This is a genomic window from Photobacterium sp. GSS17 (assembly GCF_028621875.1).
GTDB lineage: Bacteria > Pseudomonadota > Gammaproteobacteria > Enterobacterales > Vibrionaceae > Photobacterium > Photobacterium ganghwense.
The window spans coordinates 57,672-519,044 of record NZ_CP117517.1 but is presented as its reverse complement, the minus strand read 5'-3'; the positions used below and the strand labels follow the sequence as shown (position 1 = coordinate 519,044).

Below are 461,373 nucleotides of genomic sequence, written 5' to 3'. Positions count from 1 at the left end.
GGGGAGCGCATCCTCAACGGCCGATTTCGCGATCCGGCGTTATTCAGGGCGTTGGCCAATGCCGATGCGATCATCTTTGGTACCCCGACGTTCATGGGCGGACCGGCGGCTCAATTTAAAGCATTCGCCGATGCCAGCAGTGAAAATTGGGAGCAGCAACACTGGCGCGATAAGCTGGCCGCAGGTTTTACCGTCGGCGGTAGCTTCAATGGCGAGCAAGGGAGTACCCTGCAGTCTCTGATCACTCTGGCGTGCCAACATGGCATGTTATGGGTGGGAATGGATATGCCCTTCAGCTATACCGACAAATCAATCAACCGCCTTGGTGTCCAATACGGCAGTTCAGCCCATGCACCGGAAGGGACGGTTCATGCTCAGGATTTAGCCACAGTTCGCCATCTGGGCAGCCGTGTCGCGAGACTGGCAGCACAGCAAGTCATTGCCCGACAGTGTGCCCAAGCGACAGACAGCCAATTGGCCCCAGAACCTGTCTTATCGCAGTTGATGTAGCTGAAGCTGAAGCTGAAGCCATTTCCGGCTTTTGCATTTATCCGGAGGCATAAACAAACAAAGGCGCCTGAGGCGCCTTTGTGGTGTGTCACGGGTATAAATCGGAATTATTTTACGGTAACACGGGCAAATTTACGCTTGCCGACCTGGTATACGTTCGTACCAGCCGCTGGAACCAGCTTGGTATCATCCAGCTTTTCACCGTCGATCTTCACCGCGCCCTGACGAATCATACGCAGTGCGTCAGACGTTGAATTCACCAGATCAGCGTCTTTCAGCAGGTTAGAAATGGCAATTCCGGCTTCAAACTCGAATTCCGGCATTTCATCTGGCATTGCACCTTTCTGGAAGCGGTTGATGAACTCCTGCTCTGCCGCGTCAGCATCCGCTTCAGAGTGGAAACGAGCGATGATTTCTTTCGCCAGCAGAATTTTCACATCACGAGGGTTCTTACCTGCTGCGATGTCTGCTTTGAACTGCTCGATTTCTTCCAGCGGACGGAAAGACAGCAGCTCGTAGTAGTTCCACATCAGGTCATCAGAAATCGACATGATCTTACCGAACATTTCACTTGGCGCATCAGCCACACCGATGTAGTTGTTAGCCGACTTAGACATTTTCTTCACGCCGTCCAGACCGACCAGCAGTGGTAGCGTCAGTACAACCTGTGGTTTCTGACCGTTGGCTTTTTGCAGCTCACGGCCCATCAGCAGGTTGAATTTCTGGTCGGTACCGCCCAGCTCAACGTCAGTGTGCATCGCCACCGAGTCATAGCCCTGCAGCAGCGGGTACATGAATTCGTGAATAGCGATTGGACGGCCTTCCGTGTAACGTTTTTTGAAGTCGTCACGCTCTAGCATGCGAGCAACCGTCTGGTTAGCCGCCAGACGAATCATGCCTTCTGCGCCCAGCTCGGACAGCCAGGTCGAGTTGAACTCAATCTTGGTTTTCGCCGGATCCAGGATTTTGAACACCTGCTCTTTGTAAGTTTCGGCATTACGCAGTACGTCTTCGCGTGTCAGCGGCGGACGCGTGGTGTTTTTGCCGGTTGGATCACCGACCATCCCGGTGAAGTCACCGATTAGAAACGTCACATCATGGCCCAGTTCCTGGAACGTACGTAGCTTGTTCAGAATAACAGTGTGGCCCAGGTGAATATCCGGTGCTGTCGGATCGGCACCCAGCTTGATGCGCAGTGGACGGTTTTCTTTCAGCTTGGCAATCAGCTCTTCTTCCGGAATCAGCTCATCAACACCACGCTTAATTTCAGCTAATGCTTGTTCAATACTGGCCATTCTTGTTCGCTCCCACAGAATTGGCAAAAAAGTAATAATCGTCAATATTACTTGAATAGCGATGTTTTTTGAAACCAGTTAGACTACAGGTTGATTTATTTTTTCCTAATACACAAAAAAATCACTAATGCTATTAACGATACTGCGCCGGCTGCCAAGGATGCACCAAGTCTCAATCACAGTGATTACCCTGTTTATGGGGTTGTTGCTGTTGTGGCCGGGCACCGAGGATAGCGCCCATCCGGAGCGAAAATTCGAACCCGGCAAACATTACCCGCTGGCTCTGGATCTGAACATCACCCAGCTTCGACCGATGGCCGGGGAAGAAAAACCGGCAATTCCGGCTTTGCGCTGGAAAGAGTATAAGGTTAAGCCGGGTGAAAGCCTGGCCGTGGTGTTTGATAAAGTCGGCCTCTCTCCTCTTGATCTCTACCAACTCGTCAACGCTGATGAAGGCACCAAAGAACTCGCCAACCTACGTCCCGGTGAAACCCTTCGCTTCGGGTTTGATGAAAAAAACCAGTTAGTTCAACTTGTTCAGCCACAAAGCGCGACAGAACGCCTGATCGTCACGCGCACGGCTGACAGCTTCTACTCCGCCAAAGAAAGCAAACAAGTCGACATCCAGCTTAATTACGCCCAGGCTATTATCACTTCCAGCTTCTGGAACGCCGCCGACAAAGCCGGACTGACCGCCAACCAGATCATGGAACTGGCTGGCATTTTTGGCTGGGATATCGACTTTGCCCTCGACATTCGGGCCGGAGACAGTTTTTCCGTCCTGTTTGAAGAAAAGCTGGTGGAAGGCGAGCCTATTGGCCGCGGCGATATTCTGGCAGCCACCTTCACCAACCTAGGCCAGACTTTTACCGCCGTGCGTAGTGAAGACGGCAAATACTATGATGCAGAAGGACGCGCCATGCGTAAGGCCTTCCTGCGCTCGCCGATAAACTTCCGCTACGTCAGCTCCAACTTCAACCCGCGTCGCCTTCACCCGGTCACCGGACAAGTGAAAGCACACCGTGGAACTGACTATGTCGCGCCGGTCGGCACCCCAATCTGGGCCGCCGGTGACGGAGTGGTCATGAAATCCGGCTATAACCAGTTTAACGGCAACTATGTCTTTATCCGCCACAGTTCCACCTACATCACCAAATACCTGCACATGACCAAGCGCAAGGTCAAAACCGGCGATCGGGTCAAACAGGGAGAAGTCGTCGGGACTCTCGGCGGCACCGGTCGGGTTACCGGCCCACACCTGCATTATGAGTTCCTGGTCAACGGCGTGCACAAAAATCCGCGCACGGTGGATCTGCCGCAGGCCCGCTCGCTGAGCGGCAAAGAGAAAACCCGCTTCAAGGCGCACGCCCGCGAGCGAATGGCGCAACTGAACCAGTTCAGCCAGTTCATTGCAGATAACAGCCCGCTACTGACAAACCGCAGTTAAGCGGTCCAAACCAGCGCGACCCAAACACAGCCCCTAGACCAGGGCATTCCCATATATGCAGCCCGGCGCCACAGGGCGCTTTCCGGACATAAAAAAACCGCAACATCAGGTTGCGGTTTTTTTGTCTCGCGCAGGGCGCACAGCCAGCTTACACGCTGAATGATGCCCCACAACCACAAGTCGTGGTCGCATTCGGGTTGTTCACAAAGAAGCGTGAACCTTCCAAACCTTCGGTATAGTCAACAATGCCGCCGATCAGGTACTGCAGACTCATAGGGTCAACGACCAAGGTTACGCCACTGTTTTCGATGGTGAAATCACCTTCATTCACTTTTTCGTCAAAGGTGAACCCGTACTGGAAACCGCTACAACCACCACCAGTGATGTAAACACGCAGTTTCAGATTCGGGTTTTCTTCTTCGGCGATCAGCGATTTGACTTTATTCGCTGCAACATCGGAAAAACTCAGCGGCAAATTAGCATCGCTCATTCAAAACCTCTCAAATACACTCGGTCATTGCGTTGATTATCTAATACCTGACTATCTCGTTCAAGTATTGACCACCTCTGAGGACGACTGCTGGGCCATTTTTTCTTTCGCAATGGTACGATGCAGCAGTTGCGAGTAAATAGGCTGTCCACCCAGAACCTGCGCCAGCATGGTCGCGCCCAGGGTCGTAATAATCAGCGGCAGGATCAGATGATAGTTGTTCGTCATCTCAATCACCAGCAATATACCGGTAATCGGTGCCCGCACCGTCGCGGCGAACAGCGCTCCCATTCCGGCAATCGCAAACATTCCGGCGTCCAGCCCCATATCCGGAAAAAGGTGTTGCGCCACGGCACCGAAGAACGTGCCGAATAAGGTCCCCAGAGCCAACATCGGGGCAAAAATGCCGCCGGGCGCGCCAGAGCCAAAACACAACAGGGTTGTCGCTACCCGCGCCACAAAAAGCAGAAACAGCAGCCCGACCCCGTACTCGCCCTGGGTCGCACTCGGAATCAGGCCGATCCCACCGCCGGTCAGTTCCGGCAAATAGAGCAGCAACAAGCCAAAACAGCCGCCTAACAAGGTACCTGTCAGCAGGTAACGGCGCCGTTCGTTACGGTGAACCCTGACGAACAAATCCTGCGCCAGCGTGATCAAGCGGTTAAAAATTACGCCGAAAATACCAAACAGCATCCCGAGGATCAGAAACAGCCACAGCGAATGCAAGTGCGGCGCGGCATATTGCGGCATGGTGATCACTGCGTTCTGGCCGGCGATACTGCGAAAGACGATATTGGCCACAACCGCTGAAATCATCACGCATTTTATCGAGATCAGGCTGTAACGAAACTGCGGCCGCATCTCCTCAACCACAAACATGATACCGGCCAGCGGAGCATTGAACGCTGCGGCCAGCCCGCCAGCAGCCCCGGACGCCAGCAACGCGTGACGGCCTTCTTTGTCTTTCAGGCGGAACAGGTCGGAGACCATGCGCCCGATATTGCCGCCCATCTGCACCGAGGGGCCTTCCCGCCCCAGAACCATACCGGAGCCCAGCGCCCCCAACCCGCCGATAAATTTGACCGGCAGCACCCGCCACCAGCGTACCGGACGGATATCATCCATCGCCCCTTCAATTTCCGGGATCCCGGAGCCTGCCGCCTCGGGCGCAAATCGGCTGACCAGGTAATAACCGACCAGCGCCAGCCCGGCACTGATCAGAAACGCCGACAACCACAGCGGCAACACATTGCTGATTTCATTGCGCAGCCATTCGGTGCGCTGCTCCGAGACCCAATGCACCGAGATTTCAAACAGCGTTGACAGCAACCCGGCTCCCAGTCCGACCAGCGCCGACAGAAACAGAACTGAAATCGGGGTTTTATCGCGGGAAAGAAAGCGCCGTACCAGCCCGCTGGGCTGCAGTCGTTCAGGCGCAGGAGTGCCTTGGTTTGTATCCGTCATTGAACTCGCCGTATGTCGATGATATCCCGTGGAACCGGGGCAAAAAGAAAGGGACGCGAAGCGTCTTACCAAGGATAGTCGACCCGCTCTGGTTTTTACATCGGCATTCTTGAAAACTAGCTTTTCATTGCTGCACGCAATTTTCCGCGCTAAGAGGTTGAGCTGACGCAGAGTTCCCCCGCCGGGAAATTGAAAGCCCCCCACCGCCTAGGTACAATGCCGGGCAGTTCACATCGGACAATTATTCAAACAGGACAACCCTATGAGCAAATCAGCTGATTTATTTGCCAAAGCGCAACAAACAATCCCAGGTGGGGTTAACTCTCCGGTACGTGCTTTCACCGGCGTCGGCGGTACTCCGCTCTTTATCGAACGAGCAGATGGCGCGTATATCTTTGATGCAGACGGCAAAGCCTACATTGATTACGTGGGCTCATGGGGTCCGATGATTCTGGGCCACAACCACGTGGCAATCCGCGATGCCGTTATTGAAGCGGCTCAGCGCGGCCTGAGCTTCGGTGCGCCGACAGAAATGGAAATCACCATGGCTGAGCTGGTGTCGAAGCTGGTGCCGTCAATGGAAATGGTTCGTATGGTCAGCTCTGGTACCGAAGCCACCATGAGCGCCATTCGTCTGGCTCGTGGCTACACCAACCGCGACAAAATCATCAAGTTTGAAGGCTGCTACCACGGCCACGCCGACTGCCTGCTGGTGAAAGCCGGTTCTGGCGCCCTGACGCTGGGCCAGCCAAGCTCACCAGGTGTACCGGCAGATTTTGCCAAGCACACTCTGACCTGTACCTTCAACGATCTGGACTCAGTTCGTGAAGCCTTTGTTGAGCACCCAGAGCAGATCGCCTGTATCATCGTTGAGCCAGTAGCCGGCAACATGAACTGCATCCCACCGGTTCCGGGCTTCCTGGAAGGCCTGCGTGAGATCTGTGACGAATTTGGCGCTCTGCTGATTCTGGATGAAGTGATGACCGGTTTCCGTGTTTCACACGGCGGGGCACAGGGTTATTACAACATCAAACCTGACCTGACAACGCTGGGTAAAGTGATCGGCGGCGGGATGCCGGTAGGTGCCTTCGGTGGCCGTCGTGATGTGATGGAATACATTGCGCCAACCGGTCCGGTATACCAGGCGGGTACCCTGTCCGGTAACCCAGTAGCCATGGCTGCCGGCCACGCCTGTCTGAGCGTTCTGACTCAGCCTGGCAATGAGCAGCGTCTGGCTCACACCACTCAGCGTCTGGCGGAAGGCTTCCAGGCTCTGGCTGACAAATACGGCATCCCACTGAAAACCCATCAGGTCGGCGCTATGTTCGGTTTCTTCTTCACTGACCAAGAAACGGTTAACTGCTACGGCGATGTGGCGAAGTGTGATATCGAACGCTTCAAGCGCTTCTTCAACCTGATGCTGGAGAAGGGCGTTTACCTGGCTCCGTCCGCCTACGAAGCCTGCTTTACCTCTCTGGCGCACGGTGACAAAGAGATTGAAGCCACGCTGGATGCGGCAGAATTCGCGTTTGCCAAACTGGCAGAAGAAGCGGCGTAATTCGCATCGTCCAACCCTACAATGCCGCTCAACGAGCGGCATTGTACTATCTGCAAGTCGCCGTTTTCAGCCCGAAAGCGTGCTAGGGTTGCCAGGCTGAGTTTTATATCTGGATATGGAGAACAACCTATTGCCAGAACAGCACAGTCAGAACCGCTATCCCCAAAACCACCCACAGTGCCAGTGGCGCCCGGCGCTTTTTCTTTTCATCGCATCCGCAATCACAGCACCCCATCGCAAACTCCTTAATATTTCCTGAACAGGCTACATTGATAATTGCCACACCTGACCGGTGATGCAATCATAAGTACCACAAAACAGTATCATACAACACTGACCTTAATAAGGATTTGACCGTGCCGTCTTCCGTCAAAATCGAGTCCCGCCATTGGGTACTCATTGCGGCGCTTGCGCTTGCCGCCTACGCCAGTTACCAGCTGATTGCGCCTTATCTCGGCCCCATCGTCATGGCCTTTATCATCTCGCTGCTGTTTTACCCGATCCACTGCCGGATCAGCCACCGACTGCCGACATTACCCAATCTCTCAGCCGTGCTGTCCTGCACCCTGCTGACCTTTATGATCGTGATCCCGCTGCTGGTGGTCTTCAGCTCTATCATTCATCAGGGCTCAACGTTTTCCCGCGACAGCTACAACTGGCTGACAACCGGGGGCGTCAAGGAGGTGCTGGGGCACCCGTATGTGGTCAAACTGATGGCACTGTTCGATAAATATCTGCCCTTTGAACCGCTGGATGCCCAGGAAATTGTCCGCAAAATCGCGGCAACAGCCTCTAAATTTGGCGCCCAACTGCTGAACACCAGCGCCAAGCTGCTCGGGGATGCCACTAACTTTCTGATCAACTTCATGCTGATGCTGTTTGTGCTGTTCTTCCTGCTGCGGGATCATGACCGCATCGTCGCCACGATCCGCCATGTATTGCCGCTCTCCCGCAGCCAGGAAGACGCCGTACTGAACGAAGTCGAGCAAGTGGCCAAATCGGCAGTTCTGGGCTCTTTCCTGACGGCGCTGGCACAAGGCGCAGCAGGTGGCTTTGCCATGTGGCTGGCTGGATTCCCAGGGCTGTTCTGGGGCTCAATGATGGCATTTGCCTCGCTGATCCCAGTGGTCGGCACCGCGCTGATCTGGATCCCGGCGACCCTGTATCTTCTGCTCGTCGGTCAATGGGAATGGGCTCTGTTCCTGGCCATCTGGTGTGCCGTCGTGGTGGGCTCCATCGATAACTTCCTGCGGCCAATGCTGATGCAAGGCAGCTCAGGCATGAGCACTTTGCTGATCTTTTTCTCAATCATCGGCGGGTTGAACGTCTTCGGACTGATCGGCCTGATTTACGGGCCAATTATTTTTGCCATCACTCTGGTGCTATTCAAACTGTATGAAGTGGAATTCAAAGATTTCCTCCGTCATCAGGATGAGCACTGAGTCAGGCGCCTCAGTTTTACCGCCGTCCCCGCACGGCTTATGCCCGGGGACACGGCACCTTGCCTAACATCAGCCGGACGGCCCCGCCCTCCGGCTTTTCTTATCCCTGAATTTATGGAACAATTCGCGCCCCATATTCCTGTCACCGTTTCTGAGGCCGATATGTCCTATAGTGCTGCAAGCCAAGTCGCTCTCCGCCAGATTGAGTTTTTTGAAAACCGCAATGTCCTGATTGCCGGTGAGCTGGCGGATACGTTTCCGATTGAGCTGGCGCAAACCGCCGCCTCGGTCACAGTCTTTACCACCAACTACGGGTTCTACCGCTCTCTGGCTGCGCGCCCTCAGGTAACTGCCCATTTTGGTGCCGAATTTGACGGTGACGCCGCATCCATCGATATGATCCTGCTTTACTGGCCGAAAGCCAAAGCGGAAGCGGAATACCTAATGGCCATGCTATTGGCGAAAGTGGCGCCGGGCACCGAGATTTGTGTGGTAGGAGAGAACCGCAGCGGCGTGCGCAGCGCCGAAAAAATGTTTGGCCCATTTGGTCCACTGACCAAATACGACTCGGCCCGACGCTGCAGTTTTTACTGGGGTCGCTGTGACCACAGTGCACCAGCGTTTGTCCTGCAGGACTGGTTCCGCAGCTACCCGCTGGAGCTGGGCGGACAAAGCCTGACGATCCGTTCGCTGCCAGGCGTTTTCAGCCACGGGGAGTTTGATAAAGGATCCGAACTTCTGTTGAACACTCTGCCGGCACTGCACGGCAAGGTACTGGACTTCGGTTGTGGTGCCGGTGTTATTGGTGCATTCATGAAAGCCAACCACCCGGACATTGACCTGGAACTGTGTGACATCAGCGCGCTAGCCATCGCCTCAGCACAGGAAACCTTCCGTGTTAATCAGCTGGAAGCCCGTTTTACCGCAACGGATGTGTACAGCGACATTCAGGGTCACTACGATTTTCTGATCAGCAACCCGCCGTTTCACGCCGGCCTGAAAACCTTCTACGCCGCCACAGAAACCTTGATTGCTGAAGCCCCCCAGCACCTGACCACTGGTGGCGAGTTGATCATTGTCGCCAACAGCTTCCTGCGTTACCCGCCGCTGATCGAAGCCAGCCTGGGCCACTGTGAGCAGCCTGCCGGCAACAATAAATTCAACATTTACGCCGCGAAAAAATAGCGTAATGTCCTTTCGTTACCCGGTGAGTTTCACCGTCTCACCGGGTAAAAATACCGACAAATCCCGTCAATATGGGCAAAAAACAGCCCCTCCCAACCGTTAACTCCGTCAATTCTGTGTGTCGCCACACGCTTCCCCGCCTGCTTTCTTGATAATGCAAAAAAACCACGTATAAGGTGACAGAAGATCCCATTTTTCGTGTTATGACGTAAATTTCGTCAAAATAAGAGCATTTTATCACTGTCACGCCAGTCAGCTTCCGCCAAAGAAGCCGGCTGCATTTAGAGTATTACAGGTAAATTTCAGGCACCGGAATGCAGAAGACTACCCGTTTCAAGCGACTGCAGCATACCCTAATGCTGGCATTTCTCGTTCTCAGTATCACTCCCCTGCTCCTCTCAGCATTATTTTTCCTTCGCTCCCACACCACTGATTTAGCAGAGCAAAGTACCAATCACCTGGCGTCATTGCTCGACAACAAACGCAAGCAGTTGGAGAGCTTCATTACGGCCCGGGAATCGGAAGTGCAGAGCTTTGCCCGCTCTGAGCTGGCCAATGCCAGTGGCGGACGGTTCTACGGCTTGGTCGGTGCTTATAACCAACTGGGTGACATCAGCGGGCAATTGCAGGAACTCGGTCGCAGCACATATTTTACGGAGCGGCTGACCATGAGGGCGCCGGCTGAGAACGGAGCCACGAATTACGCCAGCCATGAACGATACCGGCTGATGTACAAACGCTATAACTGGGCTTTCGACGAATACCTTAAGCGGTCACATTTCAGCGACATTCTGCTGGTCGACTTACAGGGCAATATTGTCTATTCCGCCAACAGTCCCGAGACATTCAGCGTCAACCTGCAGCAAACCACCCACACGTTTCAGGCACTGAGCACTACTTTTACCGCGATTTCGACCCTCACCCGGCAATCCGGCCACAGCTCGGATCAGGTTCCGGTCGTATTCACGGATTTCAGTGCTGAGCCAGATCACCCGGATCTCGCCGCCTGGTTTGCCGCCCCCATCATTCAGCAAGGCTATCTGCACAGTTATGTCTTTTTTAAGCTAAGTAACCGCTCCATCCGGGACATTCTCAGCGACACCGTGGCCACAACCAATCATCAGGTGCAGACCCTGTTGGTAGGCCAGGATCACCGCTCATTGCTGCCGCAAAGTACTCAGGCCCCCGCGACCTATTCCAGCCCGAGCATCGATCAGGCACTGGCCGGCAACAGCGGCGTGGGCAGCTTTGCCAACTTCAGCGGGGTGCCGGTACTGAGCGCCTTCGCCCCCATCAGCCTCAAGGGCAGTGAGTGGGCGCTGGTCGTCGAGCTGCCGGAAAAAGAAGCCTTTGCCCGCATTCGCCAGCTGGAAAAAATCTTCTTTGCGGCTATGCTGACGGCCGTGGTGCTGGTGATCATCGCTTCGCACTGGCTCTCCAACTCCATCACCGCGCCTTTGTTGCGCCTGACCTGGGCCGCTGAGCGGGTATCCGCCGGGGATCTGGATCAGAAGATAGGAAGCACCGAGCGCAGCGACGAAATCGGCCGCCTGGCCACCAGCTTTGCCCGCATGCAGTCTTCCATTCGGGATAAAATCACCCTGATCCGCGAACAAAACACGGAGCTGGAGCAAAACCTGCTGGTGATACGGCAGAAGAACAACGAGCTGCAGACCGCTGATAAACTGAAAGATGAGTTTCTGGCCACCACATCCCATGAACTGCGGACCCCGCTGCACGGGATGGTCGGCATCGCCGAATCGCTGCTGGCCGGTGCCAACGGCCCGTTACAACATTCGCAACGACGCCAGCTGGAGATCATCATCAATAGCGGCCAGCGCCTGACCAACCTGGTCGATGATCTGCTGGATTATCATAAGATGCGTTATGGCGATCTTGATATACAGCGCCATGCGGTAGATCTGGCCTCGGCCGTGCGTCTGGTACTGGAGCTGTCCAGCCACCTACTGGGCAACAAGCCGATCCGCATCATCAACCAGATCCCTGATGACCTGCCGCTGGTGCTGGGCGATGAGCAGCGTATCGAGCAGGTACTGTACAACCTGGTCGGTAACGCCATCAAATACACCTCTGAAGGTAAGATCATCCTTTCAGCCACGATTTTGCAAAAGCAGCTTCGGATTCAGGTCGTAGATACCGGCCAGGGGATCCCTGCCGAGCAGCTGGAGCATATCTTTGAGCCGCTGACCCAGGCCAATACGCAATCCGCCCATTACCGCCAGGGCTCCGGACTGGGGCTGTCCATTAGCCGCCAGCTGGTGGATTTAATGGGGGGACGCCTGTACGTCAGCAGCCAACCGATGATAGGCACTACGTTCAGCTTCACCCTGAACCTGGCCAGCGAGCATGACATTGCTAACAGTCAGTTGGCCAACCGCAACCTTCACTTTCAGGCTCCGATCAGCGACCCAACGGTGTGTGAGCTGGAAGATTTACCGGATAATCCGGATGGCGACCTGTTGCTGGTCGTGGATGATGAACCGGTCAACCTGCAAGTTCTGCATAACTTCCTGCGACTGGAAGGGTATCGGGTGATCACTGCAGAAAGTGGCCAGCAGGCGCTTCAGCTGGTTGATGAACAACAGCCCGCACTGGTGTTGCTGGATATTATGATGCCGGAGATGTCCGGCTATGAAGTCTGTGAGCAACTGCGGAAAACCTACAGCATGCTGGATTTACCCATCATCATGCTTTCTGCCCTGGGACAGGTTCAGGATCGGGTACGCGGCTTTGAATCCGGTGCCAACGATTACCTGACCAAGCCATTCAATAAAGAAGAGCTGACCGCCCGGATCGGGGCACACCTGAAAGCTGGACAAACTGAACGCCAGCGCCTGGAAAATCAGATCTTGGCCGAAGAAGTGGCACGGCGAAAAGAAACGGAAGCGGGCCTGCTGGAAACCCAGAGCCGCCTGCTTGGGCTGCTCGAATCCACCAATGAAGCGATACTCTGTGTCCGTAACGACGGCCTTATACGCTATGCCAACAGCGCCGCCGGTAAACTGTTTGAACGCACTCCTGAGCAACTGGAGCGCCACAACCTTTACGATATTCTGGCCACTCATCTGCCAGAAGACATCGCCAGCCGCCACCATTTCCACGGCAAGCTGATGTTCCGCATCGGGGATGGCCTCAGTTCCCTGAGCACTGACGTGATTAACCTGCCGGAAGCCTCCGGGTTACAGCGGATGTTTATTTTTGACAACCACGGTCCGACTGAAGAGCACCGTATCAAAGTGCTGGAAAATGCCGTCGACGTTTTATCCGGCTTTGCCTTCAACCGTGACCGGCACAGCCTGGACCAACTCCGTCATCTGGGCGAGGAATTCAGCGAACTGGCGGATCGCCTGGATGACAAAGGCGGCAGCAAGCACGATACCCTGCGCGAACTGCTGGTCGATACCATGAAGACCACCCTTGGCGTCTGGGAACGCTATACCAGGAAAACCAAATTTGAACTGGCCGAAGAAAGCGGGCTCTGGCGGGTCTACCTCGACCGCAGTACCCTGCAAACCCGGACACTGGATAAATACCTGCACCTTGAAACTCTGCCCAAAACACCGCGCTGGCGCACGGTACTCAGCACCGTGGATTTTGTGCTGGAACGCTGTCAGGTGCCCGCCGATGAAAGAGAACAACTGCAACTGATGAGGCAGCAACTGCAACACCTTATCAGCTGATCTCTGCCGGGATGCCTCCTTGCTTCGGTATAAACCGCGCCTTTTTCAAGCCCGCCTGGCGGGCTTTTTTTCGCCTCAAATTATGCGTTGTAAAAACCGAAAAAACGCCTTCTCCAGTCGGATTTATACTGGTCAATTTCCCATCAAAAGCTGTTTTTTCAGCCTCGTTCCGTCTTGGAAACGGGGTTAATACGTATTCTGAGAGCATAATCACAACAAATGCAGGGGATAAATTTTCCGCAAGGAAATATCCTCCCAACTCCTCTCCCGTTACATCACTCACTCCAAAGTCAGCCACTAAACATCAATAAAATAAAAGTAAAAATCGATAGTAAACGCTCACATTGAAAATGTAATCGATAAAATTATCTGTGAGATACCGCACAGAGGATTTCCGCCGCTGAGGCAGATCACACTCAGATATTTACGGTTTTAACGGTACCACCGGGTATTTTGACGGTTTTAACGGGAAGCCAGATTGACCTATTTGTTATTCCGGAGTTTCCTTAAGGTCACTGAGAGCCTACAAGGCCATTTGTTTGGGCCGCGTTACTCAGCTCAGATGAAGTAGGTTTGAGGGTCCCGTTCAACGGGTATTTTCATAAGTGAAACAAAAGCAAAGAGTAAGGAACAGCTATGCTTGCCAATATCAAAAAAACTCAGTTAGCACTCGCCGTTGTCGCCGCCGCGTCAACCCTGGTAACCGCGCCGGTGGCTTCTGCTGCTGAACGCAGTGAGCTGACTATCGTACCTCAGTTTTATCCTACAATGGTCCGTAACTTTAACCCGTTCCTGGATACCGATCTGGACACCACCACCGAGTTCATCTACGAGCCACTGGTGATTTTTAACCAGATGCACGGTAACGAGCCGGTTATGCGTATCGCGAAAAACTACTACATGTCTGACGACCTGATGCAGGTAACGTTTGAACTTCGCGATGGGGTTAAGTGGTCTGACGGCAAACCTTTCACCGCCAAAGACGTGGTTTACACACTGGAACTGCTGAAGAAAAAGCCTGAGCTGGACCGTACCGGTATCAATAACTGGGTCACGGCAGTGAAGCAGCAGGGCAACAACAAAGTGATCTTCAGCCTAACAGAAGCCACTTCTAACGCGCCGTTTGAAATTGCCAAAGTGCCAATCGTGCCAGAACACATCTGGAGCAAGATTAAGAACCCAGAGTCGTTCACCAATGACAATCCGGTCGGCTCCGGTGCTTTCACCGAGATCGACACCTTCACTCCACAGCTGTATGTTCAGTGCCGTAACCCACACTACTGGGATAACGACAATCTGGACGTAGATTGTCTGCGCGTTCCGCAGATTGCCGGTAACGACCAGTTGCTGGCGAAAATCATCAACTCGGAGCTGGACTGGACCTCATCGTTCATTCCTGACATCGACAGCACGTATGCAGCAGCAAACCCTAACCACAAATACTGGTATCCTGCGGCCGGTACACAATCCTTCCTGCTGAACTACAAGTCGCCGAAAGAAGGCAACCACGAAGCAATCAATGATGTCGAGTTCCGCCGTGCTTTCTCTATGGCACTGGATCGCCAGACCATCATCGATATCGCGTTCTACGGCAACGGCAAACCTAACAACTACGCCTCGGGCCTCGGCGAAGCCTTTGCTTCCTGGTCTGACAATACCATCTACAACAAGTACAAAGGCTTCAACACCTACAACACCGCAAATTCCAAAGCGCTGCTGAAGAAAGCCGGCTACAAAGATATTGATGGTGACGGCTTTGTTGAAACCCCAACCGGTAAGAAGATTGAGCTGGAAGTTCAGTCGCCGAATGGCTGGACTGACTTCAACAACACCGTTCAGCTAGCTGTTGAGCAACTGCAGGAAGTCGGCATCAACGCCAAAGCCCGTACTCCGGACTTCGCGGTTTACAACAAAGCGATGCAGGACGGTACCTACGATGTGGCCTACACCAACTTCTTCCACGGTGCAGATCCTCACACTTACTGGAATGATGGCTACAACTCCGCACTGCAGGAAGGTGAAGGTAAGCCTCGTTTTGCCATGCACCACTACAAGAGCGCGGAGCTGGATAAACTGCTGAACAGTTTCTATAAGACCGCTGATAAAGATGAGCAGCTGAAAATTGCCCACAGCATTCAGAAGATCATCGCTGAAAACCAGATCACTGTGCCTGTCATGTCCGGCGCATTTAACTTCCAGTACAACACGACCCGCTTTGACGGTTGGTGGAATGAAAACAATCCGAAAGGCCGTCCGATGATTTGGGCCGGTGTTCAGGAACGTGTCCTTCAGGTACTGGATCTGAAACCTAAGTCGTAAGTTCTGCTTCATTTGCGGTGCGCCCCTTGTGCACCGCCTCTTCCCCCTCACTTGTGCAATGTATGGCGCCAGTCGTCAGGGGGTTTTTCGTCCTGAATCCAGCCGCTAGTGAAGGGTTGGTTTGGAAAGGTGTGAGTTATGGGATTCTTTCTACGACGTTTGTCATTCTACTTTATCGCGTTCCTTGTGGCCGCTACGCTGAACTTTATCATACCGCGCGCCATGCCCGGCGACCCGGTGACCATGATGTTTGCTAACGCGACCGTACAGGTCACGCCAGAACGTATTGCCGCCATGTCAAAACTGCTCGGGTTTGTCGACGGGCCACTGTACGAACAGTATTTTACCTACCTTAAAAGCATTCTGAGCTGGAACCTGGGGATCTCTATCCAGACCTACCCTCAAACGGTCAACGACATGCTGGGTAACGCCGTAGGCTGGTCACTGTTCCTGGCCGGGACAGCAGTTATTCTTTCGTTCTGCATCGGCTCCATTCTGGGCATTTTTGCTGCCTGGAAACGCGGCAGTAAATACGATGCCTTCATCTCTCCGGCCATGCTGGTTGTGCAAGCTGTTCCTGCGGTGGTCACCGCCATGATCGCGCTGTACACCTTTTCCATCAGCATGCGCTGGTTTCCGACCGGTTATGCCTATACCCCCGGGGTAATTGCAGACTGGACCAGTCTTGAGTTTTACAAAAATGTGGCTTACCACGCCGTCCTGCCACTGGTTTGTGCCACCATCATCCAGATTGGTGGCTTCCTGATCAGCATGCGTAACAACATGATCAACCTGCTCAACGAAGATTACATCACCATGGCCAAAGGCAAGGGCCTGAGCGAAAACCGGGTCGTGTTCAACTACGCAGCCCGAAACGCCATGCTACCGAGTGTTACCGCTCTGTCGATGGCCCTAGGGATGGCTATCGGCGGCCAGTTGATTATCGAGATCATCTTCAACTATCCGGGTCTGGGTACCGTGCTGCTGAACGCCATTAACGGCCGGGATTACCAGGTTCTGCAAGGTCAACTACTGATCATGACCCTGTTCATGCTGTTCTTTAACTTCCTGGCCGACCTGCTTATCGTCGCGCTGGATCCTCGCCTACGCAAGGGAGGGAAATAATCATGAATGCACTAATTAAACTACTGAGTAACAACGGTAAGGCACTGCTGGGCCTGAGCATTATCTGCACCTTTATTCTGGCGGCCATTTTTGCCCCACTGATCACCAAGCATGCGCCGGATCGTAAAACCGGTAACCCACACGAGTACCCGGCATTTATCGTCAAAGCCGCCCAAAACAACCCGGATGGCTGGGTGGCAACCAACCTGGCAGACAACCGCCGTACCCTGCTGATGTCAAAAGAGGCCGATCACATGATGGGAACGTCCCGCATGGGCCGCGATATCTGGTCTCAGGTGGTTTACGGCACCCGTACCTCACTGGCTGTCGGCTTCGGTGCCGGTCTGGTGGTTTGTTTTCTGGCCACCGTTATCGGGGTATCAGCCGGATACTTTGGCGGCCGGGTGGATGACATCCTCACTGCCGCGATGAATATCATGCTGGTTATTCCGCAGTTCCCGCTGCTGTTTGTGATTGCCGCTTTCATTGGCCAGGCCGGGCCGGTCACCATTGCGATCGTCATCGGGATGACCTCCTGGGCGTGGGGAGCAAGGGTCGTCCGCGCTCAGACCCTCTCACTGCGGGAGAAAGAGTTCGTCAAAGCGGCAGAGGTTCTGGGGGAATCGTCATGGCGCATTATTTTCGTCGAAATTCTGCCTAACCTAGTCTCGATTGTCGGCGCAAGCTTCATTGGCTCCGTCATGTTGGCCATCATGACCGAAGCCACCCTTTCCTTCCTCGGACTGGGCGACCCGAATTCCATCAGCTGGGGCGTCATGCTTAACAACGTCCGCACCTCTTCGTCGATGCTGGTCGGCGCCTGGTGGGAACTGTTTGCACCGTGTCTGGCCCTGATCTTCATCGCCATCGGCCTGGCGCTGCTCAACTTTGCCGTCGATGAAATTGCCAACCCGCAACTGCGCTCTCACAAGGGAATGCGCCGCTGGAAGAACATGGCCAAGCAACAAAACACTGAAACAGAAGCTGAAATTAACGCTAAGCCTGCGCTGGAAGGGGGCGAAAAATAATGACCAATCCGCAAATTTCCATTCGAAACCTGTGCGTCGATTACATCACTGACGCTGGTGATGTCCGTGCCGTCAACAATGTCAGCTTTGACATCGGCAAGGGTGAAATCTTTGGTCTGGCGGGTGAGTCAGGCTGCGGTAAATCAACCGTTGCCTTCTCGCTGATGCGCCTGCATAAGCCACCCGCATTCATTACCGGCGGTGAAGTCATTTTCGACGGTCACGGCGATATCCTTAAACTCAGCGACTCGCAAATGAGTGCGTTTCGGTGGAGCGAAATCTCAATGGTGTTCCAGAGTGCGATGAACGCCCTGAACCCGGTGCTGCGTCTGGAAGAGCAGTTCTGCGATGTGATTATGCGCCATACCAACCTCAGCCGTGAGCAGGCCGTACGCCGGGCCGAAGGGCTGCTGGAAATTGTCGATATCCACCCGAGCCGACTGCAGGATTATCCGCACCAGTTTTCCGGCGGGATGCGTCAGCGTCTGGTGATCGCGATTGCTCTGGCTCTCAATCCGAAGATGATCATCATGGATGAGCCCACCACCGCACTGGATGTGGTGGTACAGCGTGAGATCCTGCAAAAGATCTACGCCCTGAAAGAAGAGTTCGGGTTTTCTATCCTGTTTATTACGCACGATCTGTCCCTGATGGTCGAGTTCTCCGATCGCATCGGGATCATGTACTCCGGTGAACTGGTGGAAGTGGCGCCTTCCAAACAAATCCTGGAACGCCCGTACCACCCCTACACCGAGGGACTGGGTAACTCGTTCCCGCCGCTGACCGGCCCAAAAACCCGGCTGACCGGGATTCCGGGGAACCCGCTTAACCTGCTGGAAATTCCTCAGGGTTGCCGTTTCCAGGCTCGCTGTAGCAAAGCCCATGACGCCTGTTTTCGTCAGGCAACTCAGCTGCGTCAGCTTGAACCCGGCCGTTTCAGCAACTGCCACCTATTCAACCAAAGCCGTTCATCCCAATAAGAATATGGAGGCATGATGAGCAAGCCAACCGGACAACCAATTATCGAAGGGAAGAACCTGATCAAAGACTTCCCGGTTAGCAGCAACTCGCTGAAAAAGTCCATGATGCGGGCAATCAATGACGTGTCATTCAAGATGTACAAGAGCCGTGGCTTGTCCGTTGTCGGGGAATCCGGCTCGGGCAAATCCACCACCGCGAAAATGATCGCCAAAATGTATGCGCCGACACACGGCCATATCGAATACTTTGGCCGTGACATCCGTACTATTGAAAAACGCGATGACCTGATGAAATACCGCCAGGGCGTCCAAATGGTCTGGCAGGATCCGTTTGGCTCCCTAAACCCGACCCATACCATTTTTCACCATATTGCCCGCCCGTTGCTGATTCATAACAAAGTCAGCAAAGGCAATAAAAAAGAGCTGGAAGACACCGTCTACAGCCTGCTGGAGCAAGTGGGCCTGATCCCGCCGAAGGCAACCGCCGAGAAATATCCGCACCAGCTGTCCGGGGGCCAGCGTCAGCGGGTCAACCTGGCGCGCAACATTGCGGTTGGGGCCGAAGTCGTGCTGGCCGATGAGCCCACTTCGATGCTGGATGTATCGATTCGCGCCGGAGTGCTCAACCTGATGGAAGAAATGAAATTCGAACGTGAAATGGCGCTGCTGTATATCACCCATGATATCGCAACGGCCCGTTATATCGCTGAAGATCTGGCTGTGATGTACGTCGGCCACATGGTTGAGTGGGGAGACACGGAAGAGATCATCCACGATCCGCAACACCCTTATACCCAGTTACTGGTTTCTGCCGTGCCGGATCCGAAAAAATCGATCCATGAGAAGCTGAAGGGGAACAAAGGGGAAATTCCACTGTGGACACCAGAGAGCCTCGGCTGCCCGTTTGCAGGTCGCTGCACCCACGCAACCGACAAATGCCGGACGCAACTACCAGGCATTACCCAGTTATCTGACAACCACTTTGTTCGTTGCTATCTGTATGAAAACTGATGGAGGCATCATGCAGCTGCTAACCAATCACCTGGGCTATGAGCGTTTCGGTACCAAGCAGGCCGTCATCCAGACACCAATGCCACTGACAATCACAACGGCACAGATTGTTTGCGACACCAGCCAGCAACCTCTGCTGACACTGCCGGTGCAAACACATGGCGAGGTGGGTCAATGGCATACCGGACTGACTTATCTGGTCGACTTTTCCGCGCTGCAGCAGTGCGGCTGGTTCCGGCTGCAGGTGGGTGAGCAGCTGTCTGCACGTTTTCAAATCGCCGACGGGTTGCTGATGAAGCAGACCTTCAGCGATGTTCTGCACTATTTCAAATCGCAGCGCTGCGGCGGCAAATTTGATCAGGCGGATCATCAGGTGCGTCTGTTTGACTCCAGTCAGACCGTGGATGCGCATGGTGGCTGGTACGACGCCTCCGGGGATGTCAGTAAATACCTGAGCCACCTGTCGTACAGCAATTATTTCAACCCGCAGCAGACACCGTTGGTGGTCTGGAGCATGCTCACCACGTTCAGCCAGCTGAGTGACCAGCCGGAGGTGGCGCCGTTCACCCGTGTCCGCCTGCTTGAAGAGGCCCTCCACGGTGCTGATTTCCTGTGCCGGATGCAGTCACCGCAGGGTTACTTTTACATGACGGTATTCGATACCTGGAGCAAAGACACCGCCCAGCGCGAAATCTGCGCATACGCGACCCAGAACGGCCATAAATCTGCCCAGTATCAGGCAGGCTTTCGTCAGGGCGGAGGGATGGCGATCGCCGCCCTGGCCGCTGCGGCCAGGATTCTGGGTTCGCACGGCACATCACTGGGATTCGATACCGCCTCCCGGGCGCAATACCTGACGGCCGCGCAGCAGGGCTATTGGCATCTGGTAGAAATGAACACCCGGTATGTAGATGACGGGGTTGAAAACATCATTGACGAATACTGTGCACTGCTGGCTGCCGTGGAACTATACCGGGCAACGGACGACAGGCGCTTTCTGACCGGGGCGCGCCGCTGGGCAGGCCGCTTGGCCCAACGGCAGATGAGCGATGACCAGTACCGGTATTTCTGGTCCGCCAATCATGACGGCAGTCGGCCGTATTTCCATGCCTCTGACGCCGGACTGCCGGTACTCAGCCTGCTGCATTACCTCGATATTGAGCCGGACCACCAGCAACAACAGACCGTAACGACCGTCATCCTGCAAGCGCTACAGTTTGAACTGGCGATCACGGCGGAAGTGACTAACCCGTTCGGCTATCCGCGCCAGTATGTCAAAGCGGTTGAGGGTGACAAGCACAGCAGTTTTTTTATTCCGCATCACAATGAAACCGGTTACTGGTGGCAAGGGGAGAACGCCCGGCTGGCTTCTCTGGCCTGCATGGCGTATCAGGCAGCCGCCCTGCCCGCTTTCCGCGATCTGAAACTCCCGTTGGAAATCTATGGTCAGCGACTGCTGAACTGGATACTGGGGCTCAATCCTTTTGATATGTCCATGCTGGATGGGCATGGTCGCAATAACCCGGATTATCTGCCAGACCTGGGGTTCAGCAATGCCAAAGGCGGCGTCTGCAACGGGATTACGGCCGGTTTTACCAACGAGCGGGACATCGCCTTCAACCCGCAGCCACAGGCAAACGACATGCTGCAAAACTGGCGCTGGGGAGAGCAATGGATCCCCCATGCCGGCTGGTACCTGCTGGCCGTGACCCTGCAATACAAGGAGAGACAAGATGTCTGATTCCGTTCAATTTTATGTCGGTGTCGACGGCGGCGGAACCTCATGCCGAGCCCGGATTACCGAGCTAAACGGCCAGGTGCTTGGTGAAGCCAAAACCGGCAGCGCAAATATTTTGCTGGGAAGCGAAGTCGCGATGGCATCCATTCAGGATGCTATCGCAACCGCAGCCGCGCAGGCTCATCTCGGGCCGGAGCACTACGCCCATATGCGGGTCGGCCTGGCTTTGGCCGGGGCCGAGCAAAAAAGCGCCTGGTATGACTTTATGGCCCAGCCCCATCCGTATGCTGCCGTCACTCTCAATACCGATGCCTACGGTGCCTGTCTCGGCGCATGGGCTGGGAAGGACGGCGCCATCCTGATTGCCGGCACCGGCTCATGCGGGATTTACCTGAGTGAGGGGACACAACATGTGGTTGGCGGCCGTGAATTTCCTATTTCCGATCAGGGCGGTGGCGCGGTCATGGGGCTGCGCCTGATCCAGCAGGTCCTGCTCGCCCAGGATGGTCTCAGGCCGGTGACCCCGTTGGTCAGCCATGTCATGGCCCATTTCCGACACGACATTGATGCCATTGTCAGCTGGTCTAAATCCGCAAGGCCTTGCGACTACGGTCAGTTTTCGCCAGCCATTTTTGACTATGCCTATCAGGGAGATGCGCTGGGTATCGACTTGCTCAACCAGACCGCGGCCGATATTGAAATGTGGATGAAAGCCCTGATTCAGCGCGGGGCCAGCCGTATCTGCCTGATGGGCAGCATAGCGGAACGCATTATTCCCTGGCTGATTCCTCCAATGCAGCAACGTGTCGCCGTCCCTCAGGGCGACGCCATGGATGGTGCTCTGGCCATGGCCCGAGGGCATCACAACCTTTACCCACTATGAGTCAACCTATGAGCTATCGCCTAGATTTAACCGTCATAGAGCAGCAGGAGAACCTGTCCCGCTTTGCGCTCACATTGCATAACCTGGCTGACCAGCCGCTGGAAAACTGGTCCCTGCATTTTGTGATCGGACGTTGGATCAATCAGGATTCGCTGAGCAACGGTCGCCTGCACCAGATAGGCAGCTACTGCACCCTGACGCCTACCACATCCGAACCGCTGGTCTCTAACGGGCATTTTTATACCGAATTCACGGCCCACACCAAGCCGTTCACCTTATTTGATGACGGCATTCCGGAAGCCTTTATCCACTCGACAGCGCACAATCCCAGCGGGGATGACATCGCAACTAAGATGCAAACGCTGATCCACCCCCAACCAGTCGAAGTCACCACGATCAATCTGGCCTCGCCAAGCCAGGAGCGTTTCACGACGCCCCTGCCGGCAGCCAAATCCATCAACCTGATCCCAGCCCCCCATGCGCTGAAAGTTCTGGGGGGGAGCTTTTCGCTGCACCGCCACAGTGCGATCAGTGCCGAGCATGAAGCTGCGCAAGGCAGCAGCCGCTGGCTGCAAGCCACTCTGACCGGGTACTTGCATGACGAACTGCCGCTTCAGCCAAACGGCAACATCATCTATCAGTACAATCCGAAGCTGCCGGAAGGGGCATACAAACTCTTGGTCGAATGGGATCACATCTGGCTACAAGCAGGCTCCGAAGCCGGTTTCTGTCATGCGACGGCAAGTCTGATCCAGCTGTTACCCAATGCAGCCAGCCACTCCGCGCACGCGGCATGTCTGCTCCCTATGGTCGAAATTGAGGACGCCCCGCATTATGGCTATCGGGGAATGATGCTGGACTGTGCCCGCCACTTCCACCCGGTGCCGCGCCTGAAGTTTTTGATTGACCAACTGGCACGCTACAAATTCAATACGTTCCACTGGCATCTGACCGATGATGAAGGCTGGCGGCTGGAAATTGATGCCTACCCGGCACTGACCGACATGGGTGCATGGCGTGGTCCGAACGAAACCCTTGCCCCGCAGTTCACCACGATCAGCCAGCGTTATGGCGGTTACTACACCAAAGATCAGGTCAGGGAGCTGATTACCTATGCAGCTGATCGCGGCATCACCATTATCCCTGAGATCGACATGCCAGGGCATTGCCGCGCCGCCATTCGTGCGCTCCCAGAGTTGCTGGTGGATCGCAACGACCACTCCCAGTACCGCAGTATCCAGGGCTACCCGGATAACATTCTGACCCCAGCCCTTCCGGGAACCTATGCCTTCATCCAAACCGTTCTGGCTGAAGTGTGTGAGCTGTTCCCCGCCCCATACGTACACATTGGTGGTGATGAGGTGCCCCATGGCGTCTGGACCGACAGCCCGGGCTGTCAGGCTCTGATGGCAGAACATGGTTACCGCGATCCGAAAGAGCTGCAGGGCCATCTGCTGCGCTATGCCGAAGAGTGTCTGGCAGCGCACGGCAAGCGCATGATGGGCTGGGAAGAAGCAACCCACGGCGACAAAATCAGCACCAATACCGTGATATTTTCCTGGCAGAACGAAGAGGCCGGCGAGCAGGCGGCGAAGGCAGGCTTTGACGTCATTATGCAGCCGGCGCAGCACACCTACCTCGATCTGGCACAGGGCTTCTCGGCGGATGAGCCCGGCGTTGACTGGGCCGGGAAACTCCCGCTGGACAAAGTCTATCAATATCACCCGCTGGCTAACCTGCCAGCCAGCGATCCGGCGCACCAGCGCATTCTGGGAATTCAGTGTGGCCTGTGGTGTGAACTGGTTAACAGCCAAAGCCGCCTCGAATACATGCTTTTTCCACGCCTCCTGGCGATTGCCGAACTGGGCTGGACCTCACCAGATCAACGCAGCTGGCCAGATTTCAAAGCGCGTCTAAACGGACAATTAGATTACCTGGACAAAGCAGGCATTAACTACCGTCGCTGCGAATAACGCTGCAGCTGACTGATTAAACAAGGATTGAAAACCATGAATTACGGCTATTTTGACAATACCAACCGAGAGTACGTCATTACTCGCCCTGATGTGCCTGCACCCTGGACCAACTACCTGGGTACAGAAAAGTTCTGTACTGTCATTTCTCACAACGCCGGGGGCTACTCGTTCTACAACAGCCCGGAGTACAACCGTGTAACCAAGTTCCGTCCAAACGGCACCTTCGATCGCCCGGGCCACTATGTCTACCTGCGCGACGACGAAACCGGTGATTACTGGTCAATCTCCTGGCAGCCGGTGGCAAAAAGCCTGGAAGAAGCCACGTACGAAGTGCGTCACGGCCTGTCTTACTCCAAATTCAAATGTGAATACAACGGCATCACAGCGCAGAAAACCCTGTTCGTACCAAAAGGCGAAGACGCACAAATCTGGGATGTAAAAATCAGGAACGATGGCGACCAGCCACGCACCATCAGTGCATTCTCGTTCGTGGAATTCTCGTTCAGCCACATCCAGTCTGACAATCAGAACCACCAGATGAGCCTCTACTCAGCCGGAACGGCGTACAACGAAGGCGTAATTGAGTACGACCTGTACTACAACACCAACGATTATGAAGGCTTCTACTACCTTGCTTCCAGCTTCGATCCAGACAGCTATGACGGTCAGCGTGACAGCTTTATCGGTATGTATCGTGACGAAGCGAATCCCATCGCGGTCGAAACCGGTCGTTGTTCTAACCATGTACAAACCTGTTACAACCACTGTGGCTCACTGCACAAGCAATTCGTGATTCAGCCGGGCGAAGAAGTTCGTTTCGTCCTGATTCTGGGGATCGGCAAAGGTGAAGGCCAGCGCCTGCGAACTAAATACCAGGACGTTACAAATGTTGACGCTGCGTTTGCTGACATCCGCGCGCACTGGGATACCCGCTGTGCCAAGTTCCAGGTGAAATCACCGAACGAGGGGCTGGACACTATGATCAACGCATGGACCTTGTACCAGGCGGAAACCTGCGTGGTGTGGTCACGCTTTGCCTCTTTCATCGAAGTCGGCGGCCGTACGGGTCTTGGTTACCGTGATACCGCGCAGGACGCGATCTCCGTGCCTCACGCAAACCCACGCATGACCCGCAAACGCCTGGTGGATCTGCTGCGCGGTCAGGTGAAAGAAGGCTACGGCCTGCACCTGTTCGATCCAGACTGGTTCGATCCAGAGAAAGCCGATGTTAAACCATCTAAATCACCAACCGTGGTACCAACCCCAAGCGACGAAGACAAGATCCACGGCATCGAAGACACTTGCTCTGACGACCACCTGTGGCTGGTGCCAACCATCTGCCGTTACGTACAAGAAACCGGTGAAGAGAGCTTCCTGGATGAAACCATTCCTTACGCCAACGGCGGCGACGCGTCTGTTTATGAACACATGAAAGCGGCGCTGGACTTCTCTGCTGAATACGTGGGGCAAACCGGTATCTGTAAAGGTCTGCGTGCAGACTGGAACGACTGCCTGAACTTGGGTGGCGGAGAGTCAGCAATGACGTCCTTCCTGCATTTCTGGGCACTGCAGGAATTCATCAAACTGGCGAAATACAAAGGTTTGGATGCGGACGTACAGAAGTACACCGAAATGGCAGCCAATGTGCGCGAAGCGTGTGAACAGCATCTGTGGGACGAAGAAGGCGGCTGGTACATCCGTGGCCTGACCAAAAACGGCGACAAGATCGGCACCGCGCAACAAGCTGAAGGCCGCGTGCACCTGGAATCTAACACCCTGGCTGTTTTGTCTGGCCTGGCGTCGCAGGAGCGTGGCGAAAAAGCGATGAACGCCGTTGATGACAACCTGTTCTCTGAATACGGCCTGCACCTGAACTCGCCATCATTCGCAACGCCCAACGACGACATCGGTTTTGTTACCCGCGTCTACCAAGGCGTGAAAGAAAACGGCGCGATCTTCTCGCATCCAAACCCATGGGCTTGGGTAGCCGAAGCGAAACTGGGACGTGGTGATCGTGCCATGAAGTTCTACGATGCACTGAACCCATACAACCAAAACGACATCATCGAGAAGCGAGTTGCCGAGCCGTATTCATACGTGCAATTTATCATGGGCCGCGACCACGAAAACCATGGCCGTGCCAACCACCCATGGCTGACCGGTACGTCTGGCTGGGCATACTTCGCAGTCACCAACTTCATCCTGGGTGTCCAGACCGGTTTCGACGGCCTGACCGTGAATCCATGTATCCCGACCAGCTGGCCTGGCTTTGAGGTGACCCGCGAATGGCGCGGCGCGACTTACCACATCAAGGTACAAAACCCGAACGGCGTCAGCAAAGGCGTCACGGCCATCACCTTGAATGACACTCCTGTTGAAGGAGCAATCCCGGCTCAACCGGCCGGCAGTATCAACACTGTCAACGTGATCATGGGCTAATTGAATTGGGGCGCCCGATTGCGCCCCGTATACCGACGAGAGAAATAGGAGTTCCATCATGATCCAATTCGGAACCGGTGGCTGGCGCGCCTTAATTGGCGAAACCTTCACCAAGGATAATGTCCGGTTAGTCGCTCAAGCGCTAGCCAATATTATGGTCGCCGAGCAGGTGACCCAGAACGGCTTTGTCATTGGCTACGACCGGCGTTTCTTATCTGATAAAGCCGCAGCCTGGTTTGCTGAAGTCCTGGCGGCCAATGACATTAAAGTAAGCTTTATCAACAAGTTTGTGCCAACGCCGATTGTTATGTTTAAAGCCAAGCATATCGGTGCCACCTATTCGGCCTGTATCACCGCTTCGCATAATCCCGCGGACTACAACGGGATAAAAGTGTTCATCGAAGGGGGACGAGACGCTGACGAGATCATCACAGCTAAGATTGAACAGCAAATTTCCCAGTTAACTTACGATGATATTCAATCCGTGGATTTCGATGACGCCATCGCATCACAACAAATTACACTGATCAATCCAATGAATGAATTTGTGGATTCCATTGTCGATTTCATCGATATCGAAGCCATTAAACGCGCGAATCTGCGTGTGCTGATTGATCCTATGTTTGGGGTGGCTAAAAATGCCTTACAAACTGTGTTGATCAGCGGCCGCTGTGATGTCGATGTAATTCACGACGGGCACAACCCATCATTTGGCGGTCTGATGCCTTCACCCAGTGCAGCAACGTTATACCGCCTGAAACACTTAGTGGCTCATGAAGGTTACGACATCGGTATCGGCACCGATGGCGATGCCGATCGCCTGGGGATCATTGACGAAAAAGGAAACTTCGTTCACCCCAATGAAGTCCTGATGCTGCTCTATTACTACTTACTGGAATACAAAGGCTGGAAAGGGTCAGTCGTACGTAACATTGCAACCACCCACCTTCTCGACAGAATTGCCACCGCACATGGTGAGAAGTGTTTTGAAGTACCAGTAGGTTTCAAACATATCAGCGCCCAGATGGAGGCCGATGATTCATTGATTGGCGGTGAAAGCTCCGGTGGCCTAACCATCCGAGGACATATCAAAGGAAAAGACGGTGTCTTCGCTTCCAGCCTGCTAGTGGAAATGATCAGCGTAACAGGTAAGAAGCTCTCCGAACTGCTTAGTGAAATTTATGGCAAGTACGGCTTCGCCTACACTGCAGAAGGTGACTGTACTTTCCGCGCGGCCGATCGCCAGCGGCTTTACGACAAGATTTACGTGGAAAAATCCCTTCCTGAATTTGAATGGGAAATCGAGCAGGTCAGCTACGCGGATGGCGTAAAAGTCTACTTCAAAAATGGCGGATGGGCCCTGGCACGCTTTTCCGGCACTGAGCCACTGCTACGTCTCTTCTGTGAGATGGCATGTCAGGAAGAAGCCGAAAAAGTTGTCCTCCAGATGAAAAGCTTTCTTAACCTCTGAGTACACCGACGCCCGCTCAACACTGCCTGACGGGCGTATTGGCTGCATAGCGGTACGTTGCGCAGGCTGCTCACCAGCCTTAGCGCCAAGGGTAGATTCTCAGCTACCCTTTTCTTTTTTACTTTCCCAGAAACACATTTTGCTTAACTCAGCATACAGATTTTATGCTGCCCTTCATCTCTCACCCATAGGTTCTCTCTGCGAGTTTATCATCGTCTAAATACACGTGCTTTTAACTATCATGTCAGACCATACTCAAGGGCCAATTGTGAAAGAAAGCCATCATCGGACGAGGTTCCATCGACTAGCTCTACGCTATTGAGTCAATGTCAGCCTCGCTAGTTTCAGCCATGTAGTTAAAACAATCTCACCCCAAACGAAATGCAAAAAGACAGTACCTCACATTTTGTCTGAACATACGAATGCAAAAAGCACGAATCTTTCGACTCAGGCTTCGTATTAGTGGCAGAAAGGCCGGGCTGTCGATCTTGCGGGACTCATTCGACCGAATGGCGAACATTATCTTTAAACGTAAAAAAGCCCAAGCATTTCTGCTTGGGCTTCGTATAAGTGGCGGAGCGGACGGGACTCGAACCCGCGACCCCCGGCGTGACAGGCCGGTATTCTAACCAACTGAACTACCGCTCCACTCAGGATTAACGTTTGTTCAGAACGCTAACCTAAATTGGGTGCCTGGCGATGTCCTACTCTCACATGGGGAGACCCCACACTACCATCGGCGCTGCTGCGTTTCACGTCTGAGTTCGGCATGGGATCAGGTGGGTCCACAGCGCTATGGTCGCCAGGCAAATTCTTTGATTCACTGCCCGCAGGCCGCAAATCACAATCTTGGAAAAAACTGACTAAAGTTCAAGCACATCATTCAAGTGCTCGTGGAGTCCGTAAAACCCCTTGGGTGTTGTATGGTTAAGCCGCACGGGCAATTAGTACAGGTTAGCTCAACGCCTCACAGCGCTTACACACCCTGCCTATCAACGTTCTAGTCTCGAACAACCCTTCAGAGAGCTTGAAGCTCTGGGGATGACTCATCTTGAGGCTCGCTTCCCGCTTAGATGCTTTCAGCGGTTATCGATTCCGAACTTAGCTACCGGGCAATGCGTCTGGCGACACAACCCGAACACCAGAGGTTCGTCCACTCCGGTCCTCTCGTACTAGGAGCAGCCCCTCTCAATCATCCAACGCCCACGGCAGATAGGGACCGAACTGTCTCACGACGTTCTAAACCCAGCTCGCGTACCACTTTAAATGGCGAACAGCCATACCCTTGGGACCGACTTCAGCCCCAGGATGTGATGAGCCGACATCGAGGTGCCAAACACCGCCGTCGATATGAACTCTTGGGCGGTATCAGCCTGTTATCCCCGGAGTACCTTTTATCCGTTGAGCGATGGCCCTTCCATTCAGAACCACCGGATCACTATGACCTGCTTTCGCACCTGCTCGAACCGTCATTCTCGCAGTCAAGCGGGCTTATGCCATTGCACTAACCTCACGATGTCCGACCGTGATTAGCCCACCTTCGTGCTCCTCCGTTACGCTTTGGGAGGAGACCGCCCCAGTCAAACTACCCACCAGGCACTGTCCGCACCCCCGATAAGGGGGCGACGTTAGAACATCAACACTACAAGGGTGGTATTTCAAGGACGGCTCCACAGATACTGGCGTACCTGCTTCGAAGCCTCCCACCTATCCTACACATGTAGGGTCAATGTTCAGTGCCAAGCTGTAGTAAAGGTTCACGGGGTCTTTCCGTCTAGCCGCGGGTACGCAGCATCTTCACTGCGATTTCAATTTCACTGAGTCTCGGGTGGAGACAGCGTGGCCATCATTACGCCATTCGTGCAGGTCGGAACTTACCCGACAAGGAATTTCGCTACCTTAGGACCGTTATAGTTACGGCCGCCGTTTACCGGGGCTTCGATCAAGAGCTTCTCCCTAAGGATAACCCCATCAATTAACCTTCCGGCACCGGGCAGGCGTCACACCGTATACGTCATCTTTCGATTTTGCACAGTGCTGTGTTTTTAATAAACAGTTGCAGCCACCTGGTATCTGCGACTGCCAGCAGCTCCAAGAGCAAGTCTCTTCACCGCCGGCAGCGTACCTTCTCCCGAAGTTACGGTACCATTTTGCCTAGTTCCTTCACCCGAGTTCTCTCAAGCGCCTTGGTATTCTCTACCCGACCACCTGTGTCGGTTTGGGGTACGATTTCTTGCTATCTGAAGCTTAGAGGCTTTTCCCGGAAGCATGGCATCAATGACTTCAGCACCGTAGTGCCTCGACATCGGGTCTCAGCCTTAAGATGGTCCGGATTTGCCTAAACCATCAGCCTACACCCTTGAACCTGGACAACCGTCGCCAGGCCCACCTAGCCTTCTCCGTCCCCCCATCGCAATAGCAAGAAGTACGGGAATATTAACCCGTTTCCCATCGACTACGCCTTTCGGCCTCGCCTTAGGGGTCGACTCACCCTGCCCCGATTAACGTTGGACAGGAACCCTTGGTCTTCCGGCGAGGAGGTTTTTCACCCCCTTTATCGTTACTCATGTCAGCATTCGCACTTCTGATACCTCCAGCGCCCCTTACAGGACACCTTCAGCGGCTTACAGAACGCTCCCCTACCCAATACGCTAATGCGCATTGCCGCAGCTTCGGTGTATCGCTTAGCCCCGTTAAATCTTCCGCGCAGGCCGACTCGACCAGTGAGCTATTACGCTTTCTTTAAATGATGGCTGCTTCTAAGCCAACATCCTGGCTGTCTGAGCCTTCCCACATCGTTTCCCACTTAGCGATAACTTTGGGACCTTAGCTGGCGGTCTGGGTTGTTTCCCTCTCCACGACGGACGTTAGCACCCGCCGTGTGTCTCCCGGATAGTACTTACTGGTATTCGGAGTTTGCAAAGGGTTGGTAAGTCGGGATGACCCCCTAGCCTTAACAGTGCTCTACCCCCAGTAGTATTCGTCCGAGGCGCTACCTAAATAGCTTTCGGGGAGAACCAGCTATCTCCGAGTTTGATTGGCCTTTCACCCCTAGCCACAAGTCATCCGCTAATTTTTCAACATTAGTCGGTTCGGTCCTCCAGTGCGTGTTACCGCACCTTCAACCTGCCCATGGCTAGATCACTCGGTTTCGGGTCTAATCCCAGCAACTGCACGCCCAGTTAAGACTCGGTTTCCCTACGGCTCCCCTATACGGTTAACCTTGCTACTGAAATTAAGTCGCTGACCCATTATACAAAAGGTACGCAGTCACAGGACAAAGCCTGCTCCTACTGCTTGTACGTACACGGTTTCAGGTTCTATTTCACTCCCCTCACAGGGGTTCTTTTCGCCTTTCCCTCACGGTACTGGTTCACTATCGGTCAGTCAGGAGTATTTAGCCTTGGAGGATGGTCCCCCCATCTTCAGACAAGATAACACGTGTCCCGTCCTACTCGTTTTCACGCCAAATGTGTTGTCGGCTACGGGGCTGTCACCCTGTATCGCTGAGCTTTCCAGCTCATTCGCCTGACACCTAAAGCGCTTAAGGGCTAATCCGGTTTCGCTCGCCGCTACTGCCGGAATCTCGGTTGATTTCTCTTCCTCGGGGTACTTAGATGTTTCAGTTCCCCCGGTTCGCCTCATCAAGCTATGTATTCACTTGATGATAACTGCTTATGCAGCTGGGTTTCCCCATTCGGAAATCGTAGACTCAAGTGGCTCTTACTGCCTCATCTACGCTTATCGCAAGTTAGTACGTCCTTCATCGCCTCTGACTGCCCAGGCATCCACCGTGTACGCTTAGTCACTTAACCATACAACCCCAAGAGGTTTCGTATGTTCAAACAACCAAGGTTTTTCCATCTGAGTTAAGATGGTTAGTTTGTTTTGCCGGACTCTTCTTACACAAGACACTTGAATGTGTATTGCTTGAGAACTCGTTTCTCTTTCGAGAAACAATAATTTCGATTCGTATGAATCGAATTACTAGTCAGCTTTCCAGATTGTTAAAGAGCATGTGTCGTTATCTCCAACGAGATAACACCACTGTTTAAAGATTCTCAGGGAAAACCCTTAAAGAGTGGTGGAGCTAAGCAGGATCGAACTGCTGACCTCCTGCGTGCAAGGCAGGCGCTCTCCCAGCTGAGCTATAGCCCCAACGTTTCCGATGCCTCACCAGCTTCCTTTGGGCAGGAAGTGGTGGGTCTGAGTGGACTTGAACCACCGACCTCACCCTTATCAGGGGTGCGCTCTAACCACCTGAGCTACAGACCCAGCATCGTTTCGCTCTTCACATTTTAACCAAGCAATCTGTGTGGACACTACGCAAAGCGCAGTCTTTAGGTAAGGAGGTGATCCAGCCCCAGGTTCCCCTAGGGCTACCTTGTTACGACTTCACCCCAGTCATGAACCACACCGTGGTAAACGCCCTCCCGAAGGTTAAGCTATCTACTTCTGGTGCAGCCCACTCCCATGGTGTGACGGGCGGTGTGTACAAGGCCCGGGAACGTATTCACCGTGGCATTCTGATCCACGATTACTAGCGATTCCGACTTCATGGAGTCGAGTTGCAGACTCCAATCCGGACTACGACATACTTTGTGGGATTCGCTCCACCTCGCGGTCTTGCTGCCCTCTGTATATGCCATTGTAGCACGTGTGTAGCCCTACTCGTAAGGGCCATGATGACTTGACGTCGTCCCCACCTTCCTCCGGTTTATCACCGGCAGTCTCCCTGGAGTTCCCACCCGAAGTGCTGGCAAACAAGGATAAGGGTTGCGCTCGTTGCGGGACTTAACCCAACATTTCACAACACGAGCTGACGACAGCCATGCAGCACCTGTCTCAGAGTTCCCGAAGGCACCAAAGCATCTCTGCTAAGTTCTCTGGATGTCAAGAGTAGGTAAGGTTCTTCGCGTTGCATCGAATTAAACCACATGCTCCACCGCTTGTGCGGGCCCCCGTCAATTCATTTGAGTTTTAATCTTGCGACCGTACTCCCCAGGCGGTCTACTTAACGCGTTAGCTCCGAAAGCCAGTGTTCAAGACACCAACCTCCAAGTAGACATCGTTTACGGCGTGGACTACCAGGGTATCTAATCCTGTTTGCTCCCCACGCTTTCGCATCTGAGCGTCAGTCTTTGTCCAGGGGGCCGCCTTCGCCACCGGTATTCCTTCAGATCTCTACGCATTTCACCGCTACACCTGAAATTCTACCCCCCTCTACAAGACTCTAGCCTGCCAGTTCCAAATGCGATTCCGAGGTTGAGCCCCGGGCTTTCACATCTGGCTTAACAAGCCGCCTGCATGCGCTTTACGCCCAGTAATTCCGATTAACGCTCGCACCCTCCGTATTACCGCGGCTGCTGGCACGGAGTTAGCCGGTGCTTCTTCTGCAGCTAACGTCAAACAATACCGCTATTAACGATACCGCCTTCCTCACTGCTGAAAGTGCTTTACAACCCGAAGGCCTTCTTCACACACGCGGCATGGCTGCATCAGGGTTTCCCCCATTGTGCAATATTCCCCACTGCTGCCTCCCGTAGGAGTCTGGACCGTGTCTCAGTTCCAGTGTGGCTGATCATCCTCTCAGACCAGCTAGGGATCGTCGCCTAGGTGAGCCGTTACCCCACCTACTAGCTAATCCCACCTGGGCCAATCTTAGCGCGAGAGGCCCGAAGGTCCCCCTCTTTGCTCCGTAGAGATTATGCGGTATTAGCCATCGTTTCCAATGGTTATCCCCCACACTAAGGCATGTTCCCAGGCATTACTCACCCGTCCGCCGCTCGCCGCCCAACAAATCCCCCGAAGGGTCAATGTTGTCGCTGCCGCTCGACTTGCATGTGTTAGGCCTGCCGCCAGCGTTCAATCTGAGCCATGATCAAACTCTTCAATTAAAGTTTTGGCTCGATGAATACTGAATTAAATTGACTGTGCCAAAATAACCGAAGCTATTTTGAATTGGTCACTCAGTTCATCGATAAATCTTTTTGACTATCAGTTCACGAGTGCCCACACAGATTGCATGGTCAAATTGTTAAAGAACGTTGACTTTCAATGCGTTAGCGCGAAGCGCTTCAGCAAGTCAGGACGCGTATACTACGCGTTCCAGTTTTTAAGTCAAGATAAAACTTTCACCTTTTTTGCCAACCGGCGAGAAAGTAAAAACCTTATGTTGACCCCGCTCACATCACCATCGGTGAGAGCGAAAGAAAAGCCCGTTGTGACCCAACGGGCTTTCTGGAATAGGTGCCTGGCGATGTCCTACTCTCACATGGGGAGGCCCCACACTACCATCGGCGCTGCTGCGTTTCACGTCTGAGTTCGGCATGGGATCAGGTGGGTCCACAGCGCTATGGTCGCCAGGCAAATTCTTTGATTCACCGCCCGCAGGCCGTAAATCACAATCTTGGAAAAACTGACTAAAGTTCAAGCACACCATTCAAGTGCTCGTGGAGTCCGTAAAACCCCTTGGGTGTTGTATGGTTAAGCCGCACGGGCAATTAGTACAGGTTAGCTCAACGCCTCACAGCGCTTACACACCCTGCCTATCAACGTTCTAGTCTCGAACAACCCTTCAGAGAGCTTAAAGCTCTGGGGATGACTCATCTTGAGGCTCGCTTCCCGCTTAGATGCTTTCAGCGGTTATCGATTCCGAACTTAGCTACCGGGCAATGCGTCTGGCGACACAACCCGAACACCAGAGGTTCGTCCACTCCGGTCCTCTCGTACTAGGAGCAGCCCCTCTCAATCATCCAACGCCCACGGCAGATAGGGACCGAACTGTCTCACGACGTTCTAAACCCAGCTCGCGTACCACTTTAAATGGCGAACAGCCATACCCTTGGGACCGACTTCAGCCCCAGGATGTGATGAGCCGACATCGAGGTGCCAAACACCGCCGTCGATATGAACTCTTGGGCGGTATCAGCCTGTTATCCCCGGAGTACCTTTTATCCGTTGAGCGATGGCCCTTCCATTCAGAACCACCGGATCACTATGACCTGCTTTCGCACCTGCTCGAACCGTCATTCTCGCAGTCAAGCGGGCTTATGCCATTGCACTAACCTCACGATGTCCGACCGTGATTAGCCCACCTTCGTGCTCCTCCGTTACGCTTTGGGAGGAGACCGCCCCAGTCAAACTACCCACCAGGCACTGTCCGCACCCCCGATAAGGGGGCGACGTTAGAACATCAACACTACAAGGGTGGTATTTCAAGGACGGCTCCACAGATACTGGCGTACCTGCTTCGAAGCCTCCCACCTATCCTACACATGTAGGGTCAATGTTCAGTGCCAAGCTGTAGTAAAGGTTCACGGGGTCTTTCCGTCTAGCCGCGGGTACGCAGCATCTTCACTGCGATTTCAATTTCACTGAGTCTCGGGTGGAGACAGCGTGGCCATCATTACGCCATTCGTGCAGGTCGGAACTTACCCGACAAGGAATTTCGCTACCTTAGGACCGTTATAGTTACGGCCGCCGTTTACCGGGGCTTCGATCAAGAGCTTCTCCCTAAGGATAACCCCATCAATTAACCTTCCGGCACCGGGCAGGCGTCACACCGTATACGTCATCTTTCGATTTTGCACAGTGCTGTGTTTTTAATAAACAGTTGCAGCCACCTGGTATCTGCGACTGCCAGCAGCTCCAAGAGCAAGTCTCTTCACCGCCGGCAGCGTACCTTCTCCCGAAGTTACGGTACCATTTTGCCTAGTTCCTTCACCCGAGTTCTCTCAAGCGCCTTGGTATTCTCTACCCGACCACCTGTGTCGGTTTGGGGTACGATTTCTTGCTATCTGAAGCTTAGAGGCTTTTCCCGGAAGCATGGCATCAATGACTTCAGCACCGTAGTGCCTCGACATCGGGTCTCAGCCTTAAGATGGTCCGGATTTGCCTAAACCATCAGCCTACACCCTTGAACCTGGACAACCGTCGCCAGGCCCACCTAGCCTTCTCCGTCCCCCCATCGCAATAGCAAGAAGTACGGGAATATTAACCCGTTTCCCATCGACTACGCCTTTCGGCCTCGCCTTAGGGGTCGACTCACCCTGCCCCGATTAACGTTGGACAGGAACCCTTGGTCTTCCGGCGAGGAGGTTTTTCACCCCCTTTATCGTTACTCATGTCAGCATTCGCACTTCTGATACCTCCAGCGCCCCTTACAGGACACCTTCAGCGGCTTACAGAACGCTCCCCTACCCAATACGCTAATGCGCATTGCCGCAGCTTCGGTGTATCGCTTAGCCCCGTTAAATCTTCCGCGCAGGCCGACTCGACCAGTGAGCTATTACGCTTTCTTTAAATGATGGCTGCTTCTAAGCCAACATCCTGGCTGTCTGAGCCTTCCCACATCGTTTCCCACTTAGCGATAACTTTGGGACCTTAGCTGGCGGTCTGGGTTGTTTCCCTCTCCACGACGGACGTTAGCACCCGCCGTGTGTCTCCCGGATAGTACTTACTGGTATTCGGAGTTTGCAAAGGGTTGGTAAGTCGGGATGACCCCCTAGCCTTAACAGTGCTCTACCCCCAGTAGTATTCGTCCGAGGCGCTACCTAAATAGCTTTCGGGGAGAACCAGCTATCTCCGAGTTTGATTGGCCTTTCACCCCTAGCCACAAGTCATCCGCTAATTTTTCAACATTAGTCGGTTCGGTCCTCCAGTGCGTGTTACCGCACCTTCAACCTGCCCATGGCTAGATCACTCGGTTTCGGGTCTAATCCCAGCAACTGCACGCCCAGTTAAGACTCGGTTTCCCTACGGCTCCCCTATACGGTTAACCTTGCTACTGAAATTAAGTCGCTGACCCATTATACAAAAGGTACGCAGTCACAGGACAAAGCCTGCTCCTACTGCTTGTACGTACACGGTTTCAGGTTCTATTTCACTCCCCTCACAGGGGTTCTTTTCGCCTTTCCCTCACGGTACTGGTTCACTATCGGTCAGTCAGGAGTATTTAGCCTTGGAGGATGGTCCCCCCATCTTCAGACAAGATAACACGTGTCCCGTCCTACTCGTTTTCACGCCAAATGTGTTGTCGGCTACGGGGCTGTCACCCTGTATCGCTGAGCTTTCCAGCTCATTCGCCTGACACCTAAAGCGCTTAAGGGCTAATCCGGTTTCGCTCGCCGCTACTGCCGGAATCTCGGTTGATTTCTCTTCCTCGGGGTACTTAGATGTTTCAGTTCCCCCGGTTCGCCTCATCAAGCTATGTATTCACTTGATGATAACTGCTTATGCAGCTGGGTTTCCCCATTCGGAAATCGTAGACTCAAGTGGCTCTTACTGCCTCATCTACGCTTATCGCAAGTTAGTACGTCCTTCATCGCCTCTGACTGCCCAGGCATCCACCGTGTACGCTTAGTCACTTAACCATACAACCCCAAGAGGTTTCGTATGTTCAAACAACCAAGGTTTTTCCATCTGAGTTAAGATGGTTAGTTTGTTTTGCCGGACTCTTCTTACACAAGACACTTGAATGTGTATTGCTTGAGAACTCGTTTCTCTTTCGAGAAACAATAATTTCGATTCGTATGAATCGAATTACTAGTCAGCTTTCCAGATTGTTAAAGAGCATGTGTTTGCCTTGCGGCAGCCACTGTCTAAAGACTTTCAGCGTCACGAAACTGACCCAACAACATTACTGCTATTGAATCTGCGGCTCCGTGCAGAAAAGTATTTAGAGAGTGGTGGGCGATACCGGGCTCGAACCAGTGACCCCCTCCTTGTAAGGGAGGTGCTCTCCCAACTGAGCTAATCGCCCTCCGATGTTTTACATCTTCCGAGGAGAAGATGGTGGGTCGTGCAGGATTCGAACCTGCGACCAATTGATTAAAAGTCAACTGCTCTACCAACTGAGCTAACGACCCGTGGCGTCCCATAGGGGAGTCGAACCCCTGTTACCGCCGTGAAAGGGCGGTGTCCTAGGCCTCTAGACGAATGGGACCTTTTGTTTCGGGTTTGGGTACCCGAACACATGTTCTCTACATTTTAACCAAGCAATCTGTGTGGACACTACGCAAAGCGCAGTCTTTAGGTAAGGAGGTGATCCAGCCCCAGGTTCCCCTAGGGCTACCTTGTTACGACTTCACCCCAGTCATGAACCACACCGTGGTAAACGCCCTCCCGAAGGTTAAGCTATCTACTTCTGGTGCAGCCCACTCCCATGGTGTGACGGGCGGTGTGTACAAGGCCCGGGAACGTATTCACCGTGGCATTCTGATCCACGATTACTAGCGATTCCGACTTCATGGAGTCGAGTTGCAGACTCCAATCCGGACTACGACATACTTTGTGGGATTCGCTCCACCTCGCGGTCTTGCTGCCCTCTGTATATGCCATTGTAGCACGTGTGTAGCCCTACTCGTAAGGGCCATGATGACTTGACGTCGTCCCCACCTTCCTCCGGTTTATCACCGGCAGTCTCCCTGGAGTTCCCACCCGAAGTGCTGGCAAACAAGGATAAGGGTTGCGCTCGTTGCGGGACTTAACCCAACATTTCACAACACGAGCTGACGACAGCCATGCAGCACCTGTCTCAGAGTTCCCGAAGGCACCAAAGCATCTCTGCTAAGTTCTCTGGATGTCAAGAGTAGGTAAGGTTCTTCGCGTTGCATCGAATTAAACCACATGCTCCACCGCTTGTGCGGGCCCCCGTCAATTCATTTGAGTTTTAATCTTGCGACCGTACTCCCCAGGCGGTCTACTTAACGCGTTAGCTCCGAAAGCCAGTGTTCAAGACACCAACCTCCAAGTAGACATCGTTTACGGCGTGGACTACCAGGGTATCTAATCCTGTTTGCTCCCCACGCTTTCGCATCTGAGCGTCAGTCTTTGTCCAGGGGGCCGCCTTCGCCACCGGTATTCCTTCAGATCTCTACGCATTTCACCGCTACACCTGAAATTCTACCCCCCTCTACAAGACTCTAGCCTGCCAGTTCCAAATGCGATTCCGAGGTTGAGCCCCGGGCTTTCACATCTGGCTTAACAAGCCGCCTGCATGCGCTTTACGCCCAGTAATTCCGATTAACGCTCGCACCCTCCGTATTACCGCGGCTGCTGGCACGGAGTTAGCCGGTGCTTCTTCTGCAGCTAACGTCAAACAATACCGCTATTAACGATACCGCCTTCCTCACTGCTGAAAGTGCTTTACAACCCGAAGGCCTTCTTCACACACGCGGCATGGCTGCATCAGGGTTTCCCCCATTGTGCAATATTCCCCACTGCTGCCTCCCGTAGGAGTCTGGACCGTGTCTCAGTTCCAGTGTGGCTGATCATCCTCTCAGACCAGCTAGGGATCGTCGCCTAGGTGAGCCGTTACCCCACCTACTAGCTAATCCCACCTGGGCCAATCTTAGCGCGAGAGGCCCGAAGGTCCCCCTCTTTGCTCCGTAGAGATTATGCGGTATTAGCCATCGTTTCCAATGGTTATCCCCCACACTAAGGCATGTTCCCAGGCATTACTCACCCGTCCGCCGCTCGCCGCCCAACAAATCCCCCGAAGGGTCAATGTTGTCGCTGCCGCTCGACTTGCATGTGTTAGGCCTGCCGCCAGCGTTCAATCTGAGCCATGATCAAACTCTTCAATTAAAGTTTTGGCTCGATGAATACTGAATTAAATTGACTGTGCCAAAATAACCGAAGCTATTTTGAATTGGTCACTCAGTTCATCGATAAATCTTTTTGACTATCAGTTCACGAGTGCCCACACAGATTGCATGGTCAAATTGTTAAAGAACTTTTCTTTCACGTCGCTGGCTTATTTCGCCGCGCTCCGTGTCAGTGAGGCGGCATTATAGAGAGATTAGTTTTCTGCGCAACCCCAATTATCAAAAAAAATGCCCCACACGAACCAACCGAACAAAAAACAATCACACCTGCCTTTTTATGCTTATTTTCATCTCATCAGGGCATTCACTTTCGTCAAAAACAGCTTTATGAGCATTTATCATTAGCTAACGCAAACTTCACCGCGAATACCCCAATGCCGAATAACAGAAATGGAATCGCGGCAGCCAAATACTCAACCCACAACTTGTCAGCCAGGCTTTTTGCCAGAATGAGATGCCCAATGACCAGCAGTGCCGCACAAATTAATGAAACCGCAATGAGTTTTACTTCCGACCGTTCGTTTGTTTTTAACATATAGCCATGTCCCTTCTCTTATTAATGAAGGCGCAATTGCAACATGGCACAACACAATGAAGGTAGTACAGAGCAAAGGGTTAACCACTAGAACAGTGAGGTCTTAATTTGAACTGGCTTATTGTTCCAGGCACTGCTGGCGCAAAAACTCAGCCAGAACCAATAAGGCTTGTTCTGTTTTTTCACTCCAAGCGTAAGATCCGTTTATTCGCAGACAGTGACGATATCTGGCATCTGATGAAAATAACGTACCGGGTGCAATACTAATTTGATGCATCTGCAATACAATCGATAAAACCTGTGAGGTATCTACTCGTTGGTTCGGTAACTCGACCCATAAAAAATAGCCACCGCTGGGTTGAGTCACTTGAGTTCCATCGGGAAATACCGCAACAATGGCCTGACGCATTTGTTTCAGTCGCTGCTTCAGTGTACGGCGTAATTGTCTAAGGTGGTTGTCGTACCCGCCATGCTGAACATACTGAGCTAACGCATATTGATTGGGCACCCCGACCGAAAGCGTTGACATAAATTGCAGCTCTTCAATTTGCTTAGCATACCGCCCTGCCGCCACCCACCCGACGCGAAACCCCGGCGCCAAGCATTTAGAAAATGATGAACAATGTAAGATCAGCCCTCTGTCATCCAGTGATTTGATAGGAGCTGGTTTTTCTTCCCCAAAATACAGCTCGGCATAAACATCATCTTCTATTAAAGGAACATCATTCTTGGCCAGCAGCTCATAGACAGCTTTTTTCTTTGTTAAAGACAGGCTGGCACCAAGAGGATTCTGAAACTTGCTCATCAGCCAGCAGGCTTTGACTGACTTATCAGAAAGCGCTGCTTCTAGCTCCTTGATCGAAACTCCCGAATAAGGATCTGTCGGCAGTTCAATCGCTGTTAAGCGAAGCCGCTCAATCGTTTGTAACGCGCCGTAAAAAACCGGTGATTCAATCAGCACTGTGTCACCCGGCTGAGTGACGGCCGCCAGACTTAACCCCAGTGACTCCATTGCACCAGAAGTGATGACGATATCATCCAGACTTACCGGCACTCCTTCGCGCAAATAACGTTGCGCCAACACCCGTCGTAGCTCTAGGCTGCCAGGCGGTAAGTCCACCAACCCACTGTTAGCAGGTAACCCCTTACAGGACTGACTGAATATTCGGCCCAGTTGTTGAAGCGGAAATAGATTGGGATCAGGGAAGGCGGAACCAAAGGGCATGACATCCGGCTGCTTGCAGGCACGTAAGACATCAAAAACATGTTTATTAATGTTAATGGAGCGGTTTACCCGCTGCGGAATGCTCACATCCGGTGAGGGCAAGCGATTAAAATGAGGTGACACAAAATAGCCAGTCTTGGCTTTGGCATGAATCCAGCCTTCACTTTCGAGATACTCATACGCTTTGAGGACCGTCATTACACTGACCCCGTGCGCTTTACTCATTTCCCGGACAGAAGGAACCCGTTCGCCCGGTCGCCAAATCTTTTGCTGAATTTCAGATTTCACCCGTTCGACAATGCTGCCGTAGCGGCTGTTAGCTAATCGCGAAGACAACGTCCCTGCTCTCTTAAATAATTAAAAAGAAAGATGTATTTTAGCGGGATATTGGTCCGATTCAGAGCTGAAGTAGAATGATCACAGGTTAATTGTGATAAAGAACAAAAATGGGGAAGAAAATGAGACATGGCAGAAACAACAAAGCCCCGACTTTCGTCGAGGCTTTGTTGTTTGAAATTGGTGCCCGGGGCCGGACTTGAACCGGCACAGTTATTCACCGGCGGATTTTGAATCCGCTGCGTCTACCAATTTCGCCACCCGGGCAGATGGCGCTCATTATACGTATACGGATTTGATATACAATTATTTTTCTCGCATTTCACGCTGCTGCACGTTCAATCGCTGAAATTTTCCGCAACGGGCAATAAAACTCAGCGTAGTCTAAGTTGAGGGGCAAAGTGTTGGGGGCCCCAGAAGCTGGTATCATTGATTTTGCTAATCAATAATTTAACTGCTGATTGGGCCATTTCGCTGAGAGGAAAATACACTTCTGACACTGGAGGATAAAGCCCCTGACACAAATCCACACTGTCAAAGCTAATCAGGGCGACCTGACGAGGGATATCAATCGCGTGCTCATGGAAATACAACACCGCTCCCAGCATCATTTCTTCATTACAGGAAAACAGAGCCGAAAACGTCATCCCGGTCTGATACAACTCCCGAACCGCCTGATATCCGCTTTCCCGTTTGTAATCACCAAACACAGTCAGCCCTGGGTTAACCGGTAACCCGGCTTCCTGCATAGCCAGTAGGTAGCCCTGGTAACGCTGTTGGCTGCTGATTCTGTCCGTCGGGCCGGAAATACAGGCGATATTCCGATGCCCCTGCTGAATCAGATGCTGTACCGCCATTTTCGCGGCCAACGTATGATCAAACGTGATACAACGATCCTCTAACCCTTCGACCAGGCGATCCAGCAATACAAAGGGTGTGGACTCGGCAGCCAGCTCTCTCAGCTCGTCATCACTTAAATAACGGCTGTTAAGCACGTACCCCTCACAGCGCAAAGCGTGGAAGCGATCAATCGCCTCTCTTTCTCCATCAGCACTGTGGTGTCCCTGCGCTGTAATCAAAAACTTTTTGTGCAGATCCAGTTCATTCTGTACCTGCTCCATCATCTCACCAAAAAAGCCACCGGTGTAATAGGTCACCAACAAACCCGTCATGTTCGAAGATGCGGTCGCAAGAGAGCGGGCTATCGCACTGGGGCGATAATTTAGCGTCGCCATAGCCTGCTCAACCTTGCGTCTGGTATCAGAACGAAACTTTCCTTCGCCATTAATAATGCGCGACACTGTTGAACGATGCACACCGGCCAGACTGGCCACATCCTGAATACTTGCCATTCTTTACATTTAGCTCCCTGAGACCGCTTGCCACTTATTGCTATGATAGATACCTGTGACAAAGGGCACTGTTTATTCCCTGACGATGGTATTCAAAACCACACCCGTCCAGCCAAACTTCAGCACTTTACAAAACACGCTCGGCAAAATCGACCCGCCTGCCGTAAAGAACCGCAAAGCCCCCCAAGAAAGGGTAAGCCGCCGGTAACCTGTGCCTGCAAAAGGGGGAAAGGCCGGTACCGGCAGCTTACTTAACCTGACATCATGTCACCAGCTCGACAGCGCCCGATTCAACGGTGATTGTAACGTCAACGCTGATAGTGCCTGTGATCTTGGCGACCATGTTCACGAATAGCTCACAATTTTGCCGCGCTTCTGTTCAGGGCGCTTGCAGAAAATTTGCCGTAGCTTGCCACGCCTTACCGTACAAAGGTATCCGCTCCACCCCATTCAGACATCTCTGAGCATCATCGGGGGGGATCAGAATAATGACGAATAATCCGCAACGGTTATTCCCCGCTGCTTCAACAATTGAGGCAAACGAGGATCCGTCAGGACCGCCAGTTCACGGGTACGGGCGATGTTGTACGAGCTCAGCTCGAGCAACGACTGATCGACCAGAGCCGGGTGGGTCATGACTTCCAGCACATCACACCGCCCCTGATGGCCATCAAGCAGTGCCGTCAATCGGGACAAGGTCAGCTCTTCGCCATAAAAACCAGACTCAAAGACATAGCGACACGTACTTCCGGCTAACCCACTTCCCCTGAGCGGTACCCGATACCCCTGCACCACTTCCTCAATAACCGGCAGCAACTCAGGATGCGTATGCGCATGATGATGGCTGTCAACATGGCTCAACGCTAACCCCTGCGCCAAAAAGTGCTCAATTTGCGCCGTGGTTTCGTCAGCGATTTGCTGCTGGGACATTCCCTGATGCGCCCAAAACGCCGAGTAAGGTAAGAACTTTCCCTGCTCGTTCACCAGGCTGGATGCCGCCGTGAGTGGCGAGCCTGCGGTAAAACGCAGATGCACCCCGACTTTTAATGCCGGTGTGTTGCCCGCCAGCTGCACAGCCTGCTGCTCCGCGGGCATCCCAACCATTAGGGTGGTTGAGCGTACGACCCCGGCAACACATGACTCCACAATGCCTAAGTTCACTCCTAGGGTAAGCCCAAAATCATCGGCATTAAATATGACGTGCATCTTTCCTTTACTCCTTGTGATGGATGGCACCTTGATAGATAGGGTCTTGTGACCCATGGCAACCGCGACACCTTTGCAACACCTTTGCGACACTTAGCTATACCTGGCTACAGGGGCATTACATCAGGGCCTTGTTGAACCTAAAACACTAAGCCACGGCCTTGCTCAGCCAGCATGAAACTGAGGTAAATAGTCGTGGTTTTCTCTGAGGATGTCGTCCAGGATTGCTTTGGCACGATGGATATCCGGAACCAGCGGGTTATTCGCCAGTGCCATCAGTCCCTGGTTATAGTTACCATGGACAGCCGCCTCAACCGTTAACTGTTCATAGGCTTTCACCTGACTGATCAAGCCCAATACTGCCGGGCTCAGGCTGCCCACCGTGATTGGTTTGGCTCCCCAGCTCCCGACCACCGCACTGCACTCAATCACGGCATCATCTGGCAGCGCAGAGATAGTGCCGTGATTACGGACATTCACCACATGTACGGTTTTACGATCGTTGTAAATCGCATCCACCAAGTTCAGGGAAGCATCCGAATAGTACGCACCTCCCCGGTTTTCCAGCTGAGCTGGTTTTTCGGCCAACGTTTCATCCCGATAGAGGTCAAACAACTCCTGCTCGGTTTTCATCACCTGCTCGGCTCGGGTACCTTCAGTCTGCGCCGTCGCTTTTTCTTCCGCTAACATGGCATCCGGCTGATAAAAATAGCGATGATAAGGGCACGGGATCGCGCCTAATGCATTCAGGAAATCCGGATCCCATGGCTCTTCTGCAATATTCTTCATGGTATAGCCGGCACCATCACCGACTTTTTGCAGCACTTCCGCCGTTACGTCCTTACCGTTCAACCAGGCGCGATGAGCCCACACCAGGTGGTTAAGCCCCGCACATTCCAAAGATAATTCATCAGGCTCACAATCCATCATTGCCGCGATCATCATCTTCATAGATACCGGCACGTTACACAAACCAATCGCTTTCACCTTGGTGTATTTCAGAACCGCTTCTGTCACCAGACCGGCCGGGTTTGTGAAGTTCAGCATCCAGGCATCAGGAGACAACTCCTCAATGTCCTTACAAATATCCAGGATCACGGGGATCGTCCGCAATGCCTTGGCAAAACCGCCCGGCCCCGTGGTTTCCTGACCAATAACGTCATACTTCAGCGGGATCCGCTCATCACGGGCTCTGGCTTGTAAGCCGCCCACCCGAAATTGGGTCATCACAAAATCGGCTCCGGCGATGGCTGCCCGGCGATCTAACGATGCCGTTACAGTGATGTCCGCCCCGGCTTTGGCAATCATCCGTCGGGTCAGCGCGGCAATGATCTCCAGCTTTTCCAACCCGGCTTCGACATCCACAAAATGGATTTCACTGACCGGTAACTGCTCCCGTCGTGTCAGCACTCCTTCCACCAACTCCGGGGTATAACTGCTGCCGCCCCCGATAATCGCAAGTTTGATAGGTAACTTTGCCATGCGTCTATCCTCTGTCTGCAGCCATGTTTTCGTACATTGTCACCATTTCCGCTACCAGTTCATGGGCCAGAATGGTGGTCATCAGGTGATCCTGAGCATGTACCATCACCAGGGTCATTTTGACTTTCCCCTCTCCCTGATCCGCTTCAATCAACTGGGTCTGGGTCAAGTGTGCCCGGTTAAGACAAGCTTTGGCCTGCTGCAAGTGCTCCCGGGCAAGCGGGTAATGCTGCTGGCGAGCAGCTGCCAGCGCTTCATAACACAGGCTTCTGGCTTCACCTGCGTTAACAATAATATCCATCACGACTGCTTCCTGATCCATGTCTTGCACCATACTGTTTCTCCTTTAATACAATGCTTAAATGCGATGTCGGCTGCAGCCATCCCGCAGCCGACAAATGTTACAAATGTTATGCCGTTACCCCAGTTCCGGCTGTGGTTTTGGTCTTCGCCGGTGGTTCCGACACCGCGCGCTCTTGTTCCAACAGCTGTTTTTCAAACATGCGGAAAAACGGCAGGTAAATCAGCAGGTCAATGATGAGCAGACCGATCACCAACAGCACCGGGGTCAATGTCCATCCGGCTCCCCAGGAAGCACCAATAATGGCCGGCGTTGTCCACGGAGTGGTTGCGACTCCCATCCCGACAAACCCGACCTGAACGGCAAAATACGCAATTACAGCATTCACTATCGGGGCAAAGACGAACGGGACAAACAGCAGCGGGTTCAACACAATCGGGGCCCCAAAAATAACGGGCTCATTAATCTGGAAAAATCCCGGCACAGCACTCATACGTCCGAGGCTGCGCAAATGAACCGAGCGGCTGAACACCATCAGAATCGCCAGCGCCAATGTAGCCCCGGAGCCGCCAATGAAGATGTAGAAATCCCAGAACGGCTGGGTGAAAATATTCGGAATCGGCTCACCAGCAACAAAGGCATCAATATTGGCACCGATATTGGTGAGGAAAATCGGCGACAACAGTCCCACCACAATGGCCGCCCCGTGAATACCGGCAAACCACAGCAACTGGGACACAAGTAATGCCCCAATGATTGCCGGCAGTGTATTCGATGCGCTAATCAGCGGGCGGAACATCTCCATCACGGCATCCGGGATCAGCATGTCGTGCTGAGACTGGATATACAGACTCAGGGGATAAAGGGTCATGAACACCACCAAAACCGGGATCAACATTTCAAACGAGCGGGCAATCGCGGGCGGAACCTGCTCAGGCATCCGGATAGTGATGTTGTGCTTTTTCAAAAAGCGGATCAGTTCGACCGAGAAAAAGGCACAGATCACTGCGGTAAAGATCCCCGTTCCGGCCAGATGACCAGTGGGCAGCCCCCCGTCTTTGACTGGCGAAGCCACCAGAAGAAAGCTCATCAGCGCCAAGGCAGCGCTGGTGATCCCATCCATCTGGTAGGATCGGGCCAGGCTGTACGCAACGCCGAGCGAGACAAAAATGGTCATGATCCCCATCGTCATATTGAACGGCATCATGATGGTATCGAAATGGGTGGTCGCAAATGACAGCCAGGCTTTACCAAATCCATTCTGGGTGTCTTCAGCAAAAGGAGGAAAAGCGAAAATAAGAATAAAGCTGCCCACAATAATAAATGGCATCGCGGTAATAAAACCATCACGCATTGCACGAACATGTTTTTGCGAACCCACTTTCGCCGCCATTGGGGCAATATAATGCTCCACAACATGCATGACTCTTTCGTAAATCTTCATAGGTAAATCCTTTTATTTGGCAATAAGGAGCCTTACCCTATTTATGAAAATAAATAGAGAGATGATTTATTTCTTAAAAATGAAAAAACCAACAAATATTCATTTGTTGGTTTCGGAATTATTCGGTCATTAGTGATAGCGCCTGATCAAGCACTTCATCCCCTTTCATCATGCCGTACGCCATTGGGGGAATCGCTTCAACGGGCTTGCCGTAAATTCCTGCAGTTTTACGCAGTTCTTCCAGTTGAAACCGGACTTGGGGCCCCAGCAGGCAGACATCATACTGCTGGATTGTCTCTTCAAATGTACTGACCGGATGCGCGTCTATCTGACAGGCAAGGCCGCGTTCTTGCGCCGCTTTTTGCATTTTCTGAACCAACATACTGGTTGACATTCCGGCACTGCAACATAAAAGAATCTTTTTCATTTTGCTCTCCATTTCTCACATCCATAGACTTTTTACATGACAAAAAAATTCTATATGAACATGGTGGAAACAGAAAGCGCAACCGGTTGCATTAATCGTGAAGAATATCTCAGTTTAAAAAGTAAACAGCGAAAGTTTGATTTAAATTCGGTATTTGTATTTTTCGGAGTAACGTTATTTCATGAAATAATGTCAGCCATAAAATCAAGAGTGAGATCTCACTCGAAAACCACAGTAAATAAAAAAGCCCCAGCTTTTGCTGGGGCCAGGTACTTAAAATTTAATACTTAGTGCTTGATGTCAGGTGCTTAATGTCAAGTGCTTAAGGTTCCCCCGACAATTTAAGTCACAGCATTCGTGCTTTCTTCCTGCTCCTGCTTTTCCTTTTCAACTTCCAGATCCCGCATTTTGAACTTCTGCAGCTTACCGGTCACGGTCATCGGGAAGTTATCCACAAAACGGATCACTTTCGGGATCTTAAAGTGGGTCAATTGCCCCTGACAGAAGGTTTTCAGCTCATCTTCGGTCATCTCTTCTCCCGGATGCAATTGCACCCAAGCCACCACTTCTTCCCCATAAAAGGCATCCGGTACCCCAAACACCGCAACCTGCTGAATTTTTTCATTGGAGTACAGGAATTCTTCAATTTCGCGCGGGTAGATGTTCTCACCACCACGAATGATCATTTCTTTGATCCGACCGGTAATGCGGACATAACCTTCTTCGTCCATGACCCCAATATCGCCGGAGTGCAGCCAGCCCTGCGGATCAATCGCCTCACGGGTGGCCTCTTCATTCCCGTAATAGCCTCGCATCAGGTTATAGCCGCGGAAACAGACTTCACCCGGTTGCCCTAACGGTACCGTGGCCCCGTTTTCCACATTGATCACTTTGACCTCCTGATGCGGCAGGTTCCTGCCCACCGTTTCTGTCCGGCGCTCCAGGGAATCATCAATTTCCGTCAAATGGCTCAGTGGCGCGGCTTCGGTCTGCCCGTAGCCGATCAGGATTTCACGACAGTTGAGTTCCCCCATCACTCGCATCATTAAGGCTGGCGGACAAGTCGCCCCGGCCATGATCCCGGTGCGCAGTGAACTGACGTCATACTGTTTAAACTCAGGATGATCCAGCTCCGCGATAAACATGGTGGGTACCCCATGCAAGGCGGTACATTTTTCCTGATCCACGGCTTTCAGCACCGACAGCGGGTTGAAATGCTCAGCCGGTATCACGATACAAGCCCCAACCGACAGGCACAGCAGGTTTGCCAGCACCATGCCGAAGCAGTGATAGAAAGGAACCGGCACGCACAGACGGTCATTCTCGGTAAAGTGCATCGCCAGCGCAGAGAAATAGGCATCGTTTAGAATATTAAGATGGCTGAGTACAACAGCTTTCGGAAATCCGGTGGTGCCCGAGGTGTACTGAATATTGATGGGATCATCGCAGTCCAGACTATCCGTCACGGCCTCTAGCTGCGCATCGGAAATGGCGCGACCGGCTTCGATAATGTCAGACCAGACCGCAAACCCCTGCGCCGGGCGGGCGGTCTGCATCGGTTGCTGCGGGTCGTACACCACCACATTTCGCAGGAAAGGGAAATCCGGGTTGCCCAGCGGTGAGGCCAGATCACACGGTCGGCTTTTCAGTTCAGGCAGTAATTCCGTCAACATCCCGATGTAGTTGCTGTCGCGGAAAGAAGGAATAATAAAAATGCCCTGCACTTCTGAACATTGCAGGGCATAAGCCAGCTCGCGGGTACGGTAGGCCGGGTTGATGTTAACCAGGACAATGCCAACGCGCGCGGTGGCCATTTGCATCAGGATCCACTCCAGGTTGTTGGTCGACCAGACCCCCACCCGATCACCTTTGCTGAATCCGGCGGCCACTAATCCCTTGGCCAGAAGGTCAATTTCATCAGCCAGCTCGCGATAGGTTACCCGACGCTGCTGGGGAATCGAAACCACCGCTTCGTGATCCGGAAATGCAGCGGCAACTTCCGAAAACTGCTGCGAGATTGTTTTTCCGAGTAACGGCTGGTTTCCGCCACGATGAAAGTAACTTTTAGCTACCATATTATCTCCCTTATTGTGGTAGGCACGTTGTCAGACTTTTGCAGTGCGAATACAGCAAAGCCCCGGCTTCTCTCGCACTCGGGTACATAAGCGGTACGGCTGGTCGAACAGCTTCCATGGGCAAGCCTCCTGCTTTGAGTGAGTTTGCTTCTGTTCTGGCAGGCACGCAGACAAGCGGCAGGCATTCGGCAACCGTGTATAGAAAACATAGCCAGCTTCTAACGGGCTGGGAGGTCGGCTCTGGCAGGGAATGTCGAAAATATGAGCCTGATGGCAAACCCGTTATTTTCACAGGAAAAATAAAAAAAACAGGCTACGTTGCCTGCATTGGTCGACAAGATAACTTTGAAAAACAAGACAGTTTGATAGATAAGGCAGGATTGATAAACAAGCTCGCCTTGGCCATGGCCAACAAGAAAGCTTGAACAAAAACGACAAAAGCCAGAGTGAACACGGCAACGTGATCCGGTTCAGTAGCGAAGGCAAGCAACGCTGAGAAGATGCAGATACAACAAAGCCCCGACTTTCGTCGAGGCTTTGTTGTTTGAAATTGGTGCCCGGGGCCGGACTTGAACCGGCACAGTTATTCACCGGCGGATTTTGAATCCGCTGCGTCTACCAATTTCGCCACCCGGGCAGTTCGGCCAATTATACGTATCCGCAGAAGCAGCGCAATAGCTGTGCGTGAGCTTTCGATAAAAAGTATCATTGTTGATTTATATTTAACCAACAATGGCTTATTTTTCGCTTTCACGGCCATGCCCCACCTCAAGCAACGCAGGCAGCCTCTCATTTCCGGCCCACCGGCCATTTCCCGCCTACCTGGAAGTTGTTACACTGCGCCCAGTCTTTTGTGATTAACTATTGGACGCACTTGTGAAAACGAAAAAACAACAGGACGTTTCTTCTGCCAAACAGTATCCCAGCCTGTTTCGCCGTATTGCCGCCTGGTTGTACGACAGCCTGGTCGTTGCCGCGGTTCTCATGCTGGCCGGAGGCCTGGCAATGGGGATAATGGCGATTCTGCTGTCAACCGGCTTGGTGGACATTACCGGTTACGAGGATGTCAGTGACTACATGACTCGCCATCCGGTGGTGGGGGTGATTTACCCGACCTACCTGGCAACCGCAGTGATTAGCTTCTACACCTACTTCTGGTGCGTGGGCGGGCAGACACTGGGAATGCGCGCTTGGAAACTGCGGATTCAGAACAAAGACGGTTCAAACATTCGTCCGACTCAGGCTCTGATCCGAATGGCCACATCGGCCTTTGGCCTGGGCAACCTGATTGCGCCATTCAGCAAAGAGAAACAGTCGTTCCAGGACATCATGGCCGAGTGCGAGATGGTGGTCATACCCAAAGTGAAATGACGGCAACACTTCCGCCTGCCATCGTTACGATGCATCTTCTCAGCCTGATACACCAACAAAAAAGGAGCCCGAGGCTCCTTTTTTGTTTCTCTTGTGCAGCGTTCAGACCGACCGCTTTACCGCTTCAGCGACAACTTACAAATCACTTCAGCGACAAACTACAACTTGCGCCGCAGCAGATAAAGGGTGATAAACAGGAACACCAAACTCGGCCCGAGAGCACCGACAATCGGGTGCAGCCGGTAAACAATACTGAGTGGCCCGAACACCTCATTCGAAATGTAGAAACCAAAGCCGAAGATCACCCCGGACAAGACTCGCGCCCCCATCGTAACCGAACGCAGCGGCCCGAAAACGAAGGACAAGGCCAGCAACATCATCACGGCAATTGAGACCGGCTGCAGCGCTTTGCGCCAGAAAGCCAGTTCGTAGCGCGAGGCATCCTGCTTCGAGGCTTTCAGGTAAGATACGTAATCATAAACACCTGATAGCGCCAGCTCTTCCGGCTTCACCGTCACCACCGCCAGCTTATCGGGCGTCAGCGTGGTCTGCCACGGCAATTGCTTGAACGTCTCATTACTTTGCTGAGTGGTACTCAGCGTGGTGACCGTGACATCTTCCAGTACCCAGTTCTGGTTCTCATCGAACTTCGCGGTTTCCGCAAAGGTCGAGGTTTTCAAATTGTCCTGCTCATCAAATTCCCAGATGTTGACGCCAAACAGCTCCTTCTGCTCATGCACCCGGCCGATGTAGATAAAGTCGTTGCCATCTTTCGCCCAGACCCCACGCTGTACCGACAGCATGTTCCCCCCGGAGGTCCACAAGGCCCGCAGTTCACGCGCGGCTTTCTGGGCTTCTGGTGCGCCCCACTGGCCCAACAGGGTAACCACAATCATCAGCGGCACCGCGGTTTTGAGCACCGACAGACCAATATCAAGCTTAGAGAAACCCGCCGCCTGCATCACAACCAGCTCAGAGCTGGAAGCCAGCATCCCCAGGCCAATCAGCGCGCCCAACAGTACCGCCATCGGAAAGAACATCTCGATGTCACGCGGCATGCTCAGCAGCACATACACCAGCGCTTTCCACAAATCGTAGGTGCCGTCACCGACTTTACGCAGCTGCTCCACATATTTGATGATAGCCGACAGACCAACCAGCGTGGAGAGTGTCAGGGCCGAAGTCGCGATGATCGTTCGGCCAATGTATAAATCCAGAATCTTAAACATCAGCCGCGTCTCCGAAATTTTTCTCTCAGTTGCCGAACCGGCAGCGTATCCCAGCTGTTGAGCACAATCGCCACCAGCAGCATCGCTGCGTTGATCGACCACAGGCCGATGTACGACGGCAGGCCGCCGTCTTCCACTGCGGATTTCGCGGCGCTGATGGCCAGGAAGTACGCCAGATAAATCAAGACCGCCGGAACCAGTTTGGCAAAGCGTCCCTGACGCGGGTTAACCGACGACAGCGGTACCACCACCATGGTCAGCAACGGAATACAGATCACCAGCGACATCCGCCACTGGAACTCTGCCTTGGCCGCCAGTTCAGGACGCTGCATCAGCTCCAGAGTCGGCAGTGCGTCCCAGTCACGATCTTTTTCACGTACCGCACGCTGGCCAATCAAAGCCTGATAACCATCAAACTCGGTGATCGAATAATCCAGTCGCGTCGGCAGCCCTTCGTACCGGGTCCCTTCTTTCAACTCCAGGATCTGACGACCATCAGGCAGCTCACTGACATAGCCGCGATCGGCCACCAGCACGCTCGGGCGCAGTGCATCCTGCGCGGATAGCTGAGCGACAAACACTTTATGCAAACGGCTGCCGCTGTCAGTGATGTCATTGACGAACACCACCCCTTTGCCATCCGGGGCCGCCTGAAACTGACCTTTCACCAGCAGCTCCAGGCCGGAATCCGCTTCAACCTGCTCCATCACCCGGGTCTCCTGCTCAGCACTCCAGGGAGACAGCCACAACGCGTTAAACGCCGCAATGGAGCCGGTAATGATCGCCAGCCACAATGCGGCCTGGATCAGGAATTTGTTCCCGATCCCGGTCGCGTTCATCACTGTAATTTCACTTTCCGCATACAGACGGCCGAAGGTCAGCAAAATACCGATGTAAAGACTTAAAGGCAGCATCAATAATGCCATTGACGGCATGTACAGCCCCATCAGGGTCAAAATCAGATCGCTGGGGATAGAGCCTTCGGTCGCAGAGGCTAGTATGCGAATAAATTTTTGACTGATAAAGACAAGAAAAAGAACAAAAAGCACCGCAAATTGGCTTTTTAATGTCTCACGTGTCAAATACCGAACAATAATCACGCTTTATTTACCCATAGAAAACTTGTTTTTTTACCGGAATCACTATAATTTTTCGGTTAATTATGTATTTTTTAATCTTTCGGCTATTTGTTAACCCGTACTTTAAATCCTATACCGAATCTGCGGTCCAGCAAGTAAGTGCGGCATTATCTAACATTTAGCTTTAATTGTCTTTATTAGGATGTAGGAGTACGCATGGAGTTCAGTGTTAAAAGTGGTAGCCCCGAGAAACAGCGAAGTGCCTGTATTGTCGTGGGCGTTTTTGAACCACGTCGCCTTTCTCCCATTGCCGAACAGCTAGACAAAATCAGCGAAGGCTATATCAGCTCTTTGCTTCGTCGTGGCGATCTGGAAGGTAAACCTGGCCAAATGCTGCTGCTTCACCATGTACCAAACGTATTATCTGAGCGTGTATTACTGGTTGGTTGTGGTAAAGAGCGCGAACTGGATGAACGCCAGTACAAACAAATCATTAAAAAAACCATCAGTACCCTGAACGAAACCGGTTCAATGGAAGCCGTCTGCTTCCTGACTGAGCTGCACGTTAAGGGCCGCGATACCTACTGGAAAGTGCGTCAGGCAGTGGAAACCACCAAAGACAGCCTGTACACCTTCAACCAGTTTAAGAGTAACAAACCTGAAACCCGTCGCCCACTTCGCAAGCTGGTATTTAATGTACCGACCCGTCGCGAACTGTCACTGGGTGAGCGTGCGATTGCTCACGGTCTGGCTGTCGCCTCTGGCGTCAAAGCCGGTAAAGATTTGGGGAACATGCCGCCAAACGTGGCAAACCCGGCTTACCTGGCATCACAAGCTCGCCGTCTGGCGGATGACTTTGAATCTGTGACCACCAAAATCATTGGTGAGCAGGAAATGAAAGAGCTGGGCATGACGTCGTACCTCGCCGTTGGTCAAGGCTCCAAGAACGAAGCCATGATGTCAGTGATCGAGTACAAGGGGCATCCTGATCCGCAGGCGAAACCTATCGTACTGATCGGTAAAGGACTGACCTTCGATTCGGGCGGTATCTCTATCAAGCCATCGGCCAACATGGACGAAATGAAGTACGACATGTGCGGCGCGGCGACCGTGTTCGGTGCCATGAAAGCGCTGGCCAAACTGAACCTGCCGCTGAACGTGGTTGGTGTTCTGGCAGGCTGTGAAAACATGCCGGGTGGCGGTGCTTACCGTCCGGGTGACATCCTGACAACGATGTCGGGTCAGACAGTAGAAGTGCTGAACACTGATGCGGAAGGTCGTCTGGTACTGTGTGATGCCCTGACTTACGTCGAACGCTTCGAGCCTGAAGCGGTGGTTGACGTGGCAACACTGACCGGTGCTTGTGTCGTGGCACTGGGTAACCACATCAGCGGCCTGATTTCGAACCACAACCCGCTGGCACACGAGCTGATCAATGCATCTGAGCAAGCCGGTGACCGTGCATGGCGTCTGCCAATGAGCGACGAGTACCAGGACCAGCTGGCGAGCCCGTTTGCTGACATGGCGAACCTGGGTACGCCGGGTGCCGGTACGATCACGGCAGGTTGCTTCCTGTCGCGCTTTGCCAAGAAATATAACTGGGCGCACCTGGATATCGCCGGGACGGCCTGGGTCGGTGGCAAAGACAAAAGTGCCACCGGTCGTCCGGTTCCATTGCTGGTCCAGTTCCTGCTAAACCGCGCTGGTCAGGACGCCGTCGAATAACAACGACACAAGGGGGCCAGACGGCCCCCTTGCTTTATAGAGTAAACACCATGACTCATGCTACTTTTTATATAATCGATGAGACGCACCTTGCCGCCGATAGTGATTATCAGTGGCATTTTGCCTGCTCACAAGCAGCACTGAGTTATCGCCAGGGCCACAAAGTCTATCTGCTGGCTGACAGTAAAGCGCAGGCAGAACAGATAGATGAGTACCTCTGGCAACAGGACCCGGACAATTTTGTGCCTCACAACCTGATTGGCGAAGGCCCCCGCGGCGGCTCACCGGTTGAAATCGGCTGGCCGGGACGGCGGCACAGCGGCCGACGCGGCGTACTGATCAATTTGGCTCAGGAAGCACCAAATTTTGCCGTTACCTTCTCACAAGTGGTAGACTTCGTCCCTTGCGATGAAAAACTCAAGCAGTTGGCGCGGGAACGCTATAAGCAGTACCGGCAAGCTGGCATCCAGCTGAAAACCGCCGCTGCCCCTGAGACGCCCTAATTCCACATAGATCCTTCTAAGAGCGCTATGGAAAAGACATACAACCCACAATCAATTGAAAAAGCGCTATATCAGCGCTGGGAAGAGGCCGGTTATTTCAAGCCTCACGGTGACACATCAAAAGATGCTTACAGCATCATGATCCCACCGCCAAACGTCACGGGTAGCCTGCACATGGGCCACGCGTTTCAGGATACCATTATGGATACCCTGATCCGCTGTGAGCGTATGAAAGGCAAAAACACGCTGTGGCAAGTCGGTACTGACCACGCGGGTATCGCTACCCAAATGGTTGTGGAGCGTAAGATTGCAGCGGAAGAAGGCAAAACCAAACACGACTACGGCCGTGATGCTTTCATCGATAAAATCTGGGAATGGAAAGGCGAGTCTGGTGGCACCATCACCAAGCAGCTGCGTCGTCTGGGCGCGTCAGTAGACTGGGATCGCGAACGTTTCACCATGGATGACGGCCTGTCGAATGCCGTGAAAGAAGTTTTCGTGCGCCTGTACGAAGATGACCTGATTTACCGTGGTAAGCGCCTGGTTAACTGGGATCCGAAACTGCACACTGCGATTTCCGATCTGGAAGTTGAGAACAAAGACAAGAAAGGCCACATGTGGCACTTCCGCTACCCGCTGGCGGACGGTGTGAAAACGGCTGACGGCAAAGACTACATCGTTGTAGCCACAACCCGTCCGGAAACTATGCTGGGTGATACCGGCGTAGCCGTGAACCCGGAAGATCCACGTTACAAAGATCTGATCGGCAAAGAAATCATCCTGCCAATCGTGGATCGTCGCATCCCAATCGTGGGTGACGAACACGCTGACATGGAAAAAGGCACCGGCTGTGTGAAAATCACACCGGCGCACGACTTCAACGACTACGAAGTTGGTAAGCGCCACAGCCTGCCAATGATCAACATCCTGACGTTCGATGCCGCTATCCGCAGCAGCGCCGAAGTGTTCACCACCAACGGTGAACCTAGCGACGCATACAGCACCGAAATGCCAGCGAAGTACCAAGGTATGGATCGTTTCGATGCGCGTAAAGCCATCGTGGCAGAATTCGACGAGCTGGGCCTGCTGGACGAAATTAAAGATCACGACCTGACCGTGCCTTACGGCGACCGCGGCGGCGTAGTGATCGAGCCAATGCTGACTGACCAATGGTACGTACGCACTGCTCCTCTGGCAGAAGAAGCCGTGCGTGCCGTTGAAGACGGCGACATCAAGTTTGTCCCTAAGCAGTACGAAAACATGTACTTCTCCTGGATGCGTGATATTCAGGACTGGTGTATTTCCCGTCAGCTATGGTGGGGCCACCGTATTCCGGCATGGTACGACAACAACGGCAATGTATACGTAGGTCGCACCGAAGAAGAAATCCGCGAAAAACACAACCTGGCACCGGTTGTGGTTCTGCGTCAGGACGATGACGTACTGGATACCTGGTTCTCATCTGCACTGTGGACCTTCGGTACTCAGGGCTGGCCTGAGCAAACAGATGACCTGAAGACCTTCCACCCGTCTGATGTACTGGTCACCGGTTTCGACATCATCTTCTTCTGGGTTGCGCGCATGATCATGATGACCATGCACTTCTGTAAAGATGAAAACGGCAAGTCTCAGGTTCCATTCAAAACGGTATACGTCACCGGTCTGATCCGTGATGAGAACGGCGACAAGATGTCGAAATCCAAGGGTAACGTTCTTGACCCAATCGACATGATCGACGGTATCGATCTGGAATCTCTGGTAGAAAAACGTACCGGTAACATGATGCAGCCTCAGCTGGCTGCGAAGATCGAGAAGAACACCCGTAAGACATTTGAAGACGGTATCGAACCATACGGTACTGACGCCCTGCGTTTCACGCTGGCGGCAATGGCTTCAACCGGCCGTGACATCAACTGGGACATGAAGCGCCTGGAAGGTTACCGTAACTTCTGTAACAAGCTGTGGAACGCCAGCCGCTACGTGCTGATGAACACCGAAGAGCAGGACTGCGGCTTTGCGGCAGGGGCGGAATTGGAATACTCCCTGGCCGACAAATGGATCGAGTCTCAGTTCGAGCTGGCAGCGAAAGAGTTCAATGCGCACATTGAAAACTTCCGTCTGGATATGGCGGCGAACACCATCTATGAGTTCATCTGGAACCAGTTCTGTGACTGGTACCTGGAGCTGACTAAACCGGTTCTGTGGAAAGGCAGCGAAGCGCAGCAACGCGCCACTCGCCGTACCCTGATCACCGTACTGGAAAAGACACTGCGTCTGGCTCACCCGGTTATTCCTTACATCACTGAAACGATCTGGCAGAGCGTGAAGCCTCTGGTAGACGGTGTCGAAGGCGATACCATCATGCTGCAGGCACTGCCTCAGTACGACGAAGCCAACTTCAATGCCGACGCACTGGCTGACATTGAGTGGGTGAAGAACTTCATCACCAGCATCCGTAACCTACGAGCCGAGTACGACATCGCGCCGAGCAAGCCGCTGGATGTGATGCTAAAAGCCGCTGACGAGAAAGACGCAGCGCGTCTGGAAGCCAACAAAGCAGTACTGGTGTCTCTGGCGAAACTGGAAGACATCCGCGTGCTGGCTGCTGGTGAAGAAACACCTGCGTGTGCTACCGCCCTGGTCGGTAAGTCTGAGCTGATGATCCCAATGGCTGGTCTGATTGACAAAGACGCTGAGCTTGACCGCCTGGCGAAAGAAATCCAGAAGACCGAAGGCGAGATCAAACGCATCGAAGGCAAACTGGGTAACCAAGGTTTCGTTGCAAAAGCGCCAGAAGCCGTTGTTGCCAAAGAGCGTGAGAAGCTGGACGGCTACAAAGAAACCCTGACCAAGCTGGCTGAACAGCAAGCGACGATTGCAGCGCTGTAAGCTGTCGTTCGGCAGGTAACTCTGCATTCCTCTCCAGGGCCGGCGTTTATCGCCGGCCTTTTTCTTTTGGCCACTGTGCTGTCTTCGCCATACCCACCACCATTCAATAGCTATTACCTATTGATATGATAACAACAATCGATTTAAGTTATTGATAATTATTCGCAATACTATAGGTATCCAAGTGAGGAGCCTGTTATGAAAAAGACTATCAGTTTTGCTGCCATTCATTTTACCGTTGCGTTTAGTGTCGCTTACCTGCTGACCGGCGATATCCTCATCGGTAGCCTGATGGCGATGATTGAACCTATGGTCAACACAGTGGCTTTCTACTTTCACGAAAAAGCATGGCAGACTGCGCCGCTGAAACGTTCCCAGTTCAACCAACCGGGGCGCAAAACCGCGAGCTTCGCCGTGGTACATTTCAGTGTGGCGTTCACGGTTGCTTACCTGCTGACCGGTGACATTCTGATCGGCAGTATTATGGCCATGATTGAACCTGCCATTAACACGCTGGCCTATTACTTTCATGAGCGTGTCTGGCAGCGCCGTGAGCAAACGCACTCAGCATTAAGTATGATGGCTTGCCACCATCACTGAGCGACAGATTCAGATACAGATACAGGCACAAAGCATCCATATCAGCCCGGACGTCAATCACACCCGGGCTGAAACCGTTTTGCTGCCCTGCCTTTTCCGCAGATCCACTTCGACTTTCTGGCACAGCGCAGTCCTGCCTCTCGCGAGTAACACACCTTCTTGCTTTATTCAGTTATCCATATAACGAGTGTGCATCACCTTGACATGGTTGCGAGTTACAAATACATTAAGTTGCGACACACAACAAAATTATTAAGACAACCGCCGACACAAGGATGCTTCCATGGACGCCCATTCACTTCGCCATCTCTCCCGCCAGCTGGTTCGCCAGCTTGGCATGTTGCACAACCAGTGCGGTGCCATGGCCCTGACACCGGTTCAGGCACACTGCCTGATCGAGCTGGAGCAAGAAAACGCAACGGTCAATGAGATGGCGGTAAGGCTGCGGGTGGATAAGTCCAACGCCAGTCGTACGCTGGCCTGCCTGCAAAATCAGGGGCTGGTTGGCGCTACGCCACACCCTGATGATAAACGCAGTCAGATTTTCCAGCTCACCGCTGATGGCAGAACCAAGCTTGAGGCTCTCCACCAGCAGCTCAATGCCGAGGTCAGTGAGTGGCTCAAACAGCTCGACACTGACGAAATCTGTCAGCTGGAAACCAGCCTGACTCGCTACAGCAAGGCCATTGAGGCCGCTGCCAATCAGAGCAACTATGAAATCCGGCCCCTGACGCCGCTGGACAATGCAGCTATTGCCGCGGTCATTCGCCGGGTGTCCGCAGAATACGGTTTGACGGCCGATAAAGGATACGGGGTGGCCGACCCGACGCTGGATAGCATGAGCGAGGTGTATCAGTCTGCTGGCAGCGCGTACTGGGTGATCGAACATCAACACCGGATTCTGGGCGGCGGAGGCATTGCGCCGCTGGCCGGAGAAGAGGGCGTCTGTGAGTTGCAGAAAATGTACTTCCTGCCGGAACTGAGAGGACGGGGACTGGCCCGCAGGCTGGCCGTTCAGGCCCTGAAGGAAGCCCGCCAACTGGGCTATTGCGCCTGCTATCTGGAAACCACCGCCAACCTGACGGAAGCTATCGGACTATACCGTTCGCTGGGCTTTGTCCAGATTTCGCACGCGATGGGCAATACCGGGCACGATGCGTGTGAAATCCGAATGTTGAAGACTTTCTGAACCCCTATTTCCTGACGATCAACATACCGACCAGCAGGGAATCTGACCGGAAAAATGAGCACAAAAAAAGCTGGCCTGAGCCAGCTTTTTTGCAACTAAGAACGGTTTCGCAAGAAGGGATGATCTCACGAGACAGTAATCATGACACCAGCATTGGGGCCGGATCGTTATTGATTACTCTTCGTCGTCTTCGAAGTCATCTTCGTCGTCTTCACCAGACTCGAAGTACGTACCCCAACCGTCGTAATCAATGTTGTATTTTTCAGCCAGCTTGATCAGCTTTTCTGCTTGCTCATCAATCACGTCGGCGTTCAGGGCTGATTCCATTACAGCATCAAAGCAGACAACCATGCCGCCACCGTCTTCCGGTGCCAGTTCCAGCTCTTCAGCATCCAGCACTTCAAAGCCCATCTTAAACGCTTCTGCTGCCGCCGCTTCCAGCTCTTCAAATGTATCCGCTGAGAAGTGGTGCTCAATGCTGTAAAGGGCATCAGGATCGCTGCCATCTTCCAATAGCGCAGCAATAATATCGCGTGTTTCTTCCTTCTGCTCTTCAATCAGTTCTGCATAAGACATGGGGTAACTCCACCTATGGAATAAATTCGAAGGCAAATATCGCACGGATTCAGGCAAAATGCCATGTGAAATATTACCCCCGGAGAAAGGGGCAACGCATATGGCTGAAAAGGGAAATTGATATTTATCAAACTAATGTCAGTTTCCTGCTGATACGGGCCAACACGCCAAATTGCATAATATTCCCGGTTATGCGCTTTCATCGAATACTTCTAAAGCGGTAGAAAGCATATTCACCCATTATTTCCAGAGAATTACCCTGCCACGAAAAATTCGGGCTCATCGCTGCCCAATGCAGTCCCGGAAAAGTGTGAACAACCCCAAAGTTAAACCGCTGCGGGCAGCATAAAATCCACCTGCAACAAACAAAAAGAGCCGCAGCAATGACTGCAGGACACATAAGCATTAGAGAGATACGATCATGAGTAACTTCTACCAAGGCCTTGAGCCAGGGCGACGGCGCCGCAGTTCGTTGCGTCGTCCCCGTAGAGCACTCACCAACCTGACATCGGCCCTGAGCCACCCGGAATCGGGCGCGGCATCAGTCGGTTATGTGTCGGGCAGTGAGTGTACGGCTATGACACCTCACCCCGCGTTGGCTCCCTTATCCCCCACGCAGGGATAACGCCACCCTACCCCAGCCACTTGCCCGGCAATCGCCTGGCCTGACAAACAACCGGAGTTAATGCCGGCGGGCCGTGTCATGCCAATTTCCGGGTCTGGTAGATGAACCCTCTGCCCTGAGCGCAGAGGCAAGGAGAAAAATTATGACAACCGAATCCATCAAACAGGAAGAAAAAGGTGGCTTCTTCGCCAACTTTAAATTCCCATCCGCCTATACCATTTTATTCACCCTTATCGCTTTGGTGGCATTGATGACCTGGATCGTTCCGGCCGGTCAGTATGACCGCGTCATGAACGAAGAACTGGGTAAAGAAGTGCCGGTAACCGGGACCTACCATGCTGTTGAAAGTAACCCTCAGGGTGTGGTCGATGTCCTGCTGGCGCCAATTGACGGTTTCTACGACCACAACAGCTACGAAGCCGCTGCGATTGACGTTTCCCTGTTTATTCTGGTGATCGGTGGTTTCCTGGGCCTGGTAACCAAAACCGGGGCCATTGACGCCGGTATTGAACGGGTAACAGCCCGCTTGCAGGGACGGGAAGAACTGATGATCCCAATCCTGATGGCGCTGTTTGCCGCTGGCGGGACCATTTACGGGATGGCGGAAGAATCGCTGCCGTTCTACACCTTGTTAGTACCTGTCATGATGGCAGCCCGCTTTGACCCTGTGGTAGCAGCTGCGACTGTTCTGCTGGGTGCCGGTATCGGTACTCTGGGCTCCACCATCAACCCGTTTGCGACAGTGATTGCCGCCAACGCCGCCGGTATCCCATTTACTGACGGTATCATGCTGCGCGTTGCCATGCTGGTGATCGGCTGGGTGATCTGCGTGGGCTATGTGATGCGCTATGCCAAAATGGTACGTGCTGACAAAACTAAGTCTATCGTTTACGACAAGTACGAAGAAAACAAAGCCCACTTCCTGGGCAACCAGACTGGCGAAATGCTGGAGTTCACCACCACTCGTAAAATCATTCTGGGTATCTTTGCCGCGTCATTCGGTATCATGATTTACGGTGTGGCGGTAGTCGGTTGGTGGATGGCTGAAATCTCTGCCATGTTCCTGGCTTCAACCATCATCATCGGCCTGATTGCCCGCATGAGCGAAGAAGAGTTTACGTCCAGCTTCATTGACGGTGCCCGTGACTTGCTGGGTGTAGCCCTGATCATCGGTATTGCCCGCGGTATCGTGGTCATTATGGACCGCGGTATGATCACCGACACCATCCTGAACTCGGCCGAACATGCAGTCACCGGTCTGTCTTCTATCGTGTTCATCAACGTGATGTACTGGCTGGAAATCCTGCTGTCATTCCTGGTGCCTTCATCATCCGGTCTGGCAGTACTGACAATGCCAATCATGGCACCTCTGGCTGACTTCGCCGGTGTGGGTCGTGACCTGGTTGTAACCGCTTACCAGTCTGCCTCCGGTATTGTCAACCTGATGACACCAACCTCGGCGGTGGTAATGGGTGGTCTGGCTATTGCCCGCGTCCCTTACGTCCGCTGGGTAAAATGGGTGGCACCACTACTGGGTATTCTGACTGTACTTATCATGGTGATGCTGAGTGTCGGCGCCATCATGGCCTGAGTACCTCACGCTTCCCTTGCATTATCTTCCTAACGAACAAGGCCGCCTGACGCGGCCTTGATTTTTTTACTCGGTAAAGCGCCCGCCACACACCTCACAGATTCGTCCCGTCCCACTCTTCGTTTCAGCCTGCATCACTTCAGATTTCCAGCCAATGCCCCACCGATTCACTCCCGCTGCCACGAAGAACCATTATGCGTATGTTCTGTGGTCTCGAACAGCTCCTATCTTCAGGCGAACCGGCATGCTCAGGGAGCGAAATACTGAGAAAATTAAACACTCAGAACTTGGAAACCCGAATAACCAGCAAGAGGAAATCGAGTAAGCAGTGAGGATCGGGCCTCGGATCCCAAGCCCCAACCTAGCTCTATAGCAGATAAATCTCTCCAGCATATAAAATGCACTAGCCTCAGGAACGCTCTACCTTCTGCGACCTCTTTCCACCCTTTCCACCAGCTGCCGTGGCACCACGCGACTCACCGGCCTGGGGACATCTCGCCCCCGCAAGTACTCTTGGCATCCGTGCTTCACGATTTGGATGAGAGCCGTGTTGACACAACTGGCTTTTAGCGTTTTCTGCTCGTCGATCTTCTCATCGATCGGCTCGCGATAAGGAAAAACACCTATCCCCAGTCAGACGAGTTGGCATGAAAAAATACGCCCCTCGTTATTTTAAAAATTAAGATCCATATAATTTTCACTGAGATAAAAAGCCAAGAGAAAATTATATCTCCACGTTATTTCGCCAAGCCATAAGAACCATAAAAATTAAATCCACATGACATATAAAATAGAATTTTGACTCTAAAAACTGAAATCAGACAATAAATTAATTGAGTGAAATCGTTGTTCCTAAATTACAAAAAACAATTAAACAAAAAATAAAAGGAAAAATATTTGTTACCAATAAGATAATATTAAGCCAGAATTCATATAGACAAACACATTAAGTGCATAAGATTAGTTTTTTCACATCAAATCAACAAAAATAAATCTGCATAAACTTCCATGAGAAAAACAAAAATCAATACTAAACAGTGACTTAAAATGAATGAAAACCATCCCCACCCAACTAAAGCACATAAAATCCCATTCATGAAAACTAATAACAGCTGAATTAAAAATGTTAATAAATTTAATTAGATAGGTTATAGGAACAATATAAAAAGTGTGATGAAACTCTAAGACTCTGGGGCTTTAAAGCGTAGAATAAAACTCAGAAACCAAAGCGAAGAAATAAATAATAGCTTCGCAAAAAAAATAAATAAGTCAGGAATCTGACTTCAAATAATAGAGAGATACGATCATGAGTAAGTTCTATGTAGGTTCAGAAATAGGTCAATTACGTCGCGTACTTCTACACCGTCCAGAGCGCGCGCTCACTCACCTGACTCCTTCAAACTGCCATGACTTGCTGTTTGACGATGTACTTGACGTTGAACGTGCAGGCAAAGAGCATGACGTATTTGCCAACACACTGCGTGAGCAGGGCGTTGAAGTTATGCTGCTGAAAGATCTGCTGGCTGAAACTCTGGATGTTCCAGAAGCCAAAGAATGGTTGCTGAACACTCAGCTGTCTGACCACCGTTTCGGTCCGACTTTCGCTAACGATGTACGCTGCTTCCTGAGCGACCTGCCTCACGCTGAGCTGGCATCTATCCTGCTTGGTGGCCTGGCCTACTCTGAGTTCCCTGTACAGTCTTCTTCTATGATGCAAGGCTTCAATGCACCAAACGACTTCATCATTGAACCACTGCCAAACCACCTGTTTACCCGTGACACGTCTTGCTGGGTTTACGGCGGCGTATCAATCAACCCAATGGCGAAAGAAGCCCGTCAACGTGAAACCAACCACGTACGCGCTATCTACAAATGGCACCCAACCTTCGCCCAAGGTGACTTCCACACTTATTACGGTGCGGACAGCAACATCAACTACGACAACGCGACCATTGAAGGCGGTGACGTTCTGGTTATCGGCCGTGGCTCAGTGCTGATTGGTATGTCTGAGCGTACAACTCCACAAGGTGTTGAGCAGCTGGCTTCTAACCTGTTCAAAACTGGCCAGGCAAAACAAGTTATCGCGATGGAGCTGCCAAAACACCGCTCTTGCATGCACCTTGACACAGTAATGACGCACATGCGTGAAGACACCTTCTCTGTATACCCAGAAGTGATTCGCAAAGATGTGAAATGCTGGAGCCTGACTGGCGATGAGTCCGGCACAGTGAAAGCCACCGAAGAAAGCTACTTCGTGAATGCCATCGAAAAAGCCCTGGGTGTGGGTCAGCTAAACCTGATCACAACAGGTGGCGACAGCTTCGAAGCTGAACGTGAGCAGTGGAACGATGCTAACAACGTACTGACTGTGAAACCTGGCGTGGTTGTTGGTTACTCTCGCAACACTTACACCAACGAGAAATACGACAAAGCCGGTATCACTGTTCTGCCAATCCCTGGTGATGAACTTGGTCGCGGCCGTGGTGGTGCTCGCTGCATGAGCTGCCCAATCGAGCGTGACGATATCTAACGGGTTACCCACCCGTACTGACGGCCGGTGCTCGGCACCGGCCACACAACAGAAAACCCTCTCAGAATTTACAGGCCAAAGAGCCACTACAAACACAATAACACTGAGAGTTGACCAAGAGAGACGATCACATGACTAAGCAAACTGTCGTAGTAGCACTTGGCGGAAACGCCCTGCTTCGCCGCGGTGAACCGCTGGAAGCAGATACTCAACGCAAAAACATTGCTAAAGCCGCACAGACGATTGCTGAAATCGCCAAAGAATTCAATGTAGTACTGGTTCACGGCAACGGCCCACAAGTTGGTCTGCTGGCGCTGCAAGGACTGGAATACAAAAAAGTTGCACCCTACCCGCTGGACGTACTGGGTTCAGAAACTCAGGGCATGATCGGCTACATGCTGATGCAAGAGTTGAAAAACCTACTGCCGGAACGCGACGTATCCTGCATGCTGACTCAGATGACAGTGGATCCAAACGACCCAGCCTTCGCTGACCCAACCAAGCCAATCGGTCCGGTATACGAAGAAGCCGAAGCCCGTGAAATGGCAGAAAAATACAACTGGACCGTTAAACCGGATGGTCAGTACTTCCGCCGCGTCGTCCCTAGCCCACTGCCAACCGGGATTGTCGAAAGCGATGCCATCACCACCCTGATCAAACAGGAGCACCTGGTGATCTGTACCGGCGGTGGCGGTATCCCGGTTAAGAAAGAAAACGGCAAGTTGACCGGTGTGGAAGCGGTTATCGATAAAGACATGTCGGCCGCTTACCTGGCGCAGCAACTGCATGCTGATGCCCTGCTTATCCTGACCGATGCCGATGCTGTTTACCTCGACTGGGGCAAACCAACCCAGAAAGCACTGCGCAGCACCACACCACGTGAACTGGCACAGTACGCATTCGACGCCGGCTCCATGGGACCGAAAATTGATGCATCCTGCGAGTTCATCAACAAAGGCGGCAAGCTGGTTGGTATTGGCTCCCTGGAAGATGGCCTGGCCATTCTGAAAGGTGAAGCCGGAACAAATATTATTGCAGAATAGCGGAATAGTTATTCACAAACGATTCATAATACGTTAAACAATATAAAAACCCTCCGGCTGCGGTGAGATGCCTAAAACAGAAGCTTCTCCCCGGTCGGGCAGAGAGATACAGATTCAGAGAGGATAACATCATGGCTTTTAATCTTCGCAACCGTAACTTCCTAAAACTACTTGACTTCACTCCACGTGAAATTCAACACCTGCTGGAGCTGTCTGCTGAGCTGAAAAAAGCGAAGTACAACGGTTACGAGCAACCACGCCTGACTGGCAAAAACATTGCCCTGATCTTTGAAAAAACCTCAACACGTACTCGCTGTGCGTTTGAAGTCGCGGCATTCGACCAAGGCGCACAAGTGTCTTACCTTGGCCCATCTGGTTCTCAAATTGGTCACAAAGAGTCAATGAAAGATACCGCTCGCGTACTGGGTCGTATGTACGACGGTATCGAGTACCGTGGCTTTGGCCAGGAAATCGTGGAAGAGCTGGGCAAATATGCAGGCGTGCCAGTATGGAACGGTCTGACTGACGAATTCCACCCAACTCAAATCCTGGCTGACTTCCTGACAATGCAAGAGCACGGTCGTGGCAAACAACTGCATGAAATGAAGTTCGCTTACCTGGGTGATGCCCGCAACAACATGGGTAACTCTCTGATGGTTGGCGCAGCGAAAATGGGTATGGACATCCGCCTGGTCGCACCAAAAGCTTACTGGCCGGAAGAAACCCTGGTTGCACAATGCCGTGCTATCGCAGAAGAAACCGGCGCGAAAATTACGCTGACTGAAGACGTTCAGGAAGGCGTGAAAGATTGTGACTACCTGTACACTGACGTGTGGGTATCTATGGGTGAAGCGAAAGAAGCATGGGCTGAGCGTATCAACCTGATGCTGCCTTACCAAGTCAACATGGACATGCTGAAAGCAACAGGCAACCCACATGTGAAATTCATGCACTGCCTGCCAGCGTTCCACGGTGAAGACACCACAGTAGGTAAAGAACTGGCTCAAGAGTACCCAGTACTGAAAGACGGCGTAGAAGTTACCAACGAAGTGATCGAGTCTGAACACTCTATCGTCTTCGACGAAGCAGAAAACCGTATGCACACCATCAAAGCTGTTATGGTGGCAACCCTGGGTCACTAATGACTCTCTTGGATTCAGGGGCAAGCACTCCGATAGTCCCTGTCTCTCACTTCATACCGGCCTGCGGGCCGGTATTTTTATGCCTGTCTTTCCTCCTTTTTTAGCCTGTCCCAGCCCACGACAAAGTCAGCGAAATCACGCAGTTAAAGCCACTAAAAACCTTCTGAAAGTAGCCCGGACTTTACCCCGAAAAATGCATAAACTTCCGGGAAATGAATACTTTAGGCAAACGCTTGCGTTAGCGAAAAATGGGGGTATAATCCTTCGCAATTTGTCCAGAGAGAGATAAAAAATGCGCCGTTTCGTTCAGTCAAACCTGATGAAAATCCGCCGATTTACGGCGAGCGTGCCGTTTTTTGTTTTTCCTGTTTGTATTCAAAAGAGCCTCCTTTTTTAAGGGGGCTTTTTTTTGTCTGCTACTCACAGCAGCAGGCAAGCGTCGTTCATCATAGTGATTTAAGAGGGAAGAGAAGCCATGGCGAATTCGCTGTTCAAAAAGCACATTATTTCCATCCCGGAACTGAGCCGTAATGAGCTTGAGCTGGTTGTTGAAACAGCCGGTAAACTGAAGGCCGAGCCAAATCCGGAGCTGCTGAAAAACAAGGTGGTTGCAAGCTGCTTCTTCGAGCCATCAACCCGTACCCGCCTGTCATTTGAAACCGCTGTTCAGCGCCTGGGTGGCACAGTGATCGGTTTCGACAACGGCGGTAACACATCACTGGCGAAGAAAGGGGAAACGCTGGCGGACTCCGTTCAGGTGATTTCTTCTTACGTTGACGCCTTTGTCATGCGCCACCCTCAGGAAGGTGCAGCGCGTCTGGCTTCTGAGTTCTCGCATGGTGTACCGGTTATCAACGGCGGTGACGGTGCCAACCAGCACCCGACCCAAACCCTGCTTGACCTGTTCTCTATCTACGAAACTCAGGGCCGCCTGGATAACCTGAATGTGGCCTTCGTCGGCGACCTGAAATACGGCCGTACCGTGCACTCCCTGACTCAGGCTCTGTCGAAGTTCAACAATGTGAAGTTCTTCTTCATAGCACCTGAAGCGCTGGCGATGCCGGATTACATCTGTGAGGATCTGGACGAAGCCGGTATCAGCTACAGCCTGCACACCAACATGGAAGAAGTGATTCCTGAGTTGGATATCCTGTACATGACCCGCGTCCAGAAAGAGCGTTTCGACGAGTCGGAATACGCCCACATGAAAGCGGCGTACATTCTGACAGCGACCATGCTGGAAGAAGCGCGTCCGAATCTGAAAGTGCTGCACCCGCTGCCACGTGTGGATGAAATCACGGTCGACGTTGATAAAACCCCATACGCTTACTATTTCCAGCAGGCTGAAAACGGCGTGTACGCCCGTGAAGCCCTACTGGCACTGGTACTGAACGAAACAATCTAAGCAGGAGACGCGATATCATGACTAAAGAAACTCAACTACAGGTCGAAGCGATTAAAAACGGTACGGTAATCGACCACATTCCTGCGAACGTTGGCTTCAAGGTACTGAAACTGTTCAACATGCACCAGACGAACCAACGCGTCACCGTTGGCCTGAACCTGCCGTCATCGGCACTGGGTGCAAAAGACCTGATCAAGATTGAGAATATCTTTATCAACGAAGAGCAGGCAAACCAGCTGGCCCTGTACGCACCAAAAGCGACCGTCAACCAGATTGAAAACTACGAAGTGGTGAAAAAACTGACGTTGTCTCTGCCTGAGCAAATCAACGCGATTTTCAAATGTCCGAACAGCAACTGTATCTCCCACGGTGAGCCGGTCGACAGCAGCTTCAAAGTCATCATCAAGCACGACGACGTGCAACTGAAGTGTAAGTACTGTGAAAAAGTGTTCTCGCGCGAAATCGTGACTGAACACAACTAAAAACGGGCTTTTGCCTGTCTCATTCGGGGAAAACCCTGCCCCGAACCTAAGAAAGCCGGCTCACACCTGAGCGGGCTTTTTTTTTCTCACTTCTAGAGCGGGAAACCGCTTTTTCCCTCACTACCTTTGAATCTATGTTTCGGTATTCGGTACCGGACATACCGGAAACAAGCCCGTCGACTGAGTGTTTGGCTGCGGGTTTCGACGTCTGCGAATTCATCAAAGGTCAGTAGCATGATGTACATTTTTAATTGGTATGCTAACTGTGTCCGTTTTCTTGTCTCCCGACACCCGCGAAGGAACGGGGTGATACTCTGCGCCGCACTGCTGGCCGGGTGTGTCACCAGTAACGGCACCATCAACAACAGCCAGCCAAACAGCGCCAACCAGATGGTGATGATTGGTGTCCCGTTATTGCTCGGCGGGTTTGGCTCCGCAGTGCCGGTCAGTCATGAATACATGCTGACGGCCAAACATGTCGCCCAGCTGTCCTGGGATCTGGATGTTATCTATCACCCCTATTGCGATCTCGCCCTTATCCGGCGCCCCAGTCAGCAAGTCCCGACCTGGGGACTGATCTATCCCGACCAGCCGGTCACGCATCAGGGGCATTCTTTACTTGGAACCAGCATCAGCGGCAACGGCAAATACCTGCAGGATGTTATCGACACCAACACCGACTGCCTGTATTCACTGAGCGATGCCCCGGTGATGTCCGGCATGAGCGGTGGCCCGGTGTTTAATGCCCGGGGAGAAATCGCCGGGATCACCGTCGCGATCGTCCAGAATCCGGAAGACCTGCGTAACCTGCGCCCGGCAGAACGCTACAGCCAGTTTGTTCCGTCGACTTTAATTTTTGACTGGCTACATGCGCTCGGCATCCGCGCCGAGTCGGCCAGCCAAGATCTGGCAGCCATTCAGGTAGCAGAATACGTAACCGCGCTGAATCGACATCAAAGGCCTACCCAACAGCCACGGCGGCAATCCACCCAGACGACTCCAACGTCTGCTCCATCCTCTTCCGGACAGAGTACCCTTGCCGCCAACCGCCCGGCTCCCGGGCTCGACAACACCCGTGCCAGCTCACCGCTTGGCCGCTATCGCACCCCGGTCAAAGCGGCTTATCCCGCGGCAGGGGCTCCCGGCAACAGCCGCGGCGGCGATGAAAACGGGTTGACGCCCGATGACGACGAAGGGGCGCTGACAGCACAAAAACGGGACTGGTTAAAACCTCGAACCCTGCTGGATCAATCGGGATTTAATTCGTCATATTAAGCCCCTACTTGGCGTATTGTTTTGGTGATTGGGGTCAATAAATTACGTTGTTTTTGTTGTTATGATGCTCCTGCAAGATTATGCAACAGAAGTATTATCTCTTGCGATCTTCGCCGGCTCATCGCACCCCGTTACCAGGCAATAACCTATTCAATAAACCAGCCTTACGGAGCTGCCTGAGTCGGTATTTGGATACGATCACCTATACCGAATAGAACTACAAGGAGTTGCCCGTGAGTGGATTCAGTATGCACGGCGCGATTGATGCTGTCTGCCATGAAGAAAGCATTACTACGGCCTGTAAGCGGCTGTTGCAACAGCAAAGTTTTTCAACGCAGGACGACATTCGCCATCGTCTGATTGAAATGGGCTTTAATGATGTCAGCCAGTCAACGGTGTCCCGCCTGCTGTCACGCCTGGGCGTGGCGAAGGTGCCGAACGCCTACGGCAAGAAAGTCTACTGCCTGACGGTCGAAAACGAGCCGGTTCAAGTAAGCTCGTCCATTGCCTCCCAAATTGAATACATCACCCATAATCAGCTGGTTGTCGTCGTGAAAACCCACCCGGGTGGCGCCCAACTGGTCGCCCGTCTGATTGATATCCAGCCTCATGCCGAGATCCTGGGCACTGTCGGCGGTAACGACACCGTGATGGTCGCGCCGCGCGATATCACTCGCATCGAAGAGTGCGAGAAAGTCGTCAAAGCCCGGCTGGGTATCGCCGTTTAGCAGGACTGAACCAGCCGCAACGATTACTCTGAGTAATGCGTGGAATGTCATGAATGTGGCATTCCGCAACCTTTTGGCCCGACAAAGCGGAAACTCTTTGACCTAAATCAACTTGGGCTGCAAACTAACTGCTCTGACTTTTCTAGCCCAATCAGTAAGGATTAGTAATGACTCAAGTACTTCACACAGATCAAGCACCTGCAGCTATCGGCCCATATGTACAAGGCGTAGACCTGGGCAATATGGTACTGACTTCAGGTCAGATCCCGGTGAACCCACAAACCGGTGAAGTGGCAGAAGATATCGCAGAGCAAGCGCGTCAGTCTCTGGAAAACGTGAAAGCTGTTGTTGAAGCGTCTGGCCTGAAAGTGGCTGACATTGTGAAAATGACTGTTTTCGTGAAAGATCTGAACGACTTCGGTACTGTTAACGAAGTGTACGGTAAATTTTTCGACGAGCACAACGCACCTTACCCTGCGCGCTCTTGCGTAGAAGTTGCCCGTCTGCCAAAAGATGTGAAGATCGAAATCGAAGCCATCGCGGTTCGTAAATAATTCGACCTGACAAAATGACCACTGTGGTGGTCATCAGAAACAAGAAGAGCTGCCCCTGGCAGCTCTTTTTTGTGGGGCAAACCCTGGCGGTAAGCCTCAACCAATATGCTGAACAGCATGCGCGAGCACTTGCGGCAACCAGGCTGTAAATTGCGTTGGCTGCTGCGCCACAGCCTGCTCCAGCTCCGCTTCCGGCCACCAGCGATAAGCCATCACTTCATCCGGGTTGGGATGAATTTCCAGCTCAGGGACAGCGGCCACCAGCACATGATCCAGTTCGTGCTCCACCAGCTGGTTATCCAGCTCGGCCCGATACACGAAATGCGCAATATCCTGCAACGCCGCAACACCGGTGATCCCCATCTCTTCGGCCAGACGGCGAATACCCGCCTGTTCCAGAGTTTCGCCCTGACGCGGATGCGAACAACAGGTATTCGTCCACAAGCCGCCGCTGTGATACTTGTCCGTCGCTCGCTGCTGCATCAGGTACTCACGCCCGGCGCTGCCGTCACGGTACAGCAGTACCGAGAACGCTAAATGGAGGGCCCCCTCGCGGTGCGCCTGCATTTTTTCCTTCACGCCAAGCGCTCTGCCCTGCGAATCGACTAAAATCACCTGTTCTTCAATCATGGCTTTTCTACTGCTCAAATAAAAAGGACACGCCACAGCATGTCCTTATTGTCGGTTCCGGCCAGCGTCCGTTATTTCGCAGAGCGACGCGCTGCCTCTTCGTTCAGGGCATTAAGCTTACTTTCCATGATGTCGCGGCAACGTTGCGACAACTCTCGTACATCTTCCTTGGTCAGCCCTTCGGTCGATACCGGCGGCATGATTTCCACAATCACGACCCCGTTATCCCAGCGGTTAAGTCTAACATGTTCCGTGCTGCTGCACACGATCGGCACCACCGGCACTTTGGCACTGATGGCCGCGTGAAATGCGCCGGTTTTGAACGGCAGCAGGCCACGACCGCGGGAACGGGTGCCTTCCGGGAACATCCAGACTGACACGTTACGTTCTTTGATCTTTTCTACCACCTGGCCAATCGTTCCGACCGCCTTGCTGCGGTTAGCGCGGTCAATCAGGATATTACCACTCAGCCAGTACAGCTGGCCAAACAGCGGCATCCACGCCAGGCTTTTCTTACCCACGGTCACGGTACGTGGCATCACCGCCCCGGAAATAGTGAACAAATCGTAGTTATTCTGGTGGTTTGCCACATACACACTCGGGCCGACCTCTTCCGCGCCTTCCGGAATACGGATCTCCAGCTTGATCCCGAACACGCGGGACATCTTGCTGAACAGGCGACCGAACGTACAAACGTGTTTCGGGTTACGCGGGCTCAGCAGACAGTAAGCGCACCCAAATACAAACATGACAACGGCAAAAATTGCCACGGCAATCATGCGCAATACAAAAATCATTTACTTCTCCTCAGCGTACAGGCGTGCGCTAGTATACTCAGGATGCCGGAAAAAACATCCCTTATGTGCAGAAATTAGACCACTGAACCTGTGGGTTTCTCGCTACACAGATAAAGAAAAGCCCTCCAAAATGGAGGGCTTGCTGCAGATTATTCTTCTTCTGCCGAGGTTGGCGAGTCAATCTCCAGGCGGGTAACCCGTTGCAGCCCGCGCGGCAGCATACTGCCACGACGACCACGCTCACCCCGGAAGTTTTCCAGATCCGACGGCTTGAGCCCCAGCTTGCGCTTACCGGCATGCAGCGTAATGTGGCTGCCCGGCGGCAAGACCGCCAGGTAGGACAGGAACTCTTCCCGGGCTTTGGCTCGCGCCGCCGGGATATTGATGATCTTGTTACCCTTACCTTTGCCCAGTTGCGGCAGGTCTTTGACCGGGAACAGCAGCATCCGGCCTTCGTTGGTAATGGCCAGAATTTCATCCTGATCCAGATCCTGCACTGGTTGTGGCGCAATCACTTCGGCATTTTCCGGCACCGTCAGCAGCGCTTTACCATTCTTGTTCTTCGACACCATGTCGCTGGCTTTGCAGACAAAGCCGTAGCCGGCATCCGAGCCCAGCAGCCACAGCTGATTGTCTTCAGCCATGATCACCTGGCGCATATGGCTGCCCGGTGTCAGGTTCAGGCGGCCGGTGATCGGCTCGCCCTGGCTGCGCGCTGACGGCAGGGTATGGGATTCCAGCGCATAGCTGCGCCCATCAGAGCCAAGGAAAATTGCTGGCTGACTGCTCTTACCGCGCGCGTGGGCGAGGTAGCTGTCACCGGACTTGTAGCTCAGTGATGACGGATCCACATCATGGCCTTTGGCATGACGGATCCAACCTTTGTCAGACAGCACCACAGTGATAGGTTCAGACGGGATAAGCTCACGCTCAGTCAGGGCTTTCGCCTCTTCCCGCTCGACCAGCGGAGAACGACGGTCATCGCCGTATTTTTCCGCATCGCTCTGAATTTCTTTTTTGATCAGGGTGTTCAGGCGACGCTCCGAGCCCAGCAGTTTTTCCAGCTGTTCACGCTCTTTGGACAACTCGTCCTGCTCACCACGGATCTTAATCTCTTCCAGCTTGGCCAGCTGGCGGAGTTTGATTTCCAGAATCGCATCAGCCTGAATCGCGCTCAGGTCAAAGCGAGCCATCAGCACCGCTTTCGGATCATCTTCAGTACGGATGATCTCAATCACCTCATCGATGTTGAGGTACGCTGCCAGCAAGCCTTCCAGAATGTGCAGCCGGGCGATGACTTTATCCAGTCGGTATTGCAGACGGCGACGCACGGTTTCGCGACGGAAAGTCAGCCATTCAGACAGAATTTCCACCAGCCCCTTGACCTGCGGGCGGCCGTCTAGCCCCAGCATGTTCAGGTTCACCCGGTAGCTGCGCTCCAGGTCGGTTGAAGCGAACAGGTGGTTCATCAGCTGCTCACAGTCAATCCGGTTCGAACGCGGCACTACCACGATACGGGTCGGGTTTTCATGATCCGACTCGTCACGCAGATCTTCCACCATCGGCAGTTTCTTAGCCCGCATCTGCGCTGCGATCTGCTCCAGCAGTTTGGAGCCCGAGACCTGATGCGGCAGCGCGGTGATCACGATATCACCGTTCTCTTTGTGCCAGACTGCCCGCATTTTGATCGAACCACGCCCGCTGCGGTAGACCTTTTTCATGTCCGCTTTTGAGGTGATGATTTCCGCTTCAGTCGGGTAATCCGGCCCCTGCACAAACGTCATCACCTCATCCAGATCCGCTTTCGGGTTGTCGATCAGATGCACCGCCGCGTTTGCCACTTCGCGGGCATTGTGCGGCGGAATGTCCGTCGCCATCCCCACCGCGATACCGGTTACCCCGTTTAGCAGGATATGCGGCAGGCGGGCAGGCAGCATTTTTGGCTCTTTCATGGTGCCGTCAAAGTTCGGCCCCCAGTCCACGGTGCCCTGGCCCAGTTCGTTCAGCAACACTTCCGAAAAACGCGACAGGCGGGATTCGGTATAACGCATGGCCGCGAACGATTTCGGGTCATCCGGCGCACCCCAGTTACCCTGGCCGTCAATCAGCGGGTAGCGGTAAGAGAACGGCTGCGCCATCAGAACCATGGCTTCGTAACAGGCAGAGTCGCCGTGCGGGTGGTATTTACCCAGCACGTCACCCACGGTACGGGCAGACTTTTTGTATTTCGCCGTGGCTGACAGGCCCAGCTCAGACATCGCGTAAATAATACGGCGCTGCACCGGCTTTAAGCCGTCGCCGATAAACGGCAGGGCACGGTCCATGATTACATACATGGAATAATTCAGATAAGCGTCTTCGGTAAACTTCCGTAGCGGAAGCTGCTCTACGCCATCCATTGAGACATCAGTCATCGTCGGGTATTCCGTTCTATCTTGTGCGGTACAGGCCGGCACTATACTGCCCGCCTGCCCATTGTGTCTTTCTTGTTCAGCAGACGCTTACACGTCCGCTTTATCGCCTTTGCTCTGCAGCCAGTGACGACGGTCTTCCGCGCGCTTCTTACCCAGCAGCATGTCCATCATCTGGGTCGTCTGCTCATCGTCATCAATGGTCAGCTGTACCAGACGGCGGGTATTCGGATCCATGGTGGTTTCACGCAGCTGCATCGGGTTCATCTCACCCAGACCTTTAAAGCGCTGTACATTCACTTTACCGCGCTTGCTGCTGAGGCGCTCCAGAATGCCTTCTTTCTCGGCGTCATCCAGGGCGTAGTAGACTTCTTTACCCAAGTCGATACGGTACAGTGGCGGCATCGCGATATACACGTGACCGGCACGCACCAAGGCTTCAAAGTGCTTTACGAACAGGGCGCACAACAGCGTGGCAATGTGCAGACCATCGGAGTCCGCATCGGCAAGCACACAGATCTTACCGTAGCGTAGGCCACTCAGATCGTCGCTGTCCGGATCAATCCCCAGCGCCACCGAAATATCGTGTACTTCCTGAGAGGCCAGTACCTGATCGGCAGAAACTTCCCACGTATTCAGGATCTTACCACGCAATGGCATGATGGCCTGGAACAGACGATCACGCGCCTGCTTAGCTGAGCCACCCGCCGAATCCCCTTCCACCAGAAACAGTTCGGTGCGGTTCAGGTCTTGCTGTGAACAGTCAGCCAGTTTACCCGGCAGCGCCGGACCAGAGGCAATCTTCTTACGCACCACTTTCTTGCTGGCACGCATCCGGCGATGGGCGTTGGCAATACAGACTTCCGCCAGTTGCTCGGCCAATTGCGGACGCTCGTTCAGCCACAGGCTGAAGGCATCTTTCACCACGCCGGAGACAAACGCCGCACACTGACGCGACGACAGACGCTCTTTGGTTTGCCCGGCAAACTGCGGATCCTGCATTTTCACTGACAGCACGTAGGCACAGCGTTCCCAGATATCATCAGCGGTCAGCTTCACGCCGCGTGGCAGTAAGTTACGAAATTCGCAGAACTCACGCATCGCATCCAGCAGGCCCTGACGCAGGCCGTTGACATGGGTACCGCCTTGGGCAGTCGGGATCAGGTTAACGTAACTTTCCCCGACCAAATCACCGCCTTCAGGCAGCCACAACAATGCCCAATCCGCCGCTTCCGTCTGGCCACTGAACGAACCAGTAAACGGCTCTTCCGGTAGCAGGGTGAAACCTTTTACGCCTTCGGCCAGGTAATCTTTCAGACCGTCTTCGTAACACCAGGTCAGGGTTTCATTGTTCACCTTGTCAGTGAAAACAATTTCCAGCCCCGGACACAGCACAGCTTTGGCTTTCAGGTTGCTCTTGAGGCGAGAAACCGAGAATTTCGGGCTGTCAAAGTACTTGGCATCCGGCCAGAAATGGACGCGGGTCCCGCGGTTACGACGACCACAGGTACCGATCACTTCCAACTCAGAGACTTTGTCGCCATGTTCAAACGCAATCTGGTAGATCTGCCCATCGCGTTTTACCGTGACTTCCACTCGGTTCGACAAGGCGTTAACGACCGAGATCCCCACCCCGTGCAGACCACCGGAGAACTGGTAGTTCTTGCCTGAGAATTTACCCCCAGCGTGCAGTTTGCAAAGGATCAGTTCGACCCCAGAGACCCCTTCTTCAGGGTGAATATCTACCGGCATCCCCCGGCCATCATCAATGACTTCCAGGGACTGATCCGCATGGAGGATTACCTCCACCTTACGAGCATGGCCAGCCAGGGCTTCATCGACACTGTTGTCGATCACTTCCTGGCCGAGGTGGTTTGGCCGAACCGTATCGGTATACATCCCCGGACGACGGCGGACGGGCTCGAGGCCATTCAGAACCTCAATGGCTCCGGCGTTATAGCTTTGATCTGTCATAATTACGGAAAGTTACGGAAAATTTTTGCCACAATAGTCAGAAACCCCGGCTCGGTTGTCAAGCCAGGGCGATATTTGTGCCCCACATTTTACGTAGGGGATGAATCCAATTGGAGCTTACAGCTCAAGAAATCGGATGATTTGGGCAGGATAGCGGTCAAATCCGACAAAACTATGATCCCCCAGCGGTTCTACCGTCTGACGGCAGGCCGCGTACTTGTCCACGGCCTGGCGGTAATCCAGCACTTCGTCACCTTCCTGCTGCAACAGCCAGAACTGTTCCGGCCGGGCTAGCTGAGCCACATCCAGCTGGCGAAGTTCCGCCATGTGCTTCGGCTCCAGCAGGTAACGCTGGCCGGTATACGGGTTTTCCTGCTCGCCAAGATAATCCTGCAGCAGCTCATACGGTTTAACGGCCGGGTTCACCAGCACCGCCGGCAACTGGTGCCGGGCATTCACCCAGGTCGCCAGATATCCACCTAGAGAGCTGCCGACTAGCCCAATGCGATACTCATGTTTAAGCGACTGGATCAGCGTCTCAATAAAATCTGCGGCATCCGCCGGGTAACACGGCAGCTGCGGAATTTCGACCCGGATATCCGGGCGCGCCTGACGGCAGTAATCCGCCATCAGCGTGGCTTTGAGTGATTGAGGTGAACTGTTGAATCCGTGAAGATAAAGTAACAGCGGCTGCATTTAATACCCTGCTGCATCAAACTGGGGCGTGAACTGACGCCCGGTCAGACGATAAACCTGTGTGTCAATCTGCCCGTCCGCCAGCAACTCAAGGATACGCCACCCTGGGTTATTGTTATCCAGGGCAAAATCGTGCGAATCCGGCTGGAACTGAATGCAAGTTGAAGGCGTGGCCATCACACGTACCCCTTGGTACAAACAATCCAGCTCCTGATGAATGTGGCCGCACAGCACCGCTTTAACCTGCGGATGACGCGCCAGCACCGCCCAGAATGCATCGGCATTATGGAGCTGATGCTGATCAAGCCAGGTGCTGCCCGCAGGCAACGGATGGTGGTGCAATAATACCAGCGCGTGACGCTGAGGGTGCGCGGCCAACGCCTGCTCCAGAATGGCGAGCTGACTGTCACTCAGCTCGCCGTGCGGCACGCCTTTGACCTGGCTGTCGAGCAGGATAACCTGCCAGTGCTCACCGGCCAGCACCTGATGACACGACTTAATTTGCGGTGACGGCAGCACAGACTGCATGCTCGGCTGGTAATCATGGTTTCCCGGCAGCCAGAAACACGGCTGCGGCCAGCGGGCAATGCCGTCGCAAAAACGCTGATAGGAGGCTTCCGTGTGATCCTGAGAAATGTCCCCGGTTGCGACAATAGCTTCAAACGGGCGCGCAGCTACCTCTACCGCATCCAGCACGGCATGAAAACTGTCTTTCGTCGCGACGCCCAGCAAGCTTCCGCCATCATCGGCAAATAAGTGGGTGTCGGTAATTTGAAGAAGAACCACGCGATCCGGATCCTTCTGTGGCAGATCAAACTTCTGCAAAACGTCAAAAACCTTGATATCTGTTATTGTTAACAAACCGACTGTCTGCTGATTCCATTCTTCAGGCAATGAGCCAACCAGTCTCCCAGAAAGCGGTTTACCTGATGTTTTTCGTCTTTCTGGTACATCCGCAAATTGGGGTAATCATAGCGTGGCTTCCAGCGGGAAGTCTGTTGAGCGGCACACACTTCTGCCACCCTGGCGTCATGGTAAAGCCGGATGGTCATGCGTGGGATCAGGTATTCCGGCATGGCGTTCTCAGCCAGCAGGCGTAACTCAACCACCGTGGTATAACGGGTGGATTCGGTGATGGTCAGGCAGTATTCCTGCTCTGATACGGCGTATACACACTGGTCACCGACCTGATCGCTTTTTGGCAACAATGGAAGCAACTTCGCATAGTTGGTCTCGTAAAGCCGCATAATGTCTGCCAAATCAACAGTGTATCTTTTATTCAATCGGTATCCTTAGCGCCGGTGCATGGATGATGTTCGGGGTTACAGGCGTTTATGGTTAAGTTGCAACCATTGTAGCGCAATGATAGAGGCCGCATTTTCAATTTTACCAGATTCTACCCACTGGTAGGCCTCTTCCCTGGACACCACCCGTACCCGGATATCTTCACCCTCATCTGCCAGACCGTGAATGCCACCAGCCTGCGTGCTGTCCACCAGCCCGACAAAGATATCCAGGGTTTCCGAGCAGCCGCCTGAACTGGACAGATAGCGGGTGATCTTATGCAGCTTCCCCACCTCCAGTCCGGCTTCTTCCACGGCTTCGCGACGAACGACCTCGTCCGCCGATTCACCCGGCTCAATAATGCCGGCCACGATTTCCAACTGCCACGGGGTACACTCGGCGGCCAGGGCGCCAATTCGGAACTGCTCGACCATCACCACACTGTCGGTGGCCGGGTCATACGGCAGCAGTGCCGCCGCATGGCCACGCTCAAACATCTCGCGATCCATCGGTGCGCTCCAGCCACCGGCGAACAGACGATGGCGAAAACGGTACTTCACCATCCGGAAAAATCCCTGGTAGAGCGTGTCCTTGGCCAGCACCTCTACATCCTGAGCCGAAAATACGACCGGCTCATTGCCTTTGGTGTGTGACTTTGTCATGCAATTTTTTATCCCTGAATCCGTCCACAAAATAGGACAATGGCTGACAAAACATGTCATGTGCCTATTTTTCCATCTTCTTCAAGGCACAACAATGACGTGATTCAACAATTATGACAATTATTGTTAATTAATTTAAGTCAAAATTTAAATCTGTTTAGATTACAATCACACATACAACAGTAAACATCGTAAAATAAGGTAAAACTGTTGAATGATCAGTTTCACGCAAGGAAACATACGTTAAACTGGAGCCTTGCTCATATTTTTGTCAGGACCAGGAAAGGCATACATGAAAAAATTGCTTCCGCTTATTATTAGCGTTGCGCTTGGCGGCCTCAGCCAGTCAGCAATGGCCGATGACCTCGCCGAGATCTACGAACAAGCCAAACAGAATGACCCGCAGCTGCTGCGTGCCGCTGCTGATAAAGATGCTGCTTTTGAAGCAATCAACTCAAGCCGAAGCGCGTTACTGCCTCAAATTAACCTCACCGCCGGCTACAATGTCCTGCGCTTGGACGGCGATACTGAGGGCTTCAATGGTGGTGTCACCCTGGATCAATCCATCTACAACCGCTCAAGCTGGGTAAGCCTGGACATCAGTGAGAAGCAGGCGCGCCAGAGCGATGCGGCCTATGCATCGACTCAGCAGAACCTGATCCTGCGCGTCTCTACAGCTTACTTCGATGTACTGCGTGCTATCGATAACCTGGAATTTGTCCGCGCCGAGAAAGCCGCCGTGGGCCGCCAGCTGGAGCAAACCAAGCAGCGTTTTGAAGTCGGTCTGTCCGCAATTACCGACGTACACGATGCTCAGGCACAGTACGACAGCGTACTGGCTGATGAGATTCTGGCGCAGAACACCCTGACAAACAGCTACGAAGGTCTGCGCGAGATCACTGGCCAAGAGCACACTAACCTCAACATTCTGGATACCAAACGTTTCTCAGCCAGTGCGCCACAAGCCCGTGTGCTGGATCTGATCCAGGATGCCGAAAATGAAAACCTGAGCCTGCTGACGTCTCGCATTACCCAGGATATCTCCCGCGATCAAATCGCCCTGGCGGAATCCGGTCACCTGCCGACGCTGTCGTTCAACGCCGGTTACGAATATGACGATAAACAATCCTTCACTGACGAAGGTACACTGAACGCCGGTATCAACCTGAAACTGCCGGTTTACACCGGTGGCCGTACGACCTCGGAAGTGAAACAGGCTCAGTTCGCGTATGTTTCCGCAAGCGAAGGGCTGGAAGCCAGCTACCGCGGCGTGGTACGTGACGTACGTGCGTTCTACAACAACATCAACTCTTCAATCGGTGCCATCCGTGCATACCAGCAGGCCGTAGTCTCTGCCCGCTCAGCACTGGAAGCGACCGAAGCCGGTTTCGATGTGGGTACCCGTACTATCGTTGACGTGCTGGATGCGACCCGTCGTCTGTACGATGCTAACCGTCAGCTGTCGAATGCCCGTTACGATTACATCATCAGCCAGCTTCAGCTGAAACAGGCTGTTGGTTCGCTGAACGAGCAGGATGTACTAGATATCAACGCCGGTCTGGTTAAGGCTCGCTGATTCAGGCCTGACCGCAAGCCAATAAAAAAGCGCCATCCTTAATGGCGCTTTTTGTTTATCCGCAGGCTGAGTAATTAACCGTCACCGTGTAAGTCCCGTCGATGACGATCTCGGACAACTTACCCTCGTCCGCCGCGGATCGCTTCGATGATTTCCGTGGTTGAACAGCCATCTTCAAAGTTCAGCACCCGAACTTCCCCGCCCGCGGCAATCACTTCCTGTCCACCGGCGATCTGCTCAGGTTTGTAGTCACCACCTTTGACCAGCAGCGACGGCAGAATCTCGCTGATCAGGCGCTGCGGCGTTTCTTCACTGAATGACACCACCCAATCAACGGCGCCCAGCCCGGCCAGCACAGCCATCCGGCGATCTTCCGGGTTCACCGGACGCCCCGGCCCCTTCAGCGCGCGAACCGAGCTGTCAGAATTCACCGCCACAATCAGGCGATCGCCCAGCTTGGCCGCCTCATTGAGGTAAGCCACATGGCCGGCATGCAGAATATCAAAACAGCCGTTGGTCATGACCACTTTCTCCCCGCGGGCACGAGCAGCCTGTACCGCCAGCTTCAGCTGCGCTTCGCTGATCACCCCAAAACCACTGTCCTGGCTGCCGTGAATCGCTTCGGTCAGCTCAATGGTCGACAAGGTCGAAGTGCCCAACTTACCAACCACTACACCAGCCGCGGCATTCGCCAGTTTACAGGAATCCGACAGGGACTTACCGGCTGCCAGCGAGGCTGCCAGTACCGAAATCACCGTATCACCAGCACCGGTCACGTCATACACTTCTTTGGCCTGGGTTGGCATGTGCAGTGGTGCCTGGCCTTTTTGCAGCAGGGTCATCCCGTGCTCACTACGCGTCACCAACAGGGCTTCAAGCTCAAACTGCTCAATCAGCGCCATGCCTTTGGTTTCCAGCTCTTCATCGGTGCGCGCACGGCCAACCACCGTCTCAAACTCTGACAGGTTCGGGGTCAACAGCGTGGCACCGCGGTAACGTTCAAAATCAGCCCCTTTCGGGTCAACCATCACCGGCAGACCGGCATCACGCGCCGCTCGGATCATCACCTGAACGTGTTCCAGCGCCCCTTTGGCGTAATCAGACAATACCACCACTTTGGCAGAGGGCAGTGCCTGCGCCATGCGTGGCAGAATCATGTCCACCGGGACATCGTGGAAACCTTCCTCGAAGTCCAGACGAATCATTTGCTGACCACGGCTCATGACCCGCAGTTTAGTGATGGTCGGGTACTCCGCCAGAGTCACAAAATCACAGCGGACATCCAGTGACGTCAGTTTTTCGGTCAGCGCTTTGGCTGGCTCATCAATCCCGGTCAAGCCAATCAGGCGGGCATGGCCCCCTAGCGCCGCGATGTTCATCGCCACGTTTGCCGCGCCGCCCGGGCGCTCTTCGACCTGATCAACCTTCACGACTGGCACTGGCGCCTCTGGCGATATACGCCCGGTTGGGCCATACCAGTAGCGATCCAGCATGACATCGCCTACAACCAGCACGCCTGCTTGATCATAATCAGGAAGGGTCAGTTTCATTTTTTTCTCCGGGATTGTGATAACCCCCAAATCTTAACACAAAGCCAATTTCTCGTGCATCTGACCTGGGGGCTCAGTTCTGGTATTCCGTGGTTCCGGTTTAATAGGGAACTCAATTTCAAGGGCTAAGGGGCTAAGGGGCTAAGGGGCTAAGGGGCTAAGGGGCTATGACTCAGCCGCTGTAACCAAGCAGCTATAACTAAACCGCTATGGCTTAACCTCAGGCTCCAGCCATTGTTGCCACAAAGCTTCCACCGCCTGACGTTCGGCATGACAGGCTTGCTCATCAACATAAGCAGGCAGCCCCAGCAAGCTGAGACGGTGGATTTCATCACGCAGGGTACAATAGGCCTGCTTGAGCAGCATCGCCTCTTGTGGCGAAAGAATGTCGTAATCCGCCATGGTTTCAAAAATCCGGACATTGTCCGACCAGCGGGTCAGCGCCGGCTCTTCGGCTGAGTGACGCAGCACCAGATACTGGGCCAGAAATTCTATGTCGGTGATCCCGCCTTTGTCCTGCTTGAGGCCAAACAGACCGGGTTTCTTGCTCCCGAGGTGCTGACGCATTTTATGGCGCATGGCGACCACTTCCTCACGCAGCGTGTGCTCGTCGCGGGGACGGGTCAGGATCTGATGCCGCACCTGGGCAAATGCCTGTTGTAACTGGCTGTCACCGTAAATCATCCGGGCACGCACCAGCGCCTGGTGTTCCCAGGTCCAGGCTTCCTTCTCCTGGTATTCCGCGAAAGCCGCAATGGGGCTGACCAGTAGGCCGGATGCACCGGACGGACGCAGCCGGACGTCAACCTCGTAAAGCACCCCGGTTGCGGTGCGGGTAGAAAACAGGTGGACAATACGCTGCACCAGCCGCAGATAGAACTGGCGCCCGTCAATCTCTTTCGGGCCGTTGGTGTAGACATTGTCCGGACAGTCATGAAGGAAGACCAGGTCGAGATCAGAGCCATAGCCCAGCTCCCAGCCTCCGACTTTGCCGTACCCCAGAATCCCGAAGCCACGGCCGCCCCGCTCCGCCAGATGAGTCGGCTCGCCGTATTTTTCGACCATTTGCAACCAGGCCTGATTGACCACCGCAGCGACTATCGCTTCAGCCAGATAGGTCAAGTGGTCGCTGACCTTCATCAGCGGCAGGGCACCGGCAATGTCCGCGGCGGCGATACGCAGCAACTGGGTCTGTTTGAACTGACGAATGGCTTCCATCTGCTGCTCCATGTCCTCTTCTGGGATACGGGCAAGGTACTCACGCAGCTCGTCAGCGTAGTTCTCCAGTGGCGTCGGGTTATACAGGTGTTGCGGGTCAATCAGTTCATCAAGCAAGATCGGGTACTGTGCCAGCTGTCCCGCGACCATCGGGCTGGCGGCACACAGCCGGATCAACTGCTCCAGTGCCGCCGGGTGTTCGCCCAGCAGCTCCAGATACGTGGTACGGGTGGCAATGCGCACGATCAGTTTACTGATCCGCTCCATCACCGCGACCGCATCATCCCGGGTCACCACCAAGGCCAGCACCGCCGGCATCAGTCTGCTCAGCACTTCCCGGCCACGCGGACCGAGGGTACGTTTGGACAGTTCAGACTTCATGTTTTCCAGTACGCCCGCCAGCGCCGACACATCCGGTGTGGCCAGTTCGGTCAGAATATCGCGCAGCACCTCCGGCTCTTTGAGCATCTCCCACAATTCCTGGTACTGCACCGGTACATCATTGTGCGGCTCATCCTCTTCCGAGCCGACGATAGTGGCAAACACCGCATGGACGGCGCTCATCTGCTCATGCACCGCCTGTGACAAAGCTGGCCAGTCCGCATAACCCATTGCCAGTGCCAGACGACACTGATCCAGCGGCTTGTCCGGCAAGGTCTGGGTCTGTTTGTCATCAATTGCCTGCAGCAGATTCTCCAGCCGCCGCAGGAAACCATAACCCTGTTCCAGCACAGCGACCTGATCCGGCGGCAATAAGCCATGTTCGCGAATTGCCGCCAGGGTTTCCCGCAGACCGCGACAACGCAGATCCGGAGTTCGCCCGCCCCGAATCAGCTGGAAGGACTGGGCGATAAACTCGACCTCGCGGATCCCGCCCGGCCCCAACTTGATGTTATTGTTCAGTCCGCGACGACGCACTTCGGTGCTGATCATCGATTTCATCCGCCGCAGCGACTGAATGGCGCTGAAATCAATATAGCGGCGGAACACGAACGGACGCAGCATCTGACGCAGCTCATGGTACTGGGCATAGCTCTCCCGCCCCATGACCCGCGCTTTGATCATCGCGTACCGTTCCCAATCACGTCCCTGCTCCTGATAGTAATCTTCCAATGCCGCAAAGCTCATCACCAGCGGGCCGCTGTCGCCAAACGGCCGCAGTCGCATGTCCACCCGATAGCAGAAGCCATCGAAGGTCTGTTGATCCAGCGCCTTGATCAGCCGCTGACCTAACCGGGTAAAAAACTGGGCATTGGCCAGACTCCGGCGACCGCCCTGGGTCTCGCCGTTTTCCGGATAGGTGAAAATCAGATCGATGTCGGAGGAGAAATTAAGTTCGCCGCCACCCAGCTTGCCCATTCCCAAGATCAGCATCGGCTGTGGGTCGCCGTCCGCATTACAGGGGGTTCCCCACTCTTCGCAACAGCGGGCATACAACCAGTTATAGGTTTCCACTATCATGGCTTCGGCCAACAGAGAAAGGTGAGACAGACTCTGGTCGAGCGTCGCCGCGCCGGTAAAATCACGCCAGGCAATCCACACCATTTCCCGGCAGCGGAAATGACGCAGCACCCGCATCAGCCCGTTATCGTCGATCACGCCGGCCAGCAGCTCCGCCAAGGCCGGGCGATAACTGTCGCTCCGCGTCTCCTGCTCAAGGTGCTCGGCCAGCCACGGCAGCAGGGTGGCATCCCGGACAATCGAGGCGGTGATAAAGTCGCTGTAACCCAGCACTTGCTTCAGCGCGGCAGCCAGCGGAGCTGGCCATTGCGCCAGCGCATCCGGATGCGCCTGTGCGACCTTCTCCCAGGCCAGTTCCGAAGCGGCGTTGATGTGATCTTGCGGAGTCATAATATGTCCTTGTCTGTCTCTGCTGCGGTGACGATGAAAAATCACCTTACGATAGCACAACGCCCGCAAATGCGGGCGTTGAAATCAAGTGAAAGTTATTGTCGGATCACACCGTAAATGCCTGGATTTTTTTCTCCAAATCAGTGGCATGGTTCTGCATCACATCGGCGGTTTCCGTCAGCTCCGTCACCACGTTCACGGATGCCTGAACCAGCTCCCGGACATTGGTCAGGTTCTGGTTCATTTCATCCGCAACGGCACTCTGCTGCTCCGCCGCCGACGCAATCTGGAAGTTCATGTCATTGATCAGACGCACCTGCTCGACAATCTTATCCAGCTCGCCGCCAGCACTGGTGACCTGCTCGACCCCTTCTGCCGCTTCCACCACACTTTGCTCCATCAGCTGCACCGCCTGCTGCGCACTTCCCTGCAGCTGGCTGATCATTTCCTGAATCTCAATGGTCGCGGTCTGGGTACGCTGCGCCAGGTTGCGCACTTCATCCGCCACAACCGCAAAGCCACGTCCCGCCTCACCGGCCCGCGCCGCTTCAATGGCCGCATTCAGTGCCAGCAGGTTAGTTTGCTCTGAAATTCCCTGGATGGTCACAATCACGCTGCCGATCTGCTCGACCCGCTCTTCTACCTGATTAACCGCATGGGCGGACTGGGTGATGTCCTGCGACAGCAAGTTGATGATGTTAATCGTCTGGGACACAAACTGCTGGCCCTGCTCCGCCTGAGCCGAGCTGCCTTCCGTTGCCGCCGACGCTTCACGGGCATGCTCTGCCACCGTTTGCACTGTGGAGCTCATTTCACTCATGGCTGAAGCCAGCTGATCAATTTCGTTGAACTCTTCCTGCGCCGATGCCTTGGTTTCCATCATGCTGACTGACATCACTTCCGCCAGCTCAGACAGCTCACTTGCCGCCTCGCGCTGATTGCAAATAACCTCACGCAGCTGGCGCCGGGTCTTCTCCAGTTCACGGGCCAGATCGCCGTACTCATCCCGGCATTCCATCTGGATCGGCTGTGACATGTCACGTGCCGCCAGGCGCTGAATGTTGTCCGCCAGGTAACGGGTCTGGCGCAGCATTACACTGGAGCCCCCCAGCAGAATAACCATAAAAGAGACAATCATCAGTCCGGTCTGCCAGGCCACCTGCATCAGATACTGCTGGTAATACGTTTCAGCTTCCGAAGCCGGCTGAGACGCCACCACCACCCAGTTCAGCGCCGGCAGCTCAACAGCGTATTCAAACCGTGACTGGTCAGCCAGAATCAGACTGGCCGCACCGCGGTGCTGCTGCAGTTGCTGACTAAGGCTGGTACCGTTTTCCACCTGCGCGGTCAGATCCGTCAGACGACGCGCCTGAGGGTGACCCAGCACCTTCTTGGCGTCGCGCTCGACCAGATACACATAGGCACCCGCATTCATCGCCTTGGCCTGAGCCGTTACCAGTTGCTCGACCAGCAGACTGTCACGGGTATTATCACTGAGGATACTCCGAATCCCGGCCGCAGTAGCTTCGGCTTGTTCTTTGGCCCGATCCTGCTGGATCTCCACCACGGAGTGATAAAACGTATTGGCGTCCCAGAGCTGCTTGCATACCAGCAAGACGGTACTGAATACCATCAACAGCACCAGCTTGGGGACCAGCTTAATATTGGTTAACCCTTGTTCCCATGGCTTGAAAACCATTTTGGTCATGTGGAATCTCCATATATAGTTCTACCTTCCTTCGACTCGGCATCTGAGCCTTCAGGAGAGCGTTTTTTTATTCTTGCCGCGCTTTAGATGAGTTATTTTTTGCACTAAAACAATATGAGTCATTGTATCTATCGACTGGGGACCATAAAAATTTAATGAAGAAAAAGCACGAAGCCATCAAATATGAACTCAACCCCATGAGCCTGATGGCGCTGGTACTGTCCTTCGCGTCACTGACGATTGTGACCACCATGATTTTTGTGCCACGCCAGAGCAACAGTTACCACCTGCTGCTGGCCATCGATACCATGATTTGCCTGGTGTTCTGGCTCCAGCTGCTGACAGATCTGGTTCGTTCTGATAATAAACGCGCCTACCTGAAGGCCCACTGGCTGGACTTTCTCGCCAGCATCCCGGTGATCGAACCTTTCCGCTTTGGCCGGCTGCTCCAAATTTTCCGCGTCATACGCCTGATCCGCTCCAGCCGCCACGTTATAAACCAAATCCGCAGTCACCGACGGGAAGCCACCCTGGCCAGTATTTTCCTGCTGCTTACCGTGTTGATCTCGGTCGGTTCTGCGATGATGCTGATCATTGAGGGGAACGTGCCGGAGTCAAACATCAAAGATGCCTTCGATGCCCTGTGGTGGGTTATTGTGACTATCTCAACGGTCGGCTATGGCGACCATTACCCGGTGACTCTGATGGGCAAAATGCTGGCAACGGTGATGATCATTTGTGGGGTGGGTCTGTTTGGTATGGTCGCCGGCCTGGTGACATCCTTTATTTCTGATCCAGAGCACAACCAGCAACGGAATGCCGAACGCCATGAAAAAGAGTGGCAGCAAATGCTCAGACATCAGGAAATGCTGCTGAACCGGCTGGAAGCACTGGAACAGCGCCTGAGCCAGCGAGAACAGCAGGATAAGCAGGATAAGCAGGATAAGCAGGATAAGCAGGATAAGCAGGATAAGCAGGATAAGCAGGATAAGCAGGACAATTAAAAATGCCCGGCTATATGCCGGGCATTTTTTACGCATTAAATCTTACGTATTAAAGCGGTGCGTCACACCGCGTATTAAGGCCAGTAAGGCGTCAAGTCTATGCCAATCTGGCGAGTCTGATCCATGGCATGGATCAGCGAGTCTTCCTGACGGGACAGCCATTTTTCAACCTGACGACGATCTTCTTCATCGTCCTGCAGGGCAGCCAGTTCACGTACTGGCTCCAGCTGACGCAGGTCTTCAATCCCTTGCAGCAAATCAAGCCAAGGCATCCGGAACATCCGGCGTTTTTCCTCGTCATATAACGCCGCAAAGCTCAGGCCGCTCAGCAAATTGCGGGCCAGGCGCGGCTGCTGATCGAGGTAGTCAACCCGGTTGAGCTGACGCTCGGCCGGAAACACATCCAGCAATTCCTGCCAGGAGCGGGACAGGGTTAGATCGGCAAAGCCTTTCAGCGGGCTACTCAGCCGGGCGCGGGCTTTGTCGTCCAGAAACGGCTGCCAACCCCGACTCAGAATCCAGCGGCTCAGGTCAAGCAACAGGCCACAATAACGTGACGACTGGATCAGCTGCAGCATCTCCCATTCATCCGGCAGATCGGCCTGACGGGCTTCTAACTGCTTCATCAGCGCTTTACGGGCATTGAGTTTTTTCAGGGCGTAACCTTTTTCGGCCAGCAGGTAATCAATGCCGGAAGCCTCGGTCAGCCACTCCAGCTCACCTTCCAGCCATTGCACTTCCTGGCGCACCAATGCACTGGCACGACGCGGGATCATCCCGCCAAACACCACCAGCGACTGCCGCAGCAGTCCCAAAGCCTGCTGAATCTGGATCAGTGCCGCGCGTTCCTGACGCTCGGCGTAAATCTGCTCATGGTAATGCCAGTGTCCCAACGCGTGTTCAAGGGTTTTGACAAACGCGCTTTCCACATTGTCTTCATCTGTGACCGGCACGTGGTCGAGCGGTTTGACGTCATCCCCCTGGTAACCGGCGGCAAGACGGTAGCCACGGGCCGCCTTGCTCAGGTTACCCAGGCGCATCCCACCTAAGGCACACAGCTCTCGGGCCAGAATAAACAGGGCATCGGTCTGACCGGATTTCAGCTCCAGCTCGACTTCGCAAATCGGATCGGTATTGCCGTTCGCTTTGACTTCGCCTTGGTCGAAAGCCAGCTCAATCTGGCTGCCGTCCGGCATCGCGATCAGCCATTGCTGGCGGACAAAATCCGTTGAGAATATGGGGGTCAGTTGCTGCTGTACCTGGCTGACGTTCAGCGTCTCCGGCCAGGCATCCACAGGATGCAGGGAAAGATCAGGATCGGTACCATTGGTTTCAGCATTGTATTCCGGGCGCTGGTGCAGTCCTGCGACCACGCGACCTGCTGTCTTCAATGTCTGAACAAAAACATCATCAAAACGACGAACCCGAAGGCCGATGTCGTGCTGGCGAAGAATTTGGTCTGGCGTGTCGAAGTAGATGTTGCCTAACTCACGACGACTTTGCTGCAGAATTTTCGCTTCGGCGATTTTAGCCAGTAATTGGTTCGAAAATTCTGGTGAGACGAAAAACTTCAGTTCTATCTCGGTTTCCATAGTCCTACCTATAAACAGTGGCAAACCAAGGATATTGGCAATTTCCTTTAGGGGCAAGCACGAAATATAAACAAAACCTTGATCAAAATTAGTTCCCCTATACTTACTTATGCGTTACCATGCGCGCCTTAATGACCATCGAACAAGAATTCGCCAATATCGGCTCTTTCTAGGTTATTCGGCTATGCCAGTAAATACGATTATGGGGCTCTTTGCTAAATCCCCGATTAAACCGCTGCAACGTCACGTTACTCGTGTAAATGAATGTTGCGATCTACTTGTCCCGTTCTTTGAGGCTTGTAAAGCCGGAGATTGGGAGCAGGCTACGGTCGTGCGCGAGCAAATTTCCCAGCTTGAAAAAGATGCGGATGTGCTCAAACGCGAAATTCGCCTGAAACTTCCTCGTGGTCTGTTTATGCCAGTCGACCGGACTGACATGCTCGACCTCCTCACTCAGCAGGACAAACTTGCCAACCTGGCCAAAGATATCGCAGGCCGTGTGTTGGGACGCCAGCTGCAAATTCCTACCGAAATGTATCCTGACTTCCTCGCTTATGTTCAGCGTTGTCTCGATTCCGCCAGTCAGGCGAACCGCGTGATCAACGAACTGGACGAGCTGCTGGAAACCGGCTTTAAAGGCCGTGAAGTCACCCTTGTGGCCGAAATGATCAACCAGCTTGACGTTATCGAAGACGATACCGACAGCATGCAGATCAGACTACGGCAACAGCTCATGTCCATCGAAGACCAGCACAGTCCGGTGGATGTCATGTTCCTATACAAAATCCTCGAGTGGATTGGCGCAATTGCTGACCAAGCACAACGCGTCGGCTCGCGCCTGGAAATCATGCTATCGCGTTCTTAAGCGAAGGTAACAAAAACAAGGTTTTACAATGGAAATCCTGGCTAACTACGGCACCATGATCATCTTGGTGGCGGCTTTCTTTGGTTTTTTAATGGCTATCGGTATTGGTGCGAACGACGTTGCCAACGCCATGGGTACCTCTGTAGGTTCGAAAGCGCTGACCGTTAAGCAAGCAATCATCATTGCGATGATTTTCGAATTTGCCGGTGCTTACCTGGCGGGTGGTGAGGTAACAGACACTATCCGTAAAGGGGTCATCGAAACTTCCCATTATGCCGCCAATCCGGAAATCCTGGTGTACGGTATGATGTCAGCTCTGCTGGCGGCTGGTACTTGGCTGCTGGTTGCTTCTTACATGGGCTGGCCGGTTTCAACCACTCACTCAATCATTGGTGCCATCATTGGTTTTGCCTGTGTGTCAGTGGGTACTGAAGCCGTTGACTGGAGTTCGGTACAAGGCATCGTCGGCAGCTGGATCATTACTCCGCTGATCTCCGGCTTCTTTGCCTACGCCATTTTCATCAGTGCCCAGCGCCTGATCTTCGATACCGATAACCCACTGATCAACGCCAAGCGTTTCGTCCCGGTTTACATGTTCATCACCTCGATGGTGATTGCACTGGTAACCATTAAGAAAGGTCTGAAGCACGTTGGTCTTCACCTGTCTAACGGCGAAGCCTGGCTAGCAGCAATAGCGGTTTCAGCTGTCGTCATGATCTTCGGCTACATCTACATCAGCCGTAAGTACACTGACGATGGTTCTTCTATCGACAGTAACGGTTACGCGGGTGTTGAGCGAGTATTCAGCCTGCTGATGGTTGTGACAGCCTGTGCGATGGCTTTTGCACACGGTTCGAATGACGTAGCTAACGCCATTGGTCCTCTGTCTGCCGTTGTGTCAACAGTTGATCACCTGGGCCAAATTGCAGAGAAAAGTGAAATTGCCTGGTGGATCCTGCCTCTGGGTGGCATTGGTATCGTTGTCGGTCTGGCAACCATGGGCCACAAAGTAATGGCAACTGTCGGTACCGGTATCACTGAACTGACCCCAAGCCGCGGCTTTGCTGCTCAGCTGGCTACTGCGTCTACCGTAGTACTGGCTTCAGGTACGGGTCTGCCGATTTCGACCACGCAAACTCTAGTAGGTGCAGTATTGGGTGTGGGCTTTGCCCGCGGTATTGCCGCCCTGAACTTGGGTGTAGTACGTAACATCGTGGCTTCTTGGGTCGTTACCCTGCCAGCCGGTGCTCTGCTATCCGTCATATTCTTCTATGTGATGCAAGCCCTGTTCAGTTAAAACCTGTCAAACCGGAGTCTGGTTCACAAAAGAGGGAGGCTATGCCTCCCTCTTTTCTTGCACCGGGAAGCCAAAGTTTTTAGTATTTGTGCTCCCAAGAAAACAGGCTCCCGCAAGGAATCAAATTGTGAAGCAACTAATCAGCTTACTTGTACTGGCTTTTGCGGTAATTACGCTGCCAGCCAAAGCCGAACAGACTCGCTATATCTCGGATGATCTGTTCACATACATGCACACGGGCCCTAGTACCCAATACCGTATTATGGGCAGTGTGAACGCAGGCACGAAAGTGGACCTGCTAGAAGTAAACCGCGAAACCGGCTACAGTAAAGTCCGCGATGACCGAGGCCGCACCGGCTGGGTGAGCAACGACTTCATTTCCAAGCAGGTGGGTCTGAAAGAGCGTGTTCCTGCGCTGGAAAAAGAGCTGACTCAAGTGAAAGCCTCACTAGCAGATGCATTGCAGTCAACGGATGAGAAAACCGCAGGCATGCAAAAAACTCTGCAACTGCGCGCCAAGCAGGTAACCGATCTGGAAACCCAGAACAGTCAGCTCAATGAGCAACTGATGGCGTCACAAACGGAAATCCGCGAACTGCGTGCCAAGCTGGATACTCAGAAAGATGACCTGCTGATGAAGTGGTTCACATACGGCGGCATGGTGGCCGGCGGTGGTCTGCTGTTTGGTCTGATCCTACCGCACCTGATCCCACGTCGTCGTAAACGTAACAACGGCTGGGCTTAATTGTCGCGCGAGCCATCAGCGCTGGCGGAGTACTAAAGCATTGTCCCCCGTCAGAACAACACGATAAAAAAGCAGCCTGTTGGCTGCTTTTTTATTTGGGCGCTGGGCCGACTTACCAGTCGGCTCGATTATCATTTACTGGCGTGACGTCGTGCTCGACAAAACAAATTTGCAAACCAGCAAACCAACTACCATTCCGACAGCGCTGGCATAGCCACCAGGTAGGCGTCAAAATCGAACACCACCTGACGCGGTTCGATCCGGCGCAGTACCACTCCCGGCGCAATCTCATCCCCTTCATAGGCTTCACGACCATTCACTTTGACCCAACGGCTGTTCGCCGTGGAGGCGTAGATATGGGTCTGGAAATTCAATGTCGGGATCCGTTTTTGTACCGAAGCCGGTAAATCGCCAATTGCGATCGGCTCAGGCTCAGTTTTTACCGGGGCCGGTGCCACCTCATCAACCACCATTTTCTGTGCATACCCAGCGGATGTTTCATCGCCACGAGTCGCAGCAATCGCCGATCGCAGATGGGCAGCCAGCTCAGGAGAGACATCGGAATAATCCAGGCCATCCAGATCCCAGCTGTCCGCGGCTGGCTCCGCCTGGGACAGGGTGTCATCGGCAGGCAGCGCTTCCGCATACGGATCAACATACGGGCTGTCAGCATCAGCCTGGGACGAGGCGCTTGGCGCATACCGATACGATTCGTCAGCAGCCAGGCTCAGGCGAGGCAGCGGCTCCGTATAAAACTCCGGGTAAGGTAAGCGTTCAATGCCTGCGGGATACGTTCGGCTCCCTGCCCCTTCCAACATTGACCCGGCGACGGTGTCATCCGGGGCAGACAATGCTGGCGCTGGCTCCGTTGCTTGCGTCATTGGCGAAGACACATCAGCGGCAAGCTGAGGCACACCGCCAGCCAGCCAGCCCTGCGTATACCCGGTATAAACCAGCATCCCCGCTACGGGGAGCAGAAAGCTCAGCAGCGGCAGACCCCAGCGTCGTACCGGCGGTTCAGTGACGACCGAACCGCTCGTTCGGGCCCGGCTGAGTGACGGTGAACGCGGCTGGCGCTGGGCTTCGGACTGGGCAATGGCAGATAATAACTTGGACATTAACTTCTCTCCGGTTGCAGCGTCGGGCCCGGTAAATTCAGAGCGGCATCAATCACCATCAGCGTCCGGGGACCGGCGATGCCGTCGGCAGACAAATCCTGTGCGCGCTGGAACCGGCGCAGTTTATCCAGCAACCTCTGCTCGAAGGTATCCTGCCCGCTCTGCGCCTCACCCAGAATACTGCTCAGCTGACGATCCAGCCAGCGGACTCTCGGCCCCTGTTGGCCATAGCGGATCGCACTCTTATCCCCCAGCGGCGGCCGCCATAACAGGGTGTACTCCCCGTTCCAACGAGCATTCAGCCAGTTCGGGCTGACCGCAATGCGCTCCCCCGCCAGCAACAACTCAACCTGATCACGCCCGATAGCGTATAAGGTGGCGTAATACGCGGGGCCAGCTGGATCGCTGAGCGACAAAATGGCCGGGCGGTTGGTAATCCCCAACTGCTCCAAATCACCTTTGCCGCGGAAACAGCTCATGGCAATCAGGCTGCCGGATTCACAGTTCGCCTGATTCAGGTTGGTCTCATAGCCCCACAGGCGAAACAGCTCCTGCATCGCCTGACGCTCTGAATCAGCCAGACGGATCAGGTGCTGCCAGCGGGCGTCAGCGGTGGCTGTCTGAATCGCAAGCGACGTTGACGACGTCTGCTGTGCGGTCACAGGTATTGCCGTTTCTGTCACGGCTCCTGTCGATATCACTGGCTGCCCGGCAGACACAGACGTTGCCGGTTTGGCCATGGATGCGGATAGCAGCTGCGGAAACGGCGCACTGACGCTCGGAATAGCGCCGAGCAGATACGCGCCGCCCAGCGCCACAGCCAAGCCAGCGGCCAACGCCAAGCTGGCCGGACGACCTGTGGATTTGGCCGCGCCTGACGTCGCTTCTGCCGGTTGCGAGGGCAATTGCCAGCTCAATACTTCATCGCACGCTTTCGCAACCACGTCGCGACTGAGCTGGTGCATACTGTGCTGGTGTCCCAGCTGCATCGCTTTGTCACACACCAGGTTAATCAAGCGCGGGATGCCACCGGTCGCCTTGGCAATTTGCTGGGCCTGCGCTGGCGCAAACACCTGATGTAAACAATCCACCGCCCGCAGGCGGTAATTAATGTATTCGCACACTTCCTCACCGGTCAGCGGCAACAGGTGGTAACGGGTGGTGATCCGTTGTGCCAGCTGACGCAATCTTTCCTGCTGGAGCAACTGTTGCAGTTCCGGCTGGCCGACCAGCACCACCTTAAGCAATTTGGTACTGTCCGTTTCCAGGTTAGTAAGCAACCGCAGTTGTTCCAGCACATCTGGCATCAGATGCTGCGCTTCATCAATCAACAGCAGGGTCTGCCGACCGTTGCGGTGGTTTTCCAACAGATGCTGATAAATAGCATCAGTCAGCTGCTTGAGATTGGCATCAGCCGGATAGCTGATAGCCAGCTCATCGCACAGGCTGGCCAGCAGATCACGGGTCGACAGCGAAGGGTTCAGTACGACAGCCACCTGAGTTTCCTGCGGCAGCCGAGCCACCAGAGAACGCAGCACCGTGGTTTTGCCGGTACCAACCTCACCGGTTAGCAGGCCAAAACCGCCGCCTCCGTTCAGGCTGGCCAGCATATGCGTCAGTGCTTCACGGTGGCGCTCGCTCAGATACAGAAAGCGTGCGCTCGGCACAATTGAAAACGGCGATTCCGATATGCCGTAGAATTCCTGGTACATGCCATCAGCTCTCATCAATGGGCGTAAGGGGAAATAGGGTTACGTTACCTGTACCCTGCCTGAATGTATAGCCCCGGCCCCCTGTGAACGCCGTCATTTCATAACGGATCACAATCAGTTAAGCCATTCGTGTTCAGTGCCCGGTTTGATATACTTGAAAATAAAAAGTTCAGCGCAATTCGCGTTACAGTCCGCGAAACAAGAGGAAAAGACATTGCAGACATATTTGGTTGGCGGGGCCGTTCGAGATGCCTTACTCGGATTGGCAGTGAAAGACAAAGACTGGGTGGTGGTCGGTGCCACTCCGGCACAAATGCTGGAGCGGGGCTATACCCAGGTCGGCAGCGACTTTCCGGTATTCCTGCACCCGAAAACCAAAGAGGAGCACGCCCTGGCCCGCACCGAGCGAAAATCCGGCAAAGGCTATACCGGTTTTGTCTGCTACTCCTCCCCCGATGTGACCCTTGAACAGGATCTAATGCGGCGCGATCTGACCATCAATGCCATTGCGCAGGCCCAGGACGGCAGCCTGATTGACCCTTACCACGGCCAGCAGGATCTGGCGCAACGGCTTCTGCGCCATGTTTCCCCGGCCTTTGTTGAAGACCCGCTGCGCGTGCTGCGGGTGGCCCGCTTTGCTGCCCGGTTTGCGCATCTGGGCTTCAGCGTTGCCCCGGATACCATGGCACTGATGCAGGAAATGGTGGTGGCCGGCGAGCTGGAAGCGCTGACCCCGGAGCGGGTCTGGATGGAATGGGAAAAGTCACTACAGACTCCGAACCCGGAAGTTTTCCTCAAAGTCCTGCGCCAGTGCGGGGCTCTGGCGGTGATCATGCCGGAGATTCACAACCTGTTTGGCGTTCCGCAGCCGGAAAAATGGCACCCGGAAATTGACTGTGGGATCCATACCATAATGGTGGCCGAGCAGGCCGCGCTCCTCAGCGAGTCGCTGCAGGTGCGTTTTGCCGCTCAGGTACACGATCTGGGTAAGGCACTGACTCCGCCGGCGGAGTGGCCAAGCCATAAGATGCACTGCCAGACTGGACTGGGCGCAATCAAGCAACTGTGCCAGCGCCTCCGGGTTCCGAACGAATATCGGGACACCGCCCTGTTTGTCTGTGCCCAACACACGAAAGTGCACCACGCCAACGAACTGCGTCCGGCCACCTTCGTCACTTTGTTTGATCAGATCGATGCCTGGCGCAAACCGGAGCGGGTCGAGCAACTGGCGCAATGCTGCCGCGCAGATATCCGTGGCCGCACCGGGTTCGAGCAGGATCCGTACCCGCAGGCTGACTGGCTGCTGGCCGCTTTTTCGGCGGCACAGGCGGTCGAGGTCAAACCGATTGTAGAAGCAGGTTTTCAGGGTAAGGCGATCAAAGAGCAACTGGCACTGCGCCGGGCCGAAGCGATAAAAGCCGTTCTGGCCCCGCTCCGGGGATAACTCCAGACAGGCAGTTCATCGCCAAACTGTCCGCCGCACCCGCAAAAACAAAAAGCCCGGCAAGATGCCGGGCTTTTGCAATGTTGTGATCTGTCGTTTGTAACTTGTCTTGGTACGTTGTGACGACGCGATAGCGTGCCTAATCAAGCCTCAGTTACTCATCAGGAAGGCCAGCAGGCCCACACCCAGCAACAGGCGGTAAATCACAAACGGGAACATCCCTAAACGCGTCACCAGCTTCAAGAACACGTGAATACACGCGTAAGCACTGACAAACGACACAACGAAGCCAATCCCCAGCGCGCCGACCTGAATAGGCGCACCGCTGGTCACCAGTTTTGTACCCAGGTAGCTGCCCGCCAGCAGAATGATCGGAATCGACATCAGGAACGAAAAGCGCGCTGCCGCTTCACGGGTAAAGCCCAGGTACAGCGCCGCAGTCATGGTCGCCCCAGAACGCGAAGTGCCCGGGATCATCGCTGCGGCCTGTGCCAGGCCAATAAACAGTGAACGTTTCCAGTCAGCCGCGTACTCGTCAACCTGCTGGCTGGCACGCTTATCCACCCACCACAACAGCAGACCAAATACGATGGTGGTGATCGCAATCACCCAGGCCGAGCGCAGGTAGAGTTCAATAAAGTCTTTCATCATCAGGCCGAAAATACAGGCCGGAATCGTCGCCAGCACAATCATCCATGCCAGCTGAGATTCCGCCGTATGCTTGCGGCGGAAGATCGAACCCACCCAGGCACTGAGCAGGGTCACCACTTCCTTACGGAAATAACCGATCACCGCCGCCAGCGTCCCGACATGCACAGCCACATCAAAAGCCAGTCCCTGATCTTCCCAGCCCAGTACGGCCGACGGCAAAATCAGGTGAGCAGAACTTGAGATCGGCAAAAATTCCGTCAACCCCTGGATCAGGGCCAACACAAAGGCTTCAAAATGACTCATTAACTGTCCTTAAAATACAAAATCTTCCACAGGCCACAACGCCTGCTCAAACGTGCTTGCCTGCCACAGCTGAGCAATGGTCCGACCATCACCGGGGATTGTCAGCTCAGGGCTCAGCTCTGCCAGCGGCTGTAAGACAAACGCAAACCGAAAAATATCCGTACGCGGTAAAATTGGTTGGCTTTGTTGAATGGTGTCGCCGTACATCAGCAGATCCAAATCCAGCGTCCGGCTCTGGTATTTGGCCGCCTCCGGTGAGCGGCCATACTTAATTTCCAGTTGCTTGAGCGTCTGGTGCAGCTTATCCAACGATAACGACGTTTTCATGGCAACCACACAATTGTAAAAGTTCGGTCCAGAAAAACCGACCGGCTCAGCCTCAAACACAGTCGAAACCTGAAAATCCGCACCGAGTTTTTGCAATTCCGCGATCGCAGCCTGAATATGGTATTCCCGCTCGATATTCGAGCCCAGGCTGATATACACAGTGGTCACTTAGTGCCTCGTTCAATCACCACACCGACACCACGGGCATTAGCAACCGCGCCAGGTTTGGTCACTCGTACCCGAAGCCAGGGCACGGAAAATTGGGTCATGATCAAGCCGGCAATTTCCTCTGCCACTCGCTCCACCAGCAAGAAACGGCCATTCTGAATATGGTCGGTAACCGCCTGGCTAACCGCCGCATAATCCAGGGCATAGGCCACATCGTCACTGTCTGCTGCCGGACGGTTATCGTGAGCCATCTCCAGATCTAGCACCAGCTTCTGTTTGATTTCCTGCTCCCAGTCATACACTCCAATAGTGGCAATGACTTCAAGATGTTCGATAAATACTGAATCCATGTTCAATCGCTAATTTTGTTAGAGGTCGGATACCTAATTTGAGCTAAAACGCGTATTATCGGGTCGAAATCGTCGATATAATACGTTGTTGATTTCAAGCTCACCCAGTTGCCTATGTGAGGCGGGCTAGCACTATACCATAGGCCGGCCAATGAGTGAGTAAGGATTTAATCAGCGCGGCGCGCTGGCAAACGGAGCCCTGCATGACCCCACTTGTTCTCTTGATCATTATCGGCGCCTATCTGCTTGGCTCAATATCCAGTGCGGTATTGATCTGCCGACTGTACGGCCTGCCCGATCCGCGAGAATCAGGCTCCGGCAACCCCGGTGCAACCAATGTGTTACGGCTGGGCGGGCGCGGTGCGGCGGCAATGGTGCTGCTGTGCGATATCCTCAAAGGTATGCTTCCGGTCTGGCTGAGTTACCTCATCGGGGTGAATCCGTTTCTGCTGGGTTTCATCGGTATCGCTGCCTGTCTGGGCCACATCTACCCTATCTTTTTTCATTTTCGCGGCGGGAAAGGGGTGGCGACGGCGTTTGGTGCCCTCGCGCCAATCGGCTGGGATCTGAGCGGGATGCTGGCCGGCACCTGGCTGCTGACGGTACTGGTCACCGGTTATTCATCCATGGGGTCAATGGTCACTGCACTGGCGGCGCCGCTGTTTACCTGGTGGGTCAAACCGGAATACACCATGCCGGTAGCAATGCTGTCGTGCCTGATTGTATTTCGTCATCACGACAATGTCCGGCGCTTGCTGGATGGCAAAGAATCGAAGATCTGGAAAAAATTCAGCCGCACCGGTAAAACCACGCCCCCTCAGGAATAACCGCTTCCCGGACAGCGCCGCTTACTCAGTACGGCCGTTTGGTCACTGCCGCGGCAGGTACACGCGACAGCGCAACTCAGTTGTCGATAGGCTTTAGCTGATCAATCGGCCAACGCGGATGAGCTTTCACGCTCAGATCAGAGCTTTCCTGATTTTTCAGACGCTGCATCCCCGCATACGCAATCATCGCACCGTTGTCGGTACAAAACTCAGTCCGCGGGTAGAACACTTCCCCGTTCATTTTGGTCATCATGGCTTCCAGCTGCTCACGCAGGTGCTTATTCGCACTGACCCCACCGGCAATCACCAGACGCTTAAAGCCAGTCTGCTTCAGAGCACGCTTGCATTTGATTGCCAGAGTATCCACCACGGCTTCCTGGAACGCGTAAGCGATGTCAGCACGTGTCTGCTCATCGTCACCGTTGGCACGGATGGTGTTGGCAGCAAATGTTTTCAGGCCAGAAAAGCTAAAGTCCAGCCCCGGACGGTCGGTCATCGGACGCGGGAAGGTGAAACGCCCCGGCGTGCCTTTCTCTGCCAGACGAGACAGCAGCGGGCCCCCCGGATAATCCAGTCCCATCAGCTTCGCCGTCTTATCGAACGCTTCACCGGCCGCATCATCAATTGATTCACCCAGAATCTGATACTCACCGATAGCACGTACTTCCACCATCATGGTGTGTCCGCCGGAAACCAGCAGTGCCACAAACGGAAAAGCTGGCGGATTGTCTTCCAGCATCGGGGCCAACAGGTGACCTTCCATATGGTGAACCGCAACCGCAGGCAGGTTCCACGCATACGCCAGGCTGCGCCCGATGGTTGCGCCAACCAGCAGTGCACCGACCAGGCCCGGCCCCGCGGTGTACGCCACACCATCCAGATCAGCCGGTGTCAGGCCAGCGTTTTTCAGCGCTTCTTTGATCAACGGAATGGTCTTTTTGACATGGTCACGCGAAGCCAGCTCAGGCACCACACCACCGTAGTCAGCATGCAGTTTTACCTGGCTGTACAGCTCGTGGGCCAACAGGCCTTTTTCATCATCGAAAATCGCTACACCTGTTTCGTCACAGGAGGTTTCGATGCCCAGTATACGCATAACAACCTCTATACTTATGGTAATTGGAGGCCATACTACCGCTGTTGACAGAAATTAACCAGTTCAGGGTTGTAGAATGCTTTACAAACGCCCCCAGATCAGATTAGAATTTCGCACCATTTTTAATCAGCTGACACTTTATTGAACGTCAGCGTTAACCGAATCACTCTGAGGTGAGTATTACATGCCAGTAATCAAAGTACGTGAAAACGAACCGTTTGACGTAGCACTACGTCGTTTCAAGCGCTCTTGCGAAAAAGCAGGTATCCTTTCTGAAGTTCGTCGTCGTGAGCACTTCGAAAAGCCTACTACAGTACGTAAGCGCGCTAAAGCAGCGGCTGTTAAGCGTCACCTGAAGAAATTGGCTCGCGAAAACGCGCGTCGCGTTCGTCTGTACTAATCCCTGAGATTAACAGAAGGAACGTGTTATGACCCTGATTGAGCGTCTTAAAGACGAACAAAAGGCGGCAATGAAGGCGAAAGACAAACCTCGCCTTGGTGCCATCCGTCTTGCTATGGCTGCCATTAAGCAGCGTGAAGTTGACGAGAAGATCACTCTTTCCGATGACGACGTGCTGGCAGTGCTGACTAAGATGGTCAAGCAACGCCGTGACTCTGCAGCTCAATATGAAGCTGCCGAGCGCCAAGATCTTGCTGATGCCGAGCTTGCTGAAATTAAAGTACTGGAAGAATTCATGCCTCAACCACTGAGCGAAGACGAAGTCGTTGCTCTGCTGGATGCGGCAATTGCTGAAACCGGTGCTGCCAGCATGCAGGACATGGGCAAACTGATGGCTGTGCTGAAGCCTCAGATTCAGGGTCGTGCCGATATGGGTAAAGTTAGCCAACTGGTGAAAGCCAAGCTCGGTTAATCCCTCTACCCAGTTTCTGCAGCAAGCCGTGCTATCCGGTTTTTCGGAATGCGCGGCTTGTTTGTATATTTCAGTCAGGCTTTTCCCTGACATCAATTCAAAGCGCTGTTGCCCCCTCTCCACGCTGGTGCGAACGTTTTGACTTGATTCTGTTCCATTGAATCTCAGGTAACACGCACTCTATGGCAGGAAAAATCCCACGTACATTTATCGATGATCTCATCGCCAGACATGACATCGTAGATATTGTGGATGCCAGGGTGAAGCTGAAGAAACAAGGCAAAAACTTCGGTGCCTGTTGCCCTTTCCACAACGAGAAAACCCCTTCATTTTCAGTCAGCCAGGAAAAGCAGTTTTATCACTGTTTCGGCTGTGGCGCGCACGGTAATGTCCTTGATTTCGTTATGGCGTTTGACCGCCTGGAGTTTGTCGAGGCCATTGAAGAACTCGCGTCCCAGGTCGGGCTAGAAGTACCTCGCGAACAGGGCAGCGGCGGTGGCCGTCCCAGTGCACGCAGCCAAGAAAAGCTCAGCCTGTACGAGATGATGGGGCAAATCAGCCAGTTTTATCAAACCCAACTGCGCGGCAGCGAAGGCAAAGTTGCCATCGACTACCTGAAAAACCGCGGGCTGTCCGGCGATATCGTGCAGAAGTACGGGATTGGTTTTGTACCGGATCAGTGGGACCAGGTTCGTAACCGTTTTGGCCGTGACATGGAAAGCCAGCAGGCGCTGGTCACAGCCGGAATGCTCATTGAGAACGACAACGGACGCCGCTACGACCGCTTCCGCGGCCGGGTTATGTTCCCAATCCGCGACCGCCGTGGCCGGGTGATCGGCTTTGGTGGTCGGGTACTGGGTGATGGCACCCCGAAATACCTGAACTCACCGGAAACCCCGATTTTCCATAAAGGGCGCGAGCTGTACGGCCTTTACGAAGTGCTTCAAGCACATCGCGAGCCGGAAAAACTGCTGGTCGTAGAAGGTTATATGGATGTGGTGGCGCTGGCACAGTTCGGCGTCGACTACGCTGTGGCTTCACTGGGTACCTCTACCACGGGTGACCATATCCAGACCCTGTTCCGCCAGACCGGCACCGTGGTGTGCTGTTATGACGGTGACCGGGCCGGGCGCGAGGCCGCTTGGCGGGCAATGGAGCAGGCGCTGCCGTACCTCAACGATGGCCGTCAGCTGAAATTTATGTTCCTGCCGGATGGCGAGGACCCAGATACCTATATCCGCCAGTACGGCAAAGACGGGTTTGAGCAGCAGATTCAGCAAGCCATGACCCTGTCCGAGTTCATGTTCAGTACCCTACTGCTGCAAGTTGATACCAGCAGCCGGGAAGGACAGGCTAAACTCAGTACGTTGGCCGTGCCGCTGATCGACAAAGTGCCGGGCGGTACCCTGCGGCTGTACCTGCGTGAAGTCCTGGGACAGAAGCTGGGTCTGCCGGATGAGGCGCAGCTGCAACAGCTCATCTCCCGTCAGGGAAATGAGTCTCAGAAGAAGCTCGGCCAGCCAGAGATTAAGCGTACCCCTATGCGGGAAGTGATCGCCCTGCTGATCCAGAATCCAAACTTTGTGGACAGCTTGGAATTTGATGCTGCTGCATTTGAAGGGATTGACATCCCTGGGCTAAATTTATTATTGGCCATAGTTGAAAAATGTCGAACTAATCCCAATATCAGAACAGGCCAGCTCCTCGAAAGCTGGCGTGGAAGCAAGAGCGAAGCCATGCTGGCCCGTCTGGCCGCCTGGGAGCTTCCCCTCACTCCAGATGAGGACAACACCCTGGACGTATTTCTCGACGCAATGGACAAAGTGATTGACCAGTGCGTCAAACAACAAATCGAAAAGTTGCAGGCTAAGTCAAGAAGCGTCGGCTTATCAGTCGAAGAGAAGCGGGATTTGCAGTTGTTGTTGCTCAACCGTCCCGGCTAATAAGTAGTCATCAATTAAGAAATTTGTTATAATCGCTGGTTTGCATCTCTGCATACTATATTCTCAATCAGACCCTAAGTTGGATATCGTCTATGGAGCAAAATCCGCAGTCACAGCTGAAGTTACTTGTTGCTAAGGGCAAGGAACAAGGCTATCTGACCTACGCCGAAGTAAATGACCACCTTCCGGAAGACATTGTCGATTCTGATCAGGTGGAAGACATCATTCAGATGATTAATGACATGGGTATTAAGGTAGTTGAAACTGCCCCTGATGCCGATGATCTGATGATGACAGAAGACAATGCGGACGAAGATGCGATTGAAGCCGCGGCTCAGGCCCTTTCCAGCGTGGAAAGCGAAATTGGCCGTACAACCGACCCTGTGCGTATGTACATGCGCGAAATGGGTACTGTTGAGCTGCTGACGCGCGAAGGCGAAATCGACATCGCAAAACGTATTGAAGAGGGTATCAACCAGGTACAGTGCTCCGTAGCCGAATACCCGACCGCAATTGCTCACCTGCTTGAGCAGTTTGATAAAGTCGAAGCCGACGAACTACGCCTGACTGATATTATCTCAGGCTTCGTTGATCCTAACGAAGAAGAAACAACCGCTCCAACAGCAACGCACATCGGTTCTGAACTGAGTGAAGCAGATCTTGAAGACGAAGACAAAGATCTTGAAGACGATGACGACGACGATGACAGCTCTGATACTGAGGAAGACTCAGGTATCGACCCTGAAGTAGCGCGTGAGAAGTTTAATGAGCTGCGTCTTGCTTATGAAAAAATGGCGGTTGCCATTGATTCTAAAGGCCGTAACGACGCGGAAACTGTTCAGGCTATCGACGAACTGTCTGAAATCTTCAAGCAGTTCCGTCTGATCCCGAAACAATTCGACAAGCTGGTCAGCTCGCTGCGTGATGCCATGGATCGAGTGCGCACTAACGAGCGCCTGATCATGCGTATGTGTGTCGACAACAGTAAGATGCCGAAGAAAACTTTCGTAAACCTGTTTGCCGGCAACGAAGCGTCAACCGCGTGGATCGACGAAGCGCTGAATTCAGGCAAGCCTTACGCGGAACGTCTGAAGAACTACGAAGAAGAACTGCGTCGTTGTGCGACCAAACTGCGCATGCTGGAAGAAGAAACCGGCCTGAGCGTTGAGCGTATCAAAGACATCAGCCGTCGTATGTCCATCGGTGAAGCGAAAGCGCGCCGTGCGAAGAAAGAAATGGTTGAAGCCAACCTGCGTCTGGTTATCTCGATCGCGAAAAAGTACACCAACCGTGGTCTGCAATTCCTGGATCTGATTCAGGAAGGTAACATCGGTCTGATGAAAGCGGTTGATAAGTTTGAATACCGTCGTGGTTACAAGTTCTCGACTTACGCAACATGGTGGATCCGTCAGGCAATCACCCGCTCTATCGCCGACCAGGCACGTACGATCCGTATTCCGGTTCACATGATTGAAACCATCAACAAACTGAACCGTATCTCACGTCAGATGCTTCAGGAGATGGGTCGTGAGCCACTGCCGGAAGAGCTGGCAGAGCGCATGCAGATGCCGGAAGACAAGATCCGTAAAGTGCTGAAGATCGCGAAAGAGCCGATCTCGATGGAAACCCCAATCGGTGATGATGAAGATTCACATCTGGGTGATTTCATTGAAGATACCACGCTGCAGCTACCAATGGATGCAGCAACCGCGACCAACCTGCGCGCTGCAACTAACGAAGTGCTGGCTGGTCTGACGCCGCGTGAAGCGAAAGTGCTGCGTATGCGTTTTGGTATCGACATGAACACCGATCACACCCTGGAAGAGGTCGGTAAGCAGTTTGACGTTACCCGTGAGCGTATCCGTCAGATTGAAGCCAAAGCTCTGCGTAAGCTGCGCCACCCAAGCCGTTCAGACGTGCTGCGCAGCTTCCTGGACGAGTAATCGTCAGGTACAGATGCGATAGATGAAAACGGGCCTATGGCCCGTTTTTTATTCACTTTTTTCTGCTACACCCTACCAGCCTTTTAACCAATTGCGTATTTTGCAACGCCAGCCAAAAACCCGCCTTAACTGTCTAAAAAGCAAACAAAACCACCACTTTAATCGCTAGACAAGATCCCCCCCTTCCCATATAATTTCCCGCACTTGGCCCCTTAGCTCAGTGGTTAGAGCAGGCGACTCATAATCGCTTGGTCGACAGTTCAAGTCTGTCAGGGGCCACCAACATTCCAGAAGGCTTGTGGAGAAATCCACGAGCCTTTTTTTGTTTTAGCTGGTCGGGATATCAGTGCAAAACGCTATCTCTCAGTGTATTGCGCGGCAATGCACAACAAAGTACTGAACGTATCAGTGCGCAAAATGAAAGAGTTCTCCTCCACCGCTCATCACAACCTCAGCCGGTATCACTCACCTCGCCACAGACGTTTTAGCCATCGGGACGTTCCGTGGAATTTGATACCGGTGGAATGACAACCCCCTCCTTTCTTTGCACAGCCGGAGTAAAGTATCGTCCGACGCCTGTGACAACCCACCGTCCAAGATCCCGATTCAGGACGTCCTGAATCGTGTTTCAGGTCGTTCAAAGCCCATTAATTCGGATAATGACCTCACATTCATCAACTCTGAGGTCACCCATGCAACAACTCCGGTTCGCCCTGATCGCTCTCCTGCTGATCAGCGGTTCTGCTGCGGCGTCAAATGAAGCGCGCGTAGCAAATCACGCCCAAACATCCGAGCTACACGCAGCCCCAGAAAACGACATCGGCTTCCAGCAAATCCGCCTGCACGATAACCAGCGGCCACTGACCGTCAGCCTCTGGTACCCGGCCCAGCGCCATTCCGGCACGCCCACCCGGCTGGGTGACAACCCAGTGTTCCACGGTGTTCCGGTTCTGAAGGAAGCCCGGCTCTCAGCCTCCAAACCGCTGCCGCTGATCGTGATGTCGCACGGTTACCGGGGTAACTGGCGTAACCTAAACTGGCTGGCGGCCACCATTGCCCGACAAGGCTATTTGGTTGCAGCCCCCGATCACCCAGGCACCACAACGTTCGACACTGACCCGGAACAAGCCGCCCAGTGGTGGCAACGCCCGAGGGATCTCTCGCGCACCCTTGACTGGCTGCTCGCCAGCCCGGCATACGGCAGCCATATAGATCCGCGCCGCATCGGTGCCATTGGCCACTCTCAGGGCGGCTGGACGGTGGTCAGTCTCGCCGGTGGTCAAGTCAGCAGTTCCCATCTGGCCCACCAGTGCCGGGAGCCTAGACTGAGTAATGGTTGCGGCTTAATCACGGAATTGGGGCTGTCGCAGGATAGCGACTTACAAGGGCGAAGCCGGAATCTCGGGCTGCACGACCCGCGGATCACCGCCATCATCAGTTTAGATTTGGGCCTTGCCAACAGCTTCACGCCGCAGAGCCTGGCAGCCATCACGGTGCCGACCCTGCTCCTGGCCGCCGGAGTCAATAACCACAACCTGCCGCAGGCGCTAGAGTCCGGCTATCTGGCCAGGCATTTAGATCCGCGCCTCACCGATTACCAGGTGCTGGCCAACGCGACCCACTTAACTTTTATGGGCCGCTGCAAGCCCGGCGGCAAAGCCATTCTCGAGGAAGAAGCGCCTGGTGAGGGCAAAGTGTGTGATTCCGTACCGGGTACCACCCGCGCGCGCGAACATCAGGCCATTGCACGGCATGTGACGGATTTTCTCGCCCGGCACCTGTAAGGCTCTCAATCTGCCGAGCGGCGATAAGCGCTCGGCGTCATCGTCGTGATACGGGAAAATTCACGATTAAAGTTAGATTTGGTGTTAAACCCAGCCATGCCGTAAATCTCGGTAATGCTGAAATCCGTCTCTTTCAGCAATTGCCGGGCTTTTTCAATGCGGTACTGATTAATCAGCTGCGAGACATTGAGCCCGGTTTGCCGGTTCACTGCGGCAGACAACTGCCGGTTCGGGACCCCGGTTTTTCGGGCCAGCACAGCCAGCGTCAGATTCGGGTCCAGATAGAGAGCCTGCTCCTGTAGCAATGTCGTCAGAGCCTGCATAACCCGGGCGTCTTGCGCCTCAGCTTGCACCTCTACTTGAGCCTCCAAATGGCGAGCAGCATCATCTAGCGAGTCTTCAACTCCTTCATCAGGCGCAGAAACAGACGCAGCCGCGTGCACCTCCGGGACTAAGATTGGATTAGAAAATGGAAGTGTCCCTATCGTCGAGTCCTGAGTCTGCGTCACGGGCAGCTCAGCCCCGCCGCTGATCCGGCTGACAACTACCACAGCATAACTCAGCCCGGTGACAACCAGGCATTGCGATATCGTCAGGATCCAGATGAGCGACTGACCCTGTCCCAGCCAAGCATCCAGAGCGATCGCAAGGTCGGTCAGCACCGAAAACAACAAAAACAGCCCAGCCCCGAGACACAACCGCGGCACAGTATGGGACTGGCTGAACGTCACCTGAGAATACTCATCGCTCGAGCGGTGGGAAAGCCGGAACAGCAGTGCGGCATGACCGAGATAGCTGAGGCTAATCAACACATCCAGTCCCCGTCGCCAATCGACCGGCCCGAACAACAGCACCGGCACCAGCCCCACCGGCAGCCAGCTGAGCAGCCGCCAAGGTGCCGCATAGCCAATGGTTCGGGTAAAACAGAGCCACAGCAGCGAGGGCAGCGTCACGGCCAACATGGGTTGAATCATCGCCATCGCGGACCACTGATAATGCCAGCGCAGCCCGACGCAGGAGACCACTAAGGCACAGAAACTCAAAAAGACGACGGCTAGCTTAGCCGACTTTCCCCGCTCACGGGGTAACTGCGCGGCCAGGAGGATTAGGAGCAGCGCTATCACAAAAGGCAGCGGGATCGCAGGCATCACGTTCTCATCATTCCCTTGATATCAATCAGGTTGCAATCATAAGCAATCGGATCGCGACCGCCAAGGTGATTGCGCTACCGCAGTACCGTCGAGTGAGATGAAAAACGGGCACCAAAGTACGGACCGGATCCAAAATTGCGCCACCTGGTGTAAACACTGAATTTACAGGAAGAAACAAAGAGCTAACCTTTCTTTGTTTTCCGGCCAGAAATAAACCAACTATTGATACACAACAAGAAAAATCTGTGAAAGATGTAGATAATTTCAACCTCTGGCTTATTGGCAGAGGAAAAAGTTGCTCGTTATCACAAGGTGATTAAAGAGTTGGACTATGCTAGTATACAGCGCTTGTATGTCAGGGTGATTTATGCCTAGTCACCATGAAAACGTCATGCAACTGCCTTACACTTCGTAATACCTGAAACGGTACTGAAACCGCATAAGCAAGGTGTTGCCTTACAAAAGCAAGCAGATGCTTTTGTAAGGCAAAATTTTTGACATTTATTTGTATTACCACCGTAACCTGTGGGATGAAAGTTACAAATGTTTGACCAAGGCCTCATTTTGCAGGCTTTTTTCAACATTATTGGAGCATCATTTTCGGGTATAACACTGTGATTAAAATTTCCCTTGGGTAAAAGTTCGTCCGGAGACCATCCTCAATGAAAAAGACCAAGATCGTATGTACGATTGGACCGAAAACTGAATCAAAAGAAATGCTGACCAAACTGGCTAACGCTGGTATGAACGTGATGCGTCTGAACTTCTCGCACGGTGACTTCGCTGAGCACGGTCAGCGTATCCAGAACCTGCGTGACGTGATGGCAGAAACAGGTAAGCAACTGGCGATTCTGCTGGACACCAAAGGTCCTGAAATTCGTACAACCAAACTGGAAAACGGTCAAGACGTGTCTCTGGTCGCTGGCCAGGAGTTCACATTCACGACTGATACGTCAGTTGTAGGTAACCACGAGCGTGTTGCAGTGACTTACCCTGGTTTCGCGAAAGACCTGAACAAAGGCAATACCGTTCTGGTTGACGACGGCCTGATCGAAATGGAAGTGTTGGAAACCACAGACACTGAAGTGAAGTGTAAAGTCCTGAACAATGGTGACCTGGGTGAAAACAAAGGTGTTAACCTGCCAGGCGTTTCTGTAAAACTGCCAGCACTGGCTGAAAAAGACAAAGCTGACCTGAAATTCGGTTGTGAGCAAGGCGTAGACTTCGTTGCGGCTTCTTTCATCCGTAAAGCAGAAGATGTAAAAGAAATCCGTGAGCTGCTGAATGCAAACGGCGGCGAGAAAATCCAGATCATCTCGAAAATCGAGAATCAGGAAGGCGTAGACAACTTCGACGCTATTCTGGAAGCTTCTGACGGTATCATGGTTGCTCGTGGTGACCTGGGTGTAGAAATCCCGGTTGAAGAAGTTATCTTCGCGCAGAAGATGATGATTGAGAAATGTAACCGTGCCCGTAAAGTCGTTATTACTGCGACTCAGATGCTGGATTCTATGATCAAGAACCCTCGTCCGACACGTGCGGAAGCGGGTGACGTGGCTAACGCCATCATGGACGGTACTGACGCTGTTATGCTGTCTGGTGAGTCAGCAAAAGGTAAATACCCTATCGAAGCTGTGACTATCATGGCGCAAATCTGTGAGCGTACCGATGGTGCCCTGAAAGCCGAGCTGGGTTCTCGTCTGGACAGCTCACGTCTGCGTATCACCGAAGCGGTATGTAAAGGTGCAGTAGACACGTCTGAGAAACTGGGTGCACCACTGATCGTTGTTGCCACTGAAGCTGGTAAATCTGCCCGTTCAGTTCGCAAATACTTCCCAACAGCTAACATTCTGGCTGTGACCACCAATCCAAAGACAGCGGCTCAGCTGACTCTGACGAAAGGTGTTACGCCGGTTATCATTGATGAAATCGAAAGCACTGACGCTTTCTACGCACGCGGTAAAGAGCTGGCGCTGGAAACGGGTCTGGGCGCGAAAGGCGATATCGTAGTGATGGTATCTGGTGCACTGGTTCCATCGGGTACCACTAACACCGCATCAGTACACGTACTGTAATCTGCGATTACCACATATCGTTTCAAACGGGAGCCTCTGGGTTCCCGTTTTTTTATCCGCTTAATTATCGCTCCTGTGACTTGGGCTTGTCCCGTCATACGCGGTTGGTCAGGGAGCACTCTTCCCGCCACCCTTTTCCCCAGCCAAGCCAATACCTACTCAAAAAGGCAAGGGATTCATCTCTCTAGCCACAGAGAAAGCGTGGTAATGACTCACACTTCTGACATCGAACAATCGCGGTAAACTTTCACTCTCAGTATACTCAACGCGCAATTCATCCCCTTTAAGAATATTAAAAGACACTGCCGTAACTGAGTGAGGAGTACCGTGCCCAGCCCAACCCTTTCCGATAAAGTCATGACGCTTATCCGTCAGGATATTTTGACCGGCGATCTGCCTCCCGGCCATAAGCTGGTTGTGGCTGACCTGAAAGCCCGTTATAACGTTGGTGCCTCTCCAATTCGTGAAGCCCTGGTGCAGTTGTCCTGGCATAAATACGTGCATTTCGCGCCGCAGAAAGGTTGCTGGGTGGCACCGGTCTCAGCCAGTGAACTGGAGGATCTGTTTGATACCAGTCTGGAGCTGTCCAGAATTTTGCTTCAGCGAGCCATCAAATATGGTGATGAGGCTTGGGAGTTGAACGTGCTGACCAGCTACCACAAACTCAAACGCCTCAACCCGGCGGATCCGAAATCCGACTTTACCGAATGGGAACAGCGTCACGGCGAATTTCATCAGGCATTGCTGGCTGGCAGCCGCTCACCCAGTTTGCTGGCGCTTCACCGTCAGGTGTATGAGCAGGTGGAACGCTATCGCCACATCTGGGTCAACCGCCACCGTCAATACGAAGAGCGCTACCATGAAAATGGGGAACATGAGGCCATCATGAATGCCGTGCTGGGGCGTAACAGCCAGCAGGCCCTGAGCTTGCTAAATACCCATTCTCAACGGGCGATCGACATGATTAAGCGCTACCTGTAGCCGACTGGCTACCAGAATATTTCTTTGTGGTGGGTATTGAGCAACAGGACTGCCAGCAGAAAATAAATGGCATTGATATTAAAGCCGAGCAATAGCAGGCTAAGCACGGTTAACCGTGGCAGAAACTTTGCGTTCATTGTCTGTCCCCCACATCTTTCCTACGGGCGAGTTCGACCATCTATTAGACTTTAGTCTAATACCGGAAAAATGCCGTTCGGCAGCAAGACAAAAACGGGACAAAAAAACCGGCGCATGAAGCGCCGGTTGATGTTCTGAACTGTATTTTCAACTGCATTAGTGCATTAGAATGACTTCAGGCTTTCAGGGCTCTTTCACCACGAGCCATGCCGACTACCCCGCTACGTGCCACTTCGACAATGTCCGTCGCCTCACCTACTGCAGCAATAAAGGCGTCCAGCTTCTCACTGGTACCGGCCAGCTGAATGGTATAGATCTGGCTGGTAACATCGACGATCTGACCGCGGAAAATATCCGCCGTGCGCTTAACTTCCGCGCGGGCAAAGCCGGAGGCTTTCACCTTCACTAACATCAGTTCACGTTCAACATGATCACTTTCAGTCACATTGCTGACCTTGAGGATATCAATCAGCTTGTGCAGTTGCTTTTCAATCTGCTCGAGCGCGGCTTCATCCTCAACATTGGTGGTGATATTGAGGCGAGACAGGGTCGCATCATCGGTCGGTGCCACGGTCAGTGACTCAATGTTGTAACCACGCTGAGAAAACAGGCCAACTACCCGGGATAATGCGCCTGGTTCATTTTCTAGAAGTACTGATACAATCCTGCGCATTAGGTTCTCTCCGTTTTGCTTAGCCACATTTCACTCATTGAACCACCCCGGATCAGCATCGGGTACACGTGCTCAGTTTCATCCACACTGATATCAATAAACACCAGACGATCTTTCATCGCCAGCGCACGCTCCAGTTCACTGTCCAGCTTCGCCGGATCCGAAATTCGGATCCCGACGTGGCCATACGCTTCCGCAATGGCAGCAAAGTCCGGTACCGAATCCATGTAGGAGTGGGAGTGGCGGCCCTGGTAAATCATGTCCTGCCACTGCTTCACCATCCCCAGGAAACGGTTGTTGAGGTTGATAATCTTAACCGGGATGTCATATTGCAGCGCAGTGGACAGCTCTTGGATATTCATCTGGATACTGCCGTCACCAGTCACACATACCACTTCGGCATCCGGCAGGGCAAACTTGACGCCCATCGCGGCTGGCAGGCCAAAGCCCATGGTGCCCAGGCCTCCGGAGTTAATCCAGCGACGCGGCTTGTTGAACGGGTAATACAATGCTGCAAACATTTGGTGCTGGCCGACATCAGAGGCAACATACGCGTCGCCATCGGTCAGGCGGTACAGCGACTCAATTACCTGCTGTGGCTTGATGCGCTCGTTATCCGAGGCATAGCTCAGGCATTTGCGGGCACGCCAGGATTCAATTTCACTCCACCAGCTGTCCAGCGCATCGGCATCATTGTGGCCGTCCTGATCATCCAGCATTTTCAGCATGGTATTCAGTACCGTTTCAGCCGAGCCAACAATCGGGATGTCCGCGGCTATCGTCTTGGAGATTGAAGACGGATCGATATCGATATGCAGTACCGTCGCATCCGGGCAGTACTTGGCTACGTTGTTGGTGGTGCGATCATCAAACCGGACACCGACCGCAAAGATCAGATCCGAGTTATGCATGGTCATGTTGGCTTCATAGGTGCCGTGCATGCCCAGCATCCCCAGACTGTGGTGGTGATCGCCCGGGAAAGCGCCCAGCCCCATCAGGGTGCTGACGACCGGCAGCTTCAGCCGCTCCGCCAGGTTCAGCAACTGCTCGTGGCAGGCAGACATAATGGCACCGCCCCCCACATACAACACCGGCTTTTTCGCCGTCAGCAGCGCTTTCAGGCCACGCTTGATCTGCCCTTTATGACCATTCGTTGTCGGGTTATACGAACGCATAGCGATCGCTTCCGGATACTGGTAGGCGTACTTTTCAGCCGGGTTCAGCATGTCTTTCGGAATGTCGATCACCACCGGCCCGGGACGACCACTGGATGCGATGTAAAAGGCTTTTTTGATGATTTCAGGGATCTGCTCCGGCTTGGTCACCAGAAAACTGTGTTTAACCACCGGGCGGGAGATGCCGACCATGTCGCATTCCTGGAATGCATCATTGCCAATCAGGTTACTCATGACCTGGCCAGAGAGGATGACGAGCGGAATGGAGTCCATGTAAGCGGTCGCTATGCCGGTAATCGCATTGGTTGCTCCCGGACCCGAGGTCACCAAGACAACACCTACATCACCGGTGGCACGGGCATAACCATCTGCCATGTGCACAGCTGCTTGTTCGTGACGGACGAGGACGTGTTCGATATCGCTTTTCTCATGCAGCGCATCGTAAATATCCAGTACCGAACCGCCAGGGTATCCGAAGATATGTTTTACGCCTTGATCGATCATCGAGCGGACGATCATCTCAGCGCCGGACAACATTTCCATATTTCTGCCTCCAGGTCTTGTATACCATCCCGTATAGCTAATTCAACGTAACTGCGGTGACTGTGGCCTGAGGTATTGCCAATCTGACTGGAGGGCAGACGGGCAACACACGCAGCATGGGTAGTACAGTCACTGAGCCAAGTAGACGGCAGACCTTATTACAGGCTTCTGCCTCAATTAGCTATACAGGCTGATATCACATAGTTAGGGCTTATTTTTAGCCTAAGAATGAATCCAATCATGTGTGTTCACGCTATGTTGCCTGTAGCGGGTCATAACCCGTTACAGTAAGCGTTAATCAATGTAACGTTTTTTTATCAATCAAGTCTATCGCCCGGCGGCAGTTAACAAGATTCCTCTAAAATGGATAAAAAACCACCACAATCATGATTTCATCCTCTCTGCGTATAACATCTTCCACCATGAAGATTCCAATTTGCAGAGCATCTCACTTTACCTTTGCAACAGTGTGCGTGACTTACATAGCAAAAAGGGAAGCTTGCGCTTCCCTTTTGTTTTCCGTTTTCAGGCTGTCTCACCGCCCTGCCCGAATCACTTGCGGGAGCGGGCGGCCTTATGGCTTTCTTCATACATGCGCTCAATTTCCTCATGGTAACGGTCGAGGATAACCTTGCGACGCAGTTTCTGAGTCGGGGTCAGCTCACCGTGATCCATCGAGAACGCACGCGGCAGCAGGGTGAACTTCTTCACCTGCTCGAAACGCGCCAGATCCTTTTGCAGTTCGCCCAGGCGCTTCTCAATCAGTTCCACGATCTGGGTGTGCTTGATCAGCTCAAGACGGTCTTTGTACTTGATGTTCAGCTCGCGCGCATGTTCTTCCAGGGTTTCAAAACACGGGACGATCAGCGCGGAGACAAACTTGCGGGTATCGGCAATCACCGCAATCTGCTCAATAAAATGATCTTTGCCGATGGCACCTTCAATCACCTGCGGCGCGATGTATTTCCCGCCGGAGGTTTTCATTAACTCTTTGATGCGATCGGTAATAAACAGGTTGCCATCTTGATCAATATGGCCGGCATCCCCGGTTTTCAGGAACCCATCATTGGTGAAGTTGGCTGCCGTTTCTTCTGGCATGTTGTAGTAGCCCCGCATGACCATCGGCCCGCGTACCAGAATCTCGTTATTGGCACCGATTTTTACTTCCGCGCCCGGCATCGGCATCCCGATGGAGTCAGGATTGAAGCACTTATCATCCCAGCAGGAAACGGTCGCGGTTGTTTCCGTCATGCCATAGCCCAGCTTGACGTTGATCCCGATAGCGTGGAAAAACCGGCCAATACTTTCATCCAGTTTGGCTCCACCGCACGGCATGAACTTGATGTTACCGCCTAACAAGGCACGCAGCTTGGACAACACCAGCTTGTCGGCCAGCGCATGACTGCGCTTGAGCAGCCAGGACGGCTCACGACACTCCTGTCGCGCCAGTGCCATGCGGGCACCCATGTTCACCGCCCAGGTAAACATCACTTTGCGGTGCACGGGCGCACGCGCCACCTTGTCGTGCACCCCGGAATAAATTTTTTCGTACACCCGCGGCACCGCAGACATCACATTCGGCTTCACTTCCGCCAGCGCGTCTTTCAGCAGATTGGTATCCGACAAGTAGCAGTTCACACCGCCACGGTGCAGGACATAGAAGGTCCATGCCCGCTCGAACACGTGGGAAAGCGGCAGGAAACACAGGGATACATCGCCTTCTGCCAGCGCCAGCTTCTGATCGTGCCCTTCGATCTGTGAGGCAATGTTGGCATAATCCAGCATTACCCCTTTGGGCGTACCTGTGGTCCCGGAGGTGTAAATCAGGGTCAGCAGGTCATCCATGGTGGTTTCATCCAGACGACGGGTCAGTTCGGCCTTCGCATCCCCTTCGGACTCTGTACTGACCCCGCTCAACGCGACAAACGCGTCATAGCTGATCACTTTCGGGTGATCCGGCAAAGTTGCCGCTGGTGACATCACGATGATGTGTTCCAGCCCCGGGCATTCTTCCGCCAGCTCCAGGGCTGCGTCCAGCTGCGCCTGCTCGCCGACAAACAACATCCGGATACCGGCATCATTGACGATATAGGCAGCCTGCTGCGGGGTATTGGTCGGGTAGATAGGCACGGTCACAGCGCGGTTGTACAAGGTGGCAAAATCCGCCACGCTCCAGCGAGGTATGTTATTGGAGAAGATGCCGACTTTATCCTGCACGTTCAGACCGCGCGTCAGCATCGCCAACGCTAACTGATGAATTTGCTCACCGAACTCCGTCCAGCTGACAGACAGCCACTGGCCATCGACCCGGTGGCGCAATGCCGTCCGCTCCCCCAGACGGGAAATCTGGGAACGAATGCGGTTGACGATGTGATACTCTCGTTTTGCCATAACTACTCTACCGTTAAGCTTACACCTGTAAGCTATCGTGCAGGGGAGTCTACCTGCGACACTGAAAAAGGCAACTCTGCGAAATCACAAAACCATCATTATTCTGGTATGACCAGAATAACTTTGCTCACATCATGTACGGATTATTCAGGATATCACAGGGTTGCGTCAGCAATGTGGCAGACCGCCACGGGCGGCAACAGACGTAAAAAAGCCAGCACAAAAGCTGGCTTAACCTTGAATCACAGAGTGCGCGCCGACTCAGTACTCACCGGAGCCACAGATTGCCAGCAGCTGATCCCGCATCCAGAGATGGCCTTTGTCTTTTTGCGAAGATTCGTGCCAGCTCAGGTAACCGCTAACCGCGCCGGATTCAAACGGCAGCGGCAGGATTTTCAGGGATTGCTGCAGGGCCGCAGCCTTTGCCAGCCAGCGAGGCACCACGGCAATCAGCTCAGACTGACTGGTCACATACAACACGTTACTCAGACTGGTTCCCTGATAGGCAGGCGCGTAGTGACTTTTCTCGTGATAAACCGTTTCGGCAAAAGGTTTCACGCCCGGTACGGTCTTCAGCACTGCATGTTTTTCCGCTTCAAATTCTGCAGTAGAAAGGGTATCCCCCAGACGCGGATGATTACCGGCGGCGACAACCACCAGCTCATCATGAAACAGTGCCGTGCTGCACATACCCGGTTCATCGAAGCGCGCATAATCAATCACAAAATCGATATTCTGGTACTGCATCTTCTCTGCCATCGCCGCATCAGATTCGGTTTCTATCTGTACCCGGACATTTGGAGCCTGCTCAGCCAAGATGCGCAAGATCGCCGGAACAAAGCGAATATCCGACGGGCTGCTGATCGCCAGCTTAAAAGTGCGGTTGGAGGTTTGCGGACAGAACACGGAAGCAGGCAACTCATTTTTCACCAGCTGCAGTGCCTGGCGCAGCGGGCCGAACAGCTGCTTGGCACGCTGAGTGGGCTGGATCCCCCGACCATGACGGATAAACAGCTCATCATTGAACATGACTTTCAGGCGCGCCACGGCATTACTGACCGCGGGTTGAGACATCCCCAGGTTGTGTGCCGCCCGGGTGATGTTCTGCTCTTGCATCACAGCGTCGAACACTGTCAGCAGATTCAGATCAACACTGCGTAAGTTGGTCTCCATGGTGTAACCATCAACAGAGTGAATTGTTGCGCTCTTGCGTGCCATTTTTGCCTCTAGTGAATACCTGTTCCGGGAGCTAACAGGCGCGCTGACAGCACGATACTTGTTGTATCACGCCAGAACCCCGCCTGCTGTACGGCAAGTATCATGCAAATGAATATATGAAATAAATAGAGGATGCCGTGCAAATCGGTCAGCACATCCAAACTGCCGCCAAAAATCACAACAAATTCATATATATCATAAAGATACAAGAACCTAAAACATTCTAAAAAGATTGTAAATAACATAAAGCCACAATGGGTTGATACCATTGTGGCTTAACAGGCAGGGAGGTTGGGTCAGCATGAGGTCAGGAAAAGCCATGACTTAACGCCATGACTTAACGCCATGACTTAACGCCATGACTTAACGCCATGACCTAAAGCAATGACTTAACAACCGTGACTCACAAACGTCTTTGTACGAGGACTTTCACACATCACGCTCGAGCCATCACGGCCAAGACGTACTCCGGGCAACCATCACCCGGAAAAAACTAGCAGGTTGGGCTGATTGACAGCTTACGCCGGCTCGGCACCTTTGGGGAATAGAGTTCCACCAGCGCTTCCTCAACCACCTCGGGAAACTCAACTTGCTCCCACAGCCGGTGCCAGAGTGCTTCGCCTTTGTGCCAATCCCCTTCCGCTATCCAGCCGGCAATCAGCATGGCCACGTCCGGCAGGTGCACCCGACCGGCACCCTCGCTATCAAGCCAGCCGCGCAAGGCAGACGGGTCCAGATAACTCATCGACTGCGCCAGCCCCATGATCTCTAAAGTCATCACATTGCTCTGCTGCTCATACTGGCCATGCAGCGGCTTAAGCAGCAGCTTTTTGCCAAGGCTGATCGCTTCAGACGGCAGCTCAAAACCGCCATTGGCAATCACACCGTGACAGCAATGCATCTGATGATGAAAAGCCGCGCGGTTGAGTTTTCGGAGACTGACGTTTTCGTATTCGTGGTCCTGTTCGACCTCGGGATGAAAACAGAAAAAATGTACCTGTGTAAAACGGGTCAACAGATCAAGCACCGCGCTGAGGTTCTCAAATGGCAAGTAGACCAACACGGAGCCATCGTTGGTGATCGGCTGGATCGAGGGCGGCACGATCGGCGGCAGAATAAACTGGTTAAAGTGGTACCAGTGAAGACCCACTTGCTGCGCCGTCGGGGCAAAAAACCGGGTGATCAGCTTATCCAGACTACTTTGCCCCTGTTTTGGAATATCCTGCAGGAACGCGTTCTGGTGACTCAGGCCAATGCTGTGGACGTTTTGCCGGCGCGCGGCCCAGGCCGAGACCGGCTCAAAGTCATTGAGCACTAGGTCATAGCGGGTTAAATCCAGCGCGTTCACATCGCGCAGGAAAGTACGCGGCTGATTATGGGTCAGGGTTTTCCACTGATTCAGCTGACCGTTTTCCGTCACAAACGTCAGCCCGGCCCGGGTCTGGTAATCACCGAACTCAGCCATGTCGAAATACTGCGTCTGCTCGCGGCCGGTAAACAGGTAGTCCACCTCAACCTCCAGCAGAGAAAATGCCCGAGCCATCTCTCTGGCGCGGGAAATGTGCCCGTTTCCGGTCCCCTGTACTCCATAAAGGATCTTCATTCACAGCCCTCTACACATTCACCAGCTGGAAGCACAGGAGACCCAGCGCCGCACCAGCTGCAATATCAGTAATATAGTGTACGCCCAGCAATACCCTCGACAGCCCGATCGCCATCGCCCAGGGCCAGATAAACCAAGCGGTATCCGGGTAATACGTGGTGATCAGCGAAGCCATCACAAACGCGGCCGCAGTATGGCCGGACGGCAGACTGTATTTGTCTGACGGCTTGATAAAACTTGGCAGGGAAACTGGGCGTGCCCGTTTGAAACTGTTTTTCAGAAGAAGGTAAACGGGCAACTCCAACGCAAAAGCCTGCAAGCCGATCAGCACCACTTCCGCGCCTTTGACGGTGTCCAGCAGCCAGACCAGCAAGGCAAACAGAAGATATAAGTGGCCATCCCCGGTGTGTGATACCGCCCGGCTGACCTGTGCGACCTGAACATTAAAGCGGTGGCACAGGCAGCGTGATGAAACGGCATAATCGAGGCGCTGTAAGGGTGTCAGTATGGTCATCCTCGCATCCTTATCTGATTAAATCGCCACCAGAGTAAGAAAGGGATATGACAGCGCAGTGACGCTTTGACGGAAGCTCAATGACAATCTTCACGCCCGCGTTGCCCGTTGTTTTCACTTGGCACCCGGAGATGGGTTTATGCTGGTTTGACCGGATCCGTGTCAGCAAAAACCAGTGAACTCCACTGGTTTTTGTAAACCAAACAGAACTATTCACTGAATCGAACTGAACATAAAATAAACATGAAATTAGTAGTTGACGCTCAGCCTGTCTGTTTGGTATTCATTTGTTAACCAATTACTCGGATAATATTGCAAACATGAAAATGCGTTTCTCATCAATTCTCCTAAGCCTCCTCCTTATCGTGACCAGTTCGCGCGGGTAGCTTATGGGTGAGAAACAACACCACTAAGAATTCACAAAACCCGCGCAATATGCGCGGGTTTTTCGTATATGAGGCCGGCGCAAGCGGACGCAGACCAAGCCATTACAGGCAGGCCAATAAAAGGAAGCAGCTATGAACAATCAGGTCATCATTTTCGATACCACTTTGCGTGACGGCGAACAGGCGTTGTCCGCCAGTCTGACGGTCAGGGAAAAACTGCAAATCGCTTACGCACTGGAGCGCTTGGGGGTCGATGTTATTGAGGCCGGGTTCCCCGTTTCCTCGCCGGGTGATTTTGAATCGGTGCAGACCATTGCCAAGCACATCAAAAACAGCCGGGTCTGCGCCTTGTCCCGCGCCGTCGCCAACGACATTGATGTGGCCGCCGAATCCCTGAAAGTGGCCGAAGCCTTCCGAATTCATACCTTTATTTCTACGTCAACCATCCACGTCCAAGACAAACTGCGCCGCAGCTACGATGACGTCATCGAGATGGGCGTCGCAGCAGTGAAGCGTGCCCGCAAGTACACTGATGATGTCGAGTTTTCCTGTGAAGATGCTGGCCGTACACCTATCGATAACCTGTGCCGGATGGTGGAAGCGGCCATCAATGCCGGGGCCACGACAGTGAACATCCCGGACACCGTCGGCTATACCCTACCTAACGAATTTGGCGGCATCATCACTCAGCTGTTCAACCGCGTGCCGAATATCGATAAAGCCGTGATTTCCGTGCACTGTCACGACGATCTGGGCATGTCAGTAGCCAACTCCATGGCTGCGGTGCAGGCAGGTGCCCGCCAGGTTGAAGGGACCATTAACGGTATTGGTGAACGGGCCGGTAACTGTGCGCTGGAAGAGATTGCGATGATCATCAAGACCCGCGCCGAGTTCCTGGGGGTCGATACCGGTATCAAACATGACGAGATCTCACGGACCAGCAAGCTGGTCAGCCAGCTGTGCAACATGCCGATTCAGGCCAACAAAGCGATTGTCGGTGCCAATGCCTTCAGCCACTCGTCCGGTATCCATCAGGACGGCATGCTGAAGAACAAGAACACTTACGAAATCATGACGCCGGAATCCATCGGCCTGAAAAACCAGGCGCTGAACCTGACATCCCGCTCCGGCCGTGCCGCCGTAAAAAGCCACATGGACACCATGGGCTACAACGAGAACGAATACGATCTGGATACCCTGTACGCCGACTTCCTGAAGCTGGCAGACCGCAAGGGTCAGGTGTTCGACTACGATCTGGAAGCGTTGATGTATTTTGCCAACCTGCGTGAAGAAGACGATTTCTACAAGCTGAACTACCTGAGCGTTCAGTCCGGCAGCGTGATGGCGACCACCAGTATCAAACTGCAGTGCGGGGATGAAGAAAAATGTGAGGCCGCGGTCGGTAACGGCCCGGTCGACGCCCTGTACCAATGTATTTACCGCCTGACCGGCTACGAGATCGTGCTGGATAAATTCGACCTGACCGCCAAAGGTGAAGGGGAAGATGGCCTGGGCCAGGCCGATATTATTGCCAACTACAAAGGCCGTAAGTACCACGGTACCGGCCTGGCTACCGACATTGTCGAGGCCTCAGGTCAGGCATTGCTGCATGTGATCAACAGCATCCACCGCGCAGAGCAAATCGAACAAATCAAACAAAAATCCCATATGGAGACAGTATAACCATGGCAGGTACTTACAATATCGCCGTTTTACCGGGTGACGGCATTGGCCCGGAAGTCATGCAGCAAGCCCACAAAGTGTTGGATGCCGCGCAGGAAAAATTCGGCTTTACCCTGAATTGCAAAGAATACGATGTCGGTGGCATTGCCATCGACAACCACGGCTGTCCGTTACCAGAAGCGACCCTGAAAGGCTGTGAAGCGGCAGACGCGATCTTGTTTGGCTCAGTCGGCGGCCCGAAATGGGAACACCTGCCACCCAATGATCAGCCGGAGCGCGGCGCGTTGCTGCCACTGCGCAAGCATTTCCAGCTGTTTTGCAACCTGCGTCCGGCGCAAATCCATACGGGTCTAGAGCGTTTTTCCCCGCTGCGAGCTGACATTTCCGAGCGTGGTTTTGACATCGTGGTGGTGCGCGAGCTGACCGGCGGCATTTACTTCGGCCAGCCAAAAGGGCGCGAAGGGTCAGGGCCGGAAGAAAAAGCCTTTGATACTGAGATCTACCACCGCTACGAGATTGAGCGCATTGCCCGGATCGCGTTTGAATCAGCCAAGCTGCGCGGCAAAAAAGTATGCTCGATTGATAAAGCGAACGTGCTGCAAAGCTCAATTCTGTGGCGTGAAGTGGTGGAAGAGATTGCCAAAGACTACCCGGACGTGAGCCTGAGCCACATGTACATCGACAACGCGACCATGCAGCTGATCAAAGATCCGGCGCAATTTGACGTCATGCTGTGCTCCAACATTTTCGGTGACATCATTTCCGATGAATGCGCCATGATCACCGGCTCAATGGGGATGCTGCCTTCTGCCAGCCTGAACCAGGACAAGTTCGGCATGTACGAGCCAGCAGGCGGCTCAGCACCGGATATTGCCGGTAAAAACATCGCCAACCCGGTGGCACAAATTCTGTCGGCAGCACTGATGCTGCGTTACAGCCTGGGCGAAGAGCAGGCAGCTCGCGCGATTGAACAGGCCGTTTCACAGGCGCTGGAAGCTGGCGAGCTGACCGCCGATCTAGCCGGTAACAGCCCGGCGCTGAGCACCAGCGAAATGGGTGACCGCATCGCCCACTATATTCGCCAGGCCTAAATCGCCCGGACATTATAAAAACAGGGAGCAAACCACAATGTCGACAACTAACGCGCCAGAGACACAAGCGCCAAGGACGCTTTACCAGAAAGTTTACGATGCCCATGTCGCCGTCGCGGCCGAAGGCGAAACCCCGATCCTGTATATCGACCGTCACCTAGTGCATGAAGTCACCTCACCGCAGGCCTTTGACGGCCTGCGCGAAAAAGGCCGTCCGGTACGCCAGGTCGGCAAAACCTTTGCCACCATGGATCATAACGTCTCAACCCAGACCAAAGACATCAAAGCCTCCGGCGAGATGGCCCGGATCCAGATGGAAACGCTGGCCAAGAACTGTGAAGAGTTCGGGGTCACTCTGTACGACCTGAACCACAAATATCAGGGTATCGTGCACGTGATGGGGCCGGAGTTGGGGATTACCCTGCCGGGGATGACCATCGTGTGTGGCGATTCCCACACCGCCACTCACGGCGCCTTCGGCTCGCTGGCTTTCGGCATCGGCACCTCCGAAGTTGAGCACGTCTTGGCGACCCAGACCCTCAAGCAGTCTCGCGCCAAGACCATGAAAATCGAGGTCAAAGGCAAAGTGGCACCGGGTATCACCGCGAAAGATATCGTGCTGGCGATCATCGGCAAAACCACCGCCGCGGGCGGAACCGGTTATGTGGTCGAATTCTGTGGCGAGGCGATCACCGACCTGTCGATGGAAGGCCGGATGACAGTATGTAACATGGCGATTGAGCTGGGCGCCAAAGCCGGCCTGATCGCGCCAGACCAGACCACGTTCGACTACGTCAAGGGCCGACACTTTGCCCCGACCGGCGCTGACTGGGATGCTGCAATCACCTACTGGCAGACCCTGAAAACCGATGCCGGAGCCGCATACGACGCCGTGGTCACTCTGAATGCCAAAGACATCAAACCGCAGATCACCTGGGGAACCAACCCGGGCCAGGTAATTGCCGTGGACGAGCCAATTCCGTCTCCGGCAGACTTCAGCGACCCGGTTGAAAAAGCCTCCGCGGAAAAAGCACTGGCCTACATGGGGCTGGAAGCCGGCAAAAAGCTGTCTGATTTTTCAATCGACAAAGTCTTTATCGGTTCATGCACCAACTCACGCATTGAAGACATGCGCGCTGCCGCGGCCATTGCTAAAGGCCGTAAAGTCGCCCCGAACGTTCAGGCCCTGGTGGTACCGGGTTCAGAGCAGGTGAAAGCGCAGGCCGAGCAAGAAGGGCTGGATAAGATCTTTATTGAAGCCGGTTTTGAATGGCGTCTGCCGGGCTGCTCGATGTGTCTGGCGATGAACAACGACCGTCTGGGCCCGGGAGAGCGCTGCGCATCCACCAGCAACCGTAACTTCGAAGGCCGTCAGGGCCGTGATGGCCGCACGCACCTGGTCAGCCCGGCCATGGCTGCCGCCGCGGCGTGTGCTGGCCACTTTGTCGATATCCGCGAGCTGGAACCAGAAGCTGCGACAGCATAATCAGAAGGAACGAAAGTAATGACAGGATTTAAACAACATACCGGCCTGGTAGTTCCTCTGGATGCTGCCAACGTGGATACCGATGCCATTATCCCGAAGCAGTTTTTGCAGAAAGTCACCCGTACCGGTTTCGGCAAGCACCTGTTTCATGACTGGCGTTTTCTGGATGATGCCGGTGAACAGCCTAACCCGGGCTTTGTCATGAACGCGCCGCGCTATCAGGGTGCCAGCATTCTGCTGGCGCGGGAAAACTTCGGGTGCGGTTCATCCCGTGAGCACGCCCCGTGGGCGCTGGCCGATTACGGCATCAAAGTGATGATTGCACCGAGCTTTGCTGACATTTTCTACGGTAACTCGATCAACAACCAGATGGTACCGGTTCGCCTGAGCGAAGCAGAAGTCGACGAACTGTTCCAGTTTGTGGCTGCGACCGAAGGGGCAGAAATCATAGTGGATCTGGAAACCATGACCGTCAGCGCGAACGGCAAACAATATCACTTTGAGATTGACGAGTTCCGCCGTCATTGCCTGCTGAACGGCCTGGATAATATCGGCCTGACGCTGCAGCACGAAGACAAGATCGCCGAGTATGAAAGCCGAATTCCGGCCTTCCTGGCGTAACCTTCAGGAACATCACACAACGCCAGTTTCATCAGCCCCGAGCTTGCTCGGGGCTGTTTCGTTCCGGCCCCTGTTCGCGGTGTCAGCCGGTATCACCAGAGGGCGGACATGCCACAACGTTCGAGCCCTGAACAGCCATACGCAAACAGAGCGTACGAACAGACAACACAAACAAGAACAAGAACAGGAACAGGAACAGTGGAAAAACGTCGGGAACGTGGAAAGATATCAGCGATTCGCCGGTCATCTACACTTGATCACGTCACATCTGTATACAAGGACATCCCATGCGTTTGCTCATTGCCTTAGCCCTGCTCCTGCTGTCGAACGGCAGTATGGCCGCCCCCAAAGCCGACCTCTGGCCGTACTGGCAGGCCAGCCAACCCACCAGCAGCACCACCATCGATCACAGCCGCTGGCAGCAACTGCTGGATAAGTATCTGGTGGTTTCCCCCCAACAAACCCTGTTCCGCTACCGTCAGGTCAACGATACCGATCGCTATGAACTGGGCCACTACCTGCGTGATTTGGCAGGGCAAGATCCCCGTTGGCTGAACCGGAATGAGCAGTTCGCCTACTGGGTTAACCTCTATAACGCCCTGACCGTGAAGCTGATTCTGGATAACTACCCGGTCTCTTCCATCACCAAGCTGGGCGGCTTGTTCAGCTTCGGACCGTGGGACGAGACGCTGATTACCATTGCCGGTCAAAAGCTGACCCTCAATGACATTGAGCACCGGATCCTGCGCCCTATCTGGCGCGATCCACGCATTCATTACGTGGTCAACTGCGCCAGTCTGGGCTGCCCGGATCTCCAGCCGCAAGCCTTCACCGCCGCCAACCATGACGCGCTGCTGGAACAATCCGCCAAGCGTTTTATCAACAGTCGCAAGGGCGTGGCAGTTGAACAGGATAAGGTGCGCCTGTCCTCAATTTATGACTGGTACGCCAGCGATTTCGGCAATCTTAGCCAGCTGCAGGCACACCTCAATCAATACCGCCAACAACCGGTGCAACTCAATCACGTTCGCTATGACTACAACTGGGCGCTGAACGAAGCCCGCTGAGGCCCTCTTATGCCCCTCGCGGCAACCGCGGCGAGTGAGCGGAGGCTCCCAGCAGTATCAGGGGTAGCAACCGGGCGCAGCGCAGATTACAATAGCGCCTTGTTCTCATGGGGTGTCTGGCACCGTTCCGGACTGAGATTGCGGCAGCAAAACCCACAGAACCTGATCCAGTTAGCACTGGCGTAGGAATTGAGACCCCGATAGTTTGCCTTATCACGGCAGCATGAGGCTGCCAGCTCTCAACCCTGTGCCCCTAATTTCCCCTCTCTTGCCGGATGCAAGCGTATCAGGAGCGTACAGTGAATAAGCTACTACCTATTTTGACCCTTTCTCTCGCCGCGGGCACCGCCTGGGCCGATGACAACACCCTGACAGTATACACCTACAGCTCCTTTGCTTCGGAGTGGGGACCGGGACCGGCTGTGGAAAAAGCCTTTGAAGCCGAATGCGGCTGTAACCTGGAATTCGTGGCCCTGGATGACGGAGTATCAATTCTGAACCGGGTGCGTCTGGAAGGAAAAAACACCAAGGCCGATATTCTGCTGGGTCTGGATAACAACCTGATCAGCGAAGCCAAAAAAACCGGCCTGCTGGCCGAGCATCACCTGACCATGCCAGCACTGGCGCTGCCAACTGGCTGGCAAGACAGCACATTCGTGCCTTTTGATTATGGGTATTTTGCCTTTATCTACGACAGCAGCAAGCTGAAGAATCCGCCGAAAAGCCTTGATGAACTGGTTAAGCGTGACGATCTGAAGATCATCTATCAGGATCCACGCACCTCCACGCCGGGCCAGGGTCTGATGCTGTGGGTGAAATCAGTCTACGGTGACAAAGCCGGTGAAGCCTGGCAGCAGCTTGCCAAGAAAACCGTCACGGTCACCAAAGGCTGGTCGGAAGCCTACAGCATGTTCCTGAAAGGGGAATCTGATATGGTGCTGTCCTACACCACCTCGCCGGCTTATCACCTGATCGCGGAAAACGACGCCAAATACAAGGCCGCGGATTTCAGCGAAGGCCATTACATGCAAGTTGAAGTTGCCGCCAAGCTGAAGGGTAGCGATAACCAGAAGCTGGCCGATCAGTTCCTGGCCTTCATGCTGAGCGACACCTTCCAGCAGGTGATCCCAACCGGTAACTGGATGTACCCGGTCACCCAGCAAGCCCTGCCAGCAGGTTTTGAGCAGCTGACGCTGCCCGCTAAAGCGCTGGAATTCACGGCCGATGAGATCGCGACCCAGCGCCGCAACTGGATCCGTGAATGGCAACACGCTCTGACTCAGTAAACAGGCACGTAATCTTGACACATCGCACCACCCCAATGCCCGGCCTGATCACGGCCGGGTTGATCAGCCTGTTAGTACTGGGCGCGCTGGGCGCCCTGATCAGCCAGGCCAGCGACCTGCAATTCATCAGCCTGTGGCAGGATCCGTATCTGCGCCATGTCACCCGCTTCTCCTTTTGGCAGGCGTTCCTGTCGACCCTGTTCAGCGTGCTGCCGGCCATTCCGGTCGCCTACGCCCTGTCCCGCCGCCGTTTTCCCGGCAAGGCTATGCTGCTCAGGCTATTTGCCATGACGCTGGTGTTGCCGGTATTGGTGGCGGTCTTTGGCCTGCTGGCGATTTACGGCAACAACGGCCTGCTCACCCAGTGGCTGGTGTCGCTGACCGGTGACAAGCCGTTCTCCATTTATGGTTTGCAGGGCATCCTGCTGGCCCACGTCTTCCTCAATCTGCCGCTGGCCACCCGCCTGCTGCACCAGTGTCTGGAAGGCATTCCCTATGAACAGCATCAGCTGGCCAGCCACCTTGGCCTGTCGAGCTGGCAGACTTTCCGTTTTGTTGCCTGGCCGCGTTTGCGCCAGCAGCTTCCCCATGCTGCCGGGCTGGTCTTTATGCTGTGCTTTACCAGTTTTGCGGTCATCATGGCACTGGGTGGCGGCCCCAAGGCCACAACCATTGAGCTGGCGATCTATCAGGCGCTGCGTTATGACTTCGATCTCGCTGGCGGAGCCCTGCTGGCACTGTGGCAAATGCTGCTGTGCTGCAGCCTGGTGCTGCTAACCCAGCGTCTGGCCAAGCCGCTGGCGACCTCCAGCCAGTCCACCGGAAAACCGCGTCCAGATCAGTTCGACAGCCTGGCCAGCAAGGTCTGGGACTGGTTCTGGCTCAGCCTGGTGTTGCTGCTGGTACTGCCACCGCTGCTGGCGGTGATCAGTGCCGGGCTGAACCCGCAAACCCTGACGCTGCTTCAGGATCCCTCTCTGTGGCAGGCGATCAGCCACTCGCTGCAAATCGCCCTTGGCTCTTGCCTGCTGGCCCTGCTTGGCGGGATAGCCATTCTGCTGACCAGCCGCCAATGGCGATTGCATCGCGCCCGATGGCGGGCGGATGGCCTGGAGCTGATCGGCACCGTGATCTTGGTTACCCCGGGGCTGGTGATCAGCACCGGCCTGTTCCTGCTGCTGCGCCAGTTTACCGATGCCTTCGGGGCGGCATTCTGGGTGGTGGTTGCGGTCAACGCCCTGATGGCGCTACCGTATGTGCTGAAAACCCTGAGCCAGCCGATGCTTCATGTCGCCCAGCAGTATGATCCGCTGTGCCACAGCCTAGGCATGCACGGCCTGCGCCGTCTGCAATTGGTCGAATGGCGCGCGCTGAAAAAACCGTTGTCGCAGGCAATGGCAATCGGCTTTGTCCTGTCGCTCGGGGATCTGAGCGCCATCGCCCTGTTCGGCAGTCAGGATTTCCAGACCCTGCCTCTCTATTTGCTACACCTACTGGGCAGCTACCAGATGGATGCTGCTGCGGTAGCAGCCCTGATCCTGTTACTCCTGAGCCTCGGGCTCTTTACGCTGGTTGAAAAACTGCTGATTCGGACACCTTCATGCTGACCCTGACCCAACTGAGCCACGCTTACACTGACCCGATGCACCGCGATCGCACGACCCAACTGTGCTTTGACTTGCAGGCTGAAAAGGGGGATATCGTCGCCCTGCTCGGTCCGAGCGGGGCTGGCAAAAGTACCCTGCTGGCGATGGTTGCCGGTTTTCTTGAACCGGACAGCGGCAGCCTGACCATCGACGGCCAACCGGTTATCGCCGTCCCTCCAGCCCGGCGTCCGTTGTCGATCCTGTTTCAGGAGCACAACCTGTTCCCGCATCTGACTGTCTTTGAAAACATCGGTCTTGGCCTGCATCCCGGCCTTCGGCTCAGCCGAGAGGAAAAAGAGCAGGTCGTGATCGCGGCGGCCCGGGTCGGGTTACAGAGCTATCTCGATCGCCTGCCGGAACAGCTGTCCGGTGGCCAGCGCCAGCGGGTTGCGCTGGCACGCTGCCTGATCCGCCAACGGCCGCTGCTGCTGTTGGATGAGCCTTTCTCCGCCCTCGACCCGGCACTGCGCAACGACATGCTCCAGCTGGTCCAGAAACTGGCACGCGAGCAGCTCACCACCGTAGTGATGGTCACGCACAGTCCGGAGGACGCGCTGAAAATCGCGGATAAATGTGCCTTTATCGAACAGGGGGAAGTGCGAGTGTTTGGGCCTGCCCAACAAGTGCTGGGCAGGCCGGAAGATAAAAAACTGAAGCAGTATCTGGGCGTTTAACCCATGCTGTGATGCTGGTTGCGGCCGGTAAGATCCGGCTGACAGGAGAACCGGTTTTCTCTGTGATATTCGCTCATAACCGGTTCATCCTTCGCTGTCAGGCAGCCAGCCCCTGCCACCGGCTCAGAGGTTTTCCTCAGCAAATTCAGCCAGGCGGCTACGGACAACGCCATTCAGATAAATGTTGGCACTGCCCTCAAAATTCTTGAATCGTTCAACGATATACGTCAGCCCAGATGTCACGGGCGACAGGTAACTGGAGTCAATCTGTGCCAGGTTGCCCGAGCACACCAACTTGGTTCCTTCCCCACAACGGGTAATGATGGTCTTGATTTGTGACGCGGAAAGGTTCTGGCACTCATCCAACAGCACAAATGCATTCTGGATAGAGCGTCCCCGCATGAAGTTAATCGATTTAAACTGGATGTTGGCTTTGTCGTAGATGTATTTCATCGACCCATCGGTACAGACGTCGTTTTTATGCAGCGCTTCCATGGTATCGGTGACCGCCGCCAGCCAAGGCAGCATTTTTTCTTCTTCGGTACCCGGCAGATAACCGATCGATTCGGCGATCTCCGGCGTGTTGCGGGTGACGATGATTTTGTCATACATCCCTTTTTCAATGACCTGCTCCAGCGCAGAAGCTAGCGCCAGAATGGTTTTCCCGCAGCCCGCCGGGCCAGTCAGGATCACCAGATCAATACTCGGATCCATCAGTGCATCGAGCGCCATGCCCTGGTAGATGTTTTTCGGATGGATCCCCCACGCCTGACGGTGCATCAAGCGCTCACGGCCAATGTCTTTGAGGGTCACGCTGCCGTCTTCAATTTCCTGTACCCGTCCCGCAAAGTCGCTGTCCTTGTCCAGCAGATACTGATTGATAAATGGCGCTTCAAACAACTCGGCAGGTAAGGTATGCAGCGTCGAGCGGCCGCTTTTTTCCGAGTAGCACTCGCCCACTCGCTCCCAGAAGCTGCCGGGGAACTCATAGAACCCTTTGGTTAGCATCCGCACATCATCAATCAGTTGGTCTGAGCGGTAGTCGTCGACGAAATAAACCCCGGCGCCTTTGGCCCGCAGCCGCATGTTGATGTCTTTGGTGATCAGTACCACTTCCCGTGGCGCGTAGTGGGATTGCAGGAACAGCACCCCGTTGAGAATCCGGTTGTCACCGGCCTTGTCGGCAAAGGCATGCACCGTTTCCGTGACTTCATAGTCGGCGAAGATAGCGATTTTGCCCAGCGACTCGCCATGGCGGCTGATCGGGATCCCCTCGGCGATTTGTTCGGGGGTGGCATCGTGGAAAATGTCTTCCAGCGCCCGGATGGCGACTCGGGCGTCACGGGACACATCACGTTTGGTATCTTTGATCCGATCCAGTTCTTCCAGCACTGTCATCGGAATGACGACATCGTGTTCTTTGAATGAATAGATGGCGAGGGGTTCATGAAGCAGAATATTGGTATCAAGTACAAAGACTTTCCTTTCAACTTCATCCATAAGTACCTCCTTGGTAACAAATCGGCGGCAGCGATGCCGCATTGCGTCAGTCTCAGCCAAACAGCCTCTGACACTATTAAAGACCGGAGATAATGAAATAAATGTGACAGCCTCCTTATCCTCTTTTCTTCGAACTTTGACCGTGACCTTGCTCACGGCTTGCAGTAACATTACTCGCCTTTTTTACCGGTGCAGATTCTGGCTACACTTATATACCGATTGGCCGCGTTCGACAGCCGGCGTGTCACTTCATGGTTATTATATCTTTGAGTGTAGTCTATAAATGCTGAGGCATCGGCTTCGCATTCTCCTTAATTTCAAATAATTAGAAGGTTTTAACCACTATGCCATTTGCTTTGGGTCAACGTTGGATCAGTGATACTGAAAGTGATTTGGGTTTGGGAACCGTTGTTGCCCTGGATGCAAGAACGGTCACCCTGATGTTCTCGGCCAGCGAAGAGAACCGCCTCTACGCCCGCAGTGACGCCCCAGTGACCCGCGTAATGTTCAATGTCGGTGATGTGGTAGAAAGCCATGAGGGCTGGTCCCTTAATGTAACGCAGGTAGAGGAAGACCAGGGAGTCTTCACCTACGTGGGTACGCGCACCGATACCGGCGAAGAAAACGTCCAGCTGCGTGAGCTCCTCCTCAGCCACCAGATCCGTTTTAACAAACCGCAGGATAAACTGTTTGCCGGTCAGATTGACCGTATGGACCGTTTTGCCCTGCGTTACCGCGCCCTGAAAAACCAGTACGAACAGCACAAGAGCCCTTTGCGTGGCCTGTGCGGCATGCGTGCCGGTCTGATCCCGCATCAGCTGTACATTGCCCATGAAGTCGGCCGCCGTTACGCGCCGCGTGTCTTGCTGGCCGATGAAGTAGGTTTGGGTAAAACCATTGAAGCCGGGATGATCATCCACCAGCAGGTGCTGTCTGGCCGTGCCGAGCGTGTCCTGATTCTGGTACCGGAAACCCTGCAGCACCAGTGGCTGGTCGAGATGATGCGCCGGTTCAACCTGCATTTTTCCATTTTTGACGAAGAGCGCTGTGTCGAAGCCTTTGCCGATTCGGCTAACCCTTTTGATACGGCACAGCTGGTTCTTTGTTCTCTGGATTTTCTGCGCAAAAGCCGTCGCCGTTTCGAGCAGGCGCTGGACGCCGGCTGGGATCTGATGGTAGTCGATGAAGCGCACCACCTGGAGTGGAGCGAAGACAAGCCAAGCCGCCAGTACCAAGTGGTTGAAGCGCTGGCCGACAATACCCCTGGGGTACTGCTGCTGACCGCGACCCCGGAGCAACTGGGTCACGAAAGCCACTTTGCCCGTCTGCGCCTGCTGGATCCGGATCGCTTCTACGATTATGAATCTTTCGTGGAAGAAGAGCGCCAGTACGCCCCGGTGGCGGACGCAGTCTCGCGCCTGCTGTCGGGTGAGAAACTGGACAATGACGCCAAAAATGCCTTGGTCGAGCTGCTGCCGGAACAGGATATCGAGCCGATGCTGCGCATTCTGGAAGCCGGTGATATTGATGCCGAGCAACAGAACGTGGCCCGCCGCGAGCTGATCGACAACCTGATGGACCGTCACGGCACCGGCCGGGTTCTGTTCCGTAACACCCGTGCCGCCATCAAAGGCTTCCCGCAGCGTCACCTGAACATGTACCCGCTTGCGCTGCCGACCCAGTACCAGACGGCAATGCGCGTAGCCAGCATGATGGGCGGTGCCATGACCGACGAGCAGAAGGTCGCCAAGCTGCTGTACCCGGAAGATATCTATCAGGAGTTCGAAGGCGATTCGGCGACCTGGTGGCAGTTTGACCCACGGGTGAATTGGCTGCTGGACATGCTTAAAGCGAACCGTCAGGAGAAAGTCCTGGTGATCTGCTCCCGCGCCCAGACGGCACTGACACTGGAGCAGGCGCTGCGTGAGCGGGAAGGCATCCGTGCCACCGTGTTCCACGAAGGCATGTCGATCATTGAGCGTGACAAAGCCGCCGCCTACTTTGCTCAGGAAGAAGACGGGGCTCAGGTTCTGCTGTGTTCAGAAATCGGCTCGGAAGGCCGTAACTTCCAGTTTGCCAACCAACTGGTGATGTTCGACCTTCCGGGCAACCCGGATCTGCTGGAGCAGCGTATCGGTCGTCTTGACCGTATCGGGCAAAAACGCGATATCGAGATTCATATCCCGCACCTGCAGGGCACCTCGCAGGCACTGCTGGCACGCTGGTACAACGAAGGCCTGAATGCCTTTGAAGAAACCTGTCCGACCGGCCGGGCGATCTACGATGCCTTCAGCAACGATCTGATCACCCTGCTGGCCAGCGACAAGCCGGATGGCGAAGCCCTGGAAGCGCTGATTGAAAAGAGCGCCACCATGCACCAGACCCTGAAAGCCAAGCTGGAGCAAGGCCGCGACCGCCTGCTGGAAATCCACTCGAACGGCGGCGACAAAGCCCATGCGCTGGTTGACGAAATTGCTGCCAAAGACGGCGACACCAATCTGGTGACTTTCGCGCTTGGCCTGTTCGACACCATCGGCCTGAATCAGGAAGACAAGGGCGAAAATGCCATCGTGGTCACCCCATCAGAACACATGATGGTGGCGAGCTACCCGGGCCTGCCGTACGACGGTTGCACCATCACGTTTGACCGTGACACGGCTCTGGCACGTGAAGACATGCACTTCATCAGCTGGGAGCACCCGATGATTCAGGGCGGTATCGACCTGCTGCTGTCTGAAGGTGTCGGCACCACCGCCGTCTCGCTGCTGAAGAACAAAGCCCTGCCGGCCGGTACCCTGCTGCTGGAACTGGTCTACGTGGTGGATGCACAAGCACCGAAACAGTCCGGTATCGGCCGCTTCCTGCCACAAACCCCGATCCGTATCCTGCTGGATGCCAAGGGCAACAACCTGGCCGCCAACGTGGCGTTTGAAGGCTTTAACCGTCAGCTAAGCCCGGTCAACCGCCACTTGGGCAGCAAGCTGGTGAATTCGGTGCAAAAAGAGATCCACACCCTGATCGAATTTGCAGAGAAAGCCGTGGTGCAGGAGCTGGAAACCATCCGCCGTGATGCCCAGACCGACATGGAAACCCGTCTGCGCAGCGAACTGGATCGTCTGCAGGCCCTGAAAGCTGTCAACCCGAACATCCGTGACGACGAGCTGGACCAGATTGACAGCCAGATCAACGATCTGACCGGCTACATTGCCAAGGCTCAGGTACAGCTGGACTCGCTGCGCCTGATCGTGGTCAGCCACGGCTAATCTCAGCCGATTTCGTTCCCAGGCCGCCGGTGACCCCGGCGGCTTTTTTGTCTCCGCTCGACAACCATTGGGCGCACTCATCAAGTGTGCTATCATCGCCGCCCTTCTCCATCCCGATTGACCATGACACCAGGTTTCCGATGAGCAAACTGCCAGAGCTTGATTACAATCCGCCTAAAGATCCGTGGCTGGATATTCTCTACCTCGATGACGACATTATTGCGGTCAACAAGCCATCTGGCCTGCTGTCCAATCCGGGACGAGATCCGGCCTTTCACGACAGCATTTATGCCCGGGTGCTGGCGGATTATCCGGACTCGCATATTATTCACCGGCTCGACATGGCCACCTCCGGCCTGATTGTGCTGGCACTGAACAAGCACAGCGAACGTCAGCTCAAAGCCCAGTTCCGCGAGCGTCAGACCGAGAAGGTCTACTACGCCCGTACCTGGGGAGAAATTGCCCAGGACGAAGGCACCATTGATCTGCCGCTGATTTGTGACTGGCCAAACCGCCCGAAGCAGAAGGTCTGTTTTGAGGACGGCAAGCCGTCAGTCACCCATTATCAGGTGCTCCAGCGCAGCAATAACAGTTCACTGGTACGCCTGCGTCCGATAACCGGCCGCTCACACCAGCTGCGGGTTCACCTGCTGGCTATCGGCCACCCGATACTGGGCGACCGTTTTTATGCCGAGGAAGAAGCCCAGGCCATGGCCAACCGCCTGCAGCTCCACGCAGCCGAGCTGAACTTTTTCCATCCGCGCAGCGGCGAGCCGATGCACCTGTTCGCGCCATGTGATTTCTACCCGGACGCACCGCAGCGCACCCTGGCGCCGCTATCGTTTGATATCTGACGTTTGATATCTGACGTCTGATATCTGGCGTCGGGTATCTAACCGTCTGACATCTGATTTCGGCACACAGGACTTGAGTCCGATGGGGAGGTTAGTGTTAACTAGCAGACACTAACCTCATTGGAATAAAGCCGAACGTATGGAAACCATAGTCTTTCTCGACAGGGATACGATTCCTTCCCACATTCATTTGCCACAACCCGTTTTTACCCATCTGTGGCAGGCTTTTCCAGCCACGGCCCCCGAGCAGGTGGTGCACCGGCTGCAAGATGCCACCATCGCCATCACCAACAAAGTCGTCCTCAGTGCCGATATCCTGCGCCAGCTGCCGCAACTGAAAATGATTGCAATCGCAGCGACCGGAACCAACAACGTCGATCTCGACTACTGCCGCGAGCATGGCATCATGGTCAGCAATATCCGCGACTATGCCACCGATTCCGTCCCTGAACATGTTATTGCCCTGATGTTTGCCCTGCGCCGTAACCTGCTGGGCTACCACCGTGATGTCCAGAGCGGCGTCTGGCAGGAAAAGGGACAATTCTGCTTTTTTACCCATCCCATCGGCGATATCCGGGGTGCCACGCTGGGCGTGATTGGTGCCGGCAGCTTGGGTAAAGCGGTGGCCGGGCTGGCGAAAAGTCTGGGCATGAAAGTGCTGTTTGCCGAGCACAAAGGTGCCGCGCAGTGCCGTCCCGGCTACACCCCTTTTCACGACGTACTGGCACAAGCCGATGTCATTACCCTGCACTGCCCGCTGAGCGATCACACCCGCAACCTGATCGGCCAGCCGGAACTGACACAGATGAAGCCCAGTGCCCTGCTGATCAATACCGGACGAGGCGGACTGGTTGACGAGCAGGCGCTGGTTGAGGCGCTGCAGGACGGGAAACTGGCCGGTGCTGGTATCGATGTCTTCATACAGGAACCAGCTCCGGCTGACAACCCGCTAGTAGTAAGCAGCCACTTACCAAATCTGATTCTGACCCCGCATGTTGCCTGGGGATCCGACAGTGCGATTCAGACGCTGGCGAACCAGCTGATCGACAACATCACGGCCTTTGTTGAAGGTCGGCCACAGAATCAGGTGTAATTCAGGCGCCCACATGATCAAGAGGTCTATCGCGTCAGAAGCATTTCGCCTCGGGAGTGTCGGGCACCTTAATCAGCGGCACCAAACGTAAAGGACATCCAGCGTAACGGCCAGAACGGACAAGTAATCACAGCGGGAAACGAATCAGAATAAAGGAAAGGAAATCAGGCCGAACAACGGCGAAACGCACACGCGGCACTGCAGGAACAGCAGGGAAAGGTGAGCAGGTACTTACCATTGCAGTAAGTCCTGCTCAGACAGAGATGGCGACTATTTAAAGCCTTTGACCTTGCGGATCAAATCGTATGCCGCCTGCAGTTCCTGCGTCTTTTGCTTGGCCAGTTCCATCATCTCAGGCGGCAGCCCCTTGGCAGCCAGCTTATCCGGGTGATGTTCATTCATCAGTTTACGGTAAGCGCGTTTAAGCTCCTGCGATGTAGCCGTGTCTTTGACACCGAGCAGCTCGTAAGCATCTGCCAGCTGATCGCGGCTGGGTGCCTGCCGGAAACCGCCCTGCTGATACTGATGCTGGTATTGCCCCTGCTGAAAGCGGAACGCCGCTTCTTGCATGTGCAGACGTTGTTCCAACTGCTGCGGCGAGAACCCCAGCAGACGGGCGATAGTATGCAGCAACTGACGCTCGCTCGGATGCAGGTTACCGTCCGCAAACGCGGCCTGAATTTGTAACTCCAGGAAAAACTGCAGCAGATCAGCGCGGCCGCCACTGCCCTGGCGTACCCGCATCAGGATGTCTTCCAGCGGGAAGTCTTCGGATTTCCCTTCGCGGAAGGCATCCTGAGCCTGACGGCGGGACTCGCCATGCAGTCCCATGCGGTCCATCAGCAGGCTGGCTACCCGGATTTCATCTTCTGTGACCCGGCCTTTGGCTTTGGCCACATGGCCCATAACCGCAAACGCGGCATGGAAGAACGCGGCCTGACGTTGGGTATTGCTGCCCTGACCGGCACCGAAACCACCAAAACCGCTGCCGTAATAAACATTTGCGCGAGCTTTATCGAACTTATGGCCTAAAAAAAGACCTAACAACAGACCAAACGGCCCACCAAGGAGGAAACCAAAAAATGCCCCTAAGATTTTGCCCCAAACCTGCATTCGCTACTCTCTGGTAATTTGCTAAATTTTTTATACTTGACCCGATACAATAACGCCAAAAGATGCTGTCGGGTAGAATTTGCATTATCATAGCTGGCATTTACCGGGAATGCTTGCCCAAACCCGGCCAGTAATCATCAATGCGCTAAAAACTTTTAATTACAGGAACGTTTAGTTAGATGTCATCCAACTCCCGCAGCTTATTGGCGACTCTGATCAGCCTGGCACTCTTCGGCCCGTCGATGACGTATGCCGACCCAGCGACTCATTCCGACACCAACGACAAATCTGCGGTCAGTGATGAAAACGATGAGCTGGCGATGGTACGTGGCGTTTGTCTGGACCCGAGCCAACGACCGGCAGACCCGAATAACGAACCGATCCGCGTCACGGCCGATCGGGCCGAGGCGGTCAACGAAGCCAGTGTCACCTACTCCGGTGATGTGGTCGTGCGCCAGGGCAACCGAACCGTCGCCGCCGACGTCGCGACACTGCACCAGCCTGAAAACAAAGTCATCGCCGAGGGTAACGTCTACTTCCACGACGGTGCCATAGAAGTGTATTCCGATCGGATCGAGAGCAACCTTGATACCGAAGACTCCCAGATGGACAACGCGGTCTACAACATGACCTGCGAAGCCGGTCGCGGTGAGGCCGAGCGTGTCACCAAAAACGGCATTTCCTACTACCGTCTGAAAAACGGCACTTACACCACCTGTCCGCCGGGCGACAAAAGCTGGCAGTTCTCCGCGACCAGTATCGAGCACGAAAATGACTCGCCGTTTGCCGATTTGTACAACGCCCGTTTTGAAGTCGCCGAAATTCCGGTGTTCTACCTGCCGTACCTGCGTGTGCCTGTCGGCAAAGAGCGTCTGACCGGTTTCCTTTATCCGTCGGTCAGCTACGGCTCACGGGACGGTTTCGAGGTTGAGACGCCGTTCTACTGGAACATCGCGCCCAACTACGACATGACGATCACGCCGAAGTACATGATGAACCGTGGCCTGCAGCTCAATTCCAAGTTCCGTTACCTGACAGAACTGGGCTCCGGCAGCCTGAGCGGGGAATACCTTGGCGACGATAAAGACGCTCAGGATAACGATCACCGCTGGGCCTTTAACTGGTCGCATACCGGCATGTACAACGCCCACTGGCTGTTTAAGGTGGACTACAGCAAGGTCAGCGACCCGACTTATTTCTCGGATATCGATTCCAGTATCGGTAAACGTGAAGACAACAACCTGCTGCAGACGGGTGAAGTGTCGTACCGCGACTACAACTGGGATTCCACCCTGCGGGTGCGTAACTTCCAGCCGTTGACGCTTGGCGTGTCATCGAACTACAAGCTGATGCCACAGCTGGAAGCTAACTACTACCAGACAGATATGCCATACGGTCTGGACTTCCACCTCAACGGCCATATCAGCCGCTTCGACAACGATGACCCGGATAAGCCAACGGCAGATCGGGTTCACCTCGAACCGACGCTGACCCTGCCGTACGCCACGCCGTGGTGGTCGGTGACCTCAGAAGCCAAACTGATGTACACCTATTACAATCAGGAATTCGACCCGAGCAGCCAGGAGCTGATTGATAAAGGGCTGGAGCTGGAAGAAAGTGTGTCCCGCACCATCCCGAGTATCCGTCTGCACTCCGGCTTGTATCTGGAGCGCGATACCAGCTTCTGGGGCGATGGCTACACCCAGAGCCTGGAGCCGCAGGTACAGTACCTGTATGTGAAAGACGTGGATCAGTCCGGCATCTACGATGCGTATGACACCACCCTGATGCAGACCGACTTCTACGGCCTGTTCCGTGACAAGCGCTACTCGAGCGTGGACCGTATTGCTGCCGCGAACCAGTTCACGGTGGGGGCGAGTTCCCGCTTCTTTGACAGCGACTACGTCGAGCGCTTCAACATTTCCGTCGGCCAGATCTTCTACCTCAACAATGCCGGCCGGAACCTGCAGAGCAGCAATGAGTCATCACCGAACTACTCCGCCACCGCGTTGGAGTCCGATTTCAACTATGACGACTGGCTATTCTTCCACGGTGGCCTGCAATACGATGCCAGCAAGAAAGATCTTCAGTTTGCCAACGGGGCAATCGAATACCGTGAAGGCGCGGTCTTCAGCCAGCTGAACTACCGCTTCATCTCGAAAGAGTACCTGCTGGATAACATCCTGGATGAAGATCAGCTGAACCGCTACACCAAAGACGGCATCTCCCAGCTGGGCTTCTCCACCGGGTTCCCGATTTATGATGGCGTGACGCTGCGCGGTGACTACTACCACGACCTGAACGAAAACCAGATGCTGGAAGGCCAGATCAGCCTGAACTTCCGCACCGCCTGCTGGATGATCAGCCTGGGTTACAACGAGTACCTGAAAACCCGTGCTGACGTGACCCGCGATGCCGCGGAATACGAGCAGAACTTCAGTATTTCGTTCAGCCTGATCGGCTTGGCCGGTGCGCCGGCGCTGGGCTCTGTTGGTAACAGCAACGCCATCAGCTATGGCCGCCCTTTCTATCTGAATAATTAAGAGACCAGCACCGGAAAGCCCTCTTTCCGGTGCCCAGACAACGCGCCCCGGCGCAACATGGATAAGATTATGAAAAATTGGAAGTCTAGCCTGCTAGGAATGGCGCTATTGGGCCTTTCGGCAGGCAGTTTTGCTGCCCCTCAGGAGCTTGACCGGGTAGTGACCATCGTCAACAACAACGTGATCCTGCAGAGCGATGTCAACAGCATGCTCAAAACGGTGCGCATGAATGCCGCCGGCCAGAATCAGCCGCTGCCGTCAGACACGGTTCTGAAAGATCAGATCATGGAAAAACTGATCATCGAAACCCTGCAGCTGCAACAGGCCGATCAGTTCGGGATCCGTATCGACGATACCCGCCTGGATCAGGCGATTGCCCAGCTGGCAGCCGAGCGTCAGATGAGCATTCCGCAACTACAACAGGAACTGGCCAGCTTCGGGATCAGCTACCCGGAATTTCGCGAGCAGATGCGCCGCGACCTGACAGCCAGCGAGGCTCGCACCATTCAGGTACGCCGCCGCATCAATATCCTGCCGCAGGAAGTCGATACCCTGGCAGAGCAGTTGAGCCAGCATGAACAGCAGGGTACCCGCTATAATATCAGTCATATCCAGCTGCGCCTTGAAGAAGGGGCCAGTGCGGCCGAGCGCGACCAAGTCGCCAAAGCGGCTCAGGATCTGGTCAACCAGCTCAAGAGCGGAGCCGACTTTGCCAACCTCGCTTACAGCTACTCCAAAGGGCCAAAAGCCCTGCAGGGCGGTGCCTGGGGCTGGATGCGCAAAGAAGAGATGCCGACGATCTTTGCCGATCAGATCGACTCTCAGGGCAACGGAGCCATTATCGGTCCGTTCCGCAGCGGAGTGGGCTACCACATCCTGAAAGTGAATCAGGTTGAAGGGCTGGAGACAGTGTCCGTCACCGAAGTGAATGCCCGCCATATTCTGGTCAAAACGTCAGTGATCCTGAGTGACGATGCCGCGAAGAAACAGCTGATGGAAGCCCGTCGTGCCATCATGGCCGGCGAGCGCAACTTTGCTGATGTGGCACAGTCAATGAGTGCTGACCCGGGCTCAGCGGTGAACGGCGGCGATCTGGGCTGGCAAACGCCGGATGTCTATGTCCCTGAGTTTAAAGACAAGGTTGAGAACCTGCCAAAAGGCAACATCAGTGAGCCGTTCAAAACCGTCCATGGCTGGCACATTGTCGAGGTACTGGATCGCCGTAATGTCGACCGTACTGACGCTGCGGTGAAGAACCGTGCATACCGCATCCTGTTCAGCCGCAAGTTTAATGAAGAAGCTCAGGCCTGGCTGCAGGAACTTCGTGCCGGTGCCTTTATCGAAAAACCGGAATACGCTAATGACCAAGGTTAAACGCATTGCCATCACGCCCGGCGAACCCGCCGGGATTGGCCCGGATCTGGTACTGGCGCTGGTTCAGCAGAACTGGCCCCACCAGCTTGTCATTTGTGCTAACGCCCAGCTTATGGTAGAACGTGCAGCCCAGCTTGGCCTGCCGGTGTCCGTGATTGATTATGATCCGACACAGACGCCAGTGCCGCATCAGGCGGGTACCATCGTGGTGGCTAACCACGACCTGGCCGCGCCGGTCGTGGCGGGGCAACTGGACGAGCGCAATGGTCACTATGTCCTGAATACCCTGACCCAGGCCGCAGAAGGCTGCCTGAGCGGTGAGTTTGCCGCGGTCGTCACCGGCCCGGTGCACAAGGGGGTGATTAACCGTGCAGGAGTCTCCTTCAGCGGTCACACCGAGTTTTTTGCGCAGCAGGCTGACACCGCACAGGTTGTCATGATGCTGGCAACAGAAGGACTGCGAGTTGCTCTGGTGACGACGCATATACCTCTGTCCTGCGTGTCGAAAGCCATCACCGCAGAGCGCCTGCAGCAGGTCATCCGGATTCTGCATGCCGATCTGGTCAGCAAATTCGGTATCGACCAGCCGAAAATTTACGTATGCGGCCTGAACCCGCATGCCGGTGAAGACGGCTGTCTGGGCACCGAGGAGATCGATGTGATCAACCCGGCGCTGGAGCAACTTCGCCAACATGAAGGCATGGATCTGATCGGCCCATTACCGGCTGACACCATCTTTCAGGAAAAATATCTGGCCGATGCCGACACGGTGCTGGCCATGTATCACGATCAAGGGCTGCCAGTGCTGAAATACAAAGGCTTTGGTAAATCTGTCAACATTACGTTAGGCCTGCCCTTCATCAGAACTTCAGTAGATCATGGTACCGCACTGGAACTTGCCGGTACCGGACAGGCGGACACCGGTAGCCTTTGGACAGCGCTATCGCACGCCCTTGAATTGGTAGAAAAGAACAAACATGAGCAGCGATAATGTTCACCTAGGCCACCGCGCCCGAAAACGCTTTGGTCAGAACTTCCTGAACGACCCTTACATCATTGACGGCATTGTGTCGGCCATTAACCCACTTCCGGGGCAGAACCTGGTTGAGATCGGCCCGGGTCTGGGCGCCCTGACAGAGCCAGTCGGCAAGCAGGTGGACAAGTTCACTGTCATTGAGCTTGACCGCGACTTGGCGGAGCGTCTGCGCCACCATCCGGATCTGGCCGCTAAGCTGACCATCCATGAAGGCGATGCCATGCGCTTCGACTTCACTCAGCTGATCAAAGAAAACAACAAGCTGCGTATTTTCGGTAACCTGCCGTACAACATCTCCACGCCGCTGATGTTCCACCTGTTCACTTTCCACCAGCATGTGCAGGATATGCACTTCATGCTGCAGAAAGAAGTGGTCAACCGTCTGGCTGCCGGCCCGGGCAGCAAAGCTTATGGCCGCCTGACCGTCATGGCGCAGTACTACTGTAGAGTGATGCCAGTACTGGAAGTACCACCGTCAGCCTTTAAACCGGCCCCGAAAGTGGATTCTGCTGTTGTCCGCCTGACACCGTATGAAACACTGCCACATCCGTGTACTAACCTTAAATGGCTGGACCGTGTCTGCCGTGAAGGGTTCAACCAGCGTCGTAAGACCGTGCGTAACTGTTACAAAGCACTGCTGACAGAAGAGCAACTGGTCGAGCTGGGTGTCAATCCGGGCACACGCCCTGAAAACCTGACTCTGGAACAATTTGTTGCCATGGCCAACTGGCTGGATGCCAATCACAAGGCCAGTTAAGCCACTGCCTACCACATGTTGATCGCTCGGGGAAGCAGGCGCTGCGTCTGCTCCCCCGCCAAGAAAGGATGCATTACCATGACAACGAATGTGACCCCAACCATAAAATGCCGGGTAGTGACGCACTACATCGAAGATCAGTCAGAGCCGGACAATCAGCGCTACGTTTTCTCCTACACCATCACCATTGCCAACCTTGGCCAGAGCGAAGCCCAACTGCTCAGCCGCCGCTGGCTGATCACCGATGCCAACGGTAAAAAGCTGGTGATCGAGGGGGAAGGTGTGGTCGGTGAACAGCCGGTTATCGCCGCTCACGATGAATACACTTACACCAGCGGGACCATCATCGAAACCCCACTGGGTGTCATGCAGGGCCACTACGTGATGGCTGATGAAAACGGGGATGAATTCCTGGCAGAAATCGCGCCGTTCCGCCTCTCTGTGCCCAATATTCTCCACTGAGGAAACTATGTCGACATATCTGGTCGGAGACATCCAGGGCTGCTTTGATGACCTGACGCAGCTGCTGGATCAGGCCGGTTTCAATCCTGCCCGCGACGAACTCTGGCTGACCGGTGATCTGGTCGCCCGCGGGCCACAGTCGCTCGAAACCCTGCGATTTGTGAAATCGTTAGGCGATCGCGCCACCACGGTGCTGGGCAACCATGATCTGCACCTGCTGGCGGTCGCTGAGGGCATTGCCAAAAACAAGCCCAAAGACAAGCTACAGCCACTGCTGGACGCGCCGGATCGCGATGAGCTGCTGCACTGGCTGCGCCACCAGCCGTTGCTGGCTGAGCACCCTCACCACGATTTTGTGATGAGCCATGCCGGAATCCCACCGCAGTGGGATCTGAGCCAGTCCCGTGATGCCGCTCGCGAAGTGGAGCAATGCCTGCAGAGCGACCGCTATTTATGGTTGCTGGAAAACATGTACGGAAACGGCCCGGACACCTGGCAGCCGACGCTGCACGGTATCGAGCGTTACCGCTACATCATCAACGCTTTTACCCGCATGCGGTTCTGCTACCCGGACGGGCGGCTTGACATGGCATGCAAGCTAGCACCAGCGCAGATCGATCATCATGAGCTCCTGCCCTGGTTCAGCCTGCCACGTCAGGCCATCGGCAAAACCATGATCTTTGGTCACTGGGCGGCACTGATGGGTCACCAGGACGAGCAAGTGATCGGACTGGACACCGGCTGCGTCTGGGGCAACAGCCTGACTCTGTTGCGCTGGGACGACGGTGCACAATTTTCCCATGCCTGCCCGGTTCACGCGTAAGCAACACACCTTGAACGCGGTATGAAAGACGCAGGCACAAAAGTAAAAAGGCTGGTGCGCTAAGCGACCAGCCTTTTCTTTATGGGTATGATTGAGTGACGTTTGTCTATTAACGTTCCAGAATCACAAAACGCATGGCGTGGACATTCTTCTCGTCAGCCGCGTAAGACTCGCTGTACACTTCCTGCCAAGTGTCATCCCAGGCCGGAAAGCAGGTGTCTCCTTCAACCGTCAGGTCAATAAACGTCAGGTACAGTCGGTCGGCCAACGGCAGGCACGCTTCATAAATACTGCCGCCCCCGATGATCATCAGCTCTTCCACATCACCGGCCGCAGACTGGGCAGCTGCGATATCCGATACTACCGTGACGCCTTCCGCCGTAAAATCCGGATTGCGGCTGATCACGATGTTCTGACGTCCCGGCAGCGGACGACCAATCGACTCAAAGGTTTTCCGCCCCATCACAATCGGCTTACCCATGGTGACTTTTTTGAACCAGGCGAAATCGGCTGGCAAATGCCAGGGCATTGCATTATCTTTGCCAATTACCCGATCCTTGGCCATTGCGGCTACCATGCTGATCTTCATCTTTGCTCCTTGGAATTCAGTTACCGTGCCGAGTTATACCACAGGTCGGCGACGGTAAAACAGTAATCCCGGCATTGCCAGGCCAATCGCCAGTGACGCGACGATAAATGTCGCCTTGAGCAGGTTCTCGATCAGCATGCCCCACAACTCCGGCGAAAATCCCCGGTGGTTGAGCTCCACCAGCGCGATCATCGCCTTAAAGGCAAACACGCCCGGCACCATCGGAATCATCGCCGCGACCGTAAACACCTTCGGGTGAGCCAGAAAACGGTGTGACCAGTGAACGCCAATCATCCCGACCAAAGTGGCCGCACACAGGGTGGCCCACTCAATCGAGAGCCCCCAGTGCATCAACACAAACCGGCAACCATGGCCCAGCGCGCCACCAATGGCGCAGTACTTCAGGGCGCGGGGCGGGACGTTAAATACCAGTGCAAACCCGACCGCCGGGATCAGGGCAAAAAACATGTCGTTGAGCAAGGCCAACAGAAATTCCAGAACCGTCATTACAACCACCCCCATACACCCAGAACATTCATCGCCGCCACAATGCCCATACTGGTGGCCAGCGTCAGCAGGCTGGCAAGGGTCCAGCGGGCGATCCCCATGTTGGCAAAGCCTTTCACCATATCCGACACCGCATTGATCAACGGGAACCCCGGCACCAACATCAGCACCGAGGAAGCCATGGCAATAAACGGGGTTTCCCCGATCTGATAAACCTGGCCGAACCCGGAAATCAGGGTGGTGACAAAGGCGGTAATACCGAAGTTCAGCAGCGGATTAAAATGGCAGTGGGCAATTTCCTGACGCACAAACATGCCGACAGAAGAAGCGATGAAGGTCAGTAAAAACACCGGCCAGTCGCCCCCGGCAAGACGGCTGAACGACGCACAGGACAGGCCGATCATCACGATCACCAGAAAACGGTTGTAGCGCAGCGGCTTGATGCGATCCAGCCGTTGCTGGACACCGTGTACATCGAGCATCCCCCGCTCGGCCATGATGCAGACCCGCTGGATCTCTGTGACCACCTGCATGTTGATCCCGCGATCCTGACAACGCCGGGTAGTGGTGATGCATCTCCCCTGATGCAAGGTCGTCAAAACCATGGAGCTGGCTGACAGCGAGACTTCTACACTTTCGACCCCCAACGCCAGCCCCAGACGGCGGGTCACATCCATCACCAGCATACTCTCTGCACCGTGCTGCAACAAACGCTGCCCGGCCAAGACCGCCAGCCGGGAAATGTCCCGCTGTATCGGTTCTGTTAATGGTCTTTTCTCTCCCTGCATTGCGACTCCTTTACCCCAAACGGTGAATTTACGCCAAACTGTGAAGTTGATGCTGAATTATTATCCATAATGCGTGCCTCAGGGTTGATTCGGCACAAAAAAAGCCGCTCAGTTGAGCGGCTTTTTTTCATCAGGGCATTAAATCAAGGCAATTACGGCTTGTAGATGATCTCTACATCGTAGTCGTCTTCATTCCAGTCATCCCAGTCATCGTCGTCGTCATCAACGTTAGCTTTCTTAACTTGCTGCTCGTGATAATCGTCCCACTTGAACTCGACTTTCTTCTCGTCGCCTTCTTCCTCTTCTTCTTCGAAGACAGGAGCAGGCATCGACTCGATCTGCTTCATCAGATCGTAAGTCAGCTCTTTGGTTCCCATACGATTCAGGGCTGAAATGCAGTAGTAGTCACCTTCCCAGGCCAGTGCATCCAGAACTTCATCAATCTTTTCCTGAGCCTCATCTTCCGGCATCAGATCAACCTTGTTGAAGACCAACCAGCGTGGCTTATGAGCCAGCTTGTCGCTGTATTTTTCCAGTTCATTCAGGATGATGAACGCATTTTCCACCGGATCAGAACCATCAGCAGGCAGCAGATCAATCATATGCAGCAGCACACGACAACGCTCAAGGTGCTTCAGGAAGCGGATACCCAGACCGGCACCGTCCGACGCCCCTTCGATCAGCCCTGGAATGTCAGCGACAACAAAGCTACGGTCGCTGTCGACACGTACGACACCCAGACTTGGTACCAGAGTCGTAAACGGGTAGTCAGCCACTTTCGGCTTCGCAGCAGATACCGAACGGATGAACGTCGACTTACCGGCATTCGGCAGACCCAGCATACCCACATCCGCCAGCAGCAGCAGCTCCAGGCGCAGGTGACGAATCTCACCTTTGGTACCCATGGTCTTCTGGCGAGGAGCACGGTTCACCGATGATTTGAATCGGGTGTTACCCAGGCCGTGGAAGCCCCCTTTGGCAGCCATGATCTTCATGCCATGCTTGGTCAGATCCGCAATCACTTCGCCGGTTTCTTCATCAATCGCACGGGTACCAACCGGTACACTCAGGACACAGTCTTCACCGCGCTTACCGGTACAGTTACCGCCGCGGCCATTTTCGCCACGCTGTGCAGCATGGAAACGTTCAAAGCGGTAATCGATTAGCGTATTAAGGTTCTCATCAGCCAGCAGGTAAACGTCACCGCCGTCACCGCCATCACCCCCGTCCGGGCCACCTTTCGGCACATACTTTTCACGACGGAAGCTTACTGTTCCGTTGCCGCCATCACCGGCGTCAACACGAATTACCGCTTCATCTACAAACTTCATCTCTTACTCCGCACTGTGGCGTTAAACTCTGTCATCCCGACGTCGCGGGATACTATTAACCTATTGTACTACCAAACACCGCGCTATTCCGGCTTTTCCCAAAGCGGGTTGTCATCCGTTTTAACGGCGACCGAGCAAACGGTGTCCAATCGCACTGAACATCGCACCACCCACAACCACGAACGCTCCGATATAACCCAGCGTATTCAACGCGGCTGGCGCAACATGATCCGGCCAGATCAAACTGGCAAGATCCACAAATATGATCGTAAACAACGGCGTCAGCGTGATCACGGCACTGACTTTAGATGCCTGCCAGCGGGCCATTGCCTCGGCAAAAGCGCCATAGCCAACCAGCGTATTCAGGCAGCAGAAAACCAGCATACCGAGCTGCCGGTTGTCCATCAGCTGGAGCTGGGCCGGGCTGGCTAACGGGGTCAGCATCAGAGCGCAGATCAAATAGATCATCAGCAGGATCTGCGGTGAGGTATAGTACTTCAGCATGCTCTTTTGTGCCAAGGCATATACCACCCAGATCAGGGCTGCGGCTACAGCCAACAAGACCCCGGTCGTGTAACTGCTCAGGCTGGTAAACAGCTCTGCCAGCCGTTCGTTGAAAAACAGCAGCAGGCCAGCTAACAAGCCAATGACACCGATGATCTGGTGCCGACCGAGCGCTTCTTTAAAGATCCAGGCGCTGCTGAGCAGCAGCAATACCGGAGCCAGCTGAATAATGACCTGTACAACAGGCGGACTCAAATACTCCAACGCGCTGTTGAACAACACAAAATTACCAGCCAGGCCTATGCTGGCCAACACCAGCAATCCCCCGACCGAAGCGCCGACACGGGAAACCGCAGGCAGCTGACGCCGAAATCCAAGCCACAACCCCAAGCCCAGCGACGCTGCCATAAAGCGATACCAGACGATGGTAAAGGGGTCCATGACCTCCACCGCCTGCTTCATAGCGATGGGCAACGCCCCCCAGAACACGGCGGTCACTAACGCCAGTGATATCCCTACCATAGGGCTTTGCTGCGGCATAGCGCCTCCCATAACAAAAAGCCCCGCCTAATCGGCAGGGCTTTATCATTCGTTACGAGACTGAATTATTCAGCTTCGATAGAAACGAATTTACGGTTCTTAGGACCTTTAACTTCGAATTTCACTTTGCCGTCAGACAGAGCGAAAAGAGTGTGGTCTTTACCGCAACCTACGTTGTTACCAGCGTGGAATTTAGTACCACGTTGACGAACGATGATGTTACCTGCTAGTACAGATTCGCCACCGAAACGCTTAACACCTAGGCGTTTGCTTTCTGAATCACGGCCGTTACGAGTAGAACCGCCAGCTTTTTTGTGTGCCATCTTTAAATTCTCCTGTTATTAAGCGCTGATGCCAGTAATTTTGACTTCAGTGAACCACTGACGGTGGCCCATTTGCTTACGAGAGTGCTTACGACGACGGAACTTAACGATTTTAACTTTATCGCCACGACCGTGAGTAACTACTTCAGCAGTTACTTTACCGCCAGCTACGAAAGGTGCGCCTACAGTTACTTCTTCGCCGTTAGCTACCAGAAGAACTGAATCAAATTCAACGCTTGCGCCAGTTTCAGCGTCTAGTTTTTCTAAGCGAATTGTTTGGCCTTCGCTTACACGGTGTTGTTTACCACCACTTTGGAAAACAGCGTACATGTCTTACTCCGCTAGTCCGCATAGGCCATCTGCCGGGATAAAAATCGGGCAATGGGTATGCGCTTAATCTTGTCATCAATAGGGCGCGAATGTTACGCGAAAACGGGGCTACTGGCAAGCGCTTGTGCAAAGAAAATTGGCGAAAAGCTGCACAAAGATAAAACTCACTGATTTAAACACAATCGAGGTTATGAAGATCGGCGCCATTTGGTGTAGTATTCGAAAAACAATTTTCGCTGCTGATGATTCATGCCTGACTATGCAACTTATTGTGTTGCAGGTATTTATGGCCGCGCTGGCCATAGCTAAATCGCGATTACCGGGCGCTCCGACCCAATGTTGTCGGTATGTCTGAAAAATCAGCTGGCAGGCTTAACAATCCGCGCTTAAGCGGCACTCATTTTTGCTGGATGTACAATGGATTTTAAAGCTATCCAAGCGCTCACTGCCACCGACATGGCAGAGGTCGACGCGAAGATACTGGCGCAACTGAACTCAGAAGTCGCCCTCATCAATCAACTTGGTTTTTACATTGTCAGTGGCGGCGGTAAACGCCTGCGTCCGATGCTGGCAGTGCTGGCGGCCCGTGCGCTGGGTTACGAGGGTGAAAAACACACCACCGCCGCGGCATTCATTGAATTTACCCATACCGCGACCTTGCTGCATGACGACGTGGTTGATGAATCCGACATGCGCCGTGGTAAAGCGACCGCCAATGCCACCTTCGGTAACGCCGCCAGCGTACTGGTAGGTGACTACATCTACACCCGCTCATTTCAGATGATGACCAGCCTGCGATCGCTGCGGATCCTCGACATCATGAGTGAGGCCGTGAATGTGATCGCGGAAGGTGAAGTGCAGCAGCTAATGAACTGCAACGATCCTGATACCACCGAAGACAACTACATGCAGGTGATCTACTCCAAGACTGCCCGCCTGTTTGAAGCCGCTACCCAGATCGCCGCGATCCTGGTTGATGCGCCAGCAGAGATCGAAACCGCGCTGCAGGATTACGGCCGCTACCTGGGTACCGCATTCCAGCTGGTTGACGATGTGATGGATTACACCGCCGACGGTGAGGAAATGGGCAAGAATGTCGGTGACGATCTGGCGGAAGGCAAACCTACCCTGCCGCTGCTGCACGCGATGCGCCACGGTGATCCTGAACAAACGGCGATGATCCGTGAAGCGATTGAACAAGGAAACGGCCTGGATAAACTGGAGCCGATTCTGGCGTGCATGAAAGAGCACGGCTCGCTGGCATACACCCAGCAACGCGCTGAAGAAGAGGCTGAGAAAGCGATTGCCAGCCTGACGGTGATCCCAGACAGTGAATACAAAGCCGCTCTGATTGCACTGGCGCACCTGGCTGTGCACCGCAGCAAGTAATTCGCTTGTTCGGCGAACAGCATTCAAAGCCTGCCTGCGGCAGGCTTTTTTGTTACTTGCCACATGGCGATGCTAAAACGCCAGATCAATCCCAGTCGGTTGGTGTTGCATCCAATCCTCAACCCTAAACCACAATTCTTGATGCGCCTCTAAGGCCGTGTAAGCGCTTTTGCGGCCATTCCCGTAATTTGCCCCCAACCTTCACATCACCGCCTCATGCGGACCTCTACAGCGCTTTTATCACCCTCCCCCTTATGCGTTAGCGCTATAGACGTCAGCTCCGTAGACGTTAGAGCCATAGATATCAGCCTGTAGCCGTTAAGGCCGTATGCGTGAGGCCCATACGCTATAGTTAGTGAGACAAGGATCATTAGGATCCTTGCGGGAGGACACTATGCAAGCCAAAGATCTCAAACCGGGAATGTGGGTCGAATACCAGCAAGGGGTGGCCGAAGTGGTCGATGTGGATCAGGAGCACAATACCGCGATCATTGAAAATATGAGCGATCATCGCCGGATCAATATTAACTGCGGCGATCTAGCTGAACAGCCTCAGCTTCACACCGGTTGCGACAGCTATTATTAAGAGGCTGATAAGACTAAATCAGCGTTCAGAACAAGCGTGTATAGCCCGATAGACAAACGGCCTAAAACCTAAGCCAATGTAGCTTAAACCTTTGTACCGTAAACCTTTGTCGCGTAAACCAAGCGATTTACCGCGTCGCTTCGCCCGGTTCTTAACCTGATTGGATGTCTTGTCATTCTGACAGGTTCCAGCATCTCGCTACGGCCTCTGTGGCGGACTCTCCCACAATAATGTCACAACCGGCTTTACTCCTGACGACCATTCCTTTTTCCAATAAAAAAGCGGCCATGATGGCCGCTTTCGCGTGTTTTATTATAAGACGGGGATTATTTCGCTGCGAACTCTTCACCAATCTTGATATCGCCTTCCAGCGTCGCCAGCATACCTTCCAGCGCTTCTTGCTCGAATGTGCTCAGCGTGCCGTAATCCATCACTTCTTCTACGCCGTTTTTGCCCAGCAGAACGGGTTGTGCGAAGAAGCGAGCGTGTTTGCCATCGCCTTCAACGTATGCACATTCAACAACACCTTGTTCGCCTTGCAGTGCGCGTACCAGAGACAGACCAAAGCGGCATGCAGCCTGACCCATTGACAGTGTCGCAGAACCGCCGCCCGCTTTCGCTTCAACCACTTCAGTACCAGCGTTCTGGATGCGAGGAGTCAGGGCTTTGATTTCTTCTTCGCTGAACTCTACGCCTTCAACCTGAGACAGCAGAGGAAGAATGGTTACGCCAGAGTGACCGCCGATAACAGGCACTTTCACTTGTGTTGGATCCAGGTTCTTCAGCTCAGCCACAAACGTTTCAGAGCGGATCACGTCCAGTGTTGTGATACCGAACAGTTTATTCTTGTCGTACACGCCCGCTTTTTTCAGAACGTCAGCAGCGATAGCAACTGTAGTATTCACTGGGTTAGTGATGATACCCACACACGCGTTCGGACAAACCACGGCAATTTTCTCAGCCAGTGACTTCACGATACCCGCGTTCACGTTGAACAGGTCAGCACGGTCCATACCAGGCTTACGCGCCACACCCGCAGAGATCAGTACTACATCGGCACCTTCCAGTGCTGGAGACGGATCTTCACCGCTATAACCTTTGATCGAAACCGGCGTCGGGATATGGCTAAGATCAACGGCTACACCAGGGGTAACAGGTGCAATGTCGTACAGAGCCAGATCTGAGCCCGCTGGCAGGTGGTTTTTCAGCAATAGCGCCAGAGCCTGACCGATACCACCGGCCGCACCAATTACAGCAACTTTCATGTTCGTTCTCCTTTACGATAGAAGTGTATGATCTTCAGACCTAATCATATGAAATCACACTCGAAAGCCGATTGTGATTTCATATCAAAGGTTATGCAGAAGTTATAGCAAGCTACACCTAAATACAATCAGATGCCACTCGCTTTGCGATATTGCGCAAGCGGAAGAACAAAATGTGCTACATCTGTATAACATTTATTAATTGATGATTGACGAGACGGGTGATAAAAAAGCCGGATACCAGTCAATAATTATGCATATATTTGGCTTATAATGGTGATACATGCACCAATTTGCCTGAACACTGTTTGCTTGCAGCTCAATGGTTGTGCCAGAATACAGCACCCTCGTCCCTGTACATGAACTTTACTTATGCGAAATTCAGATAAACAAGAACGTTTAGTGAAGGCGTTCAAATCGATTCTTAAAGAAGAAAAATTCAGCTCGCAAGGCGAAATTGTTGACGCGCTGAAAGCTCAGGGGTTCGATAACATCAACCAGTCGAAAGTTTCGCGTATGCTGACCAAGTTCGGCGCGGTACGTACCCGCAACGCGAAAATGGAAATGGTCTACTGTCTGCCTGTCGAGCTGGGCGTACCAACCACCAGCAGCCCACTGAAAGAGCTGGTAATGGAAATTGGCTATAACAGCGCGCTGGTCGTTATCCACACCGGCCCGGGTGCTGCGCAAGTTATTGCCCGTCTGCTGGACTCTCTGGGCAAAGCAGAAGGTATTCTGGGTGTGGTTGCCGGTGACGATACCATCTTCATCACACCGACCAATGCCATTTCAACCGAAGAGCTGTATGATTCCGTCTGTCAGCTGTTTGACTACAGCAAATAACCACCCGGATTTCGTATAACTGATACCAGGCAGCCAACCTTTCCCTTCCTTTTCTGCCTGGTATTCATGAGATCCAGCTCACATTCAGACAAACTGTGACCAATTTCAGGCATTTCCCTCAAGATATTGATTAGAATATATAATTATTCTTTGCACTCTGTGTGTCATCAACATTTTCCAGCTCGTCAAATCACAAAAGCAATTAACATAATTTTAAATTTACTGTCTGATTTTGCTATCATTTGGCTGATTTGGATGTGTAATACCTTAGGCGCTACAGACCTTTCGTGCTGAGTTTTACAGCCGATTGTGGTTTTTTACACCAGGCCGCGCGGTGTGATGGAGGAACACGTCATCACTTAAGCGCATACCCGGCAGAAAGAGACCATGACAGGTTAACTGGCCCCTAGATATTTATGCCGTTTCCAGCGATGGAAATGACTTCCCTCTGGGAATAACAACAATTAGGAAGGGACAAACATGGCATTTAAGCAACTCGTCAAAGTCAGTGCTCTGGCAGCCGCAGTCATGACTGCCGGTATGGCTAACGCACAAAGCTTCATCACTATCGGTACCGGTTCTGTGACCGGGGTTTACTACCCGACCGGTGGTGCTATCTGTAAGCTGGTTAACGCCGAGCGTAAAGTTCACAACGTACGCTGCTCGGTCGAATCAACTGGCGGCTCTATCTACAACGTCAACACGATGCGTGCCGGTGAGCTGGATTTCGGCGTGGTTCAGTCTGACTGGCAATACCACGGTTACAACGGCACCAGCCAGTTCGCCGAGCAAGGCCCGTACAAGAAAATGCGTGCAGTCTTCTCTCTGCATACTGAACCTTTCAACATCATTGCCCGTACCGATGCCGGTATCAACAGTGTCGAAGATCTGAAAGGTAAACGCGTTAACATCGGTAACCCGGGTTCTGGTGACCGTGCCACTATGGGCGTGGTCATGGATGCCATGGGCTGGACCAATGCTGATTTTAAACTGGTTTCCGAGCTGAAAGGCTCAGAGCGCTCACAAGCCCTGTGTGACAACAAGATTGACGCCTTTGTTTACGTGGTGGGTCACCCGAACGGTTCCATCAAGGAAGCGACAACCTCTTGTGACGCTAAACTGGTGTCTGCAACCGGCCCCGCCATCGACAAGATTGTGGCTGACAACCCTTACTACGCCAAAAGTACCGTACCAGGTGGCATGTACAAAGGTACCGATCAGGATGTACACAGCTTCGGTGTAGCCGCAACTCTGGTTTCATCGACAGACGTGCCGGATGAAGTGGTTTACGCCGTCGTCAAATCGGTGTTTGAGAATTTCGATACTTTCAAACGCCTGCACCCGGCATTTGCTAACCTGAAACCGGAAAACATGGTCAAAGACGGCCTGTCGATTCCGCTGCACCCAGGCGCAGAGAAGTACTACAAAGAAGCGGGTTACATCAAGTAACTCTTTGAGAAAACAACGCTTCTTTATCCAGCATGCGCCGCTTCCTGCGGCGCATGCTGTTTTTCCCTCATGATTCACAATTCACAACATTTTTAATTCCTTAGCCCATCAAAGAAGGATGATGCATGACGAAGACAACGCAAACGTCGACAGATGTGCAAGATATGGTGGCTCAGGCTGATACTGGGGCAAGAAGCCCGACGGGACTGGCTGGACGTATCTTGTGGCTGGTACCACTGTGTTGGTCGCTGTTCCAACTGTGGTATGCCTCACCGTTACCGTTTATTTTCAATTTTGGTGTATTAAACGATACCGAAGCCCGCTCTATTCACCTTGCATTTGCAATTTTCCTGGCCTTTACCGCCTACCCGGCTTTGGCCCGCTCCCCCCGCGACCGTATTCCGTTACTGGACTGGGTCTTTGCCCTGGCCGGCAGTTTCTCGGCCGCTTACCTGTTTCTGTTTTACACCGAGCTAGCAGGCCGTTCCGGTGCCCCGACCCAAATGGATATTGTGGTCGCCGTTACCGGGATGATCCTGCTACTGGAAGCCACCCGCCGTGCTCTGGGGCCACCACTGATGGTGGTCGCCGGGATGTTCCTGCTCTACACCTTCGGTGGCCCGTATATGCCGGAGGTCATTGCCCATAAAGGGGCGAGCCTGAACAAGGCCATGTCGCACCTGTGGCTGACCACCGAAGGGGTGTTTGGTATCGCTGTCGGGGTATCGACCTCGTTCGTGTTCCTGTTTGTCCTGTTTGGTGCCATGCTGGAGCGTGCCGGAGCCGGGGCTTACTTCATTAAAGTGGCATTCTCCCTGCTGGGTCATATGCGCGGCGGCCCAGCCAAAGCGGCGGTAGTAGCGTCCGGTTTGTCAGGACTGGTCTCGGGCTCATCGATCGCCAATGTCGTAACGACCGGCACCTTTACCATCCCACTGATGAAAAAGGTCGGCTTTCCCGGCACCAAGGCCGGGGCCGTGGAAGTGGCCGCCTCAACAAATGGCCAGCTGACTCCGCCTATCATGGGAGCAGCAGCATTCCTGATGGTCGAGTATGTCGGAATTTCGTATGTCGAGGTGATCAGGGCTGCACTATTGCCCGCACTGATTTCCTATATCGCCCTGATTTATATCGTCCACCTCGAAGCGTGTAAGGCCGGAATGTCCGGGCTGCCGCGTCGCTACAAGCCAACGCTGGCGCAGAGCCTGCTGTCGTTTACCGGCACCATCCTCGGGCTGATCGTGATCAGCGCCGCCGTTTACTATGGCGTGGGCTGGACGAAAACCGTCTTTGGTGCTGCCGCAACGCCGCTGATCGGGGCAATCGTACTGATTGCTTACGTGGCATTGGTCAGGATATCAGCCCGTTACCAGGATCATACCCTGGAAGACCCGAATGCCGAGCTGACGGAAGTGCCAGATCCGGGACCGACGCTTAAGTCCGGCCTCTACTTTCTGTTACCCATTGTGGTGCTGGTATGGTGTCTGACGGTTGAGCGTTTTTCACCGGGTCTATCCGCATTCTGGGCCACCGTCTTTATGATCTTTATTCTGCTGACCCAGCGCCCGCTGCTGGCCTTCTTCAATCAGGAAAGTTCGCTGGCTGATGCCGCAAAAGTCGGTGTCATCGACCTGCTGGAAAGCCTGGTCAGCGGTGCGCGAAATATGATTGGAATCGGGGTGGCCACCGCCGCCGCCGGTATTGTGGTTGGGGTGGTCACCCTGACCGGTATTGGCCTGGTGATGACGGAGTTTGTCGAATTCATCTCCGGGGGCAGCATTATCCTGATGTTGGTGTTTACTGCGGTGATCAGCCTGATCCTGGGGATGGGCCTGCCGACAACCGCCAACTACATCGTGGTCTCGACCCTGATGGCCCCGGTCATCGTCACACTGGGCGCTCAGCACGGCCTGATCATTCCGCTAATTGCCGTTCACCTGTTCGTGTTCTACTTCGGAATTCTGGCCGATGATACACCACCGGTGGGGCTGGCCGCCTTTGCCGCGGCCGCGATTGCCAAAAGCGATCCGATCCGAACCGGTTTACAAGGTTTTGCCTATGACATCCGGACCGCCATCCTGCCGTTCATGTTTATCTTCAACACCCAGCTGTTGTTGATGGACATCGACTCCTGGTGGCATCTCGGCCTCACTGTCGGGTCAGCTATTCTGGCCATGCTCACGTTCTCTGCCGCCACCCAGGGATGGTGGTTTACCCGCACCAAGTGGTGGGAAGTGGCGGCACTGCTGCTGATCACCTTCTCGCTGTTCCGTCCGGGGTTCTGGTGGGACATGGTCTACCCGCCCAAACATGAAATGCCGGGCGTGCTGATTGCCGATGCCGCCGATAAGCTGGCAATCGGCGAGACTCTGGAGCTGCAGGTCAGTGGCGAAACTCTGGATGGCAAGCAAGTTTCCAAGCATGTCATGCTGCCGTTTGCAGAAGGCGCGATCACGCCGGAAGACCGTATCGCCTCAACCGGCCTGATGCTGCGTCAGGACGGTGACAAAATGCTGGTTGATATGGTGGAGTTCGGCAGTCCGGCTGAACAGGCCGGGATTGATTTTGACTGGGAGATCACAGCCGTCAGCCTGCCTGCCGTACGACCGATGAAAGAGTGGGTGTTCATTCCAACTCTGGCGCTGCTGGCCTTACTTGGCTGGAATCAGCGTCGCCGGGCGAAAAAACTCGGCCATCTCTGATGATCAGGGCCGCTCGCTGCATCACAAAAGCAGCGGCCCAGCTTGGTATACACTTTAGGAAATATCCCCTTCCTGTTGGTGCAAGAGGACACTATGTATAAGCACATTCTGGTTCCCGTTGATCTGAACGATCAGGGGTTTGCCGACAAAGCGGTAGAAACCGCCGTGTGGCATGCCCGACAAAGCAATGCCACGCTGCACCTGATTAATGTCCTGCCGGGCATTCATATGGCCATGGTATCCAGCTATTTTCCCAAAGATGCCGCGCGGAAAATGCTGCAAGATACCCAGCAACAACTCAAAGTGTTTGCCGGTAACTGTATCCCGCCGGATATTGTGCACCATCAGCATGTCACCGAGGGTAAAACCTGGACCACCATTCTCGATTACGCCGAGCGGGTGGGCGCTGATCTGATCATCATGCCCAGCCACAAACGATCCAGAGTCGACAAAGTCATGCTGGGATCCGTGGCGGCCAAAGTCGTAGAGAACTCACCGATTCCGGTTTTGGTACTCAAACCGCAAGGCCATCTGGAAGAGAGCGAATCCGACGCTTGATGGTGCCCTGTCCGTCGACCGTCCCGGCGGTGTGTTGAGCCCCCCCCTGATATATAAACTCAGCTCAACGCGCTCAACGCCTCCTACAATCAAAAAGCCCGCAACGATGCGGGCTTTTGCTCAACAGACAGAACCATTAACCATGGCGGTGTGGCAGCGTTGCCGCTTTATCCACTACGGCTGACGATGATCATAGCCCCAGCGGGGCACCAGACCTTGCTCAACCCCAAGATGGTCCAGAATACGCGCGACCATGAAATCCACCAGATCCTCAATGCTCTGCGGCTGATGGTAGAAGCCCGGTGCCGCTGGCATGATAGTGGCCCCCATCTGAGACAGCTTGAGCATGTTTTCCAGGTGCAGGGTCGAAAACGGGGTTTCCCGTACCACCAGCAGCAACTGCCCGCGCTCTTTGAGCACCACATCCGCTGCCCGCTCCAGCAGGTTATCCGACAAGCCGTGAGCCACGGATGCCAGCGTTCCGGCCGAGCACGGACAGACCACCATCTGTTTCGGAGCCGCAGAGCCAGAAGCCACCGGCGAAAACCAGTCTTCTTTACCGCAGACCGTCAGCTTGTCACCGTGACAGCCCAGATGGTTAACCAGCACCTGTTTGGCCGCGTCCGGCCCTGCCGGTAACTTCAGGCCATGTTCGGTGGCCAGCACCACCCGGGCGGCCGATGAGATCAGCAGAAAAACATCGTAATCGGCCGCCAGCAGGCATTCCAGCAGGCGCAAGCCATATGGCGCACCAGAAGCGCCCGTCCAGGCCAGGGTAATACGTTTGTCGTTATTCACCGGTCTCACCTTAGTTTGCACCTTGGTTTGCCGCGGAGTTACGACCCACTTCTGAGCAGGAGGATTTTTCACTCAGGGCAGCCAGTAGCTTACCGTGAATACCACCAAACCCGCCGTTACTCATCACCAGAATATTGTCGCCCGGCTGCGCGGCGGTCACAATACTCGCCACCAGACGATCCAGATCGGCATCGGTTGTCGCAGGTTGCTCACACAGCACGGCAATCTCGTCAACGGACCACGGAATGTTGTCCGGCTGATAGATGAACACTTCGTCAGCCGCCGCCAAGGCTGGAGCCAGATCCTGCTTATGCACACCCAGCTTCATGGTATTCGAGCGCGGTTCCAGTACCGCCAGGATCCGCTGCTCACCAACTTTGGCACGCAGCCCTCCCAAGGTCAGCTCTACCGCAGTCGGGTGATGCGCAAAGTCGTCATACACACGCACCCCGTTAATCTCACCTTTCAGCTCCAGTCGGCGCTTGGTGTTGATAAATTTCCCCAGCGCCTCGCACGCCAGATCCGGTGTTACCCCAACATGTCGGGCAGCCGCAATCGCCATCAGCGCATTATTGACGTTGTGATCGCCAATCAATTCCCAGTTGACGGTTCCTACCAACTGGTCATCCAGGTAGACATCAAACCGGCTGCCGGCATCATCTTGCTTACTTGCCCGCCAATAGCCATCCTCACCGATGTATTCCAGCTCACTCCAGCAACCCATCTCCAGCGTCTGGTCAATCGCCGGCACACCCTTCGGTGCCAGAATTCGACCATTCCCCGGCACAGTGCGTACCAAATGATGAAACTGACGCTGAATCGCCGCCAGGTTGTCAAAAATATCTGCGTGATCGAACTCGAGATTGTTCATTATGAGCGTTCGTGGTCGATAATGAACAAACTTAGAACGCTTATCGAAAAAAGCACTATCGTATTCGTCCGCCTCGACGACGAAAAACATACTTTCACCTAACCGCGCGGAAACGCCGAAGTTTCCGAGCACGCCACCGACCAGAAAACCCGGCTGATAGCCGCAATCTTCCAGGATCCAAGCCAGCATACTGGCTGTAGTGGTCTTACCATGGGTACCGGCCACGGCCATCACCCAACGGTCATGCAGCAAAATTTCCTGCAACCATTGCGGCCCCGAGGTATAGCGGAGGTTGTTGTTCAGCACATACTCCACACAGGGATTTCCGCGGCTCATCGCATTGCCGACCACCACCAGATCAGGTGCAGGGTTTAATTGAGCAGGATCATACCCCTCAATAATTTCAATACCTTGAGACTCAAGCAGAGTGCTCATTGGCGGGTAAACATTCGCATCACAGCCTGTCACTTTATGACCCAGCTGACGGGCGAGAACCGCCGCTCCGCCCATAAATGTGCCGCAAATTCCTAAAATGTGGATGTGCATAACTTTCGGCTCACTCGGTAAACAATATAAATTTCACGCTACTGCGTTACTTCAGTACCATAAAAAAGATCTTTATATACAATTCTTTAATTGCGAATAGACCACACTATTAAGCAGGCGTCTGCCAAATCGGGTATCAAAATGCTCCGCAGAGACATTGTACCCGACATAAATGCCCCAATGACAACATGATGCAAGGATTGTATATGTCCGATATTAGAACCCTTGGTGAGTTCATTGTCGAGAAACAAACTGACTTCCCCCACGCCAGCGGCGAACTGTCTTCGCTATTAGGTTCAATCAAACTGGCGGCCAAAATCGTCAACCGTGAAATCAACAAAGCAGGTCTGGTTGATATTACCGGTTCGATCGGCGGCCAGAATGTACAAGGGGAAGAGCAACAGAAACTCGATGTGTACGCCAACGATAAGTTCAAAGCTGCCCTTGAAGCCCGTGATCAAGTGTGTGGTGTAGCGAGTGAAGAAGAAGACGAAGCTGTCGCCTTCAACAAAGAGCTCAACCGCAATGCCAAGTACGTTGTTTTGATGGACCCACTGGATGGTTCTTCGAATATTGACGTAAACGTTTCCGTCGGTACGATCTTCTCTATCTACCGCCGCGTTTCTCCGGTGGGTACCCCTCCAACGGAAGAAGATTTCCTGCAGCCGGGCCACCGCCAGGTTGCTGCCGGTTACATCATTTATGGTTCATCTACCATGCTGGTTTACACAACCGGCAACGGTGTACACGGCTTTACCTACGACCCGTCTCTGGGTGTTTTCTGCCTGTCGCACGAGAACATGCGCATTCCTGAAGAAGGCCGCATTTACTCCATCAACGAAGGTAACTATTTCCGCTTCCCTATGGGCGTGAAGAAGTACATCAAATACTGCCAGGAGAATGTGCCGGAAGATCACCGTCCGTACACCTCTCGCTACATCGGCTCTCTGGTCGCGGACTTCCACCGTAACCTGCTGAAAGGCGGCATCTACCTGTACCCAAGCACTGCGACGCACCCTCAGGGTAAACTGCGTCTTCTTTATGAATGTAACCCAATGGCGTTCCTGATTGAGCAGGCGGGTGGTATCGCTTCTGACGGCAGTCGTCGCATCATGGACATTGAACCGACCGAACTTCACCAGCGGGTGCCGTTCTTTGTCGGATCGACCCCGATGGTCCGAAAAGTCGAAGCATTCCTCAAAGAATTCCCTGAACAGGAATAATCTGCAAAAACAGGCTGCCAATGCAGCCTGTTTTTTTGCATAATCACCCCCCTCACACTTCCGGCCTGTCCAAGCCTGCCGGAGGGCGTTGCGATTAGACAACGAATCGGCGATGTTGGTATTATAATTTCCAAACATCACCGCAAATAGTTAACTAAATAAAGGAAGAAACAATGAGCCTGAATCAGGTACCAGCTGGTAAAGACATTCCAGAAGATATCTACGTGGTTATCGAAATCCCGGCAAACGCAGATCCAATCAAATACGAAGTCGACAAAGACTCTGGCGCAGTATTCGTGGATCGTTTCATGTCTACGCCAATGTTCTACCCATGTAACTACGGCTACGTGAACCACACGCTATCTCTGGACGGCGACCCAGTTGACGTACTGGTTCCGACTCCATTCCCACTGGTTCCGGGTTCAGTGATCCGCTGCCGTCCAGTTGGCGTTCTGAAGATGACTGACGAATCTGGTGAAGATGCGAAAGTTGTTGCTGTACCACACAGCAAGCTGACAAAAGAATACGACCACATCCAGGACGTAAACGACCTGCCAGAACTGCTGAAAGCGCAGATCACTCATTTCTTCGAGCGTTACAAAGAGCTGGAAGCGGGCAAGTGGGTTAAAGTTGACGGCTGGGCTGACGCTGCTGCAGCTAAAGCGGAAATCCTTGAGTCATTCAAGCGCGCTCAGGAAAAATAATCCTGAAGAAAGCCGGGCATCAAGCCCGGCTTTTTTTATACTTGATCCTGTAGCCCATGCCGTTACCGGATGCACAACCCCCACCGCTAACGCAGGCAAAAACACCGGAGTCTCCCCATGAAACAACGTATCCCCGGAGCCCTGATCGCCCTCGTCTGTTGGAGCGGACTGACACTCCCGGTCGCCGCGGAAGTGGTTTCCCCGGCCGAATTCTGGCAAACCTATCAGGCTCAGCCAAGTAATCCGCCACTGATTGTCGATGTTCGCACCCCGGCAGAATTTGCCGACGGTCACTTGCCCGGCGCCATCAATATTCCGTTTGATGACATCAAACAACTGACATCACTGGAACCCGATACCTCGCGGCCAATTATGCTGTACTGCCAGTCAGGACGCCGCTCAGGCATAGCAGAAGCTGAGCTGGCAAAACTGGGGTATACCCAGCTCTACAACGGTGAGAATTACCAGGCACTCGACGCCGCCATGCCCATGCGATAATAAAAAACCCGGCTCACAGGCCGGGTTTTTCGCTTTTGGTTCTGATGACTGAGACGATGATGTAAAGCCCTCAGGTTAAACCACGCTACACTGCTTGTCGCACTATCCGGCCACACCAGTCACCGCCGACAATCAGCGGCAGGCCGACCACAGTCTGCTGGTAGAGATAAACAAACGCGTCACCATAAGGTGTGGTCACAGTCGCCCGATCATACACCTCCGGGTACTCCTCCAGCTCATCAAGATCCCGCAGGATTGTCCGGTCAATCTCATAGACCTCCCCCACCAGCTGAGCACCACCTGCGGCCTGAACGGCTGCCGGGTAAGGCCCCAGATCATACAGGCAGTACCCGTAAGGCAAAGTATGCAGCCCCAGCAATGTCGCCTGACGAAGCAGGGAGTGGTTAGACTCCCCGTGTCGCAGGGTCCCGTAGACAAAAACCCTCACCGTCCCTTACTCCTGTTAGTTAAATTCGAACTGGTACAGCAGGTCGACCGCACTGTCGAGGCCTGACACCACTTCCACATAGAGATCTTTCATCAGGCGGTAACGCACCGTGAATTCCCCTATCGAGTTGAAGATCCCGACACCGTATTTGACCTGCAGCCCCGGCGCGATGTAACCACTGATCGTCACCTGGGAGTCATCGCCCGAACCGGCCGTATCCAGCGACAAGTCCTGCACCCCAAATGCCTCACCGATGTTACCCACCAGCTGGCCGCCCTGTGCCAGACCCATACTGATCAGAGCCATGGTCATCGCATCGCCGCTGTTCGACTCGCTGTCGAGATCCCGGCCACGCAGGATGTAAGACAGCGCGTTCTGCTGCGGCATCGCCGGATCCGAGAAAATGTCCGCCTTCGGATTATCCGCCGGGCCGGTTACCCGGATCCCTGCAATCACATCGTCCTCGATATTTTCCGGATCGCGAATCGCCTCAATCGACAAGTATGGCTGATCTGCCGGACCATTAAACAGCAGCTGGCCTTTGCGGATCACCAGTGTCTGGCCAAAGGAGCGGTAAGTACCGTCCTTCAGGTTCACCTCACCGAAGACCTGCGGCCCTTTATCATTCTGGCGGACATTCAGATCCCCCACCAGGTTAGATTTCAGGCCAAACGCACTCAGGCGTACATCATCCCCGATGCGAACCAGCACATTGGTTTTCACCGAGAACGGCATGGCTGACTCTTTTTCTACCGGCTTGAGATCTGCCGTCAGCAGGATCTCATCATCGGAAACGGCAACGGCAGATTCCGGCAGCTGATCCACGGTAATGCGGCCCCACGGAATTTCAACTTTACCCGTAATTTCAGCCTGTTGCGGACCGGCTTTGATGGTCAAATCCGGGCTCACACGCACGGCCAGCATCGGCGGCATGTTAACTTCCAGTTCGCGGCCATTAACCCGCAACTGAGTAGCCCAGTTCGCCATATCCCGCCAGTTGGCATCACCGGCCAGAGCCAGATTACCGTCCGGCGTCACAATCTTACCGTTCAGCTGAGCCTGATAACCCGAGAAGGTCGCCGTGATATCGGCATTCTTGATATCCAGTGGCACTTTACGGCCAATGGCCTGCACCTTGCTGACTTTCACCAGACCGTTAACCGCAGGGTGCATTGCCGGGCCCGACAGGTTCAGGTTGGCGTCAATCTGGCCACCGAACTTATCGTAATCCGCCACCAGCGGCTGCAGGAAGTCCAGCATAAAGCGATCCAGCTTCAGGTTGGCCTCTATCTGCTGTTCACCGGTCAGCTGAGTTACCCGTGCGCGGCCACTCAGATCGCCATTGTCTTTCACGGCAATCAGCCAGTCGGCGTTGAGCACATCCTGCTTCACTTCAGCATTCAGGGTTACCTTATCCCAGCCCAGCATCATTGGCTGCCCGTCCGGCTCGCTCTTTTGCTTCACAAAACCAGCAGGCAGGGCAATGTTGGCCTGAACAAAAGGAGCAGAGTTCGGTGCCCAGGTCGCATCCACATGCGCACCCAGCGCGCCCTGCAATTCCACGTTCTCCGGCAGGAATGGCTTGATAATGGCAAAGTCGAAGTTATTCACGGCCAGCTTGGCACGCCCGCTGGCCCCCGCCGTCAGGTTTTCACTCAGGCACAGCGCAGACTTATCCTGCTTCCAGCAGTGCGCCGCAACCGTCGCAAGCTGAGTCTTGAACTGGTAACCAATCGGGGTCGAGCGATCCAGCTTCCACGGCCCAATCTCAGTATCAATTTCACCTTTTTCCAGACGCCCCTGCCAGCCCTGTTCGCGGTTAAGAGCCCCGGTCAGCCGCAAATCGGCACTGACCGGCTCGGCGTCCATCTTCAGCGTCAGCTCATGGCGTTGTTCGGTTCCACGGAAAATCAGTGCCAAATTCGCCAGGTTGAAGGTGTCAAACCGGCCGTCTGAGGCCAGCACCTGCAGATCCGCATCCAGCGCGGGCATCGGCTTCACTTTGCCTTTAATCGTCAGTTTTTCGAGATTGGCCAAATCCTGCCATCCCAACGCCTGGCCGGTCAGATCCAAAGCCAGATCCGGCTCTGCCATTTTACCTCTGACATCCACCCGTCCCTGTACTTTCCCGCGTAGCCCCGGCATTGACTGCGCCAGGTTCGGCGCATCAATGATCGCCAACATATCCCAGGTGTCGCTCAGGTTACCTTTCGCCAGCAAACCATTCGGACCATGCTTAATTGACAGTCCCGGCGTATTGAAGGTCAGGTTACCCTTGCCGCTGCGGTCGCTGGCGGACAGCTCGCCTTTCATATCCAGGCGCTGATCCATGACGATACCGTCCACCGTCAGCGCAGGCAGTTCGACATACCAGCCGCCCTGTTTGGTCAGGCCACCGGAGGTTTTCAGCTTCCCGCTGATATCACCCGGTACATCCGGCCACTCCAACCCCGGTTGAATATGGCTGAACGCCAGTTCACCCTGCCAGTTCACCAAATCTTTCCAGCTGGCTGACGCACTACCCGAGACCGTGCCGCCCAGCGTTTCGACCATCAGCCGGCTCAGGGCGACATCATTCAGAGAGCCTTTCCCCTGCAGATCGGCCTTAACTGCCGGCATCGGTTTCCCGTCGATGTTACTCTTCAGGCTGAAGCTGTAACCGGATAGCTTCCCTTTTGCTGTCAGAGATGTGTCCTTGACGGTAAATTCCGCATCGCTGTCAATCGGCCACTGGATATTTTTACTGCTGACACTGACATCAAACGGTAGATCAGGGTCCAACGGTGACAGCTGGCCTTTCACCAGGGCATCAATGGTACCGCTCAGGCTGGCATCCAGCCCCAGTTTAACGGCACTGCCGGACGCTTTCAGCGCCAGCTTGTGCCCCGCCAGCGGTGCCATGGCGACATCCAGTTTCGCGTCCAGCGTCAGCGGATAATCCCCACTCAGGGTCACATTCGCTTTCGCGTCCAGTGTCCCCTGCGGGGCTTTGAGCACCAGCTTATCAATTTGCACTTCACTGCCTACGGTCGACGCCACCAGATCCAGCAGCTCCACCTTTTGCGGCGCTTCGCCCTCAAGGCTGAAGGACTTCACGGTAAAGCGTTCGACTGCAATATTCAGCGGAATCACCACTTCCGGCAACACGATCGGCTGAGGCTCACTCTGCTCAACAATCTCCGCTGCCGCGGAAGCATTTTCGGCCGCCGGTGCCAGTGATACCGAGACACCGTCCCAGTCAGTCGGCATGATAGTGACCTGATTCCCTTCCATCTTGGCAGCAGTACTGAATGTGTCCCAGGCAATCTTGTTGCCCAGAATATCCAGCGCCACATCGTTCAGCGCAATACGGTCAATCGAGATTGGCAACGGCAGCGTAATGGTGGTCACCGGTTCGCTGGCCGGCTCTTCCTCTTCTGACGGCGGCGGTACTTCCGGCATGCTGAAGAGGGTACCGTCAATGGCCAGCTCTTTCACGCACACCGCGGGTGTCAGCAGACATCCATCATCGATCGTCAATCCGAGGCGGTTCACCGCCAGATCAAGCGCACCGTCCTGATAGCGCACCTGCTCCAGCGCAAAGCCCTTCATCAGGCTCCCGCTGCTGCTGCCAACCGAAAGGGCCGGTAACGCTTTCTGGGCGCCCCACAGCGCGACCTTGATCCCGGCCGGTGTGTAAAGCAGCGCGGCAATCGCAATCACCAGCACCAGTAACAAGGCCAGTAAAGCCAAGGTTAGTCGTTTTACCCAAATCATATCTCTGGCCCCAAAACAAAGTGCAGTTGGAACTTATCCTTGTCTTTATCCAGTCCCCAGGCAAAGTCCACCCGCACCGGGCCGACAGGTGATGCCCAACGAACCCCGACCCCGGCACCAGCCAGCCAGTCCGGGCTGTCATTCCAGGCCGAGCCATAGTCATAAAAGACCGCGCCCCACCAGTTGCCGTACACCCGGTACTGGTATTCAGCCGTGGAAGTAAGCATATACTTACCGCCGCGCAGCCTACCTTCGCTGTCGCGTGGAGCAATGGACTCATAACTGTAGCCACGCAGGCTGTTATCACCCCCGACGAAGAAACGCATGGAAGGAGGAACATCTTCCAGACGGTCGGCAAACACGGCCCCGCCGTCAATGCGGACCAGGCCGCGGTGATCTTCCGCCCAGCTCCGGATCCAGGCAGAACGTCCACGTAAATGGAACAGGCGAGTGTCCGATCCCAGCGCTGGGTCAGAATACTCCATGGAAATCATTTGCTTGTCGCCCCAGGTTGGCATCGCACCACCTCGAACCCGGGTACGGTCATAGCTCAACCCCGGCAACACCATCGCCAGCACGCCGCTTTCTTCCGCGCCCTGGTTATAGTCTTCATACAGTACCCGTAAGGAAGCCACCCGTTTCCAGTTGCTATCGAGGCGCCAGTGACGCTCCAGACCCAGACTGTACTCGGTGCTGACCGTGTCATGGTTGTCGACATAGCGAATCCCGCCCACTACCTGGTAGTAGTCATTCAGAACATCATCCAACGGAATTTTGTAGACAGCCTCAATTTTCGGCTGGACCGTGGACAACTCCGTTTTGACATCCAGACTGTGCCCGGCACTGTTCAGCCATGGCTTGTGCCAGTTCATTTTCAGTCGCACCCCGACATCGGTTGAGTAACCGATACCGGTTTCAACCTGATTCCGTACCTGCGGGCTGAGCACGACATTGACCGGGATCTCCTCGTCATGACGCTGCGCAACGGCCCCGCCGACGAAAATGGAAGAGAACCAGCCAACATTGGACAAACGCTGGTTAAATTCCCCCAGCGAGGAAGCCAGATACGGATCCCCCTCTTCGTAAGGGATCAATGATTCGAGACGATCCAGATCAATCTGGCTGCCTTTAAAGGTGGTCTTGCCAAAGTGGTAACGCGCTCCACTGGCAAACTCGATCGTGATATAGGCTTCATTTCGGCTGGGAGCCACCTCCATCCGGCTGGTCAACAGCTCGGCATCAAAATAGCCTTTCCGCAGAGCCAGACTACTGAGCGAGGATTTGAGCGATTCATATTTTCCGTGATTCAGCGTTTTTCCCAGCCCCAGCCCGCTGTTGCGGACCAGTTCGATGACATCCGGATCATCTTGGGCATCACCGGTGATCTGAATATCACTTTTGGCGATCACGGTTTTTGGCCCTGGTTTGATGACCACTTTCAGGACGCTGTTATCGCCGTCGACGGAATCTGTGAAGGATATCGTGGGGTTATAGCGCCCCAGCGCCTTCAGCGCATCGCGAATTTCGCCTTCCAGTTGCTGCCGAAAGCGAAGTGATGTGCTGTAGTCCTTCTCCGGAATGGCTGACACATAGGCATCAACATTGTCCTTCAACTTCCCTTTAACACCAGTAATTTCCAATGACGTCGCGGCGGAAACCGGAAGCGTAACGGATAGCGCAAACGCGGCGAGACTGTACCGCATAACATGTGTCTTCATTCTTATGACTTCATTTTTAGGATCTTCGTGTTATTTTTTTGCCTTGAGCAGTGTTAATTCTGACAAAGCCACGACTTAACTGCCAACATTTTGACAGGAAATAGCAAGGATGTTGATTGTCATTCCGGATTCCTCTACCTTGAGAGCAAATGATGACGTAAAAAGGAATGAACAATGTCTTCTGATAAGCTCAACATGCCAACGGCTGAAACGGCGTTAATCGGCCGGGCAACCCCTATTTTGCCAACCAGTGCGCATGCAGTAAATGGCACTGAACTCGATGACACCATCCCAGCCGGCCACGAAGTCCTGACGGTAGGGATGGGGTGCTTCTGGGGTGCTGAGCGGCTGTTCTGGAAACAACCCGGCGTGTACAGCACTGCCGTAGGTTACAGCGGCGGCTTAACACCGAACCCGACCTATGAAGAAGTGTGTACCGGTAAAACCGGCCATGCCGAAGTGGTACGGATTATTTTTGACCCGGTAGTGATCAGCTTAGATGAGTTGCTGACGCTGTTCTGGGAAAATCATGACCCGACTCAGGGAATGCGCCAGGGGAATGATATGGGGACACAATACCGCTCTGTCGTGTATACCCATTCAGACGAACAGACCGCCGCCGTGACCGACAGTATGGCGCGCTATCAGGCCGCGTTGGGTAGTCACCCCATCACAACGGAAATTGCCCCGGCGGGGAACTTCTATTTTGCTGAAGATTACCATCAGCAATATCTGGCCAAAAACCCGGATGGTTACTGCGGACTGGGTGGCACCGGTATCTGCATGCCACCTCAGTTTAAATAACGGTTACATCCCTTCTGCGGTCAACAGCTGAATTTCACGGTTCACTTCGCTTAACACGTTCAATGCTTTCTTATCGTGTTTTTTGGGCGGAAGCAGTCGACCGCAGTCAAACTCAAAACCACCGATACCGGAAATGAAGACCCGCCCACGGAAGTAATTTTTCACGTGGCGGGCAACTTGTGTCGGACGATAATGTTTAAAAATTCTCAGCATGATTCCCTCACAAACAGCCCTTATCTAATTGACCGTATAAACGGCATATAGGTTCAGTTATCCCTTATTCTTTTCACTATCCTTCCCCAAACAAGTATCAGCACATTTCGTGCCAACCACTTTCTGTTTGTATCGAAAGCAAAAACGGTATCGGCTTGTATGCTGTGTGCATTCTGAGAGCCATTTCGCATTGCTAGGGAGCTGTGATGCGGCTCAAATTTTAACAACTGGTTTTACCAGTTATCGTTATCCCTTCTAAGATAATGATGCGTCTAATAATTAATGGAATACGAATCATGAAAAAGAAGTTTCTGTGGGCTGTCGTCGCAGCATGCTTACCAGGGGTTGCACTGGCTCATAACCTGACCGTTGGTCAACCACTACCAACCGTATCCGTGGCCGATAAAGGGGAGCTGATGCTCCAAAATGGGGAGATCCACTATCAGGCATGGAGCAGCCAGCAACTGGACGGTAAAGTGCGGGTTATTCAGGCGATCGCCGGGCGTAGCTCCGCTAAAGAGCTGAATGCAGAACTAATGGCGGCCATCACTACAGCCAAATTCCCGCAAGACAAATACCAGACCACCACTATCATTAACCAGGATGACGCCATTTGGGGCACCGGCAGCTTTGTGAAGTCCTCCGCCGAAGACAGCAAAAAAGCGTTTTCATGGTCTTCGATGGTACTGGATGCCAATGGCCGTGTTCATCAGAGCTGGGATCTGGCCAAAGAAAACTCGGCCATTATTGTGCTGGATAAAGACAGCAAGGTCCTGTTTGTGAAAGAAGGCAAACTGAGCGCGGGTGAAGTCAAAGAAGCCCTGAAGCTGGTCAGTACGCACCTTTAATCCATTCCATATCAACCAGCACCGCATCACTGTATGCGGACAGCCCGCAACGACGGCATTTTCACCGCGCTTTGACTTTTAGGCCATGACCACCCGGAAATGTGATGTTATATTGTTACACATCTCTGAGGCATGGCTTTTTTAACGACTCGACAAGATGCGAAACGGACACCGACATCTGTTCAAATGGCTGGGACTGTGCACGCTGCTCATCATACTTGGGCCGCTCAGTCTGTTACATCACATCGAAGCCAGCCTGGATCACCATCACCGTCCGGATTGTACTATCTGTCATCTGGCGCTGGATGCCATTGCTCCTGATAGTATCTCACTGCCTCTCCCCACGATTCAGTACCCGCCACTGATTGCCGGTGCTGCACAGCACCTGCCGGGCCAACCGGCTTCGCCAACAGCCCGTTCACCACCCCAACCTGTCTGAACTCTTTTTTATTCTTACATTCGTTTAGACAGGACATACCATGAAAAACTCTTTTGCTTTACCTGCCTTAGCCATGTTGGCCGCAGGTGCTTTTCCTTACGCGTCTGCCGTTGCTGAAGGACACTTTCACCAACATGATGCCCATGTTCATGGCGTCGTGACATTCAACCTGGCACAGGATGGCAACGAACTGCTGGTAGAAATTACCGCACCGGGCGCTGACATCGTCGGATTTGAACATGAACCCAGTAGCCTCGATGACAAGGAAAAGCTAGCCCGGGCATTAGCGACACTGCAAACACCGGATACGCTGCTGTCATTCCCCTCAGCAGCAAACTGTCAGCTGACTCAGGCCGAGGCGACAGAAACGCTGACGCATCGCTCTCATGATGAGCATGAGCATGAGCATGAGCATGAGCATGAGCATGAGCATGGCGAGTTTAGCGCGCAATTCCTCTATCAGTGCAACAACATGGCAGGGTTAACGTACCTGGAGCTGCACTGGTTCGAGCAATTCCCGGCAACCGAGCAGGTGAACATCAACGCCTTCACCGCCAAACAACAAAAAGCGGCTACGCTCAAACCAGGCCAGCCACGCTTTCATTTTTAACGAGTGAGATAACGAAAATGGGGGGCTCGTCCCCCATTGTTCAGGATGCATTATGACGATTATTGAGATCAGTGACTTAACGTTTCACTGGCCGAAACAGCCGACCTTGCTTGACATCCCGTCCCTGACAATCCGCCGGGGAGAAAAAACCTTCCTGAAAGGCCCGAGCGGCAGCGGAAAGTCCACCCTGCTGAGCCTGCTGGCAGGCATCAATCTTCCTACCACAGGCACCATCCGGCTTCTGGATCAGCCATTTAGCTCACTGTCAGCAACCCAGCGGGATCGATTCCGGGCGGACAATATGGGCTATATTTTTCAGATGTTTAACTTGTTGCCTTATCTATCCGTTATCGACAATGTACTGTTACCCTGCCGGTTTTCAGACAGCCGCAGGCAGCTCCTCAATGGACAATTACCACAAGAAGCGCGTCGTCTGCTGACACAATTACACCTGCCTGATGCATGCCTTCACCGCCCGGTCAGCACACTAAGCATCGGGCAGCAACAACGTGTCGCGGCAGCCCGCGCATTAATCGGACGCCCACCTCTACTTATTGCCGATGAGCCCACTTCCGCGTTGGATCATGACAATCGGGAAGCCTTCATCAATCTTCTGATGGAAGAATGTGAGCGACAAAACATGACACTACTGTTTGTCAGTCATGATGCCTCACTGGAACATCTGTTTGATCGCCACCTTAGCCTGAGCAGCCTCAACCGGGCCACAGGAGAATACGCATGACTGCGATAATCCGCCTGGCTTGGCAAAGCCTGCTGAACCGTAAAGCAACCGCTGTACTCACCATCCTTACCGTGGCAATTTCGGTCAGCCTGCTCTTAGGCGTAGAAAAAATCCGAACCCAGGCTAAAGCCAGCTTCGCCAACACCATATCAGGGACAGACCTGATTGTCGGGGCCCGTTCGGGCCAGGTGAATCTGCTGTTGTATTCAGTGTTCAGGATAGGTAACGCCACCAATAATATTGACTGGCAAAGCTATCAGAATATTCGCCAACATCCCGCTGTCGACTGGGCCATCCCAATCTCACTCGGCGATTCACACCGGGGATACCGGGTGATTGGCACCACCCCCGATTATTTCCGCTATTATCGTTACGGCCAGAAACAGTCACTTGTTCTGGCCCAAGGCCGTGCGTTTGAGACCCTGTTTGACACTGTATTAGGGTCAGAGGTGGCAAAGAAGCTCAACTATCAAATTGGTGATGAAATCATCATTGCCCATGGCATCAGCGATAAAGCCTTCAATCGACACGACAACCTGCCCTTTAAGGTTGTCGGGATTCTTGCCCCCACTGGTACGCCTGTCGATCGCAGTGTTCATGTCTCACTCCCGGCCATTGAAGCTATTCATGTCGGCTGGGAAAGCGGGGCACGGTTAGGCCATACGCCGACGGCCGAATCACTATCACAAGCTCAGTTTGAGCCCAAACAGATCACGGCGCTTTTCCTCGGGCTGAAATCACGGATCCAGGCCTTCTCTCTGCAACGCACCATTAATAGCTATCCCTCAGAGCCTCTGAGTGCAATTATGCCAGGTATCGCATTACATGAGCTCTGGGGCATGATGTCCATCGCAGAGCAGGCACTGCTGGCGGTTTCAGGCTTCGTGGTCATCGCAGGTCTGATGGGTATGCTGACCAACCTGCTGACCAGCCTGAATGAACGGCGGCGGGAAATGGCCATCTTACGTGCCATGGGCGCTCGCCCTGTGCATATTTTTTTCCTGCTGATCAGTGAAGCAACGGTGATCACCGCGGCAGGCATTTTGTCCGGTATCGGATTACTCTATCTGGCAATGGCCATTGCTCAACCGATTCTCCAAACCCAATTCGGAATGGTTCTTTCGCTCTCCGCGCCGACGGCTTATGAATACTTCCTGCTCGGTATGGTGCAAATCGCAGGCATGCTCGCAGGATTTATCCCTGCACTTCAGGCATTTCGACATTCTCTATCTGATGGCATGACTATAAAGGTTTAATCTTATGAAAAAATGGATTCTGATTTTCGCTTGCTGGCTGCCGATGTTCAGCCAGGCTACTGAACTACTGACGTTAGATTGGATTGACCTGGTTCCGGAAAAAGAACGGACGCAGTTTAACCAACAGCAGATGCCGGTCATGAGTCACGATGGTGATGCTGCACCTCAGTCTGTGCTGGGGTCGGTTCGAGAGGAGTTAAACGGTAGCCAAGTGAAAATTCCCGGCTTTGTCATTCCACTCGAAGGGAATGAAAACACCCTGACAGAGTTTTTGCTGGTCCCCTACTTCGGAGCATGTATCCATGTTCCACCCCCGCCACCGAACCAGATTATTTATGTCAAGTTTCCCCAAGGAGCCCCGGTCCAGGAGCTATGGGACGTCGTTTATTTGATCGGGACCCTGAAAACCCAATCCATCAACCATGAACTGGCACAAGTCGGTTATATGTTGGAAGGCACACGTATCGAAGCCTACGACGATATGTAAAGCTGCCTCTGCCTGTCACTAACCGGGGTATCCGGTTAGTGATATTTCCTCACCCAGATCCGCTTTTCCCACCTATCCCATTGCCACCCGGTTTCCTGACTGGTTACACTAGAATCTTAATGAGAATGGAGCCTGATAATAATGGAGCCTGGTGGAATGAGCGAACAACATGACAGTACGGTATTAACGGCCACGACAGAGAAAGAAGAACCGTCATCGTCAAAACATGGTACTCAGAAAGTCATTGCAAAAATTGCTGGCCAGCACGGCATTGATTACCTCATCCATCCGCAAGAGCCGCATTCTCTCCAAGAGCGCTTTGACAAAAGACAGCAAAAAGAACATTTGCTGGAGCAGGAAAACCTGGAAAGAATAACCAAACAAGCTTTCGACAGCGGCCATAGTGAAAAATCAGGAGAGCCCGATCTAGATTGGCTCTCTCACTTTTTTTCCATCGCCAAGCGTATCCGTAATCCTTCCATGCAACGGCTATGGAGCCGGATCCTCAAACAAGAGTGCTTATTACCGGGCTCTATTTCGATTAAAACACTCGATACCCTCAGAGCCATGACCCACAAAGAAGCCCAGATTTTTCTTCGGGCATGTACTCTGACCTGCTATTTTGGCGGAGACAAAAGCAAAAAAATCCTGACGTCCCTTATTATCAGGCACAAACTTTTACCTTCATTACTGGCACCAACCACCAAGAAGCTGACCCTAGGACATTTCCAGCTTCCTTACTCCGATATATTGATCCTGATGGAGCTCGGGTTAGTTCTGAAAACAGAGTTAGAGTCAGGCGAATTCGCTCCTCAAACACCACTAACATTCAGCTATCAGACGCATCATTACCGCCTGACCCCACAACAAAAAGGGTGTAGTTTCACCTATTACCGCCTAACGCCTACCGGACAGGAATTGGCCGAACTCCTTGGCAGCAAAACTCATGAACCTTTCAGGGAAAGCCTGATGGAAATGATGCACTCCCATTTCCTTATCGAGTCAGATCATTAACCCCATTTTTTAATGGCTACACAATTTTCAATAACTACAAACAGATAGGCCAACCGCATCTCTGAAGTTCAGGCACTGTTAGTTAGTCAATACCTCAACATCCTCTGCTATATCCTTACGGCATCATTAAAACAATAAAAAGTCGCTTAATGAAGGCTTGCTCTTCATCTGACAGATATTTAAGTGATCGGTATATTTAAACATTCAATACATCCCTAACGACTGACTTTACAAGTCAGAGAGGGGAAAGAGGATAAGCCAAGATCACAGACTAAGTGACTGTCAGTCACACGTTGAAAAGCCGTCAACGTAACAAACAAGCAGTCATTGTTAGTGAAGCAGCAGAGCAGCCGGAATTGCACACAGCGAGGCTCATTCAATGAATGATTCAACAAGGATGAACACGCTACCCCAAACGTCAAAAAGCTTCGCTATCACTGACAAAGTTTCGTGATAAGTGGAACTTTTGAATTCGTTGTGAAATGGCTACCGTCGATAGCCCTTTGACCTTAGGGCCGACCTTAGGGCGAACCGATAAATTCCAAATGCAAGAAAGCCCAAATCTTTCAATTCAGGCTTCGCATAAGTGGTGGAACGGCCGGGCTGTCGATCCTGCGGGGCTCATTCGACCGAATGGCGAACAACATTATCTTTAAACGTAAAAAAGCCCAAGCATTTCTGCTTGGGCTTAGTATAAGTGGCGGAGCGGACGGGACTCGAACCCGCGACCCCCGGCGTGACAGGCCGGTATTCTAACCAACTGAACTACCGCTCCACTCAGGATTAACGTTTGTTCAGAACGTTAACCTAAATTGGGTGCCTGGCGATGTCCTACTCTCACATGGGGAGGCCCCACACTACCATCGGCGCTGCTGCGTTTCACGTCTGAGTTCGGCATGGGATCAGGTGGGTCCACAGCGCTATGGTCGCCAGGCAAATTCTTTGATTCACCGCCCGCAGGCCGTAAATCACAATCTTGGAAAAAACTGACTAAAGTTCAAGCACACCATTCAAGTGCTCGTGGAGTCCGTAAAACCCCTTGGGTGTTGTATGGTTAAGCCGCACGGGCAATTAGTACAGGTTAGCTCAACGCCTCACAGCGCTTACACACCCTGCCTATCAACGTTCTAGTCTCGAACAACCCTTCAGAGAGCTTAAAGCTCTGGGGATGACTCATCTTGAGGCTCGCTTCCCGCTTAGATGCTTTCAGCGGTTATCGATTCCGAACTTAGCTACCGGGCAATGCGTCTGGCGACACAACCCGAACACCAGAGGTTCGTCCACTCCGGTCCTCTCGTACTAGGAGCAGCCCCTCTCAATCATCCAACGCCCACGGCAGATAGGGACCGAACTGTCTCACGACGTTCTAAACCCAGCTCGCGTACCACTTTAAATGGCGAACAGCCATACCCTTGGGACCGACTTCAGCCCCAGGATGTGATGAGCCGACATCGAGGTGCCAAACACCGCCGTCGATATGAACTCTTGGGCGGTATCAGCCTGTTATCCCCGGAGTACCTTTTATCCGTTGAGCGATGGCCCTTCCATTCAGAACCACCGGATCACTATGACCTGCTTTCGCACCTGCTCGAACCGTCATTCTCGCAGTCAAGCGGGCTTATGCCATTGCACTAACCTCACGATGTCCGACCGTGATTAGCCCACCTTCGTGCTCCTCCGTTACGCTTTGGGAGGAGACCGCCCCAGTCAAACTACCCACCAGGCACTGTCCGCACCCCCGATAAGGGGGCGACGTTAGAACATCAACACTACAAGGGTGGTATTTCAAGGACGGCTCCACAGATACTGGCGTACCTGCTTCGAAGCCTCCCACCTATCCTACACATGTAGGGTCAATGTTCAGTGCCAAGCTGTAGTAAAGGTTCACGGGGTCTTTCCGTCTAGCCGCGGGTACGCAGCATCTTCACTGCGATTTCAATTTCACTGAGTCTCGGGTGGAGACAGCGTGGCCATCATTACGCCATTCGTGCAGGTCGGAACTTACCCGACAAGGAATTTCGCTACCTTAGGACCGTTATAGTTACGGCCGCCGTTTACCGGGGCTTCGATCAAGAGCTTCTCCCTAAGGATAACCCCATCAATTAACCTTCCGGCACCGGGCAGGCGTCACACCGTATACGTCATCTTTCGATTTTGCACAGTGCTGTGTTTTTAATAAACAGTTGCAGCCACCTGGTATCTGCGACTGCCAGCAGCTCCAAGAGCAAGTCTCTTCACCGCCGGCAGCGTACCTTCTCCCGAAGTTACGGTACCATTTTGCCTAGTTCCTTCACCCGAGTTCTCTCAAGCGCCTTGGTATTCTCTACCCGACCACCTGTGTCGGTTTGGGGTACGATTTCTTGCTATCTGAAGCTTAGAGGCTTTTCCCGGAAGCATGGCATCAATGACTTCAGCACCGTAGTGCCTCGACATCGGGTCTCAGCCTTGAGATGGTCCGGATTTGCCTAAACCATCAGCCTACACCCTTGAACCTGGACAACCGTCGCCAGGCCCACCTAGCCTTCTCCGTCCCCCCATCGCAATAGCAAGAAGTACGGGAATATTAACCCGTTTCCCATCGACTACGCCTTTCGGCCTCGCCTTAGGGGTCGACTCACCCTGCCCCGATTAACGTTGGACAGGAACCCTTGGTCTTCCGGCGAGGAGGTTTTTCACCCCCTTTATCGTTACTCATGTCAGCATTCGCACTTCTGATACCTCCAGCGCCCCTTACAGGACACCTTCAGCGGCTTACAGAACGCTCCCCTACCCAATACGCTAATGCGCATTGCCGCAGCTTCGGTGTATCGCTTAGCCCCGTTAAATCTTCCGCGCAGGCCGACTCGACCAGTGAGCTATTACGCTTTCTTTAAATGATGGCTGCTTCTAAGCCAACATCCTGGCTGTCTGAGCCTTCCCACATCGTTTCCCACTTAGCGATAACTTTGGGACCTTAGCTGGCGGTCTGGGTTGTTTCCCTCTCCACGACGGACGTTAGCACCCGCCGTGTGTCTCCCGGATAGTACTTACTGGTATTCGGAGTTTGCAAAGGGTTGGTAAGTCGGGATGACCCCCTAGCCTTAACAGTGCTCTACCCCCAGTAGTATTCGTCCGAGGCGCTACCTAAATAGCTTTCGGGGAGAACCAGCTATCTCCGAGTTTGATTGGCCTTTCACCCCTAGCCACAAGTCATCCGCTAATTTTTCAACATTAGTCGGTTCGGTCCTCCAGTGCGTGTTACCGCACCTTCAACCTGCCCATGGCTAGATCACTCGGTTTCGGGTCTAATCCCAGCAACTGCACGCCCAGTTAAGACTCGGTTTCCCTACGGCTCCCCTATACGGTTAACCTTGCTACTGAAATTAAGTCGCTGACCCATTATACAAAAGGTACGCAGTCACAGGACAAAGCCTGCTCCTACTGCTTGTACGTACACGGTTTCAGGTTCTATTTCACTCCCCTCACAGGGGTTCTTTTCGCCTTTCCCTCACGGTACTGGTTCACTATCGGTCAGTCAGGAGTATTTAGCCTTGGAGGATGGTCCCCCCATCTTCAGACAAGATAACACGTGTCCCGTCCTACTCGTTTTCACGCCAAATGTGTTGTCGGCTACGGGGCTGTCACCCTGTATCGCTGAGCTTTCCAGCTCATTCGCCTGACACCTAAAGCGCTTAAGGGCTAATCCGGTTTCGCTCGCCGCTACTGCCGGAATCTCGGTTGATTTCTCTTCCTCGGGGTACTTAGATGTTTCAGTTCCCCCGGTTCGCCTCATCAAGCTATGTATTCACTTGATGATAACTGCTTATGCAGCTGGGTTTCCCCATTCGGAAATCGTAGACTCAAGTGGCTCTTACTGCCTTATCTACGCTTATCGCAAGTTAGTACGTCCTTCATCGCCTCTGACTGCCCAGGCATCCACCGTGTACGCTTAGTCACTTAACCATACAACCCCAAGAGGTTTCGTATGTTCAAACAACCAAGGTTTTTCCATCTGAGTTAAGATGGTTAGTTTGTTTTGCCGGACTCTTCTTACACAAGACACTTGAATGTGTATTGCTTGAGAACTCGTTTCTCTTTCGAGAAACAATAATTTCGATTCGTATGAATCGAATTACTAGTCAGCTTTCCAGATTGTTAAAGAGCATGTGTTTGCCTTGCGGCAGCCACTGTCTAAAGACTTTCAGCGTCACGAAACTGACCCAACAACATTACTGCTATTGAATCTGCGGCTCCGTGCAGAAAAGTATTTAGAGAGTGGTGGGCGATACCGGGCTCGAACCAGTGACCCCCTCCTTGTAAGGGAGGTGCTCTCCCAACTGAGCTAATCGCCCTCCGATGTTTTACATCTTCCGAGGAGAAGATGGTGGGTCGTGCAGGATTCGAACCTGCGACCAATTGATTAAAAGTCAACTGCTCTACCAACTGAGCTAACGACCCGTGGCGTCCCATAGGGGAGTCGAACCCCTGTTACCGCCGTGAAAGGGCGGTGTCCTAGGCCTCTAGACGAATGGGACCTTTTGTTCCGGGTTTGGGTACCCGAACACATGTTCTCTACATTTCGACCAAGCAATCTGTGTGGACACTACGCAAAGCGCAGTCTTTAGGTAAGGAGGTGATCCAGCCCCAGGTTCCCCTAGGGCTACCTTGTTACGACTTCACCCCAGTCATGAACCACACCGTGGTAAACGCCCTCCCGAAGGTTAAGCTATCTACTTCTGGTGCAGCCCACTCCCATGGTGTGACGGGCGGTGTGTACAAGGCCCGGGAACGTATTCACCGTGGCATTCTGATCCACGATTACTAGCGATTCCGACTTCATGGAGTCGAGTTGCAGACTCCAATCCGGACTACGACATACTTTGTGGGATTCGCTCCACCTCGCGGTCTTGCTGCCCTCTGTATATGCCATTGTAGCACGTGTGTAGCCCTACTCGTAAGGGCCATGATGACTTGACGTCGTCCCCACCTTCCTCCGGTTTATCACCGGCAGTCTCCCTGGAGTTCCCACCCGAAGTGCTGGCAAACAAGGATAAGGGTTGCGCTCGTTGCGGGACTTAACCCAACATTTCACAACACGAGCTGACGACAGCCATGCAGCACCTGTCTCAGAGTTCCCGAAGGCACCAAAGCATCTCTGCTAAGTTCTCTGGATGTCAAGAGTAGGTAAGGTTCTTCGCGTTGCATCGAATTAAACCACATGCTCCACCGCTTGTGCGGGCCCCCGTCAATTCATTTGAGTTTTAATCTTGCGACCGTACTCCCCAGGCGGTCTACTTAACGCGTTAGCTCCGAAAGCCAGTGTTCAAGACACCAACCTCCAAGTAGACATCGTTTACGGCGTGGACTACCAGGGTATCTAATCCTGTTTGCTCCCCACGCTTTCGCATCTGAGCGTCAGTCTTTGTCCAGGGGGCCGCCTTCGCCACCGGTATTCCTTCAGATCTCTACGCATTTCACCGCTACACCTGAAATTCTACCCCCCTCTACAAGACTCTAGCCTGCCAGTTCCAAATGCGATTCCGAGGTTGAGCCCCGGGCTTTCACATCTGGCTTAACAAGCCGCCTGCATGCGCTTTACGCCCAGTAATTCCGATTAACGCTCGCACCCTCCGTATTACCGCGGCTGCTGGCACGGAGTTAGCCGGTGCTTCTTCTGCAGCTAACGTCAAACAATACCGCTATTAACGATACCGCCTTCCTCACTGCTGAAAGTGCTTTACAACCCGAAGGCCTTCTTCACACACGCGGCATGGCTGCATCAGGGTTTCCCCCATTGTGCAATATTCCCCACTGCTGCCTCCCGTAGGAGTCTGGACCGTGTCTCAGTTCCAGTGTGGCTGATCATCCTCTCAGACCAGCTAGGGATCGTCGCCTAGGTGAGCCGTTACCCCACCTACTAGCTAATCCCACCTGGGCCAATCTTAGCGCGAGAGGCCCGAAGGTCCCCCTCTTTGCTCCGTAGAGATTATGCGGTATTAGCCATCGTTTCCAATGGTTATCCCCCACACTAAGGCATGTTCCCAGGCATTACTCACCCGTCCGCCGCTCGCCGCCCAACAAATCCCCCGAAGGGTCAATGTTGTCGCTGCCGCTCGACTTGCATGTGTTAGGCCTGCCGCCAGCGTTCAATCTGAGCCATGATCAAACTCTTCAATTAAAGTTTTGGCTCGATGAATACTGAATTAAATTGACTGTGCCAAAATAACCGAAGTCATTTTGAATTGGTCACTCAGTTCATCGATAAATCTTTTTGACTATCAGTTCACGAGTGCCCACACAGATTGCATGGTCAAATTGTTAAAGAACGTTGACTTTCAATGCGTTAGCGCGGAGCGCTTCAGCAAGTCAGGAGGCGTATAATACGCTTCCCAGCGTTTAAGTCAAGGTAAAATTCTCTACTTTTTCAGTCAGTAAAAAACCTTAGCGTGACTCCGCTCACTGATTCACCAGTTGGAGCGAAAGAAAAGCCCGTTGTGACCCAACGGGCTTTCTGGAATCGGTGCCTGGCGATGTCCTACTCTCACATGGGGAGGCCCCACACTACCATCGGCGCTGCTGCGTTTCACGTCTGAGTTCGGCATGGGATCAGGTGGGTCCACAGCGCTATGGTCGCCAGGCAAATTCTTTGATTCACCGCCCGCAGGCCGTAAATCACAATCTTGGAAAAACTGACTAAAGTTCAAGCACACCATTCAAGTGCTCGTGGAGTCCGTAAAACCCCTTGGGTGTTGTATGGTTAAGCCGCACGGGCAATTAGTACAGGTTAGCTCAACGCCTCACAGCGCTTACACACCCTGCCTATCAACGTTCTAGTCTCGAACAACCCTTCAGAGAGCTTAAAGCTCTGGGGATGACTCATCTTGAGGCTCGCTTCCCGCTTAGATGCTTTCAGCGGTTATCGATTCCGAACTTAGCTACCGGGCAATGCGTCTGGCGACACAACCCGAACACCAGAGGTTCGTCCACTCCGGTCCTCTCGTACTAGGAGCAGCCCCTCTCAATCATCCAACGCCCACGGCAGATAGGGACCGAACTGTCTCACGACGTTCTAAACCCAGCTCGCGTACCACTTTAAATGGCGAACAGCCATACCCTTGGGACCGACTTCAGCCCCAGGATGTGATGAGCCGACATCGAGGTGCCAAACACCGCCGTCGATATGAACTCTTGGGCGGTATCAGCCTGTTATCCCCGGAGTACCTTTTATCCGTTGAGCGATGGCCCTTCCATTCAGAACCACCGGATCACTATGACCTGCTTTCGCACCTGCTCGAACCGTCATTCTCGCAGTCAAGCGGGCTTATGCCATTGCACTAACCTCACGATGTCCGACCGTGATTAGCCCACCTTCGTGCTCCTCCGTTACGCTTTGGGAGGAGACCGCCCCAGTCAAACTACCCACCAGGCACTGTCCGCACCCCCGATAAGGGGGCGACGTTAGAACATCAACACTACAAGGGTGGTATTTCAAGGACGGCTCCACAGATACTGGCGTACCTGCTTCGAAGCCTCCCACCTATCCTACACATGTAGGGTCAATGTTCAGTGCCAAGCTGTAGTAAAGGTTCACGGGGTCTTTCCGTCTAGCCGCGGGTACGCAGCATCTTCACTGCGATTTCAATTTCACTGAGTCTCGGGTGGAGACAGCGTGGCCATCATTACGCCATTCGTGCAGGTCGGAACTTACCCGACAAGGAATTTCGCTACCTTAGGACCGTTATAGTTACGGCCGCCGTTTACCGGGGCTTCGATCAAGAGCTTCTCCCTAAGGATAACCCCATCAATTAACCTTCCGGCACCGGGCAGGCGTCACACCGTATACGTCATCTTTCGATTTTGCACAGTGCTGTGTTTTTAATAAACAGTTGCAGCCACCTGGTATCTGCGACTGCCAGCAGCTCCAAGAGCAAGTCTCTTCACCGCCGGCAGCGTACCTTCTCCCGAAGTTACGGTACCATTTTGCCTAGTTCCTTCACCCGAGTTCTCTCAAGCGCCTTGGTATTCTCTACCCGACCACCTGTGTCGGTTTGGGGTACGATTTCTTGCTATCTGAAGCTTAGAGGCTTTTCCCGGAAGCATGGCATCAATGACTTCAGCACCGTAGTGCCTCGACATCGGGTCTCAGCCTTGAGATGGTCCGGATTTGCCTAAACCATCAGCCTACACCCTTGAACCTGGACAACCGTCGCCAGGCCCACCTAGCCTTCTCCGTCCCCCCATCGCAATAGCAAGAAGTACGGGAATATTAACCCGTTTCCCATCGACTACGCCTTTCGGCCTCGCCTTAGGGGTCGACTCACCCTGCCCCGATTAACGTTGGACAGGAACCCTTGGTCTTCCGGCGAGGAGGTTTTTCACCCCCTTTATCGTTACTCATGTCAGCATTCGCACTTCTGATACCTCCAGCGCCCCTTACAGGACACCTTCAGCGGCTTACAGAACGCTCCCCTACCCAATACGCTAATGCGCATTGCCGCAGCTTCGGTGTATCGCTTAGCCCCGTTAAATCTTCCGCGCAGGCCGACTCGACCAGTGAGCTATTACGCTTTCTTTAAATGATGGCTGCTTCTAAGCCAACATCCTGGCTGTCTGAGCCTTCCCACATCGTTTCCCACTTAGCGATAACTTTGGGACCTTAGCTGGCGGTCTGGGTTGTTTCCCTCTCCACGACGGACGTTAGCACCCGCCGTGTGTCTCCCGGATAGTACTTACTGGTATTCGGAGTTTGCAAAGGGTTGGTAAGTCGGGATGACCCCCTAGCCTTAACAGTGCTCTACCCCCAGTAGTATTCGTCCGAGGCGCTACCTAAATAGCTTTCGGGGAGAACCAGCTATCTCCGAGTTTGATTGGCCTTTCACCCCTAGCCACAAGTCATCCGCTAATTTTTCAACATTAGTCGGTTCGGTCCTCCAGTGCGTGTTACCGCACCTTCAACCTGCCCATGGCTAGATCACTCGGTTTCGGGTCTAATCCCAGCAACTGCACGCCCAGTTAAGACTCGGTTTCCCTACGGCTCCCCTATACGGTTAACCTTGCTACTGAAATTAAGTCGCTGACCCATTATACAAAAGGTACGCAGTCACAGGACAAAGCCTGCTCCTACTGCTTGTACGTACACGGTTTCAGGTTCTATTTCACTCCCCTCACAGGGGTTCTTTTCGCCTTTCCCTCACGGTACTGGTTCACTATCGGTCAGTCAGGAGTATTTAGCCTTGGAGGATGGTCCCCCCATCTTCAGACAAGATAACACGTGTCCCGTCCTACTCGTTTTCACGCCAAATGTGTTGTCGGCTACGGGGCTGTCACCCTGTATCGCTGAGCTTTCCAGCTCATTCGCCTGACACCTAAAGCGCTTAAGGGCTAATCCGGTTTCGCTCGCCGCTACTGCCGGAATCTCGGTTGATTTCTCTTCCTCGGGGTACTTAGATGTTTCAGTTCCCCCGGTTCGCCTCATCAAGCTATGTATTCACTTGATGATAACTGCTTATGCAGCTGGGTTTCCCCATTCGGAAATCGTAGACTCAAGTGGCTCTTACTGCCTCATCTACGCTTATCGCAAGTTAGTACGTCCTTCATCGCCTCTGACTGCCCAGGCATCCACCGTGTACGCTTAGTCACTTAACCATACAACCCCAAGAGGTTTCGTATGTTCAAACAACCAAGGTTTTTCCATCTGAGTTAAGATGGTTAGTTTGTTTTGCCGGACTCTTCTTACACAAGACACTTGAATGTGTATTGCTTGAGAACTCGTTCCACCTTTCGGTGAAACAATAATTTCGATTCGTATGAATCGAATTACTAGTCAGCTTTCCAGATTGTTAAAGAGCATGTGTCGTTATCTCCAACGAGATAACACCACTGTTTAAAGATTCTCAGGGAAAACCCTTAAAGAGTGGTGGAGCTAAGCAGGATCGAACTGCTGACCTCCTGCGTGCAAGGCAGGCGCTCTCCCAGCTGAGCTATAGCCCCAACGTTTCCGATGCCTCACCAGCTTCCTTTGGGCAGGAAGTGGTGGGTCTGAGTGGACTTGAACCACCGACCTCACCCTTATCAGGGGTGCGCTCTAACCACCTGAGCTACAGACCCAGCATCGTTTCGCTCTTCACATTTTAACCAAGCAATCTGTGTGGACACTACGCAAAGCGCAGTCTTTAGGTAAGGAGGTGATCCAGCCCCAGGTTCCCCTAGGGCTACCTTGTTACGACTTCACCCCAGTCATGAACCACACCGTGGTAAACGCCCTCCCGAAGGTTAAGCTATCTACTTCTGGTGCAGCCCACTCCCATGGTGTGACGGGCGGTGTGTACAAGGCCCGGGAACGTATTCACCGTGGCATTCTGATCCACGATTACTAGCGATTCCGACTTCATGGAGTCGAGTTGCAGACTCCAATCCGGACTACGACATACTTTGTGGGATTCGCTCCACCTCGCGGTCTTGCTGCCCTCTGTATATGCCATTGTAGCACGTGTGTAGCCCTACTCGTAAGGGCCATGATGACTTGACGTCGTCCCCACCTTCCTCCGGTTTATCACCGGCAGTCTCCCTGGAGTTCCCACCCGAAGTGCTGGCAAACAAGGATAAGGGTTGCGCTCGTTGCGGGACTTAACCCAACATTTCACAACACGAGCTGACGACAGCCATGCAGCACCTGTCTCAGAGTTCCCGAAGGCACCAAAGCATCTCTGCTAAGTTCTCTGGATGTCAAGAGTAGGTAAGGTTCTTCGCGTTGCATCGAATTAAACCACATGCTCCACCGCTTGTGCGGGCCCCCGTCAATTCATTTGAGTTTTAATCTTGCGACCGTACTCCCCAGGCGGTCTACTTAACGCGTTAGCTCCGAAAGCCAGTGTTCAAGACACCAACCTCCAAGTAGACATCGTTTACGGCGTGGACTACCAGGGTATCTAATCCTGTTTGCTCCCCACGCTTTCGCATCTGAGCGTCAGTCTTTGTCCAGGGGGCCGCCTTCGCCACCGGTATTCCTTCAGATCTCTACGCATTTCACCGCTACACCTGAAATTCTACCCCCCTCTACAAGACTCTAGCCTGCCAGTTCCAAATGCGATTCCGAGGTTGAGCCCCGGGCTTTCACATCTGGCTTAACAAGCCGCCTGCATGCGCTTTACGCCCAGTAATTCCGATTAACGCTCGCACCCTCCGTATTACCGCGGCTGCTGGCACGGAGTTAGCCGGTGCTTCTTCTGCAGCTAACGTCAAACAATACCGCTATTAACGATACCGCCTTCCTCACTGCTGAAAGTGCTTTACAACCCGAAGGCCTTCTTCACACACGCGGCATGGCTGCATCAGGGTTTCCCCCATTGTGCAATATTCCCCACTGCTGCCTCCCGTAGGAGTCTGGACCGTGTCTCAGTTCCAGTGTGGCTGATCATCCTCTCAGACCAGCTAGGGATCGTCGCCTAGGTGAGCCGTTACCCCACCTACTAGCTAATCCCACCTGGGCCAATCTTAGCGCGAGAGGCCCGAAGGTCCCCCTCTTTGCTCCGTAGAGATTATGCGGTATTAGCCATCGTTTCCAATGGTTATCCCCCACACTAAGGCATGTTCCCAGGCATTACTCACCCGTCCGCCGCTCGCCGCCCAACAAATCCCCCGAAGGGTCAATGTTGTCGCTGCCGCTCGACTTGCATGTGTTAGGCCTGCCGCCAGCGTTCAATCTGAGCCATGATCAAACTCTTCAATTAAAGTTTTGGCTCGATGAATACTGAATTAAATTGACTGTGCCAAAATAACCGAAGCTATTTTGAATTGGTCACTCAGTTCATCGATAAATCTTTTTGACTATCAGTTCACGAGTGCCCACACAGATTGCATGGTCAAATTGTTAAAGAACGTTGACTTTCAATGCGTTAGCGCGGAGCGCTTCAGCAAGTCAGGAGGCGTATAATACGCTTCCCAGCGTTTAAGTCAAGGTAAAATTCTCTACTTTTTCAGTCAGTAAAAAACCTTAGCGTGACTCCGCTCACTGATTCACCAGTTGGAGCGAAAGAAAAGCCCGTTGTGACCCAACGGGCTTTCTGGAATCGGTGCCTGGCGATGTCCTACTCTCACATGGGGAGGCCCCACACTACCATCGGCGCTGCTGCGTTTCACGTCTGAGTTCGGCATGGGATCAGGTGGGTCCACAGCGCTATGGTCGCCAGGCAAATTCTTTGATTCACCGCCCGCAGGCCGTAAATCACAATCTTGGAAAAACTGACTAAAGTTCAAGCACATCATTCAAGTGCTCATGGAGTCCGTAAAACCCCTTGGGTGTTGTATGGTTAAGCCGCACGGGCAATTAGTACAGGTTAGCTCAACGCCTCACAGCGCTTACACACCCTGCCTATCAACGTTCTAGTCTCGAACAACCCTTCAGAGAGCTTAAAGCTCTGGGGATGACTCATCTTGAGGCTCGCTTCCCGCTTAGATGCTTTCAGCGGTTATCGATTCCGAACTTAGCTACCGGGCAATGCGTCTGGCGACACAACCCGAACACCAGAGGTTCGTCCACTCCGGTCCTCTCGTACTAGGAGCAGCCCCTCTCAATCATCCAACGCCCACGGCAGATAGGGACCGAACTGTCTCACGACGTTCTAAACCCAGCTCGCGTACCACTTTAAATGGCGAACAGCCATACCCTTGGGACCGACTTCAGCCCCAGGATGTGATGAGCCGACATCGAGGTGCCAAACACCGCCGTCGATATGAACTCTTGGGCGGTATCAGCCTGTTATCCCCGGAGTACCTTTTATCCGTTGAGCGATGGCCCTTCCATTCAGAACCACCGGATCACTATGACCTGCTTTCGCACCTGCTCGAACCGTCATTCTCGCAGTCAAGCGGGCTTATGCCATTGCACTAACCTCACGATGTCCGACCGTGATTAGCCCACCTTCGTGCTCCTCCGTTACGCTTTGGGAGGAGACCGCCCCAGTCAAACTACCCACCAGGCACTGTCCGCACCCCCGATAAGGGGGCGACGTTAGAACATCAACACTACAAGGGTGGTATTTCAAGGACGGCTCCACAGATACTGGCGTACCTGCTTCGAAGCCTCCCACCTATCCTACACATGTAGGGTCAATGTTCAGTGCCAAGCTGTAGTAAAGGTTCACGGGGTCTTTCCGTCTAGCCGCGGGTACGCAGCATCTTCACTGCGATTTCAATTTCACTGAGTCTCGGGTGGAGACAGCGTGGCCATCATTACGCCATTCGTGCAGGTCGGAACTTACCCGACAAGGAATTTCGCTACCTTAGGACCGTTATAGTTACGGCCGCCGTTTACCGGGGCTTCGATCAAGAGCTTCTCCCTAAGGATAACCCCATCAATTAACCTTCCGGCACCGGGCAGGCGTCACACCGTATACGTCATCTTTCGATTTTGCACAGTGCTGTGTTTTTAATAAACAGTTGCAGCCACCTGGTATCTGCGACTGCCAGCAGCTCCAAGAGCAAGTCTCTTCACCGCCGGCAGCGTACCTTCTCCCGAAGTTACGGTACCATTTTGCCTAGTTCCTTCACCCGAGTTCTCTCAAGCGCCTTGGTATTCTCTACCCGACCACCTGTGTCGGTTTGGGGTACGATTTCTTGCTATCTGAAGCTTAGAGGCTTTTCCCGGAAGCATGGCATCAATGACTTCAGCACCGTGGTGCCTCGACATCGGGTCTCAGCCTTGAGATGGTCCGGATTTGCCTAAACCATCAGCCTACACCCTTGAACCTGGACAACCGTCGCCAGGCCCACCTAGCCTTCTCCGTCCCCCCATCGCAATAGCAAGAAGTACGGGAATATTAACCCGTTTCCCATCGACTACGCCTTTCGGCCTCGCCTTAGGGGTCGACTCACCCTGCCCCGATTAACGTTGGACAGGAACCCTTGGTCTTCCGGCGAGGAGGTTTTTCACCCCCTTTATCGTTACTCATGTCAGCATTCGCACTTCTGATACCTCCAGCGCCCCTTACAGGACACCTTCAGCGGCTTACAGAACGCTCCCCTACCCAATACGCTAATGCGCATTGCCGCAGCTTCGGTGTATCGCTTAGCCCCGTTAAATCTTCCGCGCAGGCCGACTCGACCAGTGAGCTATTACGCTTTCTTTAAATGATGGCTGCTTCTAAGCCAACATCCTGGCTGTCTGAGCCTTCCCACATCGTTTCCCACTTAGCGATAACTTTGGGACCTTAGCTGGCGGTCTGGGTTGTTTCCCTCTCCACGACGGACGTTAGCACCCGCCGTGTGTCTCCCGGATAGTACTTACTGGTATTCGGAGTTTGCAAAGGGTTGGTAAGTCGGGATGACCCCCTAGCCTTAACAGTGCTCTACCCCCAGTAGTATTCGTCCGAGGCGCTACCTAAATAGCTTTCGGGGAGAACCAGCTATCTCCGAGTTTGATTGGCCTTTCACCCCTAGCCACAAGTCATCCGCTAATTTTTCAACATTAGTCGGTTCGGTCCTCCAGTGCGTGTTACCGCACCTTCAACCTGCCCATGGCTAGATCACTCGGTTTCGGGTCTAATCCCAGCAACTGCACGCCCAGTTAAGACTCGGTTTCCCTACGGCTCCCCTATACGGTTAACCTTGCTACTGAAATTAAGTCGCTGACCCATTATACAAAAGGTACGCAGTCACAGGACAAAGCCTGCTCCTACTGCTTGTACGTACACGGTTTCAGGTTCTATTTCACTCCCCTCACAGGGGTTCTTTTCGCCTTTCCCTCACGGTACTGGTTCACTATCGGTCAGTCAGGAGTATTTAGCCTTGGAGGATGGTCCCCCCATCTTCAGACAAGATAACACGTGTCCCGTCCTACTCGTTTTCACTGATAAGGTGTTGTCGGTTACGGGGCTGTCACCCTGTATCGCTGAGCTTTCCAGCTCATTCACCTGACACCAAACCAACTTAAGGGCTAATCCGGTTTCGCTCGCCGCTACTGCCGGAATCTCGGTTGATTTCTCTTCCTCGGGGTACTTAGATGTTTCAGTTCCCCCGGTTCGCCTCATCAAGCTATGTATTCACTTGATGATAACTGCTTATGCAGCTGGGTTTCCCCATTCGGAAATCGTAGACTCAAGTGGCTCTTACTGCCTTATCTACGCTTATCGCAAGTTAGTACGTCCTTCATCGCCTCTGACTGCCCAGGCATCCACCGTGTACGCTTAGTCACTTAACCATACAACCCCAAGAGGTTTCGTATGGCAAACAACCAAGGTTTTTCCATCTGAGTTAAGATGGTTAGTTTGTTTTGCCGGACTCTTCTTACACAAGACACTTGAATGTGTATTGCTTGAGAACTCGTTCCACCTTTCGGTGAAACAATAATTTCGATTCGTCTGAATCGAATTACTAGTCAGCTTTCCAGATTGTTAAAGAGCATGTGTTTGCCTTGCGGCAGCCACTTTCTAATCACACTCACAAGTGCAGTTAGAAAGTGGCGTCCCATAGGGGAGTCGAACCCCTGTTACCGCCGTGAAAGGGCGGTGTCCTAGGCCTCTAGACGAATGGGACACATCTGTCTTTTACATTTCGACCAAGCAATCTGTGTGGACACTACGCAAAGCGCAGTCTTTAGGTAAGGAGGTGATCCAGCCCCAGGTTCCCCTAGGGCTACCTTGTTACGACTTCACCCCAGTCATGAACCACACCGTGGTAAACGCCCTCCCGAAGGTTAAGCTATCTACTTCTGGTGCAGCCCACTCCCATGGTGTGACGGGCGGTGTGTACAAGGCCCGGGAACGTATTCACCGTGGCATTCTGATCCACGATTACTAGCGATTCCGACTTCATGGAGTCGAGTTGCAGACTCCAATCCGGACTACGACATACTTTGTGGGATTCGCTCCACCTCGCGGTCTTGCTGCCCTCTGTATATGCCATTGTAGCACGTGTGTAGCCCTACTCGTAAGGGCCATGATGACTTGACGTCGTCCCCACCTTCCTCCGGTTTATCACCGGCAGTCTCCCTGGAGTTCCCACCCGAAGTGCTGGCAAACAAGGATAAGGGTTGCGCTCGTTGCGGGACTTAACCCAACATTTCACAACACGAGCTGACGACAGCCATGCAGCACCTGTCTCAGAGTTCCCGAAGGCACCAAAGCATCTCTGCTAAGTTCTCTGGATGTCAAGAGTAGGTAAGGTTCTTCGCGTTGCATCGAATTAAACCACATGCTCCACCGCTTGTGCGGGCCCCCGTCAATTCATTTGAGTTTTAATCTTGCGACCGTACTCCCCAGGCGGTCTACTTAACGCGTTAGCTCCGAAAGCCAGTGTTCAAGACACCAACCTCCAAGTAGACATCGTTTACGGCGTGGACTACCAGGGTATCTAATCCTGTTTGCTCCCCACGCTTTCGCATCTGAGCGTCAGTCTTTGTCCAGGGGGCCGCCTTCGCCACCGGTATTCCTTCAGATCTCTACGCATTTCACCGCTACACCTGAAATTCTACCCCCCTCTACAAGACTCTAGCCTGCCAGTTCCAAATGCGATTCCGAGGTTGAGCCCCGGGCTTTCACATCTGGCTTAACAAGCCGCCTGCATGCGCTTTACGCCCAGTAATTCCGATTAACGCTCGCACCCTCCGTATTACCGCGGCTGCTGGCACGGAGTTAGCCGGTGCTTCTTCTGCAGCTAACGTCAAACAATACCGCTATTAACGATACCGCCTTCCTCACTGCTGAAAGTGCTTTACAACCCGAAGGCCTTCTTCACACACGCGGCATGGCTGCATCAGGGTTTCCCCCATTGTGCAATATTCCCCACTGCTGCCTCCCGTAGGAGTCTGGACCGTGTCTCAGTTCCAGTGTGGCTGATCATCCTCTCAGACCAGCTAGGGATCGTCGCCTAGGTGAGCCGTTACCCCACCTACTAGCTAATCCCACCTGGGCCAATCTTAGCGCGAGAGGCCCGAAGGTCCCCCTCTTTGCTCCGTAGAGATTATGCGGTATTAGCCATCGTTTCCAATGGTTATCCCCCACACTAAGGCATGTTCCCAGGCATTACTCACCCGTCCGCCGCTCGCCGCCCAACAAATCCCCCGAAGGGTCAATGTTGTCGCTGCCGCTCGACTTGCATGTGTTAGGCCTGCCGCCAGCGTTCAATCTGAGCCATGATCAAACTCTTCAATTAAAGTTTTGGCTCGATGAATACTGAATTAAATTGACTGTGCCAAAATAACCGAAGCTATTTTGAATTGGTCACTCAGTTCATCGATAAATCTTTTTGACTATCAGTTCACGAGTGCCCACACAGATTGCATGGTCAAATTGTTAAAGAACGTTGACTTTCAATGCGTTAGCGCGGAGCGCTTCAGCAAGTCAGGAGGCGTATAATACGCTTCCCAGCGTTTAAGTCAAGGTAAAATTCTCTACTTTTTCAGTCAGTAAAAAACCTTAGCGTGACTCCGCTCACTGATTCACCAGTTGGAGCGAAAGAAAAGCCCGTTGTGACCCAACGGGCTTTCTGGAATAGGTGCCTGGCGATGTCCTACTCTCACATGGGGAGGCCCCACACTACCATCGGCGCTGCTGCGTTTCACGTCTGAGTTCGGCATGGGATCAGGTGGGTCCACAGCGCTATGGTCGCCAGGCAAATTCTTTGATTCACCGCCCGCAGGCCGCAAATCACAATCTTGGAAAAAACTGACTAAAGTTCAAGCACACCATTCAAGTGCTCATGGAGTCCGTAAAACCCCTTGGGTGTTGTATGGTTAAGCCGCACGGGCAATTAGTACAGGTTAGCTCAACGCCTCACAGCGCTTACACACCCTGCCTATCAACGTTCTAGTCTCGAACAACCCTTCAGAGAGCTTAAAGCTCTGGGGATGACTCATCTTGAGGCTCGCTTCCCGCTTAGATGCTTTCAGCGGTTATCGATTCCGAACTTAGCTACCGGGCAATGCGTCTGGCGACACAACCCGAACACCAGAGGTTCGTCCACTCCGGTCCTCTCGTACTAGGAGCAGCCCCTCTCAATCATCCAACGCCCACGGCAGATAGGGACCGAACTGTCTCACGACGTTCTAAACCCAGCTCGCGTACCACTTTAAATGGCGAACAGCCATACCCTTGGGACCGACTTCAGCCCCAGGATGTGATGAGCCGACATCGAGGTGCCAAACACCGCCGTCGATATGAACTCTTGGGCGGTATCAGCCTGTTATCCCCGGAGTACCTTTTATCCGTTGAGCGATGGCCCTTCCATTCAGAACCACCGGATCACTATGACCTGCTTTCGCACCTGCTCGAACCGTCATTCTCGCAGTCAAGCGGGCTTATGCCATTGCACTAACCTCACGATGTCCGACCGTGATTAGCCCACCTTCGTGCTCCTCCGTTACGCTTTGGGAGGAGACCGCCCCAGTCAAACTACCCACCAGGCACTGTCCGCACCCCCGATAAGGGGGCGACGTTAGAACATCAACACTACAAGGGTGGTATTTCAAGGACGGCTCCACAGATACTGGCGTACCTGCTTCGAAGCCTCCCACCTATCCTACACATGTAGGGTCAATGTTCAGTGCCAAGCTGTAGTAAAGGTTCACGGGGTCTTTCCGTCTAGCCGCGGGTACGCAGCATCTTCACTGCGATTTCAATTTCACTGAGTCTCGGGTGGAGACAGCGTGGCCATCATTACGCCATTCGTGCAGGTCGGAACTTACCCGACAAGGAATTTCGCTACCTTAGGACCGTTATAGTTACGGCCGCCGTTTACCGGGGCTTCGATCAAGAGCTTCTCCCTAAGGATAACCCCATCAATTAACCTTCCGGCACCGGGCAGGCGTCACACCGTATACGTCATCTTTCGATTTTGCACAGTGCTGTGTTTTTAATAAACAGTTGCAGCCACCTGGTATCTGCGACTGCCAGCAGCTCCAAGAGCAAGTCTCTTCACCGCCGGCAGCGTACCTTCTCCCGAAGTTACGGTACCATTTTGCCTAGTTCCTTCACCCGAGTTCTCTCAAGCGCCTTGGTATTCTCTACCCGACCACCTGTGTCGGTTTGGGGTACGATTTCTTGCTATCTGAAGCTTAGAGGCTTTTCCCGGAAGCATGGCATCAATGACTTCAGCACCGTGGTGCCTCGACATCGGGTCTCAGCCTTGAGATGGTCCGGATTTGCCTAAACCATCAGCCTACACCCTTGAACCTGGACAACCGTCGCCAGGCCCACCTAGCCTTCTCCGTCCCCCCATCGCAATAGCAAGAAGTACGGGAATATTAACCCGTTTCCCATCGACTACGCCTTTCGGCCTCGCCTTAGGGGTCGACTCACCCTGCCCCGATTAACGTTGGACAGGAACCCTTGGTCTTCCGGCGAGGAGGTTTTTCACCCCCTTTATCGTTACTCATGTCAGCATTCGCACTTCTGATACCTCCAGCGCCCCTTACAGGACACCTTCAGCGGCTTACAGAACGCTCCCCTACCCAATACGCTAATGCGCATTGCCGCAGCTTCGGTGTATCGCTTAGCCCCGTTAAATCTTCCGCGCAGGCCGACTCGACCAGTGAGCTATTACGCTTTCTTTAAATGATGGCTGCTTCTAAGCCAACATCCTGGCTGTCTGAGCCTTCCCACATCGTTTCCCACTTAGCGATAACTTTGGGACCTTAGCTGGCGGTCTGGGTTGTTTCCCTCTCCACGACGGACGTTAGCACCCGCCGTGTGTCTCCCGGATAGTACTTACTGGTATTCGGAGTTTGCAAAGGGTTGGTAAGTCGGGATGACCCCCTAGCCTTAACAGTGCTCTACCCCCAGTAGTATTCGTCCGAGGCGCTACCTAAATAGCTTTCGGGGAGAACCAGCTATCTCCGAGTTTGATTGGCCTTTCACCCCTAGCCACAAGTCATCCGCTAATTTTTCAACATTAGTCGGTTCGGTCCTCCAGTGCGTGTTACCGCACCTTCAACCTGCCCATGGCTAGATCACTCGGTTTCGGGTCTAATCCCAGCAACTGCACGCCCAGTTAAGACTCGGTTTCCCTACGGCTCCCCTATACGGTTAACCTTGCTACTGAAATTAAGTCGCTGACCCATTATACAAAAGGTACGCAGTCACAGGACAAAGCCTGCTCCTACTGCTTGTACGTACACGGTTTCAGGTTCTATTTCACTCCCCTCACAGGGGTTCTTTTCGCCTTTCCCTCACGGTACTGGTTCACTATCGGTCAGTCAGGAGTATTTAGCCTTGGAGGATGGTCCCCCCATCTTCAGACAAGATAACACGTGTCCCGTCCTACTCGTTTTCACGCCAAATGTGTTGTCGGCTACGGGGCTGTCACCCTGTATCGCTGAGCTTTCCAGCTCATTCGCCTGACACCTAAAGCGCTTAAGGGCTAATCCGGTTTCGCTCGCCGCTACTGCCGGAATCTCGGTTGATTTCTCTTCCTCGGGGTACTTAGATGTTTCAGTTCCCCCGGTTCGCCTCATCAAGCTATGTATTCACTTGATGATAACTGCTTATGCAGCTGGGTTTCCCCATTCGGAAATCGTAGACTCAAGTGGCTCTTACTGCCTTATCTACGCTTATCGCAAGTTAGTACGTCCTTCATCGCCTCTGACTGCCCAGGCATCCACCGTGTACGCTTAGTCACTTAACCATACAACCCCAAGAGGTTTCGTATGTTCAAACAACCAAGGTTTTTCCATCTGAGTTAAGATGGTTAGTTTGTTTTGCCGGACTCTTCTTACACAAGACACTTGAATGTGTATTGCTTGAGAACTCGTTTCTCTTTCGAGAAACAATAATTTCGATTCGTATGAATCGAATTACTAGTCAGCTTTCCAGATTGTTAAAGAGCATGTGTTTGCCTTGCGGCAGCCACTGTCTAAAGACTTTCAGCGTCACGAAACTGACCCAACAACATTACTGCTATTGAATCTGCGGCTCCGTGCAGAAAAGTATTTAGAGAGTGGTGGGCGATACCGGGCTCGAACCAGTGACCCCCTCCTTGTAAGGGAGGTGCTCTCCCAACTGAGCTAATCGCCCTCCGATGTTTTACATCTTCCGAGGAGAAGATGGTGGGTCGTGCAGGATTCGAACCTGCGACCAATTGATTAAAAGTCAACTGCTCTACCAACTGAGCTAACGACCCGTGGCGTCCCATAGGGGAGTCGAACCCCTGTTACCGCCGTGAAAGGGCGGTGTCCTAGGCCTCTAGACGAATGGGACCTTTTGTTCCGGGTTTGGGTACCCGAACACATGTTCTCTACATTTCGACCAAGCAATCTGTGTGGACACTACGCAAAGCGCAGTCTTTAGGTAAGGAGGTGATCCAGCCCCAGGTTCCCCTAGGGCTACCTTGTTACGACTTCACCCCAGTCATGAACCACACCGTGGTAAACGCCCTCCCGAAGGTTAAGCTATCTACTTCTGGTGCAGCCCACTCCCATGGTGTGACGGGCGGTGTGTACAAGGCCCGGGAACGTATTCACCGTGGCATTCTGATCCACGATTACTAGCGATTCCGACTTCATGGAGTCGAGTTGCAGACTCCAATCCGGACTACGACATACTTTGTGGGATTCGCTCCACCTCGCGGTCTTGCTGCCCTCTGTATATGCCATTGTAGCACGTGTGTAGCCCTACTCGTAAGGGCCATGATGACTTGACGTCGTCCCCACCTTCCTCCGGTTTATCACCGGCAGTCTCCCTGGAGTTCCCACCCGAAGTGCTGGCAAACAAGGATAAGGGTTGCGCTCGTTGCGGGACTTAACCCAACATTTCACAACACGAGCTGACGACAGCCATGCAGCACCTGTCTCAGAGTTCCCGAAGGCACCAAAGCATCTCTGCTAAGTTCTCTGGATGTCAAGAGTAGGTAAGGTTCTTCGCGTTGCATCGAATTAAACCACATGCTCCACCGCTTGTGCGGGCCCCCGTCAATTCATTTGAGTTTTAATCTTGCGACCGTACTCCCCAGGCGGTCTACTTAACGCGTTAGCTCCGAAAGCCAGTGTTCAAGACACCAACCTCCAAGTAGACATCGTTTACGGCGTGGACTACCAGGGTATCTAATCCTGTTTGCTCCCCACGCTTTCGCATCTGAGCGTCAGTCTTTGTCCAGGGGGCCGCCTTCGCCACCGGTATTCCTTCAGATCTCTACGCATTTCACCGCTACACCTGAAATTCTACCCCCCTCTACAAGACTCTAGCCTGCCAGTTCCAAATGCGATTCCGAGGTTGAGCCCCGGGCTTTCACATCTGGCTTAACAAGCCGCCTGCATGCGCTTTACGCCCAGTAATTCCGATTAACGCTCGCACCCTCCGTATTACCGCGGCTGCTGGCACGGAGTTAGCCGGTGCTTCTTCTGCAGCTAACGTCAAACAATACCGCTATTAACGATACCGCCTTCCTCACTGCTGAAAGTGCTTTACAACCCGAAGGCCTTCTTCACACACGCGGCATGGCTGCATCAGGGTTTCCCCCATTGTGCAATATTCCCCACTGCTGCCTCCCGTAGGAGTCTGGACCGTGTCTCAGTTCCAGTGTGGCTGATCATCCTCTCAGACCAGCTAGGGATCGTCGCCTAGGTGAGCCGTTACCCCACCTACTAGCTAATCCCACCTGGGCCAATCTTAGCGCGAGAGGCCCGAAGGTCCCCCTCTTTGCTCCGTAGAGATTATGCGGTATTAGCCATCGTTTCCAATGGTTATCCCCCACACTAAGGCATGTTCCCAGGCATTACTCACCCGTCCGCCGCTCGCCGCCCAACAAATCCCCCGAAGGGTCAATGTTGTCGCTGCCGCTCGACTTGCATGTGTTAGGCCTGCCGCCAGCGTTCAATCTGAGCCATGATCAAACTCTTCAATTAAAGTTTTGGCTCGATGAATACTGAATTAAATTGACTGTGCCAAAATAACCGAAGCTATTTTGAATTGGTCACTCAGTTCATCGATAAATCTTTTTGACTATCAGTTCACGAGTGCCCACACAGATTGCATGGTCAAATTGTTAAAGAACGTTGACTTTCAATGCGTTAGCGCGGAGCGCTTCAGCAAGTCAGGAGGCGTATAATACGCTTCCCAGCGTTTAAGTCAAGGTAAAATTCTCTACTTTTTCAGTCAGTAAAAAACCTTAGCGTGACTCCGCTCACTGATTCACCAGTTGGAGCGAAAGAAAAGCCCGTTGTGACCCAACGGGCTTTCTGGAATAGGTGCCTGGCGATGTCCTACTCTCACATGGGGAGGCCCCACACTACCATCGGCGCTGCTGCGTTTCACGTCTGAGTTCGGCATGGGATCAGGTGGGTCCACAGCGCTATGGTCGCCAGGCAAATTCTTTGATTCACCGCCCGCAGGCCGCAAATCACAATCTTGGAAAAAACTGACTAAAGTTCAAGCACACCATTCAAGTGCTCATGGAGTCCGTAAAACCCCTTGGGTGTTGTATGGTTAAGCCGCACGGGCAATTAGTACAGGTTAGCTCAACGCCTCACAGCGCTTACACACCCTGCCTATCAACGTTCTAGTCTCGAACAACCCTTCAGAGAGCTTAAAGCTCTGGGGATGACTCATCTTGAGGCTCGCTTCCCGCTTAGATGCTTTCAGCGGTTATCGATTCCGAACTTAGCTACCGGGCAATGCGTCTGGCGACACAACCCGAACACCAGAGGTTCGTCCACTCCGGTCCTCTCGTACTAGGAGCAGCCCCTCTCAATCATCCAACGCCCACGGCAGATAGGGACCGAACTGTCTCACGACGTTCTAAACCCAGCTCGCGTACCACTTTAAATGGCGAACAGCCATACCCTTGGGACCGACTTCAGCCCCAGGATGTGATGAGCCGACATCGAGGTGCCAAACACCGCCGTCGATATGAACTCTTGGGCGGTATCAGCCTGTTATCCCCGGAGTACCTTTTATCCGTTGAGCGATGGCCCTTCCATTCAGAACCACCGGATCACTATGACCTGCTTTCGCACCTGCTCGAACCGTCATTCTCGCAGTCAAGCGGGCTTATGCCATTGCACTAACCTCACGATGTCCGACCGTGATTAGCCCACCTTCGTGCTCCTCCGTTACGCTTTGGGAGGAGACCGCCCCAGTCAAACTACCCACCAGGCACTGTCCGCACCCCCGATAAGGGGGCGACGTTAGAACATCAACACTACAAGGGTGGTATTTCAAGGACGGCTCCACAGATACTGGCGTACCTGCTTCGAAGCCTCCCACCTATCCTACACATGTAGGGTCAATGTTCAGTGCCAAGCTGTAGTAAAGGTTCACGGGGTCTTTCCGTCTAGCCGCGGGTACGCAGCATCTTCACTGCGATTTCAATTTCACTGAGTCTCGGGTGGAGACAGCGTGGCCATCATTACGCCATTCGTGCAGGTCGGAACTTACCCGACAAGGAATTTCGCTACCTTAGGACCGTTATAGTTACGGCCGCCGTTTACCGGGGCTTCGATCAAGAGCTTCTCCCTAAGGATAACCCCATCAATTAACCTTCCGGCACCGGGCAGGCGTCACACCGTATACGTCATCTTTCGATTTTGCACAGTGCTGTGTTTTTAATAAACAGTTGCAGCCACCTGGTATCTGCGACTGCCAGCAGCTCCAAGAGCAAGTCTCTTCACCGCCGGCAGCGTACCTTCTCCCGAAGTTACGGTACCATTTTGCCTAGTTCCTTCACCCGAGTTCTCTCAAGCGCCTTGGTATTCTCTACCCGACCACCTGTGTCGGTTTGGGGTACGATTTCTTGCTATCTGAAGCTTAGAGGCTTTTCCCGGAAGCATGGCATCAATGACTTCAGCACCGTGGTGCCTCGACATCGGGTCTCAGCCTTGAGATGGTCCGGATTTGCCTAAACCATCAGCCTACACCCTTGAACCTGGACAACCGTCGCCAGGCCCACCTAGCCTTCTCCGTCCCCCCATCGCAATAGCAAGAAGTACGGGAATATTAACCCGTTTCCCATCGACTACGCCTTTCGGCCTCGCCTTAGGGGTCGACTCACCCTGCCCCGATTAACGTTGGACAGGAACCCTTGGTCTTCCGGCGAGGAGGTTTTTCACCCCCTTTATCGTTACTCATGTCAGCATTCGCACTTCTGATACCTCCAGCGCCCCTTACAGGACACCTTCAGCGGCTTACAGAACGCTCCCCTACCCAATACGCTAATGCGCATTGCCGCAGCTTCGGTGTATCGCTTAGCCCCGTTAAATCTTCCGCGCAGGCCGACTCGACCAGTGAGCTATTACGCTTTCTTTAAATGATGGCTGCTTCTAAGCCAACATCCTGGCTGTCTGAGCCTTCCCACATCGTTTCCCACTTAGCGATAACTTTGGGACCTTAGCTGGCGGTCTGGGTTGTTTCCCTCTCCACGACGGACGTTAGCACCCGCCGTGTGTCTCCCGGATAGTACTTACTGGTATTCGGAGTTTGCAAAGGGTTGGTAAGTCGGGATGACCCCCTAGCCTTAACAGTGCTCTACCCCCAGTAGTATTCGTCCGAGGCGCTACCTAAATAGCTTTCGGGGAGAACCAGCTATCTCCGAGTTTGATTGGCCTTTCACCCCTAGCCACAAGTCATCCGCTAATTTTTCAACATTAGTCGGTTCGGTCCTCCAGTGCGTGTTACCGCACCTTCAACCTGCCCATGGCTAGATCACTCGGTTTCGGGTCTAATCCCAGCAACTGCACGCCCAGTTAAGACTCGGTTTCCCTACGGCTCCCCTATACGGTTAACCTTGCTACTGAAATTAAGTCGCTGACCCATTATACAAAAGGTACGCAGTCACAGGACAAAGCCTGCTCCTACTGCTTGTACGTACACGGTTTCAGGTTCTATTTCACTCCCCTCACAGGGGTTCTTTTCGCCTTTCCCTCACGGTACTGGTTCACTATCGGTCAGTCAGGAGTATTTAGCCTTGGAGGATGGTCCCCCCATCTTCAGACAAGATAACACGTGTCCCGTCCTACTCGTTTTCACGCCAAATGTGTTGTCGGCTACGGGGCTGTCACCCTGTATCGCTGAGCTTTCCAGCTCATTCGCCTGACACCTAAAGCGCTTAAGGGCTAATCCGGTTTCGCTCGCCGCTACTGCCGGAATCTCGGTTGATTTCTCTTCCTCGGGGTACTTAGATGTTTCAGTTCCCCCGGTTCGCCTCATCAAGCTATGTATTCACTTGATGATAACTGCTTATGCAGCTGGGTTTCCCCATTCGGAAATCGTAGACTCAAGTGGCTCTTACTGCCTTATCTACGCTTATCGCAAGTTAGTACGTCCTTCATCGCCTCTGACTGCCCAGGCATCCACCGTGTACGCTTAGTCACTTAACCATACAACCCCAAGAGGTTTCGTATGTTCAAACAACCAAGGTTTTTCCATCTGAGTTAAGATGGTTAGTTTGTTTTGCCGGACTCTTCTTACACAAGACACTTGAATGTGTATTGCTTGAGAACTCGTTTCTCTTTCGAGAAACAATAATTTCGATTCGTATGAATCGAATTACTAGTCAGCTTTCCAGATTGTTAAAGAGCATTAAAGCAAACAGCTTTAATCAATAGCGAGCGCCATTCATTAAGGCTTTCTGCTGTTGTTTTTAACTTATTAACCAAGCAATCTGTGTGGACACTACGCAAAGCGCAGTCTTTAGGTAAGGAGGTGATCCAGCCCCAGGTTCCCCTAGGGCTACCTTGTTACGACTTCACCCCAGTCATGAACCACACCGTGGTAAACGCCCTCCCGAAGGTTAAGCTATCTACTTCTGGTGCAGCCCACTCCCATGGTGTGACGGGCGGTGTGTACAAGGCCCGGGAACGTATTCACCGTGGCATTCTGATCCACGATTACTAGCGATTCCGACTTCATGGAGTCGAGTTGCAGACTCCAATCCGGACTACGACATACTTTGTGGGATTCGCTCCACCTCGCGGTCTTGCTGCCCTCTGTATATGCCATTGTAGCACGTGTGTAGCCCTACTCGTAAGGGCCATGATGACTTGACGTCGTCCCCACCTTCCTCCGGTTTATCACCGGCAGTCTCCCTGGAGTTCCCACCCGAAGTGCTGGCAAACAAGGATAAGGGTTGCGCTCGTTGCGGGACTTAACCCAACATTTCACAACACGAGCTGACGACAGCCATGCAGCACCTGTCTCAGAGTTCCCGAAGGCACCAAAGCATCTCTGCTAAGTTCTCTGGATGTCAAGAGTAGGTAAGGTTCTTCGCGTTGCATCGAATTAAACCACATGCTCCACCGCTTGTGCGGGCCCCCGTCAATTCATTTGAGTTTTAATCTTGCGACCGTACTCCCCAGGCGGTCTACTTAACGCGTTAGCTCCGAAAGCCAGTGTTCAAGACACCAACCTCCAAGTAGACATCGTTTACGGCGTGGACTACCAGGGTATCTAATCCTGTTTGCTCCCCACGCTTTCGCATCTGAGCGTCAGTCTTTGTCCAGGGGGCCGCCTTCGCCACCGGTATTCCTTCAGATCTCTACGCATTTCACCGCTACACCTGAAATTCTACCCCCCTCTACAAGACTCTAGCCTGCCAGTTCCAAATGCGATTCCGAGGTTGAGCCCCGGGCTTTCACATCTGGCTTAACAAGCCGCCTGCATGCGCTTTACGCCCAGTAATTCCGATTAACGCTCGCACCCTCCGTATTACCGCGGCTGCTGGCACGGAGTTAGCCGGTGCTTCTTCTGCAGCTAACGTCAAACAATACCGCTATTAACGATACCGCCTTCCTCACTGCTGAAAGTGCTTTACAACCCGAAGGCCTTCTTCACACACGCGGCATGGCTGCATCAGGGTTTCCCCCATTGTGCAATATTCCCCACTGCTGCCTCCCGTAGGAGTCTGGACCGTGTCTCAGTTCCAGTGTGGCTGATCATCCTCTCAGACCAGCTAGGGATCGTCGCCTAGGTGAGCCGTTACCCCACCTACTAGCTAATCCCACCTGGGCCAATCTTAGCGCGAGAGGCCCGAAGGTCCCCCTCTTTGCTCCGTAGAGATTATGCGGTATTAGCCATCGTTTCCAATGGTTATCCCCCACACTAAGGCATGTTCCCAGGCATTACTCACCCGTCCGCCGCTCGCCGCCCAACAAATCCCCCGAAGGGTCAATGTTGTCGCTGCCGCTCGACTTGCATGTGTTAGGCCTGCCGCCAGCGTTCAATCTGAGCCATGATCAAACTCTTCAATTAAAGTTTTGGCTCGATGAATACTGAATTAAATTGACTGTGCCAAAATAACCGAAGTCATTTTGAATTGGTCACTCAGTTCATCGATAAATCTTTTTTGACTATCAGTTCACGAGTGCCCACACAGATTGCATGGTCAAATTGTTAAAGAACTTACAGCAACGAACGATTGAGTTGTCGCTGCTGAGGTTGCGCATCTTACCAGAAGCAACCACCCTGTCAACAGTTTTTTTGAAATAATTTTCTCAAAACCCTTTAATGACAGGCCTCAGATTTGAAAAGCTAGGTTTTTATAAACTTAGCAATATAAGCCTGAGGAAAGGCTGATAATCATAGTCGTTCAAACGATCATGTCAAGCTTTTAACACTCAACAAATTATCAAACCTATCGACCAACAAGTTATTCACAGGTTATGGATAACTTATCCAAGACCGTCAACCGTGCTGGTGAGGCGGCATTATAGGGACTTCTATTATGTTAGCAAGGGAAAACATTGTCTTTTCTTCTCGCTTGATGAGAAAAACAACATTAACCAGCAAAAAACACAAAATACCAGCAATTATTGAAAGTGTTTAAATCAAAAATCTCATTAAGCTTAGTCGAAAATCACAATTTCAAACGTCAAAATGCAAACAGGACTGACAATGTCAGCCCTGTTTGAAGGAAATGATCGATTTAAACTGTCAGAGAAACAATAAAAGAAGGATTTAACAGTTCTTCCCTGTGATACTGCAGAGGTTGCCCTTCCTTATCAAAGACAATAGCACCTGCACTTTCCGCAATACATTGACCCGCCGCCGTATCCCACATCATCGTTGGGCCAAGCCTTGGATAATATTGAGCACGCCCTTCCGCTACCATACAAAACTTAAGAGACGAGCCGACCTCTGCCATTTTATGCTCGCCCAAGTTTTCCAGAAACCCTGCCAATTCAGGACTCGGATGGGAACGACTGCCAACCACTGTAGGAACCGTTGCAGGTCGGACCCGAATCCGTTCGCGTCCCGCTTTCGTTTCCAACCAGGCCTGAGAACCGTCGCCTAACCAGCTTTTGTTCAATGCCGGGGCATGCACCACAGCCAACACTGGCTTGCCCTGCTCGATCAAAGCGATGTTCACCGTAAACTCACCGTTTTTACGAAGGAACTCTTTTGTGCCATCAAGAGGGTCAACCAGCCAGAACCGCTCCCACTTCTGCCTTTCTTGCCACGGGGTATGCGCCGATTCTTCTGACAGGATAGGAATATCAGGAGTGAGCTTTTCCAACTCTTCAATGATCAGGGCATTGGCTGCCAAGTCAGCTTCAGTAACCGGACTGCTATCCGCTTTTTCTGTTACCTGTACCTGACTGTGATAATGCTCCATGATCACTTTGCCGGCAGCAATTGCGATGTCATATAAAGACGACAGTTGATTCCCCACTCGTTACTCCTTACTAACGGATAATCTGATTGTGTTTAAGTTGAGCCACACACTGATCCACCAGCTCGCTGACAGTATAGTCGCCAGCCTGAAGGTGAATTTCTGGTGCCTCAGGTTTTTCGTACTCAGAGTCAATTCCAGTAAAGTGCTTAATTTGACCTGCGCGGGCTTTTTTATACAAGCCTTTGGGATCACGCTTTTCACATTCCTCTAATGGTGTGTCGACAAAGACTTCCAGAAACTCACCGCTCGGGAGCATGTCACGCACCAGTTGTCGTTCCTGACGATGGGGGGAAATAAACGCACTCAGCACAATCAATCCGGCATCGGCCATCAGCTTAGCCACTTCGCCGATCCGGCGAATATTTTCCCGACGATCTTCTGTCGAAAAACCCAGATCTTTGCACAAGCCATGGCGGATATTGTCACCATCAAGCAGATAGGTATGAAAACCCAATTCAGCCAGACGAGTTTCCAGCGCTCCGGCCACGGTGGATTTTCCCGCACCGCTCAATCCGGTGAACCATAATACGCAAGGTTGCTGCTTTTTCTGTTGTGATCTGAACGCTTTGTCAATTTGGTGAGCATGCCACACCACGTTGTCATTATCATGAGTCTGTACAGCCGAGGTCATTATCAACTCCGTTTGTCATCAATACTTAAAATGGAAAGAGGCGTGGGATCAACGCCAGCACAACCACGGAATATACGCAGGAGACCGGTAGCCCAACTCGAAAATAATCTTTTAACCTATAATTGCCCACGGTGTAGACCAGCAGGTTAGTCTGATAACCGTAAGGCGAAATAAAACTGGCACTGGCTCCAAACAGAATCGCCATAATAAAAGGCATCGGATCGACCCCGTAACTGAGTGCCAGACTGTATGCAATTGGAAAAGCCAGAGCCGCGGCGGCATTATTGGTCACCAGTTCGGTGAGCACTAAGGTCATGAAGTACACAGCAATCAAGCCGCCGTAGATGCCCCAACCGTTAAAAGCCGACATCAGTACGTTACCCATACTTTCAGATAGCCCACTAGACAGCATCAACTGCGCTAACGAAAGGGCTGAGCCCACAATCACAACGATGTCGACCGGGAAACGGCGTCTTAATTCGGCAAACGAGATCACCCCACTCACCACCAGCATGACCAAATATGCCGCCAGGCCTTTAATGATCGGCAACAGGTCAAACAATGAAGCCAGAATGACCGCCGCAAACCCAAACAGGACAGCCGCACTCTTTTTGCCATCCAGCTTAGCGCTGGAATCCAGCCCGCTGACCAGCACAAATTCACGATTCAGCAAACGCTGTTTTTCATGAAACGTTTTACCCGGCACCACCACCAGAGTATCCCCTGCACGCAGCTCAATATTCCCCAACCCACCAGCCAGACGTTCGTGGCCCCGGCGAATGGCGACCACAACGGCATCAAACTTTTCACGAAATTCCGCGCTTTTCAGGGTTTTCCCACAAATCCCCGCTGACTGGCTGACGATCACTTCCAGCATCGACTGGCCATTTAAATGGTGTTGGCCGAACAGCTGTAATCCACTGATTTCCTGCAAAGTGGTAACACTTTCGACATCCCCACAAAACAACAAGGTGTCACCGGCCTGCAGCCGGGTATCCGGACACACCGGAGCCAGTGTTTTGCCGTCACGCAGGATTTCAGCCAGAAAGAGCCGACGCAAAGCCCGCAGCCCGTTTTCCGCAACGGTTTTTCCCACTAAAGGCGAATCTGCTTTGATCTTGGCTTCCAGAAAGTACGGCAGATCATCCTGACCCTGCTCCTCATGCACCGGTAACAGGTAACTAAGAGGGATCAGAATCACCAGCCCGACCACCAATACCGCGACACCAATAGCCGTCGGAGCAAAAAAGCCCAGACTCGGCAACCCGGCGTCTTCAACAAAGCTGTTAACGATGAGGTTAGTCGAGGTGCCGATGAGGGTCAGCGTGCCACCGAGGATTGCCGTATACGACAGCGGGATCAGCAAGCGGGAAGGCGCATGACGCTGATTACGCTTGATGGCGCCAATCAGAGATACCACCACGGCGGTGTTGTTCGTGAATGAGGAAAGAAACGCTGTTGATAAGCCCAGTTTTGCGACAACGGTAGATTGTCCGCCCTGAGACAGTTGGCGGCCTACCCAGCTCACCAACCGCGTTTTCTCCAAAGCAATGGAAACCAGGATCAACAGCACCAGTGTCAGTAACGACGAATTGGTAAAATTCCCCGCCAGTGTCGGTAAATCAATCAAACCTAACTGGAACCCGATAAACGCGGCGCCTGCAAACAGGAACGCAGGTTTTATTCGGGTCAGCAGCAAACAGCTGATGATGACCAACAACATGGCGAAAACCATTCCCTGTTCCCATCCCATGTGCGTTACCCCAATAGCTTACTGATGTCCTTGGCATCCCAGTGTGGGAAGTGCTTACGGATCAGAGCATTCAATTCAATCTCAAAAGCTGAATGTTGGGCCGTAGTGGCCGTGTGTTGCTCAGCCAGTGCTTCACGTACCATCCCCGCACCAACCGTGACATTGGTCAGTCGGTCAATGAAGATAAACCCACCGGTATCCGGGCATTGTGCGTAGCTATCTGCCGCAATGGACTCAGTCAGGTTGATTTCACACAGGCCTATTCCGTTCAGCGGCAACTCAGGCGTCTCAAACGTTTGCAGGTTATTAATGTCGACCTGGTGACGAATGACTTCGACCGAACCGACCGTTTTCTTGCCCGCGACTTTAATATCGTACTGACGACCGACCTGCAGCGGCGCTTCCGCCATCCAGACCACATCCGCCAGCAGACGGTTACTCAGCGCCACGTTGCTGGTTATCGGTACCAAGGTATCACCACGGCTGATATCAATCTCATCGGCCAGAGTCAGAGTCACGGCCTGACCGGCAACGGCTTGCGGCAGATCACCATCAAAAGTCACAATGCGATCCACGGTAGAGGTTTTACCGGATGGCAATGCTTTGATTGCGTCCCCGACACGTACCACGCCGGATGCAACCGTACCAGCGAACCCACGGAAATCGAGATTCGGGCGGTTGACATATTGCACCGGCAGACGGAATTCACCGGACTGACGATCTTTACTGATATCCACCTTTTCCAGCAGTGACAGCAAAGATTCCCCGTCATACCAAGGGGTGCTGTCACTCAGCTCCACCACGTTGTCACCATCCAGCGCGGACAACGGCACCAACTTGATATCCAGTTCAGCATTTAGCTGGGCTGCAAATGTCAGGTATTCATCCCGGATGGCATCGAAGCGCGATTGCTCAAAGCCCACCAGATCCATCTTGTTCACCGCCACGATAAAATGGCGGATCCCCAGCAGACTGGCGATGTAGGAATGGCGTCGGGTTTGATCCAGTACCCCTTTACGGGCATCAATCAGAATCACAGCCACATCACAGGTCGATGCACCGGTTGCCATATTACGGGTGTATTGCTCATGCCCCGGGGTATCAGCAATGATGAACTTGCGCTGTTTGGTAGAAAAATAGCGATACGCCACATCAATTGTGATGCCCTGTTCGCGTTCAGCCTGTAGGCCGTCCACCAGCAACGCCAGATCCGGTTTATCACCGGTCGTGCCAACTTTCTGGCTGTCAGCGTGAATCGCGGCCAGCTGATCTTCATAAATCTGCTGCGAGTCATGCAACAGTCGACCAATCAGGGTGCTTTTACCGTCATCCACCGAACCACAGGTCAGGAAACGCAGCAGGGATTTGTTCTGGTGCTGATCCAGGTAGGCTTCAATGCCTAACTCAGCCACTTGTTGTTCAATTACACTGTTCATCCTGCTCTCCTTAGAAATAACCCTGACGCTTCTTCAGCTCCATCGATCCGGACTGATCGTGGTCGATCGCCCGTCCCTGACGTTCACTGGACGTTGCCACCAGCATCTCTTCGATGATGCCTGGCAAGGTATTCGCTTCAGACTCAATAGCCCCGGTCAGCGGGTAACAGCCAAGGGTACGGAAACGGACGCTCTTGTGTTCAATCTGCTCACCCGGCTTCAGTTCCATCCGATCATCATCCACCATGATCAGCATGCCATCACGCTCAACCACCGGACGAACGGCCGACAGGTACAGCGGCACGATTTCAATCCCTTCCAGATAGATGTATTGCCAGATATCCAGCTCGGTCCAGTTCGACAGCGGGAAGACTCGGATGCTTTCCCCTTTGTTAATCTGGCCATTGTAGGTATGCCACAATTCCGGACGCTGGTTCTTCGGATCCCAGGTGTGGTTTTTGTCACGGAACGAGTACACCCGCTCTTTGGCACGAGACTTTTCCTCGTCCCGGCGCGCGCCGCCGAAGGCCGCGTCAAAACCGTATTTATTCAGCGCCTGCTTCAGCCCCTGAGTCTTCATGATGTCGGTGTGCTTTGACGAACCGTGAGTGAATGGGTTGATCCCCATCGCCAGCCCTTCCGGATTCTTATGCACCAGCAATTCAAAGCCGTATTTCTGCGCCGTACGATCACGAAACTCGATCATTTCGCGGAATTTCCAATCGGTATCCACGTGCAGCAATGGAAACGGAATCTTGCCCGGATAAAAGGCCTTACGTGCCAGATGCAACATGACCGATGAATCTTTGCCGATCGAGTACATCATGACGGGGTTATCAAATTCCGCAGCGACTTCACGGATGATGTGAATGCTCTCCGCTTCCAGCTGCTTAAGGTGGGTAAGTCGTTTAGGGTCCATTACTCTCTCCATGCTAAGCCAGCTTCACAACCGTTGATTGCTCATCAAACGTGTTATGCAATTGCTGTTCCTGCTTGCCGAACCAATGTAGTTTTTCTGAAAGGTTTACCACTTCACCAACCACAATCAGCGACGGTGAGGCAGCTTGTTGAGCGAGATCAGCCAGCTCAGACAGCTGACCTTTAAATACTTTTTGCGAACGCTGGGTACCACGCTCAATGATAGCAATCGGGGTGTCTGGAGCACGTCCATGTCTAATTAAATTTAGTTGAATATCCAGAGAATTCATCAGCCCCATGTAGATCACCAGAGTCTGATTGCCCCGAGCCAGCGTGTGCCATTCCAACTGTTTGCCGTCCGGCTTGATGTGACCGGTCACGAACATGGCAGTTTGGGCATAGTCACGGTGGGTCAGCGGGATCCCGGCATAGGCCGTTGCCCCGGCCGCGGCCGTAATGCCCGGCACGACTTCAAACGGGATATTGGCATCGAACAGCACTTCCAGCTCTTCGCCACCGCGCCCGAACACAAACGGATCCCCGCCTTTCAGACGTACTACTCGTTTGCCCTGCGACGCATACTGCACCAGCAGGCGGTTGGTCTCTTCCTGCGGCACACTGTGGAACCCGGCTTTTTTACCGACACTGATCAGTTCCGCATCCCGGCGAACCAGATCCATCACTTCGTCTGACACCAGATAGTCATACAACACAACATCGGCCTGCTGCATGAGCTGCAGGGCTCGTAGCGTCAGCAGGCTGGCATCACCGGGACCGGCCCCAATCAGCGCCACTTCACCACCGGATTCCACCCCGTTGGCCAACGCTTCCAGTTCCTGCTCGGCAGCCGCGTGATCGCCTTTGGCGACCAAAGAGCCAAAGCGTCCGACGAACGCCTGCTCCCAGAAACGGCGACGCTCTGCAAAAGAGGTTACTTTTTCTGTCAGGCGAGAGCGTAAACGCCCGGCCAGGGTGGCCATCGTGCCGAGATGCTGCGGCAATAGGGCTTCCAGTCGCTCACGTACCAGACGGGCCAGTACCGGAGCCTGACCGGAAGACGACACAGCGACGATAATCGGGGAGCGATCCACAATCGACGGCACAATAAAGCTGCATCGCTGAGTGTCATCCACCACGTTTACCAGTACCTGCCGCTGATTGGCAGACTGGTAGACCAGTGCATTCACGGCTTTTCGCTCGGTGGCGGCAATCGCCAGGAAAATGCCGTCCAGATCGCTGGGCGAGAAAGTGGTACCGATATGGGTCACCTGACCCTGCTCAACGGCATACTGGAATTCCGGAGACAGCGCTTCGGCAATCACCCGTACATCCGCACCGGCTTTCAGCAGCATGCGGGTTTTGCGCCAGGCAATATCATTTCCGCCTACCACCAGGCATGGTCGACGCTTCAAGTCAGCAAATATCGGCAGATAATCCATGTTCCGTGCTCCCGCAATCTCGTTAATTAGGAGCACTATAGAGGGGCGTAAATATGACCTGAAATTCTAAAATTTCATTTTTTATTCCAAAATGTTTGAGCTACGGGCGGAATGGGACGGGAAGGGAGCCAGAATGGGAAAAATCCTGCAGATGATGGGAATTGTCGCCTAACCAGCGGCTACGGTTAGTCTTTTTTCAACTATGCTATCACTTTTTGGCCTAGCATCCGGTGGGCTGTGATGGCCTCCCGATACTAAATGCGTCGGCATATTTCCCCGGCACGGAAAGAAAATAGAGATCTCCGGCACATTAAGGCAATCATGTCACCAAACATGTACACACTTTTTGCTACCTTATGCACGCTTTCCTCTTTCCTGTGATCACGGAGATATCCATGAAGCTCTCAGCCAAACCTCTGTCTATCGCTATTCTGAGCGGCCTGCTGGCAGCAGCCGGTCCTGCAATGGCCGATACCATTAAGCTTCGCATTCTGGAAACCACTGACATTCATACCAATGTCATGGATTACGACTACTACAAAGACAAGCCGACCCTGAAAACCGGTCTGGTGCGTACCGCCACGCTGGTGCAGCAGGCTCGCGGCGAAGTCACCAACAGCATTCTGGTCGACAACGGTGACCTGATTCAGGGCAGCCCAATGGGCGATTACATGGCAGCCAAGGGCCTGAAAAACGGCGAGGTACACCCGGTTTATAAAGCCATGAACCTGCTCGACTACGAGGTCGGCAACCTGGGGAACCATGAGTTCAACTATGGACTCGATTTCCTCAAGGCATCCCTGGCGGGAGCTAGCTTCCCGTACATCAATGCCAACGTGTACGATCTGAAAACCGGCAAGAACCTGTTTACGCCTTACCTCATCAAATCGTACACCTTCAAAGATACCGAGGGTGGCGAGCATGACGTCAAGGTCGGCTACATCGGTTTCGTGCCGCCGCAGATCCTGATCTGGGATAAGAAGAACCTGGAAGGCAAAGTCGAAGCCAAAGATATCAAGCAAACCGCAGAAAAATTCGTCCCGCAGATGAAGGCCGAAGGGGCGGACATCATCGTGGCGATTCCGCATTCCGGAGTCTCGGCAGATCCTTACAAAGTGATGGCGGAAAACTCGGTCTACTACCTGACGCAAGTCGAGGGGATTGACGCTATCGCCTTTGGGCACTCCCATGCGGTTTTCCCAGGCGAGGCGTTTGTGCAGCTGCCTAACACCGACATCGAGAAAGGCACCATCAATGGTGTCGCTGCCGTGATGCCGGGCCGCTGGGGCGATCACCTGGGGGTTATGGATCTGGTACTGGAAAAAGACGGCGAGAGCTGGAAAGTCACCGCGGCTCAGACCGAAGCCCGGCCGATCTTTGACAAATACAAAGGTGAAGCGCTGGTTGAGGCTGACCCGAAACTGGTTGAAGCGATCAAAGCCGAACACAAAGGGACCCGGGATTTTGTGAACCAGCCGATCGGCAAGGCCAGCGATGTGATGTACAGCTTCCTGGCACTGGTGCAGGATGATCCGACCGTGCAGATCGTCAATCTGGCACAGAAAGATTATGTTGAGCGCTTTATTCAGGGCGATCCCGACCTGGACGGCATTCCGGTTCTGTCCGCCGCCGCACCATTTAAAGCCGGCGGTCGTGGTAACGATCCAACCAATTTCACCGAAGTGGAATCCGGTCAGCTGACATTCCGCAATGCCGCCGATCTGTACCTGTACCCGAATACCCTGGTGGCGATGAAAGTCACCGGCAAAGAAGTGAAGGAATGGCTGGAGTGTTCCGCCGGTCAGTTTAACCAGATTGATACCCAATCCGAGCAACCGCAGGGATTGATTAACTGGGATGGTTTCCGCACCTATAACTTCGATGTCATTGACGGTGTGAACTACAGCATCGATGTGTCCCAACCCGCCCGCTACGACGGTGAATGTAAACGGATCAACGCGCAAGCAGAACGGATCGGGAACCTGACTTATAACGGTAAACCGGTCGACCCGGCACAGCCGTTCATTATTGCCACCAACAACTACCGCGCCTACAGCGGGAAGTTTGCCGGCACTGGCGAAGCTTACGTTGCCTTTGCTTCCCCGGATGAAAACCGCACAGTTGTTGCCGACTACATCTCCCGCATCAGTAAAGAACGCGGGCAGGTCGTCCCGAGCGCAGACAACAACTGGCACTTCACGCCGCTCAAGAGTGACAAACGCCTGAATATCACGTTTGAAACTGCACCGGGCGAAAAAGCAGCCGGATTTATTCAGAGCAAAGGCCAGTACCCGATGAAACAGGTCGGTACCGACAAAGTCGGCTTTGCGGTTTACCGCATCGACCTGCAAAAATAACGGCTCCAGCCATAAGAAAATGTACTGCATACCGCAGCTTCTGCTGCGGTATTTTTTTGCTATGATTCCGGCATTATCACCCTAGATAGGTTTATCACCATGCATGCGGTCTTCGCCGAGTTTCTTCGCGAACACGGAGCCTGTGACGCAACAGTGAACGAAGCCCTGGCGGTTGCCAGTCCGCTCGAGTTGCCGACTCGCCATGTTCTGCTCAATCAGGGCGCCGCCCCTGACTCCGTCTATTTTCTGATTGATGGCGTTTGCCACGCCTGCTACCTAACTCCCCAGGGAAAACAGTTCAGCAAGGAATTTTACTGGGATCAGGACATCCTGATCGGCTTTGAGAGCCTGCTGACCGGCTCAGCCTCACCGTATTTGCTGGAAACCCTGTCGGCCAGCCACCTGCTAGCCCTGCCAATCAGCCTGCTCAATCATTGGCGAGAGCAACGCAATCCCCTGTATGTCCGACTGCTCGAACGTCAGCTCCGTTTCAAGGAACACAAGGAGCGATTCATGCTGCTCCACAGTCCGGAGCAACGCTTACAACTGTTTTGCGACAGCTTCCCGGAATTGCTGGAACGGGTGACCGATTACCAGCTGGCCTCTTACCTGGGCGTGACCGCGACCAGCCTGAGCCGAATCCGCAAGCGCCAGGATTCACCACACCCGTAACCGTGATAGTTCGCTTTTGTAAATGCACAGGCGGTCAGCATGCATTATGCTGACCGCATCCTAAGCGATGAGATATGGTAACAAGGAGAGAAGATGCAGTGGCACTGCCTGAGTTTTGATCAACTGACCACCCACCAGCTATACGATTGCCTGAAACTGCGCTGCGATGTGTTCGTGGTGGAGCAGGCATGTCCTTATCCGGAACTGGACGATCATGATCGTGCCCCGGGAACGCTTCATCTGCTGGGCTATCAGAACAACCTGCTGGTTGCCTATCTGCGCTTACTGGCACCGGGCACGACTTACCCCAACGTCAGCCTTGGCCGGGTTGCCACCGCAGCCGCGGCACGCGGCAACGGGCTTGGTCACCGGTTACTGGCTGAAGGGCTGCGCCTGGCAGAACATCACTGGCCCGGTCAGACTATTGATATCGGCGCCCAGTCACACCTCCAGCCTTACTATCGTCGTTACGGATTTGAGCCGATTTCGGCAGAATACCTGGAAGACGGTATTCCCCATATTGATATGCGGCTACCCAAGGCGGTCAATGCTGACCAGCCCTGAGCGTCCTACCAGCAAAAAGCCACCGACAGTTCGGTGGCTTTTTGCTTATTGGTCTTCCGGGAAGCGAGAGCCAGGGGATACGACTATCTGGCTGATGCGCCGGCTACTGGCTACGCACAAAGCTGCCGTCGGAGCGGCGGAAAAACATCACCGGCTCACCGCTGCGCCCTTCGATTTGCAAGGCATCCAGTCCCCCGCCAGCGGTTTGCCGATAACGCAGCAACTGACCTGCCTGAACCTGACTCAGAGGTTTGTCTTTTCCTTCAATAGCGGCCAGGGCATACAGATCCGCCAGCGGCAGCGAACGTTCACGGAAAATCATCGCCAACGTTTCACCACTTTTCACTTTGTACTGCACCCACGGCTGCGATGACGACGGAGCAGACGCCGAGGCGTTCTGGGTCGCCTGGCCAGAAGCAGCTACTGGTTTTGCCGGGACCGGCTTGGTTTGAGCGGCCGGTGGCGGATTGAGTGGCCGCAGACGCTGCTCGACCACCTCCCGTTTCGGCGAAGCCGGTTCTGCACGATCACCAACCACCACCTGTTCCGGCTGAGGCTCATTCAACTGAAGTGACAGTTCTCGTCGCACCGGGTCACTGTTTTCAGCCGGGACCGGCGCACGGCTCGGCAGCATCAGCAGAATAGCCAGCAACGGTGCCAGCACCATCAGCGCACGACGGTGGAAGCGCGGTAACTGTTGCCATTTTTCCGTTACCGGTGCCAGTCGGGTTTTCAGTTTTTCCCGCATTGCCAGCAGCGAGGCCTTATCAAACGTGACGCGGGGCCATGTAAATTCTGTTTTCTTTTGTGTGCGGCGTTTGGCCTGTCCCATAAACAACACTCCAGCGCTTTCCAATTCATGCTTGACTCAAGACAGCATGTCACAATGGTTTACCCTCAGGGGGTGAAACTGTTATCCTGCCTGCTTCATTCACTCTACCAAAGAGATGACACCATGTCTGACGTAAAACTAGATACAGTTGAATCTAAAGCAAGCTACGGTATCGGTCTTCAAATGGGCCAGCAGCTGGCACAAAGCGGCCTGGAAGGCCTGAATGTGGCAGCCATTGCTAAAGGTATCGCGACTTCACTGACTGGCGACATGCCAGAAATCGAAGTAGACGAGATCAACAATGCCCTGCGTGAACTTCACACTCGTGCCGAAGCTGCTCGCCAAGAGCAAGCGAAAGCAGCAGCAGCGGAAGGCGAAGCGTTCCTAAAAGATAACGCACTACGCCCTGAAGTTACAGTGACTGAATCTGGCCTGCAGTACGAGATCCTGGTTGAAGGTCAGGGTGACATCCCTACAGCAGACAAACAAGTTCGCGTTCACTACCACGGTGAGCTGACTGACGGTAGTGTATTCGACAGCTCTGTTAAGCGCGGTCAACCAGCAGAATTCCCAGTAACAGGCGTGATCAAAGGCTGGGTTGAAGCCCTGCAAATGATGCCTGTTGGCTCTAAATGGAAACTGTACATCCCTCACGATCTGGCCTACGGCGAGCGTGGTGCGGGTGCAGCTATCCCTCCATTTGCTGCTCTGGTATTCGAAGTAGAACTTCTGGATATCCTGTAATCCTTCCGAGGAAGACCAAAAACGGTGCTTCGGCACCGTTTTTTGATCGTCCCGACTGAATTTTAGTACCATCTGCCTGTCAGATATCCCCCAGCCTTTTCCCGATGCTCACCGGCAAAAGGTTTATTAACCCGGTCGATACTGGCTTTGCCCAGAAGACGACCACCCTTGGAGAAATAAGATGTCAGCAACTTGGTCTCGACGTATCCTTATTATCGGCTCACTGACTGGTCTGCTCATGATGCCAGCCACCAGCTCAGCTTTCAGCCTGACGGATCTGTTCGGCAGCAAAACCACTGAAGCGGTTGCCGAGAACCCACTGGCCAGCCTGCTGAGCACTCAGCTGGGCGTAACGCCGGAGCAAGCCGCCGGTGGTGCTGGTGCCCTGCTATCCGCCGCAACCAGCCAACTGTCTGGATCACAAGCCACAGAGCTAGCCAAAATGATTCCGGGTGCAGAAGCCCTGACTGGCAGCCTACCTCCGGGCATTGGCGCTCTGCTGGGTAACATGGAAACCATCAACAAAATCTTTGCCGCACTGGGTATGGATGCCAGCATGGTCAGCCAGTTTGTCCCGGTTGTCCTGCAATTCCTGGGTAACCAGGGTGCCAGCGCCGGCCTGCTGCAGTCACTGGGTAACATCTGGGCTCCAGCGGCACAATAAGCCGTTTGCCTCCGTGTGACACGCGACGGCAAGATACCTGTCTGCCCTGTAGCCTCTGTCAGCGGGATGTAAAAATAACAAAGCCTTACCTGCGAACAGGTAAGGCTTTTTCATCTCCGCGTGTTAAGGACAGGTACCAGTCTCGAAGGCGTCATCAGAGCAACGCAGCAAAGTCCCCGTATTACTGAACCCTACTACCCACTCTCCGGGTCTCGTCACCCAGTTTCCCCAATAACTAGGTCACTAGGTCACTAGGTCACCAACTTACATGCCAAGCCACATCACTGCGCCTGTCAGATGCCGGAACCATCGGTTTCCACATCATCTTCATGCAGCCCACACTCACGCTTGAGGCCAAAGAAGCGTGTTTCTTCTTCTTTCATGCCCGGCTCCCACTTACGGGTCGTGTGGGTATCGCCAACCGACAGGTAACCCTGATCCCACAGCGGGTGATACGGCAGATCATACTGCGCCAGATAGGCATCAATGTCCTGATTCGTCCAGTCAATCAGCGGCAGGAACTTGAATACGCCATTCTGGATCGCCAGTACCGGCAGCGTTGCCCGGGTCGATGACTGTTCACGACGCAGTCCGGAGAACCAGGCGCTGACATTCAGCTCATCCAGTGCACGGCGCATCGGTTCGACTTTGTTGATGCGGTTGTACTGTTTGATGCCGTCAACCCCCTGCTCCCACAGGCGACCAAAGCGTGCCTCCTGCCATTGTGGGGTCAGTTCCGCCCGGTACACATGCAGGTTCAGCTTCAAACGCTCAGTCAGCTGATCAATAAACTGATAGGTTTCCGGGAACAGATAACCGGTATCAGTCAGAATCACCGGAATATCAGCCTGCTCGCGGGTGACCATATGCAGCATCACCGCCGACTGAATACCGAAGCTGGACGCCAACGCGAACTGCCCCGGCAGGTTGTCCAGCGCCCAGCGAATCCGCGCCTGCGCCGATAACCCTTCCAGCTCCGCATTGATACTGGCAAGCTCCAGGATCTGCTCGACTTTGCTTTTCTCCAGCAACGCGGCTAGTTTCACATCAGGCATAGAAATCCCTCTTAGAGATCAGCACCGGCTCGATAATTCCGGCACGGATGGTGAAATCACCAAATGCTTCACCGTCTTCACGCTCCTGCGCCCAGCGGCCGATCAGGCTGTCGAGTTCAGCCATGATCTGCTCAACCGTGATGTTTTCCAGGTACATCTTCGGAATACGGGTCCCGTTACGGTTGCCGCCCAGATGCAGGTTGTAACGGCCCGGCGCTTTACCGACCAGACCGATTTCCGCCAGCATCGCACGGCCACAGCCGTTCGGGCAGCCTGTAACCCGCAAAATCACGTTCTCTTCCTGCGGCAGGCTGTGCTTGCTCAGCAGCTGTTCAACGTCCGTCACAAACTCCGGCAGAAAACGCTCTGCCTCAGCCATCGCCAGCGGACAGGTAGGCAACGCCACACACGCCATGGAGTTTTTACGCTGCTCACTGACCGTATCATCGATCAGACCGTGATCGCGGGCGATCTTTTCGATCGTCGCTTTATCCTCTGCCGCCACACCAGCCACAATCAGGTTCTGGTTAGCGGTCATGCGGAAGTCACCGTGATGGATACGGGCAATTTCCGCGACCCCGGTTTTCAGCGGTTTACCCGGGAAGTCCAACAAACGGCCATTTTCAATAAACAGTGTCAGGTGGTGCTTACCGTCGATACCTTCCACCCAACCGATACGATCGCCGCGCTCGGTGAATTCATACGGACGGCTTGGCTCAAAGGCCACCCCGGCACGTTTTTCTACTTCGGCTTTGAAGACATCCACCCCAACCCGATCCAGGGTGTATTTGGTTTTCGCATTCTTACGGTTCGAGCGGTTCCCCCAGTCACGTTGGGTCGTCACGACCGCTGCCGCCACCTCCAGCGTTTTCTCCAGCGGGATAAATCCGAAGTCATCCGCACGGCGCGGGTATGTGGTTTTATCCCCGTGGGTCATCGCCAAGCCACCACCCACCAGGACATTAAAGCCGACCAGCTTGCCGTTATCCGCAATCGCAACAAAGTTCAGGTCATTGGCGTGCACGTCCACATCATTCTGCGGCGGGATCACGACCGTGGTTTTAAACTTCCGTGGCAAATAGGTGCTGCCCAGAATCGGCTCTTCGTCCGTGCTTTCCAGTTTTTCACCGTCGAGCCAGATCTCGGCATACGCACGGGTTTTCGGCAGCAAGTGTTCACTGATCTTTTTCGCCCACTCGTAGGCTTCCTGATGCAACTCAGATTCCACCGGATTGCTGGTACACAGAACGTTACGGTTCACGTCACCGGCGGTGGCAATCGAGTCGATCCCTATTTTGTTCAGGGTCTGGTGCATCAGTTTGATGTTTGGCTTGAGCACCCCGTGGAACTGGAACGTCTGGCGGGTCGTCAGACGGATACTGCCGTACAGTGAATGTTCTTCCGCAAACTTATCAATCGCCAGCCATTGCGGCGGAGTAATGATACCGCCCGGCATACGGGCTCGCAGCATCACATTGTGCAGCGGCTCCAGCTTCTGTTTGGCACGCTCGGCACGGATATCCCGGTCATCCTGCTGGTACATGCCGTGGAAACGGATCAGCTGGAAGTTGTCAGCGGTAAAGCCGCCAGTCATCCGGTCTTGCAGATCGTCAGAAATGGTCCCGCGCAGGAAGTTACTTTCACGCTTGAGGCGTTCGTTATCTGATAGTTTTTGCTCGCTCATTAGTAGACATCCTTTTGATAACGCTTGTTCTTACGCAGTTCACTGAGGTATTGCTCGGCCTGTTCACGACTCTGGTTGCCTTGCTGCTCGGCAATGGTCAGCAGAGCATCGTGGACATCTTTCGCCATATGGTTGGCATCACCGCACACATAAACATGGGCGCCGTCCTGCAGCCATTTCCAGACTTCTGCTGCATGCTCCAGCAGGCGGTGCTGCACGTACATTTTCTCGGCCTGATCGCGGCTGAAAGCCACGTCAATCCGGTTCACAACACCGTCTTTGAGGTATTTCTGCCATTCCACCTGGTACAGGAAGTCTTCGGTAAATGTCCGATCGCCAAAGAACAGCCAGTTCTTACCTTCAGCGCCACGGTTATCACGCTCCTGCACAAAGGCCCGGAATGGCGCAATTCCCGTCCCCGGACCAATCATGATCACCGGAGTATTGTCGTCAGCAGGCAGTTTGAAATGGTTATTCGACTCAACAAAGACTTTTACCGACTCACCTTCTTCCAGACGACGGGACAGGAAGCTGGACGCACCGCCCTGACGGGTTTCCTCAGCGTGAGCATATTCCACCAACCCGACAGTCAAGTGCACTTCTTCACCAACTTCTTCCTGGCTGGATGCAATGGAGTACAGGCGAGGTGTCAGACGACGCAGCAAACCCAGCAGCTGTTCGGCAGTCAGCACTGTTTTTTTCTCCGCCAGTACGTCGACCACCTGGGTGTTGGCGGCGTACTCACGCAGCTTATCTTTGTCTTCCACCAGCTTGGCCAGCTTCTTGCTGCCGGACAGATCCGCGTAACGGGTCACCAGCTGTGGGTTTGCCGCCGTCACTTCGTAGCTGTTGATCAGCGCGTCGCGCAGAGATACCGCCTGGCCATCTACATCAACGCTTTCTTCACCGCTCAAACCGGCTTTGGCCAGAATGGCGTCAGCCAGCACGGGGTCATTGTCATACCAAACACCCAGCGCATCACCCGGCTGATAAGTCAGGCCGGAGCCTTCCAGATCAATCTCGACATGACGCACATCTTTGCCTGAGTTGCGCCCGGTAATTTTCTGGCTGGTCAGCAGCGTCGCAGCATACGGGTTCTGTTTGGTGTAGGCCGATACGCTTGCCACGGCCTGCCCGACTGGCAGCGTGACCACCTGAGCGTCAGCTGTTACCAAAGTCTCCTGCACTTTATCCAGCGCCTCTGCCCGCCACACCGCTGCCGGGGCATCGTAATCCACGTCACAGTCGAGACGCTCCAGCATCGGACGCGCTCCCAGCTTCGCCAGGTAGGCATCAAAATCTTTTGCCGTCTGGCAGAAAAATTCGTAGCTGGAATCTCCCAGGCCGATGACCGCGTATTGCAGGTTCGGCAGCTTAGGTGCTTTTTTCGATTGCAGGAATTCATGTAACTCAATGGCATCATCCGGCGCTTCCCCTTCACCATGGGTTGACGCCACGATGATGACATGGGTTTCTTTGGCCAGATTTTTACCTTTGTAGTCACCAGCAGAGAACAGCTCCGCGCTGATCCCAGCGGCATCCGCTTCTGCTTTCAGCGCCTGGGCAACACCCTTGGCATTGCCGGTCTGAGACGCATAAATGATGGTCAACTTACCGGCTGGCTGGCTGGCAACTGCCACGGCCGGCTGCTGAGCGGGCACAGTCTGCCCGACTGACGGAGTCTGACTCAGACCCCAAAAATATCCACTGATCCACGCTAATTGCTGTGGTGAGAGCTCGGCGACAGCCTGCTGGAGTTGACCTATTTGCTGATCATTAAGCGGGCTGGCCAGAGCGGAAAGTTCCTTAAGTAACATGACACGACGATCCCTTTACATTGCGTAGGGGTTAGATTAGCTACTCAAGGAAATAACAAGAAAGAATAGATAAGAATGTTTTATAACTTTTTGTATGGGGAAATACGCCGCTGAGTCAGGAGAGTGGACGAGTCAGCGGCAGAAGAATCAGAAGGTATCTGCTATGCGCACCTGGTGGAATCCCACCTCAAACGCACGCTCGGTGGCAGTATCAATGTCGCGATAACATTTCTCGCTCCCTGCCCCGTCAGTCAGCGGAACGAATCCGCCACGCCGATGACGAAATTCCACGATCCAGCCATTCGCCTGAATAGAAGGCTCAATAACGGCTTCGACAATTTCGCTCGAATCATACAGGCGCTGTAATTCGGTTAATGTCATACGATTTCTTCCCTACCGCCTAACCTTCTATAAAAATGGTACAGAACCCGGAAAACAGGCAACAAAAAAGCCACGACGCAGCGTGGCTTTTTCAAGAATAAAAATGAATCAATCAATTACAGATCGATTTCAACACCGGCAAACCAACCGTCAGTTTTGAAGTCGCCGCCATTGCGAACGAAATCAAAATCATAGTCCATCACGCGGTAGCCAGCGCGCAGGTTCAGATCCACCACCAGCGGCACCGTCCACTTCACGCCTGCCAGGGCATCCAGCGTACGGGTGCTGTCATAGTTGCCGTAGTTTACATCACCGAAGAAAGACACCGGCGTCATCGGGATACCGACTTCAACATTACCGTACAGCGCTGGTTGCCATTCGCTGAAACGCTCGGCACCGAACTGACCGGCATTGAATTTCGCCATTGTCAGACCCAGGTCGAAAGCGATCGCGTCGTTGTCCAGGATCTCATAGTACAGCGTGTAATCCGTCTGGCCGAAAGACACCGCACCGTTGTCCACATTGGTGTAACGCAGACGCACGTTTGGTACCAGAGGAATGAAGTGCTCCAGCGCCAGGTAGTAAGAGCCAGAAGTGTGGCTGTCAGCGGCCGCACTGCTGTCGTTGATTTTGGCATCGGTAAACCACGCATCCGCACCCACTTTTGCGCCCAACAGCACATCCGCCTGTGCCGGTACTGCTGCTGCCAGTGCCATAGCCCCTGCCAGCGCAGTTAGCGTCAATTTATTCATGATGAGTCTCCACTCTATTATTGGTCTATCAAACGGCGAAGACTATAACAGATGATGTCTGAGAAAGCCGCAATTGTGTCGGCTTATCCGGCCTCCTTCGACCCCATTGCCCACAAGGGGTTAACGGCGATCATCGCGGTCAAACCGGCGGTAATCCCCACGACGGTACTGACGGTGGCTATGACGATAATAAGTCCCGAATCGCTCCGTTGTTCCGCTCAGGTTACGAGGTCCCTGGTAACGGCGATACGCCCAGACCGCGACCGCAATCAGAATGATCCACGGCAGCAAATCAAACACCACGCCAATCATTCCAGCCACCGCCATGACGATAAAGCCGACTACCATGGCAAGAATCATCCCAACCGCACTCACGCCGGTGATCACCAGGACAAAGGCAAACGCCATTAAAAATAAGAATTCAACCATCGTTCATTTTCTCCTTTATTATGCCCTGCTGATTGTGGCTTATACCCCAGCATCCCGCTACGCGGTGACAGGCATTACTTATCTGAAATCTATTTGAAGCATCGTGAAAGTCAGCCTACTCCCTGCGCTAATTGTCCTATCAGGGTCGGCTGTCTGTCTGACGCATTGTTCTAGACTACCTTGCTGAACCATTGCACAAATCAGGCCATTTTCAAGAATTCATTTATCATCGTAAAATCAAAAAGATACTATCAAGCGCATTGTATACATCCTCACTTCTTCGGCGTCTTTGGCTAAGGTTTCGTTAAATTCGCTATCCCTCTCCCTGCCTGAGTCTGTACCACGATATCCCCCTTGGCATCGGCTTACTCGACAAGCCAGCTAATCACAGCAGGACAACATCTCGCAATTGGCATACGCAATTTGGCGGACTTCCGCCAGACTAAGGTAGAGCCATCAGGATTGAACGAGGAGCAAGTATGCGTTGGCGCCAATCCAAACGAAGTACCAATATTGATGATCGCCGAGGGCAAGGACCGGCACAGTCCGGTCTGGCCATCGCCGGCCTGCTGCGTTTTCTGCCTTTCCTGCTGAAAACCAAAATCGGGAAAGTCATTCTCGTGCTTGGGGGAATTTACCTCGCCTACCAATATTTTACCGGTGGCGTCACGCAGGTGGGCTTGCCAAATTCCGGACTCAGCAACCAGCCAGGCACCCAACAGGGAATACCGGAGGAGGATGAAAATGCGCAGTTTGTCGCGGCCATTCTGGGCACCACCGAAACCGTCTGGAATGCCCTGCTGCCGGGACAATACCCGGAACCACAGCTGGTGTTGTATACCAACCTGACCATGACCGGCGGCTGCGGAGCCGGTCAAGCACAATCCGGGCCGTTTTACTGCCCGGCTGACAGCAAGGTGTACCTTGATTTAAGTTTTATGAATGCCCTGAAAAAACTTGGCGCACCGGGCGATTTTGCATTTGCCTATGTGATCGCCCATGAGGTCGGCCACCATGTCCAGAATGTGCTGGGGACCAGCAGTCGGGTCGCCCAGATGCAGAAACAGGCCAGCGAAACCGACGCCAACCAGCTCAGCGTCATGCTGGAATTGCAGGCTGATTGTTATGCCGGGGTCTGGGGGTACTATGTACATAACGAAATGCAGCTGTTAGAGCCGGGCGATATTGAGGAGGGGCTGCAGGCGGCCAGCTCCGTCGGGGATGATAGGTTGCAGGAAATGGCCGGACGGGCGGTGCAGCCAGATGCGTTTACCCACGGCTCATCGAAGCAACGGGTGGAATGGTTTAAAAAAGGCTTCCAGTCAGGCGATCCGGATAACTGCAATACCTTTGCCACAATGCCGTAAATTACCGCTAAATGAGTGTCTGACTCTCAACATTCCCACCTCTAACAAAAACGGGTCTGCATTGGCAGACCCGTTCAGCTATCACAAGCACTCTCTGAAGAGGGTTACGATAGAGATAGAAATAGAGATAGAGGGCTACGCCCTTACACATCCAGATGAGCAGGAATTTTCGCCAGTGCCTGCTCCAGCACTTCAATACCGGAGCCCGGTTTATGGGCATTTTCGCTGATGTGGCGACGCCACTGACGCGCGCCCGGCATGTTCTGGAACAGGCCCAGCATATGTCGGGAGATATGGTTCAGGTAAGCCCCTTGCGACAGCTCACGCTCAATGTACGGGAACATGGCTTCCACCACAGCACGACGCTTTTTCATTGGAGCATCACTGCCAAACAGGCGCTGATCAATTTCCGCCAGCAGATAAGGATTCTGATAGGCTTCACGTCCGACCATAACGCCGTCCATATGAGCCAGATGTACTTCCATCTCTTCCAGCGTCTTGATGCCGCCGTTGATCCCCATTGTCAGATGCGGGAAATCTTTTTTCAGCTGGTACACACGCGGATAATCTAACGGCGGAATTTCGCGGTTTTCTTTCGGGCTCAGACCACTCAGCCAGGCTTTGCGGGCATGAATGGTGAAATCACGACAGCCGCCTTTTTCACTGACTATGCCGACAAAATCGGTCAGGAACGGGTAAGAGTCCTGCTCATCAATACCTATACGGGTTTTGACCGAGACCGGAATATCCACCACCTCACGCATAGCGGCCACACACTGGGCTACCAGCTCAGCTTCCCCCATCAGACAGGCACCGAAACGACCGTTCTGAACGCGATCTGACGGGCAGCCTACATTCAGGTTAATTTCGTCATAGCCTCGCTCAGCAGCCAGCTTGGCGCAGGTTGCCAGATCTGCCGGGTTTGAGCCCCCCAACTGCAACACCAGCGGGTGCTCTTCCTCGTTGTAGGCCAGATAATCCGCTTTGCCATGAATAATCGCTCCCGTTGTCACCATTTCAGTGTACAGCTGAGCATGTTCGCTCAGTAAACGGTGGAAATAGCGGCAATGACGATCGGTCCAATCGAGCATAGGTGCAATGGAAAAACGGCATGCCGGATACTCAGACTGAACGGCCTGCTTATTTTCAGTTTGTTGATTGCTCACCACGGCACTCTCTGTCATCGAAAACCTCATCTATTGCGCAAAATCTGTTCTGTCCCACTCAAAGCAAAGCGGACACACCGCAGTAAGCTATGTTTTCCAGCCCCTGCGATGAAAGAGTGCGGATTCTACCTTATTCACGAAACTATCCCAACTTTTAACCACCACTACAGCCCGATACCTCTCTCTGTTCTGCCTCTATGCAGGCTTCTGTCTGAAAGCAAAAAGAACATAGCAGGCATTTTTAAATAACAATATTAGCCATTAAAATCATAAAGATAAAAACCAGCCATCATTCAATGTACAGCTTTAATAGCTTTTTAACACCAATAGGCCAAAAAGCTGCACGTACCTTTAAACCAACGTAAAATCATTACATTACACTCACCACAATCTAAACCGATAGGCAGGCTAACCCTTTTTCATCACCAAACATAAAAAAGCTGTACAACACCCACTTGATTAAAAAGAACATAGCAAGCCAAATACTATAAAAAACTGACCAGAGGTACAGAAATCAAAGTAACTCACTAATATAAAAGTAAAAACAACAAGGACAGCTCACCTTAAAAATCGCACAAAAAGCTGCACGCCATAAAATATAGATTTAAATCAACAACTTATCGACACACACTCACAACCAACTTAAATTGAACAGCAAAAAGCCACACAACAATCACAAAGGTGTACATTCATATGAGAGGATGACAGTGAGAAATACCCAGTTTCAACGGTGTCATGGATGAGAAACCACGCACATTTTTTCTTTCCCTCACGACCGGCTTTTGCCATCATCGGCGATACGTTTACAGGTGAATATGGTAGTATGCTGTTCTTATCGCTTGTAATTTGAGGTCATATGGCAAATAAAAAGCAGTTGCTGGACAATGCACGACAACTCTGTGAGCAACGGGGAGTCAGGCTGACACCTCAACGGCTTAAGGTGCTCGAACTGATTATCGACCACCACAGCTCTATCAGTGCCTATGAACTGCTGGACCAGCTGCGCGAGAGCGAGCCGCAAGCGAAACCGCCAACGGTTTACCGTGCTCTCGATTTTCTTCTCGCCCAAGGGTTTGTGCACAAGGTTCAGTCAACGAACAGCTATATTGCCTGCTGTTTGCTGGGACATGCTGATCACTGCTCACAGCTGCTGATTTGCGATCGATGCGGCACAGTAGAAGAGTGCCACGATGAAGAACTGGCTCGCCTGCTTCGTCAGAGAGCTGAGCAGAAAGGCTTTGAAATTGCTCACCATGTCGTTGAAAGCCATGGTGTTTGCCAACAATGCCAGAGCCAGTAAGTTTTATTTCAGGACAGAGACAGTCGTAACGATTATGCGCGCAGAATTCGTAAACCCTTTCTTAGCGTCACTTTTGAATGTACTCAAAACGATGGCGTCGATGGAGCTGGCTCCACAAAAACCTCGACTAAAACGCGATGAAGTCGCCCGTGGTGATGTCTCCGGACTGATTGGCATGATCGGCCCCAAGACCAAAGGCTCAATGTCCGTCACTTTTGAGGAAGGGCTGGCACTGGAAATTATGCAGCGAATGCTGGGCGAACGTCCGCACGGTATCAATGAAGAAGTCACCGACATGGTGGGCGAAATTACCAATATGGTCACCGGCGGTGCCAAACGTATTTTGTCAGATAAAGGCTACGAGTTTGAAATGGCGACCCCTGCCGTGGTATCCGGCCGTGGCCATACCATTACTCACAAGTGTGACGGTGCTATCATCATCATGCCGTTTGACTCCGAATACGGTAAAGCCTACATCGAGATCTGCTTCGACTAACTGCCGCCTGCCTCTACTGTGTTACCTGCGGCCGGCCAGCGTCGGCGAGGTAACCTTGTTCAGCCTTCAGCCTGGACTTGTCAAACACAGTAGCCTTACCTGACACATTTGCCTTGCCTGGGCCATCACGTCTAGTGGCCGCCTGGTCTAACAACGCTCCAGTCGAACAAGCGTATTCCCTTTTGCTCAGGGGATCTCTCCCTGTCGTGACAGCCAACATTATCACGTTGATTTTTCTGTGAAGTTGCCAGAAAAGTCGCACAAAAAAATACCCACTCCCAGTAATTCAGTCTAGACTGAATATGCTGGATAGGCATCAAGACACGTATTGATGAACCCTCAGCGTCGTTTTGCTTGCCTGTATCAGGCAGCAAGGAAATACTCGATTGCAAAGGAAAGATCGTAACATGAGCAAACTGACTGGAACCGTAAAGTGGTTCAACGATGAAAAAGGCTTTGGCTTTATTTCAGGTGCGGATGGCAAAGATGTGTTTGTACACTTCAGCGCTATCGTTCAAAACAACGGCCGCCGTACTCTGCGCGAAGGCCAAAGTGTTGAATTTATCGTGACAGATGGTCAGAAAGGCCCACAAGCCAGCGAAGTGATTGCGTTGTCTTAATGCCTCGCTACACACGCCAAAAATAAACGCCGCACGAATGCGGCGTTTTTTATTGGCAAATTTTATTGGCCGGCCAGCAGATCACTGACGCCATTGTTTGAATGCGTTGATCAGGCCATTGGTTGAACTGTCATGGCTGCTGATAGCATCTGCGCTGTTCAGCTCTGGCAGAATCTTGTTCGCCAGCTGTTTGCCTAGCTCAACACCCCACTGGTCAAAGCTGTAGATATTCCAGATCACACCCTGAGTGAAGATCTTGTGTTCATACAGCGCAATCAATGAGCCCAGCACAGCCGGTGTCACTTGCTTGACCAGAATAGAGTTGGTTGGACGGTTACCATCGAACACTTTGAACGGAACCAGATCTTTCACTTCGTCCAGCGACTTACCGGCCGCAATAAATTCCGCTTCCACCTGCTCTTTGGTTTTTCCAAAAGCCAGAGCCTCAGTCTGAGCAAAGAAGTTCGCCATCAGTTTTGGATGGTGATCGCTCAGAGGGTTATGGCTGATCGCCGGAGCGATGAAATCACACGGAATCAGTTTCGTTCCCTGGTGAATCAGCTGGTAGAACGCGTGCTGACCATTCGTTCCCGGCTCACCCCAGATAATAGGGCCCGTCTGGTAGTCAATCGGGTTGCCGCCACGGTCAACACACTTGCCGTTTGATTCCATATTGCCTTGCTGGAAATACGCGGCGAAACGGTGCAGGTACTGGTCATAAGGCAGAATCGCTTCCGACTCTGCGCCGTAGAAGTTGTTGTACCAGATCCCGATCAGCGCCAGGATCACTGGCAGGTTTTGCTCCAGCGGCGCTTCTGCGAAGTGTTTGTCCATCGCATGGGCACCATCCAGCAGCGCCACGAAGTTGTCGTAGCCGATCGCCAGGCTGATAGACAGACCGATCGCTGAACACAGTGAGTAACGGCCGCCGACCCAGTCCCAGAACTCAAACATGTTGTCGGTATCGATACCAAACTCCGCGACCGCGCTGGCATTGGTCGACAGCGCCGCAAAGTGTTTCGCAACGTGCGCTTGATCACCGGCTTCCGCCAGGAACCAGTCACGGGCAGAGTGCGCGTTGGTCATGGTTTCCTGGGTGGTGAAAGTCTTCGAAGCGATCAGGAACAGGGTGGTTTCCGGATTCAGCGCTTTCAGGGTTTCAGCAATATGGGTGCCGTCAACGTTAGACACAAAGTGCATGTTCAGGCGAGTTTTGTAAGGCATCAGCGCCTCAGTCACCATGTACGGGCCCAAGTCTGAACCACCGATACCAATGTTCACCACATCAGTGATCGCTTTACCGGTGTAACCTTTCCACTCACCATCAACGATACGGGCTGTAAAAGACTGCATTTTGTCCAATACGGCATTCACCTTTGGCATCACGTCTTCGCCGTCTACCATAATAGGTGTGTTGCTGCGGTTACGCAGCGCTGAGTGCAGCACAGCACGATCTTCAGTTCGGTTGATCTTCTCACCACTGAACAGGTCAGCAATCGCCGCTTTAACTTCCGTTTCTTCGGCCAGAGCAAACAGTTTTGCCATGGTCTCTTCAGTGATAAGGTTTTTGGAGTAATCCAACAGGATGTCAGCGCCGAACGTGGCCGAAAACTTTGTGAAACGCTCGCTGTCGTTGGCAAACAGCTCGCTCAGCTGAAGATCCTGTGCATCTTCAAAGTGGGCGGTCAGCGCTTTCCACGCGTCGGTCTGAGTTGGATTGATGTCTTTCAACATGGTGAAGTTCCTGATTTTTAATTGTTCATCCACTTACGGGTAACCATACTCCCGCAAGGGATCCCCGATGATAAGAATGTTGTGAAACCGTGCTGCCCCAAGTGTAGCTCAACCTGCGAGGCCGTCTAATTTTTGTAATTTTACAACTTATGAATAATTATGACGCGAGCCATTATGGCCTTCATTGCGTCAGGTCACGAAAACAAAGAGTAAATGATCGAGAGGAAACAGTGCAATATGTTTAACAATCATCGCTGTTTGTCACAAAGAAATGAAAAGGGTTAACAACATGTGGTACCAAACTAAAATGCAGCTGCGCGCCCGCTCACGCGGCTTTCACCTGATAACCGATGAAATTGAACAACACCTTTCACAATTGGCTTCACTAAACGTCGGGCTGGCCCATATCTTTATCCAGCACACCTCGGCCAGCCTGACGATTAATGAAAACGCCGATCCGACGGTACGCGGTGATATGGAAGCCCACTTTAATCAGGCCGTGCCGGAACGTGCGCCGTACTACCGGCACACGTATGAAGGGGACGATGACATGCCAGCCCATATCAAAGCTTCGCTGCTGGGCAACAGTGTGACAGTACCCATCACGAACGGACGCCTCGCCTTAGGCACCTGGCAGGGGATCTACCTGGGTGAGCACCGTGACCACGGCGGCAGCCGTACGCTGGTGATTACCCTGCAAGGGGAGTAATCCCCGCCACCGGCCTGAGCACAACACAGGCGGTGTGTTTCTGGCGCCCGAACCCCAGAATTTGGCTCAGTCCGGCTTTGTTTAGCGGGATATGGGCGCGATGGCTGCTGTCCGCCCGGTCTTCCGCATAGGGGTCATGGAAGAAAAAGAACTGCTCACTGACCCCGCTGAGCACAATCCAGTGCGGCTCTTTACAGCCGTTGAACCGGTATGTGCTGATCAACATCAGCAGACACATGCCCTGCTTCAGCCAGGTTTCAATCTGCTCAACCGATGGCATCGCATCAACAACCGGGACAGCGGCTTCTTCCAGTTGCTGGCAGAAATCCAGGTGCACCAACTCAATAATGTCTTTTTTCTTCGGGTCCCTGACACTGTCGATAAACGGGGTGGATTTTGACTGCGCCCACAGCTCGACATCACAGCCCCGGCGGTGCGCCGCCATTGCCAGCCCATGCCCACTGCAGCCACCGTGACCGGATGCCATAAAGATAGTGGTCGCCTCACGCCACAGCTGTAACTCCAACTGCCTGCTCGGCTGAAAATCGGGATCGAGATAGGACAGGCTCATCATCAGACAGGACGGGCCGCAGGTAAAAGGCGTGGTCTGCACGTACAGTGGCAGCGGCAATAAATGCTTGGCCTCGACCGGACTGAGACGTTTTTGCATCCTGATCCCATCGGCCAGATCATCGTAATAATGGATTAAAACTTTTAATGGTTTATAGCCGCATTTTTCATAAAGATTTCGCGCGGCACGATTGTCATTCCGCACTTCCAGCCGTAATGTATTGAAACCGTTTTCCAGCGCCGCCGCTTCACACGCAGCCAATAACTGCTGGGCTATGTGCCTGCCACGGAACTCGGGATCGACGGCAAGGGAATATAACCGTGCCAGCTGGGTACCCCGGTGAAACAACACCAGTCCATAGCCGGTAATTCGACCTTCCTCTTCCGCCACAAATAACACGCTCTGGGGCGATTTAATAAACCGCCGCATCTGACGCGGGGCGATTCGGTCCCCGTCAAAAAGCTGAGCCTCAAGAGTATTTAAACTGGCTAGATCATTGAGCAGTGCGATACGGACTATCATGGACTTATTCACGCTTGAATGGACTGGATCGATTAAATCCCAAATTTGGCCGAATGGCTATAGGTGAGTGAAAAGATGACAAAAGTCCTCATTATTACCGACAACGACAGTGACTGGCGGCAGTATTTCCCTTCTGACAGGGTCGTCACTGTAGATACCTACTTACAACACGGCGCGTTTTGCGAGAATAAAACCACACAGGTTATCAACCTGTGCCGAGACTATGGGTATATGAGCAGCGGCTATTATTGCTCGCTGATGGCTGAGGCGCGGGGTCATCGGGTGATCCCGCGGGTAATGACGATCAATGATCTGTCTCAGCCGTTCTTGTTGTCGGTACCGTCTGACCAGCTGGAGAAGGCATTTGCCAACCATATGCCGGCTGTCGGGGACCGTCTGGAAGAAAAAATCTATTTTGGCCAATCCAGGGTGCCGGGCTTTGAGAAAATTGCCCGTCGCCTGTTCGAGCACTTTATGGTGCCAGTCATGCAGGTCACCATTCGCCGCTCAGAGTCACATTGGCAGGTTGAACAGATCACACCATTCCCGTTCCAGGACCTGACGGATCCGGAACAGGACCAATTTGCCGAAGCACTGGAGCGCTTCTCGAACAAGGTCTGGCGCTCACCCAAGCCGAACAAGAATGCACGCTATGATCTGGCGCTGCTGGTCGATCCGCATGAGAAAATGCCACCGTCAGACAGCACGGCCCTGCACAGCTTTAAGAAAGCGGCCAAACGCCTGGGAATGCGGCTGCAGACCATCACCCCGGACGACCTTTCCCGTCTGGGGGAATTTGACGGCCTGTTTATCCGCTCGACCACGAACATTGGTAACTTTACTTACCGCTTCGCCAAGACTGCGGAAAAGCTCGGACTGGTCGTCATGGACGATCCGGAATCCATCATGAAGTGCACCAACAAGGTGTTCCTGACAGAACTGCTGCGTCTGCACAAGGTTCCGACGCCCAAGAGCGTGATCCTGAAAAACTTTGATCCGCACTGGCAGGAGTTGGCTGAGCGTGAGATCGGTTTCCCGATGGTATTGAAAGTACCGGATGGCGCATTCTCGGTGGGTGTGGTTAAGGTGAAGAACCGCGAGGAACTGCTGACCCAGATGGATAAGCTGTTTGCCCGCAGCACCCTGATTCTGGCTCAGGAATTTTTGCCGACCGACTTTGACTGGCGCATTGGAGTGCTCAATCGCCAGCCGCTGTTCGCCTGCAAGTACTACATGAGCCGGGGCCACTGGCAGATTTATCAGCACCACAACAGCGGTCGGGTCAGCTCAGGCGGCTTTGAGACGTTGGATCTGAAACAAGTGCCGAAAGCGGTGATCGACACCGCCCTGAAAGCCGCCAACCAAATTGGCTCCGGGTTATACGGGGTGGATTTGAAAGAGGTTGACGGTCAGGTGGTGGTGATTGAAATCAACGATAACCCGAGTATTGACCACAAAGTAGAGGACGCCTTCCTCGGCGACCTGCTGTACGACCGGATCATGACCGAATTCCTGCGTCGTATTCAGCTACGCGGTTTCTAAGCACAGCCCCCGATACCGACAAGCAACCAACCCCCACAATGGCGAGCCACCCGGCTCGCCTTTTTTTAAGCCTCATCGGGCATTCGGACGCTGCCAAAGGGGCGACAAGAGGGATTCTCAGATCCAGCCGGATCCAGGTTAAAGCTAAAGTCGATGTTGAGGTTGAGGTTGAGGTTTAGATTCAAGTTCCTGCCCGCCATCGCTAACCAAGCGTGCCTCCCCACCACTAAAACGGCTGGTTCACCATTACCGCAAACCGGCTGTCTTCCTCACCCCAGGCCATTTCGGCACGTACCACCACGCCTTCCACCTGAAAGCGCACAGCGCCGCCGGCACTCCAGCGCATCGCTTTATTGAGGGTCGCTAAGTTGAACTCATCAGCAACCCGCCCGGCATCGGCAAACACAACCCACTGCCACCAGGGTACGTCATACCAATTGAAGACCGGCCAACCTCCCAGAGGCTGCCAATCCGGCATGACCCGGTATTCCACGCTATAGCTGACAGCACTGCGATCGGTAAAACGGCCGCCCTGGTAACTGCGCAGCCGGAACAAACCGCCCAGACTGGCACGGGCAAACTCCGGCGGCCGGTGATAAAGCGAGTTGCCATTTACGGACTCGCTCTGGTTCCAGCCCGGCACATCCGACAGATAAGCATTCACGGCCAGCACCTGCTGATCGAACACCTCCCCTGCCGGTCCTAAGTCCCAGAACCAGCTCTGGCTGAGTTCCCACTGCCACCAGCTCGCCCGGTCATCACTGCCCGGATCCACCGTCACCGTCAGCTGGCTGAGTGAGCCTTTGGTCGGGTTATGTTCGTTGTTCAGGTTGTCCCATTCCAGCCGGGTTTCGAGCCCCCAGACTTCGTCGGTCGGGGCAAACTCGCTGTCAGGCAAAGGAGGAGAATCATGAAAACGGCGGCTGAAGTAAAACGGCCGGAACTCGACTGAAGTAATGCCGCTTTGCCAAGGAACATGGCCGGTTACCGGCCGCTCAAGAGCCAGCGCCCTCAGCGGGTTCTCCGTGGCCGATCCCAGCGGGAAAATATAGCGGGCAAACAGCCGGTATCGGGCGTCGTATGCACTGGCTGTAACGGCATCGTCCGCGCTGGAATTATTCCCGGCGGCAGCGCCAAGATAAAAATCAATGTCCTGAAAATCGGCGTTGTACGCATCGCCCCCCAGTAACCAGCGGCTGTCAGCGCCTGGCTGAAAGTTGTCCCCGCGCAGGTAGGTCATCCAGGTACCTTTGGTACCCATAACACCGGCCCCAAACACCGAGGCCTGCGGTTGCCAGGCCCCTTTGACCACCCCAGCCATCCCGGCAGCAAACCCGAAGTTGTCCGTGTAGAAAGCAAAAGGTACCACGGCATAATCCCGCGCCCAGCTCAGTTCGCCGTTTTCTTCAAGGCGGCCAGTGTTGATTTTGATGCCGTCATCATTGGCCTGAACGACGACTGAAAACAGCCAGGCCGCGGCAATAGCCACGGCCCGGAACGGTTTATCAGACACCTTGTCGGTGGTTGCTGTGGGTAAGGCAGCCACGATGCGCGCCATCAGCTGTAGGCCATCGCCACACGGGACGTCAGCTTGGTCACCAACTCGTACGCAATGGTACCAATGTGCCCGGCCACCACTTCAGCGGGCAGCCCTTCGCCCCACAAAATCGCCTCATCGCCGACTTTGTCGGTAGCCTCCGGCCCCAAATCCACCGTCAGCATATCCATCGAGACCCGGCCGGCAATCGGGGTTAAGCGGCCGTTAATCAGCACCGGCGTCCCGTTCGGGGCCATACGCGGATAGCCATCCCCGTAGCCGATGGCAATCACGCCCACCTTGGTATCCCGGTCACTGGTCCAGTTGGCACCGTAGCCAACCGATTCGCCCTGCTTCACTTCCCGCACTGCAATCAGACTCGACGTCAGCGTCATCACCGGTTTCATTTTGAATGCCTGCGCGCTGCGTGTTGACTCCGTAAACGGTGACACACCGTACATGATGATGCCCGGGCGAATCCATTCCAGGTGGCTGTCCGGCCAGGCGAAAATTCCGGCCGATGCCGCTAGTGAACGTTCGCCACTGCAGCCTTTGGTCAATTCCAGAAAGAGATCAATCTGGGCCGGTGTGACCGGACTGGCCGGCTCATCGGCACAGCCGAAATGGCTCATGTAACGCAGCGGCTTCGCCACATTCGGGCAGGCATGGAGGCGATCCACAAATGAGGCGTACTGCTCCGGGCGAACGCCCAGTCGGTGCATACCGGTATCAATTTTCAGCCACACCACCACCGGGCTTTCCAAGCTCGCCTGCTCCAGCGCATCCAGTTGCTCTTCGCAGTGCACCACGGTCTGAATGTTGTTGGTTTCCAGAATAGGCAGATCGGACGGGGCATAAAACCCTTCCAGCAACAAAATCGGCTTCACCACTCCGCCAGCGCGCAGCGACAGTGCTTCTTCGATACGGGCAACACCAAAACCATCCACATCCGGCAGGCTCTGGGCCACATGGTCCAGTCCGTGGCCGTAACCGTTCGCCTTAACGACCGCCAGAATCTTGCTGTTTGGCGCCTGAGCCCGAATCTGGCTCAGGTTATGGGTCAGGGCCTGGGTGTTGATATATGCTGTTGCCGCTTTCATCAAAAATCCTACTGTTTACTGCCCGGTATCTACCGGTTGTTCTTTTTCTGTTGTCAGTCTGCGCCGTTACTCGTCGTCAAACGCCGGGCCGGCATAGTTGTCGAAGCGCGAGAACTGTCCCTGGAATGTCAGACGCACGGAACCGATAGGACCATTACGCTGCTTACCAATAATGATTTCAGCAATCCCTTTCAGGGCACTGTCTTCATGGTAGACCTCATCGCGATAGATGAACATGATCAAGTCGGCATCCTGCTCAATCGCCCCCGATTCACGCAGGTCGGAGTTAACCGGGCGTTTATCGGCACGCTGCTCCAACGATCGGTTCAGCTGCGACAGCGCTACCACAGGCACATTCAGCTCTTTGGCCAGCGCTTTCAACGAGCGGGAGATTTCGGCGATTTCCAGGGTACGGTTGTCCTGCAACCCAGGCACCCGCATCAGCTGAAGGTAGTCGACCATGATCATGCTCAGGCCACCGTGGTCACGTGCCACCCGGCGGGCACGGGAGCGCACCTCGGTCGGGGTCAGGCCGGAGCTGTCGTCGATGTACATATTCTTCTTCTCCATCAGAATACCCATCGTCGATGAAATCCGGGCCCAGTCCTCGTCATCCAGCTGACCGGTACGGATTTTGGTCTGGTCAACCCGGGACAGGGAGGCGAGCATACGCATCATGATTTGTTCGGCGGGCATCTCCAGCGAGAAGATCAGAACCGGCTTTTCTTGCTCCATGGCGGCATTTTCACACAGGTTCATCGCGAACGTGGTTTTACCCATCGACGGACGGGCCGCCACGATGATCAAATCCGACCCCTGCAAACCGGCCGTTTTCTTGTTAAGGTCAGTAAACCCGGTCGAGACCCCGGTCACCCCGTCCTGCGGGCTCTGGTACAGCAGCTCGATCCGTTCCAGGGTTTTCTCCAGAATGGTATCGACATTCTGCGGACCTTCGTTGGCAGAAGTGCGCTGCTCGGCAATGGCAAATACCTTGCTTTCCGCCATATCCAGCAGATCTTCACTGGTACGCCCCTGGGGATCATAACCGGCATCCGCAATCTCGTTAGCCACACTGATCATATCCCGGATCAGGGCGCGTTCACGCACGATTTCGGCATATGCCAGGATGTTAGCCGCTGACGGGGTATTTTTTGCCAGCTCCGCCAGGTAGGCAAAGCCACCAACGTCTTCCAGCTTGTCTGCCCGCTCCAGATGCTCAGACAGCGTGATCAAATCCAATGGTTGGCCGGATTCCAGCAAGCTGGCGACCCCTTCGAAAATGATGCGGTGCGGACGGCTGTAAAAGTCTTTCGCCACGACTTTTTCAGCGACAACGTCCCACTTCTCGTTGTCCAGCAGCAGGCCGCCAAGAACGGATTGCTCGGCCTCGAGCGAGTGAGGTGCCATTTTGAGTTCATCCACCCTGGACTCGTTGAAATTCTTCGGTTTGCTTCTTTCTGCCATAGGAATTGAAATTATTGCCGGGAACTGAGCCGGGCATTATACCCTATTTCGCACTTCGTAAGACCCTCTATCCAATATAGTCTGTTCACGCCGTCATCTTACGCCTCGCCTGTGGTGCCGTTAAGCCGGGTCGTATTTCCTGACCAAAAGCTAACAGAAATAGGGTAAACTGCGGCGTCCTGTTCACATTCCGTTATGTTTTTAGCAGAAGGAGGCCGCTTGGCACGATACCTGCCGGTGTTTTTCCTCATTGCCAGCCTGCCCCTGCACGCTGCCGATGAGGACGACGAACCCACCCGTATCCCTCCCCCGTGGAGCACTGAACTGGAGCTGGGCTATCAGTCGCTAGGCGGCAATTCAGACTCCCAGACTCTCAACAGCCGCATCGGCCTGACTTACGTAGAAAACCAGTACCGACACACGGCAGAAGCGAAATACCTGCTGGCGGAAAAAGACGGGGAAGAAGATAAGCGCAAAGGGCAGATCGAGCTGCAGAGCGATATGAAGATCAACCAGCGCACTTATGTGCTGGGCAACATCAACTATATTGATGACCGCTACGGGCCATACTTTGCCGATTTCACCTTCTCAACCGGTCTTGGTTACCAGCTGGTGCGCCGGGAAACTTTCCAGATGGAAGTGGAAGCCGGTCCGGGTTACCGCCATCAGGAGCCAAACCTGGATGAGATTGACGATGACGACATCATCCTGCCGGAAACGGTGGATGAGCTGATTCTGCGTGGCAGCGCGAAAATGACTTGGAAGCCGTCTAAAGACGTCGAACTGGATGCCCGCTTCACCGGGATCGGCGGCAACAGTAACAGCACCCTGGAAGCCGAGCTGAACCTGACCACCGCCATCAACGAACACGTGGCCATCAAGCTCAGTAATACCCAGAAGCTCAACAGCTGGGTGCCGGACGGGCTGAAAAAGCGTGACTCCACGATGACCATCAGTCTGCTGTTTAAGATGTGACGCCGCTGCGCGTCACCTGCCCGCCGGAGCGATACCAAATTTGAGGTATAAAAAAACCAGCCCGAGGGCTGGTTTTTTCATTAACACAAAACGTTATTAAGCTTCAGCTACAACGTTCAGGTTAACTGTTGCGAATACGTCAGAGTGCAGCTGAACGCTGATCTCGAATTCGCCAGTCGTGCGCAGTGCGCCTTCTGGTAGACGAACTTCGCTCTTCGCTACTTCAACGCCAGCAGCAGTGATTGCTTCAGCGATGTCACGAGTACCGATAGAACCGAACAGCTTGCCTTCATCACCAGCTTTAGATGCAACTACTACTGCTTCCAGAGCGTTGATCTTCTCAGCACGTGCTTCAGCAGAAGACAGTTGCTCAGCAACTTTTGCTTCTAGCTCAGCGCGACGAGCTTCGAACATCTCGATGTTAGACTTAGTAGCCATAACTGCTTTACCCTGAGGGATCAGGAAGTTACGAGCAAAACCAGCTTTAACGTTTACCTGATCACCAAGGCTACCTAGGTTACCGATTTTATCAAGTAGAATAACTTGCATTATCTTTTCCTCTTAAATTAAACCGGGCCGATTACTGATGCTTGTCAGTGTATGGCAGCAGAGCTAGGTAACGTGAACGCTTGATAGCGCGAGCCAGCTGACGCTGGTACTTAGCACGAGTACCAGTGATGCGGCTTGGTACGATTTTACCAGCTTCAGTGATGTAGTTTTTCAGAGTTGCTACGTCTTTGTAGTCAATCTCTTGTACGCCTTCTGCAGTGAAACGGCAGAACTTACGACGACGGAAGAAACGTGCCATGGGCTTATCTCCTGAACTAAATTTTTTCAATGTGGTCAGCATGTAACACTAATTTACCGATACCGTTCCGGCCGGTGTGGTAAGCGACGAATCCACCTACCTTAATGTGACTGCCGACAGCTAAATCTTGAGTGAGAACTTGTTGACCTTGCCCGCTGACTACCACGTTGATGTAACAATACACTTGGCGCGGTAAATCAGCTTCTTGCTGGCAGGAACGGTGCTCAAGGACAAAATGGCAATGAGGTATTCCGGCCAGCGACTTGCTTCGTTTGGGGTCTTTGGCGATAACGCCAGACAACTCCAGACGATTGGTCATGCAATATTACTCAGCTGCAGCTTCGCCTTCAGATTGTGCTTCTGCACGCTCTTCACGACGTGGGGCACGCTCTTCTTTAGCCTTCATCATTGGAGATGGCTCAGTGATAGCGCCTTTGGTGCGCATGATCATGTTACGGATCACAGCGTCGTTGAAGCGGAAGTTAGACTCCAGCTCGTCGATTACAGACTGCTCAGCTTCAACGTTCATCAGAACGTAGTGTGCTTTGTGCAGCTTGTTGATTGGGTAAGCCAGTTGACGACGGCCCCAATCTTCCAGACGGTGAATCTGACCACCAGAATCTTTGATTGCACCAGTGTAGCGCTCGATCATGCCAGCAACTTGCTCGCTTTGATCTGGGTGCACCATGAATACGATTTCGTAATGACGCATGGGTTGCTCCTTACGGATTAATCAGCTTCTCTGTTTGGCTCGGTCATCCATGAGAAGCAAGGAACTAAAAAAAAGAACCGAGAATTTGGAGGCAGAATAGTACAGAGAATGGGCAACCTAAGCAAGAGAATTTTACCAATATCCACCATTCGAATGGGATTTTTTCAGGCAAAAAACATTCAAGCGCAATGTCGCTGCCCAGCCCCCGGCCAGAACGGCAAAAGCGGAGCCTAGGCTCCGCTTACAACTCACTCAGGCTAGTCCTTCAGACCGGCCATGCCATCGGCTGTTACATGCTATTCAGGAACGCTGACGCACTGCCTCGAACAAGCAGATACCGGTTGCCACAGAAACGTTCAGGCTGGATACCGTACCCGCCATCGGGATCTTGATCAGGTCATCGCAGGTCTCGCGGGTCAGGCGACGCATGCCTTCCCCTTCGGCGCCCATAACGATCGCCAGCGGCCCGGTTAGCTTGCTCTGGTAAATGTCGTGTGTCGCTTCACCGGCAGTCCCAACCACCCAGACGCCTTTTTCCTGCAACGCACGCAGAGTGCGCGCCAGGTTGGTAACGCGCACCAGTGGCACCACTTCAGCGGCCCCACAGGCCACTTTACTGGCCGTCGCGGTCAGCTGTGCAGAGCGATCTTTCGGCACAATCACCGCCAGCGCCCCAGCGGCATCGGCATTACGCAGACAAGCCCCTAGGTTATGCGGGTCTGTCACGCCGTCCAGCACCAGCAACAGCGGGTTTTCCTGGCTGGCCAACAGGTCATCCAGGTCATTCTCGTTGTACTGCTTACCCGGACGCACGCGGGCAATAATCCCCTGGTGCGCAGCACCTTTGACTTTATCGTCCAGCGCTTTACGCCCAGCCTGCTGAATTGTCACGCCCAGGCGTTGCAGTTCATTCAGCACTGGCAGCAGACGCTCATCCTGACGGCCTTTCAGGACAAAGACCTCAATAAAGCGGGATGGGTCAGTGTTCAGGACAGCCTGTACCGCATGGATCCCGAAAATGGTGTCATTACTCATTGCTTATTTCTTCTTCGCGACTCGTTCTTTCTTACCTAAACGCTGCTTTTTCTTGCGCGCTTTGGTCGACTTTTTCTTGGCTTTGCCTTGGTCAGCATCGCCTTTTTTGCCTTTAGGCGCTTTATCACCTTCCGACTTAGGGATCGCCCCATGCTTCAGCTGCTGACGTACCGAACGGCGCTCTTTCTGAGCCGGACTCTCGTCCTGCTGCGCTTCGCCATTCTCCACCCGGTACACTTTCATGCTCTGACGCTGCAGCCCTTCAGCTTTGCGCATCCGCTGTTTTTTCTCACGGTTGTCACGATCTTTCATCGTTTTACCGGCACGACGCGGCTTACGGCTACTGCCGACCAGGTCAAAGTCAATCTGGCGGTCATTCAGGTTTATGGACGCCACCTTCACTTTCACTGTATCACCCAACCGGAAAATCTGCCCGGAGCTGTCGCCCACCAGGCGCTGACCAATCGGGTCAAACTGGTAGTAGTCATTAGCCAGGTTGGAGATGTGAACCAGACCGTCGATATTGAGTTCGTTAAGGCGAACAAAGAAACCGAAACCGGTCACGTTGGCAATTACCCCGTCAAACTCATCGCCGACGTGATCCTGCATGTATTCACATTTCAGCCAGTCCGCCACATCGCGGGTTGCATCATCAGCACGACGCTCGGTCATCGAACACTGCTCGCCCAGGCTGTCCATGTCATCAAACGAGTAATGGTAGCCACCGGTCGGTGTCCAGCGATCCTGGTTCGTCCCTTCATGCTTGGCAATCAGGTACTTAATCGCACGGTGCAACAGCAAATCCGGGTAACGACGGATTGGCGAGGTAAAGTGCGCATACTGCTTCAGCGCCAGACCAAAGTGACCGATATTATCGGCCTGATATACCGCCTGCTTCATCGAGCGCAGCAGCATCGTCTGGATCAGTTCCTGGTCGGCACGACCATGGATCATGTTTGCCAGTGCCGCGTAATCCATCGGGGATGGCTCCAGGCCGCCAGACAGTTGCAGACCCAGCTCACCCAGGAAATCACGGAAACCGGTCAGACGCTCTTCTCCCGGTGCATCGTGCACCCGGTACAGCGCCGGCTCTTTGGCCTTTTCCACCAGTCGAGCTGAGGCGATGTTAGCCATGATCATACACTCTTCGATGATCTTATGGGCATCATTACGTTCAGCCGGCACAATGCGGTCAATCTTGCGATCCGCATTGAAGATGAATTGGGTTTCGACCGTTTCAAACTCAATCGCCCCACGCCCTTCACGCGCCTGTTTCAGCACCTTGTACATGCTGTACAGTTCTTCCAGATGCGGAACCAATGGCTTATAGCGCTCACGCAGCTCTTCGTCACCTTCCAGCATTTTGCTGACTTTGGTGTAGGTCAGACGCGCATGGGAGTTCATGACGGCTTCGTAATGTTTGAAACCTGACAGGTTGCCCGCTTCAGAGATGGTCATTTCACACACCATACACAGACGGTCAACCTGCGGGTTCAGCGAACACAGGCCATTAGACAGCACTTCCGGCAGCATTGGGATTACCTGCGACGGGAAGTATACCGAGTTACCCCGGCGCACCGCTTCCTGATCCAGTGCTGTGCCCGGACGAACGTAATAGCTGACATCGGCAATGGCAACCCACAGGCGCCAGCCGCCGGACTTTTTACGCTCACAGTACACGGCATCATCGAAGTCACGGGCGTCTTCACCATCAATGGTCACCAGCGGTAAATCACGCAGGTCAACCCGGCCTTTTTTGGCTTCTTCCGGTACTTCTTCCTTTAGCCCCTGAACCTGTTTTTCGACTTCAGCTGGCCACTCGTGCGGAATATCATAGGTACGCAGGGCAATCTCAATTTCCATACCCGGCGCCATGTTCTCGCCCAGCACTTCCACCACTTTACCCACGGCATTGTACTGACGGGTAGCACGCTGGGTGATTTCCACCACGACCACGTTACCCATGCGGGCGCCCTGGCGCTGGTCATTCGGAATCACGATATCCTGAGCGATGCGTGAATCATCCGGCACCACGTAGCCCATGCCGTCTTCGATAAAGAAACGGCCGACAATCTGCCCTTCGTAGTGTTTCAGCACCCGCACCACACGGCACTCACGGCGGCCACGTTTATCAACGCCGGCCACCTGCGCCAGAATGTAATCACCGTGGATCACGCCACGCATCTGATGATGCGGCAGCAACAGATCGTCGTCCTTGGCACTGCTGCCTTCCGGACGCAGGAAACCAAAGCCATCACGGTGGCCGATGACATGCCCTTTAATCAGATCAAGACGTTCAGGCAGGGCATAGCACTGGCGACGGGTAAAAATCAGCTGGCCATCACGTTCCATCGCACGCAGGCGACGGCGCAGGCCTTCGTATTGGTCTTCTCCTTCGAGATGCAGCGCTTCAAAGAGCTGATCGCGACTGACCGGGGTTTCATAACCACGGATCACATCCAGCAGCATTTCACGGCTGGGAATCGGGTTTTCGTAATTTGAAGCTTCGCGATCGCGAAAAGGGTCGACCGGTATATCGGTAGTACCTTTTGACATATTTTGATCCAAGTTAGCGAAGAAATACTTCAAGTATATCCGCGCCCTAGGTGAACAGACGGGAGCCAGGTCGAAATTTTGGCTCCCTTATGAGATTTCGAAGTGATTGATTCGCCTTCAGGCGACCGGCTGATCCAGTAACACCCGTAATGGCGGGTTGTCATTAATCATATCCGCCAGCGTATGGTTATCCAGTTCTTCAAGAAACGCTTGCCGGGCCGTAAAAAGGACTCCTTTTAGCCGGCATGCCGGGGTGATATGACAAAACTCTTCACTGCAATTGACGATCTGGAGCGGCTCTATTGCCCGCACAACCTCACCGATAATAATTTGCTCGGCCGGTTTGCCCAGACGGATCCCGCCGTTCTTGCCCCGAACCGTTTCCACATAACCCAGCTGACCCAGCTTGTTGATAATTTTCACCATATGGTTACGCGAGACACCATACACTTCGGTGACTTTGGTAATGCTGGCCAATTCCCCTTGCGGCAGGGTTGCCAGGTAGATCAGGGCACGCAGGCCGTAGTCAGTAAAACTCGTCAGTTGCACAATCACTCCTCCTGACGACATTTTAATCTTGTTATTGACCAAAAGATACAGATAAGATACAACTTATAACATTCATACTAAATACACCTTTAAAGGAAGCCAGCCATGCTCAGCCAGCAAACCATTGATATCGTTAAAGCGACCGCCCCAGTTATCGCGCAGACCGGTCCAGCCCTGACCGCCCACTTCTATGAGCGAATGTTCCGCCATAACCCGGAACTGAAAGATATTTTCAACATGAGCAACCAGCGCAACGGCGATCAGCGCGAAGCACTGTTCAACGCTATTTGTGCCTACGCCAACAACATCGAGAATCTGGCAGCCCTTTTACCGGCAGTGGAAAAAATTGCCCACAAGCACACCAGCTTCCTGATCACAGCCGAGCAGTACGCGATTGTCGGCCAACACCTGCTGGGCACCATTGATGAAATGCTGTCGCCGGGCGATGACGTGTTGAACGCATGGGGTGAAGCATACGGTGTCCTGGCAGAGGTATTCATTCAGCGTGAAGAAGCCATTTACCAGGAAAATGAGACTAAAAACGGTGGCTGGCGCGGAACCCGTTCGTTTGAGGTGATTGAAAAGCGCCGGGAAAGTGAAGTCGTCACCAGTTTTGTACTCAAACCGATCGATGGCCAGCCAGTTTCTGATTATCTGCCGGGCCAGTACCTGGGCATTAACCTCAAACCTGCCGGTTTTGAATACCGCGAAATTCGCCAGTACAGCCTGTCCTCCGCACCACAACCAGACTGCTACCGCATTTCCGTGAAGCGGGAAGAGGGAGGCAAAGTGTCATCGTATCTGCACGATACCCTGCAGGTCGGTGAGGTGATTGAGGTTATGCCACCCGCCGGGGATTTCTTCCTGGATGTTGAGCCAACCACGCCCGTGACCCTGCTCTCTGCCGGTGTCGGTCTGACCCCAACTCTGGCCATGCTGGAAACCCTGACCGCTCATCAGGCCGAAGTACGCTGGCTGCATGCCGCGGAAAACGGTGCTCAGCATGCCTTCAAAGAAAGCGTACAGCACCTGGTCCACCAATACCCTCATATCCACAGCCATACCTGGTACCGTGAGCCTCTGGCCAGCGACCAACCGGCAGAAGACTATCAGCATCAGGGGCTGATGGACCTGAATGTGATGGCTGATGAGCTGCGCGACCCGGCCATGCACTTTTACTTCTGTGGCCCGGTTGGCTTCATGCAGCATGTTGCCCGTCAACTGATCGAGCTGGGCGTGACTCCAGAACGCCTGCACTATGAGTGCTTCGGGCCACACAAAGTCCTGTAATCGCTCGGTAATTCCAACGAAAAAGAGAAGCCATTGGCTTCTCTTTTTTTGGTCGCAGAGCGTCTTTTTCATCGCCTGTTCAGCATGTCGCGGATGGCATGCTCGGCCATCACACGGTCGGACTCCCCACCGGTATTACCAGAAGGTCTCCCGCCGTTTGGCGCGGGCAATCACATTTGCCGGCATGCGCTGCTCAAGATTGCGCCTCAGCTTGGTGATTTGCGAGTGGATCTGCTGACTGCCCGTCGCGGTGTTATACAGCCAACGATAGGCATCCTCAAAATCGAGCGGACTGCCGTAATCAGACAGCAGCAGTTCCGCCAGCAAAATACGGGCATTCACATGCCCCATCGCCGCCGCTTCACGCAGATACGGAATCGCCCGCTCCTGATCCTGCTGCACCAGCTTGCCTTCCGCGTAATAGCGCCCTAACTGCTCCAGCGCTGCCGGAGAGCCTTGCTGTGCCGCCGCCTGCATGTAGTGCACTCCCAGCGTCACATTCCGCGGGACACACACACCCCAGGCCAGCATGTCGCCGTAAAGGAACTGGTAAGACGGCGATTCAACCCGGATAGCCCGGGCTTCAATGTCCTGCACCAGCTGACAGTCATCCGCTTTCACCTGCTGCAGATGGCGATTTTCAGCAAACAGCCGACTCAGCTCGTTGTCGGTGTACACAGGTACAGCATCCCCCACCTCTTCCAATGCGTGGGCAGGTGTGGCAGCCAGCAATGTGATAAGTAACAGGGATCGCAACGTCATGAAGGGCTCTCTATCCGAACGTAACTTGTGTATCGGCGGAGCGGGCGCAGACTTTAGGGAAAATCCGCAGGGACTGACGGTAACGCGGCAGGATTTCGGAACCCAAATCACAGACACAAAAAAGCCAGCCCGAAGGCTGGCTTTGACAAGGCATCAAACCTGACGATTATTCACCGTATGGGTGAACTTTGATGATCGTCTCGTTACGATCCGGGCCGGTAGAGATGATATCAACCGGTACACCAGTCAGCTCTTCCAGACGCGCGATGTAGTTCAGCGCCGTCTGTGGCAGTTCGTCCAGAGTTTTCACACCGAAGGTGCTCTCAGTCCAACCAGGCATCGTTTCGTAGATTGGTGTGACGTTCTCGTATGCATCTGCCGCCATTGGAGATACTTCCAGAACCGTACCATCAGCCAGTTGGTAACCCGTACAGATCTTGATTTCTTCCAGGCCGTCCATCACGTCCAACTTGGTCAGACAGAAACCAGAGATTGAGTTGATTTGTACTGCACGACGCATTGCAACAGCATCGAACCAGCCACAACGGCGCTTACGGCCAGTTGTTGCACCAAATTCGTTACCTTTCACACCCAGGTGTTCGCCAACATCGTCAAACAGCTCAGTCGGGAATGGGCCAGCACCTACGCGAGTACAGTAAGCCTTCGCGATACCCAGGATGTAACCCAGGTGACGAGGACCAAAACCAGAACCAGCAGCCACACCACCAGCAGTCGTGTTAGAAGACGTTACGTATGGGTAAGTACCGTGGTCAATGTCCAGCAGTGTGCCTTGTGCACCTTCGAACATGATCTTGTCACCACGCTTACGCGCGTCGTCCAGCTCCTGAGTCACGTCAATCACCATAGACGTCAGGATATCAGCCTGTGCCATGATCGCTGCCAGCACGTCATCGTAGCTAACAGGCTCAGCATTGTAGTAATGCTCAAGCTGGAAGTTATGATAAGCCATAACTTCTTTCAGTTTCTCAGCAAAGGCTTCTTTGTCGAACAGGTCGCCCACACGAAGACCGCGGCGAGCCACTTTATCTTCGTACGCAGGACCAATACCACGGCCTGTTGTACCGATCGCTTTCTTACCACGCGCCAGTTCACGCGCCTGATCAAGAGCAATGTGGTATGGCAGAATTAGCGGACAAGCTTCAGAAAGGAACAGACGTTCACGAACAGGAATACCACGCTCTTCCAGCTGGCCCATTTCTTTCATCAGAGCGTCTGGGGAAAGTACAACACCGTTACCGATGATGCATTTCACGTTGTTGCGTAGAATACCTGATGGGATCAGGTGAAGAACCGTTTTCTCACCGTCAATGACCAGTGTATGACCCGCGTTGTGGCCACCTTGGTAGCGCACTACATACTTCGCATCTTCGGTCAAAAGATCAACGATCTTTCCCTTACCTTCGTCACCCCACTGGGTGCCAAGAACGACTACATTGTTTGCCATCTTTCTTCGTCTATCAGTAGTTAAAAAGGGATTCTAGCACCTTACTCGACGCCTTGCAGTCATTTTTTGACCATGTACGCGCGCACGCCAGTCCTGCTCAGGCTTCGTCAGTGCCTATTACAGTCTAGTGTACATAATGTAAGCGACCACACTCCCGGCAACCACCAGGCACCCGCCAATACGGCGCAGGGTATTGTCATCCTGCTGACTGAGCTGGCTCACCATCTCCCGCCACCCCCGAGGAGCCAGCAACGGCCCCAGCCCCTCAAAGACCAACACCAGGCCCAGGGCCAGCCATATTGCATTACTCATTCGTTCTCTCCTAAGCTAAACCGGAAAATTATACGCCTGAATAAAAAGCAAAAAAAAGGCAAGACCGAAGTCTTGCCTTTTCAACCGGGATTCCGCGCTTAGTTGGCGGCTTTCGATTCGTTCATGTACTGGAAGAAATCACTGTTAGGATCCACAACCAGAATGTCGTTCTTCGAGTTAAAGCTGTTTTCGTACGCTTTCAGAGAACGCAGGAAGTTATAGAATTCAGGATTCTTGTTGAATGCCTGAGCATAAATTTCTGCGGTTTGTGCGTCAGCGTTACCCCTTACGACACGCGCTTCACGGTCAGCCTCAGACAGAATTTTCGCTACTTCCAGCTCAGACTGGGCGCGAATGACTTCAGCCTTCTCACGGCCCTGAGAACGGTGCTTACGAGCAACCGACTCACGCTCGGCACGCATACGACGGTAGATAGACTCACTGATCTCGTCCGGCAGGTTGATTTTCTTCATTCGGAAGTCAACCACATCCACACCGAGGTCTTTCTTGGCACTGATCTGAATGTCTGCCAGTACGTTCGCCATAACCTGATCACGCTGGCCTTCCACTGTCTTACGAGGTGCCACTTCCGCCACAATCTCAGTAGCAGGAGCCGTTTCGTCAGACACCAGGTTCGCGTTATCGGCTTTCTGGCTACGCTCAGGACCTGACACGATCTGCTTAATTTCACGTGAACCGATTTCAGCACGCAGGCTGTCGACCACTTTACGCTTCAGCAGAGCCTGTGCCGTAGAGGCATCACCACCACCGGTCGCCAGGTAGTACTGACCGAAATCTTCAATACGCCATTTAACATAGGTATCGATGATCACGTCTTTTTTCTCTGACGTTACGAAACGGTCAGCCTGATCGTCCATCGTCTGAATGCGGGCATCCAGCGTACGTACGCGGTCAAAAACCGGCACTTTAAAATGCAGACCCGGCTCGTAAATACGAGCGACATCGGTATTAGCATCTTTCAGGATACGACCGAAACGCACCACAATACCGCGCTCGCCTTCCTGCACCACGAACATTGACATCAGCAATGTCGCGATGAAAATCACGATAACCGGGATCATTAACTTACGCATAATTAATATCTCCCTTGACGGCCTGTCTCGCCACGCGGCGCAGCAGAGACCGGAGCGGTTTCAACTTTCTCCAGCTCAATGTCGTAATTCACTGATGAGCTGCTGCTGGCTGGCTGAGTCTTCTGCTGAGTCGGGTTGACCAGCTTATCCAGTGGCAGGTACAACAAATTGCCGCTCGACTTAGAATCAACCATAACCTTACTGGTGTTCGCGTACACGCGTTCCATGGTTTCAAGGTACAGACGGTTGCGGGTAACTTCTTTCGCCGCCATGTACTGAGGCAGAAGTTTCTCGAACTGTGCCACTTCACCCAGCGCACCGTTGATTACACGCTCAGAGTAACCTTCCGCTTCTTTCTTGATACGCTCCGCACGACCAGTCGCTTTCGGCAAGATATCATTGCTGTAAGCTTCCGCTTCACGTACGAAACGTTCCTCATCCTCGCGAGCCGCAATCGCGTCATCAAACGCGTCTTTGACCGCTTCTGGCGGACGAGCAGACTGGAAGTTCACATCCACGACCAGCAGACCCATGTCGTATTTCTGGATGATGCTATCGATCGCTTCCTGCGTGTTGGAACGGATCACCTGACGACCAGTCGTCAGCGCTTCGTCCATGGTCGAGTCACCGATCACTGCACGCAGTGCAGAGTCTGTGGCCTGACGCAGGCTGTCATCCGCATTAGATACACTGAACAGGTATTTCTGCGGTTCTGCCACACGGTACTGAACATCCATCTCAACTTTCAGGACGTTCTCGTCTTTCGTCAGCATCAGACCTGAGCTACGCAGCGAGCGAATAGCCTGAACGTTAACTGGCGTCACTTCGTCGATAAACGTTGGTTTCCAGTTCAGGCCCGGATCGACCATCTCATAGAATTTACCAAAACGCAGTACCACACCGCGCTCAGCTTCACCAATGGTGTAGAAGCCGGAGAAGCCCCACACCGCTGTAGCTAATACCGCAATCGCCCCCAAACCGGCAACGCTACCACCCGTTGAAGGCCCTTTTTTATTCCCCAAAAAGCCACCAAATTTTCGACTCAGTTTCGAGAAAACTTCATCGAGATCCGGCGGACCTTGATCACGACCACCGCGATTATTGTTCCCCCAAGGGTCCTTATCGCGGCCGCCGTTGTTTCCAGGCTCATTCCACGCCATTATAGAACTCCATCAATATGATATGACGACAGTTTTTTTTATTACTCTAGCAGTCCATTAAGCAACGATAAAGTCATCTAACGAAGTACTTTCCCTTTTTTGCAACCGAGACCACTCTGCTAACGGCAGGCGAATATCGATTTTGAGACTACCGTCAGTGTCGTATTCTTCACTGATAATGCAGCCCATCTGGTAAAACTTACTGCGGATCCTGCCGATGTACTGAGGCGGAACCCGTAATGTATGTTTCACCATGGTGCCTGACAGACGTTCCGTCAGGGCTTCAAACAACAGATCGATACCCTGACCGTCGATTGCCGAAACCCATACCCGACGTGGTACGCCGTCATCGTCTCGTTCAATGCGCGGCTCCGCACCTTCCAGGTTGTCGATTTTATTCATCACAACCAGAGATGGCACTTCATTGGCTTCGATCTCTTCCAGCACGGTGTCTACCGCTTCGATGTTCTCACGGAAGCGATCGTCACTGGCATCCACCACGTGCAGCAACAGGGTTGCATCCTGGGTTTCTTTCAATGTTGCTTTAAACGCCGCTACCAGATCGTGCGGCAGGTGCCGGATAAATCCCACGGTATCGGCCAGAATCGTGGTTCCGACATCCGCCACGTCAATTTTTCGCAGCGTCGGATCCAACGTGGCAAACAATTGGTCAGCGGCATACACCCCGGCATCCGTCACCCGGTTAAACAGGGTGGATTTACCGGCGTTGGTATAACCGACCAGCGAGATCGTCGGTATCTCTGCCCGGTTACGGGCCCGGCGCCCCTGATCACGCTGCTTGGCCACTTTGTCCAAACGACGCAAAATCGTCTTAATCCGCTCGCGGAGTAAGCGGCGGTCAGTTTCCAGCTGCGTTTCACCCGGACCACGTAAGCCAATCCCGCCTTTCTGTCGTTCAAGGTGGGTCCAACCCCGGATTAATCGAGTGGAGATATGGCGTAGCTGGGCGAGCTCTACCTGCAGTTTACCCTCGTGGGTGCGTGCACGCTGAGCAAAGATGTCAAGGATAAGACCGGTTCGGTCCAGCACCCTGCACTTGCAGATCTGCTCCAGATTTCGCTCTTGCGCTGGAGAAAGAGAGTGGTTGAATAGAACAATTTCGGCCCCTTCGGCCCGAACTGCTTCGGCAATTTCCTGCGCTTTACCTTCTCCCACGTAATATTTAGGGTGGGGAGTTTTACGACTACCTGTTACCACACGTAGCGCATTGACTCCCGCGGAGGAGACCAGCATTTCAAATTCGCTTAAGTCTTCCCACTCCCCTTCTTGCGTGAAGTTGATATGAACAAGAATTGCCTGCTCACCGGATTCATAACGGTCAAACAAGCAATCAACTCCTTAATGAAGAATGATTATTCTTCAGTTTTTTCCTGGGCACGATCAGAAGGCTGACGATCACCGGCGTGGTGATGGTTTACTGGACGCGCCGGCACAACAGTCGAAATCGCGTGCTTGTATACCATCTGGTTTACCGTGTTTTTCAGAAGGATCACAAACTGATCAAAAGACTCAATCTGACCCTGCAGCTTGATGCCGTTGACCAGGTAGATTGATACAGGGATTCTTTCACGACGCAAAGCGTTCAAAAACGGGTCTTGCAGAGATTGCCCCTTAGCCATTATTTCTTTTCCTTATTTGTTTGTAGTTGTAGTTAGCAACGAACAAAATTAAAAATACGCAAAACAGTAGTGAGTATACACGTTAATCAACCCGCACATCTAACTGAGTTTGTGACGGTTTGTAACGCTTTGTCCACGTCCCCACTGTCCAACCACGTCAACTCATTCCAGCTTCTCAGCCAGGTGATCTGACGTTTCGCCAATTGACGGGTGGCGCAGATGCCGCGGAACACCGCTTCATCCAGGCTGCACTGCCCGTCCAAATATTCCCACATCTGGCGGTACCCCACACAGCGTATTGAAGGCAGATCCGGATGCAGATCTCCCCGTTCATACAAAGCACGAACTTCCTGTTCAAAACCTGCTTCGATCATCTTGTCAAAACGCTGTTCTATCCGCCGATGTAGAATAGCCCTATCCATGGGAGTAATTGCAAATTGGTGAACCCGGTACGGCAGGGATTCACCTTGAGTTTTCGTAAGCTCAGTTAAAGTTTTACCCGAAATACGAAAAACTTCCAATGCCCGTGACAGCCGCTGCGGATCATTCGGGTGAATGCGAGCTCCGGAGACCGGATCAATCCGCTTTAGCTCATCGTGCAAGGCCTGCCAGCCTTTTTCTGCTGCCTCCAACTCGATACCGGCACGAATGGCCGGATCAGCCGCCGGCAACGGGGACAACCCTTCCAGCAAAGCTTTGTAATACAACATAGTGCCGCCAACCAGCAGGGGGATCCGTCCCGCAGCCACTATATCAGCCATTTCTTTCAGTGCATCAGCACGAAAGTCCGCGGCTGAATAACTTTGCGCTGGATCACGAATATCAATCAACCGGTGCGGTGCCTGCGCCAACTCTGTGGCATCAGGCTTGGCTGTACCAATATCCATCCCTTTATAGATAAGGGCGGAGTCAACGCTTATCAACTCGACCGGTAGCTGCTGGCGCAAGCGAATCGCCAGATCAGTTTTGCCCGAAGCCGTCGGGCCCATCAAAAATATCGCCTGTGGAAGTGGCTTAGTCATAATCAAATGCTTCTATTGCTGCGGCCAAATCAACCGGGCGCAGCAGTTCAGAGTAATAGTGTTCAAGATCAGCGCCCCACAGCTGTTCCAGTTCCGTAACCAGCTGAATGGCCTGCGACAGGCTGAAGGCCTGTGGTGCCAGTACCAGTTGGCGACTCATCCAGTCCAGCAGTTTGTCCCAGCCCTGGGCTTGTGGATCGTCAGCCACGGCCGCCAGGTATCCCAAAAGCATCGGGATCAGTTGCTGCAGGTTTTGCTGCCGCAGCGGTTGGCTGACCGATAAAATCACAATATGTTGCGTTCCCTTCGCTTTCAGCTGAATGCCCAGCTGTTTGAGCAAGAGCGCGTGCTGTTCTGCACAGTCTAACATACTTGGCTCAACCGGTACGGAATGCGGGATCAGCAACGGCTGGGGCTTGAGACCTTCTGACTGCGCCATCCGCAACTGGCCTTTGCAACGCAAATGCGCCGCCCGCTCCAGAGAAAGCAAAGCGACGCCTTCATCACGGCTCAACAGCAGGTATTTGCCAGCGACCATACACAGGGCCTTACCCAGCCCGATCCCGTTACTGCCGTCGACGGCATTTTGCGACAACGCAGTCGGAGCCGTTACGCGGGCGGGCATCGCTGCCGCCGGCACAGCCGAAGATGGCTGACTGGCTGCCGAGCGTACAGACGAGCTTGGCTCACGGCCAGAAAGCGGCGCCATCGCCGGTCGCACATCAGCCGAAGTCGAGCGTTCAGAGGCAGGGCGGGCTGATGCCGCACCGTCATAGTGGTTAGCCGGCCTTTCCGCTGACTCTGCCGTCTGCAGCAGACGTTGATACGTAGCGACTTCCTGCGGCGACGGCCCATCTTCGCCTCGCGGACGCGACGTGGCAGGGCTACCTGACGGATGCGTAAAGGCTTCCGGTCGCATCTGCTCCCGGGACGGTACTGACGGCTCTCTCGGTCCGGTCCCTCGGCCGTTGTCTTCTGACGATGGCGCGCTGGCTCGCCCAGTGCCGGATCCTGATGATGGCATCCAGTCTTTGGTTGGTGCTTTGTTCGGGTAATCCGGCGTACGCGCTGCCGCAGCCAGTGATACTGAGGGTTCTTCAACCTGATACGACGCACTCTGCGACGCCGGGTAAGCGGGCGACGGTGTGGCTTGAGCGCTGGCACGTGGCGCCGGCACCTGAAAATTGGCTGCCTCGCCAGCCCCTTCAATCAGAGCGCTTTGCAGCCCCTGACAAATAAAATCATGCACCAGCCGCGCCTGATGGAAACGGACCTCGTGTTTGGCCGGATGGACATTGACATCAACCTGATGCGGGTCGACCTCGATAAACAAGACATACGCCGCGTACTGATCCGGGGCTAGGCTGGTTTCGTAAGCCTGACGAATGGCATGGTTGATCAGCTTGTCTTTCATCATCCGACCGTTGACATAACAGTACTGGATATCATTTTGCGACCGTGCACCTTGCGGCGTACAGATCCAACCAGTCAGTTTAAAGCCGCCATGCTCCAGCTCGACCGCCAGCGCGTGGTCCAAAAACGGTCCACCGCAAATCGCCGCCAACCGACGCTCTTTCTGAATCTGGGTCGTTGCCGCACGGTACTGACGGATCATTTTGCCGTTATGGCGCAGATTAAAACTGACGTCCATCCGGCTGAGGGCAATCCGCTTGAGCAGCTCATCAATATGGCCGAATTCAGTTTTTTCAGTGCGGAGGAATTTGCGGCGGGCGGGGGTATTAAAAAACAAGTCCAGCACTTCCAGGGTAGTGCCGACCGGGTGTGCCGCAGGCTTGAGCTGGACTTCCATATCCCGGCCTTCCGCATAGGCAGACCAGGCTTCTTCCTGCGCCACGGTGCGCGAGGTCAGGGTCAGGCGGGACACCGAGCTGATACTGGCCAGTGCTTCTCCCCGAAAGCCAAGACTGAGGATCGCTTCCAGATCATCCAGCGTAGCAATTTTTGAGGTCGCATGCCGGCTCAGCGCCAGCGACAACTCATCCTTGGGAATACCACAGCCGTTATCCCGAATGCGGATCGTCCGGCTGCCCCCTTTATCGATATCGATGTCTATCCGGGTTGCACCGGCATCGAGGCTGTTTTCGACCAGCTCTTTGACCACCGATGCGGGCCGTTCTACCACCTCACCGGCCGCAATCTGGTTCGCCAATCGGGCTGGCAAGATCTGAATTGGCATAATTAACTGCTTGGAATAGTAAGTTTTTGTCCAACAGCCAGCTTGTCTGAACGCAACTGATTCACTTCACGCAGACGGTTTACACTGACCCCATAATGAGCCGCGATCTTACCGAGAAATTCACCACGCTGCACGGTATGATGAATCACTTCAGTTTGAGGGGCCGGACTGCCCTGATTCGCATTAATCTTCAGTTTCTGTCCGACCATTACATTGTCGGACTTCAGTTTGTTAAGTTCCCGAATACTGGCCACAGACACGCCGTAGTTAGCGGCAATTTTGCCCAGAAACTCGCCGCGCTTAACGGTGTGGGTCACCAACTTGACCGGCGTAGCCGGCGGCGGTGCTGCCGCAATCGACTGCGGCAGCTTGCCCGGAATCACCAGCACCTGACCAATATTGACACTATTGGACTTAAGGCTGTTGGCACTTTTTATCGCCGACACACTGGTGTCATACTTGGCAGCAATCACACTGAGTGACTGGCCTTTGGCCACCTTGTGTTTGATCCCCTGTTTACGCGAGGCAAACAGCGTTCCTTCCGGCGGCTTTTCGTTAAAGTACGCCAAGACACCACGATAAACCGCATCAGCCAGTTTGCGCTGATGGCCTTTCGTGTTCAGCAGCCGCTCTTCACTCGGGTTGGTAATAAACCCGGTTTCAACCAGCAGTGACGGAATATCCGGTGATTTCAGTACCGCCAAACTGGCATGCTCCGGCCGGTTCTTATGCAGCGTCGTCACTTTGCTCAGCTCTTTAAGCACCCGGTTGGCCACATCATAGCCCTCTTTTTGCGAGTGGCTGAATTGCAAATCCAGCACGGCCATGCTCAGGTACTGATCTTCATTGTTGGCTGACAGCACATCACCGCCACCCAGCAACTCTGACTGTTTCTCATGCTTTTCCAACCAGCGGCCAATTTCGGTGTTCGCCCGGCGGGTGTTCAGTACCCAAACCGAGGCACCACGCGGTTGCGGCTTGTGGAAACCATCAGCATGGATAGAGACCAGCAGGTGCGCTTTGTTCTTGCGGGCGATCTCCGAACGCTTATTCAGGTTCACAAAATAGTCGCCGCGCCGGGTCAGGACAGCTCGCATCCCCGGGGTCGCATTGATGCGCGCCACTACCTTTTGCGCGATGTCCATGGTCACGTTTTTCTCGTAAAGACGGCTTGGCCCGATAGAGCCAGGATCTTCACCGCCGTGTCCCGGGTCAATGGCCACAACAATATCGTCCGTCCCAAAAGGCAGGATGGCCTTCTGGTTCGCCACCGGGTTCGAGTTTTTCGCTTCGGGCTCAGCCTGTTTTACACTGGCCTTGCCGTGCGGCAGGTCGACCACCAGACGGTGCCCATAGTGCCCGTCCGGCGTCGGGGCCAGCTTAAATACATTGGGGGTCAGGCTCTTCTTTATCTCGAAGACCAGACGATAGGTGCCATCTTCCGGTGCGCCACTGCTACGAACCTGGCTCAGAACAGCGCTGTCTTGCACCGCCATTGGCAATTTGGTTTTCAGCGTGGTTTTTTTGAGATCCACCACCAGGCGATCCGGTTTGGTCAGGGTAAAGTAGCTGTAATCCACCTCCTCTCCCATATCCAGCACCACCCGGGTTTCATCCGGCGACGGCCAGACCCGGATCCCACTTAAATCATTGGCCAGCACCTGGGTACAAAAAAGCCCAGCCCCTAAAACTACAGCATGAAATAAAGCCCGTAACGACATCCTATCAACACAACTCCAAACGTTTGATCAGTTCACTACCGTATTCATTGTTCGCTGTGATGGTGACTTTGCGTTGCTCACCTTCGTAACGCATGTCCAGATCCAGATCCGGCGCAGGAAGCAGGCCACCCCCTTTTTCCGGCCATTCGACCAGACAAATGGCATCCGCCGAGAAGTAATCACGAATACCCATAAACTCCAGCTCTTCAGGATCCGCCAGACGGTACAAATCAAAGTGGTACACCTGCCAAGGTGGCAGTTCATAAGGCTCAACCAGCGTATACGTCGGGCTTTTTACGTTACCGGTATGACCCAAGGCACGAATAAAGCCACGGCTAAACGTGGTTTTTCCTGCACCCAGATCACCGTGCAGGTAAATAGTAGTTTGTCGCTGGCAGGCCTGAGCTAACTGCTGGCCCAACGCAACTGTCGCCTGTTCATCGGCAAGCAGGGTTTCAAATGTTTGCATTCTTTTCTTTATCTTGGGTTTACTTGTTGTCGAATATAGGGGAATAAATCACTGGGCAGCATACCACGCTCCCCGGCTTCTGCGCATGCATCTGCTGCGCGGGCATGTACCCAAACACCGATTCGGGCCGCTTCCGCCAGAGATAGTCCCTGGCCGAGTAAAGCACCTATCACGCCGGACAGTACATCGCCCATTCCCCCCGTCGCCATTCCCGGATTCCCTGCCGGGCAAAGCCAATGCTGCACACCATCATAAATCAGGCTTCCCGCACCTTTGAGCACTACTACCCCGCCATACTGCTTGTGCAGGGCATGGGTGGCAGCAAAACGGTCCTGCTCAATGTCAGCCACCGTGCAACCGAGTAAGCGTGCAGCTTCACCTGGGTGAGGAGTAATTATACGATTATTTTTATAGTCTGGTGAAAGGGCTAATAAGTTCAATCCATCAGCGTCAAGCACCATAGGTTTCTCGGTATCTGCCAGATGGAAATACAGCGCACGGCTCCAGTCAGTTTGTCCTAGCCCTGGCCCGAGAACCAGCACATCAGCCCAGTGCAGTCGTTCTTCTGCTTCGTGGGCCTTGTCTTGCCAACCCCGCGCCATTATCTCAGGAATCGCTGTCACAATTGACAGTACATTGTCAGGTTGGGTGAGCACCGCCGTCAGCCCGGCTCCCGCCCTTGCCGCCGCTTCCGCCGCCAGACGAATAGCCCCCCCCATCCCGGCATCGCCACCGGCCAGCAGGATCCGGCCATGATCCCCTTTATGAGCGGTCCGTTTGCGGCAAGGCAGTGCGAGCATGACATCATTATCAGAAACTACCTGTACCGAAGGTTGCTGCTGCGCATCAAACGCAGCCGCAACCCCGAGCCCCGCCAATATCAGTTGCCCGGTGTACGCGGCGGCCTGCCCGGTCAGCAGCCCTTGCTTACAGCCAATGAAAGTGACCGTGATCCTGGCTTGGATCGCACTCCCAAGCACCCGGCCGGTATCAGCGCACAATCCGGAGGGAATATCCACCGCCACAACCGGCAAAGCACTCTGGTTGATCGCAAGGATCGTAGCGGCCGCATCAGATCGTACGGATCCGGACAATCCGGTTCCCAGCAACGCATCAACCACCACATCCACCGTTTCGGGTACCGATGCTTCTGGTGCTGAAATGGTGCCGCCAACAGCCAGCCAGGCATCCCGCGCGATGGCCGCATCCCCCTGCAGCCGGTCAGCATCCCCTTGCTGCCAGAGTGACACTTGAAAGCCAGCCGTTTGTGCCAGCCGGGCTACAATATATCCGTCTCCTCCATTATTCCCGCCACCACAGCACACCAAGAGATGGCGAGCATCCGGAAATGAACGGCAAAGCGTTGCAAATACCGCCTCACCAGCCCGCTCCATCAACTGGTACATTGCTACCTGACAGGCTTTGGCAGCCTTAGCCTCACCCTGTCGCACCTGCGCGGCGGTATAGAGCCGACGCGGCCACACTGTTGACGCCATCCCGATCTCCTTTCATCCGGTTCTTTCTTTGCAAGATAGTGCCGAAATCCCGTTCGGCTGACAATGGATCCCGCAGATCCGCCCGACAGACTTTTACCGGAATTTTTCCTCAACATTCACCATGATTGTGGTAGACTTCCGCCCCCAATTCACCAGGGATCCTATGTAATGACCATCGACTACCGCGATCTTGCCAACCACATCAAGCAATGGGGCCAGGAATTAGGCTTCCAGCAGGTGGGCATCTGCGATGTCGATCTAAGCCGTCATGAAGCACAGCTGCAACGTTGGCTGGACGCAGGTTATCACGGGGAGATGGACTGGATGGCCCGCCACGGCATGATGCGTGCCCGGCCAGCAGAACTGTTGCCGGGAACCGTTCGGGTGATCAGTGTGCGGATGAATTATCTGCCACCCGAAGCGGGATTTGCCCAAAGCCTCGGTCAACCAGATACCGCCTACGTCAGCCGCTATTCCCTGGGACGTGACTACCACAAGCTCATCCGTAACCGACTCAAGCAGTTGGGGCAAAAAATCGAAGCGGCCGTCGGTCAGTTCGGTTATCGCCCTTTTGTGGATTCCGCCCCGATTCTGGAACGCCCTCTGGCTGAAAAGGCTGGGTTGGGCTGGACTGGCAAGCACTCTCTGATTCTCAACGAACACGCAGGCTCCTGGTTCTTTCTGGGTGAACTGCTTATCGACCTGCCCCTGCCTGTCGACACCCCGGTAGAAAACCAATGTGGTAAATGTGTGGCCTGTATGACCAGCTGCCCCACAGGGGCGATTGTGGAAGAAGGGGTCATTGATGCCAGACGCTGTATTTCTTATCTGACCATTGAATTTGATGGGGTGATTCCGGAAGAGTTTCGCGAGCCGATCGGTAATCGCATCTACGGTTGCGATGACTGCCAGCTGGTCTGCCCCTTCAACCGTTACGCCGATGTCACGGAAGAGCAAGACTACCACTGCCGGGAAAGCCTGTATCAGCAACCTCTGGTCACCTTATTTCAGTGGGATGAAAATCAATTTCTGAAAAATACCGAGGGTTCTGCGATCCGACGTATCGGACATGTGCAATGGCTACGTAATATCGCCATCGCCATGGGTAATGCCCCATATAGCACAGAGCTTGTTCAGGCGTTAGAACAGCGGCTTGGCGAGCACGAACTGCTGGACGTTCACATTCAGTGGGCGCTGGGCAAGCAACATGAACGTGCAAACCAGGCCAATCAGCTCCCTCATCTCACAGCACAACGTATTGAGGTTTTACCGGCTAAAACACGGCGCCTTATTCGTATTGTAGAAAAAGGATTGCCACGCGATGCGTAGGCTGCGAATAATCCGGCTATCGTGTTGCAACCTGATTAACACAGATTGAGAGTTGAGTCAGTCTTATGGGGAAATGTGGAAAACATTTTCATTTGAGCGTATTTATACCCAGATGAAAATATTAAACACAGCTCGGACTGGCAGGTGCTGAAAAAGTTATTCAGTCATCCACATAGTGGATCAGGTTGTATATAAACCTTGAGTAACCCAACAAAAAACCATACAAAACAACACCTTAAACTGTTGATAAGTTTTGTGTGTTTTCCGGACATCGAAATAAAAAAAAGATAAATACAGACTTGTTCACACGCTATCGGCACACGTAATCAACTGACTTACCCACAAGTTATAGATGTGGATAACTCTGTGCATGATCCGGTTATTTCTTGCCGAAAACTTCTCTTAAACCCAAGCGCCGCCAAGGTTTGAAGCCTATCTGTCTGGAAGAGGAAGGACTGAGATATCACATACCCTCTGTTGGTAACTTTCTGGAACGAAGACAGTTATCAAGTAAAGAGCGCATGTTGCCATCTGGCACTGGCCACAGAGCATCATGAATTGTGAACAAATGCACGCAATCGTCAGATCGCATGCTCAATTCATTGATGATGTGTTGAAGCTGAAAAGCTTCTTCGGTTCCAGTAACTCCCGTTATGGAACATTGACGCAACACACAAGGCTACCGGTTATCGAATACCCCAGGAATGCTGCAATGGAACTAATACTTCACAGTAGTAGCTGTGCCGGTCTCCTGATTTATGCACAAGAGCGGCAACAATGGAGTGCAATGGTTACTTGACCAAAGCTCTCAAGAATTTGGTTGCGGGGGCCGGATTTGAACCGACGACCTTCGGGTTATGAGCCCGACGAGCTACCAAGCTGCTCCACCCCGCGTCCGTATTGTGTCACCGTTAAGCACGATGAAGGCTATAAACTGGAGCGACACACGAGGTTCCCGATCTTCGAGGAACTTGGCGTGACCTCAACCTTGGCAAGGTTGCGCTCTACCAACTGAGCTAGTGTCGCAATCGTCACCGTTAAGCACGATGAAAGCTGTAATTTGGATCGACACACGAGGTTCCCGATCTTCGAGGAACTTGGCGTGACCTCAACCTTGGCAAGGTCGCTCTATCAACTGAGCTAGTGTCGCATCATCACCGTTAAGCACGATGAAAGCTGTATTTGGAGCGACACACGAGGTTCGAACTCGTGACCTCAACCTTGGCAAGGTTGCGCTCTACCAACTGAGCTAGTGTCGCAATCGTCACCGTTAAGCACGATGAAAGCTGTATTTGGAGCGACACACGAGGTTCGAACTCGTGACCTCAACCTTGGCAAGGTTGCGCTCTACCAACTGAGCTAGTGTCGCAATCGTCACCGTTAAGCACGATGAAAGCTGTAATTTGGAGCGACACACGAGGTTCGAACTCGTGACCTCAACCTTGGCAAGTTGCGCTCTACCAACTGAGCTAGTGTCGCAATCGTCACCGTTAAGCACGATGAAAGCTGTAATTTGGAGCGACACACGGTTCGAACTCGTGACCTCAACCTTGGCAAGGTTGCGCTCTACCAACTGAGCTAGTGTCGCAATCGTCACCGTTAAGCACGATGAAAGCTGTAATTTGGAGCGACACACGAGGTTCGAACTCGTGACCTCAACCTTGGCAAGGTTGCGCTCTACCAACTGAGCTAGTGTCGCATCGTCACCGTTAAGCACGATGAAAGCTGTAATTTGGAGCGACACACGAGGTTCGAACTCGTGACCTCAACCTTGGCAAGGTTGCGCTCTACCAACTGAGCTAGTGTCGCAATCGTCACCGTTAAGCACGATGAAAGCTGTAATTTGGAGCGACACACGAGGTTCGAACTCGTGACCTCAACCTTGGCAAGGTTGCGCTCTACCAACTGAGCTAGTGTCGCATTGGTTGCGGGGGCCGGATTTGAACCGACGACCTTCGGGTTATGAGCCCGACGAGCTACCAAGCTGCTCCACCCCGCGTCCGATTTTCACCGTTAAGTACGATGACAACTTTAAATTTGGAGCGACACACGAGGTTCGAACTCGTGACCTCAACCTTGGCAAGGTTGCGCTCTACCAACTGAGCTAGTGTCGCATTTGGTTGCGGGGGCCGGATTTGAACCGACGACCTTCGGGTTATGAGCCCGACGAGCTACCAAGCTGCTCCACCCCGCGTCCGATTTTCACCGTTAAGTACGATGACAACTTTAAATTTGGAGCGACACGAGGTTCGAACTCGTGACCTCAACCTTGGCAAGGTTGCGCTCTACCAACTGAGCTAGTGTCGCATTTGGTTGCGGGGGCCGGATTTGAACCGACGACCTTCGGGTTATGAGCCCGACGAGCTACCAAGCTGCTCCACCCCGCGTCCGATTTTCACCGTTAAGTACGATGACAACTTTAAATTTGGAGCGACACACGAGGTTCGAACTCGTGACCTCAACCTTGGCAAGGTTGCGCTCTACCAACTGAGCTAGTGTCGCATTTGGTTGCGGGGGCCGGATTTGAACCGACGACCTTCGGGTTATGAGCCCGACGAGCTACCAAGCTGCTCCACCCCGCGTCCGATTTTCACCGTTAAGTACGATGACAACTTTAAATTTGGAGCGACACACGAGGTTCGAACTCGTGACCTCAACCTTGGCAAGGTTGCGCTCTACCAACTGAGCTAGTGTCGCATTTGGTTGCGGGGGCCGGATTTGAACCGACGACCTTCGGGTTATGAGCCCGACGAGCTAGCTACCAAGCTGCTCCACCCCGCGTCCGATTTTCACCGTTAAGTACGATGACAACTTTAAATTTGGAGCGACACACGAGGTTCGAACTCGTGACCTCAACCTTGGCAAGGTTGCGCTCTACCAACTGAGCTAGTGTCGCATTTGGTTGCGGGGGCCGGATTTGAACCGACGACCTTCGGGTTATGAGCCCGACGAGCTACCATGCTGCTCCACCCCGCGTCCGATTTTTTGAAAAGCAAAACAATTGAATATTTGCCTTTCGAGGCTGCGCATTATACGAAGAAATTAGACGGATGCAATACTTCCTAAAAAAAATATGGAAATTTCAATGCGACCGTCTAAATCATCATCAAATTTTGAAAATATGTTCACGATAGTAACGCAACTCATTGATTGAATCACGAATATCGTCCAGAGCCAGGTGACTGCCTTTTTTGTGGAATCCGGTCAGCAGATCAGGCTGCCAACGGCGGGTAAGTTCTTTCAGTGTACTGACATCCAGGTAACGGTAGTGAAAGTATTGCTCCAGCTCTGGCATATGTTTGTACAAAAAGCGGCGATCCTGCCCGATGCTGTTACCACAAATTGGTGACGCACCTTTAGGTACCCACTGCTCCAGAAAGGCAATGGTCTGACGCACAGCTTCTGTTTCATCAACCTTGCTCTCGCGCACTCGCGCTACCAACCCACTTTTAGTATGGGTGGAAGTGCACCACTCATCCATTTTTGCTAATTCCGACTCTGGCTGATGAACCGCCAGTACTGGTCCTTCAGCCAGCACATTCAGCTGCGCATCCGTCACGATCGTCGCAATCTCAATAATTTTATGGGCTTCAGGATCCAGCCCGGTCATTTCTAAATCGATCCAAATAAGGTTCTGATCGCTGATCGTCATCGGATATTGCCTATTCTATGAGTAAACCATGTATGATAATACCAAATGCAAGCCGATTGCGGGGAACAGACTACATTCCCTGACGGCAAACGCCTTTATTTTATCGTAAGCCAACTAACTGAACGAAATTCTTGTGGCAAAAAAGAAAAAGCTGACCAAAGGACAGAGCCGTCGTGTGCGCTCTAACCAAAACAAACGCCTAACGCGCGAAAAAGATGATATCCAGTGGGATGAATCCCTGCTGGAGTCAGCCCGTGAAGGCTTGGTGATCACCCGTTTCGGCCAGCATGCCGACATTGAAGATCCGGAAACCGGTGTGATTCACCGCTGCAACCTGCGACGCAGTATCCAGAGCCTGGTGTCCGGTGATCGCGTGGTTTGGCGCCCAGGGGTGGAAACCCTGCAAGGTATTGCCGGAGTGGTAGAAGCCGTACACGAACGCAGCTCCATGCTGACTCGCCCTGACTACTACGATGGCGTTAAAGCCGTGGCGGCAAACGTCAATCAGATCCTGATTGTATCCGCCGTTGTTCCGGAGTTGTCACTGAATATCATCGACCGCTACCTGATCGCAGCGGAAACGGTAGGGATCGAACCCCTGATCGTTTTAAACAAAGTCGATCTGTTGGATCCGGAAGCGCGTCACACCGTTGAGCAGATGCTGGCCCTGTACCAGAATATCGGTTATCAGGTGCGTATGGTCAGTTCCACCACCGGTGAAGGGCTGGACAGCCTGAATGATGATCTGAAAGATCACATCAGCATTTTTGCCGGTCAATCTGGCGTGGGGAAATCCAGCCTGGTGAACTCGCTGATGCCGGAAGTTGACGCCGAGGTAGGTGACATTTCTGAGAACTCGGGATTGGGCCAGCACACGACTACCGCAGCCCGTCTGTATCACTTCCCGCACGGCGGTGATTTGATTGACTCACCGGGAGTCCGGGAATTTGGTCTGTGGCACCTTGAGCCGGAGCAGGTGACCAATGCATTTGTGGAGTTCCGTGATTTTCTGGGCGGTTGTAAATTCCGCGACTGCAAACACGGCGACGATCCGGGCTGTCTGATCCGCGAAGCGGTTGAAGAGGGTAAAATCAGCCAGGAGCGCTATGACAGCTACCACCGCATAATTGAAAGCATGTCAGAGAACGTTGCTAACCGGCAATTCTCCCGCAACAAACCCGACTGATCCCCACTTCCCCCAACAATTGGGGGAAGTCTTCCTGGCCGGATGAGACTGACTTTGTTCGCTAAGTCAGGTATCATGCCCGGCTAGCGTTATGAATAAGTAATCATCTTGTTGATCGACTGAAAGTTTCTGGAAAAGATACCGTGCACGACAATCTTAAAATCGGCCTGCAGTACTGCGCGCCTAAACAGACCCTGACCCAGCTTGCCGGCAAACTGGCTTCCCTGAAAGCCGGTAAACTGACAACGACGGTAATCCGCTGGTTCATCCGCCGCTACGGCATTGATATGAACGAAGCACGGAACCCAGATCCGGCTGCTTATGCGACCTTCAACGACTTTTTTGTGCGTGAGCTGAAAGAAGGCGCACGCCCAATCGACGAAGACGCCCAAACGCTTTGTCACCCGGCAGATGCCTGCGTCAGCCAATTAGGCCCGGTAACGGCGGGACAGTTAATCCAGGCCAAAGGGCACACCTATGAAGCCGTTGAGCTACTGGGTGGCGATGCTGAGCTGGCTGCACAGTTCGATGACGGCCTGTTTGCCACCCTGTACCTGTCGCCGAAAGATTACCACCGCGTCCACATGCCATGTGACGCAACGCTGCGCCAAATGATTTACGTTCCGGGTGAGCTGTTTTCCGTAAACCCGCTGACGGCACAGAACGTACCGAACCTGTTTGCCCGTAACGAGCGCGTCGTCTGTATCTTTGATACCGATTTCGGCCCAATGGCACAGGTACTGGTGGGTGCCACCATTGTCGGCAGCATCGAAACCGTCTGGGCAGGCACAATCACGCCACCTCGCAGTCCACGCGTGCATCGCTGGGACTACCCGGCAGACGGTGAGCAAGCCATCACCCTGAAAAAAGGGGAAGAAATGGGTCGCTTCAAGCTGGGATCAACCGTGATTAACCTGTTCCCGAAAGCCGCCGTTGAGTTTGTGGAAGGTCTGGAACCGACCACCCCGACTTTGATGGGCAGCGCGTATGCCCGCCGCCTGAATGCTGATGCGACAGTCGCTGACATCGCACAAGCATAATCAGTTAACACTTTTACATTTAAGGGGCCTCTGGCCCCTTTTTTTGTGCAAAAAATCGACCACGCCGAGGGAATTCCCCGCCCCTCAATAGTATGCTGGCGGCTATTAATTCATATGCAAACCAACAGACTATGCCAACATTTTCGCTTGCCCATATCTTCAAACTGCTGGTTGCTTTCGGGATCCCGCTCGGTATCCTGACGCTGCCGATTGATGCGATTCCGATTGACGATCTCACCCTGACCCAGCATCGTCTGCTGGCCATTTTTGCCCTCGCGGCCCTGTTGTGGGTACTCGAGCCAGTGCCGGTATTTGCCACTTCCATTCTGATTATCGCCCTGGAACTGATCATGATTTCCGATAAAGGGCTGCACCTGTTCCGCATTCCCCCGGAAGGGCACGACATGGGGGTAATGCTGCAATATACCGACATTTTTGGCGCCTTTTCTTCACCGATCATCATTCTGTTTATGGGCGGCTTTGCCCTCGCGATTGCCGCCTCCAAATATGAACTGGATAACAATCTGGCCCGAGTCCTGCTCAAACCGTTTGGAACCCAGCCCAAATTCATCATGCTGGGCCTGATGCTGATCACCGCAGTGTTCTCGATGTTTATGTCTAACACCGCAACCACGGTGATGATGCTGGCACTGCTGGCCCCTATTGTGGCCTCGGTTCCCAAAGGAGATATCGGCATCAAAGCGCTGGTGCTGTGTATTCCTGTCGCGGCGAACACCGGCGGCATCGCCACGCCGATCGGAACCCCGCCCAACGCCATTGCCCTGCAGTACCTGACCGGAGAAAACAGCATCAGCTTTCTGGGCTGGATGACCATCGGCCTGCCGTTTGTGATTCTTCAGCTGACTTTTGCCTGGTGGTTGCTGCAAAAACTGTTTCCGTCCTCTCAGCGCCATATGACGCTCCAGCTGGACGGTCAGTTCCAGACCAGCTGGCAGGCAATCGTGGTGTATATCACTTTTGCCCTGACGATAGTGCTGTGGATGACCACCGCCCTGCACGGCATGAACACCTATGTGGTATCGATTATTCCACTGGCGGTGTTCACGCTGACCGGCATCATGGGGAAAGAAGAACTCAAGCTGATCAACTGGGATGTGCTATGGCTGGTTGCCGGGGGGATTGCGATTGGCCTCGGACTGGAGAAAACCGGTCTGGCTGAGGCACTGGCCCATGCCGTGGACTATGATGTGCTGTCGCCGATTGCCGTTGTCCTGACTTTGTCGATGATCTGCTGGCTGATGGCCAACTTCATGTCCAACACCGCCACCGCTAACCTGTTGATGCCCATTGCCGCAGCCGTGGCGACCTCCATGGACAGCCTGGCATCACTGGGCGGGTTGCAAGGGGTGCTGGTCGTGGTCGCTTTCTCGGCCTCTCTGGGGATGATCCTGCCGGTGTCTACGCCACCGAACTCCCTGGCGTACTCAACCGGACTGATTGAGAGCAAAGACATGGCCAAGACCGGCCTCATCATCGGGCTGGTTGGCCTCGCCGTCGTCTATGCCGGTGCCATGATCATCACCTGACCGTCAGCGTCTTTGCGGGAAGACGCTGTCGCGTAACGCTGAGACACAACGTTTATGACAAGGATGCGGCCTCACACCGCATCCTTTTTGCGTTCAACGCCCTGAAAAACCGAGTTTTGCAATGAGGGTCACGCAAAAACTAACATTTCTGGCTAATGATAAGCCCCAAACCGCCGATAAATGTTCATATTGCCGACGTTCTGACGCGCTTTTATCCGAACCCAGCGACAATCACACAGCCACACAACCACCTCCTCGCAATAACACTAAAAACATGCGCATTCGAGAGAGATATGATGAAACTGACACTAAAACTCAAAATACAGATCGCCATTGCAGTGATCATTGCTACCGTGAGCGCCGTTCAGGCGTGGATATCCATTTCCCAGCTGAAAGCAGAAACTACCTATGCCGTCAGTAACCAGATGAAAGACATGGGCCAGGCCACCAGCCGTTACATTACTGACTGGCTGGCAATCCGCAGTGACATGCTGCTGGCCAATGAAACCCTGATCGCCAATCAGGACAATATCGACCGTGAGTTACTGCTGACCAAACGTGCCGGCCAGTTCCTGTCGGTCTATGCCGGTTTCAGCGACGGCCATATTGCCTATGGCGATAAAACCGAAGACTGGCCGGCAGATTACGATCCCCGTAGCCGTCCTTGGTACAAAGATGCCATGGGGCAAAGCGGCCTGATCGTGACCGCACCTTATCAGGACTTTGACGGCAGCATGGTGGTCAGCCTGGCCAAAGCCTTCCGAGGTCAGCATCAGGGCGTACTGGCGGCCGATCTGACCATCACTGACATCATTCAACAGGTACTGAGCCTGAAGCTGGATCACGACGGCTTTGCCTTCCTGCTGGATGGCAACAACCAGATAGTGGCCTACCGTGATGAATCGCTCAGCCAGCAAGCCCTGACCCGTCTGGATGCCGATTTAACGCCCGCACTGCTGAAACAAATTGAGCGCGAGCAAACTATCCACGCTTTCCGTTTTGACACTGACAACCGTGACAAACTGCTGTATGCCACCCCCATCGCCGGGACGGACTGGACCCTGGTACTGGTGGAAGACAAAGATCTGGCCTATGCCTCGATTGGCCGCCAGATCACGTTTGTTCTGCTGGCCTCGGTAGCACTGTATGTGGTGATCGCCGCAATCGCGACCCTGATCTTCAACAGCCTGCTGCGTCCGCTGACCCGCCTGAGCGAGTCGATGGCGCAACTGGCACAAGGCAGCGGAGACCTGACCCAACGTATTGATATCGAGCGGCAGGATGAAATTGGGGAACTGGCCGAGCACGTTAACCGCTTCCTCGGTCAATTGCAGTCGATGATTAAAACCATTGTCGCGCAGTCGCACACCCTCGGTGAGCAGGCCGGTCACTCCGCCAATCAGACGGAAATGGCCAGCCACAAAGTGGCCGAGCAGCAAAATGACGTCAACCAGATCGCGACCGCCATTCACGAAATGTCGGCCACTTCTGCCGAGGTCGCCAGTCATGCCGAGTTGACCGCCTCGGCGGCGCAGGCTTCCACCACCGCCTGCGAAGAAGGTCAGGGCGTAATTGGCCAGAACCGTCATGCCATTACGCAGCTGGCCAATCAGGTGCAGGATGCCGCTCATGTGATTCACGAACTGGAACAAAATGCCCAGAATATCAATCAGATTCTATCAACCATTCAGGGCATTGCCGAGCAGACGAACCTGCTGGCGTTGAACGCTGCCATTGAAGCCGCCCGGGCCGGGGAACAAGGCCGGGGATTTGCGGTGGTCGCTGATGAGGTTCGCGTCCTGAGCCAGCGCACCCACGACTCAACTGAGGAAATCCGCAGCATGATTGACACCCTGCAGCAGAACACCCGTCAGGCGGTTGAGAGTATGGAGACCAGTACCGAATTGGCTGGTCAGAGCGTCGGTTACGCTGAAGCCGCCAGCGAAAGCCTCAACCAGATCACTCAAGCGATTACGGAAATATCGGACATGGCAACCCAGATTGCCAGTGCTGCCGAAGAGCAGCGCGCCGTGAGTGAAGACATCAGCCGCAATACTCAGGCCATCAAAGACGTCTCGGATCATTTGGCGGTCCAAACGGGGGCCGTGACCGAAAGCGCCCGGGCGATGCACCGTGCAGCAAACGAAATGCGTGAGGATGTCTCTCGCTTTCAGGTCTGATTGCCGTGACGAAACGGGTGTCGTCATGAACATCGCCTCTTAAACACTCAGGCAATAACGTCTGGTTGTTCCTTCTCCGGCCGCCTTTATTGCGCGGCCTTTTTGTTTTCCTTACAACCGCTTCGCCTCTCAGCCGTCTAGGCTTGATACCAGGCAAGCGAAACGCCCGCAGCAAAGCTGCCGACACGACGGCACGGTGCCAACTGCCTCGCAAAACTAAGACCTAACTTTTCATTATCTGCCGTCATTTTTTGCTAGATTCCAACATAGCTGCCAAAACGGCGATTTCCTCATTCCCCCCACCCGGCACCGCCGTAAAATGCGCCGGCCGAGCCAGACAGCCCGGTCATATAACAATCAGAGAGGGCAACATCGTGAACACAACCATGACCAAAGCAGCATTATTCTTGCTGGCCGCCAGCTGGGCCACCCAAACCAGCGCCGCCGACTGGCATTATGAGGGCGCCCATGGCGTCGAACACTGGGGTGAGCAGTTTGAAACCTGTGGCGAGGGGCTGAACCAGAGCCCGGTAAACATAACCGAAACCCTGTCCGCCAAACTGGCACCATTACATATTGATTACCAAGGCCAGGTGAGTGAACTTATCAACAACGGCCACACCATTCAGGCCAATGTCAGCGGGCAAAACACCCTGGACATTGAGGGCGAAACCTTCACCCTCAAACAGTTCCATTTCCACACGCCGTCAGAAAACACCATCAAGGGCAAACAATTTCCGCTGGAGGTCCACTTTGTCCATGCCAGCTCACAAGGGCAACTGGCTGTCATTGCCGCCATGTTTGAAACCGGCCCGCGGGGTAACGCAACCCTGGGCAACCTGCTGAACAGCCTGCCGGAAACCGGGGAAACCCGCACACCGGGCGCAACCATCAACCCGGCGGACCTGTTGCCGCGTGAACGCGACTATTACCGTTTCAGCGGCTCGTTAACGACCCCACCTTGTACCGAAGGAGTACGCTGGTATGTGTTGAAAGAGCCTCAGGCCAGCAGCCCGGCACAGACCACAGCCCTGCACGAAATCATGGGGGATAACGCCCGACCGGTGCAGCCGCTCAATGCCCGGGTGATCCTGCAATAACGACCGCCGCAGATTCCGTCTGCCGTCCCTCCCACCGCACCTGACACATCCGGGGTAGCCGACCCGCGCTGCCCCAAGCTCTGCCAGCCAGCCAGCCAGCCAGCCAGCCAGCCAGCCAGAAAAACATTGCACCGCTTGGCACCCTTGCCGCAAGATAAGCGCCCTGCACCGCTGTGCTTCGCCCGATGCGCAGGCAACTCACTGTACGATAAGGAATATCATGGGTTACGAATGGCTGGCGCTCGGCGCCGCAATGCTGTGGGCTGTCAGCAGCCTGATTTCTGTCACACCGTCCCGCCATCTCGGCGCCTTTGCCTACAGCCGCTGGCGGATGGCCTGCGTCACGGTCATGCTGTCCGTCATAGCCTTACTGAACGGCGGCTGGGCCACCCTGCACTGGGAAGCGGCCAGCGTCATGCTGTTATCCGGTCTGGTTGGGATCTTCATCGGCGATACCGCCTTGTTTGCCTGTTTCAACCGTATTGGCCCGCGTCGCGCCGGACTGCTATTTTCCTGCCATGCGGTTTTTTCAGCGTTACTCGGGATCTGGCTGTTTGATGAACAGCTACTGGGTTGGAAACTGGTGGGTGGCATTCTGGTGTTCAGCGGCGTGGCTCTAGCCATCTTTTTCGGCCAGAGCCGTCAGAAAGATGCCAGCCACCACCATTGGGAAGGCAGTCACGGTACCCTGTGGATCGCGATTGCTCTGGGTCTGACCGCAGCACTGTGCCAGTCGTTAGGTGCGGTGATCGCCAAACCGGTGATGCAGACCGATATTGACCCGGTTGCAGCGTCAGCCATGCGCATGGCCAGTGCCTTTGCTGCGCACAGTCTGCTGCGGGTCACCGGGCTGCGCCTCGCCCGTCCGCACCAACCAATCACCCTGTCCATTTTCCTGCAGGTTGCCCTAAATGGCTTTCTGGCTATGGCGGTCGGGATGACATTTATCCTCTATGCCCTGCGCTACGGCGATGTCGGCATGGTGGCGCTGCTCTCTTCCACGACCCCTATCATGATTCTGCCTCTACTGTGGCTGTATACCCGAATCATGCCGCCCTGGCAGGCCTGGTGCGGCGCCTGTCTGGCAGTGCTGGGCACCGTATTGATTCTGAGCCACTAAGCGCCACACAGCTCATACAATGATGACAAGCGTACGTAGACGTTTGAGATTAGGTATCAGAGCTTAAAACTATCAATAAAAGGGATGCATCCCACACCAGCAATTGAGAATCATTTGCATCTACGTGATAACGAGTTATACTTGCCACGTGTGAGTCAGCTCTGCGGGCGGTAAGACGCCTTGAAATCCTAACTGACGCCTGACCACACCGTCCACAGGCTGTTCCTCATGCCCTATGGCCGGGGCAGCGCTCCGTCAGAGGAGCTCAGACTGACAGACAGTCATCCTCGGGTGACTGTCTGTCGATTCTAAGTTTAAGCTTGGCCTACCTTAGTCTGCCTTTGCCTCTTTCAGACTCTCTCATTCGTTGTGTTGGTCGATACGATCCTTATCAGGCAATCTCGATCGGAAACGCTGTTACACGATCAATATGATCCTGCCCCAGAGCCAGCATGATGAGACGATCAATGCCTAACGCCACGCCAGCACAGTCAGGAAAGCCCGCCCGAAGGGCGTTGACCAGATGCAGGTCAATCGGCTGTGGTGCCAGCCCCATCTCCAGTCGTTTGCGGTTGTCGGCTTCAAACCGTGCCAGCTGCTCATCGCCGTCGGCCAGTTCATGGAAACCATTCGCCAGCTCAATGCCTTTGAAATACACCTCAAAACGTTCTGCTACCCGCTCATCCGCCGGGCTGATTTGCGCCAGCGCCGCCTGAGAAGCAGGGAAATCATAAACAAACGCCGGGGCCTGCTGGCCAATTTTCGCTTCCACTCCCACGCTAAACAGTAACTGAAGCAGGGTATCCCGATCGTCTTCCGGCTCTGCAATATCAGCCAGTCCCAGCGTCGCCGCGACCGCTTTGAGTGCATCCATCTCCGCCGTCAGCGGGCACACGCCCAGTACCGTCAGAAACGCCTGCTGATAGGTCATGCGCTCTGCGGCCCCGCACTGCAGCACCATCTGCAACAGGTCATCCATTTCGTCCATCAGAGTGTGATGGTCAAAGCCCGGACGATACCATTCCAGCATGGTGAATTCCGGATTGTGATAGCGCCCGGATTCTTCATTGCGGAAGGATTTACAGATTTGGTAAATCGGCCCGCTACCTGCCGCCAGCAAGCGCTTCATATGAAATTCCGGGCTGGTCATCAGATACAGTTGTTGCCCGTTGGCAAAGCCCGGCCCAACAAACTGGGTCTGGAAAGTGTGCAGGTGAATGTCTGTCACGGTCGCCTGGCTCATCGCCGGGGTGTCCACTTCCAACACATCACGGGCGGCAAAAAAGGCGCGGATCTGAGCCAGAATCGCGGCTCGCTGCTTCAGTTGAGGAAGGGATGCAGTAGGTTGCCAATGGGTAGTCATAGCCGGTTTCGATCTTTCTAACTGCTGAAATAAAGGCCGTTATGGTAGCAAATCTGCGGATCTGAAACAGCCGCTCTGTGCATCCACAATTTATGAATAATTATGAACAAAATAAGACACGAAACCACAGCGACAAAACCACACCAAACACACATTGAGTTAACAATCCGGTCACGTCAGCGATATTAAACTAACATTCTTTCTGGGCGGAATGCCTTGTTCATCGGCTATCTTATTGGACAACAAGGATTTACGCCATAAAGTCGAAACACATCAACAACGAGCCAGAAACATCTAAAACAACTCGTTTTCAGTTGCTAACAATGACAAAACATTACAGCTTGTGACAATAATCACAGTTTCTGTAATCACCTTACTCTTAGGGGGTATTTCCTTGGAAAAGATGCGTCTAAATCAAATTTTCTACTGATTTTGTTTCATAGAATGAACTTAGGATTTCAAGGTTAAGTGCGCCCGGCGCACTTTTATAATTTTCGTCTTACCTTCGGAGGATAGCTGTGAAGACTATTACCACAGATATCGCTGTTGTCGGCGCAGGTGGTGCAGGCCTACGTGCTGCCATCGCTGCGGCAGAAGCAAACCCAGACTTGGAAATTGCACTGATTTCTAAGGTTTACCCAATGCGCTCGCACACCGTAGCCGCAGAGGGTGGCTCCGCTGCTGTCATCAAGGATGAGGATAGCTTAGACAACCACTTCAACGACACCGTTGGTGGTGGTGACTGGCTATGTGAACAGGACGTTGTTGAATATTTCGTAGAAAACGCCACTCGCGAGATGACCCAGTTGGAACAATGGGGCTGTCCGTGGAGCCGTAAAGAAAACGGTGAAGTAAACGTTCGTCGTTTCGGTGGTATGAAGGTTGAGCGTACGTGGTTCGCGGCCGATAAAACCGGTTTCCACATGCTGCACACCCTGTTCCAGACCTCTATCAAGTACAAGCAAATCAAACGCTTTGACGAATACTTTGTGGTTGATCTGATCGTCGATGACGGTGAAGTACAGGGCCTGGTGGCTATCCACATGTCCGAAGGTGAACTGATCTGCATTAAAGCGAAATCTGTGATCCTGGCCACTGGCGGTGCGGGCCGTGTTTACCACTGCAACACCAACGGCGGCATCGTGACCGGCGACGGTATGGCGATGGCATTCCGCCACGGCGTGCCACTGCGTGACATGGAATTCGTTCAGTACCACCCAACGGGCCTGCCTGGCACCGGTATCCTGATGACCGAAGGTTGTCGTGGTGAAGGCGGTATCATCGTTAACAAGAACGGTTACCGTTACCTGCAAGATTATGGCATGGGCCCTGAAACGCCAATCGGCCAGCCAAAGAACAAATACATGGAGCTGGGCCCTCGTGACAAAGTGTCACAAGCGTTCTGGCACGAGCAGCAAAAAGGTAACACCATCAAGCACCCACTGGGCGATGTGGTTCACCTTGACCTGCGTCACCTGGGTGAAGAATACCTGCATGAGCGTCTACCGTTCATCTGTGAACTGGCGAAAGCGTACGTCAACGTGGATCCGGCTAAAGAGCCGATTCCAATTCGTCCGACCGTGCACTACACCATGGGTGGTATCGAAACCAACAGCCACAACGAAACCCGCATCAAAGGTCTGTTTGCCGTTGGTGAATGTTCATCGGTAGGTCTGCACGGTGCGAACCGTCTGGGCTCTAACTCCCTGGCTGAGCTGGTTGTCTTCGGCCGCGTTGCCGGTGAAGGTGCGGCTGAGCGTGCACAGTCTTTCAAAGGCTGGAACGATGCAGCAGTGAAAGCACAGATGGACGCGGTTCAGGCACGCATCGATGCTCTGATGGCTCAGGAAGGCGACGAAAACTGGGCTGACATCCGTACTGAAATGGGTCAATCCATGGAAGCCGGTTGTGGTATCTACCGTCAGGAAGATCTGATGCAAGCCACTATCGACAAGTTGGCTGAACTGCGTGAGCGCTACAAGAAAATCAGTATCAAAGACAAAGGCAAAGTGTTCAACACTGACCTGCTGTATGCGATTGAAGTGGGCTACGGCCTGGAAGTGGCAGAAGCCATGGCGCATTCCGCCATCAATCGTCGTGAATCGCGCGGTGCGCACCAGCGTCTTGACGATGGCTGTACCGAGCGTGATGACGTGAACTACCTGAAACACACTCTGGCATTCTATAACGGTGATCAAGCACCGCGTATTGATTACAGCGATGTCACTATCACCAAGTCGCAGCCAAAAGCCCGTTTGTACGGCGCGGCAGCGGAAGAAGCGGCAGCTAAAGAAGCCGCTGAGAATAAGTAAGGAGCAGGCATAATGTCAGACAATCGCATTCAGAAAGTAGAAATTCTGCGTTATGACCCGGCGAAAGACGCAGAGCCGTACTTCGAAATGTTCGAAGTCCCTTTTAACGAAACCATGTCCGTACTGGACGCGCTGGGTTACATCAAAGATAACCTGGACAAAGATCTGGCTTACCGCTGGTCTTGCCGGATGGCGATCTGTGGTTCATGCGGCATGATGGTCAACAAGGTGCCAAAACTGGCCTGTAAGACCTTCCTGCGTGATTACCCGAACGGTCTGAAGATCGAAGCACTGTCTAACTTTGCGATCGAAAAAGACCTGATCGTTGACATGACGCCGTTCATCGAGCGTCTGGAAGCCATCAAGCCATACATCATCGGGAACAATCGCAAACCGGAAGACGGCCCGAACAACCAGACTCCGGCACAAATGGCGAAGTATAAGCAGTTCTCCGGCTGCATCAACTGTGGCCTGTGCTACGCCGCGTGTCCGCAGTTCGGCCTGAACCCTGAGTTCATTGGTCCGGCAGCACTGACCCTGGCTCACCGCTACAACCTGGACAGCCGCGACAATGGCTCTGCAGAGCGTATGAAGCTGATCAACGGTGAAAACGGTGCATGGGGCTGTACGTTCGTGGGCTACTGTTCGGAAGTGTGTCCGAAGAGCGTAGACCCGGCAGCAGCGGTTAACCAAGGCAAAGTGGAATCATCAAAAGATTTCGTCATTGCCATGATGAAACCTCAGGAGGCATAAGGATGACCAATCGTAAACCTTACGTTCGCGAAATGAAGCGTACCTGGTGGAAGGATCACCCTTTCTACCGCTTCTACATGGTGCGTGAAGCCACGGTTCTGCCGCTGATCTTCTTCACCCTGTGTCTGACCTTTGGTCTGGGCTGTCTGGTGAAAGGACCGGAAGCCTGGCAGGGCTGGCTGGACTTCATGGCTAACCCGGTTGTCATCGTGCTGAATATCCTGGCACTGGCCGGCAGCCTGTTCCATGCTCAAACGTTCTTCAGCATGATGCCTCAGGTTATGCCGATCAAAGTGAAAGGCAAAGCCCTGGATAAGAAAGTGGTTGTCCTGGCCCAGTGGGCTGCGGTTGCTGCGATCTCCCTGTTCGTTCTGGTACTAGTTTAAGGAGTGCATTGTGGTTAATCTCAATCCAAGACGTTCTGACGAGCCAATCTGGTGGGGACTGTTTGGTGCAGGTGGTACCTGGTTCGCCATGATCACCCCGGTAACGGTACTGGTTCTGGGCATCATGGTACCAATGGGTATGCTGGATGCAGACGCAATGAGCTACGAGCGCGTGTCCGGTTTCGTGACCAGCATCATCGGTGGCCTGTTCACCATCGCGACACTGGCGCTGCCAATGTGGCATGCGATGCACCGTCTGCATCACGGTATGCATGACCTGAAAATCCATGCTGGTACAGCAGGTAAAGTGGGCTGTTACGCCACGGCTTTCCTGATTTCTGCCCTAGCCGTGATTTTTGTCTTCATGATTTAAGACAGATCCTGACCATTAAAAAGCACCGCAATGCGGTGCTTTTTTTATTGCCGGGTTTGATGACCGTGTCCGATTACTTCTCTTTGGCGGCCAGTTTGTCGCTTTTTTCCAGCAGCCCCAACGCACCAAGCCCGGTGATCACATCCAGGTTGGAGGTCATCTTGCCGCCTTCCCCGCCACCAAAATAGTTTTTCGGCATTTCCACCTGATAGTTCTTGAGGTTATTGTACAACGCCGTGGACACATCCCGGTTCAGCTCGGCCAGATAGACCTCACGGTTAGCGCCGTACGCATCGTATTTCGCTTTCAGGATTTCCGCCTCTGCCCGGCCCTTGGCCAGAATCGCTTTGGCTTCATACTCCGCCGACAGGGAGTTCGCTTTCTGAATGGCCAGGTTAGCTTCGGCAATGGCCAGCTCCTTTTCTTTTTCGACTTCAGCCAGGCGCTTTTTCTTCTCGACTTCGACGATTTCCCGCTCCGCAATCTGGCGTGCGACTTCAACCTCTTTCTGCTGAGAAATGATCGCCAGCTCTTTGTTGCGCTGGGCATCCTGTACTTCACGGGTTCGCTGAATTTCTTTGCGCAGCTGCTCGGTTTCTGCCTGCGCTTTTGAGGTTTCCTGCTCTTGAATGGCCCGGATACGATCAGCAACCAAACGTTTCTTGTCCGACAGCAGCTTATCCAGTTGCTCTTCCGGCTTAGGATCCCCAATCGTGACCTGTGTGACCGCAATGCCGTACTGGCTGAGCGGGTTGTCCTGACGTTTCGGGCTGCCTTGTTTGTCAAACACCGGGACGGTTTTCCACACCAGCTGCTGGGTACGCTGCAACTGATTCGGGTTGGTCTGATTGATGCCCACCGGTGCCAAGTCAATCTGTTCGACTTCCACCTGACGCCGCTCGGTCATGTAGATCCCGTCGCGCAGCTGATCACCCAGCTTAGATTTAAACTGGTTAAGCCCGCCCTGGAAAAACTCCTCCCCCGTGTATTGGGTGGCCGTAATGACCGTCACGTTCCGGGCATTCTTCACCAACAACGCATCGATCAGGTTATTGTTATTACGAAATTCACGGTGCATTTTGATGATGGCTTGTGGATCCTGAGACAGCTTAAAACGAAACGTCACCGGAATCTGGCCGATATAGGTGTCAGCAAACCGCACTTGAATCGCTGGCAGGCGCTGATAGAAGTCTTCCCCGGTCGTATTGCCGTAAGACACCGTAATCACCTGATCATATTGGGTGATTTTGGACAAAAAAGGCATCCGCAAGTGAATGCCGGGCTCATTGAACACCGCCAGCTCACCGGTCACATTATTCTGGTGCACATAGGTGTAACCGGCATCGGTCATCAGGATGGAGTTATTGATCAGGCCAAATAGCGCTGCCGCACCAAGAATGCCACCGACCACGGGCATAGAGACTTTGTTTTTCAATACCGCCTGCAACTGAGGTTTCGCGTCCACGTCTGATTCCTTCTGAATTCATCAACGCCATCAATAGTAAACAGATGGCATATCAAGCGTTAGCAATTCTTTGCTTTGACAGGAATTTACCGTACACGCTTCAAAAAACGCCTTGCCGCAGACATAAAAAAAGGCCGCCTGAGCGACCTTTTTTGACGAATCAACCGCCTTATTTCACGCGGCTTACGTATTCACCAGAGCGAGTGTCAACTTTGATCACTTCACCGATCTGGATGAACAGAGGAACACGTACGACAGCACCGGTTGACAGTGTCGCAGGCTTACCGCCTGTACCCTGAGTATCACCTTTCAGACCTGGATCCGTTTCAACCACTTCCAGCTCAACAAAGTTTGGTGGCGTTACCGCGATTGGGTTGCCGTTCCACAGTGTCAGCGTACAAGCGTTGTTTTCTACCAGCCATTTCGCGTTGTCGCCTACTGCTTTCACATCTGCCGCGATCTGCTCGAACGACTCATTGTTCATAAAGTGGTAGAACTCACCGTCGTTGTACAGGTAGTCCAGTTCAGAATCAATTACGTCAGCAGCTTCAACGGTTTCGCCAGATTTGAAAGTCTTTTCAAGAACCTTGCCAGAAAGCAGTTTACGAATCTTAACGCGGTTAAATGCCTGGCCTTTACCTGGCTTAACAAATTCGTTTTCGATAATGACACACGGTTCATTATCTAGCATAATTTTCATTCCGCCGCGGAATTCATTGGTGCTGAAAGACGCCATTTTTATCCTCTTAACATCTTCGAGTTGTAATTAATGCCGCACATAATAACCCGAAACGCCGCAACTGTTGAGCAAAACTGGCTTAATGATCTTGCGAATGCGATTTCTGATCCGATTCAGCTGCTAAATACCCTGCAAATTGATCCAGCCCCGTGGGAGCAAGGGTTAGCAGCCCGGAAATTATTTGCGCTGCGTGTCCCTAAGAGCTTTGTCGATAGAATGGAACTTGGCAACCCGTATGATCCATTATTGCGCCAGGTGCTACCCTTAGCGGAAGAATTTGAAGTCCATGACGGGTATTCCAACGACCCGCTGGAAGAGCAGGATAATGACATCCCGGGGCTGCTGCACAAGTACAAAAACCGGGTACTGATGATTGTCAAAGGCGGTTGTGCGGTCAACTGCCGCTACTGTTTCCGCCGCCACTTCCCGTATCAGGATAATCCCGGCAGCAAACGCACCTGGCAACTTGCCCTCGACTATATTGCCAGCCAGCCGGAGGTCAATGAAGTGATCCTGTCTGGCGGCGATCCGCTGATGGCCAAAGACACGGAACTGGAATGGCTGATCAGTGGTATTGCGGCAATCCCTCATGTCAAACGGCTCCGCATTCACTCCCGTTTGCCGGTTGTCATTCCGGGGCGTATCACTGACGAGTTATGTCAGTTGCTGAGCCAAAGCCGACTGCAGGCCATTATGGTGACCCACATTAACCACGCCAATGAAATCAACGGTGAATTGACAGCAGCCATGGCCAAACTGAAACTGGCCAACGTGACCCTGCTGAACCAGGGCGTATTGCTGCGGGGGGTCAATGACTCTGTCGGTGCCCTGACGCAACTGAGCGAAGCGCTGTTCAGCGCCGGTATCCTGCCTTATTACCTGCATGTGCTTGATCGGGTACAGGGCGCGGCACATTTCATGGTGGGCGATGACGAAGCCCGTCGCCTGATGGCGGGGCTGATGGAAAACGTGTCCGGTTATCTGGTACCGAAACTCACTCGCGAGATTGGCGGTCGCCGCAGTAAAACCCCGCTCGATCTTCATCTCGAATAATCTTTCCCCCCACGCATTCTTTTCTAAAGGGCAGTCAAACTGCCCTTTTTTTCACCGTTCGCACCACCCTTTCGCCTCTTGCTCGCTTTTTTGTTAAAGAAACCATACAGCGTGTCGTAAATTACATACTGACACCGTACAAAATGGAATAAAGATCACATTTGTACAAACAAGAAGCCACAAGAATAATCACAATCCTATGAATTTAAAAAATAAACTCTCGGCCTGCTTTGCAGGTCTGTCACTCATCATCATCCTTCTCCTTTCTTTCCTTTCTTATAACGCTCTCAAGGAGGCCACGCTCGCGGGGCTGAATGATGAACTGATGACCGCAGCCAATGCCACCTACCACATTATTGGTGACACCACACACGACCGCCTAAACACCACGGCGGCTGACGACTACGACACCATCTCCCGCCGTCTGGCGGACTTCATCCAGGCCGCGGATCTGGACTGGACATATGCCACGGTGCAACGCGGGAACCGCATTTACTACACCTATATCAACCAGACCAAAGAGGAACTCCAGCGCGGTCAGTACCAGAACTGGTATCTGCAGGAATACAAGGTGGTGCCGAAGCAACTGCAAGAGGCATTTAACACCAACCGGATCCAGTTTGAAGACTACCAGGGCGAGTATGGTCAGTACCGCTCTATTTTCGTGCCGTTTCACAATGACAAGGGTGAGCGCTACGTGATTGGGGTGGATATCTCACTCAGTGAAATCAATCAGATACTGAATGACGCCCTGAAGCAGACCGGCGTGGTAGGATTGCTGGTGCTGCTTGCTGCACTGGTGGCCGCACGCGTTATTGCCTCACCGATTGTGGCACCGGTCAATGCCCTGTATGAGGTACTGACGGATATTGCCAACGGCAACTGGAACTTGAACCATCGCGTACCGGTGACCACTCAGGATGAGCTCGGCAAGATGTCAGAAGGATTCAATACCTTTATGGCCGCTCTGCGCAATCGCATCCAGGAAGTCAGCCAGTCAACGGAAAGCGTGGCGGCGATCACCGCCCAACTGGATCCCCTGATTGCCGCCGTGACCCAACGCTCGATGGCTCAGGCCGAAAACGTCGGCAACAGCGCCACGGCCATAGAGGAGCTGGCAACCAGCACACAGAGTATTTCAGGGGTGGTGGTTCAGGCTAACCAGCAAATGTCGCACATTGAAACGCAGACGCACACCACAGTAGATGCGATCAATGAAGCGGTCGCTGGGATGCAGCAAGTTCAGCGCGAAACCAATGAGTTAGCGGACAAACTAAAACAGCTGGACGGACGCGCGGGAGAGATCAACTCCATTCTGGACGTGATTAAAGGAATTGCCGACCAGACTAACCTGCTGGCCCTCAATGCAGCCATTGAAGCTGCCCGTGCCGGTGAACAGGGCCGGGGGTTTGCAGTGGTCGCCGATGAGGTTCGTCAGTTGTCTGAACGCACTGCCAAGGCAACCGTCGAAATCAGCACCATGATCACCGCTATTCAGCATGACACTTCTGACGCCACCGAAACCATGCAATTTGCAGTGACTCAGGTGGATGCCTGCGTCCAGCATGCCGAACAGGCCAATACGACCTTGTGTGAGTTCCGCAATGAAATCACTCAAATAACACAAGGGATGGATGAAATTACGGAGTCCGTTCGAGAACAAGCCTATGCCGCCGAGCACCTGTCGTCTAACGTGGCCGATCTCAGTACCAGCGCCGATGAAAACCGCCGCTCTACCGAAGAAGCCAAACAAGGCGTTGAGGAGTTACACCGCCGCTCCAGCAGTTTGCGCGACGTGGTCCAGCTTTTTTCGTTCTGATTCATACCGCAACACACGACTAACGGAAAATAACAATGGTAAAAAAACTCAGTCTGCTGTCTCTTTCTTTGCTAGGAATGAACATGGCTCAGGCAGCTCCGCTGCTGAACAATGACAGTCATACACAAGTGATGGCAGAACGCGTGGCAGCCAGTAACGCCTGGCTGGAAATTGATACTCAGGCCTTCAGCCACAATATCCAGCTGCTGAAAACGCACCTGAACGGCAAATCAAAAATCTGCGCCATCATGAAAGCCGACGCCTACGGCAATGGTATCGCCGGCTTGATGCCCACCGTCATTGCTAATCAGGTTGACTGCATCGGTATCACCAGCAATGAAGAGGCGCGCACGGTACGCGAACAAGGGTTCAAGGGCCAGCTGATGCGGGTACGTTCAGCCAGCCGCAACGAAATCGAAAACGGTCTGCAATACCACATTGAAGAGCTCATCGGCACACGCAGCCAGGCCGAGCAAATTATCGACATTTCGCAACGTCACAAACAGCCTATTGCTGTGCATCTGGCACTGAATACTTCAGAAATGGGGCGGAACGGACTTGAACTGGGTACCGAGCAAGGCAAGCAAGACGGCCTGTACATTGTTCAGTCGGCGGGCCTTAAAGTCGTGGGCATCATGACCCATTTCCCGAATGAAGGCATTGAGACCATTAAGCAGAAAGTGACGCAGTTTAAAAGTGATGCCCAGTGGCTGATTGATAACTCGCCGCTCAAACGCGAAGACATCACACTGCATGTGGCCAACTCGTTTGCGACCCTGAATATCCCCGAGGCGCGCTTAGACATGGTGCGCCCGGGCGGCATGCTGTACGGCGACTACCCGGCCACGGCACCGTACAAACGTATTGTGTCGTTTAAAACCCGCATTGCGTCCCTGCACCCATTCCCTGCCGGCAGTACCATCGGCTACGGCAGTACCGCCGTGCTGGAGCGTGATTCGGTGCTGGCAAACCTGCCGATTGGCTATTCCGACGGCTTTGCCCGTTCCCTGGGTAACAAAGGCAGTGTGCTGATTAACGGCCAACGCGCCAAGGTGGTAGGAGCCGCATCCATGAACACCATCATGGTCGATGTGACTGACATTCCAACGGCGCAAGCCAATGATGAAGTGGTAGTTTTCGGTACTCAGGGCAAGAACACTATTACCGGTGAGGAAACGGAGGAGCATAGCGACCGCATTCTGCCGGAACATTACACCATCTGGGGTATTACAAACCCGCGCGTTTACCTGTAAATCCCTGAGCGGCAAAAAGGTCCAGACCGCCGTCTGTCCTTGCCGCTTAAGCAATGTAGAAGCACAAGCGGAGAGCCGCCCATTCGGGCGCTCTCCGCTTTTTTCTCTGCTCGATTCCGTTGTTATTCCCTTATTTCCTTTCGTTCATGTCCTTATCTTTTCATTCCTCTGCATCTACTCTTTTTAGCCGTCTGTGAGCACTTTACCGGCCGCTTTTTCTTTTAGCGGCTGGCAAGTTCCCTCCGTAACCGCTTGGTTTAACAACAAACCCGCCAATAACGACCTGATGCTCAGCAATCAGCATCAGGCCTTGTTTTAACAGCCAGAAAAAGCAGCCCGCAGCAGGGCAGATCCGGCTACACGCGCCAGGGACACGCTTATCGCGTACAGCTTTTTATTAAAAAACCAGCTTTTTTGCGATCAAAATAAATGCATGAATAAAAACACCAAAAAATAGCAATAAACCATTGAATTTAAATCATTATTTTTTCGTGCAGCTTTTCCAGCTTTTTCCATTAAAAACATACAGTAGCCCAGCAGGTTACTATAGACTTAAAGGTGGTCAGATAATAAACACATTGACTTGTCACGATAAAAAAAGATCATGGTCAAATCGCTCGCTTTTTAGCACGATGAGGCGCATAGTCCCGCTCCATCCTGCTGACGAGAAGACAGCCAAACTTCCCGTACACAGTCTATAATCAATACCATTTAACGAGAATCGACATGAAAATTGGCATCCTTTCCCAGAACGACAAGCTGTACTCTACCCGACGTCTGTGCGAAGCCATTGAAGCGCGTGGCCATGAAGCCGTGGTCATAAATGCCCTGCGTTGTTACATGAATATCAACTCAGTAAAACCCTCTATTCATTTTGAAGGTCAGGACCTGACCGGGTTTGATGCCATTATTCCGCGCATTGGCGCCGACATTACCTTCTTCGGTTGTTCGGTGTTACGTCAGTTTGAAATGATGGATGTATTCTCTGTAAACCAATCCATCGCGATTACACGTTCACGGGATAAGCTTCGCTCCCTGCAGCTACTTAGCCGCAAGGGAGTCGGTATGCCAATTACCGGCTTTGCCAGCAAACCGGATGACATCCCAGACCTGATCAAAATGGTCGGCGGTGCTCCACTGGTGATCAAATTGCTGGAAGGTACCCAAGGCATAGGTGTGGTACTGGCGGAAACCCAAAAAGCGGCAGAGAGTGTTATCGAAGCCTTCATGGGTCTGAAAGCCAACATCATGATTCAGGAGTACATCAGAGAAGCCGGTGGCGCAGATATTCGCTGCTTTGTTATTGGCGATAAAGTTATTGCCTCAATGAAGCGTCAGGCTGTTGAAGGTGAGTTCCGCTCTAACCTTCACCGTGGCGGCAGTGCCTCCCTGATCCGTATAACGCCGGAAGAACGCAGAACTGCCGTGGCAGCAGCCAAGGCGATGGGACTGAGTGTTGCTGGTGTCGATCTACTACGGTCAAACCGTGGTCCGCTGGTGATGGAAGTCAACTCATCCCCAGGCCTGGAAGGCATTGAAACGGCAACCGGTAAAGACATTGCTGGCATGATTGTCGAATACATCGAAAAAAATGCCGGTCGTCGCATGCGTCACCACATGCATCAGTGATCTGACTCCAAGTCATCAAGATCACATATTTACCTGCCAGTATGGACAACCATACTGGCAAGGAAAACTAAACAGCCTCCGGGCTGTTTTTTTCTGACATAAGCTTTCTACTTTACTTTTTTGGAGATAACCGCCCATGTGGCCTGATATTGACCCGTTTACCTGGCCTGCCATTTTGCAATGTGCCATCTGCGGGGCAGTGATTGGTTTTGAGCGACAAGTTCGCGGCAAACCGGTCGGGATTCGTACTTCCACCCTGATTGTGCTCGGGACTTACTGTTTCATTACCTTGGGCGAAACCTTGTCGGTAAACAATGCCGATATTTCGCGGGTACTGGCGCAAGTCATCACCGGGATCGGTTTTCTGGGCGCCGGGGTGATGATGAATCGTGATGGTCAGGTACATGGGGTCACATCGGCCGCCGTAATCTGGATGCTGGCAGCCCTTGGGATTACCATCGGCCTCGATTATGGGCAGACCGCAGTGATCATGACCGGACTGGTTGTCGCCATCCTGCTGGGTGTCGATAAACTGGAAAACAGTCTGCGTTTTCTGCGCAATGGTGTCCATGCCCATCTGAGCGATCGCCAGCAACGCAAAAAGATGAAACGGCACCAGGCGGCGGAGTCGGATCAGCCTTAACGCTTATATCTCCCAACGTAGGCGAGCTTAGAAGGTATCGCGCTAAAAGGTTTTGCGCTTATAAAAGCCTGCTCGCTTAATTCTGAGGATTCCTGAGGTTTATCCCCTCGCCAATTTTTTCCAAACCGACGTACAGCTTTTTACTTCACCGCTTTTTTACGGCATCGCCGGCACGATCGAACGTGCAGCTTTTAAAGAAACGAACACGAAAAAGCTGTACAGATTCACACCCTGTAATCATCCCCACCAAGTAAACACATAAGACATTGTTTTTAAATGATTTTAAAAACGTGCAGCTTTTCTGGCTTTTTTCCTGATAAACCCCTCCTAGGTTCTTCATCGGCGATCCCCACCTGACTTTCTATTCAGGATTCCTTCCCCCACGTTCAGCTTTTTTATATAAAGACAGCAAAAAGCTCACCGCTCTATCCCCCTTTTTAGGAATGATAGGATAAACCATTCAAGGTTATGATTTTATTGGAATTTTTATAACGTACAGCTTTTTCAGCTTTTTCCTGAGTAAACTCACTCGGCCAATTTAGCGCAGTCCTCTCTTCACTCAGCGTGCAAATGTTCAACCACAACACGCTTTTGTACAGCTTTTTATGGAAATGACAGCAAAAAGCCACCCACATTCCACACCAAATAAAAACCAACGAATATATAGATTCAAGCTGTTGTTTTTAAATGAATAAATTAACGTACAGGTTTTCCAGCAATTTTCCTGACGAGCTGGATGGCAGAATGATTGGCGTTTCTGCCTAGCTGCGATGAGGCATACATTCACAGGCACACTGAACTCAGGCCACACAGGGACAGCTCAGATACCGGTGAACACAATGAGTTTTTCAAGCAAAGAAAAGGCTACAAAAAGACAGCCATTCCGAAAACGCGAGAATCACAGGAGACACAGACGGCAAGCCGTGGGATGAAGGGAAAGCTACAATCAGCCGGTACACTCCAGCAGACATAAAAAAACGGAGGCGTTAAGCCTCCGTTTTTAGCAACACTGGACAGTGAATTAAATCACATCATCCCGCCCATGCCGCCCATGCCCATGCCGCCCATATCAGGCATTGATGGTGCATCTTTCGCAGGCATGTCCGTCACCATCGCTTCTGTGGTGATCATCAGGCCAGCTACAGAAGCCGCGAATTGCAGTGCAGAACGCGTTACTTTTGTTGGGTCCAGGATACCCATTTCGATCATGTCGCCGTACTCACCAGTTGCAGCGTTGTAACCGTAGTTACCTTCACCTGCTTTAACCTGATTTGCGACTACTGACTCTTCGTCACCGGCGTTCTTCGTGATCTGACGGATAGGTGCTTCCATTGCACGCAGTGCAACGCGAACACCTACGTTCTGATCTTCGTTGTCACCTTCAACACCCGCTACTTTAGAAGCAGCACGGATCAGGGCAACACCACCACCAGCAACCACGCCTTCTTCAACCGCAGCACGAGTTGCGTGCAGGGCATCTTCTACGCGGTCTTTCTTCTCTTTCATCTCAACTTCAGTTGCTGCGCCAACTTTGATAACCGCAACGCCGCCAGCCAGTTTAGCCACACGCTCTTGCAGTTTTTCTTTGTCGTAATCTGAAGTTGCGTCTTCGATTTGCTGACGAATCTGGGCAACACGGCCCTGAATCATCTCTTCTTCACCAATACCATCGATGATGGTGGTGTTTTCTTTGGTGATAGAAATACGCTTCGCCTGACCCAGGTCTTCCAGCTGAACTTTTTCCAGCTCCAGACCCACTTCTTCAGAAATCACAGTACCTGCAGTCAGTACTGCGATGTCTTGCAGCATAGCTTTACGACGGTCGCCGAAACCAGGTGCTTTAACCGCAGCCACTTTCACGATACCGCGCATGTTGTTCACGACTAGCGTAGCCAGTGCTTCACCTTCTACGTCTTCTGCAATGATCAGCAGTGGACGAGAAGCTTTCGCTACGGCTTCCAGAGTTGGCAGCAGTTCACGAATGTTAGACACTTTCTTGTCAACCAGCAGGATGAATGGGTTTTCCAGTTCTACGCTGCCCGCTTCCTGGTTGTTGATGAAGTAAGGTGACAGGTAACCGCGGTCAAACTGCATACCTTCAACCACGTCCAGCTCATCGTGCAGAGCCTGACCTTCTTCAACAGTGATAACACCGTCGCGGCCAACTTTTTCCATTGCTTCAGCAATGATGTTACCCACGCTTGCGTCAGAGTTCGCAGAGATAGTACCTACCTGAGCGATCGCTTTGGTGTCAGCACATGGTACAGACAGCGCTTTCAGCTCTTCCACTGCAGCCGCAACGGCTTTGTCGATACCGCGCTTCAGATCCATTGGGTTCATGCCCGCAGCAACGGCTTTCAGACCTTCGTTCACGATAGCCTGAGCCAGAACGGTTGCAGTCGTTGTACCGTCACCCGCAGCGTCATTCGCCTGAGAAGCAACTTCTTTCACCATTTGTGCGCCCATGTTCTGGAACTTGTCTTCCAGTTCAATTTCACGCGCTACAGATACACCATCTTTAGTGATGGTTGGCGAACCGAACGACTTGTCCAGTACGACGTTACGGCCTTTAGGGCCCAGTGTTACTTTAACTGCGTCTGCCAGAACGTTGACACCTTCCAGCATTTTGATGCGGGCATCGTTACCAAATTTTACGTCTTTAGCTGCCATGTCAGTCTTCCTTTCTTAATTCTTTATTCGAGGTGAACGGATTATTCAACGATAGCCATGATGTCGTTTTCAGACATGATCAGGACTTCTTTACCGTCGATTTTCTCAGTTTTAGTACCGTAACCTTCAGCAAAGATAACAGTATCACCAACTTTCACGTCCAGTGGCTGCACGGTGCCGTTTTCAAGAATGCGGCCTTTACCAACGGCAAGCACTTTACCGCGGGTAGATTTTTCTGCTGCAGAACCAGTTAGAACGATGCCACCAGCTGATTTTGATTCCACTTGCTGGCGCTCAACGATAACTCGGTCATGTAAAGGACGAATGTTCATCGGTCGTCTCTCCTGATAAAAGTAATGTCCATAGTAACAATGGGGTAAGGCGCCATTGGCCCTACATTTTCTGTTAACTAAACATGTTGGGACGTTTTTTGAGATCCCAAGCCCCCAGGCCAAATTTTTTTCAAAATATAGTGAAGAGTTTTTGCCCGATCACATTCTTTGCTTTAGGGTAGGCAGGCATTCTTTGTCCGAGAGCGTTATGGCTGTAGAAAAACGACCCGACAAACACGGGTTATTGTCTGATCCTATCCCTGATGTTCTGCGTCGCCTCACGGTTCCGATGATCTTTGGAATGGTCGCGATCCTGATGTTCAATCTGGTGGATACCTTCTTTATTTCCCTGCTCGGCACCGAGGCGCTGGCCGCCGTCAGCTTCACCTTTCCGATCACCTTCGCCCTGAACTGCATCACCATGGGCATTAGCGTCGGGATCTCAACCAGCATTGGCCGACTACTGGGCAAAGGAGATACCCAGCGTGCCGCTCGCCTGACCACGCACGGACTGCTGCTGGCTGTACTGATGATGATTGCGGCCTCCGGACTGGGGCTGTTCACCATCGAACCGCTGTTTACTCTGATCGGTGCCAAAGCCTCATTGTTACCGATCATTTCAGACTACATGGCCATCTGGTATTTGGCGATTCCGCTGCTGGTGATCCCGATGGCTGGCAACAGTGCCATTCGCGCCACCGGGGATGCCAAAACCCCGGCCAAAATCATGATGCTGGCCGGCGCGATCAACGGGGCACTGGATCCGCTGCTAATATTCGGGCTCGGCCCTTTTCCGGCGCTGGGCGTTCAGGGTGCCGCCATTGCCAGCGGGATCAGCTGGGCGTTTGCACTGATCTGGTCGCTGGTTGTGCTGGTCAAACGTGACAATCTGCTGGCAAGGCCGCAACTGGCTCACTTGCTGCCTGACTGGCGGCAAATCCTCCAAATTGGCACGCCGGCGGGTCTGTCCAATGCCCTGACGCCACTGTCCGGCACGGTGTTGATGACCATTCTGGCGGCACAAGGCACTGCCTCCGTCGCCGCCTATGGGGCAGCCATGCGCATTGAGTCCATCCTGATCACCGTCATGATGGCGCTGGGCTCTGCCCTAATGCCTTTCATGGCGCAGAATCTCGGCGCGGATAAACCGGAGCGAGCCTTTGCCGCCCTGTTTACCGCCATGCGCTTTGCCATCCTGTTTCAGCTGCTGGTGTATGTGATGATGGTGCCTCTGAGCTGGCCGCTGTCTTCACTGTTCAGCCAGGACGAGGCAGTGCGCTCCCAGTTGTGGCATTACCTGATCGTGGTACCGGCCAGCTATGGCTTACAAACGGTGTGCATGTTGCTGATCAGCGGTCTGAACGCGATGCACCAGTCCTTTAAGGCACTGCTGTGGAATTTACTGCGCCTGTTTGGTCTGTTACTGCCTGCGGCTTGGCTGGGCAGCCTGCTCGGGGGAACCGAAGGGCTGTTCGCCGGCATTGCCTTGGCCAACGTAGTATGCGGACTGGTTGCCTATCTGTACGCGCTGAAACTGCGCCGTGACAAGCTGGCATTCGTGACAAGCTAATATCCGTGACAATCTGACGGCATCGATGCACCTGCCGCTGTGGCCATACGGGTGGGCGCCTGAATCTCGGCACTGATGCCAGCCTGAAAAGATGAACAGGATGAATAAAAAAAGACAGCTTTCGCTGTCTTTTTTTATTTGGCCAGCCTCACACTGGCACTCGAACGGTTAACGCAAACGGGGGGTATCATCATCGTCGCTGTCTGCGCGCTTATCCTTGGCATCTTTGCGTTCGTATTCGCCGTCAAAAACATCCCCGCCCTGAGAATTAAACGGGTTGTGATCCTGACGAGAGAAAGGCCCTTGGTGAAAATCCTGACTGCCGCCAAATCCGGCACTGAACCCCGAACCAGCGGCCATGCCATGCACCTTGACTCGCTTCATCAGCTGTTTGGCCAGCATGGCGCGCGGGCCAGGCAGCAGCGCCAACATTCCCATCGCATCGGTCATGAAGCCCGGCGTCAGCAGCAACACACCGGCAACCGCCAGCATCACCCCTTCCACAATCTGTTGGGCAGGCAGTTCGCCTTGCTGCAGGCGGTTTTGAACCGACAGCAGGGTCGCGATCCCCTGGCTGCGAACCAGTGATGCCCCTACCACAGCGGTGACCAGCACCAGGCTAACCGTCGGCCATAAACCAAGGAAGCCGCCGACCTGAATAAACAGGGCAATCTCGATGATGGGCACAACAATAAACAGAAACAGTAAAATCGGAAACACGGCTTTCCCCTTGCTGATTAGCGGTATTCAGGTGCAGCCATGACACATTCCGGACACATCACAACGTTACCTTAGGTATATAGACAATAATGGGAGTTGAGCAGTTTTTTTCAACTGCTCGGAGTAGGGTTTCATTGTAACAGTTGATTACAATACTCTGGCCCATGAAAACAAAACATACGGTTCACATTCTGTCATATTGTGTCATTTACCCTCACTAAACGCGGGGGAATCATTAACAGAATTTGTGACCACTTTCGCATTCTTGTGCAAAGGTTTTCAGGCCTCTGAAAAAAGTGATCTGGATTATGTTTTTACCCCTAAAGGGGAGTATTATCGGCAACAGACAATAGGTGTCAGGTACGATCATCTAGCCAAAATCTCTATAGAATGGACTCTAAAGCTTAAGAATTGGCTCAACAACTATATTTTATTAGCAGATTCCACTAAGGCTACGTCATGTCTCAGATGATTGATCTAGAAAAAAATGAAGCAATGATTAACAACGTTGCAACCCGCATCGAAGAAGATCTACTTGGTGAACGCCACGTGCCGGCGGATGCTTACTGGGGCATCCACACACTGCGTGCCGTAGAAAACTTCAATATCTCTAATACCACTATCTCTGACGTTCCAGAATTCGTACGCGGCATGGTTTTCACCAAGAAAGCAGCAGCAATGGCGAACAAAGAACTGGGCGTGATTCCTTCTGACGTGGGTGAGTACATCATCAAAGCGTGTGATTTGATCCTGGAAACAGGCAAGTGCATGGATCAATTCCCTTCAGACGTTTACCAGGGCGGTGCTGGTACTTCCGTTAACATGAACACCAACGAAGTTGTTGCGAACCTCGCTCTTGAGCTGATGGGCAAAGACAAAGGCGAATACGACATCGTTAACCCGAACGACCACGTCAACAAGTCTCAGTCAACAAACTGTGCTTACCCAACCGGTTTCCGTATTGCCGTTTACAACAGCATCATGAAGCTGCTGGAAGCACTGGATTACCTGAAAGCCTCTTTCGACGCGAAAGACAAAGAGTTCGCTAACGTCCTGAAAATGGGCCGTACTCAGCTGCAAGATGCCGTACCAATGACAGTGGGTCAGGAATTCCACGCTTTCGGTATCCTGATCAAAGAAGAAATCAAAAACCTACAGTACACCGCTCAGCTACTGCTGGAAGTGAACCTGGGTGCAACAGCAATCGGTACCGGTCTGAATGCCGCTACGGGTTACCAGGAGCTGGCTGTACAACGTCTGGCTGAAGTAACCGGCCTGCCTTGCGTACCAGCAGAAGACCTGATCGAAGCCACCTCTGACTGTGGTGCTTACGTTATGGTTCACGGCGCGCTGAAGCGTACTGCCGTTAAACTGTCTAAAATCTGTAACGACCTGCGTCTGCTGTCTTCCGGCCCTCGTACCGGTCTGAACGAAATCAACCTGCCAGAAATGCAGGCGGGTTCTTCTATCATGCCAGCTAAAGTTAACCCAGTAATCCCAGAAGTGGTTAACCAAGTGTGCTTCAAGGTAATTGGTAACGACACCACTATCACTTTTGCCGCAGAAGCGGGCCAGCTACAGCTGAACGTGATGGAGCCAGTGATTGGCCAGGCACTGTTCGAGTCTATCGACCTGCTGAAAAACGCCTGTATCAACCTGCGTGACAAGTGTGTGTCTGGCATCACGGTGAACAAAGATATCTGCGAAAGCTACGTCTTCAACTCTATTGGTATCGTCACTTACCTGAACCCGTTCATCGGTCACCACGAAGGCGACATCGTCGGTAAGATTTGTGCAGAAACCGGTAAGAGCGTGCGTGAAGTCGTACTGGAACGTGGCCTGCTGACTGAAGAGCAGCTGGATGACATCTTCTCTGTGCAGAACCTGATGCATCCTGAATACAAGGCTAAACGTTACAACTAATCCCGTAACTCAATAACAATCAGGCGGATTTTCAGGATGAGGATCCGCCTTTTTTTGCTACAGATTCCCCTTTTTCGACTTTAACTTTTTAATTTCAACTTTAAGACAGGACAATTCTATGATTGCTGTAGAACTCTTGGTCGTTCTCGCGTTTATTTTCTTAGGCGCCAGAATCGGCGGTATTGGTATCGGTCTGGCGGGTGGCGCCGGTGTGATCGTGCTTTCCCTTCTGCTGGGTATGCCAACCAGCCAAAGCTACATCCCTATCGACGTCATTCTTATCATCATGTCTGTTATCACCGCTATCGCCGCAATGCAGGTAGCAGGCGGGATGGACTGGCTGGTTGAACTGGCCGAAAACTTTCTGCGTAAGAACCCGAAACGCATTACATTCTATGCACCAATCGTTACTTACCTGATGACCCTGATGGCTGGTACTGGCCACACGGCATTCTCAACACTGCCAGTTATTGCAGAAGTGGCTAAAGAGCAAGGTGTTCGCCCTTCTCGTCCACTGTCTATCGCGGTCGTGGCATCACAAATCGCAATCACTGCCTCACCAATTTCAGCGGCCGTTGTGTTCTTCTCCGGCATCCTGGATCCAATGGGCGTGGACTACCTGACTCTGCTGGCCATCTGTATTCCGACAACCTTCATTGCTTGTATGGTCGGCGCTTTCGTTGCTAACTTCCTGGGCTGCGAACTGAAAGATGATCCTGTGTACCAGGAGCGTCTGGAAAAAGGTCTGATCAAGCTGCAAGGCACAACCAAGCGTGAAATCCAGCCAACCGCGAAGAAAGCGACGTTCATCTTCCTGACTGCGATCCTGATTGTCGTGGGTTATGCTGCTGCCATTTCAAGCTCTGTAGGCCTGATCGAGAACCCGGCGCTGGGCCGAAACGAAGCAATCATGACATTCATGCTGGCCGCCGCCGCCGCTATCGTATTCACCACCGGCATTGACGCAGCCAAGATTCCGGCAGCGCCAACATTCCGCTCTGGTATGACGGCTTGTGTGTGTGTACTGGGTGTAGCATGGCTTGGTTCAACATTCGTTAACGGCCACGTTGACGGCATCAAAGAAGTGGCAGGCTCACTGCTGCAAGATTACCCATGGATGCTGGCGATGGTTCTGTTCTTTGCCTCTATGCTGCTGTACTCACAAGGGGCAACCACGACGGCGCTGATGCCTGCGGCACTAGCTATCGGTGTGGCTCCACTGACCGCTATCGCGTCTTTCGCTGCGGTAAGTGCACTGTTCGTACTGCCAACTTACCCAACGCTGCTGGCAGCCGTCGAAATGGATGACACCGGTTCTACCCGTATCGGTAACCTGGTATTCAACCACCCATTCTTTATTCCGGGCGTTACTACTATCGCCACGGCTGTGGGTCTGGGCTTCGTCGTTGGCGGACTGATTCTGTAAACTGTCCTGTTCGACAACCGGTAAGGCTGCCTGCAGGCAGCCTTTTTCTTATCTGTATTCAGACAGATATGAAAAAATATCGATAGTAAGTTCTTACTAACTTGTTTTATAAACCTTGCTTTACTCCTGGCTAAAAAAGCGCGCCAGCGAACATGATCACCAACATTGCCATTGGCTCACAAGCAACCGATGGAATGCAAACAGCCTATGGAACACAGACCACCGATGGCAAGCACAGTGACCTCACGGGCTTCCCTCCAAGGTCATCTCACATAGCCGGACCGGCCGAAAAACCAGGCATTGTGTGTTAACACCAGCTTCATGCATCACATATCATCAAGCTAGATAACGAGATAGCTGAGTGGTATTGCGCGAGAAATTGCAGTGAGAAAATGGCGTTCGTGAATCTGGTGAAAGAGAAAGAAGAACGATGAAATATCGATTCGTCAGATGCCGATACATCCGGTGACATATTTATCAGGAGTCGGTTCAGGCAGTGAACCACAAAGCAGGGTAAAATGAGAGGTTAACGCCTCCGCCCTTGTCAGGGCGAAGACAGTGAACAAATACGGATTCCCGACGTATTTGCTCATTCGGCGTCTCCATCAATCCCAATGTGAACGCCGAGTCATGTCTCTTTTTGCTACAGAGCAGGCCAAGACAGGAAAGCCTGCCTGAGTAGTGTAGTCAGAGGGGACATCGGGCGATAGAGGTAAAAGCGTGATGCAGCGATGCAAAAATGGTATGAAGTTAGATGACCTACGCACTCTGATTGCGATTGCCCAACACGGAAGTTTCAGAGCAGCCGCCAGTGCACTTGATATTCCCCCGGCCACCTTAAGCCGCCGTCTGCAGCGGCTGGAGGATACCCTGAATTGCCAGTTGGTGATTCGGGACAGCCGAAATGTGTCCCTGACCCCGCTGGGTGAAGACTATGTCGCGCGTTGCCAGCCACTGCTGAGCGCGCTGGAGTCTGCCACCAGCGAACTGCGGGACAATACACAGAACCACCCCAAGGGCTCATTGCGGGTGTCCGCTCCGGTCGGCTTGCTGACTTACCGGCTGATGCCACTGTTTAACCAGTTTCTGGCGCAGTATCCGGACATCACATTGGCGCTGACCCACCTTTCCAATCAACACCATGATTACAGCCCGGAGCAGTACGATGTGGTGTTTCGGGTAGGGCAACAACCTGACTCCAGTTTTGCGGCGGCACGGCTGGGGGAGTCACAGCGCATTCTGGTGGCCAGTCCGACCTACCTGCAACAGCACGGCCAGCCGCGCCATCCGGATGACCTCGCTCACTATGCCCGTCTGGCAAGCGTGCCAGAGTTTGAGTGGGCACTTACCAGCAAAAATGATGAGCAGAAGCAGATCGTATGGGTGAACACCCCGGTCAGAATGGCCATCGCCGATTTGAACAGCATCAAACAGGCCGTGATTGATGGCCTGGGGATTGCCTGCCTACCCAACTATGTGGTGGCCGATGCGCTGACCCGTGGACAACTGACCACACTGATGGAGCACTGGTATTCTCCACCACGGCCGATTTATATGCTGTATCAACGCATGGGCTACCTGCCTGCCCATATTCGGCTGTTTATCGATTTTATGCGGGCGGGCCTGAGCGATCCGTGCGAGCCGGATCAAGGGTGTGACGCTTGCCCCGGACGTTGAAATCGTCCCGGGGATAAAGCGGTCTCTGAAGATACGCTCTGATATAGTTAGAGTATGCTGTTTTCTGGCGCTCTCCCGCCAGGTTTTCTCAGAGACGAGTCCACGCTGATGATACACATGCAACCGACCGCGCTATGGCGCTGGCTGAGTCAGCCGCTGCTACACGCCATCACGGCGCTTTTACTGCTTCTGGCCGGGCTGCCGGCCCAGGCATTTACCCTGCCCGGCAGCTCACCGGCCCCGACCCAGTTCGTGCCGGTGGATGAGGCGTTTCCGTTTAACTTCCTCCAGCAGGGTGAGACGGTCTATCTCGACTGGCAAATCAAACCCGGTTATTACCTCTACCAGCACCAGCTGTCCGTCAGCAGTGACACGGCGCAACTGGGCAACGTCACCATCCCGGCCGGCACCCCGTATCAGGATGAATTTTTCGGTGAGGTCAACATCTATACCGACCCTCTGATGCTGGCCGTTCCCTTGCTTCGCGCTGATGACAACGCAACCCTGACCATCCGCTATCAGGGCTGCGCCAAAGCCGGGTTCTGCTACCCACCGGAAGTTCGCCAGATCCCGCTCACAGCGGTGCTGACCTCGGCAGGGAGCGGAACGAGCACCACGCCAGGCAGCGTTAACACAGCGGCCACCAATTCGGTAGTAAGCACTAACATAGCTACACCACAAAAAACCCCGGTGCCACCACGCACCCAGCAGGATCAGCTGGCCAGCGATCTGGCCGACCAGTGGTGGACCCCGTTTGTCTTTCTGGCCTTGGGGATCGGGCTGGCCTTCACCCCCTGTGTCCTGCCGATGTACCCGATTCTGAGCGGTATTGTGCTGGGCAGCGGTCAGCTGACCCAGCGCCGGACCTTTGCGCTGGCGTTCACCTATGTTCAGGGCATGGCCCTGACTTACACATTGCTCGGGTTAGTGGTGGCGTCGGCCGGCATGCAATTTCAGGCTGCCTTGCAGCACCCGTATATCCTGATTGGCCTGAGTGTGCTGTTTGTGGTGCTGGCCCTGTCGATGTTCGGTGCCTATACCCTGCAACTGCCCGCCAGCGTACAGACCTGGTTGAGCAACCTGAGTAACCGCCAGCAGGGCGGCCACAGCGGAGGGGTCTTCCTGATGGGAGCCATTTCCGGCCTGGTGTGCTCCCCCTGCACCACCGCTCCGCTCTCCGGCGCGTTGATTTATGTGGCTCAGAGCGGGGATCTGCTGACCGGTGCCGTGGCACTGTACGCCCTTGCCATCGGCATGGGAATTCCGCTCATTCTGGCCGCCATGTTCGGCAACCAGCTACTGCCAAGAGCCGGCCAGTGGATGACCCACGTGAAAACGTTCTTCGGCTTCATTCTGCTGGCCGTGCCGCTGTTTCTGCTGGAGCGCACCCTGCCGTCTGCCGTGATGCCGTATCTCTGGTCACTGCTGGGTCTCACCGCGTTTGGCTGGCTGTATCACGTCAAGCAGACACTCACCGTGTCCTGGCGCAGCAGCCTGCTGGCCGTCGTCGCGATCGTCGGCCTGCTGGTGGCAGTGCAGCCCTGGTTCCCGCTACTGATCGGTGACAAGCCTGCAGCCGACAGCAATGCCAGCCAGCCGACCATTACCTTCCGACAGGTAACAAACTTGGATGAACTGAATCTGGCGCTGGCTGATGCCAAGGCTCAGGGGATGCCGGTGATGCTCGACTTCTACGCTGACTGGTGCGTGGCCTGTAAGGAATTTGAAAAGTACACCTTCCACGAACCCGATGTTGCGCGTCAGTTGAACAGTTTCATGCTGCTGCAAGCCGATGTCACTAAAAGCACGCCAACCGATATGGCCCTGTTGCAGGCAATGAATGTCCTGGGTTTGCCTACCCTGGACTTCTGGAATCCACAGGGAGAAGCCCTGAACGGCGCACGCCTGACTGGTTTCATGGAAGCCAGGCCATTTCTGACTCACCTGAAAGACCACCAGCTGATTCAATAGCTGGTGGTTCGGGAGTGGTGGCACCGTCACCGCTTCCTTTTCATCGCCTGCTCCCCGTCCTGGCACCAGCTTTTCCTCGTTTCTACCGGGTTTGTTTCACCGCCGACATATCGCCACCTGATCAAGCTCTTATCTTGGCTGTTAACGAATTGATCAGGCGCAGATCCAGTGATAGCGTTAAGAAAAACAACCAGAAAATACTGCCATGGACGCTCAGTACACGATTGTTATCGCCGATGACCATCCGCTGTTTCGCAATGCGCTGTTTCAATCAGTGCATCTGGCGATCAGCGGGGCTAATCTGCTGGAAGCAGATTCCCTCGATAGCCTGCTCACCCTGCTTGATAAAGAGCCGGACGTTGACCTGTTGCTGCTGGATTTAAAAATGCCCGGCGCCAACGGTATGTCCGGCCTGATCCAATTACGAAACCAATACCCGGACCTGCCGATTGTGGTGATTTCCGCCAGCGAAGAGCCCAGTGTCATCCGCCAGGTCCGCAGTCACGGGGCTTTCGGCTTTATCCCCAAATCCAGTGACATGCGCGCGCTGATTGGTGCCCTCAACCAGGTACTCGACGGCGAACCGGTGTTCCCGGAAGGGCTGGGGGAAGACAGCGACGACGTCAGCGATCTGACCGATCGCATTGCCGCCCTGACCCCGCAACAGTACAAGGTGCTGTGCATGCTCTCTGACGGCCTGCTCAACAAACAAATCGCCTACGAGCTCAATGTCTCTGAAGCCACGATCAAGGCCCACATGACCGCGATTTTCCGCAAGCTCGGCGTGAAAAACCGCACCCAGGCCGTCATTCTTCTGCAGCAGTTGGATCTGGCACCATAATTTCTCATTCCACCCGACAGTTAGCGTTAGACTTTCGGCTAACTTTCGCTTTTCCCGACTTCCTCAGTTCTCCTGCGTAGCTCACAAAATCACCGCCTCTGCGGTGATTTTGGCCATTTTGGCTCGACTAAAGTTGCACTGTTCAAATGGTCATTCGTTGCTATTGTCATGTCGTAACATTTTTTTAACGCGATTTTGACGACGTGTAAGGAGATGAAAATGGCGTTCGAATCCAAGGAACAGGCGCAAGCCTACTGGAAAGAAAATCTCGGGATCATGGGCTCGCTACTGGCTATCTGGTTCCTGGTCTCATATGGCGCAGGGATCCTGTTTGTTGACGCCCTGAATGCAATTCAGCTAGGTGGCTTCAAACTGGGTTTCTGGTTCTCGCAACAGGGATCGATTTATGTGTTTGTGGCCCTGATTTTTGTCTACGTGGTGCGGATGAACGCGCTGGATCGTAAGTTCAACGTGCAAGAAGACTAAGAGGTTTATTATGGATATCCAAACCTGGACGTTTATCTTAGTGGGCATCACTTTCGCCCTCTACATCGGCATCGCCATCTGGGCCCGCGCCGGATCAACCAGTGAGTTCTATGTGGCCGGCGGTGGCGTACACCCGGTGGCTAACGGTATGGCAACGGCCGCCGACTGGATGTCAGCCGCCTCCTTCATTTCAATGGCAGGGATCATCTCTTTCGTCGGTTACGACGGCGGGGTATACCTGATGGGCTGGACAGGCGGTTACGTGCTGCTGGCACTGTGCCTGGCACCTTACCTGCGTAAGTTCGGTAAATTTACGGTGCCGGATTTCATCGGCGATCGTTACTACTCGAAAACGGCGCGTATGGTGGCTGTCTTCTGTGCCATCTTCATTTCCTTCACCTACGTGGCCGGTCAGATGCGTGGGGTGGGCGTGGTATTCGCCCGCTTCCTGGAAGTTGATATCAACATGGGTATCATCATCGGGATGGCCATCGTGTTCTTCTACGCCGTGATGGGTGGGATGAAAGGGATCACCTACACCCAGGTTGCTCAGTACTGCGTGCTGATCTTCGCCTTCATGGTACCGGCTATCTTTACTTCTCTGATGATGACCGGCAGCCCGATTCCACAAATTGGGATGGGCTCAACCCTGACAGGTACCGAAACCTTCCTGATGGACAAACTTGACGGCCTGACCGCGGAGCTGGGCTTCACCTCCTACACCGACGGCTCGAAAAGCATGGTCGATGTCTTCTTCATCACTGCGGCGCTGATGGTAGGTACAGCCGGTCTGCCACACGTTATCATCCGTTTCTTCACCGTACCACGCGTTAAAGATGCACGTATCTCTGCCGGTTGGGCACTGCTGTTCATCGCGTTCCTGTACACCACCGCTCCGGCAGTAGCCGCTTTTGCCCGCGTGAACATGATCACCACGGTGAACGGCCCTGATATGCAAGGTGTGCCGGTTGAGCAAGCACCAAGCTGGGTAACAAACTGGGAGAAAACGGGTCTAGTAACCTGGGAAGATAAGAACGGCGACGGCAAAATGTTCTACTCCGGCGATGAGCGCAACGAGATGAACATCAACCGTGACATCATCGTACTGGCAAGTCCTGAGCTGGCGAAACTGCCGAACTGGGTAGTTGCTCTGCTGGCAGCCGGCGGCCTGGCCGCTGCACTGTCTACCGCTGCCGGTCTGCTGCTGGTTATCTCCACCTCGGTTTCGCACGATCTGCTGAAGAAAGGCTTCAAACCCAATATGACCGATAAACAGGAACTGCTGGCCGCACGGGTGGGCGCAGGTCTGGCTATCATCGGTGCCGGTTACCTGGGTATCAACCCTCCGGGCTTCGTAGCTCAGGTGGTGGCATTCGCCTTCGGTCTGGCTGCCGCCTCGTTCTTCCCGGCGATTATTCTGGGCATCTTCTATAAGAAGATGAATAAAGAAGGCGCAATTGCCGGCATGCTGTCAGGGATCTTCTTTACCGCAGCGTACATCATCTACTTCAAGTTCATCAATCCGGCCGCCAGCACGCCTGAAAACTGGTGGTTCGGCATTAGCCCAGAAGGCATTGGTACACTGGGTATGTGTCTGAACTTCGTGGTATCAATTGTTGTGAACAAGTTCACTGCCGAAGTACCGGAAGATGTACAGGAAATGGTTGAATCTATCCGTTATCCAAAAGGGGCCGGTGCCGCGCACGATCACTAATCGGGCCCGCCACACCGCCATCCTCAAAAGCCGACGCCACGCGTCGGCTTTTTTCTTGCCTTTCTCTGTGCTTTTTCCTTCTGCTTCAACGCCGCCTTTCTGCTTTTTCGCCACACGGAACGTTCACAAGGATTGCCATCCTGAAAATTAAATGATAATAATTATCATTACATGGTATGTATGGGGCCACTATGGACAGCCACGCTCACCTCTATAACGCATTTTTTAAAGCGCAGGATCGGTTTCAGGATTACTCATCTCCTCACGGTTTTGAGCCGGATGTTATTCACGAATACCTTCATTGGGGTGTGCTGCTGGCGGCCAGCCACGAACACGGGGCTGAGCAAGAAAATGCCCTGTTGTGTGAGCTGTTCCTGCGTCAGCTGTATCACCATTTTCTCGAAGCCATTGCCGACCCGCGGCGCAGCCGCATCTTTCGCCGGGTGTGCCTGGACTCCATCCATGTCCCGCTACTGACCCTGAAGCGTTATTACGACCAATTCGAAGACGGGGATATCCGTTTTCTGGCCTTACAGCAACAACTGCGCGGCGTACAGGCGCCGCTCGACTGACAACAAGGAGCCGCAATGAACCAGACTTTCCGTACCGAAACTGACAGCATGGGCGAGGTGCAGGTCCCCACTGACGCACTGTATCAAGCCCAGACCCAGCGGGCGGTCGATAACTTCCGCTTCAGCCGTCACACCATGCCGGCCCGATTCATTCAGGCGCTGGCTTACATCAAGCAGACGGCAGCACTCACCAATGCTCAGCTCGGTTTGCTGGAAGGTGATATAGCCACTGCCATTGAGGAAGCCTCACAAAGCATTATCGACGGCCAGCATCTGGCGCAGTTCCCCATTGATGTCTTTCAGACCGGCTCCGGTACCAGCTCAAACATGAATGCCAACGAGGTGATTGCGACACTGGCGAGCCGAACACTCGGCGGGGATGTCAGCCCGAACGATCACGTCAATATGGGCCAGAGCAGCAATGACGTGATTCCTACCGCGATACAGGTCAGTTCTGCTCTGGCTCTCGAACAACAGCTGCTACCGGCCCTGCAGCATCTGATTGCAACACTGGAGGCCAAGAAAAACAGCCTCAGCCACGTCGTGAAAACCGGGCGCACCCACCTGATGGATGCCATGCCGGTGACCTTTGCCCAAGAGCTGGGAGGCTGGCAGTATCAGATCAGCCATGCCAAAGCGGCCATCGAACAGACCTTGCCTGCGGTCAAAGCCCTGGCCCAGGGCGGCACCGCCGTCGGGACCGGCATCAACGCCGATCACCGCTTTGCCGGAGCGTTTGCCGACAACCTGTCGCAGGCCACCCGGATCCGCTTTTCCACCAGCGAGAACTTCTTCTTCAACCTCAGCAGCCAGGATGCGATCGTCGCCCTGTCCGGCCAGCTGCGCACGACAGCAGTAGCGATCATGAAGATCGCCAACGATCTTCGCTGGATGAACTCCGGCCCTCTCGCCGGGCTGGGCGAAATTGAGCTACAGGCGCTGCAACCCGGATCCTCCATTATGCCGGGCAAGGTCAACCCGGTGATCCCGGAAGCCGCCGCCATGGCAGCCGCCCAGGTGATCGGGAATGACGCGACCATCACGGTGGCCGGCCAGTCCGGTAACTTCCAGCTGAATGTCATGCTGCCGGTGATTGCGCACAATATTCTGGAAAGTATTGAACTGCTGGCAAACAGCGCCACAGCTCTGGCCGATAAAGCCATTGCGACCTTCACGGTGCGTCAGGATAACCTGGATGTCGCGCTGGCCAAGAACCCGATTCTGGTCACCGCACTCAATCCGGTGATTGGCTACCTGAAAGCCGCCGCGATTGCCAAACGAGCCTATCAGGAGGGCCGGGCCATTATTGACGTGGCAGAAGAGGAGACCGATCTCAATCGCGCAACTTTGGAACGCCTGCTCGATCCGGCTAAACTGACGCAGGGTGGCGTCGCAGAGTAGCTGTGTCCGCGGCCAATTTCAGTGGCCAGTGACCTTGCTGTCTATAAATACGAAGAGACCGCCCGGAGGCGGTCTCTTTGATGCATGCAGCTAAGAGATCAGATACGCGTTTTTGATAGCCAAAGAATGATTTTTCTCATGCCGTTTCTGTGACCCGATTGAGCACGGAGCGTAACTTAAGCGGCTTCACCGGTTTGGCGATAAAGCTGAAGCCATTGGCCTGTATCCCCTCCATCATCGCATCCGTACGATCGGCACTGATGATCACCCCGGCAAACCGGTTCCCTAGCCGCAGGCGGCACTGCTGCAGCACTTCCAGCCCGGTGCGACCATCGTCCAGCCGGTAATCGGAGAAAATCACATGCGGTAGCCAGCCGTCCTCCAGCGCTTTGAGGCTGTCGACGATATCGGTCGCGGTTTTCACCTCACAGCCCCAGCGGGCCAGCAGGTTTTCCATCCCGACCAGAATGTCCGGCTCGTTATCGACACACAAAATCCGCAAGTGACTGAGATCTGAATGGCTCTGGCTTGCCGCCGGTGGGACGACCTGAGGCAAGGCCGCTTTGTCTTCCTGATTCAGGGTGATAGAAAAGACACTGCCTTTGCCGTGCCACGAGCGCATCGAGATCTGATGACCAAGCACCTGGGCAATCCCTTTTGATATCGCCAGCCCCAGCCCCAACCCCTGATCGGAGCGCACCTGGGTGCCACGGTTAAACTCCTCGAAGATTTCCAGCTGCTTCTCTGCTTCAATCCCCATGCCGTTATCCCAGACATCAATACGCACCTGCCCATTAATCCGGCGCGCCCCCAGCACCACTTTACCGCTGGGGCTGTAGCGAAACGCATTGGTCAGGAAGTTCTGTACAACCCGACGCAACAACTTGGGATCAGACTGCACCACCAGCGAGGTCGGCACCATGGTAAACGTGATGCCCTGCTGTTTAGCCAGTGCACTGAACTCGGCGTTCAGGTTCGCCAGCACATCATTGAGGGTAAAGGCATGCACATGGATATCCAGCTTGCCGGATTCCAGCCGCGAGATATCCAGCAGATCGCCAATCAAATCTTCGGCCGCACCCAGTGCACTTTCAATATGATTGGCCAGCTTGCGGGTTTCCTTGTCAGCCGCGACCTCAGATAACGACGAGGCAAACAACCGCGCGGCATTGAGCGGCTGCATCAGATCATGGCTTACCGCCGCCAGAAACCGGCTCTTGGATTTGGTCTGCAACTCGGCATGCTGGGTGGCGACCACCAACTGACGGTTGAGGGATTCCAGCTCACTGGTTCGCTGACGCACCCGCTCTTCCAGCGTTTCGTTGGCTTCTTTCAGCGCCTGCTCGGCATTGCGGAACTCCGTGATGTCGGTAAAGCTCATTACGAAGCCACCGCCCGGCATGGGATTCCCCTGCACCTCAATCACCTGGCCATCCTGACGCACCCGCGATGAGGTATGGGCCGTTCCCCGCTTCAGGTGCTCGACCCGTTTGGCGACATGTTTTTCCGGATCGCCGGGCCCGCACAGCCCCAGCTCGGCGTTATGGCGGATCACATCCGCAATCGGCCGCCCGACCTGAATCAACCCGGGTGGAAAGCTGAACAACTCCAGGTAGCGCTGGTTCCAGGCCACCAGCCGCAGCTGTTTATCCACTACCGCGATCCCCTGACTGATATGCTCAATCGCGCCTTGCAGCAGGCCGCGGCTGAAATCAAACAGCTCCGAGGCTTCGTCGACGATGGTCGCCACTTCCTCCAGCTGCATCTTGCGGCCCTGCAGCGCTGAGGTCAGTACCAGCCGTGCTGATGACGCCCCGAACACCCCCGCCAGTACCCGCTCGGTATGGCGGATCAAGGTCGATGGCGCCTGTTGCTGCGGCAGCAGGGATTCATCGTGCTGCTCGCCGTACTGCCGGAACGCATAACGCACCCGCTTACGTCCGACAAACCGCGCCGCCAGCATTTCCAGTTCGGCCACCGTCACCCGGGTCTGGTACAGGCTGGCATCGCCGCTTTCCGGCAACGGTGCCCCGACAAAAGAGGCCGCCTGTAACCGCTCGGTCAGAGACGAGCGGGTCACCAGGGAAACGCCGATATAGAGGATGATGTTCACCACCAGACTCAGCAGCATCCCCCAGTCCACAGTCGAAAGTTCATGCAGAACCGGCAGCGATGGCGGCGTCAGCAGCCACAGCAGCAGGTTGGTATCCGCACTGCCGGCCAGCATGTTGGTCTGCCCCATCATGGTCACCGCCCAGATGGTGATCCCGCCGCACAGCCCGGCGTACACGCCGTTGCGGTTCCCTTCCCGCCAGTAGATGCCGCCCAGCAACGCCGGGGCAAACTGAGCGATAGCAGCAAACGACAGAAAGCCGATCGCCGACAGCGACGGGATAGCGCCCAGAACCTGATAGAACCCCCATGCTGCCAGCAACAACAGGACAATCAGCGCCCGGCGAATATTGAGCAACAATCCGGAAAAGGCCGAGAAGTTACGTCCCGAGATCCGCAAACGGCGCAGCAGCAGCGGCAGCACCAGGTCGTTGGACACCATGATTGCCAGCGCGATGGTCGAGACAATCACCATCCCGCTGGCCGCGGAAGTCCCGCCAAGGAAAGCCAGCAGCGCGATGCTGTCGACCCCTTTTTGCAGCGGCAGATTAATCACATAGGTATCCGCCGCTATGTGCGGTAACAGGGCCTGCCCGGCCAATGAGAGAGGGATAACAAACAGTCCCATCAAGAACAGGTACAGCGGAAACACCCAGCGCGCTTTATGCAGATCCTGCGCCCGTTCATTTTCCACCACCGTGGTGTGAAACTGCCGCGGCAGACAGACAATGGCCGTCATGGTCAGCAGGGTATGAATCAGCAGGCTGCCAATCTGAGGATTGGCCGGTTGCAACAGGTCAGCCGCGGCGCTCCCCAGGTTAGGAATGTCCACCAGCAGGGCGACCGCAAACACCCCGACAATCAGGAACGCCGCCAGTTTGACCAGCGACTCAAAGGCCACCGCCATCATCATGCCGCGGTGGTGCTCGGTGGTATCAATGTGTCGGGTTCCGAACAACACGGTGAACACTGCCAGCGCCCCAGTGACCATCCAGGCGATATCGGATTTACCGGTACCGAGGATCCCCATTTCCTGGCCCAGCCCGGGGGCGACCTGCTCCAGCCCCATGGTGATCCCGCGCAGCTGCAGCGCGATATACGGCAGAATACCGACCACCGCAATCAGGGTCACCAAGACTGCCAGCCCCTGCGATTTGCCGTAGCGGGCCGCGATAAAGTCGGCAATGGAGGTGATATGTTCCCGTTTCGCGATCAGTATCAGCCGCGCCAGAATGCGCCAGCCAAACGTGAAGACGAGAATAGGAGCGATGTAGATCGGCAAGAATGACCAGACATCGTGGCTGGCCTGCCCCACGGTGCCGTAAAACGTCCATGAGGTGCAGTACACCGCAATTGAAAGGCTGTAAATCCACGGTCGCCAGCGCGCCATCCATTGCTTATTCCGATCGCCGTACCAGGCGATCCAGAACAGCAGCACCAGATAAGCCAGCGTCACCGGCACGACAATCCATCCCTGTGCCATGCGTTATCCCTAATCCAGATTGTAGATATAAAAAATGAGAGCCCAGTGTAGCTAAACACCGGGCTCTCACCAATCAGGAGGATCACAGTTCTGGATGGCAACGTCCTGAAGTCACCAGTGAATCAATCAGTTATCCTGAACCAGACTGCGACGGGGCATGTCTTCAATTTTCATGAACAGTGCCGGTACACCCATCAGCGCCATCAGCCAGAAAATATCCGCGCCCCACAAGCCATACAGCCAGCCGCTCAGTGCGGTCATCAGCGCCATAAACGCCCCCATCGGCAAGGCGTTATAGAGTGCCTGCAGGGCCACCATCTGGTTGCTCTGCGCATGCTGGATATAACGGATAGTCGCCAGGTGTGCTGCCGCAAAAGTAATGCCATGCAAGGCCTGAGCCGCAAACAGCACCGGCAGCTCAGTCATGGTTGCCGTCAGTCCCCAGCGAATCATCACCCCCACCGCAGCCAGACGGAACATGTTAGCGACGCTCCAGCCCGCAAACAGGCGCTTACTGATCGCAAACACGGCTACTTCGGCGACCACGCTGAAGCTCCACAGGTAACCGATCACATCTTCGCTGTAGCCCACATCTTTCCAGTAAATGGCACTGAAGCTGTAATACGCCGCATGGCTGCCCTGCAGCAGCGCAATAATCGTCAGGAACTGGATCACTTTCGGGTCACGCAGCATCTGCATCAGCGCCGGGCGCGGCGCATCATGGCTGCCCGGCTCTGACACCGGCAACACGGTCGGCTGACGGACCGTCAGCACCAGCGCGGCGACCAAACCAGCTGCAGCTACCCAGGGAATCACCGCTGGCGAAAATTCAGCGGCCGCTAGCCCCACCACGGTAGAACCAGCGATAAAGGCGATCGAGCCCCATAACCGAGTACGGCCATAATCCAGATGGCCTTCTTTGGCATAGTGATTGGCCAGCGCATCGGACAGCGGTACAATCGGCCCAACCATCATGTTGAAAAGTACAGTGACGATAGTTAGTGCCCACAAACTTCCGCCGCAATAAATATAGGCAACACAGGTTGCCAGCGCCGCCAGACCAAACCAGCGCAGGGCCGGAATCAGGAGCTCCACCTTATGAATGCGCGGGGTGATCACCAGATTGGCCAGACAGCGAACGCCGAAGCCCAGCCCCAGCAGCAAGCCGATATTTGACGCACTGACTTCCAGATACGCCAGCCACAAAGCCCAGAACGGCAGGTAAACACCGTAATTGAAGAAGAAACCAATTAAATATTGGGAGGTCCAGCCAAAAGGGCTACTTCGAAACATGCCATGTCCTATCAAACTAAATAAAGAGCCTGATGTGGCAGTCCTGTCACCGAACTGCCGCTCCAAAAGGCACCTATTATGCCCAGTTAAGCGCATCCTCCCAATGAAATTATTCCACTGATTTCATTTCTCTTTGCGGAAGATCAACCTTATCAGCGCCCCAAGCTAGACTAAAGTCGTCTGGCATCCGCTCGCTTTCCGACAGACACTGCATATATGGTCTGATGCCTGCCTGGAGAGTCTGCATGTCCGATAGCTTTGACACGTCCCTTCCCCCGTTTGATCGCCTGACCCCGGATCAGCAGCACCGGCTGATTGATTCGCTGGATGTCGCCTATTACCGGCATGGTGAAACCCTGATTGAAGCAGGCAGCGCCTGCGATCAGCTGTTCATCATTATCAAGGGCAGTGTCGAGGAAAGCAGCGCCGACGGCAAAGAAGTCTTCGCGCACTACACCACTGATGACATGTTTGATGTCAGGGCGCAGCTGGAGGCGCATTGCCGCCACCGCTACCGGGCACTTGAAGATACCCTCTGCCACCTGCTGCCACGCGACGTATTCCAGGACCTCTACCACCACAACAGCCAGTTTGCGGCCTACTTTGCCACCAGCCTGGCCCGCCGCCAGCAACTGCTGGAAGAAGCCCAGCGCCAGCAGAACCTGGCCGAATTTATTCTGACGAAAGTTGACGATGACAACATTCAGCCTTGCCTGATCCTACCGCGGCACTGCTCGCTGCAGACGGCTACCGAGCAGCTGCAACAGCAACGCTCAGATGCCGCGCTGGTTGAAGCGGGGGACGGGCAGCCCTACGGCATTATTACCCGTACCAACCTGCTCCACGCCGTGATGCTGGAAGGTTATCCGCACGATGCCCCGGTCGGGCAGGTCGCGACCTCGCCGGTGATCAGCGTCAATAAAGGGGATTACCTGTTTAACGCAATGCTGGCGATGACCCGTCACAAGGTCAAACGGGTCTCGGTCGTGGACGGCGACAAACTGGCCGGGATGCTGGATCTCACCCAGGTACTGAGCCTGTTTTCCACCCACTCCCATGTACTGACGCTGCGGATCGCCCGCGCATCGACGATTGAAGAGCTGGCGCTGGCGGCTGGCAGCCAGACCCGCTTGGTGGAAACCCTGTTTAATAACGGCATTCACACCCGGTTTGTAATGGAGCTGATCGCCACGGTAAATGAACAGATTATTGAAAAAGCTTTCCAGCTGGTGGTGCCGCAGGCACTACACAACCATTGTTGCCTGATCGTCATGGGCTCGGAAGGCCGCGGCGAGCAAATCCTGAAAACCGACCAGGACAACGCCCTGATCCTGGCCGACGGGGTCGACTGGCCGGGGCTGGCCGAGGTCATGGAAACCCTGACCCACACCCTGCACCAGCTTGGCTACCCACTGTGCCCGGGCAACGTCATGGTCAACAATCCGAAATGGGTGAAGACGAAAAGTGAGTGGTTACATACCCTGAAAGACTATGCCTTTGAGGGAAATGAGGAAACGATGATGGATTTGGCGATTCTGGCTGACAGCCACGCCGTGGCCGGTAACCGTGAGTTGCTGGCTCCGGTCAAACACCGCCTCCACGAACTGATGGCCGAGCAGGAGCTGCTGCTGGCCACCTTTACCCGCCCGGCCCTACGGTTCAGCGTTCCGCTGTCCCTGTTTGGCAAGCTCAAAGCCAATAAGGACGGGCTCGACATCAAGCAGGGCGGCGTTTTCCCTATCGTCCACGGTATCCGGGCACTGGCGCTGGAAAACGGCATTGAGGCCAACAACACCTTCCTGCGCATCGAACAGCTGGAGGCGCGCAAAGTCCTCGAACCCTCGACCGCCTCCAATCTCAGCGAGGCCCTCAAGCTGTTCATTAAACTGCGTTTGCGGCAGCAACTCGACCAACAGGCCGGTGGCATGCAGCAGCACCTGAAAATCGAACCGCTGAGCCGGGCCGAGCGGGATCTGCTGCGCCACAGCCTGCACGTGGTGAAAAAATTCAAAGAGTGGCTCGGCTATCACTATCAAATCCGGGACTAACCGACGGGAGGCCTGCGCATGAACGTACTAAGACGCTGGTGGTACCGCCATCGGCTGCGACACAGTGAATACCGCGCGCTGTTCGAACGGTATCGCGGCGACGAACTGGTCTCGCTGGACTGTGAAACCACCAGCCTGGATCCGCACAGTGCCGAGCTGGTGACGATTGCCGCCACCCGGATTCGGGCCAACCGGATCCTCACCAGCCAGTCGATTCACCTGACTCTGCGCGCCCCGGCCAGTCTGGATGCCGGCTCCGTGGCTGTCCATCGGATTCGCCATCAGGATCTCAATCAGGGGCTGGATGAGCAGCAGGCGCTGGCCAAGCTACTGGATTTCATCGGTAATCGCCCGCTGGTTGGCTATCACATCCGTTATGACAAGACGATCCTGGACCGCTATTTCCGCCGCCATTATGGCTTTCCGCTGCCCAACAAACTGGTCGAGGTCAGCCATCTGTATCACGAGCAACTGGAGCGCCAGCTGCCCAATGCCTATTTCGATCTGAGCCTGGAAGCGATCAGCCGGCATCTGGATTTACCGGTGATGCCCCGTCACGATGCCCTGCAGGACGCCATTACCGCCGCCTTAATTTATGTTCGTTTAAAACACGGCGATCTGCCGCACCGCTATCTGCCCCACACTCAAACCCACTGAAAAAACAGCGTTTCGGTGACGCCACCCTCTTGTGCCAGCGCAAGTTTTCGACTGTAACGCCCCTGAAAACACGGGGGCAATCCGCATTTTTCACCCTCTCATCCTAAAGTCTAATTGTGGCTGGCAGCGTTCTGTCAGAAGTTAGTTATTACGCAAGGGATATCCTGCATACCGAATTATCCGGTCCGGAACGGACACAGACGGAACACAAGGAGAAGAGAATGAGTGAGGTTCATGTGTATCCAGTAAACCAGAACATCGCTGCCAGCGCCCACGTCACTGACGAACAGTACCGCGAAATGTACCAGCAGTCGGTGATTAATCCGGAAGGTTTCTGGCGCGAGCACGGTAAAATCGTTGACTGGATCAAGCCGTTTAGCAAAGTGAAGAACACCTCGTTCGATACCGGCCATGTCAACATCAAGTGGTTTGAAGACGGTTCGCTGAACGTCTCCGCCAACTGTATTGACCGCCACCTGGCAACCCGCGGCGACCAGCCAGCGATTATCTGGGAAGGTGACAATCCGGCTGATGATGCCATTCTGACTTACAACGAACTGCACGAGCAGGTCTGTAAATTTGCCAACGCACTGAAGAGCCAGGGTGTACGTAAAGGTGACGTGGTTTGCCTGTACATGCCGATGGTTGCGGAAGCCGCCGTGGCAATGCTGGCCTGTACCCGTATCGGTGCGGTTCACACTATCGTGTTCGGCGGTTTCTCTCCGGAAGCCCTGGCCGGCCGTATTACTGATTCCAATGCCAAAGTCGTGGTTACTGCCGATGAAGGCCTGCGTGGCGGCCGTGCCGTTCCGCTGAAGAAAAATGTGGATGATGCCCTGGCGAGCGATGACGTGACCTCTGTTGAGAAAGTCATTGTCTTCAAACGCACCGGCGGCAACATTGAGTGGCACGCTGACCGTGATGTCTGGTGGCACGAAGCGACAGCGGTTGCCTCTGCGCACTGTGAACCGGAAGAGATGAATGCCGAAGATCCGCTGTTCATCCTCTACACCTCTGGCTCCACCGGCAAGCCAAAAGGCGTGTTGCACACAACCGGGGGTTACCTGGTGTATGCCACCATGACCTTCAAGTATGTCTTTGATTACCAGGAAGGCGATGTGTACTGGTGTACAGCCGACGTGGGCTGGATCACGGGTCACAGCTACCTGGTATACGGTCCGCTGGCCAACGGGGCGACGACCCTGCTGTTCGAAGGCGTTCCAAACTACCCGTCCACCAGCCGCATGAGCGAAGTGGTCGACAAACACAACGTCAACATCCTGTACACCGCGCCAACCGCGATCCGCGCCCTGATGGCCAAAGGTGACGAAGCCATTGCCGGCACCAAACGTACCTCGCTGCGCATCATGGGCTCGGTCGGTGAGCCGATTAACCCGGAAGCCTGGGAATGGTACTACCGCACCATCGGTGACAGCCGCTGTCCGATCGTGGATACCTGGTGGCAAACCGAGACCGGCGGCATCCTGATCACGCCACTGCCGGGCGCAACGGCCCTGAAACCGGGCTCGGCAACCCGTCCGTTCTTCGGCGTTCAGCCTGCGCTGGTCGACAACATGGGGAACATTCTCGACGGTGCCAACGAAGGTAACCTGGTGATGATTGACTCCTGGCCGGGACAAATGCGTACCCTGTGGGGTGACCACGAGCGCTTTGAGCAAACCTACTTCTCGACTTTCCAGGGCATGTACTTTACCGGTGACGGTGCCCGTCGTGACGAAGACGGCTACTACTGGATCACTGGCCGGGTGGATGACGTACTGAACATTTCCGGCCACCGTATGGGCACCGCAGAAATCGAATCTGCCCTGGTCGCGTTCGACAAGATTGCCGAAGCCGCGATTGTCGGGGTACCGCATGACATCAAAGGTCAGGCCATTTACGCCTACATTACGCTGAATGACGGGGTGATCCCGAGTGCCGAGCTGCATAAAGAAGTGAAAGAGTGGGTGCGTAAGGAAATCGGGCCGATTGCCACGCCGGACTTCCTGCACTGGACAGATGCCCTGCCGAAAACCCGCTCCGGTAAGATCATGCGTCGTATTCTGCGTAAGATCGCCACCGGTGATACTGCCAGCCTGGGGGATACCTCGACGCTGGCTGACCCAAGCGTGGTGGATAAGCTGATTGCAGAGAAACAAAAAGTGCTGTAATTTGCTGCTAGAAGCACAGAAAAGCCGCCAAACAGGCGGCTTTTTTGATCTACCGCTAAAAGTCACCGGCTCACTCTCGCGAATCCTTGTCTCGCCAGCCAGACTCAATCATAGTGCCTGACGGGCCGTCAGCTGACGCTCCCCGACTCTCCTCTTTGTCGCCAAACAGCGTACACGTGTACAAGAAAAAGTGCGGTGATTAGACCAGTATTTTGCTGCGATTTGCGGTGAATTCTCTATAATTGCTCAGCAAGCATGTTTTGGCAGTATAAATCGGCACGCAAGGAAGCAAGGTTGCAAGTTTTTTGCACGTTGCTAGAGTTAAACCTCTAAAACAAGTGAAATAACGTCAAGATGTCGACCAATCAACGAATTTTATTGATCAATGGCCCTAACCTCAATTTGCTCGGCACCCGTGAACCGGGGCACTACGGCCAGCAAACTCTGGCGGATATTGTGGCTAACCTGACTGCCAAAGCACAAACGCTGGGCGTGACACTCGAGCACATCCAGTCTAACGCGGAGCATGAGCTGATCGAAGCTATCCATCACGCTCAGGATCGCGTCGATTTCGTTATTATCAACCCGGCTGCCTTCACCCATACCAGTGTGGCCATCCGGGATGCCCTGCTGGGTGTTGCCCTGCCGTTTATCGAGGTGCACCTGTCTAACGTTCACGCCCGTGAGCCGTTCCGCAGCCACTCTTACTTCTCCGATAAAGCAGTAGGCGTGATTTGCGGACTGGGCGCAGACGGATACGAATTTGCCCTGCAGGCAGCAGTACGCCGCCTTAACGCCGGCGACTGATCATGATTTTTGCCCTGTGAGCAATGCCGGACATTGCCTTACAGCCGCCCACTGAACATCAAAAGAGAAAGATAAATGGATATTCGTAAAATCAAAAAACTGATTGAGCTAGTTGAAGAGTCTGGTATTGCTGAGCTGGAAATCTCTGAAGGTGAAGAATCCGTACGCATCAGCCGTGCGACTGCCGCTGCCCCTGCGCCTACTCACGTTTACGCAGCTGCACCAATGGGCGCGCCTATTGCCGCTCCAGCACCAGTTGCAGCACCAGCTCCTGCCGCTGAGCCGCACGTAACGACCACTCCGTCGACGCCAGCTGGCCATCAGGTTCTGTCACCAATGGTAGGTACGTTCTACCGTGCGCCAAGCCCAGACGCGAAAGCTTTTGTGGAAATTGGTCAGTCTGTAAACGTGGGCGATACCCTGTGCATCGTTGAAGCGATGAAGATGATGAACCAAATCGAATCAGACAAAGCCGGTACGGTTGTAGCTATTCTGGCTGAAGACGGTGACGCCGTTGAGTTTGACCAGCCTCTCGTTATCATCGAGTAACCGGGGCGCGATATGTTAGATAAAATTGTTATCGCCAACCGTGGCGAAATTGCCCTTCGCATCCTGCGAGCCTGCAAGGAGCTGGGCATCAAAACTGTGGCGGTTCACTCCACCGCAGACCGCGATCTGAAACACGTACTGCTGGCAGACGAGTCAGTGTGTATTGGTCCGGCACAAAGCACCGAAAGCTACCTGAATATTCCTCGCATCATCAGTGCTGCGGAAATTACCGGGGCGGTTGCGATTCACCCGGGCTACGGCTTCCTGTCTGAAAATGCTGACTTTGCTGAGCAAGTCGAGCGTTCAGGCTTTATCTTTGTTGGCCCGAAAGCGGACACTATCCGCATGATGGGTGACAAAGTTTCCGCCATCAGCTCCATGAAGAAAGCCGGTGTACCTTGTGTACCGGGTTCTGACGGCCCGCTGGGTGACGACGAAGCCAAAAACCGTGCCTGTGCTAAGCGCATCGGCTACCCAGTGATCATCAAAGCCTCTGGTGGTGGCGGCGGCCGCGGTATGCGTGTTGTGCGTGCAGAATCGGATCTGGTAGAAGCAATTGCCATGACCCGCGCCGAAGCAAAAGCAGCCTTCAACAACGACATGGTTTACATGGAGAAATTCCTGGAAAACCCACGTCACATTGAAGTACAGGTGCTGGCCGACGGCCAGGGCGGCGCGATCCACCTGGGTGAGCGTGACTGTTCGATGCAGCGTCGTCACCAGAAAGTTGTGGAAGAAGCACCAGCACCGGGTATCACGGAAGAGATGCGTAAGTACATCGGTGAGCGTTGTACCCGTGCGTGTGTTGAAATCGGTTACCGCGGCGCAGGTACGTTCGAGTTCCTGTACGAAAACGGTGAGTTCTACTTCATTGAAATGAACACCCGTATTCAGGTTGAGCACCCAGTTACAGAAATGGTAACCGGCATTGACCTGATCAAAGAGCAGCTGCGTATTGCGGCAGGCCAGCCACTGTCTTTCACTCAGGATGACATCAAGCTGCGCGGCCACGCTATCGAGTGTCGTATTAACGCTGAAGACCCAGTTCGCTTCCTGCCGTCTCCGGGTAAAATCCAGCGTTTCCACTCACCGGGCGGCATGGGCGTTCGTTGGGAATCACACATCTACACCGGCTACAGTGTTCCGCCTTACTACGATTCAATGATCGGTAAGCTGATCACTTACGGTGAGAACCGTGACGTGGCCATTGCCCGCATGAAGAATGCGCTGGGTGAGATGATCATCGACGGCATCAAAACCAACGTTCCGCTGCAACAAGACATTATGGCGGACGAAAACTTCCAGCACGGTGGCGCTAACATCCACTACCTGGAGAAGAAGCTGGGTCTTCAATAAACCCACGCTGAACGCTGACATTAAGGCTGCCTCTGGCAGCCTTTTTTCTTCGCACCGACCAGCCACAGCGGTGATGAAAACAGCAATCACCACGCGGCACTTGGCATGCCCCGCCAAGTTTTGCCACAATAGCCCCCTTTGTTTTTGTATGAAACGTGAGCAGACACGCTGTATCGCTGCCACTTACCGTCTGCTTATCAATGGATAATTAACGCCATGAAAACGCTCTCAGCGCGCTATCGCCAGGCCCACAAAGAAGCCAAATGGGCTCTCGGACTGGCACTGGCTTATTTCGTCTGGTGGTACTGCACCGCCTATGGTTTTGCCCCGGCCAGCACTGACACCACCATGCCGACCCTTTACTGGGGCTTTCCTCTCTGGTTCCTGCTGGCCTGTATTATCGGCCCTGTGATTTTTACCCTGCTTTGCGCCCTCATGGTGAAATTCCTGTACCGGGACATGCCGCTCGACGCCGAACAGGAGACCCCGCATGAATAGCCAGCTGCTTATCCCTCTTGCTCTGTACCTTTTGGCTGTTTTTGCTCTGGCGCTCTATAGCCGCCGCCACCGCAGCAACGGTAAAGGCTTTCTCAACGAATACCTGGTCGGCAACCGCAGTATGGGCGGTTTTGTGCTGGCGATGACCCTGGCCGCAACCTATGCCAGCGCCAGCTCCTTTATCGGTGGCCCGGGCGCAGCCTACAAAATGGGCCTGGGCTGGGTACTGCTGGCGATGATCCAGCTGCCAGCCGCCTGGCTGACACTCGGGGTACTGGGCAAGAAGTTCGCGATTGAAGCGCGCCGCCACAACGCCCTGACCCTGAACGACATTCTTTATGCCCGTTATAAAAACCGCGGGGTCGTGATCCTTGCCTCCCTGGCGCTGCTGCTGGCCTTTTTCGGCACTATGGTGGTGCAGTTTGTCGGGGGAGCGCGCCTGCTGCAAACTGTCACCGGCCTGTCTTACCAGCACGGGCTAATGCTGTTTGCCGTCACCGTCGGCCTGTATACCACCATTGGCGGCTTTCGCGCCGTGGTCATGACTGACACCGTGCAGGGCATCATGATGATCATCGGTACCATTGCCCTGCTGGCCGGTATCGTCCACGCCGGTGGCAGCATCGGCGAGATGATGGGCGAACTGCACCGCATCGACCCGGCGCTGGTCACGCCGTACGGCCCTGATCATTTCCTCAGCCAGCCATTTATGCTCAGCTTCTGGGTACTGGTCTGTTTCGGGGTGATTGGCCTGCCGCACGCCGCAGTACGCTGCATGTCGTATAAGTCCAGCGCATCGCTGCACAGCGGCATGGTGATCAGCACCATCATGGTGGCCTTCCTGATGCTGGGGATGCACCTGGCCGGCGCGCTGGGACGCGCTATCGTCCCGGATATTGCCAGCCCGGATCAGATCATGCCGACCCTGATGATGACGGTACTGCCGCCAGTGGTGGCCGGGGTCTTCCTTGCCGGGCCGATGGCCGCCATTATGTCGACCATCGACTCCCAGTTGATTCAGGCGTCAGCCACCCTGCTCAAAGATCTGTACCTCAATTACATCAACCCCAAAGCCGCAGAAGGACCGGAAGCCGAACGCCGCCTACCGAAGCTGTCACTGTGGGTAACGGGGATCTTTTCCGCACTGGTGTTTGTCGCGGCGACCAATCCGCCGGACATGATCATCTGGCTTAACCTGCTGGCCTTTGGCGGCATGCAGGCCGTGTTCCTGTGGCCGCTGGTACTGGGCCTGTACTGGAAGCGCGCGTCAGCCACCGGCGCCTTCGCCTCGATGAGCAGCGGTCTGGTGTGCTACATCGCCCTGTCAGTGATCAAGCCGGATCTGGGCGGGATCCACATCATCGTGCCGACCCTGGCGCTGAGCCTTGTCGCTTTCGTGATCGGCAGCCTGACCCGCCCGGTACCGGTTCAGGTACCGCAGCAGGTCTGACCCGCCAACCATTCCCTCTCTCAGATAGCACCTTCGGGTGCTATCTTTCTATCAACGGCCCGCCCCGGCCGTCGGGCGAGTCACTGCATGTACCTACTGCCTAAAATTCATGCTAGACTCCGCATCCTTGAACCGTAGCTAATGAAAAGCGAATTAACCATGCCTTGGATTCAAATCAAACTGAACGCGACGGCAGACAATGCTGAAGCCATCGGCGACATGCTGATGGAAGAGACCGGTGCGGTCTCTGTCACTTTCCTGGACGCTCAGGACACGCCGGTTTTCGAACCGCTGCCGGGAGAAACCCGCCTGTGGGGTGATACTGACGTTGTTGGCCTGTACGATGCCGAAACGGACATGAACTTCGTCCTGGAGATGCTGAAGAACAGCCCGCTGATCGCCGACGACTTTGCCTACAAAGTTGAGCAGCTGGAAGACAAGGACTGGGAACGTGAGTGGATGGAGAACTTCCACCCAATGCGTTTTGGCCGCCGCCTGTGGATTTGTCCGAGCTGGCGCGAAGCCCCTGAGCCGGATGCCGTAAACGTCATGCTGGATCCGGGCCTGGCGTTCGGGACCGGAACCCACCCAACCACGTCACTGTGTCTGGAATGGCTTGACGGCCAGGACCTAGCAGGTAAAACCGTGATCGATTTCGGTTGTGGCTCCGGCATTCTGGCCATCGCTGCGCTGAAACTGGGCGCGGAGAAAGTCATCGGTATCGATATCGACCCACAGGCGATCCTGGCGTCGCGTGACAACGCAGAGCGCAACGGCGTAGCTGACAAACTGGAACTGTTCCTGCCGCAGGATCAGCCGGAAGGTCTGACGGCTGACGTCGTGGTTGCCAACATTCTGGCTGGCCCACTGCGTGAACTGTCACCGGTCATTAAGAGCCTGGTGAAAGACAACGGCCTGCTGGCAATCTCCGGTGTGCTGGAAACTCAGGCGGAAGACGTTGCCAGTTTCTACAGCGATGAGATTCGTCTAGATCCGATTGCTGCCCGAGAAGAATGGTGCCGTATCGCAGGCCAGAAAGCCTGATCGCGCCCAACCGCTGCTCTGGTTATAAAACGGTCAATTGATTGAAAAGCAAACGGTTTTGTAATTCAAAAACTAAATGCTCAATTATTGGCCTTTTCAGACAGCGAAAAAATGCGTAAAATGCGCGCCCTTACTGGCAGTGTCGGGAACAGACGTTTGAAGATCGGTCCTTATCAACTTAAAAACCAATTGATAGTAGCCCCAATGGCAGGCGTCACCGATCGTCCGTTCCGTGAACTGTGTCTGCGCTACGGCGCCGGCATGGCCGTCAGTGAAATGATGTCATCCAATCCTGACCTGTGGAAAACCGCCAAGTCTCAGAACCGTATGGTGCATGAAGGCGAATCGGGAATCCGCTCGGTACAGATCGCAGGCTCCGACCCTCAGCTGATGGCTGAAGCGGCACAGTTCAGTGTCGAAAACGGTGCCCAGATCATCGACATTAACATGGGTTGTCCGGCCAAGAAGGTGAACAAGCGCCTGGCAGGTTCAGCCCTGCTGCAGTACCCGACGCTGATCGAAGAGATTCTTCGCAGCGTGGTGGATGCAGTGGATGTCCCGGTGACACTGAAGACCCGTACCGGATGGGATTTGGATAACCGCAACTGTATCGACATTGCCAAACTCGCCGAGCAATGCGGCATTCAGGCGCTGGCCCTGCACGGCCGCACCAAAGCCTGTATGTACAAAGGCGAAGCAGAATACGATTACATCAAGGCAGTGAAAAAAGCGATCTCGATTCCGGTGATTGCGAACGGTGATATCGATTCACCGGAAAAGGCACGCTTTGTACTGGATTACACCGGTGCCGATGCTTTGATGATTGGTCGCCCAGCGCAGGGCCGACCATGGATTTTCCGTGAAATCCATCATTATTTAACAACTGGCGAACACTTGTCGGCTCCATCTATGGATGAAGTCAGCGAGATTATGTTGGGTCATGTCCAGGAGCTACACCGTTTCTACGGCGAATACCTGGGTTTGCGTATCGCGCGCAAGCATGTGTCTTGGTACCTGAAAGAGCATGCCCCAGCTGGTGATTTCCGCCAGACCTTCAACGCAATCGAGAATGCTGAACAGCAGATCGATGCGCTGCAAGGCTACTTCGAAAACGTTGCATAAATACGAGAAGAGCTTACAGAATATGTTCGAACAAAATCTGACTTCCGAAGCACTAACAGTTACTACTGTAACTTCACAGGACCAAATCACACAGAAGCCACTTCGTGACTCTGTCAAAGCGTCACTGAAAAACTACCTGGCTCAACTAAACGGTCAGGAAGTCGATGATCTGTACGAGCTAGTGCTTGCTGAAGTTGAGCAGCCACTGCTGGACACTATCATGCAGTACACCCGTGGTAACCAGACTCGTGCAGCAACAATGATGGGTATCAACCGCGGTACACTTCGTAAGAAGCTGAAGAAATACGGCATGAACTAATTCCGCTGGAATTAGCCCGCGTATTTTCAGGCCTACATCTCAGATGTAGGCCTTTTTGTTTCTTAGGGGGTACTGACCGTTAGAGGTAGTCACACAGATAAGCCGTTTCTTTCTCGACTTTGACATGGAAAGAGGCATCGCCCGGGACTTCGAAATCATCACCGGGATAGTAAGTTTCCCAGTCAATATGACCCGGCAACTTAACGGTCATGGCCCCTTTGACTACCGTCATGCGCTCCGGCGCCGCGGTCGCAAACGTATATTCACCCGGCAACATCACACCAACACTGGCACGCTCACCGCCGCTTTCAAACCCGATAGACTTTACCTGGCCTTCAAAATATTCATTCACGTTCAACATGATATTCCTTATCTTTAACTCCTGATGTCCTTCGAAGCTAACACAGTTCAGTCCATTCCCCCAACAAAATTTCCTTCTGCCTGAGGGCAAATATTCTGCTCCTCAAATGTGCCTGGCATCAGAGGAGTCCCGCTGCGCTATATCAGCCATTTCCCTGTTCGTCAGCGGCCAGCGCCTCGAGGATGGAGCAGTGGCTGGCATCATCATCCACGTGGCCACAACAGGCATCGTTAATTTTCTTCAAAGCCGTGCGTATCCGGCGCAGTTCCGCCATTTTCTTGTCCACCTCATCCAGCTTGGCCTGAGTAATGGCCTTAACCTCCGCGCAGCTGTGCTGGCAGGCTTCCAGCCGGATATCCAACAGCTCCCGGATCTCGTCCAGGCTTAACCCAATCGCCTTGGCGCGCAAAATAAACCGGATGCGGGACAGGTCATCCTCGCTATACAGCCGGTAGCCTTTCTCGCTGCGTCCGGATGGCACCAGCAGGCCGTTCTTCTCATAAAATCGCAATGTGTCACTGCTGACCGCACAACGCTTTGCCAGCTGACCAATCAAATACATAAAACCCGATTCCCTGTATCTCGCCCGAAAACGAAAAAGCAAACGTTTGCGCAGCGGTAGAATTCATGTAGAATATGCCGCGTTTACCGCTTGAATCTGTTGTTCGGGCATACCCCGCTCTCCCGATTCTAGCCGAGGGTATTTACCAAAAGCCAGCCGCAACCGCCCGATGGCTTTTGGCAAATATTCCCCGTGTATGCAAAAGAGATGGTCGCAATGGAAAACGCACGTCCTATCCGCCGCGCGCTGATTAGCGTATCTGATAAAACTGGTATTGTTGAATTCGCTCAGGCGCTTGCCGAGCGTGGCGTCGACATTCTGTCCACCGGTGGTACTGCCCGCCTGCTGGCTGAACAAGGTATCAAGGTAACTGAAGTGTCGGATCATACCGGCTTCCCGGAAATGATGGACGGCCGAGTGAAAACCCTGCATCCAAAGATTCACGGTGGTGTACTGGGACGTCGCGGCACGGATGATGCCGTCATGGCAGAGCATGACATTGCCCCGATTGATATGGTCGTGGTGAACCTGTACCCGTTTGCCGCCACCGTGGCCAAGCCGGACTGTACCCTGGAAGACGCCGTGGAAAACATCGATATCGGCGGCCCGACCATGGTGCGCTCCGCAGCGAAAAACCACAAAGACGTCACCATCATCGTTAATGCCCACGACTATGACCGCGTCCTCACTGAAATGGCAGCCAACCATGGCTCGCTGACTCACGCGACCCGCTTTGACCTGGCGATTGCAGCCTTTGAGCACACTGCCGCTTATGACGGCATGATTGCCAACTACTTCGGTACCATGGTGCCTTCTTACGGCGACCCAACTCTTTATCAAGAAGGAGATGCGGAGTCAAAATTCCCGCGTACCTTCAACCAGCAGTTCGAGAAGAAGCAGGACATGCGCTACGGTGAAAACAGCCATCAGGCGGCTGCATTCTATGTCGAGAAGCATCCGGAAGAAGCGTCAGTCGCCACTGCCCACCAGATTCAGGGTAAAGCGCTGTCTTACAACAATATCGCAGATACTGATGCCGCCCTGGAATGCGTGAAAGAATTCGACCAGCCGGCCTGTGTGATCGTCAAGCACGCGAACCCATGCGGCGTGGCTCTGGGCGACGATATTCTGGAAGCGTACAACCGCGCGTACCAGACAGACCCGACTTCCGCCTTTGGTGGCATTATCGCCTTCAACCGCGAGCTGGATGCCGCCACGGCCCAGGCCATCATCGACCGCCAGTTTGTGGAAGTGATCATTGCCCCTCGCGTCTCCGCACAAGCTGCACAAGTGGTTGCCGCCAAACAGAACGTTCGCCTGCTGGAATGCGGCGAGTGGTCTGGCAAGACCACCGGCTATGACATGAAACGTGTTAACGGTGGCCTGCTGGTACAGGACCGTGATCAGGGTATGGTCGGCCTGGACGACCTGAAAGTAGTGTCCCAGCGCCAGCCTAGCGACGAAGAGTTACGTGATGCCCTGTTCTGCTGGAAAGTAGCTAAATACGTGAAATCCAACGCCATTGTCTACGCCAAAGGCAACATGACAATCGGTGTCGGTGCCGGCCAGATGAGCCGCGTTTACTCCGCGAAAATTGCCGGCATCAAAGCCGCAGATGAAAATCTGGAAGTTGCGGGCAGCGTAATGGCCTCCGATGCCTTCTTCCCGTTCCGCGACGGTATCGACGCGGCGGCGGAAGCCGGTATCACCTGCGTGATTCAGCCAGGCGGTTCAATGCGTGATGAAGAAGTAATTGCCGCAGCCGACGAACACGGCATGGCGATGGTATTCACTGGCATGCGCCACTTCCGTCACTAAGCACCTGAATTCACACCCAGGCCCGATTGCCGCGGCCTGGGTGTTATTCGTTTAATTTTGTACATCAAGCGTATCGTCCCTGGTGTACCTCCATCAGCAAGCGAATTGAGCCAGACCAGGATTGCAAGAACCAGGAAAAACGCGGAGTTTACGCTAGTAAATGAGCATTTTTGACGCCGTTATTGTGATTCTGGCGACGCGATAAAGAGCGACAGGAGAAAGAGTTACATGAAAGTTCTGATCATTGGTAATGGTGGCCGCGAACACGCACTGGGCTGGAAAGCCGCACAAAACCCCGCGGTGGAAACCGTGTTTGTTGCACCGGGCAACGCAGGGACAGCGCTAGAGCCTAAACTACAAAATGTAGCGATTGGCGTTGAAGATATCGCTGGCCTGGTCAATTTTGCCCGCGAAAACGACGTGGCGCTGACTATTGTCGGTCCGGAAGCCCCGTTGGTTATTGGTGTGGTAGATGCCTTCCGTGAAGCTGGCCTGCCAATCTTTGGGCCTACGCAGGCCGCAGCCCAGCTGGAGGGTTCAAAAGCCTTCACCAAGGATTTCCTTGCCCGCCACCAGATCCCAACGGCGGAATACCAGAACTTTACGGAGATTGAGCCGGCACTGGCCTACCTGCGTGAAAAAGGCGCGCCTATCGTGGTGAAAGCGGACGGTCTGGCGGCCGGTAAAGGCGTTATCGTGGCGATGACGCTGGAAGAAGCAGAAGAGGCAGTACGTGACATGCTGGCCGGTAATGCTTTCGGCGAAGCCGGTCACCGAGTGGTCATTGAAGAATTTCTGGATGGCGAGGAAGCCAGCTTCATCGTGATGGTCGACGGCAAGAACGTACTGCCGATGGCTACCAGCCAGGATCATAAGCGTGTCGGCAATGGCGATACCGGCCCGAACACTGGCGGCATGGGCGCTTACTCTCCGGCACCGGTAGTGACCGCAGCGATCCACCAGCGCGTGATGGATGAAGTGATCTACCCGACCGTACGCGGTATGGCCGCGGAAGGAGCCCCATATACCGGCTTCCTGTACGCAGGCCTGATGATCATGGCCGACGGCACGCCGAAAGTCATTGAATACAACTGCCGCTTCGGCGATCCGGAAACCCAGCCAATCATGCTGCGCATGCAGTCCGATTTGGTGGAACTGTGCCAGGCCGCGATTGACGGCAAGCTGGATACGGCGGAATCCCGTTGGGATCCACGCGCCTCTGTCGGTATCGTGCTGGCAGCCGGTGGCTACCCGGCAGACTACAACAAAGGCGATATCATCAGCGGTCTGCCGCAGCAGGATGTTGAGGGCGAGAAAGTCTTCCAGGCCGGTACAACAGAGAAAGACGGCCATGTGGTAACCAATGGCGGCCGTGTGTTGTGTGCAACCGCCATGGGCGCGACAGTGTCTGACGCTCAGCAGCGTGCCTACCAACTAGCAAAACAAATCAGCTGGAATGGCATGTTCTTCCGTGATGACATTGGCTACCGGGCAATTGCCCGTGAGCAGGAAGCCTGATCAAACAGGCACCAGAGCCCCTTCCGCGGCTGGCCTCTGTGCTCAAACCATAAAAAAACGCGCCCTTGGGCGCGTTTTTTAATTGAAAGCAGTAAAATGCCACACATCCCCAGAGAAGAGCCCCGGGCTCAGTTACCCAGCAAATTCGGGGCAGTCAGACACGGCTGAGCGGTTTGCGTCAGCAGCAATAACCCGTTCGCGGTCAGAGCATCACGCCGCACCTGACCGGTTACCAGCATAAACCCCTGCATTTGTGCTACCAGCAACTGATGCTGCTGGGAATCTGCAAGTGCTGGTGTGAAATTAACCGCTAACAGGCGATCATCACCACAGCGATGAAACTGGCCGTGGCGCCAGGTACCCTGCACCAGCGAGACATCGGCCTTACGTTGCTGCTTTACCACGTCGATGCCCCGCTCGGCATCACGTACCAGCTGGCTCAGTTGCTCTGACGACAGTGGGATCAGCTCACCGCCCAACATATAACGCTGGAACACCGCGTTGCCTTCAGTATCGTAGCGGACATGCAGACTAAACGGCTCAAGCTGCTGACCGTCCAACTGCTCACCGATACGCTTGATTTCACGTAGCTTTCCCTCACGCCAACGGTAATCCGACTGGTAATGACCGTCGTCACCCAGCTGAACCTGCTCCGCCAGTTTGACCGGCCGGTTCTGTTGCGAGGTGTACCAGTACAATGTCGTGGTGTCGCCCAGCGTCTGACCACCAGTGTGGGTCAGGACAGGCGTAATGGAGTTTTCCGGAACTAAGGGGGTGGAGGCGCAGCCCGCGAGGAGCGAAATGAGAAGAAAAAGAGAATAGCGCTTCATGGAAAAACTCCGCCAGATAGAATATCTGGCGGAGTATAGATTATTTCACTGCGTCTTTCAGTGCTTTACCAGCTACAAATGCTGGAACGTTTGCTGCAGCAATTTGAATTTCCTGGCCAGTTTGAGGGTTACGACCAGTACGTGCAGCACGGTGATTTACTTTGAAAGTACCAAAGCCGATTAGTTGAACCTGATCACCTTCCTTCAGCGCGTCAGTAATACCGTCCAGAGTCGACTCTAGAGCAATTTTAGCTTGGGCTTTAGAAAGATCTGCTTTTTCAGCGATCAGGTCAATCAGTTGGGTCTTGTTCATTAGGTTTCCCTTCTAAGGTTTTTTCTTAAGACGCATCAACTCTAATTCAAAAGAAGCCTGTGTGGCAAAGGTTTGTCGGCTATCATGTGCTTAGGTGCGGGCTCTTTAACCATAAACTGAGCGCAAGTTCACAAAATGCCTTCTCAGCGTGCTTGGAAATAGTTGTATTTATTCGCCTCAGCACCGATTAATATAGGCATTCACGTTATTTAGCTAATAAGGTAAGCATGATTCTCCTTACGATTTACGTCGCAATTGCGATTGGTGTTTCGTTTATCTGCTCAGTACTGGAAGCCGTGTTACTGAGTATTTCGCCGAGTTATATAGGCACTCTGCGCCAGCAAGAACATCCCGCCGCTCCTCGCCTGGCGGCTTTGAAAGAAAATATCGACCGCCCGCTGGCCTCTATTCTGACGTTAAACACCATTGCTCACACCATTGGTGCTGCTACTGCCGGTGCCCAGGCCGCCGTCGTGTTTGGCAGCCAGTGGCTGGGCGTATTCTCCGGCGTACTGACTATCGGGATCCTGCTGTTCTCGGAAATCATTCCAAAAACCATCGGTGCCACCTACTGGCGTCAGCTGGCACCGGCCAGTGCGTCGATTCTGCGCTGGATGGTATGGGCACTGACGCCGTTTGTCTGGGTGTCCGAGCAAATTACCCGTCGCCTGTCCCGCGGTCACGAAGCACCGAAACTGCGCGATGAGCTGTCTGCCATGGCCATGCTGGCCAAAGAGTCCGGCGAGCTGGAAGAGGGCGAGTCTAAAATTATGACCAACCTGCTCCAGTTCCGGGATGTCAGCGTCACCAAAATCATGACGCCGCGGCCGGTACTGTTCCGGGTCGATGCCGAACAGCCGATCAATGAGTTTCTGTCCCAGCATAAAGACAGCCCGTTCTCACGTCCGCTGGTTTACAGCGAGCAGAGCGATAACATTCTGGGCTTTGTCCACCGCCTGGAGCTGTTTGCCGAAAGCCAGGCCGGTCGTGGACAAAATGAACTGGGCACCCTGATGCGCCCGATTCCGGTCATCATGAATACCGCCAGCGTGCCAAAAGCGTTTGAGCAACTGATGAAAGAACGCTCGCAGCTGGTGCTGGTCGTGGATGAATACGGCACGGTACAGGGACTGGTCACAATGGAAGACATTTTCGAGCATCTGGTCGGCGAAGAGATTGTGGATGAAGCCGACAAAAACACCGACATGCAGCAACTGGCCTACCAGCGCTGGGAAAAATGGAAGAAACTGCACGGCGTCATTGAGAGCAAAGATGACGAGTAGGTAAAACAACAAACCACAGATACAAATAACGAAAGGGGCCTGATGGCCCTTTTCTGTTATTTGTGTCTGTGGTTATTGGTAAATTATCAGTATCGTGGCGCGCTAAGGCTAGCCTTAGCGCTCCGCCACCGCGTCCGACACGCGCTGCCCGCTCAACAACCCCAGCAACCCGCTGACTGCCAGCACAGCGACAGTCGGAACAATCCAGCCGGCATAATAGCCGTACAGCGGCAACTCACGGCTCAACACTGCATCCATAGCTTCCGGCATGCTGCCCAGAATGTGCAGCGCATCCATACCTCCGAACACCAGTGCAGTGGCCACCGTGGCCAGTACCCCTGATGTCGCCAGGACTCGGCGCAACGGCGCGATCATCAGCAAAGCAATCGCCACCGGATGCAACGCGACCACCGCCGGCAAAGTAATCGCCAGCAATTGATCCAACCCAATGTTGGCCACCAGAGCCGCCACCAGCATTGTGACCCACACACTGCCACGGTAAGACACCTTATGGAACGTCCGGCTGTAAAACTCACTGCCGGCCGTTGTCACGCCGATCGCCGTAGTCAGGCAGGCCAGCACCATCACCACACCTAGCAACATCGTGCCGAATACACCAAAATGATGAGTGGTGAAAGCCGTCAGGATCTCACCGCCGTTGGTGAACTCCGTGCTGAAACTGACGCTGGTTGCCCCAATATAAGCCAGCGACACATAAACCAGTGCCATCGCGCTCGCATACATCACCGCCGCCATCAGGGTGTACTTGGCCGTCGCTTTCGGGCAGCTGACCCCCATGCTTTGAATCGCACGGAAAATAACCCAGCCAAAGCCAATCGAGCCCAGCGCATCCATCGTCATGTAGCCCTGGGTGATACCTTCCGCAAACGCCCCACTGACGTAAGGACCGGTCGCTTCGCCCATTGCGCCAGCCGGAAACCACCACGCCACAACGGCCATCACAACAAGAATGGACAGCAATGCCGGGGTTAACCACTTACCCAGTGTATCCACCAGCTTGCCGGGATACAGGGAAAACAACACGGTCGCGAGGCAGAACAAGATCGAAAACGGTATCAGGGCTGCGTCACCCACAAACGGTGCAAAGCTGAACTGGTAAGCGACGGTAATCGCGCGGGGGATCACAAACGCCGGGCCAATCACAATGAAGACCATGATCCAGAAGCTGGTTGCCAGCGGACGCGGTAATACCGCGGTCAAGTTATCCGAACCCTGTACCAGAGCCACTATAATCAGTGCCAGCGCTGGCAGCCCGACCCCGCTCAGCAGGAAGCCTGACATACCTTCAAACAGGTGCTCACCCGCCTGGTAACCCAGAAACGGAGGGAAAATCAGATTACCTGCGCCCAGATACATGGCAAAGGTCATAAAGCCTAACGCGGCGATGTTACGTACACTTAACATAGTCTTCCTCTGTATGGCCAGACCGGAAGCTACTAGGGAGAGAACATGAGATAGATAGGGAGTGACTCTGCCAGCAACTTCTCGGCTGACAGAAAAATGGTACGGCCTGTCAGCCCCGAATAAGTTTCAGAGAGAGCAGGAGGAGCAGGTTAGCGGCCACAGCGCGCTGGCTGCGGTGCAACGAACAAGTTGTATGGGTGACAACAGACATGCTCAATCCTGGCTGACAGTAAAAGAATAGGAAGGTTATCTTCCCGGTGCTTTCCTGTTATAAACGCCTGAACGGGCGCATGGCAAGACGTCGAATAAAATAAGTTGATTGAGTTACTACGCAATCAATGAAAAGAATAATTGACCAGTTTTAAAGCAGAAAAGCAACATTATCAACTTAACAATGTAGCAACATGATAACGACTGGCTCAACCGGTATAAACCCACAGCCTGTACCGCCGTAAAAAATGGCCATAAAAAAAGAGCCCAGGGGCTCTTTTTCTGAGACTGTCGCCGCTTATAAGGCAATGCCGATATTACTGACCGGATCTTCACGCAGCTCTTTACGCAGCCCTTTGATCAGCTCAATGTCACGACCTTCCGCCTCTTTCAGCGCACGGAAAATCGCCCACTGCATATCCCACTCAGCACAAACCGCTTCATTTTGCTTTTGGTTGTCATCCGTGATCGCTTCACCCAATTGTGCTTCTTCCAGGTTCGCCACGGTTTCCACGGACAAGCCGCTGATTTTCAGCACATGCTCCAACATCAGATCACGATCCAACAAGCAATGCAGCAGATCCGCCAGCGCTGCGCAGGCATCAATCGCCGGGTTGACGGCATACAGATCATAATCATCAGCATTAGGGACCAGCTCTTCCAGTTTTTCCAGCTGGCGCTCAAAATTAATCTTGGCGTTCTTCACCGTCAGCGATTCCCAGATACTGTCCAGGATCAGGTGGTATTTCTGACCGTCCTCAAAATCGGTTTCGGCACAGAAAAAAGCATAATTCGGATACATGCGTTCACACAGCGACACCATAAAGGTAATGTGCTGCCAAGGTTCGAGTTTTTCTAAGCGAAGCTGAATTGGATTCTTAAGCATGGAATAATCTGCGGTAGTGATTTGCACCGGATCTTACTTGTATCCCCCTACCACTGCAATACAAGGACGCGGGATCACCACGATGAAAAAGGAATAGTATGAATAAGCTGATGATCATCTCCCGCCAGCAGGCCACTTATACCGCGCTGCTGGCACAACAGGGATTGCCGGATTTGACCCTGACCGACGATCCCGCCGAGGCTAATGTGATCCTGGCCGATCCCCCGCTGATTGCCCATACACTGGAGCGCTTTTCAGCTCTGGCATGGTTGCAGTCGACCTTTGCCGGCATCGACGCTCTGATCCAACCGGATAAACGCCAGGACTACCAGCTCACCAATATCCGCGGCTGCTTCGGCCAACTCATCACCGAATATGTTCTGGGGTATAGTGCCAGCCATTACCGGCATTTCAGCCAGTATCAGCGCCAGCAGGCCGATGCGCAATGGCAGCCTCATTCTTACCGTGGTCTGGCCGGGCGTGTCATGGTCATTCTCGGCACCGGCAGTATCGGACAGCACCTGGCACACGCCGCCACGGCGCTGGGTCTGAGGGCAATCGGTGTCAATCGATCCGGCACCGCCCCGTCAGAATCACCGGATGCGTTTGAGACGATCTATCCGATATCGCGGCTTGCCGATGCCCTGCCACAGGCAGATATCGTGGTTTCTACCCTGCCCGCAACAACGGCGACGAATGATCTGCTGAATCGGGACAGCCTGCAGCATTGTCGCGAGGCGCTGCTATTCAACGTAGGCCGTGGTAATGCGGTGTGTGAAGAGAGTCTGTTATGGGCGCTCACCCACAACCATCTGGCGCATGCGGTACTGGACGTCTTCAAGCAAGAACCCCTGCCAGCGGCGCATCCGTTCTGGCACCACCCGCAGATTACGGTGACTCCGCACATTGCGGCAGAGAGCTTTCCCGATCAGGTCATGGCTATCTTTGCCGACAATTACCGCCGTTGGCACACCGGTTCCCCCCTGTGTTACCAGATTGATTTTCAGCGCGGTTACTGAAACGCGCTCATGCTGTTACCGTGCTGACTGACAGCAAGGTTTACGTTCGCGACGGAGGCTTTATGCCCAAGGCACCACACCAGACACAACAACTTGATAACCTGCTGGATCAAATCCGTCATTGCGAGATCTGCAAGGATCATCTCCCTCTGGGACCCCGGCCGGTTATTCAGGCCGCGGCCAGCGCGAAGTTAATGATTGTCGGTCAGGCGCCCGGTACCCGGGTGCATGAGACCGGCATCCCCTGGAATGATCCCAGTGGCGACCGTCTGCGTCAGTGGCTGGAACTGGACAGAGCGACGTTTTACGACCCGGCGCAAATCGCCATTATGCCGATGGGCCTCTGCTACCCCGGCAAAGGCAAATCCGGTGACCTGCCACCCCGCCCGGAATGTGCCCCGCAGTGGCATCCGCAGGTCTGGCCGTTGCTGCCGGACGTGGGGATGACGCTGCTGGTTGGCCAGTATGCCCAGCAGCGCTATCTGAGCGATAAACCCAAAACCCTGACCGAGACGGTAAAAGCATGGCAGCAGTGGGCACCGCGCTACATTCCCATGCCCCATCCTTCTCCGCGCAATACCTTGTGGCTGAAAAAGAACCCGTGGTTTGAAGCTGAGGTCGTGCCGTATATCCGGGACTATGTCCACCAGCAATTGGGGTTAGTCAAAGGATAGATTCCAGCAAACAAAAAGCCCATGCAGTCACCTGCATGGGCTTTCCATTCATGTAACACTCAATCTGTCGACGCCAGGCCGCTCAGCACTGAGCGACAGCGCTTGGTACACTTCCGGATTCCTCGGTCGCGAAACACCACCGATTACTTGTGGTACGGCTTAGACAGCTCGTGTACCGCATCAACAAACACACCAGCATTTTCCGGCGGCACATCCAGGTGGATACCGTGGCCCAGATTGAACACATGGCCGGTACCGCCGTGACCGAAACCTTCCAGAATCGTGGCCACTTCCTGACGAATGCGTTCAGGTTGCGCATACAGCATAGACGGGTCCATGTTGCCCTGCAGCGCCACTTTGTCACCGACACGGCGCTTGGCATCCGCGATATCAATGGTCCAGTCCAAACCTACCGCATCACAGCCAGTGGCCGCAATTTGCTCCAGCCACATACCGCCATTTTTGGTAAACAGGGTGACGGGTACACGACGGCCTTCATTTTCACGGATCAGGCCATCCACGATTTTGTGCATATAGCGCAGTGAAAACTCGTTGTAATCACGCGGCGTCAGCACACCACCCCATGTATCAAACACCATCACCGACTGTGCGCCAGCCTTGATTTGCGCATTCAGGTATTCGGTCACGCTGTCTGCCAACTTATCCAGCAGCGCGTGCAGGGTCGCCGGATCGGCATACATCATCTTTTTGATTTTGGTGAACGCTTTTGAGCTGCCGCCTTCAACCATGTAGGTCGCCAGCGTCCATGGGCTGCCGGAGAAACCGATCAGCGGCACTTCACCTTGCAGGTCTTTACGGATCTGACGAACGGCATTCATCACATACTGCAGCTCGCCTTCCGGATCCGGTAGGCCTATTTTATCGACATCGGCTTTACAGGTAATCGGCCGCTCAAATTTCGGGCCTTCGCCAGCTTCGAAGTACAGCCCCAGTCCCATCGCATCCGGAATCGTCAGAATGTCAGAGAACAGGATAGCGGCATCCAACGGGAAACGACGCAGTGGCTGTAGAGTAACCTCACTGGCCAGCTCCGCATTTTTGCAAAGTGACATGAAGTCGCCGGCTACGCTACGCGTGGCACGGTACTCAGGCAGATAACGGCCAGCCTGGCGCATCATCCATACCGGGGTACAGTCGACCGGTTGTTTCAACAAAGCACGTAGATAGCGGTCATTCTTTAATTCGCTCATTAGGGACTCCATGATGAAATTCTGCGGCGTATTGTAACATTACAGGCAGGCAACTAAAGGGGCCAATTGTTAACCGGATCAAGTTTATAACAACAATCCAGTCAACATAATTGCGGCTGGATTCTGACTCGTGGTACAAATTCTGCGCGCTAGCAATAATAACAATGATTTTGCTTTTAGAAGGCAAAATAACTGCACCTTATCCCTCCGGACGGAGGGTTTTTTTATTTTTTCCGGCACAACCCCGATACCTCTGCTGCCATCATCATATCCACCAGCATTATTCACACTCATTCCCCCACGCATTTATCGCCCCAAAATCGGCATGCCATAACACCCTATTCCCCACATCAGCCTGAACGGGAATGCCAATACGTATCACTTTTCTGCAAAACTAATGTTTCAGATTTGCCACACAAATACTGCTAATGTTAATTCCATCAGCACAAACTGTTACAGCAAAGCGAAGAGGTATTTATGAATCTGAAAGTTGTGGTTGAGTTTCTGGAAACCGGTACTTACAAAGACGGCCTGTGGTCCACCTCGTTCAAAGCAACTAAAGGACAGCTTCACGCCCTTTCTCCGGACTATGCCGCCCATTTGATTAGCACCACCAAGGCCACATTCCATAACGTCATCGAGGCAAAACCAACATTTTTCTGAACTCATCGTGGCCATTGGAAGGCCCCGAACACCCAAGCCGGTGCCGGAAAAGCCCTGCTATCTCCCCTGACGAATCTCCTCGCAGGTGCGCTGAATAAGGTGGTAGGCAATGGTACCGGGTGGAGCCAGCTCAGGCAGGTTATCCAACCCGGCCCATATTGCATCACTCAGTTCCGTGTAATCCGGCTTGAGATCCCCGCTCTGGTAATCAGCCAGAAACCCCATCATCAGATTGGACGGAAACGCCCACGGCTGACTGCCGACATAGCGGATGTTGGTTACCTCAATCCCGGTTTCTTCTTTCACTTCCCGGGCCACGCACTGCTCCAGAGTTTCTCCGGCTTCCACAAACCCAGCGATCACGGTATACATGCCGGTTTTGTGTCGCGGATGCTGTGCCAGCAAGATTTTCTCTTCCTTCCTGACCGCTACGATCACACAGGGTGAAACACGCGGGTAATGCTGGGTCTGACACTGCTGACACTGCATCGCCAGTTCCCCTTCACTGAGCCGGCATTCACCGCCGCAGTGGCTACAAAACTTCTGGGTATGCAGCATATGTGACAGCTGGGTTGCCCGTCCGGCCAGGTTGAACAAAGCGCCATCGACATGCAGCAGTGCACGCAGGCTGTCAAAGCTGTCATCCGGCATCCCGGCAGGCGCTTCCAGCCAGTACACAGCTTTACCCTGGTAGCGGCCAATCTCTTGCGCGGCTTGGGTATCGAGTGCCAATGCTTCCCGAGACATCTGGGGAAGAGCCTGATCTGTAAGGAATAACTTACGATCTTTAATAATGCACCAATAGGCTATTTCTTTTTGATTTAACATTAACGTTACATCCATCCTTGCAGGGTATCGCTTTTACTGGCAATCTAAACTTAATACGGACATGAATCCGTAATACAAGGTTCTCTTTTCAAAGAGATTAACAGGAATTGTTTCCAGTACCCCTGTCCCGGTACTGTAGATCATGAGGGCATGGTCATGTTAAGTAAGTTCGAGCAAGTACAAAAACAATGGGGTGGCACCAGCGACGTGATTGACCACTGGCTGATGTCGAGGCAACAACTGCTCATCGATTACTGTAAACTGGCGGGACTACCGCCGTTCGAGAAAAATAACCGACAGCTCCCTACCTTATCGCAACTTCAACTCTTCAGCCAGGAACTGGTCGATTACATCTCCGAAGGCCACTTCAAAATCTATGACATGGTCATGGCGCGCTGGAATGCGATCGGTTACTCACCAACAGAAGATATTTCTACCCTGTACCACCGCATTACGCAAACCACCGATCCGCTGCTGAACTTCACCGAAAAATACGATGAGTTTGATGAAGCCGACGAAATGCCGGACTTTGATCAAGATCTATCAGAGGTCGGGGAATTGATGGAGCTGCGCTTTGCACTGGAAGACAGTCTGATTGAACTGATCAGCGAGAGTCTGGCCTGCCCACCGGGCGCCTAACGACATACCGCTCGCTTTGTCCTCATGCCACCAGCCTTGTCGTTGAGGCTGGTAATCCTGCTTACGCGCTGTAATTTCCTGCCGTTGTTTGCTGTTATCTATTCTCCAACACTCACCCACCTCTCTTGTGCATCCCCGTGACGCTTCCCGCCGGTTGATAACCTCCGTTTCTTGTCTTATCAGCTATGCGCGCATTGCTGCCCGAACAAATTCAATCTGCAGATCGCTTTTATCGTCGATAACCTCGAACGCCACCCGTCACACAGAAGCCTCCTGACACTGATGTCCTGAAAACCGGCAATAAAAAAGGGGCACCCAATGGGTGCCCCTTTTCGCATTCGCTATCGCGATTAGTTTTCGTCGCTCAGACCAGCATTCAGCAATGCCGCCAGGTCTTGAGAGGCTTGTTCAGCATCTACCTGAGGTGCTACTGGCTCCAGCTCAGAATCACGCTGACGCTGGCGCTGCTGATGGTACGCGAAACCGGTACCAGCAGGGATCAGACGACCAACGATTACGTTCTCTTTCAGACCACGTAGCTCATCACGCTTACCAGAAACCGCTGCTTCTGTCAGAACGCGGGTTGTTTCCTGGAACGACGCCGCAGAGATGAACGACTCGGTTGCCAGAGACGCTTTCGTGATACCCAGCAGGTCACGTTCGAACGTTGCAGGTACTTTACCTTCCGCAATCAGCTTACGGTTTGCAATGTTCACGCGAGAGTACTCAACCTGTTCACCAGGTAGGAACTCAGACTCACCTGCAGTCAGGATCGTTACCTTACGCAGCATCTGACGAATGATAGTCTCGATGTGCTTATCGTTAATCTTAACGCCCTGTAGTCGGTAAACTTCCTGAACCTCGTTCACGATGTATTCTGCTACCGCGTAAACACCACGCAGACGCAGGATATCGTGTGGAGACTCTGGACCATCGGCGATTACGTCACCTTTCTCGACCTTCTCACCTTCGAACACGTTCAGCTGACGCCACTTAGGCACCATCTCTTCGTACGCATTACCTTCCGCAGGTGTGATGATCAGACGACGCTTACCTTTCGTCTCTTTACCGAACGATACGGTACCTGTGATTTCAGCCAGGATTGCTGGTTCTTTTGGCTTACGCGCTTCGAACAGGTCAGCAACTCGTGGCAGACCACCGGTGATATCTTTCGTACCGCCAGATGCCTGAGGAATACGTGCCAGCGTATCACCGATACCTACCATCGCACCGTCTTCCAGCTGGATAATCGCTTTACCAGGCAGGAAGTATTGTGCAGGCATTTCAGTACCCGCGATCATCACGTGATCACCGTTTTCGTCAACCAGCTTAATGGTCGGACGCATGTCTTTACCAGCACCAGTACGCTCAGCAGCGTCCAGGATAGTGATCATAGACAAACCAGTCAGATCATCAGTCTGGCGAGAAACTGTAACACCATCGATCAGGTCAACGAACTGAACACGACCCGCCACTTCAGTGATGATTGGCATGGTGTGTGGGTCCCAGTTGGCAACCACTTCACCCGCCGCCACTTCAGCGCCGTCACCTTTAGTCAGGTGAGAACCGTATGGCAGTTTGTAGTTCTCTTTCGTACGGCCGAACTCATCGATTACGGTCAGTTCAGATGCACGAGAAGTAATAACCAGCTTGCCATCGTTGTTCGTTACGAACTTCGCGTTTTGCAGCTTCAGAGAACCGCTGTTCTTAACCTGAATGCTGTTTTCCGCTGCTGCTGCCGATGCCGCACCACCGATGTGGAACGTACGCATTGTCAGCTGTGTACCTGGTTCACCGATAGACTGTGCTGCCACAACACCAACCGCTTCACCCTGGTTAACCAGGTGACCACGAGCCAGGTCACGACCGTAACAGTTACGACAACAACCGAAGTCGTTCTCACAAGTTACTACAGAACGTACTTTTACCTGGTCAACAGAGTTAGCTTCCAGGATGTCACACCATTTTTCATCAAGCAGTGTGTTACGTGGTGCCAGTACTTCTTCAGTACCCGGCTTCAGCACGTCTTCAGCAACAACACGACCCAGTACGCGATCGCGCAGTGGTTCTTTAACATCACCACCTTCGATCAGAGGCATCATAGTAATGCCGCCGTGTGTACCACAGTCGTCAGATGTGATTACCACATCCTGCGCTACGTCTACCAGACGACGAGTCAGGTAACCGGAGTTCGCTGTCTTCAGTGCCGTATCCGCCAGACCCTTACGAGCACCGTGCGTTGAGATAAAGTACTGAAGTACGTTCAGACCTTCACGGAAGTTCGCCGTGATTGGGGTTTCGATGATCGAGCCATCCGGCTTCGCCATCAGACCACGCATACCAGCCAGCTGACGGATCTGAGCGGCAGAACCACGCGCACCCGAGTCGGCCATCATGTATACGCTGTTGAACGATTTCTGCAGTTCTTCTTCGCCGTCACGGTTGATAACTGTGTCGAAAGACAGGTTATCCATCATCGCCTTAGCAACCTGCTCGTTGGCTGTTGCCCAGATATCGATAACTTTGTTGTAACGTTCGCCAGCTGTTACCAGACCAGACTGGAACTGTTCCTGAATTTCAGCAACTTCTGCTTCCGCTTCTGCGATCTTGGTGTATTTCGCTTCTGGTACAACCATGTCGTCGATACCAACAGACACACCAGACAGTGCAGCATAAGCAAAACCTGTGTACATGATTTGGTCAGCAAAGATAACAGTCTCTTTCATGCCCAATTCACGGTAACAGGTGTTCAGCAGTTTAGAGATCTGCTTCTTACCCAGCGCTTCAGTATTCACCAGGCTGTATGGCAGACCTTTTGGTACGATCTTCCACAGCATCGCACGACCAACAGTCGTATCAACCAGCTGAGTATCTTCAGTCAGGTTGCCCTGCTCGTCTTTCAGGTACTGAGTAATACGTACTTTTACACGTGAGTGCAGTTCAGCATTGCCGGTACGGTAAGCTTTTTCAGCTTCAGCCGGACCAGACAGGTACATGCCTTCACCCTTCGCGTTGATCTTATCACGCGTCATGTAGTACAGACCCAGTACAACGTCCTGAGAAGGTACGATGATTGGATCACCAGACGCTGGCGACAGGATGTTGTTGGTAGACATCATCAGCGCACGTGCTTCAAGCTGTGCTTCCAGAGTCAGAGGTACGTGTACCGCCATCTGGTCACCATCGAAGTCGGCGTTATAGGCCGCACACACCAGTGGGTGCAGCTGGATCGCTTTACCTTCGATCAGTACTGGTTCAAATGCCTGAATACCCAGACGGTGCAGTGTTGGTGCACGGTTCAGCATAACTGGGTGTTCGCGAATCACTTCGTCCAGGATATCCCAAACAACCGCTTCTTCGCGCTCTACCATCTTCTTAGCAGCTTTGATTGTCGTCGCTAGGCCACGAGTTTCCAGCTTGCCGTAGATGAATGGCTTAAACAGCTCCAGTGCCATCTTCTTAGGAAGACCACACTGATGCAGACGCAGGTATGGACCTACGGTGATAACCGAACGGCCTGAGTAGTCTACACGTTTACCCAGCAGGTTCTGACGGAAACGACCCTGTTTACCTTTGATCATGTCTGCCAAAGATTTCAGAGGACGCTTGTTAGAACCAGTGATCGCACGACCACGACGACCGTTATCAAGCAGTGCATCAACAGACTCCTGAAGCATACGTTTTTCGTTACGTACGATGATATCAGGAGCAGCCAGATCCAACAGACGCTTCAGACGGTTGTTACGGTTGATAACACGACGGTACAGATCGTTCAGATCCGAGGTCGCGAAACGGCCACCGTCCAGCGGTACCAGCGGACGTAGATCCGGTGGCAGAACTGGCAGAACAGACAGGATCATCCACTCAGGGTTGTTGCCTGACTGCAGGAATGCTTCGACCAGCTTCACACGCTTGGTCAGTTTCTTACGCTTGGTTTCAGAGTTGGTTTCATCCAGCTCTTCACGCATCAGCTCGATTTCGGCATTCAGGTCCATGTTGCCCAGCAGTGCCTGAACCGCTTCTGCACCCATCTTCGCGTCGAACTCGTCGCCCCACTCTTCCAGCGCATCCAGGTACTGCTCTTCGCTCAGCAGCTGGCTACGCTCAAGGTTGGTCATGCCTGGTTCGATAACAACGTAAGATTCGAAGTAAAGTACACGTTCGATATCACGCAGCGGCATGTCCATAAGCAGACCGATACGGGATGGCAGTGACTTCAGGAACCAGATGTGGGCTACAGGGGAAGCCAGCTCAATGTGACCCATACGCTCACGGCGTACTTTGGTCTGAGTAACTTCTACACCACATTTTTCACAGATAACACCACGGTGCTTCAGGCGCTTGTATTTACCACAAAGACACTCGTAGTCTTTTACCGGGCCAAAGATACGTGCACAGAAAAGACCGTCACGCTCAGGCTTAAAGGTACGGTAGTTGATGGTTTCTGGTTTTTTCACTTCACCGAAAGACCATGAACGGATCATGTCTGGTGAAGCAAGACCGATTTTGATTGCATCAAATTCTTCGGTCTTGTGTTGTGCTTTCAGAAACTTAAGTAAGTCTTTCACATTCGGCTCCTGTGAGGAGTTGACCCATAAAGGTGCCAGCAGCAAACTGGCACCTTCATATTTATACCGGATTAACTGTTAAGCTGGGGTTGCCCAGTCTTACTCGTCTTCCAGCTCGATGTTGATACCCAACGAGCGGATCTCTTTCAACAATACGTTGAACGATTCCGGCATACCTGGTTCCATACGGTGGTCGCCGTCGACGATGTTCTTATACATCTTCGTACGACCGTTAACGTCATCCGACTTAACAGTTAGCATTTCCTGAAGCGTATAAGCTGCGCCGTATGCTTCCAGCGCCCACACTTCCATCTCACCGAAACGCTGACCACCGAACTGAGCTTTACCACCCAGCGGCTGCTGAGTAACTAGGCTGTAAGAACCGGTAGAACGGGCGTGCATCTTGTCATCAACCAAGTGGTTCAGTTTCAGCATGTACATGTAACCTACAGTTACAGGACGCTCAAACTTGTCACCAGTACGGCCATCAAACAGAGTCAGCTGACCAGATTCTGGTAGATCACCCAGTTTCAGCAGCTCTTTGATAGACGATTCCGGTGCACCATCAAATACTGGTGTCGCAATCGGCAGACCGGCACGCAGGTTCTGGATCAGAGTACGAACTTCGTCGTCAGACAGTGCCGCAATATCGACCTTCTGACGAGTATCACCCAGATCGTAGACCTTCTGCAGGAAGTTGCGGAACTGATGTAGTTCCTGCTGCTGCTTCAGCATCTCGTTGATCTTGTCACCGATACCTTTTGCTGCCAGACCCAGGTGAGTTTCCAGGATCTGACCGATGTTCATACGTGACGGTACACCCAGCGGGTTCAGTACGATATCAACAGTCTGACCTTTTTCATCGTACGGCATGTCTTCAACAGGGCAGATCTTCGAGATTACACCCTTGTTACCGTGACGACCGGCCATCTTATCACCAGGCTGGATACGACGTTTAACAGCCAGGTACACCTTAACAATCTTAAGGACACCCGGTGCCAGGTCATCACCCTGAGTGATCTTACGGCGCTTGGTTTCAAACTTCTTATCGAACTCAGCTTTCAGCTCGTCGTACTGCTCAGCCAGCTGCTCCAGCTGGTTTTGCAGGGTTTCATCGTCCAGAGTCTGCGAGAACAGTCTCTCACGGTCCATTGAAACCAGTTTATCTTCACTGTAACCAGCAGATAGCAGCAGAGTACGAACACGCGCCAGAAGACCGCCTTCCAGGATCTGGAACTCTTCTGTGATGTCTTTCTTCGCTTCTTTCAGCTGCATCTCTTCGATTTCAAGCGCACGCTTGTCTTTCTCTACGCCATCGCGAGTGAAGACTTGTACGTCGATGATCGTACCAGACACAGAGTTTGGTACACGCAGTGAAGAGTCTTTAACGTCAGAGGCTTTTTCACCGAAGATCGCACGTAGCAGTTTCTCTTCTGGAGTCAGCTGAGTTTCACCTTTAGGTGTCACTTTACCAACCAGGATGTCGCCACCCTTCACTTCTGCACCGATGTAAACGATGCCAGATTCGTCCAGTTTAGAAAGCGCCGCTTCACCCACGTTCGGGATGTCAGCAGTGATTTCTTCAGCACCCAGCTTAGTATCACGCGCCACACAAGACAGTTCTTGGATGTGGATAGTTGTCAGGCGGTCTTCCTGAACAACACGCTCAGACACCAGGATGGAGTCCTCGAAGTTGTAACCGTTCCAAGGCATGAACGCGATGCGCATGTTCTGGCCAAGTGCCAGCTCACCCAGGTCAGTCGACGGGCCATCAGCCAGTACGTCACCACGTGCAACCGGCTCACCCGGCATTACGGTTGGACGCTGGTTGATACACGTGTTCTGGTTAGAACGGGTGTACTTCGTCAGGTTGTAGATATCGATACCCGCTTCACCAGGTACCAGCTCGTCTTCGTTAACTTTAATAACGATACGAGAAGCATCTACTGACTGAACCTGGCCACCACGTTTGGCAACTGCAGTTACACCTGAGTCTACCGCTACGTTACGCTCGATACCTGTACCTACCAGCGGCTTATCAGCACGCAGAGTTGGTACGGCCTGACGCTGCATGTTCGCCCCCATAAGGGCACGGTTAGCATCATCGTGTTCCAGGAATGGGATCAGGGATGCTGCCACCGATACAACCTGGTTGGTTGCAACGTCCATGTACTGAACGTGATCGCGTGGGTGCAGACCTGATTCACCTTTCTGGCGAGCAGTGATCAGTTCGTCAGCGAAAGAACCGTCTTCGTTCAGCGCGGCGTTAGCCTGCGCGATAACGTACTGACCTTCTTCGATCGCAGACAGGTAATCGATATCTTCAGTTACTTTGCCGTCAACTACTTTACGGTATGGCGTTTCCAGGAAACCATATGGGTTACACTGAGCAAATACCGACAGTGAGTTGATCAGACCGATGTTTGGACCTTCAGGCGTTTCGATTGGACACAGACGACCGTAGTGGGTCGCGTGAACGTCTCGAACTTCAAAACCTGCACGCTCACGAGTCAGACCACCTGGACCAAGCGCCGAGATACGGCGTTTGTGAGTAACTTCTGACAGTGGGTTGTTCTGATCCATAAACTGAGACAGCTGAGAAGAGCCGAAGAACTCTTTCACTGCAGCAGAAATTGGCTTAGCGTTGATCAGATCCTGAGGCATTACTGCATCCAGATCACCAAGGCTCAGGCGCTCTTTTACTGCACGCTCAACACGTACCAGACCAACACGGAACTGGTTCTCAGCCATTTCACCAACAGAACGGATACGACGGTTACCCAGGTGGTCGATGTCATCAACTTCACCTTTACCGTTACGGATATCGATCAGACGACGCATTACTTCAATGATGTCATCGTGATCCAGTGTACCCGGACCCGTTGTTTCTTCACGACCCAGAGAGCTGTTGAACTTCATACGACCAACAGCAGACAGATCGTAGCGTTCTTCGCTGAAGAACAGGCTTTCGAACAGTTGCTCAGCGGCTTCACGCGTTGGCGGCTCGCCAGGACGCATCATGCGGTAGATTTCTACCAGCGCGCTCAGACGGTCAGTCGAGTTGTCGATACGCAGGGTATCAGACATGTACGGACCGAAATCCAGATCGTTCGTAAACAGAACTTCCAGTGACTTGTAGCCAGACTGAGATAGCAGAGCCAGCGTTTCCAGGCTTAGTTCCTGGTTCGCAGCAGCAATCAGCTCACCCGTTTCCTGGTTCACGTAGTCACGTGCAGAAATTTTGCCAACAATGTATTCAACAGGTACTTCGATGTGGTCAACGTTGTCTTTCGTCAGCTGACGGATGTGACGTGCAGTGATACGACGACCCTGCTCAACGTACACTTTACCGTTCGCTTCGATGTCAAAGCTTGCCGTTTCACCACGTAGACGGTCAGGTACCAGTTCCATCACCAGTGACTTGCCCTGAACTTCGAACTTGATCTTTTCGAAGAACATGTCAAGGATTTGCTCAGTGGTGTAACCCAGAGCACGCAGGATGATAGACGCAGGCAGCTTACGACGACGGTCGATACGTACGAAGAGGCTATCCTTAGGATCGAATTCGAAATCCAACCATGAACCACGGTATGGAATCACACGTGCGTTATAAAGCACTTTACCTGAGGAGTGGGTCTTACCCTTATCGCTGTCGAAGAAGACACCCGGGCTACGGTGCAGCTGGGATACGATAACCCTCTCGGTACCGTTAATAACGAATGTACCGTTATCTGTCATGAGCGGAATTTCGCCCATGTAAACTTCTTGTTCTTTGATGTCTTTAACAGTGCCAGCAGGCGCGTCTTTATCATACATGACCAAACGCAGCTTCACGCGCAGTGGAGCTGAGTAAGTTACGCCACGAATCTGACATTCTTTAACATCGAAGACCGGCTCACCGAGACGATAGCTAACGTATTGCAGCTCGGAATTGCCGTTATAGCTCTGAATTGGAAAAACAGAACGAAAGGCAGCTTCTAGACCGTAATGCCCTTCAGGATCCTGCTCGATGAACTTGTCAAAAGACTCAAGCTGGATCGACAGCAAGTATGGAACATCCAGGACTTGTGGACGCTTACCAAAATCCTTACGGATACGCTTTTTCTCGGTATAAGAGTAAACCATAGGTTCCTCAGATCGCTGATAAGTGATCCAAACTGCTCAACACGAGGAGCAGTGACTAATAACACTGTTTATTGTAGGAGCAGTTCTGGGAAAGCAGGACTGCTTTTTGCATGGGGAGAGGGTGCAAAACAATGTGAAAACACCACTACCCTACAGCGCAAAAAGGCCGGTGGCTATTAGCCACCAGCCATTAGCCTTTTCAGGCTAAGAAATTAAGTAATTATTACTTAACTTCAACAGAAGCACCAGCTTCTTCTAGTTGAGCTTTCAGAGCGTCAGCTTCAGCTTTATCAACACCTTCTTTCAGAGGTGCTGGAGCGCCGTCTACTAGTGCTTTCGCTTCTTTCAGACCCAGGCCAGTTGCGCCACGTACTGCTTTGATAACAGCAACTTTGTTCGCGCCTGCAGAAGTCAGGATTACGTCGAATTCAGTTTGCTCTTCAGCAGCTTCAGCTGCTACGCCGCCTGCTACTACTGCTGCTGCAGCAGTAACACCGAACTTCTCTTCCATTGCTTCGATCAGTTCAACAACTTGCATTACAGACATTTCTGCAACTGCGTCTAGGATTTGCTCGTTAGTGATAGACATAACAATTCTCTTTTAAAGTCAACAATTAGTTTAAAAAGCAACCAGATAAAAGCAAGGCGAATTAAGCCGCTGCTTCTTCTTTCTGATCGCGAATAGCTGCGATAGTACGTACCAACTTGCCAGCTGACGCTTCTTTCATGCACATCATCAGGCGTGCAATCGCTTCGTCGTATGTTGGTAGAGTCGCAAGTACTTCAACGTCAGCAACAGCGCCTTCGAATGCAGCTGCTTTGATCTCAAAGTTTTTGTTCTCTTTAGCGAAGTCTTTGAAAAGACGCGCTGCAGCACCAGGGTGCTCATTAGAGAACGCAAGTAGAGTAGGACCAACGAAAACGTCTTTCAGACATTCGTAATCCGTACCTTCTACTGCACGGCGTGCTAGAGTGTTACGCACAACTTTAACGTAAACGCCCGCTTCACGAGCTTTTTTACGTAGGGTAGTCATGTCAGCAACAGCAACGCCACGAGAGTCAGCAACAACTGCAGACAGGGCACCATTGGCAGCTTCGTTGACTTCAGCAACAATTGCTTTTTTGTCTTGAAGGTTCAATGCCATTGGATTTGCTCCTGGATTTAAGCCGGGTTAACCCCGAACAGTACACCACTCACTGCCACTATGGCAGGAGAGTTAATACGGCGCAGATCCAAGAAAGACATACATCAATCATGTTCTGGCACCGTCTACGTAGGTATTATTAAGTCGAACTTTTCAGTTACAACGCCTACGGTCTTTGACGGAGGCCGTTACCGCAGCAACAGCCTCAGCCACGAATTCGGAAGCGCCAAATTATACACGAATCTGACGCTTCTGCAAATTATTACGCGTTAGTGTCCAGAGAATTCTGGTCTAGCGCTACACCTGCACCCATAGTGGTAGAGATGCTTACTTTCTTGATGAAAGTACCTTTAGCTGAAGAAGGCTTAGCTTTCTTCAGTGCAACCAGCAGAGACTCTAGGTTCTCTTTCAGTTGCGCAGCGTCGAAATCCACTTTACCGATAGTAGTGTGGATGATGCCGTTCTTGTCGTTACGGTAACGAACCTGACCAGCTTTAGCGTTCTTAACCGCTTCAGCAACGTTAGGAGTTACAGTACCAACTTTAGGGTTTGGCATCAGACCGCGTGGACCAAGAATAGTACCCAGCTGACCTACAACGCGCATTGCATCTGGAGATGCGATAACTACGTCGAAGTTCATCTCGCCTTTCTTAACTTGATCAGCCAGTTCTTCCATACCTACCAGGTCAGCGCCCGCTTCTTTAGCAGCTTCAGCGTTTGCACCCTGAGTAAATACTGCAACGCGGATATCACGACCAGTACCGTGTGGCAGTACAGTTGCGCCACGAACGTTTTGGTCTGATTTACGTGCATCGATGCCTAGGTTAACAGCAACGTCAACGCTTTCAGTGAATTTAGCAGTAGCCAGTTCTTTCAGCAGAGCAACAGCTTCGTTGATGTCGTACTCGCGAGAAACGTCAACTTTTTCACGAATAACGCGCATGCGCTTAGTTAGTTTTGCCATTGTCTTAACCCTCTACCACCAGACCCATTGAACGTGCAGTACCAGCGATCGAACGCTTCAGAGCTTCGATGTCAGCACCAGTCATGTCCGCAGCTTTAGTTTCTGCGATCTCTTGGATCTGAGCGTCAGTAACAGTACCAACTTTCTCAGTGTTCGGACGGCCAGAACCAGACTTGATACCAGCAGCTTTCTTCAGCAGAACTGCAGCAGGTGGAGTCTTAGTGATGAACGTGAAAGAACGGTCACTGTAAACAGTGATAACAACTGGAGTCGGTAGACCTTTCTCTAGAGAGTCAGTCTTAGCGTTAAACGCTTTACAGAATTCCATGATGTTCACACCGTGCTGACCCAGAGCTGGACCAACTGGTGGACTTGGGTTTGCCATACCAGCTGCAACTTGCAGCTTGATGTAAGCTTCTACTTTTTTAGCCATTGCTATTTACCTAAATTTGGGTTCAAACGTCTATATTGAAATAGACTCCCCGTCTAACGAAAGGGCGCGAAATTATAGTCAAATTTCACGCCCCTGACAAGCCGATCTGATTACTTATTGATCAAACTTTCTCAACCTGACCAAACTCCAGTTCTACCGGAGTGGCACGGCCGAAGATAGAAACCGACACTTTCACGCGGCTCTTATCGTAGTCAACTTCTTCAACCACACCGTTGAAGTCAGCAAACGGACCATCCGTGACACGGACAACTTCACCTGGTTCAAAGACAGTCTTGTGAACTGGTGACTCGCTCGCTTTTTCTAGGCGGTTAAGGATAGCATCTGCCTCTTTATCAGAGATCGGTGCTGGGCGGTCTGAAGTACCACCGATGAACCCCATAACACGAGGGATACTACGTACCAGGTGCCATGTCTCGTCGTTCATCACCATCTGTACAAGCACATAGCCAGGGAAGAACTTACGTTCGCTCTTACGACGCTGGCCCGCACGGACTTCTACAACTTCTTCAGTCGGAACCAGTACTTCATCAAAGTACTCTTCCATACCGTGCATCTTGATATGCTCACGTAGGGATTGCGCTACACGCCCTTCAAAACCCGAAAAGGCCTGTACGACATACCATCGTTTTTTTGGAGCTTCGCTCATGAACTCTTACCTCACACACCGGTAACTAGGCGGACTAGACGGACCATGATGCCGTCGATGCCCCACAAGGCTAACGCCATAATGACAGTGACAGCTAAAACGATAAAGGTTGTCTGCGTAGCTTCCTGACGAGTAGGCCATACTACCTTGCGGACTTCCATGCGCGATTCACGGGCAAACGCAATCGCGGTTTTACCTTTTGCTGTAAGTGCAGCAATACCACCAGCTGCTGCCACCAGGACAACAACTGCTGCAGCACGCAACACTACAGAAACATCACTGTACAGGTAATTACCAACCACAGCGGCAGCTAGCAAAGCAAATACAGCGACCCACTTCAGGCCATCCATACTGCTAGAGCTGCTTTGGTTTTCGGCATTCGCTTTCATACAACCAACCTGTAACTAGTCTCAATATAGACGAAAATAACCCCGCAATAGCAGGGCCTTTCATGAAGGAAAGCACTAAGGCTTTAATTACATGGGTAAAAACTTCATGTCGATAAATCTTTTTCTGCACCACTGAGCAAAAAACAAACAGAGAATTGCAATGGTGCAGAAAAAGGGCATCAAATGATGCCCTTTTTCGTGCCGTATCGTCAAATATTATTCAACGATCTTAGCTACAACACCAGCACCAACGGTACGGCCGCCTTCACGGATTGCGAAGCGTAGACCTTCGTCCATCGCGATTGGCGCGATCAGAGTTACAGTCATAGATACGTTGTCGCCTGGCATTACCATCTCAACGCCTTCTGGCAGTTCGATAGTACCAGTCACGTCAGTAGTACGGAAGTAGAACTGTGGACGGTAGCCTTTGAAGAACGGCGTGTGACGGCCACCTTCGTCTTTCGACAGAACGTAGATTTCTGAAGTGAAAGTAGTGTGTGGAGTGATTGAACCTGGTTTAGCCAGAACCTGACCACGCTCAACTTCGTCACGCTTAGTACCACGCAGAAGAACACCAACGTTCTCACCAGCACGGCCTTCGTCCAGAAGCTTACGGAACATCTCAACGCCAGTACAAGTAGTCGTGATAGTCTCTTTGATACCAACGATTGCTACTTCGTCACCTACGCGAACGATACCTTGCTCAACACGACCAGTTACAACAGTACCACGGCCTTGGATTGAGAATACGTCTTCGATTGGCAGGATGAACGGCTTGTCGATTGCACGCTCTGGCTCTGGGATGTAAGAATCCAGTGCTTCAGCCAGCTCAACGATTTTCTCTTCCCACTGAGCTTCGCCATTCAGCGCGCCCAGAGCAGAACCCATGATTACTGGGCAGTCGTCGCCTGGGAAGTCGTACTCAGACAGAAGTTCACGCACTTCCATCTCAACCAGCTCAAGCAGCTCTTCGTCATCAACCATGTCACACTTGTTCATGAACACGATGATGTAAGGGATACCAACCTGACGACCTAGCAGGATGTGCTCACGAGTCTGTGGCATTGGGCCATCAGTAGCAGCAACAACCAGGATACCACCGTCCATCTGAGCAGCACCGGTGATCATGTTCTTAACGTAGTCGGCGTGTCCTGGGCAGTCTACGTGTGCGTAGTGGCGAGAAGGAGTATCGTACTCTACGTGAGAAGTAGAGATTGTGATACCACGCTCACGCTCTTCAGGCGCGTTATCGATAGATGCGAAGTCACGCGCTGCGCCGCCGTATACTTTAGCCAGTACAGTACAGATAGCTGCAGTCAGAGTAGTTTTACCGTGGTCAACGTGGCCGATAGTACCAACGTTAACGTGCGGTTTAGTACGTTCAAATTTTTCTTTAGACATGGATTGTCCCTCTAGGCACGGTATTTGGTGGCATTACGACCACACAACCAATCATGGGTTTTGTAGAGTATATATCAAAAGAATCGAAGTAACTTAAGGAGAGAGTGGTGCTGATAGGCGGATTTGAACCGCCGACCTCACCCTTACCAAGGGTGCGCTCTACCAACTGAGCTATATCAGCACACTTAATAGTGTGGAGCGGGCAGCGGGAATCGAACCCGCATCATCAGCTTGGAAGGCTGAGGTAATAGCCATTATACGATGCCCGCTAAACTCGTAACTCGTTAAGCTATTCAATCAATTGAAAATGGTGGAGGGGGACGGATTCGAACCATCGAAGGCGGAGCCGGCAGATTTACAGTCTGCTCCCTTTGGCCACTCGGGAACCCCTCCAGAAATTTTTAAGCACTTTCACTCATTTAGGAGAAAGTGGTGCCGACTACCGGAATCGAACTGGTGACCTACTGATTACAAGTCAGTTGCTCTACCTACTGAGCTAAGTCGGCGTAAGTGCTGCGCATTCTAGTGAACTCAGCGAGGGGTTGCAATACCTTTTTTCGTTTTTTTTTGCCGCCCCACCCCAACCGAACAAGAATTAACCACTAGCGGCATTTTGCATACAAAGCAAGGCCTTCCAGCACCAGATCGGAACGATGTTGATATCCCCGTCCCCAGCTCTTTGGTAGATGACGAACCCCGCCACCACACAAAATCACTTCCGGCTCGGTTTTCAGCTTATCCCGCGCCTGGCCAAGGCCGTATTCAATCAGTCCCAACAAGGCGGCACGGCAGCCATTCTTCAGGCCATCCGCCGTATTGTCGGCAAACATCAACTCGTCACCATGTTCACGGTCTGAAAAAACTTTGGTCGTGTTTTCCAACACCGCCTTCATCATTAGCTGATAACCGGGTGCGATCCAACCGCCAAGGTGCTTACCGTCCTCTGTCATGACATCAAAGGTTAATGCCGTGCCAATGTCGACAATCACAGTCGGCTTTTTAAAGCTCTGATGAATAGCCACCAGCGTCAGCCAGCGGTCGACCCCAAGATACTGGTATTCGGCATAGGCGTTTTTCACGCCAAAGTCTTTCCGCAGGGTCTTGACTTGCATGACCGGAATATTGGCCAATTGGGAAATGCGCTGAATAGAGTTGTCGACCTCCACCGGCCCGACACTTGCAAAGACGATTCTGCCGATTCCATTCTCGAGTAGGGGCTCCAGTACCATTTCCAGCTTGCGGCTCGGATACCGTCCCAGCAATTCAAAATTGCCATCGTCAAATAATTGGGCCACCTTGACATAAGTGTTACCCGCTTCAATCAAAATTTGCATTAACAACCTCTGAGGCTGATTTCTCCACCGATGTAAGGGGTGACCTCACCATCGGCCTCTAACAATAACGCCCCCTGACCGTTGATCCCGCGGGCTATCCCTTCCACTACGCGGTTACCAATCAACAGTTTCACGGGGCGGTCCAAAAAGTTGTCCAAGCGATTCCAACGCTCGGTGAAGCCTTCCAGTCCGCAGACTTCATAATCAGCCAGAGTCTGATGTAATTGCGCGATCAAGGTAGCAGCAAGGGTATTACGATCCGGCAATGTGGCGCTGGCCTGAGTTAAATTGGCCCATGCCTGGTCTATTTCTTTGCCTTCTTGTTCCGGCATAGCGATATTGAGTCCCATGCCGATGATCAAGTGCGCAGCATCGCCCGCCTGACCAGTCATCTCAACCAGAATTCCTGCTAGCTTTTTATCCCTGAAATACAGATCGTTCGGCCATTTCACCCGAACTTCATCGGCCCCTAGTGATTGCAGAGCTTCCGCAATGGCCACCCCGACCACCAGGCTTAACCCCATGGCGGCGGCCATGCCGGCATCTAAACGCCAATACATGGAGAGGTACAAATTACTACCAAACGGCGAGAGCCACTGACGACCACGACGTCCTCGTCCGGCTTCCTGATATTCCGCCAGACAAACCGCCCCTTTTGGCAGTTGCCCAACCCGTTCCATCAGGTATTGATTCGTCGAATCGATTACCGGGATAACCTCCAAGCTTGGGCACTTTACCTGACCGACAATCTTATCGCAATCAAGGAGATCCAGTTTTGCTGGCAGACGATAGCCTTTCCCTTGCAAGCGAAAAATGTCCAGCCCCCATGCTTGAAGCACCTTAATATGCTTACTGATCGCAGCCCGTGAGATACCCAATTGCTCTCCCAGAGCTTCACCGGAATGGAACTCGCCATCTGCCAGCATTGCCACCAGAGCTAATCGGGTCGAATGCTCTTTCATCCCATGATCTCCGTCAGTGTCGTTTCCGATGTCGCACCCATAAAGCGCACCTCATGCTCCAGGCGAACGCCAAATTTTGCTTCCACTTGCTCGACGACAAACTGGGCCAGAGCGAGCACATCGCGGGCTGTCGCCTGCTCAGCATTTACTAAAACCAACGCCTGCTGCTCATGAACCTGCGCCCCGCCAATGCGATGGCCTTTGAGCGCGCACTGATCAATCAGCCATCCCGCTGCCAACTTACAGTGCTCATCATCCTGCGGGTAATACGGCATGGTCGGATGTTCAGCCAGCAGCTGGTTTACCTGCTGGGTATCAATGACCGGATTTTTGAAGAAGCTACCGGCATTACCCAACACGCGGGGATCCGGCAGCTTCGACTGTCGAATCTCGCAGACCGACGCTAAAATGGCTTCGGCGCTCACTGTCGCGGCATCAAAAGACGCCAGCGGGCCATAGCTGATATTGGGCTGCCACGCTTTTTTAAGGCGCAGCCCCACCGCCGTAATGGCATGCGTGGCTTTCAGCTCGTGTTTAAAGACGGAATCCCGGTATCCGAAGCGGCACTCGTCCGCAGATAATCGCTGTATCTGTCCCGTAGCCAGCTCCAGTGTATCGACGTACTGACAGACATCCTTTAACTCGACGCCGTACGCCCCGATGTTCTGGATAGGAGATGACCCCACACAGCCCGGAATCAGCGCCAGATTCTCCAGGCCGGGCATACCGTTTGCTACGGTCATTTCAACCAGCTGATGCCAGTCTTCCCCAGCCCCGACATGTAATTCAAAAGCATCGTCCGTTTCATTGATCGTAATGCCTTTGATACGATTGAGCACCACCACCCCGGCATAGTCCTCACAGAACAGCATGTTACTGCCCTGGCCAAGAATCAGTTTCGGTAACGCACTGAAGGCAGTATCGTGCCAGACACTGACTAACTCTTCGGCCGACTCAACCGCCACAATACGCTGTGCACTGACATCAATACCAAATGTATGAAACGGGGCCAGAGACCGATCCTGCAAAACTTTCATGCGCTTTTTGAACCATACCTTTATATACTTGGGCTGCATTTTAACTGATTCAGCTATAGTTAGCAGTTTTTTCCCCATGAACAAGCTTAGATTTCACCCGATAGAGCCACTGCGCTTTCCCTTGATTAACCGTCTTTATAAACAGCATTATCCGGCAGGTAAGGCAAAAAAAGATGAAGTGATTTGGATTGGCGAGGATAACAGTGCCATCCTCTGCTGTGTTAGGTTCAAGCAATTTGATGGCTTTCAACTCATGACCGGTATGCTGGTCATCCCCGATGCGCGCGGGCAAAAACAGGGCCAGCAGCTCTTAGTCGCTGCCCAATCCCAGCTGGAACAGGCGCCCTGCTTCTGTTTTGCGTTCTCATACCTGGTCGATTTTTATCAGGCAACGGGCTTCGTCCCAGTTCCAGAGTCTGAATTACCCGAGTCATTGCAGTCACGGCTCACCCGTTACCGACTAAGTGGTAAGTCACTTGTTGCGATGATTTATCAACAAGCAGTTACACAATAATTTCGCGATTCTCCGGTACTCCGACATAGCCATACATTGACTGTGTTGTTTTTCTGATATAATTGCTCTCTTAATTAACACAATCATCCTTATAAAGGTCGCGTAAACGAGGCGATAATGGATTCAGCTATTGCTAACAAGCAACGCATTGATCAACTGCCGTGCATTGCACACAAGCCTGAAAACCTGGAGACCCTGTTAGACGCCGGTTCCTTCCGTGAACGTCTTTATGCCGAAATCGCGGGTGCCACTCAACGCATTTATCTGGTTGCCCTCTATCTTCAGGACGATGATGCCGGCCGAGGTATCCTCAAGGCGCTCTACGAGGCTAAGCAGAAAAATCCGGACCTGGATATTAAAGTGCTGGTCGACTGGCACCGTGCCCAGCGGGGACTCATCGGTGCAGAGAAATCCGACGGCAATGCCGCCCTGTACCGTGAATTTGCTAGCCAGTATGAGCACCAGATTCAAATCCTTGGGGTACCGGTCCGTAACCGGGAAGTCTTCGGTGTTCTCCATCTCAAAGGCTTCGTCATCGACGATAAAGTCGTATACAGCGGCGCCAGCCTTAACGATGTCTATCTGGCCCAGCACAATCGTTATCGCTATGACCGCTACCATGTGATCAAAAACCCGCATCTGGCCGATACCATGTCCAATTTTATTTTGGATACCTTGGTCGACAGTGATGCGGTCAACTGTCTGAGCCAGAGCCAGCGCCCTGAAACCAAAGCACTAAAAGGTGCCATTCGAGAGTTTCGCCAACAACTGGCCCGCGCCACCTATCACTTCACACCAGAGCCTATTGCAGAGGGTGAAGTCGGCCTGACGCCTCTGGTTGGTTTGGGTAAACGCAAGAACACGCTCAATCAGCATATCTGTACCCTTATCGCCAGTGCTCAGCAGGAACTCACGATCTGCACGCCGTATTTCAACTTTCCGCGCTCTATCAGCCGGGAAGTCAAGCGTGCCCTACGACGCGGCGTCAAAGTGACCATCATTGTCGGTGACAAAACAGCGAATGACTTCTATATTCCACCTAGTGAGCCATTCAAAACAATTGCTGGTCTTCCTTACCTGTATGAAGTCAATCTCCGCCACTTCGCTAAACAGAATGAGTCAGCGATTGCACGTCGTCAGCTTGCCATCCATTTATGGAAACATAATGACAACAGCTTCCACCTGAAAGGCATCTGGGTTGATCGTAGCTATATGCTCATCACGGGTAACAACCTAAATCCACGTGCCTGGAAACTGGATCTGGAAAATGCCATTCTGGTCAGAGATAAAAACCAACTATTGGCTGAACAGAAACAAAAAGAACTCGACTGCATTCTTTCCCACACCCAGCTTGTCGGCAGCTATAAATTCATTGATAAGGTCGACACGTATCCGGCTCCGGTCAGAAAGCTAATTAAGCGGATACGCCGAGTCAAGGCAGACCATATCTTGAATCAAATTCTGTAGGTAACGGTTATGACAATTGCAGCCATCGATGTTGATCCCCAGAAAACCTTTACTCCGTTGTGTCCGGATGAGCTTCCGGTCCCGGAAGGCGATAGCATCGGCCAGGCATTGAATGCACAGGCTGCAATGGCTCAGTATCGTGTGCTGACTAAAGATGCCCATCCCAGAAACGCGGTGTGGGTTGTCGATAGCCACGAAAAGATGCTTCAACCTCTATCCCACAAAAATGCTGACGTGACCTGGGTATCCCACGCAGTTCCAGGCACCCGGGGGTTTGAAACGATCCCGGGTCTACCCGCCGTGACTGACTATGATCATGTAATCTGGAAAGGGATCGAGCCAGATCTTCACCCATACGGTGCCTGCTTCCACGATCTGCAGGAGAAGCTCAGTACTGGCCTTATCGAATGGCTGGACGCCAAAGGGGTCTCGACCGTTATCATTGGCGGGCTGGCTACAGACTACTGCGTTAAAACAACAGCACTGCAGCTCCAGAAGAGTGGTTGTTTCAAGGTCATCGTCAACCTATCAGCCAGCCGTGGAATTGCACCAGAAACCACACAACAGGCCTGTGCCGAGATGAAGCAAGCAGGGATTATCATCGCTCAGGATCTGACAGCGCTACAAACTCTGCTCTCCAAGGCTTCTCCCCAGAGAGGCCTTTAATCTCATGAAAAATGGGTAAAAATGCCTCGGCACCGTTCACCGATATTCCAACCTTAAACCCTGAAGCTACCACCACCGAAGATACAGGCTCTCAAAACCTTCCTGATCAAACTCATGCTCAAGAAGCTGCCTAGCGACATTTAGAGAGAAGAACGGCTTAAGCAACTTCACCCTGCGCAAGCATCCTTCCAAAATTACATACCTGTAAACGAAAAACCCTGACATATCGGTAATATTCAGACTTAACTTGAAAAGATCAGAAGTATGCAAATTGAATAAATCGCCGAAACAATAGAGATGAGACTCGTTGTTCAATGATAGCTATAGGGTATATAGTCCTAAATCATCAATTGGAATCAATATCCTGTGTGGAATCAGTGTGCTAAATCCACATAAGAATGCTCATGGATGAACAACTTGAATCTCATGATCTTTATCTACTATAGCCCAAGGCTCCATGGTTTAAGACCTGTCATTACTGACGAAGCTTCGTGTCAGTAGTGAAATACTGGAGTCGCACCCTTCGTGGCGTGAGGAATGGAATTAGTCACCCTAGAACAAACCATAAATATTGAACGAAAAAAAGCCCGAATCTTTCGACTCAGGCTTCGTATTAGTGGCAGAAAGGCTGGGCTGTCGATCTTGCGGGACTCATTCGACCGAATGGCGAACATTATCTTTAAACGTAAAAAAGCCCAAGCATTTCTGCTTGGGCTTCGTATAAGTGGCGGAGCGGACGGGACTCGAACCCGCGACCCCCGGCGTGACAGGCCGGTATTCTAACCAACTGAACTACCGCTCCACTCAGGATTAACGTTTGTTCAGAACGTTAACCTAAATTGGGTGCCTGGCGATGTCCTACTCTCACATGGGGAGACCCCACACTACCATCGGCGCTGCTGCGTTTCACGTCTGAGTTCGGCATGGGATCAGGTGGGTCCACAGCGCTATGGTCGCCAGGCAAATTCTTTGATTCACTGCCCGCAGGCCGCAAATCACAATCTTGGAAAAAACTGACTAAAGTCTCAGCACACCATTCAAGTGTTCGTGGAGTCCGTAAAACCCCTTGGGTGTTGTATGGTTAAGCCGCACGGGCAATTAGTACAGGTTAGCTCAACGCCTCACAGCGCTTACACACCCTGCCTATCAACGTTCTAGTCTCGAACAACCCTTCAGAGAGCTTAAAGCTCTGGGGATGACTCATCTTGAGGCTCGCTTCCCGCTTAGATGCTTTCAGCGGTTATCGATTCCGAACTTAGCTACCGGGCAATGCGTCTGGCGACACAACCCGAACACCAGAGGTTCGTCCACTCCGGTCCTCTCGTACTAGGAGCAGCCCCTCTCAATCATCCAACGCCCACGGCAGATAGGGACCGAACTGTCTCACGACGTTCTAAACCCAGCTCGCGTACCACTTTAAATGGCGAACAGCCATACCCTTGGGACCGACTTCAGCCCCAGGATGTGATGAGCCGACATCGAGGTGCCAAACACCGCCGTCGATATGAACTCTTGGGCGGTATCAGCCTGTTATCCCCGGAGTACCTTTTATCCGTTGAGCGATGGCCCTTCCATTCAGAACCACCGGATCACTATGACCTGCTTTCGCACCTGCTCGAACCGTCATTCTCGCAGTCAAGCGGGCTTATGCCATTGCACTAACCTCACGATGTCCGACCGTGATTAGCCCACCTTCGTGCTCCTCCGTTACGCTTTGGGAGGAGACCGCCCCAGTCAAACTACCCACCAGGCACTGTCCGCACCCCCGATAAGGGGGCGACGTTAGAACATCAACACTACAAGGGTGGTATTTCAAGGACGGCTCCACAGATACTGGCGTACCTGCTTCGAAGCCTCCCACCTATCCTACACATGTAGGGTCAATGTTCAGTGCCAAGCTGTAGTAAAGGTTCACGGGGTCTTTCCGTCTAGCCGCGGGTACGCAGCATCTTCACTGCGATTTCAATTTCACTGAGTCTCGGGTGGAGACAGCGTGGCCATCATTACGCCATTCGTGCAGGTCGGAACTTACCCGACAAGGAATTTCGCTACCTTAGGACCGTTATAGTTACGGCCGCCGTTTACCGGGGCTTCGATCAAGAGCTTCTCCCTAAGGATAACCCCATCAATTAACCTTCCGGCACCGGGCAGGCGTCACACCGTATACGTCATCTTTCGATTTTGCACAGTGCTGTGTTTTTAATAAACAGTTGCAGCCACCTGGTATCTGCGACTGCCAGCAGCTCCAAGAGCAAGTCTCTTCACCGCCGGCAGCGTACCTTCTCCCGAAGTTACGGTACCATTTTGCCTAGTTCCTTCACCCGAGTTCTCTCAAGCGCCTTGGTATTCTCTACCCGACCACCTGTGTCGGTTTGGGGTACGATTTCTTGCTATCTGAAGCTTAGAGGCTTTTCCCGGAAGCATGGCATCAATGACTTCAGCACCGTGGTGCCTCGACATCGGGTCTCAGCCTTAAGATGGTCCGGATTTGCCTAAACCATCAGCCTACACCCTTGAACCTGGACAACCGTCGCCAGGCCCACCTAGCCTTCTCCGTCCCCCCATCGCAATAGCAAGAAGTACGGGAATATTAACCCGTTTCCCATCGACTACGCCTTTCGGCCTCGCCTTAGGGGTCGACTCACCCTGCCCCGATTAACGTTGGACAGGAACCCTTGGTCTTCCGGCGAGGAGGTTTTTCACCCCCTTTATCGTTACTCATGTCAGCATTCGCACTTCTGATACCTCCAGCGCCCCTTACAGGACACCTTCAGCGGCTTACAGAACGCTCCCCTACCCAATACGCTAATGCGCATTGCCGCAGCTTCGGTGTATCGCTTAGCCCCGTTAAATCTTCCGCGCAGGCCGACTCGACCAGTGAGCTATTACGCTTTCTTTAAATGATGGCTGCTTCTAAGCCAACATCCTGGCTGTCTGAGCCTTCCCACATCGTTTCCCACTTAGCGATAACTTTGGGACCTTAGCTGGCGGTCTGGGTTGTTTCCCTCTCCACGACGGACGTTAGCACCCGCCGTGTGTCTCCCGGATAGTACTTACTGGTATTCGGAGTTTGCAAAGGGTTGGTAAGTCGGGATGACCCCCTAGCCTTAACAGTGCTCTACCCCCAGTAGTATTCGTCCGAGGCGCTACCTAAATAGCTTTCGGGGAGAACCAGCTATCTCCGAGTTTGATTGGCCTTTCACCCCTAGCCACAAGTCATCCGCTAATTTTTCAACATTAGTCGGTTCGGTCCTCCAGTGCGTGTTACCGCACCTTCAACCTGCCCATGGCTAGATCACTCGGTTTCGGGTCTAATCCCAGCAACTGCACGCCCAGTTAAGACTCGGTTTCCCTACGGCTCCCCTATACGGTTAACCTTGCTACTGAAATTAAGTCGCTGACCCATTATACAAAAGGTACGCAGTCACAGGACAAAGCCTGCTCCTACTGCTTGTACGTACACGGTTTCAGGTTCTATTTCACTCCCCTCACAGGGGTTCTTTTCGCCTTTCCCTCACGGTACTGGTTCACTATCGGTCAGTCAGGAGTATTTAGCCTTGGAGGATGGTCCCCCCATCTTCAGACAAGATAACACGTGTCCCGTCCTACTCGTTTTCACGCCAAATGTGTTGTCGGCTACGGGGCTGTCACCCTGTATCGCTGAGCTTTCCAGCTCATTCGCCTGACACCTAAAGCGCTTAAGGGCTAATCCGGTTTCGCTCGCCGCTACTGCCGGAATCTCGGTTGATTTCTCTTCCTCGGGGTACTTAGATGTTTCAGTTCCCCCGGTTCGCCTCATCAAGCTATGTATTCACTTGATGATAACTGCTTATGCAGCTGGGTTTCCCCATTCGGAAATCGTAGACTCAAGTGGCTCTTACTGCCTCATCTACGCTTATCGCAAGTTAGTACGTCCTTCATCGCCTCTGACTGCCCAGGCATCCACCGTGTACGCTTAGTCACTTAACCATACAACCCCAAGAGGTTTCGTATGTTCAAACAACCAAGGTTTTTCCATCTGAGTTAAGATGGTTAGTTTGTTTTGCCGGACTCTTCTTACACAAGACACTTGAATGTGTATTGCTTGAGAACTCGTTTCTCTTTCGAGAAACAATAATTTCGATTCGTATGAATCGAATTACTAGTCAGCTTTCCAGATTGTTAAAGAGCATTAAAGCAAACAGCTTTAATCAATAGCGAGCGCCATTCATTAAGGCTTTCTGCTGTTGTTTTTAACTTATTAACCAAGCAATCTGTGTGGACACTACGCAAAGCGCAGTCTTTAGGTAAGGAGGTGATCCAGCCCCAGGTTCCCCTAGGGCTACCTTGTTACGACTTCACCCCAGTCATGAACCACACCGTGGTAAACGCCCTCCCGAAGGTTAAGCTATCTACTTCTGGTGCAGCCCACTCCCATGGTGTGACGGGCGGTGTGTACAAGGCCCGGGAACGTATTCACCGTGGCATTCTGATCCACGATTACTAGCGATTCCGACTTCATGGAGTCGAGTTGCAGACTCCAATCCGGACTACGACATACTTTGTGGGATTCGCTCCACCTCGCGGTCTTGCTGCCCTCTGTATATGCCATTGTAGCACGTGTGTAGCCCTACTCGTAAGGGCCATGATGACTTGACGTCGTCCCCACCTTCCTCCGGTTTATCACCGGCAGTCTCCCTGGAGTTCCCACCCGAAGTGCTGGCAAACAAGGATAAGGGTTGCGCTCGTTGCGGGACTTAACCCAACATTTCACAACACGAGCTGACGACAGCCATGCAGCACCTGTCTCAGAGTTCCCGAAGGCACCAAAGCATCTCTGCTAAGTTCTCTGGATGTCAAGAGTAGGTAAGGTTCTTCGCGTTGCATCGAATTAAACCACATGCTCCACCGCTTGTGCGGGCCCCCGTCAATTCATTTGAGTTTTAATCTTGCGACCGTACTCCCCAGGCGGTCTACTTAACGCGTTAGCTCCGAAAGCCAGTGTTCAAGACACCAACCTCCAAGTAGACATCGTTTACGGCGTGGACTACCAGGGTATCTAATCCTGTTTGCTCCCCACGCTTTCGCATCTGAGCGTCAGTCTTTGTCCAGGGGGCCGCCTTCGCCACCGGTATTCCTTCAGATCTCTACGCATTTCACCGCTACACCTGAAATTCTACCCCCCTCTACAAGACTCTAGCCTGCCAGTTCCAAATGCGATTCCGAGGTTGAGCCCCGGGCTTTCACATCTGGCTTAACAAGCCGCCTGCATGCGCTTTACGCCCAGTAATTCCGATTAACGCTCGCACCCTCCGTATTACCGCGGCTGCTGGCACGGAGTTAGCCGGTGCTTCTTCTGCAGCTAACGTCAAACAATACCGCTATTAACGATACCGCCTTCCTCACTGCTGAAAGTGCTTTACAACCCGAAGGCCTTCTTCACACACGCGGCATGGCTGCATCAGGGTTTCCCCCATTGTGCAATATTCCCCACTGCTGCCTCCCGTAGGAGTCTGGACCGTGTCTCAGTTCCAGTGTGGCTGATCATCCTCTCAGACCAGCTAGGGATCGTCGCCTAGGTGAGCCGTTACCCCACCTACTAGCTAATCCCACCTGGGCCAATCTTAGCGCGAGAGGCCCGAAGGTCCCCCTCTTTGCTCCGTAGAGATTATGCGGTATTAGCCATCGTTTCCAATGGTTATCCCCCACACTAAGGCATGTTCCCAGGCATTACTCACCCGTCCGCCGCTCGCCGCCCAACAAATCGCCCGAAGGGTCAATGTTGTCGCTGCCGCTCGACTTGCATGTGTTAGGCCTGCCGCCAGCGTTCAATCTGAGCCATGATCAAACTCTTCAATTAAAGTTTTGGCTCGATGAATACTGAATTAAATTGACTGTGCCAAAATAACCGAAGTCATTTTGAATTGGTCACTCAGTTCATCGATAAATCTTTTTGACTATCAGTTCACGAGTGCCCACACAGATTGCATGGTCAAATTGTTAAAGAACGTTGACTTTCAATGCGTTAGCGCAATGCGCTTCAGCAAGTCAGGAGGCGTATAATACGCTTCCCAGCGTTTAAGTCAAGGTAAAATTCTCTACTTTTTCAGTCAGTAAAAAACCTTAGCGTGACTCCGCTCACATCACCATCGGTGAGAGCGAAAGAAAAGCCCGTTGTGACCCAACGGGCTTTCTGGAATAGGTGCCTGGCGATGTCCTACTCTCACATGGGGAGGCCCCACACTACCATCGGCGCTGCTGCGTTTCACGTCTGAGTTCGGCATGGGATCAGGTGGGTCCACAGCGCTATGGTCGCCAGGCAAATTCTTTGATTCACCGCCCGCAGGCCGTAAATCACAATCTTGGAAAAAACTGACTAAAGTTCAAGCACACCATTCAAGTGCTCGTGGAGTCCGTAAACCCCTTGGGTGTTGTATGGTTAAGCCGCACGGGCAATTAGTACAGGTTAGCTCAACGCCTCACAGCGCTTACACACCCTGCCTATCAACGTTCTAGTCTCGAACAACCCTTCAGAGAGCTTAAAGCTCTGGGGATGACTCATCTTGAGGCTCGCTTCCCGCTTAGATGCTTTCAGCGGTTATCGATTCCGAACTTAGCTACCGGGCAATGCGTCTGGCGACACAACCCGAACACCAGAGGTTCGTCCACTCCGGTCCTCTCGTACTAGGAGCAGCCCCTCTCAATCATCCAACGCCCACGGCAGATAGGGACCGAACTGTCTCACGACGTTCTAAACCCAGCTCGCGTACCACTTTAAATGGCGAACAGCCATACCCTTGGGACCGACTTCAGCCCCAGGATGTGATGAGCCGACATCGAGGTGCCAAACACCGCCGTCGATATGAACTCTTGGGCGGTATCAGCCTGTTATCCCCGGAGTACCTTTTATCCGTTGAGCGATGGCCCTTCCATTCAGAACCACCGGATCACTATGACCTGCTTTCGCACCTGCTCGAACCGTCATTCTCGCAGTCAAGCGGGCTTATGCCATTGCACTAACCTCACGATGTCCGACCGTGATTAGCCCACCTTCGTGCTCCTCCGTTACGCTTTGGGAGGAGACCGCCCCAGTCAAACTACCCACCAGGCACTGTCCGCACCCCCGATAAGGGGGCGACGTTAGAACATCAACACTACAAGGGTGGTATTTCAAGGACGGCTCCACAGATACTGGCGTACCTGCTTCGAAGCCTCCCACCTATCCTACACATGTAGGGTCAATGTTCAGTGCCAAGCTGTAGTAAAGGTTCACGGGGTCTTTCCGTCTAGCCGCGGGTACGCAGCATCTTCACTGCGATTTCAATTTCACTGAGTCTCGGGTGGAGACAGCGTGGCCATCATTACGCCATTCGTGCAGGTCGGAACTTACCCGACAAGGAATTTCGCTACCTTAGGACCGTTATAGTTACGGCCGCCGTTTACCGGGGCTTCGATCAAGAGCTTCTCCCTAAGGATAACCCCATCAATTAACCTTCCGGCACCGGGCAGGCGTCACACCGTATACGTCATCTTTCGATTTTGCACAGTGCTGTGTTTTTAATAAACAGTTGCAGCCACCTGGTATCTGCGACTGCCAGCAGCTCCAAGAGCAAGTCTCTTCACCGCCGGCAGCGTACCTTCTCCCGAAGTTACGGTACCATTTTGCCTAGTTCCTTCACCCGAGTTCTCTCAAGCGCCTTGGTATTCTCTACCCGACCACCTGTGTCGGTTTGGGGTACGATTTCTTGCTATCTGAAGCTTAGAGGCTTTTCCCGGAAGCATGGCATCAATGACTTCAGCACCGTGGTGCCTCGACATCGGGTCTCAGCCTTAAGATGGTCCGGATTTGCCTAAACCATCAGCCTACACCCTTGAACCTGGACAACCGTCGCCAGGCCCACCTAGCCTTCTCCGTCCCCCCATCGCAATAGCAAGAAGTACGGGAATATTAACCCGTTTCCCATCGACTACGCCTTTCGGCCTCGCCTTAGGGGTCGACTCACCCTGCCCCGATTAACGTTGGACAGGAACCCTTGGTCTTCCGGCGAGGAGGTTTTTCACCCCCTTTATCGTTACTCATGTCAGCATTCGCACTTCTGATACCTCCAGCGCCCCTTACAGGACACCTTCAGCGGCTTACAGAACGCTCCCCTACCCAATACGCTAATGCGCATTGCCGCAGCTTCGGTGTATCGCTTAGCCCCGTTAAATCTTCCGCGCAGGCCGACTCGACCAGTGAGCTATTACGCTTTCTTTAAATGATGGCTGCTTCTAAGCCAACATCCTGGCTGTCTGAGCCTTCCCACATCGTTTCCCACTTAGCGATAACTTTGGGACCTTAGCTGGCGGTCTGGGTTGTTTCCCTCTCCACGACGGACGTTAGCACCCGCCGTGTGTCTCCCGGATAGTACTTACTGGTATTCGGAGTTTGCAAAGGGTTGGTAAGTCGGGATGACCCCCTAGCCTTAACAGTGCTCTACCCCCAGTAGTATTCGTCCGAGGCGCTACCTAAATAGCTTTCGGGGAGAACCAGCTATCTCCGAGTTTGATTGGCCTTTCACCCCTAGCCACAAGTCATCCGCTAATTTTTCAACATTAGTCGGTTCGGTCCTCCAGTGCGTGTTACCGCACCTTCAACCTGCCCATGGCTAGATCACTCGGTTTCGGGTCTAATCCCAGCAACTGCACGCCCAGTTAAGACTCGGTTTCCCTACGGCTCCCCTATACGGTTAACCTTGCTACTGAAATTAAGTCGCTGACCCATTATACAAAAGGTACGCAGTCACAGGACAAAGCCTGCTCCTACTGCTTGTACGTACACGGTTTCAGGTTCTATTTCACTCCCCTCACAGGGGTTCTTTTCGCCTTTCCCTCACGGTACTGGTTCACTATCGGTCAGTCAGGAGTATTTAGCCTTGGAGGATGGTCCCCCCATCTTCAGACAAGATAACACGTGTCCCGTCCTACTCGTTTTCACGCCAAATGTGTTGTCGGCTACGGGGCTGTCACCCTGTATCGCTGAGCTTTCCAGCTCATTCGCCTGACACCTAAAGCGCTTAAGGGCTAATCCGGTTTCGCTCGCCGCTACTGCCGGAATCTCGGTTGATTTCTCTTCCTCGGGGTACTTAGATGTTTCAGTTCCCCCGGTTCGCCTCATCAAGCTATGTATTCACTTGATGATAACTGCTTATGCAGCTGGGTTTCCCCATTCGGAAATCGTAGACTCAAGTGGCTCTTACTGCCTCATCTACGCTTATCGCAAGTTAGTACGTCCTTCATCGCCTCTGACTGCCCAGGCATCCACCGTGTACGCTTAGTCACTTAACCATACAACCCCAAGAGGTTTCGTATGTTCAAACAACCAAGGTTTTTCCATCTGAGTTAAGATGGTTAGTTTGTTTTGCCGGACTCTTCTTACACAAGACACTTGAATGTGTATTGCTTGAGAACTCGTTTCTCTTTCGAGAAACAATAATTTCGATTCGTATGAATCGAATTACTAGTCAGCTTTCCAGATTGTTAAAGAGCATGTGTCGTTATCTCCAACGAGATAACACCACTGTTTAAAGATTCTCAGGGAAAACCCTTAAAGAGTGGTGGAGCTAAGCAGGATCGAACTGCTGACCTCCTGCGTGCAAGGCAGGCGCTCTCCCAGCTGAGCTATAGCCCCTCTATATTTCAGTCTTTCAAAAGAAAGAGTGGTGGGCGATACCGGGCTCGAACCAGTGACCCCCTCCTTGTAAGGGAGGTGCTCTCCCAACTGAGCTAATCGCCCTCCGATGTTTTACATCTTCCGAGGAGAAGATGGTGGGTCGTGCAGGATTCGAACCTGCGACCAATTGATTAAAAGTCAACTGCTCTACCAACTGAGCTAACGACCCGTGGCGTCCCATAGGGGAGTCGAACCCCTGTTACCGCCGTGAAAGGGCGGTGTCCTAGGCCTCTAGACGAATGGGACCTTTTGTTCCGGGTTTGGGTACCCGAACACATGTTCTCTACATTTCGACCAAGCAATCTGTGTGGACACTACGCAAAGCGCAGTCTTTAGGTAAGGAGGTGATCCAGCCCCAGGTTCCCCTAGGGCTACCTTGTTACGACTTCACCCCAGTCATGAACCACACCGTGGTAAACGCCCTCCCGAAGGTTAAGCTATCTACTTCTGGTGCAGCCCACTCCCATGGTGTGACGGGCGGTGTGTACAAGGCCCGGGAACGTATTCACCGTGGCATTCTGATCCACGATTACTAGCGATTCCGACTTCATGGAGTCGAGTTGCAGACTCCAATCCGGACTACGACATACTTTGTGGGATTCGCTCCACCTCGCGGTCTTGCTGCCCTCTGTATATGCCATTGTAGCACGTGTGTAGCCCTACTCGTAAGGGCCATGATGACTTGACGTCGTCCCCACCTTCCTCCGGTTTATCACCGGCAGTCTCCCTGGAGTTCCCACCCGAAGTGCTGGCAAACAAGGATAAGGGTTGCGCTCGTTGCGGGACTTAACCCAACATTTCACAACACGAGCTGACGACAGCCATGCAGCACCTGTCTCAGAGTTCCCGAAGGCACCAAAGCATCTCTGCTAAGTTCTCTGGATGTCAAGAGTAGGTAAGGTTCTTCGCGTTGCATCGAATTAAACCACATGCTCCACCGCTTGTGCGGGCCCCCGTCAATTCATTTGAGTTTTAATCTTGCGACCGTACTCCCCAGGCGGTCTACTTAACGCGTTAGCTCCGAAAGCCAGTGTTCAAGACACCAACCTCCAAGTAGACATCGTTTACGGCGTGGACTACCAGGGTATCTAATCCTGTTTGCTCCCCACGCTTTCGCATCTGAGCGTCAGTCTTTGTCCAGGGGGCCGCCTTCGCCACCGGTATTCCTTCAGATCTCTACGCATTTCACCGCTACACCTGAAATTCTACCCCCCTCTACAAGACTCTAGCCTGCCAGTTCCAAATGCGATTCCGAGGTTGAGCCCCGGGCTTTCACATCTGGCTTAACAAGCCGCCTGCATGCGCTTTACGCCCAGTAATTCCGATTAACGCTCGCACCCTCCGTATTACCGCGGCTGCTGGCACGGAGTTAGCCGGTGCTTCTTCTGCAGCTAACGTCAAACAATACCGCTATTAACGATACCGCCTTCCTCACTGCTGAAAGTGCTTTACAACCCGAAGGCCTTCTTCACACACGCGGCATGGCTGCATCAGGGTTTCCCCCATTGTGCAATATTCCCCACTGCTGCCTCCCGTAGGAGTCTGGACCGTGTCTCAGTTCCAGTGTGGCTGATCATCCTCTCAGACCAGCTAGGGATCGTCGCCTAGGTGAGCCGTTACCCCACCTACTAGCTAATCCCACCTGGGCCAATCTTAGCGCGAGAGGCCCGAAGGTCCCCCTCTTTGCTCCGTAGAGATTATGCGGTATTAGCCATCGTTTCCAATGGTTATCCCCCACACTAAGGCATGTTCCCAGGCATTACTCACCCGTCCGCCGCTCGCCGCCCAACAAATCCCCCGAAGGGTCAATGTTGTCGCTGCCGCTCGACTTGCATGTGTTAGGCCTGCCGCCAGCGTTCAATCTGAGCCATGATCAAACTCTTCAATTAAAGTTTTGGCTCGATGAATACTGAATTAAATTGACTGTGCCAAAATAACCGAAGTCATTTTGAATTGGTCACTCAGTTCATCGATAAATCTTTTTGACTATCAGTTCACGAGTGCCCACACAGATTGCATGGTCAAATTGTTAAAGAACGTTGACTTTCAATGCGTTAGCGCGAAGCGCTTCAGCAAGTCAGGAGGCGTATACTACGCGTTCCAGTTTTTAAGTCAAGATAAAACTTTCACCTTTTTTGCCAACCGGCGAGAAAGTAAAAACCTTATGTTGACTCCGCTCACATCACCATTGGTGAGAGCGAAAGAAAAGCCCGTTGTGACCCAACGGGCTTTCTGGAATCGGTGCCTGGCGATGTCCTACTCTCACATGGGGAGACCCCACACTACCATCGGCGCTGCTGCGTTTCACGTCTGAGTTCGGCATGGGATCAGGTGGGTCCACAGCGCTATGGTCGCCAGGCAAATTCTTTGATTCACCGCCCGCAGGCCGCAAATCACAATCTTGGAAAAAACTGACTAAAGTTCAAGCACATCATTCAAGTGCTCGTGGAGTCCGTAAAACCCCTTGGGTGTTGTATGGTTAAGCCGCACGGGCAATTAGTACAGGTTAGCTCAACGCCTCACAGCGCTTACACACCCTGCCTATCAACGTTCTAGTCTCGAACAACCCTTCAGAGAGCTTAAAGCTCTGGGGATGACTCATCTTGAGGCTCGCTTCCCGCTTAGATGCTTTCAGCGGTTATCGATTCCGAACTTAGCTACCGGGCAATGCGTCTGGCGACACAACCCGAACACCAGAGGTTCGTCCACTCCGGTCCTCTCGTACTAGGAGCAGCCCCTCTCAATCATCCAACGCCCACGGCAGATAGGGACCGAACTGTCTCACGACGTTCTAAACCCAGCTCGCGTACCACTTTAAATGGCGAACAGCCATACCCTTGGGACCGACTTCAGCCCCAGGATGTGATGAGCCGACATCGAGGTGCCAAACACCGCCGTCGATATGAACTCTTGGGCGGTATCAGCCTGTTATCCCCGGAGTACCTTTTATCCGTTGAGCGATGGCCCTTCCATTCAGAACCACCGGATCACTATGACCTGCTTTCGCACCTGCTCGAACCGTCATTCTCGCAGTCAAGCGGGCTTATGCCATTGCACTAACCTCACGATGTCCGACCGTGATTAGCCCACCTTCGTGCTCCTCCGTTACGCTTTGGGAGGAGACCGCCCCAGTCAAACTACCCACCAGGCACTGTCCGCACCCCCGATAAGGGGGCGACGTTAGAACATCAACACTACAAGGGTGGTATTTCAAGGACGGCTCCACAGATACTGGCGTACCTGCTTCGAAGCCTCCCACCTATCCTACACATGTAGGGTCAATGTTCAGTGCCAAGCTGTAGTAAAGGTTCACGGGGTCTTTCCGTCTAGCCGCGGGTACGCAGCATCTTCACTGCGATTTCAATTTCACTGAGTCTCGGGTGGAGACAGCGTGGCCATCATTACGCCATTCGTGCAGGTCGGAACTTACCCGACAAGGAATTTCGCTACCTTAGGACCGTTATAGTTACGGCCGCCGTTTACCGGGGCTTCGATCAAGAGCTTCTCCCTAAGGATAACCCCATCAATTAACCTTCCGGCACCGGGCAGGCGTCACACCGTATACGTCATCTTTCGATTTTGCACAGTGCTGTGTTTTTAATAAACAGTTGCAGCCACCTGGTATCTGCGACTGCCAGCAGCTCCAAGAGCAAGTCTCTTCACCGCCGGCAGCGTACCTTCTCCCGAAGTTACGGTACCATTTTGCCTAGTTCCTTCACCCGAGTTCTCTCAAGCGCCTTGGTATTCTCTACCCGACCACCTGTGTCGGTTTGGGGTACGATTTCTTGCTATCTGAAGCTTAGAGGCTTTTCCCGGAAGCATGGCATCAATGACTTCAGCACCGTGGTGCCTCGACATCGGGTCTCAGCCTTGAGATGGTCCGGATTTGCCTAAACCATCAGCCTACACCCTTGAACCTGGACAACCGTCGCCAGGCCCACCTAGCCTTCTCCGTCCCCCCATCGCAATAGCAAGAAGTACGGGAATATTAACCCGTTTCCCATCGACTACGCCTTTCGGCCTCGCCTTAGGGGTCGACTCACCCTGCCCCGATTAACGTTGGACAGGAACCCTTGGTCTTCCGGCGAGGAGGTTTTTCACCCCCTTTATCGTTACTCATGTCAGCATTCGCACTTCTGATACCTCCAGCGCCCCTTACAGGACACCTTCAGCGGCTTACAGAACGCTCCCCTACCCAATACGCTAATGCGCATTGCCGCAGCTTCGGTGTATCGCTTAGCCCCGTTAAATCTTCCGCGCAGGCCGACTCGACCAGTGAGCTATTACGCTTTCTTTAAATGATGGCTGCTTCTAAGCCAACATCCTGGCTGTCTGAGCCTTCCCACATCGTTTCCCACTTAGCGATAACTTTGGGACCTTAGCTGGCGGTCTGGGTTGTTTCCCTCTCCACGACGGACGTTAGCACCCGCCGTGTGTCTCCCGGATAGTACTTACTGGTATTCGGAGTTTGCAAAGGGTTGGTAAGTCGGGATGACCCCCTAGCCTTAACAGTGCTCTACCCCCAGTAGTATTCGTCCGAGGCGCTACCTAAATAGCTTTCGGGGAGAACCAGCTATCTCCGAGTTTGATTGGCCTTTCACCCCTAGCCACAAGTCATCCGCTAATTTTTCAACATTAGTCGGTTCGGTCCTCCAGTGCGTGTTACCGCACCTTCAACCTGCCCATGGCTAGATCACTCGGTTTCGGGTCTAATCCCAGCAACTGCACGCCCAGTTAAGACTCGGTTTCCCTACGGCTCCCCTATACGGTTAACCTTGCTACTGAAATTAAGTCGCTGACCCATTATACAAAAGGTACGCAGTCACAGGACAAAGCCTGCTCCTACTGCTTGTACGTACACGGTTTCAGGTTCTATTTCACTCCCCTCACAGGGGTTCTTTTCGCCTTTCCCTCACGGTACTGGTTCACTATCGGTCAGTCAGGAGTATTTAGCCTTGGAGGATGGTCCCCCCATCTTCAGACAAGATAACACGTGTCCCGTCCTACTCGTTTTCACGCCAAATGTGTTGTCGGCTACGGGGCTGTCACCCTGTATCGCTGAGCTTTCCAGCTCATTCGCCTGACACCTAAAGCGCTTAAGGGCTAATCCGGTTTCGCTCGCCGCTACTGCCGGAATCTCGGTTGATTTCTCTTCCTCGGGGTACTTAGATGTTTCAGTTCCCCCGGTTCGCCTCATCAAGCTATGTATTCACTTGATGATAACTGCTTATGCAGCTGGGTTTCCCCATTCGGAAATCGTAGACTCAAGTGGCTCTTACTGCCTCATCTACGCTTATCGCAAGTTAGTACGTCCTTCATCGCCTCTGACTGCCCAGGCATCCACCGTGTACGCTTAGTCACTTAACCATACAACCCCAAGAGGTTTCGTATGTTCAAACAACCAAGGTTTTTCCATCTGAGTTAAGATGGTTAGTTTGTTTTGCCGGACTCTTCTTACACAAGACACTTGAATGTGTATTGCTTGAGAACTCGTTTCTCTTTCGAGAAACAATAATTTCGATTCGTATGAATCGAATTACTAGTCAGCTTTCCAGATTGTTAAAGAGCATGTGTCGTTATCTCCAACGAGATAACACCACTGTTTAAAGATTCTCAGGGAAAACCCTTAAAGAGTGGTGGAGCTAAGCAGGATCGAACTGCTGACCTCCTGCGTGCAAGGCAGGCGCTCTCCCAGCTGAGCTATAGCCCCAACGTTTCCGATGCCTCACCAGCTTCCTTTGGGCAGGAAGTGGTGGGTCTGAGTGGACTTGAACCACCGACCTCACCCTTATCAGGGGTGCGCTCTAACCACCTGAGCTACAGACCCAGCATCGTTTCGCTCTTCACATTTTAACCAAGCAATCTGTGTGGACACTACGCAAAGCGCAGTCTTTAGGTAAGGAGGTGATCCAGCCCCAGGTTCCCCTAGGGCTACCTTGTTACGACTTCACCCCAGTCATGAACCACACCGTGGTAAACGCCCTCCCGAAGGTTAAGCTATCTACTTCTGGTGCAGCCCACTCCCATGGTGTGACGGGCGGTGTGTACAAGGCCCGGGAACGTATTCACCGTGGCATTCTGATCCACGATTACTAGCGATTCCGACTTCATGGAGTCGAGTTGCAGACTCCAATCCGGACTACGACATACTTTGTGGGATTCGCTCCACCTCGCGGTCTTGCTGCCCTCTGTATATGCCATTGTAGCACGTGTGTAGCCCTACTCGTAAGGGCCATGATGACTTGACGTCGTCCCCACCTTCCTCCGGTTTATCACCGGCAGTCTCCCTGGAGTTCCCACCCGAAGTGCTGGCAAACAAGGATAAGGGTTGCGCTCGTTGCGGGACTTAACCCAACATTTCACAACACGAGCTGACGACAGCCATGCAGCACCTGTCTCAGAGTTCCCGAAGGCACCAAAGCATCTCTGCTAAGTTCTCTGGATGTCAAGAGTAGGTAAGGTTCTTCGCGTTGCATCGAATTAAACCACATGCTCCACCGCTTGTGCGGGCCCCCGTCAATTCATTTGAGTTTTAATCTTGCGACCGTACTCCCCAGGCGGTCTACTTAACGCGTTAGCTCCGAAAGCCAGTGTTCAAGACACCAACCTCCAAGTAGACATCGTTTACGGCGTGGACTACCAGGGTATCTAATCCTGTTTGCTCCCCACGCTTTCGCATCTGAGCGTCAGTCTTTGTCCAGGGGGCCGCCTTCGCCACCGGTATTCCTTCAGATCTCTACGCATTTCACCGCTACACCTGAAATTCTACCCCCCTCTACAAGACTCTAGCCTGCCAGTTCCAAATGCGATTCCGAGGTTGAGCCCCGGGCTTTCACATCTGGCTTAACAAGCCGCCTGCATGCGCTTTACGCCCAGTAATTCCGATTAACGCTCGCACCCTCCGTATTACCGCGGCTGCTGGCACGGAGTTAGCCGGTGCTTCTTCTGCAGCTAACGTCAAACAATACCGCTATTAACGATACCGCCTTCCTCACTGCTGAAAGTGCTTTACAACCCGAAGGCCTTCTTCACACACGCGGCATGGCTGCATCAGGGTTTCCCCCATTGTGCAATATTCCCCACTGCTGCCTCCCGTAGGAGTCTGGACCGTGTCTCAGTTCCAGTGTGGCTGATCATCCTCTCAGACCAGCTAGGGATCGTCGCCTAGGTGAGCCGTTACCCCACCTACTAGCTAATCCCACCTGGGCCAATCTTAGCGCGAGAGGCCCGAAGGTCCCCCTCTTTGCTCCGTAGAGATTATGCGGTATTAGCCATCGTTTCCAATGGTTATCCCCCACACTAAGGCATGTTCCCAGGCATTACTCACCCGTCCGCCGCTCGCCGCCCAACAAATCCCCCGAAGGGTCAATGTTGTCGCTGCCGCTCGACTTGCATGTGTTAGGCCTGCCGCCAGCGTTCAATCTGAGCCATGATCAAACTCTTCAATTAAAGTTTTGGCTCGATGAATACTGAATTAAATTGACTGTGCCAAAATAACCGAAGTCATTTTGAATTGGTCACTCAGTTCATCGATAAATCTTTTTGACTATCAGTTCACGAGTGCCCACACAGATTGCATGGTCAAATTGTTAAAGAACGTTGACTTTCAATGCGTTAGCGCGAAGCGCTTCAGCAAGTCAGGAGGCGTATACTACGCGTTCCAGTTTTTAAGTCAAGATAAAACTTTCACCTTTTTTGCCAACCGGCGAGAAAGTAAAAACCTTATGTTGACTCCGCTCACATCACCATTGGTGAGAGCGAAAGAAAAGCCCGTTGTGACCCAACGGGCTTTCTGGAATCGGTGCCTGGCGATGTCCTACTCTCACATGGGGAGACCCCACACTACCATCGGCGCTGCTGCGTTTCACGTCTGAGTTCGGCATGGGATCAGGTGGGTCCACAGCGCTATGGTCGCCAGGCAAATTCTTTGATTCACCGCCCGCAGGCCGCAAATCACAATCTTGGAAAAAACTGACTAAAGTTCAAGCACATCATTCAAGTGCTCGTGGAGTCCGTAAAACCCCTTGGGTGTTGTATGGTTAAGCCGCACGGGCAATTAGTACAGGTTAGCTCAACGCCTCACAGCGCTTACACACCCTGCCTATCAACGTTCTAGTCTCGAACAACCCTTCAGAGAGCTTAAAGCTCTGGGGATGACTCATCTTGAGGCTCGCTTCCCGCTTAGATGCTTTCAGCGGTTATCGATTCCGAACTTAGCTACCGGGCAATGCGTCTGGCGACACAACCCGAACACCAGAGGTTCGTCCACTCCGGTCCTCTCGTACTAGGAGCAGCCCCTCTCAATCATCCAACGCCCACGGCAGATAGGGACCGAACTGTCTCACGACGTTCTAAACCCAGCTCGCGTACCACTTTAAATGGCGAACAGCCATACCCTTGGGACCGACTTCAGCCCCAGGATGTGATGAGCCGACATCGAGGTGCCAAACACCGCCGTCGATATGAACTCTTGGGCGGTATCAGCCTGTTATCCCCGGAGTACCTTTTATCCGTTGAGCGATGGCCCTTCCATTCAGAACCACCGGATCACTATGACCTGCTTTCGCACCTGCTCGAACCGTCATTCTCGCAGTCAAGCGGGCTTATGCCATTGCACTAACCTCACGATGTCCGACCGTGATTAGCCCACCTTCGTGCTCCTCCGTTACGCTTTGGGAGGAGACCGCCCCAGTCAAACTACCCACCAGGCACTGTCCGCACCCCCGATAAGGGGGCGACGTTAGAACATCAACACTACAAGGGTGGTATTTCAAGGACGGCTCCACAGATACTGGCGTACCTGCTTCGAAGCCTCCCACCTATCCTACACATGTAGGGTCAATGTTCAGTGCCAAGCTGTAGTAAAGGTTCACGGGGTCTTTCCGTCTAGCCGCGGGTACGCAGCATCTTCACTGCGATTTCAATTTCACTGAGTCTCGGGTGGAGACAGCGTGGCCATCATTACGCCATTCGTGCAGGTCGGAACTTACCCGACAAGGAATTTCGCTACCTTAGGACCGTTATAGTTACGGCCGCCGTTTACCGGGGCTTCGATCAAGAGCTTCTCCCTAAGGATAACCCCATCAATTAACCTTCCGGCACCGGGCAGGCGTCACACCGTATACGTCATCTTTCGATTTTGCACAGTGCTGTGTTTTTAATAAACAGTTGCAGCCACCTGGTATCTGCGACTGCCAGCAGCTCCAAGAGCAAGTCTCTTCACCGCCGGCAGCGTACCTTCTCCCGAAGTTACGGTACCATTTTGCCTAGTTCCTTCACCCGAGTTCTCTCAAGCGCCTTGGTATTCTCTACCCGACCACCTGTGTCGGTTTGGGGTACGATTTCTTGCTATCTGAAGCTTAGAGGCTTTTCCCGGAAGCATGGCATCAATGACTTCAGCACCGTGGTGCCTCGACATCGGGTCTCAGCCTTAAGATGGTCCGGATTTGCCTAAACCATCAGCCTACACCCTTGAACCTGGACAACCGTCGCCAGGCCCACCTAGCCTTCTCCGTCCCCCCATCGCAATAGCAAGAAGTACGGGAATATTAACCCGTTTCCCATCGACTACGCCTTTCGGCCTCGCCTTAGGGGTCGACTCACCCTGCCCCGATTAACGTTGGACAGGAACCCTTGGTCTTCCGGCGAGGAGGTTTTTCACCCCCTTTATCGTTACTCATGTCAGCATTCGCACTTCTGATACCTCCAGCGCCCCTTACAGGACACCTTCAGCGGCTTACAGAACGCTCCCCTACCCAATACGCTAATGCGCATTGCCGCAGCTTCGGTGTATCGCTTAGCCCCGTTAAATCTTCCGCGCAGGCCGACTCGACCAGTGAGCTATTACGCTTTCTTTAAATGATGGCTGCTTCTAAGCCAACATCCTGGCTGTCTGAGCCTTCCCACATCGTTTCCCACTTAGCGATAACTTTGGGACCTTAGCTGGCGGTCTGGGTTGTTTCCCTCTCCACGACGGACGTTAGCACCCGCCGTGTGTCTCCCGGATAGTACTTACTGGTATTCGGAGTTTGCAAAGGGTTGGTAAGTCGGGATGACCCCCTAGCCTTAACAGTGCTCTACCCCCAGTAGTATTCGTCCGAGGCGCTACCTAAATAGCTTTCGGGGAGAACCAGCTATCTCCGAGTTTGATTGGCCTTTCACCCCTAGCCACAAGTCATCCGCTAATTTTTCAACATTAGTCGGTTCGGTCCTCCAGTGCGTGTTACCGCACCTTCAACCTGCCCATGGCTAGATCACTCGGTTTCGGGTCTAATCCCAGCAACTGCACGCCCAGTTAAGACTCGGTTTCCCTACGGCTCCCCTATACGGTTAACCTTGCTACTGAAATTAAGTCGCTGACCCATTATACAAAAGGTACGCAGTCACAGGACAAAGCCTGCTCCTACTGCTTGTACGTACACGGTTTCAGGTTCTATTTCACTCCCCTCACAGGGGTTCTTTTCGCCTTTCCCTCACGGTACTGGTTCACTATCGGTCAGTCAGGAGTATTTAGCCTTGGAGGATGGTCCCCCCATCTTCAGACAAGATAACACGTGTCCCGTCCTACTCGTTTTCACGCCAAATGTGTTGTCGGCTACGGGGCTGTCACCCTGTATCGCTGAGCTTTCCAGCTCATTCGCCTGACACCTAAAGCGCTTAAGGGCTAATCCGGTTTCGCTCGCCGCTACTGCCGGAATCTCGGTTGATTTCTCTTCCTCGGGGTACTTAGATGTTTCAGTTCCCCCGGTTCGCCTCATCAAGCTATGTATTCACTTGATGATAACTGCTTATGCAGCTGGGTTTCCCCATTCGGAAATCGTAGACTCAAGTGGCTCTTACTGCCTCATCTACGCTTATCGCAAGTTAGTACGTCCTTCATCGCCTCTGACTGCCCAGGCATCCACCGTGTACGCTTAGTCACTTAACCATACAACCCCAAGAGGTTTCGTATGGCAAACAACCAAGGTTTTCCCATCTGAGTTAAGATGGTTAGTTTGTTTTGCCGGACTCTTCTTACACAAGACACTTGAATGTGTATTGCTTGAGAACTCGTTTCTCTTTCGAGAAACAATAATTTCGATTCATCTGAATCGAATTACTAGTCAGCTTTCCAGATTGTTAAAGAGCATGTGTTTTCCGAAGAAGCCACTGTCTAAAGACTTTCAGCGTCACGAAACTGACCCAACAACATGACTGCTATTGAATCTGCGGCTCCGTGCAGAAAAGTATTTAGAGAGTGGTGGGCGATACCGGGCTCGAACCAGTGACCCCCTCCTTGTAAGGGAGGTGCTCTCCCAACTGAGCTAATCGCCCTCCGATGTTTTACATCTTCCGAGGAGAAGATGGTGGGTCGTGCAGGATTCGAACCTGCGACCAATTGATTAAAAGTCAACTGCTCTACCAACTGAGCTAACGACCCGTGGCGTCCCATAGGGGAGTCGAACCCCTGTTACCGCCGTGAAAGGGCGGTGTCCTAGGCCTCTAGACGAATGGGACCTTTTGTTCCGGGTTTGGGTACCCGAACACATGTTCTCTACATTTCGACCAAGCAATCTGTGTGGACACTACGCAAAGCGCAGTCTTTAGGTAAGGAGGTGATCCAGCCCCAGGTTCCCCTAGGGCTACCTTGTTACGACTTCACCCCAGTCATGAACCACACCGTGGTAAACGCCCTCCCGAAGGTTAAGCTATCTACTTCTGGTGCAGCCCACTCCCATGGTGTGACGGGCGGTGTGTACAAGGCCCGGGAACGTATTCACCGTGGCATTCTGATCCACGATTACTAGCGATTCCGACTTCATGGAGTCGAGTTGCAGACTCCAATCCGGACTACGACATACTTTGTGGGATTCGCTCCACCTCGCGGTCTTGCTGCCCTCTGTATATGCCATTGTAGCACGTGTGTAGCCCTACTCGTAAGGGCCATGATGACTTGACGTCGTCCCCACCTTCCTCCGGTTTATCACCGGCAGTCTCCCTGGAGTTCCCACCCGAAGTGCTGGCAAACAAGGATAAGGGTTGCGCTCGTTGCGGGACTTAACCCAACATTTCACAACACGAGCTGACGACAGCCATGCAGCACCTGTCTCAGAGTTCCCGAAGGCACCAAAGCATCTCTGCTAAGTTCTCTGGATGTCAAGAGTAGGTAAGGTTCTTCGCGTTGCATCGAATTAAACCACATGCTCCACCGCTTGTGCGGGCCCCCGTCAATTCATTTGAGTTTTAATCTTGCGACCGTACTCCCCAGGCGGTCTACTTAACGCGTTAGCTCCGAAAGCCAGTGTTCAAGACACCAACCTCCAAGTAGACATCGTTTACGGCGTGGACTACCAGGGTATCTAATCCTGTTTGCTCCCCACGCTTTCGCATCTGAGCGTCAGTCTTTGTCCAGGGGGCCGCCTTCGCCACCGGTATTCCTTCAGATCTCTACGCATTTCACCGCTACACCTGAAATTCTACCCCCCTCTACAAGACTCTAGCCTGCCAGTTCCAAATGCGATTCCGAGGTTGAGCCCCGGGCTTTCACATCTGGCTTAACAAGCCGCCTGCATGCGCTTTACGCCCAGTAATTCCGATTAACGCTCGCACCCTCCGTATTACCGCGGCTGCTGGCACGGAGTTAGCCGGTGCTTCTTCTGCAGCTAACGTCAAACAATACCGCTATTAACGATACCGCCTTCCTCACTGCTGAAAGTGCTTTACAACCCGAAGGCCTTCTTCACACACGCGGCATGGCTGCATCAGGGTTTCCCCCATTGTGCAATATTCCCCACTGCTGCCTCCCGTAGGAGTCTGGACCGTGTCTCAGTTCCAGTGTGGCTGATCATCCTCTCAGACCAGCTAGGGATCGTCGCCTAGGTGAGCCGTTACCCCACCTACTAGCTAATCCCACCTGGGCCAATCTTAGCGCGAGAGGCCCGAAGGTCCCCCTCTTTGCTCCGTAGAGATTATGCGGTATTAGCCATCGTTTCCAATGGTTATCCCCCACACTAAGGCATGTTCCCAGGCATTACTCACCCGTCCGCCGCTCGCCGCCCAACAAATCCCCCGAAGGGTCAATGTTGTCGCTGCCGCTCGACTTGCATGTGTTAGGCCTGCCGCCAGCGTTCAATCTGAGCCATGATCAAACTCTTCAATTAAAGTTTTGGCTCGATGAATACTGAATTAAATTGACTGTGCCAAAATAACCGAAGTCATTTTGAATTGGTCACTCAGTTCATCGATAAATCTTTTTGACTATCAGTTCACGAGTGCCCACACAGATTGCATGGTCAAATTGTTAAAGAACTTTTCTTTCACGTCGCTGGCTTATTTCGCCGCGCTCCGTGTCAGTGAGGCGGCATTATAGAGACTTCGCGCACACTGACAAGTGTTTTTTTGAAAAAAAATATCGAGCGGTCATTATTTCAACTAATGTGAAATATACGCCTCTAAAATCAACATTAGAGGATCGTCACATTGACTTGCTAGTAATTCCAAGTCAATGAAAGTAATATCAATGTGACCTTGTTGTTAAAATAACCAATAACGCCTTCTTATAATTCTTATGACGATGTAGTTCTATTATGAAATTATCCAATCAAACTCTCATGCCGATTCTCGCAATCGCAGTTGTCGGGGGCATTATTTTTAGTTTCCTGCCTTTTTCCTCCGGTATTGCTTTTGCGTTAGGTTCTATCTGTACTGCTTTTATCCTTTCAGTCATTCCAACTTCAACCTCATCTCCTGACGATATCAACCAGGCCAGTAAAACGCTCTATGTCGGAAACCTGCCTTATCGAGCTAACGAAAGTGATGTGAAAGACTTGTTTGCTGAGTATGGGGAAGTGTTTGCCGTCCGCCTGATGAAAGACAAGCGAACGGGTAAACGTCGGGGATTTGGCTTTGTGGTCATGAATATCCGGGATGCCGATCAGGCCGTTGCGGCACTGAATAACAAAGAATACGGCCAGCGGACACTCAAAGTGCGTGAAGCGAACGAACCTAAGAACGAGGATAATCCAGACTTTTAATCGTCTGGAGATGCATAGCCTGCAAACTCGTATTCAGTGCCGCCGGTAAAACGGCGGCACTGTTGTATGTAAGGTTAGGCTCTTTCCGCTCGCAAGGCATCTCCCCTAATAGGGCTTTTACCCGATTGGCTATCGCCTTCCCGGAATCTACAATCTGGACCGGTTGTTCAAATGCCTGCTGGATTTCAGCTTTGATCAGCGGAAAGTGGGTACAGCCTAACACGATGCAGTCTACTCTCTGACGCCACGGGGATAGAATCTCCCGTAACTCCTCAAGGTCAACAGCCTCTCCTCGCAGTTTCTGTTCTGCCATTTCCACTAAACGGGTTGAGCCAATTCGCAACACTTCACAGTCGCGGGCAAACTGGCGGATCAGGCTGTCGGTATACGCGCGTTGAACTGTCGCGGGGGTGGCCAGTAAACCAATCACTTTCTGCTGACTTAGCAACGCCGCGGGCTTAATCGCAGGTACCACACCGACTACCGGGATAGTCAGCTGACCCCGTAAGGTGGGCAACACGATAGTACTGGCGGTATTACAAGCCACAACCACCAAATCGATCTGATGCCGTGCCACCAGCAGGTTCACTATATATGAGGTACGTTCAATCAACTCTGATTCCGGCAGTTCACCATATGGGAACGCTGCATCATCAAATGCGTAGATATATTGAACGTCCGGCAGCTGCGCATAGATCTCCTGATAAACAGAAAGGCCTCCGACGCCAGAATCAAAAATCAGTACCCGCTTCACGATTAACCTAGCTTTGTATTCTCTGAGAACGCTAATAATACTGCGAAACCCTGCCGGCGCACAAAAGCCTTCCTCATTTTACTCTCATCATGCATCCGGTAAATAACGCTGGTAATGGAACCGATGTTGACGCTCAATATGGCAGAGCGTCAGCTTGAGTACGCCTTGAAAGCACGGGGCTTCCGTTACCAGGGTATGAAACTCTCCGTTTTCGCCGCAGGGATCAACGCCAGCTGGCAGACGATGAATCAGCTCCCGACTATACCACTGCCCACAGAACTCGCCAGGTAACTGGTGGGTATCCACGGTAGTCAGTAGTGTCCGGATTCCGCGCGCCAGAATCTCATCGGCCAGCTTAGCGCTGTCTTCGCCCATCAACGGGAACACACACTGCCAACCGGCAGGCTCTATATAACTGCGCCGGTATTCGGCAATACCATTACAGAACATATCGCCAAACGCGACAGCGTCTATCTCCAGCCCACTGCTCCGCAGCCCATCGACCACACATGCCTGGTATACCTCATTCGGCGGAAAAATCTCAGGCAACGGAATCATCACCAGAGGTAACCCGGTCAATGCCGCCTGACGACGAACGACATCAATGGGCGTGGCCTGAAACGGGACTTCATCTTCCAGATAGGTGGTGTACAGACCGACCACGTCAAAAGCCGGGTCTTCAAGCAAACGCATCAGTGTCAATGTCGAGTCTTTGCCGGAAGACCAGCTGACCATAGTTTTGATAGGTTTCATAATGTAAAAAGCCACCCGAAGGTGGCTCCATGGCAGATTAAAACTGATAGGTTACAGTAGCAAAGTAACTGCGTTCCTGAACATTGTACGACTCTTTGGCCACATAATCGTGATCAAACAGATTGGCGACCCGGCCACGCAAAATCAGGTTATCACTGACGTTATAGCTGGCAGCCACATCCACTAGCGTATAAGCATCCAGCTTATTGGTATTAGCTGCGTCTTCATAGCTGGTGCCTTTGTAAATCGCACTGACATCAAACTGCCACTGTTCCAGCAGGTAAGAGACATTCCACTTCGCACTATGACGAGAACGGCGTACTAACTGATTCTTAGTTGCCTTGTCTTCTGCATCCAGATAGTCGTAGCTGACATCATGATATAAAGGCCCAGTCGCAAAGCCTGCCGTCAGCTCTACCCCTTGCAGCGTCGCTTCATTGACATTCATCGGTTTCCAGATGCTCGGGTTAGTCGCATCAGGAGCCCAGGCAATCAGATCATCAATCTCAGAGCGATACGCAGCAACCCGCCAGTCGAGTAGAGAGTAAGATCCTGCCAGAGCCAGCTCATAGTTGGTTGACTCTTCCGGTGTCAGGTTCGGGTTTCCTGAGTTTGGCCAGTACAGGTCATTAAAGGTCGGTGCCTTAAACGCCGTCCCGACATTGGCAGACAACTGAATGGCAGACACGACATCATAGGCTGCGGCAACCTGCCAGGTAGTGTGGTCACCGTAACTTTCGTTATCGTCATACCGCACACTGCCTTCCAGTTGCAGACTGCTCGGATCCCGCAGCACCGAGGTCAGATACACCGCAGTATTATCACGCTCGTCCTTGCTGTAATTGGTCGTCGTGTTGGACACTTTGTCACGGTACCACTCAACACCCCCACCAAACTCCAGCGACTCATTGTGCTGGTAGTGGTTTTGCCAGTTCACGACATTGCGTTTGGTTTTGATGGTACTGCCGCTGCTCACCGCGCTGAAGTCACGGGCTTCATCCTGGTTCTGAGCAATGGTCAGCTCACTCTGCCACTGATCACGCTGATACGCTGCCTTAGCGGCCACGTTATACAGTTTGCTTTCATTCTGGGCATCCGGTGTGGAAATAAGGTTACCGGACGAATCGAAGAAACCACCGTCGTACTCGGTCTCACCTTCATGGTAATAACCTTGCAGGCTGACTTTCAGGTTGTCATTCAGGTGGGTACCAATCTCCGCCACGACGTTACGGCTCTCATAACCGTCTTTGTCCTGCTCATAAGGCGCTTTACGTGCCGAAAACCCGCTGGTTTCCTCACCTTTGACCGCCAGCTTACCCCAGCTTTGCTGACCCAGACTACCGGCAACAGAACCGCCCAGCTGATAGTAGTCATCACTCCCCGCGCTAGCGGTAACTTCGGCCAGTGTTTCACCCGGCTGATAAGTGGTAATGATATTCAGCACCCCACCGACCGCATCAGAGCCATACAGCGCCGCACGTGCGCCACGGATAAACTCGATCCGCTCAATGCCGGTCAGTGGAATCTGGCTGAAATCCGCCGAGCCCAGCGTGGCACTGCCAATGCGGACACCGTTGATCATCACCAGCAAATGACGGGATGAAGTACCCCGCACATACACTTCCGTTGTCTGGCCATATCCTGCGGAAACAACCTGCACACCCGGCAGACGACGCAGCACTTCAGACAACGATTTCGCCTGGATGGCATCAATCTCTTCCTTGGTGACAATAGATACAGGAGCAATCACATTTTTGACAGGTTGCTCAAAACGGTTGGCAGTCACCACCATGACTTCATCGGCTTGCTGGGTGGCCATGACACCAGACGACAGACACACTTGTGCCAACGCCACTGCTAAAAGCGTTTTTTTCATTATTTGGATACCTTAAGTCGCGTTAATTACTGAGTAGCGGGGCTACTCGGTACACTGGTCGGTCTTCGGACTTAAGAGCATGGTTGAACAACCACCTAGGCAACAACTTCCCACTTCAATCGACAGCATTGCACCGTCTGCAGAAGCAGTGTTCGGAACTAACGTCCTTGTGCTTTCGTTCTCTATCACCGCTGCGCGTCAGTCACGGATTCTCACCGCATTCCCCTGCCTGTTATCAGGCAAACCAGCGCACTGCGAATGCTAGTTATCCCTTCCCTTAATGTCTAGTTCCGTTTGCTATTGATTATGAATAATCGCTCGTAACACCATTTTTATCCGGCTCAACACTGGACATCGGTCAACAATGCAATAAAATCTTGCGCTCTTATTTTGAGCAGTTTGAGGCAACCACTATGGCAACCACCGCAATCAATCCGGCTGAGTACCAGACTCAGCTTGATGAGAAAGCAGCGCGTATCCAGAATATCTTCGCAGATTTCGATACCCCGGAACTGGAGGTTTTTGCCTCACCTGCTGAGCACTACCGCATGCGTGCCGAGTTTCGGGTCTGGCATGAAGGCGAAGACCTGTACTACATCATGTTCAATCAGGAAACCCGCGAGAAATACCGCGTGGATCAGTTTCCGGCGGCCAGCCGCCTGATTAATGATCTGATGCCTCTGCTGGTTGACGCCCTTAAGCCGGTCAAAGCCCTGCGCCACAAGCTGTTCCAGGTTGATTTTCTCTCTACCCTGAGCGGTGAGATTCTGGTTTCCCTGCTGTATCACCGTCAACTGGATGACGAATGGGTTCGTGAAGCCAAAGCACTGAAACAGCGCCTGAACGATGAAGGCTTCAAGCTGAATTTCATTGGCCGCGCACGCAAACAGAAAATCGTGCTGGATCAGGAATTCGTGATCGAAAAACTGAACGTTCACGATCAGGTTCTGACGTACAAACAAGTTGAAAACAGCTTCACTCAGCCAAACGGCGAAGTTGCGCAGAAAATGCTGGAATGGGCCGTTGACTGCACCCAAGACAGCGATGGTGACCTGCTGGAGCTGTACTGCGGCAACGGCAACTTCTCGCTGGCACTGGCCAAGAACTTTGACCGCGTGCTGGCTACCGAACTAGCAAAGCCGTCCGTTGACTCTGCACAGTACAACATTGCGGTAAACCAGATTGAGAACGTGCAAATCATCCGTATGTCAGCGGAAGAGTTCACCGAAGCGATGGAAGGCCGTCGAGAGTTTCGCCGCCTGAAAGATCAGGGCATTGATCTGCAGAGCTACAACTGCAACACCATCTTTGTCGATCCGCCGCGTTCGGGCATGGATGAAGGCACATGCCGTATGGTTCAGGGCTATGAGCGTATCATGTACATTTCCTGTAACCCGGACACCCTGAAAGAGAACCTGGAGATCCTTGGCGAGACGCACCGCATTACGCGCTTTGCCCTGTTTGACCAGTTCCCTTACACCCATCACATGGAAGCCGGTGTACTGCTAGAGCGCAAATAACCGCCGAGCAAACCACCATTTGGGTAAAGGCATAAACCCCAAATAGCAAAAAGGCACCGATAGGTGCCTTTTGAGTTTTTACAGAACCGTGTCTGAAAGAAGGGGCTTACGCTTCCGCTTCTGCCTGAACTTCTGCTTTTGTTTTCATGATACCCAGCTTGTAGGCTACCCAGAACAGCAGGCCCAGCGCGATCATCAGCGGCAAGAAGTTTGAGCCCATTTCCGGCGTCTGCGCACGCAAGAACGCAGAGTAACCGAACGCACCTACCAGGAAGCAGGCAAAAGCAATCGCCGGCGTACCTTCTGCCATTGGTTTGCTCAGGTACTCCTGATACAGGCAGTACACAGCCAGCGCAAACGCAATCACAGGGAAGACAGAGAAAGACACAGCGCTTGAAGTCAGTACAGCCAGGGTCGCATTACCACACAGACCAGCCAGCAACGACAGCACCAGTGTTTTGCGTTCAGCTTTAATTTGATCCTTGTTCATATCCTTTCACCAAGATAATAAAGTTAGAGTTTCTGCCTGAGCTCTCGACGCTCACGCTCTTTGCGATACCAATAGGCACCCTTCGCAATCATTCGCAATTGCATAATCAATCTTTCAGCATGCTCAGCGCGAGCATGGCTGTCTAAGTCCAGTGCTTCTGCACCGGAACTGAACACCAGCGTGACCGATGCTTCCGCCTGGGTATAGGCTTCATCATGCGTCACCCCGGTTTTTGCTTCCAGGTACTCCGTCAGTTCAGCCACAAAATGCTGAATTTCCCGAGCAACGGCGGCCCGAAACGCCGGCGACGTTCCGGAGCGCTCGCGAAGCAGTAACCTGAATACGTTCGGGCTGCTCTCGATAAACTCCATGAAGGTTTCTACCGAGGTGCGGATTACACTGCCTTCTTTGGCAATACGCTGGCGAGCCTGACGCATCAACTGGCGCAGGATCAACCCCCCTTCGTCCACCATGGTTAAACCCAGTTCATCCATGTCTTTGAAATGACGATAAAACGATGTTGGGGCAATCCCGGCCTCTCTGGCCACTTCCCGCAGGCTAAGGTTCGAAAAACTGCGTTCAGCGCTTAACTGGTTAAATGCAGCGTCAATCAGTGAGCGGCGGGTTTTTTCTTTTTGCTGAGCCCTGATACCCATGGATTTGTTGCTTCTCTTATGATTGTCTTGCGTCAAGTTTGATGCCCACTATACGCGCTTTCCTACAGCCATCAAAACATAGTAATTCCTGACAGAACCTTTATCAAAGCACGATTTGCCAGTTTTTCTACTGGCTCACACTCTCCATCGCAAGCCCCGCAACAAACCCCGCCGTCAAAATCCGTCACTTTTCACGGCTTATTGACGTCACAACGTGATCATTCCCTATCTATCACTGCCCGCTGATTTTACCTGCTTTTATAAAAAGTTAAAATGACCACACAGCAATGTTGCAAGGATGATAAGAAAGGCTCAGCAATGATAAACAGCAAACAACCCCATACCCAACACTTTGACGCCATTATCATCGGAAGCGGTCCGGGCGGCGAAGGAGCCGCGATGGGGCTGACCAAAGCCGGTTTCAATGTCGCCATTATTGAACGGGAAGATCGCGTCGGCGGAGGCTGTACCCACTGGGGCACCATTCCTTCCAAAGCCCTGCGCCATGCCGTCAGCCGGATCATCGAGTTCAACCAAAATCCGCTGTACTGCAAGAATAACTCCAGTCTGCACAGCACATTCAGCCAGATTCTGGGGCATGCCGAAGATGTGATCAGCAAGCAGACCCGAATGCGCCAGGGGTTCTACGACCGTAATCAGTGCACCATCATTTTTGGCGAAGCCAGCTTCACCGGCAGCCACACCATCAGCGTGCGCAAACCGGACGGTACCCACGAGCAGTACAGCGCCGACAAATTTGTCATCGCCACCGGTTCACGTCCGTATCACCCGTCTGATGTGGATTTCAGCCACAGCCGGGTTTACGACAGCGACTCCATTCTGAAGCTCAAGCATGACCCACGCCATATCATCATCTACGGAGCCGGGGTTATTGGTAGCGAATATGCCTCGATTTTCCGCGGCCTTGGGGTCAAGGTCGATCTGATCAACACCCGTGACCGGTTGCTGGAATTCCTCGACAATGAAATTTCTGACTCGCTGTCGTATCACTTCTGGAACAACGGAGTGATGATCCGCAACGGGGAAACTTACGAGAAGATTGAAGATACCGGTGACGGCGTGATTCTGCATCTGCAGTCAGGCAAAAAAATGCGGGCTGATTGCCTGCTCTATGCCAACGGCCGAACCGGTAACACCGATCGCCTCAACCTGAGCAAGGTAGGCCTGACCCCGGACTCCCGCGGCCAGCTGAAAGTGAACCAGAATTACCGCACCGATGCCGAGCACGTCTACGCGGTCGGTGATGTCATTGGCTACCCAAGCCTGGCCAGTGCCGCCTACGATCAGGGGCGCTTCGTGGCTCAGGCCATCGCCAACGGTGAGGCCGAAGGCAAGCTTATCGATCATATCCCGACCGGTATCTACACCATCCCGGAGATCAGCTCCGTCGGCAAAACCGAGCAGGAGCTGACCGCCGAGAAAGTACCGTATGAGATTGGCCGTTCCCAGTTTAAACACCTGGCCCGGGCCCAGATCGCCGGAACCGACGTCGGCAGCCTGAAGATCCTGTTCCATCGCGAAACCAAAGAGATCCTCGGGATCCACTGCTTTGGTGAGCGTGCCGCCGAGATCATCCATATCGGTCAGGCGATCATGGAGCAAAAAGGCGAAGGCAATAACATTGAATATTTCGTCAATACCACCTTCAACTACCCGACCATGGCAGAAGCCTATCGGGTGGCGGCGCTTAATGGCCTGAACCGGCTGTTCTGAAAGCAGCATGGGTCCGCTGAGGTCAGCGAAGATCATCGTTAACCTCGCTGTCCTCAATGCTCTGCCCCCTGTCACTGTCCCATAAAAAAACGGAGCCAAAAGGCTCCGTTTTTTTATTCAATCGCTGTCTGGGGCGAGTTGCGCACAGGCTTACTTCAGTTCCATCATCCGGTTGTCCGGCGTCAGAATGGATGCCCATGGCAAGCTCTCGTCACCCAGGGTAATAAAGTTCGGGTTTTCCAGCGTATCCCGCTCGTTATAGGAAAGCGGCGTCAGGTGAGTATTGAGGATACGTCCGCCAGCTTCCTCGACAATGCACTGGGTGGCTGCCGTATCCCACTCACCGGTTGGCCCCAACCGCAAATAGCAGTCAACAGCACCCTCGGCCACCAGACAGGCTTTCAGCGCGGCTGAACCCAGTGGGACCAGATCGTAATTTAGCGCCGGATCCAGCCGGCTGGTAATGGCGCGAATGTTCTGGCGGCGACTGATCGCCACCGCGATGGACTGTGTCGGCAACTCATGTTTGTGGGTTGAAATCCGCACGGTTTCCCCTTCCGGGGTGGTCTTCCAGGCGCCCTTGCCCTGATAAGCGTAATACACCACGCCGGATACCGGAGCATACACGACTCCCATCACCGGCCTGTGGTTATCAACCAGCGCGATGATCGTGGCGAAGTCACCGCTGCGAGCGATAAACTCCTGCGTCCCGTCCAGCGGGTCCACCAGCCAGTAACGCTGCCATTGGCTGCGCTCTGCCAGCGGAATGTCGGCGGCTTCCTCTGACAGCACCGGAATATCCGGAGTCAGTTCGCTCAGGCGGGACACCACCAGTTTATGCGCGGCTAAGTCCGCACTGGTCACTGGCGTATTGTCCTGTTTGATTTGTTTTTCAAACTGGCCACGCTGGTAAATATCAAGAATGACCTGCCCGGACGAACGGGCAATATCAATTACTTGAGGTAATAGGTTCGATAAGTCCATTGTCGCTCCTATTTCGCGAGATGTTTCAACGCCAGGAACAGGGCGGTGATGCTCCGCGCTTCGGCAAAATCCAAATGGCTGATCAATTCTTCTGCCTGATTGACCGGCCAGCGTACCACTTCCAGTGGCTCAGGCTCGTCCCCTTCCAGTTGTTCCGGGTACAGTTCCTGCGCCAGAAACAGGGTCATTTTGCTGGAGAAATACGACGGGGCCAACACGACCTCTTTCATCGGCTGAAGCTGACGGGCACCAAAGCCAATCTCTTCTTTCAGCTCACGGTTTGCGGCCTCGGAAGGCAGTTCGCCATGATCCACCAAGCCTTTCGGAAAGCCGAGTTCGTATCGCTCCGTCCCGGCTGAATATTCGCGGATCAGCAACAGATCACCTTCCGCGGTCACCGGGACCACCAGCACGGCATGACGACCTGACGGTTTCATCCGCTCATAGGTTCGCTCAACGCCATTTGAAAAGCGCAGATCCAGCGACTCGATTTTAAACAGCCGCGACTGAGCGACTACTTCCGTAGCCAGAATTTCTGGTTTGTTTTTGTCTGCTGCCATGACCTGTCCTGTCTACTTGCTGCTGCCAACCGCCGCAGCCAGGGGAAAACCGTATTTAATGGCAACGGAGAGGGGAAATAAAGCATTTTATGAAGAAAACGTTAACCCAAACCCGACTGTGCGAGTCGGGTATTGGTTAAAAGCGTCCGCTGTAGGTGATTTTATACTGCCCTTTGGGATCCGGATTACCGAGCCATTTCAGCTGCTGGCCTAATTGCGGGGAAAACTCAGCGCCCGGCTTAAACCAGCCATTGAGGGTATAGCGGTTGCCCGGCTCCAACGACAGGGCAAATTCACTCGACACCTCCGTGGAAGACTGGCGGATATCGGCCAGCACTTTCCCCTGATCACAGCGAAGATCAGCCAGTACCGGTCCCGGATTCACGCCGCCCATCGGCGAGCCCACATTGGCCGCGCTCCAGGCCAGTGCACCGTTCAGCTCCGCACAATATGGCGCGGCAAACTGGTAATCACGCACCGTCAGTTCCAGGTTACCCGCCACAGTCAGCGGCAGGGCCATTGGGACATTGCGCATCACTTCACGGGCCGGCAAAGACACCAGCAGGTTCTCAGCGAACGCTCCCTGACTACTGTAGCCCACCAACCCGCGGCCGGTCAGGTTCATGTCACTGCCCTGCCCGAATCGCACATCAAACTGCAGGCGGGCCGTCAGCAACGACAGCACATGCATGTCCCATTGCAGACGCCCGAAATTCTTTCCTTGCCAGCGAATCTGACTGGCGCGGCCCTGCCATAACGTACCGGAGATGCCGCCGACATCCAGCCCCTGTACGGCCGGTATCTGCTGCCAGACCCAGCTGGCCGGAATATGCGCCACAGCACTGCCCAGCAGTACCACCCCAAATGAAACGCCAGTTAAGACTTTAAACTTCACACTTACCCCCGCCCTAACTGCAAGCGGTTAACTTCGACCATACCCGTCCTGTCGGTTTTGGTCACATCGAGAAACTGCGTATCAATGCCATGTTCATCACGCAAAAACGCCAGCCAGTTGACCAGGGTGTTGAACGGCACGGGTTTCACCCACACCTGCACCGCTTCACTGCGGGGCTGCATCCGAATCACTTCAATCTGGAACCGGCGGGTTGTTTCATTGATCACCTGATTCAGCCCTTTATCACTGACCGAACCGGTTGAGCCGGATGTCCCGCGCAGGGCGACGATCTCATCCGCTTTCTGGCTGACCCAACTTAATAGCTGGCGTTCCCGCTGCAGATGCGTTTCGGCATTGGCAGCCGAGTTAGCCATCGGCTGCCAGATCCCCCAGTACAATATCGCGATGAACAGGGCGATTCCGCCCCCCAGAACCAGTCGCTGTTCTCTCAGGCTGAGCCCGTTCCACCAGGCTTTCATGATTTTCTCCTTACCACGACGGCGCCGGTAACCTGATTACCTTCCCGGTTCAACTGCCCCTGCTCAACCTCAAACTGCTCGGTAAGCAAGGTGCGTAATTGCTCAAAATGCTGGAACTCGGCGGCAACCGCCTGGAACCGGATTTCGCCCCGGTTCTGATCGTATTTCAGGCTCTGCACCGTCAGCTGCGGAACTTTCGCCAGCGATGGCTGCAGCTGGGCCAGCCACGGCAGCAGACCACTGTCATTGGCGCCCCCCCCCAACCGGGTCAATTCACTGCTCATCTGACGCTTCAGGTAACTCTCCGACGGAATACGCTGAAACTGCGGCAGAACCTGACGGAAAATACGCTCGCTCTCAGCCCGGTATACGTCAGCCTGCGCGTCTTTGGCCTGAACCGACACCACATGTTCGGTGCCCACCACCGCCAGCAAGACAGCGGCTGCAATCGCCACTTTCCGCCACGGTTTTAGGTACTTGCGCCAGGCCGGTTGCAGCTTGTACGGGCCAGACAATAAGTTAGCCTTATGGCCGATGACGCCCTGTGCCAGCAACTGCATCACCAGCTCTGGTGTTTCCGCTTTCCACAGCCCCGGCATCCCGGCCGGTGCCGGTGTGTAGTGGTGAATCCGGTGCTCCGGATCGCGCGACAGCTCCGTCCCGGATGCCACGGTGGCGTCATCTGACGCAGTATCCGCTGGCTCGTTAAGCGCTTCCTCATCCGCGTCATCCGCCCGCGGTACTATCGGGGTTTGCTGCGCAGACAACCAGGCCGGTAGCCACGCGGCTTCGGCACCAATGCCCAGCATCTCAGACTGACGGATCAACCAGAGACCATCCAGTTCAGCCGCGGTGTACCCCTGATCAAACAGCGGCAGACACAAACAATCCGGCACCACAGCCTTGATTTCAATCCCGGCATCACTCAATGCAGCCAGCCAGTGCTCCATCTTACGATGTTCCAGCACCGCGACCTGAGCACTGTCACCGCTTTTTTTCAGCAAATGCACATGCAGATGGTCAACGTCCTGTGCCAGCTCTTCCTCCAGCAGGAACGGTAATACCGCTCCAAGCTGACGGCTGCTGCCGGCCGGGATCGTCACCTGCGTCAGCAGCACGTCACAGGCCGGGGCCAGTGCATATACCGTACGCTGGGTAGCATACTCCGCGATCTCGCCCAACTGGCTGATATCCGCCAGTTGGCCCGAAGCAATCACTTCATGTTGTTGTGGCGACCAGACAAGCCATTGCACCGGCTGTTCAGCACGGCTACTGAGCCTGATTGTCAGAATTTCGCTCACTGATTCCTCCATAACGACGACGCACAACCGTCACCTTGTTATCACTATCTCGTTTGAGCAAGGCCACCAACCGGACCCTGGCACGATCCACCAGGATCTCTGTGTCTAACTGAAAATAATCGCTTTTGACGCTGATAAATGCCTTTACCTGTTTCTTCACCTCGGCATCCATGCTGGACAGCACCGGATCAGCCAGAAAATCATCTTCACTGTTCCAGCCGTCATAAGGACGTTCCGCAATCAGCTTCTGCGCATCACTGAGCGCCAGCCGGGGAGAGAACAGACCCACCAGAATGGCGGCTTGTTTCTCATCCAGGGTATTCACATTCACCCGCAACTCCTTGCTGGGAATGGCACACAGCAACGGCCGGGCTAACTGGTAAATCTCGGCGCTAACGCCATTGACCGCCCGCAGTTCGGAAATATCTGCCATCCAGTCACGTGGCGGCAGGTAAGGCGGACGAAACCCTTCGTAGGTACTGTCACCGGCCCCGAAAGCCGCATTCACCGCTTCATCTGGATCGACATATTCCCATACCGAGTCGGCCACCACTTCTGCGTCGTAGCTGTCGACCCCGGCTTCTTCCAGAATCATCTGCAACGCACGCACTTCAAAAGGTTTGGCGGAGCTGCCCGTCACCGGACGGATGCCGGACAATGCATTGACGTTGAAACACGCCTGACGATCGACAATATCACCAATGGCCTCGCCGCCTTCCAGCGGATAACGCTGCCCACGGGTTGCCCATGCCTGACTGAGGTTCACCGTCTCGCTGTCCGCCAGACTTTTCTCGATGGCGACTTTGCCTAACGCTTCCATCCCCTGGGCATACCAGAACGCCTGCTGATTCTGGATCTGGTTTTCCACCCGATAAAAATTCAGGTGCAGCCGTTCACTCATCTGTACCGCCAACAGCGTCATCAGCGCCATTAACATCAGCACGACGATCAGGGCGACACCTTTTTGCTGTTTCATCTCTGCCCCTTACGTCTCACTGGCTTCCAGCACCGAGTGCGGCAACATATACACCCGCTCGATTTCACCGTAGTCTTTCAGGGTCAGCCTGACCATCACGCCTTCCGGCAGGGCGGCGGGGGTAGTCCATTCATCAGACCAGGTTTTGTCACTGTAAAAACGGAAAGTGACCGATTCGACCCCGGTCAGGATCGGCCGCACCAGCGGCTCTGCACCGACCACCGTATCGGGATAGCGCAGCCACACCCGCTCCAGAGTCCCCTCGACCACCCGGTAGCCGACTTTCAGTACTTCGCCGCGCGGAAACATCTGCTGCGGGTTCTGCCAGCCGAGACGGGTAAACAGAATACCCTGACTGGACGAATCCAGCAGGTACTCCCCACTGCGCAGCAGGGTATCGCTGACCAGCTCCCCCTGATCCCGCACCTTACGCGGCACCACCTGCCGAAAATCGTTGTCGAGCATCACCATCGCCCGCTGGATTTCCTGCAGCCGTTCGTTGTGATCCCGAGACTGGGCATCACTGCGCTGCACCCCGTTCATCACCTGATAAGCGGACAGGCTGAGCATGGCAAACACTGCGATGGCAACCAGCACTTCCAGCAGGGTAAACCCCGCCGCTTGTTTCACTCGCGAGCGAGCTGATGGGTTAATTCTCAACATAAGTTCTCAGGGTCACGATAGACTGCTTACGCTCAGCGTCGGTCGCGACGGTAACATCCAGCGCCCGCAGAAAACCGTCAGCGGTTTTGGTGCTTTTAATGGACCAGTACCACTCCCGGCCGGCCAGTTCGGATTTCCCGCGCTTAACGGCAGTCGGGATCTCCCCGGACAGCCTGACCTTAGCCAGTTCGTTGTCCGCGACCATAGCGGCAAATGTCTTTTCTTCCAGATACCCCAGCGTATTGAGGTGCTGACTGACCGCTTTCATCACGCTCAAGGCCGCGGTCGCAAACACAGCCAGTGCCACCAGCACTTCAAGCAGAGTCATGCCGCGCGCGCGCGACGGGTGCTTACGTGTCATAAGCCCTCCTGCTCGGTCTGGCTCTTGATGGATTCGCCCGGCGGCAATAAAAAAACCCGCCCGACTTCATCCGCCTGAACCCGCCAGAACTGGTTTTCCCCTTCCACTTCAAAGTTCAGGGTAAAGGGGGTGTATTCCCCACTGGCCATCACGACCACCTGAGGCGGTTTCACTTTGTCTTTATCAGTTTGTTCAGCAAACAAGTCTTCGTTGAACAGCGATCCGGGTTTGAACAGCCTGTCCTGATCCTGCCAGGAGAAACTGCCGACCTCGAGATCCAACCGCACCGACTCATCCACGTCCACTTTGGTGAAAAAACGGGATTCCGTCAGCGGCTGCCAGTCACGACCGGTTAGCTGAAGAAACTGGTACCCATGGCGCTCAATACGGACCCCGTAATCGGTGCCGTTGAGCAGGGCATCCTCACCCAGCAACTGGATGAGGTGATGAAAACGCGCTGCCTCCTCGCGAACGGTGTCTTCCCGGCTTTCCGGCAGGGAAATCATGACCGCGACGGCACTGGTTGCCAGCAGCACCAGCACCAACAGAATTTCAATCAGGGTAAACCCGGCAGCGCGTTGATTGGTCATCGGGATCAGTAGTCCAGCATGTTCCAGTTGCCGATGTCGGTGTTCACCCCGTCACCGCCTTCCTGACCATCCGCCCCCAGGCTGAAGATATCCACAGCACCGTGCTCACCCGGCATCACGTAGTGGTAATCGTTCCCCCATGGATCCTGCGGCAGACGCTTGATGTAGCCACCGTTGCGGTAATTGCGCGGTTCAGGGCTTGAAGCCGGCTTGGTCACCAGCGCTTCCAGACCCTGATCGGTCGTCGGGTACACACTGTTATCCAGCTTATACATGTCCAGTGCCTGCTCCAGCGCACTGATGTCGGTCACGACTTTCTGCTGATCGGCTTTTTCCTTGTTGCCCAGCAGGTTTGGAACCACCAGACTGGCGAGAACGCCCAGAATGACGATCACAACCATCACTTCCAGCAGGGTAAAGCCGCGTTGTTTGCGTTGCATTGAAAAGACCTCCAAAAATTACATTCCGACCATATTGTTCAAAGCAATGATCGGCATTAGGGTAGCAATAACAATAAACATCACGATGCCAGCCATCGCGACGATCAATAAGGGTTCAAAAATGCCCAGCGCCATGTTCACCAGCGATTCGAAATCCCGATCCTGGTTATCGGCGGCGCGGGTCAGCATCTGTTCCAGTTCCCCACTGCGCTCACCGCTGGCAATCATGTGCAGCATCATCGGCGGGAACAGGCGGGTCTGCTCCAGGGAGACCCGCAGACTCGAGCCTTCACGCACCTTGTCGGCCGCTTCGCGAACCTGCTGATTGACCCAGGTGTTGGTCATGACATCAGAGGCCACTTTCATCCCTTCCAGCAGCGGGATAGCACTGGAGGTACAGATCGACAAAGTACGGGCAAACCGTGAGGTATTGAGGCCCCGCGCAACTTTGCCGATCACCGGCAGGTGCATGACCCAGCGATCCCACTTGAGCCGGAAATCCGGCCGCCGCAGTGCCGCTTTGAGCAGCGCAAACAGACTCACCAGCCCGATCACGACAGCCAGCCCCCAGTTCTGGACAAAATCACTGGCTGCCAGCAGCACTTCAGTGACGGTCGGCAGCTCCTGTCCCATCTGAACGAACTGATCGACGATTTTCGGAACCACAGTCGCCAGCAGGAACGACACCACCGCAACCGCCACTAGGGTCAGCATGGTCGGATAAATCATCGCCTGTTGCAGTTTGCTGCGCATATGCTGGCGGTTCTCGGTGTAATCTGCCAGCCGGTTTAGCACGGTATCCAAGTGGCCGGATTTTTCCCCAGCCGCCACCATCGCCCGAAACAGCTGGTCGAAGATATGCGGATACTCTGCCATTGAGTCTGACAGGGTGTAGCCTTCCACCACCCGCGAACGCACAGCCAGCAGCATGTTCTTGAGACGGGGCTTTTCGCTCTGCTCGGCAACGGCTTTCAGGCACTCTTCAAGCGGCATCGCCGCCTGCACCAGCGTCGCCAGCTGGCGGGTGATCAGCGACAGCTCAGTCGTGCTGATCCCGCGCCGGAGATGAAAACCGCCACTGGCTTTTTTCTTCTCCCGCTCATGCGATTGCGCCACTTCCAGCGGGATCAGCCCCTGCTCACGCAGTTGCTGGCGAACCTGGCGGGCAGTATCACCCTCCAGCACGCCTTTCTTCTGTCGGCCACGGGCATCCAGAGCCTTGTATTCAAATGCCGCCATCCGTTAGCCCTCCCTGGTGACGCGCATCACTTCTTCGAGGGTCGTGATCCCGGCTTTGACTTTCGCCAGCCCGTCATCACGAATACTCGGGGTATGGGCCCGAATGGATTTTTCGATTGCCATTTCACCGGCATCGGCGTGAATCAGCTCCTGCACTTTTTCATCCACCAGCAACAGCTCGTGGATCCCGGTCCGACCGCGATAACCTTTGGCATTACAGGCTTCACAGCCACCGGCATGGTACAGGGTTAAAGGGTCAGTCGGTGCCAGGCCAAACAGTTTCTTCTGCTCGGCATCCGCTTCGTACGGCTGGCGGCATTTCGGACACAGGGTCCGAACCAGACGCTGGGCCAGTACCCCCAGCAGCGACGACGACACCAGAAACGGCTCAATCCCCATATCGCGCAGACGGGTGATCGCACCGACCGCGGTATTGGTGTGCAGGGTCGACATCACCATGTGACCGGTGAGGGATGCCTGCACCGCAATGGAAGCGGTTTCCAGGTCACGGATTTCCCCGACCATCACCACATCCGGGTCCTGACGCAAAATGGCACGCAGGCCCCGGGCAAACGTCATGTCAACTTTCGGGTTAACCTGGGTCTGGCCGATGCCGTCGATATCAAATTCAATCGGGTCTTCAACCGTCAGGATATTGCGCTCGTGCCCGTTAAGTTCCTGCAGGCCGGCATACAAGGTGGTCGATTTACCCGAACCGGTCGGGCCGGTGACCAGAATAATACCGTGCGGACGCTCAATCAGGCGGCGGAAACTGGCATGGTTGGCAGGGGTCATCCCAAGGCTGTGCAGATCCAGACGGGTGGCATTTTTGTCCAGCAGACGCAGTACCACACGTTCACCGTGCGATGACGGCATGGTCGATACCCGCACATCCACCGCCCGGCCACCGATCCGCAGAGAAATCCGGCCATCTTGCGGCACCCGTTTTTCCGCGATATCAAGGCGCGCCATTACCTTAATCCGCGACACCAGCAGAGGAGCCAGCTTGCGGCTTGGCTGCAGCACCTCACGCAGCACACCGTCCACCCGGAAACGGATGGACAGCGCTTTCTCGAACGTTTCAATATGGATATCCGACGCCGCTTCCTTGATGGCTTCTGCCAGCATGGCATTGATCAGTTTGATGATCGGCGCGTCGTCTTCGGACTCGAGTAAGTCCTCGGTTTCCGGCAGCTCTTCTGCCAGCGCAAAGAAATCATCGCTGTCGGAGCCGAGATCTTCCATCAACTGGCGGGCTTCTGATGAATCCCGCTGGTACGCTTCAGTCAGCTTGAGCTCAAACGCTTTGTCGTCCAGCGGCTGGGGTGAGAAGCTTCGGCCTGTCACCCGGCGGATTTCCGCCAGCACCACCGCAGACAGAGTGCCGCCGTGATACAGGGTGATGCCCTGCTCACCCGCTTCCAGCACAACCCGGTGGCGCTTGGCAAAGGAGAACGGCAACCGCACCAGCGGTTGCATTTCACCTGACAGACTTGCCTCAGCCATTACTGAACCTCCTCCAGCTGCGCCACGAAGGCACGGACTTCCGGCGGCAGCGAAATATCACTGCCGTACTTCGGCAATACCGGCACCTTGGCGTCCGGCATCAGCTTCAGCCCTTTGTCCGCCCGGTACAGCTGCTCAGCACGGATATAGTTGTATTTCCGCTGGGTCAGGCCATCGGCAGTCACGCCATCACGGATAATGGTCGGCTTGATGAACACCATCAGGTTGGTTTTCCCCTTGGTGGTGTTGGTGGACTTGAACAGGTGGCCCAGAATCGGAATATCACCCAGCAGCGGTATTTTCTGCTCGTTCTCATTGACCTGATCCTGAATCAGGCCGCCCAGCACAATCATCTGGCCGTCTTTCACCAGCACGGACGTGGTCAGCTGACGCTTGGAGAAGCGCACGTCCACGGCCCCGTTGGCCCCGAGCACGTTGGACACTTCCTGCTCAATTTTCAGCTGCACCGAGTCCCCTTCGTTGATCTGCGGTGTCACATTCAGCTTGATCCCCACTTCCTTACGCTCGACGGTCTGGAACGGGTTATCGTTGTTGGCGCTGGAGGTCGAACCGGTCACCACCGGCACTTCCTCACCGACAATAAAGGATGCTTCGCCGTTGTCCATCACCGTGATACTTGGCGATGACAGGATGTTGGAATGGCGATCAGAGGCCACGGCATTGATCAGCATGGTCCAGTCGCCCATCACGATCCCCAGCGCGGCGCCGTTGACACCACCCAGCACGCTGGCCAGGGTACTGAAGTCACCGTCTTCTCTGATGGTACGGGTCTGCTCGATACCGTTGGCATCAATGTAGGTTTCGGTACGGGTCGTTTCCTTGGCTTCTTCCAGGCCGACCGCATACTGGGAAATCGGCACGCCGGAGTTACCGAACTGAATCACGCCGCCGTCCGTCGACCCCCATTGCACCCCGAAGTTCAGGCCGTCACCTTCCGACAGCTCCACAATCATCGCTTCAATCAGCACCTGCGCACGACGGATATCCAACTGGGCAATGATGTTTTCCAGCGCCCGCATAATATCCGGCGGCGCCGTCAGAATCAGGGCGTTGGTTTCAACGTGGGCGGAAATCATGACATCGGCTTTACCGGCCGGCGGGGTCTTGGCATTGCCCTGTTTTTCCGCCTGCAGGTTATCCGACACGCCCTTGAGCACATCCACCATGTCTTCTGCATTGGCGTACTTGAGGTAGACCACCCGGTTGTTTCCGGACGAGGCCATTTCTTTATCCAGCTGGCGAATCAGGCGTTTCAGGCGGTTACGCACCTGCGGGTCACCAGACAGCAGCACCGCGTTGGTGCGATCGTCAGCCACCAGCTTCGGCTGGAGGAATTCCGGGGTAGACTTGGCATCGGCGGTCTTGTTCAGCGCTTCCACGACCCGCACCATTTCGGCGGCCGAAGCATTACGCAGCTCGACAACATCGATCTCTTTATCACCGGCACGGTCCACCCGCTCGATGATTTCAGCCAGGCGATTAACGGTCGCAGCGCGGCCGGTGATCATGATGATGTTCGCCGGGTCGTAGTGCACCACGTTACCGGCCCCGGCGTTGTCGTTCAGCTGGCGCAGCAGCGGCGACAGTTCACGTACCGAGACATTGCGCACGGCAATCACCCGGGTCACGACTTCATCACCTTTAACCCGACTGTCACCGACCACCGGAATGGCGGAGATTTTGGCATCTTTGTCGCGCACAACCTTGAGCACGCCGTTGTCCATTTCAACCACGGCAAAGCCGTACACTTCCAGAACATTCAAGAAGAACTGGTAGTACTGTTCATCGTTGAGCAAATCGTAACTGCGAACATTCACCTGGCCGCGCACAGCCGGGTCGACGATAATCGTTTTCTGTAGATTCCGGCCGACAATATTGATGAATTCCTGTATATCGGTCCCTTTAAAACTGGCGCTAAACTCGCTGGCCATTGCCGAGCTGCACAACAAGCTGCCCGCCAGCCAGAGGGCACTTTTACCCATCCATTTTTTCACACAAAACTCCTGCGCTATCGCATGTTCGCCTTGAGCCGCTATTGCAGCTCAATATAAATATCATGTAGCTGACCGTCCCGCTCGACAGTCAGAGTAAAATCTGTGGCATTGGACAGCTCAGTCCACAGTTTGGCCATCACGGCCGGATCGGTCAGGTCGTTGCCGTTCAGGCTCACCGCCAGATCGTCGGCTTTCAGCCCCACCGCATCAAACAAGGCACGGTCTTTGCCCGGATTCACCCGGTAACCAATCAGGTTGCCGTCACGCTGTACCTGAGACAGCCGGATATAGCTGAACAGGTTCTGCGGCTTTTCGAGAATCTCCTGCTTAATGCGACTCAAATCCGAGGCTGGTTCAGCGCCGGGGTCTGAGGCAGCAGGCTGAGCCGGCTCCGGAGCCGGACGTTGACGCGCCACAGGAGCCGGAGTGGCGACTGAGGCGGACTTGCCGAAATCGACACCGTCCAGCATCAGGGTTTCATCCCGGCCGCTGTTACGGATAATCACCCTGTCAGCAAACACGGCCTGCAACGTGGCCCGCGTACCGTCGATGACCTCGCCGATACCGTAGGTGTTCTGTTTCCCCTGATTGGTGATTACCGCCAGCGCGGTATGCGGGTTGGAGCTGGCCACCAGCCCCACCAGCGTCAGCCGCAGCTTGGTCTGCGGAGCATCCTTCTGCACCGGTTGCTTCGGCGCTACTACCGGCGCATCCGCCTGATAGCGCCCAAACAAGTTCATGGCCAGCACATCGGAAACATTGCCTTTTTCTTGTCCCGGCGACGCGGGGGCGACTGGCGTCGCTTGCCAGCGCACAGGCTGCGGTGCCGGCTGCACAGCGGCCCAGATCAGGCGACCCAGCACCCAGGCCAGAATCACGACCAAAAACCAGGTCAGGAAACGGGTCAGTGATGTTACGGAGAACCAGCGTTTAGACTGCAATGTCCCCATCCAATTTGCTGCTACCATGAAACGTCCATCGTCCTGCGGAAATAAAGTAAAGGCCAGTTACCGGGCCGGACTACACAGGATACCGTTAGAAGCTAAAAACGGCACCGTTAAATACTAAAATGATCACATAATACCAAAAGAGATCACGGAAAATTTATATCTACTATCAATACACTAGCCATTAAGTGTCATTTATTCCCCAGATTATCGTTGAAATCTGAGTACCTTATCACCATCTATTTACTCTCAACGCCTGCTGACGCCGTGTCGGCATTGTGGTACTTTTAGCGCCCTTTGGGGTAAGGAGCAGACAGTGGGCCAACATCAGTCCAATTCTGACAACCTACAGGTCCGTCTGGATAAATGGTTATGGGCGGCACGCTTTTACAAAACCCGTTCACTTGCCCGCAACATGGTTGACGGCGGCAAAGTGCAATACAACGGACAACGCTCCAAGCCCAGCAAGCTGGTCGAAGTCGGTGCCGAAATCCGGTTGCGTCAGGGCAATGAGGAAAAAACCGTCATTGTTGAGCAGCTATCGGATACACGCCGCGGTGCGCCAGAAGCACAAACCCTGTATCGGGAGACAGCCGACAGCATCAAGAAGCGTGAAGAACACACTCAGATGCGCAAGCTCCATGCCTTTGGCAGCCCGAGTCCGGACAAGCGTCCGGATAAAAAACAGCGACGCGATATAATTAAGTTTAAAAGTAATTCCAATTAATGGCATTAGGTCATCATAACGGCCGATAGTTTCGTTACGATGGCGAAAGTGATGCAAATGTTGGCGATTGACCTTCTGCTGGAGAAAACAAGCTAATGACAAAAGACAGTCTATACCGTTACCTGTTTGACGGTGTATCCGTACGTGGTGAACTGGTTCAGCTGAGCGAAACTTATCAGCAAATCATTTCCAGCAAGGAATACCCGGCACCGGTGAAAACCCTGCTGGGCGAACTGCTGGTGACCACCAGCCTGCTGACCGCGACCCTGAAGTTTGAAGGCTCGATCACGGTGCAACTGCAAGGTGACGGCCCGGTGAAACTGGCAGTGATCAACGGCGACCACGACCAGAAACTGCGTGGCGTTGCACGTTGGGAAGGTAATGTGCCGGAAAGCGGCAACATCCACGACCTGATGGGTAAAGGTCACCTGGTGATCACTATTACCCCAACAAAAGGCGAGCGCTACCAAGGCGTCGTTGGCCTGGAAGGCGACTCACTGGCAACCTGTCTGGAAGGGTACTTCGCAAACTCCGAACAGCTGCAAACCCGTATCTGGCTGCGCTCCGGCGAACTGAACGGTGAAGCGAAAGCGGCCGGTATGCTGCTGCAGATCCTGCCGGACGGTAAAGGCCATGAAGGGGACTTTGAGCACCTGGAGCAGCTGACAGAGACCGTCAAAGACGAAGAGCTGTTCGGCCTGGACGCGCAGGATGTGCTGTACCGCCTGTACCACCAGGAAGAAGTGAAGCTGTTCGAACCGCAGGACGTGAGCTTCCATTGTGGCTGCTCCCGTGAGCGCAGCGCATCAGCTATCGTTTCTATCGAGCGCAGCGAAATCGATCGCATCGTGGCAGAAGAGGGGAAAGTTTCCCTGCACTGTGACTACTGTGGCACAACGTATGACTTTGACAGCATTGATGTTGCTGCCCTGTTCGAACACGCCGCGAACGACACCAGTAAGCAGGTTCATTAATTATCCCCTCTTATTAAGCCTGAAACATTCTTACAAAAGCCGGATGACATCCGGCTTTTTTTCTACCTGAAGCACACTTTTCCCCGCCAGCTCGTAAGTCAATAACGCGCTAAATTACGCTTTTTTCAAGGAAAATATTAATTTTTAGGCCTAGCGCAAACGTTTTACATCAGGATAAAATAAAGGCCTACAATTACTCTAACTATTTTACTTAACCCTAACTTTTAAATGGTTAATTTTTGATAAACCTCCCTGAATTACCCCTTTAGGGTTGCTAGCATGGTCAACAGTTAAACAACATCTTACCCAAGGAGCACCTATGACCGTCATGAACGTCGATAAAAAGGTTGCAAAAAATATCGACCTATCTCAATACGGTATCAGCAATGTTACAGAGGTGGTTCGTAACCCAAGTTATGAACTGCTATTTGAAGAAGAGACCAAGCCGGGCCTGGAGGGATACGAAAAAGGTATCGTTACTGAGCTGGGTGCCGTCGCCGTTGATACCGGTATTTTTACAGGTCGTTCACCAAAAGATAAGTTCATCGTCCAAGATGACACCACCAAAGATACCCTATGGTGGGCTGACCAGGGCGCCAACGACAACAAAGCGATCTCTCAGGAAGTCTGGCAGGATCTGAAACACCTGGTAACGAATCAACTATCTGGCAAGCGCCTGTTTGTGGTTGATGGTTACTGTGGTGCGAACCCGGACACCCGCCTGTGCATTCGTGTGATCACTGAAGTGGCCTGGCAGGCACACTTTGTGAAAAACATGTTCATCCGTCCAAGTGAAGAAGAGCTGGAAAACTTCGAGCCTGATTTCGTGGTCATGAACGGTGCCAAATGCACCAACGATAAGTGGCAGGAGCAAGGTCTGAACTCTGAAAACTTCACCGTGTTCAACCTGACCGAGAAAATGCAGCTGATTGGCGGTACCTGGTACGGCGGCGAAATGAAGAAAGGTATGTTCGCAATGATGAACTACTTCCTGCCGCTGAAAGGCATTGCCTCAATGCACTGTTCCGCGAACTTGGGTAAAGACGGTGACGTAGCGGTGTTCTTCGGCCTGTCCGGTACCGGTAAAACAACCCTGTCTACCGATCCGAAACGTGCCCTGATCGGTGATGACGAGCACGGCTGGGATGACAACGGTGTATTCAACTTCGAAGGCGGTTGCTACGCGAAAACCATCAACCTGTCGAAAGAAGCAGAACCAGACATCTACAACGCGATCCGTCGCGATGCACTGCTGGAAAACGTAACGGTACGCAGCGACGGCTCTATCGACTTCGACGACAACTCGAAGACCGAAAATACCCGTGTGTCTTACCCTATCTACCACATTGAAAACATCGTTAAGCCGGTCTCTAAAGGCGGTCACGCTAACAAAGTGATCTTCCTGTCTGCTGACGCATTCGGTGTGCTGCCTCCGGTGTCTAAACTGACGCCAGAGCAAACCAAATACCACTTCCTGTCAGGCTTCACTGCGAAACTGGCCGGTACTGAGCGCGGCATCACTGAGCCGACGCCAACCTTCTCAGCATGTTTCGGTAACGCGTTCCTGACGCTGCACCCAACACAATACGCCGAAGTACTGGTTAAACGTATGGAAGCGGCAGGCGCTGAAGCCTACCTGGTCAACACCGGCTGGAACGGCACCGGCAAACGTATCTCAATTCAGGATACCCGCGGCATTATTGACGCAATTCTGGACGGCTCTATCGAGCATGCCGAAACGAAGCACGTGCCGATCTTCAACCTGGAAGTACCGACGTCTCTGCCTGGCGTTGACCCAAGCATTCTGGACCCACGTGACACCTATGTGGATCCACTGCAGTGGGAAAGCAAAGCCAAAGATCTGGCAGAGCGCTTCATCAATAACTTCGAGAAGTACACGGATACTGCCGAAGGTTCGACGCTGGTTGCTGCAGGTCCTCAGCTGGACTAATCTGCAACGCGCCACAACCAATGCCAAGCCCCTCACACGAGGGGCTTTTTCGTTGCCCGCTCGCCATTTCCGGCTGCCATACTTGCAGCACAGGGCAATTTGCGCCCTAATATTAACCAACCCACTCTTTTACTGCCTCAGGAGCCCACATGCGCCTCATCGGGAAACTCGTTGCTACTCTGCTCGTCCTCATCCTGCTGGGCGCGACGGTCTTCCTGACCATGATGCATACCCGCTTTGCCACCCCGATGATGGTATGGCTAATCAATACCGTCAGCCCGTATCAGCTGGAGGCTGAGCAGGTGGTCTACGACATCGAGGAACCGTGGCGCCTGTCCCTGAACCAGTTACGTCTGCAGCCTCGTGCGGCAGAGACGCCCTCTGAGCCGCAGACTCCATTTACCGCAAACCAGCTGACCCTGTGGCTGAGCCCGTCCAGCCTGCTGGCCGGGCGCTGGCATTTTGACACCATCCTGTTAGACGGCCTGAACCTGAGCGCAGACAGCGCGTCGCTGCCGGTTCCTGCCGAGCTATCGAGCCAGCGACTGGCCCTGAGCAATCTGACCTGGCACAGCGCCGATATCACGCTGTCAGAAGGTGAAATCCAGCTTGATAACTGGCATTTCCGCGCCTCAGATCCCCGCCCGTTCTGGCAGCAGTTTGCTGGCAACTTCCAAATTGCGGCCCATACTCTGCGCTGGCACCAGTTCCCGGTGGAAAAGCTGCTGCTCGACGGCAACTACACCGCACCAGCCCTGACCCTGTACGGGTTTTCCTTTGATTGGCAGCACGCCGGTGTGAATGGCCAGCTGGAACTGGATACCCGCGTAAAGGTACTTCAGCTGCACCAGTTAACCGTGAGCGATCTACAGCTCCAGCACGGCGATGAACTCGCCGCCTTGCAGACATGGCTGCACCACTGGACGCAGGCTGGCGGGACAGCAACACTTGGCCGTCTCGACATGCTCGACATTAGCCTCGAATTACCCTCATTGGCCCTTAACCATGCCAGCCTGTCGCTGGAAAACTGGCATTGGCCGCAAAGTGCCTACCAACAGCCGGAGGCCTGGCTGTCATTCAGTGCAGAAAGCGGCAGCTGGCAGGCGCTCACCTTTACTGACCCGTTGCTGGAGCTGGCTTTTACTCCGGCCCAAGTCACCATCAAAGGCGCCTCGGTCAACGCGCTGGAAGGCTATGGCCGAGCCGCTGGCATCCTGACCCCTGAGAGCCTTCAGCTTGACAGCTTAGTCCTGAAGGGACTCAAAGTGTTCCTGCCGCCGCACTGGCAGCAAACTGCCCGCTCCGCCTTTGCCCACTGGCCGACCATTCGTATCGATAGCCTGGATATCGGCTATAGCCAGCTCGTGGATACGGCACCTGCTTCCCCCTGGCACCTGACCGGGCTTAACCTCAAAGGACAGGATCTGCTGCTGCGCCGGGAGAACCAACCGGGTCTGTGGCAAGGTAGCCTGACCGCCGGTGCTGGCGCGGCCAGTTTCAACACGATCAACCTGACCGGGCCTTATCTGGCAATGGCAGCTGAACAGGGCCAATGGCAACTGAGCGAAGCCACCCTGCCATTCGCCGATGGCCTGCTTAACGCAAAGGGAACAATCGACCTGAATACCGCCGGGCGCCCGTGGTCGCTGCAGTGGCAGGGTGACAGCCTGCCCGCCGCCCTGCTGGCGCAATGGCTTCAGTTGCCGCTGCCGGTAAAAGGAAAACTCGATACACAAGGACAACTGAAAGGGCTGGCCGCCAATCGCCTCAGTTTGGCCCATAGCCTCGACGGCAACCTCACGGCGAGCCTGCGTGAAGGCACCCTGAGCCAGCCTGCCGCTCAACTGTGGCAGCACTGGCAACAAACCGGGCAGCCAATAGTAACCGAACCGACGGATCTCAGCGCCGCACCGGCTCAGGCGATCACGACCACTGAAACAGCCACCGACAAGCCTGCTGTTACCACGATAGCGACCAACACGACTCCCGCAAAAGCACCAGCCGCCAGCGTGACCATTACTCCGCTGGCTATCACCAGCGATCGGGGACGCATCACCGTCGCACCGATGTCATTGCACAGTGGGCCGTTACAGGCAGGACTGGAAGGGAAATGGGATATGGCGGATCCGGCAGCGCAGCAGCTGGAATGGCAGGCCAGCTACCCGTGTCGGCAGCCAGACAGTGAAAACCGGTCGGCCAGTACCGGCTCACGTCAACAATTAGTACAACGGTGGCAGGGGGATCAGCACACGGTGTTGTTGTCGCCTTGCGAAGGAAACAACATATAAGTGCCGGTGAAGGTGGCGGCTAACGTCTCACCGCTGTAGACCTGCACCTGCACCACTGCCCGGCCTTTCCGGCGTTTGGCCAGTCGGTCCACGTCGCCCTTGAGATCTTCAACCGTGACCACGGCTTTAGGCCGCTCGGTCACCGGATGCTGATAACGGATGTGGCTGTCAGCCAGAATAATGTCGGCGGGCAGCTTGCGCTCTTTCAGCAGCATCCAGACAAATCCCCACCCGGCCAGCGTCGCCATGGTAAAGATACTGCCGGCGAACATGCTGGCTTTGGGATTGAGGTTGGCATTGATGCGGGCACTGACCTCGAAGCGATACCCCGTGTACTGGCTGATCCGCACCCCCATTTTTTCACTGATGGGAATTTGGGACTGCCACAGCTCCTGCAGCTCCTGACACCAGTCCGGATGGCGCACGAATTCCGTCAGCGGATCCAGGTGCTTAAGCATCTGCTGGTGCCGAACCGGGCCGCGCTCTTCACTCAGCTCGCCCTGGCTGGTAAAACCGTTGCGCAGGTAAAAAGGGATCGCGTCCTCGCGCGAGTTACAGACCAGGCGCTTGGCCCCTTCCTGCCGGGCCAGCGATTCCAGCGCCATCAGCACTATCGCCCCCATACCCTGATGGCGGTAATCGGGATGCACCGCCATATAACGGATCTGACCTTCATTGTCAGGTGTCATGTACAAACGGCCAATCGCAATCGCTTCGCCATCGTCACTGACAATCATCCGATGAATACTCAGTTCATCATAAGCATCACGCTCCGAGCCAACCGGCATATGCCAGGGCTCACGCAGCATCCGCCAACGGAAGTCATAGTATTGCGCCAGTTCTGCGTCTGTTGCCGGGGTGATCAATCGAAACATGAAATCCTTCTCCACTGTTCAGGGGGCCTGCAGCCCCCATCCATAATTATACCTGCAACCAGAAAGTGACCGGTCCGTCATTGAGCAGCGCGACTTTCATGTCCGCAGCAAAAATACCGGTTTCTGTCTGAATATCCTTATCCTTACAGCAGGTGACAAAGTAATCATACAGCCGTTCGGCTTCCGATGGTGTCGCACCAGCAGAAAAACTTGGCCGCATCCCACTTTTGGTATCGGCTGCCAGCGTAAATTGCGAAACCACCAAGACACTACCACCGGCTTGTTGCACATTGAGGTTCATTTTTCCGGCATCGTCTTCAAAGACACGATACCCCAGCACTTTGTCGCGCAGGCGCTGGGCTTTGGCTTCGTCATCGCCTTTCTCGACACCCAGCAATACCAGCAGTCCCTTACCAATCGCGCCGGTTACCTTACCATCCACCGTTACGCTGGCTTCGCTGACTCGTTGAATAAGTGCAATCATTACTCTTTCCTTTCTACCTCTTTGTGTTCACTTTCTGTGGCCTGTCCGCTTTCCTGCACGGCCATTTCTTCGGCGGTCGGCACCGTTTCATCACGGGATTTGTCGATCGGGTGCCAGTACTGCCGCTCGCCAAGGCTGGCGGTGATCTCCGCGCCAAACAACACAATACACCAGCACAGATACACCCACACAAACAAAATCGGCACCACAGCCAGTGCACCGTAAATCACCTGGTACGACGGGAAGTTGGTGATGTACAGGGCAAACCCTTTCTTGCTCAGTTCAAACAGCACACTGGCCGTCACGGCACCAATCACGGCATGGCTGAGACGCACCTTGGTATTGGGTACCAGCAGGTACAGGCCAAGGAAGGCGGCACTGGACATCAGCACGGGCAGGCCGCGCAGGCTGCGCTGCAACAGGCCATTGACGGCATCACTGTTTAGCAGGTTCAGCGATCCCAGATAAGAGCTGACCGCAATACTGGACCCGACCAGAATCGGCCCCAGCGTCAGGACCATCCAGTAGATCGAGAACGAAATTACTGGACGGCGCTTTTCCGTCACCCGCCAGATATAGTTAAGCGACTTATCGATGGTGGAAATCAGCATCATCGCCACCACAAACAGTGCCCCGATACCTACGGCCGTCATCTTACCGGCATTGGCCACAAACTCGTTGAGGTACTCTTTAAGGATTTCCCCGGCAGCCGGAACGAAGTTTTCAATTACGAAATTCTGCAGCATGTCGCCCAACCCGGCAAACACCGGAAAGGATGACAATGCGGACAGCACCACAGTGATCAGTGGCACTAATGACAGCAGGGTTACATACGCCATAGAGCCTGCGGTCACCGTCAGGCGATCGTGCCCGACACGTTGATGAAGATAACGGATATAGGCCCACGTCGTGCGCAGTTGCTGCTGCCAATCGTGCTTGCCAGTTGTCTTTTTGTCAGCCATAGTCATGTCACTAATTTTCTTGTTTGTTTTTAAAATATTCGAAGATTCAATAGATTCTAGGACAACCGGAGACCAATATGCCCTATTTGCTTGCCATCCTGCTAGCGCTGACCACCCTGACAGGGTGTCAAAGCGCTTATTATTCAGCCATGGAAAAAGTCGGGATCCACAAACGCGACATCATGGTAGACCGGGTGGAAGAGGCCAATGAAGCACAAGCCGATGCCCAGGAAAAATTCACCGATGCCCTGACCGCCCTTAAAGCCCTGAACCAGTTTGATGGCGGTGAGTTGGAGCGCGTGTACAATTCCATTAATGATGAGTATCTGGCCAGCCAGAAAGCGGCAGAGAAAGTCAGCGATCGCATCGCGGCCATTGAAGACGTCGCCGATGCGCTGTTCGACGAATGGGAAGACGAACTGACGCTCTATACCAGCGCAACCCTGCGCCGGGACAGCGAACGCAAGCTGCGCAGCACCCAGGCTTCCTACAAACGCATGCTTGGTGCAATGCACCGCGCAGAGCAGAAAATGACGCCGGTACTCAACACGTTGCGTGATAATACCCTATATCTTAAGCATAATCTTAATGCCGCGGCGATTGGTTCACTACAGGGCGAATTTAATTCCCTGCAGCGCGATATTCAGCGGGCCATTACCGACATGGAAGCCGCCATCAGCGAGTCCGAGCGTTTTATCGCACAGCTGAAAAAAGCCTAACCGACTACTCGCCGATTTGCCCATTCCGCAGCCGGGCCAATACCCAGTTGGCCCGCGCTTCCACGGTCCCCCAAGGCACCTCTGCCACTGCGTAACCCAACGCCTGATAGGTCGTCACCAGCTCGCGGTGAATCGCCTGAGCTTCAGCGAAGTTATGGGGACGCTCATCATCCTGCACATAAATCGACGCTTCCGGCGCGCAGAAAAACACAGTGGAATGATAGCCTTGGGCCGCCGCCAGATAATTCGCCGTCACCGGCAAACCGCCGACTTTCAGGTAAGCACAAATATCCCCAATCGCCCGATCCACAAACGCCGGCATCGTACTGCACGCCGCCTGCTCACGCTGGCTGCTCATGCGATCCAGGCACAGCGCAGCAAAACCCGGTAAATCGGTCCAGGGCAGAATGCCGTCGTCACGGGCTGATTCTTCCCGGATCAGGGCGCGGGACACTTCCGGGTACGTCAGGTAGCCCCGTTGGGCCAGCGCCTGCAGCAGTGTGGTTTTGCCGGCACCCGGGCCGCCGGTGATGATTATCGGTTGCATAGGTCAGTTTTCCATTTACCTGGCCAGATAAAACAATCCCCCCATGCTTGCGCGATGGAGGGATTGATTCAGTACATGCGGTTAGCGATTATTTCGCTGAACGGCTTGCACGCTTACGATCGGTTTCCGTCAGCAGTTTCTTACGGATACGGATGCTTTCTGGCGTTACTTCTACCAGCTCGTCATCATCGATGAACTCAAGCGCCTGCTCCAGAGTGAACTTGATCGCCGGAGTCAGAACCTGTGCTTCATCCGTACCAGAAGCACGAACGTTAGTCAGCTGCTTACCTTTCAGACAGTTTACTGTCAGGTCGTTTGAACGGTTGTGAATACCGATGATCTGACCTTCGTACACTTCATCTGCGTGCTCAGCAAACAGACGGCCACGCTCCTGCAGGTTGAACAGTGCGTAAGTCAGGGCTTTACCGGTTGCGTTAGAAATCAGTACGCCGTTCACACGCTGGCCGATTTCGCCACCTTTGTGCGGACCGTAGTGATCAAACGTGTGGTACAGCAGGCCAGAACCTGAAGTCAGGGTCATGAACTCTGTCTGGAAGCCAATCAGGCCACGAGAAGGCATCATGAAGTCCATACGTACACGGCCTTTGCCGTCCGGTGCCATATCAGTCAGCTCACCTTTACGCAGACCGATGTTTTCCATGATGCCGCCCTGGTGCTCTTCCATCACGTCGATAGTCACCGTTTCATACGGTTCCATCAGCTGACCATCTTCTTCTTTCAGGATTACTTCCGGACGAGATACTGCCAGCTCAAAGCCTTCACGACGCATGTTTTCGATCAGGATAGACAGGTGCAGCTCACCACGGCCTGATACGCGGAACTTGTCCGGGTCATCCGTTTCTTCTACACGCAGAGCAACGTTGTGAACCAGTTCTTTCTGCAGACGCTCAAGAATGTTACGTGACGTTACGAACTTACCTTCTTTACCCGCAAACGGAGAGGTGTTTACCTGGAAGGTCATAGTAACTGTTGGCTCGTCAACAGACAGAGCTGGCAGCGCTTCAACAGCATTCACGTCACAGATAGTGTCAGAGATTTTCAGCTCGCCCAGACCTGTGATTGCGATGATGTCACCCGCTGTCGCCTGCGCAACATCGTGACGCTCCAGACCCAGGTAACCCAGTACTGTACCAACTTTACCGTTACGCTTAGTGCCGTCAGCACCCACAACGGTAACTTGCTGGTTTGGCTTCACCGAACCACGTGTAACACGGCCAACACCGATAACACCCACGTATGAGCTGTAATCCAGCTGAGAAATTTGCATCTGCAGCGAACCATCAACGTCAACGTTTGGCGCAGCAACGTTATCTACGATAGCCTGGAACAGAGGTTCCATGTTCTCGCCAGTTTCGCCTTCTTCCAATGTTGCCCAGCCGTTCAGAGCCGATGCGTACACTACACGGAAATCCAGCTGCTCGTCAGTCGCACCCAGGTTGTCGAACAGGTCAAATACCTGATCCATAACCCAATCAGGACGTGCACCCGGACGGTCAATTTTGTTGATTACCACGATTGGCTTCAGGCCGTGAGCAAACGCTTTTTGCGTTACGAAACGCGTCTGTGGCATCGGACCGTCAACGGCATCAACGATCAGCAGTACTGAGTCAACCATCGACATGATACGCTCAACTTCACCACCGAAGTCGGCGTGTCCCGGAGTATCAACGATGTTGATGCGGTAATCGTTCCAGTTGATCGCTGTGTTCTTAGCCAGAATGGTAATACCACGCTCTTTTTCGATGTCGTTGGAATCCATTACGCGTTCTTCTACTTCACCGCGAGACTCTAACGTGCCAGATTGCTGAAGCAATTTGTCAACCAGAGTCGTTTTACCGTGGTCAACGTGCGCAATGATTGCGATATTTCTTAATTTATCGATCTGTGGATTTGACATGTGTTTTACATTCACTCAGAACATGCAGCGACCGGACGGTTGCCACGTGGTTAAAAAAACGGCTCATAATCTAACAGATTTTACGTCAAAACCCACCTATTATGTGATTTATATCACCGGCTTTTTTGCGCTCAAGCGCACCATGCCCCCGTATCCCCCGCCGTTTGGGCGATTTAAGCTGAATAATGGCAGCGACTTCCGGCCGTTCCCCTCTTTATTTGACGTTTCCATGAAACCGACCACTTTTTCCTGAAACTCCCGCCAGCAGCAATTGACAATATGCGACCATGGACTAATAGTAATGGCGCGCACCAGGAAAGACGGGACTTGTCACCAATCGCACCACAATGGTGCACAGCATCACCAAGTTGGTGCATCAGAAGTGCGCATTTGCCCTTTTACTCACGCTAATGCGCTGTTTTGGGGCTTTTAAAAGTTGGCACGGTTCTCGCTTAATAGATTTTAGCTGAGCAATGCATGCTCATTACCTATTTTGTGGCCCGTTGCCCAATCTAACACCGGAGGTTACTCAAGATGTCAGTTGAAAACGTACTCGCGCTGATCCAGGAAAACGAAGTCAAGTTTGTTGACCTACGCTTTACCGATACCAAAGGTAAAGAGCAGCATATCTCTATCCCAGCTCACCAGATTGATGCCGACTTCTTTGAAGAAGGTAAAATGTTCGACGGTTCTTCTGTTGCTGGCTGGAAAGGCATCAACGAATCAGACATGGTAATGATGCCAGACGCATCATCAGCAGTACTGGACCCGTTCACAGAAGATGCCACTCTGAACATTCGTTGTGACATCCTGGAACCTGCGACTATGCAGGGCTACGATCGCGACCCACGTTCTATCGCTAAACGCGCAGAAGACTACATGCGCTCAACTGGCATCGCTGACACTGTATTGGTTGGTCCAGAACCAGAATTCTTCCTGTTCGATGACGTGAAATTCTCGACCGATATGTCTGGTTCTTTCTTCAAGATTGACGACATCGAAGCGGCATGGAACACAGGTTCTGACATCGAAGGCGGTAACAAAGGTCACCGTCCAGGCGTGAAAGGCGGTTACTTCCCAGTGGCGCCGGTTGATTCTTCTCAGGATATCCGTTCAGCCATGTGTCTGATCATGGAAGAGATGGGCCTGGTTGTTGAAGCACACCACCACGAAGTCGCGACTGCAGGTCAGAACGAGATCGCCACGCGCTTCAACACGCTGACAACCAAAGCGGACGAAATCCAGATCTACAAATACGTTGTACACAACGTCGCACACGCTTTCGGCAAAACCGCGACCTTCATGCCTAAACCACTGGTGGGCGACAACGGTTCTGGTATGCACGTACACCAATCTCTGGCGAAAGACGGTCAGAACCTGTTTGCGGGCGACAAATACGGCGGCCTGTCTGAAATGGCTCTGTACTACATCGGCGGTATCATCAAGCACGCACGTGCACTGAACGCACTGACTAACCCGTCGACCAACTCGTACAAGCGTCTGGTTCCTCACTACGAAGCACCAGTAATGCTGGCTTACTCAGCGCGTAACCGTTCTGCTTCTATCCGTATCCCTGTGGTACCAAGCCCGAAAGCGCGTCGTATCGAAGTGCGCTTCCCAGATCCAGCAGCAAACCCATACCTGGCGTTTGCAGCCATGCTGATGGCGGGTCTTGACGGTATCCGGAACAAGATCCACCCAGGGGAAGCGATGGATAAAGACCTGTACGATCTGCCAGCTGAAGAAGCAGCAGAGATTCCAAAGGTTGCAGAATCACTACAACAAGCGCTTCAGTGCCTAGACGAAGATCGTGAGTTCCTGACCGCTGGCGGCGTGTTCTCTGATGACTTCATTGATTCTTACATCGCTCTGAAAACTCAGGACGTGCAGAAGATCAACATGGCGACGCACCCACTGGAATTCGAACTGTACTACTCTGTATAAGAAATTCGCAGTGTAATCACAGCGTTACTTTTAGGCCGGCTTCACAAGCCGGCCTTTTTACACTTGCCGTTGGTCAGACCGGGTCCAACAATGGAGATATGTCCACGACGACCTTCACCGGTGCTGCTATGAAACCCACGACCCTGCTGCTTTTCAGCCTGCTTGCCGCCCCAGCATGGGCTCAGTCGACACTGTATACCTGGGAAGATGCCGATGGCGTCGTCCATTTCAGCGATCAACCCCGTCCCGGAGCCAAACCGCTGGCACTCAAAGCCCCGGAAGTCGAGCCCCCGGCCGCTGAGCCCGACACCATACTGGATACCACGTCTGAGGTGAGTCCGTCCGACAGCGCCTCTGACCCCAGCGTAACCGACGCGGATCCGGCCAGCCCCAGCGATGATGCCCTGGCCCAGCCTATCATCAGCATGCTGACACCGGCCCACCAGCAGACGATCCGTGACAACAGTGGCACCATTACAGTGACCGCCACCAGTAATCGCAAACTCAATAAAGGTCATACTGCTCACCTGCGGCTGGATGGCAAGGTCATCGGTCGCGCTCAGACAGATCTGGACTGGCAGCTCACCAATATTGATCGCGGCGAGCACACGCTTCAGGTCGAACTCTTAAAATACGGCAAGGTTATTGCATCTTCAGAGACAGTCACTGTCTTTCTGCACCGTGCCAGCGTCCTGCAGCGAACCCAGCCCCAGCCAGTGCCCAAGTAACAGGTAAGGCTGAATTTTTCGTTCACGTTACCAGACAGACAGGCTACACTTGATTGCACCAAGTTGGTGCATCGCCAGTTCCATGCACCATGATGAGAATATGGACAAGGATGGTAATTGTGACGGACGAGTTTTCTCCCCTGATTCTGGACAATCTGGTTACCGCAGTCGTACTGCTTGATGAAACCCTGACGATTCGTTACGTCAATCCGGCGGCGGAGCAGCTGCTGTCGTTCAGTAAACGGCGGCTCGATAACACCCGCTTTCCGGATTTGCTGCAACATACCTCGCTCGACCTGAGTCTGGTTCAAGCCACCCTGCAAAGCGGTCAGGGGCTGGCAGACAGTGAAGTCACCTTTGTGATCGACAGCCGCCACCATACCCTGGAGCTGAGTGCCAGCCCGCTATCCTGGCAGCGGGAGCTGCTGATCCTGCTCGAGCTCAAACCGATTGACCAGCAACGCCGGATCAGTCAGGAGCTGAGCCAGCATGCCCAGCAACAGGCAGCCAAAGAGCTGGTACGCGGCCTTGCCCACGAGATCAAAAACCCGCTGGGCGGCCTGCGCGGCGCGGCGCAGCTGCTGGAAAAAACCCTCCCGGACCCGAGCTACACCGAGTACACCCAGATGATTATCGAGCAGGCCGACCGCCTGCGGAATCTGGTCGACCGCCTGCTTGGCCCGCAGCGGCCCGGTGTCCGCCACGAAGACAATATCCACGTTGTGCTGGAAAAAGTCCGCCAGCTGGTCAGCGTCGACTGCGGTGACAATATCTACCTGCACCGGGACTACGATCCCAGCCTGCCACCGTTTGACATGGACCCCGAACAGCTGGAGCAGGCCATTCTCAATATTGTCAGCAATGCCGCCCAGGTGCTGCAGCAGCACGGCGGCGGCAACATCACCCTGAAAACCCGGACCGCCCACCAGACGCTGATCCATGGCCGCCGCTACCGGGTTGCCGCCAAGATAGACATCATTGATGACGGCCCGGGGATCCCGAGTGATATTCAGGACACCCTGTTCTACCCCATGGTGACCGGCCGTGAAGGCGGCACAGGATTAGGACTGTCGATCGCCCAGAATCTGATCGACCAGCATCACGGCAAGATTGAAGTGGTGAGCTGGCCCGGCCATACCAAGTTCACCCTGTATTTACCGATTAAGTCATAAAGCGGGCAACCGACCCGCCGAACAACAAGAGGATTCACTATGAGCAAAGGACTAATCTGGGTCGTCGATGACGACAGTTCGATCCGCTGGGTACTGGAACGCACCCTGAATGCCGCCGGACTGAAGTGTGAAACCTTTGCCGATGCCGACAGTGTCATGGACGCCCTGGAACGCAGCGTCCCGGATGTTCTGGTCTCGGATATCCGGATGCCGGGCACTGACGGCCTGACCCTGCTGCGCAACTTGCAGGTAGATTATCCGACCTTGCCAGTCATCATCATGACCGCCCACTCGGACCTGGATGCCGCCGTCAATGCCTATCAGGAAGGCGCCTTTGAGTACCTGCCCAAGCCGTTTGATATTGACGAGGCAGTCAGCCTGGTTGAGCGTGCCGTCACCCACAGCCAAGAGCAAAAACGCCAGCAAGCGCCGGTGTCTCTGGAAAAAAATGCCCCGGAGATCATTGGCGAAGCACCGGCCATGCAGGAAGTGTTTCGCGCCATTGGCCGGCTGTCACGCTCTTCCATTTCCGTCCTGATCAACGGTGAATCGGGGACCGGTAAAGAGCTGGTTGCCCATGCCCTGCACCGCCACAGCCCACGCAGCCACAAAGAGTTTATCGCCCTGAACATGGCGGCCATCCCAAAAGATCTGATTGAATCGGAGCTGTTCGGTCATGAAAAAGGAGCCTTCACCGGCGCCAACAACATTCGCCAAGGGCGCTTCGAACAGGCCAATGGCGGTACCCTGTTTCTGGATGAAATCGGGGACATGCCGCTGGATATTCAGACCCGGCTGCTGCGGGTGCTGGCCGATGGCCAGTTTTACCGGGTGGGCGGGCATTCGCCCATCAATGTGGATGTCCGCATCATTGCCGCGACCCACCAGAACCTTGAACGGCTGGTTGCCAAGGGTGATTTCCGGGAAGATCTGTTTCACCGCCTCAATGTGATTCGGGTGCACCTGCCGGCACTCAAAGACCGCCGCCAGGACATCCCTCAGCTGGCCCGCCATTTCCTGAAACGGGCATCTGACGAGCTCGGGGTCGAAGTCAAAACTCTGCATCCGAAAACCGAGGACGCGCTCACCACTCTCGACTGGCCGGGTAATGTTCGCCAGCTGGAAAATACCTGCCGCTGGCTCACCGTAATGGCAAGCGGGTCGGAAATCCTACCGGCCGATTTACCCCCGGAGCTGACCACCTCCACCCGTAGTCAAGACGAAGACAGTACCGATCCACACTGGCACCAGGCGCTGGAAAAATGGGCTACCGAGAACCTGCGTCTGGGCAACCAGAACCTGCTCGGCGAAGCTCTGCCGGAGTTTGAGAAAATTCTGCTGGAAGCCGCGCTGGAGCATACCCACGGGCACAAGCAGGAAGCCGCCCGGCTGCTGGGTTGGGGGCGCAATACCCTGACCCGCAAACTCAAGGAGCTCAACATTGCCAGCGACTGAGTGACCTGTGCCCAGCCCCGGTTGCTCCGGGGCCGGGCACAGATCACAAGGCACAAGGCACAAGGCACAAGGCACCGCAACCCATCACAACCACTGGCTTGCCCACAAGCAGCCAACTCCCATACCGATCAACAGCCCGGGTAAGCGTGCCCACCCATTCTTCCCGGCCCGGTGGATTCCAGGGCTAACTATAATGAATGTCATAGTCGACTTGCGTATACTGACGCTTTTCTTGGGATACCGATAACTATGATTAGCAAGCACCTGCCGTTAACTGACCTTCACCGCCATCTCGATGGCAACATCCGCATTCAGACCATTCTGGAGCTGGGCCAGAAATTCAACATGGCTCTGCCGGCTACAGATATCGAATCCCTGCGTCCCCACGTCCAGATCGTGGAAGCCGAGCCGTCACTGGTCGCGTTCCTGTCCAAGCTGGACTGGGGCGTTGCCGTGCTGGGCGATTTGGATGCCTGCCGCCGCGTGGCTTACGAAAACGTTGAAGATGCGCTGAACGCCCAGATTGACTACGCGGAACTGCGTTTTTCGCCGTATTACATGGCGATGAAACACAACCTGCCGGTTGCTGGTGTGGTGGAAGCCGTGGTGGACGGGGTACAGGCCGGATGCCGGGACTTCGGTATTCAAGCGAACCTGATCGGTATCATGAGCCGCACTTTCGGGACGGCTGCCTGCCAGAAGGAGCTGGATGCACTGCTGACCCAGAAAAATCATCTGGTCGCGATTGACCTGGCCGGTGACGAGCTGGGCCAGCCGGGCGTACAGTTCGTCAACCACTTCAAGCAAGTGCGTGATGCCGGACTGCGAGTCACCGTTCATGCTGGTGAAGCCGCGGGGCCGGAAAGCATGTGGCAGGCCATTCAGGAACTGGGCGCAGTGCGTATCGGCCACGGTGTAAAAGCGATTGAAGATCCTGCCCTGATGGACTATCTGGCAGAGCACCGCATCGGTATCGAGTCGTGCCTGACGTCGAACATTCAGACCAGCACCGTTGCTTCGCTGGCTTCTCACCCGGTTAAGCAGTTCCTGGATCACGGTATTCTGGCGTGTCTGAATACCGATGACCCGGCGGTCGAAGGCATTGAACTGCCTTACGAATACGAAGTCGCCGCGCCTCAGGCGGGTCTGACCGAAGCACAAATTCGCCAGGCACAGATCAACGGCCTGGAGCTAGCATTCCTGTCAGACAGTGACAAGCAGGCACTGCGAGACAAAGCAGCACAGCGCTAAGTCGCCAGCTTCATCCTCACCTCATCCCCTGCTCCCGCTCAGGCGGGAGCAGGATTTCATCCGGCCCGTAAATTATCAATTATTTTACCAATAGTGTTCACTTTTTGAACTAACCCCATTCCATCACCGGGGTTTTTGCGTAAAATACCCCCAACTTCAGGCTGGCCCTGCCAGCAGGCACTGAAGGTACAAACCTGAATCGGGTCATGGGTTGGAATTACCCTGCACTCAACAACCAACAAGAAACAACAGTGGGAACCCCACCATGCTGGAAAGTCTGTTTTCAATCAGCGTGGCAATGCCTGCCGTCAGCGAACTTGTGGCCGCCGGCCCGGGTCACTTTGCTGCCGGTGTACTGGCACTGATTGCCGCGGTGAACATGCTAAATGGTTAACCGTGATGGCCAGCCATAAAAAAGCCCCGCGCCGTTAAGGACGCGGGGCTTTTGCCTTTCTAGGGATTAGATAACCCGGGAAAACTGTTGCTGACGGGCCCGATCGCGCAGGTATTTGTCGAAACACATGCAAATGTTGCGGATCAGCAGACGACCTTTGGGAGCCACCCGGATACTGCCGGCATCCACGGTGACCAGTTCATCATTAATAAACGTTTTGAGCAACGCCAGATCTTCGGCGAAGTACGTGTCGAATGCCACACCGTACTGCGCCTCAATCGCGGCCTTATCCAGCTGGAAGTTACAGATCAGGGACTTAATCACTTCCCGGCGCACCAGGTCATCACTGTCGAGCGACACCCCTTTCCACAACGCTTCACGCTGTTCGCCCACGCTGGCATAGTATTTTTTCAGCTCTTTCTGGTTCTGGGCATAACAGTCGCCAATCATAGATATAGCGGATACCCCGAGGCCCAGCAGGTCACAATCCCCCTGAGTGGTGTAACCCTGAAAGTTGCGGTGCAGCACGCCCTGGCGCTGGGCCACGGCCAGCTCATCGTCCGGCAGAGCAAAATGATCCATCCCGATAAACTGGTAACCGGCACCGGTCAGCGTAGCAATAGTGTCCTGCAAAATGGCCAACTTCTCGTTGGCCTGCGGCAGATCCTCATCTTTGATTTTCCGCTGCGCCGCAAACAAGGTCGGCATATGGGCGTAGTTAAAGACTGACAGACGGCCAGGACGCATGGTCAGCACCTGCGCCAAAGTGTCCGCAAAGCCACTACGGGTCTGCTTCGGCAAACCGTAAATCAGATCCAGGTTGGTGGAACGGAATCCCAGTTCACGGGCCCGCTCAACCAGTGCAAAGATGAAAGTTTCATCCTGCTCGCGGTTCACCAGTTTCTGAACTTCTTTGTTGAAATCCTGCACCCCGATACTCAGACGGTTGAACCCTTCTGCCCGGAGGTGATCCAGCATATCCAGCTCAATTTCCCGCGGATCGATTTCGATGCTGATCTCGGCATCCGGGGCAAACCGGAATTGCTCACGCAGCAAGCCCATCAGTCGGCTGATCTGTGGTTTGGTCAGGAACGTTGGCGTGCCGCCTCCCCAGTGCAGCTGACTGACATCGCGATCGCCCAACAGGCTGGCACGCTGGCGGATTTCCTGCTCCAACGCATCCAGGTACTGATCCGCTTTATGCTGGTGACGGGTAATGATCTTATTACAGCCGCAGTAGTAACAAAGTTTGTGACAAAAAGGGATGTGCACATACAGCGACAGCTTGCGATCCGGATAGCGAGCGCAGGCCATATCAAATTCAGCCGACGTAAAGGCTTCGTGAAACTCCAGGGCGGTTGGGTATGAGGTATAGCGCGGGCCCGAGTAGTTGTACTTTTCGATAAGGGCCTGATCCCAGATTATCTGTTCATTTGACATGACATACTTCCACTAAGATTGGGGATATTGCGATGGCCCAAGTGTGCCACAACTTGATTAAAGATGTAGTTAAAAGAGAACTAAAGTGCCACCCAGATCAGAAATCCCCTGGCTGCGGGACAACCAGGGGAAGATTCTGCGGGTTATTATGCCGTGACGTTGGCTACTAAGATTCGATCCAGCTCAACTTTAATGTCATCAACCAGACGGGCTTCGGCTTTCATCCGGATCATATCGAGCTTCATGCGCTCTTTCTTCTCCAGAGTCCGGCGCGAATCACCGCGCGGCATGTCTTTCACCACCTGATACAGCTCATACATCGCTGGGTACTGAGCGGCAAAATCAACCTGCAATTCGCCCTGCAGCACTTCCATCAGCTTGTAGAGACGAATCGAGATTTCCGACATATCGCACTCGTCCTGCTTGCCGGCCTGAGCAATAATCAGCACGCTTTCCATAATATTGGCATTGCGCTGTTTAATGCCCTCTTCCTGCAGACGCTCTGCGCGGGCAATGAACGCCTTGTGGCGCTGGGTTTGCTGATACAGTTTAAACAATAAATAACCGGCATAGCTGGCCAGCCCGGCAATGATCAAACCGGCCAGCCCTAGCCATAGCGTCATATCCTGCAAGGGTTACTCCTTGTCGAAGTCGTCAAAATCCATATTTTCAAACTGATCCAGCAGGTCATCGTCACTGCGGCGCGAAGCTTTTGGCTGCGCTTCCAGCTCAGGCTCATCGTCCTCCAGCAGACCCAACTGGCTCATCAGTTGCTCGATGCGATCCAGCTTCTGGTCAACCTGCTTCTGCAGACCGGCACCCAGTTTTTCACCGGCTTCAATGCGGTCCAGCAGTACCATCAGTTGCGCATCATTTTCCAGCATCGCCAGTTCTTGCTCAGCCGACATGCGACGTTGCTGTTTCGTTTGCGGCTTGGTGTCCACAATCAATGGCACCGGCTTTTTGCTGCCGTGACGAGGATCTTTGCGCTGCCCGGCAGCACGTCCTGTCGCCGCCTGCTCTGCAGAATGGCGGCTGCCGGATTTCCGGCCTTTACGCTTGCGCTCTTTCTTGCGCTTGATGCCTTCGATATCCAGCTGGTTACGGGATTTATCGGTATAAACAGCAGGGCCTTCCGAACCTGGTTTACGGGTCTTTTTCTTACGGGTCATTACTGGGTTTTCCTCAGCAAAATTACATCATTTCCGACAAACTCGACATTCAGGCCATCCCGTTGCGCCAGATAGCGAAACGTCTCACGGCTGAAAAAGCTGACGTGGGTCGGGTCGTTCTTGTAATGCCATCGCGAAAAGGCATCTGCATCCGTTGCCAACTTGGTCATCAGGCCCAGCCAACCGCCGGGTTTCACCAGTCCAAGCAGCAGCCCCCACTCCCTGGCAGGCGTGTAAAAATGTTCAATCGCTTCAGTGCAAGTCACGAAATCGTAGGATTCGGCCAGCACCGCCGGATCCGCGGCAAAATACGGGTCGTAAATCGCCATCTCATGACCGGCTTCGGTCAGCATCAATGACAACGTCGGCCCCGGGCCACTGCCAAAGTCCAGTCCGTGCAATGCCGGCTGGCCCAAGCGCTCGGTCAGCGGCTCAGCCAGACGGTTGAGAAATCGTCGGTAACCGTCGTCATTCGGATTGTTCTCATGCAGATCATAGTGCGCTTTTTCTTCTTCCGGGCTCAGTCGAGCTGCCGGATCAGCAAAAATCAGAGCACACTCACCACAACGAAAATACTGACGGCGCTTGTCCTGATGGAATGCGCTCGCGCCTTCCGTCTGGCACAGCGGACATGTTTGCATTACAGCTCTCCGATATTGGCGCCCCATGTCGGGTCTCGCCACTGAACTCGATCAAGCCGGGTATCATAGCATGAATTGCGAACGAAATGTGCACACCCTATCGAGCCTGCCGGATAAGAAATAGCGGGAAGGTGATGGAAAGAAAAAAGGCGACAAGGTTTGCCACCCTGTCGCCTGTTGGTGCCGCCATTGCTGGCGTTAACCTGTCTGGTTGATCCTCACCTGAGTGTCACCCTGGTCAGCACTGTTCTTTTATTGTTGTTGCTGCCCTGCCAACCTTTTGTTGTTGTTCATCTTCCTGATGACTTGTGGTCGTCCGTGGGAAAAGCGGTTTGTGTTCTTGGCGTGTCTGTCCTGACACAGACTGCGGTGACCTCCTGCCGCTGCAGTCCTGGCTTCCTGTCTGTCGAACCGGTATGCCGTCCGGTCGTAAGCACTCCGGCCTACGGTCTTCCTCCTGAAGACGGAGCCTACTTTACGTGAAATGTGCAGAGGAACAATGACAGGGAGCCCACGGCTACGCTGAAACTTTATTTCAGCTCACCTAACCGGTTGTGATGTAAAGAGAAGAAGTCAGGCATCACATAAAGATTCAGTGACAACCCGAAGCAGAAATCGGCGATCTCTTACAATCCTGTCAGCCATTGCCGATAGAGGGACAGGGAGCAAGCGGAAAGTGTTGTTTTCTTGCAGGATCTGCCGCAATAAATCGCAGCCAAGAAAAAAGGTAGCCGAAGCTACCTTCTTACTCACCGCCGACTGGAAGCCTGTGGCGTTAGTGAATTAGTGCAGACCACCAACATAATGAGACAAGGCAGCAATTTCATCATCAGTCAGCTTCGCGGCTACTGATTGCATCATGCTGTTCATGTCGTTAGTGCGCTGACCTGAGCGGAATTTCTCCAGCTGCAGCTTCACGTATTCTGCGTTCTGGCCCGAAATTTTCGGGAATCCTGACAGACTGGTACCATTACCACGTGGACCATGACAGGCCGTACAGGCTGTAATGCCACGCTCCGGATCACCGGCACGGTACAGAGACTGGGCGATACCAACAGAGGCTTCAGTCGATGTGTTGTCTGAGATAGGCAGTGAGGAGTAGTAGGCTGCCAAGTCCGCCATGTCCTGCTCTGACAGCGGCATTGCCATGCCACCCATCACAGGATCGTTACGGCCTTGCTTGCCGCCAGTGCTCATCGCCAGCTTGAATTCCTTCAGCTGTTTTTCCAGGTAACCCGCGTGCTGACCAGCAATTTTCGGGTATTGGGCCATAATACTGTTACCATCTGCACCGTGGCAGGCGGCACAAGTTGCAGCTTTTGCTTTTCCGGCTTCCGCATCTCCCTGGGCCAAGGCTGAGCAACTGGCCAGAAGAGTCAATATCAGTGCTAATTTCTTCATGACATTCCGTTTATAATTATTGAGCTTCCAGTACCACAAGTAATGCTCGGTGACATGGTATACAATGCGACCACACACCAAGCACGGTTTTGGTCCATTTTACACAATTTCACATAAAAGTAATCAGTCGACTACATCAAGACTTGACGGAGTTAACAGTGAATCAACCTCTCAACTATAGAAATACAGGATTTATCACAAGTGCACCTACTATCCGACACTTGCCGAACGATACAGGCGTTGAGATTGCATTTGCTGGCCGCTCCAATGCGGGGAAGTCCAGTGCGCTAAACCGCATTACGGACCAAAAGAGTCTGGCGCGTACCTCTAAAACCCCGGGCCGTACCCAGCTGATTAACATGTTTGAAGTGGTACCGGGCTGCAACCTGATCGACCTGCCGGGCTATGGCTATGCTCAGGTTCCGCTGGAAATGAAACTGAAATGGCAGCAGTCACTGGGTGAATACCTACAAAAACGTGAGTGCCTGGAAGGTCTGGTTGTCCTGATGGATATCCGCCATCCGCTGAAAGATCTCGACCAGCAAATGATCATGTGGGCCGTGGAAAGTCGCCTGCCGGTACTGGTTCTGCTGACCAAGGCCGACAAACTGAAAAGCGGTGCCCGTAAACAACAGCTGCTGAAAGTCCGCGAAACCGTTACCACGTTTGGCGGCGACATTGACGTTGAAGCCTTCTCCTCACTGAAAGGCATTGGGGTGGATCAGGTGCGCCGTAAACTGGACAGCTGGTTTGCGCCCGAGCTGGCCCGTCAGCTGGCACTGCTGGAAGAAGATGAGGGTATCGACGACCAGGAGTGATCCTGAATGGCTCGAATCATCCCAAGACAAAGCTCCCGCCCGGGAGCTTTTTTATTTGGTGTGCGATGTTGAAAAATATCCCCACCGCTGGGGTGGGGCAACGGGAGAGAAATAGGAGGTTTTTTTTATTGTCCGAAAAGCATCTGTGATTTCCCCCGGTAACGCAAGCCTTTTCCCGGTCGGTTCCTGCTCGGGGCTGGTTACCTCTCCGCCTCAGCTCCCGTCCACTCCTCATTTTCACTCTTTACCATCCCTTTCCTTCACCTTCGCGTCGGCTACAGCCACATGCGGCCAGCAACCCGGCATAAGGCTCCGGAAAAGTTCTTTGTTGAGAAGAATTAAGCGGTCCAGACAATCTCATTAAAGACCAATACTGGAATAAAATTACATAAACGAGCAGTGACAGATAAAAAAAAGCCACCTCAAATGTGAGGTGGCTAATTCATGGATTTGTTGGCTAGCCGGCCACAGACCCGCTACCAGAAACAAATATGAACAAGAAGCAGACTGCATTATACCGAGCCCCTCGCCCTTTTTAAAGTAAATACTCTAAAAACAGATAAAATGATGCTTACTCAGACATTTTGTCTGATAAACCATCGGATTGGTGGTATGGCATTCAGTGTCTAAGAATATTGACCGGAAAAAGGGGGTGTCAAAGCAGCCGGTACGCGGTATCGGGGAGAAACTAAACGTCAGCGAACAGGAAAAACAGCGCAGAAAGGAGACGATGCGGGTTATTTGGCCCAATAAAAAACGCCCTGACCAAATGGTCAGGGCGGCTGAATCAGCCAAATCCAATAACGTGAAACAAAAGGTCTGAAAGATAGAACATCTTACCTCTGTACCCTACGTCGCTAACTGTATATCAATTGCTCAGCATTGAAAAGACCTTTCTGTAGTTTTTTTTCATATAACCGTAATTAATTTATACATAACACTATTAATTACGGGTGTAATTTTGCCTAAAAAAATAGCCAGCAACGCTGGCTATTCTTATGACGCATGTTGTATCCGTCAGACGGTATTAATGGGCCTGATCCCAGTTATCCCCCATGCCGGCATCTGCAATCAATGGCACATCCAACTCTGCCGCTGATTCCATCAGACGGCGAACATCTGCAGACACCTGCTCCACATCCGACGCTTTCACTTCGAACACCAGTTCATCGTGCACCTGCATCAGCAAACGGACCCGATCTTGCGGCTGCTGACCAATCCATTCATCGACCAGCACCATGGCCCGTTTGATGATGTCTGCCGCAGTGCCCTGCATCGGGGCGTTGATCGCGGCCCGTTCTGCGGCTTTGCGGCGCATCCCGTTACGCGACTTAATATCCGGCAAATGCAGGCGACGGCCAAACAAGGTTTCTACATACCCTTGCTCGCTGGCCTGAGTACGGGTGCTTTCCATGTACTCCAGCACGCCCGGGTAGCGCTCGAAGTAAACATTCATGTAGTCCTGCGCCTCATTTCGGCCCATTCCCAGTTGCTTAGCCAGGCCAAACGCGCTCATGCCGTAAATCAGGCCAAAGTTGATGGCCTTAGCACGGCGACGCTGCTCGCTGCTGACTTCGTCCAGTGCAATCCCCAGAATTTCAGCCGCCGTCGCAGCGTGGATATCCTTGCCGTGACGGAAAGCGTCAAGCAGTGCCTGATCCCCAGACAGATGCGCCATGATGCGCAGCTCAATCTGGGAATAGTCGACGGCCAGAATTTTGTAACCTTCCGGTGCCACAAAGGCCTGGCGGATACGGCGTCCTTCCTCATTTCGAACCGGGATATTCTGCAGGTTCGGATCGCTGGAAGACAAACGACCAGTTGCTGTCACAGCCTGATGGTAAGACGTATGTACACGCCCCGTCGCCGGATTCACCATCTTCGGCAGTTTGTCAGTGTAGGTGGATTTCAGTTTGGCCAGGCCGCGGTATTCCAGGATCAGTTTCGGCAGCGGGTAATCCAGTGCCAGCTCCTGCAGTACCTCTTCGTTCGTTGACGGCGTGCCGGACGGAGTTTTCTTCAGGACCGGCAGTCCCATTTTCTCGAACAGGATCGCCTGCAGCTGTTTCGGCGAGCTCAGGTTGAACTCCTGTTCAGCCACTTCGTAGGCGTCTTTTTCCAGCTCGTCGAGACGTTTGGCAATTTCAGCCGACTGGGTGCCCAGTTTCTTGGTATCAATCAGAACCCCGGTACGCTCCATGCGAGACAGGACCGGGACCAGCGGCATTTCAATATCTTCAAACACCGACTTGAGCTTGTCATCTGCGTGTACTTTGGCGATCAGCAGATTATGCAGACGCAGAGTAATATCCGCATCTTCGGCCGCGTACGGGCCCGCTTCTGCCAGATCGATCTGGTTGAAGGTCAGCTGTTTCTTGCCCTTGCCGGCAATTTCCTCGAAGCTGATGGTCTTGTGCTCCAGGTAACGCAACGACAGGCTGTCCATATCATGACGGCCAATCACGCTGTTATAAACGTAAGACTCCAGCATGGTATCGAACCGAATCCCCTGCATCTCGATATCGTAGCGGGCCAGCACACTGGCATCGTACTTCAGGTTCTGGCCGACCTTGGCTTTGGTCGGATCTTCCAGCAGCGGTTTCAGTTTGGCGATCACCCAGTCACGGTCCAGCTGCTGCGGTGCATCCAGATAATCGTGCGCGACCGGCACATACGCCGCTTTGCCTTCTTCAACCGCGAACGACACGCCGACCAGGTTCGCGGCCATGTAATCCAGGCTGTCGGTTTCGGTATCAAACGCCACCACCTCGGCGTTGTTCAGAGTGGTCAACCAGGCTTCAAACGTCGCTTCATCCAGCACAATCTCGTAACCACTGCGGTCAATCACCGGGGCCACGTCTTTTTTCGGTGCTGCGGCCTGCGCTGCAGATTCATCAGCAACAATGCGGCCATCGCTGCCATCGAGCATTTCGGCCAGCCAGCGACGGAACTGCAATTTGCCGAACAGACGGGTCAGCTCATCAGTATCCGGCTCGCCCTTCACCAACTCATGCGGGGCAAAGTCCAGCTCTACATCCAGTTTGATGGTTGCCAGCTCATACGACAGGTACGCCGCGTCTTTATTATCCAGCAGCTTCTGCGCCATGGTTTTCGAGCCGCGGAAACCCAGCGCCGGAATGGCATCCAGGTTCTGGTACAACGCATCCAGACCACCAATGCCGGTCAGCAGGGCTTTCGCCGTCTTTTCACCCACTCCAGGTACACCCGGAATATTGTCGACCTTGTCCCCCATCAGCGCCAGGTAGTCGATGATCAGTTCCGGGCCAATGCCGAACTTTTCCACGACGCCTTCCGGATCCATCACCACATTGGTCATGGTGTTGATCAGAGTGACGTTTTCATCCACCAGCTGCGCCATATCTTTATCGCCGGTACTGATCAGCACAGGCATACCGGCTTTCGACGCCTGAGTGGCCAGCGTGCCGATCACGTCATCGGCTTCCACCCCGGTTACCGCGATCAGCGGCAGTCCCATCGCTTTGATCACCGCATGCAGTGGCTCAACCTGCGCACGCAGATCATCCGGCATTGGCGGACGGTTAGCTTTGTACTCGGCATACAAGTCATCACGGAACGTCTTGCCTTTGGCGTCAAACACCACCGCGATATGCTCGGTCGAGAACTGACGAAGCAGGCTGCGCAGCATATTCACCACGCCAAACACCGCGCCGGTCGGCTCACCGTCTGAGTTCGTCAGATTCGGCGCCGCATGGTAGGCACGGTACAGATACGAGGATCCGTCAATCAGGATTAGTGGATTTTCTGGGATAGTTGCCATAAAGATATTCTTATATCCGGGGGATGAAAGAGTTAGGTCGAGGTCTGGGTGACTGATTCACGCCCGCCACCGGGACACGCCGTTACTGCTCTTGCAGCAACAGCACGGTTAAAATCAACAGGCTCTAGGATGCCATGACAGCCTGCAACTGTTAACCGCTGTTTTTGCACAATTTGCCCCAACCTGTGGATAACTTTGTTAGTAGTTCAAACGGGGCCGTTGATCAAGTTTTTGAAAAAACTTGAATAATCAAAAATATCCAATTAAAAACATAAGCTTACAAAATTAACCAAAAAAAGATCTTTGATCCTAAAATGATCATTAATTGTGGAAAACGTTAACAGACCGATATGAAATAAGCCGGATAGCGTGTAAAACAGACATCTCTGACCATAAAGGAAACCATTATGAAGAAAATCGCGGTCATTTTAAGCGGCGCCGGGGTCTTTGACGGCGCGGAGATCCACGAGGCGGTGCTGGCCTTGCATGCCATTGAAAAAGCGGGCGCCAGTTGGCACTGCTTTGCGCCAAATATGAATCAGCATCATGTGATCAACCACCTCACCGGGGAAGAAATGCCGGAAACCCGGAATGTTCTGGTGGAGGCGGCACGTATTGCCCGCGGCAACATTGAGGATATCGCCACCCTCAATGCGACCGACTACGACGGATTGCTGCTGCCGGGCGGTTTTGGCGCTGCCAAAAACCTGTCTGACTTCGCCTTTGCCGGCCCGAACTGTACGATTTACCCGGACGTGAAACGGGTCTGCCAGCAGTTTGCCGAGGAAGAAAAACCCGCCGGCTACCTGTGTATTTCTCCGGCGCTGATCCCGCTGATCTACGGGGAAGGGGCAAAAGGTACGATCGGCAATGATCCGGAAACCGCCAAAGCGTTCAACCAGATGGGTGGCGAGCATATCGAATGCCCGGTCGATGATTTTGTGTTCGATCAGGAACGCTGTTTGCTGTCGACACCGGCCTATATGCTGGCGGGCAGTATTTCGGAAGCCGCTGCGGGGATTGATAAGCTGGTCCAGCAGCTGGTGAAGCTGGCCTGATTTACCGGGCCCGGAAAAGAAAAAAGCGGCGCTACAAGTCCTCTCAGGGGTTGTAGCTGCCGCTCAGCAGAAGAGGTTTTCGTTTTCAGCCCTACACTAAAAACTCACCTTAGCTGAAGTACACTGGAAGCAATGTGAGCAATGTCGTGCCTTCATACGAGTCAGAGTTGTTCGACTTCCTCGCTGAGTGCAAGTTAATAATAACCATTCTCATTTAACTTGCAAGCTTTTTATTGCGAATTATTGTCATTTGCTTGTCAGGGTCTTCACAAAATGCAGGCGATAATCTTCAATGCCGTCTTTTTTTTCCATATGTTCAATGAGATAGCCATTGCGAAGCAATAACCGCAACATTGCCGGAAACCGGTTACGCGATTTTACCCGCAACGCCTGATACCCCTGCTGCTCGACCCACTGCTCCTGCGCTTCCAGCAGCGCCTGGGCAACACCGTGACAACGGCCTGCCGGTGCCACGCCCCCCAGCCAGCTGTAAAAGCAGGTCTCGGACAAGCGATAACCAATCTTGACACCAATCAGGGCATCGTCCCGCTCGGCCACCAGAATCAGAGGCTGTCGTCCCCGCAGCCGCGCCGACAGCGCGGTTTTGTCAGCCGGTGCCGCAAACTCCGCAATCTGAGCCAGTACCGCCACCGCTTCATCAATGCTTGCTTCGCGTATCTTCATGATGCCCTCTGACATGATTGCCTCCGATTGAGTCAGGCTGCGCCGTTACGCAGAGAAAGAAAATAATAAAGAAAAGGCCGGCTGATGCCGACCTAAACCTGTTCCCATTATTGCGGGAAATCCCCCGCTGTCCACCTGGCGATTACGCGGCTTGCGAACGCCCGGCCTGATTGTCCGGCGCCAGCGTGGTTAGGCGGCGGATCAGGTAGTTCAGCAACACGCCATACATTGGGACAAACAGCCCCAGACTGATCACCAGTTTAAAGCCGTAATCCACCAGTGCGATTTCCACCCAGTGCTCGGCCATAAACGGATCCGGGCTCTGGTAAAACGCAATGGCGAAAAATGCGATGGTATCCAGCGCATTACCAAACAAGGTGGAACAACTCGGCGCAACCCACCACTGGCGGGTCTGGCGCAGGCGGTTGAACACCGAGATATCCATGATCTGTCCCAGCAAATAGGCCATAAAGCTGGCGATCGCGATCCGGGCCACAAACAGATTAAACTCACCCACCTGAGACAGTCCCTGGAATTCCCCCTGGAAAAACAGTACCGACAGCAGATAAGAAATCGCCAGCGCCGGGACCATCACCCAGAAAATGATTTTCCGGGCCATCGCAGCCCCGTAGATCCGAACGGTCAGGTCGGTCGCCAAGAAGATAAACGGAAACGTAAACGCACCCCAGGTCGTGTGCAGGCCCATCACGGTGAAAGGAAGCTGCACCAGATAGTTACTGGATGCGATAATCAGCAGGTGGAAAGCCACCAGGTAAAACAGAGCGTTGCGCTGTTGCGCGGGAGTAAATTGCGAAGTCGTCATTGTGAGACCTTTTTGTCATTGGGGGAGAGGGAACCCAAAACGCTGCCACCGATCCGGAGCAGCAACCGAAGGCGGCGATTATACAGCAATCAGTTCGGTTAGCCAGCCGCCTGCCATTTCCACCCCTGACCTGTTATTTCAGCGCCGGCTGCTGTAAAGCATAGCGGCGCTTAACCCATCAGCCCTGCAGCATCGTCGCCAGATAGGCCAGCGTCGGACGGGCTTCACTGTCGAGTCCTTCCAGCCAGAGCTGGCCGCTGTAATGCTCGCCTTTAAGCATCAGGCGGCAGCCCTCAAAATCCACCAGCCAGACATGCAAGTCGGCATTAAGCTCCCGCTCCAGCACCTGCAGTTCCAGCTGCGTCAGCAGCGGCGCGACGACATCGGCAAAGCTGTCAAAATCAAACTCAGGGCCATCGATTTCCAGCAAGTTATGCTCCATATCGAGGCGACGGCAGGTGAAACGGGCAGTCAAAGCCATAGGGGAATTCCTTCTTGTAGTGCTTTCAGCGCATACTTTCCTGTAACTAAGTGTTGCTATGCGTATCAAGGGGTATCCGGGCGCTGTTCTTGGATGGCAATCCATGGTCTTATTGCCGTGCTGCCGCCACGCCCTGTCGAGCGTGACCTGGCCAGCATCGGTGAAAATTCACATTCTCACCAAATACGCAAGCTGTTTTGTAGCGAAAGATGCACTCCGGCGGCCTGCCGGCGTTGCTCTATAACGCATTTTGACCGGGCGCGGAAATGCCCGGTTTTTTTTCGCCCGATTTTTTCGCCCGGTTTTTTCGCATAGTAGTGCTGCATACCGTGCCTTGCCGCTCCCTCGCAGCAGCCAGAGTAACGCTCCGACTCCGTCACAAGAACCTATTACGATGACACGGCATACGGCATGTCGTGACCCACGGTCAGGTGATCTTCAATCACGTTCATGAAGGCGGTGCCGTATTTCTCCAGCTTGCGCTGGCCCACCCCATTGATCGTCAACAACGCCCCCGCTGAAGTCGGCAGACGTTCAGCCATTTCCATCAGGGTCGCATCGTTGAACACCACGTACGGCGGCAACTCTTCTTCATCGGCAATCGCTTTACGCAGTTTCCGCAGCTTAGCAAACAGCTTTTTATCGTACTGACGGTTAGCCAGTTTGCTGCTTTTGGCACTGCGCACCGCGGTATCCAACCGCGGGACGGCCAGTTCCAGCGCGATATCTCCCCGTAACACGCTGCGCGCCTTTTCGGTCAGCTGCAACGTCGAGCTGCGCAGAATACTCTGGGTGAGAAAGCCCCGGTGGATCAGCTGGCGCAAAATGCTGACCCAGAATTCATGGCTGTGCTCGCGGCCGATACCATAGGTCGACAGCTTGTCATGGCCGTGTTCACGGATACGCTGGTTTTGCATCCCGCGCAGCACTTCCACCACATGGGTGATACCGAAACTCTGGTTAACCCGATACACGCAGGACAGGGCTTTCTGGGCCGCTTCCAGGGCATCAAAATGCTTGGGCGGGTCAAGGCAGATATCACAGTTACCGCACGGGGCTTCCCGAGCTTCACCAAAATAGTTGAGCAGAACCAGGCGACGACAGGTCTGCGCTTCAGCAAACGCCCCCATCGCATTGAGTTTGTGCCCCTCGACCTGCTTCTGCGGGCCATCTTCTTTTTCGTCGAGACAGCGGCGCAGCCAGCTCAGATCCGCCGGGTCATAGAACATGACCGCTTCCGCCGGCAGTCCGTCACGGCCGGCCCGGCCGGTCTCCTGGTAGTACGACTCGATATTGCGCGGAATATCAAAATGCACCACAAACCGGACGTTGGGCTTGTTGATGCCCATCCCGAACGCTACGGTCGCCACCACGATCTGGATATCATCACGCTGGAACGCCTCCTGCACCCAGGCCCGCTCATCATGCTCCATCCCGGCATGATAGGCCGCCGCGCGCATCCCGCTTTCATTGAGCTTTTCGCTGATCTGCTCCACCCGCTTGCGACTGTTGCAATACACAATCCCCGACTGGCCGCGTACATCCTTGAGATACTGGATCAGCTGCGCCATCGGCTTGTACTTTTCCTGCAGGGTGTAGCGGATGTTCGGGCGGTCGAAGCTGCCCAAGTAAGAGTGTGGCTCGGTCAGCGCCAGGCGCGTCACGATATCCTGACGGGTAGTGTCATCGGCGGTCGCAGTCAGAGCGATCACCGGTACCGTCGGCAGGTGCTGGCGAATCGAGCCCAGCGCCGCATACTCCGGCCGGAAATCGTGTCCCCACTGGGAAATACAGTGCGCTTCATCCACCGCCAGCAGGCTCAGCGGCAGCTGGCTCAACCGTTCGGTGAATTCCCGTCCCAGCAGGCGCTCTGGCGACACGTACACCAACTTGATCTCCCCACTGGCCATCGCGTCCAGGGTCGCCTGCATCTCTTCCCGTGACTGGGTCGAGTTCAGGCAGGCAGCGGCGACCCCGTTGGCCCGAAGCTGGTCCACCTGATCTTTCATCAGCGAGATCAGGGGCGACACCACCAGCGTCAGGCCCTCGCGCAACAGCGCCGGAATTTGATAGCAAAGCGATTTCCCGCCGCCGGTCGGCATGATCACCAGGCAATCCTGCCCTGCTGTTGCCGCTTCTATCACCGACTGCTGACCACAGCGAAATGTCTGGTAGCCGAATACCGCCTGCAACACCTCTAACGGTGAGCGGGATGATTCGGACTGACTGGCTGGGCTGGCTGACATAGATAGACTCGACTGAAGATGGCTTTCCGCCGTGGCGGCGGGGGTCATAAGGCTGGCTATTCTATACCAATCCGCCACCCATTGGGAGCACAGCTACCGGCTGAGACCCGGTCGGATCGCGCCCCGAGCTTAGCAAGACGTGCAGAGAAAAAAGACAATAGTATTGATTTCGATCACGATTTATACTGCCCTGACATATACGGGTGAAGCATTCTGTTACCCGTCCTTACCTTCTGCACAATTTTCTCAGGTTCTCAGGAATACATGGACGAACAAAGCAAACAAACCCAGCGGGGGGTGATCCTCGCGCTTTCGGCTTACACCATGTGGGGCATCGCACCGATTTATTTCAAGGCGCTCCAGCAAGTCAGCGCGCTGGAAATTCTCAGCCACCGCATTATCTGGTCGTTTTTTTTCCTGGCCGGGTTAGTGATGCTGAATAAAGGCTGGGGCAAGGTGCGGGCCGTGCTGAGCCAGAAAAAAATCCTGCTGATGCTGGTCGCGACCTCAACCCTGGTCGGTGGTAACTGGCTGATGTTTATCTGGGCGGTCAACAACAACTACATGCTGGATGCCAGCCTGGGCTACTACATTAACCCGCTGCTGAACGTGCTGCTCGGCATGGTGTTTCTCGGCGAGCGGTTACGCCCGATGCAATGGCTGGCCGTCGCACTGGCCGGGATTGGCGTTGCGGTTCAGCTGATCCAGTTTGGCTCGCTGCCGTGGATTGCTCTGGCCCTGGCCGCTAGCTTCGGTCTGTACGGCCTGCTGCGCAAGAAAATCAGCCTGGATGCCCAGACCGGCCTGTTTATGGAAACCAGCCTGCTGCTGCCGCTGGCAGCCATTTATGTCCTGTTCATCGCTCAGAGCGCGACCTCAGACTGGACGGCCAACGCCCCGTCCACCAACCTGTTGCTGATGGCGGCGGGGATTGTCACTACCCTGCCGTTGCTGTGCTTTACCGGTGCCGCGACCAAGCTGAAACTGTCGACCCTGGGCTTTTTCCAGTACATCGGCCCGAGCCTGATGTTCCTGCTGGCCATCACCCTGTACGGTGAGCAGTTCACCGCCGACAAGGTGTATACCTTCGGCTTCATCTGGGCAGCCTTGGTGCTGTTCAGCGTGGACGGCATTAAAGGCCACCGCCACCAGCGACGCCTGAAAGCCGCTGCCAAGGCCGCTGCCGACTCGGCTGCCAAAGCCTGACCCTCCCGCCATGGCCGGTTGTGAATTTTTTACAAGTCAGCACCGGCCAATTATGCTCTACTGATGATGTTCGACTGAAGGACAGCGGTAGGCTGTGCGACGAAGGGGGAATCACTCCATCGGCACAGGGCAGAGAATGAAGGAAAGGGTATGGACAAGATCAGCCATCAGAAAAGTAACATTGCGGCGATCAACCTGATTGACGGGCACTACCAGAGCTTCGCCTTCAAACGCCATTACCACCTGGATTACCACATCGGCCTGATTACCCATGGCCAGCAGGCATTTTACAGCCACGGCACCCGTCACTATGCCGGTCCCGGTGCCACCATTCTGATGCCGCCGGATGTGATGCATGATGGGGCTCCTATCGGCAGCGACGGCTATCAGGTGAAAGTGTTCAGTATCGACCCGGACTGGCTGGCCGATCAGGCCGAAGCCGTTTCCGGTCACCGCGACTTTGGCTTTAACCGCCACCACCTTGACGACCCGGCGCTGTTTGGCCGCCTGACATCCCTGCACCAGTGCCTGAGCGATCCGCACACCTCCCAGCTAGCCAAAGACAGTATGCCGCTGGAAACCTTTTCGCTGCTGCTGACCCGTTACGGCCAGACCAGCCCCCAACCGGTTTATCGGCTCGGGCGTTACAGCCTGCAACAACTGCGCGACTACGTGATGGCGCACCTGGATGAAAAAATCAGCCTGGCCGATTTAGCGTCACTGTGTGACCTCAGCCCGTCCCAACTGCTGCGCCAGTTTAAAGCCGCGACCGGGTTTACCCCTTATGCCTGGCTCGCCCGGCTGCGTCTGGAACATGCCATGGCGCTGCTCAAGGCCGGTTACCGCAGCACCGACGTCGCGTTTCATGTCGGCTTTTACGATCAGGCGCACTTCACCCGTACCTTCAAACAGACTTTCGGCATTGCGCCCTCCCAAGTCCGCTAGCCCCACATCCTCCCGGCCCACTTTTTCTCTCTGGTGTGAATTTTCTACAAGCGCCGTTCGGCCAAACCCGGCAAGATAACCCTATCTTCCGCTAACCGTAGTAATCACCATGAATGAAGCGACCACGTTACTGACCCTGCTCACTGTTCACTTTATCGCGTTGATGAGCCCGGGCCCCGACTTTGCCCTGGTCGTCCAGAATGCCGGGCGATACGGCCGCCAGACCGGCGTAATGATCGCGCTGGGCCTGTCACTGGGAATCTTGCTCCACTCGATTCTCAGCCTGACCGGAGCCAGCCTGCTGATCCACCAGCACCCGACCCTGTTTGCCCTGCTGCAGGCCGCTGGCAGCGGCTACTTACTGTGGCTCGGTATTGGCGCCCTGAAAGGCACCTGGCACTACTGGCAACAGCGTCATAACGCCAGTGGCGCTGCCGCATCAACCTCGCCCGGCCTGACTATCGCCAGCAAGCGACAGGCGCTGGCGCGCGGATTTACCACTAATATCCTGAACCCGAAAGCGCTGGTGTTTTTCCTCAGCCTGCTGTCGACCCTGGTACCGGCGGGCATGTCACTGAGCGGTAAGGTCTCAGCCATCGGCATGCTGTGGCTGCTGTCGTTTCTGTGGTTTGCCATGCTGGCGTGGCTGCTGACCGGCGAGCGCCTGCAACAGAAACTGCGCGCCTGGACGCCCATCATCGACGGTCTGTGCGGCCTGCTGTTCACCGCCATCGGCGGGACCATTCTACTCAACCTGTTGCTTGCTTGACTTGCTGCACAAACATACACGCGAACAGTGGACGGCAACCCGCAGCGCTTTTAGGCTAAATGCAGCCTAAACATGGAAAAGGATAGAGATATGTCATGGAAGCACCCTGCCACCCGACTGACCCTGTTAGCCTGCCTGATCGCGAGCGCCCCTTATGCGGCCGCCAAAGACACGCAGCAGAGTACCGACCAGCTCGCGCCTGAGGCCGCAACCGGCCTGACCCAGCAGCAGCTGGTTCAGGGCAAAGACTGGATGGTGGCCTCGGCCAACCCGTATGCCAGCGAAGCCGGTGCCGCTATTCTGAAACAGGGCGGCAATGCGATTGATGCCATGGTCGCGACCCAGCTGGTGCTCGGCCTGACCGAGCCGCAATCGTCCGGGATCGGCGGCGGCGCGTTTCTGGTGTATTGGGACAGCAGCCAAAAAGCGCTGACTACTTTTGACGGCCGCGAAACCGCGCCGTTCGGCGTCACCCCGGTGCTGTTCCAGAATGACCAAGGGGAGCCGCTGGAATTTTATGATGCCGTGGTCGGCGGCCGCTCCGTCGGAACGCCGGGCACCGTCAAGCTGATGTGGTACACCCACCAGCGCATGGGCAAGCTGGCCTGGAACAAGCTGTTTGAACCGGCGATCAAACTGGCGAAAGACGGCTTTACCGTCAGCCCACGCCTGGCGGCACTGGTCGCCAGCGAGCAGGACTCCCTCAAACGCTTTGACGCCACCCGCGCCTATTTTTTCCATGACGACGGGACACCGATTCAGGCCGGAGAAACCCTGACAAACCCGGCTTACGCCGATACCCTGCGCCAGATTGCCGAGCGCGGCGCGAGTGCTTTCTACACCGGCGACATCGCCCGTGACATCGTCCAGACCGTGCGTACCGCGCCGGGCAATCCCGGCGTGCTGAGCACCATGGATCTGGCCACCTATCAGGTCAAAGAGCGTGAGCCGGTGTGCGCCCCGTACCGCCAATACGACATCTGCGGCATGGGGCCACCGAGTTCCGGCGCCCTGACTCTGGGCCAGATCCTCGGCATGCTCAGCCATTACAATCTGGCAGAACTGGGGCCGGATAACCCGACCAGCTGGCGCCTGCTGGGCGACGCCTCCCGCCTCGCCTTCGCTGACCGCGGCCGCTACATGGCCGACAGCGATTACGTGCCGATGCCGACCAAAGGCCTGCTGGCCGACGATTACCTCAGCTCCCGGGCTACCCTGCTGAAAGGGGAACAGGCGCTGGCCAGCGTGAATGCCGGCCAACCGGCCTGGGATCATGCCATGCGCTATGCACCGGATGAGTCGATTGAACTGCCGTCCACCAGCCATTTCGCGATTGTCGACAAAGACCGCAACATGGTGTCAATTACCACCACGATTGAAAACGGCTTCGGCTCCCGCCTGATGGTACGCGGCTTCCTGCTCAACAACGAACTGACTGACTTTTCATTCCGCAGCCATAACGATGGCCAGCCGATTGCCAACCGTATCGAGCCGGGCAAACGGCCACGCTCATCGATGGCACCCACCATTGTGATGGAAAACGGCAAACCGGTGATGGCGATCGGCTCACCGGGCGGCAGCCAGATCATCGGCTATGTGGCGAAAACGCTGGTCGGCCATCTCGACTGGGGCCTAGATCTGCAACAGGCGATCAGCCTGCCGAACATGAACAACCGCTTCGGCCCGTTTGAACTGGAAGCCGGTACCGCCGCAGCGGAGTGGGCACCGAAGCTGGAGCAGCTCGGCTTTACGACCCAGGTCAAAGAGCTGAATTCCGGTGTGCAGGCCATTAAGCTGGACGGCAAAAACCTGGTAGGGGCCGCCGACCCGCGGCGCGAAGGCAAGGTTATCGCCCAGTAACCGGACAGCCGGTCTGATGCCATGAAAAAGCCCGCTGACAACAACTGTCAGCGGGCTTGATTGATCGCCAGCGGGGAGTGTCAGCTTACATCGGCTCCAGCTTGGCAAACTGGGTTACCAGCCATTTGATCCCTTCGCCATTAAAGGCCACCTGCACCCGACTCTGGGCACCACTGCCTTCAAAGTTGATGATGGTGCCTTCGCCGAATTTCGGGTGCAGCACCCGCTGGCCAAGGCTGAAACCAGTCTGGTTAAAGTTCTCGTTGACCTGGGTCTGACTGAAGCGACCGCTGCTCGCCGGCCGCGAGACCTTGGCCTTCATCCGAACCTCTTCGATGTGCTCTTCCGGGATTTCGCGGATAAAACGCGACGGCTTGTGGTAGTTGTCCTTGCCGTACAGGCGGCGCATCTCTGCATAGGTGATATACAGCTTCTGCATTGCCCGGGTCATCCCCACGTAACACAGACGGCGCTCTTCCTCGAGACGGCCGACTTCCTCCGTCGTCCGACTGCTCGGGAACATGCCTTCTTCCACCCCGACCATAAAGACCATCGGGAATTCCAATCCCTTGGCGCTGTGCATGGTCATCAGCTGAACCGCGTCTTCAAAATCATCCGCCTGTCCTTCACCGGCTTCCAACGCCGCATGCGACAGGAAGGCCGACAACGGGCTCATGTCTTCCGCTTCTTCCGGGACTTCGAACTGTCGGGTCGCGGTTACCAGCTCTTCCAGGTTTTCAATCCGGGCTTGCGCCTTCTCGCCTTTTTCCTGCTCGTACATCGCCCGCAGGCCGGAGTTGCGGATCACCTCATCGGTTTGCTGGAACAACGGCAGCTCGCGGGTGTCATCTTCCAGCGCATTGACCAGCTCGATGAAACGGCGCAGCGAATTGGCCGCACGCCCCGCCAGCACCTGCTCTTCCAGCAGCGCGACACTGGCCTGCCACATCGTGGCTCCCCGGTCACGCGCTGCCAGACGAATGGTTTCCAGCGTCCGCTCACCCAGCCCCCGAGCCGGGGTGTTCACCACCCGCTCAAACGAGGCATCGTCGTGGCGGTTGGCAATCAGACGTAAATACGACAGGGCATCTTTGATTTCCTGACGCTCGAAGAACCTCATCCCGCCGTAAATGCGGTACGGCATACCGGCCTGAATCAGTGCCTCTTCCAGCACCCGCGACTGGGCGTTGCTGCGGTACAGCATTGCAGTGTCAGCCAGCGCGCCGCCCTGATCCTGCCACTCGCGAATTTTCCCGACCACAAAGCGGGCTTCGTCCAGCTCGTTGTACGCCGAGTAAACCGAGATCAGCTCCCCTTCGGTACCTTCGGTCCACAGGTTTTTACCCATGCGCTCGTTGTTGTTGGCAATCAGGCCGTTCGCCGCCTTCAGGATATTGCCTGTCGAGCGGTAGTTCTGCTCCAGGAAAATCGATTTGGCGTCTTTGAAGTCGTTGAGGAAACGCTGGATATTTTCCACCTTAGCGCCCCGCCAGCCGTAGATGGACTGGTCATCGTCGCCCACGATCATCACGTGACAGTCCGGCCCCGCCATCAGGCGCAGCCAGGCAAACTGAATGTTGTTGGTATCCTGAAACTCGTCCACCAGAATGTGCTTGAAGCGCGCCTGGTAGTGCTCGCGGATATGCTTGCTGCGTTGCAGCAGCTCAAACGAGCGCAGCAGCAGCTCGGCAAAATCGACCATCCCGGCCCGATCACAGGCTTCCTGATAGGCATGGTAGACCCGCAACCAGGTCTGCTCGATCGGATCGTTGAACGTATCGATGTGCTGCGGACGCAACCCTTCGTCTTTCTTGCCGTTGATGTACCACGCCGCCTGACGGGCCGGCCACTGTTTCTCGTCCAGGTTCTGAGCCTTGATCAAACGGCGCAACAGGCGCATCTGATCGTCCGAGTCCAGAATGTTGAAATCTTCCGGTAACCCGGCGTCAAGATAGTGGGCACGCAGCATCCGGTGACACAGGCCGTGGAACGTGCCGTTCCACATGCCCGACAGCGAGCCGTGCATCAGGTCGTTAATCCGGCCACGCATTTCTGCCGCCGCTTTGTTGGTGAAGGTCACCGACATGATGGAGTACGGCGACGCCTGCTCAATCCCCATCAACCAGGCGATACGATGGACCAGTACCCGGGTTTTGCCACTACCGGCCCCGGCCAGCACCAGATAATTGCCCTGCGGGGCCGCCACAGCCTCGCGTTGTTTGTCATTCAGGCCATCTAACAGAAGTGAAACGTCCATCGCTCTCTACTGGTTATTTATACAATGGTGGTGATTATAACCACAAAGCCGCCTCTGATGCGAGGAGCCCACGGAATCAAAGGCGGGAAAATCACGGCCCGCGGCGGCCCGAGGGCGCCAAACCCATCTCTGATATCAACCGCTTGGCAGCCCGAATTGATCTATGCTTGGAAAGAAAAACGTTAATAAGTCGTTAAAAAACTCGCCCCGGCATGAAATTTATCCCGGGCTCCCCCTTTCTACTGTTTCGAACGCACCGCAACGGTGCCCGCCCAACCCGCTGCCGACCGGGCAACGGTGCAGGCATCAGCCCGCAAAAAGAAGAGGAATGACCATGAAAAAGACCAACATTGCACTCGCCACTGCGGTGACAGGTTTGATCGCCCTTGCCGGAACAGCCCTGACCACCACCTCCGCCGTGGCAGCCGATGCGAAAGAGAAATGCTACGGTGTCGCCAAAGCCGGGAAAAATGACTGCGCGACCAAAACCGGGTCATGCGCCGGGACCGCCAAAACCGACGGGCAGAAAGATGCGTTTGTGCTAGTGCCTAAAGGCCTGTGTGACAAACTGGCTGGCGGCTCCACCGAGGCGAAGTAAATGACGAGCCCTGCCCCTGACCGCCTGCCAGCCGACCGGATGGTCGGGGTGGGGCTTCGCGCTCCTCACCTCCACACCTTCCAGCACGAGCAACCAGCCACCGGCTGGCTGGAAATTCACAGTGAAAACTACTTCAACCCGCACACGGCTGCCCGTCAGCAGTTACGGGCCATCGCGGCACACTACCCGATCAGCTGCCATGGGATCGGGCTGTCGCTTGGCTCTGCGGATGCGCTTGACCCGGCCCATCTCAGCCAGCTCAAAACACTGGTTGACGAACTCGACCCGATTGCCGTTTCCGATCACCTGAGCTGGAGTTCGGTCAACGGCCAGTACTTCAATGATCTGCTGCCCCTGCCTTACACCGAAGAAGCACTGACCCTGTTCTGCCACAAGGTCGAGCAGGTACAGGATGCGTTGGGGCGCGAGTTTCTGGTGGAAAATCCGTCCAGCTACCTCAGATTCAGCCATTCCACCATGCCGGAATGGGAATTTCTGCGGGAAGTTCAACAGCGCACCGGGTGCGGGCTGCTGCTTGATCTCAACAATATATATGTCAGTGCCTTTAACCATGGCTTTGACTGCGCCCGATACCTGGCCGCCATTGACCCTGCCAGTGTGAAAGAAATCCACCTCGCCGGGTTTACGGTAAAAGCACTGGCGGAGGGCGAGATTTGGATCGACACCCACAGCTGCCCGGTCAGCGAACCGGTGTGGCAACTCTACCGCCAGTGGATCCGTCAGCACGGCGCGGTGCCCACCCTGATTGAATGGGACCTCGATATTCCGGCCCTGCCCGTGTTATTGGAGGAAGCGGCCAAAGCCCGTGCCATCCTGACAGAGGAGACCATCAATGGCTCTGTCACCGTCTGATGCCCTGCACCAACTGCAACAGGACTTTGCCCGTGCGCTGCACTATCAGCCCAGCGAGGTCACTGAGACGATGGTACCGGGGATATTCCCTACCGAACAGCTACTGCAGATTTACCGCAACAATTTCATTATCGGCTTGTCCGAGGTACTGAGCGCAACCTATCCATGCTGTCAGGCAGTGGTGGGCGAGGAATGTTTTACGCAGTTGGCACGCCAGCATGTGCTGCATCAGCCACTCGAACAGGGTGATGTCAGCCATTACGGCGCCGGTTTTGCTGACACGATTGAGTGCCAGCCGAGCCTGGTCGCAGCCGTACCGTATCTGGCGGATCTGGCCCGGCTCGAATGGCAGGCAGACCGAGCCAGCCAGCTCCCGCTTGCACCCCCACTGGATCTGGGCCAGTTGGCCGCCATTCGCGAGGACAATCTCGGTTCACTGCGACTGACGGTTGCACCTTCTGTCCGCACGCTGGATACCGCGACTCCGGCTGCCAGCCTGTGGCAGATGATTCGCCGCGACAACCTGATACCGCTCGATTTGACCCAACCGGAGTCAGCCCTGATCCTGCGCCGCCCTGACGGCATCGAGGTGCTGGCCACCACACCAGCCGCCACCGCGCTAGTGCGTTTATGTCAGGCCGGTCAGCCGCTGGGTCAGGCCAGCGACCCGATGCTGGAGTGCCTGCCCGGATTGATCCAACAGCAAATCTTTACCACCCTTCACGGCCTACCACAGGGAGACTGCACATGCTGAAATTCATCAAGCAGGTGGATTACACCGCCCAACGGCTCGTCGAACCTCTGGTTCCCCTGCTGCTACTGTTTACCCGCCTGTGGGTGGCCTGGGTGTTCTTCAAATCCGGCATGGTGAAATACACCAGTTGGGACAGCACCCTCTATCTGTTTGAGTTTGAGTATCAGGTTCCCCTGTTACCGTTTGAAACCGCGGCCTACCTGGGGACCGCCGCCGAGCTTATCCTCCCGGTTTTCCTGGCGCTGGGATTGTTTACCCGCCCTATGGCGCTACTCCTGTTCGGGTTCAATATGGTGGCCGTACTGTCTTACCCCCAACTTTGGGAGCAAGGTTTCTATGACCACCAATTGTGGGGCATGATGCTGCTGGTGAATGTGTTCTGGGGAGGCGGCATGATCTCGCTCGACCACCTGATCAAGCCTGAGCCAAGGCGGAGCCTGCTGGAGTAACGCCCAACCCGGTTGCCGGAGTCCCGGAGGGCATCCCCACCAAACGCCGATCAAGGAAAGCAAAAAACAAACAGGACAGCCCGTGGGCTGTCCTGTTTTCTGTATCCGTGTGCAAGGCCGATTTACGGCTCTGGGTGGCAACTGGTTGACGGCAGGGCTAACGCCAGCAGCTGAGACAGCTGGCAGATTTCCACATCCGGCAGCCACTTGGCGCGCGGCTCCTGACCCAGCACGCGCTGCTGATCATTGAACCAGCAGGCCATCATGCCGTGTCGCTTGGCCCCGCCCACGTCCGTGACCAGATGATCCCCGACATGCAGGATCTCTCCCGGGGCCAGTCCCAGATGACGGGTCGCCTTGGCGAACAAGTCTGGTTCCGGCTTGGCCAAGCCATCTGGCCCAGCCCGCAACACGACATCGAAATACCCTGCCAGACCAATTTTTTCGACATCGACATTGCCGTTGGTGATCGCCACCAGCGGCAAATGTGCCGCCAGCAGGCCGAGTACCCGATGGGTTTCCGCCGGAATATCGACCTGATTACGCACCGTCAGCACAACGTCTAGCCCTTCCGCCGCCGCCTGCTCGGCACGGCGCTGGGCATAGCCGAGCTGCATGAACCCAATCTTCAGCAATTCAAACCGCCAGCGGGTCACATCGTGATGCAGCAAGGGATCCGCATCAGCCAGCGCCAGCTTCAAGCTTTTCCAGCGCGCTAGCCCCACTCCCCGGCTGGCCGGATGTTCGGCCGCCAGCCAGTCATGCATTGCCTGCTCGGCCCGCCGGATCACCGGACGGTTATCGTACAGGGTGTCATCGAGATCGAAGGTCAGCGCCTTCGGCAGAGAAATACTGCGGTAAAATTGCATGGTTGCGTTGTCCGGTTAGCGCTTTTGGCGTTTAGCCCGAGGGTGGGCTTCATCATACACCTGAGCCAGATGCTGGAAGTCCAGGTGGGTATAGATTTGGGTCGTGGATAAGTTGGCGTGACCGAGCAGCTCCTGCACCGCGCGCAGGTCGCCCGATGACTCCAGCATGTGAGTCGCAAAACTGTGGCGCAGTTTGTGCGGGTTAATGTGGCTCGACACCGCCTGTTTCTGGCCCCACTCTGCCATCCGCTTCTGCACGTTCCGGTTCGAGATGCGCTGGCCCAGCTTGGACACAAACAGACCGGGCTCACCGGGTGCCGCCAGCTGATCGCGCACCCGCAACCAGTGACCAACCCATTCCCGCGCCAGACCGGCAAATGGGACGATACGTTCTTTGTCGCCCTTACCGATCACCCGGAGATCCCCTCTGCTCAGGCTAACATCCTTTACATTGAGAGACACCAGCTCAGACAGACGCAAACCGGCACCGTACATCAGCTCCATGATGGCCCGATCCCGCACCGACAGCGGATCGTTCTCATCCACGCTGAGCAGCTGATCCATCTCGTCCACATCCAGGTTTTTCGGCAGCGGCCGCGCCTTGCGCGGTGCCGATACCCCTTTGGCCGGATTGGCCTTGAGCTCACCCTGACCGACCAGAAAATCCAGGAAGCTGCGCAGGGCCGACAGGCGCATCGCCAGACTGCTGGCTTTCAGGCCGTCGCGCATCCCTTTTGACGCCAGCTGGCGAACCCAACCGGCGTCCACGGCTTGCCAGTTGTCGACGCCCAGATTCACCAGCTGCTCCGCCATGGTCGTCAGCTGACGTTTGTAATTCTGCTGGGTATGCAGACTCAGTTCCCGCTCGCTGCGCAGGTATTCGTAAAAACGCAGCAGCGGTTTTTCCAGTCCGGATGGCAAACTCACTCGATAACCTCGCGGGTATAGTCCCAATGGTGGATCAGGCGGTTCAGAACCAGCCCCAGTTGCTCAACAAACAGCGAGTCCATCTCCGGCTGGAAATGGCCGCCATCCTGGCTAGCAAAACTGAGCACCCCGATCGGGCGCTCATTGCCAAACGGCAGCACCAGGTACGACCCCAGGTGCGGCGGCTGCACAAACAGCAGCTCACTTTCCGCTTTACGCAACCGTCCCAGATACACCGTCCGGCTCGCCAGACGGGCCCGGCGAAACGGCTCGAACGCCCGGCGATCGAGGTAAAGCTGCTCGTCAAGGCTGTCAAACAGCCGTAGGCTGACATCCAGCCCCAACTGGTCGGCCAGCGTTTCCAGCACGCTCAGCGCCTGATAAATATTGTGGGTCTGGAACAGTTTACGTTGGGCAAAGGCAAATGTTTCATACAGCTGACTGTTGGCCGCGGCCACCTGCACCAGCCCGGCGATGTTTTCTTCCAGCTCACCGATCCGCTGGCGCAGTCGGTCCAGCTGCATATCCACCAGCGAAATAACGCCGCGCTGGGGATGGTGCACCTGCAACCGGGCCAGCAGATCCGGCTGACGAATAAAAAAGTCCGGGTTGGCACTGAGAAAATCCGCGACCTCCTGCTCCGTCAGCGACAGCTCATCGACCTCAGGCAGTGCATCGAACTGAGTGAACTCGGTCATAACGCAATTTGCCCGTCGTACACATGGGTGGCCGGGCCGGACATATACAGCGGTTTGCCTTCACCAGCCCAACGGATTTGCAATTCCCCGCCCGGTAGTGAGACAGTCACCCGCTCGTCCAGTAATCCCTGCATTCGGCCCACGGCAACCGCCGCACAGGCACCGCTGCCACAGGCCTGAGTTTCACCAGCGCCTCGTTCGTAGACCCGCAACCGTACTTCATTGCGGTTGAGGATCTGCATAAAGCCGGCATTTACCCGCTCCGGGAAGCGTTCGTGGGATTCCAGCAGCGGCCCGAGGGTTTCGACATCAAAGGTATCCACATCATCCACCACCGTGACGCAGTGTGGGTTACCCATGCTGACCGCGCCACAGAACAGGGTCTGGGTGCCAGCCCGCAGCAGGTAGGTTTTCTCGCTCTGCTTGGCACGGAACGGGATTTTCCCCGGCTCAAATTCCGGCACGCCCATGTTCACGGTCACCTGGTTGTCGTTTTCCAGTTTCAGAACCATTTTGCCCGCCTTGGTACTGACCGAAATATGGTATTTGTTGGTCAGTCCTTTGAGCCAGACAAAACGGGCGAAACAGCGGGCACCGTTGCCGCACTGCTCCACTTCGCTGCCGTCAGCATTGAAAATCCGGTAATGGAAATCCGTTTCCGGATCATAAGGCGGCTCCACCACCAGCAACTGATCAAAACCGACCCCGCGATGGCGGTCGGCCAGACGCCGGATAGCATCCGGCGAGAAGAACACGTTCTGGGTCACACAGTCGACGACCATGAAGTCGTTCCCCAGGCCATGCATTTTGGAAAAATTAAACTGCATGTTGTTCCTTCTTGATTACGCCGGCAGCAGGTGTTCGGACTGCCACAACTGGGTCAGCTCTTCACGTTCGCGTACCACGTGCGCGTCTTTGCCGTCGACCATGATTTCGGCGGCACGCGTACGGGTATTGTAGTTCGACGCCATCACAAAACCGTAGGCACCGGCCGAACGTACCGCCAGCAGATCGCCGGTTTCCAGACACAGTCGGCGGTCTTTGCCGATGAAATCACCGGTTTCACAGATTGGGCCCACCAGATCGTAGGCCACAGCTTCGCCGTCACGCGGGATCACCGGAATAATCTCCTGCCACGCCTGATACAGGGTCGGGCGGATCAGGTCATTCATCGCCGCATCCACGATGGCAAAGTTTTTATGTTCGGTATGTTTGAGGTATTCCACCCGGGTCAGCATCACCCCGGCATTGGCAGCAATGGCACGGCCCGGCTCAAAAATCAGCTCCAGCTCAGGATGGTCGGTCAGACGATCCATCAGGGCACGGGCATATTCCGACGGCTGCGGCGGTTGTTCGTCACTGTAAGTCACGCCCAGGCCGCCACCGACATCAAGGTGGGCAATGGTAATGCCTTCTGCTTTGAGGGTCGCGATCAGCGCCAGCAGGCGATCGGTGGCATCAATAAACGGTGCCAGTGCGGTCAGCTGCGAGCCGATGTGGCAGTCCATCCCGGTTACAGCAATATTAGGCAGGCTCTGCGCCAGGCGATACACCTCCGGCGCACGCTCAAACGCGATACCGAATTTGTTGTCACGCAGCCCGGTCGAAATGTACGGGTGAGTCTGTGCATCAACGTCCGGGTTAATCCGCAGGGAAATCGGGGCCACTTTGCCCAGCTCCGCTGCCACCTGGTTCAGGCGATCCAGCTCCGGCTCCGACTCGACATTGAAACACTTAATTCCCAGCTCCAGGGCGCGCTTCATTTCTGCGGCGGTTTTCCCTACACCGGAAAACACCACTTTCGCCGGGTCGCCGCCTGCGGCAATCACACGCTCCAGTTCACCACCGGACACGATATCAAACCCGGAACCCAGGCGGGCCAGTACATTCAGCACGCCAAGGTTGGAGTTGGCCTTCACGGCATAGCAGATCAGGTGCGGATGATCAGCCACGGCCCGATCAAACGCATGCCAGTGACGCTCCAGCGTAGCGCGCGAATACACGTACAGCGGAGTGCCAAAACGCTCAGCCAGTTCGGAAAGCTGAATCTCTTCGGCCCACAGTTGGCCGTCTTGCTGGTAGTTAAAATAATCCAATGTCGTCTCTTCCCTGTCTGTCTGCTTACTGTTCTTGCTGTTCGTTCTGTTGCTGGCTGTCGTCAGGCATGTATAAAGGACCGCTTTGACCGCATCCGGCCAAGGTCAGGGTGCCAAGCACCAAAATCGCGATTAAACGTTTACTCATTTTTCAAAGCCAGTGATTATCATCTCATTGCCCTCTATAATCGCACCCATACTAGGAAAAGCAATAGGACGAACCGGGATGAATGATACTGAATTCCACAAACTGGCCGATGACGTGCTGATGAGCATCGAAGAAGGCATTGATGCCTCAGGTGCCGACATTGAATACGAGACCACAGGCAATGTCCTGACCCTGGAATTTGAAAACCGCAGCCAAATCGTGATCAACCGTCAGGAGCCCCTGCATGAGATCTGGCTGGCATCCAAATCCGGTGGTTACCACTTCAAGTACCAGAACGGCGAATGGCGCTGCACCCGCAGTGGCGAAGAGCTGATCAACCTGGTCAAACGCGAGTGCACCGTACACGCCGAAGAAGCGGTGAACTGGTAACGCCCGCTCTCCGGTTGCTCAGCTTGAGCAGATACAAAAAAAGCGAGAGCCCGGCTCTCGCTTTTTTTATTTGATAAGGCTGATCAGACTTAGCGTGACGACAGGTTCAAGACCGCGGCACCGCCACCCATCACTGGGGCCGGACGACGGGTCGGTTGCTGCCCGCTCTTAAACGGCAGGACCTGGGTTTCGCCATTATCTCCGCGCACAATGTCGTAGAACTGCGGCAGGTTGAAGTTAATAAAATTGGCGCTATAGCTGAAACGTTCATGGGCCGAGGTGTAAAAGCGGTTGACCCCATGAACCATCTCGTCTTTGTCACCGCTGCACTGGCGGTACACTTCAATCCGGTTGGTTTCATCCAGAATGTAGATGTTGAACCCGTCGGCACAGTCTTCAAAGAAGAACTGGATCAACCCTTCGCTGGCATAGGCATCGACGATTTCCGGCGGGTGCGGCTCGTCGGTTTTACCCATCACCAGACTGGCCGAGCCAATCAGCTTGTTCGACGAAATACAGCTGTAGAAATCGACTGAGTTTTCCAGCTTCTGCACCGACACCCCGCGGCGTTCGAAGAACAGGCCGTGGGTCTGACTGCCAATCCGGATCGCCTTGAAGCGGCGGCGCTTTTCCTGCTCAACCGGCTTCAAGCGCATCTCGATACACTCGGCCACCAATTGGTACACCAGGTTACGGATCAGACCACGCATGTGCTTGCTGTAACAGAACACGTCCACCGACTCCGGCGGCAACGCGTCCTGGTGCATTTTACCCAGCACGGTTTTCAGCGCGTCGAGCATGGCATTTTCGCCGGTGAAGTTCAGGGTACGCACCTCGTTCCACGAGTTGCGGTACACCAGATCGACACTCCCGACCAGACACAGTTGCTCCGGACCATAGCTGAAAATATCGGTGTTTTTGAAATCAAACCGGACCGCACGGCTCTTGAGCTCGGTGGTCGGGTCATTTTCCAGGTTGATGAACAGCCCCAGCTGGCGAATTTCACACGGGCTGGACAGCGCCTGCAGACTTGGCTGCGGGCGGCGGATCGGGAAGGTGTTGCGAATGTCGCTCACCAGCTGGTACAGCTTGTCGATATCCATCGCCGCCGTGCGCACCACCGAATGCAGGCAGGTCGACTCCGTCAGCAGGCCGTTGAAATACGCCCAGGCCACCAGCTTGCTCAGGTAACGGTTATGCTCCAGCGACGCCCGGCCGAGAATGGCAACCGGGTCCAGCGACTGTTTGTACAGATACCAACCCGCCGCGTTGGTACGCCCGGCCGGCACCTGAATAAAGGTCAGATCCTGCTCATGCAGGTCCGGTGACAACTGCGGGTTGAGCAGTGTGACCTTACCCGGCAGCACCTCAAACGCCGCGTACAGCTTACGCGCCAGAATACTGATGTCTTCCGGGCTGATCGCCGAGGTAATGTTGTTACGGCGGGCAAACCGGATCAGGTTGCGGTAACTGAGCATCAGCGCATCCAGCAGCTCGTTGTGCGCCCGCTTCACCTGCTCCACTTTCCAGTCACGACGACTGTCGAGCTCCAGCAACACCTCTTCTGACCATTGCCAGTTGGCGGTCAGCTCTTCCAGAATTTTACGCCGCCACGGCACCGAACCGGATGCCGGCTGACGGGTCAGCTTTTCATGGGTTTTGAGGTAGAAACAACGACGTACCAGATCCAACCGACGGTGATCGTTAATCCGCTGCAGATAGCGGGTCACCTTTTCCAGCATCAGGTAGTAGGCATCCATACAGAATTCGGTACGGTCAATCGCAAAGAAGCGACGTTTGCCGTCTACACTGAGCAGTTGGGTGTGCGGGTATTCCCAGGAATAGGCTTCCAGCAGGATCGCCTTCAGTACTGACTTGTACGGCGAGTCGATACTTTTATACAGCTGCCACAAACTGGAGCCGAAATACTCTTCGGCCGGAATGCGGGACAAACCGCCAAAATCGATCCACTCATCACGACGAATAAACCCGCCCTGTTCCAGGTAGCGGATGTAGTCGTCGTAACACTCTTCCATTTCCGGTGGCACCATAAACCACAGCAGCGACAGGCCCGCCAGGCGCACCGCCGAACGGTAGAACTCATCCAATAGCAGCAGATGCTGACTGGAACCACAGTTCTCACCGGTCATTTCTTCGGAAAAGTTATCCAGGAATCGGTTTTCGTCGATCAGGAAAAAGTTGGCTTCCACGCCCTGTACCAGTGCCCATTCCGATACCAGCGCACACTTGGCTTCCAGCGCCGAACGGGCGTCAGACGGCAAATCGGTGCGGATAACGACCCAGATGTCTAGATCGCTGGTCAGGCTTTGTCCCAGAGAGGCGGTACTGCCCATGGAATACAAACCCAGAATTGGGAGACGAGTAGAAGCATCAGGGGGGGTCACAGTGGCAGCGCACGCGAGGGCACAATCATCGATCAGCTGTTGCTGCATCGGCGAGGCAGTAAATGACGCGATCCCCACCGGCACGGTCTGATCCAGATAACCCGGTACCGCAGGGTGATTGTAGTGCAGCAACACTGGCAACAGGTTAAAGACCTGCTCTGACTGCGCCGTCATCGCGCCACAGGCACGCTCAAGGCGAATCTTGTTGAGCTGTTCCAGTCTGCTGTTAAGCGTGGTGATAAAATTTTGCAAATTACTCTTCCAAGAGCTGCCAGCTTGAGAGCGGCCCAAATCTTGTCACTAAAGTGTAGAGAAGGCTCTACCAGGGAGCAAAAACGTGATCAATTTAACAGTTTTTATATTAACCGTAAAGATAGTGACGTTTTATGACAAGTTATAAATGGACTGAAATCTTGCCAGTGACCTTTCCATAGCCCTGATTTCCTCAAGCTAGTACAAACTGACTAAAGCGCCAGTTTCCCGATTGTCGCCAATCGGTCACTTAAGGGTTATGTGAGAAATATCACATTAATCGTAGTCCATATCAAGACAATACTGCGTCACCGCACTCTCAGCAACACATAAATTACCTTCCCAGCTCAGTAGTGGTAGGATTACTCCCAGTAATCACCCCTTTATCAAAAATGGTGGATCCAACACGATGTCAACAACCCCAATCCGAATTGCGACCCGCAAAAGTCCGCTCGCCATGTGGCAGGCCGAATATGTAAAAGCTGCGCTCGAACAAGCCCACCCGGGCATCGAGGTAGAACTGGTACCTATGGTCACCAAGGGCGACGTTATTCTGGACACCCCACTGGCCAAAGTGGGTGGTAAAGGGCTGTTTGTGAAAGAGCTGGAAGTCGCCATGCTCGAAGGGCGTGCCGACATCGCGGTGCACTCCATGAAAGATGTGCCAGTCGAATTCCCGGAAGGTCTGGGCCTGGTCACCATCTGTGAGCGCGAAGACCCGCGCGATGCGTTTGTCTCCAACCATTACAACAACATCGATGAACTGCCGACCGGTGCGATCGTGGGAACCTCCAGCCTGCGCCGTCAGTGCCAGCTGCGTGCCCGCCGTCCGGATCTGATTGTCAAAGACCTGCGCGGCAACGTAAATACCCGCCTGCGCAAACTCGATGACGGCGAGTACGATGCCATTATCCTGGCCTGTGCCGGCCTGATGCGCCTAAAACTGCACGACCGCATCCGCAGCACGATTACCCCGGAAGAAAGCCTGCCGGCAGTCGGCCAGGGCGCGGTAGGTATTGAGTGTCGCCTGGATGACGAGCGCGTGCTGGGTCTGCTGGCAGCCCTGAACCATCAGGAAACCGCGACCCGGGTGCGATGCGAACGCGCCATGAACAACCATCTGCAGGGCGGCTGTCAGGTTCCTATCGGCAGCTATGCCGAGCTGGACGGCGATCAAATCTGGCTACGTGCCCTGGTGGGCGAGCCGGACGGCAGCCACATCGTGCGTGGTGAAATCCGCGGCCCGGCTGCCGACGCCGAGCAACTGGGCACCACGCTGGCCGAGCAGCTACTGAATGACGGCGCCCGTACTATTCTTGATGCTCTGTACGGCAACGCCTGATGACCATACTGATCACCCGCCCGGCGCCGGATGGCGAGCAACTGGCTCAGCAGCTTAATGCCGCGGGGATCGCTGCACTCTCTCAGCCCTTGCTGGATATCCAGCCGGGGCCAACCCTGTCTTGTTTACCTGCACAACTGCAGCAACTGGAAAATGGAGATTTTCTGATTGCTGTCAGTGTCCACGCTGCCAACCTAGCGCACAATTACTTAATGTCGGTGGGTGTCAGCTGGCCAAAAAACGTGCATTATATAGCAGTCGGCCATAAAACCGCCGCTGCGTTGAAAACCTATACAGGACAGGCGGTACACACACCGTCAGCGCGCTGCGACAGCGAGGGACTGCTGGCCCTGCCCATTCTTACCCAGGTAAGCGGAAGGCGGGTACTTATCCTGCGTGGCAACGGCGGCCGTGAACTGATTTACCAACACCTGCAGCAACACGGGGCGGCGGTAAACTACAGTGAAACCTATCAGCGCAACTGGTTATCGCTTGATGGCCATGCGCTGTGCCAACAGTGGCAAAATGCCGGGGTTGATTCCCTGGTTGTCACCAGCGGCGAACAACTGGCCTTTCTGGCCAGCCTTGTACCCGACAACGCCAAGGCTTGGTTTTATCAATGCCAGCTATTCGTACCAAGCCAGCGAATTGCCGACCAAGCACACCAGCTTGGTTTTCGTTTAATTTCCAATGTGGGCAGCGCGGCCAACGGCCCGTTATTCACGACCCTAAGCAAAATAGGCACAATGGGAAAATCGGATGACTGATAAAAAAACCAATAATCAGAGCTCTGCAGATCAATCACAATCCGCAGCATCAACCAAGGCTGAAACGACTGCCAGCACTAAGCCGCAAAGCGACAAAGCGGCCACGGCCAAAAACACCGACAAAGCCGATCAAACTGCTAAAGCGGCTCCGGCCCAACCGGCAGAAAAGAAAAGCGGCAACAAAACCGGTGTCATTGCTATTGCCCTGGTGATTGCACTGGGTGCCGGCCTGTACTACCACGGCCACCAGCAAACGCTGGAGCAAAACGGTAAGATGGCGGCGCTGCAACAAGAGATTTCCCGCCTGCAATCTTCCCTGCAAGAAACTCAACAAGCCACCAAATCCCAAGTCAGTGCCATTGAACAGCGTACCGAAGTGTCGTTGGATCAACAGGGCAAATCGATCACCGGCCTGCAAATGGCGCTGGCTGAGATCAAAGGCCGCCGTCCTAACGACTGGCTGCTGGCTGAAGCGGATTACCTGGTCAAAATGGCTGGTCGCAAACTGTGGCTGGAGCATGACACCGTCAGCGCCACCGTCCTGCTGGAGTCTGCCGATCACCGTATCGCCGAGCTGAACGACCCAAGCCTAACCCCAATCCGTAAAGCTATGCACAGCGACATCACGGCGCTGAAAGCCGTCGCCCGTATTGACCGCGATGGCCTGGTCATGCGTCTGACCAGCTTGCAGCAGCAGGTTGCTGCACTGCCGCTGGCCAATGCCGTTCTGCCGGAGTCAATCGAAGCGGAAGAGAAAACCGAAGTGTCCGGCTCAGTGGACGACTGGAAACAGAATCTGATGACCTCGCTGAAAAACTTCAGCAATCACTTCGTGACATACCGCAAGCGTGACGGCAACGTGGTTCCGCTGCTGTCACCGAAGCAGGATTTCTACCTGCAGGAAAACGTCAAGTCTAAGCTGGAAACGGCAATTAAAGCGGTTTACCGCGAGCAGGGCGAGCTGTACACCGCCTCCCTGACCATGGCCAAAGAATGGGCCGAAGCTTACTACAACACCGAAGATCCGGCCGTACAGAGCTTCATTGCTACGCTCGACAAACTGGCCAAGGAAACGGTTGAAGCCAGCTACCCAAGCCAGCTGAAGTCTCAGCCACTGATCAATGATGCCATCAGTGAGCGTCTGCGCCAGCAGGTGAAGCCGATTAGCACAGAGGAGACGCCTGCATGATCAAACTATTACTGCTGGTCGCAGCACTGATCGCAGGGATTGTTGCAGGCCCAATGCTGGCCGGAAATCAGGGCTATGTCCTGATCTCGGTTGCAAACCAGACCCTGGAGATGAGCCTCACCACCCTGATTCTGCTGGTGATTATTCTGTTTGGCACCTTCTTCCTGCTGGAAACCATTATCAAGCGCCTGTTTTCCCTAGGCAGCTCAACCCGTGGCTGGCTGTTCGGCCGTAAAGCCCGCAAGGCCCGCCGTCAGACCAACGATGGCCTGATCAAAGTGATTGAAGGCGACTGGAAGCAAGCTGAAAAGCTGATGGTCAAATCGGCCAAACACAGCGATGCTCCGGTACTGAACTACCTGGCAGCGGCCGAAGCCGCCCAAGGTCAGGGCGATGCCAGCCAGCGTGACGAGTACCTGAAACTGGCTGCGGATGTCGATGGCCAGAGCCTGGCCGTGGCCCTGACCCGTGCCAAGCTGCAATACCGTCAGCAGCAGTACGAGCAGGCCATTGCAACCCTGCAAGGCATCAAGCAGGATCACAGCCGCAACCCGGTTCTGCTGAGCTTGCTGAAAGACTGCTACCTGAAACTGGAAGACTGGAAACCCCTGCTGGCTATCCTGCCACAGCTGGAGAAAGCCGGTGTGGTCAACACCGAAGAAGCCGAAGCACTGGAAGTTCAGGCAGAGTGCGGCATCATGCGCCACATCGCCAAACAGAACGGCAGTGAAGGCCTGATGGGCCACTGGAACAGCCTGAGCCGCAAGGCCAAGCAGCGTCCTGAGTTGATCGCCTGTTTCGTCAACCTGATGAGCGAGCACAACGCTGACAGCGAAGCCTACACCGTCCTGAAAGAAGCCCTGAAAAAGAGCAGCGACGAGCGCCTGATCGCGCTGGTGCCGAGCCTGAACCTGCCGGACAACCACCCGGCCATCATTCGCCTGCAGGATTTGCTGCGCTACGACAGCAGCAACCCGAGCACTCACAGCGCCCTGGGGCAGCTGCTGATGCGCGAGCAGAAGTGGGATGAAGCCAAAACACACTTCGAGAAAGCCATTGCGCTGCGTCCTAACGTGACAGATTACGGCTACCTGATCGAAGTGATGGAAAAACTGGACGATGAACAGGCAGCAGCCAACCTGTCCCGCGAAGCACTGACATTAGCTCTGCCAGCCAAAAACTAACAATATTGCAACATAATATATTGAGACAAAAAGCACCCGAATGGGTGCTTTTTTATTCTCTAAAACAATACATTATGTGTCTAATACCAGATACTTGTTTCCATTTGTTAACAGCCGTTTCAGCTTATATCCGACCCATTGCTAGCATAATGTAAACAGTATTGAATAGGGCCTCCCGTTGCTCAACAGATGGATAACTACCTATGGATATGCTTCCTTGGTTAATCGTATCCGGTATTATTGTTTCTGTGATCACTTGCCTGATGACGGCAGTCCTGATCAAAGGTTCAAATTAATCCGGCACAAAAAAACCTCCGTAAGGAGGTTTTTTTTGGCTTGCCTCGGGGCTTAAGCGATCAGCAGGCCTCTCGCCTTCTTCAGCGCTTTCTCATAACGCTTGACTGCCTTCGCCGCTTTTTTCAACCGCTTGTGTTTTTTCTTCGCCAGTTTGCGCAGCTTCTTCAGTTGTTTGCTCTGCTTTTTCCCGGACTTGCCCATCGGCAACACCGTTTCCGCCGTCATACTGCCCAGCTCCGGCAGCTCAGTATATGCCACCGGCAGCGATGGTGCCGGAGCCATGACCGGCTCCGCCGCAACAACCGCAGGCTGAGCTACGGCAGGCAACGCCGAGGTGATGACGGCCGCACGCTTGCCACCCGGCAGTTGCAGGGTACTTGGCTTACACAAGTAGCTTTTCTCACTCGCCGAACGGGCGCAGCTGCGGCAGACGTATTTCGGCAGGCTGACAATCTGGCTGATGGTCGTGAATTTATCCGCAATCTCAGCCCGGCGGTATTTACATAATGTTCTGGCCATTCCCTCTCCTCGGTTCCGGGCCACCTCCTTGCAGAGGGTCGCTCCCGTATGTACCGGCTGACTATACCGCTATCCCGTCGCAATCACCAGCGACCGACAGGGCTACTTCATGGCCGCTTTGACATAAACGTCAAACCGGTTTTTCTTGGTCTCAATCGACGTCGACGGTTGTTGCCCGGCCAGAAACTCCGCGTAGTCAGGGCGCTTCACTACCACCCGTTTGGTCGCCAGACTCAACGCCGGGGTCAGCAGGGCATCCGCATCGTTGTCGGCCCCGACCAGACTCTGGAAAACCCGCATCTCTTTTTTCACCAGCGCGGACTTCTTCTTATGAGGATACATCGGATCCAGATACACCACATCCGGTGCGGCAAAGGCCGGATCCGCGGCCAGCTTCTCCAGCGCATCATGGCTGGACGCATGCAGCAGGGTCATGCGCTCCGTCACCCACTCACCAATTTCACTATCCGCCTGGGCCCGGCGCAGCCCGTCATCCAGCAACGCCGCTACCACCGGATGGCGCTCGACCATCTGCACCTTGCAGCCCAGCGAGGCCAGTACGAATGCATCACGGCCAAGTCCGGCAGTGGCATCCACCACCGTCGGCATCACCCCACCCTTGAGGCCGACCGCCTTGGCAATGGCCTGTCCACGGCCCCCCCCGAACTTGCGTCGGTGGGCCGCCGCTCCGCCAGCCAGATCCACATATACCGCGCCCAGCTTAGGTTCATCGCGCTTGAGCAGTTCCAGCCGCTCCGCGGTCAGCACCAGCGCAAACGGGCTGTCAGGGTCATGCTCCAGTCCCCAGCGCTGGGCAAGCTGATCAAGTTCTGGTTGGCGGTCAGGGTGTTCACAAATCAGGGCTAGTTGCACGCGGCTCTCCGGGATACCTGGATAAAATCGGTGGTGACCGCCCGCCTCACCGACAATTGCGGTGGTTTAACGCAGCGGCACACCATAAAAGAGGGGAATTATACCACCTCCGTCTGCCTGCTCAATTGGCGCACCAGCGCTTCCAGCGGTTGGGGACGGCCAAACAGGTAACCTTGGGCATAATCGACGCCCAACGCTTTGAGGCGCGTCAGAATGGCCTCACTTTCGACGAACTCGGCAACGGTCTGTTTACCCATCTTCTTTGCCAGTTCATTGATGGCTTTGACCATCGCCAGATCCATATCATCGTCGGCGATATCGCGGACAAACATGCCGTCAATCTTAATAATATCCACCGGCAGGCGTTTCAGGTAACCGAACGACGACAGCCCGGAGCCAAAATCGTCCAGCGATATGCGACATCCCAGATTTTTCAGCCGGGTAAACAGCAGGATCGCCTCACTCATGTTGCCGATGGCGGCGGTTTCCGTGATTTCCAGACAGAGCTTATGAGTCGGCAGGCCGGAGCGGCTGATCTTATCGACCAGGAACTGGACGAACTCACTGTCTCCCATCGACTGACCGGACAGGTTGATGGCGCACATTTCCAGCTGCGCAACTGCATCCGGGTGTGCCACCAGCCAGTCCACCACCTGTTCAACCACGTAGCGGTCAATCCGGTGGGCCAGGTTGTAGCGTTCTGCGGCCGGCATGAACAGCGCAGGCGACACCATTTCGCCATCATCATTGCGCAGCCGGATCAGAATTTCATAGTGGTGGCCATCGCCGCCCGATGCCAGCGGGGCGATCTGCTGGGCATACAGTTCAAACTGGCGATCTGCCAGGGCCCGGCGGATCTGGCTGACGCACTCCATTTCGAGCTCCCGCCGCCGCAGCTCCTCATCATCGGGATGGTACAAATGTAGCCGGTTGCGCCCTTCATCCTTAGCCGCATAACACGCGGTATCGGCCTGGGCGTGAACCTGCTGCGACGACCCGGCGGTTTCATCAATCAGGCGCAAGCCGATAGAGCCGCTGAAACTGAAGCGGGTGTTCTTCCAGTAAAACTCCAGTTCTTCCAGCGTCCGCAGAATATGGCGGCCAAATTCCACCGCTGGCTCCGCCTCACAATGATGGAGGATGATGGCAAATTCGTCGCCACCGAGACGCGCCAGCAATGCGTGGGATGGCATCAATGCCCGTAACTGGAGCGCGACCTGCTTGAGCGCCTCATCCCCAGCCTCGTGCCCAGCGGTGTCATTGATGATTTTGAACTGGTCGAGATCCAGGTAATACATGGCATGGCGCGCCCCTTCCTCGCGGGCTTCGGTCAGCGCCTCTTCCAGTACTTGTTCAAAATGGCTGCGGTTATACAAATCGGTCAGGAAGTCATGGCTCGCCTGATGAGCCAGCTTGGCTTCCAGCTCGCGGGTCGAGGTAATGTCTTCCCCGACCACCAGCAGCTGCTGGCAGTTCTGGGTCTGACGAATAGTCTCCCGGATCCAGACCTGACGGCCGTCGGCGCAGCAATAGCGCAACTGGCGCCGCCACACCCGCTGATTTCCCTGCTCACGGGAGGCGGCAATAAACTGCTGCGGCATCAGTGTGGTGCCGTGATAGAAATCGACAATTTTATGGCCCAGCAGCTCCCGTTTGCTGTAGCCGAGCAAGTCGGCGGCAAACTGGTTCACTGACTGGACACGGGCATGGCGGTCAACCGTCATCAGCATCACCGGCTGCTGCTCGTACAGCAGGCGGTAGCTGACCTCACGCTCACGGAGTTTCTCTTCCATCTGGTGACGGGTGGTGACATCACGCGCCTCAAACAGCAGCTGATACTGCCCGCTTTCTTCACCGGGCAGACGCTTGACGGCCACATCCAGCATCCGGCCACCGTTGTCGTGGCTCTGGATTTCCACTTCCAGCCGGATCGACTGGTCAAACCCGGCGCCCTCAAACCCCTGCCGCAGTTTGTCCATCGCTTTGGATGACCAGCAGCTCCAGCGCCATAGCGGACGGTCATACTTTACCACTGAGCGCCCGACCAGCTCGTGCAGTGCGAGGTTACCGGAAATCAGCCGGCCCGTGTCATCGAGAATCCCGATGTACTGAAAACTCTGATCGAACACTCCCTCGAACAGCGCCCGGCTCTGGCGCAGCCGCTGTTCGCCTTTGCGCAGCCGGCGGATCACGATCGCCAGCAGCACAATCACCCCGCCCATGACACTGAGCGCGACGGTCAGCACCCGAATCTCACCCCGGTAACGGTTGAACCAGCTTTCCGGCTGATTGAGGATCAGCATTTCACTGTTGTCGACACTCAGCCCCCAGTGCTGCAGCACCGGGTAGTTGAAGATGGCTTTGCCGGTACTGCGGATAAAGTACGGGTACTCCAGCGCCTCGTCGTTCAGTACCTTGATCAGCAACTGGCCGACCTGTCGCCCCTTGTCAAACCCACTGGTCATCACGCCGCCAATCACCCCGTTGTCGAGCGAATAACGGTACGGGGAGTAAACCGGCACTGAGGCCCGCTCAGTCAGCTGGGTGAGCAAATCGGTGCTGGTCATGTAGCGCCCCTGCCCGTCACGGTAGTAGCTGAGATACAGAATGGCCGATTGCGCGGGCAGCAGCGCAGACTGGGCCAGAGTATCGGCAAAAGTGCTGGTGTCCATCCGGACAATGTCCAGGTTCATAAAATTGGTCTGCTGGAAATTGACCACTTTCTTCCACATGGCTTCCCCGGTCACCGTGTGGTCGGCAATCACGTACAGGTGCGCCAGATCCGGCTGCACTGAGAGCGCCAGAGTAATGTTGTCTGACGGGTCACTCTGATCCAGCACCCCGAGTACCCGTTTAAGGTTGCGGTGCTTATCGGGATGGTAGTCGTTGACCCCGACCAGGATCACCGGGGTCTCGCCGATTTCCCCGGCCAGCTCGTTAACCAGCCACAACGCGTTGTCATCGGAGGCGACAACAGCGCGGTAGTGTTTTTCCGCCAGCTTGGTCCGGTACAAATCCAGCAGTTCCTGCATGTAACCTTTGGACTGGTAGCGCTTGCTGTCCATGTAATTCACATGCAGGGAGATCCCCTTCACCCGCGTCACTGACTCGATGCCCGACTGCAGCGAGTCGGTCCAGCGCATGCCCTGATGGTAGGAATGGATCACCAGCGTATCTTTGTCGTCATCCATCGCCTGCGCCGGTAGCCACCAGACCAGTAAAAGTACCGCGAGAAACCGCATAAATTCGAATGTCCCGTATTGTTATTCCTGACGTGGCAACCCACCCGTGGCGACGTGTTACCTGCAAAGCCGCTGCCCAGCTGGCAGCAAATGTCTGATATAATTGAAGAGCTTAACTGATAGCAGTATAAATTACGACCAGACCGGATGAAACCGGCCGGTCCAACAAAGGATTGCCTCACCATGACCACGTCTGTCCGAATCGATGACCTCGACCGTGAAATCCTCAACACCCTGATGCATGACGCCCGTACGCCTTACGCGGAGATGGCCAAGAAATTCAATGTCAGCCCAGCCACCGTCCATGTCCGGGTCGAAAAAATGCGGGCGGCGAACATCATCACCGGGACCGAAGTCGTGATCAATCCCAAGCTACTGGGCTACGATGTGTGCTGCTTTATCGGGATTAACCTCAATGCCGCCCGGGACTACCACTCCGCACTGGCCAAACTCAACGAGCTGGATGAAGTGGTGGAAGCCTATTACACCACCGGGGCGTACAACATTTTCGTCAAACTGATGTGTAAGTCGATTGAGGAGCTGCAGTATGTCCTGATTGACAAACTTCAGGCCATCGATGAAGTGCAGTCGACCGAAACCCTGATCTCGCTGCAAAACCCGATTAACCGCAACGTCAAGCCTTAACCCTAGCTCTGGCTCTGGCTCTGGCTCTGGCTTTAGCTCTGGCTCTGGCTCTGGCTTTAGCTCTGGCTCTGGCTTTAGCTCCGGCCATCGCCGGGCTCCGTCTTGCCGGACTCAGTGTGAGCAGGAGCCTGACCCTTACACCTTATAAACAAAAAAGGCTGGTGTCGCACCAGCCTTCTCGTTTTGGTATCAATGCCTGATTCCGGTCAGCCCGGCATTATTCCGGCTTCTCTGCCAGCGCCTGAGTACGGGCCGCGGCCTCTTCGGCCAGCCACTCCGCTACCGGCTTGGCAAAGTAGGTCAGGATACCGTCGGCACCCGCCCGCTTGAAGCACAGCAGCGATTCCATGATAGTCTCGCGCTCTTTCAGCCAGCCGTTCTGAATGGCCGCCATGTGCATCGCGTACTCGCCCGACACCTGATAAGCAAACGTCGGGACCTGCAACTCACTTTTCACCCGGCGCACCACATCCAGGTACGGCATCCCCGGCTTGACCATTACCATGTCCGCCCCTTCGTTGACGTCCATTGCCACTTCATGCAGCGCTTCGTCTGAGTTCGCCGGATCCATCTGGTAAGTTTTTTTGTCGCCGCCCTTCAGGTTACCGGCCGAGCCGACTGCATCACGGAACGGACCGTAATAGTGGGAGGCATACTTGGCCGAATACGCCATGATCTGGGTATTGACGTGACCGGCTTCTTCCAGCGCCTGACGGATCGCGCCAATGCGGCCGTCCATCATATCGGAAGGTGCCACCACGTCCGCCCCTGCTTCCGCGTGAGACAGCGCCTGCTTCACCAGTACCTCAGTGGTGACATCGTTCAGCACGTAACCATTGTCGTCGATGATGCCGTCCTGACCGTGAGTGGTGAACGGGTCAAGCGCAACGTCGGTGATCACCCCCATCTGCGGCACATGCTCTTTGAGCAGGCGAACCGCACGCTGCACCAGCCCTTCCGGATTGTGCGCTTCCGCGGCACACAGCGACTTGGCGTCCTGCGACACCACCGGGAACAGAGCGATCGCCGGAACGCCCAGCTTGGCCAGATATTCAGCCTCCAGCAACATCAGATCAATCGACAGACGTTCAATCCCCGGCATGGACTCGACGGCTTCACGGCGGTTTTTGCCCATCAGGATGAACATCGGGTAAATCAGATCATTGACCGACACTTGCGCCTCAGACACCAGACGGCGGCTGAAATCCTGTTTGCGGATGCGACGCATACGGCGTGCCGGAAACGCGCCCTGAATAGATACAGACACGGCATACTCCTTTATCTTTGGTTCTCTGCATGAGGTGTCTCACGGCAAGAGATCGTTTGCTGCATATTGGGGTTCACCGGATGGCGACCATGCCGCCATCCTGGCAGATAAATCA

Annotated in this window: 346 protein-coding genes, 53 tRNA genes, 33 rRNA genes and 2 riboswitches (1 of these 434 cut by a window edge); of the genes, 173 read left to right on the top strand and 259 right to left on the bottom strand. The window is 53.9% G+C overall.

The window, feature by feature from the left end; genetic code table 11:
- Positions 1 to 510, top strand: partial view of a flavodoxin family protein gene (locus PGW97_RS02430; RefSeq protein ID WP_273858515.1) — the 3' portion only. It extends 120 nt beyond the left edge of the window; the window shows 510 of its 630 coding nt (coding positions 121-630); the start codon falls outside the window, past its left edge; its stop codon occupies positions 508 to 510.
- A 107-nt stretch (positions 511 to 617) separates the two neighbouring features.
- On the opposite strand, the gene tyrS is transcribed toward PGW97_RS02430, so the two are convergent.
- A complete protein-coding gene (tyrS, locus tag PGW97_RS02425; RefSeq protein ID WP_047886431.1) occupies positions 618 to 1,805 on the bottom strand; it encodes a tyrosine--tRNA ligase in 1,188 nt (395 codons plus the stop codon).
- A gap of 127 nt (positions 1,806 to 1,932) precedes the next feature.
- On the opposite strand from tyrS, the gene PGW97_RS02420 reads away from it, so the two are divergent.
- Positions 1,933 to 3,252 (top strand): peptidoglycan DD-metalloendopeptidase family protein, encoded by a 1,320-nt coding sequence (locus PGW97_RS02420; protein WP_047886430.1) that lies wholly within the window; start codon positions 1,933 to 1,935, stop codon positions 3,250 to 3,252.
- Between the two features lie 148 nt (positions 3,253 to 3,400).
- Here the strand turns inward: PGW97_RS02420 and erpA are convergent, their stop codons facing one another.
- Together erpA and clcA are read right to left on the bottom strand one after the other, a co-directional pair.
- Positions 3,401 to 3,742 (bottom strand): iron-sulfur cluster insertion protein ErpA, encoded by a 342-nt coding sequence (gene erpA, locus PGW97_RS02415; RefSeq protein WP_047886429.1) that lies wholly within the window; start codon positions 3,740 to 3,742, stop codon positions 3,401 to 3,403.
- Between the two features lie 60 nt (positions 3,743 to 3,802).
- On the bottom strand, positions 3,803 to 5,206 hold the full coding sequence (gene clcA, locus PGW97_RS02410; protein ID WP_047886428.1) for a H(+)/Cl(-) exchange transporter ClcA: 1,404 nt from the start codon (positions 5,204 to 5,206) through the stop codon (positions 3,803 to 3,805).
- Between the two features lie 262 nt (positions 5,207 to 5,468).
- On the opposite strand from clcA, the gene hemL reads away from it, so the two are divergent.
- The 4 genes from hemL to PGW97_RS02390 all read left to right on the top strand — a co-directional run bounded on the left by hemL (position 5,469) and on the right by PGW97_RS02390 (position 13,092).
- A complete protein-coding gene (gene hemL / locus PGW97_RS02405; RefSeq protein WP_273858511.1) occupies positions 5,469 to 6,764 on the top strand; it encodes a glutamate-1-semialdehyde 2,1-aminomutase in 1,296 nt (431 codons plus the stop codon).
- Between the two features lie 356 nt (positions 6,765 to 7,120).
- Positions 7,121 to 8,206 carry an AI-2E family transporter gene (locus PGW97_RS02400; protein ID WP_047886426.1) on the top strand — a complete coding sequence of 362 codons (1,086 nt, stop codon included), beginning with the start codon at positions 7,121 to 7,123 and terminating at the stop codon, positions 8,204 to 8,206.
- 162 nt (positions 8,207 to 8,368) lie between these two features.
- A complete protein-coding gene (gene rsmC, locus PGW97_RS02395) occupies positions 8,369 to 9,391 on the top strand; it encodes a 16S rRNA (guanine(1207)-N(2))-methyltransferase RsmC (RefSeq protein ID WP_273858508.1) in 1,023 nt (340 codons plus the stop codon).
- Positions 9,392 to 9,705: 314 nt separating this feature from the next.
- A complete protein-coding gene (locus PGW97_RS02390; protein ID WP_273858507.1) occupies positions 9,706 to 13,092 on the top strand; it encodes a response regulator in 3,387 nt (1,128 codons plus the stop codon).
- Here the strand turns inward: PGW97_RS02390 and PGW97_RS02385 are convergent.
- The gene (locus PGW97_RS02385; protein WP_146149664.1) at positions 13,085 to 13,375 is read right to left on the bottom strand and encodes a hypothetical protein; all 291 of its coding nucleotides are present in this window, start codon (positions 13,373 to 13,375) and stop codon (positions 13,085 to 13,087) included. The two genes, PGW97_RS02390 and PGW97_RS02385, sit on opposite strands and share 8 nt — an antisense overlap.
- Positions 13,376 to 13,728: 353 nt before the next feature.
- On the opposite strand from PGW97_RS02385, the gene PGW97_RS02380 reads away from it, so the two are divergent.
- The 10 genes from PGW97_RS02380 (at position 13,729) to PGW97_RS02335 (ending at position 28,062) form a co-directional block, all read left to right on the top strand.
- Positions 13,729 to 15,411 carry an ABC transporter substrate-binding protein gene (locus PGW97_RS02380; RefSeq protein ID WP_273858506.1) on the top strand — a complete coding sequence of 561 codons (1,683 nt, stop codon included), beginning with the start codon at positions 13,729 to 13,731 and terminating at the stop codon, positions 15,409 to 15,411.
- A gap of 138 nt (positions 15,412 to 15,549) precedes the next feature.
- Entirely contained in the window at positions 15,550 to 16,536 is a 987-nt protein-coding gene (locus PGW97_RS02375; protein ID WP_047886422.1) for an ABC transporter permease, read from the top strand.
- A gap of 2 nt (positions 16,537 to 16,538) precedes the next feature.
- Positions 16,539 to 17,564 (top strand): ABC transporter permease, encoded by a 1,026-nt coding sequence (locus PGW97_RS02370; protein ID WP_047886421.1) that lies wholly within the window; start codon positions 16,539 to 16,541, stop codon positions 17,562 to 17,564.
- On the top strand, positions 17,564 to 18,544 hold the full coding sequence (locus PGW97_RS02365; RefSeq protein ID WP_047886420.1) for an ABC transporter ATP-binding protein: 981 nt from the start codon (positions 17,564 to 17,566) through the stop codon (positions 18,542 to 18,544). Before PGW97_RS02370 ends, PGW97_RS02365 begins: the two co-directional genes overlap by 1 nt.
- A gap of 15 nt (positions 18,545 to 18,559) precedes the next feature.
- Positions 18,560 to 19,555 (top strand): ABC transporter ATP-binding protein, encoded by a 996-nt coding sequence (locus PGW97_RS02360; protein WP_273858503.1) that lies wholly within the window; start codon positions 18,560 to 18,562, stop codon positions 19,553 to 19,555.
- 10 nt (positions 19,556 to 19,565) lie between these two features.
- Complete coding sequence (locus tag PGW97_RS02355) at positions 19,566 to 21,296, top strand: glycoside hydrolase family 9 protein (RefSeq protein ID WP_273858501.1); 1,731 nt, start codon at positions 19,566 to 19,568, stop codon at positions 21,294 to 21,296.
- Complete coding sequence (locus tag PGW97_RS02350) at positions 21,289 to 22,176, top strand: N-acetylglucosamine kinase (RefSeq protein WP_047886417.1); 888 nt, start codon at positions 21,289 to 21,291, stop codon at positions 22,174 to 22,176. Before PGW97_RS02355 ends, PGW97_RS02350 begins: the two co-directional genes overlap by 8 nt.
- 8 nt (positions 22,177 to 22,184) lie before the next feature.
- Positions 22,185 to 24,149, top strand: coding sequence for a beta-N-acetylhexosaminidase (locus tag PGW97_RS02345; protein WP_273858497.1), 1,965 nt, complete (start codon positions 22,185 to 22,187; stop codon positions 24,147 to 24,149).
- Positions 24,150 to 24,185: 36 nt separating this feature from the next.
- Complete coding sequence (locus PGW97_RS02340; protein WP_273858495.1) at positions 24,186 to 26,591, top strand: GH36-type glycosyl hydrolase domain-containing protein; 2,406 nt, start codon at positions 24,186 to 24,188, stop codon at positions 26,589 to 26,591.
- A gap of 58 nt (positions 26,592 to 26,649) precedes the next feature.
- Entirely contained in the window at positions 26,650 to 28,062 is a 1,413-nt protein-coding gene (locus tag PGW97_RS02335; RefSeq protein WP_273858494.1) for a phosphoglucomutase/phosphomannomutase family protein, read from the top strand.
- A gap of 571 nt (positions 28,063 to 28,633) precedes the next feature.
- Here PGW97_RS02335 and PGW97_RS02330 read toward each other — a convergent pair.
- The 22 genes from PGW97_RS02330 to PGW97_RS02225 form a co-directional block, all read right to left on the bottom strand.
- A tRNA-Asp gene (locus PGW97_RS02330) sits at positions 28,634 to 28,710 on the bottom strand.
- A gap of 43 nt (positions 28,711 to 28,753) precedes the next feature.
- A 5S ribosomal RNA gene (rrf, locus tag PGW97_RS02325) occupies positions 28,754 to 28,869 on the bottom strand.
- 116 nt (positions 28,870 to 28,985) lie between these two features.
- Positions 28,986 to 31,877: ribosomal RNA gene (locus tag PGW97_RS02320) — 23S ribosomal RNA — on the bottom strand.
- Between the two features lie 267 nt (positions 31,878 to 32,144).
- Positions 32,145 to 32,220, bottom strand: a tRNA-Ala gene (locus PGW97_RS02315).
- A 40-nt stretch (positions 32,221 to 32,260) separates the two neighbouring features.
- Positions 32,261 to 32,337 (bottom strand) — tRNA-Ile (locus tag PGW97_RS02310).
- Between the two features lie 70 nt (positions 32,338 to 32,407).
- Positions 32,408 to 33,959, bottom strand: a 16S ribosomal RNA gene (locus tag PGW97_RS02305).
- Between the two features lie 354 nt (positions 33,960 to 34,313).
- Positions 34,314 to 34,429: ribosomal RNA gene (rrf, locus tag PGW97_RS02300) — 5S ribosomal RNA — on the bottom strand.
- Between the two features lie 115 nt (positions 34,430 to 34,544).
- A 23S ribosomal RNA gene (locus tag PGW97_RS02295) occupies positions 34,545 to 37,436 on the bottom strand.
- A 313-nt stretch (positions 37,437 to 37,749) separates the two neighbouring features.
- Positions 37,750 to 37,825: transfer RNA gene (locus tag PGW97_RS02290), tRNA-Val, on the bottom strand.
- 30 nt (positions 37,826 to 37,855) lie between these two features.
- Positions 37,856 to 37,931 (bottom strand) — tRNA-Lys (locus PGW97_RS02285).
- A 1-nt stretch (position 37,932) separates the two neighbouring features.
- Positions 37,933 to 38,008: transfer RNA gene (locus PGW97_RS02280), tRNA-Glu, on the bottom strand.
- Positions 38,009 to 38,099: 91 nt separating this feature from the next.
- A 16S ribosomal RNA gene (locus PGW97_RS02275) occupies positions 38,100 to 39,651 on the bottom strand.
- The 16S, 23S and 5S rRNA genes sit together here with 6 tRNA genes alongside, the layout of an rRNA operon.
- Positions 39,652 to 39,996: 345 nt before the next feature.
- Entirely contained in the window at positions 39,997 to 40,206 is a 210-nt protein-coding gene (locus tag PGW97_RS02270) for a hypothetical protein (RefSeq protein ID WP_047883760.1), read from the bottom strand.
- A 118-nt stretch (positions 40,207 to 40,324) separates the two neighbouring features.
- Positions 40,325 to 41,767: an aminotransferase-like domain-containing protein gene (locus PGW97_RS02265; RefSeq protein WP_273858491.1), complete on the bottom strand. Its 1,443-nt coding sequence runs from the start codon at positions 41,765 to 41,767 to the stop codon at positions 40,325 to 40,327.
- A gap of 181 nt (positions 41,768 to 41,948) precedes the next feature.
- Positions 41,949 to 42,034, bottom strand: a tRNA-Leu gene (locus tag PGW97_RS02260).
- Between the two features lie 107 nt (positions 42,035 to 42,141).
- Positions 42,142 to 43,119, bottom strand: a complete 978-nt coding sequence (locus tag PGW97_RS02255; protein ID WP_337960367.1) for a LacI family DNA-binding transcriptional regulator — start codon at positions 43,117 to 43,119, stop codon at positions 42,142 to 42,144.
- Between the two features lie 480 nt (positions 43,120 to 43,599).
- Complete coding sequence (chbG, locus tag PGW97_RS02250) at positions 43,600 to 44,325, bottom strand: chitin disaccharide deacetylase (RefSeq protein ID WP_273858490.1); 726 nt, start codon at positions 44,323 to 44,325, stop codon at positions 43,600 to 43,602.
- A 165-nt stretch (positions 44,326 to 44,490) separates the two neighbouring features.
- Complete coding sequence (locus PGW97_RS02245) at positions 44,491 to 45,807, bottom strand: 6-phospho-beta-glucosidase (RefSeq protein WP_273858488.1); 1,317 nt, start codon at positions 45,805 to 45,807, stop codon at positions 44,491 to 44,493.
- A gap of 4 nt (positions 45,808 to 45,811) precedes the next feature.
- Positions 45,812 to 46,129 carry a PTS lactose/cellobiose transporter subunit IIA gene (locus PGW97_RS02240; RefSeq protein WP_047883769.1) on the bottom strand — a complete coding sequence of 106 codons (318 nt, stop codon included), beginning with the start codon at positions 46,127 to 46,129 and terminating at the stop codon, positions 45,812 to 45,814.
- 88 nt (positions 46,130 to 46,217) lie between these two features.
- A complete protein-coding gene (locus PGW97_RS02235; protein WP_217392433.1) occupies positions 46,218 to 47,552 on the bottom strand; it encodes a PTS sugar transporter subunit IIC in 1,335 nt (444 codons plus the stop codon).
- A gap of 118 nt (positions 47,553 to 47,670) precedes the next feature.
- Positions 47,671 to 47,979, bottom strand: coding sequence for a PTS sugar transporter subunit IIB (locus PGW97_RS02230; RefSeq protein WP_047883754.1), 309 nt, complete (start codon positions 47,977 to 47,979; stop codon positions 47,671 to 47,673).
- Between the two features lie 341 nt (positions 47,980 to 48,320).
- On the bottom strand, positions 48,321 to 50,054 hold the full coding sequence (locus tag PGW97_RS02225) for an AMP-binding protein (RefSeq protein ID WP_273858485.1): 1,734 nt from the start codon (positions 50,052 to 50,054) through the stop codon (positions 48,321 to 48,323).
- A 116-nt stretch (positions 50,055 to 50,170) separates the two neighbouring features.
- Between PGW97_RS02225 and PGW97_RS02220 the strand changes: the two genes are divergently transcribed.
- Positions 50,171 to 50,479, top strand: a complete 309-nt coding sequence (locus PGW97_RS02220) for a hypothetical protein (RefSeq protein ID WP_273858483.1) — start codon at positions 50,171 to 50,173, stop codon at positions 50,477 to 50,479.
- A gap of 126 nt (positions 50,480 to 50,605) precedes the next feature.
- Here the strand turns inward: PGW97_RS02220 and PGW97_RS02215 are convergent.
- A tRNA-Leu gene (locus PGW97_RS02215) sits at positions 50,606 to 50,691 on the bottom strand.
- Between the two features lie 239 nt (positions 50,692 to 50,930).
- On the opposite strand from PGW97_RS02215, the gene PGW97_RS02210 reads away from it, so the two are divergent.
- Positions 50,931 to 51,425, top strand: coding sequence for an RDD family protein (locus tag PGW97_RS02210; RefSeq protein WP_273858482.1), 495 nt, complete (start codon positions 50,931 to 50,933; stop codon positions 51,423 to 51,425).
- A gap of 158 nt (positions 51,426 to 51,583) precedes the next feature.
- Here PGW97_RS02210 and lptG read toward each other — a convergent pair whose 3' ends face one another.
- Both lptG and lptF read right to left on the bottom strand, forming a co-directional pair.
- Positions 51,584 to 52,654, bottom strand: a complete 1,071-nt coding sequence (lptG, locus tag PGW97_RS02205; protein WP_217394204.1) for an LPS export ABC transporter permease LptG — start codon at positions 52,652 to 52,654, stop codon at positions 51,584 to 51,586.
- Positions 52,654 to 53,754, bottom strand: a complete 1,101-nt coding sequence (lptF, locus tag PGW97_RS02200) for an LPS export ABC transporter permease LptF (RefSeq protein ID WP_047883749.1) — start codon at positions 53,752 to 53,754, stop codon at positions 52,654 to 52,656. The genes lptG and lptF overlap by 1 nt, the downstream gene beginning before the upstream one ends.
- Before the next feature lie 195 nt (positions 53,755 to 53,949).
- On the opposite strand from lptF, the gene pepA reads away from it, so the two are divergent.
- From pepA to PGW97_RS02175, 5 genes are all read left to right on the top strand, one after another.
- The gene (gene pepA, locus PGW97_RS02195; RefSeq protein WP_047883748.1) at positions 53,950 to 55,458 is read left to right on the top strand and encodes a leucyl aminopeptidase; all 1,509 of its coding nucleotides are present in this window, start codon (positions 53,950 to 53,952) and stop codon (positions 55,456 to 55,458) included.
- A 50-nt stretch (positions 55,459 to 55,508) separates the two neighbouring features.
- Positions 55,509 to 55,961: a DNA polymerase III subunit chi gene (locus PGW97_RS02190; protein WP_047883747.1), complete on the top strand. Its 453-nt coding sequence runs from the start codon at positions 55,509 to 55,511 to the stop codon at positions 55,959 to 55,961.
- Positions 55,962 to 55,988: 27 nt separating this feature from the next.
- Complete coding sequence (locus PGW97_RS02185; protein ID WP_047883746.1) at positions 55,989 to 58,850, top strand: valine--tRNA ligase; 2,862 nt, start codon at positions 55,989 to 55,991, stop codon at positions 58,848 to 58,850.
- Between the two features lie 198 nt (positions 58,851 to 59,048).
- Entirely contained in the window at positions 59,049 to 59,450 is a 402-nt protein-coding gene (locus PGW97_RS02180) for a DUF2061 domain-containing protein (RefSeq protein ID WP_217394206.1), read from the top strand.
- 283 nt (positions 59,451 to 59,733) lie between these two features.
- Positions 59,734 to 60,639, top strand: a complete 906-nt coding sequence (locus tag PGW97_RS02175) for a bifunctional helix-turn-helix transcriptional regulator/GNAT family N-acetyltransferase (RefSeq protein ID WP_273858475.1) — start codon at positions 59,734 to 59,736, stop codon at positions 60,637 to 60,639.
- A 174-nt stretch (positions 60,640 to 60,813) separates the two neighbouring features.
- Here the strand turns inward: PGW97_RS02175 and rraB are convergent, their stop codons facing one another.
- Complete coding sequence (gene rraB / locus PGW97_RS02170; RefSeq protein WP_047883743.1) at positions 60,814 to 61,215, bottom strand: ribonuclease E inhibitor RraB; 402 nt, start codon at positions 61,213 to 61,215, stop codon at positions 60,814 to 60,816.
- Between the two features lie 421 nt (positions 61,216 to 61,636).
- Here rraB and PGW97_RS02165 point away from each other — a divergent pair, with 421 nt between their 5' ends.
- The 10 genes from PGW97_RS02165 (at position 61,637) to PGW97_RS02120 (ending at position 72,590) form a co-directional block, all read left to right on the top strand.
- Positions 61,637 to 61,840, top strand: a complete 204-nt coding sequence (locus tag PGW97_RS02165) for a hypothetical protein (RefSeq protein ID WP_273858473.1) — start codon at positions 61,637 to 61,639, stop codon at positions 61,838 to 61,840.
- A 142-nt stretch (positions 61,841 to 61,982) separates the two neighbouring features.
- The gene (locus tag PGW97_RS02160; RefSeq protein WP_047883742.1) at positions 61,983 to 63,431 is read left to right on the top strand and encodes a YfcC family protein; all 1,449 of its coding nucleotides are present in this window, start codon (positions 61,983 to 61,985) and stop codon (positions 63,429 to 63,431) included.
- A 1,306-nt stretch (positions 63,432 to 64,737) separates the two neighbouring features.
- Complete coding sequence (gene arcA / locus PGW97_RS02155) at positions 64,738 to 65,961, top strand: arginine deiminase (protein ID WP_217392328.1); 1,224 nt, start codon at positions 64,738 to 64,740, stop codon at positions 65,959 to 65,961.
- 131 nt (positions 65,962 to 66,092) lie between these two features.
- Complete coding sequence (gene arcC, locus PGW97_RS02150) at positions 66,093 to 67,004, top strand: carbamate kinase (protein ID WP_047883740.1); 912 nt, start codon at positions 66,093 to 66,095, stop codon at positions 67,002 to 67,004.
- A 131-nt stretch (positions 67,005 to 67,135) separates the two neighbouring features.
- Positions 67,136 to 68,146, top strand: a complete 1,011-nt coding sequence (locus PGW97_RS02145) for an ornithine carbamoyltransferase (RefSeq protein WP_047883739.1) — start codon at positions 67,136 to 67,138, stop codon at positions 68,144 to 68,146.
- 475 nt (positions 68,147 to 68,621) lie between these two features.
- Entirely contained in the window at positions 68,622 to 69,551 is a 930-nt protein-coding gene (pyrB, locus tag PGW97_RS02140; RefSeq protein WP_047883738.1) for an aspartate carbamoyltransferase, read from the top strand.
- 17 nt (positions 69,552 to 69,568) lie between these two features.
- Positions 69,569 to 70,033 carry an aspartate carbamoyltransferase regulatory subunit gene (gene pyrI, locus PGW97_RS02135; protein ID WP_047883737.1) on the top strand — a complete coding sequence of 155 codons (465 nt, stop codon included), beginning with the start codon at positions 69,569 to 69,571 and terminating at the stop codon, positions 70,031 to 70,033.
- 234 nt (positions 70,034 to 70,267) lie between these two features.
- Positions 70,268 to 71,308 (top strand): serine protease, encoded by a 1,041-nt coding sequence (locus tag PGW97_RS02130; protein WP_273858468.1) that lies wholly within the window; start codon positions 70,268 to 70,270, stop codon positions 71,306 to 71,308.
- 248 nt (positions 71,309 to 71,556) lie between these two features.
- Positions 71,557 to 72,036, top strand: a complete 480-nt coding sequence (locus tag PGW97_RS02125; protein ID WP_047883736.1) for an arginine repressor — start codon at positions 71,557 to 71,559, stop codon at positions 72,034 to 72,036.
- 167 nt (positions 72,037 to 72,203) lie between these two features.
- Positions 72,204 to 72,590 carry an enamine/imine deaminase gene (locus PGW97_RS02120; RefSeq protein ID WP_047883735.1) on the top strand — a complete coding sequence of 129 codons (387 nt, stop codon included), beginning with the start codon at positions 72,204 to 72,206 and terminating at the stop codon, positions 72,588 to 72,590.
- A 96-nt stretch (positions 72,591 to 72,686) separates the two neighbouring features.
- On the opposite strand, the gene idi is transcribed toward PGW97_RS02120, so the two are convergent.
- The 8 genes from idi to nudF all read right to left on the bottom strand — a co-directional run bounded on the left by idi (position 72,687) and on the right by nudF (position 81,044).
- On the bottom strand, positions 72,687 to 73,220 hold the full coding sequence (gene idi, locus PGW97_RS02115; RefSeq protein ID WP_217392332.1) for an isopentenyl-diphosphate Delta-isomerase: 534 nt from the start codon (positions 73,218 to 73,220) through the stop codon (positions 72,687 to 72,689).
- 71 nt (positions 73,221 to 73,291) lie between these two features.
- Positions 73,292 to 74,017, bottom strand: a complete 726-nt coding sequence (locus tag PGW97_RS02110) for a 1-acylglycerol-3-phosphate O-acyltransferase (protein ID WP_047883733.1) — start codon at positions 74,015 to 74,017, stop codon at positions 73,292 to 73,294.
- Positions 74,018 to 74,166: 149 nt separating this feature from the next.
- Entirely contained in the window at positions 74,167 to 76,431 is a 2,265-nt protein-coding gene (gene parC, locus PGW97_RS02105; RefSeq protein ID WP_217392333.1) for a DNA topoisomerase IV subunit A, read from the bottom strand.
- Between the two features lie 87 nt (positions 76,432 to 76,518).
- Positions 76,519 to 78,402: a DNA topoisomerase IV subunit B gene (gene parE / locus PGW97_RS02100; RefSeq protein ID WP_047883731.1), complete on the bottom strand. Its 1,884-nt coding sequence runs from the start codon at positions 78,400 to 78,402 to the stop codon at positions 76,519 to 76,521.
- A 117-nt stretch (positions 78,403 to 78,519) separates the two neighbouring features.
- On the bottom strand, positions 78,520 to 79,098 hold the full coding sequence (yqiA, locus tag PGW97_RS02095) for an esterase YqiA (protein ID WP_273858463.1): 579 nt from the start codon (positions 79,096 to 79,098) through the stop codon (positions 78,520 to 78,522).
- Positions 79,099 to 79,923 carry a 3',5'-cyclic-AMP phosphodiesterase gene (gene cpdA / locus PGW97_RS02090; RefSeq protein ID WP_273858461.1) on the bottom strand — a complete coding sequence of 275 codons (825 nt, stop codon included), beginning with the start codon at positions 79,921 to 79,923 and terminating at the stop codon, positions 79,099 to 79,101.
- 29 nt (positions 79,924 to 79,952) lie between these two features.
- Positions 79,953 to 80,345, bottom strand: coding sequence for a DUF1249 family protein (locus tag PGW97_RS02085; RefSeq protein WP_047883766.1), 393 nt, complete (start codon positions 80,343 to 80,345; stop codon positions 79,953 to 79,955).
- A gap of 75 nt (positions 80,346 to 80,420) precedes the next feature.
- A complete protein-coding gene (nudF, locus tag PGW97_RS02080) occupies positions 80,421 to 81,044 on the bottom strand; it encodes an ADP-ribose diphosphatase (protein WP_273858459.1) in 624 nt (207 codons plus the stop codon).
- Between the two features lie 292 nt (positions 81,045 to 81,336).
- Here nudF and tolC point away from each other — a divergent pair, with 292 nt between their 5' ends.
- Positions 81,337 to 82,620 (top strand): outer membrane channel protein TolC, encoded by a 1,284-nt coding sequence (tolC, locus tag PGW97_RS02075; RefSeq protein ID WP_047883728.1) that lies wholly within the window; start codon positions 81,337 to 81,339, stop codon positions 82,618 to 82,620.
- Positions 82,621 to 82,739: 119 nt separating this feature from the next.
- Here the strand turns inward: tolC and hldE are convergent, their stop codons facing one another.
- The 3 genes from hldE to PGW97_RS02060 all read right to left on the bottom strand — a co-directional run bounded on the left by hldE (position 82,740) and on the right by PGW97_RS02060 (position 88,947).
- On the bottom strand, positions 82,740 to 84,170 hold the full coding sequence (gene hldE / locus PGW97_RS02070) for a bifunctional D-glycero-beta-D-manno-heptose-7-phosphate kinase/D-glycero-beta-D-manno-heptose 1-phosphate adenylyltransferase HldE (RefSeq protein WP_047883727.1): 1,431 nt from the start codon (positions 84,168 to 84,170) through the stop codon (positions 82,740 to 82,742).
- A 207-nt stretch (positions 84,171 to 84,377) separates the two neighbouring features.
- Complete coding sequence (gene glnE, locus PGW97_RS02065; RefSeq protein ID WP_273858455.1) at positions 84,378 to 87,239, bottom strand: bifunctional [glutamate--ammonia ligase]-adenylyl-L-tyrosine phosphorylase/[glutamate--ammonia-ligase] adenylyltransferase; 2,862 nt, start codon at positions 87,237 to 87,239, stop codon at positions 84,378 to 84,380.
- A gap of 106 nt (positions 87,240 to 87,345) precedes the next feature.
- Positions 87,346 to 88,947 carry a methyl-accepting chemotaxis protein gene (locus PGW97_RS02060; RefSeq protein WP_047883725.1) on the bottom strand — a complete coding sequence of 534 codons (1,602 nt, stop codon included), beginning with the start codon at positions 88,945 to 88,947 and terminating at the stop codon, positions 87,346 to 87,348.
- 155 nt (positions 88,948 to 89,102) lie between these two features.
- Between PGW97_RS02060 and PGW97_RS02055 the strand changes: the two genes are divergently transcribed.
- Complete coding sequence (locus PGW97_RS02055) at positions 89,103 to 89,951, top strand: potassium channel family protein (RefSeq protein ID WP_273858454.1); 849 nt, start codon at positions 89,103 to 89,105, stop codon at positions 89,949 to 89,951.
- A gap of 74 nt (positions 89,952 to 90,025) precedes the next feature.
- Here the strand turns inward: PGW97_RS02055 and PGW97_RS02050 are convergent, their stop codons facing one another.
- The gene (locus tag PGW97_RS02050) at positions 90,026 to 91,543 is read right to left on the bottom strand and encodes a CYTH and CHAD domain-containing protein (protein ID WP_273858453.1); all 1,518 of its coding nucleotides are present in this window, start codon (positions 91,541 to 91,543) and stop codon (positions 90,026 to 90,028) included.
- Between the two features lie 184 nt (positions 91,544 to 91,727).
- Between PGW97_RS02050 and PGW97_RS02045 the strand changes: the two genes are divergently transcribed.
- The 3 genes from PGW97_RS02045 (at position 91,728) to PGW97_RS02035 (ending at position 94,450) form a co-directional block, all read left to right on the top strand.
- Positions 91,728 to 92,408, top strand: a complete 681-nt coding sequence (locus tag PGW97_RS02045) for a TIGR00153 family protein (RefSeq protein WP_047883722.1) — start codon at positions 91,728 to 91,730, stop codon at positions 92,406 to 92,408.
- 28 nt (positions 92,409 to 92,436) lie between these two features.
- Positions 92,437 to 93,705, top strand: coding sequence for an inorganic phosphate transporter (locus PGW97_RS02040; protein ID WP_047883721.1), 1,269 nt, complete (start codon positions 92,437 to 92,439; stop codon positions 93,703 to 93,705).
- Between the two features lie 127 nt (positions 93,706 to 93,832).
- Positions 93,833 to 94,450 (top strand): TIGR04211 family SH3 domain-containing protein, encoded by a 618-nt coding sequence (locus tag PGW97_RS02035; protein WP_047883720.1) that lies wholly within the window; start codon positions 93,833 to 93,835, stop codon positions 94,448 to 94,450.
- Positions 94,451 to 94,638: 188 nt separating this feature from the next.
- Here PGW97_RS02035 and PGW97_RS02030 read toward each other — a convergent pair whose 3' ends face one another.
- Complete coding sequence (locus PGW97_RS02030) at positions 94,639 to 95,568, bottom strand: general secretion pathway protein GspB (protein WP_273858451.1); 930 nt, start codon at positions 95,566 to 95,568, stop codon at positions 94,639 to 94,641.
- The gene (locus PGW97_RS02025; RefSeq protein ID WP_273858450.1) at positions 95,568 to 97,280 is read right to left on the bottom strand and encodes an ExeA family protein; all 1,713 of its coding nucleotides are present in this window, start codon (positions 97,278 to 97,280) and stop codon (positions 95,568 to 95,570) included. Before PGW97_RS02025 ends, PGW97_RS02030 begins: the two co-directional genes overlap by 1 nt.
- Positions 97,281 to 97,494: 214 nt before the next feature.
- Here PGW97_RS02025 and PGW97_RS02020 point away from each other — a divergent pair, with 214 nt between their 5' ends.
- The gene (locus PGW97_RS02020; protein WP_273858448.1) at positions 97,495 to 98,724 is read left to right on the top strand and encodes a multifunctional CCA addition/repair protein; all 1,230 of its coding nucleotides are present in this window, start codon (positions 97,495 to 97,497) and stop codon (positions 98,722 to 98,724) included.
- Between the two features lie 150 nt (positions 98,725 to 98,874).
- Here PGW97_RS02020 and PGW97_RS02015 read toward each other — a convergent pair whose 3' ends face one another.
- The 3 genes from PGW97_RS02015 to folB are packed head-to-tail and all read right to left on the bottom strand — an operon-like array spanning position 98,875 to position 100,523.
- Positions 98,875 to 99,678 (bottom strand): undecaprenyl-diphosphate phosphatase, encoded by an 804-nt coding sequence (locus tag PGW97_RS02015; RefSeq protein ID WP_273858446.1) that lies wholly within the window; start codon positions 99,676 to 99,678, stop codon positions 98,875 to 98,877.
- Between the two features lie 9 nt (positions 99,679 to 99,687).
- The gene (gene folK, locus PGW97_RS02010; RefSeq protein ID WP_273858444.1) at positions 99,688 to 100,173 is read right to left on the bottom strand and encodes a 2-amino-4-hydroxy-6-hydroxymethyldihydropteridine diphosphokinase; all 486 of its coding nucleotides are present in this window, start codon (positions 100,171 to 100,173) and stop codon (positions 99,688 to 99,690) included.
- A complete protein-coding gene (gene folB, locus PGW97_RS02005) occupies positions 100,170 to 100,523 on the bottom strand; it encodes a dihydroneopterin aldolase (protein WP_047883715.1) in 354 nt (117 codons plus the stop codon). Before folB ends, folK begins: the two co-directional genes overlap by 4 nt.
- Before the next feature lie 203 nt (positions 100,524 to 100,726).
- Here folB and plsY point away from each other — a divergent pair, with 203 nt between their 5' ends.
- Positions 100,727 to 101,350: a glycerol-3-phosphate 1-O-acyltransferase PlsY gene (plsY, locus tag PGW97_RS02000; RefSeq protein ID WP_047883714.1), complete on the top strand. Its 624-nt coding sequence runs from the start codon at positions 100,727 to 100,729 to the stop codon at positions 101,348 to 101,350.
- Positions 101,351 to 101,426: 76 nt separating this feature from the next.
- On the opposite strand, the gene tsaD is transcribed toward plsY, so the two are convergent.
- On the bottom strand, positions 101,427 to 102,446 hold the full coding sequence (gene tsaD, locus PGW97_RS01995) for a tRNA (adenosine(37)-N6)-threonylcarbamoyltransferase complex transferase subunit TsaD (RefSeq protein WP_217393352.1): 1,020 nt from the start codon (positions 102,444 to 102,446) through the stop codon (positions 101,427 to 101,429).
- A gap of 184 nt (positions 102,447 to 102,630) precedes the next feature.
- On the opposite strand from tsaD, the gene rpsU reads away from it, so the two are divergent.
- From rpsU to PGW97_RS01965, 6 genes are all read left to right on the top strand, one after another.
- Positions 102,631 to 102,846 carry a 30S ribosomal protein S21 gene (rpsU, locus tag PGW97_RS01990; RefSeq protein ID WP_005301411.1) on the top strand — a complete coding sequence of 72 codons (216 nt, stop codon included), beginning with the start codon at positions 102,631 to 102,633 and terminating at the stop codon, positions 102,844 to 102,846.
- 28 nt (positions 102,847 to 102,874) lie between these two features.
- The gene (locus PGW97_RS01985) at positions 102,875 to 103,318 is read left to right on the top strand and encodes a GatB/YqeY domain-containing protein (RefSeq protein ID WP_047883712.1); all 444 of its coding nucleotides are present in this window, start codon (positions 102,875 to 102,877) and stop codon (positions 103,316 to 103,318) included.
- Between the two features lie 182 nt (positions 103,319 to 103,500).
- On the top strand, positions 103,501 to 105,261 hold the full coding sequence (dnaG, locus tag PGW97_RS01980) for a DNA primase (RefSeq protein WP_273858400.1): 1,761 nt from the start codon (positions 103,501 to 103,503) through the stop codon (positions 105,259 to 105,261).
- Between the two features lie 92 nt (positions 105,262 to 105,353).
- The gene (gene rpoD / locus PGW97_RS01975) at positions 105,354 to 107,204 is read left to right on the top strand and encodes an RNA polymerase sigma factor RpoD (RefSeq protein WP_273858398.1); all 1,851 of its coding nucleotides are present in this window, start codon (positions 105,354 to 105,356) and stop codon (positions 107,202 to 107,204) included.
- A gap of 206 nt (positions 107,205 to 107,410) precedes the next feature.
- Positions 107,411 to 107,486, top strand: a tRNA-Ile gene (locus PGW97_RS01970).
- Positions 107,487 to 107,896: 410 nt separating this feature from the next.
- The gene (locus tag PGW97_RS01965; protein WP_273858396.1) at positions 107,897 to 108,988 is read left to right on the top strand and encodes an alpha/beta hydrolase family protein; all 1,092 of its coding nucleotides are present in this window, start codon (positions 107,897 to 107,899) and stop codon (positions 108,986 to 108,988) included.
- Positions 108,989 to 108,993: 5 nt separating this feature from the next.
- On the opposite strand, the gene PGW97_RS01960 is transcribed toward PGW97_RS01965, so the two are convergent.
- A complete protein-coding gene (locus tag PGW97_RS01960) occupies positions 108,994 to 110,136 on the bottom strand; it encodes a helix-turn-helix domain-containing protein (RefSeq protein ID WP_217393355.1) in 1,143 nt (380 codons plus the stop codon).
- A gap of 665 nt (positions 110,137 to 110,801) precedes the next feature.
- Between PGW97_RS01960 and pykF the strand changes: the two genes are divergently transcribed.
- Together pykF and PGW97_RS01950 are read left to right on the top strand one after the other, a co-directional pair.
- Entirely contained in the window at positions 110,802 to 112,214 is a 1,413-nt protein-coding gene (pykF, locus tag PGW97_RS01955) for a pyruvate kinase PykF (RefSeq protein WP_047883708.1), read from the top strand.
- Between the two features lie 357 nt (positions 112,215 to 112,571).
- Positions 112,572 to 113,195, top strand: a complete 624-nt coding sequence (locus tag PGW97_RS01950) for a GntR family transcriptional regulator (protein WP_047883707.1) — start codon at positions 112,572 to 112,574, stop codon at positions 113,193 to 113,195.
- A gap of 8 nt (positions 113,196 to 113,203) precedes the next feature.
- Here the strand turns inward: PGW97_RS01950 and PGW97_RS01945 are convergent, their stop codons facing one another.
- From PGW97_RS01945 to PGW97_RS01915, 7 genes are all read right to left on the bottom strand, one after another.
- Positions 113,204 to 113,332: a hypothetical protein gene (locus PGW97_RS01945; RefSeq protein WP_047883706.1), complete on the bottom strand. Its 129-nt coding sequence runs from the start codon at positions 113,330 to 113,332 to the stop codon at positions 113,204 to 113,206.
- 176 nt (positions 113,333 to 113,508) lie between these two features.
- Complete coding sequence (gene ilvN / locus PGW97_RS01940) at positions 113,509 to 114,006, bottom strand: acetolactate synthase small subunit (protein ID WP_047883705.1); 498 nt, start codon at positions 114,004 to 114,006, stop codon at positions 113,509 to 113,511.
- Entirely contained in the window at positions 114,006 to 115,724 is a 1,719-nt protein-coding gene (locus PGW97_RS01935) for an acetolactate synthase 3 large subunit (protein WP_047883704.1), read from the bottom strand. The genes ilvN and PGW97_RS01935 overlap by 1 nt, the downstream gene beginning before the upstream one ends.
- 552 nt (positions 115,725 to 116,276) lie before the next feature.
- Complete coding sequence (locus tag PGW97_RS01930; protein WP_273858391.1) at positions 116,277 to 118,115, bottom strand: AMP-dependent synthetase/ligase; 1,839 nt, start codon at positions 118,113 to 118,115, stop codon at positions 116,277 to 116,279.
- Positions 118,116 to 118,376: 261 nt separating this feature from the next.
- Positions 118,377 to 119,333: a transcriptional regulator LeuO gene (leuO, locus tag PGW97_RS01925; protein WP_273858390.1), complete on the bottom strand. Its 957-nt coding sequence runs from the start codon at positions 119,331 to 119,333 to the stop codon at positions 118,377 to 118,379.
- 493 nt (positions 119,334 to 119,826) lie between these two features.
- Positions 119,827 to 120,936 carry an MJ1255/VC2487 family glycosyltransferase gene (locus tag PGW97_RS01920; RefSeq protein WP_273858388.1) on the bottom strand — a complete coding sequence of 370 codons (1,110 nt, stop codon included), beginning with the start codon at positions 120,934 to 120,936 and terminating at the stop codon, positions 119,827 to 119,829.
- A gap of 10 nt (positions 120,937 to 120,946) precedes the next feature.
- On the bottom strand, positions 120,947 to 121,450 hold the full coding sequence (locus PGW97_RS01915) for a phosphatase PAP2 family protein (RefSeq protein ID WP_273858387.1): 504 nt from the start codon (positions 121,448 to 121,450) through the stop codon (positions 120,947 to 120,949).
- A 518-nt stretch (positions 121,451 to 121,968) separates the two neighbouring features.
- Between PGW97_RS01915 and leuA the strand changes: the two genes are divergently transcribed.
- The 8 genes from leuA (at position 121,969) to thiQ (ending at position 131,390) form a co-directional block, all read left to right on the top strand.
- A complete protein-coding gene (gene leuA, locus PGW97_RS01910; RefSeq protein WP_047883698.1) occupies positions 121,969 to 123,519 on the top strand; it encodes a 2-isopropylmalate synthase in 1,551 nt (516 codons plus the stop codon).
- 2 nt (positions 123,520 to 123,521) lie between these two features.
- Positions 123,522 to 124,610 carry a 3-isopropylmalate dehydrogenase gene (gene leuB, locus PGW97_RS01905; RefSeq protein ID WP_273858385.1) on the top strand — a complete coding sequence of 363 codons (1,089 nt, stop codon included), beginning with the start codon at positions 123,522 to 123,524 and terminating at the stop codon, positions 124,608 to 124,610.
- A gap of 37 nt (positions 124,611 to 124,647) precedes the next feature.
- The gene (gene leuC / locus PGW97_RS01900; protein WP_273858383.1) at positions 124,648 to 126,096 is read left to right on the top strand and encodes a 3-isopropylmalate dehydratase large subunit; all 1,449 of its coding nucleotides are present in this window, start codon (positions 124,648 to 124,650) and stop codon (positions 126,094 to 126,096) included.
- A gap of 18 nt (positions 126,097 to 126,114) precedes the next feature.
- Positions 126,115 to 126,717, top strand: a complete 603-nt coding sequence (gene leuD / locus PGW97_RS01895; protein ID WP_273858381.1) for a 3-isopropylmalate dehydratase small subunit — start codon at positions 126,115 to 126,117, stop codon at positions 126,715 to 126,717.
- Positions 126,718 to 127,004: 287 nt separating this feature from the next.
- On the top strand, positions 127,005 to 127,784 hold the full coding sequence (locus PGW97_RS01890) for a DUF547 domain-containing protein (RefSeq protein WP_273858379.1): 780 nt from the start codon (positions 127,005 to 127,007) through the stop codon (positions 127,782 to 127,784).
- Positions 127,785 to 127,882: 98 nt separating this feature from the next.
- A riboswitch (TPP riboswitch) is annotated at positions 127,883 to 127,991 on the top strand.
- 68 nt (positions 127,992 to 128,059) lie between these two features.
- Positions 128,060 to 129,070, top strand: coding sequence for a thiamine ABC transporter substrate binding subunit (gene thiB / locus PGW97_RS01885; RefSeq protein ID WP_273858377.1), 1,011 nt, complete (start codon positions 128,060 to 128,062; stop codon positions 129,068 to 129,070).
- Positions 129,071 to 129,105: 35 nt separating this feature from the next.
- The gene (thiP, locus tag PGW97_RS01880; RefSeq protein ID WP_273859613.1) at positions 129,106 to 130,677 is read left to right on the top strand and encodes a thiamine/thiamine pyrophosphate ABC transporter permease ThiP; all 1,572 of its coding nucleotides are present in this window, start codon (positions 129,106 to 129,108) and stop codon (positions 130,675 to 130,677) included.
- Positions 130,671 to 131,390 carry a thiamine ABC transporter ATP-binding protein gene (thiQ, locus tag PGW97_RS01875; RefSeq protein WP_273858376.1) on the top strand — a complete coding sequence of 240 codons (720 nt, stop codon included), beginning with the start codon at positions 130,671 to 130,673 and terminating at the stop codon, positions 131,388 to 131,390. Before thiP ends, thiQ begins: the two co-directional genes overlap by 7 nt.
- Before the next feature lie 123 nt (positions 131,391 to 131,513).
- On the opposite strand, the gene PGW97_RS01870 is transcribed toward thiQ, so the two are convergent.
- The gene (locus tag PGW97_RS01870; RefSeq protein ID WP_047883691.1) at positions 131,514 to 132,890 is read right to left on the bottom strand and encodes a PhoH family protein; all 1,377 of its coding nucleotides are present in this window, start codon (positions 132,888 to 132,890) and stop codon (positions 131,514 to 131,516) included.
- Positions 132,891 to 133,234: 344 nt separating this feature from the next.
- Here PGW97_RS01870 and rapA point away from each other — a divergent pair, with 344 nt between their 5' ends.
- Positions 133,235 to 136,153: an RNA polymerase-associated protein RapA gene (gene rapA / locus PGW97_RS01865; RefSeq protein WP_207103359.1), complete on the top strand. Its 2,919-nt coding sequence runs from the start codon at positions 133,235 to 133,237 to the stop codon at positions 136,151 to 136,153.
- Here rapA and PGW97_RS01860 read toward each other — a convergent pair.
- The gene (locus tag PGW97_RS01860; protein ID WP_273858373.1) at positions 136,140 to 136,283 is read right to left on the bottom strand and encodes a hypothetical protein; all 144 of its coding nucleotides are present in this window, start codon (positions 136,281 to 136,283) and stop codon (positions 136,140 to 136,142) included. The genes rapA and PGW97_RS01860 overlap by 14 nt on opposite strands.
- A gap of 10 nt (positions 136,284 to 136,293) precedes the next feature.
- Here PGW97_RS01860 and rluA point away from each other — a divergent pair, with 10 nt between their 5' ends.
- Both rluA and PGW97_RS01850 read left to right on the top strand, forming a co-directional pair.
- Positions 136,294 to 137,007, top strand: a complete 714-nt coding sequence (gene rluA / locus PGW97_RS01855; protein ID WP_047883689.1) for a bifunctional tRNA pseudouridine(32) synthase/23S rRNA pseudouridine(746) synthase RluA — start codon at positions 136,294 to 136,296, stop codon at positions 137,005 to 137,007.
- 139 nt (positions 137,008 to 137,146) lie between these two features.
- Complete coding sequence (locus PGW97_RS01850; RefSeq protein WP_273858371.1) at positions 137,147 to 138,100, top strand: D-2-hydroxyacid dehydrogenase; 954 nt, start codon at positions 137,147 to 137,149, stop codon at positions 138,098 to 138,100.
- Positions 138,101 to 138,370: 270 nt separating this feature from the next.
- On the opposite strand, the gene djlA is transcribed toward PGW97_RS01850, so the two are convergent.
- Positions 138,371 to 139,213: a co-chaperone DjlA gene (gene djlA / locus PGW97_RS01845; RefSeq protein WP_047883687.1), complete on the bottom strand. Its 843-nt coding sequence runs from the start codon at positions 139,211 to 139,213 to the stop codon at positions 138,371 to 138,373.
- A 179-nt stretch (positions 139,214 to 139,392) separates the two neighbouring features.
- On the opposite strand from djlA, the gene lptD reads away from it, so the two are divergent.
- The 6 genes from lptD (at position 139,393) to apaH (ending at position 146,208) form a co-directional block, all read left to right on the top strand.
- On the top strand, positions 139,393 to 141,756 hold the full coding sequence (gene lptD / locus PGW97_RS01840; protein WP_047883686.1) for an LPS assembly protein LptD: 2,364 nt from the start codon (positions 139,393 to 139,395) through the stop codon (positions 141,754 to 141,756).
- A 69-nt stretch (positions 141,757 to 141,825) separates the two neighbouring features.
- Complete coding sequence (gene surA / locus PGW97_RS01835; RefSeq protein WP_047883685.1) at positions 141,826 to 143,130, top strand: peptidylprolyl isomerase SurA; 1,305 nt, start codon at positions 141,826 to 141,828, stop codon at positions 143,128 to 143,130.
- Positions 143,117 to 144,121, top strand: a complete 1,005-nt coding sequence (pdxA, locus tag PGW97_RS01830; RefSeq protein ID WP_273858368.1) for a 4-hydroxythreonine-4-phosphate dehydrogenase PdxA — start codon at positions 143,117 to 143,119, stop codon at positions 144,119 to 144,121. Before surA ends, pdxA begins: the two co-directional genes overlap by 14 nt.
- Complete coding sequence (rsmA, locus tag PGW97_RS01825; RefSeq protein WP_047883683.1) at positions 144,108 to 144,923, top strand: 16S rRNA (adenine(1518)-N(6)/adenine(1519)-N(6))-dimethyltransferase RsmA; 816 nt, start codon at positions 144,108 to 144,110, stop codon at positions 144,921 to 144,923. The genes pdxA and rsmA overlap by 14 nt, the downstream gene beginning before the upstream one ends.
- 78 nt (positions 144,924 to 145,001) lie before the next feature.
- Entirely contained in the window at positions 145,002 to 145,385 is a 384-nt protein-coding gene (gene apaG / locus PGW97_RS01820) for a Co2+/Mg2+ efflux protein ApaG (RefSeq protein ID WP_047883682.1), read from the top strand.
- A 7-nt stretch (positions 145,386 to 145,392) separates the two neighbouring features.
- Positions 145,393 to 146,208, top strand: a complete 816-nt coding sequence (gene apaH / locus PGW97_RS01815; protein ID WP_273858364.1) for a bis(5'-nucleosyl)-tetraphosphatase (symmetrical) ApaH — start codon at positions 145,393 to 145,395, stop codon at positions 146,206 to 146,208.
- Positions 146,209 to 146,317: 109 nt separating this feature from the next.
- Here apaH and folA read toward each other — a convergent pair whose 3' ends face one another.
- The 7 genes from folA to rplU all read right to left on the bottom strand — a co-directional run bounded on the left by folA (position 146,318) and on the right by rplU (position 151,120).
- Positions 146,318 to 146,797: a type 3 dihydrofolate reductase gene (folA, locus tag PGW97_RS01810; protein ID WP_273858362.1), complete on the bottom strand. Its 480-nt coding sequence runs from the start codon at positions 146,795 to 146,797 to the stop codon at positions 146,318 to 146,320.
- Between the two features lie 33 nt (positions 146,798 to 146,830).
- Complete coding sequence (locus tag PGW97_RS01805) at positions 146,831 to 147,304, bottom strand: threonine/serine exporter family protein (RefSeq protein ID WP_047883762.1); 474 nt, start codon at positions 147,302 to 147,304, stop codon at positions 146,831 to 146,833.
- Positions 147,304 to 148,092, bottom strand: a complete 789-nt coding sequence (locus tag PGW97_RS01800) for a threonine/serine ThrE exporter family protein (RefSeq protein WP_047883679.1) — start codon at positions 148,090 to 148,092, stop codon at positions 147,304 to 147,306. Before PGW97_RS01800 ends, PGW97_RS01805 begins: the two co-directional genes overlap by 1 nt.
- A 152-nt stretch (positions 148,093 to 148,244) precedes the next feature.
- Positions 148,245 to 149,423: an Obg family GTPase CgtA gene (gene cgtA / locus PGW97_RS01795; RefSeq protein ID WP_217391763.1), complete on the bottom strand. Its 1,179-nt coding sequence runs from the start codon at positions 149,421 to 149,423 to the stop codon at positions 148,245 to 148,247.
- Positions 149,424 to 149,543: 120 nt separating this feature from the next.
- Positions 149,544 to 150,467 (bottom strand): DMT family transporter, encoded by a 924-nt coding sequence (locus PGW97_RS01790; RefSeq protein WP_273858357.1) that lies wholly within the window; start codon positions 150,465 to 150,467, stop codon positions 149,544 to 149,546.
- Positions 150,468 to 150,532: 65 nt separating this feature from the next.
- On the bottom strand, positions 150,533 to 150,790 hold the full coding sequence (gene rpmA / locus PGW97_RS01785; RefSeq protein WP_036750185.1) for a 50S ribosomal protein L27: 258 nt from the start codon (positions 150,788 to 150,790) through the stop codon (positions 150,533 to 150,535).
- 18 nt (positions 150,791 to 150,808) lie between these two features.
- Positions 150,809 to 151,120, bottom strand: coding sequence for a 50S ribosomal protein L21 (gene rplU / locus PGW97_RS01780; protein WP_047880949.1), 312 nt, complete (start codon positions 151,118 to 151,120; stop codon positions 150,809 to 150,811).
- A 417-nt stretch (positions 151,121 to 151,537) separates the two neighbouring features.
- Between rplU and ispB the strand changes: the two genes are divergently transcribed.
- Together ispB and PGW97_RS01770 are read left to right on the top strand one after the other, a co-directional pair.
- Positions 151,538 to 152,509, top strand: coding sequence for an octaprenyl diphosphate synthase (gene ispB, locus PGW97_RS01775; protein WP_047883676.1), 972 nt, complete (start codon positions 151,538 to 151,540; stop codon positions 152,507 to 152,509).
- 394 nt (positions 152,510 to 152,903) lie between these two features.
- Positions 152,904 to 153,095: a hypothetical protein gene (locus PGW97_RS01770; protein WP_217391761.1), complete on the top strand. Its 192-nt coding sequence runs from the start codon at positions 152,904 to 152,906 to the stop codon at positions 153,093 to 153,095.
- 326 nt (positions 153,096 to 153,421) lie between these two features.
- Here the strand turns inward: PGW97_RS01770 and mdh are convergent, their stop codons facing one another.
- The gene (gene mdh, locus PGW97_RS01765) at positions 153,422 to 154,360 is read right to left on the bottom strand and encodes a malate dehydrogenase (RefSeq protein ID WP_047883674.1); all 939 of its coding nucleotides are present in this window, start codon (positions 154,358 to 154,360) and stop codon (positions 153,422 to 153,424) included.
- A 372-nt stretch (positions 154,361 to 154,732) separates the two neighbouring features.
- Here mdh and argR point away from each other — a divergent pair, with 372 nt between their 5' ends.
- From argR to PGW97_RS01745, 4 genes are all read left to right on the top strand, one after another.
- A complete protein-coding gene (gene argR / locus PGW97_RS01760; RefSeq protein WP_047883673.1) occupies positions 154,733 to 155,203 on the top strand; it encodes a transcriptional regulator ArgR in 471 nt (156 codons plus the stop codon).
- A 480-nt stretch (positions 155,204 to 155,683) separates the two neighbouring features.
- Positions 155,684 to 156,652, top strand: coding sequence for a TAXI family TRAP transporter solute-binding subunit (locus tag PGW97_RS01755; RefSeq protein WP_047883672.1), 969 nt, complete (start codon positions 155,684 to 155,686; stop codon positions 156,650 to 156,652).
- A 125-nt stretch (positions 156,653 to 156,777) separates the two neighbouring features.
- On the top strand, positions 156,778 to 159,354 hold the full coding sequence (locus PGW97_RS01750; RefSeq protein ID WP_273858350.1) for a TRAP transporter permease: 2,577 nt from the start codon (positions 156,778 to 156,780) through the stop codon (positions 159,352 to 159,354).
- 93 nt (positions 159,355 to 159,447) lie between these two features.
- On the top strand, positions 159,448 to 159,912 hold the full coding sequence (locus PGW97_RS01745; RefSeq protein ID WP_047883670.1) for a universal stress protein: 465 nt from the start codon (positions 159,448 to 159,450) through the stop codon (positions 159,910 to 159,912).
- A 174-nt stretch (positions 159,913 to 160,086) separates the two neighbouring features.
- On the opposite strand, the gene PGW97_RS01740 is transcribed toward PGW97_RS01745, so the two are convergent.
- Positions 160,087 to 160,710: a flavin prenyltransferase UbiX gene (locus PGW97_RS01740; RefSeq protein WP_047883669.1), complete on the bottom strand. Its 624-nt coding sequence runs from the start codon at positions 160,708 to 160,710 to the stop codon at positions 160,087 to 160,089.
- Positions 160,711 to 160,720: 10 nt separating this feature from the next.
- A complete protein-coding gene (mpl, locus tag PGW97_RS01735; protein ID WP_047883668.1) occupies positions 160,721 to 162,127 on the bottom strand; it encodes a UDP-N-acetylmuramate:L-alanyl-gamma-D-glutamyl-meso-diaminopimelate ligase in 1,407 nt (468 codons plus the stop codon).
- Between the two features lie 206 nt (positions 162,128 to 162,333).
- On the opposite strand from mpl, the gene fbp reads away from it, so the two are divergent.
- The 3 genes from fbp to PGW97_RS01720 all read left to right on the top strand — a co-directional run bounded on the left by fbp (position 162,334) and on the right by PGW97_RS01720 (position 164,552).
- Complete coding sequence (gene fbp, locus PGW97_RS01730) at positions 162,334 to 163,350, top strand: class 1 fructose-bisphosphatase (RefSeq protein ID WP_047883667.1); 1,017 nt, start codon at positions 162,334 to 162,336, stop codon at positions 163,348 to 163,350.
- 173 nt (positions 163,351 to 163,523) lie between these two features.
- Complete coding sequence (gene ppa, locus PGW97_RS01725) at positions 163,524 to 164,054, top strand: inorganic diphosphatase (protein WP_047883666.1); 531 nt, start codon at positions 163,524 to 163,526, stop codon at positions 164,052 to 164,054.
- 117 nt (positions 164,055 to 164,171) lie between these two features.
- Positions 164,172 to 164,552 (top strand): rhodanese-like domain-containing protein, encoded by a 381-nt coding sequence (locus PGW97_RS01720; RefSeq protein WP_047883665.1) that lies wholly within the window; start codon positions 164,172 to 164,174, stop codon positions 164,550 to 164,552.
- Between the two features lie 85 nt (positions 164,553 to 164,637).
- Here PGW97_RS01720 and PGW97_RS01715 read toward each other — a convergent pair whose 3' ends face one another.
- The 3 genes from PGW97_RS01715 to tamA are packed head-to-tail and all read right to left on the bottom strand — an operon-like array spanning position 164,638 to position 170,474.
- Positions 164,638 to 165,000 carry a gamma-glutamylcyclotransferase family protein gene (locus PGW97_RS01715; protein ID WP_047883664.1) on the bottom strand — a complete coding sequence of 121 codons (363 nt, stop codon included), beginning with the start codon at positions 164,998 to 165,000 and terminating at the stop codon, positions 164,638 to 164,640.
- Between the two features lie 15 nt (positions 165,001 to 165,015).
- Positions 165,016 to 168,756 (bottom strand): autotransporter assembly complex protein TamB, encoded by a 3,741-nt coding sequence (tamB, locus tag PGW97_RS01710; RefSeq protein ID WP_273858343.1) that lies wholly within the window; start codon positions 168,754 to 168,756, stop codon positions 165,016 to 165,018.
- Positions 168,753 to 170,474 (bottom strand): autotransporter assembly complex protein TamA, encoded by a 1,722-nt coding sequence (tamA, locus tag PGW97_RS01705; protein ID WP_273858341.1) that lies wholly within the window; start codon positions 170,472 to 170,474, stop codon positions 168,753 to 168,755. The genes tamB and tamA overlap by 4 nt, the downstream gene beginning before the upstream one ends.
- A 174-nt stretch (positions 170,475 to 170,648) precedes the next feature.
- Between tamA and msrA the strand changes: the two genes are divergently transcribed.
- Positions 170,649 to 171,278 (top strand): peptide-methionine (S)-S-oxide reductase MsrA, encoded by a 630-nt coding sequence (gene msrA / locus PGW97_RS01700; RefSeq protein ID WP_047883661.1) that lies wholly within the window; start codon positions 170,649 to 170,651, stop codon positions 171,276 to 171,278.
- 3 nt (positions 171,279 to 171,281) lie between these two features.
- Here msrA and PGW97_RS01695 read toward each other — a convergent pair whose 3' ends face one another.
- Positions 171,282 to 171,491, bottom strand: a complete 210-nt coding sequence (locus PGW97_RS01695) for a DUF1107 domain-containing protein (RefSeq protein WP_047883660.1) — start codon at positions 171,489 to 171,491, stop codon at positions 171,282 to 171,284.
- Positions 171,492 to 171,787: 296 nt separating this feature from the next.
- Between PGW97_RS01695 and PGW97_RS01690 the strand changes: the two genes are divergently transcribed.
- From PGW97_RS01690 to PGW97_RS01660, 7 genes are all read left to right on the top strand, one after another.
- Positions 171,788 to 172,339 (top strand): YtfJ family protein, encoded by a 552-nt coding sequence (locus tag PGW97_RS01690; RefSeq protein ID WP_273858338.1) that lies wholly within the window; start codon positions 171,788 to 171,790, stop codon positions 172,337 to 172,339.
- A gap of 157 nt (positions 172,340 to 172,496) precedes the next feature.
- Complete coding sequence (locus PGW97_RS01685; protein WP_273858336.1) at positions 172,497 to 172,778, top strand: hypothetical protein; 282 nt, start codon at positions 172,497 to 172,499, stop codon at positions 172,776 to 172,778.
- 40 nt (positions 172,779 to 172,818) lie between these two features.
- Positions 172,819 to 173,388 (top strand): zinc uptake protein ZrgA, encoded by a 570-nt coding sequence (gene zrgA / locus PGW97_RS01680; RefSeq protein ID WP_273858335.1) that lies wholly within the window; start codon positions 172,819 to 172,821, stop codon positions 173,386 to 173,388.
- Between the two features lie 52 nt (positions 173,389 to 173,440).
- Positions 173,441 to 174,130, top strand: coding sequence for an ABC transporter ATP-binding protein (locus PGW97_RS01675; protein WP_047883656.1), 690 nt, complete (start codon positions 173,441 to 173,443; stop codon positions 174,128 to 174,130).
- Positions 174,127 to 175,386 carry an ABC transporter permease gene (locus PGW97_RS01670; protein WP_273858333.1) on the top strand — a complete coding sequence of 420 codons (1,260 nt, stop codon included), beginning with the start codon at positions 174,127 to 174,129 and terminating at the stop codon, positions 175,384 to 175,386. The genes PGW97_RS01675 and PGW97_RS01670 overlap by 4 nt, the downstream gene beginning before the upstream one ends.
- Before the next feature lie 4 nt (positions 175,387 to 175,390).
- Positions 175,391 to 175,873: a DUF3299 domain-containing protein gene (locus PGW97_RS01665; RefSeq protein ID WP_217394284.1), complete on the top strand. Its 483-nt coding sequence runs from the start codon at positions 175,391 to 175,393 to the stop codon at positions 175,871 to 175,873.
- Between the two features lie 156 nt (positions 175,874 to 176,029).
- A complete protein-coding gene (locus PGW97_RS01660; protein ID WP_273858332.1) occupies positions 176,030 to 176,887 on the top strand; it encodes a TIGR03899 family protein in 858 nt (285 codons plus the stop codon).
- A 698-nt stretch (positions 176,888 to 177,585) separates the two neighbouring features.
- Here PGW97_RS01660 and PGW97_RS01655 read toward each other — a convergent pair.
- The 31 genes from PGW97_RS01655 to cysG all read right to left on the bottom strand — a co-directional run bounded on the left by PGW97_RS01655 (position 177,586) and on the right by cysG (position 212,635).
- Positions 177,586 to 177,662 (bottom strand) — tRNA-Asp (locus tag PGW97_RS01655).
- Positions 177,663 to 177,705: 43 nt separating this feature from the next.
- Positions 177,706 to 177,821 (bottom strand): 5S ribosomal RNA (gene rrf / locus PGW97_RS01650).
- 116 nt (positions 177,822 to 177,937) lie between these two features.
- Positions 177,938 to 180,829 (bottom strand): 23S ribosomal RNA (locus PGW97_RS01645).
- 313 nt (positions 180,830 to 181,142) lie between these two features.
- Positions 181,143 to 181,218: transfer RNA gene (locus PGW97_RS01640), tRNA-Val, on the bottom strand.
- Positions 181,219 to 181,248: 30 nt separating this feature from the next.
- A tRNA-Lys gene (locus PGW97_RS01635) sits at positions 181,249 to 181,324 on the bottom strand.
- 1 nt (position 181,325) lies between these two features.
- Positions 181,326 to 181,401, bottom strand: a tRNA-Glu gene (locus PGW97_RS01630).
- A gap of 91 nt (positions 181,402 to 181,492) precedes the next feature.
- Positions 181,493 to 183,044, bottom strand: a 16S ribosomal RNA gene (locus PGW97_RS01625).
- A 344-nt stretch (positions 183,045 to 183,388) separates the two neighbouring features.
- Positions 183,389 to 183,504, bottom strand: a 5S ribosomal RNA gene (gene rrf / locus PGW97_RS01620).
- 115 nt (positions 183,505 to 183,619) lie between these two features.
- A 23S ribosomal RNA gene (locus PGW97_RS01615) occupies positions 183,620 to 186,511 on the bottom strand.
- A 269-nt stretch (positions 186,512 to 186,780) separates the two neighbouring features.
- A tRNA-Ala gene (locus tag PGW97_RS01610) sits at positions 186,781 to 186,856 on the bottom strand.
- 40 nt (positions 186,857 to 186,896) lie between these two features.
- Positions 186,897 to 186,973, bottom strand: a tRNA-Ile gene (locus PGW97_RS01605).
- A 70-nt stretch (positions 186,974 to 187,043) separates the two neighbouring features.
- Positions 187,044 to 188,595: ribosomal RNA gene (locus tag PGW97_RS01600) — 16S ribosomal RNA — on the bottom strand.
- 344 nt (positions 188,596 to 188,939) lie between these two features.
- A 5S ribosomal RNA gene (rrf, locus tag PGW97_RS01595) occupies positions 188,940 to 189,055 on the bottom strand.
- A gap of 115 nt (positions 189,056 to 189,170) precedes the next feature.
- Positions 189,171 to 192,062 (bottom strand): 23S ribosomal RNA (locus tag PGW97_RS01590).
- Between the two features lie 259 nt (positions 192,063 to 192,321).
- Positions 192,322 to 192,397: transfer RNA gene (locus PGW97_RS01585), tRNA-Glu, on the bottom strand.
- Positions 192,398 to 192,462: 65 nt separating this feature from the next.
- Positions 192,463 to 194,014, bottom strand: a 16S ribosomal RNA gene (locus PGW97_RS01580).
- 344 nt (positions 194,015 to 194,358) lie between these two features.
- Positions 194,359 to 194,474 (bottom strand): 5S ribosomal RNA (gene rrf, locus PGW97_RS01575).
- A gap of 116 nt (positions 194,475 to 194,590) precedes the next feature.
- Positions 194,591 to 197,482 (bottom strand): 23S ribosomal RNA (locus PGW97_RS01570).
- A 313-nt stretch (positions 197,483 to 197,795) separates the two neighbouring features.
- Positions 197,796 to 197,871, bottom strand: a tRNA-Val gene (locus PGW97_RS01565).
- A 30-nt stretch (positions 197,872 to 197,901) separates the two neighbouring features.
- A tRNA-Lys gene (locus PGW97_RS01560) sits at positions 197,902 to 197,977 on the bottom strand.
- A gap of 1 nt (position 197,978) precedes the next feature.
- Positions 197,979 to 198,054 (bottom strand) — tRNA-Glu (locus PGW97_RS01555).
- Between the two features lie 91 nt (positions 198,055 to 198,145).
- A 16S ribosomal RNA gene (locus PGW97_RS01550) occupies positions 198,146 to 199,697 on the bottom strand.
- Between the two features lie 344 nt (positions 199,698 to 200,041).
- Positions 200,042 to 200,157, bottom strand: a 5S ribosomal RNA gene (gene rrf, locus PGW97_RS01545).
- A 116-nt stretch (positions 200,158 to 200,273) separates the two neighbouring features.
- A 23S ribosomal RNA gene (locus PGW97_RS01540) occupies positions 200,274 to 203,165 on the bottom strand.
- 318 nt (positions 203,166 to 203,483) lie between these two features.
- Positions 203,484 to 205,035 (bottom strand): 16S ribosomal RNA (locus PGW97_RS01535).
- A gap of 673 nt (positions 205,036 to 205,708) precedes the next feature.
- Positions 205,709 to 206,455, bottom strand: a complete 747-nt coding sequence (gene cysQ / locus PGW97_RS01530; RefSeq protein WP_273858330.1) for a 3'(2'),5'-bisphosphate nucleotidase CysQ — start codon at positions 206,453 to 206,455, stop codon at positions 205,709 to 205,711.
- Positions 206,456 to 206,468: 13 nt separating this feature from the next.
- The gene (cysC, locus tag PGW97_RS01525; RefSeq protein ID WP_047887631.1) at positions 206,469 to 207,089 is read right to left on the bottom strand and encodes an adenylyl-sulfate kinase; all 621 of its coding nucleotides are present in this window, start codon (positions 207,087 to 207,089) and stop codon (positions 206,469 to 206,471) included.
- Between the two features lie 25 nt (positions 207,090 to 207,114).
- The gene (locus PGW97_RS01520) at positions 207,115 to 208,842 is read right to left on the bottom strand and encodes an SLC13 family permease (protein WP_047887630.1); all 1,728 of its coding nucleotides are present in this window, start codon (positions 208,840 to 208,842) and stop codon (positions 207,115 to 207,117) included.
- A 5-nt stretch (positions 208,843 to 208,847) separates the two neighbouring features.
- Positions 208,848 to 210,278 carry a sulfate adenylyltransferase subunit CysN gene (gene cysN, locus PGW97_RS01515; RefSeq protein ID WP_273858329.1) on the bottom strand — a complete coding sequence of 477 codons (1,431 nt, stop codon included), beginning with the start codon at positions 210,276 to 210,278 and terminating at the stop codon, positions 208,848 to 208,850.
- A 10-nt stretch (positions 210,279 to 210,288) separates the two neighbouring features.
- A complete protein-coding gene (gene cysD / locus PGW97_RS01510; RefSeq protein WP_047887628.1) occupies positions 210,289 to 211,197 on the bottom strand; it encodes a sulfate adenylyltransferase subunit CysD in 909 nt (302 codons plus the stop codon).
- A 13-nt stretch (positions 211,198 to 211,210) separates the two neighbouring features.
- Entirely contained in the window at positions 211,211 to 212,635 is a 1,425-nt protein-coding gene (gene cysG, locus PGW97_RS01505) for a siroheme synthase CysG (protein ID WP_273858324.1), read from the bottom strand.
- A 395-nt stretch (positions 212,636 to 213,030) separates the two neighbouring features.
- On the opposite strand from cysG, the gene PGW97_RS01500 reads away from it, so the two are divergent.
- The 3 genes from PGW97_RS01500 to PGW97_RS01490 all read left to right on the top strand — a co-directional run bounded on the left by PGW97_RS01500 (position 213,031) and on the right by PGW97_RS01490 (position 216,228).
- Positions 213,031 to 214,992: a bifunctional 2',3'-cyclic-nucleotide 2'-phosphodiesterase/3'-nucleotidase gene (locus PGW97_RS01500; RefSeq protein ID WP_273858323.1), complete on the top strand. Its 1,962-nt coding sequence runs from the start codon at positions 213,031 to 213,033 to the stop codon at positions 214,990 to 214,992.
- Positions 214,993 to 215,091: 99 nt separating this feature from the next.
- Positions 215,092 to 215,664, top strand: a complete 573-nt coding sequence (locus PGW97_RS01495; protein WP_047887625.1) for a Crp/Fnr family transcriptional regulator — start codon at positions 215,092 to 215,094, stop codon at positions 215,662 to 215,664.
- Between the two features lie 93 nt (positions 215,665 to 215,757).
- Positions 215,758 to 216,228: a GNAT family N-acetyltransferase gene (locus PGW97_RS01490; protein ID WP_273858320.1), complete on the top strand. Its 471-nt coding sequence runs from the start codon at positions 215,758 to 215,760 to the stop codon at positions 216,226 to 216,228.
- A gap of 103 nt (positions 216,229 to 216,331) precedes the next feature.
- On the opposite strand, the gene PGW97_RS01485 is transcribed toward PGW97_RS01490, so the two are convergent.
- Entirely contained in the window at positions 216,332 to 217,060 is a 729-nt protein-coding gene (locus PGW97_RS01485; RefSeq protein WP_047887623.1) for a LysM-like peptidoglycan-binding domain-containing protein, read from the bottom strand.
- A gap of 123 nt (positions 217,061 to 217,183) precedes the next feature.
- Between PGW97_RS01485 and PGW97_RS01480 the strand changes: the two genes are divergently transcribed.
- Both PGW97_RS01480 and PGW97_RS01475 read left to right on the top strand, forming a co-directional pair.
- A complete protein-coding gene (locus PGW97_RS01480) occupies positions 217,184 to 217,804 on the top strand; it encodes an FKBP-type peptidyl-prolyl cis-trans isomerase (RefSeq protein WP_273858318.1) in 621 nt (206 codons plus the stop codon).
- Between the two features lie 181 nt (positions 217,805 to 217,985).
- The gene (locus tag PGW97_RS01475; RefSeq protein ID WP_337960366.1) at positions 217,986 to 218,468 is read left to right on the top strand and encodes a DUF2780 domain-containing protein; all 483 of its coding nucleotides are present in this window, start codon (positions 217,986 to 217,988) and stop codon (positions 218,466 to 218,468) included.
- A gap of 293 nt (positions 218,469 to 218,761) precedes the next feature.
- Here the strand turns inward: PGW97_RS01475 and PGW97_RS01470 are convergent, their stop codons facing one another.
- The 6 genes from PGW97_RS01470 to pspG form a co-directional block, all read right to left on the bottom strand.
- Positions 218,762 to 219,523, bottom strand: coding sequence for a phosphoadenylyl-sulfate reductase (locus PGW97_RS01470; protein ID WP_047887620.1), 762 nt, complete (start codon positions 219,521 to 219,523; stop codon positions 218,762 to 218,764).
- Positions 219,516 to 221,207: an assimilatory sulfite reductase (NADPH) hemoprotein subunit gene (gene cysI / locus PGW97_RS01465; protein WP_273858316.1), complete on the bottom strand. Its 1,692-nt coding sequence runs from the start codon at positions 221,205 to 221,207 to the stop codon at positions 219,516 to 219,518. Before cysI ends, PGW97_RS01470 begins: the two co-directional genes overlap by 8 nt.
- Positions 221,207 to 223,024: an assimilatory sulfite reductase (NADPH) flavoprotein subunit gene (locus tag PGW97_RS01460; protein ID WP_273858314.1), complete on the bottom strand. Its 1,818-nt coding sequence runs from the start codon at positions 223,022 to 223,024 to the stop codon at positions 221,207 to 221,209. The genes cysI and PGW97_RS01460 overlap by 1 nt, the downstream gene beginning before the upstream one ends.
- Before the next feature lie 147 nt (positions 223,025 to 223,171).
- Complete coding sequence (locus PGW97_RS01455; protein ID WP_047887617.1) at positions 223,172 to 223,405, bottom strand: hypothetical protein; 234 nt, start codon at positions 223,403 to 223,405, stop codon at positions 223,172 to 223,174.
- Between the two features lie 116 nt (positions 223,406 to 223,521).
- Positions 223,522 to 224,157: a TIGR04219 family outer membrane beta-barrel protein gene (locus PGW97_RS01450; protein WP_047887616.1), complete on the bottom strand. Its 636-nt coding sequence runs from the start codon at positions 224,155 to 224,157 to the stop codon at positions 223,522 to 223,524.
- A 120-nt stretch (positions 224,158 to 224,277) separates the two neighbouring features.
- On the bottom strand, positions 224,278 to 224,586 hold the full coding sequence (gene pspG / locus PGW97_RS01445; RefSeq protein WP_047887615.1) for an envelope stress response protein PspG: 309 nt from the start codon (positions 224,584 to 224,586) through the stop codon (positions 224,278 to 224,280).
- 479 nt (positions 224,587 to 225,065) lie between these two features.
- Between pspG and ypfJ the strand changes: the two genes are divergently transcribed.
- Complete coding sequence (gene ypfJ, locus PGW97_RS01440; protein WP_273858311.1) at positions 225,066 to 225,953, top strand: KPN_02809 family neutral zinc metallopeptidase; 888 nt, start codon at positions 225,066 to 225,068, stop codon at positions 225,951 to 225,953.
- 143 nt (positions 225,954 to 226,096) lie between these two features.
- Here the strand turns inward: ypfJ and dusA are convergent, their stop codons facing one another.
- Positions 226,097 to 227,044, bottom strand: coding sequence for a tRNA dihydrouridine(20/20a) synthase DusA (dusA, locus tag PGW97_RS01435; protein WP_273859612.1), 948 nt, complete (start codon positions 227,042 to 227,044; stop codon positions 226,097 to 226,099).
- 931 nt (positions 227,045 to 227,975) lie between these two features.
- On the opposite strand from dusA, the gene zur reads away from it, so the two are divergent.
- From zur to PGW97_RS01420, 3 genes are all read left to right on the top strand, one after another.
- A complete protein-coding gene (zur, locus tag PGW97_RS01430) occupies positions 227,976 to 228,419 on the top strand; it encodes a zinc uptake transcriptional repressor Zur (RefSeq protein WP_273858309.1) in 444 nt (147 codons plus the stop codon).
- A 34-nt stretch (positions 228,420 to 228,453) separates the two neighbouring features.
- Entirely contained in the window at positions 228,454 to 228,915 is a 462-nt protein-coding gene (locus PGW97_RS01425) for a chemotaxis protein CheX (RefSeq protein ID WP_047887611.1), read from the top strand.
- Between the two features lie 407 nt (positions 228,916 to 229,322).
- Positions 229,323 to 229,535, top strand: a complete 213-nt coding sequence (locus PGW97_RS01420) for a cold-shock protein (protein WP_047887609.1) — start codon at positions 229,323 to 229,325, stop codon at positions 229,533 to 229,535.
- An 81-nt stretch (positions 229,536 to 229,616) separates the two neighbouring features.
- Here PGW97_RS01420 and pgi read toward each other — a convergent pair whose 3' ends face one another.
- Entirely contained in the window at positions 229,617 to 231,269 is a 1,653-nt protein-coding gene (pgi, locus tag PGW97_RS01415; RefSeq protein ID WP_273858308.1) for a glucose-6-phosphate isomerase, read from the bottom strand.
- 289 nt (positions 231,270 to 231,558) lie between these two features.
- Between pgi and PGW97_RS01410 the strand changes: the two genes are divergently transcribed.
- The gene (locus PGW97_RS01410) at positions 231,559 to 231,978 is read left to right on the top strand and encodes a secondary thiamine-phosphate synthase enzyme YjbQ (protein WP_273858307.1); all 420 of its coding nucleotides are present in this window, start codon (positions 231,559 to 231,561) and stop codon (positions 231,976 to 231,978) included.
- Here PGW97_RS01410 and PGW97_RS01405 read toward each other — a convergent pair.
- A complete protein-coding gene (locus PGW97_RS01405) occupies positions 231,959 to 233,071 on the bottom strand; it encodes a GNAT family N-acetyltransferase/peptidase C39 family protein (protein ID WP_047887606.1) in 1,113 nt (370 codons plus the stop codon). The two genes, PGW97_RS01410 and PGW97_RS01405, sit on opposite strands and share 20 nt — an antisense overlap.
- 75 nt (positions 233,072 to 233,146) lie before the next feature.
- On the opposite strand from PGW97_RS01405, the gene PGW97_RS01400 reads away from it, so the two are divergent.
- A complete protein-coding gene (locus PGW97_RS01400; protein ID WP_047887605.1) occupies positions 233,147 to 234,613 on the top strand; it encodes a RimK family protein in 1,467 nt (488 codons plus the stop codon).
- Between the two features lie 226 nt (positions 234,614 to 234,839).
- Here the strand turns inward: PGW97_RS01400 and PGW97_RS01395 are convergent, their stop codons facing one another.
- From PGW97_RS01395 to PGW97_RS01385, 3 genes are all read right to left on the bottom strand, one after another.
- On the bottom strand, positions 234,840 to 236,171 hold the full coding sequence (locus tag PGW97_RS01395) for a BamA/TamA family outer membrane protein (RefSeq protein WP_273858303.1): 1,332 nt from the start codon (positions 236,169 to 236,171) through the stop codon (positions 234,840 to 234,842).
- The gene (alr, locus tag PGW97_RS01390) at positions 236,171 to 237,250 is read right to left on the bottom strand and encodes an alanine racemase (RefSeq protein ID WP_217391905.1); all 1,080 of its coding nucleotides are present in this window, start codon (positions 237,248 to 237,250) and stop codon (positions 236,171 to 236,173) included. Before alr (PGW97_RS01390) ends, PGW97_RS01395 begins: the two co-directional genes overlap by 1 nt.
- Positions 237,251 to 237,316: 66 nt before the next feature.
- Entirely contained in the window at positions 237,317 to 238,714 is a 1,398-nt protein-coding gene (locus PGW97_RS01385; RefSeq protein WP_047887603.1) for a replicative DNA helicase, read from the bottom strand.
- Positions 238,715 to 238,933: 219 nt separating this feature from the next.
- On the opposite strand from PGW97_RS01385, the gene PGW97_RS01380 reads away from it, so the two are divergent.
- Positions 238,934 to 239,689: a DUF481 domain-containing protein gene (locus tag PGW97_RS01380; RefSeq protein WP_047887602.1), complete on the top strand. Its 756-nt coding sequence runs from the start codon at positions 238,934 to 238,936 to the stop codon at positions 239,687 to 239,689.
- A gap of 96 nt (positions 239,690 to 239,785) precedes the next feature.
- Here PGW97_RS01380 and rplI read toward each other — a convergent pair whose 3' ends face one another.
- From rplI to nsrR, 7 genes are all read right to left on the bottom strand, one after another.
- On the bottom strand, positions 239,786 to 240,238 hold the full coding sequence (gene rplI / locus PGW97_RS01375) for a 50S ribosomal protein L9 (protein ID WP_047887601.1): 453 nt from the start codon (positions 240,236 to 240,238) through the stop codon (positions 239,786 to 239,788).
- 31 nt (positions 240,239 to 240,269) lie between these two features.
- Positions 240,270 to 240,497 carry a 30S ribosomal protein S18 gene (gene rpsR, locus PGW97_RS01370; protein WP_002539422.1) on the bottom strand — a complete coding sequence of 76 codons (228 nt, stop codon included), beginning with the start codon at positions 240,495 to 240,497 and terminating at the stop codon, positions 240,270 to 240,272.
- A gap of 16 nt (positions 240,498 to 240,513) precedes the next feature.
- Positions 240,514 to 240,816, bottom strand: a complete 303-nt coding sequence (gene priB, locus PGW97_RS01365) for a primosomal replication protein N (RefSeq protein WP_047887600.1) — start codon at positions 240,814 to 240,816, stop codon at positions 240,514 to 240,516.
- A gap of 6 nt (positions 240,817 to 240,822) precedes the next feature.
- Positions 240,823 to 241,209, bottom strand: coding sequence for a 30S ribosomal protein S6 (gene rpsF, locus PGW97_RS01360; protein WP_047887599.1), 387 nt, complete (start codon positions 241,207 to 241,209; stop codon positions 240,823 to 240,825).
- A gap of 300 nt (positions 241,210 to 241,509) precedes the next feature.
- Positions 241,510 to 242,244 (bottom strand): 23S rRNA (guanosine(2251)-2'-O)-methyltransferase RlmB, encoded by a 735-nt coding sequence (gene rlmB / locus PGW97_RS01355; protein WP_047887598.1) that lies wholly within the window; start codon positions 242,242 to 242,244, stop codon positions 241,510 to 241,512.
- A 3-nt stretch (positions 242,245 to 242,247) separates the two neighbouring features.
- Positions 242,248 to 244,800, bottom strand: a complete 2,553-nt coding sequence (gene rnr, locus PGW97_RS01350) for a ribonuclease R (protein WP_047887597.1) — start codon at positions 244,798 to 244,800, stop codon at positions 242,248 to 242,250.
- A gap of 117 nt (positions 244,801 to 244,917) precedes the next feature.
- Positions 244,918 to 245,349, bottom strand: a complete 432-nt coding sequence (nsrR, locus tag PGW97_RS01345; RefSeq protein ID WP_047887632.1) for a nitric oxide-sensing transcriptional repressor NsrR — start codon at positions 245,347 to 245,349, stop codon at positions 244,918 to 244,920.
- Positions 245,350 to 245,454: 105 nt separating this feature from the next.
- Between nsrR and hmpA the strand changes: the two genes are divergently transcribed.
- Positions 245,455 to 246,639 (top strand): NO-inducible flavohemoprotein, encoded by a 1,185-nt coding sequence (gene hmpA, locus PGW97_RS01340; RefSeq protein ID WP_273858261.1) that lies wholly within the window; start codon positions 245,455 to 245,457, stop codon positions 246,637 to 246,639.
- A 135-nt stretch (positions 246,640 to 246,774) separates the two neighbouring features.
- Here the strand turns inward: hmpA and motX are convergent, their stop codons facing one another.
- From motX to PGW97_RS01280, 12 genes are all read right to left on the bottom strand, one after another.
- Entirely contained in the window at positions 246,775 to 247,401 is a 627-nt protein-coding gene (gene motX / locus PGW97_RS01335; RefSeq protein WP_217391901.1) for a flagellar protein MotX, read from the bottom strand.
- A gap of 166 nt (positions 247,402 to 247,567) precedes the next feature.
- Positions 247,568 to 248,866: an adenylosuccinate synthase gene (locus tag PGW97_RS01330; RefSeq protein WP_047887594.1), complete on the bottom strand. Its 1,299-nt coding sequence runs from the start codon at positions 248,864 to 248,866 to the stop codon at positions 247,568 to 247,570.
- A 117-nt stretch (positions 248,867 to 248,983) separates the two neighbouring features.
- Positions 248,984 to 249,178: a DUF2065 domain-containing protein gene (locus tag PGW97_RS01325; RefSeq protein WP_047887593.1), complete on the bottom strand. Its 195-nt coding sequence runs from the start codon at positions 249,176 to 249,178 to the stop codon at positions 248,984 to 248,986.
- A gap of 98 nt (positions 249,179 to 249,276) precedes the next feature.
- Positions 249,277 to 250,272, bottom strand: a complete 996-nt coding sequence (hflC, locus tag PGW97_RS01320; RefSeq protein WP_273858257.1) for a protease modulator HflC — start codon at positions 250,270 to 250,272, stop codon at positions 249,277 to 249,279.
- 2 nt (positions 250,273 to 250,274) lie between these two features.
- On the bottom strand, positions 250,275 to 251,432 hold the full coding sequence (hflK, locus tag PGW97_RS01315; protein WP_047887591.1) for an FtsH protease activity modulator HflK: 1,158 nt from the start codon (positions 251,430 to 251,432) through the stop codon (positions 250,275 to 250,277).
- Positions 251,433 to 251,489: 57 nt separating this feature from the next.
- Positions 251,490 to 252,779 (bottom strand): ribosome rescue GTPase HflX, encoded by a 1,290-nt coding sequence (hflX, locus tag PGW97_RS01310; RefSeq protein ID WP_047887590.1) that lies wholly within the window; start codon positions 252,777 to 252,779, stop codon positions 251,490 to 251,492.
- Positions 252,780 to 252,805: 26 nt separating this feature from the next.
- Positions 252,806 to 253,072, bottom strand: a complete 267-nt coding sequence (gene hfq, locus PGW97_RS01305) for an RNA chaperone Hfq (RefSeq protein WP_047887589.1) — start codon at positions 253,070 to 253,072, stop codon at positions 252,806 to 252,808.
- Positions 253,073 to 253,158: 86 nt separating this feature from the next.
- A complete protein-coding gene (gene miaA, locus PGW97_RS01300) occupies positions 253,159 to 254,094 on the bottom strand; it encodes a tRNA (adenosine(37)-N6)-dimethylallyltransferase MiaA (protein WP_047887588.1) in 936 nt (311 codons plus the stop codon).
- The gene (mutL, locus tag PGW97_RS01295; protein ID WP_273858255.1) at positions 254,087 to 256,291 is read right to left on the bottom strand and encodes a DNA mismatch repair endonuclease MutL; all 2,205 of its coding nucleotides are present in this window, start codon (positions 256,289 to 256,291) and stop codon (positions 254,087 to 254,089) included. Before mutL ends, miaA begins: the two co-directional genes overlap by 8 nt.
- A gap of 2 nt (positions 256,292 to 256,293) precedes the next feature.
- Positions 256,294 to 258,012 (bottom strand): N-acetylmuramoyl-L-alanine amidase, encoded by a 1,719-nt coding sequence (locus tag PGW97_RS01290; protein ID WP_047887586.1) that lies wholly within the window; start codon positions 258,010 to 258,012, stop codon positions 256,294 to 256,296.
- A 4-nt stretch (positions 258,013 to 258,016) separates the two neighbouring features.
- On the bottom strand, positions 258,017 to 258,481 hold the full coding sequence (gene tsaE, locus PGW97_RS01285; RefSeq protein WP_047887585.1) for a tRNA (adenosine(37)-N6)-threonylcarbamoyltransferase complex ATPase subunit type 1 TsaE: 465 nt from the start codon (positions 258,479 to 258,481) through the stop codon (positions 258,017 to 258,019).
- An 8-nt stretch (positions 258,482 to 258,489) separates the two neighbouring features.
- Entirely contained in the window at positions 258,490 to 259,977 is a 1,488-nt protein-coding gene (locus PGW97_RS01280) for an NAD(P)H-hydrate dehydratase (protein WP_273858252.1), read from the bottom strand.
- Positions 259,978 to 260,151: 174 nt separating this feature from the next.
- On the opposite strand from PGW97_RS01280, the gene queG reads away from it, so the two are divergent.
- Positions 260,152 to 261,306 (top strand): tRNA epoxyqueuosine(34) reductase QueG, encoded by a 1,155-nt coding sequence (gene queG, locus PGW97_RS01275; protein WP_273859611.1) that lies wholly within the window; start codon positions 260,152 to 260,154, stop codon positions 261,304 to 261,306.
- A gap of 817 nt (positions 261,307 to 262,123) precedes the next feature.
- Here the strand turns inward: queG and PGW97_RS01270 are convergent.
- From PGW97_RS01270 to orn, 21 genes are all read right to left on the bottom strand, one after another.
- Positions 262,124 to 262,200: transfer RNA gene (locus PGW97_RS01270), tRNA-Met, on the bottom strand.
- Between the two features lie 41 nt (positions 262,201 to 262,241).
- A tRNA-Gly gene (locus PGW97_RS01265) sits at positions 262,242 to 262,332 on the bottom strand.
- Positions 262,333 to 262,489: 157 nt separating this feature from the next.
- A tRNA-Gly gene (locus PGW97_RS01260) sits at positions 262,490 to 262,565 on the bottom strand.
- 34 nt (positions 262,566 to 262,599) lie between these two features.
- Positions 262,600 to 262,675 (bottom strand) — tRNA-Gly (locus PGW97_RS01255).
- A 35-nt stretch (positions 262,676 to 262,710) separates the two neighbouring features.
- A tRNA-Gly gene (locus tag PGW97_RS01250) sits at positions 262,711 to 262,785 on the bottom strand.
- Between the two features lie 35 nt (positions 262,786 to 262,820).
- Positions 262,821 to 262,894 (bottom strand) — tRNA-Gly (locus tag PGW97_RS01245).
- Between the two features lie 35 nt (positions 262,895 to 262,929).
- Positions 262,930 to 263,005: transfer RNA gene (locus tag PGW97_RS01240), tRNA-Gly, on the bottom strand.
- 34 nt (positions 263,006 to 263,039) lie between these two features.
- A tRNA-Gly gene (locus tag PGW97_RS01235) sits at positions 263,040 to 263,115 on the bottom strand.
- Positions 263,116 to 263,150: 35 nt separating this feature from the next.
- Positions 263,151 to 263,226, bottom strand: a tRNA-Gly gene (locus PGW97_RS01230).
- Positions 263,227 to 263,228: 2 nt separating this feature from the next.
- Positions 263,229 to 263,305: transfer RNA gene (locus tag PGW97_RS01225), tRNA-Met, on the bottom strand.
- 39 nt (positions 263,306 to 263,344) lie between these two features.
- Positions 263,345 to 263,420, bottom strand: a tRNA-Gly gene (locus PGW97_RS01220).
- 3 nt (positions 263,421 to 263,423) lie between these two features.
- Positions 263,424 to 263,500, bottom strand: a tRNA-Met gene (locus PGW97_RS01215).
- A gap of 39 nt (positions 263,501 to 263,539) precedes the next feature.
- A tRNA-Gly gene (locus tag PGW97_RS01210) sits at positions 263,540 to 263,613 on the bottom strand.
- A gap of 3 nt (positions 263,614 to 263,616) precedes the next feature.
- Positions 263,617 to 263,693, bottom strand: a tRNA-Met gene (locus PGW97_RS01205).
- Between the two features lie 39 nt (positions 263,694 to 263,732).
- A tRNA-Gly gene (locus PGW97_RS01200) sits at positions 263,733 to 263,808 on the bottom strand.
- Between the two features lie 3 nt (positions 263,809 to 263,811).
- Positions 263,812 to 263,888, bottom strand: a tRNA-Met gene (locus tag PGW97_RS01195).
- 39 nt (positions 263,889 to 263,927) lie between these two features.
- Positions 263,928 to 264,003: transfer RNA gene (locus PGW97_RS01190), tRNA-Gly, on the bottom strand.
- 3 nt (positions 264,004 to 264,006) lie between these two features.
- Positions 264,007 to 264,087 (bottom strand) — tRNA-Met (locus PGW97_RS01185).
- A gap of 39 nt (positions 264,088 to 264,126) precedes the next feature.
- Positions 264,127 to 264,202 (bottom strand) — tRNA-Gly (locus PGW97_RS01180).
- Between the two features lie 3 nt (positions 264,203 to 264,205).
- A tRNA-Met gene (locus tag PGW97_RS01175) sits at positions 264,206 to 264,282 on the bottom strand.
- Between the two features lie 130 nt (positions 264,283 to 264,412).
- On the bottom strand, positions 264,413 to 264,958 hold the full coding sequence (orn, locus tag PGW97_RS01170) for an oligoribonuclease (RefSeq protein ID WP_207103364.1): 546 nt from the start codon (positions 264,956 to 264,958) through the stop codon (positions 264,413 to 264,415).
- A gap of 133 nt (positions 264,959 to 265,091) precedes the next feature.
- Between orn and rsgA the strand changes: the two genes are divergently transcribed.
- From rsgA to PGW97_RS01140, 6 genes are all read left to right on the top strand, one after another.
- The gene (gene rsgA / locus PGW97_RS01165; protein WP_207103365.1) at positions 265,092 to 266,144 is read left to right on the top strand and encodes a small ribosomal subunit biogenesis GTPase RsgA; all 1,053 of its coding nucleotides are present in this window, start codon (positions 265,092 to 265,094) and stop codon (positions 266,142 to 266,144) included.
- Between the two features lie 143 nt (positions 266,145 to 266,287).
- Positions 266,288 to 267,184: an archaetidylserine decarboxylase gene (asd, locus tag PGW97_RS01160; protein WP_273858251.1), complete on the top strand. Its 897-nt coding sequence runs from the start codon at positions 266,288 to 266,290 to the stop codon at positions 267,182 to 267,184.
- Between the two features lie 131 nt (positions 267,185 to 267,315).
- Positions 267,316 to 268,731: an SLC13 family permease gene (locus PGW97_RS01155; RefSeq protein WP_047885299.1), complete on the top strand. Its 1,416-nt coding sequence runs from the start codon at positions 267,316 to 267,318 to the stop codon at positions 268,729 to 268,731.
- A 296-nt stretch (positions 268,732 to 269,027) separates the two neighbouring features.
- Complete coding sequence (locus PGW97_RS01150) at positions 269,028 to 270,911, top strand: methyl-accepting chemotaxis protein (RefSeq protein ID WP_273858248.1); 1,884 nt, start codon at positions 269,028 to 269,030, stop codon at positions 270,909 to 270,911.
- Between the two features lie 386 nt (positions 270,912 to 271,297).
- A complete protein-coding gene (locus PGW97_RS01145; RefSeq protein ID WP_047885237.1) occupies positions 271,298 to 272,011 on the top strand; it encodes a carbonic anhydrase in 714 nt (237 codons plus the stop codon).
- Between the two features lie 220 nt (positions 272,012 to 272,231).
- Positions 272,232 to 273,131: a DMT family transporter gene (locus PGW97_RS01140; protein ID WP_273858245.1), complete on the top strand. Its 900-nt coding sequence runs from the start codon at positions 272,232 to 272,234 to the stop codon at positions 273,129 to 273,131.
- A 391-nt stretch (positions 273,132 to 273,522) separates the two neighbouring features.
- On the opposite strand, the gene epmA is transcribed toward PGW97_RS01140, so the two are convergent.
- Positions 273,523 to 274,494 carry an elongation factor P--(R)-beta-lysine ligase gene (gene epmA, locus PGW97_RS01135; protein WP_207103368.1) on the bottom strand — a complete coding sequence of 324 codons (972 nt, stop codon included), beginning with the start codon at positions 274,492 to 274,494 and terminating at the stop codon, positions 273,523 to 273,525.
- A gap of 518 nt (positions 274,495 to 275,012) precedes the next feature.
- On the opposite strand from epmA, the gene frdA reads away from it, so the two are divergent.
- Genes frdA through frdD form a run of 4 tightly spaced genes read left to right on the top strand, consistent with a single transcriptional unit; the run spans position 275,013 to position 278,318 of the window.
- Complete coding sequence (gene frdA, locus PGW97_RS01130) at positions 275,013 to 276,806, top strand: fumarate reductase (quinol) flavoprotein subunit (protein WP_047885240.1); 1,794 nt, start codon at positions 275,013 to 275,015, stop codon at positions 276,804 to 276,806.
- 12 nt (positions 276,807 to 276,818) lie between these two features.
- A complete protein-coding gene (locus PGW97_RS01125) occupies positions 276,819 to 277,559 on the top strand; it encodes a succinate dehydrogenase/fumarate reductase iron-sulfur subunit (RefSeq protein ID WP_047885241.1) in 741 nt (246 codons plus the stop codon).
- 2 nt (positions 277,560 to 277,561) lie between these two features.
- On the top strand, positions 277,562 to 277,945 hold the full coding sequence (frdC, locus tag PGW97_RS01120) for a fumarate reductase subunit FrdC (protein ID WP_047885242.1): 384 nt from the start codon (positions 277,562 to 277,564) through the stop codon (positions 277,943 to 277,945).
- 10 nt (positions 277,946 to 277,955) lie between these two features.
- A complete protein-coding gene (gene frdD, locus PGW97_RS01115) occupies positions 277,956 to 278,318 on the top strand; it encodes a fumarate reductase subunit FrdD (RefSeq protein ID WP_047885243.1) in 363 nt (120 codons plus the stop codon).
- Positions 278,319 to 278,391: 73 nt separating this feature from the next.
- Here the strand turns inward: frdD and PGW97_RS01110 are convergent, their stop codons facing one another.
- Complete coding sequence (locus PGW97_RS01110; protein WP_084712556.1) at positions 278,392 to 279,735, bottom strand: SPFH domain-containing protein; 1,344 nt, start codon at positions 279,733 to 279,735, stop codon at positions 278,392 to 278,394.
- Between the two features lie 217 nt (positions 279,736 to 279,952).
- Complete coding sequence (gene efp / locus PGW97_RS01105; protein WP_047885245.1) at positions 279,953 to 280,519, bottom strand: elongation factor P; 567 nt, start codon at positions 280,517 to 280,519, stop codon at positions 279,953 to 279,955.
- Between the two features lie 33 nt (positions 280,520 to 280,552).
- On the opposite strand from efp, the gene epmB reads away from it, so the two are divergent.
- From epmB to PGW97_RS01080, 5 genes are all read left to right on the top strand, one after another.
- Positions 280,553 to 281,575, top strand: a complete 1,023-nt coding sequence (gene epmB / locus PGW97_RS01100) for an EF-P beta-lysylation protein EpmB (protein WP_047885246.1) — start codon at positions 280,553 to 280,555, stop codon at positions 281,573 to 281,575.
- A gap of 199 nt (positions 281,576 to 281,774) precedes the next feature.
- Positions 281,775 to 283,394, top strand: a complete 1,620-nt coding sequence (locus PGW97_RS01095) for a methyl-accepting chemotaxis protein (RefSeq protein WP_047885247.1) — start codon at positions 281,775 to 281,777, stop codon at positions 283,392 to 283,394.
- A gap of 35 nt (positions 283,395 to 283,429) precedes the next feature.
- The gene (gene alr, locus PGW97_RS01090) at positions 283,430 to 284,647 is read left to right on the top strand and encodes an alanine racemase (RefSeq protein WP_273858241.1); all 1,218 of its coding nucleotides are present in this window, start codon (positions 283,430 to 283,432) and stop codon (positions 284,645 to 284,647) included.
- A gap of 726 nt (positions 284,648 to 285,373) precedes the next feature.
- Positions 285,374 to 286,276 (top strand): 30S ribosomal protein S6--L-glutamate ligase, encoded by a 903-nt coding sequence (gene rimK, locus PGW97_RS01085; RefSeq protein WP_047885249.1) that lies wholly within the window; start codon positions 285,374 to 285,376, stop codon positions 286,274 to 286,276.
- Positions 286,277 to 286,412: 136 nt separating this feature from the next.
- Entirely contained in the window at positions 286,413 to 286,919 is a 507-nt protein-coding gene (locus PGW97_RS01080; RefSeq protein ID WP_047885250.1) for an MgtC/SapB family protein, read from the top strand.
- Between the two features lie 1,026 nt (positions 286,920 to 287,945).
- Here the strand turns inward: PGW97_RS01080 and groL are convergent.
- On the bottom strand, positions 287,946 to 289,589 hold the full coding sequence (groL, locus tag PGW97_RS01075) for a chaperonin GroEL (protein ID WP_047885253.1): 1,644 nt from the start codon (positions 289,587 to 289,589) through the stop codon (positions 287,946 to 287,948).
- 41 nt (positions 289,590 to 289,630) lie between these two features.
- Entirely contained in the window at positions 289,631 to 289,921 is a 291-nt protein-coding gene (locus tag PGW97_RS01070) for a co-chaperone GroES (protein WP_047885254.1), read from the bottom strand.
- 208 nt (positions 289,922 to 290,129) lie between these two features.
- On the opposite strand from PGW97_RS01070, the gene PGW97_RS01065 reads away from it, so the two are divergent.
- Complete coding sequence (locus PGW97_RS01065; protein ID WP_273858238.1) at positions 290,130 to 291,491, top strand: MATE family efflux transporter; 1,362 nt, start codon at positions 290,130 to 290,132, stop codon at positions 291,489 to 291,491.
- Positions 291,492 to 291,659: 168 nt separating this feature from the next.
- Here PGW97_RS01065 and PGW97_RS01060 read toward each other — a convergent pair whose 3' ends face one another.
- Entirely contained in the window at positions 291,660 to 292,211 is a 552-nt protein-coding gene (locus PGW97_RS01060; RefSeq protein ID WP_273858237.1) for an FxsA family protein, read from the bottom strand.
- Between the two features lie 459 nt (positions 292,212 to 292,670).
- Between PGW97_RS01060 and aspA the strand changes: the two genes are divergently transcribed.
- Positions 292,671 to 294,134 (top strand): aspartate ammonia-lyase, encoded by a 1,464-nt coding sequence (gene aspA / locus PGW97_RS01055; protein WP_047885257.1) that lies wholly within the window; start codon positions 292,671 to 292,673, stop codon positions 294,132 to 294,134.
- Between the two features lie 118 nt (positions 294,135 to 294,252).
- Entirely contained in the window at positions 294,253 to 295,560 is a 1,308-nt protein-coding gene (locus PGW97_RS01050) for an anaerobic C4-dicarboxylate transporter (RefSeq protein ID WP_047885258.1), read from the top strand.
- Positions 295,561 to 296,006: 446 nt separating this feature from the next.
- Here PGW97_RS01050 and PGW97_RS01045 read toward each other — a convergent pair whose 3' ends face one another.
- A complete protein-coding gene (locus PGW97_RS01045; protein WP_273858236.1) occupies positions 296,007 to 296,153 on the bottom strand; it encodes a hypothetical protein in 147 nt (48 codons plus the stop codon).
- Between the two features lie 151 nt (positions 296,154 to 296,304).
- Here PGW97_RS01045 and PGW97_RS01040 point away from each other — a divergent pair, with 151 nt between their 5' ends.
- The 7 genes from PGW97_RS01040 to PGW97_RS01010 all read left to right on the top strand — a co-directional run bounded on the left by PGW97_RS01040 (position 296,305) and on the right by PGW97_RS01010 (position 304,222).
- Positions 296,305 to 297,237: a LysR family transcriptional regulator gene (locus tag PGW97_RS01040; protein ID WP_047885300.1), complete on the top strand. Its 933-nt coding sequence runs from the start codon at positions 296,305 to 296,307 to the stop codon at positions 297,235 to 297,237.
- Positions 297,238 to 297,354: 117 nt separating this feature from the next.
- A complete protein-coding gene (locus tag PGW97_RS01035; RefSeq protein ID WP_273859610.1) occupies positions 297,355 to 299,208 on the top strand; it encodes a protein-disulfide reductase DsbD in 1,854 nt (617 codons plus the stop codon).
- Positions 299,209 to 299,413: 205 nt separating this feature from the next.
- Entirely contained in the window at positions 299,414 to 300,049 is a 636-nt protein-coding gene (locus PGW97_RS01030) for a response regulator transcription factor (protein ID WP_047885259.1), read from the top strand.
- Between the two features lie 219 nt (positions 300,050 to 300,268).
- Entirely contained in the window at positions 300,269 to 300,535 is a 267-nt protein-coding gene (locus tag PGW97_RS01025) for a DUF4212 domain-containing protein (RefSeq protein ID WP_047885260.1), read from the top strand.
- 10 nt (positions 300,536 to 300,545) lie between these two features.
- The gene (locus tag PGW97_RS01020; protein WP_047885261.1) at positions 300,546 to 302,249 is read left to right on the top strand and encodes a sodium:solute symporter family protein; all 1,704 of its coding nucleotides are present in this window, start codon (positions 300,546 to 300,548) and stop codon (positions 302,247 to 302,249) included.
- Positions 302,250 to 302,440: 191 nt separating this feature from the next.
- The gene (locus PGW97_RS01015) at positions 302,441 to 302,821 is read left to right on the top strand and encodes a hypothetical protein (protein ID WP_273858230.1); all 381 of its coding nucleotides are present in this window, start codon (positions 302,441 to 302,443) and stop codon (positions 302,819 to 302,821) included.
- Positions 302,822 to 302,836: 15 nt separating this feature from the next.
- Complete coding sequence (locus tag PGW97_RS01010; RefSeq protein WP_273858228.1) at positions 302,837 to 304,222, top strand: class II fumarate hydratase; 1,386 nt, start codon at positions 302,837 to 302,839, stop codon at positions 304,220 to 304,222.
- 136 nt (positions 304,223 to 304,358) lie between these two features.
- Here the strand turns inward: PGW97_RS01010 and PGW97_RS01005 are convergent, their stop codons facing one another.
- Positions 304,359 to 307,817 (bottom strand): PAS domain-containing hybrid sensor histidine kinase/response regulator, encoded by a 3,459-nt coding sequence (locus PGW97_RS01005; protein ID WP_273858227.1) that lies wholly within the window; start codon positions 307,815 to 307,817, stop codon positions 304,359 to 304,361.
- A gap of 126 nt (positions 307,818 to 307,943) precedes the next feature.
- Positions 307,944 to 309,110, bottom strand: a complete 1,167-nt coding sequence (locus tag PGW97_RS01000; RefSeq protein ID WP_273858226.1) for a 3-phenylpropionate MFS transporter — start codon at positions 309,108 to 309,110, stop codon at positions 307,944 to 307,946.
- Between the two features lie 245 nt (positions 309,111 to 309,355).
- Here PGW97_RS01000 and PGW97_RS00995 point away from each other — a divergent pair, with 245 nt between their 5' ends.
- The 11 genes from PGW97_RS00995 to fis all read left to right on the top strand — a co-directional run bounded on the left by PGW97_RS00995 (position 309,356) and on the right by fis (position 321,131).
- Positions 309,356 to 311,158, top strand: coding sequence for a DUF294 nucleotidyltransferase-like domain-containing protein (locus PGW97_RS00995; RefSeq protein WP_273858225.1), 1,803 nt, complete (start codon positions 309,356 to 309,358; stop codon positions 311,156 to 311,158).
- Positions 311,159 to 311,176: 18 nt separating this feature from the next.
- Entirely contained in the window at positions 311,177 to 311,815 is a 639-nt protein-coding gene (locus tag PGW97_RS00990) for a 3'-5' exonuclease (protein ID WP_047885266.1), read from the top strand.
- Between the two features lie 221 nt (positions 311,816 to 312,036).
- On the top strand, positions 312,037 to 313,986 hold the full coding sequence (acs, locus tag PGW97_RS00985) for an acetate--CoA ligase (protein WP_217393439.1): 1,950 nt from the start codon (positions 312,037 to 312,039) through the stop codon (positions 313,984 to 313,986).
- Between the two features lie 354 nt (positions 313,987 to 314,340).
- Positions 314,341 to 314,793 carry a type II 3-dehydroquinate dehydratase gene (gene aroQ / locus PGW97_RS00980; protein ID WP_047885268.1) on the top strand — a complete coding sequence of 151 codons (453 nt, stop codon included), beginning with the start codon at positions 314,341 to 314,343 and terminating at the stop codon, positions 314,791 to 314,793.
- Positions 314,794 to 314,868: 75 nt separating this feature from the next.
- Positions 314,869 to 315,342 (top strand): acetyl-CoA carboxylase biotin carboxyl carrier protein, encoded by a 474-nt coding sequence (gene accB, locus PGW97_RS00975; RefSeq protein ID WP_047885269.1) that lies wholly within the window; start codon positions 314,869 to 314,871, stop codon positions 315,340 to 315,342.
- Positions 315,343 to 315,354: 12 nt separating this feature from the next.
- Positions 315,355 to 316,698 carry an acetyl-CoA carboxylase biotin carboxylase subunit gene (accC, locus tag PGW97_RS00970; protein WP_047885270.1) on the top strand — a complete coding sequence of 448 codons (1,344 nt, stop codon included), beginning with the start codon at positions 315,355 to 315,357 and terminating at the stop codon, positions 316,696 to 316,698.
- A 216-nt stretch (positions 316,699 to 316,914) separates the two neighbouring features.
- Positions 316,915 to 317,196 carry a YhdT family protein gene (locus PGW97_RS00965; protein WP_047885271.1) on the top strand — a complete coding sequence of 94 codons (282 nt, stop codon included), beginning with the start codon at positions 316,915 to 316,917 and terminating at the stop codon, positions 317,194 to 317,196.
- Positions 317,189 to 318,646: a sodium/pantothenate symporter gene (gene panF / locus PGW97_RS00960; RefSeq protein WP_047885272.1), complete on the top strand. Its 1,458-nt coding sequence runs from the start codon at positions 317,189 to 317,191 to the stop codon at positions 318,644 to 318,646. The genes PGW97_RS00965 and panF overlap by 8 nt, the downstream gene beginning before the upstream one ends.
- 159 nt (positions 318,647 to 318,805) lie before the next feature.
- A complete protein-coding gene (gene prmA, locus PGW97_RS00955) occupies positions 318,806 to 319,690 on the top strand; it encodes a 50S ribosomal protein L11 methyltransferase (RefSeq protein ID WP_047885303.1) in 885 nt (294 codons plus the stop codon).
- A gap of 156 nt (positions 319,691 to 319,846) precedes the next feature.
- The gene (gene dusB / locus PGW97_RS00950; protein ID WP_047885304.1) at positions 319,847 to 320,812 is read left to right on the top strand and encodes a tRNA dihydrouridine synthase DusB; all 966 of its coding nucleotides are present in this window, start codon (positions 319,847 to 319,849) and stop codon (positions 320,810 to 320,812) included.
- A gap of 22 nt (positions 320,813 to 320,834) precedes the next feature.
- Positions 320,835 to 321,131, top strand: a complete 297-nt coding sequence (gene fis, locus PGW97_RS00945) for a DNA-binding transcriptional regulator Fis (protein ID WP_005372656.1) — start codon at positions 320,835 to 320,837, stop codon at positions 321,129 to 321,131.
- Positions 321,132 to 321,210: 79 nt separating this feature from the next.
- Here fis and ppnP read toward each other — a convergent pair whose 3' ends face one another.
- Both ppnP and zntR read right to left on the bottom strand, forming a co-directional pair.
- Complete coding sequence (gene ppnP / locus PGW97_RS00940; protein ID WP_047885278.1) at positions 321,211 to 321,492, bottom strand: pyrimidine/purine nucleoside phosphorylase; 282 nt, start codon at positions 321,490 to 321,492, stop codon at positions 321,211 to 321,213.
- A 142-nt stretch (positions 321,493 to 321,634) separates the two neighbouring features.
- A complete protein-coding gene (gene zntR / locus PGW97_RS00935) occupies positions 321,635 to 322,054 on the bottom strand; it encodes a Zn(2+)-responsive transcriptional regulator (RefSeq protein ID WP_207103379.1) in 420 nt (139 codons plus the stop codon).
- A gap of 216 nt (positions 322,055 to 322,270) precedes the next feature.
- Between zntR and purH the strand changes: the two genes are divergently transcribed.
- Together purH and purD are read left to right on the top strand one after the other, a co-directional pair.
- Complete coding sequence (purH, locus tag PGW97_RS00930; protein WP_273858157.1) at positions 322,271 to 323,872, top strand: bifunctional phosphoribosylaminoimidazolecarboxamide formyltransferase/IMP cyclohydrolase; 1,602 nt, start codon at positions 322,271 to 322,273, stop codon at positions 323,870 to 323,872.
- Positions 323,873 to 324,100: 228 nt separating this feature from the next.
- Positions 324,101 to 325,390: a phosphoribosylamine--glycine ligase gene (gene purD, locus PGW97_RS00925; RefSeq protein WP_047885281.1), complete on the top strand. Its 1,290-nt coding sequence runs from the start codon at positions 324,101 to 324,103 to the stop codon at positions 325,388 to 325,390.
- Between the two features lie 128 nt (positions 325,391 to 325,518).
- Here the strand turns inward: purD and PGW97_RS00920 are convergent, their stop codons facing one another.
- Together PGW97_RS00920 and hupA are read right to left on the bottom strand one after the other, a co-directional pair.
- Positions 325,519 to 326,220: a DUF1481 domain-containing protein gene (locus PGW97_RS00920; RefSeq protein ID WP_273858155.1), complete on the bottom strand. Its 702-nt coding sequence runs from the start codon at positions 326,218 to 326,220 to the stop codon at positions 325,519 to 325,521.
- Positions 326,221 to 326,260: 40 nt separating this feature from the next.
- Positions 326,261 to 326,533 (bottom strand): nucleoid-associated protein HU-alpha, encoded by a 273-nt coding sequence (gene hupA / locus PGW97_RS00915; RefSeq protein ID WP_047885283.1) that lies wholly within the window; start codon positions 326,531 to 326,533, stop codon positions 326,261 to 326,263.
- A 227-nt stretch (positions 326,534 to 326,760) separates the two neighbouring features.
- Here hupA and PGW97_RS00910 point away from each other — a divergent pair, with 227 nt between their 5' ends.
- Positions 326,761 to 327,816, top strand: coding sequence for a CNNM domain-containing protein (locus tag PGW97_RS00910; protein WP_047885284.1), 1,056 nt, complete (start codon positions 326,761 to 326,763; stop codon positions 327,814 to 327,816).
- Positions 327,817 to 327,930: 114 nt separating this feature from the next.
- Here the strand turns inward: PGW97_RS00910 and brnQ are convergent, their stop codons facing one another.
- Both brnQ and PGW97_RS00900 read right to left on the bottom strand, forming a co-directional pair.
- Positions 327,931 to 329,241, bottom strand: a complete 1,311-nt coding sequence (gene brnQ, locus PGW97_RS00905) for a branched-chain amino acid transport system II carrier protein (RefSeq protein WP_273858153.1) — start codon at positions 329,239 to 329,241, stop codon at positions 327,931 to 327,933.
- A 508-nt stretch (positions 329,242 to 329,749) separates the two neighbouring features.
- Entirely contained in the window at positions 329,750 to 330,337 is a 588-nt protein-coding gene (locus PGW97_RS00900; protein WP_047885286.1) for a YjaG family protein, read from the bottom strand.
- Positions 330,338 to 330,435: 98 nt separating this feature from the next.
- Here PGW97_RS00900 and PGW97_RS00895 point away from each other — a divergent pair, with 98 nt between their 5' ends.
- The gene (locus PGW97_RS00895) at positions 330,436 to 331,356 is read left to right on the top strand and encodes a D-2-hydroxyacid dehydrogenase (protein ID WP_207103384.1); all 921 of its coding nucleotides are present in this window, start codon (positions 330,436 to 330,438) and stop codon (positions 331,354 to 331,356) included.
- A gap of 62 nt (positions 331,357 to 331,418) precedes the next feature.
- Complete coding sequence (locus PGW97_RS00890; RefSeq protein ID WP_273858152.1) at positions 331,419 to 332,030, top strand: uracil-DNA glycosylase family protein; 612 nt, start codon at positions 331,419 to 331,421, stop codon at positions 332,028 to 332,030.
- Positions 332,031 to 332,173: 143 nt separating this feature from the next.
- On the opposite strand, the gene hemE is transcribed toward PGW97_RS00890, so the two are convergent.
- Positions 332,174 to 333,241: a uroporphyrinogen decarboxylase gene (gene hemE / locus PGW97_RS00885; RefSeq protein ID WP_047885289.1), complete on the bottom strand. Its 1,068-nt coding sequence runs from the start codon at positions 333,239 to 333,241 to the stop codon at positions 332,174 to 332,176.
- A gap of 477 nt (positions 333,242 to 333,718) precedes the next feature.
- Between hemE and PGW97_RS00880 the strand changes: the two genes are divergently transcribed.
- The gene (locus PGW97_RS00880) at positions 333,719 to 333,904 is read left to right on the top strand and encodes a hypothetical protein (RefSeq protein WP_309225231.1); all 186 of its coding nucleotides are present in this window, start codon (positions 333,719 to 333,721) and stop codon (positions 333,902 to 333,904) included.
- A gap of 57 nt (positions 333,905 to 333,961) precedes the next feature.
- Here the strand turns inward: PGW97_RS00880 and nudC are convergent, their stop codons facing one another.
- The gene (gene nudC / locus PGW97_RS00875; RefSeq protein WP_047885290.1) at positions 333,962 to 334,732 is read right to left on the bottom strand and encodes an NAD(+) diphosphatase; all 771 of its coding nucleotides are present in this window, start codon (positions 334,730 to 334,732) and stop codon (positions 333,962 to 333,964) included.
- Between the two features lie 156 nt (positions 334,733 to 334,888).
- On the opposite strand from nudC, the gene PGW97_RS00870 reads away from it, so the two are divergent.
- Positions 334,889 to 335,371: an Rsd/AlgQ family anti-sigma factor gene (locus tag PGW97_RS00870; RefSeq protein ID WP_047885306.1), complete on the top strand. Its 483-nt coding sequence runs from the start codon at positions 334,889 to 334,891 to the stop codon at positions 335,369 to 335,371.
- A gap of 350 nt (positions 335,372 to 335,721) precedes the next feature.
- Here the strand turns inward: PGW97_RS00870 and rpoC are convergent, their stop codons facing one another.
- From rpoC to murB, 16 genes are all read right to left on the bottom strand, one after another.
- Positions 335,722 to 339,939: a DNA-directed RNA polymerase subunit beta' gene (rpoC, locus tag PGW97_RS00865; RefSeq protein ID WP_047885307.1), complete on the bottom strand. Its 4,218-nt coding sequence runs from the start codon at positions 339,937 to 339,939 to the stop codon at positions 335,722 to 335,724.
- Positions 339,940 to 340,038: 99 nt separating this feature from the next.
- The gene (gene rpoB / locus PGW97_RS00860; RefSeq protein ID WP_273858150.1) at positions 340,039 to 344,064 is read right to left on the bottom strand and encodes a DNA-directed RNA polymerase subunit beta; all 4,026 of its coding nucleotides are present in this window, start codon (positions 344,062 to 344,064) and stop codon (positions 340,039 to 340,041) included.
- A gap of 223 nt (positions 344,065 to 344,287) precedes the next feature.
- Positions 344,288 to 344,653, bottom strand: a complete 366-nt coding sequence (rplL, locus tag PGW97_RS00855) for a 50S ribosomal protein L7/L12 (protein WP_047885292.1) — start codon at positions 344,651 to 344,653, stop codon at positions 344,288 to 344,290.
- A 61-nt stretch (positions 344,654 to 344,714) separates the two neighbouring features.
- Entirely contained in the window at positions 344,715 to 345,209 is a 495-nt protein-coding gene (gene rplJ, locus PGW97_RS00850; RefSeq protein ID WP_047885293.1) for a 50S ribosomal protein L10, read from the bottom strand.
- 262 nt (positions 345,210 to 345,471) lie between these two features.
- Positions 345,472 to 346,173 carry a 50S ribosomal protein L1 gene (gene rplA / locus PGW97_RS00845; protein WP_047885294.1) on the bottom strand — a complete coding sequence of 234 codons (702 nt, stop codon included), beginning with the start codon at positions 346,171 to 346,173 and terminating at the stop codon, positions 345,472 to 345,474.
- 4 nt (positions 346,174 to 346,177) lie between these two features.
- Complete coding sequence (gene rplK / locus PGW97_RS00840) at positions 346,178 to 346,606, bottom strand: 50S ribosomal protein L11 (protein ID WP_047885295.1); 429 nt, start codon at positions 346,604 to 346,606, stop codon at positions 346,178 to 346,180.
- Positions 346,607 to 346,727: 121 nt separating this feature from the next.
- Complete coding sequence (nusG, locus tag PGW97_RS00835; protein WP_047885296.1) at positions 346,728 to 347,273, bottom strand: transcription termination/antitermination protein NusG; 546 nt, start codon at positions 347,271 to 347,273, stop codon at positions 346,728 to 346,730.
- A gap of 11 nt (positions 347,274 to 347,284) precedes the next feature.
- A complete protein-coding gene (gene secE, locus PGW97_RS00830; RefSeq protein WP_047885297.1) occupies positions 347,285 to 347,662 on the bottom strand; it encodes a preprotein translocase subunit SecE in 378 nt (125 codons plus the stop codon).
- 216 nt (positions 347,663 to 347,878) lie between these two features.
- On the bottom strand, positions 347,879 to 349,063 hold the full coding sequence (tuf, locus tag PGW97_RS00825; RefSeq protein WP_107193928.1) for an elongation factor Tu: 1,185 nt from the start codon (positions 349,061 to 349,063) through the stop codon (positions 347,879 to 347,881).
- Positions 349,064 to 349,168: 105 nt separating this feature from the next.
- Positions 349,169 to 349,244, bottom strand: a tRNA-Thr gene (locus tag PGW97_RS00820).
- Positions 349,245 to 349,257: 13 nt separating this feature from the next.
- Positions 349,258 to 349,332: transfer RNA gene (locus tag PGW97_RS00815), tRNA-Gly, on the bottom strand.
- Positions 349,333 to 349,371: 39 nt separating this feature from the next.
- A tRNA-Tyr gene (locus PGW97_RS00810) sits at positions 349,372 to 349,456 on the bottom strand.
- A gap of 37 nt (positions 349,457 to 349,493) precedes the next feature.
- Positions 349,494 to 349,569 (bottom strand) — tRNA-Thr (locus tag PGW97_RS00805).
- Between the two features lie 96 nt (positions 349,570 to 349,665).
- Complete coding sequence (locus PGW97_RS00800; protein WP_273858145.1) at positions 349,666 to 350,397, bottom strand: type III pantothenate kinase; 732 nt, start codon at positions 350,395 to 350,397, stop codon at positions 349,666 to 349,668.
- The gene (gene birA / locus PGW97_RS00795) at positions 350,397 to 351,359 is read right to left on the bottom strand and encodes a bifunctional biotin--[acetyl-CoA-carboxylase] ligase/biotin operon repressor BirA (RefSeq protein ID WP_217394181.1); all 963 of its coding nucleotides are present in this window, start codon (positions 351,357 to 351,359) and stop codon (positions 350,397 to 350,399) included. Before birA ends, PGW97_RS00800 begins: the two co-directional genes overlap by 1 nt.
- Positions 351,356 to 352,396: a UDP-N-acetylmuramate dehydrogenase gene (murB, locus tag PGW97_RS00790; protein ID WP_273858142.1), complete on the bottom strand. Its 1,041-nt coding sequence runs from the start codon at positions 352,394 to 352,396 to the stop codon at positions 351,356 to 351,358. Before murB ends, birA begins: the two co-directional genes overlap by 4 nt.
- 76 nt (positions 352,397 to 352,472) lie before the next feature.
- Here murB and PGW97_RS00785 point away from each other — a divergent pair, with 76 nt between their 5' ends.
- From PGW97_RS00785 to PGW97_RS00775, 3 genes are all read left to right on the top strand, one after another.
- A complete protein-coding gene (locus PGW97_RS00785; protein ID WP_273858141.1) occupies positions 352,473 to 352,910 on the top strand; it encodes a GNAT family N-acetyltransferase in 438 nt (145 codons plus the stop codon).
- 117 nt (positions 352,911 to 353,027) lie between these two features.
- Positions 353,028 to 354,377, top strand: coding sequence for a CDP-diacylglycerol--serine O-phosphatidyltransferase (gene pssA, locus PGW97_RS00780; protein ID WP_273858140.1), 1,350 nt, complete (start codon positions 353,028 to 353,030; stop codon positions 354,375 to 354,377).
- Between the two features lie 9 nt (positions 354,378 to 354,386).
- On the top strand, positions 354,387 to 355,043 hold the full coding sequence (locus tag PGW97_RS00775) for a nicotinamidase (RefSeq protein WP_273858138.1): 657 nt from the start codon (positions 354,387 to 354,389) through the stop codon (positions 355,041 to 355,043).
- Between the two features lie 725 nt (positions 355,044 to 355,768).
- On the opposite strand, the gene PGW97_RS00770 is transcribed toward PGW97_RS00775, so the two are convergent.
- The 22 genes from PGW97_RS00770 to PGW97_RS00665 all read right to left on the bottom strand — a co-directional run bounded on the left by PGW97_RS00770 (position 355,769) and on the right by PGW97_RS00665 (position 377,873).
- Positions 355,769 to 355,845, bottom strand: a tRNA-Asp gene (locus tag PGW97_RS00770).
- Between the two features lie 43 nt (positions 355,846 to 355,888).
- Positions 355,889 to 356,004, bottom strand: a 5S ribosomal RNA gene (rrf, locus tag PGW97_RS00765).
- Positions 356,005 to 356,120: 116 nt separating this feature from the next.
- Positions 356,121 to 359,012, bottom strand: a 23S ribosomal RNA gene (locus PGW97_RS00760).
- Positions 359,013 to 359,330: 318 nt separating this feature from the next.
- Positions 359,331 to 360,882: ribosomal RNA gene (locus PGW97_RS00755) — 16S ribosomal RNA — on the bottom strand.
- Between the two features lie 344 nt (positions 360,883 to 361,226).
- A 5S ribosomal RNA gene (rrf, locus tag PGW97_RS00750) occupies positions 361,227 to 361,342 on the bottom strand.
- 115 nt (positions 361,343 to 361,457) lie between these two features.
- Positions 361,458 to 364,349 (bottom strand): 23S ribosomal RNA (locus PGW97_RS00745).
- 267 nt (positions 364,350 to 364,616) lie between these two features.
- Positions 364,617 to 364,692 (bottom strand) — tRNA-Ala (locus PGW97_RS00740).
- Between the two features lie 29 nt (positions 364,693 to 364,721).
- Positions 364,722 to 364,797, bottom strand: a tRNA-Val gene (locus PGW97_RS00735).
- A gap of 30 nt (positions 364,798 to 364,827) precedes the next feature.
- Positions 364,828 to 364,903 (bottom strand) — tRNA-Lys (locus PGW97_RS00730).
- A 1-nt stretch (position 364,904) separates the two neighbouring features.
- A tRNA-Glu gene (locus tag PGW97_RS00725) sits at positions 364,905 to 364,980 on the bottom strand.
- 91 nt (positions 364,981 to 365,071) lie between these two features.
- A 16S ribosomal RNA gene (locus PGW97_RS00720) occupies positions 365,072 to 366,623 on the bottom strand.
- A 354-nt stretch (positions 366,624 to 366,977) separates the two neighbouring features.
- A 5S ribosomal RNA gene (gene rrf, locus PGW97_RS00715) occupies positions 366,978 to 367,093 on the bottom strand.
- A 116-nt stretch (positions 367,094 to 367,209) separates the two neighbouring features.
- Positions 367,210 to 370,101: ribosomal RNA gene (locus tag PGW97_RS00710) — 23S ribosomal RNA — on the bottom strand.
- 267 nt (positions 370,102 to 370,368) lie between these two features.
- Positions 370,369 to 370,444: transfer RNA gene (locus PGW97_RS00705), tRNA-Ala, on the bottom strand.
- A 40-nt stretch (positions 370,445 to 370,484) separates the two neighbouring features.
- A tRNA-Ile gene (locus PGW97_RS00700) sits at positions 370,485 to 370,561 on the bottom strand.
- A gap of 70 nt (positions 370,562 to 370,631) precedes the next feature.
- Positions 370,632 to 372,183, bottom strand: a 16S ribosomal RNA gene (locus PGW97_RS00695).
- Positions 372,184 to 372,537: 354 nt separating this feature from the next.
- Positions 372,538 to 372,653: ribosomal RNA gene (gene rrf / locus PGW97_RS00690) — 5S ribosomal RNA — on the bottom strand.
- Positions 372,654 to 372,769: 116 nt separating this feature from the next.
- Positions 372,770 to 375,661: ribosomal RNA gene (locus tag PGW97_RS00685) — 23S ribosomal RNA — on the bottom strand.
- A 310-nt stretch (positions 375,662 to 375,971) separates the two neighbouring features.
- Positions 375,972 to 376,047: transfer RNA gene (locus PGW97_RS00680), tRNA-Val, on the bottom strand.
- A 30-nt stretch (positions 376,048 to 376,077) separates the two neighbouring features.
- Positions 376,078 to 376,153: transfer RNA gene (locus tag PGW97_RS00675), tRNA-Lys, on the bottom strand.
- Between the two features lies 1 nt (position 376,154).
- Positions 376,155 to 376,230 (bottom strand) — tRNA-Glu (locus PGW97_RS00670).
- A gap of 91 nt (positions 376,231 to 376,321) precedes the next feature.
- Positions 376,322 to 377,873, bottom strand: a 16S ribosomal RNA gene (locus PGW97_RS00665).
- Positions 377,874 to 378,299: 426 nt separating this feature from the next.
- Here PGW97_RS00665 and PGW97_RS00660 point away from each other — a divergent pair.
- Entirely contained in the window at positions 378,300 to 378,746 is a 447-nt protein-coding gene (locus PGW97_RS00660) for an RNA recognition motif domain-containing protein (RefSeq protein WP_047887114.1), read from the top strand.
- On the opposite strand, the gene murI is transcribed toward PGW97_RS00660, so the two are convergent.
- The 3 genes from murI to PGW97_RS00645 form a co-directional block, all read right to left on the bottom strand.
- Complete coding sequence (gene murI, locus PGW97_RS00655; RefSeq protein WP_273859609.1) at positions 378,718 to 379,503, bottom strand: glutamate racemase; 786 nt, start codon at positions 379,501 to 379,503, stop codon at positions 378,718 to 378,720. The genes PGW97_RS00660 and murI overlap by 29 nt on opposite strands.
- Before the next feature lie 84 nt (positions 379,504 to 379,587).
- A complete protein-coding gene (locus tag PGW97_RS00650; RefSeq protein ID WP_273858137.1) occupies positions 379,588 to 380,253 on the bottom strand; it encodes an adenine nucleotide alpha hydrolase in 666 nt (221 codons plus the stop codon).
- Positions 380,254 to 380,290: 37 nt separating this feature from the next.
- On the bottom strand, positions 380,291 to 382,129 hold the full coding sequence (locus PGW97_RS00645; RefSeq protein ID WP_273858136.1) for a TonB-dependent receptor domain-containing protein: 1,839 nt from the start codon (positions 382,127 to 382,129) through the stop codon (positions 380,291 to 380,293).
- Between the two features lie 39 nt (positions 382,130 to 382,168).
- Positions 382,169 to 382,393: riboswitch (cobalamin riboswitch) on the bottom strand.
- A 149-nt stretch (positions 382,394 to 382,542) separates the two neighbouring features.
- Here PGW97_RS00645 and trmA point away from each other — a divergent pair.
- Positions 382,543 to 383,649 (top strand): tRNA (uridine(54)-C5)-methyltransferase TrmA, encoded by a 1,107-nt coding sequence (gene trmA / locus PGW97_RS00640; protein WP_047887111.1) that lies wholly within the window; start codon positions 382,543 to 382,545, stop codon positions 383,647 to 383,649.
- A gap of 106 nt (positions 383,650 to 383,755) precedes the next feature.
- Here trmA and PGW97_RS00635 read toward each other — a convergent pair whose 3' ends face one another.
- Positions 383,756 to 384,139, bottom strand: coding sequence for a YijD family membrane protein (locus tag PGW97_RS00635; RefSeq protein WP_047887110.1), 384 nt, complete (start codon positions 384,137 to 384,139; stop codon positions 383,756 to 383,758).
- 23 nt (positions 384,140 to 384,162) lie between these two features.
- The gene (gene fabR / locus PGW97_RS00630) at positions 384,163 to 384,795 is read right to left on the bottom strand and encodes an HTH-type transcriptional repressor FabR (protein ID WP_047887109.1); all 633 of its coding nucleotides are present in this window, start codon (positions 384,793 to 384,795) and stop codon (positions 384,163 to 384,165) included.
- A gap of 318 nt (positions 384,796 to 385,113) precedes the next feature.
- Here fabR and sthA point away from each other — a divergent pair, with 318 nt between their 5' ends.
- The gene (gene sthA, locus PGW97_RS00625; protein ID WP_207103388.1) at positions 385,114 to 386,529 is read left to right on the top strand and encodes a Si-specific NAD(P)(+) transhydrogenase; all 1,416 of its coding nucleotides are present in this window, start codon (positions 385,114 to 385,116) and stop codon (positions 386,527 to 386,529) included.
- Between the two features lie 150 nt (positions 386,530 to 386,679).
- Here sthA and cysQ (PGW97_RS00620) read toward each other — a convergent pair whose 3' ends face one another.
- The 14 genes from cysQ (PGW97_RS00620) to gspC all read right to left on the bottom strand — a co-directional run bounded on the left by cysQ (PGW97_RS00620) (position 386,680) and on the right by gspC (position 399,506).
- The gene (gene cysQ / locus PGW97_RS00620; protein WP_047887107.1) at positions 386,680 to 387,513 is read right to left on the bottom strand and encodes a 3'(2'),5'-bisphosphate nucleotidase CysQ; all 834 of its coding nucleotides are present in this window, start codon (positions 387,511 to 387,513) and stop codon (positions 386,680 to 386,682) included.
- A gap of 8 nt (positions 387,514 to 387,521) precedes the next feature.
- Positions 387,522 to 388,073: an ADP compounds hydrolase NudE gene (gene nudE, locus PGW97_RS00615; protein ID WP_217391795.1), complete on the bottom strand. Its 552-nt coding sequence runs from the start codon at positions 388,071 to 388,073 to the stop codon at positions 387,522 to 387,524.
- Positions 388,074 to 388,209: 136 nt separating this feature from the next.
- Positions 388,210 to 388,968: a type II secretion system protein N gene (locus tag PGW97_RS00610; protein WP_047887105.1), complete on the bottom strand. Its 759-nt coding sequence runs from the start codon at positions 388,966 to 388,968 to the stop codon at positions 388,210 to 388,212.
- 2 nt (positions 388,969 to 388,970) lie between these two features.
- Complete coding sequence (locus PGW97_RS00605; protein ID WP_047887104.1) at positions 388,971 to 389,447, bottom strand: type II secretion system protein M; 477 nt, start codon at positions 389,445 to 389,447, stop codon at positions 388,971 to 388,973.
- Complete coding sequence (gspL, locus tag PGW97_RS00600; protein WP_273858135.1) at positions 389,444 to 390,748, bottom strand: type II secretion system protein GspL; 1,305 nt, start codon at positions 390,746 to 390,748, stop codon at positions 389,444 to 389,446. Before gspL ends, PGW97_RS00605 begins: the two co-directional genes overlap by 4 nt.
- Positions 390,717 to 391,724: a type II secretion system minor pseudopilin GspK gene (gene gspK, locus PGW97_RS00595; protein ID WP_217391792.1), complete on the bottom strand. Its 1,008-nt coding sequence runs from the start codon at positions 391,722 to 391,724 to the stop codon at positions 390,717 to 390,719. The genes gspL and gspK overlap by 32 nt, the downstream gene beginning before the upstream one ends.
- A gap of 9 nt (positions 391,725 to 391,733) precedes the next feature.
- Positions 391,734 to 392,387 (bottom strand): type II secretion system minor pseudopilin GspJ, encoded by a 654-nt coding sequence (gene gspJ, locus PGW97_RS00590; RefSeq protein ID WP_217391791.1) that lies wholly within the window; start codon positions 392,385 to 392,387, stop codon positions 391,734 to 391,736.
- A complete protein-coding gene (gene gspI / locus PGW97_RS00585) occupies positions 392,374 to 392,748 on the bottom strand; it encodes a type II secretion system minor pseudopilin GspI (protein ID WP_273858134.1) in 375 nt (124 codons plus the stop codon). Before gspI ends, gspJ begins: the two co-directional genes overlap by 14 nt.
- Positions 392,745 to 393,338: a type II secretion system minor pseudopilin GspH gene (gene gspH, locus PGW97_RS00580; RefSeq protein ID WP_207103394.1), complete on the bottom strand. Its 594-nt coding sequence runs from the start codon at positions 393,336 to 393,338 to the stop codon at positions 392,745 to 392,747. The genes gspI and gspH overlap by 4 nt, the downstream gene beginning before the upstream one ends.
- A 5-nt stretch (positions 393,339 to 393,343) precedes the next feature.
- Complete coding sequence (gspG, locus tag PGW97_RS00575) at positions 393,344 to 393,778, bottom strand: type II secretion system major pseudopilin GspG (RefSeq protein WP_047887098.1); 435 nt, start codon at positions 393,776 to 393,778, stop codon at positions 393,344 to 393,346.
- A gap of 18 nt (positions 393,779 to 393,796) precedes the next feature.
- On the bottom strand, positions 393,797 to 395,017 hold the full coding sequence (gene gspF, locus PGW97_RS00570) for a type II secretion system inner membrane protein GspF (protein ID WP_273858133.1): 1,221 nt from the start codon (positions 395,015 to 395,017) through the stop codon (positions 393,797 to 393,799).
- A gap of 3 nt (positions 395,018 to 395,020) precedes the next feature.
- Positions 395,021 to 396,523 carry a type II secretion system ATPase GspE gene (gene gspE / locus PGW97_RS00565; RefSeq protein ID WP_273858132.1) on the bottom strand — a complete coding sequence of 501 codons (1,503 nt, stop codon included), beginning with the start codon at positions 396,521 to 396,523 and terminating at the stop codon, positions 395,021 to 395,023.
- Positions 396,523 to 398,538 (bottom strand): type II secretion system secretin GspD, encoded by a 2,016-nt coding sequence (gene gspD, locus PGW97_RS00560; protein WP_207103396.1) that lies wholly within the window; start codon positions 398,536 to 398,538, stop codon positions 396,523 to 396,525. The genes gspE and gspD overlap by 1 nt, the downstream gene beginning before the upstream one ends.
- Positions 398,539 to 398,576: 38 nt before the next feature.
- Positions 398,577 to 399,506, bottom strand: a complete 930-nt coding sequence (gspC, locus tag PGW97_RS00555) for a type II secretion system protein GspC (protein WP_273858131.1) — start codon at positions 399,504 to 399,506, stop codon at positions 398,577 to 398,579.
- A 295-nt stretch (positions 399,507 to 399,801) separates the two neighbouring features.
- Here gspC and hslR point away from each other — a divergent pair, with 295 nt between their 5' ends.
- The 4 genes from hslR (at position 399,802) to PGW97_RS00535 (ending at position 405,425) form a co-directional block, all read left to right on the top strand.
- A complete protein-coding gene (gene hslR, locus PGW97_RS00550) occupies positions 399,802 to 400,212 on the top strand; it encodes a ribosome-associated heat shock protein Hsp15 (protein WP_047887093.1) in 411 nt (136 codons plus the stop codon).
- Positions 400,213 to 400,307: 95 nt separating this feature from the next.
- The gene (hslO, locus tag PGW97_RS00545) at positions 400,308 to 401,186 is read left to right on the top strand and encodes an Hsp33 family molecular chaperone HslO (RefSeq protein WP_047887092.1); all 879 of its coding nucleotides are present in this window, start codon (positions 400,308 to 400,310) and stop codon (positions 401,184 to 401,186) included.
- Between the two features lie 319 nt (positions 401,187 to 401,505).
- Complete coding sequence (gene pckA / locus PGW97_RS00540; protein WP_207103398.1) at positions 401,506 to 403,137, top strand: phosphoenolpyruvate carboxykinase (ATP); 1,632 nt, start codon at positions 401,506 to 401,508, stop codon at positions 403,135 to 403,137.
- Positions 403,138 to 403,286: 149 nt separating this feature from the next.
- Positions 403,287 to 405,425 (top strand): AsmA family protein, encoded by a 2,139-nt coding sequence (locus tag PGW97_RS00535; RefSeq protein WP_273858130.1) that lies wholly within the window; start codon positions 403,287 to 403,289, stop codon positions 405,423 to 405,425.
- Here the strand turns inward: PGW97_RS00535 and PGW97_RS00530 are convergent.
- From PGW97_RS00530 to PGW97_RS00520, 3 genes are read right to left on the bottom strand one after another with little or no spacing between them, the layout of a single operon-like run.
- Complete coding sequence (locus tag PGW97_RS00530; RefSeq protein ID WP_047887089.1) at positions 405,380 to 406,300, bottom strand: bifunctional GNAT family N-acetyltransferase/hotdog fold thioesterase; 921 nt, start codon at positions 406,298 to 406,300, stop codon at positions 405,380 to 405,382. The genes PGW97_RS00535 and PGW97_RS00530 overlap by 46 nt on opposite strands.
- 46 nt (positions 406,301 to 406,346) lie before the next feature.
- Positions 406,347 to 406,784, bottom strand: a complete 438-nt coding sequence (gene dtd, locus PGW97_RS00525; RefSeq protein WP_047887088.1) for a D-aminoacyl-tRNA deacylase — start codon at positions 406,782 to 406,784, stop codon at positions 406,347 to 406,349.
- Positions 406,784 to 407,746, bottom strand: coding sequence for a virulence factor BrkB family protein (locus PGW97_RS00520; RefSeq protein WP_047887121.1), 963 nt, complete (start codon positions 407,744 to 407,746; stop codon positions 406,784 to 406,786). Before PGW97_RS00520 ends, dtd begins: the two co-directional genes overlap by 1 nt.
- Positions 407,747 to 407,823: 77 nt before the next feature.
- Here PGW97_RS00520 and PGW97_RS00515 point away from each other — a divergent pair, with 77 nt between their 5' ends.
- Entirely contained in the window at positions 407,824 to 408,465 is a 642-nt protein-coding gene (locus PGW97_RS00515; protein ID WP_047887087.1) for a DUF2959 domain-containing protein, read from the top strand.
- 4 nt (positions 408,466 to 408,469) lie between these two features.
- Here PGW97_RS00515 and PGW97_RS00510 read toward each other — a convergent pair whose 3' ends face one another.
- On the bottom strand, positions 408,470 to 409,012 hold the full coding sequence (locus PGW97_RS00510; protein WP_273858129.1) for an AAA family ATPase: 543 nt from the start codon (positions 409,010 to 409,012) through the stop codon (positions 408,470 to 408,472).
- A gap of 88 nt (positions 409,013 to 409,100) precedes the next feature.
- The gene (gene typA, locus PGW97_RS00505) at positions 409,101 to 410,930 is read right to left on the bottom strand and encodes a translational GTPase TypA (protein WP_047887085.1); all 1,830 of its coding nucleotides are present in this window, start codon (positions 410,928 to 410,930) and stop codon (positions 409,101 to 409,103) included.
- A 534-nt stretch (positions 410,931 to 411,464) separates the two neighbouring features.
- On the opposite strand from typA, the gene glnA reads away from it, so the two are divergent.
- From glnA to PGW97_RS00475, 6 genes are all read left to right on the top strand, one after another.
- On the top strand, positions 411,465 to 412,874 hold the full coding sequence (glnA, locus tag PGW97_RS00500; RefSeq protein ID WP_047887083.1) for a glutamate--ammonia ligase: 1,410 nt from the start codon (positions 411,465 to 411,467) through the stop codon (positions 412,872 to 412,874).
- Positions 412,875 to 412,972: 98 nt separating this feature from the next.
- The gene (locus PGW97_RS00495) at positions 412,973 to 413,602 is read left to right on the top strand and encodes a DUF4124 domain-containing protein (RefSeq protein WP_273858128.1); all 630 of its coding nucleotides are present in this window, start codon (positions 412,973 to 412,975) and stop codon (positions 413,600 to 413,602) included.
- A 119-nt stretch (positions 413,603 to 413,721) separates the two neighbouring features.
- Positions 413,722 to 414,774: a nitrogen regulation protein NR(II) gene (glnL, locus tag PGW97_RS00490; protein WP_047887119.1), complete on the top strand. Its 1,053-nt coding sequence runs from the start codon at positions 413,722 to 413,724 to the stop codon at positions 414,772 to 414,774.
- A gap of 39 nt (positions 414,775 to 414,813) precedes the next feature.
- Complete coding sequence (glnG, locus tag PGW97_RS00485; protein ID WP_273858127.1) at positions 414,814 to 416,229, top strand: nitrogen regulation protein NR(I); 1,416 nt, start codon at positions 414,814 to 414,816, stop codon at positions 416,227 to 416,229.
- A 249-nt stretch (positions 416,230 to 416,478) separates the two neighbouring features.
- The gene (gene add / locus PGW97_RS00480; protein WP_273858126.1) at positions 416,479 to 417,480 is read left to right on the top strand and encodes an adenosine deaminase; all 1,002 of its coding nucleotides are present in this window, start codon (positions 416,479 to 416,481) and stop codon (positions 417,478 to 417,480) included.
- A 265-nt stretch (positions 417,481 to 417,745) separates the two neighbouring features.
- On the top strand, positions 417,746 to 417,874 hold the full coding sequence (locus tag PGW97_RS00475) for a hypothetical protein (RefSeq protein WP_273858125.1): 129 nt from the start codon (positions 417,746 to 417,748) through the stop codon (positions 417,872 to 417,874).
- Between the two features lie 66 nt (positions 417,875 to 417,940).
- Here PGW97_RS00475 and hemN read toward each other — a convergent pair whose 3' ends face one another.
- From hemN to PGW97_RS00455, 4 genes are all read right to left on the bottom strand, one after another.
- Positions 417,941 to 419,314 carry an oxygen-independent coproporphyrinogen III oxidase gene (hemN, locus tag PGW97_RS00470; RefSeq protein ID WP_047887080.1) on the bottom strand — a complete coding sequence of 458 codons (1,374 nt, stop codon included), beginning with the start codon at positions 419,312 to 419,314 and terminating at the stop codon, positions 417,941 to 417,943.
- A 146-nt stretch (positions 419,315 to 419,460) separates the two neighbouring features.
- Positions 419,461 to 419,937 (bottom strand): DUF2489 domain-containing protein, encoded by a 477-nt coding sequence (locus PGW97_RS00465; protein ID WP_047887118.1) that lies wholly within the window; start codon positions 419,935 to 419,937, stop codon positions 419,461 to 419,463.
- 12 nt (positions 419,938 to 419,949) lie between these two features.
- Positions 419,950 to 420,486 (bottom strand): Der GTPase-activating protein YihI, encoded by a 537-nt coding sequence (yihI, locus tag PGW97_RS00460; protein ID WP_217391779.1) that lies wholly within the window; start codon positions 420,484 to 420,486, stop codon positions 419,950 to 419,952.
- Positions 420,486 to 421,127 carry a class I SAM-dependent methyltransferase gene (locus PGW97_RS00455; protein WP_207103407.1) on the bottom strand — a complete coding sequence of 214 codons (642 nt, stop codon included), beginning with the start codon at positions 421,125 to 421,127 and terminating at the stop codon, positions 420,486 to 420,488. Before PGW97_RS00455 ends, yihI begins: the two co-directional genes overlap by 1 nt.
- A 159-nt stretch (positions 421,128 to 421,286) precedes the next feature.
- Between PGW97_RS00455 and PGW97_RS00450 the strand changes: the two genes are divergently transcribed.
- On the top strand, positions 421,287 to 421,610 hold the full coding sequence (locus tag PGW97_RS00450) for a hypothetical protein (protein ID WP_047887077.1): 324 nt from the start codon (positions 421,287 to 421,289) through the stop codon (positions 421,608 to 421,610).
- A gap of 300 nt (positions 421,611 to 421,910) precedes the next feature.
- Here PGW97_RS00450 and PGW97_RS00445 read toward each other — a convergent pair whose 3' ends face one another.
- On the bottom strand, positions 421,911 to 422,528 hold the full coding sequence (locus PGW97_RS00445; RefSeq protein ID WP_207103408.1) for a c-type cytochrome: 618 nt from the start codon (positions 422,526 to 422,528) through the stop codon (positions 421,911 to 421,913).
- 158 nt (positions 422,529 to 422,686) lie between these two features.
- Here PGW97_RS00445 and yihA point away from each other — a divergent pair, with 158 nt between their 5' ends.
- Entirely contained in the window at positions 422,687 to 423,346 is a 660-nt protein-coding gene (gene yihA / locus PGW97_RS00440) for a ribosome biogenesis GTP-binding protein YihA/YsxC (RefSeq protein ID WP_217391778.1), read from the top strand.
- 787 nt (positions 423,347 to 424,133) lie between these two features.
- Here yihA and PGW97_RS25170 read toward each other — a convergent pair.
- Both PGW97_RS25170 and polA read right to left on the bottom strand, forming a co-directional pair.
- Positions 424,134 to 424,181, bottom strand: coding sequence for a hypothetical protein (locus PGW97_RS25170; RefSeq protein WP_438616993.1), 48 nt, complete (start codon positions 424,179 to 424,181; stop codon positions 424,134 to 424,136).
- A 192-nt stretch (positions 424,182 to 424,373) separates the two neighbouring features.
- Positions 424,374 to 427,145 (bottom strand): DNA polymerase I, encoded by a 2,772-nt coding sequence (gene polA, locus PGW97_RS00430; RefSeq protein ID WP_273858123.1) that lies wholly within the window; start codon positions 427,143 to 427,145, stop codon positions 424,374 to 424,376.
- 407 nt (positions 427,146 to 427,552) lie between these two features.
- Here polA and elbB point away from each other — a divergent pair, with 407 nt between their 5' ends.
- On the top strand, positions 427,553 to 428,203 hold the full coding sequence (elbB, locus tag PGW97_RS00425) for an isoprenoid biosynthesis glyoxalase ElbB (RefSeq protein ID WP_273858122.1): 651 nt from the start codon (positions 427,553 to 427,555) through the stop codon (positions 428,201 to 428,203).
- Positions 428,204 to 428,449: 246 nt separating this feature from the next.
- Here elbB and PGW97_RS00420 read toward each other — a convergent pair whose 3' ends face one another.
- From PGW97_RS00420 to recQ, 4 genes are all read right to left on the bottom strand, one after another.
- Entirely contained in the window at positions 428,450 to 428,887 is a 438-nt protein-coding gene (locus PGW97_RS00420; protein WP_443147115.1) for a GNAT family N-acetyltransferase, read from the bottom strand.
- Between the two features lie 142 nt (positions 428,888 to 429,029).
- Positions 429,030 to 429,710, bottom strand: a complete 681-nt coding sequence (locus PGW97_RS00415) for a 7-cyano-7-deazaguanine/7-aminomethyl-7-deazaguanine transporter (protein ID WP_273858120.1) — start codon at positions 429,708 to 429,710, stop codon at positions 429,030 to 429,032.
- Positions 429,711 to 429,888: 178 nt separating this feature from the next.
- Positions 429,889 to 430,191: a DUF3630 family protein gene (locus PGW97_RS00410; protein WP_217392065.1), complete on the bottom strand. Its 303-nt coding sequence runs from the start codon at positions 430,189 to 430,191 to the stop codon at positions 429,889 to 429,891.
- A gap of 389 nt (positions 430,192 to 430,580) precedes the next feature.
- Positions 430,581 to 432,437 (bottom strand): ATP-dependent DNA helicase RecQ, encoded by a 1,857-nt coding sequence (gene recQ, locus PGW97_RS00405; RefSeq protein ID WP_273858118.1) that lies wholly within the window; start codon positions 432,435 to 432,437, stop codon positions 430,581 to 430,583.
- Positions 432,438 to 432,701: 264 nt separating this feature from the next.
- Here recQ and rarD point away from each other — a divergent pair, with 264 nt between their 5' ends.
- From rarD to ggt, 4 genes are all read left to right on the top strand, one after another.
- The gene (gene rarD / locus PGW97_RS00400) at positions 432,702 to 433,643 is read left to right on the top strand and encodes an EamA family transporter RarD (protein WP_273858116.1); all 942 of its coding nucleotides are present in this window, start codon (positions 432,702 to 432,704) and stop codon (positions 433,641 to 433,643) included.
- Positions 433,644 to 433,793: 150 nt separating this feature from the next.
- The gene (locus tag PGW97_RS00395) at positions 433,794 to 434,588 is read left to right on the top strand and encodes an AraC family transcriptional regulator (protein ID WP_217392063.1); all 795 of its coding nucleotides are present in this window, start codon (positions 433,794 to 433,796) and stop codon (positions 434,586 to 434,588) included.
- A gap of 109 nt (positions 434,589 to 434,697) precedes the next feature.
- Positions 434,698 to 435,357 (top strand): LysE family translocator, encoded by a 660-nt coding sequence (locus PGW97_RS00390; RefSeq protein WP_047887066.1) that lies wholly within the window; start codon positions 434,698 to 434,700, stop codon positions 435,355 to 435,357.
- Positions 435,358 to 435,447: 90 nt separating this feature from the next.
- A complete protein-coding gene (gene ggt / locus PGW97_RS00385; RefSeq protein WP_047887065.1) occupies positions 435,448 to 437,217 on the top strand; it encodes a gamma-glutamyltransferase in 1,770 nt (589 codons plus the stop codon).
- Between the two features lie 85 nt (positions 437,218 to 437,302).
- On the opposite strand, the gene uvrD is transcribed toward ggt, so the two are convergent.
- On the bottom strand, positions 437,303 to 439,474 hold the full coding sequence (gene uvrD / locus PGW97_RS00380) for a DNA helicase II (RefSeq protein ID WP_273858115.1): 2,172 nt from the start codon (positions 439,472 to 439,474) through the stop codon (positions 437,303 to 437,305).
- A gap of 334 nt (positions 439,475 to 439,808) precedes the next feature.
- Between uvrD and PGW97_RS00375 the strand changes: the two genes are divergently transcribed.
- From PGW97_RS00375 to PGW97_RS00360, 4 genes are read left to right on the top strand one after another with little or no spacing between them, the layout of a single operon-like run.
- Positions 439,809 to 440,072, top strand: a complete 264-nt coding sequence (locus PGW97_RS00375) for a BufA1 family periplasmic bufferin-type metallophore (RefSeq protein ID WP_047887116.1) — start codon at positions 439,809 to 439,811, stop codon at positions 440,070 to 440,072.
- Positions 440,073 to 440,945 (top strand): MNIO family bufferin maturase, encoded by an 873-nt coding sequence (gene bufB, locus PGW97_RS00370; RefSeq protein WP_273858114.1) that lies wholly within the window; start codon positions 440,073 to 440,075, stop codon positions 440,943 to 440,945.
- Positions 440,926 to 441,699, top strand: coding sequence for an HvfC/BufC N-terminal domain-containing protein (locus PGW97_RS00365; protein WP_273858112.1), 774 nt, complete (start codon positions 440,926 to 440,928; stop codon positions 441,697 to 441,699). Before bufB ends, PGW97_RS00365 begins: the two co-directional genes overlap by 20 nt.
- Entirely contained in the window at positions 441,693 to 442,148 is a 456-nt protein-coding gene (locus PGW97_RS00360) for a DoxX family protein (RefSeq protein ID WP_047887061.1), read from the top strand. Before PGW97_RS00365 ends, PGW97_RS00360 begins: the two co-directional genes overlap by 7 nt.
- Positions 442,149 to 442,270: 122 nt before the next feature.
- Here the strand turns inward: PGW97_RS00360 and yigB are convergent, their stop codons facing one another.
- Genes yigB through lptM form a run of 6 tightly spaced genes read right to left on the bottom strand, consistent with a single transcriptional unit; the run spans position 442,271 to position 446,886 of the window.
- Positions 442,271 to 443,017: a 5-amino-6-(5-phospho-D-ribitylamino)uracil phosphatase YigB gene (gene yigB, locus PGW97_RS00355; RefSeq protein ID WP_273858109.1), complete on the bottom strand. Its 747-nt coding sequence runs from the start codon at positions 443,015 to 443,017 to the stop codon at positions 442,271 to 442,273.
- A gap of 15 nt (positions 443,018 to 443,032) precedes the next feature.
- Complete coding sequence (gene xerC, locus PGW97_RS00350; RefSeq protein WP_047887059.1) at positions 443,033 to 443,944, bottom strand: tyrosine recombinase XerC; 912 nt, start codon at positions 443,942 to 443,944, stop codon at positions 443,033 to 443,035.
- Complete coding sequence (locus tag PGW97_RS00345; protein WP_273858106.1) at positions 443,941 to 444,642, bottom strand: DUF484 family protein; 702 nt, start codon at positions 444,640 to 444,642, stop codon at positions 443,941 to 443,943. The genes xerC and PGW97_RS00345 overlap by 4 nt, the downstream gene beginning before the upstream one ends.
- Positions 444,639 to 445,469: a diaminopimelate epimerase gene (gene dapF / locus PGW97_RS00340; RefSeq protein WP_047887057.1), complete on the bottom strand. Its 831-nt coding sequence runs from the start codon at positions 445,467 to 445,469 to the stop codon at positions 444,639 to 444,641. Before dapF ends, PGW97_RS00345 begins: the two co-directional genes overlap by 4 nt.
- A 15-nt stretch (positions 445,470 to 445,484) precedes the next feature.
- A complete protein-coding gene (gene lysA, locus PGW97_RS00335; protein ID WP_273858104.1) occupies positions 445,485 to 446,738 on the bottom strand; it encodes a diaminopimelate decarboxylase in 1,254 nt (417 codons plus the stop codon).
- A 25-nt stretch (positions 446,739 to 446,763) separates the two neighbouring features.
- Positions 446,764 to 446,886, bottom strand: a complete 123-nt coding sequence (gene lptM / locus PGW97_RS00330) for an LPS translocon maturation chaperone LptM (RefSeq protein WP_084712676.1) — start codon at positions 446,884 to 446,886, stop codon at positions 446,764 to 446,766.
- 78 nt (positions 446,887 to 446,964) lie between these two features.
- Here lptM and cyaY point away from each other — a divergent pair, with 78 nt between their 5' ends.
- Positions 446,965 to 447,276, top strand: a complete 312-nt coding sequence (gene cyaY / locus PGW97_RS00325) for an iron donor protein CyaY (protein ID WP_273858101.1) — start codon at positions 446,965 to 446,967, stop codon at positions 447,274 to 447,276.
- A gap of 89 nt (positions 447,277 to 447,365) precedes the next feature.
- Here cyaY and PGW97_RS00320 read toward each other — a convergent pair whose 3' ends face one another.
- Positions 447,366 to 449,933 carry a class I adenylate cyclase gene (locus PGW97_RS00320; RefSeq protein ID WP_047887054.1) on the bottom strand — a complete coding sequence of 856 codons (2,568 nt, stop codon included), beginning with the start codon at positions 449,931 to 449,933 and terminating at the stop codon, positions 447,366 to 447,368.
- Positions 449,934 to 450,342: 409 nt separating this feature from the next.
- Here PGW97_RS00320 and hemC point away from each other — a divergent pair, with 409 nt between their 5' ends.
- From hemC to PGW97_RS00300, 4 genes are read left to right on the top strand one after another with little or no spacing between them, the layout of a single operon-like run.
- Positions 450,343 to 451,275 (top strand): hydroxymethylbilane synthase, encoded by a 933-nt coding sequence (hemC, locus tag PGW97_RS00315; RefSeq protein WP_047887053.1) that lies wholly within the window; start codon positions 450,343 to 450,345, stop codon positions 451,273 to 451,275.
- Entirely contained in the window at positions 451,275 to 452,042 is a 768-nt protein-coding gene (locus tag PGW97_RS00310; protein ID WP_047887052.1) for a uroporphyrinogen-III synthase, read from the top strand. Before hemC ends, PGW97_RS00310 begins: the two co-directional genes overlap by 1 nt.
- Positions 452,035 to 453,231, top strand: coding sequence for a uroporphyrinogen-III C-methyltransferase (gene hemX, locus PGW97_RS00305; RefSeq protein WP_217391743.1), 1,197 nt, complete (start codon positions 452,035 to 452,037; stop codon positions 453,229 to 453,231). Before PGW97_RS00310 ends, hemX begins: the two co-directional genes overlap by 8 nt.
- On the top strand, positions 453,228 to 454,415 hold the full coding sequence (locus tag PGW97_RS00300) for a heme biosynthesis protein HemY (protein WP_273858097.1): 1,188 nt from the start codon (positions 453,228 to 453,230) through the stop codon (positions 454,413 to 454,415). The genes hemX and PGW97_RS00300 overlap by 4 nt, the downstream gene beginning before the upstream one ends.
- A 348-nt stretch (positions 454,416 to 454,763) precedes the next feature.
- Here PGW97_RS00300 and PGW97_RS00295 read toward each other — a convergent pair whose 3' ends face one another.
- The 3 genes from PGW97_RS00295 to PGW97_RS00285 form a co-directional block, all read right to left on the bottom strand.
- Positions 454,764 to 455,231 (bottom strand): hypothetical protein, encoded by a 468-nt coding sequence (locus PGW97_RS00295; RefSeq protein WP_047887049.1) that lies wholly within the window; start codon positions 455,229 to 455,231, stop codon positions 454,764 to 454,766.
- Between the two features lie 102 nt (positions 455,232 to 455,333).
- The gene (locus PGW97_RS00290) at positions 455,334 to 456,104 is read right to left on the bottom strand and encodes a class I SAM-dependent methyltransferase (RefSeq protein ID WP_047887048.1); all 771 of its coding nucleotides are present in this window, start codon (positions 456,102 to 456,104) and stop codon (positions 455,334 to 455,336) included.
- A gap of 98 nt (positions 456,105 to 456,202) precedes the next feature.
- Positions 456,203 to 459,346: an EAL domain-containing protein gene (locus PGW97_RS00285; protein WP_273858095.1), complete on the bottom strand. Its 3,144-nt coding sequence runs from the start codon at positions 459,344 to 459,346 to the stop codon at positions 456,203 to 456,205.
- Between the two features lie 183 nt (positions 459,347 to 459,529).
- On the opposite strand from PGW97_RS00285, the gene asnC reads away from it, so the two are divergent.
- Positions 459,530 to 459,991 carry a transcriptional regulator AsnC gene (gene asnC, locus PGW97_RS00280; protein ID WP_047887046.1) on the top strand — a complete coding sequence of 154 codons (462 nt, stop codon included), beginning with the start codon at positions 459,530 to 459,532 and terminating at the stop codon, positions 459,989 to 459,991.
- Between the two features lie 217 nt (positions 459,992 to 460,208).
- Here the strand turns inward: asnC and hemB are convergent, their stop codons facing one another.
- Positions 460,209 to 461,258, bottom strand: coding sequence for a porphobilinogen synthase (gene hemB, locus PGW97_RS00275; protein WP_047887045.1), 1,050 nt, complete (start codon positions 461,256 to 461,258; stop codon positions 460,209 to 460,211).
- Between the last annotated feature and the right edge of the window lie 115 nt (positions 461,259 to 461,373).

Bases quoted from the DNA above. Each gene is read 5' to 3' on its own strand.
- tyrS (WP_047886431.1), bottom strand. From the start codon at position 1,805: ATGGCCAGTATTGAACAAGCATTAGCTGAAATTAAGCGTGGTGTTGAT.
- PGW97_RS02420 (WP_047886430.1), top strand. From the start codon at position 1,933: ATGCTATTAACGATACTGCGCCGGCTGCCAAGGATGCACCAAGTCTCA.
- erpA (WP_047886429.1), bottom strand. From the start codon at position 3,742: ATGAGCGATGCTAATTTGCCGCTGAGTTTTTCCGATGTTGCAGCGAAT.
- clcA (WP_047886428.1), bottom strand. From the start codon at position 5,206: ATGACGGATACAAACCAAGGCACTCCTGCGCCTGAACGACTGCAGCCC.
- hemL (WP_273858511.1), top strand. From the start codon at position 5,469: ATGAGCAAATCAGCTGATTTATTTGCCAAAGCGCAACAAACAATCCCA.
- rsmC (WP_273858508.1), top strand. From the start codon at position 8,369: ATGTCCTATAGTGCTGCAAGCCAAGTCGCTCTCCGCCAGATTGAGTTT.
- PGW97_RS02390 (WP_273858507.1), top strand. From the start codon at position 9,706: ATGCAGAAGACTACCCGTTTCAAGCGACTGCAGCATACCCTAATGCTG.
- PGW97_RS02380 (WP_273858506.1), top strand. From the start codon at position 13,729: ATGCTTGCCAATATCAAAAAAACTCAGTTAGCACTCGCCGTTGTCGCC.
- PGW97_RS02375 (WP_047886422.1), top strand. From the start codon at position 15,550: ATGGGATTCTTTCTACGACGTTTGTCATTCTACTTTATCGCGTTCCTT.
- PGW97_RS02370 (WP_047886421.1), top strand. From the start codon at position 16,539: ATGAATGCACTAATTAAACTACTGAGTAACAACGGTAAGGCACTGCTG.
- PGW97_RS02365 (WP_047886420.1), top strand. From the start codon at position 17,564: ATGACCAATCCGCAAATTTCCATTCGAAACCTGTGCGTCGATTACATC.
- PGW97_RS02360 (WP_273858503.1), top strand. From the start codon at position 18,560: ATGAGCAAGCCAACCGGACAACCAATTATCGAAGGGAAGAACCTGATC.
- PGW97_RS02355 (WP_273858501.1), top strand. From the start codon at position 19,566: ATGCAGCTGCTAACCAATCACCTGGGCTATGAGCGTTTCGGTACCAAG.
- PGW97_RS02350 (WP_047886417.1), top strand. From the start codon at position 21,289: ATGTCTGATTCCGTTCAATTTTATGTCGGTGTCGACGGCGGCGGAACC.
- PGW97_RS02345 (WP_273858497.1), top strand. From the start codon at position 22,185: ATGAGCTATCGCCTAGATTTAACCGTCATAGAGCAGCAGGAGAACCTG.
- PGW97_RS02340 (WP_273858495.1), top strand. From the start codon at position 24,186: ATGAATTACGGCTATTTTGACAATACCAACCGAGAGTACGTCATTACT.
- PGW97_RS02335 (WP_273858494.1), top strand. From the start codon at position 26,650: ATGATCCAATTCGGAACCGGTGGCTGGCGCGCCTTAATTGGCGAAACC.
- PGW97_RS02270 (WP_047883760.1), bottom strand. From the start codon at position 40,206: ATGTTAAAAACAAACGAACGGTCGGAAGTAAAACTCATTGCGGTTTCA.
- PGW97_RS02255 (WP_337960367.1), bottom strand. From the start codon at position 43,119: ATGGCAAGTATTCAGGATGTGGCCAGTCTGGCCGGTGTGCATCGTTCA.
- chbG (WP_273858490.1), bottom strand. From the start codon at position 44,325: ATGCACGTCATATTTAATGCCGATGATTTTGGGCTTACCCTAGGAGTG.
- PGW97_RS02245 (WP_273858488.1), bottom strand. From the start codon at position 45,807: ATGGCAAAGTTACCTATCAAACTTGCGATTATCGGGGGCGGCAGCAGT.
- PGW97_RS02240 (WP_047883769.1), bottom strand. From the start codon at position 46,129: ATGGATCAGGAAGCAGTCGTGATGGATATTATTGTTAACGCAGGTGAA.
- PGW97_RS02235 (WP_217392433.1), bottom strand. From the start codon at position 47,552: ATGAAGATTTACGAAAGAGTCATGCATGTTGTGGAGCATTATATTGCC.
- PGW97_RS02230 (WP_047883754.1), bottom strand. From the start codon at position 47,979: ATGAAAAAGATTCTTTTATGTTGCAGTGCCGGAATGTCAACCAGTATG.
- PGW97_RS02225 (WP_273858485.1), bottom strand. From the start codon at position 50,054: ATGGTAGCTAAAAGTTACTTTCATCGTGGCGGAAACCAGCCGTTACTC.
- PGW97_RS02220 (WP_273858483.1), top strand. From the start codon at position 50,171: ATGGGCAAGCCTCCTGCTTTGAGTGAGTTTGCTTCTGTTCTGGCAGGC.
- lptG (WP_217394204.1), bottom strand. From the start codon at position 52,654: ATGTTTAAGATTCTGGATTTATACATTGGCCGAACGATCATCGCGACT.
- pepA (WP_047883748.1), top strand. From the start codon at position 53,950: ATGGAGTTCAGTGTTAAAAGTGGTAGCCCCGAGAAACAGCGAAGTGCC.
- PGW97_RS02190 (WP_047883747.1), top strand. From the start codon at position 55,509: ATGACTCATGCTACTTTTTATATAATCGATGAGACGCACCTTGCCGCC.
- PGW97_RS02185 (WP_047883746.1), top strand. From the start codon at position 55,989: ATGGAAAAGACATACAACCCACAATCAATTGAAAAAGCGCTATATCAG.
- PGW97_RS02180 (WP_217394206.1), top strand. From the start codon at position 59,049: ATGAAAAAGACTATCAGTTTTGCTGCCATTCATTTTACCGTTGCGTTT.
- PGW97_RS02175 (WP_273858475.1), top strand. From the start codon at position 59,734: ATGGACGCCCATTCACTTCGCCATCTCTCCCGCCAGCTGGTTCGCCAG.
- rraB (WP_047883743.1), bottom strand. From the start codon at position 61,215: ATGTCTTATGCAGAACTGATTGAAGAGCAGAAGGAAGAAACACGCGAT.
- PGW97_RS02165 (WP_273858473.1), top strand. From the start codon at position 61,637: ATGAGTAACTTCTACCAAGGCCTTGAGCCAGGGCGACGGCGCCGCAGT.
- PGW97_RS02160 (WP_047883742.1), top strand. From the start codon at position 61,983: ATGACAACCGAATCCATCAAACAGGAAGAAAAAGGTGGCTTCTTCGCC.
- arcA (WP_217392328.1), top strand. From the start codon at position 64,738: ATGAGTAAGTTCTATGTAGGTTCAGAAATAGGTCAATTACGTCGCGTA.
- arcC (WP_047883740.1), top strand. From the start codon at position 66,093: ATGACTAAGCAAACTGTCGTAGTAGCACTTGGCGGAAACGCCCTGCTT.
- PGW97_RS02145 (WP_047883739.1), top strand. From the start codon at position 67,136: ATGGCTTTTAATCTTCGCAACCGTAACTTCCTAAAACTACTTGACTTC.
- pyrB (WP_047883738.1), top strand. From the start codon at position 68,622: ATGGCGAATTCGCTGTTCAAAAAGCACATTATTTCCATCCCGGAACTG.
- pyrI (WP_047883737.1), top strand. From the start codon at position 69,569: ATGACTAAAGAAACTCAACTACAGGTCGAAGCGATTAAAAACGGTACG.
- PGW97_RS02130 (WP_273858468.1), top strand. From the start codon at position 70,268: ATGATGTACATTTTTAATTGGTATGCTAACTGTGTCCGTTTTCTTGTC.
- PGW97_RS02125 (WP_047883736.1), top strand. From the start codon at position 71,557: ATGCACGGCGCGATTGATGCTGTCTGCCATGAAGAAAGCATTACTACG.
- PGW97_RS02120 (WP_047883735.1), top strand. From the start codon at position 72,204: ATGACTCAAGTACTTCACACAGATCAAGCACCTGCAGCTATCGGCCCA.
- idi (WP_217392332.1), bottom strand. From the start codon at position 73,220: ATGATTGAAGAACAGGTGATTTTAGTCGATTCGCAGGGCAGAGCGCTT.
- PGW97_RS02110 (WP_047883733.1), bottom strand. From the start codon at position 74,017: ATGATTTTTGTATTGCGCATGATTGCCGTGGCAATTTTTGCCGTTGTC.
- parC (WP_217392333.1), bottom strand. From the start codon at position 76,431: ATGACTGATGTCTCAATGGATGGCGTAGAGCAGCTTCCGCTACGGAAG.
- parE (WP_047883731.1), bottom strand. From the start codon at position 78,402: ATGACAGATCAAAGCTATAACGCCGGAGCCATTGAGGTTCTGAATGGC.
- yqiA (WP_273858463.1), bottom strand. From the start codon at position 79,098: ATGCAGCCGCTGTTACTTTATCTTCACGGATTCAACAGTTCACCTCAA.
- PGW97_RS02085 (WP_047883766.1), bottom strand. From the start codon at position 80,345: ATGCGGCTTTACGAGACCAACTATGCGAAGTTGCTTCCATTGTTGCCA.
- nudF (WP_273858459.1), bottom strand. From the start codon at position 81,044: ATGACAAAGTCACACACCAAAGGCAATGAGCCGGTCGTATTTTCGGCT.
- tolC (WP_047883728.1), top strand. From the start codon at position 81,337: ATGAAAAAATTGCTTCCGCTTATTATTAGCGTTGCGCTTGGCGGCCTC.
- hldE (WP_047883727.1), bottom strand. From the start codon at position 84,170: ATGAAACTGACCCTTCCTGATTATGATCAAGCAGGCGTGCTGGTTGTA.
- glnE (WP_273858455.1), bottom strand. From the start codon at position 87,239: ATGACTCCGCAAGATCACATCAACGCCGCTTCGGAACTGGCCTGGGAG.
- PGW97_RS02060 (WP_047883725.1), bottom strand. From the start codon at position 88,947: ATGACCAAAATGGTTTTCAAGCCATGGGAACAAGGGTTAACCAATATT.
- PGW97_RS02055 (WP_273858454.1), top strand. From the start codon at position 89,103: ATGAAGAAAAAGCACGAAGCCATCAAATATGAACTCAACCCCATGAGC.
- PGW97_RS02050 (WP_273858453.1), bottom strand. From the start codon at position 91,543: ATGGAAACCGAGATAGAACTGAAGTTTTTCGTCTCACCAGAATTTTCG.
- PGW97_RS02045 (WP_047883722.1), top strand. From the start codon at position 91,728: ATGCCAGTAAATACGATTATGGGGCTCTTTGCTAAATCCCCGATTAAA.
- PGW97_RS02040 (WP_047883721.1), top strand. From the start codon at position 92,437: ATGGAAATCCTGGCTAACTACGGCACCATGATCATCTTGGTGGCGGCT.
- PGW97_RS02030 (WP_273858451.1), bottom strand. From the start codon at position 95,568: ATGTCCAAGTTATTATCTGCCATTGCCCAGTCCGAAGCCCAGCGCCAG.
- PGW97_RS02025 (WP_273858450.1), bottom strand. From the start codon at position 97,280: ATGTACCAGGAATTCTACGGCATATCGGAATCGCCGTTTTCAATTGTG.
- PGW97_RS02015 (WP_273858446.1), bottom strand. From the start codon at position 99,678: ATGAGTCATTTTGAAGCCTTTGTGTTGGCCCTGATCCAGGGGTTGACG.
- folB (WP_047883715.1), bottom strand. From the start codon at position 100,523: ATGGATTCAGTATTTATCGAACATCTTGAAGTCATTGCCACTATTGGA.
- plsY (WP_047883714.1), top strand. From the start codon at position 100,727: ATGACCCCACTTGTTCTCTTGATCATTATCGGCGCCTATCTGCTTGGC.
- tsaD (WP_217393352.1), bottom strand. From the start codon at position 102,446: ATGCGTATACTGGGCATCGAAACCTCCTGTGACGAAACAGGTGTAGCG.
- rpsU (WP_005301411.1), top strand. From the start codon at position 102,631: ATGCCAGTAATCAAAGTACGTGAAAACGAACCGTTTGACGTAGCACTA.
- PGW97_RS01985 (WP_047883712.1), top strand. From the start codon at position 102,875: ATGACCCTGATTGAGCGTCTTAAAGACGAACAAAAGGCGGCAATGAAG.
- dnaG (WP_273858400.1), top strand. From the start codon at position 103,501: ATGGCAGGAAAAATCCCACGTACATTTATCGATGATCTCATCGCCAGA.
- rpoD (WP_273858398.1), top strand. From the start codon at position 105,354: ATGGAGCAAAATCCGCAGTCACAGCTGAAGTTACTTGTTGCTAAGGGC.
- PGW97_RS01965 (WP_273858396.1), top strand. From the start codon at position 107,897: ATGCAACAACTCCGGTTCGCCCTGATCGCTCTCCTGCTGATCAGCGGT.
- PGW97_RS01960 (WP_217393355.1), bottom strand. From the start codon at position 110,136: ATGCCTGCGATCCCGCTGCCTTTTGTGATAGCGCTGCTCCTAATCCTC.
- pykF (WP_047883708.1), top strand. From the start codon at position 110,802: ATGAAAAAGACCAAGATCGTATGTACGATTGGACCGAAAACTGAATCA.
- PGW97_RS01950 (WP_047883707.1), top strand. From the start codon at position 112,572: ATGACGCTTATCCGTCAGGATATTTTGACCGGCGATCTGCCTCCCGGC.
- PGW97_RS01945 (WP_047883706.1), bottom strand. From the start codon at position 113,332: ATGAACGCAAAGTTTCTGCCACGGTTAACCGTGCTTAGCCTGCTATTG.
- ilvN (WP_047883705.1), bottom strand. From the start codon at position 114,006: ATGCGCAGGATTGTATCAGTACTTCTAGAAAATGAACCAGGCGCATTA.
- PGW97_RS01935 (WP_047883704.1), bottom strand. From the start codon at position 115,724: ATGGAAATGTTGTCCGGCGCTGAGATGATCGTCCGCTCGATGATCGAT.
- PGW97_RS01930 (WP_273858391.1), bottom strand. From the start codon at position 118,115: ATGGCAAAACGAGAGTATCACATCGTCAACCGCATTCGTTCCCAGATT.
- leuO (WP_273858390.1), bottom strand. From the start codon at position 119,333: ATGGCACGCAAGAGCGCAACAATTCACTCTGTTGATGGTTACACCATG.
- PGW97_RS01920 (WP_273858388.1), bottom strand. From the start codon at position 120,936: ATGAAGATCCTTTATGGAGTACAGGGGACCGGAAACGGGCACATTTCC.
- PGW97_RS01915 (WP_273858387.1), bottom strand. From the start codon at position 121,450: ATGACCATACTGACACCCTTACAGCGCCTCGATTATGCCGTTTCATCA.
- leuA (WP_047883698.1), top strand. From the start codon at position 121,969: ATGAACAATCAGGTCATCATTTTCGATACCACTTTGCGTGACGGCGAA.
- leuB (WP_273858385.1), top strand. From the start codon at position 123,522: ATGGCAGGTACTTACAATATCGCCGTTTTACCGGGTGACGGCATTGGC.
- leuC (WP_273858383.1), top strand. From the start codon at position 124,648: ATGTCGACAACTAACGCGCCAGAGACACAAGCGCCAAGGACGCTTTAC.
- leuD (WP_273858381.1), top strand. From the start codon at position 126,115: ATGACAGGATTTAAACAACATACCGGCCTGGTAGTTCCTCTGGATGCT.
- PGW97_RS01890 (WP_273858379.1), top strand. From the start codon at position 127,005: ATGCGTTTGCTCATTGCCTTAGCCCTGCTCCTGCTGTCGAACGGCAGT.
- thiB (WP_273858377.1), top strand. From the start codon at position 128,060: ATGCAAGCGTATCAGGAGCGTACAGTGAATAAGCTACTACCTATTTTG.
- thiP (WP_273859613.1), top strand. From the start codon at position 129,106: ATGCCCGGCCTGATCACGGCCGGGTTGATCAGCCTGTTAGTACTGGGC.
- thiQ (WP_273858376.1), top strand. From the start codon at position 130,671: ATGCTGACCCTGACCCAACTGAGCCACGCTTACACTGACCCGATGCAC.
- PGW97_RS01870 (WP_047883691.1), bottom strand. From the start codon at position 132,890: ATGGATGAAGTTGAAAGGAAAGTCTTTGTACTTGATACCAATATTCTG.
- rapA (WP_207103359.1), top strand. From the start codon at position 133,235: ATGCCATTTGCTTTGGGTCAACGTTGGATCAGTGATACTGAAAGTGAT.
- rluA (WP_047883689.1), top strand. From the start codon at position 136,294: ATGAGCAAACTGCCAGAGCTTGATTACAATCCGCCTAAAGATCCGTGG.
- PGW97_RS01850 (WP_273858371.1), top strand. From the start codon at position 137,147: ATGGAAACCATAGTCTTTCTCGACAGGGATACGATTCCTTCCCACATT.
- djlA (WP_047883687.1), bottom strand. From the start codon at position 139,213: ATGCAGGTTTGGGGCAAAATCTTAGGGGCATTTTTTGGTTTCCTCCTT.
- lptD (WP_047883686.1), top strand. From the start codon at position 139,393: ATGTCATCCAACTCCCGCAGCTTATTGGCGACTCTGATCAGCCTGGCA.
- surA (WP_047883685.1), top strand. From the start codon at position 141,826: ATGAAAAATTGGAAGTCTAGCCTGCTAGGAATGGCGCTATTGGGCCTT.
- pdxA (WP_273858368.1), top strand. From the start codon at position 143,117: ATGACCAAGGTTAAACGCATTGCCATCACGCCCGGCGAACCCGCCGGG.
- rsmA (WP_047883683.1), top strand. From the start codon at position 144,108: ATGAGCAGCGATAATGTTCACCTAGGCCACCGCGCCCGAAAACGCTTT.
- apaG (WP_047883682.1), top strand. From the start codon at position 145,002: ATGACAACGAATGTGACCCCAACCATAAAATGCCGGGTAGTGACGCAC.
- apaH (WP_273858364.1), top strand. From the start codon at position 145,393: ATGTCGACATATCTGGTCGGAGACATCCAGGGCTGCTTTGATGACCTG.
- folA (WP_273858362.1), bottom strand. From the start codon at position 146,797: ATGAAGATCAGCATGGTAGCCGCAATGGCCAAGGATCGGGTAATTGGC.
- PGW97_RS01805 (WP_047883762.1), bottom strand. From the start codon at position 147,304: ATGACGGTTCTGGAATTTCTGTTGGCCTTGCTCAACGACATGTTTTTT.
- PGW97_RS01800 (WP_047883679.1), bottom strand. From the start codon at position 148,092: ATGCAGGGAGAGAAAAGACCATTAACAGAACCGATACAGCGGGACATT.
- cgtA (WP_217391763.1), bottom strand. From the start codon at position 149,423: ATGAAGTTTGTAGATGAAGCGGTAATTCGTGTTGACGCCGGTGATGGC.
- PGW97_RS01790 (WP_273858357.1), bottom strand. From the start codon at position 150,467: ATGCCGCAGCAAAGCCCTATGGTAGGGATATCACTGGCGTTAGTGACC.
- rpmA (WP_036750185.1), bottom strand. From the start codon at position 150,790: ATGGCACACAAAAAAGCTGGCGGTTCTACTCGTAACGGCCGTGATTCA.
- rplU (WP_047880949.1), bottom strand. From the start codon at position 151,120: ATGTACGCTGTTTTCCAAAGTGGTGGTAAACAACACCGTGTAAGCGAA.
- ispB (WP_047883676.1), top strand. From the start codon at position 151,538: ATGGATTTTAAAGCTATCCAAGCGCTCACTGCCACCGACATGGCAGAG.
- PGW97_RS01770 (WP_217391761.1), top strand. From the start codon at position 152,904: ATGCAAGCCAAAGATCTCAAACCGGGAATGTGGGTCGAATACCAGCAA.
- mdh (WP_047883674.1), bottom strand. From the start codon at position 154,360: ATGAAAGTTGCTGTAATTGGTGCGGCCGGTGGTATCGGTCAGGCTCTG.
- argR (WP_047883673.1), top strand. From the start codon at position 154,733: ATGCGAAATTCAGATAAACAAGAACGTTTAGTGAAGGCGTTCAAATCG.
- PGW97_RS01755 (WP_047883672.1), top strand. From the start codon at position 155,684: ATGGCATTTAAGCAACTCGTCAAAGTCAGTGCTCTGGCAGCCGCAGTC.
- PGW97_RS01750 (WP_273858350.1), top strand. From the start codon at position 156,778: ATGACGAAGACAACGCAAACGTCGACAGATGTGCAAGATATGGTGGCT.
- PGW97_RS01745 (WP_047883670.1), top strand. From the start codon at position 159,448: ATGTATAAGCACATTCTGGTTCCCGTTGATCTGAACGATCAGGGGTTT.
- mpl (WP_047883668.1), bottom strand. From the start codon at position 162,127: ATGCACATCCACATTTTAGGAATTTGCGGCACATTTATGGGCGGAGCG.
- fbp (WP_047883667.1), top strand. From the start codon at position 162,334: ATGTCCGATATTAGAACCCTTGGTGAGTTCATTGTCGAGAAACAAACT.
- ppa (WP_047883666.1), top strand. From the start codon at position 163,524: ATGAGCCTGAATCAGGTACCAGCTGGTAAAGACATTCCAGAAGATATC.
- PGW97_RS01720 (WP_047883665.1), top strand. From the start codon at position 164,172: ATGAAACAACGTATCCCCGGAGCCCTGATCGCCCTCGTCTGTTGGAGC.
- tamB (WP_273858343.1), bottom strand. From the start codon at position 168,756: ATGATTTGGGTAAAACGACTAACCTTGGCTTTACTGGCCTTGTTACTG.
- tamA (WP_273858341.1), bottom strand. From the start codon at position 170,474: ATGAAGACACATGTTATGCGGTACAGTCTCGCCGCGTTTGCGCTATCC.
- msrA (WP_047883661.1), top strand. From the start codon at position 170,649: ATGTCTTCTGATAAGCTCAACATGCCAACGGCTGAAACGGCGTTAATC.
- PGW97_RS01695 (WP_047883660.1), bottom strand. From the start codon at position 171,491: ATGCTGAGAATTTTTAAACATTATCGTCCGACACAAGTTGCCCGCCAC.
- PGW97_RS01690 (WP_273858338.1), top strand. From the start codon at position 171,788: ATGAAAAAGAAGTTTCTGTGGGCTGTCGTCGCAGCATGCTTACCAGGG.
- PGW97_RS01685 (WP_273858336.1), top strand. From the start codon at position 172,497: ATGCGAAACGGACACCGACATCTGTTCAAATGGCTGGGACTGTGCACG.
- zrgA (WP_273858335.1), top strand. From the start codon at position 172,819: ATGAAAAACTCTTTTGCTTTACCTGCCTTAGCCATGTTGGCCGCAGGT.
- PGW97_RS01675 (WP_047883656.1), top strand. From the start codon at position 173,441: ATGACGATTATTGAGATCAGTGACTTAACGTTTCACTGGCCGAAACAG.
- PGW97_RS01670 (WP_273858333.1), top strand. From the start codon at position 174,127: ATGACTGCGATAATCCGCCTGGCTTGGCAAAGCCTGCTGAACCGTAAA.
- PGW97_RS01665 (WP_217394284.1), top strand. From the start codon at position 175,391: ATGAAAAAATGGATTCTGATTTTCGCTTGCTGGCTGCCGATGTTCAGC.
- PGW97_RS01660 (WP_273858332.1), top strand. From the start codon at position 176,030: ATGAGCGAACAACATGACAGTACGGTATTAACGGCCACGACAGAGAAA.
- cysC (WP_047887631.1), bottom strand. From the start codon at position 207,089: ATGACCTCGGCTGTACAGACTCATGATAATGACAACGTGGTGTGGCAT.
- PGW97_RS01520 (WP_047887630.1), bottom strand. From the start codon at position 208,842: ATGGGATGGGAACAGGGAATGGTTTTCGCCATGTTGTTGGTCATCATC.
- cysN (WP_273858329.1), bottom strand. From the start codon at position 210,278: ATGAACAGTGTAATTGAACAACAAGTGGCTGAGTTAGGCATTGAAGCC.
- cysD (WP_047887628.1), bottom strand. From the start codon at position 211,197: ATGGACCCTAAACGACTTACCCACCTTAAGCAGCTGGAAGCGGAGAGC.
- cysG (WP_273858324.1), bottom strand. From the start codon at position 212,635: ATGGATTATCTGCCGATATTTGCTGACTTGAAGCGTCGACCATGCCTG.
- PGW97_RS01500 (WP_273858323.1), top strand. From the start codon at position 213,031: ATGAAGCTCTCAGCCAAACCTCTGTCTATCGCTATTCTGAGCGGCCTG.
- PGW97_RS01495 (WP_047887625.1), top strand. From the start codon at position 215,092: ATGCATGCGGTCTTCGCCGAGTTTCTTCGCGAACACGGAGCCTGTGAC.
- PGW97_RS01490 (WP_273858320.1), top strand. From the start codon at position 215,758: ATGCAGTGGCACTGCCTGAGTTTTGATCAACTGACCACCCACCAGCTA.
- PGW97_RS01485 (WP_047887623.1), bottom strand. From the start codon at position 217,060: ATGGGACAGGCCAAACGCCGCACACAAAAGAAAACAGAATTTACATGG.
- PGW97_RS01480 (WP_273858318.1), top strand. From the start codon at position 217,184: ATGTCTGACGTAAAACTAGATACAGTTGAATCTAAAGCAAGCTACGGT.
- PGW97_RS01475 (WP_337960366.1), top strand. From the start codon at position 217,986: ATGTCAGCAACTTGGTCTCGACGTATCCTTATTATCGGCTCACTGACT.
- PGW97_RS01470 (WP_047887620.1), bottom strand. From the start codon at position 219,523: ATGCCTGATGTGAAACTAGCCGCGTTGCTGGAGAAAAGCAAAGTCGAG.
- cysI (WP_273858316.1), bottom strand. From the start codon at position 221,207: ATGAGCGAGCAAAAACTATCAGATAACGAACGCCTCAAGCGTGAAAGT.
- PGW97_RS01460 (WP_273858314.1), bottom strand. From the start codon at position 223,024: ATGTTACTTAAGGAACTTTCCGCTCTGGCCAGCCCGCTTAATGATCAG.
- PGW97_RS01455 (WP_047887617.1), bottom strand. From the start codon at position 223,405: ATGACATTAACCGAATTACAGCGCCTGTATGATTCGAGCGAAATTGTC.
- PGW97_RS01450 (WP_047887616.1), bottom strand. From the start codon at position 224,157: ATGAATAAATTGACGCTAACTGCGCTGGCAGGGGCTATGGCACTGGCA.
- pspG (WP_047887615.1), bottom strand. From the start codon at position 224,586: ATGGTTGAATTCTTATTTTTAATGGCGTTTGCCTTTGTCCTGGTGATC.
- ypfJ (WP_273858311.1), top strand. From the start codon at position 225,066: ATGCGTTGGCGCCAATCCAAACGAAGTACCAATATTGATGATCGCCGA.
- dusA (WP_273859612.1), bottom strand. From the start codon at position 227,044: ATGCTCGATTGGACCGATCGTCATTGCCGCTATTTCCACCGTTTACTG.
- zur (WP_273858309.1), top strand. From the start codon at position 227,976: ATGGCAAATAAAAAGCAGTTGCTGGACAATGCACGACAACTCTGTGAG.
- PGW97_RS01425 (WP_047887611.1), top strand. From the start codon at position 228,454: ATGCGCGCAGAATTCGTAAACCCTTTCTTAGCGTCACTTTTGAATGTA.
- PGW97_RS01420 (WP_047887609.1), top strand. From the start codon at position 229,323: ATGAGCAAACTGACTGGAACCGTAAAGTGGTTCAACGATGAAAAAGGC.
- pgi (WP_273858308.1), bottom strand. From the start codon at position 231,269: ATGTTGAAAGACATCAATCCAACTCAGACCGACGCGTGGAAAGCGCTG.
- PGW97_RS01410 (WP_273858307.1), top strand. From the start codon at position 231,559: ATGTGGTACCAAACTAAAATGCAGCTGCGCGCCCGCTCACGCGGCTTT.
- PGW97_RS01405 (WP_047887606.1), bottom strand. From the start codon at position 233,071: ATGATAGTCCGTATCGCACTGCTCAATGATCTAGCCAGTTTAAATACT.
- PGW97_RS01400 (WP_047887605.1), top strand. From the start codon at position 233,147: ATGACAAAAGTCCTCATTATTACCGACAACGACAGTGACTGGCGGCAG.
- PGW97_RS01395 (WP_273858303.1), bottom strand. From the start codon at position 236,171: ATGGCGCGCATCGTGGCTGCCTTACCCACAGCAACCACCGACAAGGTG.
- alr (WP_217391905.1), bottom strand. From the start codon at position 237,250: ATGAAAGCGGCAACAGCATATATCAACACCCAGGCCCTGACCCATAAC.
- PGW97_RS01385 (WP_047887603.1), bottom strand. From the start codon at position 238,714: ATGGCAGAAAGAAGCAAACCGAAGAATTTCAACGAGTCCAGGGTGGAT.
- rplI (WP_047887601.1), bottom strand. From the start codon at position 240,238: ATGCAAGTTATTCTACTTGATAAAATCGGTAACCTAGGTAGCCTTGGT.
- rpsR (WP_002539422.1), bottom strand. From the start codon at position 240,497: ATGGCACGTTTCTTCCGTCGTCGTAAGTTCTGCCGTTTCACTGCAGAA.
- priB (WP_047887600.1), bottom strand. From the start codon at position 240,816: ATGACCAATCGTCTGGAGTTGTCTGGCGTTATCGCCAAAGACCCCAAA.
- rpsF (WP_047887599.1), bottom strand. From the start codon at position 241,209: ATGCGTCATTACGAAATCGTATTCATGGTGCACCCAGATCAAAGCGAG.
- rlmB (WP_047887598.1), bottom strand. From the start codon at position 242,244: ATGAGTAATGACACCATTTTCGGGATCCATGCGGTACAGGCTGTCCTG.
- rnr (WP_047887597.1), bottom strand. From the start codon at position 244,800: ATGTCAAAAGGTACTACCGATATACCGGTCGACCCTTTTCGCGATCGC.
- hmpA (WP_273858261.1), top strand. From the start codon at position 245,455: ATGCTCAGCCAGCAAACCATTGATATCGTTAAAGCGACCGCCCCAGTT.
- motX (WP_217391901.1), bottom strand. From the start codon at position 247,401: ATGACGTTGCGATCCCTGTTACTTATCACATTGCTGGCTGCCACACCT.
- PGW97_RS01330 (WP_047887594.1), bottom strand. From the start codon at position 248,866: ATGGCAAACAATGTAGTCGTTCTTGGCACCCAGTGGGGTGACGAAGGT.
- PGW97_RS01325 (WP_047887593.1), bottom strand. From the start codon at position 249,178: ATGAGTAATGCAATATGGCTGGCCCTGGGCCTGGTGTTGGTCTTTGAG.
- hflC (WP_273858257.1), bottom strand. From the start codon at position 250,272: ATGCGTAAGTTAATGATCCCGGTTATCGTGATTTTCATCGCGACATTG.
- hflK (WP_047887591.1), bottom strand. From the start codon at position 251,432: ATGGCGTGGAATGAGCCTGGAAACAACGGCGGCCGCGATAAGGACCCT.
- hfq (WP_047887589.1), bottom strand. From the start codon at position 253,072: ATGGCTAAGGGGCAATCTCTGCAAGACCCGTTTTTGAACGCTTTGCGT.
- miaA (WP_047887588.1), bottom strand. From the start codon at position 254,094: ATGACTAAGCCACTTCCACAGGCGATATTTTTGATGGGCCCGACGGCT.
- mutL (WP_273858255.1), bottom strand. From the start codon at position 256,291: ATGCCAATTCAGATCTTGCCAGCCCGATTGGCGAACCAGATTGCGGCC.
- PGW97_RS01290 (WP_047887586.1), bottom strand. From the start codon at position 258,012: ATGTCGTTACGGGCTTTATTTCATGCTGTAGTTTTAGGGGCTGGGCTT.
- tsaE (WP_047887585.1), bottom strand. From the start codon at position 258,481: ATGCAAACATTTGAAACCCTGCTTGCCGATGAACAGGCGACAGTTGCG.
- PGW97_RS01280 (WP_273858252.1), bottom strand. From the start codon at position 259,977: ATGGCGTCAACAGTGTGGCCGCGTCGGCTCTATACCGCCGCGCAGGTG.
- orn (WP_207103364.1), bottom strand. From the start codon at position 264,958: ATGACGATCAGCGATCAGAACCTTATTTGGATCGATTTAGAAATGACC.
- PGW97_RS01155 (WP_047885299.1), top strand. From the start codon at position 267,316: ATGCCAACATTTTCGCTTGCCCATATCTTCAAACTGCTGGTTGCTTTC.
- PGW97_RS01150 (WP_273858248.1), top strand. From the start codon at position 269,028: ATGAAACTGACACTAAAACTCAAAATACAGATCGCCATTGCAGTGATC.
- PGW97_RS01145 (WP_047885237.1), top strand. From the start codon at position 271,298: ATGACCAAAGCAGCATTATTCTTGCTGGCCGCCAGCTGGGCCACCCAA.
- PGW97_RS01140 (WP_273858245.1), top strand. From the start codon at position 272,232: ATGGGTTACGAATGGCTGGCGCTCGGCGCCGCAATGCTGTGGGCTGTC.
- epmA (WP_207103368.1), bottom strand. From the start codon at position 274,494: ATGACTACCCATTGGCAACCTACTGCATCCCTTCCTCAACTGAAGCAG.
- PGW97_RS01125 (WP_047885241.1), top strand. From the start codon at position 276,819: ATGTCAGACAATCGCATTCAGAAAGTAGAAATTCTGCGTTATGACCCG.
- frdC (WP_047885242.1), top strand. From the start codon at position 277,562: ATGACCAATCGTAAACCTTACGTTCGCGAAATGAAGCGTACCTGGTGG.
- PGW97_RS01110 (WP_084712556.1), bottom strand. From the start codon at position 279,735: ATGCCCGTGGTCGGTGGCATTCTTGGTGCGGCAGCGCTATTTGGCCTG.
- efp (WP_047885245.1), bottom strand. From the start codon at position 280,519: ATGGCGTCTTTCAGCACCAATGAATTCCGCGGCGGAATGAAAATTATG.
- epmB (WP_047885246.1), top strand. From the start codon at position 280,553: ATGCCGCACATAATAACCCGAAACGCCGCAACTGTTGAGCAAAACTGG.
- PGW97_RS01095 (WP_047885247.1), top strand. From the start codon at position 281,775: ATGAATTTAAAAAATAAACTCTCGGCCTGCTTTGCAGGTCTGTCACTC.
- alr (WP_273858241.1), top strand. From the start codon at position 283,430: ATGGTAAAAAAACTCAGTCTGCTGTCTCTTTCTTTGCTAGGAATGAAC.
- rimK (WP_047885249.1), top strand. From the start codon at position 285,374: ATGAAAATTGGCATCCTTTCCCAGAACGACAAGCTGTACTCTACCCGA.
- PGW97_RS01080 (WP_047885250.1), top strand. From the start codon at position 286,413: ATGTGGCCTGATATTGACCCGTTTACCTGGCCTGCCATTTTGCAATGT.
- groL (WP_047885253.1), bottom strand. From the start codon at position 289,589: ATGGCAGCTAAAGACGTAAAATTTGGTAACGATGCCCGCATCAAAATG.
- PGW97_RS01070 (WP_047885254.1), bottom strand. From the start codon at position 289,921: ATGAACATTCGTCCTTTACATGACCGAGTTATCGTTGAGCGCCAGCAA.
- PGW97_RS01065 (WP_273858238.1), top strand. From the start codon at position 290,130: ATGGCTGTAGAAAAACGACCCGACAAACACGGGTTATTGTCTGATCCT.
- aspA (WP_047885257.1), top strand. From the start codon at position 292,671: ATGTCTCAGATGATTGATCTAGAAAAAAATGAAGCAATGATTAACAAC.
- PGW97_RS01050 (WP_047885258.1), top strand. From the start codon at position 294,253: ATGATTGCTGTAGAACTCTTGGTCGTTCTCGCGTTTATTTTCTTAGGC.
- PGW97_RS01045 (WP_273858236.1), bottom strand. From the start codon at position 296,153: ATGAGCAAATACGTCGGGAATCCGTATTTGTTCACTGTCTTCGCCCTG.
- PGW97_RS01040 (WP_047885300.1), top strand. From the start codon at position 296,305: ATGAAGTTAGATGACCTACGCACTCTGATTGCGATTGCCCAACACGGA.
- PGW97_RS01035 (WP_273859610.1), top strand. From the start codon at position 297,355: ATGCAACCGACCGCGCTATGGCGCTGGCTGAGTCAGCCGCTGCTACAC.
- PGW97_RS01030 (WP_047885259.1), top strand. From the start codon at position 299,414: ATGGACGCTCAGTACACGATTGTTATCGCCGATGACCATCCGCTGTTT.
- PGW97_RS01025 (WP_047885260.1), top strand. From the start codon at position 300,269: ATGGCGTTCGAATCCAAGGAACAGGCGCAAGCCTACTGGAAAGAAAAT.
- PGW97_RS01020 (WP_047885261.1), top strand. From the start codon at position 300,546: ATGGATATCCAAACCTGGACGTTTATCTTAGTGGGCATCACTTTCGCC.
- PGW97_RS01015 (WP_273858230.1), top strand. From the start codon at position 302,441: ATGGACAGCCACGCTCACCTCTATAACGCATTTTTTAAAGCGCAGGAT.
- PGW97_RS01010 (WP_273858228.1), top strand. From the start codon at position 302,837: ATGAACCAGACTTTCCGTACCGAAACTGACAGCATGGGCGAGGTGCAG.
- PGW97_RS01005 (WP_273858227.1), bottom strand. From the start codon at position 307,817: ATGGCACAGGGATGGATTGTCGTGCCGGTGACGCTGGCTTATCTGGTG.
- PGW97_RS01000 (WP_273858226.1), bottom strand. From the start codon at position 309,110: ATGTTTCGAAGTAGCCCTTTTGGCTGGACCTCCCAATATTTAATTGGT.
- PGW97_RS00995 (WP_273858225.1), top strand. From the start codon at position 309,356: ATGTCCGATAGCTTTGACACGTCCCTTCCCCCGTTTGATCGCCTGACC.
- PGW97_RS00990 (WP_047885266.1), top strand. From the start codon at position 311,177: ATGAACGTACTAAGACGCTGGTGGTACCGCCATCGGCTGCGACACAGT.
- acs (WP_217393439.1), top strand. From the start codon at position 312,037: ATGAGTGAGGTTCATGTGTATCCAGTAAACCAGAACATCGCTGCCAGC.
- aroQ (WP_047885268.1), top strand. From the start codon at position 314,341: ATGTCGACCAATCAACGAATTTTATTGATCAATGGCCCTAACCTCAAT.
- accB (WP_047885269.1), top strand. From the start codon at position 314,869: ATGGATATTCGTAAAATCAAAAAACTGATTGAGCTAGTTGAAGAGTCT.
- accC (WP_047885270.1), top strand. From the start codon at position 315,355: ATGTTAGATAAAATTGTTATCGCCAACCGTGGCGAAATTGCCCTTCGC.
- PGW97_RS00965 (WP_047885271.1), top strand. From the start codon at position 316,915: ATGAAAACGCTCTCAGCGCGCTATCGCCAGGCCCACAAAGAAGCCAAA.
- panF (WP_047885272.1), top strand. From the start codon at position 317,189: ATGAATAGCCAGCTGCTTATCCCTCTTGCTCTGTACCTTTTGGCTGTT.
- prmA (WP_047885303.1), top strand. From the start codon at position 318,806: ATGCCTTGGATTCAAATCAAACTGAACGCGACGGCAGACAATGCTGAA.
- fis (WP_005372656.1), top strand. From the start codon at position 320,835: ATGTTCGAACAAAATCTGACTTCCGAAGCACTAACAGTTACTACTGTA.
- ppnP (WP_047885278.1), bottom strand. From the start codon at position 321,492: ATGTTGAACGTGAATGAATATTTTGAAGGCCAGGTAAAGTCTATCGGG.
- zntR (WP_207103379.1), bottom strand. From the start codon at position 322,054: ATGTATTTGATTGGTCAGCTGGCAAAGCGTTGTGCGGTCAGCAGTGAC.
- purH (WP_273858157.1), top strand. From the start codon at position 322,271: ATGGAAAACGCACGTCCTATCCGCCGCGCGCTGATTAGCGTATCTGAT.
- purD (WP_047885281.1), top strand. From the start codon at position 324,101: ATGAAAGTTCTGATCATTGGTAATGGTGGCCGCGAACACGCACTGGGC.
- PGW97_RS00920 (WP_273858155.1), bottom strand. From the start codon at position 326,220: ATGAAGCGCTATTCTCTTTTTCTTCTCATTTCGCTCCTCGCGGGCTGC.
- hupA (WP_047885283.1), bottom strand. From the start codon at position 326,533: ATGAACAAGACCCAACTGATTGACCTGATCGCTGAAAAAGCAGATCTT.
- PGW97_RS00910 (WP_047885284.1), top strand. From the start codon at position 326,761: ATGATTCTCCTTACGATTTACGTCGCAATTGCGATTGGTGTTTCGTTT.
- brnQ (WP_273858153.1), bottom strand. From the start codon at position 329,241: ATGTTAAGTGTACGTAACATCGCCGCGTTAGGCTTTATGACCTTTGCC.
- PGW97_RS00900 (WP_047885286.1), bottom strand. From the start codon at position 330,337: ATGCTTAAGAATCCAATTCAGCTTCGCTTAGAAAAACTCGAACCTTGG.
- PGW97_RS00895 (WP_207103384.1), top strand. From the start codon at position 330,436: ATGAATAAGCTGATGATCATCTCCCGCCAGCAGGCCACTTATACCGCG.
- PGW97_RS00890 (WP_273858152.1), top strand. From the start codon at position 331,419: ATGCCCAAGGCACCACACCAGACACAACAACTTGATAACCTGCTGGAT.
- hemE (WP_047885289.1), bottom strand. From the start codon at position 333,241: ATGAGCGAATTAAAGAATGACCGCTATCTACGTGCTTTGTTGAAACAA.
- PGW97_RS00880 (WP_309225231.1), top strand. From the start codon at position 333,719: ATGAATCTGAAAGTTGTGGTTGAGTTTCTGGAAACCGGTACTTACAAA.
- nudC (WP_047885290.1), bottom strand. From the start codon at position 334,732: ATGTTAAATCAAAAAGAAATAGCCTATTGGTGCATTATTAAAGATCGT.
- PGW97_RS00870 (WP_047885306.1), top strand. From the start codon at position 334,889: ATGTTAAGTAAGTTCGAGCAAGTACAAAAACAATGGGGTGGCACCAGC.
- rpoB (WP_273858150.1), bottom strand. From the start codon at position 344,064: ATGGTTTACTCTTATACCGAGAAAAAGCGTATCCGTAAGGATTTTGGT.
- rplL (WP_047885292.1), bottom strand. From the start codon at position 344,653: ATGTCTATCACTAACGAGCAAATCCTAGACGCAGTTGCAGAAATGTCT.
- rplJ (WP_047885293.1), bottom strand. From the start codon at position 345,209: ATGGCATTGAACCTTCAAGACAAAAAAGCAATTGTTGCTGAAGTCAAC.
- rplA (WP_047885294.1), bottom strand. From the start codon at position 346,173: ATGGCAAAACTAACTAAGCGCATGCGCGTTATTCGTGAAAAAGTTGAC.
- rplK (WP_047885295.1), bottom strand. From the start codon at position 346,606: ATGGCTAAAAAAGTAGAAGCTTACATCAAGCTGCAAGTTGCAGCTGGT.
- nusG (WP_047885296.1), bottom strand. From the start codon at position 347,273: ATGAGCGAAGCTCCAAAAAAACGATGGTATGTCGTACAGGCCTTTTCG.
- secE (WP_047885297.1), bottom strand. From the start codon at position 347,662: ATGAAAGCGAATGCCGAAAACCAAAGCAGCTCTAGCAGTATGGATGGC.
- tuf (WP_107193928.1), bottom strand. From the start codon at position 349,063: ATGTCTAAAGAAAAATTTGAACGTACTAAACCGCACGTTAACGTTGGT.
- PGW97_RS00800 (WP_273858145.1), bottom strand. From the start codon at position 350,397: ATGCAAATTTTGATTGAAGCGGGTAACACTTATGTCAAGGTGGCCCAA.
- birA (WP_217394181.1), bottom strand. From the start codon at position 351,359: ATGAAAGAGCATTCGACCCGATTAGCTCTGGTGGCAATGCTGGCAGAT.
- murB (WP_273858142.1), bottom strand. From the start codon at position 352,396: ATGAAAGTTTTGCAGGATCGGTCTCTGGCCCCGTTTCATACATTTGGT.
- PGW97_RS00785 (WP_273858141.1), top strand. From the start codon at position 352,473: ATGAACAAGCTTAGATTTCACCCGATAGAGCCACTGCGCTTTCCCTTG.
- pssA (WP_273858140.1), top strand. From the start codon at position 353,028: ATGGATTCAGCTATTGCTAACAAGCAACGCATTGATCAACTGCCGTGC.
- PGW97_RS00775 (WP_273858138.1), top strand. From the start codon at position 354,387: ATGACAATTGCAGCCATCGATGTTGATCCCCAGAAAACCTTTACTCCG.
- PGW97_RS00660 (WP_047887114.1), top strand. From the start codon at position 378,300: ATGAAATTATCCAATCAAACTCTCATGCCGATTCTCGCAATCGCAGTT.
- PGW97_RS00650 (WP_273858137.1), bottom strand. From the start codon at position 380,253: ATGAAACCTATCAAAACTATGGTCAGCTGGTCTTCCGGCAAAGACTCG.
- PGW97_RS00645 (WP_273858136.1), bottom strand. From the start codon at position 382,129: ATGAAAAAAACGCTTTTAGCAGTGGCGTTGGCACAAGTGTGTCTGTCG.
- trmA (WP_047887111.1), top strand. From the start codon at position 382,543: ATGGCAACCACCGCAATCAATCCGGCTGAGTACCAGACTCAGCTTGAT.
- PGW97_RS00635 (WP_047887110.1), bottom strand. From the start codon at position 384,139: ATGAACAAGGATCAAATTAAAGCTGAACGCAAAACACTGGTGCTGTCG.
- fabR (WP_047887109.1), bottom strand. From the start codon at position 384,795: ATGGGTATCAGGGCTCAGCAAAAAGAAAAAACCCGCCGCTCACTGATT.
- sthA (WP_207103388.1), top strand. From the start codon at position 385,114: ATGATAAACAGCAAACAACCCCATACCCAACACTTTGACGCCATTATC.
- cysQ (WP_047887107.1), bottom strand. From the start codon at position 387,513: ATGGACTTATCGAACCTATTACCTCAAGTAATTGATATTGCCCGTTCG.
- nudE (WP_217391795.1), bottom strand. From the start codon at position 388,073: ATGGCAGCAGACAAAAACAAACCAGAAATTCTGGCTACGGAAGTAGTC.
- PGW97_RS00605 (WP_047887104.1), bottom strand. From the start codon at position 389,447: ATGAAAGCCTGGTGGAACGGGCTCAGCCTGAGAGAACAGCGACTGGTT.
- gspK (WP_217391792.1), bottom strand. From the start codon at position 391,724: ATGAAACAGCAAAAAGGTGTCGCCCTGATCGTCGTGCTGATGTTAATG.
- gspJ (WP_217391791.1), bottom strand. From the start codon at position 392,387: ATGTTGAGAATTAACCCATCAGCTCGCTCGCGAGTGAAACAAGCGGCG.
- gspI (WP_273858134.1), bottom strand. From the start codon at position 392,748: ATGACACGTAAGCACCCGTCGCGCGCGCGCGGCATGACTCTGCTTGAA.
- gspH (WP_207103394.1), bottom strand. From the start codon at position 393,338: ATGACCAATCAACGCGCTGCCGGGTTTACCCTGATTGAAATTCTGTTG.
- gspG (WP_047887098.1), bottom strand. From the start codon at position 393,778: ATGCAACGCAAACAACGCGGCTTTACCCTGCTGGAAGTGATGGTTGTG.
- gspF (WP_273858133.1), bottom strand. From the start codon at position 395,017: ATGGCGGCATTTGAATACAAGGCTCTGGATGCCCGTGGCCGACAGAAG.
- gspE (WP_273858132.1), bottom strand. From the start codon at position 396,523: ATGGCTGAGGCAAGTCTGTCAGGTGAAATGCAACCGCTGGTGCGGTTG.
- gspC (WP_273858131.1), bottom strand. From the start codon at position 399,506: ATGGTAGCAGCAAATTGGATGGGGACATTGCAGTCTAAACGCTGGTTC.
- hslO (WP_047887092.1), top strand. From the start codon at position 400,308: ATGACAAAAGACAGTCTATACCGTTACCTGTTTGACGGTGTATCCGTA.
- pckA (WP_207103398.1), top strand. From the start codon at position 401,506: ATGACCGTCATGAACGTCGATAAAAAGGTTGCAAAAAATATCGACCTA.
- PGW97_RS00535 (WP_273858130.1), top strand. From the start codon at position 403,287: ATGCGCCTCATCGGGAAACTCGTTGCTACTCTGCTCGTCCTCATCCTG.
- PGW97_RS00530 (WP_047887089.1), bottom strand. From the start codon at position 406,300: ATGTTTCGATTGATCACCCCGGCAACAGACGCAGAACTGGCGCAATAC.
- dtd (WP_047887088.1), bottom strand. From the start codon at position 406,784: ATGATTGCACTTATTCAACGAGTCAGCGAAGCCAGCGTAACGGTGGAT.
- PGW97_RS00520 (WP_047887121.1), bottom strand. From the start codon at position 407,746: ATGGCTGACAAAAAGACAACTGGCAAGCACGATTGGCAGCAGCAACTG.
- PGW97_RS00515 (WP_047887087.1), top strand. From the start codon at position 407,824: ATGCCCTATTTGCTTGCCATCCTGCTAGCGCTGACCACCCTGACAGGG.
- PGW97_RS00510 (WP_273858129.1), bottom strand. From the start codon at position 409,012: ATGCAACCGATAATCATCACCGGCGGCCCGGGTGCCGGCAAAACCACA.
- typA (WP_047887085.1), bottom strand. From the start codon at position 410,930: ATGTCAAATCCACAGATCGATAAATTAAGAAATATCGCAATCATTGCG.
- glnA (WP_047887083.1), top strand. From the start codon at position 411,465: ATGTCAGTTGAAAACGTACTCGCGCTGATCCAGGAAAACGAAGTCAAG.
- PGW97_RS00495 (WP_273858128.1), top strand. From the start codon at position 412,973: ATGTCCACGACGACCTTCACCGGTGCTGCTATGAAACCCACGACCCTG.
- glnG (WP_273858127.1), top strand. From the start codon at position 414,814: ATGAGCAAAGGACTAATCTGGGTCGTCGATGACGACAGTTCGATCCGC.
- add (WP_273858126.1), top strand. From the start codon at position 416,479: ATGATTAGCAAGCACCTGCCGTTAACTGACCTTCACCGCCATCTCGAT.
- PGW97_RS00475 (WP_273858125.1), top strand. From the start codon at position 417,746: ATGCTGGAAAGTCTGTTTTCAATCAGCGTGGCAATGCCTGCCGTCAGC.
- hemN (WP_047887080.1), bottom strand. From the start codon at position 419,314: ATGTCAAATGAACAGATAATCTGGGATCAGGCCCTTATCGAAAAGTAC.
- PGW97_RS00465 (WP_047887118.1), bottom strand. From the start codon at position 419,937: ATGACGCTATGGCTAGGGCTGGCCGGTTTGATCATTGCCGGGCTGGCC.
- yihI (WP_217391779.1), bottom strand. From the start codon at position 420,486: ATGACCCGTAAGAAAAAGACCCGTAAACCAGGTTCGGAAGGCCCTGCT.
- PGW97_RS00455 (WP_207103407.1), bottom strand. From the start codon at position 421,127: ATGCAAACATGTCCGCTGTGCCAGACGGAAGGCGCGAGCGCATTCCAT.
- PGW97_RS00445 (WP_207103408.1), bottom strand. From the start codon at position 422,528: ATGAAGAAATTAGCACTGATATTGACTCTTCTGGCCAGTTGCTCAGCC.
- polA (WP_273858123.1), bottom strand. From the start codon at position 427,145: ATGGCAACTATCCCAGAAAATCCACTAATCCTGATTGACGGATCCTCG.
- elbB (WP_273858122.1), top strand. From the start codon at position 427,553: ATGAAGAAAATCGCGGTCATTTTAAGCGGCGCCGGGGTCTTTGACGGC.
- PGW97_RS00420 (WP_443147115.1), bottom strand. From the start codon at position 428,887: ATGAAGATACGCGAAGCAAGCATTGATGAAGCGGTGGCGGTACTGGCT.
- PGW97_RS00415 (WP_273858120.1), bottom strand. From the start codon at position 429,710: ATGACGACTTCGCAATTTACTCCCGCGCAACAGCGCAACGCTCTGTTT.
- PGW97_RS00410 (WP_217392065.1), bottom strand. From the start codon at position 430,191: ATGGCTTTGACTGCCCGTTTCACCTGCCGTCGCCTCGATATGGAGCAT.
- recQ (WP_273858118.1), bottom strand. From the start codon at position 432,437: ATGTCAGCCAGCCCAGCCAGTCAGTCCGAATCATCCCGCTCACCGTTA.
- rarD (WP_273858116.1), top strand. From the start codon at position 432,702: ATGGACGAACAAAGCAAACAAACCCAGCGGGGGGTGATCCTCGCGCTT.
- PGW97_RS00395 (WP_217392063.1), top strand. From the start codon at position 433,794: ATGGACAAGATCAGCCATCAGAAAAGTAACATTGCGGCGATCAACCTG.
- PGW97_RS00390 (WP_047887066.1), top strand. From the start codon at position 434,698: ATGAATGAAGCGACCACGTTACTGACCCTGCTCACTGTTCACTTTATC.
- ggt (WP_047887065.1), top strand. From the start codon at position 435,448: ATGTCATGGAAGCACCCTGCCACCCGACTGACCCTGTTAGCCTGCCTG.
- uvrD (WP_273858115.1), bottom strand. From the start codon at position 439,474: ATGGACGTTTCACTTCTGTTAGATGGCCTGAATGACAAACAACGCGAG.
- PGW97_RS00375 (WP_047887116.1), top strand. From the start codon at position 439,809: ATGAAAAAGACCAACATTGCACTCGCCACTGCGGTGACAGGTTTGATC.
- bufB (WP_273858114.1), top strand. From the start codon at position 440,073: ATGACGAGCCCTGCCCCTGACCGCCTGCCAGCCGACCGGATGGTCGGG.
- PGW97_RS00365 (WP_273858112.1), top strand. From the start codon at position 440,926: ATGGCTCTGTCACCGTCTGATGCCCTGCACCAACTGCAACAGGACTTT.
- PGW97_RS00360 (WP_047887061.1), top strand. From the start codon at position 441,693: ATGCTGAAATTCATCAAGCAGGTGGATTACACCGCCCAACGGCTCGTC.
- yigB (WP_273858109.1), bottom strand. From the start codon at position 443,017: ATGCAATTTTACCGCAGTATTTCTCTGCCGAAGGCGCTGACCTTCGAT.
- PGW97_RS00345 (WP_273858106.1), bottom strand. From the start codon at position 444,642: ATGACCGAGTTCACTCAGTTCGATGCACTGCCTGAGGTCGATGAGCTG.
- dapF (WP_047887057.1), bottom strand. From the start codon at position 445,469: ATGCAGTTTAATTTTTCCAAAATGCATGGCCTGGGGAACGACTTCATG.
- lptM (WP_084712676.1), bottom strand. From the start codon at position 446,886: ATGAGTAAACGTTTAATCGCGATTTTGGTGCTTGGCACCCTGACCTTG.
- cyaY (WP_273858101.1), top strand. From the start codon at position 446,965: ATGAATGATACTGAATTCCACAAACTGGCCGATGACGTGCTGATGAGC.
- hemC (WP_047887053.1), top strand. From the start codon at position 450,343: ATGTCAACAACCCCAATCCGAATTGCGACCCGCAAAAGTCCGCTCGCC.
- PGW97_RS00310 (WP_047887052.1), top strand. From the start codon at position 451,275: ATGACCATACTGATCACCCGCCCGGCGCCGGATGGCGAGCAACTGGCT.
- hemX (WP_217391743.1), top strand. From the start codon at position 452,035: ATGACTGATAAAAAAACCAATAATCAGAGCTCTGCAGATCAATCACAA.
- PGW97_RS00300 (WP_273858097.1), top strand. From the start codon at position 453,228: ATGATCAAACTATTACTGCTGGTCGCAGCACTGATCGCAGGGATTGTT.
- PGW97_RS00295 (WP_047887049.1), bottom strand. From the start codon at position 455,231: ATGGCCAGAACATTATGTAAATACCGCCGGGCTGAGATTGCGGATAAA.
- PGW97_RS00285 (WP_273858095.1), bottom strand. From the start codon at position 459,346: ATGCGGTTTCTCGCGGTACTTTTACTGGTCTGGTGGCTACCGGCGCAG.
- asnC (WP_047887046.1), top strand. From the start codon at position 459,530: ATGACCACGTCTGTCCGAATCGATGACCTCGACCGTGAAATCCTCAAC.